Raw genomic sequence first — 461,373 nt, forward strand, 5'->3', positions numbered from 1 at the left:
CAGGCGGCCGGATTCGCCGTCTCCGATCACGAGCTGCCCGACTACTTGCCGCTCATGCTTGAATGGATGGCCTATGCAGATCAAGAGCATACGACTGCCTTGCTCGCCGATTATGCCGGCCATATCCGCGAAATCGGCGACCGGCTGGCAGCGGCAGGCAGCCCGTATGCACAGCTGTTTGACGCGCTCAATCACACATTCACTCAACTCGGCGTGACGCCGATCCCGAAAGGAGGTGCAACGGCATGGCCAGCCAATTTCTCTGGGTGATTGTTCCGTATTTGGCGCTTGTCCTATTTGTCGCCGGCCATATTTGGCGCTACCAGCGCGACCAGTTTGGCTGGACATCAAAATCAAGCGAACTGCTCGAAAAACGGCAGTTGCGCCTTGGAAGCCTTCTGTTCCACTGGGGCATTTTGTTCGTGTTTGTCGGCCACGTGATGGGCATTCTCATTCCCGAGCCGTTTTACGAAGCGCTCGGCGTGACAGAAGAGATGTACCACGCCCTCGCCTTGGCAGGCGGCATTCCGGCCGGCTTGGCGGCGCTCGCTGGTTTCGTGATCCTTTTTCGCCGCCGCTTGACAGTCAAGCGCGTACGGGTGACAAGCAGCACCGGCGACTGGGTCGCGCTCGGATTTTTGCTTGTCGTGATCGCCAGCGGGTTGTCATCGACATTGCTGAACGTCAACTCACATGGCTTTGACTACCGAACGACGATCGGTCCATGGTTCCGCGGCCTTCTCACATTCCGCCCGGACCCGGTTTATATGGAAACGGTCCCGCTTTGGTTCAAAATCCATATTCTCGCCGCGTTTGGCTTGTTCGCCGTCTGGCCGTTTACCCGCCTCGTTCATGTATTCAGCTTTCCGCTCCGCTACTTGCAGCGCAGCTACGTCGTCTACCGGAAGCGGATGCCAAAACAAGCGGAACCGTTCGACCGCGCTCAGTGAGCGAGCGGCGGTCATCACCTAAGGACCACCAAACAAAAAAACGGGGCGCTCCCAATCAGGGGGCATCCCGTTTTTCGTCTCACCGTTACTCGTTCATGCGCACAAACAGCTTCTCTTTTTCCTCATCCGACAACAGCCGCTCGGCCATCGGAAAGAGCACGTTTTCTTCTTTCATGAAATGCTCATCCAAAATATGATGTGCCTCAATGACCGCACCGGCGAGCGTCAACAAAGGGCTTACGCACCAAAGTAGCGTGCGAGCGTCACGATCATCGCTCCCATCCGCTCATGTTCCGGGGCGATGACGCGATCGACTCCCTCTTCTTCCAATGCTTCTTTTGTCACTTTGCCAACGGCGCAGGCCACGACATCGGTGCGAAACGCGTCAAGCAGCGGTGCGATCTCTTTTTTCTCGCGGGCGAACGAAAAGAAAAAGCGGACTTGCATCGCTGAAGTAAAACAGACGGCATCGACTTCGCGCCCGACGATTTCTTTATACAATGTCGCCAGTGTCTCCTCATCCGGAGCGATATGCCGGTATGGCAACAATTCCGTATACAAAGCGCCTTGTTCAAGAAAAAACTGCTTCAAGGCTGGCGCGGTATCGCCGTACAGCTGCACAACAACGTTCTTATCCGCAAAGTCGTGCCCATAAAGAGCAGCAATCAACCCTTTCGTCGTCCCGTCCTCGCTTACTGCCACCGGAGTGACGCCGATTTGTTTCAACGCCGTCACCGTTTTATAGCCGCGGGCAGCCACGTTCGCTTCCTTGATCGTTCGATGCCATTGGGCAGCCATTCCCTCCCGGTCGGCCGCTTCCAACAGCGCCTCGAAGCCGATTCCCGTCGTAAATACGATCCAGTCCGGCCGCATGGCGATGACGGTTCGCATTTCCTCTCCCAGTTCGCTTCCCTTTGAAAAGACGGTCCCTTGCGCCGGACGAATGATGGCCGTTCCTCCTTGCTTTTCAATAAGTGTTGTCATTTCGTCCAGTTTGCGTGACGCGCACAAGGCAATCCGTTTGCCATGCATGTCCCTTCCCCCTTATGGTCAGTCGTTCGTCCTTTCCATTCTAAAAGATGGTCTTTGCCTATGCAACAAAAACCATTCCGCTCCCTGGCACATCGCAACGCGAATGCCGCCTTCATTGGGTATAGCGCCCAGCGCAACAGAACAGACCGCAGGCAGAAACAGCCGACCACCATCAAAAAACACGCGCCCAAAGACGCGTGCCCTCCGTTCAACGAGTATGTACCATGGCCTCTTCTCCCCGACGGTCAAAGGAACCGATGATGCGCGTCGGCTCGACGGAAATGATCCGGTCCAACGGAATATTCATCAGCCGCATTTGACGGTTGTAAACGAACAATTTGCGCGTGTCCTGATACAGCTTAACCGGCAGCACGACCACTTCCCCTTGATAGGTTTTTACACGCACCGGCTGCTTCTCGGCAATCCACGCCGACAGCTGTTCATACCATTCCATTCTGTTTGTTCCCCCTTCTCATCCAATCCTACTTATGATTATAAACGGAAAAAGCGGAAAAAAGGGGGAAAGAAAAATCAACAAATTCGACGAAGGGATGACAAACCGTGTCGACAAATGCTCGGCGCACGGAACATTTCCGTGCGCCTTTGGAGGTTGTCAGCGGTAGATCAACACGCGCGCTGCCGTGCGGTCAGCGCTTTCACCGATGACGCGGATTTTTAGGCCATAGTTGGGCACGTTCCGGCCGGCGTCAACGGCCCCTTTATTGTCATACGACCGGCTGTCGTCAAACACCGGCGTCGGCGATGTATCGTTGTCGATCAGCTGTGAGCCATTGATCGCCACGCGGAATGAGGCTCCTTTTTGCAGGCTGAACGCCGCATCGTGCACTTGATAGCGAGTCGACGCTGTCGTGTTGCCCGACCATTTCAATGTATGCTGGTCGGCATCCACAACGCCAAGAAACCCTTCGCCCGGATGGACGCCCGTCCAGTTGTTGTCATAGCCTTCATCTACATACCAGACGACAAGACCTGGATCGTACGAAAGGAGCCGGCCGCCGCGCAAAATATGGGCGAGCCCTTCATCGACGCCGCGGTGGTTGCGCCATTCAAGCAAATAGTAATGATCCGAGTATCGCTTACCATTACTCTTTTCAAAGCCGGTCATCACAAAGGAGCTGTCCCCTTCGGCGCCGTCGGCAAGCACAGCTGCGCCATCTGCCGTCACTTGAATGTTGTCAACATACCAGCCAGCTTCCGACACCGCTACATCAGTGATGTAATGGAAGCGAAGGTCAATCGTTTGTCCTGCATAGGCCGACAAGTCAAATTCCGCCTTCACCCAGCCGTTTGACGTACCGGTAATGCCGTTGCCCGGGTTTTGCCCGTACGGATTGTTGGTCGTCGTAATGTTTCCTTGAATTGTTGTCCATTCGTTGCTGCCATGCGGTTTTACTTCTACCGCCCCATAATCCCAGTCTTTCTCAATCGCATACCATGTATCAAAAGCCAGCGTCGCCTTGGACGCTCCCGTCAAATCGATCGTCGTTGACATCGTATGATCTAAGTTGTTTCCACTGCCGGAGAAATATGCATACGCACCGCTTGGCGGAATGGTGACGACCGTCTCTTTTTTCGGCAAATTGATGCGCACGGCATCGTTGTTCGTCCCTTTCGTGCTCGCTTCATCGAGCACGACTTCAACACCGTTTTGCGTCACTTCGTTCCACTCAACGGTCGTTCCGCTCAGCCAGTTGCTGCCGGGCATTGTCGACTGCAAAAACTGTTTCGCCCAGGCGCTGAAGCCGGTCGGCTCGGTGCCCGGAATGCGCCCTGCCCAGCTGCCGCTCGACATGATGGACCAATAGGCGATCGGCTCACCTAAACCAGAGTAAATCGTATCGTATTCATCCGGCAACCCTAAATCGTGGCCGTATTCGTGAGCAAACACCCCCGCCGCCCCGTCAGCCGGCTCAATCGTATAATCGTATGCCGCTAGCTGGCCGCGCCAATACGGCACATCGGTCGTTGTGTTCGGGATTCGATAGACCGATCCTAAATTCCAGCGGTGCGACCAAATCGCGGCGCCGCCGAGCGAACCGCCGCCCGCCTCTTCACCGACGCTGGAGTGGATGATCATTAAATGGTCGATCAAGCCGTCCGGCTCGCGATAGTTGCCGTCGCCATCCAAATCATACCGATCCTCTTGGTCAAACTCGCGCAAATTGATGCTCGGGTCTTTCGCAGCCGCCGCCAGCGCTTCGCGCACAAGCGCCCGTGGATTGGCGTCATTGCCATCCGGCGCCGGTACATTTCCGCCATAGTATTTAGCCGGATACTTCGCCTGATACCAGCCTGCCACTTTTCCTTCAATGGAATAGCTTCCTCCCGATTGCTCTTCATAATATTTTTTCACCGAAATGAGCTTCTCGCCATTCGGCCCATCGTAATAGCCGTCATCGCCGCCGAAAATCATATCTTCATAATGTTCGCGTGTATAATCTTTATAATACATATCCGTTTCAGTTGGCTGAATGTTGTTATGCGGAAAGTCCGGATATTCGATGAGCAAAACGAGTACACGGTCGACCCGCTTGCCGCCGTTCCATGGCTCCGGCTTGACGGATGGCACGGAAGCCGTTTTCGATTGTCCGAGCTTTTTCCCTTTCCCGTTCAGCACGCCATTTGTCTGCTGTCCGTCCTGCATCGCCTCGGCGCGCTTTGCCTCTTTATTGTATAATTCTCCTTTTCCTCGCGGCATATGAATCGCCTTTTGCCGCAAATAGTCGCGCACTGCTTGTTCCACCTCAGCAGGAGTCGCATCAGCGCGAAGCTTTCCGCTCTGTTTCAACATTTCCGCCAGCTTTTCCTCATTGGCAATCGCAAAATCGACCGGTCCCCCTTGCTTCACAGCCGGAATGCCGGAGGCGTTAGCCGCTTTCGGCGCTTCCGCCGGAGATGCCCACAGCCCGATGCCGAGCGACAGCGCGGCAACGAGTGAAGTGATCGAACGCTTAGACAGAAAAACCCCTCCTTCACTATGATAGAATATATATACAATTAAAATATTACAAAATAGTTTAATAATAATAAATCACTACTTTACTAAATAAACAAAAAATAGTTCTTTTTTCCTGCTCTTGTCGAAAAAACAAGATTTATATCAAAAAAAGGCTATGAATTCGACCTTAACATGCGGGTCGGTTTCCGGTTACAATGTAATATATTCGCAGTTTTTGTAGAAATTCTGGTTATGCAGCTTGACGATGGGAAAGAAGGTGCCGCGATGCTGAATATTTTCAAAGACTTTTTGCTCAACTTGTTTTTCATCCTTCTGCCAGTGTTCCTCGTTCCCCTCTGTACGGAGCAGGAGAAGAGGCCAAAACGATTCCGCCTTTATTTGCCGACCATTTGTTACGCCGTCGTGATCATGTTATGCATCACCCTCCCGGCCAGAACAGAGAATGACTTTATCTTCGACTTGCGGCAAATTCCTCTATGGCTTGGCGGTTTGTACGGCGGAGCGGGGGCGGCGACGGTTTTAGCGTTTACGGCGATCGCCTACCGCTCGCTGTTCGGCGGAGCTGGCGTCTTCGTCACCGTCGTCGTTTCCATCGCCATCGCTGCAACAAGCAGTTTATTGACAAAACGGTTTGTCGAGCTGCCAACCAAACAGCGCACGCTGTTCGCTACATCGCTCAGCTTCGGCTCTGGCCTATTGACCGTCGCCATAGCGGAGTGGATGGCTGCTGCGGTTTCTCCTCCGCCTTCCGTTGCGCTTATCTTTTTGTTTGTACAGCCCATCAGCATGCTCATCGTTTGTTCGTTTCAGGAAATGGTGCACCATAACATCGCGCTGCGCAAACGAGTGATTCGGGCCGAGAAAATGGAAGCCGTCACCCATTTAGCTGCTTCCATCTCCCATGAAATCCGCAATCCACTCACCGCGGCGCGTGGGTTTATCCAACTGATCGAAGAGCAGCCGCTCGCTGCCGACAAACGCCGCCAGTATGCGCGCATCGCCATTGAGGAGCTTGACCGAGCTGAAGCGATCATCACCGATTACTTGACGTTTGCCAAGCCGGCGCCCGAGACGCCGGAAAAGCTGAACGTGAAGCTCGAAATCGAGCGAGTCATTGACATCCTCCGCCCGCTCGCCAATATGAGCTGCGTCGATATTCAAGCGACGCTTGCCCCATTTTCCGTCATCGGTGAGCGCGAAAAATTCCGTCAATGTTTGCTCAACGTAATGAAAAACGCCATCGAAGCGATGCCTAACGGCGGGACGTTGCAAGTATACGTCTCCATTGACAACGGACGCGTGCTCATCCGCATCGCCGATACCGGCGTTGGCATGACGAAAGAACAGCTCGAACGGCTTGGCGAACCGTATTTTACGACGAAAGGCGTCAAAGGCACGGGGCTCGGGATGATGGTCGTCTACCGCATCATTGAATCGATGAACGGAACGATTCGCATCGAAAGCGAAATACATAAAGGAACGACGGTGTCGATTTATTTGCCGCTCGCACCGTCTCCTTCTTCCTCAACGATTTCTGATAAAGAGAAACAGCTGTTTGCCGCCTTATGATATAGCGAAGACCGGCCGCAAGGGCTCTTGTGAACAAAGGTCAACATATCGATATCCTGTATGCCCAGCCATCAAAGTGCCCTTTCTTTTGGTCTGGGCATCTTTTCCTTTAGCCGCCCTTCGCACGGATGAGTAAACTATTTTTGGGTAAAATTCAGGAATAGATCCCCAGTTGCGAACGGATCACCCTGGTTTAACATCACAGCGGTTTCTGCTACAATACTATCGAAGCGAAACACATCGAGGGAAAAGGAGACAGTTGCATGATTCACGTCAAAACGGAACGGGAAATTCAATTGATGCGCGAGGCGGGGAAACTCTTGGCCGCCTGTCATCAAGAGATCGCCAAACGCATCGGACCGGGCGTCACAACGATGGAAATCGACCGGTTCGTTGAAACGTTTTTGGCCAAATACGGCGCCAAACCGGAACAAAAAGGATACCGCGGCTATCCGTATGCGACATGCGCTTCCATTAACGATGAAATTTGCCACGGGTTTCCGCGCAACGAGCCGCTGAAAGAAGGCGATATCGTCACGATCGACTTTGTCGTCAATTTGCGCGGAGCGCTCGCCGATTCCGCCTGGACGTACGCCATCGGCGACGTCGGTGAAGACGTGCAAAAACTGCTTAACGTCACCGAGCAGTCGCTCTATAAAGGAATCGAGCAAGCCGTTCTCGGCAATCGGATCGGCGACATCGGCCACGCCATTCAAACGTACGTCGAAGCGCACGGCTTTTCCGTCGTCCGCGATTTCACCGGACACGGCATCGGCCCGACGATCCACGAAGAACCGTATGTCCCCCACTTTGGTGAAAAAGGAAAAGGGATGCGTTTAAAGGAAGGGATGGTCATCACGATCGAACCGATGGTCAACATGGGGGCATGGCAAAGCAAAATGGATCCGAACGGCTGGACGGCGCGAACGATCGACGGCTCGTATTCAGCGCAATATGAACATACGATCGCCATTACGAAAAACGGACCACTCATTTTAACGACGCCGGCGTAAGGGCAACGGCGCCAGCCGGCTTTTTGCCAATAGAAAAACCCGGGCAAACGATTCGCCCGGGTCTTTTCTATGCTTTTCCCCATTTGCTGACGGTATGATTCAGCCATCGTCTTTCCTTATGTTTAATATTCACATAATATAATTATGGTTTCATCCTCCAATGACTTTCACGTAAAACGTCCGGTGGCGCGGCCCATCGTACTCGCAAAAATAGACGCCTTGCCACCGCCCAAGGAGCAGACGGCCTTCATGAATGATGACGTGCTGCGACGCACCGACCGTGCTCGCTTTCATATGGGCGGCTGTGTTTCCCTCCATATGGCGGTCAAGCGGATGCTCCCACGGATATGTTTCATCAAAGCGGCGCATCATGTCGCGCTTGACATCTGGATCCGCGTTTTCGTTAATGGTGATGCCAGCCGTTGTATGCGGACAATAAACGACAGCGATCCCTTCCGTCACGTTAGCCTGGCGCACCGTCTCCTCGACGAATGAAGTAATGTCGATCATGTCATCCCGCTTTGCCGTGCGGATTGTAAACGAACGAAGCATACATTCCACCACCTGGGCAAACATTTTGTACTTCGCAAAAAAGGTTTGCTACTCTAAATAATATAACACAAAAAATGGAGTGAGAAATCGTTGGCCAAGCGCTATGAAAACTTAGACGGCGTCTCGACGCACAAAACATGGGCCGATTTCCGCCGCTGGCAGCGGGAGCGGAAACAAAAACAAAAAGATTTGTCCTACGTCGTGCCGCATGTTTCACCGCCTCAATACGAGAGGCTTCAGGAGCCGAATGGCAGGCCGCAGCTCTGTTGGGTCGGCCATTCGACCTTTGTCGTTCAACTCAATGGCATCACCATCGTCACCGATCCCGTCTGGGCGAATTGGATGGGCGCGGCCAAACGCTTGACGGCTCCCGGTGTTCCGCTTGACAAGATGCCGCCCGTGGACGTTGTGCTCATCTCCCACGGCCACTACGACCATTTGCATTTCGGCAGCCTCCGCCGCTTAAAAGGCGATCCGCACGTGTTCGTGCCGGTCGGCCTCGGCCGCTTGTTCCGCCGCCGCGGCTACCGCCATGTCACCGAACTGTCATGGTGGGAAACGGTCGTCTTCCGTGATGTGTCGCTGACGTTTGTTCCATCCCAGCATTGGACGCGGCGGACGCTGTGGGACACGAACACGTCGCATTGGGGCGGATGGGTGATCACATCAAACGGCGCGCCCACCATCTACTTCGCCGGCGACAGCGGCTACTTCCGCGGCTTTCGCGACATCGGTGAACGCTTTTCCATCGACTATGCTCTCTTGCCGATCGGCGCGTACGAACCGGAATGGTTCATGGGGCCGCAGCACACCACACCCGAAGAAGCGGTGCAGGCGTTTTTGGACTGCCGCTCCCGGCTGTTTGTGCCGATGCATTACGGGGCGTTCCGCCTCGCGGACGATACGCCGAAAGAAGCGCTTGACCGCCTATGGGCTGAATGGCGGCGGCGCGGATTGGAAGAGGAGCGCTTGCTTTGCTTGAAACTCGGCGAGGTGATCGATGCCGCCCAAGCGTTGACGGCCCTTTCCCCATTCGACAATTCGTTCAGCCAAACAAGCGCAATCACCATGGTGAAACAAGCGCGGCAAAAGGAATGAGCGCAACTTTATCCAAAAGAGCGAGCCAGTCCGCGGCTCGCTCTTATTCATTGAATTGGCGGTATACGTACGGCTCCTTCGGTTTGGCCACCCTCTCCCATGACGTCACTTTTACATACGGAAGCGTCATATGAAACGGCTGGTAATACATGGTGGATAGCGTACCTTTCACATGAATCCATTCATCATTTTGAAGCGGCGCCGTCTTTGGAAACTGAAGGAGCAGCCCGTACACCCCTGAATCCGCAACACAATGAATGATTCCAAAGCGAAGGAGAAACGCCTCATTGGCGCGCGCCGTTTCTTCACGGTAGACAAACCCGGTGAATTCAATGTCGCGGGCGGCAAATTCGCCAGGAAACTGATAAATCGTTTCCATGGCATTTAAATAGTTTTGATCATTCAACTCCAAGCGAGGGAGACGGCCGTATTTTTTCAGCTCTTTTTCCATGGCATTTTGATAATCATCCCGCCCATAATACATGCTCGTATCCGGACGCAAAAACTGCCGCTGGGCAAACGGATCGCTGCTGTCAGCCGCCATCCCAGGAACATGAATCCCTTTCGCCTTTACGACTTCAGAATCCAGCGTCGCAACGGGAAACAAGAAGGCGGAAACAAGCGGAAAAACAAAAATAAGGTAATTCACCGCCCGCTTCCAGCGCGCGGACGGCTCATGATGATGATGGCCGCAGCATTCTTCCCCATGATCGTGCGGTTCCTCGTTGCGGCTTGCCAGCACAAATTGCACGATCGTTAAAAAAGCAAACACAAACATCGCACTAAACGAAATATACGAATACCGCATATTAATGTATTGGCTCAACTCTCCAGTAATATATAAATGAAAAAACAAAAACGCAAACCCAAGCAAAATATACATGCGAATCATGCCGCCACCTCCTTGCTAGATCAATAGCGATCCGGCAAACACAAACAACGTGATATAGGAAATCAGTTTCCACACAAACCGGGCGCGGAATGACTGAAACAACATGAGCGTATTTTTCACATCGAGCATCGGCCCGTAAACGAGAAACGCTGCCAGCGCGTGAAACGGAAATGTGCTTTGAAACGACGAGGCGATAAAGGCGTCCGCCTCGGAACAGAGCGACAGCACGAAGGCGAGCGCCATCATGACCAAAGAGGCCGCCACTTTCCCATTGCCGATCGACACAAGCGCCGACGTTTTCACATACGTTTGCATCGCCGAAGCAATGAACGCCCCAATGATCAAATACTTCCCGGTCGCAAAAAATTCATCGATCGTATGGCGCAGGGTGCCGACGATTTTCTCTTTCCAAGTACGGGGCATCATCGGCATCTCGCGCCGTTCATGGCGCAACTCGCTGCCTTCATGCCGAATCGCCATCACGGCACCGACAGCAACGGCGACGGCGCAAGCGAACAGCGCCCGGCACAATACCATCGTCCAACTGCTTCCGAAGGCGATATATGTCGAAAACAGCACAACCGGATTGATGACGGGCGCCGTTAACATAAACGGCACGGCCGCGTAAAGCGGCACCCCCTTGGCGACGAGACGGCGGGTGATCGGCACGATGCTGCATTCGCACGAAGGAAACAAAACCCCGACCAATGCCGCATAAACAATCGCCAAGCCGCGGTTTTTCGGCACCCATCGTTGCACGGTCTCTTCACTGACAAACATTTGAATGACTCCGGAAACAAACACCCCAAGCACGACGAACGGCAACGATTCAATCAATATGCTGATAAAAATCGTATTCAGCTGCAAAAACGTGTTCATCATGGGTTCTCCTCTCATTTACAACCGTTCATTTTACCATGAGAAATGGCCATTGTCATGAAAATTTGGTAAGAAAAATAGCAAACTCCATAACAAAAGAGACGCTCCGCCTTTGGCGAAACGCCTCTTCTTCTATTATTCTTCCACTTCTTTTTTCCACAACCCGACCATCAATGCGGTCACGATGGAACCAATCAAAATAGCCAATATATAAAGCCATGCGCTGCCTTTGACGATCGGGATGACGAAAATCCCTCCGTGCGGCGCCGGCAGCCCGATATGGAACCACATCGTCAACGCTCCCGCAACAGCCGATCCGGCGATAATCGATGGAATGACCCGCACCGGGTCAGCCGCGGCAAATGGAATCGCCCCTTCGGTAATGAACGAAGCGCCCATGATATAGCACGTTTTTCCGGCTTCCCGCTCGGCTTTCGTGAATTTCTTTTTAAAGAACGTTGTCGCCAGCGCCAATCCGAGCGGCGGCACCATCCCGCCAGCCATAATCGCCGCATGCGGCGCAAAGTTGCCAGCTTCAATCATCGCCAGCCCAAACGTATACGCCGCTTTGTTGATCGGTCCGCCCATATCGACCGCCATCATACCGCCCAACACCGCACCAAGCAGCACTAAGTTGGCGGTTCCCATGCCGGAAAGCCAATGTTTCAGCCCTTCATTCAACGCTTTGACGGGATCGATGACCACATACATCATCACGATGCCGGTGAGGAAAATACCGAATACTGGGTAGAGCAGCACCGGTTTAATCCCCTCAAGCGACTGCGGCAAGCGGCTGAACAGTTTCCGCAGCCCGACGACTAAATACCCGGCCAAAAAGCCGGCGATCAATCCGCCCAAAAACCCAGCGCCGCCGTTCGCCGCCAGAAAGCCGCCGACCATCCCCGGCGCAAACCCCGGCCGGTCGGCAATGCTCATGGCGATGAATGCAGCCAGTACAGGGACCATTAACGCGAACGCATTGCCGCCGCCAATGTCCATTAACAGTTTGGCAAACGGATGATACGACGGATCTTTCGGATCAAACGCCTTAATGCCGAACGTGAAGGAAAGCGCAATCAAAATCCCGCCGCCGACGACAAACGGCAGCATATTCGATACGCCGTTCATCAAATGCTTGTAAAAACCGGTTCGCGGTTTCGCCGCTCCCACGCTGCCTCGTGCCGCACCGCTTGCCCGATAAATCGGCGCGTCTTGGCGCAGCGCCTGCTCGATGAGCTTCTCTGGCTCACGGATCGCCTGGGCGACCGGCACTTGAATGACATGTTTGCCGTCAAAACGGTCCATCTCGACTTGTTTATCGGCCGCCACAATGATCGCCGTTGCTTCTTCAATCTCCTTCGCCGTCAGAGCGTTTTTCACCCCATCGGAACCGTTTGTCTCGACTTTGATGGATACTCCCATTTCCGTTGCTTTCGCTTTCAGCGCATCAGCGGCCATATACGTATGAGCGATTCCTGTCGGACAAGCGGTCACCGCCAGCACTTTCCGTCCGCCGCCAGATGGCGCGCCTTGCAGAGACGGTTCTTCCCCTTTGTTCTCTTTCTCTTTGAACAAACGGAGGATCTCCTCTTCATCCGAAGCACGCTCCAACCGGGTGCGGAACGAGGCATCCATCAACAGCGACGATAGTTTCGCCAACGCCTGCAAATGCGTCTGTTCCCCGCCTTCCGGGGCCGCAATCATGAAAAACAAATGGCTTGGCTGGCCGTCCAGCGACTCGTAATCAATCCCGGCGGTCGAACGGCCAAACGCCACCGCCGGGCGCTTGACCGCTGCCATTTTGGCGTGCGGAATGGCGACGCCATCTCCAACGCCGGTCGTGCTTTGTTGTTCGCGCGCCCAAATCGCTCGTTTGAACGCCTCCACATCGCTGACCGCCCCCGCCTCGGCGAGTTTCGCGGCCAATTCATCAATCACTTCCTCTTTTGTCTTTGCCCGAAGTTCAAGAATCATCGTTTCCTTTGTTAACAAATCCGTGACGTTCATCTGTACGCCCCCCTTGATTTCCTCCTATAAACGCACGACGCGGACGAGGTCGACGAGCGCTTTGACTCCCTCTTTCGTGCATAAATCTTCCGAAAACGCGGTCGCGCTTCCGGCGGCGACACTGTAAGCAAACGCTTCCTCAATGGATGTTCCGCTCGCCCAGGCGGCCAAAAATCCAGCGACCATCGAATCGCCCGCCCCGACCGAATTTTTCACCGTTCCTTTTGGCGCTTCGGCAAACAGCGTTGCTTCCCGGCCGAAGTAAAACGCCCCCGCGCCGCCCATCGAGACGATGAGATGCTCCACTCCTCTTTCAACCAACCGGCGGCCATAGAGGATGATTTCTTTTTTCGTCAGCACAGCGGCGCCAAACAGTTCGGCCAGCTCATGGTGGTTCGGCTTGGCAAGAAACGGCCGGCAGGCGAGCAGCGCCTCGAGCGCCGGACCGCTCGTATCGACAACAAGACGAACACGCCGTTTCACCGCTCGAGCCGCCAATCGCTCGTACATGTCCGCCGACAGCGACATCGGCGCGCTTCCGGCGAGCACAAGCACATCACCGGCCGAAAGCGTTCCGATTTTCGCTATCAATTGCGCTGCATCGTCATCGGCAATCATCGGGCCTTCACCGTTAATTTCCGTCTCCCGCCCAGCTTTCAGTTTGACGTTAATGCGCGTTTGCCCTGGGACATGAACAAAATCGCAGGCAATGCCTTCTTTCCGAAGCTCGCTTTCAATGAACCCGCCGGTGAACCCGCCGACGAATCCAAGCGCCGTGCTGTCAACACCCAAACGCTTCAACACGCGCGATACGTTGATCCCTTTCCCGCCTGGAAATGTGAACGTTTTCACCGAACGATTCAGTTCGCCAACATGTAGCTTATCGAGGTGAACGATATAATCAACAGATGGATTCAACGTGCATGTGTAAATCACGGAGCCACAACCTCTACTGTTGTTTTTGTTCGATACAAATCTTTCCACTCTTCGTCCAATTCATCGGTGATCAACACCGCTTCATGCAAATCCGCAATTTTCGCAAACGAGCTTTCATTCAACTTCGAATGGTCAGCAAGCACATACGCACGTTGCGCCAGCTGCATCGCCGTATATTTCACCAGCGCTTCTTCCGGATCCGGCGTCGTATAACCATAATCGTAATGAACGCCATTGGCGCCGATGAAGCATTGGTCAAAGCGGTACTGCCGCAGCGACTCGATGGCGCCCCGCCCGATCAACGCCTTCGTTTTCGGCTTGATCATGCCGCCGATCAAATACGTCGCCACATTGTGCTCAAGCAACCGCTCGACATGCATCACGCCGTTCGTGACAACGATGACCTCTTTGTCAGCCAAATGTGGAATCATTTCCCACGTTGTCGTTCCCGCATCTAAATAAATGCAGTTTCCTTTTTGCACCAAACTGGCCGCATACGCGGCGATCCGCCGCTTTTCTTCGATATATTTCAGCGACTTTTCCGATACGCTTAACTCCTCGCGCTTCTGCTGCAACAAGGCCGCCCCGCCGTGCACACGGCGCAGTTTCTTTTCGTTTTCAAGCTGCGTCAAATCGCGGCGAATCGTCGACTCCGACGCCCCGGTCGCCTCCACGAGCTCCTGCAGCTTGATGACTCCTTTTTGCGCCAACAGCTCCAAAATGAGGCGGTGGCGTTCTTCGGTCAGCACACTCCCACCTCCAATCATCGGGGATATCGCTTACAACTCTATCATATCCCAAGATAGTGAAAAAATCAATCAAAAACATTCATTTCCTATCAATATCATTCAATAAAGGGGAAAAATCATTCAAAAACATTCAAAACCAAAATAAAAAACACTTGCCATCGGCAAGTGCCTTCTTTCACTTAATTCAGTTGCTCCATCTCGGCAAGCGGCAAATAATGCTTCCGCACAAACGCGATAAACTTCGCCGCATAGACCGGATCAAACTGCGTTCCTGCGCAACGTTCGATTTCTTCAAGCGCCTCTTCAAACGTTTTCGTCGGCTGGTACGGACGCTCGGTTGTCATGGCGTCAAACGAATCGATAATACACAAAATGCGGGCCAGTTTCGGGATTTCTTCCCCTTTCAGCCCGTACGGATACCCTTTCCCATCATATCGTTCGTGGTGCAGCTCGACAAGCGGAAGCAAATCATCAAACCGCTTCTCCGCCGCCACAATCTCGCGCCCCCACGTTACGTGCTTTTTAATGATCTCCCATTCATGCTTCTCCAACTTTCCCCGCTTATTTAAAATATCGCGCGGCACTTCAATTTTGCCAATGTCATGGATGAGCGCCCCTAAAATGAGCGTCTGCCGTTCATGGTCGGTCAACTCATCAAGACGGCTGCCAAACTCCAACGCATATTTAAACACTCGTTTGCTATGGCGGTATGTATAGACATCTTTGGAAAGAAAAAATTTCACTTGCTGCTCGAGCGCTTCCAAATCTTGCTTGAAGCGAATCTCGTCCAAACTCATATTATGTTTATCATACAACTGAACGTTGTTTTTCCCTTGCGCCTTCGCGTAATAAAGCGCCTGATCAGCACGGTGGATGAGCTCATCGCTTTCATGCATATCCTTTTCCATCTCGGCGATGCCGCACGAAAACGACAGGCAACGATACGGAATATGCTCGACGCCTTCAAAATATGTATCGTTCACTTCTTTGCGCAACCGGTTTAAAAACGCGTACGCGTCTTCTTTCGTCGTGTTGGGCATTAAAATGGCAAACTCTTCTCCGCCATAGCGGGCGACCGTGAAGTTCGTCCCTTCCACCGCTTTTTGCAGCAGCTTCCCAAAAAAAGTCAACAAACGGTCGCCTTGCAAATGGCCATTCCGGTCATTGTATTTTTTAAAATCGTCCAGATCAAGGAACGCCAATGTCAACGGCTGTTTAAGCAGTTTGCAGTCGGAAAACTGCTCCTTGAGCGTTTCTTTGAAAAAGCCGTGGTTGTATAGGCCGGTGAGGTGATCTTTGTTGGCGCGGTTGGAAACTAACTCGTATAAAACTATAAATTTCCTAAATACTACTGATAGAATGATTACTAAAACAGTAAATAGAAATAGCCCAAAATACCGTTCTTTATCTAATAAAATAGCTAAAACAAGAGACAGTATTAAAGTAACACAGTAACTAACCATTGCTTCAAACAAGACACCAAAATTAAAAGCACCTTTATATACACGCTCTAAAAAAACAAAAAACATAAATATTAAACTAATATTGATAAGAAAGTACACCAACAAACTAACCATATAAGGAAACAAATAGTCAGTTTTAATTTCTCCAATCTGCCCGCCAAAATACAAAAAGGAATAAAATGCCCCTGCAATCATTAAAGAGTACATTGAAAGATTGAATAAGTGTTTCCACCATGCCATTTTTCTTTTATATAAAAACTCTACTAAAATGCTAATCAGTAGAACCTTCAACGCAAGAGAAATGCCGTATAAAAACATAACTGCTAGGTAAATAGCCGAATCCATCGAAAAAGAGTTGTCCTTAGGAGGAAGATGGACAGAAAAATAGCTCAATAAAAGAACAGCAGCAACTAAAAAATAAACAAAAACCCAATCTTTAAGAGATGGAATAGAAAATCCATCTCCTACAACAAAAGTTATCAAACTAATAAAAAAAATAAGAAATAAATATACTTTTCCTTGCCATTTTAATATTGGAGTCATCTTGATAACCACTCTCATTATCCAAAAATTCAGCCCATAGATCTGAGATGTGTTTAACTTAACGGTTGGAGAATTGTAGAGCACACAAACAAATTTCAGCTTCCAATTCTAAACCCCGACGTCAACGCTACAATCACCGAACCGAGGATGAACAAATTGATCAATACTTGTTTTACTTTGAATTTCATGTCCTTTTCCCCCTTAAAAAGTTTATTGATTCGCAGGAGCGGCCGTTGTTTCTTTCTCAGCATCGTCTGCCCCATGGCGCGGTGCGCTGAGCATCAGATGCTGGATGAACAAGAACGCCCCTACGTTCATCACAACGTCGCCGATGCTGATGACTTGTTGGCGCGGGTACGGCGGAGACAGCGGAATGATGTCGCCAAGAAACGGCAGAAGCGTATCCGATGTGATCGCCTGGTGCTTGCCGTACAGACCGGCTTTTAACGCTTCGATGTATTCGCGGCCGAGAAATTGGGCGGCTTCGATCGATACCGGCATCCGTCCGCCGTTTGCGGCCATGACGATAAAGTTGAGCAAGACGCCGGCGAAGATGACCGGAAACCCCGGCTGATGGCGGTTGAGCCACAGAAATGCGAGTCCTGTGATATAGACGAGAAGAAAAATAACGTTGCCCATTTTGGCGATCCACTCGATGCGTTCTTGAAGGAAAAAGACGATAAACTGCACCGCCAACAAGAGCGGAAACAACCAACCGCCGCGCAATTTCATGTTGGCCAACCCTTTCAAGCTTCCGCCGCGAAACCAGCCGATCAACAACGACAAAATGATTCCATCGTAAACCATAATGCTGTCCCCTTGATAAACAGAATTTTCTCTTTTTTCTAAACTGCTGTCCTCACTTCTATTTTTACCGTTTTTTTCATTCTATGTAAATAGTCCGTTCGTCCTAACTGCAAACAAATTTTGATGAATATCGTTTCCTTCTTTTCGTTTTCGTCATTCTTTGAAACAAGAAACGACAAAAACAGCGGCATGTATATCCATTGAATAGTGAAAAAGAACCTACCCTCAATGGAATGATCCCCCGACTGCGCAAACACTTAGCGGCAGGAGATTCTTGGGCGCGCCTGCCCACAGCCAGCAAGCCGTACTCGTTCATCTCACCGTTCCGCTTCCGCGCTTATGCGGATTGGCTTCACGGCGCAAGATGACAAACGGATGATCCGTCGCAACAATGAATATTCCTCATTCCTCCTGCAAGACAAAGGTATTTGATAAACCCACTAAATCCCCCCACGCAATAATAAAGATAGCCGTCGTTGATCCGTTCCGTGGCGCGGCTGTTTCATGTTTCACTGCTTGACGCTTCCGACCTCACTATGTCCGGCATGGCATAACACACAGACGGTATATCCGTACAAGCTCACTTTATGCGCCACTCCTCTTTCCCTTCTAACGACATCGATTCTAAAAATGCGGCATGCGTTTTTCTCGTTGAAAGACAAAAAGCCCTTTTTTATTATTCCGTATTGCTTTTCGGAAGATAATTGTTATAATTGTTTATACAGTAATAATCTTATGGATAAAAACGTCCTTTTTGTCCATATTATGGAAAGGAGATGGAAAAGAAATGGACGCGGAAATGTTGGGAAGCAAGGATGACAAAACGTATACACGTCGGATTAGCCAAGTCGGGAATAGTTTGTCCGTTAGCATCCCGAAAGATTTAGCCACGATGCTAAACCTAAATAAAGGCGATGAAATCGAAATATATTACGACAAGGAACGAGGGGAAATCGTGATGAAACGCGCAAACCGAATTCCAAAAGAAGTCCGTCCTGAAGTCGTGATGGCGATGAACCGCGCGATCTCCAAATATGACGAAGCGCTGCGCAACTTGAAATATAGATAAAGGAGCAACCGGAGGAAAACATGGTTTATTATTTGACAGCGGAAGAAATCATATTTATCCATTACACGGTCATGGAAATGTACGACGACGCAGAACAAGCGGGGATCCAATTCCCCGATAAATTCGCGTGGATGTTGGAAAGGCCGAAAACGAAATTGTTCGGGGAGGAACAGTTCCCTTCGATTATTGAAAAGGCGTGCTGCTATTACCATTCCATCGCGACAGGTCATATTTTCCACAACGGCAATAAGCGGACGGCTTTAACCGTATTCGTCACGTTCCTTGATTTGAATGGATATGAGTTCACGATGACCAATAAAGAAGCGGAAGATTTCACGGTGTACCTTGTCGAGGATGCCAAGTTCCAGGGAAATGATTGCATCCAGCATCTTGCCCACGAATTAGAGAGTTACATCCGTCCCATCCAAAAACGAAAAGAATGAGGAAAAGAGTGAGGAAAAGAGCGGGCCAAAGCCGGGTCAAGTTCAATTATTGCGTGAAATTCCATCGCCAACCCAGTAAACTTGGATGACAGGACAACAACATCGTTTTTTGCTGCTTTGTTTTTACACAACTGTGCGAACCTTGATCCAAAGCCGCCTTTTCGCTATCCTCAATTTTTAGGTATTGTCAAAAGTTTATCCTCCACACTCACGGTCTTCCCTTGAGTTTCAACGGTTGAACGAAAAAAGCTTTCTACCCCCGGTGTTTCGGCCATCATTGAGGCAACAACACCCAACAGCCAAAACAAAGGGCGGCCTGATCTTTTGTCCTCCAGAGCCCGTTGAAACGAAAGTTTGCCCATTGTATCCCCGCTTATTTTTTGGCTATCCTACAACATGGAAGCGAAAGTCTTTCGTCGGAAAATGAGAAAAACGGATTCCGATCATCGTCAGGAATCCGTTCGTCTTGAACGGGTTACCTCTCCGTCCCGCAGTTGCCTCGGCAATGGTTCGCCGCATGGCATGACGCGCACGCCCCTTTGGCGCTTTTTTTCACGTGGCGGACCAGCGTCCAGCCGGCGTAGGCAAAAATCGCTCCGCCGATCACAAGATTCGCGATCATCGATTCTCTCCCCTTTCATGAATAACCAAGCATATGCCCAAACTGATAGACGGCAAACGAAATGACATACGCAACCGTCAGCGCGCAGCCGATCGACAACAGCGTCCATTTCCGCGACCCGGTTTCTTTGCGAATCGCCGCCACCGTCGCTAGACACGGCGTATAAAGCAGGACGAACACCATAAAGCTGAACGCCGACAGCGGCGTGAAATGGGAGGCGATCACCTGCTTCAACCCATTCGCCTCATGAACGTGGTAAATAATATTCATCGTGGACACGACGACTTCTTTCGCCAAAAAGCCGGTGATCAAAGCCGCGCCCGCCTGCCAGGCGCCAAAGCCAAGCGGGGCGAGCAACGGAGCGATGAGGCCGCCGATGGCGGCGAGAAAGCTGTCATCCATCGCGACGCCGACCCCGTGCGGCCCGATGTACGTCAACAGCCAAATGGCGACCGAACCGCCAAAAATAAACGTACCGGCTTTGCGAACGAACCCTTTCCCTTTCTCCCATGTGCTCCGCCATAACGTGAGCGCCTGCGGCACGCGGTATGGCGGCAATTCAATGACAAACAGCGAACTTTCGTTTTTCAAGAGCGTCGATGAGAACAACTTGGCGACCCCCAAAGCTACTGCAATGCCAAGCACGTAAAGCGAAAACACGACAAGCGCCTGCTCGCGGACGAAAAACGTGCCGGCAAACAACGCGTACACCGGCAAGCGGGCGGAACACGACATGAACGGCAGCGCCAAGATCGTCAACAGCCGCTCTTTCGGCTGCTCGATGGTGCGCGCCGCCATCACTCCGGGAACGTTGCAGCCAAAGCCGATGATCATCGGAATAAACGCCTTGCCGTTTAATCCAATCGCTTCCATCATCCGGTCCATCACCATCGCCACGCGCGCCATATATCCGGAGTCTTCGAGAAGCGAGATGAAAAAAAACAAAATGAAAATTTGCGGGACAAACACAAGCACCCCGCCGACCCCAGCGACAATGCCATCTAACACAAGCGCTTCAATAAACGGCGAAGCTCCCGCCCAAGTAAGCAAGCGCGACAGCCAATCGGTGAGCGGTCCGGAGAAAAAGGCGTCAAGCCGGTCGGCAAGCGGTGTGCCGAGCCAGTCGAACGTCAACATAAACACGATGTACATCAGCGCCAAAAAAATCGGCAACCCGACATAACGGTTTGTCACAACCGCATCGATTTTTTCCGTCCATGTCAACGGTTTGTTGTCAAGCGCGATCGCCGCAACAGCGATCGCCTCACCGATCCAGCGGTCACGCGTCTCATAAATCTGTTCGGCGACCGAAGATCCGAGCTTCTGTTCCGCCTCTGCGCGGGCTTCCAGAAGCGGAGAAAGATCCAACCGCCCGCGCAAATAGGCGGCGATGCGCTCGTTTCCTTCTAGAAATTGCAACGCCATCCAGCGCTTATCTCCCGGCACGTCATCGGGAAGTTGCTCAGCAATTCGGCGGATCGCGCGTTCCACCTCAACGCCGTAATCAATAAAAATGCGGGAATGGTGTCCGTCTTTTGTCGACAAAATGATGCGCGATAACTCCTTTGTCCCCTTTCCCGTCCGGGCGATGACCGGAACAACTGGGACGCCGAGATGGCTCGACAGCTTGGCGGCATCGATTTTGACGCCGCGTTTTTCAGCGACATCGACCATGTTTAAAGCGATGATGAGCGGACGGCCAAATTCCAATAGCTGGACCGTCAGATGCAAGTTGCGCTTGAGCTGCGACGCATCAACGATATTGACGATTGCCGAACATGGCTCGGTCAATAAAAAATCAGTCGCCACTCCTTCATCGCGGGAGAGCGGCTGGAGCGAGTAAATGCCGGGCAAATCGACGACTGGCACGCCGTGCTGGCGGAGCACTCCTACTTTCTTCTCAACCGTTACTCCGCTCCAGTTGCCAACATATTCATAGGATCCGGTTAAACAGTTAAACAATGATGTTTTTCCAGTGTTCGGATTGCCAAACAGCGCTACGTACGACATATTTATTTCACCTCAATCGATGACGCCTCTTTGCGCCGCAAGCCGATTGCCTGCCCATCGACTTCGACCATCACCGGCCCGCCAAACGGCATCGCGGCTTTCAACCGCACCGTTTTCCCTTCTTTCACCCCTAGATGAAGAAGACGCTGTTTCAGTGCCTCCTGCTCAATGGCCAGACGGACGACGACCGCTGTTTCCCCTTTATGCAAATCAGTCAGCACCATGATCATTTCCCCCTGTTTTTCTATCCGTCTCTCCTGTGGTTCAATAATGATTCTTCTTCTCAATTCCAATCATACCATAAGCAAAGAAAAAAGGAGTGACTTTTTTCACAATCATTCCTCATTGTCACCATTTCTTCAAAATTCGCCACCTCATTAGTTGAATTTTTCCGAAAAGTGTATATAATCTTTTGTATATCTTTCCCATCTTTGCTCAAGGAGGAAGCTCAATGAACACACTAGGAAAAATCAGCAACTTTGTCGGCAGTACGTTTGCGATCTGGGTGCTTCTGTTTGGTGCGCTTGCTTTTTTCGCTCCCGGCGCGTTTACATGGATCGCGCCGTATATCGTGCCGCTCTTAGGCATTGTGATGTTCGGCATGGGGTTGACGCTGTCAGCGAATGACTTCAAGGAAGTGTTCAAACGACCGCTTGACGTGCTCATCGGTGTCGTCGCCCAATTTTTGATCATGCCCCTTGTCGCGTTTTTGCTCGCTTATTTCTTGCCGGTTTCACGTGAAGTGGCGCTCGGCATTATTTTAGTCGGCTGCTGCCCGGGCGGAACGGCGTCCAACGTCATGACGTATTTGGCGAAAGGGGATACGGCGCTGTCGGTCGCCGTCACTTCTGTTTCGACGATTTTAGCGCCGATTTTGACGCCTTCGCTCATTTTGCTTTTAGCGGGAAAATGGCTGTCGGTGTCCGCTGCCGCCTTGTTTTGGTCGATCGTCAAAGTCGTGCTCATTCCGATTCTTTTAGGGCTCATCGCCCAAGCGTTGTTCCAAAAGCAAGTCAAAGCGTGCATCCCGGCGCTGCCGCTCGTTTCGGTCATCGCCATTGTTGCCATCGTCGCCGCCGTCGTCGGGCAAAACCAAGCGGCCATTGCCAAAAGCGGGCTTCTGATTTTTCTTATTGTCGTTGTTCATAACGGATTGGGCTTGCTGCTTGGGTATTGGTTTGCCAAACTGTTTCGCCTGTCGCCGCCGAAGCAAAAGGCGATTTCCATTGAAGTGGGCATGCAAAACTCTGGGCTTGGTGCGGCCTTAGCGACCGCCCATTTTTCGCCGCTCGCCGCCGTTCCAAGCGCTATTTTCAGCGTCTGGCACAATATTTCCGGCCCGATTGTCGCAACGTACTTCCGCAAACAAGCAGACCGCCAGGCAACGGATGAACAAACGATTTCCGCTTGACCTCTCTCACGCTTTTGTTTAGCCGCAAAAAAGCTGTCTCCCGAAATGAAACGACCGTTTTTCGGAGACAGCTTTTCTGCCTATTATCACGCTGTTTTTCCGCTCTCGGACGATCAAGCGCTCTTTGGAAACAAAAAGCGGACATCCGCCCTCAATCTCATTTCACAGCGCCCCCTCAAACGGAAACACCATCCGCCCGGCTAGTTCCGGGAAATCGATGAACGGATTGCGGTTGCCTTGGATGAAAAAAATCGCGCTGTTGCGATGATGCTCATACACCGTCGGCGGAAATTGTTCGTGCCAACGGACAAGGAGCGGAATATCGATTTTGCGCCGAAACGACTTCGCAATCGCCTTCGGGTAGCGGAGCAGAAAGTAAAGCATCGCCCTTGCCGCCGTCCCTTTGCCGTACTCTGGCTCGAAATAGCCGTTATGGACGACGCCGCAGCGGTTTTGGATTTGTTCGTCGGGATCTTCCGGATTGTAAAACGGGAAATCCGCGTACGGAAAATTCGACCGCATCGTATTGCACTCCGGCTGGCAAACGAACAAATGATGCAAATCACCTTTCATCGGTTCGCGGGCGCCAAACCACGACTGAGGCACGACATGTTCGGCATTGAATTTCCATTGCTGCTCGATCGTTTTCACCCGCTCGTGCACATCGCCGAGCCCATGCTTCATTTTTTTCAACAACTGGCGAAATTCATCGTAGCGCCGTTTCATCGTTTGGACATCTTGGACAATCAACATCTTCGGGTCTTTTCGCTCGCCGGAGTACAAGCTTCGCACCGTTCCGTCCGGCTGCAAGTCGACCCATGTGTACAAATATTCGTCCTTGCTGAAAAAATACGGCAGCCGCCGCTTATGGGTGCGCGCCACCAGTTCGTGATAGCGGACAAACAACATCAATCCGTCCCCTTCAAGCGGCAGATGGCGATAATACCGTTGGCGCGCCCGTTGGTCTTCATCCGCACGATAATACGCGTCCTCCACCGCGAGCCGCTCGTTCAACTGCTCCAGCTGGGCGGCAACATCTTCCGTTTGCCATTGGCTGAGCTCCTCAAGCCGCCGTTCCGCCTCCCCCATCGCCGTTCCCCTCTCTTCCTTTTTTCTTTTAGTGTATCATGAAAGGAGGAGAGGACGACAACGGCCGGCGCTAATGCAAAAGAAACGATGTCGCGCCGAACAAAACGGCGGCGATGCCGGCGGCGATCAACGATGGGATCAACTTCGTGCGCGCGTATTCCATCACCGGCAAATCCAAAATGGTGCAAAGCGTCACCGTATTGTCGCTGAGCGGCGAGGCGAACGCTCCGAACGTGCCGCTTGCAAACACGGCGCCGATGACCGGCAAAATATTCGTCTCCGACTGGCTCGCCAGCGTCACGCCAAGCGGCATCAACATCCCCCACGTCCCCCACGACGAGCCGATGAAATAGGAAATGACAGCGCCAAGCAAAAACAAAATCGGGGCGACGAAAAACGGCGGAATCCATTGTTTGACATGGCCCGTAATGTATTGCGAAAACCCTAAATCCTCCGCCACAGCCGACAGCGCCCAAATGAGCGCCAGCATTAAAATGACGGAAATCAGCTCATTGCCGCCTTTGACAAAATGAGTCAACAAATCGTTCAATTTAAATCGTTGCCAAAGGAAGAAAGCGACCGTAATGATCACGGTAAACAAAAGCGCCTCCAACATCGCTCCGAGCGCATCGCTTCGCAAAAACGCCTCCCAAAAAGTCCTTGCCCCCCGGCGGCCGTCCCACCAGCTTAAAAACAACGTCAAGACAAGCACGATCGAAAGCGGAACGATCAAATTCCACGGCTTGACCGGCGTTTCTTTTTGGTAAGCGCGCGGGCATGTCTGCATCGCGTCTCCTTCTTCCCCTTGCGCTTCATTGGGTTCATTGTCAGCCGGCCGCTGTTCTTCAGCCATCTCCAACGCCAACCGCTCGTTCCAGCGCCGAAGCGGTTCCTCCCTTCGCACTTCTCCCGACGCCGCCCGTGCTTTGCGCGAATAAACAAAAAAGCTATAATACAGCCCGACAGCAATAATGGCGTACGAGAAAAAGTTAAACGGGATGCTCCGGACGTAGACGATATACGGCTCAGCCCCGATGCCGGCCGTATCGAGCGCCTTGTCGATGACGGACACCATATAGCCGACAAAGGCGGTAGCGATCGGAATGAGCGCGACGACCGGATTCGATGTCACCTCAATGGCGAAGCCGATTTGCTGGGACGACAACCCAAGCCGTTTGCGCAGCGCCTTCATGATCGGCGCGACGGTGACGATGCGAAAATCAGGGTCACTAAACGTGACCATCGTCGAAATCCACGTCAGCAGCATGGCCGTTTTGGCCGATTTCACTTTTTTGCTGACGAGATGGACGAATCCTTTAATTCCGCCGGTATATTTGATCATGCTGACAAGACCGGCAAATACATATAGAAAAATAATAATGCGAACGTTGTTTGTCTGCATCAAGTTGTCAACAACGTAATGAAGCATCGTCCGCAGCCCGCCGAGCAAGGACGGGGTCATCAAATAACTGCCAACCAACAGTCCGACAAACAGCCCGGGGATCACTTGCTTCGTCCAAATCGAAATCGGGATGACAACTAAAAAAGGCAAAAGCGCTTTCCACGACGGTTCCATTGGCCATTCACTCCTTTCTTTAAAAAGTATGGAGATGGTTTCCGTTCTCTATGCACTCTGTGACGGATTTTCCCGATGGAACGCCCTCTCGCCTACGCACGCGCGTGGGATTGGGGTTCGTGCAGGAGATGACTGACGACAGAGGCACGAAAAAAAGTGCCCCAAAAAGATCTGGAACACCCTTCCTTATCACCGTATATAATCATGAGATAATGAATTGTCTTTCGTTTAAGAGGAGTTCAGCTGCATGCGCCAAACCGCTTTTCTGCCCCCCCCTAAAAATCAAAAGCTGTTCATTAGACAGCTTTCACCGCTTCTCTGCGAGACGAGAGCGCCAACAAGTGGAGCGTCACTTCGGGCTTCGAGCCGATCCGGATGTTCACCCCCGTTTGCCCAAGCCCTTCATTAATGTAGAACGGTTTTCCGTCCCATTCATGATACCCTTTGATCATGTTCCGCTCGGTGAGCGTTTTGCTCATTTTCGCCAAATGGTATGGCTTCGGCCAATGAATTTGTCCGCCGTGGAAATGGCCGGACAACAAGTAGTCAAAATGGTAGTGTTTCATATGCGGCACGATGTCCGGGTCGTGCGTCAACACCAAGTTGATGCCGTCCTTCACGCCGGCGTACGCCTTTTTGATGTCGCTGCGCCCTGTGTAAAAGTCATCGATGCCGATGATATTGACCGTTTGGCCGTTGACGGTGATCGTTTTCGTCTCGTTTTGCAAGACGACGCAACCGTGCGCCTCAAGCGTCGCTTTCAGGCGCTCGAACGACTCGCCTTGCAGCACGTAATCGTGGTTGCCAAACACGGCGTACATGCCATATGTCGGATTCAACTGTTTCAACGCCGTCAAATACGGGCCGAGCTTGGCGATGCTTTCCTCGCGATCCAGAAAGTCGCCCGTCAACGCGATCAAATCGATCGCTTCCTCTTTCAGCTTTTCGTATAAATCGTCCGGGGTGATCGACAGTTTTTCAAGATGCAAATCCGATAGCTGCAAAATCCGAAGGGCTCCGTCTCCATCCTCTGAACGGCCGACTTGAACTTTATGCAAAACCGCTTCGTACGTATTGCGGTGGGCTTTGCGAATGGCCAAAGCAAGCAATGACAAGAATGCAAGAATGACAAAAAAGAATGTCATCGTCTTCTCTCCTCCCTCGATACCCATTATAGTGAAATAGAGGAGAGAAGAAAGAGGGAGTTAGTGGATGAGATGGCAGCCGTACAACGAAAACAATTTTCCCTTCGACATCAACAAATATTTCGGCGGCCGGCTAAGCGGCGACACGCGAGACTTCGCCACGGCCATAAGCGGCAGGAGTGACGCTGTCTTGAACCAACGGTACAGCGGATTGGCAATATCTACTGTTTCAAATCCGAGCCGTTCGCATCCTTTGTTTAACATCGTAATGCCGATAATCCCTTTGATGCGCGCTGATTGCTCATGGTGGTAAAGATGATAAGCAACATACGGCAGTCCTGTCTTCACTTGTTCAAAAATATAACGTCCTTTTTGAATATCACTCCGATACTGCATTAGTTCACGAAGCAGACGGACATTATGAAGATGAATCTTCAACAGCCAATCGTTGGCCGCAATCGTTGTTCCATCCGAAAGACGGATCGTCTCCCCCTTATATTGAAGCGGACGGACACGGAAAATCGACCGGCGCCCATCGGCCGCCTCACCGGCGTATTCGAGCCGGGAACAGGCGTAATAAATCGGATCAATGCCCCCCCAAGCGGAAAGCAGCCATTGCATTGCTTTGTCCTTCATTATAGCGGCATCCTTTCTTTTTCCTGATTTTTGCCCATTTACATTATGGAATAGCAAACAGCGCCTTATAAATGGGGAAAAAAGGAGAAAAAGGCTGCCGTATAACCGATGGCTGGCCGCGCATACTGAAATCAAGATCCAATATTCCCTTCGGATGTGGTCAAGATGAAAACAGTGCTTTTTCTCCCGCTTCTTCAGCTTCCGTCCGGCCATCATCGGGCTGCTGAGGCGCTGGCGGCAGGGCTGCGGTCGATCGACCGCACCGTGAAGTGCGAAAAAATCGAATTGCTCTCCTGACGTCTTGGCGCCAAAGAGCAGTGGATTTCCCGCCTTTATTTGCGCTGCATTCGCCACGCACCAAGAGCGTACAGCGCGGTGTACCACTGTTCTGTTTTGCGCCCCAAACGAAAACCGTCGGCGTTCCCTCCTTACGAATGGCTGTTTGCCGGTCATCTGAAACAGATTATCGACAGCCTCAAGCCGGCGTTGATCATTTGTACACATGCATTTCCCTCATATTTGCTCGACTTTCTTAAGCAGCGCGGAGACATCGACGTTCCCATCGTCAACGTGTATACGGATTATTTTGTCCATAACTTATGGGGGAAAACGGCCATTGATGTCCATTTTATCGGCCATCCAGCCATGAAGACCACTTTGTTGGAAACAGGGGTTCCGAGCGAGAGAATTGTCGTCACCGGCATTCCGGTTCACCCGGTGTTCACCGCTCCACCGCCAGCGCCGCTGCCCGTGCGCTCCCGCTACACCGGCCTCATTTGCGGCGGCAGCCTCGGCCTTGCTGGTTGGGAACAGCTGTTGCGTAAAATCGCACCGAATGATCCGGTCGACTACTTTGTGTTATGCGGCACAAACGAACAGCTATATGAGCGGTTGAGGAAGAACAACCATCCGCGTCTTCTCCCGCTCCGTTATATTTCATCGCCTGCAGCCATGAGCGCGCTTTATGATGAAGTTGATTTTGTGCTCACGAAGCCGGGCGGCGTCACCCTAAGTGAATGCCTCCACAAGCGAAAACCGGCATTCATTTACGCCATGTTGCCGGGACAAGAGGAAATGAACTTCCGCCTCTTATGCAACGACGGGCTTATTTTCGATTTCCGCCATTGGCGGTCGCTGCCGTCGCTGTCGGAAGCCATTGTCTCCGTCCTCCGTTCGCCGGCGCTTACCTGCTGCCTTGTCAGGGTCGATGAATACCATCGCGCCCTTTCGGCCACCGACCCAGCGCTTGCCCTGTACGAGCGGTTTTTAGCCGCCGTTCCAAACTGATGCAGCGCCGCAGAGGTTTCCAGAAGGTAAGGAGAGGCATTAAGAAACGTCTTGTCCGAGAAAAAAGACGGAAGGAACAGCCCTAAACGGCAAACAAAACGCGCCTGCCTTCACGCTCACATGAGACAGGCGCCATTTAGCGGCGGGTGCTGACGGTGACAAATACGAACTTGTCATACCGATGGCGAGAAAACGAATATTCGAACGGCTCTCCATTGTTCAAAAAACCAACCTGCTCCAATTCCAACACCGGATCGTCGGGCGCGCACTGCAAGTACTGCCGATCGAGCTCATTCGGTTTATCTGCGCGGATCTTTCGGTGTGACCCTGCAATCGTTAAGCCTAGCTCGTGAGTGATGTAACGATAAATCGAGCCATGAAGCACCGTTTCATTGAGCCCCGGGATCAAATGGACGGGCATATACGTCCGTTCAATGACGTACGGCTCCCCATCGACATTGCGCAGACGGATTAAGTGGTACACCGGTGTGTTCATGTCAATGCACAAATGAGTGGCTACTTCATCGGATGGAAACAATACTTCGAACGTAATGATTTTACTTGTCACCTTTCGCCCTTTCAATAAACTCGTCAAGCCAAGTGTTTCGTTGCTGACGACATTCACCAATCCATCAAGCATGGCCGATTTCACAATAAACGTGCCATGACCGCGCTTTCGATACAACAGCCCCTCCGACACGAGCACATCAAGCGCCCGCTTTACCGTCATCCGGCTGCAGCCAAACTCCTCGGCGAGCGAGATTTCATCAGGAATCGGCTCGTCTAGGGAATACACTCCCTCTTTAATTCGTCTGCGTATTTCATTCGAAATTTGTTCATATTTCGGCATCGTTTTCATCCCTCGCCCTTTGTCTTATTTTCATTGTACGAACAATCATCTGTTTGCACAATAGTCAATGCGGCTTTCTCCTTCACTGCTCTCGCCTCGCCGTCCTGTTTTCCCGACCGACAAAAAGCGCCCCGCTGTCCGGGACGCCTTTTCTTTCACTTAAAACCCATTGTTTTCCGCCACTGTTTTCAACCAGTAGCCGCTCTTTTTGATCGTCCGTTTCAAATGATTGTCTAGGTCAACAGCGACCAATCCGTACCGATTTTTGTAGGCATTCGTCCACGACCAGTTGTCCATAAATGTCCAAAGGTGGTATCCTTTTACATTGACCCCTTCTTCAATCGCGCGATGCACCCATTTTAAATGCTCACGAATGAATTCAATCCGGTAGTCGTCATGAATCATGCCGCTTTCATCACGGAACCGTTCTTCTCCTTCAACGCCCATGCCATTTTCGGAAATAAAGCTCTCAATGTTTCTATAGTTTTCCTTGATATTGATTAAAATATCATAAATGCCTTTTTCATAAATTTCCCACCCGCGATACGGATTCATCTTCCGCCCCGGCATGGCATAGTAATCGAAAAACCGTTCCGGCAAAAACGGGGCGTCCGGGTTGGGCAGATGTTCTTTCGCCTTGACGCGACGCGGTTGATAGTAGTTGATGCCAAGCAAATCGATCGTATTTTCTTTGATAAGTTCGCGATCGCCCGCTTCCGTCACCGGCAAAAAACCGTGTTCAGCCAACAGCTCGATTAAATCTTGCGGGTATTCTCCTTTTACCGCAGGATCCAAGAAACTGCGGTTAAACAGCAAATCCGCAATATGCGCTGCTTTCACATCAGCTGGATGCTGGCTGCGCGGATAAGACGGCGTTAAATTCAAAATAATGCCGATCTTTCCGCCCCGTATCGCTGCTTTGCGGAAGGCGGCAACCGCTTTGGCATGGGCAATCATCGTATGGTAAGCCACCTGCACGGCACGGCGGAAGTCAACCACATTCGGATAGTGAAAATCGTACAAATACCCGCCTTCTACAGGGACAATGGGTTCATTGTGCGTAAACCATGTTTTCACCCGATCGCCAAACAGCTGAAAGCAAAGGCTGGCATAGCGAGCATAAGCATCGATAACCACGCGATTTTCCCAACCACCAATGTTTTGCATCACCAACGGCATATCAAAATGGTATAAATTCACAAACGGTTCAATCCCATTCGCCAACAATTCATCGATGACAGCGTTGTAGAACCGCACCGCCTCCGGATTGACGTCACCAATCCCATCTGGAATCAAGCGCGACCATGAAATGGAAAACCGGAATGAGTTATGGCCAATTTCCTTCATTAACGCAATATCTTCTTTGTAGCGATGATAAAAATCGGATGTCACCTCTGGGCCGACGCCTTGAAAAAAGCGGTGAGGCTCTTGTTCATACCAATGATCCCAAATGTTTTTCCCTTTCCCCCCTTCATTTGCCGCTCCTTCGATTTGCGTCGCGGATGTCGCACTTCCCCACCAAAATCCGGTAGGGAAACGATATGTGGTTGGTTGCTTCGATTGTTGTTCCATCGCGATTCACCTCATTTGCTGTATCGTTATGATGCACTTTTCGATGCGGCTTGCTCTTCTTTTTCCTTTTGTAAATTCATGCGGTCAATGAATTTTAAGAACGGGAACCAAATGACGAGCACGATCAAGAAATTGACCACTTGCAACAGTCCGCCGGCCAGCGAGTTTGTCGCCATAATGCCGTTGATGAAAATCGGCACCGTCCATGGTACCGCTACGCCGTTAGGCGGCGGGACAAGGCCTGAGGACATCGCCAAATACGTCACCAACGTGACAACCATCGGCGCCAAAATCCACGGGACGATGACGAGCGGATTCATCACGACCGGCAAGCCGAAAATAATCGGTTCATTGACGTTAAAGATTCCCGGTCCAAGCCCGAGCTTGGCCACCTGCTTCATTTGCTTGCTCTTCATAAAGAGCAAGATGGCGAAAATGACAGCGAGTGTCATACCCGTTCCGCCCATGCCGACCGTGTAAATTTCAATAAACTGTTTGCTGACGACATGCGGAACTTCCCCTGTTTGCGTGTACGCATTTAAGTTTTCGAGCGACAGTGTGTTCCAAATCGGATCCATCACCGAGTTGATGATGATTTGCCCGTGGAGGCCAAAAAACCATAAAATTTGCGTGACAAAAATCGCGATGAGCGTTGGAACAATGCCGCTTCCGAGCCCAACAAGCGGTGCTTGCACTGCGTTGTAAATGACATCATGCATGTTTGTTTTAAAAATTTGTGTTACAATGATATTGACGACGAGGAAGAAGGTCAGGGTGACCACCGCCGGAATCAACGCCGCAAACGACTTCGCAACCGCCGGCGGCACCCCGGCCGGCATTTTGATGGTAATATTTTTTTGCACAACCTTCCGGTAAATTTCCCCAGCGACAAATGCGGTAATCATGCCAAGAAACATCCCTTTCGCTCCTAGGCGGTCGAGCGGGATGACTCCTTGCACAACCTCACCTCCTTCAACCTGCAAAGCGAATGGCGTCAACAAGAGAAAAGAAGCTAACGCGATCGCACCGCCGAAAATCCCTTCGACTTCATAACTTTTCGATAAATAGTAGCCAATGCCAAACACGACGAAAATCGTCATCACGCCCATTGTTGCATTTGGTGCAACACCGAGCATCCCCTTGAGTGTATTGAGGCTGTTTTCACTCATCACCTTGTCCAAAAACGGCAAGTTGGCGATGACGACCGCGATTGAACCGAAAATCGTCAACGGAAACGCCAACATAAAGGCATCGCGCAACACTTGCAAATAGCGGCTATTGTTCAACTTTCCCGCGATCGGAATGAGAACTTTGCTTAGTTTTTCGAATAATGCTTGGTTCATGTCGCCATCCTCCCTTTACACGTTTCGTTCCTTCAACAGCGCAAGCATTTCTTTTACAATTTCTTTCATTGCCAGCGTTGACATGACATGGTCTTCCGCATGCATAAGAAGCAACGTAAGATTTGTTTCTTCTCCACCCGCTTCTTTTTGAATGAGCTGAAAATGAACATCGTGGGCGACGCTTAAATCTTGTTCTGCTTCTTGGATCAGCCGTTCCGCATCTCCGACTCGTCCTGTCCGGTATTCACGGATGGCTTGAATGAGTTTGCTGCGGGCATTGCCGCTATGCAAAATCAACTGGAAAGCGACTTGTTCATTGGTGAGTTGATTGACATTGATTTTTTCCATCTTACTTGTCCCCCATCAATTTCAATGCCTGCTCATACACTTTTTTGCCATCCGCCATCCCATAAGCCACCATGTCAATGACATCGACTGGAATGCCGTATTTTTGCGCTTCTTTTTGCAATTCCCCTTTCAAGAAGCTCATTTGTGGACCAATCAGGACGACATCGGCTTTGGCCATCTCTTTTTTCGCCTGATCTTGACCGACCGCCCAAATCTCTGACTCCTCACCGATTGATTTGGCGTACTGCTGCATTTTCGTCACTAACAAGCTTGTCGACATCCCAGAACTGCACGCCAATAAAATCCGTTTCATGGTTCATTCCTCCTCTTTGCATTGAGTAAAACAAATGATATCGTTTTCAATTTAAATTATATACATTTATTTTTATTTGTCTAGTCATTTAATAAAAAAGATTAATATTTTTAAGTCGTGCATCCAAAAAACAGCGCGCACAGACTTGCTATGCGCGCGAATACCTATGCTCTCTACCCATTATCCCAGCAAGCAACGCTGCTGGTTGCACCACACCGGCATGCAGCCTAGAGGTCTTCTGTATGCAAAACAACCTTTCAAGAACGCCGCCGAAAATGCGCATTCATTTGCCCTTTCAACATCCGCTCACGCAGCTCTTTCGTCATTTCCTGACGGATTTCCCACGTCGATACCCCTTCCTCGCGCTGATTGGCGATTTTCATCAACTGCTCCACATCGGCGAACGAATATTTGCGGATGCCTTTCGAACGGTCAGGGAACACAAGCTTCCGTTCCTCGTAATAACGAATTTGCCGTTGCGACAGCCCGGTCAGTTCGCTGACAACCCCGATCGAAATGACTTTTTTGTATTTGTAGTGATCTTCTTGCGGATGAGCGGTCATTTTCCTCACCTCTATACGTTGCATTTTCTAACGTAATTATACAAAAAATCATGGTATCTCGTTAACTTTTGTAAATAAAATTAACATATTTTTTAAATTTCCTGTAAATGAGCTTAACACATTCGCTGTACACTAAAGAAAAAGATGATATGGTAAAGGTAAAAACAGGGAGGGAATCGAATGGGGACATGGATGAGAAGCGCCGTGCGGAAGAAAAAGCAATTTTACATCGAACAGCTCGTACGGTTCGGCTTAGCCGCCGACCGCGAGCGGCTTGAAGAATGGACAATGGCCGAACTGCGACGCGAATATGAACGATTCCACCCCGCCCAGACGATCGAAGGAGGACGAAGCCATGGACAAACAAGCCCTCGAACTGGCCAAACGCATCATTGAACTCGATCTGGAGCGCGACGCGATGTTTGAGCAACTGATCGCGCTCATCGGCAACCGAGCGGATGAACTGCTTCGTTTTTTGCAAAATCGATTATAAAACTATCATGAGAAAGTGCCCTGAATTTCTTCACGGGCACCTTTTCTCATCATCATTCTTCAATAGACAGGGTTACATCAATATTGCCGCGGACAGCTTTGTAGTACGGGCACACTTGATGGGCTGCATGCACAAGCTCTTCAGCCGTCTTTCGATCGACCCCCAAAACGCGCACCCGAAGAACAACGGCCAACTGAAAGCCGCCATCCTTCCACCAGTTTTTTCGCTCAATCAAACGATTTCCTTTGAAAGTTTGCAGCGTCTCTTTGGGTTACCCCATTCATTCTGCTGCTTTTTGAGAGAACGATTCGATCACAACCGTCGTTCCTTGAAGGCGACGAGCAGCCATCACCGCGACCATGAAAACGAAGGCAAGCATCCAAAACCCATACGCTGAAGAGCCGGTCCACTGCTTCATCACCCCGAGCACGTTCGGCAGCAAAAATCCTCCCAGCCCGCCGGCTGCCCCGATGATGCCCGTCAACAAGCCGACCTCTTTCGGAAACCATGTCGGAACAACCTGAAACAACGCACCGTTCGCCGCGCCGAAACAAAGGAAGAGAACAAGCATCAAGCCAAACACGACAAAAAGAGGAGGCAGTGCGCCGATGCAAACGAGCAAAACCGCACCAGCGGCAAACAATAAGGAAAGAAGCCGCATTCCGCCGATCCGGTCGGCGATGTAGCCGCCGATTGGGCGGATGAAACTGCCCGCAAACACGACGGCGGTGACGAAATCGCCGGCCGTGACTTTGCTGACGCCGTATTCATCAAAGAAGAAAATGCCCAAGTAACCCGTCAGCCCGACAAATCCGCCGAATGACAAGCTGTAGAAGAAACAAAACAGCCACGCTTCTTTTCGGCGAAGCAAGGTTCCGTATTCGCGCATGGATACTGGTTTTACCGCCGTCGGGCAGTCGCGCGCCAACAAGGCAAACAAAGCAAAGACAACAGCAAGCGGTACAAGCGCCAGTCCAAACACCGTGTTCCATCCGTACGCTTCCGCCAGCCGCGGCCCAAACAACGTCGCCAGCACCGTCCCGCTGTTTCCGGCCCCGGCGATCCCCATGGCCAGCCCTTGATATTCTTTCGGATACCAGCGGCTCGCAAGCGGCAACGCAACGGCAAAGCTGGCTCCGCCCACCCCTAATAAAAATCCGAGCGCATACACATCCGACATCTGGTCAGCGAACTGCCACCCCCACACAAGCGGCACAGCTGTCACCGCCATGCCAAGCAGACCAGCCCGCTTCCCGCCCCAGCGGTCAGCGAGCAGCCCCATCGGAATGCGAAGCAACGCCCCGCCGAGCACCGGAACGGCGACCATCAACCCTTTTTCCGCCGGCGTGAGCACAAACTGTTCGGCGATAAACACCCCAAGCGCCCCAAGCAAGTTCCAAATCATAAAGCTGATATCAAAATACAAAAACGACGATAAAAGCGTCGGCGCATGCCCGACGCGCCAAAACGATTTCCTCGCCATCTTCTCCCGACTCCCCCTTGGCACAGAATGTTCGTTATGTTAAAATGGAAATGAAAGCGATTTCTCCACCTACTTCCCGCCGTATTGCCGGGAAGTTTTTTTCTGCATTCGTGATTCATTGAAAAATTCGGCGATTGACTAGACCCATCACCATAGCGTTCCCCGCTCGCGAACCTTGATGAGTGCGGTTTCCAACTGCTGATGAGAGACAGAACGATGTTTGAATCTTGATGGTTAATTTCTCCCTAAATCGACCACCGGCCGCACCCGAGCTGCGCACCGCTTAAACGCCGGCATCCGGCAATGCGGATCCAACTCATCGGACGTAACGTTGTTGATTTGCCCGAGGCCGCTCCAGTGGAATGGGACAAAAATGGTATCCTCGCGAATTTGATCATTGTAACGGCTGCGGACGACCGCCGCACCGCGCCGCGTTTCAATGCGCACAAGCATCCCTGGGCCGATCCCGTATCGTTTGGCCGTCCTCGGGTGGATCTCGACGGTCGCCTCCGGCTGCCGCGCCGCCAGTGCTGGACTGCGCCGCGTCTGCGTTCCACTTAAATAATGGACAAGCACCCTTCCTGTCGTTAAATAAAGCGGATAACGTTCATCCGTCTCCTCTTTGTCCATCCAAAACGGCAAAACCGCAAACCGCGCCTTGCCGTCCGGATGAGCAAACCGTTCCGTAAACAGTCGAGGAGTCCCGGGATGATGCGGATCGGGGCAAGGCCAGTAGACACGTTCGCGGCGCAGCCGCTCATACGTCACACCATAATAGTCCGCTTTGCCGCCGCGGCTCGCCAGCCGCAGTTCGTTGAAAATCTCTTCAGCTGACGTGAAGGAAAAGCAACGACCCTTGCCAAGCTTGTGAGCGATCGCGCATAAAATTTCCCAATCGTGCTTCACCTCTCCCGGCCGTTTTCGCGCCGCCGGCCGAAAGCATACCCGCCCTTCGACATTTGTCACCGTTCCTTCATCTTCCAAATACGAGGAAACAGGCAACACGAGATCGGCCAGCTCGGCTGTTTCCGACAAAAACATATCCGCAACGACAAGAAACTTCAGTTTTTGCAACGCTTTGGCCACAAACGCCGCGTTCGGGCTGGAGACGACGGGATTCGATCCCATGACCAACAGCCCGGTAATCTCACCCGCATCGATTTTTTGCATCATTTCATACGCTGACACCCCCTTTCGCGGCAGCTCATCTGGCGAAATGCCCCATATGCCCGCAATATACCGGCGGTGTTCCAGATGCTCAATGCTTCGATAACCCGGCAGCTGATCGGCTTTTTGTCCATGCTCGCGGCCGCCTTGTCCGTTTCCTTGCCCAGTGATCGATCCAAAACCCGAACCGGGCCGGCCGATTTTCCCTGTCGCCAATACGACATTCATCCAGTGTCTGACCGCCGCATAGCCGTCCGCTTGCTGTTCAAGGCCGCGCGCCGTGAGCACGATCGCATCGGCAGCCTCCCCGTACTTTCGTGCCGCCAAGCGGATCTTCTCGGCCGGCACGTCGGTCACCCGGGCGATCTCGTCCATCTTCACCGCTTCTATGTGCTGTTTCCATTCGGCAAACCCAACCGTCCGTTCACGCACAAATGTTTCATCGATAAATCCTTCGTCAAGCAACACTTTTCCTATGCCGACGGCCAATGCCGCATCCGTTCCGGGCTTGAGCGGCAGGTGCAGATCAGCCAACGCCGCCGTTTTCGTTTCCCGCGGATCCACCACAATGATAAAAGCTCCGTTTTTCTTCGCTTCGTAAAAATACGGCATCAACGTCGGCTGGCATTCGGCGATATTGGTCCCAGCCAAAATGATCGTCTGAGCGAGCGGAATATCGGACAGCGGATTCGTCAACCCGCGGTCAAGACCGAATGCGTCGTTCATGGCAGCAGCGGCCGCCGACATGCAAAAGCGTCCGTTGTAGTCAATATGCCGTGTCTTGAGCGCCACGCGGGCAAATTTCCCAAGCAAATACGCCTCCTCGTTCGTCAATGATCCGCCGCCGTAAACGGCAAACGCATCGACTCCATCTTTCTTTTGAATGGAGATGATTCGTTCCACGATTAGCGAAAGCGCCTCCTCCCAACTTACCCGCACAAACCGGCCGTCCACTTTGGCAAGCGGAAACAACAGCCGCTCGGGATGCAAAGCGTGCTGGTGAGCGTTCATCCCCTTTAAACAAAGGCGGCCGTTGGACGTCGGGTTGTCAGTCGGGACCGCCTTGTAGCGGCGCCGTTCCACAATCCACTCCTCCACCAGCTGAAGCGTGCACTGGACGCTGCAAAACGGACATTGGGTCGCGGCGGCCATTTCCGACGCCCGTTCTTTTTCCTTGGCGCGAAAGTAGCGCAGCAATTCATTCGTCATCGCCATTCCCCCGCTTCCTACAGCTCAATATATACCGAGCCGCCTTCCACCGCTGCGCGGTACGTTTTGACACACCCTTCATCCGGCGCCTGCGCCTGACCGTCTCTTAAGCAAATTTTCCAATCATGGAGCGGGCAAAAGACATACTCGCCGCTGACAATGCCTTGCGACAGATCACCTCCTTTATGCGGACAGCGGTTTTCGACGGCGTATACTCGATCATCGTGGGTACGGAATAAAGCAAGCTCCAGCATCCCGATGCGCACGCATTTTCCAAGCCGCTTCGGCAACTGTTCGATTGTTCCCACTTCTACTCTCATCATCACTTGATCCTCCTCGCATGGATGCATAGTCAAAAGCCAACCTGTTGGGCAGCCTCTTTTCTCTCCGCTGAAACACTAGATAAGGCTGGGCGGCGGAAGCAACCGGCTTTTTTGCCCGCCCATCTTTCCGTTCGCAGCCATCCCCCTTCATTCCACCGGCACCGGCTCTTTGTCGCCGATATCGCGGAACAATGTTTGTTGCAGTTCATCGTTTTCGACGATTTCCCGCCACGGATCTTTTGTCGCCGAAAGAGCTTTGTGAAGCCGTTCGAGAAGCGCGCGGCGCGTTTCCACATCGAACAACGCTTCGCGGATATGCTCAAGCCCAACGCGCTCGACCCATTTGGACGTCCGTTCCAAATAATGCGCGGACTCGCGGTAATATTGCAAAAAAGCGCCGGTCATCTCGATCACCTCGTCTTCCGTCTTGACCGTGCAAAGCAAGTCAGCTGCACGCAAATGGGTGCCGCCGTTGCCGCCGACATAAATCTCCCATCCGCCCTCGACGCCGACGATGCCGACATCTTTAATGCCCGATTCCGCGCAGTTGCGCGGGCAGGCGGAGACGGCCATTTTCACTTTATGCGGCGTTTTCAGCCGCTCAAATGTTTGTTCCATCCGAATGCCAAGCCCGGTTGAATCTTGCGTGCCAAAGCGGCAAAACTGCTTGCCAACGCACGTTTTCACCGTCCGCAGCGCCTTGGCGTAGGCGTAGCCTGACGGCATGCCGAGATCGGCCCAAATGCGCGGCAAATCTTCTTTTTTCACCCCAAGCAAGTCGATGCGCTGCCCGCCTGTGATCTTAATCATCGGCACGTTGTATTTTTCCGCGACATCGGCGATGTTCCGCAGCTGTTCAGCTGTCGTCACCCCGCCGTATATGCGCGGGACAACGGAGTACGTGCCGTCGGCCTGGATGTTGGCGTGCAGCCGCTCATTGACAAACAAAGATTCCGCTTCTTCATCGTACTCACCCGGATAAAGCATGCCCAGGTAATAATTGAGCGCCGGACGGCATTTGGAACAGCCTTCCTCGTTTTTCCATCCCAATACGCTCATGACTTCTTTGACCGTCATCAGCCGTTTTTCTTTAATGGCCTCGAGCACTTCCTCACGGCTTAAGTCCGTGCAGCCGCAGATCGTTTCTTTCACCGCATACCAATTCGCTTCCTCACCGAGCATATGCTCAAGCAGCTCGGCGACAAGCCCTTTACACCCGCCGCACGAGCGGGACGCATTCGTATAGTCGCGCACCTCGGCGACCGTCTTGAGCCCGTGTTCGGCAATCGCCTGACAAATCGCGCCTTTTGTCACCCCGTTGCAGCCACAGACGACATCGGTATCCGCCATCGCCGCCACAAGGCTTCCTTTTCCTCCCGATGAAGCCGGCGCCAATAACGAAAGAGAAAGCGCCTCAAGCGAATCGCCGCGCTGGATCATATCAAATAGTTTTCTTCCTTCGCTCGTATCGCCAAACAGCACTGCACCAACGATTTTCCCTTCGCGAACGACGACTTTCTTGTACACCGAGCGCGCTTCGTCGTACAACTTGATCGATTCCGTGCCCTCAACGTCCATAAACTCGCCGGCTGAGAACACATCGACGCCTGACACTTTCAGTTGGGTCGAGACGACGGATCCTTCGTACGGCTTTCCTTTTCGGCCGCAAATCGCTTGTGCCAGCACTTTCCCCTGCTCATAAAGCGGAGCGACGAGTCCATACACAACACCGCGATGTTCCGCGCATTCACCGACCGCGTAAATGTGCGGTACGCTCGTTTCCAAGTAGTCATTGACAACGATTCCTCGATTCACCTCAATGCCGCTTCTCCGCGCTAAATCAACATTCGGACGAATGCCGACCGCCATCACCACCAAGTCGGCGGCAATGGACGTACCGTCCTTAAATCGCACTCCTTCCACACGGCCGTTGCCGAACAATTCAGCCGTCTCTTTGCGAAGCAAAAAGTTCATTCCTTGTTTCTCCAGCTCCCGCTGCAGCAGCTTCGAAGCGGTCGGGTCAAGCTGGCGTTCCATCAAATAGTCGAAAATATGGATGACATCGACATCCATCCCTAAGTTAAGCAGGCCGCGTGCCGCCTCCAATCCAAGCAAGCCGCCGCCGATGACCGCCGCTTTTTTGTACGTCTTCGCATATTCGATCATCCGCTCGCAATCTTGGATGTCGCGAAACGCCGTCACCCCGGGCAAATCCGCTCCCGGCACCGGCAAGATAAACGGATTCGACCCCGTCGCGAAAATCAATTCATCGTATTCGACTACCCGCCCACGGTCGGTCCGGACAAGCCGCCGCTCGCTGTCGACTTCCGTCACCGTTTCACCGGCAAACAGCCGAATGCCGTGTTGCTCGTACCATTCCCAACTGTTCAACGTAATGTCATCAAGGCGCGTATCTCCTTGCAGCACCTTTGACAACAAAATGCGGTTATAGTTCGGATGCGGTTCGCTGCCAAAAATCGTGATCTCAAACGCCTCACGGTCAAGTTTTAAAATCTCCTCGATGCAGCGAACCCCCGCCATGCCGTTGCCGATTAACACGAGTTTTCGTTTCACGTCGCCATCCCTCCATACTTCATACGTTGTTCCACTTTCTTATTGTCATCGATGCAGCCAAAGCCGGATCGTCATCACCAGCAACTCCCATAATCCGATTGTTCTTGTTCGCATCACCCTCACATTCCCCCTTTGCCTTGGTTGTGCCCATCATATCACGTCAAAAATGAAGCATGCATTTTTTATGTCAGTTTATATAACACACTTTTAACAAAAAACATGAATAATCGCATGAAAAATCAGAGTAATATACGTATTTGTTGGAATCATGTAACTTTTTATCACATAAAAAAGCGGCCTTCCGCCTGATGGAGCGGAGGCCGCTTCTTGTTTGGAGGGTGCTTCATTAGGGGGATGATCAGTGAATCGGACGGGATTCCAACAGTTCATCGATGATGCGCGCGTAGTGGTCAATGCGCCGCTCCAGCTCCTCCATCTGCCGCTCAAGGCGGGTGATGTATTGACGGAAGGTCATCGGAGCGCCGTATCGCTGTTCGAGCCGTTCTTCGATTTTCTGCCGCTCGCCGTGGACAGAGACGAAGATGCGCATCTCGCGGCCGAACACTTCGCGGACGGTTTCACTGATGAGTTCGCCATATCTTGTTTGCAGCCATTCACATTGAATCTCGTTTAGGCATTCGATGATGAGCCAATCCTCATCCACCGTCGCGGACGTCGAAGCAAACCAAGTGTCAAACGACGGGCCGGACAGCTTTTGCGCAAGCTTCGTTTTCACTTGCTCCCAAAGATGATGCTCCTTCACGCACTCACCCCCTTTCGTCTACTCGCCTGGCTGCCATACATGTTCGCGCAATTTCGCCCGAATGTCATCCGGAATCGGCTCGGGCCGCCCGGTGTCAAAATTGAAATTGACATACACCGACCGCCCTTTCGCGCAGGCCACACCGTTTTGGTGGATTTCTTCATAAATCGTGAGGCTTGTGTTGCCGATGCGTTCAATGCCGGTATACACGGTCACATCTTGCCCATAATACATTTGGTTGACATAATCGACTTCCATACGGATGATCACCATCCGCCAACGTTTGAATGACAAATCAGGCGTAAACAGCTTGAAAATTTCATGCCGCCCCGCTTCAAACCAAACGGGCACGGTCGTATTGTTAATATGGCCGACGCCGTCCGTCTCCGACACGCGCGGCGTAATGACAGTCGTAAACATAAACGCTCCCCCTCAACAGAACTGGAATCTTCTTTTGTCGAATTTAGGCGACTGATGTATATGGGTTCGCTCCACGATGTGGAAATTCCTGCTTCACCATCAAGAAAACGTGAAAAACGTCACCCCTTGAGCGGAAGGGGGATCCAACCTGAGGAGCGAGACCCTATTTCCAACAGCCAAAGAAAAAACAGGAGCCTGAAGCAGCCCCTGTTTTTGTGTTCTCACTTGTTGTTCGGTTCCACGATCGCCCCGGCAAACGCGGCTTGGTAAATCGCGCGGATGTCGGCTTCCAAAAGCGGCATCGGGCTGCGGGCGAGCAGCCGTTTTTGCTGGACGGCGTCTTTCGTCAGACTTTCTAATGCGCTTTCCGGAATGCCAAAACCGCCGAGCGTCTTCGGAATGCCGACATCGGCGACGAGGCGCTCGAGCTCCTCGACGCAGCGGTGCGACGCCTCCTCCTCTGATAAAAAGCTCGAGTTGCCGCCGAGAGTGTTTAACATGTCCGCCATTCGTTTCGTGCAGCTTTGGCGAATATAGCCCATCACATATGGCAAGAGCACGGCATTTGATTCGCCATGGGCGATATGAAACTGCCCGCCAAGCGGATAAGCGAGCGCATGCACGCCGGCCACCCCGGCGTTGAAAAACGCCAAACCGGCCAGGTAGCTGCCGTTCGCCATATCGGTGCGCGCCTGTTTGTCCGTTCCGTTTTCCACCGCTTTGCGCAATGAGCGGGAAATAAGACGCATCGCCTGAAGCGCCAAACCGTCCGACGTCGGGCTCGCGTTGACCGACACGTACGCTTCAACCGCATGGGTAAGCGCATCAATGCCCGTCGCCGCTGTCACCCGCGGCGGAACAGAAACAGTGAGTTGCGGGTCGACGATCGCCACATCCGCCAACAAATAGTCATGCGTCACGACGTCTTTCGTCGTTTCTAAGGACAATACGGAGATGTTCGTCACCTCCGACCCGGTGCCTGATGTCGTCGGAATCAATATTTTCGGCAATCCTTTTTTCTCAAGTGTTCTCGTTCCAGTTAAGTTTAAATAATCGGCGACCGAACCTTCATGCACGGCCAAAACAGCGGCCAGTTTCGCCAAATCCATCGCGCTGCCGCCGCCGACGCCGATGACAAGGTCAAACTCTCCGTCGCGGACAAACGCCACCGCCTTCTCCCCCGTTTCAAGCGGCGGCTCCGGCACAACATCCGTATACACATGCACGCTGCACCCTGCTTGCCGGAGCGGAGATGCCACTTGCTCGACGAGGCCGAGTTTTTCAAGCGCTGGATCGGTGATCACCAACACGTGTTTTGCCCCAAGCCTTTTTACTTCTGGAACTAACTGCGTAAGCGCCCCCCAGCCGACATAGCTGAGCGGCGGAAAGACGATGCGGGATGCGGTCACTGTTTTTCTCTCCCTTCCTTCCTTATTCATAATACCCTTCTGTTGATTTACGAAATTGCTTGAATTGTTCCGCATCATGACCGAACCAAATTTTAGAATTGGTTTCTTGAGCAATGCGGCGAATTCGTTCGACGGTATTCACATAGCCGAGCGAATCGTAAATGATTCCTGGCGGTTTAACGGGCGGACCATAATTTTCCGCTGTGTAAATCGCGTCGGAAGCGAGGATAATTTTTCCCGTTTCCGGCAGTTCAACATGAAGGCCAAGCATGCCCCAGGCATGACCGCTGCCGAAGTTTAACACTCTCACTCCTTCCGCCAACAAAATATTATCCTCGTGTCGTTTCACTGTTCTCCACTGTAAGTTATTTTTAATCCAGGCATCGATATCTGCCCAAATATAAGCCCCTTCTTTCTGGTTTCTCGCATAACATTGCAATGCACCGTTAAACTCATCTTCATGGACAATGATCGTCGCATTCGTAAACATTTCCAAGCATCCGGCATGATCTAAATGCAAATGGGAAGCAACAACATAACGGATATCTTCTGGGCGAACCTTTAACTGTTCTAACCGGTTGTGCAAATAACATTCTTCACTGGCGTTCCACGGAAACATTTGCTGGGTAACTTCCGCCCATCTTCCTTGAGGCCCCATGGAATTCGGATTGCAGGCTGTATCAAACAAAATTTTTCCTTCCGGATGATCAATAAGGACCGTGTAAATTGGAAACTCCACAAATTCCGTCTGTGCATTCGGATTGTAAATCGTCGCCGGATTGTGCATCGCAATCATCCAGTTCTTGTCCATCCTCATTCGTCCGTTATCCATGACATACAACTTTGGGCGAGGTTTAACTATGTTTGTCATCATCTTTTCCTCCTCTATCATTATTTGATTATGGGGGCTTGTCACCTTCCCTTGTTTTTTCATTTACGCAAGCAGTATGCCAACCCCCATAGATGACGACATACACAAGTTATAACAATCCTTCTCTCTCCCTCCACAGGACTGGTGGAACGCGGACACCATCGGCCATTTGGCAGTCTTTCATCCGAAAAACGAGCTAAGGCATGTCTAATAAAGTTAACTTTCTTCAAGAAAATAACGAAAAAACAGTTGACTAAAATGTTTTATGGCCCTACATTCATATTTCGACGAAAAAAATCACCATTGCAGAGAAGGAAAAGATGGCTACTTTGTTGAAATAAACATATTGTTACCGTTTTCACCAATCGGTGATTATTTTCACCAATCGAAAGGGGGAGTCTTATTGAATACCACGATGAATCAGGAATGGATGCAATCTCTTCTTTCCTCGTTTCATAACGGCGTCATCGTCATTGATCGATATAACCAGATTGTCTTTCTCAATGACGCAGCAAAACAACTGCTTCACCTCGAAGGAGAAGAGTGGAAAGGCAAAGACATCCGCGTTCTGTTGCCCGAAACGAAACTCCCGCATGTAGCCAAAACAGGTGAACGGATAATTGGGACAAAAACAATCATCCACGGACGTACCTTTCTTGTCAATCGCACTCCTTTTTATGAAAATGGCGAATTAGCCGGGGCGGTTGCTGTTTTGCAAGATTTCACTGAAATCGAACATTACCGTCAACTATCCAAACAAATGGAAACAATCATTGAGTTCTCAACGGATGGCATCTATGTCGTTGACGGCAACGGCATAACGCTTATGGTCAACTCAGCTTATGAACAAATCACTGGATTTCGGCGTGAGGAGCTGATTGGCCGGCATATGGAGGAACTCGTTCGTGAAGGTTATTTCGATCAATCCGTATCTTTGCTCGTTTTAAAGCAAAAGCAACGTATTTCCATGTTGCAGACCATTGGCGGAAAAAAAGATGTCATCGTCACTGGAAATCCAGTATTCAACGAACAAGGAGACATCGAGATGGTGGTCACGAGCGTCCGCGACATCTCGGAACTGAACAAGCTGAAGCTTGAGTTGGAAAAAGCCAAAAGTTTTTCACAGCTCAACCAGCATCGTTATACGTTCTCCGTCGACAACCGTGAGGAGGCCATGATTTGCCGCAGCCCGGCCATGAAAACACTCATCGACAAAGTAATGCAAATCGCAGCCTACCCAACAACGGTGTTATTGACCGGCCCGTCCGGCGTCGGCAAAGAAGTGATCGCTAATTTGATCCATTATCTCAGCCCACGCAAAGACGCTCCCTTCATTAAAGTCAACTGCGCGGCGATTCCTGAATCGTTGCTTGAGTCAGAGCTGTTCGGCTATGAAAAAGGGGCGTTCACCGGCGCCCAAGCCGGCGGCAAAATCGGTTTGTTTGAACTTGCCGATGGCGGCACGATTTTGCTTGATGAAATTGGAGAAATGCCGCTTTCCTTGCAAGTGAAGCTGTTGCGCGTTCTTCAGGAAAAAAGAATACAGCGCATCGGCGGCCGTAAAGCGAAAGCGCTCGATGTCCGCGTCATTGCCGCCACCAACCAAGACCTTCAAAAGCAAATGGAAGCCGGCCTGTTTCGCACCGACTTGTACTACCGGCTTCACGTCGTTGAACTGTACGTTCCACCGTTGTCCGAGCGCCCGCAGGACATCGAGCCGCTCCTTGACCATTATTTCAGCTTTTTCTGCGAACAATACCGCATTCCAAAGAAGCTGTCGCCAGCAGCCAAAGCGGTACTGGAGCGATACCATTGGCCCGGCAATGTCCGCGAATTGAAAAACCTAATGGAAAATTTAGTCGTCTCCGTTCCGTCCCGATGCATCAAACCCGATGACTTGCCGTCCCACATCCGCCGTCAAATGGAGTCATCGTCAGCATCGACGCTGAAAGAAAAAGTGGAACAGTACGAAAAACAGCTCGTATTCGAAACGCTCGAAGCTGCCCCATCGCTCCGCAAAGCGGCTGAACAGCTCGGCATCGATCATTCGACATTAGTGAAAAAATTGCAGCGTTGGGGAATAGCGAAACGTCCGCGGCCGTAACCGACAAGCGCGGACGTTTCACTCATTTCCGCCAAGCTTCCTCCAGCTCCCGCTTCAGCTCTTCGACAAGCTCCGCGGCCGGAAGCTCCCGCGCCATCCGGTATCCTGTCCCCGCCCAAAGCGACATCCCTCCCGGATCGCCCGCCTTGGCGGCGGCAGCGCGCAGCGGTTTCGTCATATGGTGCACATGCGGATACGCCGCCGGCGCCATGGCGCGATACTCCGCCATAAACCGGTTTACAAGCCCGCGCGCCGGCCGGCCGGTAAACGCCCTCGTCACGGCCGTTTCGGCAAACCGCGGATCGGCAAGCGCCTGCTTATGGAGCGGATGCGCCCCGCTTTCCGGGCAGCGCAAAAACGCCGTCCCGAGCTGCACCGCGCTCGCCCCGGCTTTGAGCGCCGCCGCGATGCCGCGCCCATCCATGATCCCGCCCGCCGCCGCGAGCGGAACCCGAACCTCCGCGCGCACTTGGGCCAACAGCGGGAACAACTCGAGCGCCCCATCCTTTTTCGGATCGTTGCCAAACGACGCCCGATGCCCGCCCGCTTCCTTCCCTTGCACGCAAAGCGCATTCGCCCCGGCTTTAGCGGCCATTTCGGCTTCCTCCACCGATGTCACCGTCACGATCACAAACGCCCCCGACTTTTGCAAGGCGGCGATCACCTCTTTGTCCGGGCAGCCGAACGTAAAGCTGACGACCGGCACCCGCTCCTCAAGAAGCACATCAAGCTTCGCCTCCCAGTCGTCGTCATCCCATTTCGGCTCGCCGACTGACGCCCCAAGCCGCTCCGCCTCGGATTCGAGCACGGCGCGGTAGCGTTCGAGCGCCTTTTCATCCACTGTTTTATTCCCCGGCACAAACACATTCACCCCAAACGGCCGGTCCGTTAACGTCCGCAGCTCGTGAATTTCCTTCCTCATGGCCTCCGCTGTCTTGTACCCGCCGGCCAAAAAACCAAGCCCTCCGGCGTTCGACACCGCCGCCGCCAGTTCAGGCGTCGACACTCCGCCCGCCATCGGGGCTTGGATGATCGGGATGGGAAGTGTAGAGAACATACGTATCTCCCTTCTTTCGGCTAAAACCGTTTTGCCTCTCTCCTATTTTTTCGCGCTTCGTGCTCGGATTTCCTCCCCCCTTTGTCGAATCAATCTTTACGCCGACTATGTCTTTTGCACGCTCCATGAACGACAGCTGTCCGGCCAACGCGGCGCGTTTTCAACATCTCACATACATATGGTAAGAACAGGTGTTATCCGTTGTTCAATCAATCGATCGAAACATAAAGCGAACAATACGATCCATGCCTAATCGCTGTCGCCTGACGTCCAACAAACGGGCAGTTTGTTCATCCCTTTATCCCTTTACAGACCCGCGAGCGAGAAAGCCCACTCCTTGAGGGGTGGGATGAAAGCGAGCCGTTTTCTTAATATTGAATGATTCTGAAAAAAATGGTATCCTGTAATCGCCACAAGGAGGTGAATCCATGCCGACCATCACACTAAGGCTGGAGCTGCACAACCCAACAAAAGTCAAACAAGACATGTATGAACGGATGACAGAAGTGAATACCGCGTTTGCGAATTGGCTGTTGAATCATCCCGAGCTGAATCAAGCGACGAGCAAAATATTTAAAGAGTTTTCGCCGCAGCGGTTTCCTCCCGCTGTCGTGAATCAAACGATTCGAGAAGTGAAGTCCCAAAAGAAAAACCAGAAAACAAAGAAGTTTCGAACATTCTGGTGCTGCTTTAACAATCAAAACGTGAAGGTGGAAAAGAAAGGGGCGTTCTACACGGTTTCCTTCCCCACACTGGAGAAGCGAATTGGCGTGCCAGTGGTTGCGCGCCCCTACCAAGAAGCGTGGCTGAAGCGGCTGCTCGATGGAACCGTCAAACAAGGGGCCGCCAAACTCTACAAAAAGAGAACGAAATGGTACTTGGCGATCGTGATCACCTTTGAAGTCAAGCCGCGGCACGAAACAAAGGTGATGGGGGTTGACGTTGGGCTTCGCTATATCGCTGTGGCCAGCGTGGGAACGAAATCGTGGTTTTTCAAAGGGAGCCAATGCGCCTTCATTCGCCGACGCTATGCGGCTTTGCGGCGAACGTTGGGCAAAGCCAAGAAGCTCCAGATGATTCGCAAAATCGGCCGCAAAGAGTCCCGCTGGATGAAGGAGCAAAATCACAAAATCAGCCGTCAAATCGTGAATGTTGCGCTCGCCAACGGTGTTGGCGTGATTCGGATGGAAGCGTTGACAGGGATTCGCAAGCGAGCAAAATCGGCCAAAGAAGCAGGACGAAGCCTTCATTCTTGGGCGTTTCATCAACTGCAAACGATGATTGCCTATAAAGCCGAAATGGCGGGCATTCGGGTGGAGTGGGTGAAGCCGACCTATACAAGCCAAACATGTCGATGCGGGCATCGAAAGAAAGCGAACCGAAACGGCATCCGCTTCCGATGCCAAAAATGCGGATACGCCATCCACGCCGACTTGAATGGCGCGATCAACATCGCCAAAGCGATTTCGGGCTTCGCCGCCTAGCGCACTGGTCACAGGTGCGCCGCCCATTGGGGTACATCGTAACCCGATGGGACGGGGTGATGGCACACCCCTGAAGCTTTTGCGTTGTCTGAACCAGAAATGGATGAGGGCGTTAACGACCCAAGAATCCCACGCCCTTTAGGCGTGTGGAGTGTCAATCAATATCCTTTAACAAAAGACTGGCCACTTTGATAAACGTTTTGCCATCCTCAAACGAAAAATAGCGCATGCTGTTTTCATGAACAAGTTCTTCGATTTTTGCCCATGTCTCCGTATCGCGGCGATGGTGGATGCGTTCGAGCTTCTCTACTTCCAGCTTCAAGGCACGAACCACCCACTCCGGTTCATCCGCTAGAAATCGCAAAAACTGTTCTTCTAATTGAGCATTGTAAAACGTCTGATTGTAATACGAGTCAAAGAAATATTGAAGATGTTCGAATTCTTTTCGAATGTCCATGTTTCATCTCCACCTTTCAAGTTCTCCTTTCGACAAACGTGGCGGGTTATCCTGCCTTATTGCTTGATCAAACAAAAAACTCCCCAAACCATCCACTGGTTTAGGGAGTTTATCGTCACGGCCGAAACGCCTTTAACCGTTTCGCCAGTTCTTTCGTACGCGGATATACATCGCGATAAATCGCAAACAGCTCTTTGTATCGGGCGACCGCATCCGGCCGCGGTTCGACGACGGATTCGACTTGTTTGAACGCATCCGCGCATTGCTTGAGCGAATCGAACCAACCGACGCCGCACGCGGCGATCATCGCAGCGCCTAGTCCCGGCCCTTGTTCGTTCTTCAGCTTTTCCACCGGCAGGCCGAAAATATCAGCTTGGATTTGCAGCCACTCGGCGCTTTTTGCCCCGCCGCCGATCGAAACGACCGAGTCGATCGTTTTGCCGCTCGCTTTGATGATCTCAACCGATTCGTTGAGCGAGAACGTAATCCCTTCCATGACCGCGCGGGCAAAATCCCATTTCGTCTGCCGCGAATCGACGCCGATAAACGACCCGCGAACATCGGCATCGGCATAAGGCGTCCGCTCGCCGACCAAATACGGCGTAAACAACAAGCCGTTCGCGCCGATCGGCGACTCGGAGGCGCGCTTGACGATCTCGGCAAACGGCACGTCTTCCGCAAACGTCCGCTTCCACCAGTCAAAGCTGTAGCCCGCCGCCAGCGTCACTCCCATAATATAGTAGGCATCCGGCTCGGCGTGGTTGAAGTAATGCACTTTTCCAGCGAAATCTTTTTCCCCGCTTTGTTCATAGGCAAGCACGACGCCTGACGTGCCGATGCTTGACATCATGCGGCCTTCTGCCAAAATGCCCGCGCCAACCGCGCCGCAAGCATTGTCCGCCCCACCGGCGAACACTTTCACCGATGACGGCAGCCCGGTCTGCTCGGCAATCTCCGGGCGCAGCGTCCCGACGAACGCCGTCGCTTCAACAAGCGGCGGGCAAAGCGAAAGATCGACGCCGACCGCCCGGGCGATCATCTCGCTCCACGTTTTCGTTTCAATATCCAACAAAAGCGTCCCCGCCGCATCCGATACATCCATCGCAATGTGCCCGGTCAAGCGGAAGCGGACATAATCTTTCGGCAACAAAAACACCCGCGCCCGCTCGTACCGCTCAGGCTCATGCTGCTTCACCCAAAGAAGCTTCGGCAACGTGAATCCTTCAAGCGCCTCATTTTTGGCAATCGAGAGCAGCTGGTCGCGTCCAACCTTTTCCTCAATTTCCCGACACTCTTCCGTCGTTCGCGTATCATTCCATAAAATCGCATTGCGCACGACGTTCCCGTCGTCATCAAGCAGCACAAGCCCGTGCATTTGTCCAGAAAAACTCAAGCCGACGATCAACTCCGGGGAAACGCCCGCCGTCTCCCAGACGCGGCGCAGTGCGACGATCGTTTTTTCCACCCAATCATCGGGGCGCTGCTCGCTATAGCCGGAATGCGGCTGGTAGAGAGGATAGGACTCGGTCCATTCCCCTCTCACCTCGCCGTGTCGATCGACAAGCAATACTTTGACTGCACTCGTTCCTAAATCGACGCCAATGACGTATTCCAAAGTCATCCCTCTTTCACGAACGGGATACGCTCGGCACGCTGACTTCCAACAAATATTGGTTGAGCAGCGTTTTCAAGCGTTCGAGACGGCCGGACGCATTGCGAATTTCGCCGAGCTGCAAGGCGTACTCCTCAAGCTTTTTGAAGTCCGCCGTCCCTTCGACGATCTCGCGGCCGATGCCTTCTGTATAGCTTTTGTACCGTTCTTCGATGAACTGTTCAAACACGCGGTCTTCCAACAAGCGATGGGCGACTTTCAAACCGATCGCAAAGCTGTCCATCCCGGCGATATGAGCGTAGAACAAGTCCTCCGGTTCAAACGAGCCTCTCCGCACTTTCGCGTCAAAGTTCAAGCCGCCGCGCCCAAGGCCGCCGTTTTGCAAAATTTCATACATCGCCAGCGTCGTCGCATACAAATCTGTCGGGAACTCGTCCGTATCCCAGCCGAGCAGCGTATCGCCTTGGTTCGCATCGACCGAGCCCAACATGCCATGAATGCGGGCGACGCGCAGCTCGTGCTCAAACGTATGCCCGGCCAATGTCGCATGGTTCGCTTCAATATTGAATTTGAAATGATCTTTCAGCCCATATGTCTGCAAGAACGCCAACGCCGTCGCCACATCGAAGTCATATTGGTGCTTCGTCGGCTCTTTCGGCTTCGGCTCGATCAAAAACTGGCCGTCAAATCCGATTTCTTTCGCATAGTCGACCGCCATGTGCAAGAAGCGAGCCAAATTGTCAAGTTCCAGCTTCATGTCCGTGTTCAGCAGCGTCTCATAACCTTCCCGGCCGCCCCAGAACACGTAGTTTTCCGCTCCGAGCCGTTTGGCGATCTCCAACCCTTTTTTCACTTTCGCCGCCGCATAGGCGAACACATCGGCATTGCACGACGTCGCCGCCCCGTGAACGAAGCGCGGATGGCTGAACAAGTTCGCCGTATTCCACAGCAGCTTCGTTTTGCTTGTTTTCATGTACTCTTCAATCATATCGACGATTTCATCCAAGTTTTTGTACGTCTCGCTGAGCGTTTCCCCTTCTGGCGCAATGTCGACGTCATGGAAGCAGAAAAACGGAACGTTCAGCTTTTCAAACAGCTCAAACGCCGCCTCGACGCGCGCCTTTGCTAGATCCATGCCGCTATATTTGTCCCACGGACGAATCATATTGCCGACGCCAAACGGATCCGATCCATCCCCCGTGAACGTATGCCAATAGGCGACCGAAAAGCGCAAATGCTCCTCCATTGTTTTGTCGCCGACTTTTTCTTCCGGATTATAAAACTTAAACGCCAACGGATTGCGCGACTCCGGTCCTTCATATGGAATGGTTCCGATATTCGGGAAATACGCCATGTCCAAGTCCTCCTTAAATAAGCGAGAATGATTTGTTTCAGTTTTATTATAACGCTTTCATATTTGTTTGTCTATCATATAAACAAAGTTTCCTATAATTCTTTGTACAAAAAATAGTCAAAATCTGCATAGTTGTTTTGCCCCGAACCGTCCCGGCAATGCATGCCGACAAAGGCGCCGGTAAACGCAGCTCGACTTTTGATATAGTCGTCCGACAGTTTATATGATTCGAACATGACGGGAAGATCGATCCAGTCCATTCCATCGAAAGAATAAGAATATTTGTATGTTGTTGCTTGCACGGTTACCCTTAAATACACATACTCAACGTCATCAGGAATGACAATCTCCCTTCCCGACAATGGTTGATCAACCACGAGATGATCGCATGACATCAATTCAAGAATCCGTCCTTTTTCCTCATGCCATGTGATTTGCAGTGTTGTCCAGTTTTGCGTATTGTAATAGTTTACTAGACCAGCCGATTGCTGAAAGGTTGTTGGGCGAAAGGACACTTTCGTCTCGGCAACAAAATGAAAGTGCTGCCATCGTCTGGCGACAAACGCCTGTGTAAACCGGGAAGTAAGCGATTCTCTTCCGTACAGCCGCAAATGTCCGCGACGAGCCTTTAAGGTAGCGATGTCTTCCCTTAAAGGAATTCGCAATGTTTGAAAATGGTGGTTTAATGTATCACCATCAAAATCATCTTTTTCATCGTAATCTTTTTTCCACGGAACTTCCTCAACGTTCGGACCATCGATTTCCAACGAAGGTTGATTCCCCCCACGACATAAGGCCAACCGTCTCTCCATTCAAGCCGTTGAATCGCCGTTTCACGTCCGAGCGGGCAATAGCCGCGGTGTTCCAGCAACGGCTGCCCCTCTCTTGGCAACGGCCGACCAGTTAAATGAACAAGAAACCATTCGTCCGTATGAGTATGGACAATCGACGCATGGCCAGCCTTTTGCAGCGGGTTTCGCGGATAAGGCCACGACGTAATCAGCGGATTGTCGGGATGCACCTCATACGGACCATAGAGAGAGCGCGACCGGGCAATCGTCGCCGCATGGTTGTATCGCGTTCCCCCTTCCGCCGTCAATAAATAATAACTGTAGATGAGCAAATTCACTAACATAAATTGACAACCAAACAAAAAAGGAGACATGAACCAGACTCCTTGGATAAAATAGATGTGCTCACAACTACCCACAAGGAGGTTCATGTCTCATGAATAGATTAGCACATCACCAAGGAATCCACAAGTTTTTCTTCACGTTGGGGTTAACGCTGCAGCTTTCCAAACCGGTCATCAAGCATCTCATTCATATCGTCGATGCCTTGACCACCAAGGGATTCTCGGGAACATTGACCGATATTCATCACTGGAGCTTTCATCCGAATCATCGAACGACGCTCAGTCACTTTTTCACGAAAAGCCCTTGGGATGAGGAAAGGCTGCTTGGGAAGCTTCAAGAGTGGATCCTCCGCCGAATCGAGCGAAAGAATCAGCCTCTTTTTGTCTCGATTGATGATACGATTTGCCAAAAAACGAAGCCTTCGTCACGGGCAACGCACGCCATTCAAGGGTGTGATTGGCACTACTCGCATAAAGATCATCAATCGGTTTGGGGGCATTCGCTCGTTTGGCTGATGGTGCACACCTTCACGCAGGCGTTTCCGTTCGCGTTCCGCTTGTATGACAAGAAGGCCGGAAGAAGCAAAATCGACCTGGCGATCGAGATGCTTTCCTCACTCAAGGTGGAACCGGATCGGCCGGTGTATGTGCTCATGGATTCGTGGTACCCGTCCAAAAAGCTCATCGAAGCCTGCTTGAGCAAGGGATTTCATGTCATCGCGATGCTCAAGACGAACCGGATTCTTTATCCGAAAGGCATTGCGATCCAAGCGAAGCAGTTCGCCCGCTATATCGAGCCAAAAGACACCCGCCTCGTCACGATGGGGAAGGAGCGTTGCCGCGTGTATCGCTATGAGGGGGCGATCCATGGCCTCGATGACGCGGTGGTGCTGCTGGCTTGGAAGGCGGATCAGCCGATGACGCCGGAACATCTCCATTGTGTCTTGAGCACCGACCGGGGGCTCGGGGACGAAGACATCTTGCGTTACTACGCCCAGCGCTGGACGATCGAATGCTTTTTCCGGCAGGCGAAAGATCAACTGAAGCTGGATGAATACCGCGTCCGCCACGTTCGGGCGGTGAAACGGTATTGGGCGGTGGTGCTCTTGGCCTCTGTGTACAGCATCGCCGAATCCCGACAAACCCTCTCCGCCGGGCTGGAGCTTCTCCGGTCGCGGAAAGACCACAGCGTCGTGGAGTTCATTTATGACGCCGCGAAGCAAGGAATTCCCATTGATGTGATCAAAAAACAGCTCCGTATCGCGTAAGGGGGACCCTGTTTATCTCGCTAACCATGGAAATTATTGTAATGAAAAATGCTCATCTACAGTAAAATTGTTTAGCAATGCTTTTTAGGCTGATATTTTCAGCATAATGCTCCTCAATATATATTTTATGAATTTCACATAGTGAAAGCGGCTTCCTTTGTTCTTCCACTATCCAGCAACATTCCACCGCAAAATCCATCAGCCTTTTCCTCAATTCTTCCAAACGGAAAGGATAGTCTTGACATTCTAGCACTCGGGGCAAAGTCGTCAGTTGTTCCTCACATGCCCCTGCTCGTTTGACGAGCTGAAGCGCTTTCTGTACGAAATAAAGGACAAACGTCTTCACAGCCTCAGCAGACAAGCGGCGGGCACGAAACTGGGCGAACAGATCTTTCATGGCGGTCATCAGTTGCTCCAGCCGCGCCTCTTCTATATACTCCACCAATGTTTGGCATTGTCCATCATCAACGCTGGGATAAGAAAGCGTGATTTCTTTTACCTGTTCATAAAAAACGATTCTCTCGTCGCTGACGTATTTATAACACAACGCTTCACCTGCTTCCCTAATCCGTTCTTGAAGACGGTCAACGGGCGACGCAAAAGCGGTAACAAAAATCGTCACATCAAGAGGAACGTTCGCGAGTTGCTCAGAGAACCGGTATAGATTATGACGTATCTCCTCTTCGCCATCACCAATAAACAATAGCCCGTATCGCTGCCTTCCGTGCTCATAGATTGGAAAATGGATCGACTGTTTGACAACGCGATGGTAAATTTCCTTAATTTTAGTTTTGTAGGCGGCATCGGTAGCTATATGGACCATATCGACCTTGCCGTTGATCTCGATGATCGCATAACCCGAAAGTATAGACGAAGAGCCCCCCAATCTCCCATTTCCCTGAGACTTGTCCCCTTTTTTCCTGTGACCCATTCATAAAACAAGAACTCAGCTTGCTGCTTCTTTCTCGTTTCCTTCTCCTGATTCAATACTTCCGCCATTCTTGATAACGACTGTTCAAACTCTCTTTTATTAATCGGTTTTAATAAAAAGTCGCAAACCCCATATTTAATCGATTGTTGCGCGTAGAAAAAGTCATTGTATCCGCTCACCACAATAAACTTCGTTCCTGTTTGTCCGCTTCGGGATACCCTCTGAATCAATTCAAGTCCGTCAATTCCTGGCATCCGAATATCTGTCACGATAAGGTCGGGACGCAACTTGGCTGCCTCACGGAGCGCCTGCTCTCCATTATCCGCCTCCCCACAAATTCGATATCCGCATCCTTCCCAATCAATCAATGTTTTCATGCCTTCCCGCACAAACATTTCATCATCGACCAACATGACTTTATGCATCCCGATCCCCTTTTTTTCTCCAAAACGATGGCCCTTGCTTTTTTAGAAACATATCTGTTCCTTCAAGCAGCTGGGCGTTATTTCATTTCCCCCAATCAAAGTCAATCGCCTTCAAAAACGTTCTTGCTAGAATCATATGTCCCGCAACAGACGGATGAACGCGGTCCCAAGCCAATGCCGCCGGATAAAGCGTCTTTAATACCTCGTTAAAAGCAGCCTGGGTATCAACGAATATACTGTTTGTTTCTTCGGCAATTTGTCTGACAACGAGACCATACTGATCCATGGTCCGGCGCATCGGATCATGTTCATTTCCTTCGATATAAAACGGTGTCATCAAAATGATTCCTTTCACAAGCGGTTTCGTCTCGAGCACAAGGTTGCGGAGCGTCGCTTCGTATTCATCCAAGTATACATGTTTCTCTTTGATGAACGGCAAATCATATTGCCGCCAAACATCGTTAATGCCTATCATAATCGATACCCAGTCCGGTTTTTGGGCAATAACATCTTCTTGCCATCTTGCTTTCAAATCTCGCACCGTATTGCCGCTGATCCCTTTGTTGACGACGCGGATGCCTAGTTCCGGATAAACCGCTTGCAGGAGACCATCCACATAGGCTACATATCCTGTCCCCAACGCTCCGAACAATCCTTCCCCCTCTGGCTGGGCGCGGCCGCAATCGGTGATCGAATCGCCAATAAACAACAATTTTTCCCCACGTCCGATTTTCATTTGCCCTTCCCCCTTGAAATATCAATACAAACTTGCCATCAAATCACCTGAAAGATCGTCGTTTCCGGAATAAAATAGACGGGAATATCAAGAAATTGAGATCCCAGCCATTCAGCCAAATGCCTCATACCGGGCTCTTCGCTTTCCGCATGTCCCAGCACAATCAACGCCTTTTGTCTTCCCTGGTACACGGCATCCCGAATATATTCCGGTGTCTCCCATTCAGGTCCCTCTCCATAGATGATCGCGTCGAGATTTTCCTGTTCAAACAATGGAATCGACAATGCTCCGCCGCCTCGGTACCCCACCAATAGCCCGATGCGGGCGCATGGCGCAGATAAATCTCCAGATATCCGTACAAATGGAACGCGCAACCTTTCCTTCACATATTCAGCCACTTCCTTTGCCGTCATGCGAGGAATCGCCACAATTGCAGCGGTCGGCAAATATTTGGAAACATATGACTCCCAACCCAAAGCGCGGATTAAACCGACCATGATTCCATCCGGTTGATGTCGATGCCAGTAATCATGAAATCGGTAAATCGCAATGCCCGACTCGCGGATCAAGCGAATCTTTCCCTGATATACTGGATCCTTTTGCATCATTTTAGTGTTGTCAGTATGACTGTAAAATAATCCTTCATGAGTGACGAGAAGATTCGCTCCCATGGAAATGGCTTGTTGGATGACGCGATAAGTCGGCATGAAACTCGTCGCAATTCCCTTCACTTCCATGTTTCGGTCTCCATACATAAGAGTATCCACGGTATTCGGAATTTTCCCCACCGACGCCGTTAATCGGTCCAACACATCTTGAACAGTGATTGCCATCATTCTGCTCCTCTCACCTGTTACGCCAGCTGTCATGAAATCCACTTTTCTATGTTTGTTCATGAAAAATAAGTGGTGAGCAATGATTTTCATTTAAACTACTTTGTTCTGGCTCTCTTAAAGATATCGTTCTGCTGCTCTAAAATCTTATTTTTTCTCCTTCTCGAAAATAACAGATAAAAACAACACAAATAAGTATGTTTTCTATCCAAACTAATTATATACGGAATTTTTGTAATTTTCAATCGTGTCATTCGTATACCGTCAGTAGAAAAAGTACCATCCGTTTTCACTGTTGAGACAACTATTCGCTACCGTTATATCATCAACCTCCCAGCCATACTATGCATGTTTATGAAAATGGAATATCGCTGTAATTGATCTCCTCTTCCATCAATTGCTTACCTTAATCTTTGAACGCTCTCCCACCTACGCTCACGCTTCGAGGTGGGAGATTCTTGGGTTGGGAACACCCGCCCCACGGCAGGCTGTCCACCAAGCCATCCCCGTGCGTCCTACGGTTCGACTGCCTTACAACGACAGCAAACGAAGCCCTTCCTGCAGGATATTCCGGGCGGCGTTATGATCCCGGTCATGTTCGGCTCCGCAGGTTGGGCACACCCACTCGCGGATGTCGGGCGATTTCACCTCAACCTGCCGATGTCCGCAGCACGAGCACAATTGGCTCGATGGGAACGTGCTCCCGACACGGACCACCGTCCGCCCGTACCATTTCGCTTTATACTCGATCATGTTGAGAAAACGCTCCCATGCGGAATCGGAAATGGATTTGGCCAGCTTGTGATTCTTCTGCATGTTCCGCACACGCAAGTCCTCCACTCACACCACTTGGTTTTCGCGGATGAGGCGAGTGGACCGTTTGTGCAGGAAATCGTTCCGGCAGTTGGCGATTTTCTCATGAAGCTTGGCCACCTTCAAGCGGGCTTTCTGCCAGTTCGAACCGCCCAGCTTCCGGCGGGACATCACCCGCTGCCAGTACGCCAGTTTCTCTTCGTATCGACGCCAATGCTGGGGGTGTTCGATCTTCTCTCCAGTGGAAAGAACCACCATATGTTTCAACCCCAAATCGACGCCCACTTGCTTGTCGGTTGTGGGCCATGGAGGGATTTCCGTTTCCACAAGGATGGAGACAAAATACTTCCCCGTTCGGTTTCGACAAATGGCGGCGGAGAGAATGCGGCCTTCCACCTCACGACCTTTGGCAAACGCCACCCATCCGAGCTTCGGGAGTTTCCATCGATGGCCGTCCACTTCGATCGATGGGCGTCCCTTTTTCGGGGCGTTGCACCAGGCGGTGTACGATTGATTCGGGTGTTTTTTTGCTTTTGAAGCGGGGAGGGTTCGCCGTTCCATCGAAGAACAGGTTAAACGCCCCGTCCAACTGTTGCAGCGCGTTTTGCAAGGCAGTGGAATCCGGCGCTTTCAGCCACGGAAGTGTCTGCTTCAACGCGGTCAACCGCTTAGAACATTCGTTATAGCCAAGCCCCGACCCTGTTGTTTCATACGCCTGATTCTATTCGGACAAAACGTGATGGTACACAAACCAGCAGCACCCGATGGTTTGATGGATCCGTTCCGCTTGTGTTCGGGTGGGATACAGCCGGAAGCGGTAGGCTTTGTGCATGACCTTCCCTCCTTTTGAACGGAACATTTGTTCTATTTCTGTCTATTTTACACCTTTGATTCGTTGGAGGCAAGAGGGAGAGCGATGGCGAATACCGATTCATCCCCCACTTCCGCTCGTGCGTGGAAGTGAGGGGCTTCTCGGCGAGAGATGATAAACGAAATCATTGAAAAACTAACACTTCAAAGAGAGGTGTTTAGGTCCTTTCGACCAAATTTAATACAATATAACGAAAAGTTAGTATATTTGATTTACAAACAAAGTTGACATTGATAAAATGAAATGGGGATGAAATTTAGCACCTTGCGCTTCCTAAAAAGAAAGCCCTTTCATCCCTAACAACGATATAAAAAAGGAATGAGGAGGAATGGTATGCGGAATGTTGTGCGTAAACCATTGACTATTGGATTAGCTTTAGCGTTATTGTTGCCTATGGGAATGACTGGCGCATCTGCTGAGAATGCGGATTCCTATACAAAAAAACCTAGCATCAGCGCATTGCACGCCCCGCAATTGGATCAGCGCTACAAAAACTCATTCACGATTGGTGCGGCCGTTGAACCTTACCAGCTACTAAATGAGAAAGACGCACAAATGTTAAAACGCCATTTTAACAGCATTGTTGCCGAAAACGTGATGAAACCCATCAGCATTCAGCCTGAGGAAGGAAAATTCAATTTTGAACAAGCGGATCGAATTGTGAAGTTTGCCAAAGAAAATGGCATGGATATTCGCTTCCATACACTCGTTTGGCACAACCAAGTGCCGCAGTGGTTCTTTCTTGATAAGGAAGGTAAACCAATGGTTAATGAAACAGACCCCGTGAAACGCGAACAAAATAAACAGCTGTTGTTAAAGCGGCTCGAAACCCATATTAAAACAATTGTCAAACGGTATAAAGATGACATAAAATATTGGGACGTTGTGAATGAGGTTGTCGGGGACGACGGAAAGCTGCGCAATTCTCCATGGTATCAAATCGCCGGCATTGATTATATTAAAACGGCGTTTCAAACGGCAAGAAAATACGGCGGCGATGACATTAAACTTTATATCAATGACTACAATACAGAAGTTGAACCGAAGCGAACGGCCCTTTATAACCTGATCAAACAGTTAAGAGAAGAAGGCGTCCCGATTGACGGCATTGGACATCAGTCCCACATCCAAATCAGCTGGCCTTCTGAAAGCGAAATAGAAAAAACGATCAACCTATTTGCCGGACTGGGCTTGGATAACCAAATTACCGAGCTTGACGTCAGCATGTACGGCTGGCCGCCACGAGCTTACCCGACGTATGACGCCATTCCGGAGCAAAAGTTTCTAGACCAAGCGGCCCGTTATGATCGTTTGTTCAAGCTGTATGAAAAACTCGACGACAAAATCAGCAACGTCACCTTCTGGGGCATCGCCGACAATCATACGTGGCTCGACAGCCGTGCGGATGTGTACTATGACGCCAACGGGAATGTTGTTGTCGACCCGAACGCTCCGTACGCAAAAGTGGAAAAAGGGAAAGGAAAAGATGCGCCGTTTGTTTTTGGGCCAGATTACAAGGTCAAACCTGCGTATTGGGCCATTGTCGATCATAGATAAGGCATGCGTGCAATCGAGTAGGAGGGGGCGGCTAACCCCCGTCCCCTCACACCACCTAGCATGCGGGTCCGCACTAGGCGGTTCGTCAACCTTGACGGAGTTCGAAATATCGTTGCGTCAAACTCTTGAGCCCTTGAGCGGTCCAGTAGGTCTTGCCCAGGGCCTGGTGGAGTTGCGGCGTTTTCGTTGTTCGCCAAGCTCCTTTTCGGGTATTGGCGATCTCCATCACCGCTGTCTCTTTCAGCCCCAGCGCTCTTAACTCACGGATTCTGGTTCTGACCCGTTTCCATTGAAGCCATTGACAGAGTCGAAGCCTCCTCCGATCCATCCTTCGATGGTCTGAAGGACAGACGGGGTTTCGACGAGCCGAAAATACCCGATCCATCCCATGACGTATTGATTGACGCGATGAATTCGTTCTGGCATCGATATGCTCCAGTTTGGGTTGGTCAGCTGTCGAATCCGCTGTTTCAGACGTTGAATCGACCTTGGGGCGAGCCGGATTCGCGCTTTTCGTTCCGGTGTGAAGCTAAACCCCAGAAAGGCCCGTTTCCACGGGCGGTCCACCGCACTTTTCTCCTCGTTTACTTTGAGTTTGAGCGTTTTCTCCAAGAACCGTTGGATGCTTTGTTTCACCCGTTGTCCTGCCCGCAGACTTTTCACATAGATGTTGCAGTCATCTGCGTAACGGCAGAATTTCAATCCTCGCTTCTCCAATTCCTTGTCTAAATCGTCGAGAAGGATGTTCGCCAGCAGGGGGCTGAGGGGACCGCCTTGCGGCGTCCCTTCCTCCGTCTGCACCTTCACCCCTTCGATCATAACGCCGGCTTGCAGGTAGGCACGGATCAGTCTCAGCACGCGTTTATCCTTGACTTTTCGGGCCACCCGGCTCATCAGGATGTCATGATTGACACGGTCAAAGAACTTTTCTAGATCTATGTCAACCACGTACCGATATCCTTCCTGGATGTAGCCTTGCGCTTGCCGCACGGCATCGTGGGCGTTGCGGCCCGGACGGAATCCGAAGCTGGAAGGGGAGAAGTCTGGATCGAAAATGGGTGTGAGTTCTTGAAGAATGGCTTGTTGGATCAGCCCGTCCACCACGGTGGGAATGCCTAGCTGCCGTGTGCCTCCGCCCTATTTCGGGATTTCGACCCTGCGGACAGGCGCCGGCCGGTAGGTTCCTGCCAAGAGTTGGGCGCGGATCGTGCTCCAGTGAGCGCGGATGTCATCACGGAGTTGATCGGTTGATACTCCGTCGATTCCCGGTGCTCCTTGGTTCGCTTCGACCCGTTTGAGCGCCGTGATGAGGTTGTCTCTCGCTAAGATGCGTTCCAACAAAGCCATCGTGATCTTCTCCTTCCGCGGGATGAGATTCAGGTCTTGCCGGGTTGCGCTCAGCCCTCGACCTGAGGCCCTCTGGGCTTCACCCTTGCTTCCTCAGATGAGTTCCGAAAGGAATTCTGCTTCGACACACAACATCTCGAAAGAGTCTGATTCATCCCTGAGTTGACGTTCGGCCCTTCCTGTTTCAGGCGTCCCTTACTCCAGTACTATGGCCTCTGCTGACTCCTGTACGTTCAGCACTTCTGGTTGCCATCGTCAGAAGGCGTTCCGTACAGGCCTCCCCGGATAAGGATGGACACTTTCCACTCATGCACCTGCCCAATCTACCTCCACAGCCCTTAGCGGCTTAGGACTTCGTCTTGTTCCGCAGACTCGTCCGACTATGGCGGCCTCCCATTGGGTTCGTGTACCTCAGGTCAAGTGTTTGCCTCCAGCTTCCTTCAGATTCCACCTCGCGGTGGACACCCTTGCCTTCAGCTAACGGTAGGCGCTCGCCAGCCCCCGTTCGGGACTTTCATCCTATAGCGTCGCACCCATGCCGGGCGTACTGGTCAAAATCAGCCCCGTTTCCCGGGGATGATTTTTCTAACGGATCAACATTGTTGTCCGATCAATGCAGGCCCGCTACCCGCCTTTCGCGCAACGGTTGGCTTCTTCACTTTCACCTCAAGAAGGCCGGTGAAAAACGGTGACTTTCGCTTAATCAGTGTTTGGGGGCGCGAGAGAAGGCTTGGTTTTAAAAGGTTTCTCAACTTGAGAAAACAGTGTTTTTCGTGGTTTTTTCACTAAATCACCACCCTTCAAGGGAAGTGGGGAAGTAGTCAATTTCCTTGCTTCCTGGCCGCCTGTTTTTCTTCCGTTTTGCGAAATACACGCAATGCGCCACTCATCACCACCAAGGCGAGCGAACTGATGCTGAAAAACGGGATTAAACCCGGAATATACATCAATAAGACGAACAAGGCCCCGACACTAATCAACATAACGAGCGTCATGAATGGATTGGCCATTCCAATGAGAAAGGCATATTTGATATATTGCCAAAAGCGCAATTCGTAATGCACATAGATCGGGAACACATATAAAAGCGTCACTGCATAAAAAATCAAAATGACGAGCAAAGCGACAGAAAACGGAAATCTCCATTCCATTGGCACGTGGACAATGTATAAAAGATCGATATAGAAAATATACGCTACCGCCATCAACAAAAGCCCGATCCGGTTCGCCCGCCAAAATTCACCTTTATACGTGCGAACGAATGTTTTCAGCACTGGAACATCGCTATCATGAAAGAGGAGCCACTTCCTTACGATCGTAAACAGCGCCACCGTCGCCGGAGCAATGCCGAGAATGACGAGTCCAAGGACGGTAAAAAAAAGCCACAATAGATTGATGTATGCAAGCCTTGTAATCCATTCACAAGCCCAATACAACTTTCCATCCAGCAAGCCGGTACGCATGATTCATCCACCTTTTATCCTCACTTTTCCACTAGTATACCATAAGACAGAAAAAGAAGGGAGACTTTGTTTACTCCCCCTTCAAACTCCAGCATAGGCCAAAAAGCCGCCGTCAACAGGCACAATGGTTCCGGTGACAAATCCACTCGTTTGATCATCTACAAGCCAAAGAAGTGTCCCTAACAAATCTTCCGGCTTGCCGAGCCGCCGCATCGGTGTATGCATCAAAATTTTTTTCGTCCGCTCCGTATACGATCCATCAGGATTTTTCAAAAGATGTTCATTTTGTTTCGTCAAAAAGAATCCCGGGGCAATCGCATTGACGCGAACCCCGATCTCGGCGACATGCACAGCCAGCCATTTCGTGAAGTTTTCAATTCCCGCTTTAGCCGCACTGTACGCCAGCACTTTCGTCATCGGCCGCGGAGCGCTCATCGAGGAAATATTAATGATTGTTCCCCCTCTGCCCACCATCTGTTTGAGAAAATGCTGCGTCGGGATGATTGTCCCAAGAATATTTAAATCAAAAACATAGGAAAACCCTTCTGTCGTCAAATCGAAAAACGTTGTAATTTCTTGATTCTCTAGATCCTGCAACTCGAATATTTCCTTTGTCGTAATGCCTTGCGGATGGTTTCCGCCTGCCCCATTAATCAGGACATCGCACGGCCCGTAAACTTCCGCTACCATTTCTGCCGCCTGTTTGACGCGTTCGACATCCAGAACATCGCACTGAATAGCCAGCGCTTGGCCGCCTTGTTCTTCGATCTCGTTCTTTACTATTTCAGCTTTCTCGAATGTTAGATTTAAAATCGCCACTTTCATTCCTTGACGGGCCAGCTCTTTCGCCATGCAGCTGCACAATACCCCACCCCCGCCCGTTACAACCGCTACCTTGCCTTTTAAACTTGGATGGATCGGGAGCATGTCTTCTCACCTTCTCGCTTCTTTTTTTCATTCTCCAAACTATCCCAAATGCCCAGCAGGTACATGATGCCAAGCGCCCGATCGTACAACCCGTAACCAGGACGAGCTTGTTCCCCCCAAATCATTCGGCCGTGATCCGGTCGAATGTACCCTTGAAAATCAGCTTCATGCAACGTTTTCATAATCTCGCATATATTCAACGAACCGTCACAACTGCGATGAGACGTTTCCTCAAAATCGCCATTCGCGTGAATTTCGACATTCCGTACATGAGCAAATGGCACTCGTCCCATTCTCAAAAAGTGGCGAAAAATGTCCGGGACATCGTTGGCCGGATTGGCTCCAAGCGACCCGGAGCATAACGTCAACCCATTCGCCGGGCTGTTGACCATATGAACGATCCGTTCCAAATTCTCCTTATTGGTCGCAATTCGCGGCAATCCGAACACCGACCAAGGTGGATCATCAGGATGAAGAGCCATCCGAATGCCACACTCTTCCGCCACTGGAACGATTTGTTCCAAAAAGTAACGCAAATGGTCAAATAGATCATCTTCGGTTACCCCTTTATATAGCGAGAAAAGAGGCTTGATTGTTTTCAAACGTTCCGGTTCCCATCCCGGAAGCAAAAACCCGTTCGCTCCGCTTTCAATGCGGCGGATCATTTCCTCCGGATCGATTTGTTCAATCTTTTGTTTCTCATAGGCGAGCACTGTCGACCCGTCAGGCCGCCTTTTGGCTAAATCGGAACGAGTCCAGTCAAAAATCGGCATAAAGTTGTAACAAATCACTTTCACTCCTGCTTTCGCCAAGTTGCGAATCGTCTGTTTATAGTTTTCAATATATCGATCTCGCGAGGGCAAACCAAGTTTAATATCTTCGTGGACGTTGACGCTCTCAATAACTTCAAGATGAAATCCTTTTTCATTTACCTGCCGTTTGAGTTCCAATATATCATCAACCGGCCATACTTCACCGACTGGAATATGATATAGAGCTCCAACGATTCCTTCAACTCCTGGAATTTGCCGAATGTGATCTAATGAAACAGTATCATGTTCCTTTCCGAACCAGCGAAACGTCATTTTCATTCTGATCTCATCCCCCACCCACGCCGACTTGAAAGTATTGTTTCGCGTTGAAGTAACATACATCTTGAACGATTTTCCCTAAAAAATCATAGTCTTGCGGAACCTCTCCTTTTTCAATCCATGAACCGATCAAATTGCATACAATTCTGCGAAAATACTCGTGGCGTACATAAGACACAAAACTCCTTGAATCGGTCAACATTCCGACAAACGTGCTGAACACACCGACATTGGCAAGATCCGTCAAGTGTGTGATGATGCCATCTTGATGATCATTGAACCACCAAGCTGCGCCAAATTGAACTTTCCCTTTTACCCCTTCTGATTGAAAATTGCCGACCGTTGAGGCGACAATATAGTTATAAGCAGGGTTTAATGTGTACACAATCGTTTTTGGCAGTTGATCGCTGCGCTCTAGCTCATTAAGAAAGGCATTTAACGGCTGGGCAAGAAAAAAATCATGAATCGAGTCATATCCTGTATTCGGACCAAGACGCTGAAACATCTTTTCATTTGTATTTCGAATCGAACCGATGTGCAGCTGCATCACCCAACCAAGCGAGTGGTACAATCGGGCTAAGAAGCATAAAGTGAAAGTTTTATAACCCGTGGTGCTAGATAAAACTCAGACAAGCATAAAAATAGCCCTTGCTGGCGGATCTCCAGTAGAATGAAAGTGTCACCCAACATTCGAAAGGAGAGATCCCCCATGCAAGAGCACTTTCATTTTACTACAGATCCAGCCAAACTTCAAAAACAATATGCCGCTATTTTCTGTTTTGTTTCTGCTCAACTGTCGTTGATTCAAATGTATCTTCATCGCCGCAACCGTCACTTGGTCAAGCAAAAAGACGAAGTGGTCATGGCGGTTCACCTTTTGGGGAAGCTGCTGGGCTTTTCTTCTGAACGAGCCTGGCATCGCTTTGTCACGGGAAATTTGTTCACAAACGGCTCGTTTCTTGAACGCTCCCGATACAACCGCCGCTGCCGAGCGCTTGGCTTCGCGGTCAAATGGATTCGTCATGAACTAGCCAAACGTGGCCAACACCATGCTTATGCCGTTGTTGACAGTTTGCCTCTTCCGTTGTGCCATCCCGCGAGAATGCAGCGCGTCAAGCGATTTCGAGGGATCGCGGATATGGGGTATTGTGCTTCCAAAAAGCAATGGTACTACGGTTTCAAGCTGCATCTTCAAGTGACCAATCAAGGGCTGGCCATGGGCTATGTCGTGACGGAAGCGTCCTGCCACGACGTCAAAGCGGCTGAAACGGTGATGACTCAAATCCCTCATCCCTACAACTTTGGAGACAAAGGGTACATCAGCCGCGCTCTTCGAGAAAAGCTGTATGAAGAACACCAAGCCGCGTTCTGGACACCGTCTCGACACAATCAAAAGCACGGCCCATCCAAGGCATGGGAAGAATGGATCAAGAAAAAACGCAAAGTCATCGAGACGGTGTTTTCGATTCTCGTGGACCAATACCGGATCACCGACATTCGGGCGAATTCCATTGCCGGGTTTGAAGTGGCACTCGATGGCATCTTGGTGGCTTATTCCCTGGTCACACTAGGGCTGGTTGAGCGCTGACGCTCAACTAGCACCACGGGTTTTTATATTTTTCCTCCTCCTTATGGCTCAAGACAAACCCATTTTTTCGCTTTTGAAAAATATGATTGACTTCTTTCCAACTACATTCCGCATACGGCATCGATTCTAAGCCGTGATCAGCCATCCGGCATCCTTTCTCGTGAAAATAACGCACTCGGCTTTCAATGGCTTGCAACAGCTGATCGTAATCATTAATCGGCAGGCCAGCTGCTTCCCCTAGCTTTCCCACATAGTCTAAAAATGAAGGGCGGTTGATTTCAATGACTGCATCAGGACGAAAAGACGGAACAATCTTTACTAGAAATGATGGATCTTGGGCAATTGCTTGATGATCAACTAAATCATCGAGCGGATCGTCCGTTGTCCCAATCCACTCCACATTAGATTTGACAATGAAAGAGCGGGCTGAGAATCCTTCCTGTCTCAATAAAGCATTGCAATGATCCCAAATTTCACGCCACGTCCGCTCATTCAGAAGGACATCCACTTGAAAATAGCGTTTTAACTCTAAATGCGTCCAATGATAGAGTGGATTCCCGATGCAATACGGCACCGTTTTCGCCCATGCTCGAAACTTTTCCTCAGGGGAAGCGTTTCCTGTAATATATTTTTCTTCGACTCCCAGCGCCCGCATCGCCCGCCATTTGTAATGATCCCCCTCGAGCCAAAGCTCCGTCATATCATGAAACCGCCGGTCTTCTGCAATCTCTTTTGCGCTCAAATGGCAGTGATAATCAATAATCGGCAACGATTTAGCATAGTCATGGTATAACACTTCGGCATGCTTGTTTTGCAGCAAAAAATTTTCATGAATGAACGGCTGCACACTGTCTCCCTCCCGCAAACCGAAACTTCCGACAACTTATACAAAATAATGAGGATACTGTCTTTTTAGTACGTCTTTTTCAAATTCGACAAGCCGCAAATGCTCTTCCATCACCTGACGCACTTTCTCTGCTTCTTTATTCGCAATTAACCGATAAATTTGCTTGTGATGGGAAATAATAATGTCCCAATCGAGATCGGATGACAATCTCAGTACACGCAAACGATTGAAATGACTGTTTAAACTTTGCACCATTTTCCACGAGCGCGACATTCGGCAGCCATCGTAAATGAGCTGATGGAACTTTTCATCAAGCTCAAACAACTCAAGAAAATTTCCTTTTTCGGCACACAACTCTTGCATCGCAATATTCTTCTCCATTTCAAATAGATGATCTTGACGCAATTTCGTACAAGCTAAAACGGCCACTTCTTTCTCGACAACCTCGCGGATAAAGCGCCCTTCCTCCACATGTTCCAAGTTGATGCGCGAAACAATTGTTCCGCTTTGCGGAATAATATCAAGCAATTCTTCTTGCGCCAGTTTGAGAAATGCTTCCCGCACCGGGGTGCGGCTAATATGCAATTGCTCCGCGATTTCCTTTTCGGAAATTTTTGTTCCTGGTTCCAACTCAAGGCGCAAAATCTTTTCCTTTAGCATCTCGTACAACTGGTCGCGCGCTGAACCCCTGACAGAACTTTTAATTTGTTGGCTTTGTTGGGCAGTAAAGATCACCGTGCGATTCCCCTTTTTCTTATATACTAGTATGGCAGTGAGAAAGTACATCCATGATCATGTGTTTTCTTCCAATGTAGGAAAGAACATATTTCCTGTCAAATTTCTTAGCGATTCATTCCACATTCTCTCCCCTCACCTTGTGCACAATCGAGACCCATTGAGCTGCCCGTTCAGCAATGATCTTCCACTGATCGTTTTCCAATGCCCCTTCAACCTTCACTAACGAGTTCCCGACACCGATGGCATCCACTCCCGCTTTTATATACTCTCCAGCCGTTTTCAGATTGATTCCTCCAGTTGCGATGAGGGGGATGTGGGGGAGCGGCTCCTTTATGCTTCGAATATAGTTTGGCCCAAACACATGAGCAGGAAATACTTTCACCATATCAGCCCCGTGCTGAAAAGCATTCACAATTTCGGTCGGCGTCAATCCTCCTGCGATACTGACAACGCGATTTTGTTTTGCCGCCTGAATCACATCAATAGAAAGGAAGGGAGAAACGATAAACCGCGCCCCAGCTGAAATCGCCCTCTGTGCTGTTTCAGCGTCCAGCACCGTTCCCGCACCGATCAACATATCTTTCAGTTCCCTTGCAGCCTTTTCCAACGCGGCCAAAGCCCCAGCTGTTTCCATCGTAATTTCCATGATTGGAATGCCTCCCTGCCGCAAAGCCAATGACAGCGGAAGAGCAGTATCAACCGTCGCACCGCGGACGACTGGAATGATGCCAATCTCTCGAATCATTTGGACTACCTTCATGTAGGTTCATCTCCTTTATCGCGTAACATCTTCCCGTCGCTGATTTATCAAGCGCTCGACGTCATCGCGTTCCGGCATGCCATCAGCATCCCCCTCGACCATTGTCACAAGCGCGCCAACTGCATTCGCTCGCTGCACCGCTTCTGTTAAACGAAGTCCTTCAAGCAGTCCGGATAGCAGCCCAGCTGCAAACCCATCCCCAGCACCGACAGGGTCGATTACCCTTTCAACAGGAAACCCTGGAACATACTCATGATGCGCATTCGTAAAATAATGGGCACCATTTGCGCCTAGTTTAATGACAACAAGCGAGGCGCCCATGTCAAGCAGCCGGCTTCCCCATTCCTCAACCGAATGTTTTCCGAATAAAAACGATGCCTCAGCTTCTCCAGGGAGAACCACATCTGATTCAGCTGCCATGCGAAGCATCACTTCCTTGGCCCGATCCGCTTCATTCCATAGTTTCAACCGCAAATTCGGATCAAAAACGATTTTCACCCCGTGACGACGAGCGATCGCCATGGCGGCAAAGATCGTTTCACGACAATTCTCGCTTAACGCCGGAGTGATTCCCGTAATATGCAAATACTTTGCCTCTGCGATATATTTCTCATCCAAGTCGGCAGGCGTCAGCCTGCTCGCCGCTGATCCTTTGCGATAGTAATACACCCGCGTATCGTTTGGACGTCTTTGTTCCTTAAAGTAAATGCCGGTCGGCGCTTCCCCATCCATTTTTACCCGGCTGACATCCACCCCTTCACCTTGGAGGAAAGACAAAATCGCCTTTCCAAACTCATCGCTTCCGACCTTGCTGATCCATCCTACACGATGATCTAATCGAGCAAGGCCGACAGCGACATTGGATTCCGCTCCGCCAATCCGCATGGTAAAGGTGGTCGCCTGTCTCATCAAGCCGACGCTTGTTGGTGTAAATACGGCCATCGATTCGCCAATGGTGACTACGTCCATCTCGTCCCTCCAAAACCATTTTGGTAATCTTTCATGAAGAATACGATGTTATTTCACCATCATCTAAGCCGACATATGTGCTTGTCTCATCTCGAACTTGCTCAATCTCGATTAATGTCACTTCGTTTTTTGATAGGACAATAGATAAATGAATCACACCGTCCGTTGCCCGTCTCTGCTCCGTCATCACATGAGGCTGCGCCACTTGACGCAACGTTTCCACCGCTTGACGGCTTGGAAAGCGGGGACGCCCCATCTGTTTCCAAACTCCCCACGGGTTCCCGTACTGCTCATTGACGATTTGCCGTTTGATAAAAACAACTGAAAATGAAACCGGAATCACCAGCTGCACTTCTTTTGCAAATCCTTCTCCTTTTTCCATCACTAAATTCCAAAGCACAACAACAATCGCCCCGTCTTTCCGCCTTGTCACCATCATCTCCGAATCTCGGTACAGCAACTCGTCACCCAGAGCATTAAAGAACGTAAACGTGTGAAACGTCGGCTTTGGAATCGAATGAAGCGCGACTAGACCAAACCCACCGTGGAACAACGCCTTCGGAACATCCATTTCTTCAAACACATCGCTAAACGTCCAATACGAAAACGAGTCGACGTAATCTCCTCCCTCGCTCAAAATACGGGCAATGTATGCAGCATTGAGCGCCGTATCATGAACCGGGTTGATGGGGCTGTACGATGTATTATATTCGGTAATATGCAACGGCAAATGCGGAAACGGAGACTGGCGAATCAAGGCGCGCACCTTTTTGAATTGCTCTAGCATATCTTCTGGCGGCTCAAGCTCTTGATAGTAATATTCAAACGTTTTCTTATGCGGCGCCTTCGATGTATAGGCATGGCGGCTGACAAAATCAACAGGCACCCTCCGTTCGGCGCAAAAGTAGAGAAAATCCGTAATCCATTCATCGCTTCCTCCGCAAATGGCCGGTCCCCCGACCTGCAAATAAGGATCAACGCTTTTTACCGCCCGGGCTGTCACCTCGTACAGCTTAAAATACTCCTGTTTGTTGGCATCTTTCCAGAAGTTCACTAAATTAGGTTCATTCCATACTTCAAATGGCCATGTCCGCACTTCCTCAATCCCGTATCGCTCAACGAAATGGGAAACGACCGCCACAATAAGGTTGCGCCACTTGTCATAATCTTTCGGAGGCGTAACATTGCCTTTCCAATAAAAGACGGTTTGATCTCCTGAAGCAAGCGCATAGGGCATAAATCCGAGCTCAACAAATGGACGAATGTTCAAAGCTAAATACGAATCGAGAATTCGATCGATATACGTAAAGTTATAAAACGGCTTCATTTCCCCATCGATTTCGACTTCTCGATAAATTCCGACATCATCGGAAAGCAAGCCATGACCGCGGATGTATCGAAATCCTATTTTCTCTTGCACGAGCTTCAAGTGATCAAGATATTCCTTTTGCAGGGCAAGACCAAGCCGCCCGGTGCCAACGCAAAATTTCCAGCTCTTTTTAAACTGCTCATTCCCATTGTTGGGCACATTTACGACCTTCATGTCCCTCTCCCCCATTCATCGATAAATTTTTCTCCCATATTGGTCATCAATCCCTGACTTCCGGTAAAAGTACGTATTGATGACATCACGCCATTCTTTGGCATGTTCCACTTGAATTGTCAATCGCTCTAATACATCAAGATACCGTTTTTCATCAATTTTCTCCTTCAGCTGTTCCCACCGTTTCCGCAGCTGTTTCGCCTGTTCAACTCCTTCAAAGTGGGTATTGTAAATATGTTGAATGACCGTTTCCCCTGAATGCAGCCGATGCGTGTACGGAACGTGATGGAAAAACAAAAGCAACTCATCTGGACAAGTGTCCAGCGACTCATACATCGCTGCATTTTCCGGAAAGTATTGCGCTGTATATCCTGTTCCCGTAGCAACCGTCCGGTCAACACCGATCCCGTCGCGGTCGGCATAATGGTACGTCCCCCAATGCGAATATTCATAGCCATCCACATTAGGACCATAATGGTGCCCTGGGTTCACCATCCAGCCGACACCAAGCGGAGAGGTGTAATTTTCATAGATTCTCCATGAAGCCAGAAGCATCCAACTTACCGCTTCGATGACTTGTGGATCATTCCCGAACGTCTGTACGATCCATTCGTTGACAATCTCCTCGGCAGACAAATTTGGATTCCAAGCGAGCCGCCCAAATCCATAGAAGTTCGCTTGCGCCAACGTATGCCCAGTCCAGTTTGGATCACTGCCAATATTAGATACCCCTGCGATCCCGCTGTATCGATAGTCAAATAGCGATCCATCAATTACCTTTTTTACTTCCGACCCTTTTCCCTTGGCATACGTATCAAAATCAAGCACCTCTTTCCACTGTGGAATCAAGAAGCATAAATGTTTTTGCTGTCCCGTATATTCCTGAGTGATTTGAACCTCCATCATTTGATTGGTTTTCGGCATAGCGCCAAATAACGGAGAAACCGGCTCCCTTACTTGAAAATCCATTGGGCCGTTTTTAATTTGCAAGATGACATTCTCCCGAAACTGTCCATCCAATGGCTTAAAGTGATCATATGCTGCCTTTGCCCGATCGGTCGTCCGATCACGCCAATCTTGCTGGCAGTTATAGACAAAGCATCTCCAAATGACGAGCCCCCCAAATGGCGCCAACGCCTCTGCCAACATATTTGCCCCTTCCGCGTGATCGCGCCCATACGTAAAGGGGCCAGGACGGAACTCGGAATCCGCCTTGACTACGAAGCCGCCAAAATCAGGAATATATTGATAAATGCGTTTAACCGTTTCGTTCCACCACCGTCGCACCTCGGGGTCAAGTGGATCTGCTGTTGGAAGCCCTCCTACCTCAATGGGGCTTGCGTAGTTGATGCTCAAAAACGTTTTGATTCCGTAGGTTCGGAAGATATCCGCTACTTCCGCCACGTCAGGCAAAAAGTGATCGGTGATGAGTTTCGTTTCTGTTTTGTGTACGTTGACATTGTTGATGGAGATGGCGTTAATACCTACGGAAGCAAGCAATCGTGCATAATCTCTTATTCGTTGCTTTTGTTTCACGAACTGACCGTCAGCAAAGAAAATCGACCGTCCCGCATATCCGCGTTCGATGCTGCCATCCATATTGTCCCAATGATTGATCATACGCAACCGGTTTTTTGGTTGCTCGACGATCGACAATTGGTCGATGTTCTGACCCATTTGCAATAAACGGAGAAAATGAAAGGCACCATACAACACACCTGCATCTGTTTTCCCAATAATGTAGATACGAAACAGTCCACCGTCGGCATCCGATCGAATCACGTACCCTTCAGGATGAACAAGCGTTCCCTCGTCGCTTCCCCCTAATGGCCGCTCGAACTTTTCATCTTCAAGCGTCCCGAGCCAAATCGAATTAGCTGTTTCATTTACTTCCTGCACCAATTGTGGCTCAATCCCCATCATCGAACGAAGCCCTTTTTGGAGCTCTTCCACGGCTGCTTGAAAAATTGGCGAGGTTCTTTTCGCCACAATCTCTTCAAACCGTAATCGACTATATTGATCCTTCCGCTCATACCGCAGCCAACAAGGTTCATATCCCGCTGCCATGTCAGTTTCTCCCCCCGTTACTCTTTTTCCGCTCCTAACACAATCCCTTTCACAAAAAACTTTTGCACAAACGGATAAACAATCAGCATTGGCAAAGCAGCAATAAAGATTTGTGCCGCCTTCACTGTCCGTTCAGATAAGTTTTTCAATGTTTCTGCATCGACACTCATTTTCGTGAAATCCTGTTGAACAATAATCGTTTGTAAGAACGTAGATAACGGGTAATGTTTCACATCGGACATATAAATCAACCCATCAAACCATGAGTTCCAATGAAAAACCATCGTAAAGAGCGAAATCGTCGCAATGGCGGGCACCGAAATCGGCAAATAAATTCTCCAAAAAATCGTGAAATGATTTGCACCATCCATTAAAGCTGCCTCTTCAAGCGATTTCGGCACCGAAGTGCGGAAAAAGTTCACGAGCAAAATTAAGTTAAAGGCGCTGACAGCTGGCGGTAAAATCAACGCCCAAATCGTATCTGTCAATCCGAGCTTCGTCACCACCATATAAGTCGGAACGAGACCGCCATGGAACAACATCGTAAACACAAAAACCCACATATAGAGTTTCCGCCCGCGAAAGGCGTCGTCGCTTTTGGACAGCGGATAGGCAGCGCATAACATGACTCCCATGGAAATGACTGTCCCCAATACAACACGCAAAAACGAATTCCAAAGGGAACGCAAAAAATTTTCATTCCCAATCGTTTTCTCATAAGCGTCCAGCGTAAAGTCAACTGGCCACAGTCCAACCAGATTAGCGGTCGCCGCCGCACTGCCGCTGAATGAGACGGCTAAAATATGGATGAGAGGCAAAAGACAAAGAACGGCAATGATCGTTAAAAGAGTATAGTTAAACACAGTGAACAGTTTATAAGACCAGCTTTTTTTGTAGTGATAATGCATAGACCTCCCCTCCCTTAAAAGATTTTATAGTTCGCATACTTATAAGCGAGACGGTACCCCGTGACCACGAGAATAAAGCTAATGACCGATTTAAACAACCCTACAGCTGTCGCATAACTAAAATCCCCGTTCAAAAGACCGACGCGGTAAACATACGTATCGATGATATCGCCCGTTTTGTAAACAAGCGGATTATACAAGTTTAAAATTTGATCAAATCCGGCATTTAAAATATTTCCGAGCGACAACGTTCCAACCACAATGATGATCGGCAACATGGAAGGCAATGTGATGTAAATTGTTTGTTGCCACCTGTTGGCTCCATCCACAATAGCCGCTTCATACAGAGACGGGTTAATTGAAGTGAGTGCAGCCAAAAATACAATCGTGTTAAATCCGCATTCTTTCCACACATCTGTAACAACAACAATGGTACGAAACCAATCATTATCTCCAAGAAAGAAAATAGGTTCAACCCCGAATACCGACAAAAAACGATTGACAATCCCTCCCTCAGGAGAAAGCATGTCGATCAAAATCCCACCAAGAATCACCCATGACAAAAAGTGCGGCAAGTACACGATCGTTTGAACCGTCCTCTTAAACTTCATCACGTATACTTCGTTGAGAAGCAACGCAAATGCTAGGGGGACCCCAAGGTTAAAGATAATTTTTAATGTTGAAATGACCAATGTATTCCATATGACTTGACGGGCGTCTTCATATTCAAACATCGTTTTAAAATGCTCGAGACCAACCCAAGGAGAATGCAAAAAGCCAAGCCAAGGCTCATAATCCTGAAAAGCCATGACCAGTCCTAGCATCGGAACATATTGAAAAATCAACACAATGATAAGAGCAGGAATCAGCATAACATGCAGCTGCCACGTTCCTTTTCTTTTCTGAACTCTCTTTGTTTCCACCGTTGTTGTTTGTCCTTTGACATTGACGGCCGACTGCATACCCGTTTCCTCCTTCCGGCGTCATCTCTTGCAAAAAAGCAGGTGCGGACATCGATGTAAATTCTCTTTCACTGCTCGCCCCCGTCCGCACCCCACCATCGTTGAAACCGCTACTTTGCTCCTTTTACCGATTGATACCATTCATTCACTTCTTTTGTTATTTCTTCGCCTCCAGATTCTTCCCATTTTTTCACGAAGTCATCAAATGCACTGAGCGGCGTCCGTCCGTAAATGATGTTGGCAAACGTTTCACGTTCCATTTTCGTCAAAAACTCTCCGCGTTTTTGCATCGTTTTAGTGGGCGGACCTGTAAACTCGTTTTCAATACGGTATTGATTTTGTTGGTTGACGATTGTAGCCGCTTTCATAAACGACTCACCTAAAGATACAATTCGTGTATACTCATAGGCGTTTTTCGGCTGACGCTTCGTTGTATACAACTCCTCGACTAGATCATACAGCATGTACGGAACGGTCGGAATGGCTTCCGTAATGAAATAAGCCCCTGGATCCAATCTTCCCCCTGGAATTTCCTGGTCATCATAAACAGGCTTGCCGTTCTTCATCACATAGTCATAACCTTCCGCCAACCCGTATTTAAAATATTTCGAGTCATTATACACATAGGCGTATGCTTCATCTAAGTATTGGAAGAATTTATCCATATGTTTAAAGTCTTTGCTGAACAAAAACATGCCTGTAACCAATCCCTCGCCACGCCGGCCGATTTTGCCATCCGGACCACTCGGCAGTGGGTATGGTTCCACAACGGCTCCTGGATTATTTTTCAACGCATCTGCGATTGGCCATCCAGCAGCCCAAGGAGGAGCAGAAATGATTCCCGATTTTCCAGCGACAAAGCTTTTGATCGCCGTCTGTTCGTCCAAAATGCCAACTTCTTTGTCCAAGTATCCTTTTTGATACCATTCATTCAGCTTAGCCAACGCTTTTTTCATAGACGGCTGTACCGATCCATAGACAAGTTTCCCATCTTCGCCTTTTGACCATGAACCAGGTTCATAGTTGCCATAAGCACCGAAAATAAAGCTTCCGTCGGCCAACCAAGTTGCCAATCCGTTTTTGCTGGCCAGCGTCAAGCCAATCGTATCCTTTTTCCCATTGCCGTCAGGGTCTTTGTTGACAAACGCGTCCATGATTTTCTCGAGATCTTCGATTGTTTTAGGCGGCTGAAGACCTAACTTATCAAGCCAATCTTTGCGAATCCAAAGCAAGGAGTCGGAACCATTGCCTCCAGAAAATCGTGGGATTCCATAGCGTTTTCCGTCGACAGTCGCCGGATAAAACGCTTCCGGAAATTGCTCATAAATCTTTTTCAATCTCGGTGACGCATATTTCTCAATAGCTTCGTCGACCGGCATCACTTTTCCGGAACGAATTAAATCATTGATCAACTGCCCGTCTGACACTTTAAATACGTCAGGCAGTTTCTGTCCGGATGATAAAGCTAAGCGAATTTTATTGTGATACTGTTCATCGTTTGGAGCTGTCCACAATGTTTTCCATTTAATCCCCAATTCTTTTTCCGACCATCGTGTGATAGGATTGTTGTTCAAATCCTCTCCCTCTCGAAATTTCGTATCATCCTTTAATGTGCGGACAGTTGTAATGGTTACAACGCCATTTTTCTCTTTCGAATCTCCAGACCCGCTGGACGAAGAAGATTGGCTGTCCGTACATCCCGCAAGCATTCCAACCGCCAATGCAGCAGCGGTTAAAGCTGTAAACGCTTTTTTTAGCATATTTCTCCCTCCAATCCTATTGTCTAAAAATCCCCCTTGGCTACGATCACATTCTTTTTGATAAAGAAAACATAACGATTCCCCGTCTCAATCCCCCCTTTCAAGGTCTTATTGAGAAAGCGATTTCAACTGTTTGAAATCCAACTCCTAACCACTCCACAAATATTCTAGTATACTAGTTCGAAACGACGCATCCTACAAAATGTCTGTAATGCCGCCCTCATGATTCCAGACAAACAGAAGAATGAATTCTCGGTTGACATCCCTGTTCATATAGTCAAGATGTCAATCAGCTTCATGATTTGCCGTTTGCTTTTCTGCTACTAGTATAACTAGTATACTAGTTACACCTTCTATTATAATGAAAAGTTCATTTACATTCAATACTTTTCTGAAATCTTTTAATTATTCACGAAGAGAGGAACCCTTATTTTCTGCTCCCTCTTCGCCGCAACGTGAAGCAATATCATCAGACACTCACTGCCCTCCAAAAAGCTGGTTTCGGTTTATGCTGTTCATCGAACAAAAGCGGCCAGTTTTTTCTCCCGTGCACTGGAAAGTTATCGAGCCATGTATGGTCATCAGCAATTCCCCAAAATGTGACACTTTGAATAACATCGCGATACTCCTTAAACAAAGCAAAAATTTGCCCATACCGCTCTGCCTGCCGTTCGATCATTTCTGACGTTGGAGCTGCCAAATCGGTTCGACGATCGTGAAATTCAAACATGGATACATCGAGTTCCGTAATATGAAGAACAACACCAAGGGACGCATATCGTTCAATGGCCGCACGAATTTCATCAAGCGACGGGCGAGTCAAACTCCAATGCGCTTGCATCCCGATGCCATGAATCGGAATGCCTTTATCACGCAGCGATTTGACAAGTGCAAAAATTTTTTCTCTCTTTTCCGGAAAACATTCATTATAGTCATTGTAAAAAAGCAGTGCATCTGGGTCAGCTTCATAAGCGTAGAGAAATGCTTGTTCCATAAAATCGTCCCCGATGATTTGTCGCCACTTCGACGGCCTCAACAATTCGTCTCCTTCGTCGGCTACCGCTTCGTTGATGACATCCCAACAATATATTTTTCCCTTGTATCGCCGTACAACAGTTGAAATGTGACATTTCATCCGCTCAAGCAACACATCCCGACTGACGAAATGGCCTTGACCATCTTGAAACACCCAATCCGGAGTCTGGTTGTGCCATACAAGTGTGTGCCCTCGAACCGCCATTCGGTGCGAACAAGCAAAATCCACAATCCGATCCGCTTCCTGAAAGGTAAATTTCCCTTCTTCCGGCTGAAGATGCTCAAACTTCATATGGTTCTCTGCCGTAATACTGTTGACATGATCGATCAACAACTGTTTTTGCATCTCGATCGTCACAGGATTGACCGCCGCCCCGATGCGGAAATCATTCGCGAATACATCGCGGAGGGAGGGGAGGGAGCTGTTCATCTTCATTCCCCCTCCTCCAACCATAAAATGCTCGTCACGCCGCGCGGATAATATTTGCTGCCGCTGATTTCGCCAGCGATAATTTGGTCGCTCCAACTCCAAATGGAGAGCGTCGGATGCGTGAGCCACGCAACATGAGCCGCATCAGCTCGTTTTCCTTGTTCATCCCATTCCCACCCTAAAATGCGGCGGGCAATAAACTGGCATAAGTAAATTTTGCTCAACCACGAGTTGTTGCTTGTCGAGGAAATTTTCCATCCCCCATCCGGGAATAGGCAAATTCCTTCCCGCAACACATATTGCAAATGTTGTCGCAGTGCACGAATATAGTCTCCAAAGCGTCCGTCTTCTTTTAACGCCTCATGGCAGTTCGTAAAGTAAGGAAACACAAGCCCCTCAATAGCCGGGATGATTTTCGAGTCATTTCCTTCTCCCATCACAGCTGGGATATACCCGTCCTCCGTCACGTGACTGACAATCGTCGCGGCGCATTTTTCCGCCTGCTTCCCCGCCAGCACAGCCAGCTCCTCTTTACCGACATCGCGGAACAACTTTTCGAGCGCCACATAGGCAGCCCAACATTTTCCTGCCAAATATAAATTGTTGCGCGCCTGGCCGAGGGAAACATCCAAACTATCATACGTTGTGATTTCCGCTCCACCCATGGTGCGGGTGCTGTCAAGCCCCATCACGCCGTTCCGCTTTTCTGGATCCGGATGATCACGACGCACCATGCTTTCGAGACATTGTTCCAAGATCGTAAACCGCCGGTCGCGCCATGCCCAGTCTTTCGTTTGTTCGATGTATACCGCCGCGCAAAGCACCCAGTTGACGAGCTGTTCGTGCGTCATATGCGAAAAGCAGCCGCTGATTCCGTATAGCTCATATGACGAGTAATGCGGACGCGAGAACGTGTTAGCGACTCCCATATCATGAGTGAAGCTGATGCCGCCGGGATATTCCGTCCCATCTCCTGGGAAACGGACACGATCCTCATAGCTGTAGCGCTCGACATAGAAGTCAAGCACATTTTTCACCGTCCACGGATTCATTTTCAATTCAAAAAAGAGCTGGTCGACGGTGAGATCAAACGTATTCATCATCCGGTACTCACCTTCATTGACGACCCAAATCGGCTTTCCTTCATGCTCAAGCAGTTGTGTATTGCCATAGTAGCTGCGGATCGCGTGCGCCATCATAAACTTTTGATCATCGGAGAGCCATTCTTTTTCAATGAGTTCATTCGAACAGAACGCCTGCTCCTTTAACACCTCGGCCTGCTCTAACGCATAAAGACCGACTTCTTCGATATTATGGAAGAAACGGGTGTAAAAATAAGAGGCATCCATTCCTGCGGTAACATAACCACCGCGGTAAAAACAAACAGCAAATTGATACGTTTTCTTTTCTCCCGCCGGCACATCGACGATTAACGCACCGACTTTCCCGAGCCCAAACGTCCAGTTTTCTTCGAGAGTCGCCGTTAAGATATCCTCCATGCTAAAATGCAGCGCTGAGCGAACACCCTCGTCCTTGGATACAATGCTCAAAATCCGCCCTTGACCGACCCCGCGCAGCTGCGGGCATGTATCATCGATCCGCCGCATCGAGGTATACGGGTCGGTGCCTTCGAATCCGAAAAACGCCCGTCGTGTTCTTGTTCCGTTCGTGTTATCGATCGTCATCTCGACAATGACAGCTGGGACCAACGCCAGCTTAAGCTCTTCCTCGGATGCCGTTTCCGGGTCTGGTACGGCCTTCACCGGTGAATAAATCGTCAACGTCAAGTCCCCGGCTTTCCATGTATCCGTGGCAACGCGAAATTCGCGTTCGATCCGCTCTTTCGCAAATGGAATCAGGATGTTTGGTTTTTGCGGATTCGGATCAGGATTTTCAATGTCATATCGTTTGCTTTCATCCTCGCCTGCTGTTTCCGCGAATGGAAGGATATGATACAGCCCCGGCTCATGCGGCGACTCAACGCCAATAAAGACATTTTGCCGTGGCGGTCGGGCAAGTTCCAAATCTAGTCCTCCGCTTTTTCCTGGGAATCCTAGCGTAAAGCTGGCAAACGCCCCAACCGGCGAGTGATGGGCGTTGAAAAATACATTGGTTGGCATGAATAGCTCACTCTCCCCTTTTCTTACTATGCATGCGATCAATCATCAGAGCATCAGAGAACTGCTACTTTTTCATCTGCTTCCAGCTTGCAGCTCCAACAATTCGCTGACCGTGACCAATTTGTAACCTTGCGAATACAATTCGGATACGAGTATATTGACAGCCTCGATCGTTTGTGAACGATCTCCGAATCCGTCATGAAAGAGCAAGATGCTCCCGTTTTTTATATGGGGGCGACTCTTCCGAACAATATAGTCAACTCCTGGTTGTTCCCAGTCTCGGGCATCAGTATTGAGCGCACCGATCATTTGGTAGCCGAAATGGTTGCACATAGAAACAACAGTTGCATTGTAGTCAAGATAAGGAGGACGGAAGATCGTGGCCTTCACTCCGGTCATCGCAGCAATTACGGCATCTGTCCGGTTCATTTCTCGAAAAGCCTCATCTTCCGTTAGAGAAGTCAGGTTAGCGTGAGAATACGTATGATTGCCAATTTCATGCCCTTGCGCCTTGACCGCCTCTACAACTTCCGGATGCTTCTCCATCTGGCTTCCGATCATAAAAAAGGTCGCTTTTCCAGATGCCTTCTCCAATATCTCCAACACTTTCAATGTATAAACCGGATTCGGTCCATCATCAAACGTCAGGGCGACCAATTTGTGCGGCGTCTCTACATGTTCAATCATTCCTCTATCTTTCCTCCATTAATTCAAATGATGCCAAACCGATAGACCGTCGTTGATGCTCGCTCCTTGCCAGCTGGCAATACGATCGACGGAAACTGCGGGTGATGAATCGCATCCGGCAACCCTTGTGTTTCAAGGCAGATGCCTAAATATTTCCGCGACGGCACGCCGCCTAGATCCAACCCTTCCGGCAACTGGTTCGATGTATACACCACCACGCCGACTTCGTCCGTCTCCACCGTCAACACTCGCCCGCTCTTCGGGTCGGAAAGCACAATCTCTTTGTCATGATGCCGATCGAGCCAAAACGGATGGTCATAACCCCCGCCGACGAGTTCAATTTGCGGATGCCCGGATTCGACCGCCTCCCGTATCGTCGTTCCGTTCCGCAAGTCAAACGGCGTGCCGGCGACATCCAAGATGCGGCCCGTCGGAATCAGCTCCTCATTCAATTCCAGCACACGCAAGCTTTGGATTGTCAACGTGTGGTCCAATATATCGCGCTTGCCATTGCCGCTTAGGTTAAAATACGTATGGTTTGTCAAATTGACGAGCGTCGTTTTGTCCGAACGAGCCCGGTGTGTGACGATCCATTCGTTGTCATTGTTCAGCCAGTACTCCACTTGAACTTGAACCGTTCCTGGATACCCTTCCTCCCCGTCCGGGCTCGTGTACGAAAAGACGACCCCCACCGCACCGTCGCGTTGAACGGGCTCGGCCTGCCAAAGCACACGATGGAATCCGTTCGGTCCGCCGTGCAAGTGGTTGTTGTTTTCGTTTTTCGCCAATTGATACGTGATTCCATCGAGGTCGAAGCTCGCCCCGCGAATGCGCCCCGCCACCCGGCCGATCACGGCGCCGAAATAAGGGGCGTTCTCAACATACGGTTCAAATCGTCCAAACCCGAGCACGACATTTTCAATGTTGCCGTTCCGATCCGGAACGCGGAGGTCCGTCACGATGCAACCGTAGTTTGTCGTGGACAGTTCCATGCCGTGTTCATTTGTCAACGTAAATAAAAGAACATCTTTTTCGTTGAAACAAGACCATGTTTCTTTCCTAATCCGCAACCCCTCTCCCCCTCTCAAACGATGGAAAAAGCAACGATTTGATCATTTTCATCATACTATATTTTGCTTAGTTTGTATATAACACAAACAAACTTAACCGCAATCACATATGACATCATCCTTTTACCGAACCGGCAACCAATCCTTCAATAATTCGATCGCTCAAGAATAAGTACACAATCAAAATCGGCAAAATGCTGATAACCAAAGTCGCGCCGATCGCCCCCCAGTCGGTGAGATATTGGCCGACAAAATTATTGACTCCGACTGTGATCGTTTTCCATTTTTCCGAACTAATGAACGTGTTGACAAACACAAACTCATTCCAATTGTAAATCATGTTGATAATAGCTGTAGTCGCAAGAACAGGCGCTGTCATCGGCAATGTGATGCGGAAAAAAATGCGATGAACAGAGCACCCGTCCATTACTGCCGCTTCTTCGATTTCGCGCGGCAACGACTGATAAAATCCCAGCAAAATCATAATCGTAATCGGCAAGTTAAAGGTCGTATACGAAAGGATAATCGAAATGGGGTTATCAATTAAGTTCATTTTATTATAAATATTAAACAACGGAATGAGCGTCGAATGAAGCGGGATCATGTAAGCGATCATAAACAGAGCCAATACAACACCTTTGAATTTCCACTCCATTCTTGTCAAGGCGAACGTAACGAAGCTGGCTAAAATCAAAGTCAATACAACAGCGACAATTGTATACCAGACACTATTGAAAAAGTATTGGTTGATCCCTCCATCAAACCAAGCATTTATATAATTTTCCCATCGTGGAGATTTCGGCAAGGCGAACGGAGACATTCCAAATACTTCTTGATTCGTCTTCAACGACAATAAGAATAACCATACTAATGGATATAATTGAAGAAGCGCTACAACAATCAAGATAAAGTAAAGAATTCCCATTGCTATTCGTCGTAAAGGAGAACGAGGCTTGGAATCTAAGATTTTCTTTTCTTTCATGGTCAATTCTCCTTTTATTCTTGATTTACTCTCAACATTTTTTGAATCATCCAGGTCGCTCCCATGCTAAGGATGAGCAACCCAAAACCAATGGCACTTCCATACCCGAAGTTGAATTTTCCAAACGCTTCTTTATACATATAAGAAGCAATCACTTCTGTGGCATGCCCCGGGCCGCCTCCGGTCATGACGTAAATCAAATCAAAATATTTCAAAGACCCGACAACGGCTAGAATCACCAATACTTTTAACACCCCAGAAATAAGGGGCACCTTAATTTTGTAGGCAATTTGAAAAGCATTGGCACCGTCCATTCTTGCAGCTTCAATCAATTCTTGGGGTACATTGATCAAAGCCGCGTACATAATAATGATGTAAAACCCCGCATACTGCCAAACGATCGGGATGAAAACCGAATATAGCGCCATATCAGGATCCGCCAACCAAAGTGGAGTCTCTTTTATCCCAAACATAGACAATAAACTGTTAATCAGCCCATTCATCGGATCAAAAATCTTAATCCAAAGTTGAGCGATGGCGACAGACGACATAAGCATGGGGATGATGTAAATTTTTCTAAACAAATTCCCTCCCTTAATTTTGCTCGCCAATATTAAAGAAACGATTAAATAGCCGATCAAACTGAGAACGGAAAACAACGCCAACAAAACGGAGTGCCAGGTGCTTTCCCAAAACAGCTTGTCATGAATAAGCTTTTTATAATTCTCCAAGCCGATGAACTTCATCTGGCCTACCCCGCTCCAATCCATCAATCCATAATATCCCGTCAGCGCAATCGGGATATAAATCAAAAACAAGACAAGGAGAAGCGACGGCAGGACATAAAGAATGATCGCTGTTTTATTGGACATAACGTTTTTCATCGTTGATAACTCCTTCTTTACAAATAAGGGGGCATGTGTTGTTCCAGATGCCCCCAAAATTCTTATTTGTTGGCTTCCTCCGCCAACGCGTCATCATGTTGTTTCGCAAATTCCTCTGGAGTGATTTGTTTCCCAAACAGGGCCGTCATTAAGTCATGGTGCAGCTCAGAAACATTCGGGCTTGCTTGGGTGTCAAACCAAGTCGTAATGTTTGTCGCGTTATTGATGTCATGCAAGACATCGAGATACATCTTCGGTACGTTCAACCCTTCTGTATTCACCTTTGTAGCTGGTAAAATGCCTGCACCTTCCACTGACCGTTTGCCCCATTCTTTGACAAGGTACGCCGCGAAGTCTTTCGCTTGTTCTTTATGCTTTGAGTTTTCCGCGACAAATGCGCCTAACCCAGGACCGCCGACATAACTGTTGATGTCCGTTCCTTTGCCGCCTTCATACAATGGGAATTTGAAGTAACCCACCTTCTCTTTAAACTCTTGCGGCACATCCGGGCTGGTTGTAAAGTTCGGCAACTCCCATGTGGCCGTTAAGAACATGGCTGCCTTTTCGTTCAGGAAATAACCTTTAGCATCATCATTCGAGAAAGCAGTGTTCCCTTTGACAAAGAACCCCATATCCACAAGATTTTGAACTTCTTTCGCCGCTTTTACAATGGCTGGATCAGACATTTTCACTTTTCCTTGAATGACATCGGTCAAAATCGTTGGGCCGCCAATCCGGTCAGCGAGGTACATAAACCACATCGATGCCGGCCATCCGTCTTTTGAACCGACCGTTGCTGGAATCACCCCATGCTTGATCAACGTTTTCCCAATATTTTTCAAATCTTCAAAGGTTTTTGGTTCCTGAAGATCATATTTTTTGAAAATCTCTTTGTTGTAGAAAATATACGTAATGTTCATCTCCATTGGAAGCGCATACGATTTGCCGTTAAAGGTATACGCTTCTACCGTTCCAGGTACAAACTGGTCTTTAAATTCTTTTTCGATAATATCATTTAGCGGCGCAAATTGTCCCCCAGTGGCGTATGGTTCGGCAAAACCGTTTGACCACGTTAACCCTACATCCGGTAATTCATTCGAAGCGGCCAATACTTTCAATTTATCTCGGTATTGATCCGGATTCAGCACCTCTACATCAATGACAACATTCGGGTGTTTCGCTTCATAGTCTTTAATAATCTCTTCAACAAGATTGTAATAAGCAGTTGAACTGCCTTTTGGCCAATCGTGCATAAACTTCAAATGAATTTTTCCGTCCCCGGATTTCCCTTCGCTCGCAGAATCGCTAGATGAAGAAGAACAACCAGACAGCACAAGACCCGCCATCAACATCAACAAAACCAACCATGTGAACGCTTTCTTTTTCATAAACTGTACCCCCTTCTCTATTCTTTGCTTGCAAATACAGTCTACCATCATCATGAAGGGGGAAAAAGGCAACAACCATTAGGAAAAGTACCAGTATTTTTAGATCTCACATTTCGCACCCTCCCGACGAAAATCGGGAGGATTTTTTCATTCCGATGTCGAATGAATCCTTGACACACAAGGAACGTAAAGGAGTTTTTCTCTCATGAATGTGAAAGTCAAAGGGGTCTATCGTAATGGTTATTTGAATATAATAAGTGTTCTAGTCAAAAAACTCGACATCCCCCACTTGATTGACCATCTTGTGCCCGTCGATCCACAATGCCAAACGCGAGTCAGCGATGCCGTTCAAGCCATCCTTTACAATCTATTTGACGGCCGGCAAGCCCTTGTTCACTTAGAACGATGGGCTCAGGAGATCGATCTAGAGAAACTCATCCGTCCCGGTCTCCAGCCTTCCTGGTTGAACGACGATGCCTTGGCCCGTCATCTCGACCGCTTGTATGAGGCCGATATTCACAAGGTCATCAGCACTTGCTTGATTCACATTTATCGCAAAGAAGGCCTTTCCCTCCGAGCCTTTCACGCTGATACGACGGACAAGACGGTTTACGGAGCGTATGAGTCGGCCTCATTAGAGGCTTTGCAGATCACACATGGCTACAACCGCCATCACCGTTGGCAAAAACAGATCGGCTTCGGGCTGGTCGGCAACGAGGATGGCATCCCGTTTTACGGCGATGTGCATGACGGCAATCTATCGGATAAGGCGTGGAATCCTGAGGTGCTGTCGCGGATCCACGAACAGTTCAAACAAGCCAAGATCGACGACGAATGGATTTACGTGGCTGATTCCGCTGCCATGACGAAAGACACCTTGGCGCAGACAAAAGCCGCCCGAGCCTTTTTGATCACCAGAGGCCCTTCGTCGCTTCGAATCGTGAAACAGGCGCTCGCGGAGGCCGATTCGCCTCACATCCCGTGGAGCGAACCCTTTACCCTAGCGGAGAGAAACGGCGCCACGTACCGGGTATGGGAAACGGCCGCGACCTATGAAGGCCACCCGGTTCGGCTGATCGTCGTCGAATCGAGCGCGCTCGACCAGCGCAAAGGAAAAACGCTCGAAAAAGAGCGGGTCAAAGAAGCGGAGCTTCTTCGCGAGGAACAAGTCCGTTGGGAGCGCCACCCCTTCTCCTGCCGCGAAGACGCCGAACAAGCCTTGACGTCCCTCAAGGCGTCCCTTCGCCCTCGGTTTCATCGGGTGGAGGCCGCGGTCAAAGAGATCGTGCGTCCGAAAAAACGGCGCGGACGGCCGAAAAAAGGGGCGGAACCCGAGACGGAGACGCTGTACACCCTTCGCCTAAACGTCGAATTCGACCAACCGGCATGGGAACAGGCAAGACGGAAAGCGTCCCGGTTTGTCCTCGTCACGACCGTTCCGAAGGAATGGAAGGGCCAACAAATGGATGCCCAAGAGATCTTGAAGCTGTATAAAGGGCAAATCTCGGTGGAAATGAACTTCGCGTTTTTGAAAGATCCGTTTTTCACGGATGAGATTGATGTCAAAAAGCCAGAACGGGTCGCCGTATTGGGCTATCTATTTCTCTTGGCCTTGGCGATTTACCGCGTTTTTCAGCGCCGGGTGCGTCAGTTCATCACACCAGAACGCCCGTTAAAGGGCGCGGGAGGCCGCAAGCTGACCCGGCCAACGGGACAGGTGATTTTTCAGCTGTTTCAATATGTGAACGTCATCCTGCTGGAGCTGCCAGACGGGCGCATCCAACGCGCACTGGATCGCTCCCTCAACCCGGATCAGCGAAGGATTCTGCAGGGATTGGGCATGGATGAGAGCATCTACGTCTAACATGATACAGAACGACTAGCGATGGTAAAAAAAGGATTGCCATCGCTCGTTGTGTTGGTCAAAAAGTTATTCTGAAAAACTAAATAAAAAATCCTTTGTTTTGACCTTGTTAGGGTGCGAAATGTGAGTTAGATTATTTTCCTTTTTGACTTTTTCGATAGCTACTTGGAGTCTTTCCCTCCATTTCTTTAAACAAATGAATAAAATATTTCGCTGTTCTGTAGCCACATTCTTCTGCAATCTCCGCGACAGTCATGTCAGTCGTCATCAGCAGCTCTTTGGCCCGCTGCATCCTTCTTCTTGTAAGATATTCGCTAAATGTCAGTTGCATTTGTTCTTTAAACAGCGTGCTAAAATAGCTTGGATTCAAATGGACATGCTCCGCTACATCTTTTAGTGATATATCGTCTTTTAGGCGCTGATCAATAAACTGGATGGCCTCCCGAATCGGTTCGCGAGTTTGAGGATGACGGTCAAGAGCGTTGATGAGTTTATCGTCAATCAATTGTTTCATCACTCGTTCCCTTTCCTTTTGCTCGGAAACGTGGATCGCTCTTTCTACCGCTTCAAATAATTCGCTTTTTTTCACCGGCTTCAACAAATAGTTTAATACACCAAGGCTGATGGCTTTTTGCGCATAATCGAAATCAGGGTAAGCAGAAATAATGATCACCACCGGTGAATCTTCGTTTTCTCTCATCCCCTCCAATACTTCAAGACCTGTGATTTCCGGCATCCGAATGTCTGTCAACAACACATGCACCCGCTCCTGCCGCAAAATAGCAAGTGCTTCTTGGCCATTGGCAGCTGTGATAATTCGGTGCTTGCCGGAAGCCCATTTTTCCAACACCCGTTTCATTCCTTCTCTCGCCCTCGGCTCATCATCCACAACTAAAATGGTCTTCTCATACATTACCTTTCACCTCCGTTAACAGGAATTCGAATTATGACTTTTGTACCTTTGTTTTTACAGCTGTTAATCGTTATGCCATCACTCGTTTCATCCTTATAGTAAAGTTGGAGACGCTTTTTCACATTATACAAAGCCATTCCTTTTCCTTTTTTTGAAATCACCTCTCCGGTATGCATGGCCTGTTTCACCTCGCTGAGCTTTTCTTCATCCATTCCAACTCCATCATCTTCCACAATGATCTCAAGATAACGATCCGAAACCAGCTTGACGGCTACGGTAATGGTACAAGGGGCTGACTGGTTTTCCGAACCATGCACGACTGCATTCTCCACTAACGGTTGAATCAACAATTTCGGGATTTTGACATTTTCCCATTCCTCAGGCAGCAACAAACGCCACTTGATGCGATCACCAAACCGGAATTTGATAATGTCCATATAATTTTCGATATGGCGAAATTCCTCTTTCAACGTAACCCAATCATCGTCCACATTTCGGCTGATGGTATAGCGAAACAGCTCCGACATGGACACAACAACATCCGCCAATTCTTCTTCTCCCTTTTCTTCTAATGACCATCGCAGCGATTCCAACGTATTATACAAAAAATGAGGATTGATTTGTGCTTGAAGCGCTTTCAGCTCGCTTTGGCTGCGAACAATTTCTTTTTGATACACCATTTTGATCAAATGATTCGTTTCTTTCACCAATTGGTTATAGGTGCTATTCAGTTCCCTGATTTCGTTCACGGTGACCATTTTCGGATTAATAGCTAACAATCCTTCATTGGCCAGCCGCATGGTTTTAGTCAGTTGGGCAATCGGGCGCGTAATGATGGTAGAGAGAAAGAATGAACATAAAAAGTAAATGATGATCCCGATGATGCCAGCGAAAATGATTCCCAACCGAATACCATTCATCCCTTTGGTTAGAGCGCTGACAGGCGTTAATATGAAAACGGTAAATCCTTTGCCGGAAGACTGCTTTGTTACCATGTATTCGGTTTGATTTATTACAGTTGCTGACCGTTGATTTAATGAAGATACATCAGTTAAGCTGGAATTATTTGAAAAAATAACCTTTCCTTCCGGATCGGAAACCAATACGTATTGCCCCGTGTTCACCTCAGTAATCGCGAAATACGGCTTATAAATTCGGGCAAGCAAGTATCCCCCGTTGGCAAAATGGCGCTCCATCAACGTAATGCGCCGGATCACTAAATAAAATTGAGGACTCCTTGGATCTTCTCCGATCCATACAAGTCTGCCTTTCGCGCGATCCGCTTCATAAATCCATTTCACGTTGAGACGTTGAAACATCTTCATAGAACTGTCTAGGGGAAACACTTGCTTTAAATCTTCTGTATAGAGCTCGACAGAGTAAATGCCCTCAGAGTTGGCTTGGATATTATTAACCACACTTTTTAACCTTTGCAATTCTGGAAATGTCACCTTCTCTCCCGCATGGATTCGTTCAAATAATCGTTGAACTTCTTGATTGGTCATCACAAACTTTGTCGCTGTATTCAACTGTTCAAACAGTGAGTCAATTCGACCGCTCGTTTCAATAGCTGTCTGCTTGATTTGGTTTTCAGCGTTGTTCCGAATCAACAGGGACACTTGCTTGAGCGTGATCATGCTGACGAGAGACAGCACAATCACCATGACAAATAGGAATACGACCAATATCTGATTTCGCAACGTGTTCCATTTTTTTAGGCAGCTAAGCATGGCAATGTACCTTCCCAACAGCAGAGTATAAACATCATGGAAGACAACCTTCTTTTATTACTAGTATAGTGGCTTCCGGATAATTTGTATAGAACACAAACAAAGATTGACAAAACAAAAAGCTGGTCGTGAACAGTTCGTAAACCATCCGACCAGCTTGCTCATTCAACTTGGTATTTCGTTTTGATTTTCAAATTATTCCACGAAGTGAATAACTACGTTGATGTTTCTATTTCTCATTCACCCACACCACCATCTCTCCTTCCTGACGGTTGCACCAAGCGTAATAAGGAATCGCTCGGAACGGAACTTCATATGTTTGGGGTTCAATAGGCCGATACAATTCATCATTCCATGCCGACTCATCGACCCGCTCAGCGGTTCCGGTGATTACTACAACCCCTTCTAACAAGTCTGGCTCAAAGTTCGCCTCAAGCTTGGCATCGCGCGGAAGGAACAAATTTGCCAAATTCGGTCCGTTATCAATCTCTTCCAAACAATAGACGATCGGCCCTCGTTGCAACGCAACTTTTCCAATGTTAGCACGCACTTGGGGATGCGCCTTAATCCGCTCGACCGGCATCGGGAAGTGAAGGACCATTTCATCCCCTTGTCGCCACACTCGACGGATATAAGCGTACCCTTTTTTGGTCAGCGGCGCAATGTCTACGTTTTCCCCATTGATCGTTACCTCCGCTCCCCGGCCCCATCCAGGAATGCGCAATCCAAGTGTAAATTCCTGGGCTGATTCCGGCGAAATCGTCAATCGAACCTTTCCATCCCAAGGATAATTCGTCTCTTGCACGATCTCGACTGACCGCCCGCCCATTTCTGTTTGAATGTCGCTGCCGACATAAAGGTGGACGAACAACGCATCCGATGTTTGTGAATAAATATAATGGCTGATCGAGGCGATGAGACGGGCCAAGTTCGGCGGGCAGCACGCGCAGCTGAACCATTTTTGCCGCACCGGTTTCACATGTCGTTTGTCATGGCGTTCGCATGCCTTCGGCCACACTTCGAGCGGGTTGACGTAAAAGAACCTCTTGCCGTCCAAATCCATGCCGCTGATCGTTCCGTTGTATAGCGCCCGTTCCATCACATCCGCGTACTTCCCATCCATCTCCAGTTCCAGCATGCGGCGTGCCCAAAACACTAACGCAATTGACGCACACGTCTCGGTATAGACCGTATCATTCGGCAAATCAAAATCAAACGTAAACGATTCGCCAAAAGCGCTCGAGCCGACGCCGCCTGTGATATACATTTGCCGTTTTGTCACGTTTTCCCATAACGTTTGGCACGCTTGTTTCAACGACTCGTCTCCCGTTTTCGCCGCCAGTCCAGCCATGGCGGTATACATATAGAGCGCCCGCACCGCATGCCCGACAGCTTGTTTCTGCTCCCTGACTGGAATGTGTGCTTGATGGTAGCGATACCCGCCGTCATACCAAAATGGCTTCGTTTCCCCTCTTGCTTCTTTTTCCTGATCAAAGTAATGAGGCTGCTGCCCGCGCTGGTCAATAAAATATTGGCTCAGTTTTAAATAGTTCTCGTTTCCAGTTGCCTCATACAATTTCAACAGCGCCAACTCAATTTCCTGATGTCCGTCGTATCCAGGAATTTGGCCTTCCCCGCGGCCGAATACCGTACCGATATAGTCGGCATACTTGCACATGATATCCAAAAAGCGCCGTTTGCCTGTGGCCCGGAAATAAGCAACTGCCGCTTCCATCAAATGGCCCGCACAATACAATTCATGGTTGTCCCGCAGGTTCGTCCAACGTTTACCGGGTTCCTTGACCGTATAATACGTATTGAGATAGCCGTCCGGCTGCTGAGCGCGGCCAAGCAGCTCAATCACGTCATCCGCGAGTTTTTCCAATTCTGGGTCGCGCTCCGCCTCCAACAAATACGCCACCGCTTCGAGCCATTTCGCTACATCGCTGTCTTGAAAGACCATCCCGTAAAATTCTCCATCTGATTCGCCAGCGGCGATGCGGAAGTTTTCGATTGCATGGCTTGGTTCAGCGCCAGGGATGCGGTCATTGAGCGCTTCCCACTGGTAAGGAACGACTTCGTTCCGGACGACATCGATATACCGTTTCCAAAACCGATCCTTGACATTTGCCCTTATTGTGGCTTTTTCCACTTTGATTCCCCCTATCATTTTCCTAAAGTCCACTCATTCAAAAAGTAGAGAATCGTAAAACGGTTCGGGCGCAATCGATGAGCCTCCCGCAGACTCCGTTCAACTAACGGAAGATCGATGCCGAGTTGTTCCGGAAAGGCGGCCCCTCCTACTTTCTCTAACATGGTTCGAACACGTCCTGGAGAGGGCAATGATTCAAGCAGTTTCTGAATAGAAGCCGCATTGGCTTTGAGTCGTTCCCATGCAGCTTCGTCTATTGATTTCGGTCGTTCTTCTAGTTTGTTCCATAACGGCCAAAAGACGTGTTGATAGTGTTCAATGATAATCGGAGTCGCTGCGCCAACTTTCGCCCCGTGCAGCACTTGCCGCTTGTTTTGCCGCAAAAACTCCATTTCCCAGTAGTGGGACAGATGGTGTTCCGCCCCCGATGCCGAGTACGATTGCCCCATGAGCAACATCGCAATGCCCGACTGCAGCAGCGCATCCATTAATACACGAATCCCTTGTTCACCGCCATCGGCAATGTCATCAATATGGTCGACACATGCTTTGAGAGATTGTTCGGTAAGCTGGTGAACAAATGGACAATAGGGCTCATCGGCCATCCAGTGGGCAAACTGCCAGTCGACCAATGACGTATACTTCGCCACCATATCGCCAAATCCAGCGGCGATCATCTGTTTTGGAGCTTGGGACAACACACCTGTATGAGCAAATACAGCGACCGGCGCCTGTGCTTGAATGGTTTTTTTCACCCCACGAATGATGAGCGGAGCTCCCATTGACGTAAATCCGTCCACCGATGGAGCAGTAGGGACAGAAATGAAAGGAATCTTCATTTTATAGCTGCTAAAACGGGTAATGTCATGAATCGTCCCTGCTCCTGCCGCAATGAGAACATCGACATCGTCGGGCGTTTCCAGCAGCACTTGCACAATCGAACGTTCATCGGCGATGACATCCCCATTTTGATCCGGTTGCACGAGGCATATTGTATAGCGGATCGATTTGTTTTCCAGTTCATCACACAATGACTCCCCTACTGCGGCAAACGTCCGTTCATCAGCCACCACTGCCACCCTCTCATACCGCTTATGACGCAAATAAGCAACGAGCTGCTCAAACGCGTCACATCCCACCGTCATCTGTTCAATTGGAATGTCATCATGACGGTGGCCACAATCGCATTGCTTCACCAATGACACGATTTCTTCTATTGGATTCACTGCATAATCTCCTTTCCCAGCTCCACGATGTCGTAAATCGAATCCATCACATAGTCCGGCCGTTCTTTTTCCCTCCATGCCCCTAATTCGTTGCGCTTCGTATTTCCTGTCAGCACAAGAGCGGTTTTCATGCCGTACATTCTCCCCATGCGAATATCCGATTCCACGCTGTCACCAATGACGAGACAGCGGTTAGGAGGCACCTTCAGCTGGCGCAAAGCCGCTTCGACCATAAAGCAAGAAGGCTTCCCTAACACAAGTTCCACTTTTCGGCTCGCCGCCGCTTCAATCGCCCCGACCATCCCGGCGACATCAATGGCATTCCCATGTTCACTCGGAAATGTTTTATCGATGTTGGTCGCAATGATTCGCGCCCCATGATGGACAGCACGAAATGCCAAATCCAAATCGCGGTACGTCATCGTTTCATGCAGCGTGATGATGAGAAAATCCGCGTCTTCCGGAGCCGGCGCCAATGGCACCTGGTAATGCCGCAGCTCTTCACGCAATCCTTCGTCGCCTAACGTCCAAACTTGGCATAGCGGATAATGTTTCCGCAAAAATTGGGCTGTTACCGTTGAGGATAAAATAATGTCTTCTTCCGCCGCCGCAATCCCGAACCGTCTAAGCTGTTCATGGCACATGCGCCGCGACCAATTGCCACGGTTGCTGACGAACACAATTCGTTTTCCAAGCGAACGGAGGTAGGCAACCGCCTCATCCGCATGGGGAATTAGTTCATTTCCTCTCCATATCGTCCCGTCAAGATCGATCAACACCCCTTCAATGTCCTCGATCACGAACCATCCGCCTCCCATCCGCTTACGACGATCGCACGCCAAACCGATAGACTGTCGTTGACACTCGCTCTTTGCCAGCTGGCAATACAATCGACGGAAACTGCGGATGATGAACTGCATCCGGCAACCCTTGTGTTTCTAAGCAAATGCCGAGATATTTCCGCGACGGCACGCCGCCCAAATCCAACCCTTCCGGCAACTGATTCGACGTATACACGACGACGCCGACTTCATCCGTCTCGACTGTCAATATCCGCCCACTCTCCGGATCGGAAAGCACAATCTCTTTGTCATGATGCCGATCGAGCCAAAACGGATGGTCATAGCCCCCGCCGACGAGTTCAATTTGCGGATGCCCGGATTCGACCGCCTCCCGTATCGTCTTTCCTTGCCGCAAATCAAACGGCGTGCCAGCGACATCCAAGACGCGGCCAGTCGGAATCAGTTCCTCATTCAGCTCCAGCACACGGGAGCTTTGGATGGTCAGCATGTGATCCAAAATATCACGCTTGCCGTTGCCGCTCAAGTTAAAATACGTATGGTTCGTCAAATTGACGAGCGTCGTTTTGTCTGAACGAGCCCGGTACGTGACGATCCATTCGTTGTCACTATTCAGCCAATATTCCACTTGAACATGAACCGTTCCCGAATATCCCTCTTCCCCGTCCGGGCTTGTGTATGAAAACACGACCCCCACTGCATTATTGCGCTGAACCGGTTCCGCCTGCCAAAGCACGTGATGGAATCCGTTCGGGCCGCCGTGCAAGTGGTTGTTGTTTTCGTTTTTCGCCAATTGATACGTGATTCCATCTAGTTCGAAGCTCGCCCCGCGAATGCGTCCGGCCACGCGGCCGATCACCGCACCAAAGTAAGGGGCGTTGGTTAAATACGGTTCAAACCGGCCAAACCCGAGCGCGACATTTTCGATATTGCCGTTCCGGTCGGGAACGCGGATGTCCGTCACGATGCATCCGTAGTTTGTCGCCGACAGTTTTATGCCACGGTCGTTTGTCAAGATGAACAAGAGAATATCGTTTCCATTCAGTTCGGACCATTTTTCGTATGTAATGTTCATCTCGATTCTCCTTCCTTTATAACCACACGATCGCTCCCGTTTTCATCGATGTGCGGCAAGCATCGAGCGCCCGCGCCTGTTGGATCATGCGCTCCGGCGAATACAACAGCGGCATCCCTTCGAGAATGGCGCGCGAAAAGTGCTCGATTTGCAGCGCGTATTGGTCGCCTGCCACCGTTTCCTCGCGTACGTTCCCATCAGCCGTTGCGACCGTAATCCGCCCCTCGCCGCCATCCACATCCGGCCGATACGCCCGCGAAACAATGATTTTCCCCTTCGTGCCGATGATTTCGTACTCATTTTTGAAGAACATATCGAAGCTGCATGTGAATTGGGCGAAAACACCATTTTCCATCCTCATCCATCCGCTCGTCGTCAAATCGACCGAACGATGCGGATCAAAACGAGATTGGACAAACAGCTCGATGGGCTCGGCGTCAAGGATGTGTCTCGTTGAGTGTACGCAATAGCAGCCGACATCGAATAGGCTTCCCCCGCCAAGCTCAGGGTTCATGCGGATATTCGTTTCTCGGTCTTGCAAGTAAAAGGAGAAATGGGCGCGCATGTACTTGACTTCGCCAATCTCACCAGCAGCCAGAAGCTGTTTGACCCGTTCATGCTGCGGATGAAACTGGTACATGAACGCCTCCATGAATAAAACACCGTTTTCCTCGCATACCTCTATCATACGCCGGACGTCTTCTGCGCATAAGGCGGCGGGTTTTTCGCAAAGCACGTGCTTTTTCTTCTTCGCTGCTTTGATTGTCCATTCGGCGTGCAGGCTGTTCGGAAGCGGGATGTACACTGCGTCGATGTCAGGATCATCGAGCAGCTGGTCATAGCTGTCATACGCCTTCGGAATGCCGAGCTCCTTCGCCGCCTGATCGGCCTTTCCATTTTCACTGGCGATCGCCACCACCTCGGCATAATCCGCACGATGAATGGCAGGAATCATCACGTCTTTCGCAATGGCGGCCGTACTGACTATTCCCCAGCGAACTTTGCGTTCCATTTTCAGCTCCCCTTCCTGTTTCTCAAAGGGATAGGCTGGCCCCTTAGACCAGCCTTCACTTTTCTTATCGTTCTCCTAAACGAATGACGTTCCACGACAACTTCGGCAACGTCGCCAACACTTTTCCATCAGATATCTGAGCGTCGCCGTTGCGATGCGGAACAACAGGAGACGATTGCGCTGAATTCGTTTGTTTCACATTTTCATGTTCCAAAACGATATGCTCAATGACGTGGTAGTCTTCAAAACTACGGGCATCGCATTCCAGTAATAATGCATCGTCCATGTCACGGTTGACCGCAAAAATCGTCACTTCTTCTTTTTCTTCATTGTAAACAGCGATCGACTCTAAATACGGGACATCAGTGAAGTCTTTGCTGTCGTATTTCGGGCTCGAAATAACCGGATGCAGCGCCACTCCTCTGCCATAAACAGAGGCGTGCATAAACGGATAATAAATCGTTTGTTTCCAAGCTGGACCGTTCTTTTCCGTCATGATTGGCGCAATGACATTGACTAATTGAGCCAAGCAGGCAATTTTCACCCGGTCCGCATGTTTCATGAGTGTAATAAGCATGCAGCCGACAAGGAGCGCATCTTCAAAGTTATAAATATCTTCCAACAAAGGCGGCGCAACGGTCCATGGCTCAATTAACTTATCCGCCTCATTCGAGTGGTACCATACGTTCCATTCATCAAATGAAAGATGGATCGTTTTTTTGCTTCGTTTTTTCGCTTTGACATAATCGGCGATGGCGACAACCGAACGGATAAAATCATCCATTTCCAGCGACAGCGCCAAATAATTGGCCGTATTATTATCCCGGTTTCCGTAGTATTGATGGAGAGAAATATAGTCGACATGGTCATACGTATGGTCAAGAACAGTCGCTTCCCATTCCGCAAACGTCGGCATATTTCGGTTTGAGCTTCCACACACAACAAGTTCAATCGTCGGGTCGACCCACTTCATCACTTTGGCTGCTTCGCAAGCAATCCGCCCGTACTCGACGGCCGTCTTATGGCCGATTTGCCACGGACCATCCATCTCATTGCCCAAGCACCACGTTTTAATTTTATGAGGCTCTTTGTAGCCGTGGGAAATGCGCAAATCGCTGTAGTAGGAGCCCGATGGGTGGTTGCAGTATTCGACTAAGTTGCGTGCCGCATCAATGCCGCGCGTCCCTAAGTTGACGGCCATATTCACTTCGGCTCCGACCATCTTGGCCCAATCCATAAATTCATTCAAGCCAATTTCATTCGTTTCCACCGACCGCCACGCCAAATCCAACCGCCGCGGACGCTGCTCTTTTGGCCCCACTCCATCTTCCCAGTTGTAACCGGACACAAAATTCCCGCCCGGATAGCGGATGATCGGCACTTGCAGTTCTTTCACCAGTTCAATCACATCTTGGCGGAATCCATTTTCATCCGCCTGCGGATGGCCCGGTTCATAAATCCCCCCGTATACCGCACGGCCGAGGTGCTCAATAAAAGAGCCATAAATGCGCTTGTCGATTTCAGCGATTTTGAAGTCTTTTTCGATGATCATGGTTGCTTTTTTCGTAGCCATCTGCCACTCTTCCTTTCTATTTTTTATCAACTTGTCAATCTATTCTTCCCTTCCCCATTTCGCCCTTCCCGGAAACGGGCAACATTCCCGCCTCCATTTTGCCTGGTAATGGACAAGATACCCGCTATAGGCGCAAGTTGTGCCATATTGGAGAGAGGAACAACTTCTGCATATATTGATCCTTTTCTCATATACGTCATCGGAAACGAATGCTGAACGATCAATTTGTTCAATGAGCGGATCCATCATTTCCCGTGTAACGATGACGCTGCCCGCGCAGTCTTGGCACCAATTTTTTTCTTCCATATTTTCCGCCGCCTTTGTCTTCATTGTCGTTCAATCAAAGCCGCTTTATTTTCAACAATCGCTAAAGTGACGACAGACATGGGCGGAAGTTTGGCCATCAGTGTATGTTGGCCGAGCTCTATTTGACGGAACGGTTCGGGCTTCACTGCATCCGGCTTTTCAAATGTATTATGGGCATTCATCTCATTCGCTGTTAACATCGTGCCGAATACTTGCTTGCGTGCGAGGCTGTCTCCACGAAACTCTAAATCTACTACCGCCTCATTTCGATGATCAATATTGCATAAACTGATATGGACAGTTCCTTCCCCGTTCTTGGATGCAGTGATGCTTACTTGCGGCAACGTTTCCCCGCGATGCTCATACTCGGCACATGAAGACTCTATTGCCAACAACTCGGCATCTTGGTGAACCTTATACATGTCAAACACATGATACGTAGGCGTGAGAATCATTTGTTCCCCTCTTGTCAAAATGACCGCTTGCAAGACGTTAACCGTTTGCGCGATATTCGCCATTCGCACTCGATCACAATGGTTATGGAAAATATGAAAATGGAGAGCTGCGACAAGCGCATCACGGATTGTATTTTGTTGATATAAGAATCCCGGATTCGTGCCCGGTTCTACGTCATACCACGTTCCCCATTCATCCACAATGAGCCCGACACGCTTTTCCGGATCGTACTTATCCATAATCGTGCTATGCCTCGTAATCAATTCATCTATATATAATGCTTTTTTCAATGTAATAAACCACTCATCTTCTGTAAAATCCGTGGCGGAGCCTTTCCCGAGCCAAAAGTCCCCAGGAATTGTATAATAATGAAGGCTCAACCCATCCATAAAGCGGCCGGCATTTTTCATTAAAACTTCTGTCCAGTAATAGTCATCTACATTCGCACCACAGGCAATTTTATAAATTTGATTGTCCCCGTAATTTCTGACATATGTTTGATAGCGGCGATACAGGTCGGCGTAATATTCAGGGCGCATATTCCCTCCGCAGCCCCAGTTTTCATTCCCGACCCCGAAATATTTCAACTTCCACGGCTTCTCCCGCCCATTCTCCTTGCGCCAATTCGCCATTGGCGATTCTCCATCAAATGTCATATACTCAATCCATTCTGACATCTCTTGAACCGTGCCGCTGCCTACATTGCCGCAAATATAAGGCTCGCATTCAAGCATTTCGCATAACATCATAAACTCGTGAGTGCCGAAATGATTGTTCTCAATCACCCCTCCCCAATGGGTGTTAATCATTTTTTTGCGCTGCTCCCTTGGGCCAACCCCATCCTTCCAATGGTACTCATCCGCAAAGCAGCCGCCCGGCCACCGTAGAACCGGAACTTTTATGTTTTTCAACGCTTGCAATACATCGTTGCGAATCCCATTTGTATTCGGAATCGGAGAGTCTTCTCCGACCCAAATTCCTTCATAAATGCAACGCCCAAGATGTTCCGCAAAATGGCCGTAAATGTTCTTGTTGATGGTTCCTTTTGGCATGTCGACGTTTATTACCGCTCTGTTTCTCACAATACCTCTCCCATTCCTTTCATTAATGTTATGTAGACATTTGCTTCACCAGTGTCAGATTATAATTTGTACGTACTATAGAAGACATCAAACAAAGTTAAGGTATATTTGTACGTATAAATTTCAATTCGATTGTATCACAACCTTTCTTTTTTTCAAGGGGGCTTTCAAAATTTTCGAATCGTTCGCAACACCTCTGCTTTGCCGCCCTATCCATCGATGGAGATGCGAGCCCCCTTGGAAAAAGCCAAGGGGACTTCTCTGATTTATTCACTCGTTTGCGCCAAGTCAGTCACTTGGGAAGGAGTTAACGCGCCCTCGTAAATGCGCAGTTCGTCAATCAATCCTTTGAATGGAGGATCCCACCAGTTTACCCCTAGAGCGAAGCTTGCGTTTGCGCCGGTGAAGACATCCGGAAAGTTTGTGCCGCTGAATTTTTCCACGCCGTTTATATAAACTTTAACCGCGCCGTTATCGACCGAGAACGCTAAATGTGTCCACTGACCCGTTGGGATTTTCCAAAAAGTTCGACCATCATACCATGGCGAGCTTCCTGACCATAGCATCGTATTGCCGTCCCAACCTTGCGGAACGAGGCTTACCCAATGGTTAGGATCCTTGGCGCCAAAGAAAGTTGTCGTATGCGTGGTTAATTGTTCCGGTTTCACCCAAAGCGACACCGAATATTGGTTGCTTGAGACCAAACCGTCTGGCAAGCGGATGCCAGATTGTCCGTTCAATACGGCCGCTTTCCCGATCTTGCCGTCTGCATAAGCGATCGTGCCGCCCTCGTTATCGATTCTATTGCCAGTAATCGTACCTGGTCCAAAATTGCCCGTACTATCGCTTAAGTCATTGTTATCAAAACTGTAATGCGCAGTTAACTTCGCTTCCTCGTAGGGCAGTACAGTAATGTGAAACACTTTCGTCGCTGTGGCATCTCCTTTCGTAATCGTCGCCGTAAGGGTAACCGTAACAGGGGCTGAGCCGACTTCCGGACGATGAACGACTCCCGTCTCGGAAACCACCTTTGCGTCCGAAGTGGTCCACGAAATTACCGTATGCCTTGTTCCCTCGGTGGGAAGATGTAAGTTGGAAACCACGTGATCGGTATCACCAAGATCCAAGTCACTCGCGACATCCTCTACAATTTCCTCATCTGTTTTATCAGCCAGTTTGCTCCCCCAGATCGAGACACCTTCATTTGAAAGAGCGGTAAAGGCCATGACATAACGTTTGGAAGTGGGATCCCATTGACGTACAAATACCCCGTCATACGTTTCTCCATCGATTGTGATTTCTGCTTGATTATGTCCGATTTTTCTCCACGTCCCAGTGGCATCCCCGGAAATGGTGTTATTTCTATTCAAGCGTACAAATATTTGCTTTTTTATGTCAGCCGAATAGTCTTTCCCGTGATTGATCAATTGATATTCCCCAACAACATCTTGCTTGTTGACTTTTTCAAGCTTTTCGCCTGCATACCGATATGGAGCTACAACCGGCCATCCATTTTTATTCATAAACATTTGATGGACCCGGACTTCATGATACTCACCCGATTGCGGAAAACGAGTATGAAAAACTAAAAATTGCTGGCCAGTTTTGCGGTCCAAATAAACAGAGTTATGCCCCGGAGAGACATACCCTACGCCGATTCCCGTCCCAGGATCCCCTACTTTTCGTTCGAATAAGAAGTTCCCCATAATTTTATTGCCATAAGGGGAGTTATCAACTTCTCCTGGCAAAACGGCACTTTGCCCCTTTGCATCTACGTAAGGTCCTGTCGGGCTAGTTGACCGAAACTGTCTCATGTTATAGCCGCCGTCCGCTCCTAACCAACCGTATGTGACATACAAATAATAATAGTCTGTATTTTTATCGTAGACGATGTACGTCCCTTCTCCTGATTGATAATACCCGCCCGCGATCTTTATGCCGAAATATCGGTCAACAAGCCGTCCATCGGGAGTTTTTCCATCTTTGCCAGGATAGATCGGCTTGCCAGTCGTTTTGTCCATCGGCAGGACAAAAATACCGCCAGACCATGATCCGTAAGCCATCCAAAGGTTCCCTTTCTCATCATAGAACAAATTGGGGTCAATAGCGTTAGGAAAGTCTCGATTATTATACGATCCATCATTATGAAACCAATCGGCCCGCACCCCTTTCAATTTTCCTTGCTCGATCAATTTAGGAATATTCGTATTCGTCCATTTTTTATTGATTTTGCTGTTGGCATCATACGCTTCCTCTTTAGTAAATCCGGAATATACAATTGTATCCACATACTTATATGGGCCTTCGATATGCTTAGACACCGCATATCCGATGGCTGACCGAATGTAAGTGGACGAAACCGAGTAATAAATCATATAGGCTCCTTTTGTGCCGTCTTCATTGATATAGTCTTTGTTCCAAAAAACATCCGGAGCCCAAACCGCAAAACCGCCCTTGCTGTCGGCATCATTTTCGCCCGCCCATTTAAACGAACCAGCCAAATTCTTTGATAAATCGCCATATAGCTTATTATTTGGTGTTGTGTAGCCATTAGTAAACTTCTCCCAATTCATTAAATCTTTTGACTTGGCGGCCTCAATATGGGAACCAAAAATGTAATACGTATCACCGTCTTTCACAATCGATGGATCATGGACAGATACATTTGTAAATTGGGGATCCTTTACCTTTTGATTTTGCCGGACATTCTCTCCTGTATGCTTCTCTTCTCCCCTCCCTAGCGTTGCGCTGGACAAACATACGGCAACAATTAAAAGAAACAGAGCGATTCCTTTCAAACTTCTCCTTTTCATCCTAAGCACCCCTTTTTCATGCTAAACCTCTATCCTTTAATCCCTGAAATAGCAATCGATTCAATAATTTGTTTTTGGAAGATGACAAACACAATAATCATAGGCAACAGAGCGACTACGGAAGCCGCCATAATTAACGGATAGTCACTTTGAATTGCAAAATTGGCGTTAAAGCTAGCAATCACCAATTGCAATGTTTGCTTTTCCGGAGAATTCAGATAAATAATAGGCGCTAAATAGTCATTCCATATCCCCATAAACCATAAAATCAATTGTGCAGCAACAGCCGGCCGAATTAAAGGGAGAACAATTTTATAATAAATTTGGAAATATGAACATCCATCAATTTTTGCCGCTTCAATAATGGAATCAGGTATGCTGCTTAAATATTGTCTGAGAAAAAAAATCATCATAATATTTCCAAACAATCCTGGAACAATTAATGGCAATAGCGTATCCGTCCACTCAAGGCTAGAAAACATGATAAACTGCGGAATCATAACCACTGGATAAGGAATCATCATTGAAGTCAACAATAAAAGAAAAATTTTATTTCTTCCAGGGAATCGCAACTTGGCAAATGCAAATGCCGCTAAACTGGAAGTAAATGTTCCGACTACCGTTACCGTGACAGCGACAATCAAGCTATTGATCATCCCCGAAAGCAAAGGACCTTTTTCCCATATCTCGATATATTTTTCAAAATGTATCGTTTCCGGAATCCACTTTGGCGGCAAAGAAAATACATCCTGCTTATCTTTCAAGGACGTCGATACCATCCAGAGCAAGGGCGCGATCATAAAAACGGCTCCCACAGATAAAAGGAAGAAAAGCACTAAGTTGATGATGCGGTTTTTTTTCGCCACCGTATTTACATTAAGTTTCGCATTTTTTTGCACAACTGCTTCCATAACGATCCTCTCCTAATAAGAAAATGCATTAATCCATATCAAATCTTGACCGCTCATTCAACCGGAATTGAATATACGTGACGATAAATATAAAGATTCCGAGGATTACAGCCATAGCGGATGCATATCCTAATTGGAAATTCCCAAACGCTTTTTGCCAAATATACCAAACAATCGAGGCCGAGCTAAACTCCGGTCCTCCGTTTGGCGTCATCACGTCAATTTCCGTAAAAATTTGCGCCCCACCAATTACTGAGGTGACAATAATAAAGAAGGTTACGGGCTTCACCATCGGCAGCGTAATATACCAAAAAGATTGCAACGCGTTAGCCCCATCCAGCTTTGCCGCTTCATAAAACGTTTTTGGCACGCTTTGCAAAGCAGCCAAATAAAGCAACATAGTATACCCTAATCCTTTCCAAACGGCCATAATAATTAACGCAGGTTTGACAGTGTGAACATTCTGAAGCCAGTTAGGCCCTTTGATGCCAAAAAAACCTAAAAACTGATTAACTAATCCATAATCCCCATTATACGCCCATTGCCACAATATGGATATCGCAGCAATTGAAGAAATAACAGGAATATAATAAATCACGCGAAAGACATTGGTTCCAGGAACCCCTCTATTCAGTGCCAAGGCCAGCAGAAGAGACAGCACCACACCGATAGGGATGCCAATCATCATAAAAATCGTGTTATACATAGCTTTGTAAAAATATTCATCTTTAAACAAGGCTTTAAAATTGTCCAGCCCTATAAAATTCATTTGCCCAAGCCCGTTCCAATCGGTAAATGCCCCATATAAAGAGTAGAGAGATGGAACAAAAGTAAAAACAAGGAATCCTATCACCGGAGCGGAAATAAACAAGTATGCATAAATTTTTTCCTTTCGATACAAGGACGATTGGTGGCTTCTTCTCCGCTTCACGCCTCTCCCCTCCTTCAATATCATAAGAGTATTTCATCCGCAGGCTAATAAACAAATACCGGTGTTATTGGCACAACACCGGTATTCACCTGTTTTCTCTTGAACAATTGTCATTTTTTGCTTGCTTGTTTTTCTTGTTCGATTGCCTGATCCAACAGCTTTTGCATTTTCGGCTTTGCTTTCTTTACGTACTCTTCAGCGGACATTTTTCCATCTAAAACTGGTTGCAGATTGCGATAAAACTCGTCGTACCATTCACCGTTGTACGTATATTCTGTCGGAAATGAACGCCCATAATCATTAATGATATCCAAAAATTCCTGCTTGTTTGCCGGCTTAATGGAAGGATCTTTTGCCCACTCTTCAGCTACTTTCACAGAGTTCGGCAACTGTACACGCTGGTCAACAAGCGCTTTCTGCCCCTCTGGATCAGCGGACAAATATAATGCTAACTCTACTGCCTCTTTTGGATGCTTGGTCATGCTTGACACCCCGATTCCAAGCGACCCAACCCAAGTAGCCGGTTTGCCAGTCGAACCTGCAGGCCATGGAATCAAATCATACTCAAATTTGATTTGTTGGTCAAAAGCAGCTAAATCCCAAGGACCTACAGGGAAAAAGCCAAGTTGCCCTCTCAACCAGCGTTGATACGTATCCAATGTCTGCGCCTCCGCAATCGATGGGGTGACCTTATATTTATTCTGCATGTCAGCAAAGAATTGGAGGGCTTCTATAAATTTCGGATCGTCAACGGTAACTTTCGTTTTGCTTTCATCAATCCAATCGGCACCATTGCTCCAAACAAACGCTTGCAACGTCCATGTGGCATTTAAACCTGTTCCCCATTGGTCGAGCTTCCCATCGCCATTCGTGTCTTTGGTTAGTTTCTTACAAACATCAATAAATTCTTGCCATGTATATGGTTTATCTTTATCTGGAAGAGGAATCCCTGCTTTTTCAAACATTGTTTTATTGTACCCGAGTGCAAACGGTCCTAAATCTTTCGGCAGCCCATAAAGATTTCCCTGACCGACCTTTTCTCCATCAAATCGATATTTATTTACCCCTTTTTCCCAAATATCTTGGAGATTAACACCTTTTGAGTTTTCTACATATTTTGTGATGTCTAATAGTACATTGGAATTCACATAAGCGCGAAGTTCTCCGGGGTTGAAATAAAACACATCAGGTATTTTTCTTCCCGCGATCGCAGCCCGTAGTTTCGTAGCATATTGATCTGGCGACGTAACAACAATATTTACTTTTACATTCGGATGTTTTTCTTCGAATTTTTTCACTACGTTCTTATAAGCTGTTTGCTCTTGGGGCTGTCCCCTAAACATAAACGTCAGTTCTATTTTTTCCCCATTGCCATTGCCGACAGATGCGTTTTTGTCCGAACACCCTACTAAAGCAGAAATCACGGCAAACGCTAGAGCAAGAAAAAGCGTTTTCATTTTTTTCGTCCTCATCATCCAAATCCCCCTTCGTCATACTCATTTGCAGCCATACTTCACGCCAATCCAAATGTACGAACAAAACACCTTCATATTTCTTAAAATAATGAGCCCCCCTCCTAAATATGTAAGCGCATTCTTTATTCAATTACATATTAATCTAATTGTTCGTACATGTCAATGAATTTTTTAAAGTTTCACCTTATTCTACTTAATTTGTTCGTACATATTATTACATTCTTTGATCCCATCCGTTCATAAAATGTATTCTTTCATAAATCCCTTTAAATACCGGTTGTTTTTTTGAATGGAAGCAAATCCTCTCTCATATGTTTTCTCTGCCTTCAAACTGACAAATACGGCCACCCTTCATCATCCCAATACAAAGGCCGGATTTGCAACGTTGGCTCTCCGTTTTTGAGAGCGTCGTACGCATGGTTCACAAGAATGGCGGAAGCCCCCGAGAAATAAACGGCGCAATGCCCTGGTCCTATCCAACGGTCGTTCCCTGCGTCAAGAATCGTGCCGCCTCCCTGCATCATCGATACACCATTTTTGTCTACGTATGGCCCTGTAATGTCCTTTGACCTACCAACGACGATTTTATACGTGCTTTCAATACCGCGGCAGCAAAAATCAAATGATACAAACAAATAATAATATCCGTTCCGGCACACGATAAAAGGGGCTTCGATCGCATTAGGCTCCTCACCCCTGCTGGCAATCGTCAGCAACTCGGCCTGCGCGGCAGGTTTCATTGTTTCAGTGTCCAGCTGAATCAACTGAATTCCCGACCAAAAAGAACCGAAACTTAACCAAGGTTGCCCTTCCTGATCAAAAACTACATTCGGATCTATCGCATTATAGTTATCGGAAGCCGTTGAATGAATAACGGGACCCATGTCTTTCCATTCATAGTCAGGATCTCGCGGGTCAAGGGTCCGATTGGTCGCCAATCCAATCACCGATGTGTTTTTTCCAAAGGTAGAGACTGAATAATACAGATAGTAAATTCCGTTATAAAAACATATATCGGGCGCCCATAAATGATCTTCGTCTTTTTCTGGAACATACTGCTTGCACCAATCCGGCAACGATGGAAATACCCGGCCCATATTCTCCCAATGAACCCCATCTTCAGATGTTTTGATTTGAATGCCGCTCCCGGTGTGAAAAACATACCATCGACTTCCCTCTTTTGCGATGACTGGATCATGAGCCCATAAATCTCCCTTAAGACTCCAATCCATTTCGTAAAAGTTAACATTGCCAAAGGGGTGGAAATGAACCATTTGCTTAGTCTCCTTTTAATTTGGATTATTTTCAGAACTTTATAACATATTGTTTTAAGCCCAAAACCATTGCTGAGATGGAACATGCCATAGTTTCTCAATTCTTTAAGAATCAAAAAAACAAAGTCTATAACCCCTTCCCTACAGCTGGGGATAATTTCACGAATATCGACTGATGGGGACCTAATTCAAATGCCAGTTGATGTTTAACTAATCCTAGATCCTCTTTGGCCCACAAATCCCTAGCCTTCATAGGTTCCATACATCCTAGATCTTTTAAAGAAACAGAAACAACTGATCGTTTTTCACTAATGTTAAACATGGCGACAAATTGATTTCCTTCAGCATCCTGTGAAGTCCAAACGACATGATCATTCTCCCGATATACTTGCCGTGCTCCGTAGCCATTTTGATGAACGTGTAATACTTCTTCATTTGTTAAAAGAGAAAGCGTCCACTCGTCATTATCTCTTAATTCACCGCCAAACATCAGCGGAGATCGAAAAATTATCCATAACGTCATCATCGTACGCTGTTCATCTTTGGTAAATCGGGTCATACGGTCGGTACCACCGCCATCTACCGAACGAATGCCAATATGACCTAATGGCAGCATATCCGCATCGGGCCAATGCCCTGGACCAACAAGCTTGCACCATTTATAGCATCGCTCAAACATATCATAAAGCAATTCCCATCGATCCCAGAAATCATCAGTCATTCGCCACATATTCGCATTTTCCACAAACAACGTAGCATGATCAAGTGGAGCTGGTCCAGGCGACAGGCTAAGAACCATAGGGCGTCCGCAGCGATCAATTGCCTTACGAATCATTTTGATTTCTTCCGTATGGGTACCATAAAGTTTTGATGCAGCAATATCATCGACTTTTACAAAATCGACTCCCCATTGCGCATAAAGCTGAAATAAGGAATCGTAATAAGCCTGAGCTCCTTCTTTTCGATGGTCTACTCCATACATATCAGTGTTCCAAGGACAAATTGAGTTCGTATCCGCAATATCGCGTGCACCTACATTTGTCCCCAAAATTGGCGTATTTTGATGAACAGCTTGACGTGGAATTCCCCGCATAATATGGATGCCAAACTTTAATCCAAGATTGTGGATGTAATCGGCCAATGGTTTAAATCCCTTTCCTCCCTTGGTTGATGGAAATCGATTTACCGCCGGCATTAAACGTGAATATTCATCCATTTCTAATGGGACAAACGGACGGTAAATCGACGAATTGGCGCCGGGTTCATACCACTGAATATCGACCACAACATATTCCCATCCAAATGGTTTTAAGTATTTTGCCATATATTCCGCATTCCCTTTTACTTCATCTTCCGTAACTGACGCCCCGTAACAATCCCAGCTATTCCATCCCATTGGCGGAGTTTTTGCCCACTGATAGTGATGCATACTTGTATCTCCTCTCTGCACATCCTTATTAGATAAGAGGACATGAGCCCTCCCCTCAAGTCAGCCCATGTCCCTGATGTCACGTCATATTACGGATCTGCACGTGAAATCTTACCGCCCCCGCCAAAACACTTCGTTCCATTTCAGTTCATTTTTGAAGGACGGGACGGACGTATGTTCATTGATCACGACGCATTCAATGCCGGCCATTTCCGCAAAGTCCTGCAGTTGTTCTGTTGTAACCGCAAATGAGAAGCACGTATGGTGGGCGCCGCCAGCCAAAATCCATGCTTCGGCCGAGTCGCGGAGCGATGGGCGCGGTTTCCATAGAATGCGCGCAACAGGCAGTTTCGGCATCTCATGTTCTGGTTTCACTGCATCGACTTCATTGACAATTAGACGGAACCGGTGCCCTAAGTCGATCAATGAGGCGTTGACCGCCGGTCCTTCTCCCCCGTCAAAGACCAAACGAGCTGGATCTTCTTTTCCACCGATGGAAAGCGGATGGACTTCGATGCGCGGCCGGGTTGCAGCGATCGTCGGGCATACTTCGAGCATATGCGCGCCAAGAATCATTTCGTTGCCCGGCTCAAAGTGGTACGTGTAATCTTCCATAAACGACGTCCCTTTGCCATCGGCCATGACTTTCATCAGCCGGACAAGTGCGGCTGTTTTCCAGTCTCCCTCGCCGCCAAAGCCATATCCCTCCGCCATGAGCCGCTGAACGGCGAGTCCTGGGAGTTGTTTCATGCCATGCAAATCCTCGAACGTCGTCGTAAAGGCGGTGAAGTTCCCGTCTTGCAAAAAGGCTTTTAACCCAAGTTCAATCCGCGCCTGTTCGCGGATCGACTCGCGAACGGGCCCTTCTTGGCGGCCTGCGGGTACAATGTCATACATCTCCGCATATTCATCAAGCAGTTCGTTGACTTTTTGTTCGGAAACATCGCGGATATATTGCACCAAATCCCCGATGCCATAGCCGTTGACCGACCAGCCGAATTGAATTTGCGCTCCGACTTTGTCCCCTTCTGTTACCGCCACTTCGCGCATGTTGTCGCCGAAACGGGCGACTTTGAGATTGCGGCTTTCCGCAAAGGCGACGGCCGTCCGCATCCATTTCGCCAGCCGCTCGCGGACACTCGGGTCTTCCCAATGCCCGACGATCACTTTCCGGGCCACGCCCATTCTCGCGCCGATAAATCCGTATTCCCGATCGCCGTGAGCCGATTGGTTTAAGTTCATAAAGTCCATGTCGATGCTGTCCCACGGAATATCACGGTTAAATTGGGTGTGAAGATGCAATAACGGTTTTCGCAGCTCCAAAAGGCCGCCAATCCACATCTTCGCCGGCGAGAATGTATGCATCCATGTGATAACCCCGGCGCATTGTTCGCTCGCATTCGCCTCAAGGCACACCTTCCGGATTTCCTCTGGCGTTGTGACAACTGATTTGAAAACGAGCGGGAACGGGAACACTGAATCTTGATTCAGTTCGTTGACAATCGTCCTTGAATGCTCTTTCACTTGCTTTAATGCTTCTTCCCCGTACAAATGTTGGCTTCCCGTTACAAACCAAAATTCATAAGGCCGTAATGACAACATAATGACTCCTCCCCATTTACGATAAAGTCACCAATTCTTTTGCTGCCCGTGCGGTTTCTTTCCAATGCTTGAGCCGTTTCATGACATCGTTTTCCCCACGGCCGAAGTAGTCATGCAACTTCGTATATTCTTGGTACAACTGCTCGTACATCGCGACATTCTCCGGAATCGGTTTGAACGTCTCTTCACGCACTTTTCCCATGTTTCGCGCCGCCTCAACGATTGATTCATAACCACCGTTCTCTTTGCCGGCCGCGACCGCCGCGAACATGGCAGCCCCCACTGCCGGGGTTTGCTTCGACGCCGCGATTTTGATCTCGCGGTTGGTCACATCGGCATAAATTTGCATGAGCAGCTTATTTTTTTGCGGCAATCCGCCGCATGCATACAATTCGTCAACGTTGACACCGTTTTCAACAAACGCATCAATAATTTTGCGCGTGCCAAAGGCCGTGGCTTCAAGCAGGGCGCGGTAAATCTCTTCTGGTTTTGTCAACAGTGTGTATCCGACGATGAGCCCTGTTAAATCGGTATCAACCAATACGGAGCGATTGCCGTTCCACCAGTCCAACGCAAGCAACCCGGTTTCCCCCGGCCGATAGGCGGCGGCTCGCTTCTCAAGCCATTCATGAACGCTGACGCCTTCTTTTTCAGCTGCTTCTTTGACATAAGCCGGAACGCCTTGTTCGACATACCAAGCAAAAATGTCCCCCACCGCCGATTGGCCGGCTTCGTAACCGAAATATCCGGGAATGATGCCGTCTTCCACAACGCCGCACATGCCTTCGACGTATTTTTCTTCTGTGCCCAGCAGCATATGGCAAATCGAGGTTCCCATCGCCATCACCAGTTTGCCTGGCTCGACGACTCCGACGCCTGGTACGGCCGCATGGGCATCGACATTTCCGACGGCGACAGCTGTTCCCGGAAGGAGGCCCGTCATAGCGGCCATTTCGTTCGTCAGCACGCCTGCTCTCGTACCAAGCGGAACGATCGGGCCGCGCAGTTTCGTTTCTGTTAAGTGTTCTAGCCGCGGGTCGAGCGCCCGGAAAAACTCCTTGCTTGGATAGCCGTCCTGTTTATGCCAAATGGACTTATAGCCCGCCGCACAGCTATTCCGGACGATATTCCCAGTCATTTTGAAAATGACCCAGTCAGTCGCCTCCAGAAAAAGGTCAGTTTGCTCATAAATCTCCGTGTCTTCGTTTAAAATCTGCCAAATTTTCGCAATCATCCATTCGGATGAAATTTTTCCGCCGTATCTCGGCAAAAATGCTTCGCCTCGTTTGGCCGCAATTTCATTGAGCAAGTTCGCCTCATCTTGAGCGGCATGGTGCTTCCACAATTTCACCCAACTGTGCGGACGGCTCTTGAATTCTGGCTTTAGACAAAGCGGCTCGCCAGAAGCATCAACCGGCAGCATCGTGCAAGCCGTGAAATCGATCCCCACCCCGATGACATCAGACGGACTCACTCCAGACTTTTGCAAAACGGCCGGGACTGCAGTCGCCAACACTTCGATATAATCACCAGGGTGTTGCAGCGCCCAGTCTGGCTCGAGTTGTACGTTCGATTCTGGCAATACTTCATCAATAACTCCGTGGGGGTACGGAGTGACATGGTCCGCAATTTCGTTTCCTTCTAGATCAACGAGAACGGCTCGTCCCGATTCGGTGCCATAGTCAATGCCAATGACATACTTTTTCCCCATCTCGGTCTCCCTCCCTTTACTGCCCATAGTAAGCGTTTGCGCCATGCTTGCGCAAATAGTGGCGATCAAGCAGCGTTTGGCTGATCGGCTGTGCATTTGGATTGAGCATGTACGTTCTTGCCGCCATTTTCGCTACTTCTTCCAAGACAACGGCATTATGAACCGCGTTCGCTGGATCTTTCCCCCAAGCAAACGGGCCATGGCCGTGCACCAAAACACCTGGCATTTGCAACGGGTCGAGAAAGCGGAACGTTTCCGTAATGACCTTTCCAGTCTCTAGTTCATAGGCTCCCTGAATTTCTTCATTGGTCATTGGACGGGTGCACGGAATTTCCCCATAGAAATAGTCTGCGTGTGTCGTTCCTAATGCCGGAATTCCTTTTCCGGCCTGCGCCCAAACAGTCGCCCAAGTCGAGTGGGTATGAACAATTCCCCCGATTTCCGGAAATTGTTTATACAACCAAAGATGGGTAGGAGTGTCCGACGACGGTTTTAAGCCCCCTTCCACCACATTTCCATTTAAATCCACGACCACCATATCATCAATGGTCAACTTGTCATACGCCACCCCGCTTGGCTTAATGACAACCAACCCGCGCTCCCGGTCAATCCCGCTCACATTTCCCCACGTAAACGTCACGAGGCGGTATTGCGGGAGCTGCAGGTTGGCCTCTAATACGGCTTGTTTCAATTCCTCAAGCATCAGCCTCCACTCCCTCTATGAAAAAACTCCTCACCTCCATTATATTATTGTACGTACAATTTTTCTATAACTTTTTTGATACCTCGTACATTTTTTAAATTTCCTTTGTTGAGTTACGGACAATTAGCTCTGGCCGATAAATGATATCGCCAATTTTATCGACTGATCGTTGTTCGATCATTTGAATGAGCATCTCAGCCGCTTGAACGCCCATTTCTGTTTTTGGATGGCGGATGGTGGTCAGCTTCACTTCTGTCGCTGTCGCAAACGTCGAGTCATCAAACCCTACAATCGAAAGATCATCGGGGACTGACAGCCCTTGTTGGCGAATGACTTCAAGAAGCAAAATCGCCAGCTCATCGTTGTAGCACACAAAGGCTGTCGGGCGCTCCTCTTTCGGCCGCTGCAAAAACTCCCGCGCCACCTCAAGCGGCTTTGTCCATTTCTCCTCTGTTGCGTAGGAAAGAAGATACTCCGTGGCCACAGGCACCTCGTGTTGCTGATGGGCGCGAATAAAGCCGCGCAAACGATCCACCCCTTGCAAATCGTCAGTTTTAAAGAAACCGGCAATTCGGCGATGCCCTAAACGAATGAGATGATCGGTCAATAAAAATCCTCCCTGCTCATCGTCCATTTTCACGCATGGACAGCTCACTTCCAAATAACGGGCGTTAATCATAACGTACGGGATGTGAAGGTTGTTGAGCGACAAGTAATAGCCAAGGTTCGGATTCCCTTGCGCACTTTTGGTCGGCTCGATGATCAGCCCGCTCAACGGCTCCCGGATCATCTCCTCAAGCTGTTCTTTCTCTCTCTGTTTGTCGTTATTCGTGCTGGCAAGCAAAAGACGGTATCCTTTTTCCCGCAGCGTCTCCTCCGCTCCTCGGACGATATGGGGAAAAATATAATCGGAAATATAGGTCGTTACGATTCCGATCGTTTTCGTATCCACCTGTTCTTTCGGCTTCGGTCGGGACACAAATGTGCCGCTCCCTTGGATTTTGTACAGCCATCCTTCCTTCTCGAGTTCCCCGAGCGCTTGCCGAACGGTATGTCGGCTTAGTTGAAACTGGTTGGCGATCTCATGCTCGGTCGGAATTTTCTCATCCGGCTTCATTTGTCCGGAAATGATCCAAGATAAAATTTCTTGTTTTAATTGCAGATATTTCGGCAGCGTTTTCTCCTTCATAGTCCACCTCAATGATAAAATAATGAGATACAAATTAATTTTATTATAGCAGTTTTTATTTGTCCGTATCTATTTCTCCAATTTCAACAACATTTCATCCACAAAATTCACTGGATTAGACAGCAGGACAACCCTATTCTCTTACTTTCTTCTAAAATGTATCAAAGGAATTAGCTAAAATAATTAGGGTGTTTAGTGCAAAATGAAAGTACAGAGTTCTGCAACAAAAAAGTGCAGAGCTTCATGGCATAAAAAAAAAAGGCTTGCCAGCTCCTAAAATACCCTCTACTGTTTAAGGTTGTGAAGAACAAAACAGTGGAGGTAATGAAAGGATGCTAGCAATGCCTGAAATTCATCATATCAAACATTTGCGTGAAAAGAAAGGGTTATCGCTTTCCGAAATTGTCCGCAGGACGGGATTTAACTGGAGAACAGTCAAGAAATATGCGGATGGAGACATTTCGGTCAGACAAAAAATAAAGAGAAAACGGGGAATGATGGAGGAAGAAGGATACGGTCAAATCATTGATGACTGGCTGGAGGAGGACGCCAAACTGCCAAGAAAACAACGGCGGACAAGCAAGAAGATGTACGAACAATTAAAGCAGGAACATGGCTTTAAAGGGTCTTATCGAACGGTTTGCGCCTACGTTCAAAAACGAAGACCTCAGCTTAAGCTGGAGAAGGAACAGCGTTACGAGAGGCTGGAACACCCTCCGGGGGAAGCGCAGGTGGATTTCGGCACCATGTCCGTTGTGACGAAGGAGGGAAAAGAGGAAGACCGATCAATTCTGATTTTGAGCTTTCCGTACAGCAACGCCGCGTATGCGTATCCATTGCCGGCGGAAAACAGCGAATGTTTTCTTTACGGGCTCACTCAGCTGTTTCGCCAAGCCGGAGGCGTCCCGAGAAAACTGCGCATCGACAATTTGGCGGCGGCGGTGGTTTCGATCCGAAAAGGAGGCGAACGTCAATATACTGAAGCATTTGAGCGATTCCGGCTTCATTACCGGTTTGACGTACAGGCATGCAATCCGTATAGCGGACACGAAAAAGGGAATGTCGAACGGAAAGTTTACTATACTCGTCAACGCTGCTTTGTCCCTGCTCCGTTGATCGAGGGGGACGAAGAACTGGCGGAGTGGCTGCATCACAAGATGATCGAAGATCGAGCCCGCCCCCACTACGAAAAAGGGAGAACCATTGAGGAATTATGGCAGGAAGAACAAAAGGAGTTGCTTGTCCTGCCGGAGAGAGATCTCCCGATCTTCTCCTTCCACCACGCTAATGTCAATAAATACGGGGAAGTAACGGTGGATGGGGAGGCGTTTGTGGTTCATGGGATCCCGGTTCCCAACCGTGTCCTTGTCAAAAAGGAATGGGATCGTTTCATGGTTTTGTCCCAGGAAGGGGAGGTGTACCTGGAAGCGCCAAGGCCGTACACGAAAAAGCAACGGGAGCTCCCTTGGAAGGACATTTTGGCGGAATGGGCGCAAAAGCCCCGGGTGGTGGAGTATTCGCGGTTTCGAGTTTACTTGCCGGAGGCCATTAGGAAATACTTCATGGAACAACCGAAACAGACGGCATCACGCATTCGAGGGGTGCAGAAGCTGCTGGACCGGTACACCGTCTATGAGATCGCCCAGTGGCTTGACAAGTATCAACGGTGGGATTTGGCTCCCCATGAGATCGGGGTGTTGATGGAGGCGAAGCGTTCGGAGTATCCCGCGAAATGGGAAGAAGCCTATACCCCTTCCGTTTTAGTCGACTATGAAACCGATTTACATGTGTATGATCAACGTCTTTGTCCGTCAAGGGAAGGGGGAAGCCGGGCATGAAGATGGATTTAAAAGAGATTTGTAAAGCCCTGCATTTGGCGTACATCGCGGATCGATTCGAGGAGGTGGCCTACGAGACCAAGGAACAGTTTTTGCGTGATGTGTTGGCGTTGGAGCTGTCGTTCCGTCAGAAAGCAAAACAGGCTCGATTGATCAAGAAGGCGAAGTTCCGGGAGTTGAAATGGCTCAAAGATTACGAATGGTCGGATCAGATTCATTGGCCGACCACGACCTCGAAGGAAGAACTTTGCGACCTTCGCTTTTTGGAGCAAAAACAGAACGTCCTGCTTTTAGGTTCGCCGGGAACAGGAAAAACCCATCTCGCCACCGCATTAGGATTAAAAGCGTGTGAACGGGGCCATGAAGTTCGGTTTTTCCGTGTCGCCGATCTTGTCGCCCAGCTCGAAGAGGCGTTAAAAGACGGCATCCTCGGACGGCTCAAACGGCAAATCGACACATGCGAGCTGTTGATTTTGGACGAACTCGGCTATGTACCTTTCCAAAAGCAGGGATCGGAACTGCTGTTTCACATCATTGCCGATTGTTATGAACGAAAAAGTGTCATCGTGACATCGAATTTAGAGTTTGGACAGTGGAATCGAGTGTTTGGGGACAACCGCCTGACGGCAGCGCTGGTGGATCGTTTGGTCCATCACGCCCACATTCTCGCGTTTACGGGAGAGAGCTACCGCTTACGGCACGCGCTTTCTGCCGTTCAGTCGCTCCCTTCTCACTCGGTTGAAAGGTAAATTCATTGAGCCGGCAAGCCTATGTATTTTTTCTTGCAATTCTCTGCACTTTTTGCTTGCAAAAAACAAATTAGGGGCTTTTTTGCACAAAAAATCCCTTCTTCATCGGGGATTAGAGAGAACTCCCCTAATGAAAAAGGGACGGAGACAAACAACGAACTACTCTAACTCTTCAATCATCAACATCACCGCATCCCGCAAATCCTTGTACGACCAACTCGGGAAAGTCGGCCGCTGAACAGCAAGCTCGTGCGAGGCGGGAAGGTGGACAAAGCCAGCCTGCACGGATAAATTTTCAGTACTTACTTTATGCAAGACAGAATACATGACATGGTTGCACAAATACGTTCCCGCTGTATTAGAGATTTGCGCAGGATAACCCCGCTCATTCAAGACGTTGACAAGTCGGCGGATCGGCAAGGTCGAGAAATAGGCCGCAGGCCCATCTTCGACAATCAGATCATCTTGCACCCGCATGCCGCGATTATCCGGCCCTCCGTCTTGACAATTGATCGCCACTCGTTCTGGGGTGATTTTTGTACGCTCGGCGGCGAGGCCGAGAGACATGACGACATCGGGTTGGATTTGTTCTAAGTACTCTAAGCAACACAAGGATGACTGTGAAAAGTCGACCGGAAGAACACGGCCATAAACCCAATATTTTCCTATTCCCTTTCCGTCCAATTCCCTTACAATTCGTTCCGTTGGATTAATGGGAAATTCCAAAAAAGGTTCAAAGCCCGTCAATAAAAGCTTTTTCATTGAATTTTCCTCCCAACGCTAAACGTTGCTGTTTAAATAGTAGAAAAACAAATAAGTCAAAGATATGAATAGACAACCCGTGCCTGTGCCAAGCAAAACCGTTTTGATGCGAGTTGTTATTCGACTTTTCCAATCGTTCAGCCAAATATCGTTTGTCAACTTCTCTTCTTCGCGAATCAACATCTTTGGTTTCGGCACGATCCATCGATACAATCGCTGGAAACCTTCGAAAAACGGACGGAAAAAGCCGGTCTGATAGATAAACAAAGCCGCTCCTGCCACCAATAAAACAAGGCCCAACAAAAAGCAATCGTTAACGAAAACAAGCATGCTCGTCTCATCATAAAACTGTTTCACGCATAACAAAACAATGACCGTACAAAAACTAGCCATAAAGTACGGCGTCATGATCCCCCTCCTCATGGAGTAAAAGGGAAGAATTATCCATAATCAGGATAATTCTTCCCCTTCTTTATCCTACTCTGCTACTTTTTTCGCCCAGCGCACGTCCGGATAACGGTTGACGGGATAGACAATATCTTTAAAATTCGGCGATGTTAAATAATTTTGCGAATAGAAATAAACAGGGATAAACGGCAGATCCGTCATTAGTACTTTTTCCGCTTCATGGAGGAGTTCATATCGTTTTTGGTCATCTTGTTCCACTTTCGCTTTCGCCATCAAATCATCAAATCGCTTGTTTACCCAGTTCGTGCGGTTGTTCGGGCTGTCGCCTAAGTAGTAATCCAAAATCACTGTCGGATCAACAAACACACCGATCCAACCCATGCGGGCCATTTGGAAATTGGATTGCTGTGTCGTTTCCAAGTATGTTTTCCATTCTTGGTTGGCCAGTTTCACTTTCACGCCAAGGTTCGTTTTCAACATTTCTTGAACAGCTTCAGCAATTTTTTTATGGTTCTCGGCGGTATTATACATTAGCGTGACTTCTGGAAGCTTTGTCCATCCTTCTTCCTTCATACCTTCTTCCAATAACTGTTTCGCTTCTTTGACGTTCTCTTCAAAATAAGAACCGCCCACTTCTCGGAAATCGCCTTTCGGAGTATTGACACCGTATGGTACGAAGGCATAAGCCGGTTTTTCACCAGATTTGGTAATATTTTTGACAATTGCCTCCCGATCAATGGCCATGGCAAAAGCGCGGCGAATTTTTGCGTTCGTAAACGGTGGTTTGTCTACATTCAGCATAAACATATACGTACCAAAGTATGGAGTGATTTTAAACTCCTTATTATTTTTTTCTTGGTCAATGACGTCAGTCGGCAAGGTGTCAATTAAGTCAAGCTCCCCTGTTTTATACATTTGATAGTATGTCGTCGCATCATTGACCATCTTCCATGTTACCTTTTGCATATTAATTTGATCTTTGTTCCAATAATGTTCATTCTTTTCGATGACAACTTCACTATTATGCTTCCATTCTGTCAAACGATAAGCCCCGTTGCTTACATATCCTTTTGCGTCCGCTGCCCATTTCGGGTTCGATTCAACGAGAGATTTTTTCACTGGATAAAATGTCCACATGGTCAGCAATTTATCAAAATATCCCAACGGTGCTTTTAATTCCACTTGGAATGTTTTGTCATCCAACGCCTTAATCCCTACCTGATCCGCGCTTCCCTTTCCTTTGTTATATTCTTCGGCCCCCTTGATGTAATACATATAAAAAGCGAACGGGCTCCCTGTCTTCGGATCAAGCACACGTTTCCAAGCGTATTCAAAGTCATAGGCCGTGACTGGATCACCGTCAGACCATTTTGCATCCTCACGAATCGTAAACGTATACGTTTTTCCATCTTCTGATATTTTTACATCACTTGCGGCTCCTAATACAGGCTCTCCTTTTTGATTTTTCGTATACAATCCTTCAAATAGGTGGTCGATCACCCATCCCGACGTCGTATCCGATGCGATTGCAGGGTCTAAGCTAGGCGGCTCAGTCTTTGCATTCAACGTAATTTCCTGCTTAATATTCTTGGCCGCCTCACTTCCTTCATTTGACGGCGTTTCATTGCTGCAAGCGACAAGCGCCGTTGAAACGAATAGCAACAACACCAATACAGTTAGAAGACTTCTTTTCATCCTTGATTGATCCTCCCTTGAATATTTTTACTGATGATATAAATGACAAGCTGTCCAATGGTTTTTTCTGACTTCCTTCCAAGCTGGCTCCTCTTCCTTGCAAATATCCATGGCATATGGGCATCGCGTCCGAAATCTGCAGCCACTTGGCGGGTTGACGGGACTCGGCGGATCCCCGGATAGAACAATTCTTTCCCTTTTTCTCGCCAATCTTGGGCTAGGGATCGGTATAGCTGACAAAAGCGCCTGCGTGTAAGGATGCAACGGTTCTTCAAACAGCTCGGAACTCGTTGCAATTTCCATCATCTTGCCAAGGTACATCACCCCTATCCGATCGCTAATATGTTTGACCATCCCTAAATCATGGGCAATAAACAAATAGGTTAAATTTCCCTCTTGCTTTAAATCATCCAGCAAGTTCACGACTTGCGCTTGAATCGACACGTCCAAAGCCGAGATTGGCTCATCGGCAACAATAAATTTCGGTTTAACCGCCAACGCACGGGCAATGCCAATTCTTTGCCTCTGCCCCCCGCTAAACTCATGGGGGAACCGCTGTGCATGTTCCGGATGTAATCCTACTTTTTCAAGAAGAGCGTACACCATCTCCTGCCGTTCTTTTCCTTTCGCTAACTGATGGGCATCAATACCTTCCGCAATAATATCGCCAACCCTCATCCGCGGATTCAACGACGCATGAGGATCTTGGAAAATCATCTGCATTTCCCGGTTCAACCTTTTCCTTGTCGATCGGTCCAAATCACCCGCCAACTCATGGCCGTCAAAACGAATCGTGCCAGAAGTCGGAGCATGGAGGCCTACAATCATCTTCCCTAACGTCGATTTTCCACTTCCACTTTCTCCCACTAATCCAAATGTTTCCCCTTTGCGAATCGAAAACGAAATGTCATCGACCGATTTTACCGTTTGATTCGGGCCAATCCGAAAATATTTTTTTACGTTCTCCACCTGCAAAATCTCTTCGGACATTCACTGCTCCCTCCCCGTTGCAACCAGTGGTTCCACCTTTGGAGCTCTCGGATCATTCAGCCAGCATCTCGCTGTATGTCCTTCGGAAATAACGAACTCCTGAGGGCTTTTTTTAACACAAATTTCCATTGCATATTGGCAACGCGGAGCAAACGGACAGCCTTTTGGCGGTGAAAAAAGGTCGGGAGGTGCCCCTTCGATCGGCACTAAACGTCTTTTTTCCTTTTCGTGCAAATTCGGAATCGATTGCAACAGCCCCCATGTATACGGATGTTTGGGGTTTTCAAATATATCGAAAACATCCCCCGTTTCCACGACCGTCCCGCCATACATAACGATCACCCGTTGCGCCATTTCGGCCACTACTCCTAAATCATGGGTAATTAAAATGATCGACGTGCCCATCTTTTGCTGCAGCTCTTTCATTAAATGGAGAATTTGCGCTTGGATCGTTACGTCCAATGCCGTCGTCGGTTCATCAGCAATAAGTAGTTTGGGATTGCAGGCTAAAGCGATCGCAATCACTACTCTCTGCCTCATTCCGCCGCTGAACTCATGGGGATATTGGTGATATCTTTCTTCCGCGTTCGGAATCCCTACTAGCCTCAACAGATCGACTGCCTTTTGTTTCGCCTCGATCTTTGATAGTTTTTGATGCTTCCGCATCCCTTCTGCAATCTGTTTGCCGATCTTCATCGTTGGGTTTAATGAAGTCATTGGATCTTGGAAAACCATCCCAATTTCTGAACCTTTTAATTTTCGCATGTCTTTTTTGGATAAATGAGTGAGATCTCTTCCGTTGAAGAGAATTTTTCCTTCTTTAATATTTTTTCTTGGAATTAACCCCATAATAGTTTGCACGGTCACGGTCTTGCCGCTCCCGCTCTCCCCGACAATAGCAACCACTTCTCCTTGATCAATGTAAAACGAAACATCTCGAACGGCTTGCACTTCCCCACCGTAGATCGGGAATATCACTTTTAAATGTTCTACTTCCAATAGATGGCCCATTGAAATGATCACCCCCTACTTTCTTCTCGGATCTAATGCATCTTGCAAGCCATCTCCAAATACGTTAAAAGCGAACATGGTTAACGAGATCATGAGACCCGGAAAAAACAGTCTCCACCATTGGCCGCTTAAGATGACCCCCAAAGCATCATTCGCCATCGTCCCCCAGCTGGCAAATGGGGCTTGTACGCCTAATCCTAAAAAACTTAAAAATGATTCAGCAAAAATGGCCTGAGGAATCGTAAACGTTAAATTTACAATAATGATTCCTAACGTGTTGGGCAGCAAGTGTCGGAAAATAATTTTTGCATGAGACGTTCCCAGTTTCTGGGCCGCCATAACGTATTCTTGTTGCTTTAACTGAAGAATTTGGCCGCGAATAATTCGGGCCATCCCTACCCATCCAGTGATCGAGAGCGCGACAATGATCGTCCATAACCCCGGCTCCATCACAACCATGAGCAAGATCACAACTAATAGGTAAGGAATGCCATACAATACCTCGACAATTCTCATTAAAATGTTGTCGATTCGATCTCCTAGTTTTCCTCTTCCTGCCATATATCCTGAGACGCCACCAATCAACACCCCGATAACCAAATCGATGAGAGCGGCCACAAAACCAACCGTCAACGATATGCGAGCGCCATACCATGTGCGCGACCACATATCTCGCCCTAAATCATCTGTTCCAAACCAATGTTTGCTGGAAGGCGGTTGATTTCCGTTCGTTAAACTTTGATCATCGTAACTATATGGAACTAAGTGAGGTCCAATAATGGCCATAATAACGATGCATAATAAGAGCAACGCCCCGAACATCGCCATTTTATTTTTGATGATTTTCAAACCGGCTTCCTTCCAAAAACTGAGACTCGGTCTTTGAATGGCATCTGACTGAAGCTTGCTACGGTCGTTGGGACGAAATAAGTCGGCCTCTTCTTTCACTGAAATCACGCTCATTCCCCCTCGCTCGTCAGCTTAATTCTTGGATCAATTAGGCGATATGATAGATCGACAAGAAATAACGTAATGACAAGAATCGTGCTGAAGAAAACCGTCGTGCCTAAAATAACTGGATAGTCGCGGTTAAAGATGCTGTCGACAAAATATTTTCCCAACCCTGGTATAGCGAAAATTTTCTCAATAACGAATGTTCCTGTAATTAAAACAGCAAATAACGGGCCGATAAATGTGATGACTGGTAAAATAGCATTTCGTATGCCATGCTTGATGACAATAGCGATCGGGGATAGCCCTTTTGCCTCTGCCATTTTGATATAGTTTTGTTGCATCACTTCCAACATGCTAGAACGCATAAAACGGGCGATCACTGCCATCGGGGTGGCAGCCAACGCGATCGACGGCAAGATGGAATGGGCCCATGTTCCCCAAGACGCTACAGGCAAAACTCCCCACTCAACAGCAAAATATTTGATTAACAATGGCGCTAAAATAAAACTTGGTACAGAAATGCCTACAATGGCAATAAACATCGCTATATGATCAAGCAGCTTATTATGGTTTAGCGCAGCGATAATGCCAAGCAACAATCCAAACACAACGGCAATCACCAACGCTTGCAATCCAAGAAGCGCGGAAACAGGGAATCCGTCTGCGATAAGGGTATTTACGTCCCTTGTTTCAGACTGAATCGATGGTCCTAAATCAAACGTTATTAAATTTTTCATATACAATGCATACTGGACTGGCAGTGGCTTGTCCAAGTTGTATTTCGCCCGAATGTTTTGCAATACTTCTTCAGGCAACACATTAGCGTCGGAAGCAAATGGATCACCGGGAATCGATTTCATGATGATAAAAGTTAATGTGGCGATGAGCCAAACGGTGACAACCATTGTCACCAGACGTTTCATGACGTACACGGTCATTCCCCTCCCTTGTTCTAAGCATTCACATGCCCTAGCACGCCGTTCGTCGCCGTCATGGCGATAATGACACATCCCCACATATGTTTATAGGCAGTGACGATATCATTGCATGTAAACGTGATCGTTTTCGGGCCGATTAATGTCACTGTCGGTAATGTCGTTGTCATCATCGCTTGGTTTGGTCCTTTAAATTCAATTTCAAAGGTAACCGGCCCTTCTAGTTTCAACGGAGGGCATTGTTTCGCTTTCTGTACGGCCTGTTTCGCTTTTTCTCTAATTAACTCATGCGCTTTTGTCGGGTGAAGCAACTCCGCCGCAAAGCGGTCAATCCCGCGCTTGACTACAGCCGCTTCAACGTGAGGCAACGTTTCAAGCACTTCTTTCACATAAGCATCATCACCCGAGATAAAAATGGCCGGTACGTTGTAATAACCTGCAACAAACGCATTCATCTCTGTTTCCCCAACAACACGGCCATTAATCTTGATCTCATTCACACAGATGCCGGCCAAACTATGACTGATTACGGTCCTTTCCGATCCACCTTCGCGTCCATGATGGCCAACAAACATAATCCCGTCAAAGCTATCATCAAGCCCCTCGAGCTGACACATCACGCGATTGTTCCCAGAGACAAGGCGCGCCCGCGGATCCAATTCCTCGATCAGGATGTTGGACATATTGCCATGGCCATCAGCAACCACTACTTCCGTCGCTCCTCCTAAAAAAGCACCCTCAATCGCTGCATTGACGTCCTGAGTCATGAGCTTACGGAACCGCTGGTATTCACTGTTCGTTTTTAATTGTTGGTTGGTTGCCACACCAGAGATCCCTTCCATATCGGCTGAAATAAAAATTTTCATAGCAACAACACCCCTTCTTTTTCAATTTATAAACAGCTAACGATTTTAAATATAATCAAACGTGTTTTTATATACTTCGAGCTGTACGATCGTATCCATTTCAAGAATCCCGTGTACACCATTTAGCATTTTTACTACTTCAGTGATTTCATCTTGACTGGGCACTGCAATTTGGATTAAAAGTTGGTAGCTTCCAGAAGTTAACGTAATATAGCGAACTTCTTTTATTTTCTTCAGCTGTTCAATCACATCCATTAACTTGTTCGCTTCCGTTTTTAAACGAATGATCGCCCCTGCGCGAATCCCAAGAGCTATTGGATTCACGACTCCCACCACTTCGAGAATCCCATGATCGATTAAATTTTTGTACCTCATCCGCACTGTTTTTTCCGTAACATTCAAATTATTTGAAATTTCTGTAAAAGACATCCTACCATCCCGAGATAACAGTTTAATGATTTGTCGATCCAGATCATCGATTTCGTACTTCATAATTTCCCCTTTTCTATACCGTTATGGAATTTTAATAACGAAAATAGATACAAATAAGAAATAAAATTGGTTATTTACAGCACAAAAAACTTGTTTTAATATCTTAATTAGGACTATTTGATTTTTTATTATAATCACAATTAACAAAATATTCAATAGCCCGTTTGTATTTTCCAAAATATTTTAAGAAGAAATATTTCCAGAGGGGGAGGAAATCCATATGGTGACTGTCATTTCCGGAGGAACAGTACTAGTAGGAAACGGACAAAGAATGGAATCGGCGCACATTGTCATTAAGAACGGAAAAATCAAAACTGTGGCAACCGAGCTGCCGGATGTCTCCTCCGATCAAGTGAACATGATCGATGCCTCAGGCAAATTCATTACACCTGGGTTGATTGACGTTCATACTCACCTTGGTATACACGAGGAAGGGATTGGTAAAGAGGGACACGATTTCAATGAAACGAGCAACCCAACGACCCCACACGTTCGGGCAATCGATGGAATTAACCCAAAAGATAAAGGATTTGAGGATGCGAGAAAAGCAGGAGTAACAACGGTGCAAGTCATGCCCGGAAGCGCCAACGTAATTGGCGGAGAAATGGCAGTCATCAAAACCGCTGGGCAAACCGTTGATGAAATGGTGGTCCGACATCCTTCAGGAATGAAAGCCGCTTTTGGAGAAAACCCGAAACGGGTGTATGGGGAAAAAGGAAAACTACCGACAACAAGAATGGGGATTGCCGCTTTATTCCGCGAGCAGTTCATTCAAGCGCAAACGTACTTGCAAAAAATCGAAAGCGGCAAAGAAGTCGAGCGGGATTTGAAACTGGAAAATTTAGCGAAAGTATTGAAAAGAGAAATTCCACTGCGCGCTCATGCACATCGCGCCGATGACATCATGACAGTGATTCGCTTAGCGAAGGAGTTTGGTTTCCGCTATACGATCGAACATTGCACCGAGGGGCATCATATCGCCAATTATATTGCCGAGAATGGGGTCCGTGTCTCTGTCGGCCCAACCATGTCATCCCGATCAAAAGTGGAGCTCGCGGATAAAGGATGGCATACGCTCCTTGCTTTGCGGGACGCCGGCGTCTCTTTCTCGATTACGACCGACCACCCGGTTGTCGGCATTGAACATTTGATGACGAGCGCCATTCTCGCTGTGAAGCATGGGTTGGAGGAGTCTTTAGCTCTTCAAGCCATTACATTAAACGCGGCAAAACATTTAGGCATCGAAGACCGTGTAGGCTCGATCGAAGTTGGAAAAGACGCCGATATCGTCATTTGGAGCGGCGACCCCTTTGACTTGCGCGAAAGCGTGGAACTGACCATGATCAACGGGGAAATCGTATTTCAACGTAACTGACTCTTAAGTAACCATCAACCTTGCTTAAAACGGCTTCTACCCCCTGGCAGAAGCCGTTCTCTTCCCTACCTCCCCCCAAACACCGGCTTCCGCTTTTCTAAAAAGGCGCGGACGCCTTCGCGGTGGTCTTCGGTTTGCCGCATGCGCTGTTGGGCGTCGGTTTCGAGTTCGAGCACGCGAAGCAACTCTTCTTTTGTTTGTTCGACGTACAACATTTTCGTGGCGATCATGGCTTGAAGCGGTTTTGTTTGCAAGGAAGCAACGACTTGTTCGGCCTGCTCCTCGTTCTCGACAACGAAATCAACGAGCCCGAGCTGCAGCGCTTCGTCCGCGCTCATCGGTTTTCCTTCCCAAATGATCTGTTTGGCTTTCGCCGTGCCGACCCGCTGGGCCAGGAAGAAATGCCCGCCGCCGTCAGGGACGAGACCGATGCCGATGAAATTCATCGCCAAGCGTGCTTCTTTCGTGGCGATGAGGCAATCGCTCGCCAAGGCAAAGCTGAACCCAAGGCCGGCCGCTGGGCCATGGATGAGCGAAACGGTGATTTTCGGCATCGTATACAAGAGCATGATCATCTCCTGAATCGTTTTCATCACGGTTTGAAATTGGCTCGGGTCATCAACCGCCAGCATTGTCTTAATGTCGCCACCCGCAGAAAATCCTCTCCCTTTGCCGCGGATGACGACAACGGAAGCGTCACTTTCCTTGATTTTCCGCAGCGCGTCGACGAGTTCCGTTAGCATTTTCACATCCATGGCATTTAACGCCTGCGGGCGGTTCAGTTCCAATATCGCTTTGTTTTGGTCAAATGTCAGTACAACCGTTTCCATGGCTTTCCTCCTCTGAATGATGATTCATTTCTTTTCATTCGCCATGAAGATGGTTTTTTCCTTGTTGGCGGCAAAAATATCATGTTCTCCAACACATCCATGCTTGACATCTTCATCTACTTGTAATAGCTTCTATGTCGGTGTTGCTTTTTTTCGAAGCACAGCGTGCCGATAAAGGAGTGGATCGCATGAGAAATCCAAGTGTACGAAACATCTCGTTTTATCTAGCGGCGGCGTTGATCTTCTCGATGATGGTCTACAACGTCTTTTATCATCTAGGAACATTCCCGATTTCAAGCTGGGACGAAGCGCGTCATGGCGTCAATGCATACGAAATGCTGAGACATGGAAACTTGATCGTCAACACATACCTTGGGCATCCTGATTACTGGAATTTAAAGCCTCCTGTCAGCTACTGGGCGATCATGATTGGCTATAAACTCGTTGGGATGAACGCGCTTGGTTTGCGGTTGATGTCTGGCATTTGCGCTATCCTCACGGCCGTTGCCATTACGCTATTTGTGAAAAAACGGTTTGGAAGCATGGCCGCGATCGTCTCATTGCTTGCCTTGTCTACTAGCACCCAATATCTTCTCAACCATTGCGCTCGCACAGGAGATGCGGATTCGCTCTTTGTATTCTTCTTTACGTTATCCATCCTTTCTTTGCTGGCTGCTAGACGGCAGACGCGATGGTTGTATGCAGCGGGCCTTGCCTGTTCACTCGCTTTTTTAACGAAAAGTTGGCATGCGGGGAACATTCTGTTGATCATGGTCTTATATTTTCTCATCACTAGGCAGTGGGAGTCAGGACGCTGGCGCGCATGGTGGAGGGCAGCGCTCACCTTCGTTGTTCCTGTGCTCGCTTGGGCTTTTGCCCGCTATCACTATGATGGATTCCGTTTTTTTAAACAAATGATCGGATATGACTTGTTGCTGCGCTCCACTCGGCCCATTGAAGGTCATATCGGCGATGAAACCTACTACGGCATCATTCTTGTTCATTTTTTCTTTTGGTGGCTGGCGCTCTTGGTCGGAATCATGGTCATCAGTTACATGCAAGGCGTTCGTCTTTTAGCGTTTGAAGGAACAGACCATCGATTGAAAGAAGATGTGATCGGGATTTTGCTTTGGATTTGCGTCCCGCTTCTCATGTTTACCATAGCGAAGACGAAAATCAGATGGTACATCCTCCCTGTCTATCCGCCGCTTTGCATGTTGATTGGCATTTGCGCAAGTCAATTATGGAGAAAAGGAACGTGGGGAGCACGCGGGCTGCTGCTTGCCGGACTGTTGTTCGTCGCATCGTTTTACGAAACGAATATTCAACATTATATCCATCATCCCAAGCCAAATTTCGAACTGGCATTGCTTCAGCAGACCGCCCAAATGCCTGTTCATGGATACGAACTGTTTATGTACCATCCGTTGCACGAGAAAGGTCGCTGGCCGCAAAATGCGGTCTTGACAGCAGAGCTTGCGAATGACCTTAAACCTCGGCATGGAGGGCTGAAAACGTTCTTGCATACAAGCCGAAGCCTGCTTCTCGTGAAAAAAGCATGGTTCAGCAAACAGCTCGAGCATCAATACCACCTGTCTGTTCTCGCCTCGAACCGTTGGGGATATATTTTGGAAAAGCACGCTTAAACATACAGCCTTGGAGTGCCACTCTCTCCAAGGCTGCGCAACCATTCTTCTAGAATTTTAGGAACAAACTTTACTCCAATCTCTTCTCATCCCGCTTAATTCTGGTTAAAAATAATCAATTTCAACTCCGTCATTTCCTCGATCGCATAGCGGAGCCCCTCGCGGCCGAACCCGCTTTCTTTCACGCCGCCGTACGGCATATGGTCGACGCGGAACGTCGGGATGTCGTTAATCAACACGCCGCCGACGTGCAGTTGTTTCGCCGCTTTCCACGCGGTATGGACGTTGTCAGTGTAGATGCCCGCCTGCAAGCCGTAGCGTGAGTCATTGACCAGTTCAATGGCTTCATCGATCGAACGGACGCGGTTGATCAAGACGATCGGGGCGAACACTTCCTGGCACGACACTTTCATCGTCGGTTCGGCGTCCACAATGACCGTCGGAAGCAAGATATTGCCGTCGCGCTCGCCGCCGAGGACGACGTTTGCGCCGCCTTGTTTTGCCTCTTCGATCCAAGAGAGCGCCCGGTCGACATCGTTTGGCGTAATCAAGGCGGATACATCGGTGGTTGGATCCAACGGGTCGCCTGTTTTCAACTGTTTCGCGGCGGCGACAAATTTTTCGACGAACTCGTCATAACGATTCTCATGCACGTAAATGCGCTGGAGTGAAATGCACACCTGTCCTTGGAACGTAAAGGCGCCGAACACGCAGCGCGGGATGATGCGATCAAGATTGACCTGTTCATCGACGATCACGGCCGAATTGGAGCCGAGCTCGAGCGTCACCCGCTTTAAGCCCGCCTTATTGCGGATCGCGATGCCGACTTCTGGGCTGCCGGTGAAGGTGATCATGCTGATGCGCGGGTCGGTGACGATTTTGTCGCCGACCGTGCGGCCGCTTCCGGTGACGACGTTGAGCGCCCCTTTCGGCAAACCGGCTTTCTCGAACAATTCGGCGATAAAATAGGCGGACAGCGGCGTTTGGCTGGCTGGTTTTAACACAACTGTGTTGCCCGAGGCGATGGCCGGGCCAAGTTTATGGGCCACCAAGTTCATCGGGAAGTTAAACGGCGTAATCGCCCCGATGACGCCGATCGGCTCGCGGACCGTCAAGGCGATGCGATTTTCCCCGCCCGGCGCGGCGTCAAGCGGCAGTGTTTCCCCATGAATGCGTTTGGCTTCTTCGGCGGCGAATTTGTACGTTTGGATCGTGCGGGCGACTTCCCCTTTCGCCGTGGTGATCGGTTTGGCTGCTTCCAGCGCGATCAACCTCGCCGCTTCTTCCTGCCGCTCTTTCAGCTGCTCGACGACCCGCTCTAAAATGGCGGCTCGTTCATGCGCCGGCATGGCCGCCATCGTTTGCCGCGCGGCGTATGCCGCGGCAATGGCTTCATCGACTTCTTCTTCTGTCGCTGCCGGAATTTCGGCAATCGTCTCGCGTGAGTATGGCGATTTCAGCTCCGTGTACGACTTGGCTTCCCGCCATTCGCCGTTGATGTATAGTTTTTTTCTTTCCGCCATGTTCTCATCCTTTCCCTAACTAGTATTCGCAACCCAAACATTGCCTGTGTCAATACATTTTTTATTTCGCCACAAATTTGCTAGAATCCTCTTTTCTGATCCGTTTATAGGACATGTTGCTGATCCTCTATCATCTTATTCCCCTCTTTCAGATTGGAGGATGGAAAGAGGTAAGAAAAAACCACAATAGAAACGATACTCACCCCAATTCCATACATAATCGGATTGGTCGAACTCAACCCCTCCACCGCTAAACCAGCCAGCACAACGACGGAACTAATCACGATGGAATAAAAACCAGCTTTCGCTGTTGCTCGCTTCCAAAAGAAACCGAGAACCACTGGTACGAAAATGGCGCCTGACAAAATGGCATAGGCTACATCCAATGCGACAAGCACATCCTGAATCCAAATAGCAAAGATAATGGCGACAATCCCAACCGCTAGCGTCATCATTCTGGACAAAAGGACAAACTGTCGATCGCTCATATTTTTGAGCCAATATTGCTTCAAAATATCATGCGATAACAGAGTAGACGAGGCAAGCAATGTTCCGGAGGCCGTTGACATGAGAGCAGAACATACGCTGGCCAAAATGAGCCCTAACAAGCCGTGTGGCAAAATCTCTAATGACATGTTGGCAAATACGTTTTGCGGATCGTTCATATTCGGAAAAACAATCACCCCGCACATGCCAATGACGCTTAACGCTACGGCATAAGCAACGCTGTAGAGACCAGCATATATTGCGCCGCCTCGGGCAATGTTCGGTGTTCTGGCCGTAAACACCCGTTGCCAAATATCTTGTGATACCACCATTCCTAACGTATAGAGCAAGAAGTATTGGAAAATATTTGCCCATCCCATGGACGTCAGATCAAAATGCGACGCTGGCAATCGCTCCAAAAGCGATGTCCATCCGCCGACATGGGACAAACTCATTGGCAGCATTACGAAGAAAATGCCGACTGTCATGACGATAAACTGAATGATGTCCGTCATCGTAACGCTCCACATACCCCCGAGAATCGTGTAAAACAGCACGATCCCCCCGCCGACTAACATCGAAACGGTCATGCTCCAACCTAAAACAGCATGAATGATTGTGCCCATCCCAATGACTTGTGTCACCGAAACCATCAGCGTATAAATCGCGGCAACCAACGCGCTGATCAAACGCGTTTCCTGATTGTAACGGCGGCCAAGCAGTTCGCTGATCGTGGTCACATGGGCGCCGTAAATTTGGTTTGTAAAAAACAGACCGAGCACAGCAATGCCCAAGCCAATCATAAAAACAAACCACATACCCGAAATCCCAAATTGATACCCTAACTTCGCCGTCCCAATCGTTGAAGCGCCGCCCAAAATCACAGCAGACAGACATCCAAGATAGACAAATAGTCCGAGATTTCGGCCTGCCAACGCAAAATCTTCGGCGGTTTTCGCCCGCTTCGCCCCCAAAATCCCTGCGACGATCAATACGAGAAAATAACATAAGAGAACCCCAGTATCCAGTGCGTTCATAAACCATTCCCCCATCCTCTTATAATTCAGAAATCGATCTCCTTCGAGATCCTTTCATAAAGGCAGACATTCCTTCAACGAGACACGACATCGGTTCCTGAATACACCCAATTTCCAAATTGCAATCGACATGTGCCCCCTCTTTTTTCATTTTCCAGAAGCGAACGAATGCACACCGATTTCCGCTTCATATTCGGTCAACGCCTCGTCGAGCATGCTTAATCCTTCGTCAATCTGTTCTTTTGTCACGATCAGCGGTGGGATCATGCGAATCACTTCTCCTTGATTGCCGCATAGATAGAAAAGAACACCTTTTTGCAGGCAACGATTCAAAATATTCATCACTCCCTCCCCATTCGGTTCGCCAGTATGCGGATGGACGATCTCGATGCCGATCATCAGACCGATCGAACGCACGTCTCCGATGACGGAATGCTTTCTTTTCAATATCTCTAGTTTTTGTCTTGCATATCGCCCTACTTCCCTGCAATTTTCCAACAATTTTTCTTCGCGAAACACTTCCAACGTCGCCAGCGCCGCCTCGCATGCGATGGGGTTGCCTCCAAAGGTTGTCCCATGGCTGCCGAGCGGCCACTGTTTCATTAATTCTTTCGAAGCCACTGTTGCACTTAATGGAAGACCGGAAGCGATGCCCTTCGCAATTGCCATAATGTCTGGAGTGACACCGAATGTTTGAGCGGCAAACCACTCGCCAGTACGACCAAAACCTGTCTGTACTTCATCGAAAATAAGCAAAATTTCATAGCGATCACAAATTTCCCTCATCTTGTGAAGCCACCCTTTGGGAGGCACAATATATCCTCCTTCTCCCAACACCGGCTCTACAATCATGCATGCCACTTCTTCCGGAGTCACTTGATGGGCAAACAAAGAAGCCACGTCGTTTTCAAGCTTATTGGCAAAGTACACATCTGGATCCTCCCCAGCCGGACAATCCTTTGGATTGGCATATGGAAGTTGATACGTCAACCCGCTTGGCTGCAGGTACTTCCGATATTTGCTTTTCGATGTGCTGACACTAAGCGCCCCTAATGAACGGCCATGAAAACATCCGGTAAATGAAATGACGTATGGCCTTCGCGTCACGTGTTTCGCTAATTTGATCGCACCTTCGATCGCTTCTGTTCCACTGTTGGCAAAAAAGAAGCAGTCAAGTCCTTCCGGCAAAATTTTCATCAGCTCTTCGGCCAAGCGCAAAATGGACTCATACATGATCACACCGCTCGGCCCGTGCATCAGGCGGTCTGAGGCCTCTTTGATGGCCTGCACGACTTTTGGGTGGCGATGACCCGTATTGGCCACGGCAATACCGGAAGTAAAATCAAGGTATTTTTTTCCATCTAATCCGTAATAGTAGCATCCTTCTTCCTTGACAACCGGCAGATTCGGATGGTCTTTCGCCATCGTTGGCGCAAGCAAGTCGGGCATTTTGTGAAAGAGAGGCATCCAGTTGCTCTGTGTCATGTACATCCCCCTTTGACCAAACCATTTGTTCATTGAAAGTAGTTCGCAAGTTTTGTGCCACCATTTTGACTATTCGATATTTTTTGTCAGCTATCCGCACTGGTTTCTATCATCTCATTTCCTGCGACCCCCCAACTGTTCTAATTCTTTTTTGAATTAAAAATTCATTTTTGCATCAATACGGATTGTTCTCCCTTCAAAAACATTCTCTCGTGGTAAAAGTGGTCAATCTCAATAAAAAACCGCGCCACAAAAAGGTGGCACGGTCCAAAATTCGACTGCATAGCGAAGTTTTCATGAGTAGTTTGGTCAGGACACTAATCATGCCAATTCGGCAATAACCTCTTCGATGACATCCAATGCTTCCTCCAGCTGTTCATCTGTGATGACAAGCGGCGTTAACAGACGAATGACATTGCTGTATAGGCCCGCACCCATGACGATGACCCCCCGTTGATGGCATTCTCGCAAAATGGCGGCCGTCAACTCCTTATTCGGTGTTTTCGTCTTAGCGTCAGTGACAAATTCAACGGCCACCATGGCGCCGAGCCCCCGAACATCCCCGACCGTCTCGTATTTCTCCTGCAGCCGTCTGAACCGATCAATGGCGATTTGTCCAATGACATTGGCCCGTTCAACCAACTGTTCTTGTTGCAACATGCGAATCACTTCCAAAGCGGCCACGCAGCCGAGCGGGCTGCCTCCGTACGTCCCGCCGATTTCTCCCGGGTTGGGTGCATCCATGACTTCCGCTCTTCCCGTCACCGCACTAATCGGCACTCCTGCCCCGATCGACTTGGACATGGTGATTAAATCAGGGATCACATCAAAATGTTCAATGGCAAACATCTTCCCCGTTCGTCCAAATCCCGTCTGGATCTCATCGGCGATAAACAAAATCCCGTATTTTTCACAAATTCGTTTGACCCCTTGAACAAATGTTTTCGACGGAACAATAAACCCGCCCTCCCCTTGTACAGGCTCCATAATGATTGCGGCTACCTCTTCTGCCGGAACGTCGGAGAGGAAAAAATCCTCAAGCCGCCGCAAAAGCTCGGCGTCCAATTCCTCGTTGGTCATGCCCGCTGGCTTTCGGTAATAATATGGATAAGGCAGTTTGTACGTATCGGGCGCAAAGGGGCCGAATCCGAATTTATAGGGTTTGACTTTGCTCGTGAGCGACATCGCCAGCAGCGTCCGTCCGTGAAATCCTCTTTCAAAGGAGAGAATGGCTCTTCTCCCAGTATACTTTCGGGCAATTTTGACGGCATTTTCGACCGCTTCTGCCCCGCTGTTCAAGAAGAAGGTCTTTTTCGAATGATTCCCTGGCGTGATGCGGTTCAATGTCTCTGCCAATTCGACATACGGTTCATACATCATAACGTGGAAACATGGATGAATATACTGCTCCGCTTGTTTTTGGATCGCTTCCACCACTTTCGGGGGGCAATGGCCGACATTGAGACTTCCAATCGCCCCAGCCAAGTCGATAAACGTATTTCCATCCACATCGGTTAAGAGCGCTCCCTCTCCTTTTACCGCAAACGTCGGTACAGTGTGAAACGGCCCCCGCGGAACATTCTCTTCTTTTTTTCCTAATAGCTCCTTTGCTTTTGGTCCCGGAATCGCTGTTTTGACTTGGATATATTTTTTTGTTTTTGCCTTCATCTTTTTTCCTCCGTTCCTTATGTCATGATTCACTTTTTCATACATGCAAACAACATGCCAAAAACTTCACGGAAAATCATATGACAAAGAAAGAGGATTTTTTCTCTTCTTTAGATAAAGTTAGTAATAGAAGCGCTGACAGACTGCTAGGAGGGAAAGTATGCAACGTACAGCCGATGTGTTGGAATTCGAGTTGGATGCGATATTGAGATCATCGAACGACAATATTGTCATCGCAGACGAAAACGGGATCGTTCTTCGCGCCAGCCCGAATTGCTTGTCCATATACGGAAAGGACGCCTCTTATTTAGTCGGAAAATCGGTCTATCAATTAGAAAAAGAAAACGTCTTTTGCCCTTCCGTTACAGCCAGAGTATTGCGGGAGAAAAAAGAGGTTCAATTGATGCAGCAAACCGCCACCGGCCGGGTTGTCATGGCGACAGGAGTGCCGGTATTTGACCAACAAAACCGCCTTGTCCGGGTGATCAGTTTCTCCCACGATTTAACAGAACTGGAGCGTTTAAAAGAAGACTATGAAAAACTGAGAAAGCAGATGGAACATTATCAAATGGAAATCGAGGAGTTGAAACCGGACCATATCGTCATCCAAAGCAAGGCGATGGAACGAATTTGGAAGCTCGTGCACCGCGTGGCCCAATCGGATGCGACGGTTCTTTTCCTCGGCGAGTCTGGAGTCGGAAAAAACGTATTCGCCCGTTCCCTTCATCTCCATAGCCCAAGGCGAAACGAACCGTTTATTGAGGTCAATTGCAGCGCCATTCCTGAATCGTTGTTTGAATCGGAAATGTTCGGCTATGAAAAAGGGTCCTTTACCGGTGCGCAAAAAACAGGAAAACCGGGGCTGATCGAATTGGCCGACAAAGGGACTCTCTTCCTTGATGAAATTGGCGAGCTTCCCCTTTCGATGCAAGCGAAACTGCTGAAAGTGCTTCAAGAGAAAAAAGTCATACGCGTTGGAGGCATTAAAGAACGAACGGTCGATTTTCGTCTGATCGCCTCGACGAATCAGAACCTAGAACAGATGGTGAAGCAAGGGAAGTTCCGCCAAGATTTATTTTATCGTTTGCATGTGATTCCGATTTATGTTCCTTCTTTGCGCGAGAGAAAAGAAGATATTTTCATGCTGGCGCAATACTTTTTGAAAAAATTCAACGAAAAATACCAGATGGATAAATATTTCCATCCGTCCATCGTCGACCATCTCGTTCAGTACGACTGGCCGGGCAACGTGCGTGAGCTGGAAAATATGATCGAACGGTTAGTCATTACTTCTGAAACGAGGGCCATTTATCCGGAATATCTCCCTTTTTCGATCCAGAAACATCAAGAGGTGATCCATCAATCGTTGGAAAAACGGAACGAACCGTCGACATTAAAAGAAGCCATGGAACAAGTGGAACGGCAATGGCTCCTGCGCGCCGTCAAACAGTGCAAAACAACATACGAGATGGCTGATTATCTTGGCATCAGCCAGCCAACGGTCGTACGAAAGCTGAAAAAGTATGGTATTGATTCAAAAACGAATTAAGATTCATTTTTGAATCAAGTGTTCACTCATTTTTGAACATACGCAAGCAAGGATGGCAGTCAAAACAGCCCTGCTTGCGTATTTCTTGTCTACTTCCCCTTTTTGGCATACTTTTTGCTTCTAAATATCACAAACTATTTTTCACTGCCCAAGGAGGTCTTGACATGTATAAACCGAAAGATTCTTCCCAATCGCCCCGCTTTTGCGGCGTTCGAACCTTTATGCGGTTAGAACCAATCAAAACGACAGATAACGTTGATTTTGTCGTGCTCGGCGTCCCGTTTGATACGGCAGCCTCGAATCGGACGGGACAACGGTATGGTCCGCAACACATTCGCAATTTTTCCGTCCTGTTGCGCCCTTACAACCCCGACATGGATATCGATATTTTTGCCTATTGTTCTGGCGTCGATTACGGGGACGTTGATGTCATCCCGGGCAATGCGCTCCGCACATATGATCGCATCGTCGAAGAGCTGCGGCCATTGTTAAAGAAAAACATCGTTCCGATTCTGATGGGCGGCGACCATTCCATTACATTGGGGCACTTGCGGGCTTTTTGCGAACGCTTTGGTCCCGTCGCCCTCGTTCATTTTGACTCACACAGCGACACATGGGACCATTACTATGGAGAAAAATATATGCATGGCACGCCGTTCCGCCGCGCGGTCGAGGAAGGGCTGCTCGATGTCAATCATTCCATTCAAGTCGGAATGCGCGGACCGCTTTACAGCGCGGATGATCTCGAGGACGCACGACGGCTTGGCTTTGAAGTCATTCCGATGAAAGAAGTCCGGCAAATCGGCTTTTCGGAAGTCATGCGCCGCATCCATCAACGTGTCGGAAACAGACCGGTTTTCGTTTCTTATGACATTGACTTTGTTGATCCGGCATTCGCTCCTGGAACAGGCACGCCGGAAGTAGGCGGACCGACAAGCTATGAGGCATTAGAATACGTAAGAGGGCTTGACGGGTTAAATATTGTCGGGTTTGATCTCGTCGAGGTATTGCCTGCTTATGACAGCGGGGAAATGACAGCCGTATTGGCGTCTGCCATTATATATGAAATGATCACGCTTGTGGCGCTAAAGAAAAGGCGGGCGCAGGCTAACCGTCTATCCACGGCGACAACGCCATAAAACCATCTTGCCGAAAAGGAGCGACCTTCCATGATATACGTCAACGGAAAATGGAGCAAAGGAGAAGGAAAAAAAAGACCAATCATCAATCCGGCGAATGAGGAAATCATTATAGAAATCAATGAAGCATCCCAACAACAAGCCGTAGAAGCGATCCAAGCAGCTCGTCATGCCTTTCAATATACCGATTGGCCATTCAATCCAGCAAAACGGATCGCTGCGCTTCGCCAATTGGCGGACCTGTTGGAACAAAACGCGGAAACATTCGCTTCGATCGAGACGTTGAATACAGGAAAACCGATTCGCGAGTCGCGCCTCGATGTCAGCGATTCAATCCAATGCCTTCGTTACTACGCCGATTTTGTTGAGCAACGGGCCATCGAGGAAACCAAAAGAACCGATGGCACGACAAGCAAAATCATTGAGGTGCCAATCGGGGTATGCGCGTTGATTGTTCCTTGGAATTTTCCTCTCTTGTTAGGAATATGGAAACTGGCTCCAGCGCTTGCGGCTGGAAATACAGTGGTGTTTAAACCATCAGAACTGACTCCGTTATCGTTCATAGAACTGACAAAGCTGATCGATTCCATCGGTCTCCCGCCGGGCGTGTTTAATCTTGTTCCTGGAGGCGGTTCGCCGGTTGGAGAAACATTGGTGACACATCCTGATGTGGAAAAAATATCGTTTACCGGCGGAACGGAAACCGGACGATGGATTTACGAACAAGGCGCTCGTCGCTTGAAGCGAGTGTCTCTGGAACTCGGCGGCAAATCCCCGCTGCTCATTTTTGACGATGCGGATCTTACTAGCACCATCGAGTGGGCGCTGTTTGCTTCCTTTCTCAATCAAGGAGAAGTGTGTGTGGCTGCTTCGCGAATTCTTGTTCAACGACACGTTTATGATTCGTTTATCGATCAGCTGATCAAAAGGCTGGCTTCCCTCCATATTGGAGATCCTTTCGAGGAAAACACTGAGATGGGACCATTAATCAGCTCCTCACATTTAGAAAAAGTGGAAACGTATATCCAGATCGGCTTGCAGGAAGGAGGAGTACTGCTGCAGGGAGGAGAACGAATCAAAGAACGGGGGTATTATCTCACCCCTGCCGTTTTCGCCCATGTCCGTCAAGACATGCGCATCGTCCAAGAAGAAATCTTTGGCCCTGTCATAACCGTACAACCGTTTGAACATGACGCAGAAGCCATCGGACTCGCGAACGATACGATATACGGACTAGCAGCTGGCATATTCAGCCGTGATCTCGAACGGGCGGAACAAATCGCCGGAAAATTGAGAGCAGGAACGATTTGGATTAACAGCTATCATACTCCCTATGTCGATGCCCCTTGGGGAGGATTGAAACAAAGCGGAATCGGCCGGGAGCTTGGGCCGCAAGGATTTACCGCTTTCACCGAAGCAAAACATGTCAACATCAGCCAACATGGCCACCCGCTCGGATGGTATTCGTCGTACTCCTGATTTCGTCCTTAGGACGAAATCAGTGTAAGTGAATTGTTCTGAATATTTAAAATAAAAAAATCAAGGAGGAATGATCCTCATGAAATGGACAGAACGGTTGGGTCATGATGATATTCGGCCGACCCCGATGAACGAACGGAGCATGAACTTTTTTAGCACGTTTACTCTTTGGATTGCGGCGAATGTTGTGATTACGACGGTCATGACGGGAATGATGTTTGTTCCTGACATTTCCTTCTCCAACGCCATGCTGGCGATTATTGTCGGTTCGGCGATCGGCGCCATTCCGCTCGCCCTTACCGGAAACATCGGCATCCGCACCGGTCTCCCTACAATGGTGATCACAAGAGCGGCCTTTGGACAAAAAGGCGCCATCCTCCCCGCGCTTGTCAACACGATCATTTTAATCGGCTGGAGCTGGATTCAAGCCTATATGGCTGGGCTTAGTCTGAATTACGCCGTCCATTACGCCACTGGATACAACAATATCAACCTATTTGTCATTTTGACGGAACTTCTTGTTGTGATCATTACGATTTTTGGCCACCGAGGGGTGGAACGAATCGAAAAATATATATCGATTGCCATGTTGATTTTATCTTTCCTTGTTTTTTATAAAATTTTTACGACTTATGACATTTCGACACTAGTCGAAATGAAATTGAGCGAACATCCATCCATCACCACGATTATCGCCTTTGACATCGTCATCGCCACCGCTTTTTCTTGGATGTCGACGGTTTGCGATTTCAACCGCAACTGCCGCTCAGAAACAAGCGGGTTTTGGGGAACGTATTTTGGCTATCTTGTCGCTTCCATTGTCGCGATGGGACTTGGGGCCGTCGTCAGCGGCTTCAGCATCGCCTCGAACATGGAACGGACTTATGATCCCACCATTCTCCTTGCGGCTTACGGGTTTGGATTGATCGCATCCATCGTCGTTTTCTTTTCTGTACTCTCGACCAATGTCATGGCATTATATAGCGCCACGATGTCGTTTATGAACGTCTTCCCGCGCGCAGGCTTTTGGAAACCGACATTGATCATGGGAGTGATTTGCACGCTTGGCGCTTTGCTGAAAGAAGTACTGATGTCCCATTTCTTTAACTTCATTATGCTGATTGCCACGTTGTTCATTCCTGTGTTTGCGATTGTGCTCGTTGATTATTTTTTGATCAAAAAAGGGGTATACGACGCAGAAGATATTTTGTACGATACAAAAGGTCAATATCGTTATCAAAAAGGAGTCAACATCGCCGCCTACATCACCTATATCGTTGGAGCTGTCTTCGCCTATTATTTTACGTACATTCATCCGCTTGCCGTCGGCTCCACCATGCTGACGTTTCTTTTATCGGGAGCTGTTTATTGGGGGTTGATGAAATGGACAAAACAAATATCTGCGAGCACGAATACGGTCGAGCTTGAATCTCCCACTCGCTTGGAGGGATGATATGAACAGACCATTTGACATCGCATTGGCGCAGATGACGCCGGCCGACGGCGACATTGGCGCCAACTTGGCCAAAATGGAAACGATCATCCATGAGTGCAAACGAAAGTTCCCTAATGTTCGCCTTCTTCTGTTCCCGGAACTTTGCACCACTGGTTACGTACTGTCAGAAATGCTAAAAGAGGCGGCCCAGACATGGGACGGCTCTACGTTCCAACACATGAGCCAACTTGCCCAAACATTTCAATTGTATATTGCCTACGGGTACGTTGAAAAAGACCATACAGGAAATCTATACAACTCTCTTATGTTGATCGATCCTAATGGACAATGTATCGGCAATTACCGAAAAATCCATTTGACTCCTTTTGAAAAAGCCTGGTTTTCTAAAGGAGCCGAGCCGGTGCTGGTGGATACAGAACTCGGCCGCATTGGTCTAATGATTTGCTGGGACTTGGCTTTTCCGGAACTAGCAAGATACCTAGCCGTCCATGGAGCCGAGCTTCTTCTCGTTCCATGTGCTTGGGAATCTCCCTTTCATGCACCGTTTCAAAAATTCGCCATGGCACGAGCGATCGATAACACGGTTTATGTGGCGGCATGCAATCAAATTGGATCGTCTTCTTCTTTCCATTTCTTTGGTTTATCCTCTATTTATGGGCCGGATGGAAGGAAAATAGCCGCAGCCAACATGAATGGACGGGAAGAGCTCGTACACGCCATGATCGATCAAAACCAACGCCAAGCGTTAAAGAAACACTTTTACACCATGATGGACGAACGACGAATCGACCTTTACCGACAATGGATTTGGAGGGAATGTCAAGAAAATGAACATCAAAACACTCATCGACCTCACCATGCCGATCACGGCCCAAACTCCGGTGTACCCGGGGGATCCGAAGCCTAAAATCGAACCGGCAGCGACGTTCGCCCAAGACGGCTATCACGTCAGCCGCCTTGTGCTTGGGTCGCATAGCGGCACGCATGTGGATGCGCCGTTTCACTTTTGCGAACACGGTTGGCGGCTCGATGACGTGCCGCTCACCTATTTTCTTGGCCGCGGCGTCGTGATCGATGCCACGGGGAAAGCGGAAGGCGAAGCGGTGACGATGGCCGATGCCGCTCCGTATATCCCGAAGCTATCGCCGGGAACCATTGTGTTGTTTCATACCGGCTGGTCGCAATACGCCGGAACAAAGCGGTATTTCCGCCATCCGTACGTCGCGCCGGATGTGATTGAAGCGATGCTTGGGCGAGGGGTTCGCACGTTTTTCATTGACGCGCTCAACATCGACCCGCCGGACGGCTCCTCGTTCCACGCTCACGAGCTTATTCTTGGCGCCAACGGGGTGATCGGGGAAAATTTCGTGAACTTCGAGCGAATCGATTTTGATGACCCGTATATTATTGCCCTCCCCCTTTCCTTGCCTGGCTGCGACGGTTCGCCCGTTCGGGCGGTGGCAGTGCAGTGGACGTAACGAAGAAGGGGGATACAGCCCCGCACATGCTTCGATGCGGGGCGCACTTCCTTTGGCTAGTTAATCCATTTGATCACTTTCCCCGGGTTCCCGCCGACGACCGCGTTGGCGGTTTCATTATACAAACGAACGAGCCGCCGCGCCCGCTCCCGCTCCTTGACGAGCTCCGGGTCGGCGGGGTTGTACCATTGCCCCGCCAACATCTTTTCTTTTTCGGTTTTTATCGAATCCCTCCAACACTTTATGCATTCGTTTCAAAACTCCATCGAATGGCGGGGTCTTATCGCCCTCCGGAAAAACGGTTGCCTGTCATGGTTTCAATCCGCACGCCTTCCCGATAGTAAGCGTCCATCACATCCTTTGGCACCATGCTTCCGCCGGTAGCCCAGCAAATATGGACGGCGTTTTTCATTTTTTCTTTCAAATCGTTTTCCTCTACATACGTTTGTCCCGCCGAATCGCGAAACAACCGAACAGGTCCCGCCACCCCTGCCAAGGCGGACGGCTCTAAATAGATTTCCTCCGTTTCAACCATAGCCGCGAGCAAGCGGTAAAGCGTCGAATCGTCCACCGTATAGACGCCGCTGATGACGCTCTCAAGCATGTTCCCCACCAACCGCGACGGCCGGCCCACCGCCAGCCCGTCAGCTTCCGTCTTATTATCCAGGCCAAAATCTTGCACCGACACACGGTCGTGCTGTCCTGTCGTCAACCCAAGCAGCATGCAAGGCGAATGCGTCGGTTCAGCGAAAAAGCAATGGACATGATCGCCGTACACGAGCTTCAGGCCAAACGTCACCCCACCCGGACCGCCGCCGACGCCGCAAGGAAGATATACAAAGAGCGGGTGGTTTTCATCAACCGTGATGTTCATATCCTCTAATTGCTTTTTCAGCCGAAACGCCGCCACCGCATAGCCTAAAAACAGATGGATCGAGTTCTCGTCATCAATAAAATACGACGTTGGATCCTCGGCGGACCGTCTTCTCGCCTCTTCCACCACGTTGTTGTAGTCGGTGAGATGTTCGACAACCGCAACCCCTTTGCTTCGCAACAAGTCTTTTTTCCATTGTTTCGCATCGGCTGACATATGAACGGTAACGCAGAACCCAAGCTTCGCTCCGATGATGCCGATACTCAAGCCTAAATTTCCCGTCGAACCAACGACAAGCGAATAGCGGGAAAAGAACTGTCTGAATTCCTCGCTATCCATCACCGCATAGTCGTCCCCCATGGTGATCATATGGTTTGCCAGCGCGAGGTCTTCCGCATGTTTCAGAACCTCGTAGATTCCCCCTCTCGCCTTGATCGATCCGGAGATGGGAAGATGGCTGTCACATTTCAGCAGCAGCTCCCCTTCCATATTGGTCTGAAACATCTTTTCCAAACGCTGTTTCATGTTCGGAATCCTCACTAAAGGGGATTCGATGATACCGTGGGCCGTTCGCGTCTCGGGAAAAACTTTCGCGATGTAGGGGGCAAAGCGGCGCAATCGCTCTTCGGCCTCCTTGACATCGCGTTCACGTAAAGGAATCGTTCGAATGGCTTGCGCAAACGCGTGATATTTTGGATTGCGCCAAAACACCTCTTCGGCCGCCATGATCGTTTCAAGCAGCGGGAATTCCTTTACCCACTTTTGGATTTCGTTTTTGGTCATCATGCACCATTCTCTCCCATGCGTGTTTGTCGTTTCGCACCCTTGGCGGATGCCGGTCCAAGGTCCGCTTCATTGTTTGCCGAACCGTTTGCCGTTTACCTTCAGTCTCGCGAAAACCGCTTCCATTGTCAATGGGGATGAAGGGAAATGGTTTGTGGATGACATTCGGGAGTGATCCCCAGACCTCGTCGGAATGGCCAAGCAAGGTGCGATCTGCTTTGAAAAATGCCTGTCTTTCCATTATGATGAAAGAGGCAAACCATATCGTGGAGATGATGATCATGAGCAATCGTCGCGATTTATCGCTTTTGTTTCTCGTGATGTTTTTGGTCATGGCCGGGTTTGGCATCATCATTCCCGTCCTTCCGTTTTACGCAGAAAAAATCGGCGCGACTCCAACACAACTCGGTTGGCTAATGGCCGTTTATTCGCTCATGCAATTTTTATTTGCGCCGATGTGGGGGAAATTATCGGACCGATATGGACGAAAACCGATGTTGCTTGTCGGCATTTTTGGTTTGGCCCTTTCGTTTTTCTTGCTCGCCGCCGCCACAACACTTTGGATGTTGTTTGCCGCTCGCATCATCGGGGGATGTTTATCCGCCGCCACGATGCCGACCGCTATGGCATATGTCGCAGATGTGACAACCGAAGAAGACCGGGGCAAAGGAATGGGCATCATTGGAGCGGCCGTTGGGCTTGGATTTATTTTCGGACCCGGAATCGGCGGCATATTTTCCAAAACGAGCTTGACCGCTCCGTTTTGGATAGCAGGAAGTTTGGCACTCCTGACAGCTATATTCGTTTTCGTTTTCTTGCATGAATCGCTTCCGAGAGAAAAACGAGCGAACACACAGGGGAAACGGCCATCGCTCACGGCTGCTCTTCGAAGCCCTTTGGCCCGCCTATACATATTGCAACTCATCGTCACGTTTTCCCTCGCTGGACTTGAAGCGACGTTCGCCTATTTTGCCGCTGAACGAGCGGGGCTTTCGTCGACGGAACTTGGCTACATCTTTATGATCATGGGGCTTGCAGGAGCCGTCGTTCAAGGGGGGCTTCTTGGAAAACTGATCCGCTCATTCGGGGAAGGCGCTGTCATTCGTTTCGGGCTGTTCCTGTCAGCAGTTGGCTTTTTTCTCATTTTATTCGTTCACAGCTTTTGGACAGCCGCGCTCTATTTAACGATTTTCGGCATTGGAAACGGCGTCATCCGCCCGTGTGTCTCCGCCTTGTTAACGAAACATACGACCGATGGCCAAGGAAGCGCAACAGGCGTCTTATCCTCGTTCGATTCGCTCGGCCGCATTGGCGGCCCGGCGATCGCCGGCTGGCTGTTTACCTTAAAGTCCAGTTTGCCATATATGGCAGGGATTGTGCTAACATTCATTTCCTTTGCTGTTTTTCAATCGTTTCAACGAACGATGATGCAAAAAGACTCGGCCCTTTGACACAGAGGAGGATGGGGGTAGAAAAGCACCGATTTATTCCCAGTTACACTCACGTATGGAAGTAAAGCTCTTATTCTAGGGTGATCAAAAATCAACGTCTGTACAGGAGGAGGACCGCCTTGAACATCGTTCCAATCAAACAATTGAACCGCGCCATGGTCAACCAGTTTTTCACTGACCATTGGGGAAGTCCGCAAATGGTTGTCTCGACCGGCATCTATAACTGCAGCGAACTGGATGGATTTGCTTCTGTCGAGAATGGACAGCGGATCATCGGGCTCATTACGTTCCTCATTCGCGGAAACGAATGCGAGATCATCTCATTAGACAGCCTAGTAGAAAACCGCGGCATCGGCAGCGCCCTTTTGCATGAGGCAGAGACATGGGCGAGACAACAAAGGTGCACCGCTGTTCAACTGATCACTACCAACGACAACTTGCATGCGCTTCGTTTCTATCAGAAGCGCGGCTACCAAATTGTGAACGTCTTTCCCAACGCTGTCGACAGGGCGCGGCGAATCAAGCCAAGCATTCCGAAAACAAGTCCTGACGGCATTCCAATTCGGGATGAGTTATTGCTGGTGAAACCACTGGCGTGACACGATGTGATGATGACGCCGTATTGGAAAAGAAGCACCGGCCTTCTCCCAAGACCGGTGCTTCTTTCAATTTTTTGAACACTCCTCCACCTATGACGCTAGCCGTGAGGAGTGTCAAATTTCGGTGGCAATATGATAAATGTAATAGACCCCATAGGCGATGCTGATGAGGGAAACGGTTTTCACCATCCATTGGTTCATGACTTGCTGTTTCGCTTTCATCCAAACGAACGGAACGCCAAGGAATGTCGTGAATAACATCATGCCAATGACCGTCCCTAAACCAAAAATCAAAATAAAGGAAAGCGCCATCCAAGTTCCTTTGACCGTCGTCATCGTCAACAACACCATTCCCGCGCTTCCGGCCAAACCATGGACAATGCCGATCAATGTCGATTTGATATGTAAATGATGAATATCGCCATGGCCATGATGATCCAGCCTCATTGTCGAACGAAAACTGGCGATTCCTAACATGACGATCATGATGCCGACGCCCATTTCAAGGTAAGAAGCAATCTGTTCAGGAATTTGCCGCTCAAAGGCGATCATCGCCATCCCGACAACGAGCAGCGTCAACGTATGGCCGATTCCCCAAAACATGCCGGCCAGCGATGAAAGGGACAGTTTTTTCGTCCGGCTGGCGATGGTCGAAACGGCAATGACATGATCCGGTTCGGTCGCATGCTTCATTCCTAGCAGCAATCCAAACAAGAGCACAGGCCATATCGTTCCCATTGTCTTCATCCTTTCCCTTATCAATATTTCCTCCAGCAGACTGGCGCTTTCTCACCGCATTGTTGGCGAATAAACTGTTGGACGCGTTGGAATATCGCTTCGATGGCCGATGTTTCATACGCCAATATACGTACAGAAAAGCCTGGAACGGCTGCCGCTGAAAAACCGCAGCGAACCTCTTGCGGCATCTCTTCCATGAATTGGTTGAAACGTTCTAACACTTCTTTTGTGATGAAAGGAGAAAGAGCCACCAATGATCCGACATGCGTATAGCCGCCAAGCTGCAGCATGCTCGTTAAGTGCTGCCGCGAATCCAAGTACAGATGATCAAACAGAACGAGCGCCTCGTCTTGATACACCTTCAGTTTCGAGCGAATCCAATCATAGCGGAACAGCTCGCCGCTTTCCGACCATCCAGGCGTGATGATTTCGCCATAAACGATCGTGGAGCTTGAGGTGATGTACACCGTCGTTTCTTGAACAAACCGCGCATGCTCATAAGCGATCGTCGGGTCGGGAAAATATTCGAGTACGCTTTGCTCCCCAAGTGAAAATCGTGTATACTGCCTTACAGGTGTTGAAGGAGTTTTGTAGATTTTCGCCGCGGACTGAGTCGTCACCATCAACCGGGCGCTGGGCTCGAGGGAGATTTCCATATCATATGAATCTCCGTCGACATACCCGCCGCCAACGTGGACAAGATATAACGTCGGATAAGTTGAGTTGAGATAAACAGGGCGCATCAGTTTCAGCGCTCCTTCATTATAGCTGTCCAAAATGACGGTGCGGCCGTTTCTGAAGGCCGCTGTACATTGCAAACGCCCGGTCCAGCTCATTCTTCCAGCCCTGCCAGCAGCACCTGTTTTTCGATCCAATCCACAACGTCAAAAAGCCCGATCTCTTCTTTTAAATTCGTAAAAATGACCGGTTTCGCCCCTCGCGCCGCTTTGGCGTCCCGCTCCATCACTTCCAAGCTGGCGCCGACGTAAGGAGCCAAATCAATCTTATTAATCACGAGCAAATCCGACTTAATCATCCCTTGCCCGCCTTTGCGCGGAATTTTCTCCCCTTGGGCGACATCGATGACATAAATGGAGAAATCAACCAACTCCGGGCTGAAGGTCGCCGCCAAGTTATCGCCGCCGCTCTCGATAAAAATGAGTTCCACATCTGGATGGCGCCGCTTCAATTCGTCGATGGCGGCAAAATTCATTGATGCATCTTCGCGAATGGCCGTATGCGGGCATCCGCCCGTTTCGACGCCGATAATCCGATCTTCCGGCAAGACGCTATGTTTGATTAAAAACTGAGCGTCTTCTTTTGTATAAATATCGTTCGTGATGACCGCAATGCTAAAACGGCGATGCATCGCCCGCGTCAGCTTCTCCACAAGCATCGTTTTGCCGGCGCCGACCGGGCCGCCAATGCCAATTCGTACGGGTTCCATCATGATATTCCCCCTTCTTCGTTTTCCATTCAAACCCAAATAGGCGCTGTTTTGTTTGTCCAACATTACGACATAAACAACCGGACGGGAAGGCGTTCATGTTGCATTTGCGCGATTTCCAGACCAACGGCTGCCGTCCCGAGCTCCTCTTCGTCGAGCGCCTCGATGATGCTTGCGGCATGAATCAAATATGGCTGCACCATGACGAGCAGCTTTTGCCCGTCCGTTTGGCCGAGGGGAATGCCTCGGACCGCGTTTTGCACCATCGTTTGTACGGCGGCAAACAAATATGTCAACACAGTCGTTCGTTTCGACGCTTCGATTTTGCGGCCAACCGCCGCAAACACAATGGTCGGATGAATGGACCGCGTCGTTTGCACGATCTCATCCAATTCATCGACTCCGTAAATGTCGCGGCACAGTTTCCATAAGCGCTCGCCCATCATTCTCGTTCCTTCTCGCGTTTCCTTCGCCAGGCAGAGGGCAAACAGCGTTTCGTTCAGCCGCTGCAGTCCTTCCATGCTGTTGGCTTCCAACTGCTCATAGGCGATCCGGCACGCTAATCCATCCGTATACGTCAGCTGGGTCTGGATATAAACGACAAGCGCTTCACGAAACGTTTTGGCATCGCAAATTTGTTCATTGTACATGTATGTTTCAAACCCAAAGGAATGGGAAAATGCTCCAGACGGAAAATTCGAATCTGAGAGCTGCAGCAGCCACAACAGCTGTTGGTCAGTCATGGCGGTGGCCGATATGGCGAAACGCTTGTTTTACTTTCCGTTTTTCCCGCTTGTACGGGATGGCGAGCTGCTGAAGCAGCTCTTCGACTAAATAGTCATATTGGACGAGCATTTCCCCTTCCTCGAATTGGGCGGGCAAATGGCGGTTGCCGAGCTGATGAGCGATCTCCCCCATTTGTTTCAACGAAACCGGCTTTATAACAAGCAAATCCTCGGGAAGAACGGAAACAACGATCGCGTTATGGTCATCCATCCACAATACATCTCCATCCGCCAATTCTTTAGCTTCCTTTAGGCGAATGCCAAGTTCCCGCCCGTGATCGGTCACGACCCGCTGGATTCGTTTCACTAAATCGTCGCTTGCCATGTACACCCGTTCGATGTGCGGGGGGAGAGAAGGGAGGGTTTGAATATTGCCGATAATCGTTTCAATAATCATCATCATCACCTCAAAAAAGAAAATATCGTTGCGCCATGGCCACCACTTCGGCCGGCTCGCACGTAATGAGCCGCCCGTCGACCTTCACTTCATACGTCTGCGGATCGACATCGATTTGGGGCATGGCGTTGTTGAATACCATATCGTGTTTCGTCAACGAGCGAATGTTTCCAACCGGTTTGACGATTTTGTGCAGCCCCAGCTTGTCAGGAATGCCGCGCTCGAACGCCGCTTTGGATAAAAAGGTGATGGACGTTTTCGCGATGGCGGCGCCATAGCTGGCGAACATCGGGCGGTACAGCGCGGGCTGCGGCGTCGGAATGCTGGCGTTCGGGTCGCCCATCACGCTGTAGGCGATCATCCCGCCTTTGATGACGAGCTCAGGCTTGACCCCGAAAAAAGCGGGATGCCAAACGACCAAATCCGCGAATTTTCCGACTTCCACCGAGCCGACATATTCGGCAATCCCATGCGTAATGGCTGGATTGATCGTGTATTTGGCTACATACCGTTTGACGCGGACATTATCGCCCCGCCCCGTTTCCTCCGGCAAGCGGCCAAACTGTTTTTTCATTTTGTCGGCCGTTTGCCACGTGCGTAAAATGACTTCACCGACGCGCCCCATCGCTTGCGAGTCGGAACTGATCATGCTGAAGGCGCCGATGTCGTGCAAAATATCTTCAGCAGCGATCGTTTCTTTGCGGATGCGCGAATCGGCAAAGGCAATGTCTTCCGGAACGGACGGATCTAAATGATGGCACACCATTAACATATCTAAATGCTCATCAACCGTGTTTTTCGTATACGGCCGCGTCGGATTCGTGGAAGAAGGCAAAATGTTCGGGAAGCTGGCGACTTTCATAATATCGGGCGCATGCCCCCCTCCGGCTCCTTCCGTATGATATGTATGAATGACGCGCCCGTTAATGGCCTTCAGTGTATGCTCGACAAACCCGCCTTCATTCAATGTATCGGTATGAATGGCGACTTGCACATCGTACTCATCCGCCACTCGCAAGCACGCATCAATCGCCGCCGCCGTCGTTCCCCAGTCTTCATGAAGTTTGAGTCCAATCGCTCCGGCGCGGACTTGCTCAGCGATCGGCTCTTTCGCCGATGCGTTGCCTTTTCCTAAAAAACCGATATTCATCGGGAACGCTTCGGCGGCTTCAAGCATCCGGTAAATGTTCCACTCTCCCGGCGTGCACGTCGTGGCATTCGTTCCGGTCGCCGGCCCGGTCCCGCCGCCGATCATCGTCGTAATGCCCGATGACAGAGCAGTTTCGATTTGCTGCGGGCAAATGAAATGGATATGGGCGTCGACCCCGCCGGCTGTCACGATTTTTCCTTCCGCCGCGATCACTTCCGTTGAGGCGCCGATGACAATATTGACGCCATCCATTAACAGCGGATTCCCAGCCTTGCCGATGGCGGCGATGTTTCCATCTTTGATCCCGATATCGGCTTTGTAAATGCCGGTGTAATCAACGATGACGGCATTCGTCAGCACTAAATCGACCGCTTCGTCGCGGGTTGCGAGCGGATGTTGCCCCATCCCGTCGCGAATCACCTTCCCGCCGCCGAATTTCACTTCATCGCCGTAAACCGTATAGTCATGCTCAATTTCAATCCATAAGTCAGTATCCGCCAACCGGATGCAGTCCCCAGTCGTCGGCCCAAACATATCCGCGTATTGCCGTCTTGACATGGAAAAACTCATTCTCTTACTCCCCCCTTCCCGTTGTCATCAAGCGGACCGTTGACCATATTGTTTAATCCGTACACCCGGCGCTCGCCGGAGAACGGGACGAGCTCCACTTGCTTCGCATCCCCGGGTTCAAAACGGACCGCTGTCCCTGCAGGGATGTTCAAATGTTTTCCGTACGCCGACTGCCGGTCAAATTCAAGAAACGAGTTGACTTCAAAAAAGTGAAAATGGGAACCGACTTGCACCGGGCGATCGCCGCGGTTTACAACCGTCAGTTTCGTGGCCGATTTTTGTCGATTGCACACAACCGGTTCCTCACGCAATCGGTATTCTCCTGGGATCATATCATCACTCCTCTGTCCGCAGTCATGAAATCATCCAGCGCCGTTACGACCGGATCGGCTGGTGGACAGTGACGAGTTTCGTGCCGTCCGGAAACGTCGCCTCGACTTGAATCTCGTCGATCATGTCAGCGACGCCTTCCATCACATCATCGCGTGTCAAAATCGTCGCGCCGTATTGCATCAACTCCGCCACCGTCCGCCCGTCGCGGGCTCCTTCCAACAGCTCATACGTAATGAGCGCCACCGCTTCCGGATAATTCAGTTTCAATCCTCGTTCTTTCCGGCGGCGCGCCAAATCGGCGGCCACGACGATCAACAGCTTTTCCTGTTCGCGCGGAGTCAGTTTCACTCATCTCTTCCCCCTCATTGAATGCTCCCACCTATACTCGCAGGTTCAAGAAATCTCTCATTCACTAACACCGCTGTCTGCTGCTTAAACAGCAAGAAACGATTGAATATAAGTCAAATCAGCCCCATCGACATCCCCCTTCGCCACGACAGTGCCGCGATCCAAAATATAGAAACGATCGGCACAAGAAAACGCCAGCTCCACGCTATGTTCGACCAATACGATGCCAACCTGTTTTTCTTCGGCGATTTTCATAATCACATCATGAATCAACTCAACGATCGACGGCTGAATGCCTTCCATCGGTTCATCAAGCAAGAGCAGTTTCGGCCGGCCGGCCAACGCGCGGGCGATGGCCAGCTGTTGCTGCTGTCCGCCGCTTAAATCCCCTCCCTTTCGCTGGCGCATCTCTTTTAAGACTGGAAATAATGCATACATTTCCTCAAGGATCGGCTGAGGACGGACGTTCTCGGCCTGCGCTTCCAACCCGAGAAGGATATTTTCTTCCACTGTCAGCGCGGAGAAAATTTCCCTCCCTTGCGGCACATAGCCGATCCCTGCCCGCGCCCGACGCTCCGGCGGCCATCGCGTGATATCTTCTCCTTCCCATTCGATCACGCCTGACATCGGGCGAATCAACCCGATGATCGTTTTCATCAACGTCGTTTTGCCGACTCCGTTTCTGCCCAACACCGCCGTCACCCGGCTGAGAGGAATGTCCATGCGAACTTGATCGAGCACAACGCTTTCGTCATAGCCAGCCGTTACATTCCGGAGGCATAACACGCGTTTTTCCTCCTTCCAAGATACACATCGATGACTTGTTCGTTTTGCTGCACCTCATCAATCGAGCCTTCGCACAATACTTTTCCTTCATGCATGACCGTCACTTGCTTCGAATAACGGCGGACAAAGTCCATATCATGCTCCACAATGATCACCGCACAATGTTTGGCGATTTCGTGCAGCCATTCCCCCGTGCGCTCCCGTTCCGCCGCGCTCATGCCGGCAATCGGCTCATCCAATAAGAGAAGTTGCGGGCGCTGAATCAGCTGCATGCCAATTTCCAACCACTGCTTTTGGCCATGAGACAGGGTGCCCGCTAAGCGATGACGTTCATCAAGCAATCCAATTCTCTCTAGTTGTGCTGCCATGATCTCTTCCTCTTCTCCGGTCCGCTTCGCCCGCAAAACAGAACGCAGACGCTGGTCTTGTCGCATGGCCAACTCCATATTTTCCCATACCGTCAAAAATGGAAAAATGGAAGGGCTTTGAAACTTCCGGGCGATCCCCATTTGCACAATTTCATATTCGGGCCGTTTCGTGATGTCATGGGAGAAAAACAGCACTCGGCCGTCCGTCGCTCTCGTCCGTCCGCAAATGACATCGAGCAGCGTCGTTTTCCCCGCTCCGTTCGGGCCGATCAAAAACCGCACTTCATGAGGGTAAACCGCGAGATCAACACCTTGCAAAGCACGAAATCCATCGAAGTCAACGACGACGTCACGACACATCAACACGGGCTTCACGTTCATGCCCCCTTTTTGCTTTGATGAGAACGGCAACGAGCGATTCATAAATGCCCGCCAATCCTTTCGGAACCAATAACACGACAACGACAAACAGCGCGCCTAACAAAAGCAGCCATAGATCCGGATAATTTTCGCTTAAAAAGCTTTTCGCCGTGTTCATGACAACCGCGCCAATGATCGCGCCCATGAGCGATTGGCGTCCGCCGACAGCGGCCCATAACACCATTTCGATCGAAGGAATAATCCCCATCATCTCCGGGGAAATGAGCCCGACTTGCAGGACAAACAACGCCCCAGCCACCCCGGCAAAGGCTGCTGACAAACTATACACAAACACTTTATAGACGGTCGGATTGAATCCTAAAAAACGAACCCGGTTTTCCGCGTCGCGAATCGCGATGAGCACCTTCCCCAACCGTCCGGACGTCAAGCGGCGCGCCGCGACGAAAATGAGAGCGAGACAGGCCGTTGTCAGCCAATACAAAACGATTTGGGTGAGCGGCGATGACAGCGAAAAACCAAACACGGTCGAAAAATTGGTCAAGCCGTTCGTTCCGCCTGTCCATTCTTGCTTGCCGATAAACAACGTAACAAACACGACAACAACCGCCTGGGAAAGGAGAGAAAAATAGACACCTTTAATCCGATTTTTAAACGTTAAATAGCTTAATAGCGCAGCGAGCAACGTAGGAAGAGCGATCGCGGCGGCGATGGCCACCATAGGATGCGCAAACGGCTTCCAAAACCACGGCAGTTCGCGCACGCCGCTCCATTCCATAAAATCAGGCAAATGCCCTTGCGAAGCTTCGAGCTTCAAATACATCGCCATGCAATAAGCGCCTAACCCGAAGTACACCCCATGGCCGAGGCTCAAAATGCCGGTATAGCCCCAAATGAGGGAGATGCCGACCGCCACGATGGCAAAGCAAAGAAATTTGCCGAGCAGGGACAAGCGGAACTCGGTCAAATAAAACGGCGCAAGAAACAAGGCGGCAAAAAACAGCCAGTATCCCCAACGTTTGTTCACCATGCTCCCCCCTCAATCGAGCGACCGCGTTCTCACGCTAAGAAGACCGGATGGTTTCCATTGCAAGAAAGCAATAATCAAAACGAACACAATGACTTTGGCAATGGTGGCGCTTGTGGAATATTCGACGAACGTCGAAATCAAACCAATGCCAAATGCCCCCAGCAGCGTCCCGGCCAGTTTTCCCACTCCCCCTAAAATGACGACCATAAACGCATCGACAATATAGTATGTGCCGATCGTCGGCCCGATCGGCCCAAGCAAGGTCAACGCGCATCCCGCCACCCCCGCCAACCCTGAACCGATGGCAAACGAGTAAGCATCGACCTTTTGCGTGGCAATGCCGAGGCAGGCTGCCATCGACCGGTTCATGGTGACGGCTTGAATGCGTCGGCCAGCTCGTGTTTTCATTAAATACATATAGAGAAAGAAAACGATCGCCAACACAAGGCAAAGAAGAAACAACCGTTTATACGGAAACACTGCCCCAAACAAGCGGATTCCGCCATCCAGCCAGCTTGGCGGCACAACCGCCACGTTGGGCGCCCCAAAGATAAGGCGGGCGGTCTGTTGCAAAATCAAACTGATCCCCCATGTAGCCAACAAACTGTCCAACGGACGGCGATACAAATGGCGGATCAAACTTTTTTCCAACCCCCATCCAAGCAGAGCGGCGGCCAAAAATGACAATGGAATGGCGGCGACAAAATACAGCCCTGCCGAGTGCGGCATATGGCTAGTGAACCATCGCTGGATGACATAGGTCGTATACGCTCCGACCATCATCAGTTCACCGTGCGCCATATTGATGACGCCCATCAGCCCGAACGTGATCGCCAACCCAATGGCAATCAAAAGCAAAATCGAACCGACGCTCAGCCCGTTGAATAATTGGTCAATGAACATCGCCATCCCCCCTCTCATGTCCGCTGGGCGAGAAGGAAGGAAATCCCTTCCTTCCAAGTGAACTATTCACTTAATCCTTTCGCCCATGGGTAGCTCTTTAAATACGGATCTGGCTTCACCGGCTGGCCGGAATTCCATAACTCTTTGAATTGTCCGTCCGCTTGGATTTCGCCAATGCGCACCGTTTTCCATAGATGCTGCGTTTCCCCGTCAATTTTCACCGTTCCTTCCGGCGCCTTGTATTCAAGGCCGGCCGCCGCTTTTTTCACTTGATCAACATCAAAGGAACCGGCTTTTTTCACCGCTTCGGCCCATAAATGAACCGCAGTATACGCCGCTTCAATCGGGTCATCAGTCACGCGGTCTTGTCCGTACTTTTCTTTATACTTTTGTACAAATGCCTTATTCTCCGGTGTATCGGTCGTCTGGAAATAGTTCCACACAGCCAAATGACCGGCCAACACATCCGGCCCGATCCCGCGGATTTCTTCTTCTGCGATGCTGACGGACATCACCGTCACGTCTTTCGGTGTGATGCCAGCGTCTTTCAACTGTTTGAAAAAGGCGACATTGCTATCGCCGTTGAGCGTATTGAAGACGACAGCCGGTTTCACTTGTTTGATTTTGCTGATAATGGTGCTATAATCGGTATGGCCGAGCGGCGTATATTCTTCCCCGACCACTTGCCCTCCTTCGGCCTTCAGCTGAGCCTTGATGATTTTGTTGGCTGTCCGCGGAAAGACGTAATCCGACCCGAGCAAGAAAAACGTTTTGCCGCGGTTTTTCAAGAGCCAGCTGACCGCCGGAACGATTTGTTGATTCGTCGTCGCCCCGGTGTAAAAGATGTTCGGCGACGACTCCATCCCTTCATATTGCACCGGATACCAAAGCAGCCCATTGTTTTGCTCCACAACCGGAAGCATCGCTTTGCGGCTCGCCGATGTCCAACCGCCAAAAATGGCGGCCACTTGATCTTTTTGCAGCAGTTTTTTCGCCTTTTCGGCAAACGTCGGCCAGTCCGACGCCCCATCTTCCACAACCGGTTCAATTTTCTTGCCGAGCAGCCCCCCGGATGCATTGATTTCCTCGATCGCCATTAACTCGGCATCGCGCAGCGACACTTCACTGATGGCCATCGTTCCGCTCAGCGAATGGAGAATCCCGACTTTGACCGTACCGCCTTCTTTACTAGCCGAAGACGAATCCTTTTTGTTTTCGTTTTTGGCTTGATCAACAGCTGATGACGCCGCACATCCCCCCAGGGCAAAAACGCTGATGCATAAAAGCAACCATAATTTCCGCATGAATGTTGGTTTCATTCGCACACCCTTCCCCCTATTCATTTTGAAAATCAATGAGTCCCTATACCTCGTTCATCTGGCAAAGCGGCCTCCCTCCCTTGTTCCTCAAAGGTGATGAGTGATATCCATTTTGTGCAAACCATCTTGAGGATGTGTTCTTGATTAGCAGTGTAAGGCCTAGATATAGTTGATTCAACAACATTGTCATATTTTATTACATATTTTTGTTATATTTATTATCATAAAAATATGCATCATGATTTCTAAACCAATTGATCGCGCCTAAAAACAAAAAACACCCCAAAAAGGCACACATGCGCCTTTTCAGGGCGTCTTTCATTTCGAAAGCGCCAAATCCGCTCCGATGACTCCGACAATTTGACCGTTATGATCCGTAATGGGAGCGGACACCGTGACACAAAGATGTTTCGTCAATGCCGATACATACGGATCGGAAACGTACACTGTTCCTCCGCTGGCTTCCTGAAACCACGACCGGACTTTGGCGTTGACCAATCCGGCTGGCGGGTTCGAATACACAAACGTGCCATCAAGACGATTCGACCAGACGGCCTCAATTTCTCCGTTCTCGGATAAAAATCGGTCCAATACTCGTCGGTGCATGGCCTCATCCATTTGTTCCAACGGAGCTGACTGAAGCAAAGCGGATAGTTTCTGAATCATGTTTTTCACCACCGCATCATCGACAGAAATCGTTTCCCTCATCCAATCACGCCCGACCGTTTGTTGCAGCTCCTCCGCTGTCTTTTGCAACGCTTCGTTAATGCGTAAAATCTGTCCGACGCTCTCGTGCTGTTCGTTCATATCCGCCGTCACTCGCTCGACAAACCGTTGATTTTCCCGGCTCAATTGCACGATTTCTTCAAGCAGGCCGGCGATTTCTTTCACGCTGTCCGACTGTCCAGACGCCGACTGGACAGAAGAGGAGACGAGGTCCGTCATATCATTCAGCTGCCGCTGCAACGAATGAAGGAACGCCATAATCGCTTCCATCTCTTTTTCTTCGACATCGATTTGCTTTGTTTCTTCGCGAACGATATCGGTCGTCGCTGCGATTTCGCGTTGAATGAGCGACAAAATGTCTTGCGTTTGCTGGACGGCTTCGGACGTTTGGCTCGCCAGCATGCCGATCTCGCGCGCCACAACCGCAAACCCGCGCCCGTGTTCTCCAGCACGGGCTGCTTCAATATTGGCGTTTAGCGACAAAATTTTCGTTTTTTGTGAAATCTCGCCGATCGCCGATATAATTTGATTGATGCGTTGAGAATGATGAACGAGGTGATTCATTTGTTTCAACAACGTTTCATGTTGGGAGCGCAATGTTCGAATTTCCTTTTGCAACGTTTCTAATGAATTCCATGAATGCAACCATTGTTCAGAAAACTGCCGGCTGCTTGCATGAATGTCGTTCGAAGATGCGGCAATTTCCTTAGCCGCTTCCTCGATTGCCCGCATTTTTTTCGCCACTTTTTCTGTATACTCCACCGTTTTTTCGCTGTGATCCATCAGCTCTGCTGCACTGTTCCGGCTTGAATCGGAAATGTCATTGAGCAAAACCGCTGCCAGCTTCATCTGTTCCATCACCGCCTTGAGCTGATCGACGGCCACGACAATTTGCCTAGCGATTTGTTTTCGTTCTTCCCGCTTTCCCTCCTGCCGAGGCCAATCGGATTCACGCCTTGTTTTTCTCTCCGCACGTCTCGCAAAAATCAATGGACGTCACTCCTTATGTAATTTTTTATTACATAATTATAATATAAAATATGACAAAAGGGCATATAAAAATAAGACGCCCGTTCTCCTAAAAAACAGGCGTCTTGCATTGGAAAGGCTAGAGGACCATATTCAACAACAAAATGAAGACAAACGCCACCACCGAAATAATCGTCTCCATCGCCGTCCATGTCATGAGCGTTTCTTTCACCGTCATCCCGAAATACTCCTTGATCATCCAGAAGCCGGAGTCGTTGACGTGCGACAAGATCAAGGATCCGGCTCCAGTCGCCAAGACGAGCAGTTCCACGTTCGTGCCCGGCATGGTGGCCGCAATCGGTGCGACGATGCCCGCGGCGGTCATCATCGACACAGTCGCTGACCCGGTCGCCACGCGGATGAGCGCCGCAATGCCCCAGCCTAACAGGAGCGGAGACAAGTGCGAGTGTTTCGCCACTTCCGCGATTTGTTCGCCGATGCCGGAATCAAGCAGCACTTTGTTGAACGCGCCGCCCGCCCCGATGATAAGCAGGATGTTCGCGACCGGACCAAGGCAGTCATTGGCGAACTTCAGCACGGTGTCGCGATTGAAGCCGCGGGCGTAGCCAAGGCTGAAGAACGAATAAACCGTAGCGATCAGCATCGCCACAATCGGGTCGCCGATAAAGCGCAGCACTTTCGCTGCTTCCGACTTTTGATCAAGCGTGACGTTGGCGATCGAAGCAATCAACATCAAAATAACGGGAAGCAAAATCGTAAACAGCGTATTTCCGAAGCCTGGAAGCTCCCGTGCTTCTTTATGTTGCACGAGCTGTTCGGCGATTTCCGCCGGCACTTTTTTATACATGCGCGAGCCGATCCATTTGCCGTACAGCGGCCCAGCAATGATCGCCGTCGGAAGGCCGACAATGATCGAATACAAAATCGTTTTTCCGACATCCGCCTTAAAAATGCCGACTGCCGCCATCGCCGCCGGGTGCGGCGGGACAAGGCCGTGCACGACAGACAAACCGGCGACAAGCGGAATGCCGATCGTGACCAGTGAAATGCCTGTTTCCATCGCAATCGTAAAAACAAGCGGAATAAGCAAGACAAACCCGACTTGGAAAAAGACCGGAATCCCGACTAAAAAGGCGACGACCATCATCGCCCAATGGACGCGTTTTTGGCCGAAGCGGTCGATCAACGTTTTCGCAATGCGCTCAGCGCCGCCCGATTCAGCCATCATTTTGCCAAGCATCGTCCCAAGCGCCAAGACGATCGCTAAAAAGCCTAGCGTATTGCCCAGCCCTGCTTTAATCGAATCGATGATGCCCGGCGTTTCCGGCGACGGCGCGATAAGCGGCATGCCCATCGCCAGCCCGACGCCGACGGACACTAAAATAAGGGCGACAAACGGATGCATTTTCGCCGCCGTAATGAGCAATAACAAGACAATAATAGCGGCCACAACAATGGCAATTCCCATCATGCACTCCTCCTTGGTTTTGAGATAAATCGATTTAGTGCAAAAAAGCAAGCGGTTTCACGTTTTTAGAGAAAAAGAGGGGGTAAATCGATTTAGTGCCCGCCAATGATGGGGCTAAACCGATTTCGTTTCCGACCCCTTTGCCCCATTCCGCCGTTGAAACGCGGCGATGATGTTAAACTCCTCTTTCAACCGCTCATACAAGCGGGCATACAAATCAAACAGTTCAGCGTAAATGAGCGTATGTTCTTCCTTCGGTTCATGACGGGCTGTCGTGTCGATCCACGTTTTCACCGTTTCGAGCGACGGCAGCTCGCCTAACGCGTAAAGCGCCACCGCAGCCGCCCCTAACGCCGACGCTTCATGCGTCTGCGGCACGATGAGCGGTTTGCCCAACATATCAGAAAGCATTTGCCGCCAAAACGGCGATTTCGCAAATCCGCCTGAGACGCGTATTTCCGTCATCGGCCCCGTGACATCGCGAATGGCCAAGGCGACAGAGAGAATGCTGAAGCAGACGCCTTCCATGACAGCACGGATGAAATGCTCGCGCTTATGGTGCAGGCCGAGGCCGAAAAACGTTCCGCGCGCATTCGCATTCCAATACGGCGCCCGCTCGCCCGATAAAAACGGCAAAAACACCAGCCCCTCGGATCCAGGCGGAACACGTTCGGCGTATTTCGTCAACAAATCGTATGGATCCATTCCGAGCTTTTTCGCCACTTCCCGCTCCTGGGCGCCGAACTCATCGCGCAGCCAGCGAAGCAAAATGCCCCCGTTGTTCGTCGGACCGCCGACGACCCAATAGCCGGGCGTCAACGCATAACAAAACGTCCGCCCTTTTTCGTCCGTCGTCGGGGTCGCGGCAATCGTCCGCACCGCCCCGCTCGTTCCGATCGTGATGGCCGCTTCACCCGGGAGCACCGCCCCAACGCCGACATTGGCGAGCACGCCGTCGCTCGCGCCGATGACGACGGGCACGTCAGGGGGCACCCCCATTTTTTCCGCCCACTCTTTTTTCATTCCGCTAAGCACGTGTGTCGCCGGCACAAGGCGCGGCAATTGTTCACGGCGAAGCCCGACAAGAGCGAGCACCTCCTCGTCCCAATCGAGCGTGTCCAACCGGAATAAACCCGTTGCCGATGCCATGGAATGGTCGGCGACATAGTCACCGTACAGGCGATACAGCACATAATCTTTCACCGACACAAACCAGTGCGCTTGCTGAAATACATCCGGCTGCTCCTCCTTGAGCCAAAGCAATTTCGATAGCGGCGACATCGGATGGATCGGCGTCCCCGTCCGCCGATAAATGGCAAGCCCGTTTTGCTCTTTCAACAACCGCTCCGCTTGGGCGACGCTTCGGTTGTCGGCCCAGATGAGGAGACGGGTGAGCGGCCGCCCCGACTCGTCAAGCGCCATAATCGAGTGCATCGCCGCGCTCAAGCCCATCGCTTTCACCTGCTCTGGGCGGATACCATAGCGGACTGTCACCGCCCCGACCGCTTGAATGACCGCCGCAAACAGCTCATCAGGATCCTGCTCGGCAAATCCCGGATGCGGCTGGATGATCGGATAGTCGACGGCGTGAGAAGCCAGCACCTTCCCCCGCCCGTCAAACACGACCGCTTTCGTACTTGTCGTTCCAATATCAATCCCAATGACGACGTCCCCGTGAATCGCCATCGTTTCTCCTCCCTTCTTCATGCCTTCCCCCGCCTGATCGATGTCCGTTCCATCAATACCGGGGAGAAACGAAATACGCGCGGACCGTCGGTTTTTTTCGCTTTCATTTGGTCAAATACTCGCTCCGCCGCTTTTTTTCCCATCGCAAACGTTGGCTGGGCGATCGTCGTCAACGCCGGTGTATAAATATCGGCAAACGGCACATCGTCAATATTGATGATCGCCAGTTCATCCGGCATGCGGATGCCCGTCTCCTTCACAAACCGCAAAACGCCCATTAACGTCAAGTCGTTAATCGCAAACAAGGCATTGGGCCGCTTCGGTTCGGCAAGTCGTTGTTTCAACACTTCCGGCAGCGCGGCAGGTTCAGCGGCGATGACGTTTTGATCGCCGACTTCAAATCCCCTTTTCTCCATGGCCGCCCGAAACCCTTCAAATCGCTCCATCCGCGGCACGTTGTAAGGAACAAGCGGCGGGGTGACAATGGCAATCCGCTCGTAGCCATAGGAAGCGAAATACTGAACCGCCATTTCCGCTGCACCTGCATTATCAAGCAGCACGCTGTCCGCCCCCACCCCCGGCACCATCCGGTCGACAAACACAAGCGGAAAGCGCTCCTCCACAAGGCGGCGGTAGACCTCTTCATTTTTCCCTGTCGGAAACACGATCATCCCGTCCACTTGCTTCGCCAGCAGCGTCTCGATGTATGTTTTTTCTTTGTCCGGATCATCGCCGGAGTTGCAGACAATGACTTGAAACCCGCGCTTTTGGCATTCCTCTTCAATGGCGTGCAGCACTTGCGTTGTCATCATATGAAGCATGTTGAACACAATCACGCCAATGGTCGCTGTCGTCTTTTGCTTCAAACTGCGGGCGATGACGTTCGGCTGATACCCAAGCTCTTCAATCGCCTCAGCGATGCGTTTTCTCGTCTCCTCGCTCATATACTCATAGCGCTTATTTAAGTATTGTGACACCGTACTTTTCGAAACGTTGGCCAATTTCGCGACATCGGCCATCGTTACTTTTTTCAACTGGGATCCCTCTCTCGCACTAAATCGATTTAGTTCAAAAGCGTTTTCATAAACCGGTTTAGCTTTATTATAAACCAAGCGAAAGCGGTTTACAATAGTTTTTGATTGAAATCCTAAAGCGGCAGAGAAAGTTCGAAAATCCAACGTTCTTCTTCTTTTCGCACCTTTTGAATCAAAACGTCTGGTCAATCGATGAGTTCTTTGATAAACGGAGAATACATGCGAATGTTCCTCCAATGGCTTGGTCACCTTTACCATACAGGAACATTCGCATTTTTTGTACCCTCTATTTTTCCTATGCATACCTATCTTAAAATCTCAAGTACAACTTGTGGTGAAGAGCCAAAAAATTTATAATGAAAATGGTGAGTACGTAGGGACTCTTGGTATTGAGCCTGTGCTATCAGCAGGATCAAATGATAATATTATGTCAGCTTTAGCTTCATATAAAGTCGGCACAGGGAATAGTACTTGGAAGATTTATTGGTACTCTGGAACTGTCAATTATCATTTTTATGTGGATATTAATATTGGTAGTACTGGGTTAGCCACAATAACACGAGCTTATAATGGATGGTATTTTATAACTCCTCCTTACACCGTTAAAAAAGATTGGATCTCTATTCTTAGAAAAACAGAAACATATACTTTACCAGCCGAAGCTAGATATCATCTAACCCTTAATAGCATTTGGGGTGGAGAATGGACTATTTATTTATATGCTCGTGTGAAGGATCAAACATTGTATACCGGTACCAATTAACAAAAAGGAGAATGGGACATGCTGACCACCATTACGTCTATTTTAGGCTACCTTTTTATAGGTGTCGTTATTTTAGCTGTTTTTATGGTTTTTAAATTCGTGAGAAAACGGTAAAAAATTAGAAGACTGATAATAAAAGAAAAACGCCGTTCATAAATCGAAAAAGTTCCCAAAACACGGCGTTTCCAAAAACCTCCCCTAGGAACGAAACGTCCGAAGGCTCTAACAAGACGGCCGCCGCCCTTTATGAGGGATTTGACGCCATTGCGGGCGGCGACGTTCGCTCTAGCCAGGGGGCATCCGACTTACTGCTTCACCTTTTCAATCGTCTCGACCGGCAGCCCGGTCAGTTCGTGGATCGTGTCGACATCGTACCCTTTCGCCAGCATTCTCTTCACCACGTCGAGCTTCCCTTCCTCGATCCCTTGTTGGCGTCCTTGCTTCATCCCTTGCTTCATCCCTTGCTTTATCCCCATTTCGATTCCTGTTTGGATTCCCTTTTCCATCCCCCGCTGTTCGTATGAGACGATGAGCTCCATCACACGCTTCGCTTCCTTCGTTTCCATTTGGCTCACCTCGTTTCGCAGTTTCGCTTCCTCCTCTTCGGATAACCGCAAATACGTCTCGAAAAAACCGAACAACAGCCGCTGTTTCGCCTCATCGAGCTCGAGGCGGACGAGCATGCGCAAAAACTCCTTTTTCACTTCCACCTTTTCCTCTTCATTATACCCCATTTTGCTTAGCAAAGCGGCGGCGACGGGATTGTCTTGATGAATATACTGACGCCACGGCTGTTTGCGCAGCTCCACCGTTAAAAAGCGGAAGTCGAGAACGGTCAAAAACGGAAACTGCATGACCAATGAGGAAGGTTCATCGTATTGTTCGTCATAGCTGAAGATGGCAATCGGGAGAATGCGGCGGCGGTATTTTTGAAACAAGCGGCTGAAGTAGAGGAACATTCGCTCGGGGAAGGTCCGCTGGGTGTAGCTTTGATGCTCGACATGAACAATGACGAGCCCGTCTTCCCCTTTTACCTTTGTTTCGACCAACAAGTCGACACGGTGCTTCTCTCCGGCCGTCACATCGGTGAACAATTCTTCGGAGAGGAAAGAGAGATGGTGAACGTCAATGTGCTCGTACACGTGGGGAAAGAAAAGAAGCAAAAACTCCTCAAAAAATGTCGACAGCAACTCTTTGAACAACCGGTCATGATCGATTCGCTTCCTAGCCACGTTTTCCCTCCCTGCAATGTCGGATTCACCGTACTGTATTCGCTCTTCGCAGCCGAATTCCTCCTTATCCCTCCCATGTTTTTGGGCATGCGCCATGTCGCATTTGTCCTTTTCCTATGTCGAGCGGTAAAACAAGCTGAACTCAGCGGTGGTTCAGCTGTGGCAGGAGACAGTTTCAGTTCCTCATGGGCACGATAAAAAACCTGGCCCGGCTTGTCGGAGATGACCGTTGTAAACGGTTTCAGTTCCTCATGGGCACGATAAAAAACCCAAACCATGCGCATAAAATCAAGCTTTTCTCTTTGGACTGTTTTTAGAATATAATGTTTAAAAATTCCGTTAATTCGGTCTGGCCGTGTTGGCTGTTAGGAGTTTGACGAGAAAAGACATTGTCGTCGATCCCCCGGGATTTTTGCATGATTGGGAGTCGACGACAGCTTGCCCCGTTTTCATCCGCCAATCGGAAACAGCAATCGTGCTGCATACACAACGCCGGTAACGGTAATGGCACTCAACAAGGTCGACACCAGCACCGCCTGGGCAGCATAGTCTGGGTGGCAGTCATACTCGAGTGCATACAGCGCTGTATTGCGCGAGCACGGATAGGAACTGGCAATGAGCAATGCCTGAGCCGTCACTCCATCAATTCCTAATAGAAAGATCAAAGACGCAGCCAACAGCGGCGACAAAATCAAGCGCCCGAACACACTCACATACACAAGCGGCGGCAAGGCAGTAAAACGGGCGTAGGCGATTTGCGCTCCCAACGTAAAGAGAGCGATGGCTAAAAACGCATCGGCAACCCGCTGAAGCGGCGTCCATAAAAATGATGGGATTGGGACGTGAAGCCATCGGCAGACCAAACCGAGGAACAGCGCGTGAAGAACGGGATTTTTCCATATCTCCGCAGTCCATTTCTCTTTTTTTCCATTCCCGGATACAAACTGGTATACCCCATATGTATTCGTCAAGAAATTTTGAAAGATCGTCACCATAATTTGAATCGTCGCCCCGAGCGGATGTTGATGAAATACAAGCTGACTGACCGGGATGCCGAAATTACCTGAGTTGTTCAACACAATAGTGTTTTGAAATACGGCTGACAAACTCCGTTCCAATTTGAATAACTTGGCCATCATCATACTCAAAACGATAAGTCCACTGTTTTGCAACAAGAGAAATCCTAAGATGGCCGCCAACACCTTTCCATTCAACTCACTGTCATACACGTTGATGAATGCGACTGCCGGCAGCAGGACGTACATGTTCAATTTGGATAACGTATTGAGGTCAAGATGAAAGAAGCGGTGAAGCCCTGCCCCCAAGCCGACAATCAACAACATCGGAACCATCACTTGCAATAAAATGCCGCTAAAAACAGCCAAGACGCTCTCCTCTCTTTCTTTATCCATATAATGGATGTTTCATTTTTGAAAATCCATATCTACATTTTCTTCTTGTAAACTCGTTCCGGCCGCCCAACGGATCCATAGGTAATATCAGCTGTCACTTGATCAATCGAGACAAGATACTCCAAATAACGACGAGCCGTCGTTCGGCTGGTTCCGATTTGCCGCCCCACTTCTTCAGCGGTGATGCCTTCCGGGCACTGTCTCACAACCGCCAACACTTTTTCTAAGGTCAATGGCTGAATGCTTTTAGGCAACATGGGCTGGTCCTTAACGGACACTTCTCTTCCAATTAATGCATCAACATCTTCTTGGCCAATCCACTCTTTCTCTTTCACCCACCGTTGCATTTTGTCATAATACTCCTTGTATCGATTTAACGTTTCCACAAAACGGTCAAACATAATCGGCTTGATGATGTAATCAAACACTCCGCCATGCAGCGCTTGTTTCAGTACATCTACTTCCCGGGCTGCGGTAATCATAATGATATCAATATCCGAAAAATGTTCACGAACCCATTTCAAAAACGAAAGGCCGTTCATATCGGGAAAATAGACGTCAAGCAACAACACGTCTGGCCGCAACACCTCCGTCAATTCCCTTGCCTCTTCAGCGTTCGTGGCGATGCCGACCACTTCATAACCGTTCACTTTCTCAACAAAGCGCCGATTGATTTCCGCAATGCGACGGTCGTCTTCAATAATCAGTACACGAATCGGCAACATCGGTTCCCTCCTTCTAGCCTTGGCGGCACTGCCGACCGACATGGGCCGGTCGCTTTGGGATCATGATGGTAAATACCGTGCCTGCTCCTTGCTCAGATCGATACGTCATTTGCCCCCCAAGCATTGTCAACGCCCGGTTCACTAGATCAAGCCCATACCCCCGTCCTCGGGCAGCTTTCGTTGAAAAGCCGCGGTCGTAGATCCGTTCCGCTACAACTGGGTCAATGCCTAATCCGTTATCCTCGACCTCAATAATCAAATCATCGCCGAGGTCAGTCAAAAAAATGGCCACTCGTTTCTCTTCCTTTCCGTTATGAAGGACCGCTTCCATGGCATTATCTACTACATTTCCAATAATGGTTACCAGATGGTCCCGGTCCATCCATGGAGGCACATCGCGGAAACTGCTTTCCCGATCAATTTCAAACACAATTTTCAGCTCGTTTGCGCGATTGAACTTGCCGATCAGCAGCCCGCCAATGATCGGATCGGGAATTTCCTTCATCACAAACCGGACGATGTTTTGTTGCAAGTCGGTTTCTTTTGCAATCAGTTCAAGCGCTTCCTCATACGATTCCAGTTGAATAAGACCGGAGATCAAATACAGCTTGTTGGAAAATTCGTGTGTTTGCGCGCGCAAAGCATCGGCATAGCTTCGCAACTGTGACAGCTCTTTTGTCAGGCGATACAGTTCTGATTTATTGCGAAACGTCGACACCGCTCCGATCACGCCGCCCGTTTTATCTTTAATCGGGATGCGATTGGCAATAACCGTTTCTTCACCTAGCACCATTTCATCGTCAAATTCCGCCTGCCCCGTCCGAATGACTTCAGGCAGCCTCGAGTGGGGAATAAGCTGTAAGATCGGCATTCCTAGTACATCGCGTTCGTTCTCATACCCAAGCAGCTTCAACGCGGTTTGATTGACCATCGTAATCGTTCCCTCTTGATTGATGGCCACAATTCCTTCGCGAATCGCTTCTAAAATCGCCTGCTTTTCTTGGTAGAGCAAACCGATTTCTTCCGGTTCAAGACCATGAATCGATTTTTTCACCGTGCTGGCGATCGCCATTGCACCCACCGCTCCGAGAAAGAGGGCAAAAACGGAGAAGAGAAACATCTTCATACGATACGACCATACTGTACGCTGAATATCCTCTAGCAAAAAACCAACCGAAACAATGCCGATCACATGTCCGTTTTCATCAAAAATCGGCGCTTTTCCGCGAATCGCCGGGCCAAGCGAACCGACCGCCTCGGAAATAATCGCTTTGCCTTTCAGCACTTCGCCGTTGTCGCCCCCTACCATATGCTTTCCAATCCGATCTGGCAGTGGGTGAGCGTAGCGGATTCCCTCATGGTTGCCAATCACTACATATTCCGCCCCTGTCTTTCGGCGAATATGTTCGGCAAACGGCTGCAAGCGCACTGACGGATTCGGGTCGCGGAACGCCTCGCGCACGAGCGGAGTGGACGCGACGGTTTCCGCCACATTCAGCGCTCGCATGCCGATTTGTTGTTTGAGCGTCGTCGCAAACATATGCTGAAACAAAAACGTTAAAACCACGATCACCAGCAGCAACAATGAACAAATAATGACCATTAACCGTGTCTGAAGCTTCATAGGGCTCGCTCCCCAAACAGAAAATAAAGAAAGACAGTCCGCCTGTTAGGCGGAACGTCTTTCTTTCTATTATTACATATCTTCGTTGATGACGACCGATTTTCCTCTTAATTTCACGACAAACGGCACGGCAATCCATAAAAAGGCAATGACCAACAAGACGAGCGAAATCGGCTTTTCAAAGAAAACGAGATAGTCCCCGTTTGATGCCGTCAACGCCCGGCGCATATTGTTTTCGATCATCGGCCCCAACACAAGCCCTAGTACAAGAGGCGCAAGCGGATAGTCGTGTTCCGCAAGCCAATAGCCGAGCAAGCCAAATGCCAACAGCAGGAACACATCAAACGTCGTCACTTGCACCGCATACACCCCGAACACGGAAATGGCAATAATGAGCGGCAACAAATACTTCGTCGGCGTTTGGATGATTTTCGCAAATATTTTCACAAGCGGCATGTTGAGAATTAACAACATCACATTTCCAATGAACATGCTCGCAATCAATCCCCAGGCGACGGCCGGATGCTCGTCAAACAAAAGCGGCCCGGGCTGGACGTTGTACATAATGAGCGCTCCCATCAAAATAGCCGTCGTTCCCGATCCCGGGATGCCCAGCGTTAAAAGCGGGATCATCGCGCCTCCAGACGCGCCGTTGTTCGCCGACTCGGGCGCCGCGACGCCGGCGATCGTTCCTTGCCCGAACTTTTCTGGATGTTTGCTGATTTTCTTTTCAAGAATATAGGAGAAAAACGAGGCCAACGTCGCACCGGCCCCCGGCAGCACGCCGATGAAAAACCCGAGCAGCGACCCGCGGGCGATCGGTCCGGCGCTTTCCCTCAAGTCCGCTTTCGTCGGCAACACGCGGCCAATTTTCGCGATTTCCCCGCTGTTCATTTCATTATGGAGAATGGACTTGAATACTTCCCCCAACGCAAACAATCCGACCGCTACGGTTAAAAACTCAAGCCCCCCATACAAATAGGAAATATTGTACGTGAAGCGTGCGACGCCAGAGACGTTGTCGAGCCCGATCGTGGAAAGCAACAAGCCGAACACCGTCATGATCCACGCTTTCGTCATCGATTTGCCGGCAAGGCCGCTCACCGCGGCGAGCCCCAGCAGCATAAGCGAAAAGTATTCCGCCGGGCCAAACTTGAGCGCCACATTGGAAAGTGGTTCTGCCAGCAGCACAAGCCCAATCAAAGCCACAATCCCCGCCACAAACGAACCGATCGCCGCAATCGCAAGCGCCGCTCCGGCCCGACCTTGCCGCGCCATTTGGTAGCCGTCCAGCGTCGTGACAACAGACGATGATTCCCCGGGCGTGTTTAACAAAATTGACGTCGTCGAACCGCCGTACATCGCCCCGTAATAGACACCGGCCAACAAAATGATCGAACTGGCGGCCGCCTGCTCGGGACTCAAGCCCGATGTCATCGACGCCGTCACCGGAATGAGCAGCGCCACCCCGCTCATCGGCCCGATCCCAGGGAGCACCCCAACCGCCGTGCCGATCAGCACCCCGATAAAGGCAAACAGCAAGTTATGCGGCTGAAGCGCCGTCTGAAATCCATCAAGCAAAAACGATAGGGTGCTCATGATGCCCCTCCTTTCATTGGAACCAAATTGGCCAGCTTGGCAACGTTCCTTGCAGCAGCTTCACATAAAGGCCATATACGCCAAGCGAAAAGCCAGCCGCAATGGCGATCGACTTCCATAGCGCCCCTTTTTCCATCGTTTGAAAGCCGATCACAAGAAACAGAAACGTCGTGATCACATATCCAACCGTTTCAAGCAACGCCGCATAGAAAACAGCGGCAATGAAAATGATGAGAAATTTTTTATATTGCCGCGGCGGCTTCTCTCCCGCAGCGTCCGAATAACTTCTTGTCTCAAACAGCAGTTTGATGCTTAAGAAAACCAACACAAGTCCAAGCAAAAACGGAAACACGTTCGGCCCGACAGCACTGCCGTAAGCGCTTTTCGATAGGCGCAAGCTCTCGGCCATAAACAGCGCCCCGACGGCCAGAAATGCCGCCGCCGCGATACGGTCAGCCGTTTTGTTCATCGCTCTGCCTCCTGTTCTTTACGAAAAAGGGGAAGAATGTTCTTCCCCCCTCGTTTTATTTATGCATGCCAAGCGACTTCAGAAGGTCGCCGATTTGCTGCTCTTGCTCTTTCAAAAATTTCGTAAACTCTTCGGAATTGCGGTACTCTGCTTCCCAACCTTGCTTTTGCAGCTCTTCTTTCCATTTTTCATGCTCAGACAGCTTTTTCAATGTCTCTTCCCAAAACGCTTTTGCTTCCGAAGACATTTCCTTCGGCCCAAACACGCCGCGCCAAATCGTAAACTCGGCATCAAGGCCAAGCTCTTTCATCGTCGGCACGTCTTTCAGCACTCCGCCGAGGCGTTCCGGAGCGGAAACCGCCAACACCCGCACTTTGCCAGCTTTCAAATACTCCCCAACCGAAGACGCATCCGTCGCAATCACATCCGCATTGCCGCCAAGCAGCGCAGCCATTGCTTCCCCGCCGCCATCGTACGAAACATACTTGACTGATTTTGGATCGATGCCCGACTTATAGATCGGCAAAATCGCGACTAAATGATCCATCGAACCTGGCGCCGATCCCCCGGCTACCGTGACCGATTTCGGATCTTGTTTAATGGCATCAAGCAGTTGGGTCAACGACTGAAATTTGGAATCCGCTTTGACGACAATCGCGCCGAAGTCTTTTGTCAACTGGGCGAGCGGGGTCGTGTCTTTGTAGCCGAACGGGCTGTTCCCTTCTTTTTTCAGGTTGTTAATAATGATCGGCGGTGAATTGACGAACAGTTTATAATCGTTTTTCACATCTTGAGTGGCGTACTCGGCCATAAAGACCGCCCCGCCGCCGCCCGGTTTGTTTTCAACCGTCATGGTTTGTTTGACAAGCCCCGTCTCATCGAGCACTTTCGTAATCGCGCGGGCCGTTAAATCCCAGCCGCCGCCTGCCCCAGACGGAGCGACAATCGTAATCGGCTTCGTCGGATAGTTTGAGGCCGATGAGCCAGAGTTCGAACCGGACGATTTCGATCCTGATGCATCGTTGCCGCTGCAGGCTGCCAATGCCAGTGTCATCATCCCTGCGGCTAGCAACCCCCACCATCTTTTTTTCTTCATTCTCCCTTGCCCCCTTGTTTTTGATAACGTTTTCATCCATAACGTTACCATGCTGCTGTGTTAGTGTGAAGTTTTTGAAAATAAAATGAATTTTGTGCATTTTGTTCATGGAGGTATAATCAGACCTGATATCAAGCACCTAGCGGAACGCTGGAGTCTCAAAGCAAAAAAAAGACCGCCAGCCTTCAAAGCAGACGGTACATAAAACTTTGGTACAGTACATACTTTCTGACTTTCGTTCCTCATCTTTTATGTGACAGGACGATCATCCGTTTTTTACAATCTATCACTTACGAATCAATGATTTCATCTGCCTCTTTTGTCACCGCCAACCGTCCTCGTTAGATGGCCGCCTCTTGTGTTTAATTTCCCTGCTCTTCAAGCAATTCCCGAACATCTTGCTCTGGAAGATCCACCAACCGAGCAATATCTTCCACCTTCATTCCTTTGCGCGCCATGTTGCGGATCAGTTGTTTCATTCCTTGTTTCATTCCCTGTTTGATCCCTTGTTCAATCCCGCGTTTAACCCCTTCTTCCAACCCCTGTTTTCTTCCCCTTTGCTCATAGGAAATGATCAGCTCCAACATTTTCTCTTTTTCTGTCGTTTCCATCTCCTTCACCTCTCTTTGCAGTTGTTGCTCTTCCTCCTCCGACAGCTTCACATACGTTTCAAAAAAGCCCAACAAGAGCCGTTGCCTCGCTTCATCCAGCTCCAATCGCACCAACATGCGCAAAAACTCTTTTTTCAACACAATTTTCTCACTTTCAGTATACCCCATTTTGCCAAGGAGGGCAGCCGCGATCGGATTGTCATGCCGGATATAGTCTCTCCAATGTTTCTTGCGCAGCTCCACGGGGAAAAAGCGAAACTGCAGCACGTCGCCAAAGGGAAACTCGATTGAGAACACGGACGGTTCCTCGCGGAGGGTGTCATGGCTGAAGACAGCGATCGGAACGATGCGGGTGCGGTATTTTTCAAACAAACGGCTGAAATAGATAAACATGCGCTCTGGAAACGATGGTTGCACATAGCTTTGATTCTCCACATGAACGATGATCAGCCCATCCTCCCCTTTCAGCTTCGTCTCGACTAATAGATCGACGCGGTATTTTTCACCTGCCGTGACATCGGTAAACAGTTCTTCGGACAGAAAGGACAAATGGCTGAAATCAATGTGTTCGTGCATGTCGGGAAAAAAGAGGAGAAGAAACTCTTCGAAGAACGTTTGGATCAGTTCTTTAAACAACCGGTCGTGGTCAATAGCCATTCCATCACCCCTCTTTGAACGTGTTCAATTCTATCCATTCGCAAGCAGGGGGTGAAAATCCTGCATCGGGGACAGAAAAAGTTGTACCGTTACTGTATAGCGCTTCAGTCCCCACAGGTACGATAAAAACGTATTCCTGCACCACGTGATTGTTTCAATCCCTTATAGTTACGATAAAAACAAAATGATCCGGCTAACATTATTCAAGAAGTGAAAATGTTTCAATCCTCCATAGGTACGATAAAAACGGACAAGCGAGGAGTTGAAAGCATGCGCGACCCGTGTTTCAATCCCTCATAGGTACGATAAAAACCCAATTTTGCCTGGTCGTAGCGGCGGGCGTCAATGTTGGTTTCAATCCCTCATAGGTACGATAAAAACCGTTTCCGGCTGCGCGAGCTGGGGCGAGATGAAGCCGTTTCAATCCCTCATAGGTACGATAAAAACAAGAAATGCAACGGCATGGTATTGATGTCTCTATTGGTTTCAATCCCTCATAGGTACGATAAAAACTAATCTTGAACCAGTCCATAAAATAGTTGTCGATCTGTTTCAATCCCTCATAGGTACGATAAAAACATTTTGCCTGGTCGTAGCGGCGGGCGTCAATGTTGGTTTCAATCCCTCATAGGTACGATAAAAACCAGCGTTGGAGCGGTTTTGTCAATGTTCGACACCGCAGTTTCAATCCCTCATAGGTACGATAAAAACGCGGCAAATCTTCCTTAGCCCTTGCTTCGTCCGGTTGTTTCAATCCCTCATAGGTACGATAAAAACATGAGTGGAACGAGAGCCGCCGCAATAGCAGGGGAGTTTCAATCCCTCATAGGTACGATAAAAACCCGATCAAAATACATGAACAATTGGAAACATTTTATCAGTTTCAATCCCTCATAGGTACGATAAAAACTAGGGAGGATGATTCACTATGACACTTGTCGAAGCTCTGTTTCAATCCCTCATAGGTACGATAAAAACCACTCCCCTTATTGCCCGTCCGATCGTCTCGGGCGGGCGTTTCAATCCCTCATAGGTACGATAAAAACGTAGGGAGGTTAGAAAAAACAAGGATTGAAAATGACGTTTCAATCCCTCATAGGTACGATAAAAACATGCCGGATAGCGCCAACAAGACGTCCCGTGTCAAGTTTCAATCCCTCATAGGTACGATAAAAACGGTTTCGCAACTTGGGCGCCCTCAAACACTACCGAAGTTTCAATCCCTCATAGGTACGATAAAAACTGTAGAGCGCTATTATGCTGGAAATCCGCCACAACGGGTTTCAATCCCTCATAGGTACGATAAAAACAAGGTACAGGTCAGATTTTCCATCACTACAGCATGGTTTCAATCCCTCATAGGTACGATAAAAACGCAAGAGCCATCGCTGACGCTGTTTCTAAAACGATGTTTCAATCCCTCATAGGTACGATAAAAACACGGCTTCTTTCCAGCAAGCACTTTCAGGTTTTTCGTTTCAATCCCTCATAGGTACGATAAAAACAGTGTTTAGTTCTGATAGATGAAGCAGGTATTATGTTGTTTCAATCCCTCATAGGTACGATAAAAACGGAACGTTTTGCGATTTATGACAATGAGGGCTATGGGTAGTTTCAATCCCTCATAGGTACGATAAAAACCCGATCACGCACCAACTCGTAGTCACTTTTCCCAGTTTCAATCCCTCATAGGTACGATAAAAACTTTTTGCTGTGTTTGGTGTATTTGATGAGTTGCTCGTTTCAATCCCTCATAGGTACGATAAAAACGTATAGCGGCACAGCCTCCGGAAAATTAACTAAATGTTTCAATCCCTCATAGGTACGATAAAAACGCAGCTATACCAGGATATGTTCCCACTGAACTCGGCTGGTGTTTCAATCCCTCATAGGTACGATAAAAACTTAACGGCATGCGCTCCCACAGATACGGCTTCTCGTGTTTCAATCCCTCATAGGTACGATAAAAACGAGAGCTAGTGATTTTTACATGTTGCTGTTACAGTGTTTCAATCCCTCATAGGTACGATAAAAACGAATCCGGTGTATAGCATGATGATGCTATTTGGAGTTTCAATCCCTCATAGGTACGATAAAAACCGTGCACCAATCCTTGTGTGATCTCCTGTTGGATGGTAGTTTCAATCCCTCATAGGTACGATAAAAACGGTCTTGAGGCCGGCGACCGGTGATGCATGGTAGAAAAGTTTCAATCCCTCATAGGTACGATAAAAACGCGAAGCATCGCGCCTGAAATTAACGATGTGCTTAGTTTCAATCCCTCATAGGTACGATAAAAACCGAAGCCAAAGCGGTTGACAGCGAGGGCAACGAAAGCGTTTCAATCCCTCATAGGTACGATAAAAACTCGTTGCCTCCGATGAATTGAATGTTGTTGTAGTCGGTTTCAATCCCTCATAGGTACGATAAAAACTTCGCTCAATGCTAGCAGGGGCGACCCCCCAGCGTGTTTCAATCCCTCATAGGTACGATAAAAACCGGAACAATAGCACTGATCGGAACCCCCAGCAAATGTTTCAATCCCTCATAGGTACGATAAAAACCCCCAAACCATGCGCATAAAATCAAGCTTTTCCCCTTTTGGCTGTTTTCAGAATATCACGTTTCAAAAATTCTGTCAATACTGCTGAGCCGTGTTGGTTGTAGGATTTTGACGCAAAAAAACATTGTCGTCGATCCCCGGGGATTTTTGCACGATTGGAGGTCGACGACATTTGAAAGGCGGTCAGCTTTTGTTTTTCTCCATTCTCCCGTACTCTTCCTTCACCGCCGCTATGAGTGGATGGCCGCGATCAAGCCCCGCGTATTGCCAAAGCGCTTCTTCAACCCCACGTTGTTTGAGCGTTTGCTGGAGGGCGGCGGCTTCTGCATCGCTCGCATCATCAAAGCGCAACAGCGCGGCAATTCCTTTAACGAGCCCGAACGGCACCCTTTCGAATAAAGCATAATATTGCGTCGCCGGAGCGACGAGGCGGTCATTCGGCCCGAGCTTGCGGATCGGCGAGCGGGCGACGCGGATGATGTCGTCGGACAGCGACGGATTCATGAAACGCCCGATCGTCGTGTCGATATACGCACGGTGCTCGTTTGCATCCCAACCGTGCTTTTTCACTAAGACCGCTCCCGACTCGCTGAGCGCTTGCTCGACATTCCATCGAATATCTTCATCGTTCATCGCTTCCTGGACGGTTTCGTAGTTTCGCAGATACCCTAAGTAAGCGGCCAACGCATGGCCGGTGTTGACGGTAAATAGCTTTCGTTCAATATACGGCCCTAAGTCAGCGACAAAATGCGCCCCTTGAATCGGCGGAACAGCCCCGATGACGTTTCGCGCCTCAATCGCCCATTCGAAAAAGGGCTCAACCGTGACGGCGAGTGGATCATCATTCGTCTGATTCGGCACGATGCGGTCGACCGCGCAGTTGAGAAAGCCGACCGATTGATTCGCCAACCGTTGCTCGTCCGCGGAAAGATGCTCGAAAACGTGCGTTTTCAATGCCTCGGTGCCGGCGATCATGTTTTCACACGCGATGACGTGAAGCGGCTTTTGTTGGATGGCGAACCGCCGCTGGAGCCCTGCAGCAACAACGGGAGCGATCGCTGGCAAAATAGGCGGGCCGACGGCGGTTGTCACCAAATCAGCGTCTGCGATCGCCTCGATGACCGCTTCCCGCTCCGTTTGGCTGTTCAGGGCCGAAACGCCGCGCACCCATTGTTCTTCTTGCTGCTCGCCGGCGACAATGACGCGATACTCTCCCCGCTCTTTCAGCAAACGGACGATTTGTTCATTGACATCGACGAACACGACGTCATATCCCGACGCCGCCAGCAGACTGCCGATAAAGCCGCGGCCGATGTTGCCGGCGCCGAAGTGGACGGCCCGCATCAGCCGTTCACCTCATGGAGCAGCGCAAGAATTTCTTCTTCTGTTTTGGCGTTCGCCATCGCTTCTACATGATCCGCTTCCGCGCAAACAAGTGCGAGTTGAGAGAGGATGTCTAAATGTTCCCCATCTTTGCCGGCAATGCCGATCACGATCGTGGCCATGTTGCCGCCGCCAAAATCGACGCCGTCTGGAACTTGCACGATCGAAATGCCGGAATGTTTGACAAGCGCTTTTGCCGCTTCCGTTCCGTGCGGAATGGCGACGTTGTTGCCGATATACGTTGATGTCAGTTCTTCCCGTTCAAGCATCGCATCAACATATGCCGGGTCGACATATCCTTGCTTGACCAACACCTCGCCGGCGAGGCGGATCGCCTCTTCTTTCGTTTTTGGTTGCGCATTGAGCACAATGTTTTCTTTGTTTAAAATCGAATGAGCCAACATGATTTTCACTCCTTCGTTGATGTCCAATAATGATCAAAAAATTGTTCCAAATGACCGCTAATAAGCGAATACACTTCGTCTTCGCCGCCATAAGCCAACGTGGCTGCGCTTTGCTCGTCCTTTACGAGCAACGTGCTCACATGGCTTAATACTGAAAGCATCTCTTCATCCGCATCAGCAGGGCCGAGAAGCAACACGACTGTGTTGATCTCCATCGGCTCCCCGTCCATCCCCGCCACCGTTTGCGGCGAATCAAGTCGGTACATCGTCAGAGATGGACGAAGGACAGCGAAGCTTCGAGCGTGGTAAAGCGCCAGCGTCGTGCCAGGGACGCCAAGCCCGCCAAGCGACTCGCGGCGCCGCAGCTCCTCGATGACGACATCGGCATCGACAATGAAGCCGTTTCGTTCTAAGCGGCGGCAGGCATCAGCCAATAATTCGCGAACCGAACGATGCGTGACCGCCGCGAGCGAAAAACCGTCCAAAATGTGGACGATCGTCTCGCTGATGCGCCGAACCGCCTTCATGATGTCGAGCGCCGGTCGGTTTCGCTGTGCCGTCGGCTCTCTCTCCATCCGCTTTTCAGCGGCCGATTTTCGCTCTAAACACTCGCGAATCTTCCGCGCTTCCTCCTCGGTCAGCATCGGGCTGACGACGATATGCGGCCCATACTCCTCGGGAAGCGGCACGGTCGAGATGACGAGATCGTACGCGCTGACATCTTTTCCTCTCCATTCAAACGCGGAAGCTTGTTCCAGCGAAACAATGTCCGGAATCTCTTTTTTCAGCCTCGTCGCTAACATTTTCGCCGTCCCAAGCCCGCTCGAACAAATGACTAACACCCGCCAGCCTTTTTTCTCCCGCATGAGCGCGGCCGCAAAATGGAGCACCAAATAGCCAATCTCCTCATCCGGGACCGGAATGTCGCCAAACAGCTGCCGCGCCCCATCTGCGACAATGGCGAACAGCTCCGCATAGTCTTGTTTGATTTGATCAAGCAGCGGATTGGCGACCCCCATTCCGTGTTCGAGGCGATACAGAGCCGGCTTTAAATGGACGACAAGGTCTTCGTATAACGTACGGTCGGTGGATAAATCAACGCCGAGCTTATCACTGACAAAGCGGATGAGTTGTTGCGCCTTCATGCCGACGGCCAAGCTTGGCTCTTCCATCATTGCTCCTTGACGGCTGCGCCATTTCGCTCCCATCAAGTGCATCGTCATATAGCCGACTTCTTCGTTTGGAATGTCAATGCCAAAGGCCCTTTCTAACGATTCGGCGAGTACGCGAGCGATTTCGTACTCTTTTGTCGCTTGAAGCGCCTGCAAATCCCGCGGATCGAAGTGGATCGCTTCTCCCTGCTTGATGCGCTCAATCGCTAGAGCCAAGTGAACGACAAAGGCGATGTACGAGCTATCGGCCATTGTAAACGGAAGCTTTTCTTTCACCCGCTCGATTTGCTGCTCAATGATGGAGAGCTTTTTTCTGTCCACAAGCCCGAGCAGCTTCTCCGCCACGGTGTCAAGCGGAGCATCAGCCCGTTTTTGGATCGTCTCTTTCATCAATGCCAAAAATTCGTGTTCATCAACATGGCGGAACAACAAGTCGCTCATCAAGCGCCGTTTCGCTGATTCCGAACCGGCAAGCTCGACCCCATATCCGCGCTTGCGGATGAGCGAAAGCCCGTACGCTTCTACCGTTTGTTCCACTTTATCCAAATCAAGGCTGACCGTCGCCACCGTCACATTCAAATCGGTCGCCAGTGAGACGAGTTTCACTGGCTCGTTGGCTTCCAACAGCGCAATGAAAATCATGAGCTGCCGCTCTTCGGGGGTGTATTCATGATGAGAAAGGCGAAACAGCTCTGCGGCCAACGCCTGCTTGTTTTCCTCTTCTCCAACGAGCCGAATGCCAATTCCCGCTTTTTTCGCCAGCCCGAGCCCGTAGCGGCGCAACACCGATTCAATCCCTTGCAAATCCCGGTGGACGGTGCGGGCGCTGACATTCAGTTCCTCCGCCAATTCGCCGACTGTTATGTCCCTATCATCCGCCAACAACCGTTCAAGCAACTTCCGCTCCCGTGCCGATACGTACATCGCCGTTCACCTCCTATCTTGGAGTCGTATTGTTGACAGTTTTAAATTGGCAAATCGGTTCTTCCCTTCTTATTGTAAGGGCTTTTTTCTTGATTTGACAACGAATAGATGTTTCGTTTTCGTCATTGTTATTGTTGACATTTTTTAATTTTGCATTCATGTTCCCCCTTTCGGCGCCGAAAGAGGTCTGTACCCGCTGGACTGGGGAGTTCATCTGAAACAGTGGACAACTGCAAAGCAAAACGCAGGGGAACGCCCCTCCCCCGCGTCTCATGCCGATTTACACGTTCTTTTTCAATTGCTCGATCAATTCATCGTATTTCGGGCTGTTTAAGAAGTTTTCGACCGATACATGGTACGCATTTGGCAACTTCGCCTTCGCCCGGTCGGTCAAGTTTTGATGGGTGACGACGATGTCGGCGTCGGCCGGAAGCTGGTTGATCGCTGTATTCGTCACTTCGATATCGAGCCCGGCCTTTTGTACTTTGTTGCGCAAAATCGATGCTCCCATCGCGCTCGAGCCCATTCCCGCATCACACGCGAACACAATTTTCTTCACGCGGCCAGGAACCGCTTGGGCCACAGCTGCCGAAGCGGCTTCTTTCTGTTGCAACGCGGCAGCCACTTGGCTCTTTTTTCCTTTCAGCTGTTCCATTTTTTCCGTTGCTTTCGTCAACTCTTCTTCCTCTTCGGATTGTTTCGCCGCTTTTAAGAAAATCGAAGCGACGAGGAACGACACCGCTGCGGCGACGAACACGCCGGCTAGCACGCCGAAGTAATTCCCTTTCGGCGTCATCGCGAGCAAAGCGAAAATGCTTCCCGGCGACGGCACTGCCACCAGCCCGGCGTTGAGGATGGTAAACGTGAACACGCCGCTCACGCCGCCCGCTATGGCTGCCAAAATCAAAATCGGTCGCATGAGAATGTACGGGAAGTAAATTTCATGAATCCCGCCAAGGAAGTGGATCATGACCGCCCCCGGCGCCGATTGTTTCGCCATCCCCTTGCCAAACAGCCAATACGCCAGCAAAATCCCCAACCCTGGACCAGGGTTCGTTTCCAGCAAGAACAAAATCGATTTCCCGGTTTTCGCCGCTTGTTCGACGCCAAGCGGGCTTAAAATTCCATGGTTGATCGCATTGTTCAAGAACAGCACTTTCCCCGGCTCGATGAACAAGTTCGCCAGCGGCAACAAGTGCCAATCAATGATTTTTTCCACTCCTGCCGCTAACGTTTTACTGATCACAGAAATGACCGGACCGACTCCTTTAAAGGCGAGCAGCGTCAACACGCCGCCGACGATCCCGGCCGAAAAGTTGTTGACAAGCATCTCAAATCCTTGCTTGACTTTCCCTTGGAACAATCCATCCACTTTTTTGATCGCATAACCGCCAAGCGGCCCCATGATCATCGCGCCTAAAAACATCGGGATTTCCGAACCAACGATGACCCCCATCGTCGCCGTCGCCCCGACGACGCCGCCGCGGACGTCGTACACCATTTTGCCGCCCGTATAGCCAATCAACAGCGGCAGCAAATACGTAATCATCGGCCCGACGAGCTTCGCAAACGCCTCATTCGGCAACCAGCCGGTCGGGATAAATAGGGCGGTAATCAACCCCAGGCGATAAACGCCCCGATATTCGGCATAATCATGCCGCTCAAATACCCGCCAAACCGCTGAATCTTCACACGGAATCCTGTTTCATTTCCGGTTGTATGCGTCATAAAGCTGTTCCTCCTTTTCTTGTTTGACTGTACCTTTACCCGTGGTGCTAGATAAAACTCAGACAAGCATAAAAATAGCCCTTGCTGGCGGATCTCCAGTAGAATGAAAGTATCACCCAACATTCGAAAGGAGAGATCCCCCATGCAAGAGCACTTTCATTTTACTACAGATCCAGCCAAACTTCAAAAACAATATGCCGCTATTTTCTGTTTTGTTTCTGCTCAACTGTCGTTGATTCAAATGTATCTTCATCGCCGCAACCGTCACTTGGTCAAGCAAAAAGACGAAGTGGTCATGGCGGTTCACCTTTTGGGGAAGCTGCTGGGCTTTTCTTCTGAACGAGCCTGGCATCGCTTTGTCACGGGAAATTTGTTCACAAACGGCTCGTTTCTTGAACGCTCCCGATACAACCGCCGCTGCCGAGCGCTTGGCTTCGCGGTCAAATGGATTCGTCATGAACTAGCCAAACGTGGCCAACACCATGCTTATGCCGTTGTTGACAGTTTGCCTCTTCCGTTGTGCCATCCCGCGAGAATGCAGCGCGTCAAGCGATTTCGAGGGATCGCGGATATGGGGTATTGTGCTTCCAAAAAGCAATGGTACTACGGTTTCAAGCTGCATCTTCAAGTGACCAATCAAGGGCTGGCCATGGGCTATGTCGTGACGGAAGCGTCCTGCCACGACGTCAAAGCGGCTGAAACGGTGATGACTCAAATCCCTCATCCCTACAACTTTGGAGACAAAGGGTGCATCAGCCGCGCTCTTCGAGAAAAGCTGTATGAAGAACACCAAGCCGCGTTCTGGACACCGTCTCGACACAATCAAAAGCACGGCCCATCCAAGGCATGGGAAGAATGGATCAGGAAAAAACGCAAAGTCATCGAGACGGTGTTTTCGATTCTCGTGGACCAATACCGGATCACCGACATTCGGGCGAATTCCATTGCCGGGTTTGAAGTGGCACTCGATGGCATCTTGGTGGCTTATTCCCTGGTCACACTAGGGCTGGTTGAGCGCTGACGCTCAACTAGCACCACGGGTTACCTTTATCTTAAAACGCTTACAACCGGCCTTCAATGATAAGTAAACGCGATTTTGTCAAGGGGGTTGTTGACAGGTTTTAAAAAGGAAAAGCCCCGCGCGGCGGGCGGGGTTACGGCGTTTCTTCTGCCAATGACAACGCCTCTCGATAGAGACGTTGGGAGAGATAAAATCCATTTTCAAGCAAAGTGTCTAACAGCGGCTTGACTTCCACTATTTTCCTGTTTTTCTTCCCCAGAATCAAAACTCCAATTGTACCGATAGGCCTTAAAAAGAATTGTTTCGACAATGATCTGGCAACATGCTCATCCATCACAACGACTTGAGCACCAAGTTCTTTCGCTCCAATAATAACTTCTAACTCCCCGGCATGGAATTTTCCATATAAACTTTCAACAAGGCTGCGATTTTTTACATGGTATAGCCTAAACACCCCCTCGCTGACCAATCGTTTTAGCTCCTCTTTTCCATAATGGCGTGGGGCATGGTTATGAACAATTTCTTGATAGACAGCTTCCGGAACATATACTTCATCAAATAGTTCAGACAAAAGAGTCAATTGACCAACGATCGACAGACCTATAATCGGTGTAGAATTGACCGTAACCCTACTCATTGTGATCCCTATTTTCTTTGCTCAATTTTTGCACCGTGTCCCAATCATCTTTGATGTGTTCCTCCGTATATTCCATCCAAGGAATTGCCTTCGAACGCAATACATCGATAAATTCCCCTAAGGATTTTCCTGCCAATTCAGCCGCCTTCGCCAGCGTCACCTGTTTTCCAACAAACAAACCAATCGCCAATGAAAGCTTTATTTTTGCCTCAACTGTGTTGCCTTCCAATTCATTAATGGCGGGCAAAAACTCTTTCGGCAAGTTCACCTGAAAGTAGTCCATGGCCATTGAACTCACACCCTTTTTTATTTTATTCTATCACACTTCGCGCCTTTTGGATGCTGTCACGGAACGAATAGCATTTCCAAATTTTTTACTACACGCTCAACACGACGGAAATGAAACCGACTCAATTGAACACTCCCCACCCGCGCTCACGTAGAGAAGTAGGGGATTCTCGGGAACACCCTAACCTACGGTAAGCTGTCAGCTAAGCCATCCCTGTGCATCCCACCGTTGAGCTTCCTCAAAAAGATCGCAATCGAAGCCCTTCCTTTGTTCTTTTGGTGCAAGGGGAAGATCGTTGGTGGAAGACGCCGGTTCATCCCCCACTTACGCTCATGCTTGGAAGTTGAGGCCTTCTCGGTTCGAGGTGATAAAAAAGGGGACTGACCCAAAAGGGTAATTTTCCTTAACAAAACACAACATATTGTCTATATACGGTAATAAGAAAGGGTGTCCCGATCCTTTTGGGACACCCTCTTACAGTCTATTTTACTAATATCTCGCCGTCACCATTTTCTTTCTCGTGTAAAATTCGACGCCGTCGCGGCCGTTGGCATGGAGGTCGCCGTAAAACGAGTTTTTGTAGCCCGAGAATGGGAAAAACGCCATCGGCGCTGGGACGGCGACGTTGACACCTAGCATGCCGGCGTCGATTTCTTCGCGGAACTGGCGGATCGCTTTGGCGCTGTCCGTGTAGATGCAGGCGCCGTTGGCGAATTCCGACCGGTTGGCAATCTCAATCGCTTCGTCCAAATCGCGAGCGCGGACGACCGACAAGACCGGGGCGAAAATTTCGTCCGTCCAGATCGTCATGCCCGGTTTGACATGGTCGAAAATCGTCGGGCCGATGAAATACCCTTTCCCACTTGTCGCCGAGTCGCGGCGGCCGTCGCGGACAAGGAGCGCCCCCTCTTTTTCGCCGATTTCGATGTATTTGATCGTCCGTTCTTTATGCGACTCGCGAATGACCGGGCCTAAAAAGACGCCTTGGTCGAGCCCGTTGCCGATTTGGATGCGGTCGGCGGCTTCTTTGAGCCGTTTCACTAACTCATCAGCGATATCGCCGACAGCAACAACGACCGAGCATGCCATGCACCGCTCGCCCGCCGAACCGAACGCGGCGTTGATGATGTTCGTCACCGCCATATCGAGGTCGGCGTCCGGCATGACAATCGAATGGTTTTTCGCACCAGCGAGCGCCTGCACCCGCTTGCCGTGGGCGGCCGCTGTTTTGTACACATACTCGGCGACCGGCTGCGAGCCGACAAACGAAACAGCTTTAATATCTTTGTGCTCTAAAATGCCGCCCACCACCTCGTGCGCCCCATGAACGATATTGAGCACTCCCGGCGGCAGGCCGGCTTCGGTGAACAGTTCAGCTAAGCGGTTGGCCAGCATGGGCGTCCGCTCCGATGGCTTCAACACAAACGTGTTGCCGCAGGCGATCGCGAGCGGGAACATCCAGCACGGCACCATCATCGGGAAGTTAAACGGTGTAATCCCGGCGACGACACCGAGCGGGTAGCGATACATGCCCGATTCGATGCCGGTCGCGATATCCGGCAGCTGCTGGCCCATCATGAGCGTCGGGATGCCGGCGGCAAACTCAACGCATTCAATGCCGCGCTGCACTTCACCGTAGGCGTCCTCATAGACTTTGCCATTTTCTAGCGTCACAAGGCGGGCAAGCTCTTCCCAATGTTCAACAAGGAGCTGCTGGTAGCGAAACAAAATGTGGGCACGGCGCGGAACCGGGACTTTGCGCCATTCGCGGAACGCTTCTTTCGCGGCCGCCACTGCCGCATCAAGCTCCTCGCGCGAGGAAAGCGGCACTTTCATCAATACTTCCCCAGTGGCCGGGTTCGGCACGATTTCTTCTTTTCCGGATGTGGACGTGACCCATTGGCCGCCGATAAAATTTTTCAATGTTTTCGTTTCGGTCACGGAACTCATGGATGAAACCACCTTTCTAGTCGATCTTTCAAAAGATTGGTTCATGAATTCATACAAGAGCTGTGGATGATCGGCGAGCGCTTCCTTTCGCGGAAACGGCCGGCGGGCTGAACGCTTCCAAAAAGCGGCGTTCTTTGCTATCCGTTTGCTGCTGGTCGCTGTCATGCGTCCTGCAATCGCCATCCCAGCCGCCGGACTCATTTACGAACTTACGGTTTTGGTGTCGTACTGATAGTCGTAACAATAATGGTACAATGCCACAATTTCCTCATGCGTCGGCACTTTCGGGTTGTTGGCGGGGCTGCCGCTTGCGAGCGCGTCAGCCGCCATTTTGTCCACCGCCTTGTCAAACGCCGCTTTGTCAATGCCCCACGTTTTCATATTCGGAATGCGCAAATCGCGGCAAAGCTGTTTCACTTCCTCTACAAGCGCATCAGCCGCTTCCGCATCGGAAACGTCCTTGAGAGACGGCTTGATGATGCGGGCGATCACCGCCAATCGTTCGATGGCGCTGTCTTTTGTAAACTCGAGCACCCCCGGCAGCAACATCGCGTTCGATACGCCGTGGGGCACATGGAAGAGCGCGCCGATCGGCCGCGACATACCGTGCACAAGCGTCACCGAGGCGTTAGAGAACGCCATGCCGGCTTTCATGGCCGCGATCGCCATTTTTTCCCTCGCCTCAATGTCTTCCCCGTTTTCGTACGCCCGGCGCAGGTAACCGACGATCGCTTCAATGGCAGAGAGCGCCAACACATCGGTCACCGGATGGGTGCGCCGGGAAATGTACGCCTCGATCGCGTGGCAGAGGGCATCAACGCCCGTGGCCGCGGTGACGGACGGCGGGCACGAAACCGTGAGCAGCGGGTCGACGATCGCCACGGCTGGAAGGAGCGCCGGCTGGGAAATCATCATTTTGACGTCCGTCTTCGTATTGATAATGACCGTTACTTTCGTCACTTCCGAACCTGTTCCGGCTGTCGTCGGAATGGCAATGAGCGGCAGCGGTTTTTCGGTAAACCGTTTTTGATTGCCGACATAATCGCCAATCTCCCCTTCATTTGTCATCATAACGGCGACCGCCTTGGCGGCGTCGATGCTGCTGCCGCCGCCGATGCCGATGACGACATCGCACTTCTCGCTTTGGCAGACGTCAAGCGCTTCCTTCACATGGACATCCGTCGGCTCCGTGTCAACCCCTGTGTACTTGGCAAACGTCATCCCCACCTGTTGCAAGTATTGCTCGCAACGGGCGACAAGGCCGATTTTCTCCATCACCGGGTCGCTGACGATCAGCGCTTTCGTCCCGAGCGCTTTTGCCTGTGGGCCGACTTCGGCGAACGTATTGCGCCCATACACAACCCGGCTGGGCACCAACAATTCGTACATTGTTTCCCCTCCTTTTTGACAACGGTTTCATTTCCTTATGAAGCAAATTCCGTGCCAACATACACAAGACGCCATGATAAGGGGGCTGTTTCGAAACAAAAACGCGTTCACCGACAGTAATCAGACACTTTTCCTACAACACCAGACACTAATCCGACAGAGCAACAAAAAACAACGGCTTTGCCGCCGTTGCCTACAGTCCGTATTTTTTCAATTTCTCATATAACGTCGAGCGGTGAATGCCGAGCCTCCTTGCCGCTTCCGCCTTGTTGCCGCCCGCCGCCACCAGCGCCGCAGCGATGCGCTCACGTTCCGAATGATAGACCATTTCTTTCCACCGATCATCCATCTTCACACCACCGTTTGGCAAAGACGAGGCTGCCGGTTGAACGGTCGACAAGTAATACGGCAAGTGTTCGCGTTCGATCACATCTCCTTCGACCATGCTGATCAGCCATTCGACGACGTTGACCAGCTCGCGGACGTTCCCCGGCCATGAATAGTGGACAAGCACTTCCATGGCCTCTTTGGTAAACGACTTCAACGCGACGCCAAACTGTCGGCATATCCGTTCCATATGGTAAGCCAACAGCGCCGGAATATCCGTTTTCCGCTCACGGAGCGGCGGGAGATGAATGCGAATGATGTTCAGGCGGTAAAACAAATCTTCCCGGAACGTTCCTTCCCGCACCATGTCTTCAAGTGGCTTGTTCGTCGCGGCAATAATGCGCACGTCCACCTTGGTTTCGTATAGTCCGCCGACTTTTTCCACCTTCTTTTCTTCAAGGGCGCGCAAAATTTTCGCCTGCATGGCAAGCGGCATATCGCCGATTTCATCCAAAAACAGCGTCCCTCCATGGGCGAGCTGGAACTTGCCGGGCTTGCCCCCTTTTTTCGCACCGGTGAACGCCCCATCTTCATAGCCGAACAGTTCCGCTTCCAACAACGACTCAGGGATGGCGGCGCAATTCACGCTGACAAACGGTCCGTCCGCATGCGGCCCCGCTTCATGGATCGCCCGCGCCACCACCTCTTTCCCCGTTCCGCTTTCACCGGTAATGAGCACCGTCGACGGCACGCGCGCCGCCCGACGAATCATCTGCTTCACAGCGGCGATCGCCGGGTGGCGGCCAATGATCCGCTCGATTCCTTTCGGGGCGGAGGCGGCCGTCTCCTGTGGTTTCGCTTCTTTCTTCTCCTTCCGGCTTGCCTCACGCGACAGCTCCTGCAGGCGCCGGAAAATTTCATATACTTCCGATACCCCTTGGAAAATAAGCATCCCGATCGCCCCGATCACCTTGCCCTCCCGCCAAATCGGGATGCGGTGCACCACCATCGGCTGGCCGTAAATTTTTTGAATATATCCTCTTTCTGGAATGCCCGATTGAACACAAATGTGCAGACGGGTGTTTTCGATCACTTCCGTCACATGTTTTCCGATCGCTTCTTCCCGGCGAATGCCGAGAAACTGGCAATACGCCCGGTTGATTTCACGAACCACGCCGTCCTCATCGACGACAACCACCCCTTCGTACGCCGCATCCAACACGGTTTTCATCGTTTCCGCCAGACGGTGCGTTTCCTCCAACTCACGCCGCAGTCGCCCGAGCTCATTCGTTGCTTTGGAATCGCTTTCGGACATTGGCATTGCAACGCAGACGCCTTCCTGTTTCGTTTCCCACTTGTCGGAAAATGCCGTCAATACTTCCCCTATCGGCATGGAACGATCGAGCCCATCCGCCGCCGCCCGCAGCATCATCCGCCACGTGCACCGCCCCACCGTCCGGCCATGCTCATCGATCACGTTCACCGACTCAAGCCCACGAGCCGCCATCAGTTGCATGACTTCTTGCAACGCTTGGCGACAAACGACGGTTGGCAAAGCACTGCAATCACTCGCCATTCCCCATTCCCCTTTCGTTCTTCCCTCTTTCCGTACCGTTCGCCGTTGGCGTGAAAAAATCCTTCTGTTCCTTCCTTGGAAATGCTGTAGAAGGATTTTAACAGAAAATACGGCTCAACAATGGGATTTCTCAAATTGGAAAGCTCCATAAAATATGCGGTAAAAGTAAATAAGAAAGGGTGTCCCGATCCTTTTGGGACACCCTCACCTCTTTTACGCCAAAATCCCCTCAATTTTCTCCAACACATCTTCGCTGAGCACGACATCGACCGCTTTGACGTTCTCTTCGACTTGTTCCGGGCGGCTGGCGCCGATTAAGGCGCTGGCGACGTTCGGCTGGCGCAGCACCCAAGCGAGGGCAAGCTGGGACAACGTAATGCCAAGCTCAGCCGCGATTTTTTCGAGTTGTTCCACTTTCGTTAACACTTCGTCATTGAGCAATCCTTGGATAAACGTATTCGCTCTTGGATCAGCGGCGCGGCTGTCAGCCGGCAACGCTTGACCTCGTTTGTATTTGCCGGTCAGCACCCCTTGGGCGAGCGGCGAGAAGACGATTTGACTGATGCCGTTTTGTTCGCACACCGGGATGACTTCCTTTTCAATATAACGGTGAAACATGTTGTATTGCGGCTGATTGACGACGATCCGGTCGAGCAAGTAGCGGTCGGCCACGCCGAGCGCCTCTTGAATTTGCTGGGCCGTCCATTCGCTCACGCCGACATACAGCACTTTTCCTTGGCGGACGAGATCATCGATCGTACGCAACGTCTCATCGACCGGCGTTTCTTTGTCATAGCGGTGGCAGTAGTAGATATCGACATAATCCAGTTGCAGCCGCTTTAAGCTCGCATGGAGCTGCTCAAACACATGCTTGCGCGACAGGCCGCGGTCGTTCGGGCCGTCGCCCATCGGCCAAAACACTTTCGTCGCGATGACATACGATTCGCGCGGATATTTGCGCAGCGCCTCGCCGACGATTTTTTCCGCTTCCCCGCGCGCGTAGACGTTCGCTGTGTCAAACGAGTTGATGCCAAGTTCGTACGCCTTGTCAATGACGCGGATCGCGGTTTCTTTTTCCACTGAATTTCCATATGTAAGCCAGCTGCCTAAACTAATCTCACTGACTTTCAGCCCCGTGCGGCCGAGTTTTCGATACTTCACCTTCGCTCCCCTCTCCTTTTGACGGCAATCAATGCCAAATTCTTCATGTCCTCATTATAATCCTAGATCGCTGATTTGCAAAGAGATTTGCCTTACTATTCAAAAAATGACTTCCCCTTCTTTGCGTCCATCATCGTCTTTTTTCAATCGGTTCACAAAATTTTTGTAGATTTCCGTAGATTTTCGTAGATGCGCATTTACAATCAATTCAAAAAACATTCACAAATTTGTCACAAAGGAGGGGGGCTATTGATTTATTTCCACCAAGTCAACAAATACTACGGCGATTTTCATGTGTTGAAAGACATTAACTTGACGATCAACCAAGGGGAAGTCGTCGTCATCATCGGTCCATCCGGCTCGGGCAAAAGCACACTCGTGCGCTGCATCAACCGGCTCGAGACGATCTCAAGCGGCGAATTGATCGTCGACGGCATTAAAGTGAATGACAAACACATCAACATTAACGAACTGCGGCGCAATATCGGCATGGTGTTTCAACATTTCAACTTATACCCGCACATGACCGTCTTGCAAAACATCACGTTGGCGCCGCGCAAAGTGCTCGGCATGTCCGAAAAAGAAGCGAATGAAATCGCGATGTATTACTTGGAAAAAGTCGGCATTCCGGACAAAGCGAACGCCTATCCGTCCGCGCTGTCCGGCGGTCAGCAGCAGCGCGTCGCCATCGCCCGCGGATTGGCGATGAAACCGAAAATCATGCTGTTTGACGAGCCGACATCAGCACTTGACCCGGAAACGATCGGCGAAGTGCTCGATGTCATGAAGCAGCTGGCGAAAGAAGGGATGACGATGGTTGTCGTCACCCACGAGATGGGGTTTGCCCGCGAGGTGGCCGATCGCATCGTCTTTATGGATCAAGGGCGCATTTTAGAGGAAGCGCCGCCTGAGGAGTTTTTCGCGGCCCCGAAAGAAGAACGGGCGCGCGTCTTTTTAAGCCGCATTTTAAACCATTAATTCCGGTCAATCAAAGGGGGTTTTGTTCATGAGAAAGAAAGCATGGAAATGGTGGATCGCCGTCGCCTTGACGGCCTTATTGAGCGCTGTTGCTTTAACGGGCTGCAGCACAACGGACAAAGGAGAAGGCGGAACATCGTCAGAAACCGCCAAAGCGACCAATACGCTTGAAAAAATCAAGCAGCGCGGCAAACTCATCGTTGGCGTCAAATATGATTTGAACTTATTCGGGTTGAAAAACCCGGAAACCGGAAAAGTCGAAGGATTTGACATTGATATTGCCAAAGGGTTGGCGAAAAAAATTCTCGGCGATGAAAACAAAATTGAATTGAAAGAAGTGACGTCAAAAACGCGCATCCCGATGCTGAACAACGGGGAAATTGACGCCATTATCGCCACCATGACGATCACCGAGGAACGGAAAAAAGAAGTGGATTTCTCGGATGTGTACTTTATGGCCGGGCAATCGCTGCTCGTCAAAAAAGACAGCCCGATCAACAGCGTGAAAGACTTGAAAAAAGGCATGACCGTTCTGACAGCGAAAGGATCGACATCGGCGGAAAACATCCGCAAAGTCGCGCCGCAAGTCAACGTGCTTGAATTTGAAAACTACGCGGAAGCGTTTACCGCATTGAAAGCCGGCCAAGGCGACGCGCTGACCACTGATAACGCGCTGCTTTGGGGGATGGCCAAACAAGATCCGAACTATCGCGTCCTGGATGAAACGTTCACCGAAGAACCGTACGGCATCGCCGTCCGCAAAGGAGACAAAGAACTGCTGCAAGTCATCAACGAATACTTGAAAGAAATTAAAGAAAACGGCGAATACGATAAGATCTACGAAAAATGGATCGGCAAAAAGCCGCAACAATAACAGGCGAAACGGTGGGCGGAACATATCCGCCCACCTGTTTGCCCAAAGGACAGGCCATGAGTCAGCGAGGAAAGGAGGCGTTTAGCCTTGTTGCGCTATTCTATTTTAGTTGAACATTGGGATTTGTATATGCAAGGGTTTGGCCATACGATCAAGGCCAGCGTGCTGGCGCTGATCGGCAGCTTGGCCCTGGGGACCATCATCGCCATTTTCCGCATCGCGCCGATTCGCCCGCTCAATTGGGTCGGAACGGCGTACGTGGAATTTATCCGCAACATCCCGCTTGTGTTGATCGTCTTTGTTTTTTTTATGGGCTTGCCCGCCGTCGGCATCCGGTTTGACTCGTTTACCGCCGGAACGCTCGGACTGATGGTGTATACCGCTGCTTTTATCGCCGAAGCGATCCGCTCGGGCATTCAAGCCGTTCCGAAAGGACAAATGGAAGCGGCCCGTTCCTCCGGGTTGACCTACTTACAGGCGATGCGTTACGTCATCTTGCCGCAGGCGGTGAAAATCGTCATTCCGCCGCTTGGCAACCAGTTCATCAACTTGGTGAAAAACTCTTCGGTGCTTGGCGTCATCGCCGGATTGGATTTAATGTATTACGGCGACTTGATTTCCTCGAAAACGTTCGTCACCTTTGACGTTTATATTTTCGTCGCCTTGTTTTACCTCGTCTTAACGATCCCGCTCAGCCTTGGCGTCGGCTACTTAGAGCGCCGGTTGCTCAAGGCGCGGTAGGAAAGGAGGCCAAATGATGGATTTTGCCGGTGCTTACGCGCCCGCCCATTTGAAGTTTTTGCTTCAAGGGTTTCTCGTCACATTGGAAGTGGCGTTCATTTCGATTGTCTTGAGTTTTGTCTTTGGCATTATCATCGGGGTCATTCGCTATACGAAAATCCCGGTGCTTTCCCAATTGCTGGCCGTGCTGGTCGAAACGATCCGGAATTTGCCGCTGTTATTAATCATTTTCTTTACGTATTTCGCCCTTCCAGAAGTTGGATTAAAGCTTGATAAACTATATGCCGCCATTTCGGCCTTGGTCATTTTTGAATCGGCCATGTTGTCAGAAATCGTCCGCAGCGGCCTGCAGTCGATCGATAAAGGGCAAATCGAAGCGGCTCGCTCATCGGGGCTTACGTATGTGCAGACGCTATGGTACATCATTTTGCCGCAAGCATTGCGGCGCATGGTGCCGCCGATCGTCAGCCAGTTTATTTCCTTATTGAAAGATACGTCGCTCGCCATTGTCATTTCCTTGCCGGAATTGATGAACCATGCGCAAATCATTAACGGCCGCAACGTCAATTTTGTCATCCCGATCTTCATTCTTGTGGCGTTCATGTACTTTATCGTCAACTATTCGCTGTCGTTATTATCTCGCCGGTTGGAATACCGTCAGCGGTGATGGAACCGTATCCCCTTCTTCAGCCGGGGCATACGGTTTTTTTCTTGCCATCTCTTTTCGTTAAAAAAGATCCGTTGTTTTCGCTTCCCTGTTATATAATAGAATTATAGATTAGGCCATGACTTTCACAAAGGCGGTGACGTCCACTGTTCCAAACGAAAAAAGAACCGCTTTGGCTTCTTTTGCTTTTGCTTTCTGCTGCTGCGTTTCTAGGCGAAATGAAAATGAATCCGTTTGACAGCCCGTTTCGCGTCTCACTCGGCAGCGCCGTCTTTTTTCTCGGGCTTGTCGCCTTTACTTCCCTGCCCCCGCTCGTCATCGGCGCAAGCACCGGAGCGGTGGTCGTTGGGTTTCGCGTCTTTCTTGACTCATTGACGGGCGAAATGTCCGCTTCAGAAAGTGTGCTGACCCACATTCCGGCAGCCGGGTATTATATCAGCTTTTCAGCGATGGCGGCTGCCGTTCGTTTTCGCCATCGAATGGCCGCACCGATTCGAGCTGGAGTGGTTGGAGCGGCGCTCGACTTTTTTGCTAACGCCTGTGAACTAGGGATCCGGTATTGGATGGGCGAGCCGTTTGCCTTCAGCGGCCAAACAGTCATTGTCTTATGGTTATTCGCCATTTTGCGCAGTTTCTGCGTGATTGGCGTTTACAATATGTGGGTGACGAAGCATGTCCGCTCGCTCGCTGAAGCGAGAAAGCAAGAACTCGAGCGGCTCATTATGGTGAGCAGCGGATTATACGAAGAAATGTTTTACTTGCAAAAATCAATGGCTCTCATGGAAGACATGACGCGCCAAAGCTATGACCTTTACTCGCGGCTGATCGAAAGAAAACACGTTGAACCGCGCGTCGCCCTGGAGCTTGCCGAACATATTCACGAGACGAAAAAAGATATGCAACGCATTTTCGCCGGCCTTTCTAAGCTTATCGGCCGCCAATCGGTGCGCGGGCGCATTTCGATTGCCGAGCTGTGCGCCATGGTCATTCGCGCCAATGAAAAATACGCCAACTTATCCGGAAAAACGATCACATTTTCGTACAACGGCCATATCGATCTCATGACCGACCAACTGTATCCGCTTCTTTCCGTGCTTAACAACTTGGTATCGAACGCCGTCGAGGCGATTGAGAAAACGGGCGTCGTCACTTTGCATGCACGCCTTCGCGGAAACGAATTAATCATCGAAGTGGAGGATACCGGCCCCGGCATTGCGGCTGATGACATCGCCTGGATTTTTCAGCCCGGATTCACAACAAAATACGACCGCCAAGGCAATCCGTCAACAGGCATCGGTCTTACCCATGCACGCGATATCGCCCAAACACTTGGAGGGCATCTACAGCTCGTCAAAAGCGAGCCGGGGCAGACGGTGTTTCGTCTTGCCGTGCCGACAGCCCACCTCCTGCAAAGCACGTCGATCACAGCCGAAATGTCCGATCACGAGGCTGACCAGCAAGAAAATGCCGTGATGTAGGCAATGGCACCCATTCTGGAACTTCCAAAGAAAGGAGAGAACAAAGGGCATGGGGCTTCGCTTTTTTCTCATCGAAGACGATCCCGTCGTAAGAAAGATGTTGGAAAAGTTAATTGATGAATCCGAACTTGGCGAGGTGGTCGGCTGTGCGGAAGATGGACTGCACGTTCGCGCGGCCGACTTGCTTCACGTGGATGTGGTGCTCATTGACTTGTTAATGCCGGGGCGTGATGGCATTCAGACGATCAAAGCGTTGCGCCAGGAAGGATTTATGGGGACATTTATCATGATCTCGCAAGTGGAAAACAAAGAAATGATCGGCCAAGCCTATTTGCATGGCATTGACACGTACATTCAAAAACCGATCAACCGCTATGAAGTGCTGTCCGTGCTGAAACGCGTCGCCGATCACATGTCCGCCGTCCGCTCGCTCGAGTCGATCCGCCAAGTGCTCAAAGGGTTTGAGACGCAAACGGCCGATGCCGCCGTCTCCAAACCGTCCGCCATTGAGCAACAGGCCGAGCAGCTTCTGCTTCTTCTTGGTGTCGCCGGCGAAGCGGGCAGCGCGGATGTGCTTCTTGTTGTGCGCTGGTTGGCCGAGCAAGAAGCAAAAGGCCTTCCCGTCCGCGAACTGCCGCCGCTGAAAGAACTGTATGCAGAACTCGTCCAGCGGGAAGACGGCCTGTCCCCGACTGAAACGGCCAAGGAAGCGCGGGCGATGGAGCAGCGCATCCGCCGGCTCGTCTTGCAGGCGTTCACCCATCTTGCTTCCCTCGGCCTGACTGACTACACGAACCCGACGTTTGAGCATTTCGCACCTAGGCTGTTTGATTTCGGTGACATCCGTCGACGGATGAAAGAGCTCGAACGCGGCCAAGCTGAGACGGAATGCCGGATGAATGTGCGGAAGTTTTTAACGGCTTTTTTTCTCGAGCTGAAGCGCGTCTAAAACATGATGGCGCCGCCTTGAGAACGGCACCATCATTTTCCTTCGCCATACAAACGGCCAGCCGTTTCTCTCCTTGTTAGCAACGAATGAGACAAAATGGCCGGCCTCCGTGGACGTGCTGAAGCAGGGGCACATCTTCCTTAATCACCCTGCCGATGACATTGACTTTGTCATCAGCGGGAAGATCCGTTAAGGTGATTTGCAGTTCTCCAGCATAACGACCGTAGCGTTCGTTGTCAATCGTCACGCTTCCGGTCGGCCGCGGCGCCGGATCGATGGAATGCAATGCTTCCTGCGGCCATGCAAGGGTGCAGCGAGATTCAACTGAGCGAATCACATCACGGGCAGCGTCACGCCGATTCGTGTGCACTGTTTCGATAAGAGACAGCCAGCGGGCTGATACGATTGGCCGGTAGCGAATGGGAATGATTTCTTGCCGCACCCACTCCATTCGCCTAAGCACATCGTCCGACACCGATAAGTCTCCAACAAACACTTTTTCCACCTTATACGTTTTGATCGACTCGATATAGGCGTAGACCGGATCAGCTTCCCGATGATCCTCTAACGTTGGCAGCCCTTTGTAAAGCGGACCGCGCTTTTGGGCATTGCCAGGGACAAAGGTGCCGATTGATGCTATGCCGCATTGGCGCAACATTCGGTTTTGTTTCATGAGCGTGTCGCCCGAAAGACCAGTTTCCGGGCGCGGGTAAAAGTTATGCCATGCTTCCACACCCGCCCAGTCGATTTGTCGCGATGTCAACTCTTGAATTTCGCTTTCTGTGATCGTACTGGCGTTCAATACGACTTTCATCTGCTTCAAAAGCTGCACCGTTTCGTCCCACGAGAAGCCGTCGTCAAGCCGCAGCCCGACCATCCCCCACTCGTTGAGCGCCCTGGCAACGCCAACGCCGGTTGGCAAGTACGAAAGCACGGCGGGGGTGGCGTCTGCTACCACCCCCACCCCGTAGTGGCGGGCGAGCCGGCCGATCCATTTCAGCTTCTCTTGCTCGCCTAGTTCTTTTCCTTTCAAAAGGTGCAGCGAAGTAAACAGTTCCCTCGCTCCAAAACTCGCCGCTTTCCGAAACGCTTCCTCGATTTGTTCAAACGGTTGAAAAAGATAAAAGGAAAAGGAAAGCATCGCCATCCCTCTCTATATATTTTCTGCCATTTCCTCTTTAAACCCGAACCAATAGGTAAACAGGAACCCAAACGTGTAGGAAATGACCAATCCGACGAAATACGTCACATATTTCGCATCAGCAATGAGCGGAATCAATGACAGCCCAGACACGCCGATGCCGAGCGCCGCAGTCTTCATTACCGCCTGAAACGCGCCGCCGACCGCCGCACCGAGGCATGCGGTGACAAACGGCCGCCCTAGCGGCAGCGTCACCCCATAAAGAAGCGGCTCACCGATCCCTAAAAACCCGACTGGCAGCGCTCCTTTAATGATGTTGCGGAGTCTCTGATTTTTCGTCTTCACATAGACAGCGATCGCCGCCCCGACTTGCCCCGCTCCAGCCATCGCCAAAATAGGCAACAGCGGGGTGGAACCAAGTTTTTGAATCAGTTCCATATGAATTGGTGTCAGACCGTGATGCAGTCCAACCATGACAAGCGGCAAAAATGTTCCGGCTAACACCGCGCCGGCAATCACCCCACCCACATCGAGCACCGCTTTCAAGCTAGTTGTAATCGCCATCGACAGCCACCCCGCAATCGGCTGTACGGCGATCAAGGTAAATAGGCAGACGATAAGCACCGTAATCAACGGTGTCACAATGATATCGACCGTGTTTGGGACAAATTGGCGAACCCGTTTCTCGATGACCGCCATCAACCATGCTGCCAGCAAGACGGCAAACAGCCCTCCCCTCCCCGGCGTAAGCGCTTCCCCAAATAGCTTAACATCCGCCAGCGCTGGATTGAAGACGAGAATGCCGGCAATCGCTCCTAATACGGGAGTACCGCCGAACTCTTTGGCAGTATTGTATCCGACCAGCACACCAAGGGAAGCGAAAATGCCGCCGCCAATCAAAAGCAATAGCTGCAGCCACGTCGTCTGTGGATCAACGCCGGCGTTTTTGGCAAAGTTGGCAATCCCGTTAATGATCCCTGAAGCGACCAAACCAGGGATGAGCGGGATGAAGATGCTGCCGATTTTGCGCAGCAACCGCTTTAGCGGCGTTTGTTGGCGAGCTTTGACCTTCGCTTTCGTCCGCTCCACGATGTCCTCAAGCCCATCCTCGATCACTTCCCCAAGCTTCAAACCGGTCAGCCCGCATAACGCGGCCGCCACTTTGTTGACAACGCCAGGGCCGACGACGATTTGCAACGTTTCGTCTTCAATGACCCCTATGACCCCCTCGACCCGTTTCAGAGCGGCAATATCCGCCTGATCCAGATCGCGCAGCGATACGCGCACCCGCGTCATGCAGTGGGCAATGTGGGCGATATTCTCTTTCCCCCCTAAATGCGAAAGTATCATTGCCGCCAATTGTTGTTCCCGATCCATTCTCTCCTCTCCCCCTCTTATTGGTTAATCAAGCGCTTTGCGCACAAAACCGCCGGTTTTTTGCAACCGCGCTTTTGCCTCTTCATAGCTACATTGACGCAAAATCATGACGATCGCTGTTTTCACCTCCCCGTTTGCCTGTTCGTAATAGCGGGACGCTTCTTCGGCGTTCACTCCCGTCGCTTCCATCAAAATCCGCTTCGCTCGTTCTTTTAGCTTTTCGTTTGTCGCCTGCACATCGACCATCCAGTTGCCGTATACTTTGCCAATGCCAACCATCGAAGCGGTCGAAATCATGTTGAGCACCATTTTTTGCGCTGTTCCAGCCTTGAGGCGAGTCGAACCCGCCAGCACTTCCGGGCCGGTTTCAATCTCCACGGCCGCATCGGCGTATTGGCTAATTTCCGCTCCATGATTGCAGGCGATGCTTCCTGTTGCTGCTCCTCTTTTCTTAGCGTAGCGAAGCGCACTCACCACATACGGTGTCCGTCCGCTTGCCGCAATGCCGACGACTACATCGTTTGCCGTCAAGCCCACTGCCTCGAGATCGCGGACGGCCGCTTCTTCATCGTCTTCTGCTCCTTCAACTGCATTGGCCACCGCTTCCCGCCCCCCGGCGATCACCGCTTGCACCATCTTTGGATCAACACCGAACGTCGGCGGACATTCAACGGCATCAAGCAAACCAAGCCGGCCGCTTGTTCCCGCTCCAACATAAATAAGTTTTCCTCCTCTCTGAAACGCGGCAATGACAATATGTACAAGCTTCTCAATGGAATCCAGTTGTCTGGCCACCGCTGCCGCCACTGTCTGATCTTCTTCATTCATCGCTTGTAAAATTTCTTTCGTCGTCATTTCATCCAAATGTCTCGTTTTTTCATTGCCTTGTTCCGTAGTTAGACGTTCGAACAATCTTGTCACCTCTTTATCGAAATTAGAAATTATATTTCATATTTATATTATAAATTTATGAAATAAAATATCAATCTATTCTTTTTTTATTTTGAAACATTCCCACAAAAAAGCAAAGCGGGCTCGTCTCAAGCCCGCTTTATCTTCGCAACCGCACTACTTCTTCTCTTGTCTCGTGAAACCGTTCGATCACCCGGCTTCCCACACGATGGAACGTAATTAAATACAGCGCATCGATCACATTGAGCTGCACCATTCTTGATGCCATGCTACCAATGCGGTGGTCTTGCTCAACATCCGGCAGCGCCAATTTAATATCCGCTTCTTTATACAGCGGGGACGTTGGATCCAGCTTCGTGATGGCGATGACAGTGGCCTTCTGCTTTTTCGCGAATCGGGCGATCTCCAATACGTCCTTTGTCCTTCCCGACGTCGATACCGCTACAAACACATCTCCTTCGTTCAAATGGGCAGTCAATGGAAGCATTATATGGAAATCGAGCGACATCACCGCCATATAGCCAAGTTTCGTAAACTTATAACTGGCATCCATCGCTGCGGCCGCGGAGCCGCCGACTCCATAAAACAACAGCTTGTCGGCGTTGGCAATCGCCGCAGCCGCCTTCTCCAGCTCCCGCTTATCAAGCGTCGTGGTCGCCGCTTCAATCGCGGCCTTATTGACATACGTCACTTTCGTAAACAATTCATACGGGGAAACCGGTTTGTCAAGAATTGAAAAATCGTTAATGCTCATATCGGCCATTGTTAACTCGCGGACAAGCGCCAGTTTCAATCCGGGAAAACTGCCGATGCCGACTGCCTTGCAAAAACGAACGACGCTCGCTTCGCTTGTGTCAGCCGCCTGAGCCAGTTCTTTCGTCGTCATCGTTGGAACAAGCTCGGCATGGCGAAGAATATAGGCGGCCACTTTTTGTTCTGCCGGTGAGAACTGCTCGAGTTGCTGTTCGATTTTCGTTAAAATCCCTACTTCACTCACCTTCCATCCCTTCCTTTCCATCCGCCATTGCTATATTCATCTTATCACGGATCACCTTTGCGCTCCATGTTGCGAAAAAACTTGAACAAAAAATGTTTGAATTCGAGATATATATCTGCTATGATAGTGATGTGATCACTACGTGAATAAGAGGAGGAACACCGATGACAACATTCCAACTCGACAAAGCGCACAGCTCTATCGCCTTCCAAGTGAGACATATGATGATCTCCAAAGCGAAAGGGGAATTCACCAACTTTGACGTTGAGGTGCAAGGCGACATCAACGAACTCGAGTCGCTGAACGTGAAAGCGACGATCGACGCCGCCTCGATCGATACGAAAAACGCCGACCGCGACAATCATCTCCGCTCGGCCGACTTTTTCGATGTCGAGAACTATCCAACCATTACGTTTGTCAGTGAATCCGTGCGCAAGCTTTCCGACACGGAATATGAAGTGACCGGGAAGCTGACGATCCGCGGCGTGACGAGAACGGAAACGTTCAAAGTCGAGTACAACGGCCAAGTGAAAAACCCTCTCACCGGCGGCGCCTCGGTCGGTTTTGATGTCGAAGGAACGATCAACCGCGAAGACTACGGGTTGGTATGGAACGTCGCGCTCGAAACTGGCGGATTCCTCGTCGGGAAAGAAGTCAAAATCCTCGCGAGTTTTGAATTCTCTCTTAGCTGAACGACCAAGCAACAAGCCCTTAGCCATTTGCGAGGCTAAGGGCTTATTGCGCTTCATTGCGCCGTATACCCGCCATCGATCACGACCGCCTGGCCGGTGACGCCTTTGGCTTGTTCCCCCGCCAAAAAGAGAACGTAATGAGCCACCTCTTCAACCGATAGCAGCCGCCGCTGCGGCACGAACGGGTAAATCACTTCCTCCAGCACTTTCTCAAGCGGCACGTTTCTTGTCGCCGCCAAATCCGCGAGCTGGCCGCGCACGAGCTCGGTATCGACATAACCCGGGCAAAGGGCGTTCACCGTAATGCCGTATGGCGCCCCTTCTAACGCCGCCACCTTCGTTAAGCCGATCACCCCGTGCTTCGCGCTGTTGTACGCCGCTTTGCCGGCAAATCCGATCAATCCATTGATCGACGCCATGTTGATGATGCGGCCATATCGTTGCCTTTTCATAATGGGAAATGCATGCTTGATGGCTAAAAACGGGCCGATGAGCATGACGCGGATGAGCTGCTCAAACTTCTCGGTTGGAAACTCTTCAATGTTGGCGACATATTGCAAACCGGCGTTGTTCACGACAATATCAAGGCGCCCCCAACGGCTGACCGCTTCGTTGATCGCTTGCTTCACCTCTTGTTCAACCGTCACATCACATTTCACTCCGACCGCTTCATAGCCCAACTCCCGAAGCGATCGAGCAGCCTGCTCGACCTCTTCCTGGCGCAAATCAATGAGCACCACGTTTGCGCCATGTTCCGCCAGCGTTTTCGCCACTTCATAGCCGATTCCCCGCGCTGCGCCGGTGATGAGTGCTGTGCGATGTTCCATTATTCGTGTTCCCCCTGCTTCATCTGGTTATACACCTCATCATACTGCTTCGCCAAGTCAAAATCGAGCTTCGTCAGCCCTTTCGCCCGCCATGAGGACAGTTTCACTGTAATGAGCTTGTAGTCGATCGAAATGAACGGGTGGTGGTTTGTGTTTTCCGAAATCGCGGCGATTCGCCGAACGAACTCGATTCCTTGCAAGTAGTCTTGAAAACGGTATTTTTTCACAATCCACCGCTCATCGGCCAGCTTCCAGCCGTCCGCTTTTTCAAGCAGTGCTTGCACTTCCTCTTCCGTTAACCGCACCGTTATCCCTCACCCTCTATATTTTGAAATATGCCAGCCAGCGAAACCGTCAAATCAGCGAACAAAAACGAGACGAGCACATCGCCTTCGCCAAAGACGCTCCGCTTCTCATACCCTTTTTCGCCGCGGCCGTACACTTCCACCGTTCGATGCAGCGGATCCACGATCCAATATTCCTTGACGCCAAACTGTTCGTACAACATATACTTTTCGTTTCGATCTTTCAACGCTGTACTTGGCGAAAGCACTTCCACTACCAAGTCAGGCGGACCATCGCAGCCTCGGCTGCCAATTTGGCTTTGATTGCAAATGACGGAGATATCTGGTTGCACGACATGCTTCGCCTGTTCATAGTCCGCCTGCTCATCAAGGCGTACATCAAATGGCGCCATGACAACCGTGCATCCTTTTTCACGAAAAAATGCCCGCAAAGCGACATACAATTCACCGACGATAGACTGGTGGACAAATGAAGGGGCCGGTGCCATGTTGTAGGGCACGCCGTTGATCAGCTCCCACCGTCCGTCCCACTTGACATAATCTTGATACGTATACCGTTCCTTTTGCCGCTCGGTCGGCTTCACGTCCATTCCCCCATCCGCTTGCTTTGCCCCTATTATACCATCGGACATCCGCGGCCGTCATACAACTCAAGAGCTTGCTCCTCAAAAAAAAAAGAGCCATCCGATCGAGATGGCTTTTTCGCAAAATACTCGTTTTAAGGCCGCAAGCTCGCCAATTGCTCGGCAAGTCGCAAATAAAAGGCGCGAATATCAAATGACGGATTCGGGTCAACGCCGATGATTTCCAAATGGTCGACATTGTACGTTCCCATGTCATTCCAAACCCCTTTTTTCAACACCCCGTCATACGGTACGATCCGATCGCTTGATCCACGCTTTGGACCGTTCATGGAAACCGTATTGACAATGCCATCGTTTTCAAGCCAGCGGTCGTCAATGCCGAGCGTCGGATTGCGGTACGAACCGAGAAACGGAGCGCATACGACCGCGCTGAATGCATTCATTCCGAGTTCGGGATAATAGTTGCCTGTGAGCGCTCCGCGATACGTCCGTTCTGTGGCAAAGCTCAAATAATACGTATTCGGGCTTGCTTGCACCCATTGATTCAACTTCTCAGCTCCGGAAACGGATAAATCGTAGCGGGCGGTATCTGTGGACGTCCAAACAGGGGAGCGCTTGAGCCGTTCAAAATAATGGTCGAACGATTCACCCGGCTGGCGGCGCAGTCCCCATTGGTCGAGCTTAAAATCGTATACTTGACTCGTGTACGGCGCGTTGCTGGCGACAGCCGCCGCTTCCAACACCGCTTTTTGCAAGTCAAAAAAGCGATCGGTGAAATCAACCATGTTGACAAGCGTCGTCCCGTCATGAGGAGTGGCGATGGTCGTCACACTCAACACAAAATGATGTCCACCTTCAAACAACGGTGACAACGACACGTTGTGCGCCTTGGCGTACTCCCGCTCTTCTTGGCTTCCGTTCTCTAGGAGCGAGACAAGCATGCGGGCCGTCTGCCCCCCTTGGCTGTGGGCGATGATATGGATGCGGCCACCCCTTTTCAATTCCGGCAACAGGCCGGGATAAGTGCGGCCAAACCGCGCATGGCCGTGCTTTGCCGCATGGGCTGCCCCATAATCGACCGTCCCGCCGACAAGCTGAGCATACGCTTCACACGCCCGGTCCCAGTTGCTCGAGAGCGGTCCGACCGCCAGCGTATAAGTTCGATAACCGTTGTCGTTCAGCCATTGTTCGATATCGCCGCGCACGCCGCCCCAGTACTTGAACCCAAACATTTCTTCTCTTCCCCAGCCAGTAAAGCCATGGAGAAGTACAATCGGCGCATCGTTGGCGCGTGAAGCTGCCGCTTCAGCCCGCCCTCCCGGGACCGATAGGCCGAATACAAGCCATAATTCGAGCAACACAAACATAACCCGACAGCATTTCATCACGCTCTCCTTCTCCTCCCCTCGAATCGACTGAACCCCTTTATTCCGAATTACCTGAATATTCTATACTAAATAATCAGGCTATTCAATCCCGGCAATTGTCGGGTTTTCTGATGAGGGAAAGAGAAAAATGCACTTTTGTGCCGTCATATTTCGTTTCTCGCCGACAGCGAGAGGGTGATGCACTATGTCATGGCAGCGTTCCATCACCGCCTCGTACGGACGGTTGGCTAATCCACAAACGGTCCGAACTTTTGCTCGTAATGGGCGAGCGCCAACAGCGGAAAAATGTAGCGGTAGCCATGGTAATGGATGTAAAAGGCGCCGGCCATCCCTTGTCCGACCGGGTACGAGGCGGTCCAATCCGGGTGATGAAGCATACGGACTAGGGCGCGAACGCCGGCTTTCATTTCCGGGGTCGGCCGCTCGGCGGCAGCGATCAGTGCATCGAGCGCCCAAGCGGTATGGACGGGCGTGCTGGCGCCAAGCGGCACATACGTCTTGGCTCCGTCGCTTTTGCACGATTCACCCCAGCCGCCGTCATCGTTTTGGATGCTCAACAACCAACGGACCGCTTTTTGCATCGCCGGGTGATCGATTGGAACGCCGACGGCTGAGAGCCCGGTCACCGCCGCCCATGTGCCGTACACATAGCAAATCCCCCAGCGCCCATACCACGAACCGTCGGCTTCCTGATGGTCAAGCAGCCAGTCGATGGCGCGGGCGATGGCGGAGTGGTCTTTCGTTAATCCAGCGAACGTTCCGAAATATTCGAGCGTCCGTCCGGTCAAATCGGCTGTTGACGGATCCATCAATAAAAACTCCGCCCCTTCGATCGGCAAATACCGCCAAAACCGTTTGCCTACGTTCTTTTCAAACGCCGCAAACCCGCCGTCATCGTTTTGCATCGAAAACAGCCATCGATTCGCCCGGTCCCATGCATGGCGAAACGCCGTCTCTTTCGCTGCCGCCCGGCGGATGGCGCGCAGCGCGGCCGTTGTATCGTCGACGTCCGGATTCATCGTATTCACATCGGAAAATCCCCAGCCGCCCGGTACGCCGTACGGGTTGTGCACCGCCCAGTCGCCGTAGCGAATGTGCTGGCGCGACAACAAATAGCGGTTCGCTTTCTCAATCGTCCGGTCGGTCGGCGGCACGCCCGCTTCCTGCAGCGCATAGCTCGCCAACGCCGTATTCCAGACGGAAGCGGTTGTATATTGCATATGCGTATGCCCATCGATTTCGGTTCGCAGTGAGCGCAAACCGCGAACAGCCCGGGCGATATGCGGGTCGTCTTTTGGATAACCAAGCGCCAGCAGCGCAAAAATCAACAAAAACGTCGAGCTGAAATAGCTGTACAGCGTTCCGTCCGGCTCGATATGCTCCAACATATAGCGGACGGCGCGCTGTTCGGCGGCACGATGCAGCCAAGCGGGAAGTCCGGTGAGCGACCGCTTCACGTACGACCATAGCGCCTCGGTGTCCGGCAGCCGCCAATCATTGCGGGAAGCGGCCAAATCGGAAAGATCCGGACTGTTGTCCGTTTTCCGGCTGTAGCGGCGCTCCGCGACGACAAGAAGCGGGACCATGTTCGCCCTTCCGTATACAGATAGGTCATACATATTGAGCGGAAACGACGGGGGGAGAAGGAAAAAGACAAGCGGCAGCGGAAACCGTCTTGGCCACGAGTGCTGTCCGGTCAATGCGAGCATCACTTTCGTAAACAAGTGGACGCGTTCTAAACCGCCCACTTCCAAAATGCGCGCTTTCGCCTTTTGCATATGCGAATCGGTTTTTTTTCGATATCCAGAGTAAAGCAAGGCATAATACGCCTCAACTGTCGCTGTCACATTGCCATCGCCTTCATCGGCAAACAGCTTCCACGCCCCGTTCGCGTCCTGCCGGCTTTCGATCCGCTCGACGAGCGCCTGGATCAACGGTTCATCATGTATTCCGAGCGTCCGCAGTAAAATGATCATATAGGCATCGGTGGAAATGCCGGTTTCAAACGGAAACCGCCACGATCCGTCGACGCTTTGCGACCGTTTGAGCGCATCGATGAGCGCACTTCGTTCATCAGCCACCATTCATCGCCTTCCTTTTTAAAATCCCTTTTCCTTCCATTAAATTTATTCAACTGGCAAGCTAGCGATGCGCCAAAAAAGGGGGATTCTCATGCGCTGCCTAAAACCGAAGACGTCATCCCTTCCGTTGTCTCTTTTGGACGTATATCGGGAATTGAAGAGAAAGCAAAAACAAAACAACGCGCCCATATCGGAATGCGACTTAACCGCCAAAGAGCGGCAGCTCATCCGCCGCATCCAGGCGGTGACGGCGGAACAAAACGAAAACAATGTCACCCGGACAGCGACCTATCTCGATTTTTACTTGCGCCATCGCGAAATTCATTGGGCATTTTTAGGGCATATGGTGTCGCGCAACGGCGGCTGGAATATGACCGACTTAAAAGGGGAACTGCTCATGAGGCTGCTCTCGGAAGACGAGCGGCAGTCGTTTTTCGCCTTTTTGGAGCGCGGCAATTGGCTCATTTTCCAAGACATTTATCCGCAGTTTTTGTTGTATGAGGAAAGCAAAAAGCGGGGAGAGCCGTTATTTTATTTATTGCCATGGCTTGGCGTCTCGACGTTTATGGAAACGATATGGAACCATTTTTGGCGCCACGGCGACCCGTACACGTTGGCAATTGCCCTAGTCATTAACGAACAAAGTTATTTGGAGCAACGGGTCATTCAACATCCCGCATTTCGGCAAACGGTCTTTCAGACGATGGAGTTCAAGCTGCAGAAGCTGCTCCATTTAAATCACATTTTGTTCCCGTATGACGACGGCCGGGGCGGCACCTCCTTGATTGGCCAAACACTCCATCAATTTGAGTCGCTCCATGAACGTATTTTGCTCGGCAAACGGCTGTACGCCATTTTGTTCGATGACAGTGAAACGCTGGAAAAAATCGTTCATTGGGCGTCAAGCCATCCGCATACCGGCTCGCGCAAAGACTATTGGGCGCATTTGTTTAACGACGTGTGCGAGTCGTTCCCAAGGGAGCCGTACCGCCGCCGCATCCGCGATTGCCGAATCGTTCCCGGCGCCCCGCGCCTATACAGCCCGCAGCTTCGTCACGCGTGGAAAAACGTCGTCCATGAATCGGCTGAACCCGGCGACTGGTTTACTACCCCACATGTTGTCCGCTATCTTGTGAAAATGGAACAATCAGTGAATGGGGAGATTGTCGATGCCTATTGTGAAACGCTCGAAAAAATGGAGCTGGCGATCATCGCCAAAAACGCCTTCTTTCACGCGCGCTAGCCGCCGCGCCTACATGGCTTCAGCGCTGCTCGCGTCTTGGGCGGGTACGTATTTGGATTTTGTGGGAAAAGGGCTGTATACGTTCCCGAATCGACCCTTTCCTTCTGTCTTTTCGATCGATATTTTTCTTTACAGACCTGCGAGCGAGAAAGCCCACTCCTTGAGGGGTGGGATGAAAGCGAGCCGTTTTCTGAATATTGAATGATTCTGAAAAAAATGGTATCCTGAAATCGCCACAAGGAGGTGAATCCATGCCCACGATCACACTAAGGCTGGAGCTGCACAACCCAACGAAAGTCAAACAAGACATGTACGAACGGATGACAGAAGTGAATAACCGCGTTTGCGAATTGGCTGTTGAATCATCCCAAGCTGAATCAAGCAACGAGCAAAATTTTTAAGGAGTTTTCGCCGCAGCGGTTTCCTTCCGCCGTCGTGAATCAAACGATTCGAGAAGTGAAGTCCCAAAAGAAAAACCAGAAAACAAAGAAGTTTCGAACATTATGGTGTTGCTTTAACAATCAAAACGTGAAGGTGGAAAAGAAAGGATCGTTCTACACGGTTTCCTTCCCCACACTGGAGAAGCGAATTGGCGTGCCGGTCGTCACGCACCTCTATCAAGAAGCGTGGCTGAATCGGCTGCTCGATGGAACCGTCAAACAAGGGGCGGCCAAGCTCTACAAAAAGAGAAAGAAATGGTACTTGGCTATTGCGATCACATTTGAAGTGGAGCCGCGGCACGAAACAAAGGTGATGGGGGTTGACCTTGGGCTTCGCTATATCGCCGTGGCCAGCGTGGGAACGAAATCGTTGTTTTTCAAAGGGAGCCAATGCGCCTTCATTCGCCGACGATATGCGGCTTTGCGGCGAACGTTGGGCCAAGCGAAGAAGCTCCATATGATTCGCAAAATCGGCCGCAAAGAGTCCCGCTGGATGAAGGATCAAAATCACAAAATCAGCCGTCAAATCGTGAATTTTGCGCTCGCCAACGGTGTTGGCGTGATTCGGATGGAAGCGTTGACGGGGATTCGCAAGCGGGCAAAATCGGCCAAAGAAGCCGGTCGAAGCCTTCATTCATGGGCGTTTCATCAACTGCAAACGATGATTGCCTATAAAGCGGAAATGGCGGGCATTCGGGTGGAGTGGGTGAAGCCGACCTACACGAGCCAAACATGCCGATGTGGGCATCGAGAGAAAGCGAACCGAAACGGCATCCGCTTCCGATGCAAAAAGTGCGGATACACCATCCACGCCGACTTGAACGGAGCCATCAACATCGCCAAAGCGATTTCGGGCTTCGCCTCCTAACCTAGCGCACTGGTCACAGGTGCGCCGCCCATCGGGGTACATCTTAACCCGATGGGACGGGGTGATGACACACCCCTGATCTTGGACGTGGTCCGAACCAGAAATGGATGAGGACGCAAACGACCCAAGAATCCCACGCCCTTTAGGCGTGTGGAGTGTCAATTGTTCATCCAGTTTGGCCATAACGATGAAAAGGTGAACGACCCGGCGCGCCACACCGAGCCGTTCACCACCTATCAGGCGTATTTGAAACAGTATATTGACGGCGCCCGCGCCAAAGGGGCGACTCCTGTCCTCATCACTCCGGTCGAGCGGCGGCGCTTTTCCGCCGACGGGCAGGCGCTCGATTCCCACGGGCTTTATCCTGCCGCCATGAAAGCGCTGGCGAAACAAGAACACGTGCCGGTTATCGATTTGACGGCGAAAAGCAAACAGCGGTTTGAACAGCTCGGTCCGGAGCGGACGAAACGGTGGTTTTTATGGCTCGCACCGGGCGAACACCCCAATTACCCGGACGGCATCAGCGACAACACCCACTTTCACCGGCGGGGGGCGAAGGAAATCGCCCGGCTCGTCGTGGAAGGAATTGTCGAACTCAACCTTCCTCTTCGCCGCCACCTCATCCGTTCACCGGAACGGGAACATGCGCCAAGCCGCTAAACCGGCTGAGCCCTGTCCCTCCGCCGCAGCAGATCCATCGCCCACCCGCGAAACGATGGCGCCGGCAACGCCTTTCTTTGGTCTGCTGCCCATGCCCGTCCGATCCCGGATGAACAGTCTTTTTGGCCCTCGCCGGACGCCGCTGCCCGCCTCCCGTTGTCTATCGGGCGCTGCCGGCAAACGGCGCCTGACTGCCCGACGACAAATGATAGGTTTTGTCCAGCAGGCGATGGTACATAGACGCGAGCACTTGTTGAAACAGCATGCCGAGTACGACCGGCACGCTGACGGCCGGCGGAAAATACGTCATCGCGAGCACCGCGCCGGCGCTGATGTTGCGCATCCCGCCGGTAAACGTCAGCGCAATGATGTCCGGCGGGGCAAATTTCAGCCAGCGGGCCGCCATCCAAGAAAGGAAATAACCGGAGCCCGCAATCACGAAGACGAGAAACGCCATGAAAACCAAGCGGGCGTCAGCATGGCCAAAATACGGAGCGACAACCGCGCTATTGATCATGACAACAAGGACAAGCGCCAGTTTGGAAAATGGCGCCAATCCCCCCGCCAGCCGTTCATTCGCGCGGCCGGACAACCGCTCGCTGACCAACATCCCGCCGAGCGACGGCAAAATGATCATAAAAAACAACCCGAGCACCATTTGCCAAACATCGATCTCAACCGCGCTTCCCGCAAACAACAGCAACGTCAGCGGCACAACGGCCGGCGACAAAAACGTATCTATCAAAATGACAGAAAGGGCGAGCGCCAAGTTTCCCCGTCCGATCGACACCCAGATGAAGCTCGTCACCCCGGTCGGAATGGCCGTTGCCAACACAAATCCGATCACCGTCAACCGATCGTGGCCGAAAAACAAATGCCCAAGCCCAAACGCCCAAAGCGGGATGACGAGGTGAAGCAAACATAACGCTGCGGCAATCGGGCCGGGATGGATGAATGCCTGTTTCAAATCAGCCAACCGCAGCCGCAAACTGCCGCTAAACGTCATAAACGCAAACAGCCACGGCACAAGCGCCGCATAGCCGCGCAACTCCTCAGACAGCCATAAGCCTGCCGCCACACTCGCCGGCGTGAGAAACGGGAGCGTCTTCTCAAGCCGGCGGTTGATCGTTTGCCACATCGGTTTCATCTCCCCATCTCGCCTTCAAGGGCGCGTTCGCATTTCCTATGCCTACATTTTTCTATTATACACCGCGGCCGCACATGGGGGCGACACATTTTCAAAAAACCGACGGACAATGGACCAACCGACCAGCGTCCAAGCTACTTCGCCACTTTTTCCTGCACCCGTTCAGCCGGCAAGATAATCTCTCCCCGCTTCACATCATACAACCCGTATGGAATAAGGCGAAGCCCCGGCAAAAAGTCGCACGTTAAAAACAAGAGCGTATACAAAATATCGTGAAAAGGAAATCCACGTTTCTGGAGGACTGCAAGCAGTTCGTCATGGAAACGGACGGCCGTGCCAAACGAATGGTCAGTGGTCATCATGCCGGTAAACGGCAGCGGAATTTCCACCACTGTCTTGCCGTCATCCACGACGACAATCCCGCCACCCATCTCATACACTTTTTTCGCCGCTGCCGCCATCGCTTTCGGATTCCGGCCGATGACAAGCAGTTCTGTCGTTGTGTTGTACGTGGACGCCATGCCATCGATGTCCACGGCAAACCGTTCCAAAATCGCTTTGGACACCCATTGGCCGTCGCGGGCAATCAGTGCGGCATACAACAGCCCCGGGTGGGAGGAAAGATCCGCATAGCCGCCAACAGACGGAAGATCCACATCCTTTCGCTCCGTAATGACATTGCTTTTAAAATACGCAACCGGCACCGGCTTATCTGGCTCCGGATGCGGATAACGGTATAAGCGCTCATCATCGAGCCATTCTTTTGCAAATCGAAACGGTTTTTTCGATGCGTACCGATTCCAGTCGACTTCAGGCAACGGCGTCAGCAGCTTGCCGTCGCGGGCAACGATGCTTCCTTTGGAAATGACAAGCGACGGCTTGAAAGTGACCAAATCAGGGAGCAAAATGATATCGGCGAGTTTGCCGGGGGCAATGCCGCCGATGTCATCATCAAGCCGCAAATATGTCGCTGCGTTGATGGTCGCCATTTGCAGGGCGGTCATCGGCGGCACACCGAGCTCCACGGCCTTCCGAACCAACCCGTCCACAAACCCTTCTCGCTCGATAAAACCCGGATGCGGACCGTCTGTTGTCATCGTGATTCGGTGCGTGCTGACCTTTTTCTCTGTGATCAAGCGGATGATTTCCGGGAAATCCGGGCGGAGCGAGCTATGACGAAGCGTCGTCCATAGGCCGAGCCGCAGCCGATGGAGCGCCTCTTCAGCCGTGATAGCTTCATGGCAGGCGCTGACGCCGCTTGCGGCAATGCTGTTGAGTTTCTCATACGAACAGCCGGCCGTGTGGCCATCAACGACTTTTCTCGCACGTTTCGCTGCTTCAATCGTATCGATTAAAAAAGGATCACCTTGATACAACAGCGGCCATCTTGTCACTTCCGCCGTCCCGACGACTTCATCCATCTCGAGCAGCTTTCGAATTTCCTGCGGGTCGAACCAATCACGCTCCCCTGAAAAATCGGCTTGCGACACCAGCCGGACGAGCCAAAAGAAATTGCCCGGCAGCGCCCGCAAATCTTCGATCATCTGCCGAAAGCCATCGACGCCAAAGTGCAAATAAAAAAACAAGTCGTCGTTCACCGTTGTCGTCGTGCCAAGCGGCAACACTTTGGCCGTCATGCTGACGGGATTGTAAATCACCCATGGGTGAGCGTGAGGCTCGATGAATCCGGGTGAAACATACATCCCCTCTGCGTCGATGACGATCGTATGTTCATCGATCGCAACTTCGTTTTCCCCGACATAGGCAATTGCATCTTGATAAATGGCGACGTTTTGACGCAAAAATTCGCCCGAATAGACGTTGGCTACCGTTCCACCCTGAATGACGATATCGGCCGGACGGCGCCCTTGCGCCACTTCAATCAACTCCGTCCGCTTCGCTGTTCGAATCATAAGCCCTTTCCCCCTTCCTCAGCTTAGAGAAAAAGCAAGCCAAGACGCAGCAAGGCGAACTTGGCTTTCCCATTCCTTTCCCATTCATTAGGCATTCAGCAAGGGATTCATATGGACACATGCCCCTACTCCGTCTTCCTCCAACAACTGCCGGACATCGTCGGGAATCGGCACGGCAAACATGCGCCCGTTCTCCTCTTTCACCCATCCTCTTAACTCAAAACCGTGGCCGGTTCGCACATCTTGGCGGAACACTTCATGGCGCAGCTTGATCGTTTTCCTGTTGACTTCTTCCGCCGTTGTTTTAATCGTAATAATGTCATCGTAATATAACGGGCGCTCAAACGTACAGCCGACATCAAGCAACGGAAGAATGATATTTTGTTCTTTCATCAGTTTTGCTGGTGACAATCCTATGCTGCGGAAAAACTGATGGCCGGCAATATCAAACCATTTAAAGTAGTTGGGGTAATAGACGATGCCGGCTGCATCGGTATCGCCAAAGTTGACGCGCAGCTGAAACTCGTTTTGCTTCATAGCCGATCGTTCCTTTCGCCTCGCTCATCGTTGTTTCAATAGTTGCCGCAGTTTAAATCGCTGAATTTTTCCAGTGGCTGTTTTCGGGAGTTCGTCGATCAATTCGATGATGCGCGGGTATTTATAGTGGGCCAGATGTTGCTTTGCAAATTGCTTGAGCTCTTCTTCCTTCTCGGCTGAACGAGGAACGCCGTCTTTCAACACGACGAACGCTTTCGGAACCACCAACCCGTTTTCATTTTCCATGCCTACCACGGCCGCTTCCAACACGTCGTCATGCCGCAGCAGACAGTTTTCCACCTCGATCGGGGAGACCCAAATGCCGCCGACCTTCAACATGTCATCGGAGCGCCCGCAATACCAGTAATACCCTTCTTCGTCGCGGTAATATTTATCGCCGATATACAGCCATTCCCCAACGAATTTTTGCTTGTTTTGCTCGTGAAGGTTCCAATATCCATGGGCGATCGAGTCGCCGCGAATGATCAAGTCGCCTACTTCATTTGGGGGCAGTTCATTCCCTTGTCCATCAATGATTTTTACTTCGTAGCCCGGGACTTCTTTTCCGGAGCTGCCCGGTTTGACGTCGCCAATGCGGTTGGAAATGAAAATGTGCAACGCTTCCGTCGAACCGATGCCGTCTAAAATGTCGACCCCAAACAGCTGTTTCCATTTATAATAAAACGATGGCGGCAACGCTTCGCCAGCAGATACGCAAACACGCAATGAGCTAACATCAAAGCGCCGGCCCGTTTTTTCGACATAATCAATCATGGCGCCGTACAACGTCGGCACGCCGAAAAAAATCGTCGGCTTGTACGTTTCAATCGCCTGAAACATCACCTCCGGCGCAGGCCGCTCTTTTACAAGCACGGTCGAGGCGCCGACACCTAACGGAAAATACATTCCGCCGCCAAGGCCATACGCAAAATACAGTTTCGACGCCGACAGACAGCGGTCATTTTCGTTGATTTCCAGCACTTGTCTGGCGTATGTGTTTAACGCATATTCCATATCGTGCTGCAAATGGATGATTCCTTTCGGATCCCCAGTGCTTCCTGAACTGAACAGCCAAAACGCCGCATCATCCTTGTTCGTCGGCGCCGCTGCCAGCTCCCGACCCGCGCAGGCGAGCAACCGATGAAAGGAAAGTGTGCCCTCGACGGAACTGTTAGCGTTTTCATGAATGACGATGACATCTTGCAAAAAGGCGAACCGCTCGCGAATCAACTGAAGGCGCTCCCATAAGTCTTCATGAATGACCAACCCTTTTGCACGGCTGTTGTTTAAAAAATATTCGTAATCTGACGGCTGCATCATCGTATTGACTGGAATCGGCACTGCTCCAATTTTGATGGCGCCAAAAAACGTATAGATAAACTCGGGAGTATCGTGGCAGATCATCACCAGCCGATCCTCTATCCGATAGCCAAGCCTCCTCAGCATATTGCCGGTTTGGTTCACCTTTTCCTGCAATTCCCGGTAAGAAATTTGCTCATCGCGATAATAAATGGCTGTCTTCTCGCCCAATCCGCCCTGAACGTTATGGTCAATAAACACCCCTGCCGCATTGTACAGCCTTCCGAACCCGCGCAATTCCATCGTTCACCATCCCATTCCTCATGAAATTGAACTGCCCGGTAAATCGGCGTGCCAAACAACTGGGCAGCGAAGCCCTCGAAAGGATGAACCTGCTCCTTCATAAGGGCTCCGCTAACCACACATTAAATGCCTTTCCAATTCGGTTGGCGTTTTTCCAAAAAGGCGCTCAGCCCTTCTTTCGCGTCTTCGGAGCGGAACAGCAAGTTTTGCAGCTCCCCTTCATAGCGGATCGCCACATTGAGCGGCATTTCTTTCCCATTCATGATCGCCAGCTTGATGTTCGAGACCGCGTACGTCGCGCTATTCGCGAGCTTGCGTGCATACTCCCGCGTCCGCTCTCTCGTTTCCGCCTGCGGGAACACCCGGTTGACCAGCCCAATCTCCAATGCCTCCTGCGGCGTGATCGTTTCGCCCGTAATGTTCATATCGAGCGCCCGCGAATAACCGATGAGCCGTGCCAGCCGCTGCGTCCCGCCCGTTCCGGCCAATACGCCAAGCGATACTTCCGGCAGCCCGATTTTTCCGGCTTCATCGCCCATAAACCGCAAGTCGCACGCCAATGCCATCTCCAACCCGCCGCCAACCGTATGCCCTTCTAAGCAGGCGATGTACACTTGCGGCGAACGCGCGATTTTGTCGAGCGTCTCATTGCAGAACAGGCAAAATTGCGTTTTAAAGCGCGGGTCAGCCGACCGCAAAAAGTTGATATCCGCTCCGGCCGAGAAAAACTTCGGCACATCACTCATGACGATGACGACTTTGATGTCTGGGTCAAAGCGGATGTCATCGATCGCTGCGTTGAATTCTTTGTAAAATTCGAGATCATACGAGTTCGATTTGTTAATGTGCAGATGAATCTCGGCAATTCCATCTTGCTTAAAAACGGTTAAATATTGTTTTTTCGTTTCTACAGCTGTCATTGTTCATTCCCCTTCCTTCAAAAATGATTTGATTGTTTCACGCAGACAACGACGGATAGACATTGCTTTGAAAAGTTCATTTCCCTTGCGCTTCAAGAGAGAGAAAGAATACCGTCTGTTCCTCACCTCCTTGTGTGCCGTTGTTATTTCAACTGAACGAAAGGTTCAGCCGCAACCGTTTTCAATTCCTGCTGCAGCCGTTCAACGAGTTTGACTCCGTTCGGCAAGTACCCTTCCTGCTGCAGCTCTTCCTTGCTTTCAACCTTTTTTAACCAAGCCGCCGTCTCGTTCGCTGCAGCGTTCAACGCTTCGCGGAAACGATGCGGAACAGCGCCGCGGTCATGAACGAGCTGTTGAGCCCAATGTTTGGCGTATACAAGATGATCTTGTTGTTCTCGGATCAACTTCTGGATTCGCGATACAATGGCAGGATGGTTGGCATCAAGTGCGGATTGCAAAACAACGTCAATGGCGGTGTTTGTTGCATATAGTGCGGCAATGAGCGTGATCCAGTTATGAACGTTGATGGCGCTGGCCAGCGCTTTTCCGGTTTGTCTGTATATTTCCGGCTTTCTTCCTTTCAAACCGCGCAAATCAAAACACCAGTTGTATAACAAACGCGCATGTCCCAGCTCTCCTTGCGCCATCGCGATCGATGCCAGCGTGGCTTCCAAATTGGGACCGCTGACCCCAACCTCAACGAGGCGGTCGCCAAGGACGTATTTATTGTCAGCGATCGTTTCGAGCAACTCAATCAGCGAATGCACAGCCGGCTGCATTTGTTCCATTTTAAGCCCTCTCCCCTCTTTTAGGCGAATAGCCACTTCGGTTTTCTCACCCAAATGAGCTCGCTGCGGTCGACAACGACCATTTCCGCCCAATCTTCCTCATCGTACGTGTAAGAAGCGTACACTTTCGCCAACTCCTCGTTTTCCGCCTCCACCGTGCCGATGTGGGACAGTTGGTCGCCCCGTTTCACCCGTGCGAAAATGTCAAACGTTTTTCGTTGTTGGACCGCTGTCATGTAGAGCTCACCCCCCAATATTTCAATTTCTCGCGCCCTTCTGGACTGATCCGATCGACCGTCCACGGTGGATCCCAAACGACGTGAATATGCACGTCGCGAATCTCTTCTTCCTTGAGCAGACGGTTGCGAATGTCTTGCTCGATCCACTCCATGCAAGCGCATGATACCGCTGTATACGTCATGGTCACATGAAGCTCGTCGTCCACTTTTTCAATGCGGTAAATGAGCCCCATATCGACGACGCTGATTGGAAATTCTGGATCCATCACTTCTTTCAGCGCCTGCCAATACTTTCCCGTTTCGGCGTTCCGTTTGTCCATCACACCGCTTCCTTTCGCAGTTGTTCGAGCTCTTTGGCCCCACGTTGAATCCGTTCCACGAATTCCTTATTTTTCGGCCCCCGCTGTTTAAACCGTTTGATGACGTTGTCCCACGTATCCGGCTGATCGAACAGCCATTTTTTGTTCACCGGGTCAAATTTGCACGGGAACGGCACATCAAGCACGTATTTTTGTTGCTCCTCATCGTAATGGGCTGGGACTTTGACGCCGATCGATTCGCAGAACGGAACGGCCGTTGACAGCCATTTTTGCCGCAGTTCGTCATTCGTCCGCCCTTTTAAGCGGTACTCCAGCTGCGCTGAGCGGCTTTTCAACCGATCCTCGACCCCGAAAAACTCGAGCGCCATTAAAAACATCCAGTCAACCGCTTTTTGCACTTCTTCGCGCAAATTCGGATCCTGCATCGCTGTTCTCATAATGATCTCGCCGTTGCGAAGATGAAACAGCTCCTCTTTGTCCACTTTGACGAGCGCCCGCTTCCATGGCCCGTACGATGTATGCTCGAACGCATCGCCAAGAAGGGTGTAGCCCGCACGATCGAAAAAGGCGTTAAAGACGCCAAGTTCAATCCAGTTTGAGAGTTCGAAGTCGAAAGCATACGGATTTTTCCAGCAGTGCGGCTCTCGTTCATAGAGCAATTGATCGACGTCTTCGCCCAAATCTTTCAACAGCCGATAGGCGATGTGGGCATGGCCGATTTCATCCTGCATAATGGCCAGCGCTGTGATTTTGCTGTTTAACGTCGGCGCTTGATCGTACACCGTAAGCAGCGGCGGGACGCTCAGCAACTCGGTGTCGCCGACGATCGTCAGCGTCTGTTTCAACGCGTTTAAATACTCTTCGTTCATATCGTCAATGCCTTCGACGATAAATCCATTTTGGACTTTCTCCTTTAGCAGCGTCGCTTGGTCCATGTTCCCACCTTCCTTATTACGTTTTTTAAACTATCGCATTCTATACATAATGTTAATACAACGTAAAGATTATTGTCAACATAAAAATAAGAAAAATCAAAAAATTACTTTTAGTCGGAAACTCCTTTTATTTTCGTTGATCTCCTGTCCACTATGTCTCTTTACTCCAGTCGGTCGTTTTCCACAGCATACAACATTTGTTTTCCGTTCGTACATTTTTCATGGAACCACTAATTGCAAAACAAAACAAAAAAAGCCAGCTGTCTAACAGCTGGACATCGGTCATTGTCGATAAATGATCGCATGTCGAGGCTCCTCTTTTTGCAATTCGCCGACAGACACCAAATATTCCAAATGCGCCAGCGTCTCGGCCACCGCAAACCGCCATTGGTGCGCCGTCAATGGCTTATGGCCGAACACACAATGGGCGACTTCATAGGCGGTGCGCCCCGTTCCTGCTAGCGCTTTCATTTTTTGCAACCGTTGTTCGTGGTGGCGGAAAAGATCACCGATCCGCTCGCGAAATTGGCGAATGACCGCGCCATGGGCAGGCAGAGCCACATCCACCTCCAGTTCCTCCACTTTGCGAAGCGAGGCAAAATATTGCTCGAGCGGGTTCGGATGGGCGCCCGGCCATACACTAATGTTCGGAGTGATGCGGTCAAGCACATGGTCCGATGCAAGCAACTGGCGCGATTCCGGCTGATAAAAGCTGATCAATCCATCGCTGTGCCCCGGGACCGGGATGACCGCCCATCGCCGCTGCCCCAGTACAATTTCCGAACGATCCAAAACGGTTAGCACCGGAAACGGGCTGACGCGCAACGACAGCTTCCACATGCTCTCCTCAATGTCCGTTACCAACTCATCCGGCACGCCATGACGGCGAAACATGGCACCCACTTCGCACGCCTGGACGCTCTCTTCCCCCCACACTCGTTCCGCCATCGCATAATCCGGCTCGCTGATCCAGACAGGCGCCTCCGTCTGCTGTTGCATCCACCCGGCCAAGCCAAAATGGTCCGGATGAAAGTGAGTGATGTAAATGGCGCGAACGTGCCGCGGTTTGATTCCAAGTTGCCGAAACACTGCTTCCCAGGCGCGAATCGCCTCAGGATAGCGAAAGCCGACGTCGACGATGCTCCATCCATCCGTTTCCCGACCTACGTAACAATAGACATACTTCATCGGAAACGGAACCGGGATCGGAACACGGTAAATTCCATCTCCCACCATTTCTATTTCAATCTGCGCCATCCTTTTCCCCTCCCCCTGATCTTTTTCTTCCCCGTTCACGCGCTCCCTTAAGTGGACATGCTAAGCGCCGACATCCGAAAACCTATTTTTTGGACGCCTAAAAGGCCGGTGATTTAGTGAAAAATCGCGGAAAATAGACTTTTTTCTCAAATAGAGAAGTCTTGCAAAATCAACGCTTCTCTTTCGGCCGAAAACAATGGGTTCGGCGAAATCAGTCGTTTTTCACCAGCCTTCTAAATCATTTCCATAAATGGATTAATCGCCTTATCGCGGTTAAATGTCACCTCACGATCCGGTGCGGCCTCAAACAATGTTTCAAAATAACGGATGGCCGGAATGGCGAGCAACTGGTGGACATTGAAAAACAGCTCCCGCGCTCTCGTTCCGCTCCAATCATCAGGCAACAAGTCGTTCGGGAATCCTGGATCGATAAAGAAAAAGCTCCGATACTCATGCACGAGCTTCGTCCGTTCAATGAAGCATTCGCGGTCGGTCAGTTCATTGTTCCAAGCCCGATGTTGGAACTCTTCGTACTTTCGTTCGTACGTTTCAATAAACCGGTCATACTCCTTGGCGATGTACGGGAAATCCCAGCCGCGCTCGATGATTTGCTCATTGCTGTGCGACACGATGGAGCTCGCCGTAAACAAAATGACGTACGGCTCCAAATGATAGTCTTTAACCCATTCCATCACTTGCGGCTCGATCGGATTCGGGCTCGCCCACGTCCCGTGGGAAATGAGACCAAACCCCATCAAGCTCAATTCTTTGCGAATTTGGTTGCGCAGCTCCCGTTTTTGCTCGGGAACGGAGTACGTCAACACGCGCCATTGACCGTCCCATTTGTAGTTCCGTTGCGAATAGACGCGGTTGAACCCGTCCATCATCGTCCGTTTCCCTTTCGGCGTCAGCGAGTAATAGCTGTTGTTGCCGATTTTCCGCACCTCAAAAAACCCTTGCTGCACCATGCGCAACGCCGCTCCGCGGATGGACGACTCGGAAATGCCGAAGTGGGACATCATTTGGATTAAGCTTCCGATCCATACTTCGTTCCCATAATGTTGAATATATTCTCCAAATAACGTAAACATGAGCGATCTCGGCTTCACCGCTGTTCACACCTTGTCTTTTTTTGAACTTTTCTTTATATTATGGTACAAATCACCTTCCCTTTCAAGCGTTGAAATGCATATTGTGCCATAAAAACATATCGGCCGTTTCGGCCGATATGCGTTCTCAATGCCTTTCCAATTCAGTTGCCGTTTTTCCAAAAAAGACACTCAACCCTTCTTTGGCATCTTCGGAGCGGAACAGCAAGTTTCGCCCCTCCTGTTCGTAGCGAATCGCCACATTCAGCGGCATTTCTTTCCTGTTCATGATCGCCAGGTTGATGGTTGGAGACCGCATACGTCGTGCTTACTCGCGAGCTTGCGTGCATACTCCCGCGTCCGCTCTCTCGTTCCCGCCTGCAGAAACAACTGGTTCACCAGCCCAATGTCCAACGCCTCTGGCGGCGTGATCAAATGCCAAATAGGTTCAACGGTTTAGCGCCGATATAAGAAACAACGCTTTTGGTCTCGGTATACAAGTTCAACGTCTCAAGAGCCAGCTCGCGGCCAAATCCCGACTGCTTGTATCCACCAAACGGCGTGCCTGGGAAAGCGGAAATCGGCGAGTTGATCATGACAATTCCAGCGCGGATGCGCGCGGCAACGCGATGGGCTTTTCCGTGGTCTTTCGTCCAAACGGCTGATCCTAATCCAAAAATCGTGTCGTTCGCCAGCTCGATGACCTCTTCTTCATCGTGAAACTTCATGACGACGACAACCGGACCGAAAATTTCTTCCTGCGCCACCCGCATGTCGTTTCTTACATTGCCAATAATAGTCGGCATGTACCAGTAGCCTTTCGCGAATTCCTCACCTTCCGGAATTTTCCCACCGTATAAAATTTCGCCTCCTTCCTCAACCGCCAGCTTGACATAGCTGTCGATCACTTGCTGATGGCTTCGCGAAATGACCGCGCCCATATGCACCCCTTTTTCAAATGGGTTGCCGACGCGGATGCGGGAAGCTTTTTCGATCAACTTTTCCATAAACTCATCATAAATGTTTTCATGCACAAACAGCCGCGAACGCGCTTCGCACGACTGGCCCGTGTTGTAAAAAATGCCATAAAGCGAACCGTTGACCGCCGCTTCGATATCACAATCATCAAACACGATGTTCGGTGATTTCCCGCCAAGCTCCAGCGTCACCCGCTTCAACGTCTCCGAAGCGCGCCGCATAATATCCTTGCCCGTTTCCGTCTCCCCGGTGAAGGCGACTTTGTCAATTCCAGGATGTTCGGTCATATACGGGCCGATTTCGGAACCGCTTCCAGCAATGACATTGACGACGCCGTCCGGAACCCCGGCCTCTTGGCAAATTTCCGCCAACATATAAGCGGTGATCGGCGTATAGCTTGCCGGCTTTAACACGACCGTGCATCCGGCCGCCAATGCCGGGGCGAGCTTCCAAGCCGCCATCATCAACGGATAGTTCCACGGGATGATTTGACCGCATACACCGACTGGCTCTTTGACCGTGTAGTTGAAAAAGCCATTTGGCACTTGGTTGACATCGCCTTGTAACGTAATTGCCGCGGCCGCATAAAATTCAAAATCCTCAATCGCTTGCATAATTTGTCCTTTGGCCGCATCAACCGTTTTACCGCTGTTTAGCACTTCCGCATACACCAAGTCATCGAATCGCTCTCTCATCAAATTGGCAATTTGATTCAACAGGCGAGCTCGCTTCGCCCCCGTCATTTTTGGCCATTTCCCCGATTCAAACGCCGTGCGCGCCGCCTCGACGGCATGGTCTACATCTTCTTTCGTCGCTTTGGCGACGGTCGCAATCACTTCTTCTGTCGCCGGATTGACCGTTTCAAACACTTCTCCGTTGCTGCTCTCGACATACTGGCCGTTAATAAACAGTGGATAATGTTGCTTGATCCTCATCAGTGGCTTCCCCTTCCTCCTTGGCATCGTCTCTCCATCTCACCCGCTCAAACACGCTTTTGCATTGATGGCAATAGTATTGCGAAACGAGCTGAGCGGTCCCAAACATCGATAGCGGCGCTACGTTCGTTGAGCCGCAAAACGCGCAGCGCACCTCCCCGCGTACCGGCATCGGCTAGACACCTCTTATTATTATGTTTTATTTAATATCGTCAGTTTAACATAATAATACGGAAATTCAAACGTGTTGTCAATCATTAGACTGAAAAAAATGAAAATTTATAATCTTTATTGTACCCTTTCATTCGACCCGAGGTGGCTCATGGCTTTTGAATTATATGGAACAGAAACGGTCGTCTTGATCAAGAAAAAACGACGGGACGCGTTACATCCCATCGGGTTTCCTCAAAAGCCTTGAAACAGTAGAGCAACGTTGCTCCACTGTCTGACTCGTTTCCCCACATTTGTTTTTGCCGTACACTCCCTTACGCCAACTCGCCACGTTTCATTCCGTCGTTTCCACTTTCAAGAAGTGATAACACCCATTCTTTTATATTGATCTCCGAAGCAGGATACATCAATGAATCGGTTCACCAACATCACAACCCGTTTCTTTCCGTCATCTGCTGGCACTATTGAATCCCCTTTTCACCATGATTTTGTCCATTCACTGCAGCGTTCGTGTCGCCCATATGCACGAACCATCAAACCAGGCGACATAGAAAAAGCCGGCGAGCGCAATACCGCCGGCTTGTGGGACACGCAAAAAACCGTTATTTGTCCTGCTGATTGCCCGGACGCTCTGGAGTCATTTCTTCGGCAAACTCCGCCGCAGCAGGCTGCATCGTTCCCATCCGCCGGCTCATCCAGCGGTTGAGGCCGCGAATCACGTTTCGCATCGGTCCTTGCGTCATCGGCGCCATGCGTCTCCCTTGTCTCGCCCCCAACATCGCGGCTGCCACCGCTCCTAAGCTTACGCTGACGAGCGTCCAAATGGCGTTATTGTTTCTTCGCCGTCTAACAACCCCCAACCATGGATTCCACAACCCGCGGCCGCGCTGAACGCGGAACAGACGGAATAAGCGATCCATTGTACCTCCACCTCCTTTTGCTCGACAGCTCCCGTTCAACGGTTAGCATACGTTGCCTCTAAAAAGTCATACGTGGAAAACATTAGATTTGACACTCCACACGCCTAAAGGGCGTGGGATTCTTGGGTCGTTCGCGTCCTCATCCATTTCTGGTTCGGACCACGCAAAAGCTTCAGGGGTGTGTCATCACCCCGTCCCATCGGGTTACGATGTACCCCGATGGGTGGCGCACCTGTGACCAGTGCGCTAGGTTAGGAGGCGAAGCCCGAAATCGCTTTGGCGATGTTGATCGCGCCATTCAAGTCGGCGTGGAGGGTGTATCCGCATTGTTTACACTGAAAGTGGATGCCATTGCGATTTCCCTTTTCCCGATGTCCGCATTTACACGTTTGGCTCGTGTAGGTCGGCTTCACCCACTCCACCCGAATGCCCGCCATTTCCGCTTTATAGGCAATCATCGTTTGCAGTTGGTGGAACGCCCAAGCATGAAGGCTTCGCCCCGCTTCTTTGGCCGATTTTGCCCGCTTGCGAATCCCCGTCAACGCTTCCATCCGAATCACGCCAACACCGTTGGCGAGCGCAAAATTCACGATTTGACGGCTGATTTTGTGATTTTGCTCCTTCATCCAGCGGGACTCTTTGCGGCCGATTTTGCGAATCATATGGAGCTTCTTCGCTTGGCCCAACGTTCGCCGCAAAGCCGCATAGCGTCGGCGCACAAAGGCGCATTGGCTCCCTTTGAAAAACAACGATTTCGTTCCCACGCTGGCAACGGCGAGATAGCGAAGCCCAAGGTCAACCCCCATCACCTTTGTTTCGTGCCGCGGCTTGACTTCAAAGGTGATCGCGATCGCCAAATACCATTTCGTTCTCTTTTTGTAGAGCTTGGCCGCCCCTTGTTTGACGGTTCCATCGAGCAGCCGATTCAGCCACGCTTCTTGATAGGGGCGCGTGACGACCGGCACGCCAATTCGCTTCTCCAGTGTAGGGAAGGAAACCGTGTAGAACGATCCTTTCTTTTCCACCTTCACGTTTTGATTGTTAAAGCAGCACCAGAATGTTCGAAACTTCTTTGTTTTCTGGTTTTTCTTTTGGGACTTCACTTCTCGAATCGTCTGATTCACGACGGCAGAAGGAAACCGCTGCGACGAAAACTCTTTAAATAGTTTGCTCGTTGCTTGATTCAGTTCGGGATGATTCAACACCCAATTCGCAAACGCGGTATTCACTTCTGTCATCCGCTCGTACATGTCTTGTTTGATTTTCGTTGGGTTGTGCAGCTCCAGCCTTAGTGTGATCGTGGGCATGGATTCACCTCCTTGCGACGATTACATGATACCGTTTTTTTTTCATAATCATTCAATATAAGAAAACGGCTCGCTTTCATCTCACCCCTAAAGGAGTGGGCTTTCTCGCTCGCGGGTCTGTAAACAGGGAGGGTGTTCTATATAAAAATTTCCATATATTTCACTATTTTCGTCCCTTTCATGTCCCTATATACTGAATTCGTATATACAAACAAACGGAGGTCACGACATGAAAAACATCGTTCCTTTTGCCTTGGCCGCATCCATAGCCACTGTATGGCCAGCTTCAGCGTTCGCCATTGAACGCAACGATCCAGCTTTAGAGCAGTATTTAAATGAAGCAGGGATCACAGTCGAAGAGCTGGAAAATTATTTGGACTATGAAGGCTATTCGCTCGATGAGTTTGACAGCGTGGACGAAATGCGCCGTGAGTTCGGCGAGCCGCTCACGGAAGAAAATTTAGCTCAGTTGCTCGCCAAACACGGATTGACCGAACAACAGCTTCGACAAATGCTCATCGACAATGGAGAAATGGAAGAGTCACAGGCCATTACTGATGTGTTTTTATTTTACAATGATCTGGAAGAATATATCGAACTGTTTAAAGATTACTCCGTTCCGATCACTGATGAAACGCTGGCCGCCTTTCTAAACGAACGCGGAATGACAAAGGAAGAGCTCATCGCCCTTCTTGATCGGCACGGCGAATCGTTGGCCGATTACCACTCGATCGGCGAGCTGAAAGATATCGTCGATTATTATCGAAATTTGACGCCGTTGACCGAAGAAACATTAAACAAATTTTTACAAGAAATTGGCATGACGAAAACGCAATTGGAAAAACTGCTGTCTAAAAACGGCGATTCGCTTGACAATTATGCGACGGTCGAGGAACTGTCGGAGACAGTCATCGACTACTTGCTTCCGGATTTAGACGAGCTTGGTTTGACGGACGCAGAGTTGGAAAAGCTCTATAACCATTTTGAATCGCTTAATATGGAAGATCCGCAATTCGCCGAGAAAATGGAAGAAATCGGCCAACGGCTTGAGGCGATCGGTGCGTACGATTTTACGAGCGTGACGGAGCTATCGCCAACGCAAATCGCTGAGATCGCCAATGTATGGACCGACCTGCTTTCCACATTTCAGCTGGAAGCGAAGTTTTATTTGACAAAAGGTGGCGAGAAAAAGCCGCTCAGCCTGTCGACGCTGCTGACAATGGAATCAGCGAACGGCTACGATTTGCTTGTTGAAATTTACAGCACCGAAGGCGAGCTGCTGGCTGATTTTGTCGTGACCGAAGAGATGTTTGCCTCCGACATATTCGATGAAATCGGCGAAGACTTGCAACAGAGCGGCCAGGCAGCGAAAATCGAAAAAGTGGTGAAACCGGCGCCGCCGAAACCGCTGAAGCGGACCGAAGCCGGAGCGAAACTGCCGAAGACGGCATCCCCGTATGCCGCTTATATGCTTTTTGGTTTGACCTTAATCGGTGCCGGCGCATTCCTTGTCCGCTTCCGCCAAGGAGCCGAGGCGAAATAAATGAACCGGAAACGGCTCGTGCGCTTTTTTGGAGCAAGCTTGATCGCAGCAGGAATCGCCGCAGTCGGCATTAGCGCTCTGAAATGGAAAAGCGGACTGGAAGCGGTCAAGCCGCTGGCCGCTGAAACAAAGCGATCAGTGGACGCCGCACCGATTCAAATCCAGGCTCCACTCTACCCAAAGCTGCCAAAAATCGGTGAACAAATCGGCGAGCTGATCATCCCGAAGCTCAACATGAGCCTAGCGATTTACCACGGTACAGATGAAAACGAGTTGGAAAAAGGGGTCGGCCATTACGCCGGCAGTGTCCTGCCAGGAGAGGCGGACAACTGCGTGCTTTCTGGCCATCGCGACACGGTCTTCCGCCGTCTTGGCGAAGTCGGCCAAGGCGATATCTTGATCGTCCGTACGTCCGCCGGCACATTCACCTATAAAGTGCGCAAAGTGCGCATCGTCGACGCCGACGACCGGACGGTCATCGTTCCAAAGCCGAAAGCGACACTCACCGTTTCCACGTGCTATCCGTTCCGCTACGTCGGTCCTGCTCCGCAGCGGTACGTGCTCGTCGCCAACTTAATCAATGATCGCTCTTAACCTTGCAAAAAGCGAAAGGATGGCCGAAACAAGGGCCATCCTTTTTTACTTCACTTCGTACGCGGTCCAAGTCGGCTTTTTGATTTTCGCCGACAGCGAGACAATTTTCCGTTTCACTCGGGCTGCTTCCCCTCCCGCTAACGGCATCGGCTGATAATTGTTTCTTGTCGTCACCGATGAAATGCGAAATGGGATGACGCGGATTTCTTTTTTGGCCGTCCGCTTGCCGTTTTGAAAAGAGAACACTTGCTGGAAGACAAACGTATCTTTGTCGCTCGGATTTTTGTTTCCGCCGAACATAAAATTGCCGAGGCTGTAGACGATGAACTTCCCTTTATACTCCTCAATCCCTTGAATGACATGCGGATGATGACCGACGACCAAATCGGCGCCGCTGTCAATCGCAAAGCGGCCGAGCGCCTTTTGCGTGCTGTTTGGCACATAGCTTCGTTCCACTCCCCAATGGAAATGGACGAAAACGATGTCGGCTCCTTGTTTCCGAAGCGTGCGAATATCGTTGGCGATTTGCTTGCGCAACGTGCTGGTGTTGCTCCAGCCTTCGTAGCCAAGCGCTCCAACTTGAATGCCTTTGACCGTTTTCAACAGCCGGAGCGTGCGGCCGAAATAACCGATGTTTTCCTTTTTTAAACTGGCAATCGTGTCATTGTATCCTCGTTGCAAGTAATCGTATGTATGATTATTGGCCAGATTCACAGCATCAATGCCGCCATAAGTTAAGATTTTCGCATAACTCGGGTGGCCGCGAAAACGAAATTTCTTGCTTGCCTTCCGCGTCGAGGTCGTCAGCGTCGTTTCCAAATTGACGGTCGTAAAATCGTCCTTTTTGAAGATCGGCTCAATGTATTTCGTAAAATAGCGCAAGCCGTGCTTCTTCGCTTCTTCATCAAACGAATACGCATAGCCATAATTTTCATCGCGCCCGAGCGTCACATCGCCCGCCGCGCTGATGGTGATGCGCACTTCGTTCGGGTTCAGCGCCGCTTGTTTGGCAGAGGCTGACGCTATCACCATCTTATCGATCGGACTCGGCAGCGGTGGATGCTCGATTGTTTGCCCCGCCAGTTCGTTTGGCGCCGCCAGCACTTCCTCGACGCCGCGATCAGCCGCATTGCTGCAGGAAAATAAAAAGATGGACGCCATACACATACACATAAGCGCCGCATTTCTCCCCTTGATCCATGCGTTCATGTTCCCTCTCCTATCAATCTATTTTCTTCAAACTACCACAACTTCTGCTAATGACGTATTCAACACACCCCCTATTTATCCCTTTTCTTTCCCTCAATTTAGGAGTGATGGCCTAGCCAAGCCATGATATAATGAGCTTGCAGGCGTTTCCTCTCCTATTTCCACATCCTGGACTCCTCACGTTTCATGGTTGAAACGCCCCGAGTGAATCCCATCTCGATAAGGAGGTTTCTTCATGGAAGAGCTGTTGCGGCAGTTAACCACACTTGTTCAAGGACTTGTCGATGACATGTCCGTCCTAAAGCAAGACATGCAAACGGTAAAGCAAAAATTGGGCCAACTTGAACAACGAATGGGCAAACTTGAGCAACGGATGGATACGTTTGAACAGCGGATGGACAAACTTGAACAACGGATGGACAAGCAGGAAGAAGAGTTGCGCTGGCTGAAGGAACAGATGAAAGAAAACACAGAAATGGTCAAAGCGATCCGCGACAATCAACTCGAACAGCGCAGCATTCAAGACGGCATGCGTCATGAAATCGCCAGCCTCCGCGGAGAAATGGCCGGCATTCGCGAGCAGATGGCAACAAAAGACCAGCTCTCCCGACTTCGCGAGCAAATGGCGACAAAAGAAGACATCTCCCTCATTCATCAGCGGCTTGATTATCAACTTGGCCGCATCGCGAGAGTGGAGGAGGAGATGTATTTGCTGAAAACCGCCACCTAGCAATCTTTGCGGCATTGGTTGTGATTTTCAAGATTGATTGTCTAAATAATCGTTTTTCTCTGTCCATCAAGCTAGGCTAGTCCTGTTCTTTTGGCATTGGCTTCATTCTTTTGCGGCACAATCGGCATCCTTGCTTCGATAACAAGCAAAAAAAGCCGCACGGACTTCAATTCCGGCGGCTTCTTTCGTCACTGTCTATCATCTATTGAACTAATTTGCCGCCCCCTGCAACGCCTGGTTCGTTTCTTCCGCTGCTTGATTGAGCGCTTCTTGCGGATCGATGCCTTCATACAACCGTTCCATCGCTTTCACGACATGTTGCCGAGATTCAGGGAAGACGGTGATGAGCGCTCCTTGGGTGGCAGGGGTTGATTTTGTTTCATGCAGCTGGTCCACCGTCACTTTTAATTGAGGGTATTTCGTCCATTCCTCTTTGACCAGCGGCTCATCGTACGCAGCTGGGTTGATGGCGAAATAGCCTGTGCGCACATGCCACTCGGCTTGGACGGGAGCAGTCGTCAAGTATTTCATGAACTCCCACGCCGCTTTTTGTTCCTCTTCGCTGCTTCCTTTCATCATCCAAAGAGAAGCGCCGCCGATCACGACGCCTTGGCGCTCTACGCCATCCGGAACAGGCAAATACGAAACGCCAACGTCAAACGGCGAGTTGTCGATCAACGTTTTTACGCCAGCGGACGAATCCAAATACATGGCGATTTTTCCCGCTTGGAAGGCAGCGCGCATATCGTCCCAATTTTGGCCGACGTTGTAAAACGTGCCGTCTCGATACATGTCGCGGATCAACTCAAATACACGTTTCCCTTCCTCTCCATTAAATACTGCTTTCGTTGCATTACCGCTCCGGCCATTGTTGTTGTTCACATATAGCCCGTCTTGTACGGCCACCATTTCTTCAAAAAACCAGCCGTAGTTCAAAATCGAGAATCCGTACCGTTCGGTTTCCTTCCCTTTTTTCTTTGTCAGCTTTTTCGCCGCTTCTTTCAACTCGCTGTAGGTCAGCGGCGGCTTTTCCGGATCAAGCCCGGCTTCGCGGAACGCATCTTTATTATAAATTAACACAGGGGTTGACGAGTTAAATGGCATCGAGTAAATTCGCCCGTTCACGGTATAATAATTGACAATGTTTTTCTCCCATTGCGAAACATCATACTTGTCTTTATCGATCCACGTTTGCACCGGAACAATCTTTCCACTGTCGATCATATGCTTTGTCCCGACTTCAAACGTCTGCATGATCGTCGGCGCATCTTTGGTCCCCGCTACCGCATTCCATTTCGTCAGCGCTTCTTCATATGTTCCTTGAAACACCGGCTTTACCTCAATATCCGGATGGGTTTGGTTAAAATCCGCCACAAGATCATTCAACACCGGCTCCAAATCCCCGCTCATCGAGTGCCAAAATACAACTTCGGTTTTGCCTCCCGCCGCTTGTCCAGCATCTTCACTTGAACATCCCGCAGCAAGCCCAACAAGCGCTAAGAACAAGAAACCAGCCAAAACCTTTCTCATCTTATTTCTCCTCCCCGCTATTGAATCGCTCCTTGCATAAGCCCCTTGCGCAACTGCTTCTGTCCGGCAAACAACAGCAACAATGTCGGCAGCATCGCTATGATGGCTGCTGCCATGACGACGCCCCAGCTGCTGGCGATCTCTTGCGTCTGCAGTTGCTTGAGCCCAATCTGCACAGTGCGGACGCGGTCATCATTTGTGACAAGCAACGGCCATAAATACATATTCCAAGCGTCTAAAAAACTGTAAACGGCCAGCGTCACCAAACTCGTTTTCGAAAGTGGCAGCACGACGCGGCAAAAAAAGCGGAAATTCCCGATGCCAGACAACTGTGCCGCCTCGTACAGCTCGTGCGGAATTTGCTTAAATTGCTGACGCAATAAAAAAATGCCAAACGCCATCGCCCAAAACGGCACGATGAGTCCTGCGTAATGGTTTGTCCAGCCAAGCGCTTGGATTGTTAAAAAGTTTGGGATCACAGTCGCTTCCCACGGAACGAGCATTGTTGCGATGCAAATATAAAACCACCGATCCCGGCCTGGAAAGCGAAGAAACACAAAGGCAAAAGCAGCCAAGCTCGAAACGATGAGGCGCCCCAATGTAATCACCGAAGCAACGAGAAAGCTGTTCCATAAATAACGCCCGAGGGGTGCTTGCCTAAACGCATCCTCATAATTCGCCCATGTCCATTCCTCAGGCCATAAGCGTCCCGCTAAAATAGCGGCCCCATCCATAAAACTCATCAGAAGAGCATAAGCCATTGGAAACAAGATCACAGCCGAACATAGGCATAATAACGCATAATGAACGGCTGTCCGCACCGCTCTCATTGGTAGTGCACCTTCCTCTCGGCAAACCGAAACTGCAAAAAAGTGACTAGAGCGATCATCAGAAAGAGCAAAATGGCTTGCGCGCTCGCGGACCCGAACTGATAATTGACGAACGCTTCCCGGTAAATCGCATAAACGAACACATTCGTGGCCTCGACCGGCCCGCCTTTCGTTAAAAAGTCAATCTGCCCAAATGTTTGCAACGCTTGAATGAGCGAAACGGTCGTGACAAAAAACAATGTCGGCGACAACAGCGGCACGGTCACCATCCACAACCGACGCCAATAGCTCATTCCAGCGATGCGCGCGCTTTCGTACAAGGATGGATCGATGTTTTGCAGACCGGCCAGCAACAATAAAAAGGTTAGCCCGATGTTCATCCAGATCGTCACCGCCGCCACCGCATACAATGCCGTGTCCGGATCAAGGAGCCATGAAGCAGGAACCCCGCCGATCGCAGACAACAAACGATTGATGATCCCGATCGCTGGATTGTACATAAACATCCAAATCACCGAAGCCACTCCTACGCTCATCCCCATCGTAGAAGCAAAAATCGTCCGGAAGATCCCAATTCCTTTCCGCGTTTCATGAACGAGCAACGCCAAACCGAGCGAAACAGCGACCGTCGTCGGGACAGTGAGTACCGCAAACAGAATCGTCGCCTTCAAACTATGCCAAAACGAAGCATCTTGAAGCAGGGCGACAAAATGCGCCAAACCAGCAAATTCCGTCGGCCGCCCTTGATAATCAGTGTGAAACACGCTTAAATACATCGTCCTCCCCAACGGATAAAAGAGAAACACGCCAAATAGAAGGAGCGAAGGAAAAAGATACAGCATTCCCTCCAACCACGATTTCATCGCGGCCTGACGCGCTGCCCGCTTCGTCCGGACCGACCATGGCGCCGGCGGAAAGGCCGGCGAAACCCGCTCATTCATTGGCCAATCCACACCTCCTCCCGTTTGATGAGCGGCGGCTCGATCCGTTCCCCGCGTTCATCGAAAAAGAGCAGCGCCCGCTCATCAAACGCCAATGACACCACTTCCCCCAGCCTGATGTTCCATTGCCCGTTCCACCGTGCTGTCCAATGAAGATTTTTCGCCAACTCAAACGTCACTAACGTTTCATTGCCAAGCCACTCGATATGGCTGACTTGGGCCGCCGTATGTTCTTCTCCGGATTCCGCTCGATGAATATGTTCCGGCCGGAGTCCTACAATCACCCGTTCAGCCTTCGGCAAGGGACGGCGCATGAGGCGGACGGGCCGTTCGTTTTGCAATAAGAGCGAATGTTCCAGCACATGCGCTTCCGCTAAATTCATCGGCGGTGTTCCAATAAATGAAGCGACAAACATGTTATCCGGATGATTGTATACATCGAGCGGACTTCCGATTTGCTGCGGACGGCCGTCACGCAAAATCATCATCCGATCAGCCATTGTCATCGCTTCCGTTTGATCGTGAGTGACATAAATAACGGTCATGCCGAGCTGACGCTGCAAACGGCGAAGCTCACTCCGCATTTTCGCCCTCAGTTTGGCATCTAAATTGGAGAGCGGCTCATCCATTAAACAAAGCGGCGTTCTCGCCACGATCGCCCGCCCTAAGGCGACGCGCTGACGCTGCCCCCCTGACAATTCCCGCGGCTTCCGTTGCAACACATCAGTCAGCCCGAGCATTTCCGCCGCTTCCATGCAACGTTTCACTTGTTCTTCTTTCGGCACTTTTTGCGCCTGCAAAACAATTCGCATATTTTGCTCCACCGTCAAATGCGGATATAACGCGTAGTTCTGAAAGACCATTGATAACCCGCGGGCATGAGGAGGCCAATCGTTCGCCACTTGCCCATCGATCAACACATATCCCGATGTCAGCGGCTCAAGGCCAGCGATCAGCCGCAAAATCGTGCTTTTGCCGCATCCCGATGGACCGACAAGAACAAAAAACTCCCCTGATTCAATCGCGACATTCACATTCTCGACCACCCTCTTTTTGCCTCCATACGATTTCGTCACCTCCACCAGTTCAAGAAACGCCATCCGCTTCTCTCCCCCTTTCCTCTTGTCTATTCTATCTTAATCCATTTTTGTAAATACTGTCTGAATTTGTTTTTTGATTTATGTAAATATTTTTTAAATAAAAAAAGACGCCCTGCCAACGCAGAGCATCCTATCACCAGTTTACAACCTTTTTGATCATCCGTTTTCCCTTATTAACGAACTCCCTTCATCAACCGCTGAATGCTTGGCGCCAGCGCGAATAAAAGGATGCTTAGCACAAGCGCCGCACCGCCGATCGTGCCGAAATAGGCCGTTTCGTTTTCCGGCGTATAGAAGCGGACGAGCTGGGCGTTGATCGCTTGCGCGGCGGCGTTCGATAAAAACCAAAGGCTCATCGTTTGCGCCGAGAAGGCCGCAGGCGCAAGTTTCGTCGTCGCCGACAGGCCGACCGGCGACAGGCAAAGTTCACCAAGCACGACGATGAAATAGCTTAACACAAGCCAGATCGGATGGACGAGCCCCCCGCCGCTTAAATGGCCCGGCACGAGAATGACGATGAACGACAGGCCGGCGAACAACAAGCCGAGCGCGAATTTTTGCGGGATCGTCGGCTGCCGTTTACCGAGCTTCACCCACATCCATGCGAACACCGGAGCCAAAATGATAATAAATAACGGGTTCAGCGACTGGAACCATGCAGGCGACAAGTGGATGCCTGCTACATCCAACTGCGTCCGCTTGTCCGCATAGTTCGCCAAAATCGTCGATCCTTGTTCTTGAATCGCCCAAAACATCGCTGAAGCGACGAACAACGGAATGTAAGCGAGCACGCGCGACCGCTCCTCCGCCGTCGTTTTCGGGCTGCGGTACATGACGACAAAATAGATGATCGGGATGATGATTCCTAAGATGCCGACAAGGGAAATAAACGTTTCCACAGTGAACCAACCGTTCGGAATCAAGATTGCTAGCAGCACGGCAATCACGACCGCCCCCATGGCCATGATCGAAACCGCTTTTTTCTTTTCTGCCGGCGTCAGCGGGTTGGGCACGTACGTCCCCGCCAACCCGAGGTTTTTCTTTCTTGTCGCCACAAATACGACAAGCCCGAGAAACATCCCGACAGCAGCAAGTCCGAAGCCAAGGTGGAAGTTGTACTTCATCCCGGCCGTTCCAACAACAAGCGGAGCCAAAAAGGCGCCAAGGTTAATCCCCATGTAAAAAATGCTAAATCCGGCGTCGCGGCGGTCATCGCCAGGCTTGTACATATCGCCGACAATGCTCGAAACGTTCGGTTTCAACAACCCGGTTCCCAAGACGATGAGCGCCATCGACACAAACAGCGCCGTCACCCCGCCCGGAATCGCCAGGGCGATATGACCAGCCATAATGAGAAGGCCGCCGTAAAAGACCGCGCGCGACGTGCCAAACACCCGGTCGGCAAGCCAGCCGCCAATGATTCCGGACATGTACACAAGCGCCCCATAAATCGACATAATCGCGAGCGCCAGATGCTCATCAAGCCCGAGCCCGCCTTTCGATACTTCGTAATACATGTAGTACACTAAAATGGCGCGCATGCCGTAGTACGAAAAGCGCTCCCAAAACTCGGTGAAAAAGAGCGTAAACAGCCCTTTCGGATGGCCGAAAAAGCCCCGCTGCGGAACACTGGCAGCGATTTGTTGCTTGTCAATGGATGACATAACCACTACCTACCTCCTTTAAATTCTTTTAATATAATAATTCATTATGTTTATATTGTCAAAAAAATTTTGTATGATTTATATTAAGGTAAATATATAGATGCAATTTAAAGCTTTAACATTTTTCGTTTTTACCGGTCATTTCATCCGACTGTCGAAGACAAGCCTATGGCTTGCCTTCGACAGTCAAAAATGGATGAGCCACTTTTCCGTCAAGGATATGTTAAACGATCTCGTTGCATCTATATAAAACAATAACATTAAGAAAAAATAATATTATTTAAAATAAAAATTCTGAAAAACATTTCTCCCTTTCCGTTTTCTTCGTTATAGGAAAAACCTTTTTCCTCTTTTCGTTGATCATGTATAATCAATGGCAGGGAATCGTCGTTTCCCCAACAGCACCATTTCCTCTTTTCCATCTCATCTGCATCTTTGTGTTCACCGCAATTGGTACATGAATCGACGCTTCTTTTAAGGAAAAAGATATCGTGCATTCCGCTCCTTTCCGTCCCCGTGCAAAATGTGTTATACTTATCATGACACAGTTCACCAAATGAAGGGGGATGTGGGGATGCTATACCCGTATAACGGAAAACGTCCGAATGTTCATGAAACCGCATTCATTGCCCCGGGAGCCTATTTGATCGGAGACGTCACCGTCGGTCCGGAATCGACCATTTGGTTCAATGCCGTGCTGCGCGGCGATGAAGGACCGATTACGATCGGCGCCCGAACGAGCATTCAAGACAATACGACCTGCCATTTGTACGAAGGGTCGCCGCTCATTGTTGAAGATGAAGTGACGGTCGGGCATAATGTGATCCTTCACGGCTGCACGATCCGCCGGCGCTCGATCATCGGCATGGGGTCGACGATTTTGGATGGGGCCGAAATCGGTGAAGAATGCATCATCGGCGCCAACACGTTGATTCCGTCCGGCAAAAAGATTCCGCCCCGCTCACTCGTCATTGGCTCGCCTGGAAAAGTGGTGCGTGAACTGACGGACAAAGACCTTGAGCTCATCCAGCTGTCGATTGATACATACGTGCAAAAAGGAAAAGAGTATCGCGAACAGCTGGCCAATCATCGGTAATAACGCCTTGAACGCTCTCCCACCTACGCTAAACGCTTAAAGGTGGGAGATTCTTGAGAACACCCGCCTCACGGCAAGCTGTTAACCAAGCCATCCCCGCCCACTTCAAGTGGGGGGCTTCTCGGCGTGAGATGATCAAAACAAAATCATCAGAGAACAGATGGTTGCACGAAAAAACGATATTCGCGGCCATCTGTTCGTACAGCTTATCGTTAAAAGAAAAAGAGCCAGCCAGAGGGCATGGCTCTTCGTTTATGATTCATCCGTGTTTTGCACAATCATCTTCCACACTCGAAAAACCGTTTCAATGCGGCGAGGCGGTGTTTTCCGAACTTGCTTTCTGTTTCATTGGCAAAAGATGAATGATTCCTGATCTCAATGCTTCTACCGCTTCTAACAAACATTCGTTGCTGCTTGGGTGCGGACAAAAAGGGAATTTCATGTCTTCCTCTCGCGCCGCTAGAAATTCATCACTTTTTCGATGGCATGCAAAACGCGCGCTGGCGTTGGCAAATAATCGTCTTCATAAGCGAAAAACGGCACAGGAACGTCAAATCCCGTCACCCGTTCGACCGGCGCTTTTTGATAGAAAAACGAAGTATCGTTGATGACAGCGAGAATATCATTGGCCAATCCACCCGTCGCATGCGCTTCCTGAACGATCACGGTTCTCCCTGTCTTTTGCACCGACTCGGCGATGATGTCCTTGTCAAGCGGGTAAAGCGTACGCAAGTCGATGACATCGGCATAAATCCCTTTTTTCTTCGCTTCTTCCGCCGCCTTTATGGCGACCGGCACCATGGCTCCCCATGCAATGACGGTCACGTCGTCCCCTTCACGTAGTTTTTTCCCTTTGCCAATTTCAATCGTATATTTTCCTTCCGGAACGTCTTCGCGAAACGCACGATAACTGCGCATCGGTTCTAAGAAGAGAACAGGGTCCGGGTCTTCAATCGCGGCGATGAGCAACCCTTTGGCGTCATACGGCGACGCGGGACAGACGACTTTGATGCCTGGCATATGGGTAAACAGCGCTTCCGTGCTGTCCGAATGAATTTCCGGGGCTCGCACGCCTGCGCCGTACGGGGCGCGAATGACCAAGGGCACGGTAAAATGCCCTCTCGTCCGCGCACGCATGCGTGCCGCATGGGTCATGATTTGTTCATAGGCTGGATAGATAAAACCTAAAAACTGAATTTCTACGACAGGACGAAATCCACCAAGCGCCATTCCAATCGCTGCACCAGTAAATCCTGCCTCGCTTAACGGCGTGTCCATCACCCTCTCCTCACCAAATTCCTCAAGCAATCCTTCGGTGGCGCGAAACACACCACCATTTTTTCCAATATCTTCCCCGAGCAGGATGACATCTTCACGCTCTTTTAGCATGGTACGAAGGGCATCATTGACCGCTTGCACGATGGTGAGCGATTTGACGCCTACTTTGGTGATCACCTTTCCATCCCCCGCTTCCACTGAAGATACGCTTCTTTCTGCTCCGCAATCGTCCATGTCGGTTGGGCGAACACAAAGTCAAACATGTCAGATACATTCGCTTTTGGATAGCTCTCCATTTCCACAACCGCCTGCTCGATTTCCGCGTCCACTTCCGCTTGCACTTGATTTGCCCACTCTTCATCCCACCAGCCTTCCCGCTGCATCAACCGCTCGACCCGCTTGATCGGATCGGTTGTTTCGCGCCGTTTCTTGCTTTCCTCCTGGTCGCGATATCTGGACGGGTCATCGGACGTCGTATGGGCGCCATAACGCCATGTCACCGCTTCGATTAACGTCGGCCCCCCTCCGTTTCTCGCCCGCTCGAGCGCCTCAGTTGTTTTGAAATACACGGCAAACACGTCATTTCCATCGATGCGAAGACCGGGAATATCGTACGCCAACGCTTTTTGCGCGATCGTTTTTGTCTTCATCTGACGGGTGATCGGAACGGAAATCGCATATTGGTTGTTTTGGTTGAAAAAGACGACAGGCGCGTTGAAAACGCTCGCGAAATTCAATCCCTCATGGAAATCTCCTTCTGATGTCGCCCCATCACCGAAGTACACAATCACCGCATTTTTCGTCCCCTTCCATTTTTCGGCGCACGCCGCCCCCGCTGCATGAGGGAGTTGCGTGGCAATCGGAACGCTCGGCGGAACGATTTTTTTCCCCTCAGGTGGAACACACCCTTCCGTCCGCCCTTTCCAGTATAAAAGCGTTTGCGTTAAGGAACGGCCGAACGTCATCATCGCCCCATGATCGCGGTAGGTCGGAAACATCCAATCACCGTCGTTGAGTGCAAGCGCGCTTCCGACTTGACACGCCTCTTGCCCTTCGTACGGCACATACGTCCCGATGCGCCCTTGCCGCTGCAGGCTGACACATTTTCGGTCAACCATTCTCGTGCGAATCAGATGGCGGTACATCGTCATCGTCAATTCTTTCGTGATTTGTTCACGATATTCAGGCTGCACAATCGTTCCTTCTTCATTTAATACTTGCACAATCGGAAAATCGCGTTCCATACCATTCCTCCTCTCCATGGTATTTGAATGGCTGATCGATCAGCTCAATACCGCACGATCGCTCACGAGCTGTTCCCCGCGAATGCGTTGAAATTCTGCGAGTAACTTTTCTACCGTTAAGCTTTTCTTTTCATTCTCATCCACTTCGAAAATGATCTGCCCTTTATCCATCATGATGAGGCGGTTTCCTAAATCGATGGCCTGCTGCATATTATGGGTGACCATCAAGGTCGTCAATCGATATCGCTCCACAATCTCTTTTGTTAAGTTGGTGATCAACTCCGCTCTGGCTGGATCGAGGGCCGCTGTATGTTCATCAAGCAGCAAAATGGCAGGTTCAGTGAAGGTCGCCATAAGCAAAGACAACGCCTGCCGCTCTCCGCCCGAGAGCAAGCCGACTTTCGCCTGAAGACGGTTTTCTAAACCGAGATGAAGGGTGGAGAGCAACTCGCGAAAATCATCGCGCCGTTTTTTCGTCACTCCGCGGCGGAGCGTGCGCTTTTGATTGCGTGTATACGCCATCGCCAAATTCTCCTCAATCGTCATGTTTGGCGCCGTTCCGGCCATCGGATCTTGAAACACCCTTCCGATATAGCGGGAGCGGACGTATTCCGGCATCATGGTGACATCTTGACCGTCAATCCAAATCGTCCCTTCATCAGGAAACAACACTCCTGAAATCAAATTCATCAAGGTTGATTTTCCTGCTCCGTTGCTGCCGATAACAGTGACAAAATCTCCTTTTCGAAGCGTTAAATGAATGTTTTGGAGCGCGATCTTTTCGTCAGGCGTTCCCTCATGAAACACTTTATAAATCCCTTTTAACTGCAACATCCGCCTCACCCTTTCCCGTTGCGGCAACGGCCATCACCTGCGCTCGATTCCGTCTTTTTTCTTCTTTGCGTTTTTTCTCTTTTTGTTGACGAACCATTTGCGGAACAACGAGCGCCAAAATGACAATGCATGCCGTAATGAGCTTCACATCCCCTGTTTCAAGAAATTGGACGCGCAAAGCGAGACTCACAACAATGCGGTAAATGATCGCTCCACCGATCACGGCAAGCGTGGCTCGCGCGATCGTTTTCGTTCCAAATACCGCTTCGCCGATAATGACAGAAGCCAGACCGATAATGATCATGCCAATTCCCATCCCGACATCGGCAAACGCGCCGTACTGGGCAACAAGCGCCCCCGAGAACGCGACCATGGCATTGGAAAGGCCCAACCCTAAGACAATGAGCAAATTGGTGTTCGCCGACAGGCTGCGAATCATGCGCGGATTATCGCCCGTCGCCCGAATCGCAAGCCCAATTTCCGTCTGTAAAAACCAGTCTGTGAACCATTTAAACAAAAGAGCAAGCAACGTCATCGACAGGAGAATTCCCCATGTTTTCGCCGCGGCCGAGTCAAGTCCGATTTTCGTCCCCCATTCTTGAATGGTTGTAAAGACGGTCTTTTGATTTAAAAGAGGTACATTTGAACGCCCCATGATGCGAAGATTGATCGAGTAAAGCGCAATCATCATTAAAATGCCCGACAAAAGCGGATTGACCTTCCCTGCTGTATGAAGAAGCCCGGTCATACACCCGGCAGCGAATCCAACGAAAAGCGCCAGACACGTCGCCACAAACGGATTGGCCCCGTTGACAATCAACGTCGCCGCCACCGCGGCCCCGGTCACAAAGCTGCCGTCTACCGTTAAATCCGGAAAATCTAAAATACGAAACGATAAATAGACTCCTAATGCCATGATGGCATAAATCAGTCCTGATTCCACTGCTCCTGTGATGGATGTCAACAACAGCACTCATCCTTTCATTCCATGTATTCCGCCATTTGATCCCACTCCGGCTTCAGTTTGATTCCTTGTTTTTCCGCCGCTTGTTTATTGATGACGAGCTTCAGCTTTTTCGGATATTCCGGTTTGATCTCAGACGGCTTAGCTTCCCCCTTTAAAATAGCAACCGCCATTTTGCCAGCTTGATAGCCGATATCGTAGTAATCAAACCCATACGCCGCAAAGCAGCCTCGTTTTAATGAATCGAGCTCTCCCGTAAAAACAGGGATTTTTTTCTCATTAGCAACGCTTACAACCGATTCAATGGCGGATACAACGGTGTTGTCGGTCACGATGTAAAACACATCCGCTTTGCCCACTAACGATTCCGCGGCCTGTTTCACCTCGGCTGTGGTCGAAACGGAGGCTTCCACCAACTTCAAATCCGTATGTTTCGCCGCTTCTTTCACTTTTTCAATTTGCGCCAACGAGTTTTGTTCGCCAGCGTTATAAATAAGCCCAACGGTTTTGGCATCCGTTTGCTCATCGATGAATTGAATCGTTTTGCGAATCGCATCGGGATGGCTGTCCGTTGTTCCCGTGATGTTTTCCCCCGCCTGATCCATCGATGGAACTAAACCGGCGCCCACCGGATCCGTCACGGATGTAAACACAATGGGAATGTCTTTCGTCGCGTTGAGCGCGCTTTGCGCGCTCGGAGTCGAGTTGGCAAAAATGAGGTCAACCCCATCCGATACAAAGTTATTGGCGATCGTTTGACTGTTGTTCATGTCGCCTTGGGCATTTTGAATATTGTACCGAACATTTTTCCCCTCTTTAAATCCCCCGTCTTCGAGCGCCTTTTTAAATCCATTGAAGGCAGCATCTAACGATGGATGTTGAATGATTTGGGTGACGCCAATCGTAAACGTTTTCTGCTTTCCATCTTCTTTCGCACCGTTCGTCGCGGCCTTCTCTTCTCCCCCACAGCCTGAGAGCGCCAAAACTCCGAAAACGATCGGTATCGCGAATCGTTTGATCGCTTGTTTCATGAATGATTCCTCCTCGCCTCTTTGATCGCTGCTTTCCAAAAGGATTTTTCTCTGAATTGAAAAATAAGGTATTATATTACTTATTTTCAGATAATTTTTTTCATATGGATAGACTCGGCATTAACGTCGAATATCCCACTTCGGCCGCTTTTGGTGCGTGAAAAAATGATTGCGGCGTTTGCGTTTCTCGAGCCGCTCTTCGCAAAATTGATCGGCTGCCTCGATCGTCGTTATTCCTTCCGATTCGGCCCGCGCATAAATCGCGAGCAGCGTATCATAAATCGCTTTCGTTTTCGCCAACACCCGCTCTTTGTTCGCTCCGTACAGTTCATCGGCCACTTGAATGAGGCCGCCGGCGTTGACGATATAATCGGGGGCATACATGATGCCCTTTTCTTTCAACATACGGGCGTGGCGTTTGTCAGCCAGCTGATTGTTCGCCGAACCGACGACCGCTTTCACTCGCAGCTCGGCGATCGTTTCATCGTTGATGACGCCGCCAAATGCGCACGGGATGAACACATCGGCTTGGACGCGATAAATATCCGTTCCGTTCACCGGCTTGACGGACGCCCCGATTTGCTTGCCGTACGCCATGACCTCTTTGACTGCCGCTTCGTTCAAATCGCACACATACAAATCCGCCCCTTCCTCAAGCAAACGAAGCGCCACTTTTTTTCCGACTTTTCCGAGCCCTTGCACCGCATACGTTTTGCCATGCAAGTGCTTGCTGCCGAACACAACATCGTTCGTCGCCTGAATGCCGTAAACAACGCCCACAGCAGTCGGCACGGATGAGTCGCCGCTTCCGCCATACGCTTCCGGAACGCCGACGATGCAATTCGTCTCTTTCATGGCGTGCACGAAATCGTCCGGCGTCGTCCCCATATCGGTGCCCGTGTAAAACCGGCCGCCTAATGACTCCACGAACTGACCGAAAGCGCGAAACAATTCCGGCGATTTGTCTTTGCGCGGGTCGCCGATGATCACCGCTTTGCCGCCGCCAAAATCGACATCAGCGGCCAAGCATTTATACGTCATCCCTTTCGACAGCCGAAGCGCATCGGCGAGCGCCTCTTCCGTCGTGGCATACGGATGCATCCGACAACCGCCGAGCGCCGGCCCAAGAGCCGTGCTATGAATGGCGATGATCGCCCTTAGGCCGGTCGCTTCATCGAGACAAAACACCACCTGTTCATGTTCACGCATTTGGAAAAACAAATCCAATCTTTGTAACATGTTTGGCGATAGCATGACATTCATCGCTTCCCCTCTCCTTTGCTTCACCGCTTGAAAGCGTTTTCAAGTTAATATAACAAAAAATATTATTACGTTAAAATAACGTTATACTATTTTTATAGTAACGATGTTCATTGTCAGTGTCAACCCTCTACCAACCAATTTTTCATCGCCAAAAAAAGACGCCGTTTGACAGGCGTCTTCGTTCGATCAGCGAAATAGTGTGGATAATGATTGCCACTGCGTTTTGGCTTCCGTCATCATTTGTTCAAACAGCTCGGCCACCGTTGGCACGTCATCGATGAGGCCAGCGATTTGCCCCGCGTTGATAAATCCTTCATGGAAATCGCCGAGGAGGGCGCCGCGGCGATGACGATCCTCCGATGTATATTCTTGAAACTCGTCGAGCGGCATGCCTTGCTGTTCATACTCCAGCAGCTTCTCGACATACGGCGTGCGCATGACGCGGCGGATGCGCCCGACCGAACGGCCGACAATGACCGTTTCATTTTCCTTTGCCTCGACAAGCCGTCGTTTATACGCTTCATGAAACGGAGCTTCCTTCGTTGCCACAAGCCTTGTGCCGAGCTGCACCCCTTGGGCGCCGAGAGCCAACGCGGCAAGCAAGCCGCGTCCATCGCCGATGCCGCCGGCAGCGATGACAGGAATGCGGACGGCGCTGACGACCTGCGGAATGAGCGTCATCGTTGTCAACTCTAGCGGCGAGTTGATTCCCGCCGCCTCATACCCCTCAGCGACGACGAGATCCGCTCCAGCCGCTTCCGCTTTTTTCGCTTGGCTGACCGAGGCGACGACGACGATCACCTTGATGCCATGTTCCGCAAAACGTGGAATCCACGGCGCCGGATTGCCAGCTGAAAGCGAAACAACCGGCACTTGATGGCGGATGACAAGTTCGGCGATCTCCGCGGCGTGCGGCGTCACCTGCAGCGGGATGTTCACAGCAAACGGATGGTTGGTGCGCCGCTTCGTTTCGATAATCAGCGCCTCCACCTCATCGGGCGGCATCGTCCCCGCGCCGATCGTTCCGAGCCCCCCTGCTTCCGATACGGCGCTTGCCAGCTCGGCGTTGCTGATGTTGCCCATCCCCCCTTGAATGATCGGATAGCCAAGATTGAGCAAACGGCAAACATCATTCATTACATTCACACTCCGTTAAAAATACGTTATAGCTGAATTATACCGCATTTTTCAGAAAACGAGAATAGATGATAACCATTTTTCAAAACACGAATATCCTTTCTTCGCATGATAACGGAGCACTTTAAGAACCGTGATGAACGGCAACCGGGATGCACAGCTGTCGTTGCGCCGTGCATCCCGGTTCATTCCACCGATATCTCTTCCTCTTCTTTTTTGTCAAGCTCTGCCCCTTCCTGAAACACCGCTTCAAAGAAACGGCTGGCCGGTGCCGCTAGTTGTTGGTAATAGTCGTTGAACAAGGCGGCGGCATGGCTTCCCATCCACTCATTCGGCAACAGCTCTTCCGGCAAGCCGGGGTCGATGAACAAAAATTTTCGGTATTCATGGACGAGCTTCGTCCGCTCGACAAAACATTCCGCGTCCGACATCTCGCCGCGCTCGATTTTATGTTTGTCAATCACATATTTTTGACTGTAAACCGCAATGAACTGCTCGTATTTTTCGTTCATCTCTTCTAAGTTCCAGCACTTTTCCACAAGCTGCTTGTTCGTATGCGGTCCGTCGTATTCGGCCAAAAAGAAGTCGACATACGGGCGGATGTCATACTTGTCGATCAAGTCGTATACTTGTTGTTCCAAATTATTCGGTGAAATCCAGCAGCTGTTGGACATCGTGCCGAACCCGCTCCAAACAAGCTCCTTTCGCAGTTCGTCGCGCAAATGCCGCTTCTCCTCAGGAATCGTATAGATCAGGATCCTCCATTTCCCGTCCCAATGCTCGGGACGCGTTTTGTAAATGCGCCGGGCCGCTTCTTCCATCCGCTTGACGCCGCGCGCTGTAAGGGAATAGTAGCTTTTATTGCCGCGTTTTTCTGCCTGAATCCATCCTTGCTTGCTCATGCGCGACACCGCGGCTCGCACCGCCTGGTCGTTATGGCCGAACTCGCGGAGGAGGCGGATGAGGCTCCCGATCCAAATTTCACCGCCGTAGCGGCGGATGTAGTCGCCGTAAATGGTAAAAATGAGTGAACGCGTATTCATTTTTCCGAAACTCCCTTTATCTTGTGTTCGAACTATAATCGTAACAAACTTTTCTCACGCTGGCAAGACGGACGAAAAAACAAAAGGAATAAAAAAGAGCCGCACCGCTAAAAAAGCAGGCGGCTCTCGACGGCATGCAAACATGCGGCCGCAGCTTCGGCAGCTTCATCAACTTAGGCAGGCGTCATTCAACCAGACCGGCTGTATGACGGGCCGTCGTCTGAACATAACCAGCCTTTCCGCTGAACCAAGGCAAGCGCTCTCACCGTTCGTCCGCGTTTTTCACAATCGTCGCGATTCCTTGGCCGACGCCGATGCACATCGTTGCCAAGCCATAGGTGACGCCGCGTTTTCGCATTTCGTAAATCAATGTCGTCAAAATGCGGGCGCCGCTCGCGCCAAGCGGATGGCCGAGGGCAATCGCTCCCCCGTTGACGTTCACTTTCGCCCGATCGAGCTCAAGCTGCCGGATGCATTCAAGCGCTTGCGAGGCAAACGCCTCGTTCAGCTCGACAAGTCCGATGTCGTCAAGCGACAACCCGGCGCGGCGCAACGCTTTGCGTGTCGCAAAAACCGGACCGATTCCCATCACGGCCGGTTCAACGCCGGCGACCGCCGAGGTGACATAAACCGCCAGCGGCTTGAGGCCGAGTTCCTTCGCCTTCTCTGCGCTCATGACTAGCAGCGCCGCCGCCCCGTCGTTGACGCCGGAAGAGTTGCCGGCCGTCACCGTGCCGTTTTCAAACAATGGGGGCAGCTTCGCCAGTTTCTCAAGCGTCGTATCCGGACGCGGATGCTCGTCTTTATCGACGACAACGCGGTTGCCTTTTCGATCGTGATAAACGACCGGCACGAGTTCATCCGCAAACCGATTCGTTTCGATCGCTTGTTTCGCTTTCATTTGGCTTTCGTAAGCAAACTCATCTTGCGCCTCGCGCGTAATGCCGAATCGCTTCGCCACATTTTCCGCCGTTTGCGGCATGCTGTCGGTGCCATACATTTCGTGCATTTTCGGATTGATAAAGCGCCAACCGATCGTTGTGTCATACATCTCGATGTTGCCGCGCGGAAAATCGCTTGACGGTTTGGCCATGACAAACGGGGCGCGCGTCATACTTTCCACGCCGCCCGCGATCATGATATCGGCCTCATTGGCCAAAATCGCCCGCGCCGCATAATTGACCGCATCAAGCCCTGAACCGCACAGCCGATTGACCGTCACCCCTGCGACCTCAATCGGCAGCCCGGCCAACAGCGCCGCCATGCGGGCGACGTTTCGATTGTCCTCGCCGGCTTGGTTGGTGTTTCCAAAGACAACGTCATCAATTTGCTCGACCGGCACATTCGGATTTCGCTCGATGAGCGCTCGAATGACAACAGCCGCCAAATCATCCGGCCTGACTTCTTTTAGCGCGCCCTTGTAGCGGCCAATCGGTGTGCGCACCGCATCCACAATCACGACTTCTCTGCCCATGTTCTCTCCCTTCCTTTTCTAGCGAATCAGCTGTTTTCCCGATTCGTATAGTCATAGACGCCGCGGCCTGTTTTGCGGCCAAGCCGCCCCGCTTTGACGTATTGCTCCAACAGCGGCGCCGGGCGGTATTTTTCTCCGAGTTTTTCGTGCAAATATTTTAAGTTGTTCAATCTCGTATCAAGCCCAACTAAATCCGCAAGCTCAAACGGCCCCATCGGGAAATTGAGGCCGAGCTTGATCGCCTTGTCGATCTCTTCGGGCGTCCCGACCCCTTCTTGCAGCATGTAAAACGCTTCATTGCCGACAAGGGCGCTGATCCGGCTCGTGACAAATCCCGGAAACTCATTGACGACAACGGTCTCTTTTCCCATTCGCTCGGCCGCTTCTTTCGCCACTTGCGCCGTTTCGTCGCTCGTCTCAAGGCCACGAATGATTTCCACAAGCTTCATTTTATGAACAGGATTGAAAAAATGCATGGCGATCACCCGCTCCGGTCGCTTCGTGAACGAACCGATTTCGGTCGGACTCATGGTGGACGTATTCGTCGCAAAATAGCACGACGCCGGCGCATGGGCGTCAATCGTCTCGAACACTTGCTTTTTCAATTCAAGCTTTTCCGGCACCGCCTCGATCACCAAATCGGCATCGCGCACAGCGGCCGCCAAATCAAGTGAATACGACAGGCGCGCCTCGGCTTCTTGCCGCTCGCCAGCGGTCAATTTCCCTCGAGCGACCGCCTGTTCAAAAATCGAAGCAATCTCCTTCTGGGCGCTCTCCAATTGTTCTTGCTTAATGTCCACTAAGGTCGTCTGGAACCCGCCGACAGCGCCGACATACGCAATGCCTCTCCCCATCACGCCGCTGCCGACAACAACAAGGCGTTCGATCATCGTCTTCCCCCTCTCCTTTTTTCGCATATGACGGCTGATGCATCAAGCCGGCGTGCCTTTCGCCAAGCGGCGGACGCCGTTAAATGAATGGGCACCCCATCAAGAGCGACGGGGTGCTCGGCAAACGAGCGGGCGTGTCTCTCCACGCTTGCCCTAACCAGCTCTTGCCTTCAAGGGCGGCAAACTGAACGTTGCTTCCAAGGACGCGACACGCTCTCGTATATGGGCAAACGCAAAACGGCAAAAGCCCTTAGACGCCAAACGGATTAAGCGGACGCGGTCCGTAATACGACAGCACGCTTTTCGTTTCTGTGTACAAATCAAGCGCCTCGACAGACAGCTCGCGCCCAAATCCGGACTGTTTGTAGCCGCCAAACGGCGTGCCTGGGAAAGCGGAGAATGGGCTGTTGACCATGACAATGCCGGATCGCAGCTGTTTCGCTACGCGAACGGCGCGGCCATGATCTTTCGTCCAGATCGCGGCGGCCAGTCCATAGTCGCTGTCGTTCGCCAATTCAATGGCTTCGGCTTCATCGCGGAATTTCATCACGACGACAACCGGTCCAAAAATTTCTTCACGAACCGCTTTCATTTGATGGTTCACGTTCGTCAAAATCGTCGGTTCATACCAGTAACCGTTTTCAAACCCAGCGACAACCGCCTCTTTTCCCCCGGCAGCGACCGTCGCTCCGTCGGCGACAGCCGATTGCACATATTCGTCAATCACTTCCAGCTGCCCGCGGCTGATGATCGCCCCGACATGCGTGCCGGCATCAAACGGATCGCCGAGTTTCAGCTGCTTCGTTTTGGCCACGAACGCTTCCATAAACGCGTCATAGATGCTTTCATGCACATACAAGCGGGAACGCGCCTCGCACGATTGGCCGCTGTTGTAGAAAATGCCGAACAATGAGCCGGCGACAGCGGCTTCTAAATCAGCGTCCGCAAACACAAGGCTTGGCGATTTGCCCCCCAGCTCGAGCGTCACCCGTTTTAATGTTTTCGACGCCTTCTCCATAATTTCCTTCCCCACCGGCGTCGATCCGGTAAACGCCACTTTGTCGACGAGCGGATGTTCGACCAAATAGTCCCCAACTTCCGCTCCGGCGCCCGTCACCACATTGACGACCCCTTCCGGCACGCCGGCCTCATGGCAAATTTCCGCCAGCACAAGGCAGGTGAGCGGCGTCAGCGACGCCGGTTTAACGACGACCGAGCATCCAGCGGCAATGGCAGGCGCGATTTTCCAAGCCGCCATCATGAGCGGATAGTTCCAAGGAATGATTTGGGCGCACACACCGACAGGCTCTTTTTCCGTATAGTTGTGAAACGCCCCCGGCATCGGGTTGACCGCCCCGCGGTGCCCAATGATCGCCCCGGCGAAAAATTCAAAGTCTTCAATCGCCTGCATTACTTGCCCTTGAGCAGCCGACAACGCTTTGCCGGTATTCAAAATTTCCAATTCCACCAATTCATTAAAACGTTCGCGCATGATGGCCGCAATTTGGTACAAGATGCGCGCCCGTTTTTGCACCGGAAAATGACGCCATTTCCCACGGTCAAACGCTTGCCTTGCCGCCTGCACCGCCCGTTCGGCATCCTCGCGCGTCCCTTTGGCGACGCGGGCGACTGGTTCGCCAGTGGCCGGATTGGTCACCACAAATGTTTCGCCCGAGGCGCTTTCGACCCGCTCCCCGTTCACAATCAAATGATAGAAATCACGTTTGGTCGGCATCGGTTCCATTTTCTTTTGTTTGACAGTCGCCATCGTTTTTCCCCCTTGCTTAGTTTCCTTGGAATAGTGGTTTTCGTTTTTCAAAGAACGCCTTGACGCCTTCGCGGTGGTCGGATGTCAATCCCGCAATGCGCTGGCATTCCGCTTCCCGTTCGAGGTAGCGGTCAAACGTCGTTTCCTCGCTTTCGCGAAGCAGCCGTTTGATGAGTCCAATCGCCTTCGTTGGCATGGCAGAGAGCCGCTCAGCAAACCGCTTCACTTCCTCTTCCCAAGCGGATAGAGGAATCACGTTTGTCGCCAGTCCGAGCGCAGCTGCTTCCTCGGCGGTCACTTTTTCCCCGAGCACCGCAAGCTCAAGCGCCTTCGCCCGCCCGACAAGACGCGGCAAATAGTAGAGATGGCCCGCGTCCGGCACAAGACCGACGTGAATAAACGCGGGAGCGAAACTCGCCTTTTCCGAGAGAAGCCGGAAATCACACGCCAGCGCCAAGCTCATGCCCGCGCCGGCCGCCACCCCGTTCACCGCTGCGACAACCGGTTTTTCAAGATGATGAAGCGCTTTCATCATCGGCGCGTATCGGGAGCGCAGCACGTCGCCATGGTCCATTTCTTCCGTCACGCCGCTCAAATCTTCCCCGGCGCAAAACGCCCGGCCGGCGCCTGTGATCACCACGCAGCGGACGTTTGGATCCGCCCCTGCTTGTTTTAGCGCCTTTGTCACTTCAGTGTTCATTTGTTCCGTAAACGCATTGAGCTGATCAGGGCGGTTGAGCGTCAGCCAGGCGACTTGTCCCTTCACTTCATAACGGATCGTTTCGTACATCGAACGCCCCCCTTTATTTTCCTTGGAAGCGCGGCTTTCGTTTTTCGAGGAATGCCGCCATTCCTTCTTTTTGGTCTTCCGAGGCGAACAATAGGTAAAAGTTTTTCCGCTCAAATTGCATGCCTTCATACAGCGGATAGTCGACCGCTTTCTGCACCGCCTCTTTGATCAGCCGGAGAGCCAAAGGCGGCTGTTCAGCGAGACGCCCGGCCAGCCTCATCGTTTCTTCCATTAAAAGCTCCGGGCTGACGACGCGGTTGACAATCCCCAGCTGCTCGGCTTCTTTCGCCGACATACGCGCCCCAGTCCAAAGCCACTCGAGCGCCCGCTTCGGACCGATGAGCTTTGTCAGCCGCTGCGTGCCTCCCGCACCTGGCATGACGCCAAGGTTCACTTCTGGAAAGCCAAATTCGGCCGCCGACGACGCGACAATCAAGTCGCACGAAAGCGCCAGCTCAAAACCTCCCCCTAGCGCCAACCCGTTCACAGCGGCGATCATCGGCGTTTTCACGATGGACAGGCGATCCCAATCGGCAAACTGGTTCAGCCACTCAAGACGAATGGGGTCATCTTTTGCCATCTCTTGAATATCCGCCCCAGCCGCAAACGCCCGTCCACGCCCGGTCAACACAATGACACGCACCTTCTCATTCCGATCAAACGCTTCCACTGCCGCAACGATTTCCGCCACCATTTGACGGCTCAGCGCATTCAATACATCAGGACGGGCGAGCTCGATGATGCCGACCGCTCCCTCTTGACGCGCCGCAATGGAAACAAACTCACTCATGTTCCACTTCCTCACCGACCATAAAGGTGACGAGGTCGCCGGCAAATGACATGACATCTTTTGCCGATGCCTTCGCTTCTTTCGTTTTCATCGCCTCTTGAAACGCCTCTTGACTATCGTAATACATTTCACACAACAAATAATACTCGCTCTCCGTCCCCATCGGCGTCCCCGTAATTTTCGTCACCTTGATTTTTCGGAGGCCAGGAATTTTTTCCGTCAACGGCACATGCGTCCCATAATAATGGGCGTCAAACTGCTCCTTATCTTTCGGCTGTTTGTACAAAGCGATCATTTTAAACATCGCGAACGTCTCCTTCCCTTTTTCTTATAACGTTAATACGGGCTTCATCGCTTCAAACGGATTTTTGCATTGTTTGCAATAGAAAATGCTGCGGCAGGCGGCCGGACCGAACAAGTTCTCCATCACTGTCCGCTCCGCCCCGCAATACGGGCACTCGACTTGCCATGCCCCCGGCGACATTTGCCGCGGCGGCGGGGCGATGCCGAACTGCTTCAACCGCTCCCGCCCGGCTTCGCTGATCCGGTCAGACGTCCACGGCGGATGGCGGAGAAACTCAATCGTCACCGCCGAGGCCCCTGCTTGCTTCACCGCTTCCTCAACCCGAGTGCGGATGATATCAAGCGCCGGACACCCGAGAAACGTCGGCAGCAGACAGACCGAGACCGCTCCGTCATGAACGTCAACCCGTTCCACCATCCCGAGATCGACGATGCTAACGGAATGGATTTCCGGGTCCTTCACCAACTCCAACGTTTTCCAAACCTCTTCCTTTGTCATGGTTCTCCCTCACAGTTTCCAACCCGCTGCCGTTTTCCCTCTTTGGCTGCCTAGTGCCGCCAATGCTATGCCGTTTTGCTCCTTCAACAAACACTTCGCCGTCACAAAGAGGCGTCATGCCCAACGCCGCACTTTGGCCAACAGCGGCGCGGACATTACCATATCGCATGCGGGACGGCGCGGTATACTTCTGACAACGTCGCCAGCGCTTCGTCCAAATCCGGCGTATGTTCGCCGTTGCGGCCGTTGCCATGTTTCATGCCAAACGGCATCGGCCAATCAAGCCCCACTTCGGCAAACGCCGGCGCCAGCGCGGCAATCGTGTTTTCCGTCAGCACCTTTTCCTCATCAATCAGCCCCCACCGCACCATTTCCGTTCCTTTCGCCCCGAGCGTCAATACGCCGGCAAAATCAGCGGCCACGTCCTGAATGGCTTTGGTCATTCGCGTCCGCGCTTCCAAAGGGGCATTCGTCAGCTGGACAAACCACGTATGCCAATGAAGCAAATGATAATGCAGCTCCACTTGAATTTTCGCCGCCACCTCGGCCAGCGGCGTATACGCGCTTTTTGTCAATGATTCAAGACGGATGCGCTTCGCCTGTGTATAAAAGTACTGGCGAACAACGGTAAACGCCCAATCATAGCGAGGCTCGCGCAAATAATGCCCCGGGCCGTTCGCCCGTTCGAGCAAAACCGCATTGCGCCGGGCCGAAGCCGGACGTGCGTGCGCCAGTTCGTCGGCTGATCCACAGCCAAGATCTTCAAGCAGCTGATAATACATGGCCGCATGCCCCATCGTATCTTGGCTGATGGAAGAAAACGCAATATCCTCCTCGATATGCGGCGCCAACCCAAGCCATTCCGAGCCGCGGTAGGCAAGCAAAAAATCATCATCCGCGAGCTGAAACAATAGCTCGACAAGCGCCTCTTGACCGTCTGGATGGAAGTGAATCGGTTTTTCGCTCATCGCCGAATCTCGCCTTTCCATGACAAAATTTCCTTCTCATCAAGCACGTTTTGCTCATATTTGCGCCATCGTTTCTTTAAATCCCCATATCCTCGCGTCAACCGGTAATCTTTGTTGTCAAGCCGCTTGAGCGCTGCTTTTTCCTCCTCACTCATCCGCCGGATATAGTCCCGCTTCACGACCCAAAGGTCCGCGACCGGCTCGCGGCGCATAAAGTTTTCCTGCGCCATCACGAGCGCGATCTCCTCATTGGGGGCAAGCAGACTGAATTGATGCTGCATCGGCGCATCCGGCGCTTTGCGGCTGAACACTTCAAACACTTGATAAAATCCTTGTTCTTTCCCCGCCATGGCCATCCCTCCTCATCCGGCCGTCCGTACGGCGCTGAGCGCCTCGCGCACCCACGCGTTCTGCTTGTATGCCGTCCGCCGAAGCTCAAGCCGCTCCTGCGACTTCGGCCCGTTGTTGCGGATGATTTGTTTAAACTTCTCCCAATCCGGCTGCCGGTAAATCCATTGGCCCTTCTCTTTGTCAAAATGCATTGTCTCATCAGGAATCTTCAGTCCGAGCGCCCAAATGCGCGGCACATATTTCGTAAAGAAGTCTTGGCGCAGTTGTTCATTCGTTTTCGTGCGGATGCGGTATTTGATCGTGATGTCTTGCTTCGAAGTTCCCGTCGTATCGGCCGTGGGCGGGCCAAAAAACATGAGCAACGCCTCCCACCAACGGTTGAGCGCCTCTTGCAGCATCTCTTTCTGCTCCTTCGTCCCTTCGGCGAGCGCCAAAATGATCGACTCGCCGTGCTGGGCGTGAAACACTTCCTCGGCGCAAATGCGCTTCAGCGCCCGCGCGTACGGTCCGTATGAGGCATCCAGCATGTTCGTCTGCGTCATAATCGCCGCTCCGTCGACGAGCCAGCCGATCAACCCGGCGTCCGCCCATGTCGGCGCTGGCATATGAAACACGTTATGAAACTTCAACCGTTCGTTCAATAAATCTTCGATAATATCTTCCCGCGTTTTGCCGAGCGGGGCCATCAAATCTTCCGCCACCCGAAGCAGCAGCTGGCCGTGCCCCATCTCATCCTGCACTTTCGCCATGATGCCAAGCTTGCGGCGCAGCGACGGCGCTTTCGGCACCCATTCTTTTTCCGGAAGCGCTCCCATAATTTCACTCACCGCATGCATCGCAATGAGCTTGATCAGCGTCACCCGATACTCATCCGGCATCCAGTCATCGGCTTCGATCTTTTCCCCCGCCTCGATGCGCTGCATAAACCGTTCGTATTTCTCCTCATCTGACAGGCGGGTGAACGTCATCATAGCCGCCATCCCCCATCCACCTCTCGTTTAAAATATATAACGTTTGTTTAACGTTATTATATTTTAATGTTATATATTTTGCAATCGTTTTTTTTTTTCTCTAGTCAGATGGATTGCGGCGCTTCAAGATGGCGGCGGTCAACGATGCGAACCGCTTTCCCTTCCGAGCGCGGGAGCGTTTTCGGCGAATGGAGACGGACGTCAATCGAAATGAGACAGTGCGTTTTCAACAATGACTGAATGCGCCGGGCAAGCAGAGCAGCCTGCTCGCTTTGCAAATCTCCGCCGACCTCGCTGTAAAAACGATCGGTCACTTCCGCATGCAGCTCGAGCGCTTCCAAATGGCCGTGGCGGAGACGATGCAGCTGATAGTGCGGAGCCAGTTCCGAGACGCGAAGCAGATGGTGCTCAATTTCCGACGGGAACACATTGACGCCGCGGATAATGATCATATCATCAACCCGCCCCTTGACCCGCGACATGCGCGCCGTCGTCCGCCCGCAAGCACAACGCTCTCTCGTCACGGAAGCGATATCGCCTGTCCGGTAGCGGATGACCGGGAACGCCTCTTTCGTCAAGCTCGTAAAAACAAGCTCTCCTTCTTCCCCTTCCGCCACCGGCTCGAGCGTTTTCGGGTCGATCACTTCGACAAGGAAATGGTCCTCGGCGATATGGAGGCCGTTTTGCGCTTCATGGCACTCCATCGCCACCCCCGGGCCGATCACTTCACTCAGTCCGTAAATGTCACATGCCTTCATATCAAACGTCTCTTCAAGCGTGCGCCGCATTTCCTCGGACCACGGTTCCGCACCGAAGATGCCGTATTTCAGCGATGTTTGCCGCGGATCTTTGCCCAGTTCTTTCATCCGCTCGGCAATGTTCAATACATAGGACGGCGTGGCGCAAATGACGGTCGGCTGAAAATCTTCAATGATCATCACTTGCCGGTCGGTGTTGCCTCCGGATACCGGCACCGTCACCGCCCCAAGCCGCTCGCTGCCATAATGCAGTCCAAGGCCGCCGGTAAACAGCCCGTATCCATAGGCGTTGTGAATCACATCCCCCGGTTTCCCGCCAGCGATGACAATCGCCCGCGCCACAATGTCGGCCCAATGGTCAATGTCCTGTTTCGTGTAAGCAACCACCGTCGGTTTGCCGCTTGTGCCGCTTGATGCGTGTACACGGACGCATTGGGAAAGATCCACCGCGAGCAAGCCAAACGGATAATGATCCCGCAAATCCCGCTTTGTGGTAAACGGGAGTTTGCGTACATCCTCAAGCGTGCGAATATCCTCCGGCTTCACTCCCTTTTCATCAAACCGTTGCCGGTAAAACGGCACCCGCTCATACACACGCTCCGCCGTCGCCCGCAGCCTCACAAGCTGGAGCGCCTCCAGTTCGCTGCGCGCGGCCGTCTCAATGTCATGCAAAATCATCGTTTCCGCCCCCTCTTTTAAAGCGCTTTCATAAAAACAGAAAATACAAAACTATATAACGTTATGCAAACGTCATATATTTTTGTCATGATATCTAATTTTAAAATAGGCTAAATATTTGAAAATGTCAACATATTTTCAGGCCGACAAAGCTGTAAAAAAAAGAGGCGATGGACGCTCCTTTCCAAAATAAATGAAAGAGGCGGAAAAACCGCCTCTTTTGATCCTGATCGTCTAATGGCGTCCCTCGCGCGCTTGGAAGGGGACAACGCTCTTACAGAAATCCGCTAAATCTTCATAATCCCCCCCGTGCTCGCCGATGTGACGTGTTTCGAGTAGCGGGCGAGATACCCGGTTTTCACTTTTGGTTCAAAGCCTTTCCAGTTCGCTTTCCGGCGTTCGAGCTCTTCATCGGACAGCTTGACGTTGATCGTTCGTTTCACCGTATCGATCTCGATGATATCGCCGTCTTGGATGAAAGCAATCGGTCCGCCTTCCGCCGCTTCCGGTGAAACGTGGCCGACGGACAAGCCGCGTGAGGCGCCGGAAAAGCGGCCATCGGTGACAAGCGCTACCTTCGTACCGAGCCCCATGCCGACGATTTGCGACGTTGGCGCAAGCATTTCCGGCATCCCTGGGCCGCCTTTTGGTCCTTCGTAGCGGATGACGACGACATGACCCGGCTTGATTTTGCCGCTGGCGATGCCTTCAAGCGCCTCTTCCTGCGAATCAAACACGATCGCCGGACCTTCATGGCGCGTGATGCCGCCTTGGACCGCGCCGGTTTTGATGACGGCGCCGTCCGGCGCTAAGTTGCCGAACAAAATGGCGAGCCCGCCCGTTTCCGAATACGGGTTGTCAATCGGGCGGATGACATCGTAGTTTTTCACTTCGCAGCCGGCGATGTTTTCACCGAGTGTTTTGCCGGTGACGGTCAGCGTATCTAAATGAAGCGTGCCTTCTTTTTTCGCCAGCTCGTTCAACACCGCCGAGACGCCGCCGGCTTCGTGCAAGTCTTCAATGTAATGCACATCCGACGCCGGCGCGAGTTTGGCCAAATGCGGCACCCGCGCGGCGATTTCGTTGATGCGCTCAAGCGAGTAGTCGATGCCGGCTTCGTTGGCGATCGCAAGCGTATGCAGCACCGTATTCGTCGAGCCGCCGAGCGCCATATCGAGCGCGAACGCGTTGTCGATCGCTTTTTCCGTTACGATGTCGCGCGGTTTGATGTCATGTTCGATCAAATACATCAGCTGCTTTGCCGATTGGCGGACAAGCTCTTTGCGCGCTGGGTCAACCGCCAAAATGGTGCCGTTGCCTGGCAAAGCGAGCCCGAGCGCTTCAGCGAGACAGTTCATGGAGTTGGCCGTAAACATGCCCGAACACGATCCGCACGTCGGACAGCCGTAGCGTTCGAGTTCTTCGAGCCCTTTCTCATCGAGCGTTCCGCCTAAATACGCCCCGACCCCTTCAAACACGGACGAGAGCGAAATTTTCCGCCCGTCTTTCGTCACACCAGCTTTCATCGGCCCGCCGCTGACGAAAATCGTCGGGATGTTGAGCCGCATCGCCGCCATCATCATCCCTGGCGTAATTTTGTCGCAGTTCGGAATGCATACCATGCCGTCAAACCAGTGCGCCGAGATGACCGTTTCGATCGAATCAGCGATGATTTCCCGGCTCGGAAGCGAATAGCGCATCCCGATATGCCCCATGGCGATGCCGTCATCAACGCCGATCGTGTTCATTTCAAACGGCACGCCGCCTGCTTCGCGAATCGCTTCTTTCACGATTCTCCCAAACTCTTGCAAGTGAACGTGCCCCGGAATAATGTCGATGTACGAGTTGACAACCGCGATGAACGGTTTGTCAAAATCCTCCTCTTTCACGCCGGCCGCCCGCAACAAACTCCGGTGCGGGGCGCGGTCGAATCCTTTTTTGATCATGTCGCTGCGCCGCTTTTTCATGTCCTGGTCCCTCCATCGTGCAGATTGCTAGGTTGCTAGTATTGTACCACTTTTTCTAATAAAAAGACAATTATCTTTATTCTGAATGCGTTTTCATGATCTACTCCGCGAAAACGAGTCAGAAAAATCAGCCGCTCCTCTTGACAACCGGAGCATTTGGCGTCATAATTTCTTACAAATTATAAATCGCAAGTCTATCCTTGACAATGAAACAACGAGAACGGCACGGGATTAGTAAACCGAGGGAACGCGCCAGAGAGTGGAACCCACAGGCTGGAAGGTTCCTCGCGGGAAGCCGGTTGAACCTGCCCTAGACGGCCGCTTATGCAAACATAAGCCGCACGCCTGCGTTACAGGCTAGAGGGGGCGCTTTGTGCGTCAAAAAAGGTGGTACCGCGGAACGCTTTTCCGTCCTTTTGCAAAAAAGGAGGAAAAGCGTTTTTTATTGGCCGGCCGCTTCGCAGGACGGCTAGGCAATCCAACTCATGCCATTCAACACGCAAAGGAGGGAGGAACGCGATGAAACGGCAGCGCGTGGTGGTCAAAATCGGCAGCAGTTCGCTCACCGATCCGAAAGGCGGCCTTTGCCATGACAAGCTGTTCGATCACGTTGAGGCGATCGCTTATCTCAAACAGCTCGGCCATGACGTCATTCTCATCACGTCCGGCGCTGTCGCCGCTGGTTTCGGACCTTTAGGCTACCCGGCGCGCCCGACGACAATCGCCGGGAAACAGGCGGCCGCGGCCGTCGGGCAAAGTTTGCTCATGCAGGCGTACAGCTCGGCGTTCGCCCAATTCGGCTTTACGGCCGCTCAGCTGTTGTTGACGCGCAGCGACTTTTACAGCCGCGAGCGGTTCCGCAACTTGTTTGCCACGATCACCACACTGCTTGAGAACGGCGCCGTGCCGATCATTAATGAAAACGACTCCGTTTCCATCGAGGAATTGACATTTGGCGACAATGACATGCTTTCGGCGCTTGTCGCCGGCTTTTTGCACGCTGATGCGCTCATTTTGCTTACGGACATTAACGGGTTGTATGACGCCAATCCGAAAACGAATCCGCAGGCGAAAAAATACGCCTTTTTGCCGGAAATCACCGATGAGATGATCGAAGCCGCCGGCGGCATCGGTTCAGCCGTCGGCACCGGCGGGATGCGCTCGAAGCTTCTCGCGGCTCGAAAAGCACTCTCGTTTGGCGTCAGCGTGTTCATCGGCGCAGGGAGCGGCAAAGAAAAACTGGCTGATATTTTAGCTGGAAAAGGAGACGGCACGTACATCGGCGCTCCGTTTCCGAAACAAATGCAAATGCGCAAACAATGGATTGCTTATCATGCTCCTGTCGCCGGCACGGTCACGGTCGACAGCGGGGCTGAGGAAGCGTTGCTTATGCGTGGGAAAAGTTTGCTCCCCGCTGGCGTAACAGCTGTTTCCGGCGATTTTCACGCCATGGATGTCGTGGATGTCATCAATGAAAAAGGGATCACGATCGGACGCGGCCAAGTGTATTATGCCGCCGCCGATTTAGAGAAAGTGAAAGGACTTCCAAGCGAGGAAGCTCGGCAATATTCCTACCTTCACCGCCCGGAAGTCATCCACCGCGACAATTGGGTCACGTTGCGAAAGGAGAGTGTATCGAAATGAGCGAACTGCTCGAAAAAGCCGAACGGTTGAAAACCGCCTCACAAACGCTCGCCATGCTGTCAGCGGAGGAAAAAAATGCGGCGTTGGAACAGATCGCCCAAACCCTTGACCGCGAACGCGCCTTCATTTTGCAAGAAAACGAGAAAGATATGGCCCAAGGCTGCAAACAAGGGCTGTCACCGGCTTTGCTTGACCGGCTCCAACTCACAAATGAACGCCTGGACCAAATCATCGACGGCGTCCGCCAAGTCGCCTCGCTTCCTGACCCGGTTGGAGAAATCATCGCAGAGTGGACGCGGCCAAACGGGCTTCGCATCCAAACGGTGCGCGTGCCGCTTGGGGTCATTGGCATGGTGTACGAAGCGCGCCCGAACGTGACGGTCGATGCGGCGAGCCTTTGCTTGAAAACGGGCAACGCGGTTTTGCTTCGCGGCAGCACATCAGCGCTTCATTCGAACAAAGCGCTCGTTCGCGTCATGAAAGAGGCGCTCCGCACGACGACCGTTCCGGAAACGGCGATTGAACTGCTCGAAGACACAAGCCGGGAAACGGCCCAGCACATGTTTCGCCTGAACGAGTATTTGGACGTTCTCATCCCGCGCGGCGGAGCCGGGCTCATCCGCTCGGTCGTCGAAAACGCCACCGTGCCGGTGCTTGAGACCGGCGTCGGCAACTGTCATATTTTCATCGACGAATCAGCCGAGCGGCAAATGGCGATCGATATCGTCCTCAACGCCAAACTGCAGCGCCCATCGGTCTGCAATGCCGTCGAAACGGTGCTCATCCATGAGCGTTGGCCATATGCCGACGACTTGCTTGAGACGCTTCACGCCCGCAGCGTCGAATTGCGCGGCGACCAACGTCTTGCCTCCGCCTATCCATTTGTCAGCGAGGCAACAGAAGATGACTGGTATACGGAATATTTGGCGCCGATTTTAGCGGTCAAACTGGTCGCCGATGTCGACGAGGCGATTGGCCACATCCGCCGCTACGGGACGAAGCACTCGGAAGCGATCATCACGGAAAACGAGGCGAACGTCCGCCGCTTTTTTCAAGGGGTCGACGCGGCTGTCTTGTACCATAACGCCTCAACCCGCTTCACGGACGGCGAACAGTTCGGCTACGGGGCGGAAATCGGCATCAGCACACAAAAGCTGCACGCCCGCGGTCCGATGGGGCTTGTCGCCATCACGACGACAAAATCGCTCGTGTACGGGACGGGGCAAATTCGCGAGTAAAGCCAAACTAGACGCGGGCTTCTTCTTTACAGACATGCGAGCAAGAAAGCCCACTATTTGGCCCGTTATCGATGTATGAATCAAATGGCGAAACGATCGACCACATAACACAATTAGGATCAGCAACGAATCGAAGTGCTTTGTCCGTGCTTACAGACCTGCGAGCGAGAAAGCCCACTCCTTGAGGGGTGGGATGAAAGCGAGCCGTTTTCTGAATATTGAATGATCCTGAAAAAGCCAGCGTAGGAACGAAATCGTTGTTTTTCAAAGGGAGCCAATGCGCCTTCATTCGCCGACGATATGCGGCTTTGCGGCGAACGTTGGGCAAAGCCAAGAAGCTCCATATGATTCGCAAAATCGGCCGCAAAGAGTCCCGCTGGATGAAGGATCAAAATCACAAAATCAGCCGTCAAATCGTGAATGTTGCGCTCGCCAACGGTGTTGGCGTGATTCGGATGGAAGCGTTGACAGGGATTCGCAAGCGAGCAAAATCGGCCAAAGAAGCAGGACGAAGCCTTCATTCTTGGGCGTTTCATCAACTGCAAACGATGATTGCCTATAAAGCCGAAATGGCAGGCATTCGGGTCGAGTGGGTGAAGCCGACCTACACGAGCCAAACGTGTAAATGTGGGCATCGGGAAAAGGGAAATCGCAATGGCATCCACTTTCAGTGTAAACAATGCGGATACACCCTCCACGCCGACTTGAATGGCGCGATCAACATCGCCAAAGCGATTTCGGGCTTTGTCGCCGAACCTAGCGCACTGGTCACAGGTGCGCCGCCCATGGGGATACATCGTAACCCGATGGGACGGGGTGATGACACACCCCTGAAGCTTTTGCGTTGTCTGAACCAGAAATGGAGGAGGACGCAAACGACCCAAGAATCCCACGCCCTTTAGGCGTGTGGAGTGTCAAAGACCGGGAATGAGAAATTGATTTGATTTCGCGTGGACATTGTTTGATTTCCAGCGAATTCACAAATTAGTTGTGTATCTCTTCAAGCAGCGTTTAAACTGATGATTGAACGGGCGAAGAAAAATAACACAAAAGCCTCTTCTGCCTTTGTGGGCGAAGAGGCTTGTTTCACTTCAATGCTTTGTACCAGGTTCGCTTTTTTTCATCATTCCTAAGAGGCTGGTGATTTAGTACAAAATGCTGCTAGTTCCAACTATTTCTCAATTAGAAAAACCTTACGAAATCACCCTTCTTTTTTGGCGAAATGCCGCTGATTTGCTCATGACAACCGTTTTTCACCGGCCTTCTAAGCGCTCTCTTTTAGGATGCAACCCAATTCTCCTTAACATGTCAGCGCAGATCGAAATCATCCAAATCATTTTTCATTTTTTTCCACAAACACCCAATAGCGGCTGCCGATAAAATTCACCGCCATCCCGGCTATCGTCGCCGCCATTTTCGCCAGCCAGAGCGGCGTGAACAGTTCGCCCGCCAATAAGACGCCAAGCGACACGCCAAGCGACAACCCGTTGACGACAAGAAAACGCAACAATTCCCCGATGTTCGCCTTTCGTTTCACTTGAAACGTCCATAGCCGATTCCAAATGTAGCTGTTCGCCATTCCGGCACCGTAGGAAACGACTTGGGCGGCCGCCGCCGGAGCGCCTGCGGCAGTCAACAGAAAAAAGACGGCGAAGTCCACCGCGGTATTGCTTACCCCGACGATGGCAAATCGCCATACGGTTTGTTTTTCTTTACGAAATGTATGAAGGCTTTCGTTCATGTTTCGTCCTAACTCCCCACGTTTCATTGATGACATAAAGCGGACGCTCTTTCACTTCATCAAAAATGCGGCCGATATACTCTCCAATCACACCGAGCATGAGCAGTGTCACCCCGTTGCAAAGAAGCATGGCGATCAAAAGCGACGCCCAACCGGTGACCGTTGAGTGGGTGAACCACTTTAAGTAAAGAACGAAAATGATGCCAATGGCGCTCGCCGCCGACAACAAAAAGCCAAGCAAACTGGCCAGCTTCAGCGGCTTGTATGAAAACGAGGTGATGCCATCAAGCGAAAACCGAATCATGTTTTTGAGCGGGTATTTCGTCTCGCCGGCGAAACGCGGCTCTCGCTCGTATTCAACCGCCGTCTGCCGGAAGCCGACCCAGCTCACCACCCCCCGGACAAAACGGCTTCGCTCCCTCATATAGCGTAGCTGATCGCACACCTTCCGGTCAATGAGGCGAAAATCGCCCGTATCGACCGGAATGTCGATTTCGGTCGCCGCCCGCAACAGCCGATAAAACACATACGCTGTCCATCTTTTGAACACTGTCTCACCCTTCCGCTTGACGCGCCGGGCATACACCACTTCATACCCTTCCTTCCAACGCTTGATCATCTCCAAAATGAGCTCAGGTGGATCTTGCAAATCGGCGTCAATCACGATGATGGCTTGTCCGGAGGCATAGTCCATCCCCGCGGTAATGGCGATTTGATGGCCGAAGTTGCGGGAAAAGTCAATGTACTTCACTGTGTCATCCTTCACGGCTAATTCCTTCAAGATATCCAGCGTCTCATCCGTGCTGCCGTCGTTAACAAACAACAGCTCATACGGCCCGTCCGTCTGCTCCATCACCGCTTTCAGCCGCCGGTGCGTCTCGCGGATGACAAGCGCTTCATTATACACAGGAACAATGACAGAATAGGTCACCATTTATTTTCCCTCCTTCATCCACGTTCGTTGATCTTTTCCTTCGATTAGCCATTGTACACATACAACGTCATTCCTCCGCGGCCCATGCCGCCGATGGCCGCGCTTTGCCCACCACCCCATTGTGACGACGGCACTTCTTTGCAATGCGTTTGGATCCATTGAACAAGCTCATTGTTGCCGAGGTCCTCTCCAGAAAGAAGGAAATACTTCACTTCGCCGTTTTGGGCCATCTGCTCCAGCTTCTCGGGGGTCAGCACCGGATCGGTTCCTCCGAATCCGCCCATCGCCATCACCGCGCGATCGGTGTGAAGCATCATCTCCGCCGCTTCGGTTGCCCGAATGGTCGCGGCCAAATATTTTGCTTTCCCAGCGTGTTGTTCTAAATAGACCACCAAGGCTGCCAACGAACTGTTGTCCCGAAGCCGGTTTCCGTCCTCCGCGACCCGGTGCTTTGCCCTTCCTGCAAGCGCCCACCTTGCCCCGCCGGCATCCCAGCAGCCGGCATGGCCGCTCCTTCCCGACGCAAATCCGGTCCGGCATACGGAATCGTGCTGTTTGTCCCGTCCAACACGGGCGTCAACGACCAACACGCCGGCAGCGCAAGCAAACCAAACAGCGCGGCCGCGTATACAATCCGCCGCCAACGCTTCCGGAAGCAGCACACTAAAGTCGCTGACCCCGAACACTTTCGCGCTCAACGCCTGCGGCCAAATCGCCACCGGCGGCTTGTCAACTGTAATGAATCCGGCTGGATCTAACGCGGCAAAGAAAAACGCCTTCCAACTTGCGGCCATGCTTTTCGCCGCCGCCGTATAATACGCATTGGAACCACTGTTTCCAATTTGATAGAAATGCAAAAAAGCTGACCAGACCATGATCGCGATGATCCATCCAGTTTCTGTCGTTTTTTCCTCATGGACTCTCCCTTTCCGTCGTGCTCTTTGTTTTCTAACGGTTACGTTACATAGTGTTGGTGAAAGTTTGGTGAAAAAGATGGAGCGGGTGGACAAGGTTTTCATTTTCCTGATAATGATCATGTGCTATGATAAGGGTAAAGGAGGTGAATCGTGTGGAAGGAGCCACGATCGTGCAGCAAATTTTAAAGGCGCTTGACTTGCATTCCGATAAAATCCGTCAACAAATGAAAGAAATGGAAGATCGGCTGCGCACTGAAATTCAAGATACAGAAAATCGATTGCGCGCCGAAATCCAAGACACAGAAAATCGACTGTATGCCAAAATCCGCGAGACGGAAGACCGGTTGCATCAAAAGCTTATGGATCTGGAAAAACGCACCGACGCTCGATTTGAACGTTTAGAAACGAAAATGAACTATTGGCGTCTTGAATGGTCAGAAACGCAGGAAACCGTCGACTTCCTCGCCCGCAAAACCCTCCAACATGAGCGAAAACTCCGTTCCCGAGCTGGACAAAACGAAATCTCTTAAAAACGAAAAAAGCCAAACCGACCGCCGGCACTTTCCTGCTTGACGGTCGGTTTGGCTTCTCTATTTCGTTTCTCGCCCGTTTTACTCGAGACGGATTCTTCTTTGAACAGGCGCTTCCTGTGAGGATTATGGTGATGTCGAATGGAGGCAAACGTTTTTCCCCTTTTTATTCCGCTCCCTGCTGCTTTGCGATGTTCACACGCGAAAACGCCTCTCTCATCACCTCATACGACCGTTTCAGCCGCTCATGATAGCGCGGCGCCTCCCACACCGGCCACGCATACTCATAAAATCGCTCCGCTGGCAGCACGTCCCCGTTCATGGCTGGGAAAGAAAACGAATCGTCTCCATCCTCAACGTACAAACCAAGGCGAATGCCTTCAACGATGACACGGCTTTTGAGCCCGCCTTTCGACCACATGTCGCCCATCACCTCGCGCCGGCTCGGGTCGGTGACATTGAAGAGCGCCCACGGCAGGCGGATTTCATACATATCGCCGCTAGGGCTGACGCTGATATCGGCGAGTGAATCGTACGCCGCATCATCCGGGTTGGCCGTGCCAAACCGCAACATCCCCGTTTCATACGAATCAAACGGCACGACCTTGCCGCGGGCTTCTTCCAATTTTTTATTCAACGTCAGGCGAATCGGGTGGTAGACGCCGTTATCTTTCCCGCTGGCGTACGGCGCCGCCGGCATCATGTTCAGCCCTTTGCCGTAATGGTAGTAAAACGTGTCATAGTAGCTGTCGACAAGCAGCCGGGCGCTCTGTTTTCCATGGATGACCAAGGCAAAGTCAATTCCCGCTGTCCGGACGTCAAAAAGACCTGGCAGGCGCGATTGCCCTTGGTTCGGGATCGTGTCAAACGCGATGTATGTCGTAGTGTCATCGGTGATGCGCCCGCTGTCAAGCCGCACATACAAATACCCTTCATCGCTTGTGACGTACAGCGCCCGCTTGCCATCCGTCCAGGCCGGCCGGATTCCGTTGAACGTCCAATCGTCTTTCCGTCCGTCCACCTTGATCATCGCGGCCGCGCTCGGGCCCGGCTCAAACCGAAGCAGCCCAAAATGTTGTTCGTTCGTCTGCGCGTTCAGCCAAAACGGCCGCCTATCCGGGTTGTCATAATCCATCGTGTTCCACGTCCGCTTGAACCACTCATCCTGCCAGGAAAACAACAACCCGCCGGCCATTCGCTCATGAACGATGTCCTCAAACAGCTTGCGGTCGATTGACCCTTGTTCTTGTTCCGACAAAAATCCTTGGTTTTTCCCGTGCACGTTCCGGTGCGCCATGCCCCGTGAAGAAGGAACGCCGAATTCGGCGACCAAAATCGGCATCCGGTGCACCGCCTTCAGCTCATGCAAGTAGCCAGCATAGCTGTTGTTCTCGCCGCGTTGGTCAACATAGCTGACGTACTTTTCCTCACGATTCAAAAAGTCAGGGTAATACGGATAAATGTGGTATGACGCAAACAGCCCGGTGTGCAGCTTGTCGGTGGCATGCATCACATTCGGGTTGACGGAGACAAGATCTTCTTTGACAAGCGGCTCGGCCGGATGGCGAAGGGGATCGGTCGTCGCCCAGTTCGTGAAACTGACCGGCCGCTGCCAGCCATATGTTTCCGTTTCATACGCCACCGCTTCGTCGATCGCGCGGGCCAGCCACACTTCAAACGGACTCGCCCCTTTCGTATAAATGTAAGCGCCGCGGTAGTCGCCCTGCTTATGGTGTTTCTTGTTCGTTGCCGCCACCACTTCCGGATCCCATTCGACACCGAAAATCCAACCGAGAACGTATGGGGAAAGATCGTATCGGTACACCCCGCCGGCATGCCCCGGCCGTTTCGCAATGCGAGCGCTGCCGTGAACGATGTCGATCGTGCGGCGGATCTCGGTGTGAAACGCCTCGTTCACTGCAGGCGCCCACACATCCTTCGTGCGAAGCATCGCCGCTTCATCGATCCAGACGCCGTGAAACAAATAAAGCGGCTGCTTCGCTATTTGATTGTACTCGTAAAGCGCTTCGTAAAAAGCCGGCGGGTGGATCGTATAGACGCGGATGGCGTTCGCGCCCATCGCCCCGATGTACTGCAGCCAGCGGAAATATTCCTCTTTGGTAATCTTCGTTTCCCCAGGGAAGGCGCCGGGTTTGCTGATGCCGAGGTTGACTCCTTTGATCAACAGCGGCTCCCAGCGCCCGTTGCGGTATACTTGAAGGTAGTCGCGCCCGACCGTTCCCGACAGGCGGATGCCGGCCTGTTCCGCCGTTTGAACAGCGGCCCGCGGCTTCCCTTCCTCTTCATATGTCTTCGTTTCCCGCAATATCGCCTTCATCATCGGCACATACGCCTTCCAATAAAACGCCGTGCCATCATCCGGACGGTTGCCCGCCGTCCATTTGCGCCACACGTCCAGCCCGACCGTCTGGTAAACGGACGGCAATTCTCCTTGATCGGCGTAATCGCCGCAAAAATAGTACGACTGATACGTCCGCGCCTCGTGACGGACAACGGCCGGAAAGGAAAACGGCAGCCCGATCGCCCGCAGCTTCTCTTTGCCGCGTTCGGAAAGCGACAGCGTGTATGTCGCCAGCACCCCGCGCCCGTCGATCGGCGTGACGATGTCAAACCAGTACGAATACGGCGCCCGCACGCTCTTTCCCCACTGCGCTTCCCCTGCTTTTGTAGACGAAAACACGACACCGTCCGTCCCTATATCGCGCCGGTCAAGGACAAGGAGCCGATCCGTTTCATCCACCAACACCATGCCCGGGCCGCGAAACGCAAACCGTTTTCCGTATTGCGCTTCGTAGTTTTCTCTCACCCACACCGGCACTTCTCGGCTTCCCAAATCCGGAAAATAGCGGCCGATCCAACCGGTCCACTCAAGGCCAAACAACTGCGCAAACGATGCGCGCACCTCTTTTTCCGTCGGATGGGCCATCGAGTTGAACTCGGCGATCAACGTTTTCCCGCCTTGGCGGGCAAACTGCCAAAGCGCCTTCATCTCCTCCTCATCAAGCCCGCCGTGCACTTTCGCCGACCGCGCCCCGTCCGTTCGCTTTCGGATGAACTCTTCTTCATATACACCGTACGTGTCGGCGATATAAACAGCATCATACCGGGCCATCGCCTTTGGAAACGGCCGCACGTCGTACGTTCCCTCTTTTTTCGGCACAAACCCGGCATAATCACGCGCCGTCTCATACCGCTTCCCGTTGTCGTGAACGTATTTTTGCTGATTGAGCAGCCAAATAAGCCCTTGATGCTCGCGGTACGACCGATCCGGCACGGTGTGATCGACGATAAGCAAATCGAGCTTCGTTTCCGGCTTCAGCCACCAAAGCCAATACGGGGCGGACAGAAGCAACACCGCCAAGACAAGATACACATAAAGCCAACTGAACACCCGCTTCTCCATCTCCCCACTCTCCCCGTTCCCTCCCTATTTTCCTTATAACAGAAGGAAGGATTGTCCAGCAAGAATGAGCGAATTTTCCTATGCGGTCCATCGCCCTTCAAACCATAGCGAAAAAAAAAAAAAAAAAAAAAAAGCAAGCCCCTTGCCAAGAGCTTGCCCGCCGTCATGCCCGTCTTAGGGGGCTGGTGATGTAGTGCGACATCCTATACTACTCATTCCACCCATTTCTCAATTAGAGAAGCTCCGCAGACTGATGAAAATGCCGCCGATTAGCGCGCGGAAGCCGTTTTTCACCTGCCTTTTAGCGGTTTGGCTCATAGACGTCCCATGTCCATTTGATCGACTCGACGATTTGCTCGGCCGCCTGTTCCGCTTCCAATTCGTTGATCACGACACGCGAGTGATGAAGGGCGTAAGCCGACTGCCGCTGGAAAAAGAGCTGCTCCACTTCTTCAAGCGTCTTGTTTTTCAGCACCGGACGGCTGTCGACAATGAGCGGCAGCCGCTCCTCTTTCCAATGCTCCCACGACAAGTCAAGGAAAAAGACGATGCCATGAGCCAAACAGGCGCGCCGCACCTCTTCCTGCAAGTACGCGCCGCCGCCGAGCGAAAGAATTTTCAGCCTTGTATTTGTGCACAAATCAACGATCAGTTGGCGCTCAACCTGCCGAAAGTACGCTTCCCCTTTTTGCGCGAACATCTCCGGAATCGTCATCCCGTGCCGCCGCTCGATTTCCGCATCGACATCGATAAAGTCGCGGTACAGCTTTTTCGCAACCAGCTGCCCGATCGTTGTTTTCCCCGCTCCCATAAAGCCGATCAAAATGATGTTTCGCTCGCGGAGCGGGATGGCCGTTTGCTTATTCATGATGAACTCCCCTTTCTCCCCCAACCGGCAGGTACCTGTTTTTCCGTATCCATATGCGACAAGAGGGCAAGCCATAGACAACCGATTATATCCCTTGCCAAAGCCGGTCACCGGCTATACTTTCGCAAAACCGACAGCACCATCCGCACGTCCTCGATCGGAATTTGCCCCGGAGCAGAGCTTTGGTTTCCGACAGCAAACGTCACTGTCGAGCCAAACAGCCATCCAGCCAGCCGAGTAATGGCGCCAAGCTCGCCCATCGCCATCGTAATGAGCGGAACGGACAGCTCATGCCGTGCTTCCTCCGTCGCCTGCAACAAGACAAGCACATCTTCCGGCGATTTAGGCGTAACCGCCACCTTAACGATATCGGCACCGTACCGCTCAGCTTGACGCATGTCAGCCACGAGCGTTTCTTTCGACGGAGTGCCGTCAAAATAGTGGCGCGACACGATGAGACGAATGCCGCATGCTTCCGTCATGCGGCGCACGTCGGTGATGCGTTCCCCATAAGCTAGCTCATAATCTACCAAATCGATTGCCCCGCTTCGACAGATTGCTTCGATCAACTGCCGCACTTCCGCTTCATTGAGTGGGATCAGCTGTCCGCCTTCCCGCTCGGAACGAATTGTAAATAAAATCGGGATCTCTCCTGCTATGTTCCGCAGCCCTTTGGCCGTCGCCAATACGCGCTCTTGGTCATCAATCGCCCGAAAAAAATCAGCCCGCCATTCAAGCAAATCCGGTTGCTTCCGGCACACTTCCGCCGCCTCGCGCAACACTTGCTCGGCGTCAGCCCCGACAACAGGAACGCAAATGCACGGCTCAGTGCCGCCGATCCATGTATTCCTGACCCTAATGACCTTCAATGAAATATTCATCGATGGTTCCCCCAATCATGTTTGTCGAACAGAAAGCGGCGGCTAGCCGCAAAAAAACCTACCAAGTGGGCAGAACAGCATGGCCCATCTGGATCTCGCGATGGCTCTGCCACGCTTATACAAACCGAAAGCAAATTGCTTTTTATTATAATCCGATTGTCCCCCCTCTCTTCCCGCCGTGCTTCAATCGTTTCCTTTTCCGCTCTTCGCAAGAAAAAACGACCGGCCACGTTGAACGCCTAGAAGACTGGTGACTTAATGAAAAAACAGCTCAAAACCAGCTCTTCTCAAGTTGAGCAGCTCTGTAAAATCATCTCTTCTTTCCTGATGAACTCCATCGATTTGGTCAAGACCATCGTTTTTCAATCGTTTTTCACCGGCCTTCTAGCTCTTTAGTAGAAAGATTAGCAAAAAAATCATTGTTCAGCAATCTTGTACGCTGAACCATCCACATTTTTCTGCATTCGCTTGGTTTTCGCACCTCGGTGAGCATCGGAAAATCAAACGTTGAAGATTTTACGCGACAGACGCCTTTTTTCACCCTTGATCCGAAGAACAACGTACAAAAGTACATTTGTTGGAAATATTCAACGATTTAGGTTAGAGAATGACATTCATCTCTCGCTTATTTTGGGCTACCCCCCGTACAAAATGGAAGCGGGAGTCCTCTGTCGGAAAATAATAAAGAGCGAACATATGACTACCACCAATGTCCAAACGTTTTTTCTTTCTAAATCATATGCCAGCTTCTCCCTCAAGACGGACTTTTCCTCTTTTGGACGCAGCCATTCGGCAATGCCCTTAAAACATGAAAAAACCCGGAAAGACGGCAAAAAACAGTCCTCTGGGTTTTCGACATAACGATTCCCTTCTCGCTTATTCATTGTCACTTACGTCCTCTCAACGAGACCCAACTTGATCAAGAGCACCTTTGTTTTACTATTGATTTTCTAAGGCAACAAAAGGCTGTTTTGCCCCCTTGCACCCCTCGAAAATAAATGTGGTTATGTCAACTTGTACAGTTGACTGAAATCATCAATCGTCCAAAAGCTTGATAGATCAATTATTTCTTTCGATAATCGAAGAAAAAATCCTCATGCACACCTCTCCCGTTTTTGCAGCCATTTTGGGGTGTACAAAATGGGGAAAAGGGCACTTCTGCTCACCGTTGCCGAAGCACCCGCTCAAGCCCCGCCGCCACGCCGTCCTCTTCGTGGGAGCAAGTGACGATGTCAGCCTTCGCTTTCAACTCCGGCGCGGCGTTGGCCATGGCGACGCGGCAGCCCGCGACCTCGAACATTGACAAATCGTTATGGCTGTCGCCAAAGGCGACTGTATCGCACAAGTCGATGCCGTAATGGGCGGCGAGCTGCTTGAGCGCCTCGCCTTTCGTCGCCCGTTCGTTGTTCATCTCAATGTTGTGCGGGTGCGACGAGGTGACCGTGACGCCGGGGAGCGCCGCGAAACGGGAGGCCGCATCACGCAACCGCTCGCGGTCAAGGGCGAAAATAAGCAGTTTGTATAAGGTCAGCTGTGGATCGTCCCACACCGTGCGGATGTCGTCGACATACGTCACCCGCGCTTGCTGGAACTGCTTGTTCACGAGCCACTTCACATCCGGGGCCGCATCGGCCATCTCGGAAGCGAGCGATTCCCATTGGGCGCGGTTGTGCAATCCGACGTACACCGCATCACCTGTGTACGTCTCGCAATACAAATCGGACTGTTTGCGCACCCACTCAAGCGTCGGGCGGACCGCTGTCCGCGCAAGCGGCGCTTCGCCGATGACCGTGCCGTCCTCAAGCGTCACAATCGCTCCGTTTAAGCTGGCGATCGGACAGACGAGGCCCGCCTCACGAAGCGGGGCGAGCGCGTCTTTGCGCGCCCGCCCGGTGATGACGGCGACGATATGGCCTTCCTTTTGCGCGGCCATCATCGCCTTTCGATTGCGCTCACTGATTTTGCCTTCTCCGTTTAATAGCGTTCCGTCCATATCAAGTGCAATCAACATGTTCATCCCTCTTTCTGCGTCGTGCAAAGCGCTCCTAGAAAAACGGAGTCCTGGCAGAAGCAGCGGGCTAGTGGAAAGCCGGAAATTCCCGCGCTTTTCACTCCGTACCCCAGCGCCTGCCCCCATCATCTCCTGTTCTGCATCTCTTTCTCCTGTTCGGCATCACTGTCGGCTTCTTCTTAGATCGCAAACTGTTCAAACAATTCCCTCACTTCATCGGAACGAGGGGTTGGGCCTGTGCTCATATTCACACCCAACTCGCGCAAAAGCGGCGCCAGCAACGGTCCGTGTTCCTTCGTGACGCGCACATGGCTCGGCACACACCCGAGCGCGCGGGCAAATGCGAGAAAACTTTGTTGCAGCGTCTTCGCATCCGTCTGGCCGCGAAACACCTGATGATGCAAAATGACGCCGCTCGCCGCATCGGCGGCCAACACCAGCAACGGAAAATACGGGCGCTCCCAGCGCCGTTCCTGGATCGGCCTGTTCACATAAGCGACCGAAAACTCCACGAACAGTGGGGCTCGCTCGAGCGTCTTGGCCTTTGCCAACTCGTCCGTGCCGATGTCAAGCGCGGATGTTTCCTTTTTCTTTGCCTTCGGGGGAGGCACCCAGCCGTCGCGCCAATGAAGCCCATCCTCTCTCCGTTCGGCGATCCGGGCAAACAATCGGTTGCCGCGAGCGGACGAAGCTAGGAACAGCTCGCCATCGCGCAGCCGCTCGGCGACAACGACCGCTTGTTCCAATGCCATAGCCGCCCATGCCGCTTCCTCTTCCGAAAGAAACCATGGATAATATCCAGGAACAAAACTGCGGAACATCGGCAACAGCTGTTTTCCGCTCACCGGAATGTGATGCTTCCTCAACAGCGCTTTGTCGTCTCTTTCTAGGTGGTTTCGAGGCGCCAACGACACAAGCAATGCGCGTTCTTTAAACACAGCGTCTTTTGGATGCAACGTTCCAGATAAAATATCTTGCAAGCATGCATACCCTTCCTCACCCATGTAAATGACAAGGCCGTACTCCTGGCCAAGCGCCCCGATCACCGTACAATACAACGATTCCCCATCAGGAGTCACCACGGCAAAAATTTGATCATCGTCCATCCATGTCCACGGGGCCAAGTCCCTGTAGGCGAGCGCTTGATCGAACAGCGTTTTCCATACATCCTGTTCCACTTCTTCGACTCTGCCTTTGCTTGCGGCTCGTTTCGTTTTTTTCGCCTCACCTTCTTCCTTCACCACTTTTCGTTGAAACGGGGCGAGCGCCACATTCACGTTCGCCGTCAGCTCCGCTGTGCTCATCTCTTCCTCTATGGCTTGCACTTCTCCCCAGCTGTCCTCTTTCAAACCCACTCGCACGGCCTTGATACAGCACGGATACAACGCGTCGGGAACTGGATCGACGATCTTTTCCAAAACGATGTCATGCTCCCACATATCTCCAAAATCATATACGTATTGGGCGCGGTCACCTTCTTCGACAAACCATTGCCCGATCGTTTCCTCCCGCTCATCATAATCGGCGCCGTCCCACCCGGCTGCTTCGTTGCCGATTTCAATGCGCAGCCGCGCCGTTCCGCCGACCTTCGTTATATAAAACGTATGCAAGTGCTGGTCCATCCAGCCGAACGCTGCCTGCAACACGCGATGCAACTCGGCGAACGTCATCTCCCCCGGTACAAGCAACCGGCGCCAAATGGGAGGGCGTGTATGCTTCAATTGCACTTTGAGTTGATAAATCATTCTCTTCTTCCTTTCTCATTGGCTTGTCTTGTCCTCTATTATAACAGATCAACGGAAACATGATGAAATCTTCCCTTTTTTCATAGTATAATAGATGAGAAAAATTCTCAATGAAAGCGAAGGGATGTGCATGTGGATCGTTTATGCTTTGCTGGCGGCGGTGTTTGCGGCGCTGACATCGGTGCTGGCGAAAATCGGCATTGAGAACGTGAACTCCCATCTAGCGACCGCCATTCGCACCGCCGTCGTGCTCGTGCTCGCATGGATGATCGTCTGGATGACAGGGGCTCATCACGGCCTAAAAGCCATTTCGACGAAAAGCTGGTGGTTTTTATGCTTATCTGGAGCGGCGACCGGATTGTCATGGCTTTGTTTCTACAAAGCGATCCAAATCGGCGATGTCTCGCGCGTATCAGCCATTGACAAATCAAGCTTGGTGCTGACGATTTTGTTTGCGGCTATGTTTCTCGGCGAACCACTGTCCGCGAAAGTGGTGATCGGGGTGTTGCTCATTACCATCGGGACATTGATCATGATGTTTTAGCCAGCCGCCTGCTCAAGCGTCTAGCCTGTTCTTCTGGAAGCATTGCCATCATGCCCAAATTTGGTATTTTTCCATCAAGCCTATAGACAGGACGATCCAAAAGATGTTATGATAGTTCTCATAATGACCAAGAGCTTTTCTCGCCCCTCCACATCATTTCGGCATAGAGGACAGCTTTTGGGATCACCTCATTAAAAAATAAGGTCTTCGTTGCGACCAAGAGTGTGTGAATGGCTTCGCCGCTGCTTGTCAAACGGAGAGTAGTTTGAAAGGAGATCACTGAATGAATGATTTTCACCCGTTCGGCTGGTACGCGGCGAAAATTGCCCCGCATTTGCCGAAAAAAGCGTTTCAACCTGTGAAGTCCCGCTTGTTTGGAGGTCTGGCTTATGTAGGGCTCGTCATCGCCGGCATCCTCGCTGTATCACTTTTTCATCTTCACCCGGTATGGAACCTCCTCATCTCTGTTGTGCTTGGTTTCAGTTTTGCCGCGTTAGGATTTTTAGGACATGAAATTTTGCACGGCACAGTCGTCAAAACGCCATGGCTGCGCGATCTTCTCGGAGCGATCGCCTTTTGGCCGCTTTGCACCGGTCCGAAGTTGTGGCGAAAATGGCATAACGCCAGCCACCATGTGCACACCCAGCATGAAGAAAAAGACCCGGACGCGTGGCCAAGCATGGAGAAATTAGCGAAAAGCCGCCTGCTCTCTTGGGTATACCGCATCCCGTTTCCGATTCGCGCTTCTTTCGCTTTTAGCTCGTTGTCCGTGATGTTTACCCTTCACTCGATCCGGATGCTGTTTTACTTTTTTAGAGACTTTCGCCGGAAGAACCGCGCGGTTGTCCTGTTTCAATTTTTCTTGCCTTGGGCGACATGGCTCGGGCTGTTATGGCTTGTCGGCTGGGAAAAATGGTTTTTCGCCTTTTTGCTTCCGCTGCTCGTCGCCAACACGATCGTCATGAGCTATATCTCAACAAACCACCGTCTCAATCCGTTAGTGCCGGTCAACGATCCGTTGGCCAACAGCTTGTCCGTCACGGTGCCAAAGTGGGTGGATATCCTTCACTTCAACTTTTCGCACCATACCGAACATCATCTCTTTCCAGCGATGAGTTCGAAGTACTATCCGCTCGTGAAAACATACATCAAACAAATGTGGCCCGACCGCTACCACGAAATGCCGATGGGAAAAGCGTTGGCCGCCCTTTGGAAAACGCCGCGCGTCTACTACGAGCAACATGAGCTCATCGAGCCAAAGCAAGGCCATGTGTACGGCACGCTTGGCAATGGGTTGGATCCCGACCGGATTGTGCATCGCGAGCTGGAAACAGAGAAACAACCGCGCTCAGCTAAAAAACGGGCAAAAACAAAAAAAGCAGCGGGGCAAGGGAATTTGTAGAAAGGATTGGCTTTGCAACAATCAGCCACCTTGTGATTCTCCTTTTGGATCATCGATCAAGAAGCGGCGGAGAAGGGAAAAGAGCGCTTTTCTTTCTGCAAACCCGCGTTTCCGTGTATGTGCGCACAACCAAAAGGTGCCCCGTCATGTGGGACACCTTTTTTCATTGCCCATCAGCGGCAGCGGTCGAGGCAAGCGGCCAGCCGCTTCTCAATGTCGGCCGCGATTTCCTTCAAAGCAGGATCGTTCATCATGCCAACGAGCATCGTCGGTTTCGGCATGCCGATTTTCGTTGTGCCGTTTTCTTGATAGACGACGAGTTTGCACGGCAAAAAGTAGCCAACCAAGAGGTTTTCGTTTAGCACCCGAGCCGCTTCTTGCGGGTTGCACACTTCTAAAATGACCATCGGCGTGGAAAAATCAAGCCCTTTTTCTTGCAGCTTCTCGGTTACGCTAAACTGCCAGAGCACGCCAAATCCTTCTTGTTTCAAGCTTTCTTCCAAACGCTCGATCGTTTCGTTCATGCCCGTTGACACGTCAACCGTGTAATGGAACATCGCTCATTCTTCCCTTCGTTATGTTTTCCCGTTGTTTAGCATGCCCAAATCGATCGCTCACCATCACGCAGAAAACGGACGGCGACACATGATCAGTTCCAGCGTTCACATGTCTTTTCCCGTGACCCGTCGCCTTTCAAGCGCTTCGATCATAAAATATCCACCCAAATTTTCACCGCCGTCGCCAAAATCAACACGGCAAGGATGACTTGCAGCACTTTCGTGTTCATTTTTTGCCCCGCTTTCGCCCCTAGCGGAGAGGCAAGCAAGCTCGCGACGACCATGATGAGCGCCGGGATGTAATCGACTTGGCCGGTGGCGATTTTCCCGAACGTAGAGCCAATGGAGGAAATGAACGTAATGGCCAAAGACGTGGCGATCGTCATTCGCGTCGGGATTTTCAGGACAACGAGCATGACCGGCACAAGCAAAAACGCCCCCGCCGCCCCGACGATGCCGGACCCGACGCCGATCAGAAACGCCAAGGCGGCCGCCACCCCTTTGTTGAACGTCACTTGGTCAAGCGGAATGTCATCGATCCCTTTTTTCGGCACAAACATCATGATGGCCGCCAATGCCGCCAAGATGCCGTAAACGACGTTAATCGTTCCCTCGCTCATCAGCTTCGAGCCATAGCCGCCGACAAAACTGCCGACCAAAATGCTTATCCCCATATACAAAATGAGCGATTTATTCAAGTAACCGCTTTTTCGATACGCCCACACGCCGCCGATCGTGGCGAAAAACACTTGCACCGCACTGATCCCCGACACTTCATGGGCGCTGAACGCCGCCAGCCCAAACAACGGGGGAAGATACAGAAGCATTGGATATTTAATAATCGACCCGCCGATCCCCACCATCCCAGAAATAAACGAACCGACAAAACCGATTAAAAAGATGACAATGAGAAATGCGAGCGAAACATCCATTGACCATCCCTCCCTTTTGTTTTCAAAAGGGACGGGGCACGCCCCCGTCCCTTGCCAATCTGTGCCGCTTCTTTAGGCATGGGTATGATGCAGCGCGCAGCGGTTTGGGCCGATTTCAAGCTCCCGCTCTGTTTCAATATCAACGGTTTTGAGCCCGCGGTTGATGGCGACAATGTCTTCAAAGTTCGGTGGTGTTTCGGTATTGGCGCTTTGGATGACAAGATCGATGAATTCGTCTTTCGGTTTGTTTTGCATCATCTCATTGCGGGCGCGGATGCGGCCTAGCGTATCGCCGACATACCCCTCCGCGTTGATTTCTTCATCTAAGTTCGCGTAATGAGCCGGCAAGACGATCACATCATCCGCCATGGCCGCGACTTTTTCGTACACGGTGTCATACAAATCCGCCGCCCATTCCGCCACCTTGCCGCCGAGGTCCGGCCGCCCGAGACCGCCGACAAAGATCGTGTCACCCGAGAACAACCATTTGCCGTTGACAAAGAACGAGACGCTGCCTGGCGTATGCCCCGGCGTTTTCACTGCCAACACTTCCAAATGAACGTTTTCGAAGTCGATCGTTTCATGTTGCTCGAGCGGCTCGAAATCAAACACCGCTCCCTCGCTTTTCATCAAGTAGTACGTCGCTCCGGTTCGTTCGGCCAGCGCCTTGCCGCCGGAAAGATGGTCGGCATGCAAGTGCGAGTCCACGATATGCGTGATCTTTACCCCTTCTTGTTGGGCGGCTTGTTCGTACACATCGATAAACCGCAACGGATCGACGACAAGCGCTTCGCTTCCGGAGATGACCATATACGACAGGCATCCTTTGCCGACGCGGATGAATTGGTAAATTTTCAACTGATCATCTTCGTATACTTTGGCTTGATGGAGATGCTCACTCCACGCCTGCATCCCGCCAGCGAGCGTATAAACGTTGTCAAATCCGGCTTCCGTCAGCTGTTCGGCGACAAACGCCGCCGATCCGCCCTTCGCGCACACCACGACGATGTCTTTGTCTTTCGGAAGACGGTCGACAATCGAGTCAACCCCATCAATCAATTCAAAATACGGCACGTTCAAATAGTCAAAGTTTTCCCCTTCGATTTTCCAATCGCGAAAATCGCCTTCGTTGCGGACGTCCAAGATGAACAGCGATTCTTTGTTTAACACCTTTTCCGTCATTTGTTGCACGGTCATTTCTTTCACCATATTATCATACCCCCCAATGTATATTTGATTGTTGAAAAAGGCCGCTCCATTACGATTGAGCGGAATCAAGCGGCCCGTTCCATTGCGACATGCCTGGAATGACGTTGCGCACACGGTCAAATCCTTTTTCGGCCAGCTTTTGCGCAGCCAAATCGCTCCGTGTCCCTGTGCGGCACACGACGTAAATCGTTTTGTCTTTCGGAAGCTCGGCCATCCGATTCTCGAGCTCCCCAAGCGGAATCGAAACGGCGCCCGGAATATGGCCAAACGCATACTCCGCCGGTTCGCGGACATCCAAGACAAACGAATCAGGATCGTGAAGTTTTTCTTGCAATTCTTCATTCGATACGACATGAGGGAATGTCGTTTCTTTGCGTGTTTCATTTTCCGCTGACTTGCGGATATAATGTTTCAAAACCCCATTTTCTTCAATTGTTCCTAAATATTGATGCCCTGTGCTTTCCGCCCATGCTTTGATATCGGCTTTGGATCCCTTATCCGTCGCCTGCACTTCCAGCACTTGGCCTGGCTGCAGCTCATTGATGGCTTTTTTCGTGCGAACGATCGGCATCGGGCAGGACAATCCTTTCGCGTCTACCGTCATATCGACTTTAATCATTGGCAGATTCCCTCCTTGATGGTTTATTCGATCGGTCCTTCCCAGGCGAGCATGCCGCCTGTCATGTTGACTACGCGGTAACCGCGGCTGTCAAGAAACTCCGCGGCACGGCCGCTCCGTCCGCCGGAACGGCAGACAAGAATATATTCTTCATTTTTGTCCAATTCATGCATGCGGAACTCAATCAAGCCGAGCGGAATGTTGACCGCTCCTGGAATTTTGCCTGCAGCGACTTCATCCGGCTCGCGCACGTCGATAATATGAAGAGATTCTCCTGCGCGAAGACGTTCTTCTACCTCTTTCGGTGTGATTGTTTTCATCATCATCCTCCTCTACTGCCAGGCGTTTAAGCCGCCTTTGACGTTCGTTACGTGCTGAAATCCCATTTTCTTTAACAATTTGCTCGCTTTTTGGCTTCGCATCCCGCTTTGGCAAATGACTATCACTTCTTTTTCTTTGGATAGTTCGTGAACGCGTGCTGTCAATTCGTGCAGCGGGATGTTCCGAAAACCTGGAAGATGGTAAGACTGAAACTCCATCGGGGTGCGCACATCAATATATTGCACCCCAGGTTCTTTCAACCGTCGTTTCAATTCCTCTGTTGTGATCATCCGCACCCCTTTCGGCGGGATGAAGCGGCTGGCTAAAAACCAAACAAGCAAAACAAACAGGATGATGTTGATGATCGTTTGCGACATATCATTCCCTCATTATTAAATAAATAAGTTCACGTTCCCTTCCGACGCATCAGCCAAATACGCGGCGACGCCGGCAAACTCAATGCCGTCGATCAATTCCTCCGGCTTCAGCCCAAGCAAATCGACCGTCATTTGGCAAGCGACGAGTTTCACGCCTTGCTCTTTCGCCATCTCGATCAATTGCGGAAGCGGCATGGCGTTATGTTTTTTGATCACCTTTTTAATCAACTTCGGGCCGATGCCGGCAAAATTCATGCGCGACAGCCCCATGCGGTCCGCGCCGCGCGGCATCATCTTCGCGAACATCTTTTCAAGAAATCCTTTCTGTACCGGAACCGGCGCCTCTTTCCGCAAGGCGTTCAGCCCCCAGAACGTATGAAAGATCGTCACGTCATGGTCGTAGGCAGCGGCGCCGTTGGCGATGATGTAAGCCGCCATCGCCTTGTCATAGTCGCCGCTGAACAAAATGATCGTCGTCTTTTTCTTCGGCTGTGTCATCTGGCTGCCTCCTCTCTAAATATACATATATGGGTATATTAAAACCTAAAAAATTATCCTTTTTGAATCCAGAACGTCAACACACCGTTTTCCTCTTTCATCTCAATGACCGTATGGCCGCTTGTTTTCGCCCATGCCGGCAAATCGTTTTTCGCCCCTTTATCGGTCGTTTGCACTTCCAGCACTTCTCCCGACTGCAATTCGTCCATCGCTTTTTTGGCTCTCACCACCGGCATCGGGCAAGCCAATCCTTTCGCATCCAATACTTTCGCTACGTTCATGATGATGACCTCCTTCACAACAGATTTTTATTACCATTACCCCTATGGGTATATTACTACAAGAAAAAGAACGTTGTCAACACCTTTTTGTTGATCAACGCATTAACGGCTTTTCACAAGCAGTTCCACTGCTTCTTTGACAAGACTGTCTGTGCTTTCTCCTTTTTCCATGCTTTCACGCAGGCAATGTTCCAAATTGGTGCTGACGATCACCGCAATGGCGCGGTCAATGGCATTGCGCGCCGCTGAAAGCTGGGAAACGACGCTCTTGCAGTCTTTCCCTTGTTCCATCATGCCAAGGACGCCTTTAATTTGTCCTTCAATCCGTTTTAAGCGGTTTTTGATCTCTTTATTATATTCCATCGGCTCGTTCGCCCCCTTTCTTGACAATCACAAGCCGTGATCGAATAGCTTTTCACCTCATAGCCATAACAGCGCAACAGCCGGATGCCGACGTTTTTTTCGATGGCATCCTGGGCAATGATATGAAGCGGCTTTCGCGGGATATGCCGAACATGCCGTTTCAAATACGCCACCGGAATATGCAACGCTTGGCCAAATATGGAGCCGTTGCTTTCATTATAATCGCGCAAGTCAAGAAGAAGCAAGCCGTCCGGCACCTCTTCTACCGGAAGGCATGGGATATGTTTGACAGGATAGTAGCGTCGATACAACGCTGCGCCCAAAAGAATGAGAAAGAATAACAAACTGCTGACGATCAACGGTTCACCCCCTCTATTCACCCTATGCACGATCATTATATACCCTATACGGTATAATGACAATAAGAAATATTTTCCTCAACAATTGGTTATTCCCAGCGAATCAAAAGACCATAGACAGCCGGGTGAAAACGGACAAGTTCCACGTTGCCCGCCTTTTGTTTCACATAGGAAAACAGTTCATCCGACGGAATCCGCTCATGGAGCGGCGGCCCCATTTCGCTTTCAATCGCTTCCCATTCGATCAACAGAAACTGCCCTTTTGGCTTCATCACGCGGCGAATTTCGTCAATGGCGGCTTCTTTTCGTTCCACTTCATGAAAGACGAACGCCATGATTCCTTTGTCCACCGAATGGGAAGGCAAGGCGGTTGAGGCGACATCCGCCACCTGATATTCAATGTTGGTGATCGCAAACTGCTGCGCCCGTTTTTTTAATAACTGGATCATCTCGGGCTGCACATCGATCGCGTACACTTTTCCGTTTGTCGCCTGCGCGAGAGGAATCGTAAAATAGCCATTCCCCGAGCCAAGATCCACGATCGTGTCATTCGGTTTCACAGACAACATCGAAATTGCCTGTTGCGGGTCGATCCATTCCTTGCGCTTCGGATCCAATAATCGTTCAGCATGTTCGTAATGAAAACGATGCCCTGTCATCCTTTTCCCTCCTATTCCTCACTTCAATTTCATTATACTCGTAAAGAGAGGAAAAAAGCCGGCATTGGAAAACGCCGGCTCCTTTTCCCTACCGAACGGCGCAACGGTTTGGACCGATTTCCATCTCCCGTTGTTCCTCTTCCGTCGGATGCAATTTCCCCATGTTGGTCTGCCGAATTTCCTTGTAAGCATTCGGCTGCGGCGGCAAGTTCTCCGTGACCGTTCGGCGGAATTCTTCATCGCTGGAAATATTTAAACCATGATTTTTTTCATAAAGAATCCCCAACCGTTCCGCCACACTGCCATCCTTATTCATTTCATTCGGCCCCATATAGTGCGCCGGCAATACAATCAGATCATCTGCAAGCTGTTTGTAGCGTCGATAAAGCGTCTCCCGCAGATCGCCGACCCAGTCTTGCGCTTTCCCAGCAAGATCCGGGCGTCCGATCGAGTCGATGAACAAAATATCACCGGTTAACAAATATTGATCGTCCACAATAAACGATGTACTACCGATCGTATGCCCCGGCGAATACAACGCTTCAATCACGACATGGCCGACGCGGATGCGGTCGCCATCTTGAATCGGTGTGTAGGTAAACGTCACCTCTTCCGCGTCTTTCGGTGGCAAGTAATACGTTGCACCCAGTTCTTCCGCCAACTTGCGCCCGCCAGAAATATGGTCGGCATGCAAGTGCGTATCGAGCACATGCTTGATTGTAATGCCGTGTTCGTTCGCAAAACGGACGTACGCGTCAGTCATGCGGTTCGTATCGATCAACGCCCCCTCGCCGTTCGATTCGACGAGATACGAGAGACACCCTTTGCCGAGGCGGACGAATTGGTAAATCGTTCCTCCGCTTTTCAGCTCGCCGATTTTCACTGGTTCCAAATGCTCGCTCCACGCCTTCATGCCACCTTCGATCGAATAAACGTCCGTATAGCCCGCCGCTTCCAACTGTTCTGCCACAAACTCCGACGAGCCGCCCTTCGCGCAAACGGCATAAATCGTTTTGCTTTTATCTTTTGGCAAACGGTCCAAATATGGTTCAATGCCATCCAACACTTCAAAATACGGAATATTGACGACCTCGACATGTCTCCCTTCAATCCGCCAATCGGCAAAATCTTCGGGGTTGCGAGCGTCCACAATGAACAGCTCCTCGCCGCGAATGATCTTATTGGCGATCTCTTTGACCGAAATCGTTTTTGCCAACGATATCCCCTCCTGATCTCATAGTTTCGTCAATGGTCCGTTATTCTCAACGATGATTCGCCTGATTCCACAATGCCATAATGGCATCCGGATCATACCCGAGCACCCAGCGGCCGTTAATCTCGATTTGCGGCACGCCCATTTGCCCGGTCGTTTCCACCAGCCTCCGCGCCGCTTCCGGATCGAGCTCGACATTCACTTCCTTAAACGGAATCCCTTGAGCGCGCAAAAAGTTTTTCGCCATCACACAATACGGGCATGTCGTTGTTGTATAGACAGTGACTTGTGCCATATTCTCCTTCCTCCTCTCCCTTATTAGAAGGCCAATGTAATATCGGCGTCTTTCGCAAACTGCAGGAACGTCGCCGCCCCCGCCACCTCAATACCATCGACGAATTGGTCTTTGTCAAGCCCCATGACATCCATCGTCATTTGGCAAGCGATCAGCTTCACACCCATCTCTTGCGCCATTTGAAGCAATTCGGCAATCGATGGAACGTTCGCTTTTTGGAACCCTTGTTGAAAATGTTCTTTCCCTTCAGGAATCGGCAATTGTTTGTGCGCTTCTTTATGGATGAGATTCAACCCTTCAAACGTGAAAAACACGCCGACTTCTGCGTCTGCCGCCGCAGCGGCTGTCGCGATGTTGAACACCTTGTACGCATCAAACAACCCGCCGTTTGCTGCAATGATTGCCACTTTCATGCAAACAACCTCCTTATGTTTTTCGTTCATTATGTTTTATTGTCTGCCTCAAATTTATACACATATACACGTTTTTGTTATATACATATACGTGTATATGTATGTTACAGATATAATATTATCGAATTGTTTGTCTTTTGTCAACAGGAAAATACGCATCCAATTCTAAAAAAATAAAAAAGCAGCAAAACAAAGGCTGCTTTCAAAGCGTGCAAAATTGTTTTCCATATTTTTGCCTCGGGTTCGACAGTGATTCACTTGGTGACCCTTAAATGCAACATCAAACATAAGTTCATCCCCCTTTATCAGAGATCCATACCGAGGACCTACCTGTAAATATTTTACTTCTGCGCATTATAAGGAAACATCCGCCTACCTTCTGCTCCGAGTTATTAGCAAAAAAGCGGCTTTCGCCCAACCTTCTCATGACTGTCAAAACCATTTCCCATCTTTAACATTATACCTTTCTTACAGTGAAAAATTTCCTCAACAACCATGGCCCTGGCGCAAATCCTAGCGCCAGCTCCCATGCACCGACACCTGCAATCTGAAATTGGCGGGCCAATTTCATTTTCTGTCCCATGCTTCTGACATCTTCAAACCATACCTCATGAATGTTTCCAAGTTCATCAGTATATCGAAAAAACGGCGATTCATATTGAAACGAATATTGAATCGGTGATTGGTAACGCATGGCGGTTAAAACCGCCTCTTGGTTGGAGAGAGCATCCGCCGATGTCCCAGGCTGGTATGGAATGATCCAATCGTATCCATATAACGGGAGTCCGAGCAAGATTTTTTTTCGGGGCACGCGCTCGACGGCAAACTGAAGCGTCGATCTCACCTCACCAATTGGTGCAACTGGGCCAGGTTCACTTGTTAAATGGTGCCAATCGTACGCCATAATAAACATATAGTCGACGACAGCGCCAATGCCGCCGTAATCGTAGCCTCTTAGCCAAGGGATCTCCTCGCTCGTTTTCGCTGGAACGGCGATCGTCAAAACATATCCAGCCGGTTTTAACCGATCGCGCAACTGACGCAAAAAGCCAGTAAACAAATCACGATCCTCGCCGCGAACTTGCTCGAAGTCAATATTGACGCCACCATAGCCTTTTCGTGATACTAAATAAAAGATGTTCTCGACCAAATTCGCCCTTGCTTCCGGATTGTTCAGCACTTGGCTTGCCAGTCTCGTACTAAATCCTTCCGATGTTAGGTTCGTCACTACCGCAATGGGCGTCACGCGGTTTTGCCATGCTGTTTCAATCGCTGCGGCGTCATCCCGCGTAGTGACAATGTCGCCATTAGGGGCAAAGCGATATTCGAACAGGGCAATGTACGATGAATAGGGGGCAAAATCTCGCACGAGCGTCCGATCTAAGTTCGGTTCGCGGAGAGTGTAATAGGCTAACGTTATGGCTTGATACCAGGAAATATCAGGAATATAAATTTTCATTCCCGGATGCATTCTGTACGGATCCACCGCCGGATTGGCTGCCCGCAACTGTTCGACCGTCACAAATGCTTTCCGTGCGATGGCGCTTAGTGTGTCCCCTGGCTGCACTGTATACGTATAGCTGGGAACAAGCAATGCTTGACCAGGAACAATATTCGTTTCAACTAAGCCATTGACAAGGCGCAGACTTTCCAGCGGATAATCGTATCGCCTGCCGATTGAAAAAAGCGTATCCCCAGGCTGAACAGTGTGGATAAACATGATCATCCCTCCATTTCATCAATCAACAAAGTTTCGTCGCCGGTATGATAATATATATATGCCTGTTGCTTGCGCCTGCACCTTGTCTTGCTATCTTCTGTACCCCATGTATGTGCTCTACTCCCCATTATGGCATGTATGATACCCCCTGGAGCGTTCTCCTTTTTTTATACTGCACATTGAACTCCCCTTCTTCCTTCCTGTAAGACAAGTGAGGGGGCGCCTTGTATCGCGGACTCCTCCTTGTATGTAATCTCCAATACATCCTAGTATCGATTTGATTGAGCGAACCACGACAGTCAATTGCCGTTCTTTTGTTTTATTCTCATTTGCTTGTGCGCTACTCTTAATCCTAAAACAGGACAAAACAAAAAGCGGCCAAAAAGCCGCTGTTAAAGCAAGGTAAAAAAATAATATCCAAACAATCCGGTGATCAGCAGCAACAGAGAAGCCAAAAACCAAATCAGCGGGCGTGACGGCCGGAACGTTTGTTCATTAATTTGTTTCGTCTTCACGACATAACTAATGGCAGAAAACACAATCGTGCAGATGGAAATCACCACCGCCAATGCTCCAATCAATCGGACAATGGCCGTGGACAATGCGTTGCTCGTTGATTTTTCATGCAAATTGATCATTAAAAAAGCAATTCCAATAATGGCAATCGAGGTGCGAATCCAGGCGAGAAACGTCCGTTCATTGGCTAAGTGTTGCTGAATATATTTGGAGTCCTCTGTCGGTTGCTGTTTCGTCTCTTTCATCCATTATTTCCCCTTTTCTCTATCGACGATGTGCTTATTGGATCGATTCCATTTGATCCACCATCCAGTCATAACTCATCGGTCCAATCATTTTTTTCCGTATGATCCCTTTCGAATCAATGAGATAGCTTGTCGGAATCGCTTGAGCTTCGTATTGGCGGGATACCTCTCCTTTTTCATCAAGAACGACAGTAAACGTAATTCCATACTCCTGAATGAAGCGCGCGACATGTTCCGGCTGCCTTTCCGATTGGGTTAAATTGACCGCGACAATCTCCACTCTCTCATCTTTATACTGCTCGTAAAACTTTTGCATATTCGGCATTTCCGCACGACAAGGCGGACACCAAGTCGCCCATATGTTCACAATCACTCTTTTTCCGCGAAAATCTGATAGTCTCACTTTCTCCCCATTCAGCGTCCGCAATACAAAATCTGGCGCTCGATTTCCCACTTCAATTCCCTCGGCGACTTGGCCTTCGCTTTTTCCTCCATCTTTCACCGAAGAAGCCATGTTTTTGGACAACGTATCATAGATCGCCCACCCTGTCAAAATCAGAAGTACCAATACCACTGTTGCTTTCTTCAACCTTCTCCCCCCTTGCGTTGTTAAAAGGAAAAAATAGAATAACTCGATAACAAGGCGCTAATTTTCGCCATTTGCCCAGTATAAAGCAAAACGCCGAGTACAACGAGCAACCAGCCATTAACCTTCGATAACAGTGGAAGCCAACGATTCACATTTTTTACGATTTGCAGTGATTTCGTCATGGCAAGAGAGAGAAGCAAAAATGGCACACCCAACCCTAAAGAATAAACCAAGAGAAGCACCATCCCGCTATATAACGTTTCCGTTGAACTAGCCAATAGTAAAATGGATGACAGTGTCAATCCTACACAAGGCGTCCATCCAGCCGCAAACGCCATTCCGACAAATATGGAACTTAACCATCCTTTTGCCTTACTTGTGCTTGTGTCCCAACGTTTTTCCTTCATCAGCAGACGAAAAGAGAGAATGCCAGCCATCTGCAAACCGAATATGATAATAAACAAACCGGCAAGTTTTTCAATAAACTCGCGATATTGAACCAACATCTGTCCAATCGCACTTGCCGTCGCTCCCATCAGTACAAAAATGACACTGAATCCGCCAATAAACGCAAGAGAGCGCATGAGGATCTCCCGTTTTCCGCCCCGGATTCTGTTTTCCCTTATTGGAGTGCCTGTCAAATGAGCAACATAGGCAGGAACAAGGGGAAAAATGCAAGGGGAAAAGAAAGAAAGCGCTCCTGCAACGAAAGCGAATATCACTGACATATGGATCGACATCCTTTCAATTCAGTCACATTTCAAGAAAAGAGCAGCACATCTTTATTTCGAGTTTCGAACTCCTGTCCGATATCCCATCACTTCGCTATCATCCAAATCATCCATTGCCCGCCTCCCCATATCGTTAAAAATAGATACGTATACTCCGCCCTTTCAAGAGGATTTCGCTGCCAAATCGTCCACAACATCACTACGGCGGCAAGGAACAGCTGATATAAGTGAATCGGATGGAGAGCAAACAAAAAATGATCCAACGGCGGTCCGTATTGCCGTTCGAACAAATAGTAAACAAAATGCGCCCCTAAATAAACCACTATCGTCGAATTCACCAACAAATGCATAGGAATATTTTGGCGATAGGTGCGAAATATAGTCACGGTGGCAGCCGTCACCGCCCCAAGCATCACACCTCGATCTCCACCTGGCAAATACAACACCCCAAGCGGATTGTGCCATAACAAAGAAGGATCCATTAATACTGGGCTGATTTTCCAAACAACCAAGTAAACGAACACGCCGTCTATTAACAATTGTTGTATGCATCTCCGCTGTTCGCTTGAACCCGTCCAGACAACACGCCAAAACAAATACCCCCCAGCTCCAGCAACTAACCAAATGAGCCAGCTCGTGCGAATAAGCAAAGGCCCCACATCAATGACATCATTCATGTTCCGCACTCCCAACGTTGGATGCTCTCCAATGACGAGAAAACCTTTCATTCCTTTATCATCAATTGAAAACAATGCAAATGAATTTTTATACAACTACTCCTATGGGTATATTAGCCCCCAATCTAGACGTTGTCAACCAGTGGTATTAGATAAAATAAAACAAGCAAAAAATAGCCCTTATCTGCGGATCTCCAAATAGAATGGAGTGCCACCTATCCTTCAAAAGGAGAGTCCCTATACAAGAGCACTTTCATTTTTCTACAGAATCAAGCCAGACTTCAAAAAACCATATGCCGCCATTTTCTTTTTTGTCTCTGCTCAACTATCATTGATTCAGATGCATCTTCATCGCCGCAACCGCCTGGTCAATCAGGAAGATGCCGTGGACATGGCGACTTACCTTGTCAGGAAAGTTGCTGAGCTTTTCTTCCGAACGGGCATGACATCACTTTGCCACTGTTTTCAAAGTTTCATCCAGCCGCATACGTGAATAGACTCCAGCAAGAAAGGGTAGCAAGGCCACGATCCCGATTGCCCATGTGACTCCTAATAAATCTGCTATTATTCCAGCAATTAACGCCCCGAACGCATAACCACTATCTCTCCAAAAACGGTACACTCCCATTGAAGATGCGCGCCAGTTAGGTGATGCAACATCACCAATTGCTGCCTGCAAGGTCGGATAAACCATTGCTGTACCCAAACCTAAAAGAATAGCACCTAAAATCCATAAAGAAAAACTGTTAACAAATAAGATAAACCAAAGGGCAAATGCTTGTGTCCACATTCCATAGGTAATTAATTTTTTCCTTCCGACTTTATCACTCAATACTCCCGTAAACAACTGAAAAAATCCCCATGCGGCTGGATATACGGCTACTATTGTACCTGTTTGGCTAACACTTAAACCTACAGTAGTAAAATATAAAGGAAATAGCCCCCAAGCCATCCCATCTTTCAAATTGGTTGCCAATCCAGAAAAACTAATACTAGAAAGGTTTTTATCTTTCCATGTTGTTAAGTTAAATACCTCTTTGGATGATAAATTATTAATGCTCTCATTTTTTGTAGCATTATCTCGAATTTGAATCTTTAGATGTTGCCCAGTATCCTTTACAATTAAAGATAATAAAATTCCAATAATGACAATACCGATCCCTAAATAAAATGGTTCTGGTCTTAATGAGTAGGAAGAAGCAACATAACCTGATACTGCAGCCATTATTGCCACACCAGAATATCCCGCGAATTCATTTAAACCTACTGCCGTTCCTCTTTGGTTCGCTTTGGAAATGTCTATCTTCATATTAACTGTCATTGACCAAGTCAGTCCTTGGTTAATACCTAACAAAATATTTGCAAATACAATTACCCACCATGCATGTGCTAAAATAGTGAGAATAGGTACAAATAAACCAACGACCCAACCTAACAAGAGAACTCTTTTCCTGCCAAACTTATCAGCAATTTGCCCTGCAAAATAATTTACAATCGCCTTAGAAAAACCAAAACTAATGATAAAGGAAAGAGCTGCGCTTGCAGAAGCCAAACCAAACTGTTCCTCACCTAATAACGGTAGAACAGTTCGTTCAATCCCTACCATTGATCCAACAAATAAATTGGTAACGACTAATAAAATAAATTGATATAAATTTTCCTTGATCCCGATTTTTTTAGACATTACTTTCACCTCCTAAAGGGCTGGTGATTTAGTACAAAAGGTTGCTGATCCCAGACGTTTTTCAATTAGATAAACCTTGCGAGACGATCTTTCTTTTTTGGCGAAATGCCGCTGATTTGCACGTGACAGCTATTTTTCACCTACCTTCTAAGAGTATGTCCCAAAAGTGTTGAGACATATCTTTCATTATTACACCTTTTGATTCGTGGGAGGCAAGAGGGAGATCGATGACGAATACCGATTCATCCTCCGCTTACGCTCATGCGTGGAAGTGGGGGCTTCTCGGTTTAGAATGATAAAGAAGTATGAGAAAGAAGTCAATGATTCACTCACACATCTTTCAAGCCCACCCAGAACGAGACGACGACCGACAGTCCAACGATAATCATCGGTGCATACGTGATCAAAAACGTTTGCATCATCCTTTTCCTCCTTCCCATTTTCCTTTGACGTACGTTTTGTTAAACAAAAAGAGGCGCATCAGCAAATAGAGCGATGGAATCAAAAGCAACAAGCCAGCAATAAACGCAACGATCAGCGCAATGGCCATTGTCTCATTCGTAAACCCGTCGTAAATTGTCAGATACGGGTAAAGCAAATACGGATAGTGCGAAATACCGTAGGCGTAAAAGGCGAACGCATATTGACACAAAAGCGCAATAAACGCCCAGCCGAACCGCCGTTGCCGCCAAAGAAGCCAAACGGTGAGCGCAAAAAAGAGAAAAGAAACGCCAAACATCCAGGCCATGTTCCACAAATTTGCGTAATGTTCAGGATTATGGTAGCGCAGCTGGTAAATAATGAGCAGTGCTGATAACATCGTCGGCCCGCTCCAAATAAGAGCATAGCGGCGCAACAGCGCTCGCGCTCGTTCATCCCCGGCCGCGTCTGCATAATACGTCAAAAACACAGCGGAAATGTACAAAACGCTTGTGACGCTTAACAGCACGATGCTCCATGACAGCGGGCTGGCAAACAACTTGCCGTAATCAAGCATCAGGGAGTCTCCGTTTTTTTCAGCAAATCCGCCTTCTGAAATCGTCAAGACGATGGACAGCGATGCCGGGATGAACAATCCTGTCAATCCGTAAGCGAGCAAATACCAGTTCCGCTCCGTCCCCCCGTACGTGTGAAACGCGTAGTATGAACCGCGGATGGCAAGCAAAATAATCGAAAGGCTGGCCGGAACGAGCAAAATCGATCCGTAATAATAAGCTGTCTTCGGGAAAAAGCCGACGATGCCGACAAAGAAAAAGACGAGAAAAACGTTCGTCACTTCCCACACCGGCGAAAGGTAGCGCTGAATGATGCGATGCAAAATATGCTGTTTGTTCGCCCAATGGCTGTAGGCACTGAAAAAACCAGCCCCGAAGTCGATCGAAGCGATAATAATATAACCAAACAGAAACAGCCATAACACCGAAATGCCAATAACTTCAAGCGTCATAGTGCCACCTCCCCGTTGCCATTGCCCTCCGCCAATTCCCGCTCAACCGGGTTGCGGCGGAACAAACGAACAAGGACTATTACGCTTGCGATTCCTAACACGAGGTATAGCAGGCAAAACAAGACAAGCATCATATCGACATGGGCAGATGATGTCGCGGCCTCTGCTGTTTTCATATAGCCGCGCAAAATCCACGGCTGCCGTCCGACTTCCGCCAAGTACCATCCGGCCTCAATCGCGATCATTGACAGCGGCCCTCCCGCCGCTAACAGGCCAAAAAACCATTTTTTCGTCGTCCATTTCCACCGAAAAACCGACCCGAGCCAATACGCCGTTGCGACCAACATTAAAAATACGCCAATTGCCACCATCATATCGAATAAATAATGAATGTACAGCGGCGGCCGCTCATCTTTTGGAATGTCATTCAGTCCGGTCACAATGGCGCCGGGATGGTTATGAGCTAGGACGCTAAGGGCGTATGGAATTTTCAGCGCGTATTTCACTTCACCGTCTTCTTCAAGCATACCAAAAAACACAAGCGGCGCATGGGAACTCGTTTCGAAATGCCATTCAGCGGCCGCGAGCTTCTCCGGCTGATAGACAGCCAAAAATTTTCCTGACAAATCGCCAACAAGGGCGCTCGCTATCGAAAAAATCAACGCCGCTTTCATCGTTAAATGAAGCGCCTTGCGATGATAAATGTGCCTGTTGCCTTTGAGCAAATGCCAAGCAGCAATCGAAGCAAGAACAAACGCCGATGTCATATACGCCGTCGCCAGCACATGGGCGACTTTCGTCGGCATCGCTGGGTTGAACATCGCCGCGATCGGGTCGATGTTGACAATCTCACCGTTTTTCAGCGCAAACCCTTGCGGTGTGTTCATAAACGCGTTCACCATCGTAATAAACATCGCGGACGCCGAAGAACCGACCGCCACCGGAATAAGCAAAAGCAAATGTTTTTTCTGGTTTTCGAATCGATCCCATGTGTACAAATAAATACCGAGAAAAATGGCCTCAAAAAAGAACGCGAACGTCTCCATAAACAGCGGCAGACTGATCACCTGGCCAGCCAGCTGCATAAAATGCGGCCATAAAAGCGACAGCTGCAAGCCGATCGCCGTCCCGGTCACAACGCCGACCGCCACTGTAATGACAAAGCCGCGCGTCCAACGGCGGGCGAGCAAAACATAATGCATATCGTTTTTGCGGATCCCGACCCACTGGGCGATGGCGATCATAAGCGGAATCCCGACGCCGATCGTGGCATAAATAATATGGAACGTTAATGTTAACTCGGTCAATACGCGGCTGAACCACACCGGATCGTATTCGCGCACGGTTCATCCCCCCTAAGAAAATAGTCGGCTGATCAACGAAACAAACACGGCTGCCGCCGCCAAAAAACTAATCCATACAAGCCATATTTCTTGCCGTTTCCCCACGATCATCCTCTCCCATCGACATTCATGCACAACAAATTTTATGATAAATATCACAAACTAGTCATTTTTATTATCCCACAAAACATCCTCGTCTTATCCCTTACAAATGCGAATGATTTGTGACATTTTTCACATATTTATTGTGAAAAGCAAAGAATCGGGACCCCTTATCTCAAATCACATGCATAGAATGATCACTAAAATTTATAAATTATACTAAATCTGCAATCTGATTTTTTAAAGCGTATTGAATGAGCTCATGTTTTTCCTTAATACCAAGCTTCTGCATAATGTTCGCTTTATGGCTTTCAACTGTTTTAGGACTGATTTTTAATTTGTTCGCAATTTGATTATTGGTATATCCTAAAAATGTCAACCGAACAATTTCCCGCTCACGATTTGTAAGAGGAGATCTCGGTTCTTTTTCCATGATTATTTTTTCTAGTTTCTCTTGTGGGATATGTGTACGGTAAAACCGTTCTCCTCGACATACCGCTTTCAATGCTTTGTACAAATCGTTCGTTTGACTATTTTTTAACAAGTAGCCATGAATGTTATGTTGAAGGGCTTTTTGCACATATATTTCTTCATCGTGCATGGTTAAAACAACGATTTTGGTATCCAGTTCATCCATGATTGTTTTTGCGGTTGTAAATCCATCAAGCCCTGTCGGCATAGAAAGGTCTAGCAAAACAACATCAGGATGGTGCTTCAACGCAAGCGTAATCGCATCGCAACCGTTGCTTGCTTCTCCAACGACTTCAACATCCGGAAATCCTTCTAGGAGTAGTCGAATGCCTTTGCGAATTAAATCATGATCATCAACGATCAACACTTTCATCCTCTTCACTCCCTTCTATTGGTACACATACAAAAATCGTTGTTCCTTTCATTGGCGCAGACGTAATGATTGTTTCTCCACCTAAATGGGAAATACGCTCTTGAATATGTTTTAAGCCAAGTCCTTCGCGTTTTTCTTCAACCTCGAAACCAACTCCGTTATCTTTAATAGATACGTGTAATTCTTGCCCCACTCGTTCGATTGTTATACATACCTCTGTTGCCTTTGCGTGCTTCATGACATTATGCAATGCTTCTTGAATGACACGGTAAAGATTAATTTCCACTGTTGGCGACAAGCGCGTGTATACATTCGTTTGAAGTGAAAACGACATATTTGGCATTTTTGATTGAAATGAATGAATGAGCGATTGAATGGTCGGAATGAGCCCAAGTGCGTCTAAACTTTTCGGACGAAGTTGTTGCGCATATAGCTTCACATCCTCCATGACACGACCAAGTTCTTCGCGTACCTCTTTGACATATGCGTGTAACTTTTCATCCTGTATACGTTGTATGATATTATCTAAAGCAATAGAAATACTGTAGAGGGACTGACCAACACCGTCGTGCAATTCTTGTGCGAGACGTTTATGTTCTTCCTCTTTTGCTTCTGTTAGTTTTTTCACCATCCATTTGGAATGAAGTACTTCTTCTTCTTTTTTCTTCACCGTTTGGTCACGAAGTACAAGCAAATAATATTTTGCACCGTCTTGTTCAAGGATAAGCGCTGTGCTCATTTCCACATCAATTAAGTGTCCATGATAAGTTGGCATTTCAGATAAAAAATACGGCACTTCTTCAGTGGAAATTAAATAACATCGCTCTTCACCTTGACGTACATCACGCTTTTGACAAAACGAGCAATATGGTACTTTTTCGCCAAGTTGCCACCCAGTGAGTCGCTTAGCAGCTGGATTCATTTCGACAATTGTTCGCTCATGGTCCATTACAATGATCCCGTCTTGAATGTAAGTAAAAATTCTATCCAAAAATTTCATTTTTACCCTCCTTTCTCTATTATAGGTGTCAAAAGAAAAAAATTGAAAGAAAGGACTGATGAAATCAGTCCTTATGCTTTTCTGGCAATTGGAAGCTTTTCTTGCACCCACGCTAAATACCCACCTTTTAAATTCAGCACCTGTTTTACCCCTTTTGCTTGTAAGATACTTGCGCCAATTGCTGAGCGCGCACCTGATTGACATTGAACAATGTACGTTTTTCCTTCTGGAATCTCGTTTAAACGATCAGCAAGCGCGCCGAGCATAATATGTTGCGCCCCTTCAATATATCCTTCGTCCCATTCTGCTTGATTGCGCACATCAATAAGGTGATAATGCTCGTCTTGTAAATATTGACGCAATTGTTGCACATCAATTTCTTCATATCTCTCTACTTCACCGCTTAATGCAACGACTGGTTCAATGTACGCAACAATGCGGTCCAACCCAATATAAGCAAGCGCTTTGCGAATCGCTTGTACATCTTCTTGACTTGCAATCAACACAATGTCTTGGTCATAGTTAATGAACCAACCTGCCCAGTTTGTAAATGATTTGTTAAACGGAATGTTGATGGATCCTGCATAATGTGCATTCGCAAATTCTTGAGGCGGACGAACGTCTAAAATAAACGCTCCGTTTGCTTGATACTCGTCGAGTTGCTCACGTGTTGACAACACTGGTACTTCTTTTTCATTCAAATATTCAGGACCAATTTTATTCACTTGTTTCATCATTGCAAAATATTTCGGCGGCTCCGGTTGCCCTGCAAGCAATAGTTTCACAAACTCTTCTTCATCTTCAATTTTTAGCGCCCAGTTGGTCAGCTTTTCATATCCAACCGTTGAAGAAGGAACAGCACCAAGTGCCTTCCCGCATGCACTTCCTGCTCCGTGCGCCGGCCATACTTTTAAATAATCTGGGAGTGCTTTGAATTTTTTTAGCGATTGGAACATTTGACGAGCGCCAATGTCCGCTGTGCCGGAAATCCCTGCTGCTTTTTCAAGCAGGTCCGGACGGCCAACGTCCCCAACAAAAACGAAGTCACCTGTAAAAATGCCCATCGGCTCTTTTGCGCCGCCGCCTTTATCAGTTAAGATGAACGAAATATGCTCTGGTGTATGCCCTGGTGTATGAATCACTTGAAACTCAACGTTTCCTACTGTAAAAATGCTTCCCTCCTTCACAAGCTCGTAATCAACTTCATTTAAATATTGATATTTCCAGTTCTCATCTCCTTCATCCGATAAATACAGTTTTGCTCCACAACATTTCGCTAATTCTTTGGCTCCTGAAACGAAGTCAGCATGGATGTGTGTTTCTGCTGCAGCTACTATTCGCAATCCTTCTTTTTTCGCTGTATCGATATACCAATCAACGTTGCGACCTGGGTCAATAACGATTGCCTCACCTGTTCGTTGGCATCCAACTAAGTAAGACATATGAGCTAATTGTTCATAAAAAAATGAACGAAAGAACATATGCATCCCCCTCATTATTTATGTTTGCTTGCTACATCAAGCAGCGTTTCTATATATTTCACTCCATCTTGAACGATTGGATGTTTTAACAAACGATATATGCGTAAAAGTGATACAGTTGTCGAATCACGCTCGCAAGCAAAGCGCTCGTTCGTTTCTTTTAAGATGTCTAGTCCCTTTCCAATTGGAACAATATCTTTGATTCCTTTCGTCAAATACGCCATCGACTCGCGATCATTCATGACGCTTGTCACAAATGAAACGAACTCTTCTGCTTTTTGTAGCCATTGGACAAGCGTCGGCAATAATTGAATGAGTGTTGCAATCGCTTCAAAATGTTCGGACGTCAACCGAAACGGCGCTGCTTTTGCTTCCCATTCAGCAAACAACGACTCAAGCGTTTGTTTATCGTTCATGACATGTTGGATGAATGTGATTTTTTCTTCCATTGATTCTGTCGCTTCTTTTAGCTGCGGGAGTTTTTCAATAAAGTAATGGAGCGCTTCCCGTTGCTCATCCTTTTCAAGCAGTTGCAATATAGGCTGTAACGACATTGTTCATCCCCCTTTCCTACATGAGCCCTTTTAACATTCCATTCCAATAAATAATGGGTAACAAGTTTCTTTTTAACACATACATGCTCATCCGTTCTTTCGATTGATCAAAAGGAAACGTTTCCTGGGGATTTTTATCATAATCAAATTCAGCTAAAACAAGTTTGTTATAACCGGTCACAAGCGGGCATGATGTATAGCCATCATATCGAGCTTGTAACGGTTTTCCGTTCATGAGTGCGAGCAAATTTTCAGCAACAACAGGCGCTTGTTTTCGAATTGCCGCTCCTGTTTTTGATGTCGGTAAGTTTGTACAATCGCCTGCGCCAAATACGTTTTCATACGTTTTATGTTGTAACGTATACGGATCAACATCAACCCATCCGGCCGCATCCGCTAATGGACTTTTCTTAATAAAAGCTGGTGATCCCATTGGCGGTGTAACGTGAATCATATCAAAACTTAATGTGAAGCGCTCGTTCGTATCGAGATGTTCAAATGTCGCTTTTTTCGCCTCTCCGTCAATTTCAACTAACTCGACACGATATTTCGTTTCGATGTTTTTTCGTTGAATGACTTGTTCAAGCGTATCGGCGTATTTTTTTACAGCGAAAATGTTTGGCAAGCCTGAAGCGAAAATGATATTCGTTTGGTCGCGCACACCGGATTGACGGAAATAATCGTCAGCTAGGTACATAATTTTTTGAGGTGCCCCTCCACATTTTACCGGTGTGCTCGGTTGGGTAAAAATCGCTGTACCGCCACGGAAGTTACGGATGTTCTCCCATGTGCTTTGCACGTAATCATAGGAATAGTTGCTGCAAACTCCGTTTTTTCCAATCGTTTCTTTTAGCCCTTTGATTTGATCCCAATAGATTTCAATTCCGGCAGCTACGACTAAATAGTCGTAACGCACTTCTGAGCCTTCTCTCGTTTTCAAGGTATTGTGTTCTGGCATGAACGTATCGACCGCTTCTTTCAACCATTTTGCTCCCTCTGGAATGAGCGACGCTTGCTCGCGAACGGAATCTTCTGCTTTTGCTGCTCCACCGCCAACAAGTGTCCAAAGTGGTTGATAATAATGTTTATCTGATGGATCAATGAGCAACACTTGACCGTACAATTGACGATTTTTTCTTAACAGACGGGCTGCGATTGAAATCCCTGCTGAGCCTGCTCCAACAATAACGACTTTTCCATCATATACACGAGCCATCACTTATCACTCCTTTGTATTCGTTTTCAAATTGATTTAATTAGCTTAACTACATTGTATATATTTTCAACTCATATACCCATAGGGGATTTCCCTGATCTTTTTGTTATGAAAAGCATGGAAAAGGAGATGTTCCTTGCTTCTGACATCTTCAAACCTTTTCTCACGAATGTTTTCACTAGTTCACCAGTATATCAAAAACGCCCTGCCACTTTGGGCAAGACGTTCTATTCTTTACTGTTTGACGACGGCGTATAACCGGTAGCCGCCATCTACATTGATCGCTCGAAATCCGTGCTGCCTCAAAATCCTAGCGGCGATATATCCGCGCAACCCGACTTGGCACATGACATAAATCGGTTTTTCTTTCGGAAGCTCATGCAAACGGTCACGCAATTCGTCCAATGGAATGTGAATCGAACCGCGGATCATGCCGCGCGCCGTTTCCTCCGCCGTGCGGACATCGATCAACACGCCCCCTGCCTCCACAATCCGTTCGATTTCATGCCACTGCACCGTCTCGACAAGCCCGTCCATGATATTGGAGGCGACATACCCAGCCATATTGACCGGGTCTTTCGCCGAAGAGAACGGCGGCGCATAAGCTAATTCCAAATCCGGTAAATCCCGAACGGTCAATCCCCCTTTGATCGCGGTGGCAATGACATCGATCCGTTTGTCGACTCCCTCTTTTCCGACCGCCTGCGCGCCGTAAATGCGCCCGGTCTTGCGATCGAAAATCAATTTGAACGTCATCACCTCGGCGTTCGGGTAATACCCGGCGTGGCTGAGAGGATGAATATGCACAACGTCATAAGGGACGCCGAGCGCCCGCAACATTTTTTCGTTAAGGCCTGTCGCCGCGACCGCTAGTTCAAACACTTTCGCAATCGATGTTCCCAACGTGCCGCTATATTTCACGTCAAAGCCGTGAATATGGTCAGCGACAAGCCGCCCTTGCCGGTTGGCCGGCCAGGCGAGCGGCACGAACGTTTCAAAACCGTGAATATAATGTCTCACTTCCACCGCATCGCCAATGGCGTAAATCGACGGGTCGGACGTCTGCAAATGTTCATTCACTTTGATCGCGCCGCGAACCCCTAATTCCAATCCTGCTTCCTTAGCCAGCCAGCTTTCCGGCTCGACGCCGATGGCCAAAATAATCATATCCGTTTCGATCACGCGCCCGCTTGTCAAGACGACACGACGGCCACGTTCTTCCAATGCCCGCACCCCATCTTCCAGCAAAAGCTCCACCCCATGCTCTCTCATGTGGTCATGAACAATGACCGCCATTTCATAATCAATCGGCGCCATCACTTGATTGGCCCGCTCGATCAACGTCACATGGATGCCGCGATGTGTCAAATTCTCAGCCATTTCCACCCCGATAAACCCGCCGCCGATCACGACAGCACGCCGCGGCTTTTGTTCGTCAATATACGTTTTGATGCGATCTGTATCCGGCACTGTGCGCAGCGTAAACAACGCTTCCGCCTCTTCGATTCCCGGAATCGGTGGCACAATTGGCTTCGCTCCTGGCGATAAAATGAGAATATCGTATGTTTCTTCGTACTCTTCCCCCGTCTTTACATTCCGGACGGAAACGGTTTTGCGGTCGCGGTGAATGGCGGTCACTTCGTTCAACGGACGGATATCCAAACAGAACCGTTTGGACATCACCTCCGCGGTTTGTACGAGCAGCTTGCTTCGTTCCTCAATCACACCCCCGATATAATACGGCAGCCCGCAGTTGGCAAACGAAATGTATTCGCCGCGCTCAAATAGGACAATGTGATCCGCTTCGCTCAACCGGCGAAGGCGCGCGGCCGCTGTCGCTCCTCCCGCCACTCCGCCGACAATGACGATTTTTCTCATCTTCATCATCCTCCCTAAAAATGATGTGGTTTCGTCCATCCCCCTATAGGCGAGTTTTGGCAACAACCCCCTCGCAAAAACATATACCCCTATATGTATAATAGAACCCATAAGGATGGAACGCAGTGATATTGATCACATTTTTGCCCATCTTCCTAAAAAACGTTATTGGCGCGGCACCCATAGCATCACCGAAACGCCTGCTAAACAAATCGCCGCGCCGATCCAATCGTACCGATCCGGCGTCTTCTGGTCAACGAGCCATCCCCACAGTACGGAAAGAACAATAAACACCCCTCCATAAGCAGCATACACCCTGCCGAATGATGGAAACGACTGAAAGGTGGCAATGACACCGTACAATGCCAACGCCAGCCCGCCAAAAACTCCCTAATAAAGCGGCTTCCCTTCTCGCAACCATAACCAAATTAAATAACCGCCGCCAATTTCAGCCTGCCGGCCAAAAGAAACAAGACGATTGCTTGAAGCATAGGGCAAATCTCCTTATCGATTGAATGTACAATCCTATTTATACTGCAATGGTTCAACATTCCCTATAAACACCATCACGCCACTTGTCTCGACTTTCACTTCAATGAAAGCAAAAAAATACACCTTGCCTTCATCGGCAAGGCATCGTATTCATGATCTTTTGACAGCCGCATACAATTGCATCTATCGTCCGAGTTTTCGCCTGAAATCCGTACAGTGATGCAACAGACAATATCATTGCCTCTCTCTGACTCCGCCATTTTCAGAAATAGAAGCCATTCGCTCATTCCCGAAGCAACCGTTCGATCTCTTCGACCGGAAGATCCACCAACCGGGCAATCTCATCATTTGTCATCCCTTTGCGGGCCATAGTCTCAATCAGCCGCCTCATTCCTTCCTTCATTCCTTCTTTCATTCCTTCTTTTCTCCCTTTCTGCTCATAGGAAATGATCAATTCCAACACTTTCTCTTTTTCTTTCGTTTCCATCGTTTTCACCTCTCTTTGCAGTTGCTGCTCTTCTTCCTCCGACAGCTTCACATATGTTTCAAAAAAGCCCAGCAAAATCATACATTTTCCATTTCGCGGCCCACAGGAGAGAATCCTGCAAAACGAACAACATGCTTGTCAAAATGTCAAAAATCGTTCCCTATAAGTTCGAAATAAACCACAAGCGGACGGCGCCACCCCAACCGCATGATGAGCACCCGTCCGCTTCATTGACTCTATCCCTCTTCCAATCATGCCCCTCTTATTTCTCACTTGCTCTTTCCCGCGCACCCGTCCACGCTGCGAGCCGATCGTTGGACATCAAAAGCACACAAACAATCGTGAGCGCCGCCGGAATGAGCGCCCATAAAAACGTATCGGCGATCGAAGAGGCCAGCGCTTCCGTCAAACGATCGAGCACGGGTGCCGGGATGTGCGCCCGCGCTTCTGGCGACAACATCGCGCGCGGGTCGTGAATGTTCGCTCCAGGCGCTCCTTGCGCCATGCCGCGAAACTGCTCGGCCAATTGATTGGTGAACAAGTTTCGCTGAATGATTCCAAACACCGTAATGCCGACGGTCATGCCGAGCGACCGTACAAACGAATTCGTCGAGCTGGCCGCGCCCCGCTCCGCTTCGGAAAAATGATGGATCGCCGCCATGCCGAGCACGGAAAACGAGGCGCCCACCCCTAATCCGACAATGATCATGTAAAACGTCACCGTAAGCCGCGTTGTATGTTCATCAATCGTGCCAAGCAGCCCGATCCCGGCCGCAAACAGCAGCATAAACCCGAACATCACGTTGCGGTAGCTCGTTTTTCCAGCCAAAAAGCCGCCGAGCTGGGCCGATACCGTCGTCGAAAGCATCATCGGCAACAAAATCAGCCCGGAATTCGTCGCCGAACCGCCCGTCACCCCTTGGATAAAAATCGGGATGTACACGGTGGCGACGACAAACGTTGCGCCGGAGAAAAAGGCGACCAAAGTCGTGGAAGCAAACAGGCGCTCGCGGAACATATGGTATGACACGATCGGCTCTTGTGCCTTCGTTTCCACATACAAAAAAGCGAGAAACAACAACGCGAACGCGGAAAACAGCCCGATGATCATGGCCGAGTCCCAGTCATACTTCTGTCCGCCAAGCTCCAACGCAAACATCAGGCAGACGATCGCTGGAACGAGCGTCATCACGCCAAGCCAGTCAATGCTTTGCTTCGAATGCTTCGGCGACTCGCGATAGTAAATCCAAAGCAACAAAAATGCGACAATCCCGAGCGGAATGTTAATGTAAAACACCCAGCGCCAGTTTAGATAATCGGTAATATACGCGCCAAGCAACGGACCGAAGATGCTTGACAGGCCAAACACCGCTCCAAACAGCCCGCCCATCTTCCCGCGCTTCTCCGGCGGAAAAATATCAAACATAATCGTGAACGCGATCGGCACAAGCGCCCCGCCGCCGATGCCTTGAATGGCGCGGAAAATGCTGAGCTGTACGATCGTTTGCGCCATGCCGCACAGCACAGATCCAAGCAAAAACACAATCATTCCAAACAGAAAAAACCGCTTCCGCCCGTACATATCGGACAGTTTCCCAAAAATCGGCATCCCGGCCATCTCGGCCACCATATACGCCGACGTCACCCAAACAAACTGCTTGAGTCCGCCTAAATCGGCGACAATCGTCGCCATCGCTGTTGCCACAATCGTATTGTCCATCGAAGCGACAAAAATGCCGAGCAACAGCGCGAGCACGACCAATCCCGTTTTCGTTTCCTTATTCTCCATCCGTTTCATCTCCCTCTATCTCTGTCTTTTTTCTTTCACCGCGGCATGTTCGTCTTGGGCAAACGCCGTACGATATTCCACAAGCCCAATCTCGCAGCCCGGGCCGATTGTCACCCGCTCGCCCCTGACGACCGCGGCTTTTGTATGTTCCAAATAAATCTCATCGCCTTCAATCGTGTCCGCCTCCAACGTGGCGGATAAGGAAGAAAAACGCGTCAGCCAGTGAATGGCGTTCCACGTTTTGTTTCGCTTGACAGAAATCGTCCGGCCGCCGATTTCCTTGATCGAGCTGTCGGCAAAATACAACGACAATTCCACCTGCTCCGCATTCAACGTCTGTCCGATTCGCACGACGCCTGTCAACGAAACGGTCTCCGCCTCGCAGCTTCCCGACACCGACAGCTCGCCGTAACCGCGGATGACATCGGCTTCGATGTTCCCCTCCACCTGCACCATCCCTCGCAACTGAAGATGCTGCAGATGGGCATGGCCGCGGATGTCTGCTTCCCCAAACACATCCATTTTCTCCGCACGCACTGAACCGTCCATGTTCGCTTGGCCAAACAGGCGAAGCTTGCGGGCGGTGACCGCTCCTTTCATGTCTGCCGAGCCAAACACTTTACAGCGATCGCATTCGACATCGCCCCGAATCGTCGCATCGCCGCGGACCGTCACGTGATGGAACGTGCCGCCTGAAGCAAACGCCGAGCCGTTGATCGTTAAGTTTCTGACCGCCATCGTTCTCATCCTTTCTCTATCGTCCCGATTTTTGCTCCTTCATCGCATTCGAGCATTTCCTTGTATTCAACCCGCTCAATATCGCAGCCCGGACCGATCGTCACGCGATTGCCGCGCACGGTTTTCGCCGTGGTATGCTCGAGATGAACGATATCCCCTTCAATGACATCGGCGGTCAACTCAGCTGGGAAAAACCATTTTTTGAACAGCGAACTTCCTTGCCGCTTTACCATAATCGTTTCCCCGCCGATCTCCTTAGCGCGGCTCGGGCCAAACAGCTTCACTTCGATATAGTCCGCGTTCAGCAGCCCGCCGACCGTGAAATGCCCTTCGACCTCCATCCGCTCGGCCGAACAGTCACCGCCAACGTCGAGCTCGCCATGAACACGAACTGTCTCCGCCGTGCATGAGCCTTTCACCAAGCCGTGGCCGCGAACCGTCGCCTCCTGGCATTGCACATGTTCTCCAATTTTCACACTCCCGCTCACTTTCATCCACTCGCACTTGATCCCACCTGTCACATGGCCTTTCCCGGCAATATGAACGGTGTTGGCTTTCACGCTTCCTTCCACGGCCGCATTTCCTTGCACTTGCATCTCTAGGCAATCGATGTCGCCATACAGCTTTCCATTCCCCGACAATTTCACCAAGTTGTACAGCCCGCCGGACGCATGCCCGGTTCCGGCAATGACTAAATCGCGCCGCTCCATCCTTTTTATCCCTCCGAAATGGTCAATTTCAACTCTTCGATATACGTTGGCACGTGCAGCCGCGCAACGAGCTTCGCCCCTTCTTCCACATACAAGCCGGCCGCTTCTTCCACCAGAAGGCAGACCGTCACCCCCATTTTACGAAGCACGACCAGCTCGCATGATTTCCCTTGCAATTTTGGATAATGACTCTCGAACATCATCCATATGTTCTTTCCTTCTTCTATGCTGATCTCACCGGAACGAAGAAGCCGGTCAACGATGTAAAGGGAAAGAAGCTGCCCAAACGAAACGTCCTGGCGATCGCCCAACTGGTCGCTCAACCATTGCAGCGCAACATTCGAAACAATGTGACGTTTTATGACTTCCTCTTTCGTCAAGACGACCGCTGCCGGGTCAGGCGCAAACATGCCCGCCAACTCATCAAGCGACAGCTCATCTTTTAATTCTTTGATTTTCTCAATGCGCGCCAAGATTTTTTCTTTCGGGAAAAACGTCTCTTGCCCGGTGAATGTCGATTTTCGAATAAACCATTCTTCCGGAATGAGCTTTTTCCGCTTCCAGCGGTACAGCTGGCCGTACGAAATGCCAGTCAGCTCGAGCAGTTCTTTTTTCGAAATCAATTCTTGTTCCATGAGCCGCTCACCTCCTTCACCACCATAATCGTAACATAACATTGTTACGTTGTAAAGAGTGTGAAAACAGCAGTGCCATACATCTGTCAAAAAACGAACCAAAGCGGTTGACAGCTTGCCATCTAGCTCATTACAATGAAACCAACTTTCGCCGGCGATCAGGGGAGCAGCATGAAGAAAGGAGAATGAGCCACATGCATTCGACATTACAGAAGCAAATCGCCGCCGCTGCAAAACAAACGAAGGCCGATCTCGTCATCAAAAACGGAAAAATCGTCAACGTGTTTACGCGCGAAATCATCGAAGGGGATCTCGCCATTGCTGAGGGGATGATCGTCGGCATTGGCCGCTATGAGGGAAAGCAAACGATCGATGCCGAAGGGCGTTATGTATGCCCGGGGCTGATTGACGGACACGTGCATATCGAATCATCAATGGTGCCCCCGAGCGAATTCGCCCGCGTCGTTCTCCCGCATGGGGTCACCACGGTGATCGCCGATCCGCACGAAATCGCGAACGTCGCCGGCGTCCACGGCATCCAGTTTATGCTCGATGATGCGAAACGGACGCCGCTCGATGTGTATATGATGCTGCCGTCGTGCGTACCGGCCGCCTCATTTGAACATGCCGGAGCCGTCTTATCGGCCGCGGAACTGGCGCCGTTTTTCAACGATGAACGCGTTCTCGGATTGGCGGAAGTGATGGACTATCCGTCATTAAGGGAACAACACCCGTCGATGCTCGACAAATTGGCGCTCGCGGCAAACGCCAACCGCCTGATCGACGGCCACTTGGCCGGCCTTGATGCCAACGCCATCAACGTCTACCGAAGCGCCCGCATCCATACGGATCATGAATGCGTCACCGTCGACGAAGCGCTTGAACGCATTCGCCGCGGCATGTACGTGCTCATTCGCCAAGGATCAGTCGCTAAAGACCTCGAAAAACTTCTTCCTGCCGTCACTGAGCACAACGCGCGCCGCTTTCTGTTTTGCACGGACGATAAACATCTCGACGACTTATGGTTCGAAGGCAGCGTCGACCATAACGTGCGCCTTGCCATTCGCGCTGGGCTCGACCCGCTTCTGGCCATCCAAATGGCCACATTAAACGCCGCCGAGTGCTACCGGTTGTCGACGAAGGGCGCTGTCGCCCCGGGGTATGACGCCGACTTTTTGTTCGTTGAGGATTTGGAAACGCTGAAAATCTCTCACGTATTTAAATCCGGAAAACAGGTGGCCGAGCAGGGGCAGGCCACATTCCGTTCCGAACGATCGGCTTGCGGCATTGAACCAACATTGCGGCAATCCATCCGTTGCCAACCGGTCACCGAAGCCGATCTTCGCATTCCGATGCGGAAAGGAAACAAAGCCCATGTCATTGAGATCATCCCAAACCATTTGCATACGAACCATCTTGTCACCGAAGTCGATGTCCGCGACGGGGCCTTTTCCCCTTCGGTCGAACGGGATTTGCTGAAGCTTGTGGTCGTCGAACGCCATCGCGGCCTCGGCATCGGCCTTGGCATCGTCCGCGGCTTCGGGTTCAAAACAGGCGCCATTGCTTCTTCGATCGCGCACGATTCACACCACATCATCGCCGCTGGCATCAACGACCACGACCTCGTCGTCGCCATCGAACAACTCCGCCGGCAACACGGCGGGCTTGCGGTCGTCAAAGACGGAACGGTGCTCGCCAGCCTGCCGCTTGAAATCGGCGGATTGATGACAAGAAAAAACTATACCGAGGTGCTAAACGGATTGAAACAGATTGACAAAGCACTTGAAGCGATCGGTGCAAGCGGCTCTTTCAATCCGTTCATCACGCTGTCATTTCTCGCCTTGCCGGTCATTCCAGAGCTCAAGCTGACCGATCAAGGGCTGTTTGATGTCAAGCGGTGGGAATGGATTCCGATCGAGGCATAGAGGAGGGCGAGTGTCCCTCCTTCTTTGTTGTTCAAGGATGTATTAACTGATTGATTATTTAGAACATAGTTTATCTTTATAAAAAACCGCATTGTTCCCAAGGAAACACGTCGCCCGCACGGCAAAAAATGTGATGCGAAACGCCCGTTCGTCGGCGGCGCGCCGCCTTGCTGCCGATTCGCGTCGTCTCAATCATGTCATCCCAAAACGGGAGACGAGTGCGAAGGCGCTCGATCATTTTGCGAATGGCCTCTTCCGCCATCTCTCGTTCCAAAAAGGAGAAAAACAGCGTTTCACGGATGTCCCCTTGCCAGCAGCCGCTCGCTGTACAGCAACAAGTAAAACGTGGCATAATTCAAAATCACGCACTTGCATCCATAGCATACAACCAATCCGTCGTAATAATTTTCAATCAACAGCCGTACTTCATCTGGATGGCAGTCGTCCTGCTCGGCGAAATACCGCTCCTCGCTGACGATTTCACTGCCTTCTGGCGTCACGATGTGATACAGCGCCCGCACAAACGTTTCCGCCCGCTGAAGCAAAATTTCACCGCGGTAAACGCTCGACAAGCTCCTCATCGTACAGGCTGTCTTCCATTTCTTCCATTTTCTTCAGCGACCGTAAGGCCAACAAAAGGCCGCAGTTGGCAAGAAGCATATGACTTAAGCATGCGCTGCGTGTCATTTAATCTCCCGTCTGCCCCATTCGAGAGCACACGCTCAAAATGATACGTTGCTCTCCCATACTCTCCCTCTGCATCTCTGCATAATAAATATGGGGTTACAACGATACTGTTAACTTGTTCCTACTAAAATAGGAATTCTTTCTTTGTATCTTGCAATTAATCTGTTGTTATGTTCATCCGCCCCTTCCATATTGCCACTTAAAAAGATCGGTGGTTCCAAACCATTTTCCGCCATTAAGACAATAGCTTCAGCAAAAATAGCATTTAAAATCACGCTTCCTACAACAGTAGAGGTAGGAGAAAACGGAACGGAAATACTTTCGTGGGATAAAATTGCGTCACCTTTCACCGAATAATTATTAATAACAAGATCCACTACCTCGTATAACAATTTACCACTTTTATGCCGTGAGGGCTGGCTTTTTGAATATTCCAAAGATGTAATGGCGATTGTATAAGTTCCCTTCTCTTTAGCCGTCAGCGCAACGTCAATCGGAACTGGATTGCGCCCCGATGTGGACAAAACAAAAAACACATCTTCAGGACGGATATCCTCATGATCTATAAAATTTTGTGCGAAATCATTCATTCTCTCCAACATTGACGAACGGACCGCCCCTTCATGAAGCATAAGGGGCTCAAAAAATATTGGTTTAATTGGTACAAGCCCTCCAGCACGATAAAACACTTCTTCCGTTAAAATGTGGGAGTGACCACATCCGAACAGTTGAATAATTCCACCTTTCTGAATGGCTTCACTTACTACATAAGCAGCTTTTTTGAGATTGTCCTTTTCATGTTTTAAAACGAGTTCCAAACGTTCGTTGACCTTTTGAAAATAATGTTCGATCACGAGCCGATCACTCCTTTTAGTTGTCGAAAAATTTCTTTGACTCTGCTTGGATTCGATTCTCCCTTACCTTGTAATACGTCTCCAAATACGTGCGGCATAAATAATTCAATATTTATTTTTCTTATCTCTTTGTATAAAACAGGCAGATGGTGAACTTTAATACCGCCCGCCGGCTCAATAGCTCTTATTCCTCTTTTGGCTGCTTCTTTGGCAATGAAAAGAAGTTCTTCTAGATGATCGAGCCCTTTCATTGGCATGACTTTTATGGATTCCACTCCACAAGCAGCAACCAATTCTAATAATGGCTCTACTCTTATCTTTTTTCCTGTTAGCATTTTTGCAAAACCGACCTCCCCAGATGGAGAGATAAGAGCAGCAACAATAGGAAAACATTGATTTGCTGCTACAAATCCCTTGGCAAAAAGGGCTCTTTCCAATGGCTGATTGATATGTTCCGGATTGCTCCTAACGGCTATATCAACAACTCGTTTCCACTCATCAAACTTTCCGCCACCACCAAGACCGATACTGACCACTGGCGATGATTGTTTAATACTTTCAACCGTCCCAACGGCTTCCTCAATGGTGGCAAAATCCGCCGCTGCAATTCCTGGCACACAAAAGCCATCCGATGCCTCCAAAAGATCGGCGGCGTTTTTTCCATCCTTCGCTAAAACGTTGAGCAGCAGTTGATCTTGAAACCGCTTTATATTAAATAGCTTCATTTTGTGCTCTCCTTAACATATATGCCATTTTGTCCAAAGCTGTTTCCACAATTATTTTTCCTTTTTCTTTTGTTGCTTTTGTTGCATCCCCTAACACCGCTGTTTGAGTAAATGACTTCCATGGCGTTGGACTCACGTCCGCTTCCTCATCTATATTCGGAATATCACAAATGGCTTTACTCATGTCCACATATTCTTCAGCTAAATAAAGCATAATCGATGTTTCAATTTCGCAAGCATGGAAATAGACGGAATGAATCGCCTCCGTTTCCCGTATTTCATTAACGACTTTGTTCATACCGGGATAGAAAAAATAAAAGGTTTTAAAATTTGGAAATTGATCATATAATATTCTTGCTGCTTCTTTTAACGCTGTTTGATTGCCAAGATGACCGTTGACCATTGCCCAAATCCGAAATCCTTGTTTATATAAACTCGTTCCAATTTCCACTAATAAACGGATCAACGTCTCATTGGAAATAGATATACTACCGGGAAAATCGCGTAAACTCCATACCTGTCCATATGGAATGACAGGGAGAACAAAACCTTCAACCTTTTCTGCCAACCGACAGGCAAGACGTTCTGCCAAAATGGTATCGGTACATAACGGAAGGTGTGGACCATGGGCTTCTACTGCGCCTATAGGCATGATGGCGATGCTTGATTTCGTAATTTTGTTGCTTATCTCGAATGAATTTTCTAAAGCGAAGTTCATCAATTTCACCTACTTTTTAAATGTAAGGCAACGAGAAGGGTTTTCTACAAAAAATAGATAAATTAGTTTTTCACCATCAAAACCTGCACGATTTGCTTCATCGATAAATCGTGGAACCCATTTAGAAATGATATACTCTAAACCAAGTCCGTAATCATAATGTTTGTAATATGATTTTCTCGCCGTATCTCCACTCACTAGTATTTGTTTTTCGTATCCTTTGCGGACAAGTTCCAAAATACAATGGATTCTTGTACTTTCAGGAGCATACTTTATCTTTCCAATGCCATCAAAACAAAGGTAAGCACCAGTTTTAGCTATTTGTTCATGGTAATAAGGATCAGGATTTCGATCCATATGACCGAAGCTTACATTAGACAAATCAACTCCTTCACTTCGCAAAATTTCGATTTGTTCAAGGGCCATCGTACCTGCTTCCGTATGGGAATGAATCGGTGCTTTTGTTTCATGATGTGCTCTAGCGACGGCACGTATTGTTTTTTCTTCTAAAGGAGTAATTCGGTTGTAACCTGTTCCGAATTTTATTTGTCCACCTTTATAAGATGTTCCTTCAAGCCCTGCCTCTACTTCTTGGATGACAAATTCCGCCAGTTCATTTACAGTTGCTGTTTCAATCCACTCATAGTAGGTAGTATAAGGACCAACTATTTTTTGTATTTTTTCTTCCAGTTTAGCCCCCCATAAAAAGCTTTTATTAAAACCGGCTGTCCCAATGATATGGATTTTTGCTTTTCTTGCAATATCTGCAACAGCTTCTACATCTCTTCCATAATCTACTGCAGTAGCATCCACAATCGCATTGCCGCCATGTTTAACAAAGTCTAGAACGTCTTTCAATGATTTTTCCTTATCATCCAGCAATAAATCGTCTTCTCCTTTTTCTTTCCAATATGGCGGGCGGCAAACAATGTGCTCATGGGAATAAGTAAATCCTAACTGTTCAGGATCAATATCTCCATGCAATGTACGAATAAAACTCATTTTTCAACACCTCCAGCACAAAACCCTATTACGGCGGATAAAACTATTATAGATGCAATTTGAAGCTTTCACATTTGTAACTTTTATAGAGCTATTGGATCCGACTGTCGGGCGACCGAACAACGCTGCTTCCGGGTGGTCGGGTCGTTCGGTCTTCCGCCACGCCAAGGCGTGACGAAGGCAAGCCAAAGACTTGCCTTCGATAGTCGAAAATCGAGATCGTCGGTCATCGTGCCAAACGTGCGGATCTCTTTTCCTTCAGGGGTAAGGGCGCAAGCCGTGATCGATTGCTTATGCACGTCCAATCCGCAACAGCGTTCATACAAGACGCGCATCGGTCTCCCTCCCTGCTTCGTCCTCAAACACAGCTGGTGCAGCAGCCTTTGTTCAAGCATTCTATCCTGCGTGCTTCCCAAAAGGGAGCGACATTCCGTGGTGCACCAGGCTGCTGGGGTCCGTCTATCCTTCGGACTTTTCCGTACCATAGATACCACGACCTCATGACCCCAGCTGCAAGGAGACCATTTGACAGAAGGTTGTTTTCATCATTCCGCTCGTGACGAATTTTTTCGTCATGAGAGTCTATATAGATTCCGTCACGTTGAACGGTTTGTTGCCCAGCCCGCTTTCTTTGGCAAAATCTAGAAGAATAATTGGGCAAGTATTTTAATAATAGGCCCAAGAATGAACATATCTGAGTCAGCTGCCCACATAGCGGTGTCAGGGATTGTACTCGATATTAAAAATTTCACCATGATGTACTGCCCCCATGCCACCACTGTTGCGGTCATAAATCCGCCCAACAAGGCGCCTCTTACACCACCAGTCGCATTGCCAAAAACTCCCGCTGTCGCGGCATGGAAGAATAGAACGATCATCGTTGGTACAAATACGTAACCAACAGTATTTCCGATAATAACAAGCCAAATTAATGCTCCTGCGAACGCACCTAAAAATCCTAATATTACCGCGTTTGGAGCATAAGGGAAAACAATCGGACAATCGAGAGCCGGCTTCGCTCCTGGCACAAGCTTGGTCGCAATACCGTTAAAAGCCGGAACAATTTCGCCAATAAACATCCGAACTCCCATTAGTACAACAGCAATTCCCGCGGCAAACGTAAAGGATTGAACGATCGAATAGATAATAAAGTTTTGATTTCCTGCTTTCTTTATTAATTCCTCCGCTCCTGGAGTTCCTTTTAGAGAAACAATGATTGCACCTACTAAAAATAACGTTCCCATCGTTAGTGCAGTAATGACATTAGAATCCCTTAAAAACTCCAACCCTTTTGGAAGTTTGATCTTTTCTGAATCATTCTCTTTATTACCAATCACTTTACCGACCAGTGCCCCAATCAACGCAACAGATGCAGATGTATGCCCTAAAGCAATATTATCGTTGCCCGTAATTTTCCGCATAAATGGTTGTGTAAGCGCTGGCTGTAATGTCCAATAGAGACCCATAATAATAGATAGAAAGATAACAAGTTGCCAAAATGACACATCTCCAACTGTATGAATAACAATACCGGCAAAAACGGTCGTTGTCCAAAACATCATATGTCCAGTCAGATAAATGTATTTGAATTTGGTCAATCTGGCTAGCAAGACGTTAATTAAAAACCCTATTGTCATGGCTAAAGTTACCGCACTTCCGTATTTCGCGTTAAATCCTTCCTGCCCTATAAACTTACCTAACGATTCCGACTTTAAATTAAATACTTCTTTCCACATAGGTTCAAAAACGGTTAAAGAATCTACTATAACGCCAGCACCAGCGCCAATAATTAGAAAACCGATGACAGCCTTAAATGTACCGCTGATAATTTGATTGGTTTTTTTCTTCTGTAATAGCAAACCAATAAATACAATGAAACCTAGCAATATAGCCGGCGTTCCAAACACATTGGCAGCAATCCACTTAATGATTTCCATTGGCCACCTCTCCTAATTATGAGGATTATTATTTTAAATCTCATATTTCGCAACCTTTGCATAATATACAAAAAACAACCCGGATATGCGCATAAAAATAATTTTTTATACAAAAATTGTAAAATAATTAATTTTTATTCGGCCAAACCTGGCTTATTTCGAATTTTTATTCAGGGTGCGAAATGTGAGTTAAATTCTCCTCTAAGGCATTTTTAATTTCCACTCGATCAAAATAGTTATTCACAATAATGATCTTCGCGTTTACACCAGCTAAAGAATCAGCCAATTCCTTGTTGGTCACGATAAAATCTACATCCATGCTTGATGCAGTAGATACATCCGTATGTTCTACATCTGCCGCAATTCCTAGTTCAGACAAAACTTGTTCCACATTCATTCTTAAAATTAAACTCGTTCCCTGTCCTAGACCACAAACACATAATAACTTCATGCTCCCACTCCTCTAATAAAATTTTCAATTTCCTCATATGTCTTTGCGTGGATCATCTTTTCGATTGTCTCTTTATTTCCTAACAATACCATTAACTTTTTTAACATTTCCAAGTGTTCATCATTATTAGAAGCTCCAAGAGCTAACACAAGCTTGACAGGATCGTTTAGCTTATTTCCGAATTCGATCGGTTCTGCCAACTGTACAAGCGATACTGACGCTTCTTTCACTCCATCTTCCGGTCTTGCATGCGGCAAAGCTACTTGCGGCGCTAAAACAAAATATGGTCCATTATTTTTATACGATTCCACCATCGCCTCTATATAAGAATGATCGACATGATTTTGATCAGCAAGCAATTGTCCCGCTTTCCTAATAGCTTCTTCAGGTGTATTAGCTTTTACATTCAATGCTACTAGGTTTGGTTCTAAAAACTTCATGACTAATCTCCTTTTTGCTTTTTGTTATCCTCGCTCATTTTCTTTTTTAAATACAACCATATTTCTTCAGGCGTATAACATCGAATTAACTCTTGGACAAATTCAGATGACTGAAAGCACTCCGACAATATGGATAATGCATGAAGATGAATTTCTGGATCTACTGATGCCAAAACAAAGATTAATTGAACATCATGTTCTTTTTTTTCCGAAAAAGAAACCGGCTCTTTCAACACCAACAAACTAATTCCTGGCTTTTTCACCCCTTCGTCCGGCCTTCCATGAGGAAGTGCTACTTTCGGCGCGATGATGATGTACGGTCCCAAATTTTTAATATGATTGATCATCGCAATAACATATTGCTGCGTTATTTTACCGGTCTGTAAAAGCGGTTTAGAGGCGAGTTCTATCGCATGCTCCCAACTTTCCACTTTCGTAGCAATTTGAATATATTCTAGTGAAAGCAGATCAAGTAAGCCTGGTTTTCTCGTCCAATTTTTTGGAATAGAAGGCTTATAAAAGTATTCCTTTAATGCGGTCATTAGTGCTTGTTCATCTTTTATATCAGCGTATTGCTTAACGATTCCCAAAATCGCTTCTGGGGAATATTTTGTATTCTGTGATGCGCTTTCTCCAAATAAAGCATGAACCTTTTTTAATAGCGTTTCTTTTTCTTGATCCGTTAAAATCGGATTAACAACGAATACAGGGTGCTTTTTCTTAGAAACTGGAACAGTCGAAACAGCAAAATCAATGTCATGAAAGTCCCTTTGCTCGTAATCTCTTACAGAAATGGTCTCCACAAAGTCAACGGTTGAAAATAACCCTTCCAACTGTTTTCGTAAAATAGTTGAAGTACCGATGCCGCTTGCGCAAATGAGAATGGCGCGTTTCCGTTCCTTTGGCTGAATTCCTTCTTTACGCAACCATCCTCCAAAATGTATAGCAATTAACGCTGCCTCCTCATCGCTAACTTTCTTGCCGATAGCGGTTTCAAAATGATGAATCACCTTTTTTGTAATTAAGAAAAGATCTTTATATTTTGTCTTAATTAACTCAATCATCGGATTTTCCACTTGCAAGCCATATTTAATTCTGTAATAGGCAGGCTTTAAATGTAAAAGCAAGTTTTCTTCAACTGCTTTCCTGTTTGGAAACGTAATACATGTGAAGGCTTGAAATTCTGTAACCATTTTTTGCACAATATTTTGTAGATTCTTATAATCATCATGACTTTGCAGAGAATTTCCAGAATATTGGACTTTGCTGCTTAATAAATGAGTAGCCAAATAGTAAACTTCATCATCTGGAATAGAAGTTTGAAAGATGGATTCCAACTTGCTTCTTGCTGTTTGTGCTGCTTCAAATTCTTTCGTTTGCTGGATCACTTCCTTTTCCACCGGATCAAAGTCGATTTTTTTACCTTGGACGATTCGCTTTCCAAATAACCAAAAGCGTAGAGCCAAGTGGTACAAAACATCATCTGCAAACTGTATATTTAAATTCTTTTCACATTCATTTAAGACATCGAGTATATTTCTTAGCTCACTTAAAACTGTAGTTGACTCATCCTCATCATGGATCAACAGGCGTTTTAAATTAGCTAAAACCGTTTGCCAATTTTGCTGGTGTGGAATAACAAGGGATAAGTAATATACGATCGCTCTTCGTTTATCTTCTTCCTTTCCCTTTATTACATAGCCAGTGTAGCGGGTAAAACAAAGGGTTAATTGGAAACTGTTCAACTGTGCACGCAATTTCTTTAAATCTTTAATGGTCGTATTTCTACTCACTTTTGTTTTTTCTGATAAATCTTTCAGGAAATGTGGTGGTTCCTCTACTAATAAATGGATTGCAAGCCGCGCCAACCTTTCTTTCTTAGAATATGCGTAATTCCATGCCTCTGAATTTTTTAATTTTTCGAGAATAGCTTGTTTCGTCCGTTCTGTTATATAAAAGCCTGAAGTCCGAACATATTTCACTTCATCAAGATGGTTGATCTTTAACCAATAGTTAATCTTTTCTATATCGTAATAAACCGTTCGTCTGGATATATTAAACTTTTTGATCAACTCCTTTACTGATAGATAACCATCGCGCCTTACCAACTCTTGTAATATCGCAGTACTGCGTTCATCAAGCGACATCGCCAGACCCCCTGCACAATTGTGCAAAATCGGATTGGTCTTAAAAATATTTAGCAATTGCTTAATTTCATTTTATTAGAAAGCACTCTCAATTATAAGGCCAAATTTCCCACACTATGTTTGTGCAAAACTGTACGAAAAGTACCCCAATCCCAATTTTCATTATTCTGTATCTAACTATATACATGCTCATTGAAAAGTTAACATGCAACGCATAAGCGGTGCCCACTCCGGTTATACTGCCCCTAATGAAAACCATGGAAAAGAGCGGAATCATCCATGAAACGTCTCAGAAACGTCTAACCATCACCAACGATCACGGATGGATACCACAGACACTTCGCAACTCACATTTCGCACCCTAACAAGGTCAAAACAAAGGATTTTTTATTTAGTTTTTCAGAATAACTTTTTGACCAACACAACGAGCGATGGCAATCCTTTTTTTACCATCGCTAGTCGTTCTGTATCATGTTAGACGTAGATGCTCTCATCCATGCCCAATCCCTGCAGAATCCTTCGCTGATCCGGGTTGAGGGAGCGATCGAGTGCACGTTGGATGCGCCCGTCTGGCAGCTCCAGCAGGATGACGTTCACATATTGAAACAGCTGAAAAATCACCTGTCCCGTTGGCCGGGTCAGCTTGCGGCCTCCCGCGCCCTTTAACGGGCGTTCTGGTGTGATGAACTGACGCACCCGGCGCTGAAAAACGCGGTAAATCGCCAAGGCCAAGAGAAATAGATAGCCCAATACGGCGACCCGTTCTGGTTTTTTGACATCAATCTCATCCGTGAAAAACGGATCTTTCAAAAACGCGAAGTTCATTTCCACCGAGATTTGCCCTTTATACAGCTTCAAGATCTCTTGGGCATCCATTTGTTGGCCCTTCCATTCCTTCGGAACGGTCGTGACGAGGACAAACCGGGACGCTTTCCGTCTTGCCTGTTCCCATGCCGGTTGGTCGAATTCGACGTTTAGGCGAAGGGTGTACAGCGTCTCCGTCTCGGGTTCCGCCCCTTTTTTCGGCCGTCCTCGCCGTTTTTTCGGACGCACGATCTCTTCGACCGCGGCCTCCACTCGATGAAACCGAGGGCGAAGGGACGCCTTGAGGGACGTCAAGGCTTGTTCGGCGTCTTCGCGGCAGGAGAAGGGGTGGCGCTCCCAACGGACTTGTTCCTCGCGAAGAAGCTCCGCTTCTTTGACCCGCTCTTTTTCGAGCGTTTTTCCTTTGCGCTGGTCGAGCGCGCTCGATTCGACGACGATCAGCCGAACCGGGTGGCCTTCATAGGTCGCGGCCGTTTCCCATACCCGGTACGTGGCGCCGTTTCTCTCCGCTAGGGTAAAGGGTTCGCTCCACGGGATGTGAGGAGAATCGGCCTCTGCGAGCGCCTGTTTCACGATTCGAAGCGACGAAGGGCCTCTGGTGATCAAAAAGGCACGGGCGGCTTTTGTCTGCGCCAAGGTGTCTTTCGTCATCGCGGCGGAATCGGCCACGTAAATCCATTCGTCGTCGATCTTGGCTTGTTTGAACTGTTCGTGGATCCGCGACAGCACCTCAGGATTCCACGCCTTATCCGATAGATTGCCGTCATGCACATCGCCGTAAAACGGGATGCCATCCTCGTTGCCGACCAGTCCGAAGCCGATTGGTTTTTGCCAACGGTGATGGCGGTTATAGCCATGTGTGATCTGCAAAGCCTCTAATGAGGCCGACTCATACGCTCCGTAAACCGTCTTGTCCGTCGTATCAGCGTGAAAGGCTCGGAGGGAAAGGCCTTCTTTGCGATAAATGTGAATCAAGCAAGTGCTGATGACCTTGTGAATATCGGCCTCATACAAGCGGTCGAGATGACGGGCCAAGGCATCGTCGTTCAACCAGGAAGGCTGGAGACCGGGACGGATGAGTTTCTCCAGATCGATCTCCTGAGCCCATCGTTCTAAGTGAACCAGGGCTTGCCGGCCGTCAAATAGATTGTAAAGGATGGCTTGAACGGCATCGCTGACTCGCGTTTGGCATTGTGGATCGACGGGCACAAGATGGTCAATCAAGTGGGGGATGTCGAGTTTTTTGACTAGAACACTTATTATATTCAAATAACCATTACGATAGACCCCTTTGACTTTCACATTCATGAGAGAAAAACTCCTTTACGTTCCTTGTGTGTCAAGGATTCATTCGACATCGGAACAAAAAATCCTCCCGATTTTCGTCGGAAGGGTGCGAAATGTGAGTCGCAAGCAGGAACGGAAAATCAAAAACGCGGAAAGAGATGTTCGCCGAGTGGGAGGCCAAACCCTAGGTTGTCGAGTTATTCCCGATACCGGGCGTACTTGCCAGAAGCGATCCAAACATATTTGACTGGACCCCATCCTCAGGCGGCTTCCTGCCTGAAAGGGCTACGAACGCTGTTGGATCGGCACACCCTTTATGAGATTGCCCAGTGGCTTGACGAGAACCAGCGATGAGACTTGGCTCCTCATGAAATCGGGGTGTTAATGGAAGCCAGGCAACCCCATTATTCGGCCAAGCGGGAAAGCAACCTATCCCCTTCCGTTCTCGTTAATCATGAAACGGACTCAACGGTGTATGATCAACGTCTTCATCCCGTACGGAAAGGGGGGCGAGGGATTATATTATTGACTGTAGATGAGCATTTTTCATTACAATAATTTCCATGGTTAGAGAGACAAACAGGGTACCCCTTACGCGATACGGAGCTGTTTTTTGATCACATCAATGGGAATATCTTGCTTCGCAGCGTCATAAATGAACTCGACGACGCTGTGGTCTTTCCGCGACCGAAGAAGCTCCAGCCCGGCGGAGAGGTTTTGTCGGGATTCGGCGATGCTATACACGCAGGAGAGCAGCACCACCGCCCAATACCGTTTCACCGCCCGAATGTGGCGAACGCGGTATCCATCAAGCTTCAGTTGATCTTTCGCCTGCCGGAAAAAGCACTCGATCGTCCAACGCTGAGCATAGTAACGCAAGATGTCTTCGTCCCCGAGCTCCCGATCGGTGCTCAAGACGACATGGAGATGTTCCGGCGCCATCGGCTGATCCGCCTTCCAAGCCAGCAGCACCACCGCGTCATCGAGGCCATGGATCGCCCCCTCATAGCGATACACGCGATAACGCTCCTGACCCACCGTGACGAGGCGGGTGTCTTCGGACTCGACATAGCGGGCGAACTGCTTGGCTTGGATGGCGATGCCTTTCGGGTAGAGAATCCGGTTCGTCTTGAGCATGGCGATGACATGGAATCCCTGTTTCAAGCAGGCTTCAATGAGCTTTTTGGACGGATACCACGAATCCATGAGCACATACACCGGCTGAGCCCGCTTCACTTTGAGCGAAGAAAGCATCTCGATGGCCAGGTCGATCTTGCTTTTTCCCGCTTTCTTGTCATACAGGCGGAACGCAAACGGAAACGCTTGTGTCAAGGTGTGCACCATCAGCCAAACGAGCGAATGCCCCCAAACCGATTGATGATCTTTGTGAGAGAAATGCCAACCACACCCTTGAATGGCGTGCGTTGCCCGTGACGAAGGCTTCGTTTTTTGGCAAATCGTATCATCAATCGAGACAAAAAGAGGCTGATTCTTTCGCTCGACCAGGCGCTCGATTCGGCGGAGGATCCACTCTTGAAGCTTCCCAAGCAGCCTTTCCTCATCCCAAGGGCTTTTCGTGAAAAAGTGACTGAGCGTCGTTCGATGATTCGGATGAAAGCTCCAGTGATGAATATCGGTCAATGTTCCCGAGAATCCCTTGGTGGTCAAGGCATCGACGATATGAATGAGATGCTTGATGACCGGTTTGGAAAGCTGCAGCGTCAACCCCAAAGTGAAGAAAAACTTGTGGATTCCTTGGTGATGTGCTAATCTATTCATGAGACATGAACCTCCTTGTGTGAATGGGTTTTGTGCACATCTATTTTACCCAAGGAGTCCGGTTCATGTCTCCTTTTTTGTTTGGTTGTCAATTTATGTTAGTGAATTTGCTCATCTACAGTTATTGATTGTTCGTATCGTTTCCCGAATTCCAAAGCAAAAAGCAATAGCCTCGACCATTCAAACGCCACGGTTTCGATCTCTGTCAATCTTTAAGCACATTCGAATCAGCCGTCTCGCTGTCCCCCATTGTTTACAGAATCCTAACCATTTAAGCCCTTTTCAAAAGACTCGAAAGGTATTCGCATAAGCACTTCTTTACGTTTTTCATATATATTAAAAACACTCCTCATCTAAGGAGGTGTAAGCTCGTTGATCACCATCAGCCTTTGTATGATTGTCAAATAATGAAGAAGATGTCCTTGCCCGATGCTTAGATAGCGTTCAAAATCTAGTCGACGAGATCATTATTGTTGGTACAGGATCCACCGATCGAACAAAAGAAATTGCTCGACATTATACCACGCGAATTATTGACTTTCCTTGGAATGATGATTTTTCCGCAGCGAGAAACTTTTCGTTTTCCCATGCTACAATGGATTATATTTTTTGGTTAGACGCCAATGATGTGTTATGGAAAGAAGACCAAGAAAAATTCCTCACGTTGAAGCATACCCTTCCTTCTGATGTCGATTCGGTGACCATGGTCTACAGCCTTGCGTGAGATGAACATGGAACAACCATCTCCAGCGTCCATCGCAATCGTCTGGTCAAGCGCTCCAATCATTTCAAATGGCATGGTATGGTTCATGAATACTTGGAAGTATGAGGAACGATTCTCAACAGTGACATCACCGTGATCCATAACCCGGTCCATCATCATTCCGATCGAAACTTAAACATTTACGAGAAGCAGTTAGCTCAAGGCAAAGAATTTTCACCTAGAGATTTGTTTTACTTTGCAAATGAATTATTTGACCATCAACAATACGAACGGGCCATTCAATATTATGAACAATTTTTACAAACGAAAAAAGGCTGGGTGGAAGATTTCATTGCGGCCTGTGGAAAGCTAGCCGACTGTTTTTATGCGCTTGGCAATTAGGAACAAGTGCTCGATATGTATAACAGCCATTTGAATACGATTCTCCCCGCGCTGAATTTTGCTACCGCCTAGGCTACTATTTTCTCCAACACAAACAATATCGACTCGCTGCGTTTTGGTATCATTTAGCCACTCAACTAACGATGCCATCGGACAGTTGGGGATTTTTTCATCACGCTTGTTGGACGTGGCTTCCCCATTTGCAGCTCGGTGTATGTTACGCCTATTTAGGCGAGTATGAACTAGCATACAAACATAATGAGAAAGCTAGGGAGTATGTACCCAATCATCCTGACGTATTGCACAATAAATGTTTTTTAGAATCCATTCTTTCTGCCAAAAGCACGTTCCATCAAACCAGTGAATAGACAATCTTTAAATCGAAAGGAGGTTTTACAATTGTCCGATCGCCATCCTATTCGTGTAAAATGTCTTTCCCCTTTATGCGGCTCCCAGCCACCCATCGTTAAGGTATACACTGGACCGATTGGACCCACAGGGCCAACCGGACCTACTGACCGGCAGGGAACGGCGCAATCATCCCCTTCGCTTCAGGAACAACAATTACTCTGGCAGCAACAGCAGTAGGTTTGGCAGATACAGCTAGCTTAATTGGGGTTGGAAATTCAGCTTCGAGCATTAGCCTAATCGGAAACACCATTAACTTGGGCGGTGTATCCAACTTTTCATTTACTGTTCCACGCAATGGAATCATTACAGCTGTAGCAGCCAACTTTTCTGCCACCACGGGCACAGCGCTTTTAGGAACCGCTACTATCCGAGCTCAACTATACATTTCCACCTCTCCTTCTAGCAACATATTCACCGCCATCCCAAGCACTTTAGTCACGTTAAACCCAACTATCACATTTCCAATCTCCTTACTGCAAAATTACTGCAAAACGCTAGCGGAATCGTGACAGGGTTAAACGTGCCTGTCAATGCAGGCGATCGCTTGCTCATGGTGTTTTCAGTCACTACTTCCGGTCTCTCTATTGCCTCATCGATCACGGGATATGCTTGCGGGAGTGGCCATTAGCTAGCCGCAACGAACGATGTAAATGCAATCATATTTAGCATTTGTCGCTTTTACAGAGCGATTTGATCGACTGCCCGGCGACCGAACAACGCCGCTTCCAGACCTATGTATGGGTCTGTGAAGCGGATGGTTGTTTGGTCTTTCGTCACGCTAAGGCGTGACGAAGGCAAACCTCACTCTCTATTGCGCAAAATATAAGCATCTTTGGCCCCAATTAGTTCTTAAGCAACCCCACGAACTTCCTCTTTTTGTTTGCGCAATTCGATGGTGAAAAAGCGCAGAACATCACCAAGCGGGAAACGGAGGATCGAAAACAATAAGCGGGCGGCTTCACATGAAAACCAACGTGAAAATCCGCCCGCCTTCTCCCTTTATGACTGTAACATTGAAAACACTTGCTCGACGTCTTTATCCCCGCGGCCTGATAAGTTCACAATGATGATGTGATCTTTGCTTAATGTCGGCGCGAGTTTGATAGCGTACGCCACCGCATGGGCGCTCTCGAGCGCTGGGATGATTCCTTCCGTTTTGGACAGCAACTGAAATGCCTCAAGCACCTCTTCGTTCGTGACCGTGTAATATTCCGCACGCCCGGATACTTTCAAGTAGCTATGTTCCGGACCAATGCCCGGATAATCGAGCCCAGCGGCAATCGAGTATGTGGGCTGCGGGTTGCCGTTTTCATCAAGCAACACGAGACACTTGAATCCGTGAAGAACCGCCGGAACCCCTTTCGTCAACGTCGCCGCCTTCTCCGGCTCGACACCGATGAGCCGCACACTCGGTTCATCCAAATAATGGGCGAACGCCCCGATAGCGTTGCTTCCCCCGCCAACGCAGGCCACCACCACATCCGGAAGCCGCCCTTCTCTCTCTAAAATTTGCCGCTTGCTCTCTTCGCTAATCACCGACTGAAAATGTTTCACCATCGACGGATACGGATGCGGACCAACCGCCGAACCAAGCAAATAAAACGTAGTCTTATAGTTTTGTACAAGATCGTTCAGCGCCTCGTCCACGGCATCCTTCAACCGCCCTTGCCCTTTCGAGACCAGCACGACTTTCGCCCCTAACAGCTCCATGCGGAACACGTTGAGCGCCTGACGCTTCGTATCTTCTACCCCCATATAAATGGTGCAGTCCATGCCAAACATGGCGCATGCGGTAGCGGTCGCCACCCCATGCTGGCCCGCGCCTGTCTCCGCAATGACCCGCTTCGCACCCATCCGTTTCGCCAACAAAATTTGCCCGATGACGTTGTTGATTTTATGCGAACCGGTATGGTTCAAATCCTCACGTTTCAAATAAATCTTCGCCCCGCCGAGCCGCTCCGTCAATCGCGCCGCAAACGTCAGCGGACTCTCGCGGCCGACATACTCCCGCAAGTAGGTTCGAAACTCCTCATTGAATTCCGGGTCATCTTTATATTTCAGAAACTGCTCTTCCAAATAGTCAAGCACTTCCTGCAGTTCAGGTGGAACAAAGCTGCCGCCAAATTCGCCGAAATAGCCTTTCTTTTCCTGCGCTACGCTCATGGCTCATCTCTCCTCTGCTTCCTAAAAGTCGTAACAGTAACAGAATAGACTGTTTTGACAGGCAAGTCAATCAATAATTTTTACTTTTTGAAACATTAAAAAAAGGAGCGGCCCACCGCACAACCAGACGCCAAGCATTCACCGCTAGTGCGGTGAGCATGTGCTGCTGCAAAGCCGCCGTACAGCCGCACCCTCACAGCTTCCCACTTCGGATATTCACCAACCAGAGCAGGCAGTTCAGCTTATAAAACCCCAAGCTGCTCATCGCGCAGATCGGTAATAAACATATGTCCTGGGGCATGCGTAATCATGATATCCGGCTTTACTTCCATAGCAACCGCTTGGGGGGTGACCCCACAGGCCCAAAATACCGGGGTTTCCTCCTCACGGATGGTGACCGGATCCCCAAAATCAGGCTTATAAATATCATGAATCCCTATAAGTTTCGGGTCGCCAATATGAATAGGGGCACCATGAACAGACGGGAAGCGGCTCGTGACTTGAACCGCCCTGACAACATCCTTATGGGGAATCGGGCGCATGCTTACAACCACTTGCTCGAATCTGATGCCCGACAGTATTTTCTTGCAATCACCGTAAACTACCATAAAAAAGAGAAGAGTTCTCTCATCCCCCCTTCCTTTCAAAATACACATGCAATCGATACTCGCAAATCTCTTTTGTCCAGTTGTGCAATATTTCTTGATGCTCGTCCTCAATGGCAAATTGGAGCGCAAAAACGTTGTTTGCAAAGGAAATCAGCCCATTCGAACTGCCGCTCCATTTCGTCATCGGCATGCGGGCGATCAACCGGCTCACCTTTTCCTGGTCATATTCCCAGAGGCGCTTCGTTTCTCCGTCGGAAAAATCGATGCGCTTTCGGTATTCTTTTTCCGTTAAATACCGATGGAAAAACGGGGCAGCCTCCTGCGGTGTAATTGGTTGGTGCCATCCGGACGGTCCACGTTCAAGCATGGCTTTTAGAACAACCATTTTGTAGCTTTTTGACATCACCGTACGTTCCACTTCAACAAGCCACGGCTCGTGTTTTAGAAACACTTCCTTTTCCAGCTCCGACAACTCCCCCGCCCAATATAAAAAGCCGACATAAGATCCGAACTCTTGTTTGTACTCCGCCGCTTCACTTCGGCCTTGGAGATGCAGTTCCAAATACGTCGGCCGTCTGCCAAGCTCCTGTTTCAGCTCCCGATAATCAGCAAGCAGCCGTTCTTTGCGCGGTTGGCGTTTTTTCTGCATCTCTTCGAGAAGATGGATGGCTTGAACATCGAGATGCAGTTCGCACGTTTCCGGAACCGTTGGCATAACAGGTTCCCGTGCCTTTTTCTTCGTTTCGCCCCGCTGTGTATCAAACAGGCGCAGTTTGACATCCGCATTCCGGTAATTTCCGATTAAATCAATAATCACGCAATAATCCTTGCCTTTGTACAGCCGCAGCCCGCGCCCGACTTGCTGGGTGAAGACGGTCAGCGATTCCGTCGGCCGCACGAACAAAAGTGTATCGACAGAAGGAATATCGACCCCTTCATTGAACAAGTCGACGGTGAAAATGGCGTCCAGTTCACGGCGTTCCAACATGGCAATGGCCTGCTTGCGCGAAATAGCCGTCTGCTTCGAATGAAGGCTGACCGTCCGGCAGCCATGGCGTTGGAAATATTCGGACAGAAAATCGGCTTGCCGAATCGATGAACAAAAGACAAGCGTTCTCGTTTTCTTGTATCGCTTCCACGCTCGCAAAATCTTCTCCGCCATCTCCTCGCGAAGCTGCACTTGAAGCAGCTCTTCCTCATCATAGCGGTTGCCAAGCCACTTGATTTGCGAATAGTCTGTGTCATCGTAGACCCCGTAATAATGGAAGGGAGCCAACCAACCGCGCTGCACTGCTTCGATAAAATCGATGCGATACGCGACATTTCCGTCGCAAAGGGCGTATACGTCTTTGTTGTCGCTCCGATCTGGAGTAGCAGTGATGCCAAGCAAAAATTTCGGCTGAAAATAACGAAGGACGCGTTCGTACGAGCGGGCTGCCGCATGGTGGAACTCGTCGACAATGATCAAGTCAAATGCGTCGGGACGAAACGAATGCAAATGTTTTTTCATGCTTAGTGTAAAGATCGAGGCAAACACCATGTCGGCATTTCCTTCTTTTTGATTGCCATCGTACAGTCCTGCTGTTCGATCAGGAATCACGCGTTCAAACGACTGCTTCGCCTGGCGAAGAATTTCTTCGCGATGGGCGATAAACAGCACCCGCGAAAAACGGCGGGCAAAAAAAGCGGCCAAGTATGTTTTTCCCAGCCCGGTCGCCATGACAACCATCGCTTTGTCGTACCCTTCTTCATAGGCAGCTTCCAACCGCTCCAACGCCTCAACTTGGGCAAAGCGCGGCTGGATCGTTCCATATGGCGCCGCCGTTTCATGGACAACATCGATCTTGTCCGCCGTCTCCTCCTCTTGCTTCTTCTCCGTTTCCGTCGGAAGCATCAACTCGATTTCCTCATTCTCCGCCCATATGCGGGCTAAATTGGGGTGCCGCTGATGATAGTCTTGATGCTGCTTTTCATAGTCAGCGGCTGTTTCGGCATTGACCGGCACCGTTTCCGGAGCGTAAAACAGCTTTAAAAACTGCTCCATCGCTTCCGCAAATACATCCTCATCAACGCTCTTATCCAGTCCAAGGTTCCATTCGACACCGTCAGTGAGCGCCGAACGGGACAAGTTGGAAGAACCGACAATGAAGTAGCCGCCTTCTGCATCTTCAAATAGGTACGCTTTCGGATGAAAGGACATTCCCTCACTCCGATACAAGCGGACCTCGATGTCCGGGTGAATGGATATGAGCTCGCGCAACGCCTCTGGCTGAGTGACAAACAAGTAATCACCAACGCAAATTTTGATATCCGCCCCCCGCTCTGCAGCTGCCCGCAAACTGTCCTTCAACAGGCGAACCCCGGACTTCATGGCAAACGATGTCAGTATGTATATCGTCGACGAGCGTCCTATCTGTTCCTGCAGCTTGTCAAGGAGGCGTTTGGAAATCAACTCCACCTTACTCATCGTGAACCTCAATCAAGAAAATTTTCTCCCGAAAGCCGCCGCGCTTCTCTGCCTTTTTGGCGCGGATTTGTTCCACTTGCTCGATCGAAGCGCCATGGCATTGGGCCAAAGCATGGATAATTTCCAACACGTCTGCGAGCTCTTCAAGAGCCGCCTCATCCGTTTCCGCTTGGACGTATTCCTCAAGCTCCTCAAACGCTTTTTTCTGCAGTTCTTTCCGATACTCTTCATCGTCAAGTATGCGGGTTGTGAACGTTTTTCCTGATTGTTCAATAATGGTTGGGATGCGGTCACGGACGAGTTTGTTGTATATCGGCATGTCCATTCCTCCATTTACAAAACTATACTACCATTTTACAAAATTTCGCCTTTTTTTCATAGGAAAGAACACACAGAAGACCGCCGTTTCTAAGGCTTAGTGTGAGTAAAATATTTGTGGGGGGCATTCCGGAATGATTCCCCGACGAGGGTTGCGAACTTTTGTTCGCGACGCTCGTCGGGGCCACCAAGCGAAGCGCGGTAGAACAAGCAAATGTCATGCAAAAAGGACTCTCTCCCTGCTATGATGGTGATTGGCAAACCAACCGAAAACAGGAGGGAGAGAGTCCATGAAACATCTTACCACAGAATGGCCTTTATTAAAAGAGCTGGAGGAGCAATTAGTCAGAACTCTTCAAAAGGTGTTCGCTGTCTTGTTGGCGGCCCTTTTGGAGGAGATCGATCAACAACTGGCGGAAGCGCGGGACAAGCGCCGGTATCAGCTGAAAGACAAACGGCCGACTACGATCCAAACGCTGTTTGGGGAAGTGACGTTCCGACGGAACTACTACTATGACCGGCAAACGGGGAACTATACCTTCTTGCTGGATGCCGAACTGGGCTTTGATGGAGCCCAATCGATCAGCCCTTACCTCGAGGAAACGGCGGTCGAGTTGGCCGTCGAGTGCTCTTCCTACCGCAAAGCAGCTCGCACACTCGAGTCAATCGTGGGGTATGCGGTTCTCAGCCACGAGGCGATTCGCCAGTTGGTGCTCGAGGCCCCTGTCTCGCTGCACCGCCCTGTTTCCAAACGGCATGGCCGAGTGCTGTTTGTGGAGGCGGAAGGACTCTGTTTCCCGCCAGGGGAAAGGAAAACGGGCGAAAGAAGAGAAAATCCTGGCGGTTCACGAGGGATGGAGACGAAACGGGTCGCAGCTCAAGCTGGTGAACCGACGCCACTACCTCCATGAAGGGACAGGGGACGTGTGGGAACGGTTCGAGGAGTGGCTGATGAAGGAATATGCCTATGATCCGTGCCGGGACTTGTTGATCATCAACGGCGACGCGGCGTCGTGGATCACGGCCTGCCGGGAGTATTTTGGGAAGCGGGCGTGCTTTCAGCTGGATCGATTTCATGTGGCGCGGGAGCTGCGTCAGTGTCTGTCCGGCCATCCGCGTTGGCGGGAAGTGCGGAAGAAGCTGGCGAAACAAGACGAAGAAGGGCTTCTCGTGGAGCTGAACAGCGCCATCGGCACGTTGGAGGACGAAGCGAAAGAGAAGCAGATGGCTGCCATGATCCGCCGGATCGAGTCGATGCCGGGATGCATCCGGGACTACCGGGAGTGGCTGTCGGAGCAAGGGGTGGAGACGACCGGCATGCGTCCGATGGGCCACGCCGAGAGCGTGATGAGCCGATTTGCGCATCGGGTGAAATCCCGCCGCAGCTGGAAAGACCAAGGGCTTCGGGCGTTTCTGAGGGTGATGGCAGCCCGAATCGACGGGATCGGGTGGAGAAAGGGGCAGTTGGAGGAGGAAGAGCCACGGAGGGCAGCCTCGTCCTCGACGAAGTCCAAGCGGATTGAACAGGCCAAACGGAAGGCAGGACGGTTGTGGGCGGATGTGGTGCGTCAGAATCTACCGTGTCTGCAACAGTCATCTGGGACGCCGATCCATCAAGCGTTGTCGGCGCTCCGGGATGGTGGTTGGGTGTAAAAAAATGGAATTTCGTATCATCGCCTCAAGATGAGGGATGAGAGTCCGAAAGCGCTTACGATATTAATTCCTGAAAATGGTTCGCTAACTAGTGATTGACAACGCCCGTAGTGAACCGAAAAAATGTTCTCCACAAAGTCTTGACTGACTCCTAAGGCTTATTGCCTGTTGCAAAATGAAAACACGAAAAATTTCACATACTCCCCCCTCTCTCATCCCATACTAAGAAAAATCGACATAATTCGCGCTTGGGGGCTATGATGGAACACTCGATCCTTTGGCTGCTTGCTGCGGTGGGCATCGGTTTGCTGGGGCTCAGCTTCCGCTTTCTTTCACCAAGAGAAGTATGGCTTTCGTTTTTGCTGAATGCGTATATTTCCAGTTTGATCGGCCTGATCGTCAGCGGGGCGGGAATGCTTGCTATCCGGTGCGGCTGTTTCCAGATTATACGAACGACAGCGTGATCTTTGAATCCTTGCTTTACCCTGTTGTCAGTGTGTACGTTTACGGGACATCGCGCCGCTCGGGCTGGAAGGGGATATGGATGCAGTGCGCCGCTTATACAGGGGCGATGACAGCGGTCGAGATCCTGTTGGAGCGGCACACCGACCTGATCGAATACCATACGTGGAAGTGGGAATATTCATTCGTCTCGATGTTTGTCGTGACGCTCGCGGTTCGCCTGCTTGCCGGACGGCTGCTTCAAGAAAACGGGTGAGCTGGCATGTCTATTTCTCCTAGTTGGCGCTATACATATAGTATCATTGTCCAAAAAAGGAGGCGAATAGGATGGTGCTGTTTGACATCAAACACCGCCTGTATTACGAAGCCATCAATTCCGCGCGGCCGAAAATGGCGCCGATCCGCCAAGACCGGGCGTGGGGGTATGTATGGAAGACCGTGAACGGCGAGGCGGTGAAGTTTTGGATCGATTTCCAGCGCGGACAGTATCTCTATTTTGAATATGGACGAAAATGGTATCGGGTGAAGTATTTGCAGGCGAACGGGCGGAAATCAGGCGAAGACATATTGAACGGGGCGATGATCGATTTGACGGTGGATGGACATCGACTTCTGTTGCTGAAGGGGCGCATCCGCAGCCAGACGGCGCGCTATGTAAAAGACTGTTGCTCCCTGGGCCGCCCTACATGAATCGGTCTACAACCGCGCTTGCGCCCATGCCTGATCAAACGCCCGGTGGATCTATGACGTTCTCATCAGCCGCACAGCACAGGCTGGACAACAGAACCCCTGACAGGAGAGGATGAAGACATGGATCGAATCCACTTATGGGTGTTGCTGGTGCTGGGCCTCATCCTATTGGTTTTCTTCAGCTTGCGCAAACCGCCCATTAAAGACGTGATTCTCGTGTTTTTATTGAAAGCTTATTTTTCCACCTTTTTCGGTGTCATTGTGGTCGAAAAGCATTTGCTCGACTATCCCGTGAGGTTTTTGGGGCAATACTTCCAAACGAGCATCTTGTTTGAATACTTTCTGTATCCGATCATGTGCGTGTATTTTTATCGAACGTCGTACCATTCGAGCTTTTTCGGCATTGTCGGACAATGCGCCTTGTATACAGCCGCTTTGACGTTCATAGAAGTTCTTTATGAAAAGTATACAAATTTGATCACGTACCATACGTGGACATGGATGCATTCGTTTGTCACGATCTTTCTTCTGTCGTTTTCCATTCGGATGCTGATGAAGTGGATCAACCGCTGGGAAGAGTCCGTCCGCTGGCGTTCATGACCGCTTCGTCACGGAAGCGCCCGAACGGACAAGAGACAACGTTGGCTTTCCAAAAGAAACCGTTTGCGGCCGGACGAATGTCCGCATGAAGCCCCTATGGCGAAAACGTGAGATCCTCTTGGCGGCAGATGTCAAAGCAAGCATACAGGCGGCAAAGAGCGCCTCGGTCTCCTTGCCGCCTTCTTTTTATGCCCACCACATCTCCGGCAGTTCTTCTTTGAACAACACCTTTTTCAAGAGGGCGACGGCCTTTGACAGCCCTTCATCGATCGAAGCGAGCATATCTTCGTGTTCGATTGACAGCACGTAGTCGTAGCCGACGGCGCGCAGGGCGCTGACGATGTCGCGCCACATTTTTTCGCTTTGCCCGTAGCCGACGGTGCGGAACACCCACGAGCGGTCAAGGATTTGGCTGTAATGTTTCGTGTCGAGCACGCCGTTTTTGCGGATGTTCGCTTCGTCTAAGTACGTGTCTTTCGCATGGACGTGGAAAATCGCTTTTTCGCGGCCGAGCAGTTTGATCGCCTCAACCGGGTCGATGCCTTGCCAAAGCAGGTGGCTCGGGTCAAAGTTGGCGCCGATCGCTTCACCGACGTGTTCGCGCAGTTTGAGGAGCGTTTCCGGGTTGTAGACGACGAAGCCCGGATGCATTTCAAAGGCGATTTGCGTAATGCCGTGCTCCTTGGCGAACGCTGCTTCTTCGCGCCAGTACGGGATGACGACTTCTTCCCATTGCCATTTTAAAATTTCCAAGTAATCCGGCGGCCAAGAGCACGTGACCCAGTTCGGGTATTTGGCGCCGGGATGGTCGCCCGGGCAGCCGGAGAAGGCGTTGATGACCGGGACTTCAAGCTGCTCAGCGAGCCTGACCGTTTTCCTCCATGTATCATGCGACTGTTTCGCGAACGTTTTGTCCGGATGAAGCGGGTTGCCGTGGCAGCTTAACGCGCTGATCACAAGGCCGCGGTCGGCGACGGCTTTTTTCAACGCTTTGATTTTTTCCGGTTGGTCCAACAGCGCGTCAGGATCGCAATGGGCGTTGCCCGGGTAATTTCCGGTGCCAAGCTCAACGGCCTCAATGCCCATGGCGGCGACTTTGTCGAGCATGTCTTCCAACGGCAGCTGTTGATACAAAACAGTAAATACGCCTACTTTCATCTCGTTCTTCTCCCCTTTCTAGCGGTGTGAAGCCGGCCGGTCGGCGGCCGGCTCCGCCGTTCCATTTTGTTGTGGCATCATCTAGCACCCAGCCAGCGAAACGAGGCCGACGTCTCCGCGGTGCTGACGCCGCTTATTCCGCCACCCGCACCCACCGTTTGGTGCGATGGCTTTCCAAAATGGCGTCGACGATCCTCATCGTATGGTGGCCGTCGGCGATCGTCGCAAACGGCAGTTCCCCGAGCGCCTCGCCGCGTTGTTTCCGGATGATGGCGCTGTAAAAATCACGGAACAAATTTTTAAGCCCGTCCGGCCAGCCTTCCTCATGGCCGCCTGGATAATGGGCGTAAGCGGCGGCTTGCGGCGACAAGAGCGCTGGGTCGCGGACGATTTCTTCGTTCGGGCCGTTGCGGCGCCCGACCCAGAGGCGGTTCGGGTGCTCTTGGTCCCAGGCGAGCGTCATCTCATCGGCGGCGATTTCAAAATAGAGCCGGTTTTTCCGGCCAGCGCTCACTTGGGAAATCGTAAACGCCCCATGGGTGCCGTCGTCAAAATGGACGAGCACGCTGCCGCCGTCTTCGGTGTCAATCTGGACTGGCTCCGCGTCTTGGTTGCTGCCGGATGTAAACGTGCTCCCTTCCTGTTTCGGCTTGTAGCGAACCGGATGGACGGTGCGCAAGTCGGCGAACACTTCAACGATCTTCTTGCCAAGCACATACTGAACCGTGTCGCACCAGTGCGAACCGATGTCGGCGATGGCGCGCGACGGGCCGTTTTGCGCCGGCTCAAGCCGCCAGTTGTAGTCGGTGTCATACAAGAGCCAGTCTTGCACATAGCCGCCGTACACGAAATGGACGCGCTTCGCCTCACGGGCAAGCCGCTCTTTCGCCTCGACAACGAGCGGGTAGTGGCGGTAGTTGAAGCAGACCGCGCTAAGGCTTTCGCTTTGTTCAGCGAGCCGCTTCAATTCCGCCGACTGTTCGCTGTCCATGGCGAGCGGCTTTTCCGACAATAAATGTTTTCCCGCCTCAAGCACCGCCTTGTTGATGGGAAAATGCGAAACGTTGCGCGTGCAGTTGTGAACGGCTTCGACGTCCGGGTCGTCAATTAAGGCGCGGTAGTCGCCGTATGCTTTCGGAATCCCGAACCGGCGCGCGGCTTCCTCCGCTTTTTCTTGGCTGCTTGAGGCAATGGCGACAATGTTCACAAACGGCAGGCGGCGGAGCGCCTCAATATGGGAAGAAGCGGAAAAGCCCGTGCCGATAATGCCGACGTTGATCGGTTTCACTGCGTCACTCCTCCTTGTTTCGCTTTGATCGGCTCAAGCGGCTTGACGTTGCCAAAGACGATTTCCCCGCGGTTGACCGGCGCGGCCCAGCGGACGGCGTTGGCGATCACTTTCAGCACATCCGGGTGATGGTACGTCGGATACGTTTCATGGCCGGGGCGGAAGTAGAAAATTTTCCCTTTCCCGCGCGTGAACGTGCAGCCGCTGCGGAACACTTCTCCGCCTTCAAACCAGCTGATGAAAATCGTTTCGTCCGGCTCTGGGATGTCGAAAAACTCGCCGTACATTTCTTCCTGCTCAAGCTCGATGTACGGTCCGATTCCTTCCACGATCGGATGGCCCGGGGCGACGACCCAGAGACGCTCTTTTTCATCGGCTTCGCGCCATTTCAAATTGCATGTCGTCCCCATCAGCTTTTTGAAAATTTTCGAGAAATGGCCGGAATGAAGGACAATGAGCCCCATTCCTTCCAGCACGCGGCGGTGGACGCGTTCGACAACCTCATCTTTCACTTCATCATGGGCGATATGCCCCCACCAGACGAGGACGTCGCACCGGTCGAGCACCTCGTCGGTCAAGCCGTGCTCCGGTTCGTCGAGCACAGCGGTCGCGGCGTCAAACCCTGCTTCGGCTAGGTAGCTCGCGATGACAGTATGCATTCCTTCCGGATAAATCGCTCTTACCTGTTCATCTTTCTTTTCATGGCGAAATTCGTTCCAGACGACAACGCGGATGGGTGTGGTCATTCATTGATCCCCCTTGGTTCTTTCGGCCTGCCTGTATGCGGCTAGGCCGAGTGTTTTTTGGAATGTTTCCCTATGTTCGCGACTCGTTGGGACGCCAGTGCGATTCATGGAGCGTTTCTCACCATTCGATGCGAACGTGCCGCCCTTGGTCGGACGATTCGTAAATCGCTTCTAACACTTTGGCGATCGTAAGCCCTTGTTCAGCGGTGCAAAGCGGCGGCGTGTTCTCGGCGATGCTCGTCAAGAAATGGTCAAGGAGCGCCACCCGTTCGCTTTGATTATCAAAATGGAGCGTGACATCGGCCGGAACGCCGTGTTCGTTGCGGAACCATTTCACTTCTTGGCGGTTGCCGGCGATATTCCACTCCCAGCGCACGCCGCCTTCCGTGCCAAGAAACTCGACATATGCCCGCTCTTCTTCAATGTGCGACGCCCAGCTCGTCTCAAGCAGCACCGTCGCGTCGTTTTCGAGCTGGATGAACGCCGAGGCGAAATCCTCGACCGTATAGGCGGCATCAGGCGCAAACGATGTTCCCGGCCATGCCCCTTGGCGGCGCGGGCCGAACTTCGCGTACGTTTTCCCCGTCACCGCGACCGGGTTCGGGTTCCCGAGCAGCCAAAGCGTCACATCGAGCATATGGACGCCCAAATCGATGAGCGGGCCGCCGCCGGAGCGCTCGCGGTCAAAAAACCACGCCCCCCATGCGGGAATGCCGCGGCGGCGCACCCAACCCGTTTTCGCGTAATAAATCTCACCGAACGCGCCGGATTGGATTCGCTCATGAAGCCATTGCGCCGCTTGGCGGAAGCGGTTGTTCAGCGCCACCATAAACTGCTTGCCTGATTCGTCTCGGGCGCGGATGATGGCGTCCGCCTCTTCCGCTTTGGTCACCATCGGCTTTTCGCAAAGAACGTGTTTTCCGGCCCGCAAACTGTCGACCGACACTTGGGCGTGCAAAAAGTTCGGCACCGTGATGATGACGGCATCGACATCAGGAGAGGCGAGCAGCTCTTTGTAGTCGCGGTACACGTTGCGGATGCCGTACGTTTTCGCTTTTTCCGCGGCCGCTTGTTCATTGACGTCGCAAATCGCCTGCAAGACAGCGCGCTCCGAAAGTTTTAGCGCCGCCTTGATGTGTTCATTGGAAATCCCTCCGGCTCCGATCAAGCCGAGGCGGATTGGAAGTGTGTTTCCCATGTCCTTTTCCCCCTTGCGCTCATTTGTTTTCTCTGTCCCATATGCTCCACCGATTCGCCGTCCGTTTTCTAAGTGATGTAATCGATTACATCACCATGCTAAAAAAATCCGCCCGTTCCCCGCACCGGACAGAGAGCGCTGTCAGCCCCTTTGCCTAGAGCGCTCTCCTCCACACGAATCGCGAATGACGAGCCGGTCGGGAAGAACAAGCTGACGCCGCCGCGCGCTCGTTCCTTCAATGAGCGCAAGCAGCAATTCCATCGCTTTTTGCCCGATCTCAAACATCGGCTGGGCGATCGTCGTGAGGCTCGGTTCAAAAATCGAGGCCATTTGAATGTCGTCAAATCCGACAACGGCCACATCGTCGGGAACGCGTCCGCCTCGATGGCGAACCGCTTTGATCGCCCCAATCGCCATCTCATCGTTGGCGGCGAAAATCGCGGTCGGCGGCTTCTCAAGAGCGAGCAGCTTCAGCGTCAAATTATATCCGGACTCATAGGTGAAATCACCCTCCTGCACGAGCGCAGCGTCCGCCTCAAGCTCATGCTGCGCCAGCGCCTGTTGGTAGCCGCGCAGCCGGTCGCGGCTTAAAATGATGTTCATTGGCCCGGACAGGTGGGCAATGCGGCGATGGCCGAGGCGGATCAAGTGTTCTGTCGCCTTGCGGGCGCTGCTGATGTTGTCGATCGAAACGGTCGGGATGTCCGCCCCTTCCAAATACTCGCACGCCAAGACGATCGGAAACTGCCGCGCCATCTCTTCCACCAGCTCTTTGCGGATGCGGGCGGTCAAAAAAATCATCCCGTCGACTTGCCGCTGCGGCAGCAAATTCAAATACTGCTCCTCAAGCCGGACATCGTTTTGCGTATCGCCAAGCAGCACCTGATAGCCGTGCTTGAGGGCGACCGCTTCAATGCCGCGCAGCACCTTCGAGAAAAACGGATTCGTAATATCGGGCACGACGACGAGCACCGTCTCGGTCTCCATCCGCCGCAAATACCGGCCGAGCACGTTCGGCTGGTAGTTCAGCGCTTCAATGGCTTCGAGCACGCGCTGCCTTGTCTCTTCAGTGACGTTGCCCGCGTTGCGCAGCACGCGCGACACGGTGGCCGTCGATACGTTCGCCCGTTTCGCCACGTCTTTTATGCTTGCCATTCGTTATAGTCCTCTCAGTTATGTAATCGATTACATCTCCATCGTATATGAAAGACAGGGCGGTTGTCAAGCGTTGTTTTTCCTATCCGTCTTAGACATAGTTTGCCCCTTTCTCATAGGCTAAAAAGATCATCCCGCATCAAGAAAGCTTCTACGCAAGCGTAAGCATGAGATGAATCGATGCTTCCTACCTCCAACCGCAGGCGTAGGCGGGACAGCGTTCAAAACTTAGGCTCTATGCAGTTTCACTTTTTCCCCGTAGAGCTGCGCAAGAAACATTGGCGGGATTCTATTCGGCATGACAATCCGATGGCAGCTGCCCTCCTCAGCAAAATGAGGTATACTGAGAGTGAGAAAGTCGAGTTGAAAAAAGAGTTTTTGCGCATGTTGGTGCGATAGTTGGGAGAGGAGAACTCCATGGAAATTAGAAAACCAAACGATTTGGAATACAAAAAGATTTTATCACTCACACCACAAGCATTATTCGATGGCACATTAGGCGAGGCAAAACCGTCAGATGAAAAAGTCAAACAACTGATTGAGCCATTATTGCAGAAAGGGAGCTATTATTTGATCGCAACGGAAGGCAATCATCTCATGGGTTGGATTTTAATCGGAGCAAGCCAAGACCCGCTCACTGAGAAAATATATGGATTTATCTACGAATTGTTTGTGTTGGAAGAATTTAGGGGGGAGGGGATTGCAAGGAAATTAATAGAAACCGGCATCGAACATCTGAAACAAGATGGATATTCAGAGGTTCGTTTGCGTGTATATGCAGGAAATCAAGCGATGAAACTGTATGAAACATTCGGATTCAAGCAGAAAACCATTATCATGAGCATGAACGTTTAAAGAGGCGCCTTTGCCCGAACGCAAAGGCGCCCATAATGGAGTTCAGTCCGATTAATCTAATCAATCGCCTGGCGCGCGCGGTCTTGCAGCATTTTCACCCCAGCGAGTGAAATCAAGCCCATGACGACGATATAGAAGGAGATGGCCGTGGCGCTGCCGTATTTGTGCAGCAGCCATGTGCTCACGAGCGGCGCTGGGCCGCCGGCGATGATCGATGCCAACTGGTAGCCGAGCGAAGCGCCGCTGTAGCGCAGGCGCGTCGGGAAGTTTTCCGCGATCATGGCCGCCTGCGGGCCATACAGCATGCCGTGGAGCACCATGGCCACGACCGTCGCCAAGAAGATGAGCCCGACGCTTTTCGTATTGACAAGCCAATAATACGGAAACGCCCAAAGCATCAACAAAATCGTGCCCGTCATGTAGACGCGGCGGCGGCCCCACCGATCGGATAAATGGCCGGAATAGACGATCGAAAGCGCGTTGATCACCGCAGCGATAATCGTCACATTGACGAAAATGCTTTTTTCCATCCCCAAAAACGTCGTCCCATAGCTGACGATAAACGTGACAAAAATGTAGAACGACCCGTTTTCAATCACCCGCGCCAGCGCTGACCATAGAATTTCGCGCGGATGCTTGACCAGCACCTCGCCGACCGGCATCTTGCTCGTTTCTTGTTTTTTCATCGCTTCTTGGAACAGCGGCGATTCGAGCACTTTCAGCCGGATGTACAGCCCGATGGCGATGAGAAGGAAGCTTATGAGAAACGGAACGCGCCATCCCCACGCATAAAAGCTGTCGCCGCCCGCCGCAAGCATCAGCGTCGTCACAAGGGAAGAGGACAACAGCCCGAACGGCACGCCCATTTGCGGCAGGGAAGCCATCAGCCCGCGCCGTTTGCCTTCTTCCCACTCCATCGCAATCAAAATAGCGCCGCCCCATTCCCCGCCGACGCCAATGCCTTGAATGAGACGCAGCGCGGTCACCAGCACCGGCGCCCACAGGCCGATTTGCTCATAGGTCGGCATCAGGCCGATCAGCGCGGTCGCCAACCCCATCAGCAACAAAGTGGCCACCAACGTCGCCTTCCGCCCGATGCGGTCGCCGAAATGGCCGAAAATCACGGCGCCGACCGGCCTGGCGATAAATCCTAACGCAAAGGTCGTAAACGATTGCATCAGGGCGACGTACGAATCTCCTTGTGGAAAGAATAATTGTGGAAACACGAGAGCCGCCATCGTCCCGTAAAGGAAGAAATCGTACCATTCAATCGTCGTACCGACCACACTTGAAATCGCCGCCCGCTTTTTTTGGCGCTTCAATTCCGCCGCATCCATCATCGTTACAGCCATTCACAACACCCCTTTCACGCAATCAAAGTGCGCGCATTTCATGGAAACGGAAAAACAAATGGATGATAGCCAAAAATGAGCATGATGTCAGCGCTTCCAAAAACAAACCGTCATGGACTCGTTTCTTTGTCAGACCGTAATGCCGTTCCACAAGCCCGTCATGGAGCTTTCCCTTCCCGAGCAACAAGCACATGCACAACGGCATCGACGACCGTTTCTTCCCGCTGGTTGACGATCCGCTGATGCACCGTGACGAGCCCGGCTTCCTCGCCCCGTTCTGTCAACCGCTTCACTTCCGATTCCACGTAAATCGTATCGCCGATCTTGACGGGACGAACGAAACGAAGTGAATCGATGCCATAAAACGCCAGAACCACTCCCGGCTCCATCATCCACAGCCCCGTCGCCGCCGACAGCGTCAACATCCCATGGGCGATGCGCTCGCCAAATGGCGTCCGCTTGGCGTATTCCCCATCCATGTGCAGCGGATAAAAATCTCCGGAAACGCCGGCAAACTGCACAATATCAGCTTCGGTGATCGTTCGCCCGCGCGAACGGTGGCGCTCGCCAAGCGCATACTGTTCAAACGGACGGTCAAATCGCACTCCTTCCCCTCCCCTTGATTGGTGCAAAAAAGAGTAAAAACAAATTCCACCCCCTTTCGCAGCTGCCGCTGCCTATTTTGTTAATATTCTGAATATTAATCATATTATCTTTGGCCTTTACGCATCCCTCCCCGCTAGTCGTCTGTCATTAACATATGAACGGAGTGGAGCGGATAGAACTGCTCCTCCTCTGTTTCGTGTTTCAAAATGGGCATTACCCCAAAAAACAAAAGGATGCTCGCCTGGCATCCTTTTTCATGTTCGTTCCTTATTCTTTTACCGAGCCGGACGTGAGCCCAGAGACGATGCGGCGCTGGAACAACAGCACCATGATGACGAGCGGGATCGTCACAATCACGGTGGCCGCGGAAATTTCGCCCCACGGGATCGTATACTGGCCTTGGAACATGGCAATGCCGACCGGAACGGTTTTGTATTTTTCCGCCGTATTGATCGTCAAGGCAAATAAAAATTCGTTCCATGCGGCAATGAAGACGAGAATGGACGTCGTAAACACCCCTGGCACAGCGAGCGGCAAAATGATTTTAAAATACGTCTGCATCGGCGTCGCCCCGTCCATTTTCGCCGCTTCTTCCAAGTCAAACGGAATCTTGCGGAAAAAGGTGACAAGCAGCCAAATCGACAACGGCAAGGCAAACGTCGTATACGGAATGATCAATCCCAAGTAGCTGTTCGTCAACCCGAATTTTTTCACAAACATGTAAATCGGAGAAATGGTGGCAATTTGCGGAAACATGGATACAGCCAACACCAAGCCGAGAATGACCGTCTTGCCTTTAAATTCAAGGCGCGCGATCGCATAAGCCGCAAACGCGGCGACAAAGACCGTATACACCGTCGTAATGGCCGCCACGACCGTGCTGTTCCATAAATAGCGCAAAAACGGGTAATTGACAAAGACCGACACATAGGATTTTAAGGTCGGATGGCTCGTAAACCAATCGAACGCTTTGTCGCCAAACAATTCGCTAAGCGGCTTAATGGAACTGAGCAAAACCCATAAAAACGGAAACATCACAAAGAACACAAACAGGGCCAAAAACACGTAAAAGAACGGACCGGCTTTTTTTTGCATCGTCTCACCCCTTCGTTATCGTTTGACGCTGGAGCCATCAGACAACAAATCTTTCCCAAGCCAGCGAATATAGATCATGGAAATCACCGCCACGCAGAGAAACACGATGACAGCGAGCGCCGATCCCGCACCGAAATTCGTCTGCGAGAACATGACTTTATACGCTAAAATGGAAATCGTTTCCGTCGAGTTCGCCGGCCCTCCGCCGGTTAAGACGTAAATCAAGTCGAACACGCGGAACGCATCGAGCGTGCGAAACAACAACGCGACTAAAATGCTTGATTTTAACAGCGGCAGCGTGATTTTTGTGAATTGCTGCCATTTGGTGGCTCCGTCGATGGAGGCGGCCTCATACAACGAACTCGGGATCGTTTGCAGCCCGGCCAGCAGCAAGAGCGCCATATAGGGGGTTGTCTTCCATACATCGGCAAAAATGACCGCAAACATCGCCCCCGCTTCCGTCGTCAACAAATCCCCCATCCGGTCGACAAGGCCGACCGTTTCGAAATATTTGGCGACAATGCCGTTTTGTCCATCGTATAAAAATTTCCACATCAGAGCGGATACGGCGGTCGGAATCGCCCACGGAATCAAAATCGTCGCCCGCACCAACCCGCGGCCAAAAAAGGCCTTATTGATGAGCAACGCAATTCCGAGCCCTAACACCAGCTCAATGGCGACCGACACCACCGTAAAGAACGTCGTATTCCATAACGCTTTCCATAAGCGCATGTCGCTGAAGCTGTCCTTATAATGCTTGAGGCCGACAAAGTTCGGCTCGATCACGACCCCTTCGAGCCCTTCGGCCAAGCCGACGACTTTATCCGCCTGCTCCAGTTCGCCCGCTTTTTTCATCTCCTTAAGCGCTCGGACGACATCATGAACCGTGTCGGTCAGCCGCTCGGCCGTCTGTTTGTCCAGCTCGGCGATCTTCAGCTCATCGCTTGGCGTCTCGAAATTGTCGAGCACTTCGTTCACTTTGTCATATTGCTTCGCCACTTGATCGTTGGAACGGATCGCCGCGTCCAGTTTCGCGAGTTTTTGTTCGATTTGCGCCAACGTTTGTTTCGTTTGTCCATCCGCCGCCGCCATTTCCTGCTTAAGAGCGCTTTTGAGGAACGGATAGTTTTGTAGATATCCTTCCAGATCGAGGCTGTAACTCCAGTGAATCGACGATTTGGTCGGGTCGTTGAGCCGATAGTCGAACAAGCTGTAATAAAAGGACTGGATGACAGGCCAAATGGCAATCGCCAAAATGAGCAGCATGGCCGGCGCGACAAGCGAATAGCCTAATAGGCGCTCCATTCGCTTTTCATTCCTCATCGCTGTTCTCTCCCTTCTGCTTGGAAAAGGATATTAGCCTTCAGCACCGGGCAGATGGCGGCCTGAAGGCTAATGAACCGAAAGTGGTCAAACAAAATTTGCGTTCTTTGTTTGGCTGATGGGGCATTGGCCGGCGTTGGCCGGATTCGGATCGGCTGCGGCGCGCCGGCCCAGTCATTCGCCTTACTTATTCAAGGCTGCTTTCATTTCTTTTTCCATATTGGCCACAGCTTGTTCGACCGTCAGCTCCCCGGCCAGCGCTTTGGATACGTTAATTTGGATGATTTCCGAAATTTCCGGGTAGTTCGGGACGACCGGGCGCGGCACAGCGGCGTTCAACGCATTGACAAATCCTTCTTCCGCAAAGAACGGATTGGCTTTTAAGACATCTGGATCTTTAAACAGTTCCGGAAGCGTTGGCGCTAAACCGCCGTAAATCGCAGAAATTTTTTGCCCCTCCGGCCCCGTCATAAATTTGACAAATTCCCATGCTTCTTTCGGATGTTTCGAATATTTGTTGATCGCGGTCATCCAGCCGCCCAGCGCGGCAGCCGAACCTTTGTCTCCGGCCGGAAGCGGAGCCACGCCGACTTTGCCGACGATTTTCGATTGTTCTTTGTCATTCGCTAGCGCGTATTGATAAGGCCAGTTGCGGATAAACGGCGATTGTCCTTCAATGAACGCGGTATGCGATTCTGGTTCAGTGAAGGTGGTGATGTTGCTCGGCACAACATCGGATTTGACGATTTCCACCATTTTCTTCAGCCCTTTGATCGTTTCTGGGCTGTTGATCACGACATTCCCGTTTTTATCGACGATTTGCCCGCCATAAGAGGCGATAAATTCAACCGCGTTGCACACCAATCCTTCATATTGTTTGGCTTGCATCAAATAGCCGAATTTCGTGCCGCCTTTTCCTTTCAGTTCTTTCGCCTCTTTTAAGAGCTCATCCCATGTTTTCGGCACTTTGTCCTTTGGCACCAGGTCGGTGCGATAGAACAGCATGCCGGCATCAATGAATTTCGGCATCGCCCATTGCTTGCCATTGAAGTTGCCGGCCGCAAGCGCCCCTTGGTTGTATTTGCCGAGGTCAATGCCGTCTTTCTCAATAAAGCGGTCGAGCGGCAGCGTATAACCCGCTTGAGCAAACTCAGCCGGCCAAATGACGTCGAGATCCATGACATCGATTTCCGACGACTGCGCATTTAACATCGTGACATACGCATCATGCTGCTTCCCGGTGTCAGCCGGCATTTCGCGAAATTCCACATCGATGTTCGGGTGCGTTTTCTCGAACGCTTCGATGATTTTTTCGGTGGCTTTCGTGGAGTCTTGGCCGCGGGCATAGACAATTTTCACTTTTTCAGACTGGCTCGTTTTCCCTTCTTCTTTTTTGCTGTCTTTGCCCGTCTGGCTCTCGCTTTGGCCGCCGGAGCATGCCGCGAGCCCCATCGTAAGCGCTAACAAAACAGCCGATGTTTTTAACGTCTTTTTCATCGTCATTCTCCCCCTTTAAATTTCGGATTTGTCAAACACCGCATGGCATCGCGTATAGTGGTTGCTTCGACTGCCACAATCACCTCCTGGACATGACATCCATTGACTTTTGACTTGGCATCCCCCACTGCTTGTCTATGCGTCGATTGTTTGTAATCGATTACATACAAATGGGCGAATCATCCTCGTTTTCGCTTGTCTGTTCTTTTCTCGCCAAAGCCGAAAAGCGGGCATCGTTTTCCATTTCTCCTTTTCAATGAAAACAGCTTGTCTATCAGCATCGCGCCCCTTGTCCGCTTTGTCGACTTATTATGTAATCGATTACAAAATCATCTTACATCGCCGTAAAATCGTTCGTCAAGTCCCTAAATTCTTTTTTTTCTCTATAAACAAAGAACCCCAAGCCGTTTGGCTTGGGATATGCCTCACACCTCCACCGTCTTCCCTTCCTCGACGATATGATAAAGCAAATGCGCCAAATGGTGAATCGGGCCGTATTCCTCTTCGCCGTCTTCCGCCATTTCTTCTTCTTCGGCGAATTCAAGGTCGTTTAAGTAAAGCGCCATAAATTCGTAAAAGTCTTTCAGCTCAAAGCTGTAGCACGCGCTCGGGTCTTCGTTGTCTTCTTCGTATTGAAGCATTAAATACGATACCTTGTCTTCGTTGTCCACGGCGTCAAAAAAGATGAAATAGCCGATGTTCGTGTCAAGGTCAAACAGATGCCGCGTCCCGCCTTCGGTCGCCTTATCAAAATCCTCTTGGCTCAACTTGCCGACGTTCATCGCTTCAACGTCGTCTTCGCGGTGAAACTGAACCGTAAATGTTTTCATCGTGATTTCCTCCTTAGAAAATGCTTAATAAATACGTTTTTGACAGCCGCTCGAGCAGTTTCACCCCGGTCAAGCTGTTCCCTTTATCATCGAGAGCCGGGCCGAAAACGCCGATGCCGCACCGCCCGGGCACGGCAGCGAGAATGCCGCCCGAGACGCCGCTTTTCGCCGGAATGCCGACTTTGATGGCAAATTCACCTGATGAGTTGTACATGCCGCACGTGACCATGAACGTTTTGCAAATGCGGGCGACATCAAGCGGCATGAGCCGCTCGCCCGAATGCGGATCGCGTCCGTCAAGCGCGAGCACCAAGCCGATGCGCGCCAAGTCGATGCATGTCATTTCGATGGCGCACTGTTTCGTGTACAAGTCCATCAGCTCTTCGACATCTTCGTCAATGATACGATGCTGCTTGAGAAAATAGCAAAGCGAACGATTTAAAAACGCTGTTTCAAATTCGGAGCGGGCCACTTCGTCGGAGTACGAAATGCGTTCGTTGCCAGCGAGACGGCGGACGAACGCTAACAGCCGTTCCAGCCGTTCGGACACCGAGCCGCCTTGAATCATCGACGTGACGACAAGCGCGCCGGCGTTAATCATCGGATTCAGCGGCTTGGCAGGCTTTTCCTCTAATTTGGCAATGGAATGAAACGGATAATCCGTCGGCTCCATGCCGACTTTATGGAACACCTCATCCTCGCCTCGGTCGATGAGCACAAGGGCGAGCGCAATAATTTTGGAAATGCTTTGCAGCGTCACTTTCACCGTCACATCCCCGGCGCTCACCACCTTACCGTCCGGCGTATAGATGGCGACCGACAGTTCATTTGGGTTCGCTTTGCCTAGAGCGGGAATGTAATCGGCTACTTTTCCATAGCGGGCGTACTGCTTCGCTTCTTCGACAAAGCGGGCCAGTTCTTCTCGATTGTACACAAGCATCACCGATGGTTAGTATCGCCTATTTTTCCGTTTCTATGCCCAAACGATTCAAACAGCGACAGTTTCAGACAGGGGACGCTTTGCCCTCAGCGGACCGCCGGCAAAAAACCGCCCCGCTCCTCTCAAGGCGGCAGCCTGAGCCTGCTGTTTGAACAGCAGCCGTTTTTCTTTTATTCTTCTTCGGCAAATACGTTTTTCAATTCGATCGCAAATCCGGGAAACATGCGAACAGGAATCGTATCATCGCGGACGTACATTCCTTGATGGCGGAATCTCCCTTCTTCCAGCACATAGACATCAATCGTCTCATTCATCGGATCGACAATCCAATATTCTTTCACCCCTGCCCGCTCGTAACGGTGAAATTTGACAATTTTGTCCTTGCGCACCGTCGATTTTGAAATAATCTCCACAACAAGATCCGGCACGCCGACAATTCGTTTTTCGCGAATTTTGCTTTTGTCGCAAACAACGACAAGATCCGGCTCAACCCATTCGCGAATTTGTTCCGGATCATCCCGATCCGCCAAACAAACGTCGATCGGAGCGCCAAATACGGTGCATTCTCTCCCACGCAAATAGGCCGCAAACTCGACCAGCAATTCACGTTGCACGGCCTGATGTTTCGGCGTCGGAGCGGGGGACATGTTGAAGACTTGGCCATCAATAACCTCATAGCGTACATCTTCGTCAAACATCATGTATTGCGCATAAGTAAACGGCTGCCCTTTTTCCGGCACCGGCATGAAAACGTCCTCCTTTCCCGTTTTCTTTATAGTATACTTGAATACCGCCCGGCAGCCTAGAGGGCCGGTGATTAAAGGGAAAATCGGCTGATCCCAACTATATTATTTATTGGGGAAACCTTGTCATGCTGGTATTCCTTGCTCATCCAATGTCGCCGAGTTGGACGCAAAATCTGTTTTTCACCGGCCTTCTAGAGGGATGGTGAAAAACGACCCATTTTCCGAATCCATTCTTTCGGACTGGCAAAGAGGGGCGATCGCACAAGGTTTCTCAAGTTGAGAAGAGGACGACTTTTGCGGTTTTTTCACTAAATCACCGGCCTTCTAGAGAACTGGTGATGTAATGAAAAATCAGCCCAAAACACACTTTTCTCAAGTTGAGAAGCCTTTTACCATCAGGTCTTCTCTTGCGGCCCAAAACAACGATGAAGCGGAAAGCATCGTTTTTCACCAGCCTTCTAGCGTCTTCTTTTCCCCACACTCCGTTGTAGGCAAGGGAGAACCGTTTCAAGTATAATGAAAAAGAGGTGAAGAGCATGCAAGAAGCCATCAACATGTCCCCGTCCCCGTCATGGGAACATCAAATCGTTTGCGACAATCTTGTTTCCATGATCAAAGGAAAAAGCCCATGTCAACCGATTTCAAACTTGTCCGTGAAACTCGAAAAGAACGGAAAAGTGATGAACGAGTTTATCCAGCCGGATGTCGCTGTCTATTGCGAACGGCCGGAAAAAATCATCGGCGGCTATAAGGGGCGGCCGCTCATTGTCATCGAAGTTGTCAGCCCGTCAACCTACAAAATCGATGTGACGCTGAAAAAAGATTTGTACTGCGCCTACGGAGTGGAAGAATACTGGATCGTTGACCCATACAACAAAACAATCCGTCAGTGCACACTCGAACATGATCGATACGCCGAGACGATCATCGCCTGCGGAGAAACGTTCGATTCTGTTATCGGAACGATTGACACCGCGCTCGTTTTCCAAGGCGTGTAGAAGACGGGGAAAAACAATTCTTTTTGGCCTATCGGCGGTTTTTGTGGCGGAAGGCGAGTCGATTTTGCAAAGTTTCTCAACTTAAAAAGAGTCTCTGCTGAACAACTCGTTTCCAATCACGAGTTCTTTAGCGGGACATCTTGCATGCTTTGCCGTATAATCAATGGCGAATTCTCTGTCGCAAAAGCAGAGGCGGACAGACAGAGGAAGATACGTTTAAATGAGCATGAAAACAGAAAAAAACAGACTTGTCAGCAACAAGGATGCCGCTAGTCTTTCAACGGCATCCTTTTCCAACTCAACGCAAAATTCGCCATTGATTTTGTCCTGCTTTTCTTGTATAATCGGAAATGTCTCACCATCCATTTCGGGATGTAGCTCAGCTTGGTAGAGCACACGCATGGGGTGCGTGGGGTCGCAGGTTCAAATCCTGTCATCCCGATCGAAAAACCAGCCGAAAAAACGTCCGGCTGGTTTTTTATTCTTTCAGGCGTTCCCCCATCGTGATGCTGTTTTCCCCTATGAACTTAAGGATATTTTACTTTCATGGTGAAAATAGGAGGAAACCTCCTAAAATTCACCTCTTTTCTTCTAGTTGTTTCATAAACCTTATCGTATTTCATACAGATTGGCAAAGTTTAGAAAAACATTACTTTTTCCTTTTTTTATATCATTTAGATGAATAAAACTTTCTTCTCTTGGATTGTTGTTAATTAACAAGAAAAACCGCTCTTTGCTAGATAAAGTGATTTCTTTTGGAATAGGGATGATAAAATCCTGATCTTTTGGTTGTTCAAGCGTATAAGAACGAGGTTGTTTTCCTCTTACTCCATATATATTTCCTTCCATATCAAAAAACATGATCTCCTCCACCATTTTGTGCGGACTTTGATCAATTCGAACATACCGTGCTTTATTAACCTCTTCTACTTTTAAAGGAGTGAAACGATCATTTAACAAAACAACAGATGGCAGACCAAACTCGTTGCTTTTACTGTTTTCCTTCTTAAATATCTTTTGAACATTATCCAATTTTATATGTGATGATATTTCAGAGAAATCATTTTTATTCCTTTTACTTACTAATACCTTCGTTACAGGTATGTTTTCCGTAAAAAATTGTTTTTGATCTTTATCAATTAAAATAGGCAAATACTCACTAAAATCATAATTGCTTGATACCTGGACACGAATCGGAATTTTTAAGGATCCGTTTCCTTTCATGTGAATATCATAATACGTGTATTTTTTATTGTTAATCGAAAATTTGATAAATTTTTGATTATGGAAAATAAACAGACGAAAGTGACGATCTGTATCTTTTAGACTATCAATGATAAAGTTGAACGTGAATTGTTTCATTCCAGATTTTAAAGAAACAATATCAACCGATTCATTATCAATCATCCACTTTTTTTTCAGTTTCGAATCAACTGTAAATGAAGTTGCGGTATCAGGAATAAATCCAAGCTGTTCCTGCGCATTATTTGGTATAATAAAATGTTCATTTTCATGGAAAGAGATAGTATCACTTGTATGTAAGGGTTGTCTATTTTCTTTTTCATTTTCTTTTTTTAAAAAATTATTGCATCCTGAAAACAGCAATACAGAAAGCATGATGAGTACTATAATCAAATAGCTTTTTTTTCGACCCATTTTATCATTTTCCACCTTCCGTTTTCACCTTGATGAAAAAGCCCAAAATGCTGAGGCATTTTGAGCTTTTAGTTTTTATTAAAATCTTATACTATCTCCTGTATCAGCCATATAAGTATTAGTAGAAGTTGATAATGTGTGATGAGAAGTAGCTCGATATTCCCATCCAGAAGGAACACTTCCTGGATAATGAGAAACTGTTGCTGTATCAGTAGTTTTTCCTAACCCAGTATCTTGCTTAGTACCTAGAGAGTTTCCATTAAGCATTAACGTCGTAGTTACTCCATGAGATGAAAGAGTAACTTTACTCGTCGTTTTTCCAACAGCCTTCACTTCACTAACAGGATACGCATTTGGAGTAATTCCTTTTATCGACGAAGATGCCGAAGATTCTGAAACATAAATATACGTGGAGCCTGTCCCTACTGTGGATATAGAAATTGATCCTTGAGCCGTCACTTTTCCGTTTTCTACTACTGCTCTCAAGTTTGCTTCATTGCTATAATGGATGGCATTTTCCCATAATTTTGAAACACTGTCTTTATTCTCTTCTGCAAAACTCCTCCTGAAGAAAAAGAAATCAAAGAAGCGGACAAGGCTGTGGCAAGTCCGAATTTCAAAAACTTCATTTTCTTCATTTCCTATTCTCCATTTCTCATTTTTTGTAATTTCATTGGCTCTTCACCACAAGTTGTACTTGAGATTTTAAGATAGGTATGCATAGGGAAAATAGAGGGTACAAAAAATGCGAATTTTCCTGTATGGTAAAGGTGACCAAACCAAACCATTGGAGGAAAATTCGCATGTACTCTCAGTTTATCAAAGAACTCATCGATTTACCAGATGTTTTGATTCAAAAGGTACGAAAAGAAGAAGAACGTTGGATTTTCGAACTTTCTCTTCCCGAACAATGCCCGTTATGTCCTGTCTGCTTGAAACGCACGATCAAAATGACAGGAAAAAAGAAGCAATGGATGCATGGCTATGCTCAGCGAATCGGGATTTTTTGGATCGAACTTCCTGTAGAGCGAAGACGTTGTGGTACGTGTGGCATGACATTCAGCACGTCTTATCCAGGAATCTCCCCTCGAAGCATAGCAACGGATGCCTTTCAACAATGGGCAGCGCAATCTTGCATAGGGACATCCATTCAGGCAGTGGCTCGTATGCTCAAGCTTCCTTACACGACCGTTGAACGTTGGTTTTATACCCATGCCCCTTCCTTCCTATCGAATGAAATCCAACCAAAGGCGGTTTGTGTCGATGAGTTTGCGTTTCGAAAAGGGCATGACTACGGGGTGGCGATCATGGATGCCGAAACGGGAGAAGTGTATGCCGTTGAAGCAGGAAAGAACGAGGAAGCCATTGGACGTGCGTTGGCTCATGTGTCTGGTTCTGTTCAGTATGTCGTGAGCGATTTGGCTCCAGCAATGAAAAAAGCGATTCAAAGGGTTTGCTCAGAGGCGACACATGTAGTTGATTATTTCCATGTCATTCAGCTGTTTACAGATGCTTTAGAGCGTTGTCGCAAATATTTAGACAAAGGAGGCAAGAAACACGGAAATGTTCGTTACGTTTGTCGTTTATTGAGCCAATGCCCAGAGAAATTGACGGAGGAAGAACGCCAAATCGTACGGAAATGGTGCAATGAAAGCGATTACTTAAAGTCTGTCTACCAATCGCTCCAACATTTTCGCTATGTGTCTAAAAGCAAAGACGAGCAACAGGCGAAACGACGTTTGGAGGCTTGGATTCACCGATATGTATTTTGTCCTTGTTCGGCTGTACGCGCCATCGCAAAATCGCTTGTCAAACGAACAGATGAAATCATATCATGCATATTGTCACCTTATTCGAATGGAAAAATGGAGGGAACAAATAACAAGATCAAGCTAATCAAACGTCGGGGATACGGATACAGAAATATCCAGCGTTTTGCATTGCGGGTTCGTCTAGAAACAGCTAACATACTTTAATGGTAGGTTCAAGTACATCTTTTGGTGATGAACCATTTCATTATAAATTATTAAAAATAAACCTTCAATAGTAAATTTTAGAAAAATACACTTTATATCTCACATTTCGCACCCTCTCGACCAAAAATCGGGAGGATTTTTTTCGTCCCGATGTCGAATCGATCCTTGGTACACAAGGAAAGCAAAGGAGTTTCCACACCATGGACGTTCGAATTCGTGCAATTTATGAAAGTTCCTATTTGAATATAATAAGCGCCATCTTCCAGGATCTTGGCCTCCCCCAGCTGATTGACCGGCTGGTTCCGGTGGATCGCCAATGCCAAACCCGAACCAGCGATATCGTCAGCCTGACCATTCTGGATATCTTGATATCTTGAGCGGCCGGCAAGCCCTGGTTCATTTGGAACGGTGGGCGCATGACATCGATTTGCCGAAGCTGATTCGGCCAGGGCTGGATCCGTCTTGGTTCAACGACGATGCGATTGCCCGTCATTTGGATCGACTGTATGAGGCGAATATCCATCAAGTCCTGTCGTCTTGCCTCGTGCAGACCTACAAGAAAGAAGGCCTCTCTCTTCGCGCCTTCCATGCGGATACGACGGACAAGACCGTTTACGGCGCGTATGAGTCGGCCTCATTAGAGGCTTTGCAGATCGCCATCATCGTTGGCAAAAACAGATCGGCTTCGGACTGGTCGGCAACGAGGACGGCATCCCGTTTTACGGCGACGTGCACGACGGCAACGAGCCGGACAAAACGTGGAATCCCGAGGTGCTGTCGCGAGTCCATGAACAGCTGAAGCAAGCGAAGATCGAAGATGAATGGATTTACGTGGCGGATTCCGCCGCGATGACGAAAGACACCTTGGCGCAGACGAAAGCCGCCAACGCCTTTTTGATTACCAGAGGCCCTTCGTCGCTCCGGATCGTCAAAACCGCGCTTTCGGAGGCGGATGTCCAACCCGATTCGGCGTGGAGCGACTCCTTTGCGCTGGCTGAAAAAAACGGCGCCACGTACCGGGTATGGGAAACGGCCTCGACGTATGAAGGCCAACCCGTACGGCTGATCGTCGTCGAATCGAGCGCCCTCGACCAACGGAAAGGAAAGACGCTCGAAAAAGAGCGAGCAAAAGAAGCGGAGCTTCTCCGCGAGGAACAAGAGCGTTGGGAGCGCCATCCCTTCTCCTGCCGGGAAGATGCCGAACAAGCCTTGGCTTCCCTCAAGGCGACCCTTCGCCCCCGGTTTCATCGAGTCAAGGCCACGGTTGAAGAGATCGTGCGTCCGAAAAAACGGCGCGGACGGCCGAAAAAAGGGGCGGAACCCGAGATGGAGACGCTGTACATCCTTCGCCTAAGCGTGGAATTCGACCAAGACGCGTGGGAACAGGCGAGGCGGAAAGCGTCCCGGTTTGTCCTCGTCACGACCGTTCCGAAGGAATGGAAGGGCCAACAAATGGATGCCCAAGAGATCTTGAAACTGTATAAACGGCAGATCTCGGTGGAAATGAACTTCTCCTTTATTCTAAAAAACGAAATAAAAAATCCTTTCTTTCAGCCCTGTTAGGGTGCGAAATGTGAGTATGAAATCAATCCGATCTGCTTCCCCGCCAAAGCGATGCAGTCAACGGCCATATCAATGTCTTCTTCCGTCATCGCGGCGGTGATGGAAAAGCGAATGCGCGCCGTTCCCTCAGGGACGGTCGGCGGCCGGATGGCGACGGCCGCGATGCCAGCTTCTTGCAGCTGCTCGCTCATGGCCACGGCCCGGTCGTTCGGACCGACGATCACGGGAACGATCGGCGTCTCGCTGCCGCCTGTGTCAAACCCAAGCCGCTTCAGCTTGGTGCGGAATCTTTCGCTTAGGGCGTGCAGCCGCTCGCGCCGCTTTGGCTCAGCTTGGACAATATGAATGGCAGCCTCATTGGCGGCAAGGACCGATGGCGGCAAGGCGGTTGTAAAAATCAAGCTGCGGGCGCTGTTGATCAAATAGTCGACCAGCCACGGCTCTCCCGTTACATACGCTCCGAAGCTGCCAAGCGCTTTGCTGAAGGTGCCGATGGCGATCACATCCTCTTCCTTCTCAAGCCCGAAATGGTGAAGCAGCCCTTCACCGTTCGGTCCGAACACGCCGCCGCTGTGCGCTTCGTCAACGAGCAAAACGGCACGGTAACGCCGCTTCAACTCAACCAGCTCCTCGAGTGGCGCCATATCGCCGTCCATGCTGAAGACGGCATCGGTGACGATCCATTTCCGCTTCGCGGGCGGAGATTGCTTTAACAATGATTCCAGCTGATCGATGTCATGATGTCGATAGCGGAAACAGGCGGCTTTGCTCAAGCGGATGCCATCAATTAAACTTGCATGGTTCAACTCATCGCTAAAGACAAGATCATCTCGGCCAATTAAAGCTGTCAGCACGCCGATGTTGGCCGTGTAGCCGCTGTTGAAAATAAGAGCCGCCTCTGCTTTTTTCCACTGTTTCAACGCGGCTTCCGCCCGCTCATAGAGCGGATGATTGCCGACGACGAGCCGCGACGCGCCCGCTCCGGCTCCGTAGGCCCGCATCGCTTCGCAGCCCGCTTCGATGAGCCGCCTATCATCCGCCAACCCTAAATAATTATTGGACGCTAAATTCAACATCGGCTTTCCGTTCAGGATGACCGTAGCGCCTGAAGCCTCTGCCCGGCGCAGCTGGCGTTTTTGCGCTTTTTGTTCCCATTCGTGCAGTTTGACGGTCAGTTCGGTTTTCATCCCTATCCCCCTTGTATGTAAACTGTTTATAAAAAATAGTTTACATTAAAACCCGCAACTCGGCTAGGAAAAGATGATCGGTTTTGTTAATTGATTATTTAGCACATTGTTTTGGAAATTATTCTTTTCCACCCTCGACCGCATGCATAGTTCAATCGCAGACATGTCATACTATACGTGTTATCAGCAAAAAGGAGGTGTTGGAAATGGATGTCCGTCGGGCGCAAGAAATCGCGTCGTCGCCGGTGATGGCAAACGTCACGTACAACGGCCAGCGCATTTACATTGAGCATGTTGACCAACAAAAAGGCGTAGCAACGATCCACCCGCTTGACAACCCAAATCAAAAGCAAAGCGTGCCGGTCGCAAGCTTAGAGGAGCATTCGTAACGAAAAAAGCGAGAGAAAGGACGCGTCCTTTCTCCCGCTTTTTGATTTAATCGGCCGTCAGCTCTTCCCGCTGCTTGTAGGCCTCTTGCACCGTTTGTTCCTTCATCGCTGTCCGGCCTGCCGTCCGTGTGTCGGCGGCGCGGGCCGGATGCCCGGCGCGTTGGTTGTCCGGTTTCCGTTTCATCGCCCTCCCCTCCTTCATCCCTAGCATGCCCCGAATGAGACGGGTTTACGATAGCGAAGGGGAAAGAGAGCATTCTCGCCTCAAACACTATTTTACATTATTTTTTCCAACAGCTCGATCCGGTTGCGGAACGGATCGCGAAACGAAAACCGCTTCACCCCTGGGATCGGTTTTTCGTCTTGCGTCGCGACGCCGTGCTCTTCCAAATAACGGCGCGCCGCTTCCACATCTTCCACTTCAAAGGCTGGGTGGCTTTTGCTGTTGTAGCCGTCGCGGTTTTCTGCTCCTATATGAAGCTGAATATCGCCGACTTTGTACCAAAGTCCACCGTTTCCTTTCAGCGATTCCGGCTTTTCGATTTCTTGAAAACCAAGCACACCGGTGTAAAAGGCGCGCGCTTCGTCTTCGGCGCCAAACGGAATGCAAATTTGCACATGGTCAAGCCGTTTTACACGAATCATCGTTTCTCTCCTCCCTGTTCGAATGCTGGTTTCATGCGACGGATGAACGAAACAGCGGCGATCGCCCAAACGAGCAGCACCGCTTCGACCGCCCAAACGTTCGTGACCACTTTCGCTTGGTAAAGCGCCGGCATCACGTCCATCGCCGCATGGATCAAAATGGCGTACAGGACATAGCGGAATTGCCTCTCCCGCACCCCAAACAAAACGAGGAGCGACAGCGCCACGTGCACTGTAAGCGCAAACAGCCGTTCCAAGCCGCCTAACACGTACATCGCAAACGGCGTGTGCAACACTTGCTCCTTGATCAGCTCCGCCTGTCCTGCCGGAAGTGATGGGGCGATCGTTTTGTCGAATGATCCGGATTGAATCAGGCTCGCAAGCACGATGACGTTGACCGCGCCAACCACCCCGAGCAATACCGCTTCCGTCCCGCCGTGCCCAAGCCCGAATGACAAGCCATCGCCATATCCGCGATGTTGCTTCAGCAGCCAACGGAACCCGACATAGCGGCCAAGTTCTTCAAACACGCCAGCGGCAAGCGCCGCATACAGGACAAAGAGCCAAACGCTGTCTGTTCCTTTTAACGCTGGCCGGCCCGGTTCGAGCACAGCGATGTGCAGCGCTTTTTCCAATACTTGTGAGAAAACGAGAAACACAACAGCCCCGACGCCGAGCGCTTTCCATGAAAGCCATCCTTTTTTTCTCCCATACAATATGAGTCCAACAGGAACCAACAGGGAAATGAATAGCTGCACCACCGCGCCCGCCACGTTCACGTAAAGTCCCCCTTCCGCCTATTTAGGATCGTTTGCGCTGTTCTTTTCGAAAATAAAGAAACGATTGGACGATCAAATACAAATTGCCGAAAACGATGACGAGCATCAAGAGAACAAATTGTATGTCTCCGCGCGAGAACGCGGTCAACATCAACAACATTCCCATGACGATGAACACCTTGCCGCCGAGGCGGTGCGTTTTGTTCCAAACGGTTTCGCTTTCCAACGTCCACGGCGTGCGGATGCCGATAAAATAATTCGGTTTGATTTTCGGCATGTAGTTTCCAAGCACAATCAACAGCGCTCCGACGCCAAGCGGCACGAGCCGTCCAATATCGACCGAAACCCCGAGATTGTACGCCAATGTTGCGATATGCAGGAGCAAGAAAAAGCAGGCGAGCGCCGCGTTGACAATGCCGTAGCTTTTTTGAAAACGGCCGTAACTTTCTTTTTTCGGGTCAAACTTCGGCAACACTCCCATCAACATGATGAGAAATGTCATCAATAAGGGCGGAAGAAACGCGCCCAACCATTTGTTGCTGAAGCCGTCGGCTTCACCCGCTGTGTTCCAGTGAATCGCCACTTGATCCGGCAAATAAGGAATGGCAGCCAGACTGATGACATAAGCGAAAACAGTAAGCACGATCGCAAGCCGATTACTCTTCACCATGTTTCTCCCCCTTTTCGACAAAATCGTAAAACCAGCGCAGCAAATCTTGGAAAACCGTCGTGTTGAGCGAGTAATAGATATGCTGTCCCTCACGCCGGTCTTGCACCAAATCAGCCTGCTTGAGAATTTTCAAGTGATGCGATACGCTCGGTTTTTGCATATCGAAATGCGAGGCGATTTCCCCTGCCGTCAAATCCCCTGTTCGCAACAAGGACAAAATTTTCCGACGCGTCGGGTCGGCGATCGCTTTAAACGCTTCGTTGAATGACAAGGGTGATCCCACCTTGTGAACGATTTTTGGATGCGTCTTAAGGGGGGGGAGGCCATCGGGAGAGCTTTCATTTGTCGTTGCTTCTTATGCGCCAATGTGAACAGGTTTTCATACATGTATATAGTTAGATATTTAGAAAAACATCTAAATGTTGAATAAACGATTCGATATTAATTAAAGAATATTCCATTTCCATTCGACTGTCAATGTCTTTTCTGGTTTTGGTTTTCCCACGTAGATATCAGTGGAAAGGAGGGCGCACAACTAGGCGCAACCCCCCGAGTCCATGGTAACGTGGGGCTTGGCTTCCCACTGACTTCCGTTAAAACCCCGTCGGCCAAGCGGCGAGCAAGCGCTCGCTTTTTTCGCGCTTGGATGTAAGCAAATATTCAAGTGTCTGGCAAAGGAATTTCCGCGTCTTTGCCGGGTGGATGACGTCATCGATCAAATGTTTGCGCGCCGCCCCGTACGGCGAGCTGTCAAACGACCACTGCTTGAGCAGCTCCTGACGCCGCTCATGCGGGTTGTCGGCGCGTTCAAGCTCGCGGCCGTATACGACGTTGACGCCGACTTCCGGACCGGTGAAATTGATTTCCGCGCTCGGCCAGGCGACAACAACATCCGCCCCCATTCCCGGTCCGCACATATTGCCGTACGCCGCGCCGATGCTTTTGCGGATGACAACCGACATTTTCGGGACGGTTGATAAAGCAAGCGCCTGATTCCACACCATGATTTTCGTCGCCATTTTCGCTTTTTCCGCCTCGACGCTGATGCGGAAGCCAGGCGTATCGTGCAAAAAGATGAGCGGAATATGGTACGAGTCGCACAGGCAAATGAATTCCGTCGCCTTTTGGCATTCCTGCGGTCCGGGCGCTCCCGCGTATTGGTTGGGCTGATTGGCGATGATGCCGATCACATGACCGTTCAGATGCGCCAAAGCGGCGATCAGCGCCTTGCCGAATTGTTTCTGATACTCAAAATAGTCTCCATCATCAACAAGGCAGGCGATGATTCGCCGCATATCATAGACGCGGCTTCGTCTGTCCGGCAAAATTGAAAACACTTCCTCCACCATCCGGTATGGATCATCGTCCGTCTTCCGCAGCGGCGGCCGCTCGTTCGCGTTTTGCGGCATGTATGAAAAAAACCTTTTTAGTTGCCCAATGCATTCTGCCTCTGTCTCGCCATCGGCGTCAATTTGTCCGGTGTATTGATGGTGGATGTCGACGCCGCCGAGCTCATCCGGGGCGACGCGCTGCCCGTTGGCCAATTCAAGCATGCGCGGCCCGGCGATCGCCATGCATGTCCCCTTCAGCTGCGTGACAAAATCGCAGCTGACCGCCGTCCATGTCGGCCCGCCGTAGCTGTCTCCCAAAATCGCCGCCATTGTCGGCACTTGCCGGTGATGGGTGAGCAGCTCGCGCGGAAACAATTTGTCGCTGATCCCGTCGGAGCCCATCCCGTCCGGCATGCGCAGCCCGCCGCCTTCATGGAGGAAAAACATCGGCAAGCCGTTTCTTACGGCCAACGCATGCATCTGCCGCGACTTGCGCAAATGAACGCTCCCCTCCGTTCCCGCGAGCACCGTTTTATCCCCGGCGATGATGACCGCCGGGCGGCCGTCCACTTTGCCGATGCCGGCGATGAGCCCGTCCCCGTACGTCGTTTCTTCCAAGCCGGGCTGGTCGGATGTGTTCAGCTGTCCAAACTCGATAAAAGTTCCTGCATCCACAAGCAGGTCGATCCGCTCTCTGGCCGTCAGCAGCCCTTTTTCATGTTGCCTGGCGATTTTCTCCTCGCCGCCGCCCAGCGCAGCGCGCGCCTTTTTCGCCATCAGTTCGTCTGTTAATTGCCGCAACTTCTCCACCGTGATCCCCCTTTTCCGGAAAAGGCGGGGGCGGCCCGCCCCCCTCCGTTGCGATGTTATGTTATTCCCTCGGAAGCAGCTTTCGCAATACTTTGCCGGACGGCGTCGCCGGCAATTCATCAATGAACTCGATATAACGCGGATACTTGAACGCCGCCATATGCGCTTTCGCCCATTCGATCAAGTCAGACGGCGCCACCTTTCCTTTATGCGAATCATGGAGAACAACAAACGCTTTCGGCACTTCCCCTTTCATCGGGTCAGGCACGCCGATGACCGCGCATTGTTTGACGGCTGGATGTTCGTTCAACAGCGCCTCGACGTCTTCCGGAAAGACGCTGTAGCCGGACACTTTGATCATTTCTTTCAACCGCCCTTGGAAATACAAATAGCCGTCTTCATCGACATACCCAATATCACCCGTGTACACCCACCCATCTTTCAGCGTCTCGTTCGTCGCGTCATCGCGGCGGAAGTAGCCTTGAAAAACCCCCGGATTTTTAACGACAATTTCCCCCGACTGTCCGGGCCCAAGCTCCCGTTTCGTTTCCGGATCGATGATGCGAATGTCCGTCTCATACGTCGGGATGCCGCACGAGCCAAATTTCACACAGTCATCCGGCATAAACGTGTCGCACGTATGCGTCTCGCTCAGCCCGTAGGCGGCTTCGTACAACAGGCAGCCGCCGGTCGCTTCCGCCCACCGCTTGGCAAGGTCTTCTGTCACCAGGAGGCCGAAGCTGGTTGCCAAGTTGCGCTTTAAGCTTGACAAATCGGCAGAGGTGGCTGCGAGCGCTTGCAAAATGGCCGCATTCATCGGCGCGATGCTGTACCATGCCGTGACTTTGTACGTTTCGATGGCTTTGATCGTCGCCATCGGGTCAAAGCGGGTAAACAGCACGCATGGATGTCCCGTGTACACCGGCGTATTCAGTCCCATCACCATCCCGGCGATATGGCAAAGCGGGGAATGGGCCATCAGCACTTCCGCTTTTTCCGTCAGCCGGTTCGCCTGCGCGGATGCGGCCGTCTTAAACAGCGCATTGCCATACGTGAGCATCGCTCCTTTCGGCCGCCCGGTCGTGCCGGATGTGAAAATGATCAGCCCGACATCGTTCCATAAGTCAATGGCCGCGGCCTCCTCAAGCGGCGGATAGGCGGCGATGATGGCCGCAAAATCGTCCGCGGCGCTATCCGGCTGCTTCGGTTGCACAAGCTCAGCGCAAAGCGGGATGCCCCCTGCCGGATCGGCGTAATCGCCGTAGTGGCACGTGACGATAAACGACAGAGGCGCTGTTGGTTGTTCGGCTTGTCGAACGCGCGGCACTCCTTCCTCTCCGGCGATGATGCCGACAAGCGGCACTTCAGCGAAAAAATAGGCGAGCTCCGATTCCCGGTACATCGGGTTGAGCGGGACGACGACGCCGCCTAACTGCTGGATGGCGAAGTGGGCGATGATGTATTGCGGACAGTTTTGCATGTACAAGGCGACATAGCTCCCTTTCCTCACCCCTTTTTCCTGCAAATAGCGGGCAAAACGGCGGACGTGATCCAGCAATGTTCCCCAAGTGATCACCTTGTTGTAGAAGATGTACGCCGGCTCGTTTTCCTCGCGTTCGCCGCGATGGCGCAAATAATGATAGAGCGGCTGTTCGCCGAGCACGTAGCGGAGCTCCTTAGGCAGCCCGCTCGGCCAGTACGGGCGTGTTTTGTTCATCCGTTTCACCATCCCTCATAAAAAATACTGAACGGTTAGTATGTTCCCTTTCAGAAAACGCTTTCAAATGCTTGTTCATGTCTCCTGCTTCATCCATATGCATATCATTTCGCCGTCATTCGTCAATTTCCTTTCTCGAACAGCCAACTATTTTCTCCGACGCGGCAAACGGCCGCCCCCTTCCACGTTGGAGAAGGAAGCGGCCGTTAGGAAAGGGAGGAAGCCTGAAGCAGCGCATGGGGCTTGATGGCGGTCATTGATGCGCCGTAGCCGGACGGTGTGGACGATGCGTTTTATTTATCCACCAATGGCGGAGATATGGCAGCACCCAACGGTCCAAACCGCAGCGTCCCGCATTGGCTCCGGCGCCGAGGATGAAGACCTCAAGCAGCACCATTTGCGGGTTCGTGCTCGTCGTGCCCGAGAACATGAAGGCGAAGTTCATGACAGCTCCCATGAGGGCGGCAAGCGTCGTAAACAATCCGAGAATGAGCGCGATCCCGACAAGAAATTCACCCCATGGCACGAGAACGTTGAACAATCCGACATTCGGCAGCGCCACGTGTTCGATAAAACCTGCCCACCAGCTTTGCACGGCCGGGTGTTCGCCCGTGGCTTTCGCCAACGCCCCTTTTAAAAATCCGGTGGCGTCAAACCCTTGCGTGATTTTTCCCCATCCCGCCATTACCCACTCATACCCTAAATACAACCGGAACACCACCATCAACCACGACGCTGTGACGTGTTTGCGCAGCCATTTGACAACCATTTTGTTCCTCCCCTTTCATTTTTTAAATGGTTCTTTACACTTTTATCTTAATCCGTTTTTAGTTCAATGAAATGAATTTGTTCATTGTTTCACAATAAAGTCAAAAAGGTATGGCTAAATCATGACGAATATGACTTTTCCTTAAAAATTGAAATAAGAGCGTCTTTTAGGCGTGCGCCCAAAATGGTGGTTCTAAATGGTGGTTCTAAGCGATCCTCTTAAAAAAGCTTACCGAGCGATGCCGTCTTTCATCCCTTGATTGAAACCGTGGACTTTCAGACGGCTTTTTCTGTAAACGAAGGTGGAACTCACCAGAGGAATGTCGGAGGCTTGTTGGTGTAGTCTCCGTTCATTGGACGCACCCGTCCGCCCCACTTCATCTCCGCAATACGGGATAGACCGCCCTGGACACAAACAGAGGCGCGATTCATGAGCGGACTTTTTCATAAATCGTCTTCCCGTCGCGCTCGATTTCCCGCCGGATCGCTTCGTTCAGCGCGTCAAAAAAAAGCACGTCGCACAATGGACACTCCCTACACCTAAAGACGCAAAATTTGCCAAAAATCGTCATCATGACAATACGATTTTCCTATTATTTATGAATATACTGTGAATTTCCATGTAAAAGGTTGACATCTTCTTTTTTTTTTTTTTATAATGCCATTGAATTTTACAAACATTTCAAATTGATGATCAGAGAGGGCATTCAATATGAAATGGGTTTTCATTTCAAGGATGGCGTCCCGCTTAAAAGCAGAAGCCATTTTCATATTGGTATTTTCCGGGGCTTTGATGTTTGATTGCCTCAATCCCCATACCATCAATCCAGCGGAATGGATCTTATATACGAAATACTTGGTTCCGATTGGAATGGCGGTCTGGCTGCTTTTCAGCTTTCGTTTGCACGTTTCCTTGTTCGCCTCAACGCCGATTCACTGGATCGCGATGAACGACATCATGCGAAACCCACAAAAGATCGTCTTCTGCCAAGCTTTGATCGCGTTTGTTTGTTTTTTCGCTTTGCAAATGGCCTTGGCCGGGATCATCGCCTGTGCGGTGGTGATCAACTATTCAGCGGGTTGGGATCTTTTCGTTTTTCTGTTTCCACTATATGTGATCCATTTTCTTCTTCCATTTCTATGGGCGTGGATGATTGGATTGTCCACAAGCGCTGTTTACGCCTATCATTCTCCGAAAAAAGCGATGTTGCTCGTTGGCGTACTTGTTTTGTGGATCATCGTGCTGTTTTCTTTGGAATATCGCAACCCATCCTTCTCCTTGTGGGTAAACCATCGTTGGCCTTACATTGACCCGTTATTCAGCTTAACCTTTCAAAAAGAACGCATGCTGATCAAGTTGGCGTATATCCTTTCTTCCATCGCCGTTTATGGCGTTTTTCGAAGCATGCGGCGATCCTTCGCGGGGCTCGCGGCTGGTGTGACTCTCGTTATTTTCGTAACATTTTTCCTTCAACATGCACAATCAAAATTCCAGTTGGATGACATTCTGTTGGCAAACGACGTCAAACTTTATCAACAAATCAAACATCAGGATCAAACCAAGAACATCCCGTTGCATGGATATTGGAAAATCAAGGAGATCGAGGTGAATCCGAAATCCACGCATCCGATCAAAGTCACACTCTCTCTGCATCCGAAAGAACGCACCGTTCGTTTTTCGATCAACGAGCAATTTCAAATCGATCACATCCAAGGCGGAGGGAAGCGTTTACCCTTTCAACAACAAGGAAACGTTGTTCAGGTGGAGACCAACGGTGCGCCATCCATGACGATCTATTATCAGCATACGTTCGGCTCAACCTTTTATCCGTTGACATCGGGCGTCACTTTGTTGCCATTTGAAGCCAACTGGTATCCGCAGTCCGTCGATTCAACGCTTTACTATATCGACTCATCCGGAACGCTTCATTCCAATGTGGAAACGAAAACATGTACACGAGTCAAAATGATTGTCGGAAAGGAAAAGTACCGTTGGCGTGGGGACCATCCCCTTTGTCTCTCCATGATCAACGGTCCTTACAAACAAATTCAAGTGCAACATACTCGTTTCCTTGTTTATAAACCGTTTCTCACCACAACAAGAAATTATATGGAGTTGAAGCGTCAACTCGTTTCCATCCGCAATGAGCTATGTCACGTATTTCCGGATCTTGCAAACACAGATTACTGCACAAAAGAAGTCAAGAGCGTCTCGATCATCCCGAAAAGCATCAACACCACAAACCTTTCGCTGTATGACAGCACGGTGGCTGACGGAAACTACACGTTTTACGTTGATCCGTTCTTGGACGTCAATGGCAGCCCGGCAACCAAACATATTCAGGAGTTGGCTGCGTTTTTCATCCCATACCGATTGTTCGAAAACGAACGGCTCAGCCTCTTCACCGGTTTGTATTTAATGGAAAAACTACATATTCCATCTATCGGATATGGAAACAGGATAGCGGAAAAATCCTCCATCGACTCAACAGCGTGGGAGCACTACATGGCATTATCGATGAAGGAAAAAGAAGACATATTGATTCAACTAGTGCAAGAAAAGGGGAGAAGAGACAAATGATGGAACTCAAACACGTGACCCTCAAGCACCATCGCCAACTTATTTTGCATGATTGTTCCGTCAATCTTCCTTCTCAATCCATCATTCTAGCCAAAAATCACATTCGCACAGATATTGTCGCTAAAGCGTTTGCCGGCTTTCATCCTATCGATGGAGGGGAAATCCATTTCGATGAACAGGCAACAAAAAGAAAGGAAAAATCGAATAAAACCATATTTTTCGTGATTCCTGAGAACTACCATCAACTGTGGAAAAACTATCGTTTGCAAGATATTTCGATATGGCTGAACCGGCCATTTCAACAATCGGCGCTATGGAAAAAATATCGCCTCCCTTCCCATGCATCAATCGATTCATTCACGATGTTTCAACGGCTGATTTATCTTGTTTCCCTTGGACAGTCACTGAATCGCACAGTGTTCATTTTCGATCAGCCGACTAAACACTTTGACTTCGAAGACTTAGAACATTTTTACCATTTTTTACATAATGATTTTACGGATGCTAACTATATTATCTTGAGTAACCGAATCGAGAATGGATTTACTGATCTTTCAATACCTATTTATCAAATTCATAATACAAAATTAGTTGCTTTGAAAGGAGGTGAAAAAGAGTGTTAGGAAACAACAATGAAAAATGGAAAAGCTCATCGTTATTTGTTCCATAGCATCTTACGAAATGAAACTGGAATCGCAGTAAAGACGAGAACAATCTATATAATATTTGGAGAGGAGAAGGGATAACATGATCGTGAACCGAAAAAAGAAATGGAAATCAAAATGGGCATCTTTATCGCTTGCAGCAGCAGTAATAGCCACTGCCGGTGCAGCGGGAGCAGAATCCGCAACAGCCTTTTTAGATGGGTCAAGTACTTACAGCAATACAAAAACTATTAGAGCAAATACAAATGGTACAGGGAATATTCATGCTGTAAATAATGGTGCCAATACCCAAACGAGAGGCTATGCTTACAAATCGATTGATTGGTGGCCCGACAGCGTCGTCGCCTCCACCAACTGGCTCAATCCTAGGCAAGAAGAAACGCGCAATTTTACACAACAAGAAGGCGATAAATATTATGGCCAAATTGTTGGTCAAACGGTTGGTTCAAGAGGATACGTGACCATTACGGTCAAATAACGATACCGAATCCGGATGATGAGGAAGTCAGGGATACGCCTAAAAAAGAATGCAGCGATCCCTGACCGCATTTTTCATTTGTCAACTTCTCAGAAAGAAAGCGGTTGATCGGCGATGAGGTGGAAATGGCTGTTTGTTTTTTATTGGAAACGATTGTTGAAAAGCAAGTTATACATTGGTGCTAGTTTCTCGTTTTTTCTTTTGCTGGCCGTACGGTTTACACTATTTTTTACCGATCCGTACAATATGGAGAGTTATGGGGATATCCCTCATGAAGTGTTCATGCTTGTTCAAATCGTTTCGCTCTTTTACATCGTGTGGTTCTACCTTCTCTACTCCAACGAACTTCGTTACGGCGTTTCGTCATGGTTCGCCGACGGCTACCGGATTCTGCTGGAGAAAATGAGCGCCTTGCTTGCGGTTCATGCGCTGTGCCAAGGGATCATGCTGATGATGAGCTGCGGCGTTTTTTCACTCGTGTATCTCTTTGTTGGAATTGAGCCTTCGGATCTGTATTTGTCGCTGCTTCGGTTTCTCGCCGTCTATCAGTTTGGACCGCTCGTGCTCACCGTCCTGTACGGCGTCATTATCGCGCTGCTATTGGAAACGAAAAAAGTCAGTTTTTTCGCTATTTTGCTTGTGTGGATCCTAACGGGGCCGATGACGACCGAGCTGTTCATCGATCTGTCCCAAACCGTTCATGCCCGCGACTGGGCGTCGCTGCTGTTTATCGGAAAACACGCGATTCAACGCGCGTATGATTCCTACATCGGGTTTGAGGTCGACCGCGGCGGAGAATGGAAATGGGCTGCGTGGTTTCTTTCCCTTGTCGGGTTGGCGTTGTTGTCGTCGATCCGCTTTACGCAGACGAGAAAGGAGCGAAACGCCGTCTTGAACGCATTTCTCGTCTTCCCGTTTCTGATCGTCCTAACCGCCTACAACTCCTTGCAAACGAACACCAAGGCGTTCACTCGGGCCGATCAGACGACCGAACTCGAGGAATACCGCCAGATGAAACAAGAGACGAAAGCCGATTTGCGCTACCGTATCCAGTCGTATGACCTTTCCTTGCATGGATCGCGTGCGGTCGTGCGCGTGGCCTTGTCCCAGTTGGACACGAACCGGCCCACGTTTCAACTGTACCATTTGTATCCGCTCCACTCGATTGAAGCGGACCATCAGCCCGTCACGTTTACGAGAAACGGCGATCTCGTGACCGTGTGGCTGCCCAAACGAACCTTGACGCTCACCTTTTCCTATGAGATCGTCGATACGGCCCTCATCCCGCACACCAACGGCCGCATCGTCCTGCTGGCGGATCGAGCGTGGTATCCGAAAAGGAGAGCTTCGCACATGTATCGGACTTATGAATATCGGGTGGCGGGGATGAAAGCTTGGGACGGGGCGTTCACCGATCAATTCTTTCCGAATGAAACGTACACCTTTACCTTGGACGTGGACGGCGATGTGCTGTTTTGCAATGTGCCAAAGCGTGGAAAGGTTTACCGAGGGAAGGCGCAAGCGATCACCTTGATCAAAGGGCAAGGACATCAACTCGTCTATCAAGGATATGAGATCACCTACCCGGCTGACTGGCCGCACATGGCGGAACGGGCGCCGACTGTCATCCGCCAGTTGGAAAAAACGTTTCATCATGTACAACAAATCGCATCAACGGCGGTTCCATCGCTGCCGAACAAGATTGTATTCTCTAGTTTCGGACTGTCATCGTTTCTCGCAAACGATCATCTTGTATATAACACAGATGACTTATATGGGATCGATCAATATATTATGGAACAAAATTTTTACGAAAAAATACTTCGGCTTTCCGTACCGCCGAAAGGATCGCGGATCATGTACAACGAGTGGATTTCGCTGGCCACCCGCTGGCTGATGCAAAAACAAGGCCTTTCGGTGATCGACTGGAGCTCCAAAAGCGAGTGGTTCGAGTCGCAGCCGAGATCCGTGCAGAAACAGATTGAATCGATTTATGAGGCGTTTCAGCCGCTGGATGTCGACCAAAAACAACAATGTTTGCGAACATGGTATGCGAACATGGACGACGGTTGGACATGGGACCGCATCTTTGAGATGATGCAGGAGGTGAACGGCGTTGGCGGTCGTCATTGAAGGATTGACGAAAATCGTGAAAAAAAAGGCGATTTTATCGGATGTCTCCCTCACCATCTCCGGCGTGTACGGCTTGCTTGGACCAAATGGCGCCGGCAAGACGACGTTGATGCGCATTTTGGCCGGGCTGTTGGATTTCAATGAGGGGCGGGTGTTGCTCGGAGACGAACCGATCAGCACCGGCACGAGAGTGAAACGGGTGAACGAGATCGGCTATTTGCCGCAAGAGTTTATGATTTACCCGGAGCTGACAATGTATGAAGTGCTTGAGCATCTCGCCGTCTTGCAAGGAGAACATCCCGCCACCTGCCGTCCGAAAATCGAACAGGTCATCGAACAAGTCAACTTGTCTTCGCACATGCACAAACCCATGCGCGAGCTGTCCGGCGGCATGCGGCGGCGGGTGGGCATCGCCATGCTGCTGCTTCGCGAACCATCCATCCTGCTGTTTGACGAGCCGACGGCCGGGCTCGATATCCGCGAGCGCGTACGGTTTCGCAATTTGTTGAAGCGGCTGGGGCACGATCATACGATCGTCATCTCTTCGCACCTTGTCGAGGACATTGAATTTTTGTGCACGAAAATCGGGGTGTTGGACCACGGCGTGGTGCTGTTTGAAGGCAGCCCGGACGAGCTCAAGCAAAAAGCCGCCCCTTATACGTATGAATTGGATGTCCCGTTGGCTGAGCTCGATTCGGTCATGGCGGCGCATGAAGTCGTCCAAATGAGCGAAGAGCCTTCCCACGTCGTCGTGCGCGTCTTGTCGGAAGAACCAATCGGTCGGCGCGTCGCCCCGCGGCTGATGGACGGATATTTGGCGTTGTTGAAAGAGGCGGAAGCGCATGGATAAGAAGACGATCGCCCATCGTTTTTCCTTCGAACGCCGATTGCTGGGCCGATTGTACTGGTTTCCGTTTCTCGCGTATGGGCTGTGCGTGGGGTTGATGGTGATCTTTTCCGCCCGCTCCGACGAACCGTTTTTGCCCTACACTGTCATCCAAGGCATTGCCGTGCCGATCGCCGGATGGCATCTCGTCTTTTTGTACCGCCATTTGTATGACGAGGGGGCGAAAGAGGCGGTGTTATGGTATTATCGGAAAGCGGTCGTCCTCGACTTGCTTCGCTATGCCGTTTTGCATGGGGGATGCATCGTTCTTCTTGTCTTGGCGGTCATATGGATCCATGGAACGATGTTTCTCACTGCTCCCGTTTTGGTGCACCTGTTTCTGTTGTTTTCGTTTTACCAGTTGATTGGACTTGCCATGTTATGCGTCTTCCGCAGCCTGGATGTCGCCTTGTCGGTCATCGTGGTCTATACCTTTATGGAAGTCGCGACGCAAGGGACGTTCATGCCGTGGCCGCATCTGTTTTTGTTTCAAGCGCCGGCCGACTCGCTGTCCCTCCTTCTTCCTATGATGTGGCTGGGGGCGGGCATTGTCCTTTCGGTATGGTGGATTGGACGGGAGTTTCGGTAAAGCTCCCCTAGTTGCGAGGCGGCCCGAATTATAATAAAGTGGAGATGAGTCCAAAAAAAGGAGTGAGCAAGATGAACCGTTGGGAGAAGGAATTGGACAAATACGCCGAGCTGGCGGTGAAGGTGGGCGTGAACATTCAGCCCGGGCAAACGCTGTTCGTCAACGCCCCGCTCGAGGCGGCGCCGCTCGTCCGCAAAATCGCCAAAACCGCGTACGAAACCGGGGCGAAGCATGTGTATGTCGAGTGGAACGACGAGGCGCTTACATACATTAAATTTCACCACGCCCCAGAGGAAGCGTTTTCCGAGTATCCGATGTGGCGGGCGAGAGCGATGGAGGAGCTGGCCGAACAAGGTGCTGCCTTTTTATCCATTTACGCCCCGAATCCTGACTTGTTAAAAGACGTCGATCCAAAGCGGATCGCGACCGCCAATAAAACAGCGGCTCAAGCGCTCGCCAACTACCGGAGCGCCATTATGGCCGATCGGAACTGCTGGTCGCTCATTTCCGTCCCCACACCAGCGTGGGCGCAAAAAGTATTTGGCGATCTGCGCGATGAAGAAGCCATCGACAAATTATGGGAAGCGATTTTCCGCATCACCCGCATCGATCATGACGATCCGATCGCTGCCTGGCGCAAACATAACGACCGGCTCGCCCGCATCGTCGATTACTTAAACAACAAGCAATACAAACAGCTCGTTTACGAAGCGCCCGGCACCAATCTCACGGTCGAGCTCGTCGACGGGCACGTCTGGCACGGCGGCGCGGCGACGAGTCAAAGCGGCGTGCGCTTCAATCCCAACATCCCAACCGAAGAAGTGTTTACCATGCCGCATAAAGACGGCGTCAACGGCACGGTGCGCAACACGAAGCCGCTCAATTACAACGGCAACGTGATCGATGGGTTTACGCTCACGTTCAAAGACGGTCAAGTCGTCGACTTCAGCGCCGAACAAGGATATGAGACGCTTAAGCACTTGCTTGACACCGATGACGGGGCGCGCCGCCTCGGGGAAGTCGCCCTCGTGCCGCACCAATCGCCGGTGTCGCTGTCCAATCTCATTTTTTACAACACGCTGTTTGACGAAAACGCCGCCTGCCATTTGGCGCTCGGCAAAGCGTATCCGACCAATATCGAAAACGGCGCCTCTCTTTCCAAAGAGGAGCTTGACCGTCGCGGCGTCAACGACAGCCTCGTCCACGTCGACTTTATGATCGGCTCAGCTGATCTGAACATTGACGGCGTGACGAAAGACGGGAAGCGCGAGCCGATTTTCCGTAGCGGCAACTGGGCATTCGAACTGGCGTAATCGGTTTCGCCAGCTCTAAACAATAAGGCTGCGCCAAACGAGCGGCCAGATCCGACCGTTGGCGCAGCCTTATTTCGTTCAAACACGGTTTTGCACGGAACCATTAGACCGAACGGATTGGTTTGTTTTCGTCCTGCAGCAAGTGCACAGCGGCAGATGCCGCCTGCGCCAGCTGCTCGCATTGCCGCAAACGAATGCCAAAGAGCACGAGCGGGTCGCGGTACGCCTCAGGGTTTTTGCGCATCTGTTTGAGCTCGCCTTCCTGGGCAGCGATCTCCAGCTCCAGCCGTTTCAACGTTTCATCGAGCGCCGTCAATGGCGCATGGAAAAATTGAGTGACATCACGCTCAAGCGATTTGGCAAACCATTCAAACGGCAGCAGCAACTGCTGGATGATCGCCTCCACCACCTCAGCGTAATCTTGCGTCTGGATCAACTGCTTATACTTTTGCGCCAGCATCGCCTTGTTTTGCGCAAAGGCACCGAGCAGTTTGCCCGCCCCTTTCAACAGCAGCTGGCTTGGCGTTCTCCGCAAGAAAACGTTCACCTTGCCCACTTGCACCCCGTTGATCAACCGATCCGTATCGCGCCGCCAATCGGCGAGAATGCGAAAATCGCATTCGAGCTTGAGCCGTTCCTGGCCGAACATGGCGTTAAACCCTTCGCCCATTTCATGCAAAAACACCTGGCATTCGTTGAATTCGTCTTCCGTCGCTGCAATCCACTGTTCCATGGCGCGGCGCAGCTTTGGCAACGCCTCTTCATCAAGGTAAGCGCGAAGCCGTTCGTTCGCTTTGTTGTTCAGTTCAAGATGCAAGCGGGAAAAATCGCTGTCTTCGCTCACAAGATCCGCCATGCTGCGCAACAGATCGGGAATCGCCGTCAACAGCTCGCCCCGCATTTCCGCCAAGACGGTGTGGAACGACTTTGCCGTTTTGGCCGTTTTCTCCTCTTGCAGGTCGCCAAGCTGATGAATGGCGCCACTCAGTTTGGCCGCCATTTCTTTTTTCCATACGACCAGCTCCGCCAGTCGGCTTTCCGCCTCGGCCCGCTGCCGGAACAAATGAGCGATGAACTGGCGGATCGTCGTTAAAATCGCTTCCTCGCGGCGGACAGGGGACACGCATCGGCGCATCTCCTCAAGCCAGCCGACGAGGGCTTGCTGCTGCTTGCGGCTTGGCGCATGCGGCGAATAGACCATGACATTGGCTTCCGGAACGATCGTACGAACGTGCGCTTCCACTTCCTCAACGATTCTCGCCGTCTCCTCTTCATCCACCATCCCGTCGCCCGGAGGAAGCAAAACGTACATCGGCGCAGACGGCGCCCGCTCGCGAAGCTGCAGCATCAACTGTTCATCGGCGCTAGAAAACGGATCCTCGCCGTTGAGAAGAAAAAGAATGCTGTCAGCAAGCGAAAACGACACAAGCGCTTCATGGTCGGATGAAGCGCGTCCGCCGAGCGGGCCGATATCCAACAAGACAATCCCTTGCGGCACGAGTGAAAACGGCGCCGTGCATTCAATGACAGCGTCATCGGAGAATCGGCTTCCGCGGCCGCCCGTTGCCTGTTGAAATTCGTCAATGCTCGAAAAAACGGTAAACTGGTCGTCGCTGATTTTCGCCACTTCCATCTCCCCGCCGTTTCTCCACGCAAACACCGGCGCAGATGGCGCCGCCAACGCTGCCTCGCCGACCAACGTCCGCAAAAACGCCAACCGCTCATGGCGCGACGCCCCAGCGACCAAAACGAAATGCGTCCGCGAATCGGACAGTTGCCGCACGAACCAGCGGAAGCGGAAATGCGAGCCCGCCCGCTGCTCTTCCGCCCAATCGGCAATTTCTTCAAATAGCGACACACCTGCTTCCCCAGCTTGCCGTTTCGCATGGACGAGCCGCTTAGCGGCGTCGTTGACCGTCTCTTCTTCAAACGCCTCAGGAAATTTCTCACTCCACGCCAACAAGGCAGCCGCGGCCACCGCTGTCTCCGGACCGTCGGCTAAACTCACCCAGCTTTTGACAAGCGGTGGCACCACTTCCACCAACTCTTTCAATCGGTACGGCCCTTTCATCAATCCTGCATAGGCTTCCCCTAAAAGGCCGGGAATTCGCTTCCAGTCGTAGTCGCGGCCGATCGACAACTCATCATAGAGGCGGTTCCACTCTGCGAGCCACGAAAAATAGAGGTCACCATCCCGATAACCGTTCCATAGCGCCTGCACAAGCCGTTCAAACTTCACCCGATCCGTTTCGTACAACAGCGCCAGGCAGCGTGAAAACCGCGCAGGCGCCATCGTTCGCGCATGTCCTTGTTCCACATAACCGGTCAAAATGTCCGCCCAGCGGCGCGCCGACGTCCGCACCGCCTCTCCTAAAGCAAGCTCGACGGCGCTTTCCCAATCACCTTGCTCCTCGAAAAAGGCGCGCGCCCATTCGGTCATGTTCGGATAATCCGGATACAACGTCACGCCGCGCTTAATCATATCATCCGCTTTCGCGTTTTCCCCCAACTCACGGTAGAGCAAAAACAGGCGCAAAATGATTTCCGCATGCAACGTTTCGCTTTCCGTCTCAATCGAACGGTACAGCTCCTCGGCCAGCTCAAGCCGTCCAAGCTCATAGTAGCTGTCGGCGATATTTTTTTGCGCCCACGGGCGCAAATCGTCGTGATGGACTTGTTCCCATTTCAAGATCGCCGCTTCGTAGTCGCGGCGGTGGAAATACACTTCCCCTTGGGCAAAGCGAATCGACGACAAATCAGCGCCATCCCGATGCGCCGTGAAAAACATATCGCCAAGCGCGCTGACAACGTCGCGTTCTCCCGCCTCGACGAGCGTCTCGTAAAATGTTTTATGAACAAGTTGCTGTTCAAACCCCATGTCGATCACCTGACTCGTATATTTGCCATGCATGTTCATTGTATGGCACGTTTTCTAATTTTATTTCTATCTTATACATTTTAACAAACTTTCGCCGAAAGGAACGTTTCAATTTGTTTTCATTTGCAAGACAAAATTCGACCCAATATGCGATGAGGCCAACCAAAGGAACTTTCAATGGTGGTTACGGCCACGAACCACTTTGTTCTTTAACGTCTACAAATAGTAAAAAGACGAGGGAAAATAAAAAAGCACGTAACCGTTTGAGTGGTTAGGTGCTTATTCTATGATTTCGATTGACTTAATTTCTGGTTCACCAACACCGATATATTTCCCCTCAACAAACATGTCGAGGCTGTCATAATCATCATCAGTATCTTCTTGGTCGGTGTAATCTTGGACAATCCCCTCTAATATCTCACCATCTTTGAGAGTAACCCTTATTTTCTTCCCTACATATTCCCATAATCTCAATGCTTCTTCCCCCTTTCTTTTATTAAAGTTGGAACAATATGAGTCCCTGTCTTACTATAATGTATTTTAAAGTCTTTTGTTTTTACTTCTTCTCCCGTTGTTTGATCCACATATACCCCGATATATTTATCACCTTTTATGAGTTCTTTATTTATCCATTTTCCTTTGCCACTGAATTGAAGTATGCCAGTACCAGCATATTTCTTCACTAACTCATTGGCTTCCTCGTAAGAAATCGTTAAATAGCTTGGCGGGTGAAGACCTTTTGCTGCATTACGCTCAACATAGTCAAGATAGCGTTTATGAGATGGATTGTGCTTGTCATAATGGTTTCGACTGTGCTCCAACTTATAAACACCATTACGAATATCAGCCCGTATCTGCTCTTCTAGCGCTTGTTCTTTCTCTCTTTCTTTACGTTCAGCCTCGAGTTTTGGTTTCAACACATTTTTATTATACCACTCTTCATACGAAACGGAATCCACCACCCCATTCATCGACTGGCGTTTTTCGCCGTTTGTGTATTCCGATTCATCAAAATGCGGAATCGTCGTCGTTCGGCAGCGCACATGAAATGGAGGCGCGTTCGTCCCTGGCTGATAATCTCTGACGTTATAAACCTTTCCGTCTTGATACCTACAAATATCCGATGTTCGCATATCTAGCGTGGCCAAAAGTATGGGAAATTCAAACAGAACACAATCAAGTAATCGTATTGATCGAGGTATCTTTTGATGCCAAAAATTATATCATATGTAGAAACGTTTTAAAGGCTCTATATCCAAAGCTTATACCAAATCCAATCAAAGAAATCCCTGCCGCAACAGATAACCATTTTAGCCACTTTTGACTTATCATTTTTCTTCCCAAATGTACAGAGAGTGCTACTGTAAAATCCCATAATGCGATCCCCAGAAATATCGCACTACTTTTAGCAAGTGCATGATACCTTTCAATAGAATTCAATTCCATCGCTAATACAGATCCATAGATGCTAACCCAAAAAACAATATTAAGTGGATTCGATATAGCTATAAAGAAGCCAGAAAGATATGATTTGAATAAACCTTCTTTGTTAACCTCTCCGGTTATTTCAACCTTTTTAAATGCCTCCCTCTAGAAATGTTGATTTATCAAGGCTTTTCGGCCCCTCAGGGGTGTCCAAAAAATATTTTTCGACAAAATCCCTTACATCCTTTTTCAGTTTTGTGGATATCTTACAGACCTAGGGTGCGCTTCGCGGCCACGGCTGGGGATATTTTCCTTCCGTGGGGAGAAGCGTATTCGATGCACCCTTTGGATCTCCGCGTCGCTGATGAGGACGAACCCTCCCATGTCTCCGGGCGTCTTCGCGCCAACATTCCCTCGTTCGGTCTCGTCATCAGGCGGAGGCCGGCCAAGCTCCTTTGGGGACTCAAGGTCGAATGGATAAAATCACGCCAGCTTCTCCGGTGTCATCCTGTTGTCCAACGATTCTTCCGTTCGCAGGGGGAGGCCTTAGGCCGCCCGTTGCACCTGGGACAAGACGTCCTGTTTCATTCGCTCCGCGTCAAAGGCTTGTTTCTTCGTACAAATCGCAAACAGCACATTCAACAGCTTCCGGCATAATGCGACGATGGACTGCTTTCCGGTCAGCGGATTGACGGGGCGGGTCGTGTAATAGTCATGCAGCTCGCGAAACGCCTCGTTGTGCCGGATCAGCGGAATCATCGCCCGAAACAGCACCGATCGCAGCCGTTTCCGTCCCCGTTTGGAGATGTGCTTTTGCCCTTTGCGCTGGCCGGAGGAGTTCTCTTTGAGCGTCAGGCCCGCCAACTTCACCAATTGACGCGGGTCCCGATAGTGGGCGAAGCTGCCGATCTCCGCCAGCAGATCGATGATCGTGGCGTCTCCCAACCCGTCGACCGTTTTCAGCCATTGATACTCCATCGTCGTTTGAACCAACGCCTTCAACTCGGCGTCCAACGCGGCGATCTCAGCCTCCAATTGGCGGTATCGGCGGACGAGCGCGGCGATTTCAAACCGGGCCATCGTCGTCCCTTCCGTCACCCCAATCGAGTCCTTCGCGGCGTCGATCAACGCCTGAATTTTGGCCTTCTGCGGGCATTTCAGCCCTTCGCTTTGCCGGTACACTTCGATGAGCTCCTCGGCGGATCGGCCCGCCATATCAGCCGGAAGCGGCGTCCACTCCAGCACCGAAAGCGCCGTTTTCCCCAGGTCGCGAAACACCGTCCAAAACTCTGGAAAATATCGGTCGGTCCAGCGGACGATCGCGTTTTTCACCGCCGTCTGTTCCTTGCGGAGCTTCTCTTTGAGCGTGCTCCCGACGCGCAAATCGGCTTCGATCTCGTGCAGCAGCCGGGGGACGAGGAATCGTCCGTCTTTCGCCAGTCTGGCGATGACTAGGGCGTCTTTGGCGTCATGTTTCGTCGGCAGGTTGTCATCGAGTTCTTTCGACCGGCACACATGCGCCGGGTTGACCATGACCAACGGGATCCCGTGCTCCTCGAGGAAGTAGGCCAGGTTCAACCAGTAGTGCCCGGTCGGCTCCACCGCGACGATCACCTGCGGCTTTCCGAACGCTTGCATCGCCTCCTGAATCGCTTCATACAGCTGGCGAAAGCCCTCTTTCGACTGGAAGATCGGGAACGATTTGCGAAGCACACGCCCCCGGTCATCCACGAAGCAGGCGTAGTGGGTTCGTTTCGCGATATCGATGCCCACGACAAGCGTTTGTTCGGTGACTTGATTGATTTTCTGATTTTGTGTACAATTCATTTGAAGTCCTCCTTGGTATGGTGAGTGATGTGTTTGACACCCCTGCATCATACCAAGAGGGCTTTTTTTGATCAAGTCCCCGGAAAAGCTCCTAACGGGAATGCTCCTTTATGCTATCATAACCCAAATAACACAAAATGAAGAAACCAGAAAACCACATGATGAGCTGTACAACAGATTTTGTCAAAAAAACGGATAAGCCAAAAAAGATGGCAAACATTAGTACTATATCCGCTGACATTCCTCCCAATCCGACAACCCATGAATGAAAAAATCCGTACTTTATTCCCCGCTTCACCATTTCTATGTTAATAGGACCAATCGGAATTGATAAAGATAAGCCAAGAAGAACCGAAGCAAAAAAACTACTTAGCATATATTAATCTCTCCTTTTTTAATGGACACCTCATCACACTTTCTTCATTTGTATCAAGGTAATATATACTGTTTCCATTCTCTTTTGTCAGGGGCTCCATAATCGCCTATATCTGGATGAGGAGGAATTGCATCGTATTGTTTTAATCTGGCTCTAATCATTTCTCTTACTTGTTGACCTCTTGGAGTATCTCCTGTTATATCATCAAGCGTACCTCTCGGTTGGAAAGTAATTTCAAGCCCATTAGACGTGTATCTGCTTTTTCTTGCATGATAAATAGGAGCTCTGCAGACAACAAAAATAGGTTCTCCCCCAAAACAATACTCCCATTTAGGATGATTTGGGTCTGTTGGAATGTCTCTAGGCCATGGTTCTGGATCATGCTCCATTAAAAATTGTAACACTTTCTAAAACTGTCCTTTGTAATATTCTGCATACACAACTTCTTTCGGAGGTTTAAAAAATGTTACTAAAGTAGTTCGTTTCCCAATGTTTCTATATGTCTTAATGTATTCATATAAACCGTCTCGTAGTCTTAATAATTCATCTTCAGTTGTCGACTGTACAAAAATATATCGTGACAAACCTTTTTTCTCAGCTTCTACTGCAAAATAACAAGGATAAGGATGTTCCTTATCTAGAATATTATCTCTAAAACTTTGATAACATTCTAATTCCCAATTTTTCAAAATTTTTTCTTTTATTCTCCTATTTATTTCGACCTGATCTAGAACAATTCCTGTCTTAGTTAACATAGAACCACCTCCTAAAAATACTTAATATTTCCTTCAATACAAATACTAACACTAATCGTTTTTTTGCTCAATATTTAGAATTATAATTCAAATATAATTAACATTCTCTTCATAATATCCTAATGTAAATTAGCACATTATTTCAGAATCCCTTTTTCAAATTATTTCAGGAGGATTCGGAAATCATGCGCAAAATTTTTACGGATTATTCTGGATTTTGCACATTCTTTTGGAACGTTTGCACGCTCTTTCAAATGAAGATTTCTACTCTCACATCATAGACGAGAAGGAACAAAAAGAATCGCGGCAGGTAGATCAAACCATGATGGAACTCTATAATGCCCTGTGATCACCGCGCAAAATTCGTGCAAAATTTTTTCGGATCCTATCGTTTTTTTCGAGATTCCCAAAAAATGAAAAACGACCGCAAACGCGGTCGTATCAAGGGTTTTGAGGATTTTAACCCGAACGAATCGTATGTAAGTGGCGTCCCAGGAGAGACTCGAACTCCCGACCGACGGCTTAGAGCCGATGCCCCTTCCTCTACAAGCTTACTCGAAGAAGATGGATGCGTCGGGGCAACTCGCAGTTGTTTCAAAGAAGCTATTGCTCGTTGCTCTATCCTGCTGAGCTACTGGGACATCATCGACAGAACACGCCAATATTCCCACTGTCGGCTCTTATAACCAAATAAAAAATTCCCCTCTCGCACATGGAATCAATCTTCTTCCCTGGCGATCGGAGAACTTCGTTCCAGCGCCTTTTGCGCGTTCTTTTTGTATGGAAATGGCGTCCCAGGAGAGACTCGAACTCCCGACCGACGGCTTAGAAGGCCGCTGCTCTATCCTACTGAGCTACTGGGACATAGCAATCATGACACTCTCATTATTCCGCTGCCCCTTCCTCTACAAGCCGATTCGAAGAAGCCAGATGCGTCGGGGCAACTCGCAGTTGTTTCAAAGAAGCTATTGCTCGTTGCTCTATCCTACTGAGCTACTGGGACATAGCAATCATGACACTCTCATTATTCCGTCCAAGTTGCTGGAGCATCATCAATAGAACATAATACTCCACGATATTCGCGATAAAATAAAGGAAAGCGGGTGATGGGAATCGAACCCACGACTTCAGCTTGGGAAGCTGAGGTTTTACCATTAAACTACACCCGCATAATTCATATCAATGAACTTGTCTTAAAAACGATTGCAATAAAAATATAATGGCAAATCGCTTTTTTGTCAATATCTTTTTTAAGATAATTAAACGCGCTCGAGAGGATTCGAACCCCTAACCTTCTGATCCGTAGTCAGATGCTCTATCCAATTGAGCTACGAGCGCATGATGGAAAAGCGGAAGACGGGACTCGAACCCGCGACCCCCACCTTGGCAAGGTGGTGTTCTGCCACTGAACTACTTCCGCATCATGAGAAGAATTCATTCCTTCAAAACTAGATAACCGTCGGAAGAAGCCGCTCGCCTGCGCTTTTCGCATTGTCCAGCTCCGGCTCGCCGCCGCTCGGGGTCAAATAACCTTCGCCTTCGGGATGTGAACATCCCTGCAGGCGAAGAACATTTGCCCGTCGCGGCGACCCGCTCGCCTGCGCTTTTCTTGGTTAAGCCCTCGATCGATTAGTATCCGTCAGCTCCACGTGTCGCCACGCTTCCACCTCGGACCTATCGACCTCGTCATCTTCGAGGGATCTTACCCGCTTCACGCGGTGGGAAATCTCATCTTGAGGGGGGCTTCACGCTTAGATGCTTTCAGCGCTTATCCCGTCCGCACATAGCTACCCAGCGGTGCCCCTGGCGGGACAACTGGTACACCAGCGGTGCGTCCATCCCGGTCCTCTCGTACTAAGGACAGCTCCTCTCAAATTTCCTCCGCCCGCGACGGATAGGGACCGAACTGTCTCACGACGTTCTGAACCCAGCTCGCGTACCGCTTTAATGGGCGAACAGCCCAACCCTTGGGACCGACTACAGCCCCAGGATGCGATGAGCCGACATCGAGGTGCCAAACCTCCCCGTCGATGTGGACTCTTGGGGGAGATCAGCCTGTTATCCCCGGGGTAGCTTTTATCCGTTGAGCGATGGCCCTTCCATGCGGAACCACCGGATCACTAAGCCCGACTTTCGTCCCTGCTCGACCTGTCCGTCTCGCAGTCAAGCTCCCTTGTGCCTTTGCACTCTCCGAATGATTTCCAACCATTCTGAGGGAACCTTTGGGCGCCTCCGTTACCTTTTGGGAGGCGACCGCCCCAGTCAAACTGCCCACCTGACACTGTCTCCCACCCCGCTAAGGGGTGCGGGTTAGAATTTCAATACCGCCAGGGTGGTATCCCACCGCCGCCTCCACCGAAGCTGGCGCTCCGGCTTCCCAGGCTCCCACCTATCCTGTACAAGCGATACCAAAATTCCATATCAGGCTGCAGTAAAGCTCCACGGGGTCTTTCCGTCCTGTCGCGGGTAACCTGCATCTTCACAGGTAGTATAATTTCACCGGGTCTCTCGTTGAGACAGCGCCCAAGTCGTTACACCTTTCGTGCGGGTCGGAACTTACCCGACAAGGAATTTCGCTACCTTAGGACCGTTATAGTTACGGCCGCCGTTTACTGGGGCTTCGGTTCGCACCTTCGCTTCCGCTAAGCGCTCCCCTTAACCTTCCAGCACCGGGCAGGTGTCAGCCCCTATACGTCGCCTTTCGGCTTCGCAGAGACCTGTGTTTTTGATAAACAGTCGCTTGGGCCTTTTCACTGCGGCTCTTCAGGGCTCTTCACCCCAAAGAGCACCCCTTCTCCCGAAGTTACGGGGTCATTTTGCCGAGTTCCTTAACGAGAGTTCTCCCGCGCGCCTTAGGATTCTCTCCTCGCCTACCTGTGTCGGTTTGCGGTACGGGCACCTCTTCCCTCGCTAGAGGCTTTTCTTGGCAGTGTGAAATCGGGGACTTCCGGATCCATCCGTCGCCGTCACCGCTTGGCCTTATGATCCGCGGATTTGCCTGCGGATCAGCCTCACGGCTTGGACAGGCTCTTCCAGCCGCCTGCTCGCCCTATCCTCCTGCGTCCCCCCATCGCTCAAACGGGAAGAAGGTGGTACAGGAATCTCAACCTGTTGTCCATCACCTACGCCTTTCGGCCTCGGCTTAGGTCCCGACTAACCCTGAGCGGACGAACCTTCCTCAGGAACCCTTAGGCTTTCGGCGCAGAGGATTCTCACCTCTGTTTTCGCTACTCATACCGGCATTCTCACTTCTAAGCGCTCCACCAGTCCTTCCGGTCTGGCTTCTCTGCCCTTAGAACGCTCCCCTACCGATGACCAACGGTCATCCCGCAGCTTCGGCGGCACGTTTAGCCCCGGTACATTTTCGGCGCAGAGTCACTCGACCAGTGAGCTATTACGCACTCTTTAAATGGTGGCTGCTTCTAAGCCAACATCCTGGTTGTCTCGGCAACTCCACATCCTTTTCCACTGAACGTGCACTTCGGGGCCTTAGCTGGCGGTCTGGGCTGTTCCCCTCTCGACCACGGATCTTATCACTCGCGGTCTGACTCCCGGGCATAAGTCATTGGCATTCGGAGTTTGACTGGGTTCGGTAACCCGTTTTGGGCCCCTAGCCCAATCAGTGCTCTACCTCCAAGACTCCTAAACCCGAGGCTAGCCCTAAAGCTATTTCGGGGAGAACCAGCTATCTCCAAGTTCGATTGGCATTTCACCCCTACCCACACCTCATCCCCGCACTTTTCAACGTGCGTGGGTTCGGGCCTCCAGCCGGTGTTACCCGGCCTTCACCCTGGACATGGGTAGATCACCTGGTTTCGGGTCGACGACGACGTACTTGACGCCCTGTTCAGACTCGCTTTCGCTGCGGCTCCGCCTCTTCGGCTTAACCTCGCACGCCATCGTCACTCGCCGGTTCATTCTACAAAAGGCACGCCATCACCCATCAACGGGCTCTGACTACTTGTAGGCACACGGTTTCAGGTTCTCTTTCACTCCCCTCCCGGGGTGCTTTTCACCTTTCCCTCACGGTACTGGTGCACTATCGGTCACTAGGGAGTATTTAGCCTTGGGAGATGGTCCTCCCTGCTTCCGACGGGATTCCTCGTGTCCCGCCGTACTCAGGATCCGCTCGGGAGGGAACGAAGTTTCGACTACAGGGCTCTCACCTTCTCTGGCCGGCCGTTCCAGACCGGTTCGTCTACCCCGTCCCTTTCTCACTCCCATCGTGAGCGGTCCTACAACCCCAAGAGGACATGCCTCTTGGTTTGGGCTGTTCCCGTTTCGCTCGCCGCTACTCAGGGAATCGCGGTTGCTTTCTTCTCCTCCGGGTACTAAGATGTTTCAGTTCCCCGGGTGTGCCCTCCATGCCCTATGGATTCAGGCATGGATACTGCCCCATTACGGACAGTGGGTTCCCCCATTCGGACATCTCCGGATCAACGCTTGCTTACAGCTCCCCGAAGCGTTTCGGCGTTTGCCCCGTCCTTCATCGGCTCCTAGTGCCAAGGCATCCACCGTGCGCCCTTTCCAGCTTAACCTATTGCGCTCTCGGCTTCTTCCTTATGTTACTCGGTTATCTAGTTTTCAAGGAACGAAGTAGCTCCTTTGAATTCGCTTCTTCGCTGGTTTGCGTCGAGGAATTCGGCTTCTCCGAATCCGCTTGTAGACGCAAAGCGACTTCTTTGAACAAACTTCCTTGCGGCTTTGTGCCGAGGAATCTTGCTTCCCTGAACCTGCTAGCAGACGCAGGCACAGGCGCTTTTGAAGGAACTTTTCATTCCTTCAAAACTGAACGAAGCGACTGCCTTGAGTCTGCTTCCTTGCAGCTTTGCGCCGAGGAATCCATCTTCCTTGAATCTGCTGGAAGACGCAGGCGCAAAACAAGTGAAGGAATTTCTCATTCCCTCAAAACCGAACGAAACGAAAGCGCTGTGTATCGACAGTTGGCCGCCATTACGGCCTCCGCTTTTCGGATTGTCTAGCTCCGGCCGCCATCGGCTCGCGACGCTTCGGTCCTGCTGCGGCGGCGACAGCCTCCTCGCAGGCCCTCCAGCGCACCTCGCCGATAAGCGGGCGGCCTCCGCTTTTCGTCCTTAGAAAGGAGGTGATCCAGCCGCACCTTCCGGTACGGCTACCTTGTTACGACTTCACCCCAATCACTTGCCCCACCTTCGGCGGCTGGCTCCCTTGCGGGTTGCCTCACCGACTTCGGGTGTTGCAAGCTCTCGTGGTGTGACGGGCGGTGTGTACAAGGCCCGGGAACGTATTCACCGCGGCATGCTGATCCGCGATTACTAGCGATTCCGGCTTCATGCAGGCGAGTTGCAGCCTGCAATCCGAACTGAGAGCGGCTTTTTGGGATTCGCTCCCCCTCGCGGGTTCGCAGCCCTTTGTACCGCCCATTGTAGCACGTGTGTAGCCCAGGTCATAAGGGGCATGATGATTTGACGTCATCCCCACCTTCCTCCGACTTGTCGCCGGCAGTCCCTCTAGAGTGCCTAACTGAATGCTGGCAACTAGAGGCGAGGGTTGCGCTCGTTGCGGGACTTAACCCAACATCTCACGACACGAGCTGACGACAACCATGCACCACCTGTCACCCTGTCCCCCCGAAGGGGGAACGCCCAATCTCTTGGGTTGTCAGGGGATGTCAAGACCTGGTAAGGTTCTTCGCGTTGCTTCGAATTAAACCACATGCTCCACCGCTTGTGCGGGCCCCCGTCAATTCCTTTGAGTTTCAGCCTTGCGGCCGTACTCCCCAGGCGGAGTGCTTATCGCGTTAGCTGCAGCACTAAAGGGTGTGACCCCTCTAACACTTAGCACTCATCGTTTACGGCGTGGACTACCAGGGTATCTAATCCTGTTTGCTCCCCACGCTTTCGCGCCTCAGCGTCAGTTGCAGGCCAGAGAGCCGCCTTCGCCACTGGTGTTCCTCCACATCTCTACGCATTTCACCGCTACACGTGGAATTCCGCTCTCCTCTCCTGCACTCAAGTCCCCCAGTTTCCAATGACCCTCCACGGTTGAGCCGTGGGCTTTCACATCAGACTTAAGGGACCGCCTGCGCGCGCTTTACGCCCAATAATTCCGGACAACGCTCGCCCCCTACGTATTACCGCGGCTGCTGGCACGTAGTTAGCCGGGGCTTCCTCGTGAGGTACCGTCACCGCGCCGCCCTCTTCGAACGGCGCCCCTTCGTCCCTCACAACAGAGCTTTACGACCCGAAGGCCTTCTTCGCTCACGCGGCGTCGCTCCGTCAGGCTTTCGCCCATTGCGGAAGATTCCCTACTGCTGCCTCCCGTAGGAGTCTGGGCCGTGTCTCAGTCCCAGTGTGGCCGGTCACCCTCTCAGGCCGGCTACGCATCGTCGCCTTGGTGAGCCGTTACCTCACCAACTAGCTAATGCGCCGCGGGCCCATCCGCAAGTGACAGCCAAAGGCCGCCTTTCAACCAAAGACCATGCGGTCTTCGGTGTTATCCGGTATTAGCTCCGGTTTCCCGGAGTTATCCCGGTCTTGCGGGCAGGTTGCCCACGTGTTACTCACCCGTCCGCCGCTGACCAAATCAGAGCAAGCTCCGATTTGGTCCGCTCGACTTGCATGTATTAGGCACGCCGCCAGCGTTCGTCCTGAGCCAGGATCAAACTCTCCAAAGAAAGTTGATTGGCTTTTCGCATTGTCTAGCTTCGGCCAAAGCGGCCTCCGCTTTTCTTTCGCGCTTCGTTTCGTTCAGTTTTCAAGGAACAACAGTTACTATTATAAACAATCTTTCAAAAATGTCAACTACTGATTCTCTTCTAATTACTACCGCGTTCATTTCGCATTTCGTCGCGGCAATTATTCATTATACGCAGTGTTAACTATTTGTCAATAGTTTTTTTTATTTCATGATTGTTTGATCGTTGCACTCCGACATTCCGTCGAAGCGGCGATTTTTATTTTATACACTATCTCACCTTATGTCAACTACTTTTTTAGGTTGAACGCTCTCCCACCTACGCTAACGCTTAGAGGTGGGAGATTCTTGGGAACATCCGCCCCACGGCAGGCTGTCAACCAAGCCATCCCCGTGCGTCCCACGGTTGGGCTGCCTTACTTACAAAGACAGCAAACGAAACCAGCCCCCACTATCTACATTCGACTTGGCCTCCCGAATCGCTTCGACTGCTGTATGATATAATTTCTTAAAAAGAATATGTTGCAAGGAGCAGACCTCGAGGATCGCTATGCATATTTTTAAGGAGGGAAACAGCCGTGACCTATCCATTTTCTGCACTGCTTGACGGCTACCGCCGCCTTTGGCCGAACCGATCGCTGGCGGCCGGACCGCTTGATGAACAAGAAAGCCAAACTCTTTTGTATGAAACGATAAGGCAAGAGCTGCGCGATGAATGGACGCATCCGCGCGTGCGGCAATCGTCCGAAGTGAAGTTTTATTACGCCGTTAAGCGGGTGGCCGCTTCTGACTTGCCGGATGGCATGAAAGTAGCACTCATTCAAGCGTATTTGACGGTGATGGAACAATTGCAAGCCAATCATACATAAAACAGACGAATCCGGTTCACACTACTGAGCGAAAAAACATTTCTTGTTAAGGAGGATGGCAGTTATGGCGTTAATTCCGTATGACCCGTTCCGGCACTTGGAATCGATTCGCCGGGATATGAACCGTTTTTTTGCTAGTGATTTTCCATCGCTGTTCACTCATATGGATGAGCAGCACTGGATGCCGCGCATCGACATGCATGAAACGGCCAACGAATACGTCGTTTCGTGCGATTTACCGGGGCTGGAGCGGAAAGAGGATGTGCACATTGACGTGCAGAACAACATGTTGACCATCAGCGGCACGATTCAACGCCACCACGATGTAAGAGAAGAACAAATGCACCGGCGCGAACGCTTCTTCGGTCGCTTCCAGCGTTCGATCACCCTGCCGGCGGATGCGGCGACGGAAAACATTCGCGCGACGTACAAAAACGGCGTGCTTGACATTCATATCCCGAAAACAACGACAGGAACGAAAAAACGAGTTGATATCGAGTTCCATTAATGCGGAAGGGAGCGGCTTATCGACCGCTCCCCTTTTCGTTGCCCTCGCTGCTTGAGCGGATGACGAGCTCTGTCGGCACGACGACCTTTTTGCAAATCGCTCGTTTCGTCGTCAACCGTTCGATGAGCAGCTCAACCGCTGTTTCACCCATAAATTCTGTGTATACTTTCACCGTCGAAAGCGGCGGGTGAAGAAATGCGGCCGTCGGAATATCATTGAATCCGACAATCGCCGCCTCTTCCGGAACAGCGATCCCGGCTTCATGCAGCGCACGCAGGGCGCCAATCGCCATCGAATCACTGGCAATGAAAAACGCCGTCGGCAAGTCGCCGCCTGAAACAGCCTCTTTCATCAGCCGATAGCCATCTTCAGCAGTGAAGGCACCGATCCATACATAGCGGGAATCATACAGCCCTTTGACATACAAATATTCGTAAAACGCCGCTTCGCGCTCATCGCGGATCGGCGTTTCCCCGTCGACATATTCACGGCCGCCGATATAGCCAATTTTCGTATGCCCCAACCGAAGCAAATAATCAAGCACCGTCACCGTCGCTTGACGCAAGTCGATGACGACTGAATCAAACCGATGCTCATCAGGCGAACAGTCGACAAACACAATTTGTTTGGCCCCGGCGGCAAAAACCTCGACTTCCTTCGGCCCGAATTTTCCGACGGCGATGATGCCATCGAGCGCCTCCATCCGTTCGATCGGATAGGCGCCGTGCTGTTTAAACAATTTGACGAGTTCGATGCCGCGGTCAAAACACTCTTTTTCCACTCCGAGGCGAATCGCCATATAATATGGGTCATCGATTTCCTGGCGCTCCGAATACCAGTGAATGAGCCCGAAGCGAAACGATTCGCGCGCTTGCTGGCTTCGTTCCCGCAATGTTTTGTAGTTCAGCTCTTGGGCGACTTCAAAAATGCGCCTTCTCGTTTCATCAGAAACGGACAGCGTCACATCGTAATTAAGCACGCGCGACACCGTCGCGACCGAAACGCCGACTTTTTCCGCGATTTCTTTTAACGTAGCCATAGTCTGTTTGCGATCCCTTCCTTATGTTTCATATGAAACGCGTTTTTTCGCCGCATTTAAACAAGAGACGACATGCGCTCCACAGCGTGCTGTATAAAGCGGCGAAACGCGTCCTTCCCTCGCTTGTCCCGCTTAAACACCCCGGCATGTTCCAACACGGTCACAAACCGTTGTCCGACTTCGTGCCGCAAAATGTCATGGACGTTGTCCTTCGTGATGTCCGGATAGGCCGAGTGAATGGCTTCGCACCAATCCCAATGTTTATGCATCGACTCGTCCCAGTCTTCTTTTTTTGTCCGATGCACGAGATAATCGGCCAGCGTCTCCAGTTCCACGGCAAGCCGTGCCGGCAGCACCGCCAGCCCCATTACTTCGATCAAGCCGATATTTTCTTTTTTAATATGATGCAATTCTTCATGCGGATGGAAAATGCCGTACGGATGTTCCGCTGATGTCCGATTGTTGCGCAAAACGATGTCCAACTCAAACAAATCGCCGCGCCGCCGGGCGATCGGGGTGATCGTGTTATGCGGAACATCGCCGCTGTAGGCCATAATCTCGACACTTGGGTCGCTGTATGTCCGCCATGTTTCATACAAAAAGGCAGCCGCATCCAACACGTCCTCTTTTGGTCCAGTCAAACGGATGACGGACATCGGCCAGCGCACTATGCCGGCTGCGACCGACGGAAACGATGGAAGCGGGATACACTCTTCGATCTCCGCCTTTTCCATCGCAAACGTATAGCACCCGCCTTGGAAATGGTCATGCACTAAAATCGAGCCGCCGACAATCGGCAAATCGGCGTTCGAGCCAATGAAATAGTGCGGGAACTTTTCGACGAAATCGAGCAAACGCTCAAGCGTCTTCCGCTCCATTTTCATCGGCACATGTTCGGCGTGGAAGACGATGCAATGTTCATTATAGTACACGTAGGGAGAATATTGGAAATACCACTGTTCATCCAATAACGTGATCGGGATGACACGGTGATTGGAACGGGCTGGATGACGCCACGTTCCTTCATATCCTTCGTTTTCTTTGCATAATACACATTTTGGATACGAGGATGACGGCATCTCTTTTAATTTGGCGATTTCCTTCGGGTCTTTTTCCGGCTTCGCCAAGTTAATGGTGATATCCAATTCTCCATAGATGGTTGACACTTTCCAGTGCTGATTGTTGGCGATGCGCGCCGTTTGAATGTAATTGGACGCTTGGCTCAACGAATAAAACCAGTCCGTCGCCTCCTGCGGGTCGCGGCGGTATCGCTCGTAAAAGGCGCGGATCACTTCCGACGGCCGCGGCATGACGCAGTCCATCAGTCTCGCATCCCATATATCGCGCTCGGTCGTTGTATTCGTTTCCAACAATCCTTGTTCATACGCCCAATCAATCATAGCGTCCAATACCGGGGCCGGCGAGGCCAAGGGAACGTCCTTGACCTCGGCCGGCTGCCATTCCGTGAGTCGTAGCGTTGCCAGCAGGCGGTTGCGCGCGTACACAACATCTTCCGGCGCTAAAAGGCCGCGTTGCTCGGCATAACGGATCAGTTGTTCAATCGCCGCAAAAATCGTTTCCATGTTTACACACCCCGATAGCCGTTTGGCCGCGCTTGATGCCATTCCCATGCCGACGCGACGATATCCGTAATGGACGGGTATTTCGGCTCCCAGCCGAGCTCGCGCTTTGCTTTTTCCGATGAAGCGACAAGTCTCGCTGGATCGCCCAGGCGCCGCGCCACGACGCGGGCGGGGATCGGGTGTCCGGTCACTTGCCGCGCCGCTTCGATCACTTCTTTGACGCTAAATCCATTTCCGTTGCCTAAATTGTATACATCGCTGTCTGCCCCGCTCCGCAATTTCTCGAGCGCCAGCCAATGGGCATTGACGAGATCAAGCACATGAATGTAGTCGCGGATGCACGTGCCGTCAGGCGTGTCATAGTCATCACCGAAAATGTAGATTTCCTCACGCTGGCCAAGCGGCACTTTTAAAATCAATGGAATAAGATGCGTCTCCGGGTTGTGGTCCTCACCGATTGTCGTGCCGTACGCCCCGGCGACATTAAAGTAGCGGAGCGAAATCGAGCGGATGCCATAGGCGCGGTCCGCCCATTTCATCATTTTTTCCATCGCCAGCTTCGTTTCTCCATACGCGTTCGTCGGTTCCGTCGGATCGGTTTCGACGATCGGGATTTGTTTCGGCTCCCCATACACCGCGGCGGTTGAAGAAAAGACGATTTGCTTGACGCCAAATTCTCTCATCACTTCAAGCAACACTTGTGTGCCGTACACATTGTTGTCGTAATATTTCAGCGGCTCTTCCATGCTTTCGCCGACCAATGAGTTCGCCGCAAAATGAATGATCGCCTCAATGTCGTGCTGGCGAAACACCTCGCGCAAAAAATCGCGGTCGCGAATATCGCCTTGGCAAAACACCGCATCAGGGTGAACCGCCTCCCGGTGCCCCGTCTGCAAGTTATCCACCACGACCACGCGCTCCCCTTTTTCAAGCAGACGGTACACCGCATGGCTGCCGATATACCCTGCCCCTCCGCAAACCAAAATCATCGGCTCATCTCCTCCAGTTCCGTGAGTTCTCTCGCCCCGTCACCAACTTCAACGACATAAAAGCTTGCTTCATAACCGATTTTTTCGGCATACGCGTTTCCGACCCGTTCAATGAAATCTTGAACGCATGCCTTTTTCACAATGTTCACCGTGCAGCCGCCGAATCCTGCTCCAGTCATGCGCGCCCCGACCGTTCCTTCGTGCGACCATGCCGCTTCAACGAGCGTGTCGAGTTCAACGCCTGTCACTTCGTAATCATTGCGCAGCGACAAATGCGACTGTTTCATCAACTCGCCAAAGTGGATCAGGTCTCCCCGCTCAAGCGCCCGGGCGGCTTCAAGCGTCCGCTCGTTTTCCATCACCGCATGGCGGGCCCGTTTTTGTTCAAGCGGGGAAAGAAGATGTGCATAACGGGCCAGTTCCGCGCTTGTCAGCTCGCCGAGCGAGGCGATGTTCCGCACGCTTTGCAGCTTCGCAAGAGCCGCCTCGCACGTCGCCCGCCGCTCGTTGTACGCCGAGTCCGCCAGGCCGCGCTTTTTGTTTGTGTTCGCGATGACAATCGAACAATCGTTGAGCACGAGCGGCAAATAGCGGTACTCGAGCGTCTGGCAGTTTAATAGAATGGCGCAATCTTGTTTCCCCATGCCGACGGCAAACTGATCCATAATGCCGCAATTGACCCCAACGTATTTATTTTCTACGGTTTGGCTCATTTTCACAAGTTCTAGTTGGTCAAGCCCGCGCCTGAACAGTTCGTTGAGCATGACCGCGGTCACGAGTTCAATCGACGCGGATGACGACAGTCCTGCGCCGTTCGGGATCGTTCCATAATACAAAATGTCCAATCCGGTCTCCAGGGGGCTGAGCGCTTGAAACGCAGCCAAGATCCCTTTCGGGTAGTTCGCCCAGCCGTGCTCGCTCCGGTATGACAAGTCATCGTAAGAGACAGTGATCACTCCCGTTTCCGAGAAGTTTTGGGAGTAAAGGCGGACAAACGGCTCATCCGTTTGCCGGACAAGCGCATACGTGCCGATCTCGAGCGCGCACGGCAGCACATGCCCGCCGTTGTAATCCGTATGCTCACCGATCAAATTGACGCGGCCGGGGGCGAAGAAGATACGAACTCGTTCTTCACCCCCACCAAATACATTTTTAAAGGTTTCTGTCAAACCGAAACTAACAGCCATGATTACGCCTCCTAAACAATCAATCGCTAGTATATATTTTAGTATAAATTTTACTAAAAACAATAAAAAAGAATTTTTATTAGGTTGCTTATTTGACATGTAACTTAAAATTACGGTCTTATGCCTTTCTTTCTTTAATCAACGTCTTATCCCTTCATCCTTTAAAAAAGTAAAATTACCTCATATTTTATTTCCTAACCTTAACTCAAAAACAACTCGCGGTATTGTCCAAATCTTAGTATTCGGCTAATCCAAAGCAACAAATAAATACGATAAAATATACCGGGTATCACTTTCAAATTCGATAATTGAATCGCCTCCAATTTCTCTTGTGCCATATTGGCCAATCAGAACAGAAAACATAGCTTCAACCACCATTTTTGTTTGATCCACCTAGTAAGTATATCACTCACATTTCGCACCCTGAATAAAAATTCGAAATAAGCCAAGTTTGACCGGATAAAAATTAATTATTTTGCAATTTTTTGTATAAAAAATTATTTTTATGCGCATATCCGGGTTGTTTTTTGTATATTATGCAAAGGTTGCGAAATATGAGATATCATGTGATGGCATTTTTATTTTTCGAGATAAATAAAAACGCTAAGATGAGAAGTTTACATCATGATGCTGTTGTCGCTAAACTTTATGAATCACAAACTCAAATTCCATGTCTTGATCTGCCTTTATGACGTATTCATCGTGAACTGGGGCGCCCCAGCTGTCGTCCCCGCCAACTCCCATTTGTCGACCTGCTACCGTGACAACCGTATAATGAATATTGGGCAGCTCGTAATGATGATTGGCATGTTCAAGTTCAAAAGCTGTGTATGGCGAAAAGTTGCATTCCAACGGTTCAGTTATAGAAGAAATTTTTATTCCCTGTCCATTGTTGTTCGTTAAGCTTACTTTACGAACACCTGTTCTGTTTCCTGATTCCTGCGGTTTGAGATAGCGCGATACATTGTCAGATACTTGATTTCTAAAAATTCCAAGTCTTGCCCCCTTTGAGCGATCGACATAGTTTTCTTCGGGCCCCATTGCATACCACTCGAGTTGATTATAGTCGGCTGGAACCTTGAATGATACCGCAAAAATCGGCATTGACGGAAGATTCTCGACTCCATGATAGACCACCTTCACGCGAATGCTGCCATCAGCATAAACGGTATAACCAATTTTCACTTCCAATTCGGGGTTAATGGAAAATTTGTAGGTAAAGGTGACATTTACTTGGGCCGCTTCCTCTTTCACATCGACTTTTACACATTTACGCGCCAAACTCGCCGCATACCAAAGCCCCGAATAGAAGTCTTGCAAAAAACCTCGGTCATTATCAGTCGTGGCCCTCCAAAACAATGGTGCAGGAGGGGCCGCAATCATCTCCTTGCCTGCGTAATTCATTGAAACTAGGCTTCCTGCCTGTTTGGAAAACATGATCGTAAAATCTTTGCCGTGCACCCCAATGTTGACATCACCATGGACAACTTTTAACTTTCCGCTAGGAACAACGAATTCCTTGGAACCAATCTGGAATACAAACTGGCCGAATGCCACCTCATAACCAGCATCAGCCCAAAGTGTTTTTTCTTTCAATTTAAATGATGCATGAATGCAATATTCACCTGCATCTGCCATCATCCCAAGGGGCCAGTCGAACTCGACTCTTTTCTCTTCCTGCGGTGCTACCGATACATTCAGCTTGCTTCGATACAACTCTCTCCCTTCAAGGAATAGGACGTATTCTAAATCATATTCACTTGTGTCAGTGAAAAGACTTTCATTTCTAATATTGACACCGTATTGATCCGGTGAAAGCTTAAAGTTTTGATAAAGATATTTTACTTCCTGCATCTTCGGTGACAACTCCCGGTTGGCATAGACAATTCCGTTCGTACAGAAACCGTAATCGGTTGGACGGTCGCCAAAGTCCCCTCCATATGCCAAAAATTCTTTTCCATAACGATCTTTTTTCACAAGGGCTTGATCAATGAAATCCCAAATAAAACCACCTTGATACATCGGATACTTTTGTTCCAAATCCGTATATTTGTACATCCCGCCGAGCGAGTTCCCCATTGCATGCATATATTCGCAGCTGATATATGGTTTATCCGGATTTTCTGTTAAATACTTTTCAATTTCATGAGGCTTTGCGTACATACGACTTTCTATGTCGCTTATATCATTGTACTCGCGGGCATGGAATACTCCTTCATAATGGACAAGACGGCTCGGATCGACTGACCGAAAATAGTTGGCGACGTTTAACAGAACTTCCCCAGCATACGATTCATTTCCACATGACCAAATCAGGATGGAAGGATGGTTCTTATCCCTTTCAAACATTGAAATCGCCCGGTCCATAACAATGTCTTGCCATTCTCGATTGTTCCCTGGAACATTCCATGTGGGGTCGACACGGCCCATTTTTTGCCACGTTCCGTGCGTTTCCAAATTCATTTCATTAATGACATAGATGCCGTATTCATCGCATAGTTCATACCAATAGCTTTGATTCGGATAGTGTGACGTACGGACTGCGTTAATGTTATGACGCTTCAATGTTTTAATATCCCATAGCATATCTTCCTTTGTGATCGCCCGGCCTCTTCGGCAATGAAATTCATGTCGGTTAACGCCTTTAAATACAATCCGTTTTCCGTTAAGGTGCATAACTTTATTGATGATCTCGAATCTTCGAAAACCGACCTTCTGTGGAACAACCTCTACCAATTGGCCAAACTCGTTAAAAATCTGAATATATAGCTTATACAAATACGGTTTCTCCGCGCTCCATAATTCCGGTTCATCGACCGCAATGGAAAATGTCCCCTTTTCGCTATGAAGCTCTCCGTCTTTTTTGGCGACAAGGTCGCCTTTCGCATCATACAGTTCAGCGATAAACCTAGAGCCGGCAGGTACCGGAGACAAAAAGGTAAGGTCCGCCGTTAACATGCCTCTCGTATAGGACGAATCCAATTCGGCGCGAACATGTAAATCATAGACATGAATATCTGGCACTGTATAAAGGTATACATCGCGAAAGATTCCAGAAAAACGCCAGAAATCCTGATCCTCAAGCCAACTTCCGGTGCTGTACTGGTAAACCTCAACCGCGAGCTTATTCTCTCCATCCTTTATAAAAGGTGTAAGTTCAAATTCTGCCGGCGTGAAAGAGTCCTCACTATACCCGACAAACTGCCCGTTCAACCAAACATAAAACGCCGACTCCACTCCTTGAAAAGAAATATACACCGGTTTCCCTTTCATACGTTCAGGAAGATTAAAAATTTTTATATAGCTTCCTACTGGATTATAATCCATAGGAACTTCTGGAGGACGAGCATCGCAATGACCGTCCCACGGATACATCGTATTTACATACTGGGGAGTTCCATAGCCTTGCAACTGAATATGCCCTGGTACGGAAATATCGCCCCAGTTTGAGCAGTCAAAATCAAGTTGATAAAATTTCGCGGGACGGCTAGCTGGATTGACCGCATAGTGAAACTTCCAATTTCCATTTAACTCATAGCGCATCGACATGGAAACTCCATTTTTTGCTTCTTCCAACGTCTCATAATAAATATGGTCCGAATGGGCAGGCAGGCGATTAACCCCGAACACACGAGGATCCGAAAGCCATTCTAATGTGGGGGTTGTTAATGTTTTTTTCATTATTTCCACACTCCTTACTCATCATTTTACTGAACCGAGCATCCCGGCAACGAAGTGCTTTTGCATGAAAAAGAAGATCAGCGCCGTCGGCAAGGTAGCAATCACAATAGCGGTCATGATCATTCCAAAGTCCGGAGAATAACTCGATCCAAGATTTGATATAAGCAATGGCACCGTCTGGTTCTCCGGAGACTGTAATATGACAAGTGGCCATAAATAGCTGTTCCAGCTCGACATAAATGTAATAATCGCCGCGGCCGCATAGGTTGTTTTCATCGTAGGGACATAAAGCCTGAAGAAGATCCCCCATTCAGACAATCCATCAATTCGGCCCGCTTCAATAATTTCCTTTGGGAACATTTTCGTGCTTTGGCGGAAGAAAAAAATCAGAAATGCCGTTGTGATTGTCGGAAAAATAACGGCCGTCATTGTATCAATACCGATGCTTGGAAATATTTGTGATATTGTCCCGAACATTCTAAACAACGGGACCATTAAAGCAGCAAAAGGTATCATCATTGAAAGCAACAAGAAATTGAATAAAAAATCTTTTGTTTTGCTTTTAAAAATTTCAAATCCGTAACCAGCCAAAGAGGAGACCAACATTGCGAGTAGAGTTGTTATAATCGCGATTTTCGCTGAATTCATTAATGCATTGACTAGATTAGTGCTATCAAGCAGGTTGCGGAAGTTTTCCATAAAATGACTACCTGGCAATAACCGTCCTTTCGTCACTTCTACTGATTTATTCGTCGCACTAACAACCATCCACAAAAATGGAAACACGGAAACAATAGATGCAATGGTTAAAACAGTATAGTTGAATACGTTTTTGAGACTACTCATTTTTATCACCTGCCACTTTAAACTGAATAATAGAAAAAAATACAATCATAATCACAATCGCATACGAAACTGTTGCTGCATAACCGAAATCAGGGGTGTATTTAAATGAAAGATTGTAGATATATTGAGAAATCGTCATCGTTGCATTTCCCGGCCCCCCTTGCGTAATGTTCATTACTTCATCGAACAGCTGGAGCGTACCGATTGTTGAAGTGATTGATGTAAACAAAATCATGGGCTTTAACAATGGAATCGTAATTTTAAAAAACTGCTGAACTGGCGAAGCACCATCAATTTTAGCCGCTTCATAAATCGAGTGATCGATATTTTGTAGGGCAGATAAGTAAAAAATCATATTATAGCCTGTCCATCTCCACGTAAGAGCAATAATAATGGTCACTTTAGCCCAAAAAGGATCAGCTAGCCAGTTGATTGGTTCAGATATAAGAGAGAATTTCATCAACATAACGTTGATCAAGCCATCTTGACTAAACAAATATTTAAATATGACAGAATACGCAACTAGGGAAGTGACACATGGTAAAAAAATTGCTGTTCGAAACAATCCTCTCAGCTTTAATTTCGGATTATTCAATAATACGGCTAAAAATAAGGCGAGAATAATCATAATCGGAACTTGAATAATAAGATATATCACTGTATTTTTTACGGTTGTCAAAAAGGTAGGATCACTAAATAAACGAGCGTAATTTTTCAATCCGACAAAGGTTAGATTCGTACCCGAACCCGATTGTAACGAAAGAATTAAGGCTTGAGCCATTGGATAAAAATAAAATGTGCAAATCATAATAGTAGCTAGTATCACAAAAGACCATCCAATTATTGTGTTTTTTATGCGGTGTTTCTGATTAATGTTTCGATCCGTTTTTATTATCAAATCTAGATTCACTTTTGTCGGGGGAATCACTCTATATCAACTCCTTAACATGTTGATAAATAGAAAGCAACATCCGTGAGAGGGTCTTGCTCTTTATTCAAGCATGAAAATGACCGATCAAGGCGTCGAGGAGCGGGCATCTTCATAGAAGAGCCCCGAACCACTCCGCCCGTTACACAGAATGCTTCTACTATGACAACCAGGAAGGCCAGCGGACTCTCGGGGCTTAATTTTTTATGTTTCCCTTAACATAATAGGCGTGCTATATTTATTTAACTTGTTGTTCTGCCTGTTTTTGTGCATCTTCCAACACTTTATCAAGATCTTTGCCTTTTAAGTAATCTTGCAACGCAGCTGCTAAAATATCTTCGATCACATACGTATGTGCACCGTAGTTTACTTGAGGAATTTCTTTCATCCATTTGGAGAAATCAGCTGTTACTTTTTGGCCTCCAAAAAACTCATCTGCAGCCTTATAGGCCTCACTATTAGCAGCTGGTTTGTATGTGCCAATTGCACCAATCTCTTTGTTTAGTGCTTCATAAAACTCAACATTTGATCCAAACGTTTTAGCTAGAAATTCTGCTGCCTTTTCTTTTCCAGGAATGTTAAGTACATACCAAGAACTTCCACCTAGGTTCGTAGCATTAACAGAGTTAGGAATGCCCGATTGTTTTGGAAAAGGCACAACAGCCCACTTACCGGCTTGAGAAGCTTCGGCTTTAACAGAAGCCGTAATCCAGTTTCCCGTTGGAATCGATGCAACTGCTCCACTATTAAAAGAGGCAACAAATTGACTCCAGTCGGAAATAGGTTTCGATATCCCTGCGTTTACAATCTCTTTGTAAGTTCTAAATGCTTCCTTCAGCGGCTCATTGTCTGCCAAATTCGGGGTTACACCATCTTCTTTCACATACCATGAACCACTAGTTTGAATCATCTCACGAATAATCCCCAGATTTTTAGGATCGAGTGCAAGCATATATTTACCCGTTGCTTGTTTTACCTTTTTCCCGATTTCAATATATTTGTTCCAGTCCAATCCTTGTAAATCATCAACAGTATATCCTGCTTTTTGTAAATAATCTGTTCTCACGTATAATCCAGCAACCCCTGTATCAAATGGGAGTCCATAATGTTTACCATTTAAGCTAGTAGGAGCAAGCTTATATTCAGCAAAATCTTCCGCTTTGAAATATTTTGATAGGTCATAGAATGCATCAGGATACGCTTTAAGGAAGCTCTGTGCACGATAGTCTTCAATTAATACGATATTTGGCAAGCCTTTTGTTGTGCCAGAACTTAAACTTGTATTAAGCTTTTGAACGATATCCTCTTGAGCATTTTCAATAATTTTTAATTTAAAATTAGGATTCTCTTTCTTATAAAACTCTTCTGCAATTTTCATCGCTTTTACGTTGAAATTTGGATCCCACGTCCACACTGTTATTTCATTCGTACTTTTTGTGCTATCTGCAGCTCCACCGTTTTTCGTTTTTGAAGAACAAGCAGTTAATAGAAGAATACTTACTAAAAATAGTGTCAAAATCTTTTTCAAAGAAAATCCCTCCTGTTTTTTTAATTCTTATGAACTTTTGGTGAAAAAGGAGTCTAATTAAGAATATACAGCCGAAAAACATACATTTTTCAGTTGTTGTCTTAATGAAATGAGCCTTTTCACTAAGTGCGTAAGATCCAATGTTTATAGACATTGTCATCTTATGCATATTATGTTGCCAACTGTCGGAACGAGACTTCTCTAAAAGGCCGGTGATTTAGTGAAAAATTACGGAAAACGGACTCTCTTCTCAAATGGAGAAGCCTTGTAAAATCAACGCTTCTCTATCAGCTGAAAGCAACGGGTTCGACGAAATCGGCTGTTTTTCACCAGTCCTCTAAACCTTCCCGGCTTCATCATGCTCTCTTAACACTGCTACATCAACCCCTTGAATCCTCAATTCACCTCCTCGAAAACATTTCCCATCAATCATATTCTGGTATATCTTATCTTCTGGCAGTGACAGTGTCACTTCGTAATCATTATGATTGATAATAATTAAATACTTCCATTCATCAGTCTCTCTTTGTTGCACCTCTACATTTTCAGCTACTTCAAGAATGGGATTAATATGATGTTTAGCGAAAACCTGTTCTAAAAGCCTACCTAAATAATTACTATCTGGATAAGTACCGACATAAATCCCCTCTCCTTTACCGTAGCAGTTACGTGTAACCGCCGGAAGTCCTGCATACCAATCCCCCTTAAATGTCGCTAGAGGTTCTGCCCCTTCTAATCGGATTATGTCCGCCCACGTCGTACAATCATATTCCCCATCGTTACTATATATTTTGTTTACCTTTGTTTCTGGGTATGGTACAAATTCCTCAACAAAAATCCCCAAAATATCTCGCAGAGGACCAGGATATCCGCCTAGATGTACACGGTCATTTTCATCTACAATGCCACTGAAGAAACTGACAATCAAAGTGCCACCGTTAGCAACAAATTGCCGTAAGTTTTCATCTTCTCCCTCTTTAACCATATATAACATTGGAGCGATAACTACTTTGTATTTTGTTAGATCATCAGATGGCCTTACAAAATCGACAGCAATATTACGTTTATATAATTCCCTATAATAAGCTTCAACTATAGGAATATATCTTAGTTTATTATGTGGTTTGGAACTTAGTTCGACAGCCCACCAGTTTTCCCAATCAAAAATGATCGCGACCTCTGCCTTGATTCTAGATCCGACCAAACAATCTAACTTTTTCAGCTCTTGCCCTAACTGTGTAACTTCCCTATAAATTCTATTATTCTCGTTCAAAAAGTGGGGCACCATTGCACCGTGGAATTTTTCAGCTCCTGCTCTACTTTGACGCCACTGGAAAAACATAATACCATCTGCACCACGGGCAATAGTTGCATAACTCCATAGACGCATTACACCTGGCGGTTTTGGAACATTAATATCGCGCCAGTTAACATGTGAGGTTACCTGCTCCATCAAAATAAACGGTTGACCTTTTCTTAAACTACGCATAAGGTCATTCATCATGGCGTGCTGAATTGGCAAGCCCTCTCTGGGATCAGGATATGAGTCCCATGTCACAATATCTACATGCTGAGCCCATTGAAAATAGTTTAACGGTTTGAATGAACCCATGAAATTAGTTGATACTGGAATATCTGGTGTTACCCCACGTAAAATTTCCTTTTCTGTTAAAAACAACTTGAGAATTGAGTCATTCATAAAACGGTAGTAATCAAGTTCTTGGGATGGATTAATAAAAGTTGGTGCCTTTCTAGGGGGATTAATTTCATCCCAATGATTGTATCGCTGTCCCCAAAAGTTTGTACCCCAACGTTCATTTAATTCATCGATTGTTTTATATCTTTCCTTTAGCCACTTTCTAAACGCGACAGCACAATTCTCACAAAAACACTTGGAAACGTGACATGCATACTCATTATTAACATGCCACATTTTGAGTGCCGGATGATTTTTATACCGTTCTGCTATAGCCCTCACAAGTCTCTTTATGTGCGTAATTAATTGAGGATGATTAGGACAATAATGTTGTCTACTGCCAAACGAGAAAATGACACCGCTTTCATCGATCGGCAAAGAATCTGGATACTTTTTTACAAACCAAGCTGGAGTAGTTGCAGTCGCCGTCCCCAAGTTAATATACACACCGTGGTCATATAGTATATCTATAACCTTGTCTAGCCATTCAAAGTCGAACACTCCATCAGACGGTTCGATCTTGCTCCAACTGAAAATCCCTAAAGATACTAAATTCACCCCCGCTTTTTGCATCAACTTAGCATCTTCATACCAAATTTCCTCTGGCCATTGCTCTGGGTTGTAATCTCCTCCGTAACAAATTGAGGATAAAACGTTCATAGTTATTCCCCCCAGATAAATTTTTATCTAATTATAAATTAAGTTAAAATTCAATATTCGTCAACAATAAACTTTTACTAAATATATATATTTTTTTAATTAAAGAATAACCAAATTACACGTCTATATAGACTCTCACGACGGAAAAATTTCGTCGTCATTGGCAGGATAAAAATATTTTTCTGTCGAATATCGTGAATTGGTGCATTTAGGAGTTTAGGTATTTTCAGAGTAGATAAAAACAGGATTCAGTTTTTAGTATAACCCTTATTAATAAGCCCTTCTTCATAATTTATAAATGTATAAAAAATGCACCTAATCCTCAACCTAAGAACAAGTGATTCAACAATGTTCGGAGGACAAATTTATGAAGGATACAGTAAAATCACTAAAACAAGAACTCCAAACCATCACCCACTGGGAACACTCCCAAAAAGACCTATGGTTTTGGGAAAAGCTCGGCCGCTTGCCGTTTCAAGTGCTCGATAAGCTGACGCCAAAAGTCGTCCATCGAAAACTCGGGCAGCTGCTTGATGAATTGGGCAGCTATATTCAAAGCGGCGGGCAATACTTGGTGAATGAAGGAAAGGTATTGGACAAGCTTGGCGTATCGTCGCTTGCCGAAGTGCCGCACTTGCCGCTTGAGACGATGGACCGCGTCTGCGATGAGTTGATCGATGCGCGCGTCACGTTCGCCCAGCTGCAAGGGGCGGCAACTGGAATTGGCGGGGCGCTGACGTTGGCGGTAGACATTCCAGCGCTTCTCGGCTTAGCGCTGAAAACGCTGCAAGAGATCGCCATCGTGTACGGATATGACCCGAAGGAAAAAGAGGAGCGCGTGTTTGTCGTCAAATGCCTGCAGTTTGCCGCGGCGGACATCGTCGGGAAAAAAGCGATTTTGGACGAGCTTTCGTCGTTCTCCAATGAACGCGGGCGCGTCTTTTCCGAACTGCAAGGCTGGCGGGAAGTGATGATGACGTTCCGCGACCAATACGGGTGGAAAAAGCTGTTTCAAGCCGTTCCGATCATCGGTGTCATTTTCGGTTCACTGTTTAACAAATCGTTTATGGAAGACATCGCCGAAACCGGGAAGATGCTCTATCGGAAGCGTCGCATCATCGAGAAGCTCAAACAGTTTGAACCCGGCATCTAAGACACCGGGTTCAATTCGTTTATGACTGGTGCATAGGCTCGAGCGACAGCATCCCTTCTTATCGTTGAACAGCTTTCAATCGCCACATCATGCTGATAAAATCGCCAGAGCGGTACGGCAAGGCCACTCCGGCATACATCAGCTCGTCGCCGCCGTAAACGCCAAGGCCCTCGATTTCGTAGTCTTGATTCGGGTCAAGCCCTTTTAAGCGCAGGTATGACAGCGGCGCGTTCGCTTCGGCCAGAACGCGGAAGTAGGCGACGAGCGCTTCCGAGCGGTCGGCAGAGACGAACATCCATGCTGCTTCATTGCCCTCAAATGGGCTTAACAACCGATAGAACGTACCGAACTGGACGAGGCGGCGCACGTCCTTGTAAAACGCGACTTGTTGCTTCATCATTTGTTTTTCTGTTTCCGTCAATTTCGTGATATCGAGCTCATAGCCGAAGTTGCCTGACATCGCGACATGGCCGCGCGTCTTGAGCGACGTCACCCGCCCGACTTGGTGGTTCGGCACCGCCGAGACGTGGGCGCCCATCGCACTAATCGGATAGACGAGGCTCGTGCCGTATTGAATTTTCAGGCGTGAGACGGCATCGGTATTGTCGCTCGTCCACGTTTGCGGCATATAATACAGCATCCCCGGGTCAAACCGCCCCCCGCCTCCCGAACAGCTTTCAAACAAAATGTGCGGAAAGCGCGAGGTGATCTCGTCCATGACGCGGTACAGCCCAAGCATATAGCGGTGCGCCGTTTCGCGCTGGCGCTCAGGCGGCAGGGCGGAGGAGCCGATTTCCGTCATATGGCGGTTCATATCCCATTTCACGTACGTGATCGGCGCGCTTGCGAGGACGTTCGAGATCGTCTCGATGATATAGTCGCAAACGTCTTCGCGGGAATAATCGAGCACAAGCTGATTCCGCCCTTCCGAACGCGGGCGGTTCGGCACATGCAGACACCAGTCGGGGTGTTTCCGGTACAGTTCGCTGTTTGGCGACACCATTTCCGGTTCGACCCATAAGCCGAACTGGAGTCCAAGTTCGTTTACTTGTTTTGCCAGCCCGTTCAAGCCGTTCGGAAGCTTGCGCCGGTTGACGATCCAATCGCCGAGCGACCGGCGGTCGTCATCGCGCTCGCCAAACCAGCCGTCGTCAAGCACAACCAGTTCGATGCCAAGCTCCGCTGCCGTTCGGGCGATATCCATTATCTTTTCTTCATTGAAGTCAAAATACGTTGCTTCCCAGTTATTGATCAAGATCGGGCGTTCGCGGTCGCGGAATGCGCCGCGCGCCAGGCGGGTGCGGTACAGTTCGTGGTAGGTTTGCGACATCCCGTTCAACCCTTGGTCGGAGTAGACCATGACCACTTCCGGTGTTTGGAACGACTCACCCGGCTGAAGCAGCCATGTGAAATCAAACGGGTTGATCCCCATCGAGACGCGGGCAGTGCGGAACTGGTCCACCTCGACTTGGGCGAGAAAATTGCCGCTGTACACAAAGCTGAACCCGTACACTTCGCCTTGGTGTTCATCGGCGTTTTTGGCGGCGAGCGCGATAAATGGGTTTTGTTGGTGGCTGCTCGCGCCGCGGCGGCTTTCCGCCGCCTGCACGCCGGTCACAAGCGGGCGCCGCTCGATCCAGCGTTCCCGCCCCCACGCTCCGGGGAGATGGATCCAATCATAGTCAGCAGTTGGGAAATCGACGCTCATACTGAGCGCGCGCAGCAGCTTCAACCGCTCGCCGCCTTTGTTTTCAAAACGGGCTGAACGCGTGATGACGTTCCATTTTTCATACGCTGTATACTGCAACGTTACCTCTAGGCCGATCAGCGCATCTCCAAGGACAATTTCGAGCGTCTCCGCTTCCGGTTCATGCTCCACGTATGTCGCCGGCAGCCCGTTAAGTCTAGGCTTCCCTTTGTAAATGCGGTGCGTTTTGTAGCGCAAATCGGTCACGGTCGAGCCGTTCTCAAGCTGCACTTGATACGCCGGAGAACGAAAATCGGTATTCCCATAGGCTGGATATTCTTGCGGCAGCGTATCGAGCGAAAACGTGCGGTCGGATGGGTCGGGATTGGGGGAAAACGCGCGGTCCAGCCTCGGAAATGCCCGCGCGCCGCGAACATCGCGCACCGCTTTTCCCCAATAGACATGCGCCAAATAGCCGGAGCGGAAAAGCTGCATCACGTAGCTTGCCTTGCCCGCCCGCAAATGAAACTGCTTCGTTTGTGGATTGTATGCAACTGACATTCTCTTCCCCCGCTTTGTTTTTGTTTAAATTTTACTTAATTTTTACGAAAAAATCCATCAAAAAAAAGCGCCTCGATTCAGGCGCTCATTCCTTCAAAGGATCATTCACTCCGCTCCTCCCCAACACCGCACGCCGCAGTTCCTTGTCGAGTTCTTTCTCATACACGTCCCGCTCTTCCCCCGTCCACCCCAAATACCGCGCCATAAACGCCATGACCTCCTCTTTCTCACGCCGGACAGAATCAATATCAAACAACAGCGCTCCGGTGCGGCGGATGAAGTAGTCGACTGGTTTGGCCGCCATTTCTTCCTCAATGGCGTAGACGAGGCGGATGAACGTTTCACGCGTCAGACCGGATGAACGGTCGTATTGCTGGCTTAAAGCAAACAGCCGGTCGACATTTGTGCCGTATTGTCTCGCCAGCCGCGCTCCCGCTTCTTTCGTCAATCCATAGCGCACCGCTTCTTCCGCTTTTTCGGCGATGAAGGCAGGGAGGCGGTGCGAGCCGCCGACATCGCCGCCGGAGATCGGCAATTGTTTCGTTCGACACGGTCCGAACGCTTTTCCTTCTTCTTTCTCCAGCTGCTTGGCGACAAGATCGACGACGGTCTCGGCCATTTTCCGGTAGCCGGTCAGTTTGCCGCCGGCGATCGTAATGAGGCCGGATGGCGATGTCCAAATTTCGTCTTTGCGGGAAATTTCCGACGGGTCTTTCCCTTCTTCATAAATGAGCGGACGGACGCCAGCCCAGCTCGACTCGACATCGTCGGCAGTGACGCCGACGGACGGGAACATGTAGTGAATCGCCTGCAATAAGTAATCACGGTCTTCTTCGGTCATGGCCGGATGAGCGGGGTCATCGTCATAAAATGTATCGGTCGTGCCGACATACGTTTTCCCATCCCGCGGAATGGCAAACACCATCCGGCCGTCCGGGGTGTCAAAATAGACCGCCTGCTTGAGCGGAAAACGCTTTTGATCGATGACGATATGGACGCCTTTTGTCAGCCGAAGCCGCTTGCCGGTTTTCGATCCGTCTTTGTCGCGCAGCGCATCCACCCACGGTCCGGCGGCATTGACGACTTTTTTGGCGCGGATGTCATACAAGAGGCCGCCGAGCATGTCGCGGCAGCGGGCGCCGATCGCGCGGCCGCGCTCGTCATACAAAAACTGTTCGGCTTTTACGTAGTTGACGGCGTCGGCGCCAAGCTCGACCGCTTTTTTGATCACTTCGATCGTCAAGCGGGCATCGTCGGTCCGATACTCGACGTAATAGCCGCCGCCGATCAGGCCGTCGCGCTTTAAGAGCGGCTCTTTTTCCAACGTCTGCCGGGCATTAAGCATCGTGCGCCGCTCGCTTTGCTTGACGCCAGCCAGCCGGTCATACAGCCAAAGGCCGATCGACGTGCTCCATTTGCCGAACGTCCCGCCGCGGTAAATGGGCAGCAGCATCCACTCCGGTGTGGTGACGTGCGGGCCGTTTTCATACACAATCGCCCGTTCGCGCCCGACTTCCGCGACAAGCTTCACCTCGAACTGCTTCAAGTAGCGCAAGCCGCCGTGAACGAGCTTCGTCGACCGGCTTGACGTGCCGGCGGCAAAATCTTGCATCTCGACAAGCGCGACCGTCATGCCGCGGGAGATGGCATCAAGGGCGATGCCAGAGCCGGTGATCCCTCCACCGATGATCAGAAGATCATATTGTTTTTCGCTCATCGCTTGAAGAACATCGCTCCGATGTTTGCTTGAGAACGCCATGCGTGATTCCTCCTTTGAAAAAGACAAAAAGAGACCATTGCAAACACGATAAGCCTTTCGCCTACCATGCATGCATGGTCTCTCCCTGTCTCCTGACTGATGATTAACTTGTTACCTTTATTGTAGCAGACTGCGGCCGATTTGACCAGCTCAACGCATTATCCATTGTAGTGGCGCCATAATGTTTCGTTTGACGTGGTCACCGCCGCCGCCCCAGCTGCAAGCGCCCGCTCGACATCATCGACCGTGCGGATGAGCCCACCGGCGTAAATCGGTTTTCCGGTCCGTTCTTTCACTTCGCGGATGATGTGCGGCATGGCGCCCGGGATGACTTCAATGCAATCCGGATTCGTTTTGGCGATCAGCTGGTAGCTTTTCTCTAAAGCGTGGGAATCGAGCAAAAAGATGCGTTGCACGGCCAAGACGCGTTTTTGACGCGCCTTCATAATGACGCCCGCTTTCGTGGAAATGAGGCCATGAGGGCGGAACTCTTGGCAAAGGTATTCCGCCGCATGTTCATCATGACTCAGCCCTTGCACCAAGTCGACGTGAACGATCAACTCCTTGCCATGCCGGCGCGCATAGGCAAAGATGCTTTTTAACTGGGCAATATGCACCTCAAGCAACACGCCGACCGTGTAACCGCTTGACAAAAAGGCGTCAAATTGCTTCATCGTTTTAATGGCCGGAATGATGCGCTGTTTCGCTTCCATTTTCTTTTCTTCGATTCATCCTCTCATTTTGTCGATCTCATCTAAGCATGACAGTGACATCATCGTCCGCGGTTTGCATGTCGCGATTTTCACCCCGCGCTTGCGGAATTTTTCAACGAGGTGATGAATCACTTTTTTGCTTGCCGCCTCTTCCTCATGGGGATGTCCCATTGCCTCACGCTCCTCTCCTATTCCGCTTTCGGAATGGCGAGCTCCACCGTCGTTCCTTTCCCAACTTCGCTTTCCAACGCAATTTGCCCGCCGTACTTATCGATGATCTCCTTGGCAATCGAAAGGCCGAGCCCGGCGCCGCCTTGTTCGCGGCTGCGCGCCTTGTCGACGCGGTAAAAGCGCAAAAAGACGTTTTTCAGCTCCTCTTTTGGGATGCCAATGCCATAATCACGGATGGACACGATGACAAACGGCCCTTCCTCGCGCAAGGAAATCGCGATTTGTTTCACTCGCTGAGAATATTTTACCGCATTGTCAAGCAAAATGAACAGCAATTGTTCAAAATGATGTTTCGCCATCGCCGCGCGCGCAATCGGCTTATCCGGCTGGTCAATCAGAAATTGGAAATCCGGGTGCAAGACGCGGAAATTTTTGACGACTTGTCCGACAGCCGCCGCGGCATCCATCGGCGCCACCTCATCCGGCACCGTGATCGCCTCGGCGCGCGACAAGTCAAGAAGCTCGAGAACGAGCCGCTTCAGCCGCTCCGCTTCTTTCACCGCCGCCTCGAGCGATTCTTCTAAAATCTCTGGATTGTGCTTTCCCCATCGCTGCAGCAACGAAAGATGGCCTTGCAAAATGGCGAGCGGCGTGCGCAGTTCATGGGACGCATCCTCGACAAATTGCCGCTGCATGGCGAACGACCGCTCAATTTCATCCATCATGCCGTTGAACATCACCATCAGTTCCGCGATTTCATCGCGCGCCGGAGGCACATCAATGCGCCGTTTCAGCCCGTTGTTTTGAATGTCCGCCATCGTTTTGGCCAGCGTTTGCAACGGCCGGACGAAGCTTTGCGCCACGAATCGGCCGGCGACAGCGCTTGCCGCCATGGCCAAAAAGCCGATCGCCGTCATGATGAGAAAGAGCGTGTTGGTCACCTGTTGAAACCTCGCCAGCCGACGGGCGATTTCGATCGTTCCATGCAAGTTGCCGATATGAAGCGGCTGACGGAGCAGCAAAAACCGTTCATTGTTGATGAAATGCTCATCCATTTTCCGCTTGTCGGGCATCTCGCTCGGCGATAGCGACACCGCTGCCCCATTCGAAACGGAGACGATGACGTTTCCTTTCTCATCCGTGACGCGAATGAGTTGGTATCGTTCATTCAACCTTTCTAAAAACGCGCGGCTGCGGCGAATTTCCTCCCACGATAGATTACGTTTTTCCGCGTAATATGTTTCAATTTCCGCCACCGTTTGTTCCATCGTTTTTTCTTCTTCCTTCAGCAGCCATTGTTTGACCATATGGTATTGCAAAAACGTAAACACAAAATACGTAACGAAAATCGCCCCGGCCGACAAAACGGTCAGCTTCCCTTTCAGCGAAAGCCGGCGAATCGCCTCCCTCTTCATGGCCGCATCACATATCCCGTGCCGCGCACCGTTTGGATATACCGCTCTTTATCGTGTTCGTCAAGCTTTTGCCGCAAGTAGCGGACATACACATCGACGACGTTCGTCTCGACTTCGGCGTCAAATCCCCACACTTTGTCAAGCAGCGCATCACGCGTCAAGACGACATTGATGTTTTGCATAAAGGCGACGAGCAAGTCGTATTCCCGCTTCGTCAGCTCAATAAATTCGTCTCCTTTTTTCACGGTGCGCGCCTGCACGTCAACGACTAAATCTTTAAACGTCAACACTTGGGCGTTCGCTTCTGGATGAACGCGGCGGAACAAGGCGCGGATGCGGGCGAGCAGCTCTTCAATGGCAAACGGTTTGACGATGTAGTCATCGGCCCCGTTATCGAGCCCCATGACGCGGTCAAACACGCTGTCGCGCGCTGTGATCATCATGATCGGCGTCGATTTCGCCGCCCGGATGCGGCGGCATACTTCCATGCCATTGAGACTAGGCAGCATCACATCAAGCAAAATGAGATCCCACTGCTCCGAAAGAGCGAGCTCGAGCCCTTCGCGTCCATCGGCGCATACATGCACGTCAAAGCCTTCGTGCTTTAAGTCAAGCTCCAAAAACCGGGCGAGCCCGGCTTCATCTTCAATCAATAAAATACGTCCGTTCATCAGTTGCTCCTCCTCTCTTGCGGCTGTTGCTGCTTCCACCTTTATACATCTTTAACTATACACAACAAATCGTCCACCGCCAACGGGCAGCCAGCAGTCAAAAAAGGAATGGGGCGCCTGTTAGGGACGCCCTCAAAAATGAACCGGCAAAAAGCGGCGCAGGCAGCTGTTTATGAATGGCGGTCAACGATCCAATCAACAATGGCTTGAACGATTTCCAACGCTTGATAAGAAAGAAGCGACACGGCTGTTCCAGAAAAAAACAATGTCACCAGCCAATGAACCCAATGCATCGCGCCATCCCTCCTCCCGCCGCCGGGCAACCGACAGCGTTATTGATGTGCATCTCATGGATGGTGGTGTCATTATATTCCATCTGGGTTAAAACAAGATGAAAACTCCCTAAAAAAGTACGGAGTAGCTTTTTTTTCGCTCCGTACATACATTGACAGTGAATCGCCTTGCCAATCGGCAGCGTCCCGACAGAGTCATTTCGCTGTTTTGAAAAAAGGGAGGGAAGCGCAATGAATGAATCGTTTCAACCACCAGCCAATGGGGGAGGCCATCACCCGTTCCATCATTTGCGGAAAATGATGAATCAATGGTTTGATGAACGGCCGCTGCAAAAACTGTTTGAAACGCTCGATGACTATTTCGCACAAACGTTTGTTGCCGCGTACATTCCGATCGAGGTGAAAGAGACGAAGCACGATTACCAAATCATTGTCCGGCTGCCTGACATCAAAAGGGAACAAATCAGCTTGCAATGGCAGGAAGATGGGCTGCAGCTGATCATCGACCATCATGAATGGATTGAATCGTCAGACAGCCATGGCCATGTATACGAACGCCGCCACGCACAGCGGCGGGTGGCGCGGCTGATTCCGTTTCCGTATCCAGTCGCTGAGCATGAGGTGAAAGCCTCGTTTCAAAATGGGACGCTCACCATCCAGCTGCCGCAAAAACGGAAATATATCGATATCGATTGAAGACGATCCAGCCTGTGTATGCGTTCAAAAACCATTTTGGCAACGGCCAGCGCCGCGCTTGGGCGTGAAACAAGCCGTTCCCTGCATGGGGAGCGGCTTGTTTCTTGTCCATCTTCTATTGTTTATGGAGTGAATTTCCGGAACGTTCGCCCTCTTCCGGCGTTCCTTTTTTGATCACCCATTCATTGGCGATTTCCTCACGGTTGTTCGTGTATTTGTTTTTCCGCTTCCAGTTGTCGTTGCAGTCTGTCACCGCTATCACCCCCTTATTGTTTGCCATTTGCTTGCCTTGCCGCGGCCAAAACGATGCATACATACTTTCTCGGCTGACAAGCTACGCTACTGATAGGAGGTGCAAAACGAATGGCGAAACTGCCTGATTTCAAACAATTGAACGACCGACTGATCAACGAGCCGTCGGATGAGCCGATGCTTGTCATCAAAACAAACCTCGACCCGGACCGCGTGACGGAAGAAAATCCGTACGTCCAAGGCCGCACAAACACAAGCAAAGAGTTTGTCTCTTTTTTTGAAGGGGGCGGACGATGATGGAACAAACACTCGCTTACTTGCGCGAAGTGCTGTCCAACTATTTGGATCACCACGGCGACACCCCAAAACGCATTTACAAAAAACTGATCAGCAAACCATACCGAGGCGAAGGGGAATTTGTCCGCGACTTGACGCAAGAAGAAAGCGCCTTTTTGGACCGCATTTTGCCCCATGAAATCCGCTATGCGATGGATGAGCGCGATTATAAGCGCGTGTATCAGCTCAATGAAGTGTATGAGTTGCTCATTTGACAACGTGAAAACCGCTCCCCGTGCAAACGGCGGAGCGGTTTCCCTTTTTCAAGCGCGCTTGACCGTCGCGCCATGACGCGGTTTCATTTTTTAAACGTACCGAGCAATCCTTTCAACACGCCATTCACTTGATTGACCGTATTGATCATTTGCCCCACGGTACTCATCATTTTGTTGATATCGTACGTTCCGTCGCTGTTTTTAAACTGGGCGAGAAACGACGGGCGCGGCGGCGGCAAAAGCGGTCCTGGCTTTGGATACGGCATCGGATACGAGGGAGGCGCGGCATGGCCGGACGGAAGATGAGGCCAGTGAACCGGCGCCGATGGGAAGGATGAAACCCCATAGTGAAAATAAGGACTATAATGGCCGCCTGAGCCGTATGGTCCATAAACCGGCGGCGAAACTGGGCGCGGATAACGGTGCATGTCTCCTCTCCCCCATGTTTGATAATCGATTCCCCCTAGGCTAAGGAGGCGAGCTGCCACTAGTATATGTGCAAACGCCTGACGACGTGTGCGGACATGTCACCTCTTGTCGGAAGTTTTAATTTTCCGAAATCATTCTTTCTTCCTATTTTCATGGTACGATGTAAAAAAGGGGGAAGGGGGAAAAGCATCAATGAACGTGACGGAGTTAAAGCATAAGTTTATGGCGGTCAAACATTGCGAACCGGCTGAGGCGAACGAACTGCTTGATTTTGCCCGCCGTCTGTATTTGCGCGGGGAAATTTCGCTCGCCGAGTACCGCGATCTCGTGCGTGAGCTCGAAAAAGCCGGCGCCTCTCAGCCGGATGAAGCAGGGGAATACGCTGGGCTGTAGGACGATGAGGGAGCTTTTCCCTTCTTTTTTTTGCCCCTGTTCCTCAAGACGCATAAAAAACGATGTTTCTTCCCACCCTAAAGAGGCAAGAGGAATTGTCGTACAAGGGGGGATTGGCGATGGGTCGAGGCGTCCACTTTAACCATAAATTGAAAGGCCATGACCATGAAAAGCCGAAACATGGAAAACCAGCGCCGCCCAAGCATACGGAGCGGGTCGAATACGAGATCAACACCGTCGCTACTGCAGAAGGCGGCCCTGTCTCGATCACAACAGGCAAAGACACATAAAACAAAAAAGGGGGCTGACCCAAAACGCACTCGCGTTTTGGATCAGCCCCCCTTTTTCCGTGCGGCCGCTTTCTCCTGCCCCGTCAAAGCCTCTCCTTGCCTGCTTCGCTCGTGTCGTCAAGCCGTTCCTTGACAAGCGCCAGCGTATAAGCGACGGCCTGGCTGTATTGCTTGATGCGGCGCTCAGGAACGGATGGATAAAATGCCTCAACGCACAGCTTCGCCATATGGTCGGCGGCGGCCTCAATTTGCCGCTCATGGACATATTTCGGCCGCGCATGGCGGACCCAGCGGGAAGCGGCGTCCTTCCACCGTTCGGCAACGGCCTGCACCTCTTCGGCCATCGGTTTCACGTCGCCAAAAAAATCCGGCTCCTCGTTCCGCTCGCGGGCGCGCCGGGCGATCAAAAGCAACTGTTCGTTGTATTGTTGCAGCCGCTTCGTCAACGCCTTAAGCTCTTTTTCCATGGCGCCTCCTCCTTTATCCATGCCGGCAAATCCGGTTTGCCCATGTGCCCTATGGCCCGGAGAACGGATGCGTTTTGCCGCGATGCGCTTCTGTTTGATGATACCATATCGGCCGGCTTACACGAAATACAATTTCGACGAAAGTGGAAGTGCAGCGCTCTGCTTCTCCTTCTCAAGCCGCTGTTCCACGCCGGCGATCTGCCCTTCAAGGCGCCCGAGCTGCGCTTGATTTTGCGCATAACGCTCTTCGATGACATCGGCGATCACTTTTTCCATTTTCGCATCGACCTGCTCGATGAGTGCAACAATTTCCTGCAGCTGCTTTTCGATCTCCTCTTTTTTCACGAGCCGTTTTTCCATTCCCTCTCCCCCATTTCTCGCATGATGATATTCCATTCGCGGCGGGAAGGACGACTCCTGCTGCGGCGACAAAAGTAGAACGAATTCGGCAAAGAAAGTGGCAAGCAGCCGCCATTCGACATTGACCTCCTTCGCTTGCCTTCAGTCGAAAGGAGGAAAAGAAAAAGAGCGCATATGACCGGAGCGTATGGTATAATAAAAACCATTCAAAGGAGATGAACGCGATGGCACTCAAATACCCGAGCGGAAAAGAGTATCGCGGAAACAAGCCGAACGCCGCGCGCCGGCCGGCGGCCGATTATGCCAATCGCGGCATGACGCTCGAAGACGACTTAAACGCGACGAATGAATATTACCGGGAACGCGGCATCGCTGTCATCCATAAAAAGCCGACCCCGGTGCAAATCGTGCGCGTCGACTATCCGAAACGGAGCGCCGCCGTCATTACCGAAGCCTACTTCCGGCAAGCGTCGACGACCGACTACAACGGTGTGTACCGCGGCAAGTACATCGACTTTGAGGCGAAAGAGACAAAAAACAAAACGGCGTTTCCGCTGAAAAATTTCCACGCTCATCAAATCCGCCATATGGAGCAAGTCGTCGCCCACGGCGGCATTTGTTTTGCGATTTTGCGTTTTTCTTTGCTCAATGAAACGTATTTGCTTGACGCCTCTCATTTGATCGCTTGGTGGAACAAACAGGAAGCCGGCGGACGAAAGTCGATTCCGAAACAAGAGATCGAACGGCATGGACATTCCATTCCGCTTGGCTACCAGCCGAGAATTGATTATATTAGTGTAGTAGACAACGTGTACTTCACCCGTTGAAGTGAAAACTTGTAAGAAAGGCAGGATTTGCTTATGTCTGGTGAATATCGTTCTCGCGTAGAACGAAAGCAGGCAGCGAAACAAACGAAACAGAAGAAAGCGAAAACGAAAAAAGGGATCGCGTGGCTGAAAACAGTCGCCATTGCGATATTGTTCATCATCGTGATCGCCGCTGTCGGCGGCGTGGCGGCGGTCGCCTACTTCGTCAAGGACGCTCCCCCGCTTGATGAGGCGAAAATTAAAGACCCGCTCTCTTCCATCGTGTGCGATATGAATGGGAAGAAAGTCGCCGAACTTGGCGGCTACAAGCGGACGTACATTTCGTATAAAGACGTGCCCAAAGTGCTTGAAGATGCCGTGCTGGCAACGGAAGACGCCCGCTTTTATGAACATCACGGCATCGATGTCGTCCGCTTGGCTGGCGCCGTCCTCGCCAACATCAAGGAAGGATTTGGTGCAGAAGGCGGCAGCACGATCACCCAGCAAGTCGTCAAAATGACGTTTTTGTCACCAGAAAAAACGTTGAAGCGAAAAGCGCAAGAGGCATGGCTCGCGCTGCAGCTTGAACAAAAATATTCGAAGCATGAAATTTTGGAAATGTATTTGAACAAAATTTATTATTCAGACGGCATTTATGGCGTCGCTCGCGCCGCCGAATATTATTTTGGCAAGACAGACTTGAAAAAGCTCACTCTTCCGGAAGCGGCCTTGCTCGCCGGCATGCCGCAAAGTCCAAACCGGTATAATCCGTATGACCATCCAGAGGCGGCGAAAAAACGGCGCGATACCGTATTGTCGCTCATGGCGAAACATGGCTTTATCAGCCTGGAAGAAGCGGAAAAAGCGAAACAAGTGCCGATCCAGTCGATGCTCGCTGAGCGGAAAAAACCGCAAAGCTCCGTGCCGTATGACGCCTTCATTGACGAAGTGATCAAAGAAGTGACCGACAAAGCGAACGTCAACGTCTTTGAAGATGGGCTGAAAATTTATACAACGCTCGACCAAGACGTTCAAACATACGTAGAAAAGCTATTAAACTCTGACAAATACTTTACCAATAAGAAGGATTTGCAATCCGGCATCGCCGTCGTCGACACAAAAACAGGCGCCATTCGCGCGTTAGGCGGCGGTCGCCACCGCGACCACGTCGAATTTGGCTTCAACTACGCCATCAAACCGGTCGGCCAGCCCGGTTCGACGATCAAACCGATTTTGGATTACGGTCCAGCGATCGAATATTTAAAATGGTCAACAGCGCACATTCTTGTTGACGAGCCGTACACGTATTCAAACGGCACGCCGATCCGCAACGCCGGCGGGGGATATATGGGGCCGATCACCTTGCGGACGGCACTGGCAAAATCACGCAACATCCCGGCGTTAAAAACGTTCCAAGCTGTCGGCAAAGAACGGGCGATGGAGTTTGCCAATCGTCTTGGGATGGGCTTTAGTGAAGTATATGAGCCATATGCGATCGGAGGAGTATCCAACTATGTGTCACCGTTGCAAATGGCCGGGGCCTACACCGCCTTTGGCAACAACGGGATTTACACAAAGCCGTATGCCGTGACGAAAATCGTCTTCCCAGACGGCACGGAAATGGATTTGCAGCCAAAGCCGAAACGGGTGATGCACGACTATACCGCTTATATGATCACCGATGTGCTGAAAACGGTCATCCGCTCCGGAACCGGCGTGTTGGCTAACGTCCCAGGGCTTGAGCTCGCGGGCAAAACAGGAACGACAAACTACGGCGAAGACGGCGCCAAATTTGGCCTCCAAAGAGACGATGTGCCGGACAGCTGGATTGTCGGCTATACGCCAAACTATACGGCGGCCATTTGGGTCGGCTTCAGCAAGCGAAGCAGCACGGCAAAGCTTAGTATAGAGGAACAAAAAATCCCGAAATACTTGTTGAAAAACTTAATGTCCCATATCGATGACGGCAGTGGGGAATTCAAGCAGCCGGACAGCGTCGTCAAGCTGCCGATCAAAAAAGGCACGAACCCGCCGAAGCTCGCCGGCAAATACACGCCGGAAAGCGAAATTACGTATGAATTGTTCGTGCGCGGCACTGAGCCGACGGAGACGGCGAACGACGTGCCGGAAGAACTGCCGGCGGTGAAAGGGTTGACCGCTGTGTACGACCAAGCGGCGAACGCCATCTCGGTTTCGTGGTCATACGATGAGCAAACCGATGAGATGATCTTCGAGGTGCGCGTCAAAGATGGCCAAGGTCAAACGAATACGATCACCACAAAAGACCGTTCGATCACGATTTCCAATCCGACGCCAGGATGGACGTACACAATCGCCGTGTACGCAAAAGACGGCGAACGAATGAGCAAACCGGCCATAGCCAGCGTTCATGTCCCCGGCGGAGAAGATCAAACTCCCGCGCCACAACAACCGGGGGATGACAGCCAAGGCAACGGCGGGCAAAACGGCGGCACCGATCAAGGCAACAGCGGGAATAACGGAAACGAAAATGGTCAGGGGAACAACAATGAACAAAACGGCGGCGCAAGCGGCGGACAAGAAAATGGCAACAGCGGCGGGGCCAACCCAAACAATGGCCAAACGAATGGAACAAACAACCAAGGAACAAACAACCAAGGAACAAACAACAGCGGCCAAACGAATGGTACGAACGGCGGCACCGGCTCAAACAGCGGAACGCCGCCTGTCTCCCCGCCGTTAAAAAACGGATCCGGAGCGGGTCTTGGCACCCGTCCATAACAGTTGCATTCCCAAAAAACGGATGGCTTTTGCGCCATCCGTTTTTTCATGACCGACCGGCATGCTGCTGGCCCTTCTTCACCAAGCCCTTTCACGGCTCCGTTCACTTCTGATTTGCCGCTTTTTCCTCCCGTTTTCGCATCCGTTTTTTTCCTTCACGGCATAAATGAAGAAGAGGACATGACGGACATTGCGGAGACTGCGCCTTGCAATGGTAGCGGCCGAAAAAAATCATTCGGTGGTGGGTGATCGACCATTCTTCTTTTGGGATGATTTTCATCAGCGTCTTTTCGACTTCCAAAACCGAGTCGTCCCAGCGGCAAAAGCCGAGCCGTTTGCTGACGCGCTCGACGTGTGTATCAACCGCAATGGCCGGCACGCCGAACGCAACGGACACAACGACGTTCGCCGTCTTCCGCCCGACGCCCGGCAGCTTCATCAACTCATCGCGGTCGCGCGGCACTTCGCCGTTGTACTTGTCAATCAACATCGCGCACAGCTTTTGAATGTTTCGCGCTTTGTTCCGATATAAGCCGATTGAGCGGATATCTTGCTCGAGCTCCTCAAGCGGCACCGCAATATAATCGTGCGGCGTCCGATATTTTTCAAACAGCCGTTTCGTCACCTTGTTGACGAGCGCATCGGTGCATTGCGCCGACAAAACAACCGCAATCAGCAGCTCAAACGGATTGCGGTGCACCAGCTCGCAATGCGCATCCGGAAACATTTTGGCCATCTCATCCAAACAGTAGCGGATTTGTTGCTTTGTCAGCACCTCGTCTCCTCCTTCTTGCCATATTGGCCCGAACAAAACGACGCCTTTTACCGGTTCGATTGGCCATTTTTGGACAAACAAAAACGAGAGACAGCGCCTCTCGTTACGAGTCGAGCCAATTGAAAAACGGGATCGTCTGTTTAAATTCTCCCGCCGTCTGTTTCGCCGAACGGGAGGACGGCTTGCGAAACTTTTTGCCGTAGTCGTGCGCCTGTTCAATCGTACGAATGCCGTTCTTTTTCCATTCAAACAAGATGCGATCGATGTAGCGGAAATTCAACTTCCCCGACAGCACCGCTTCGCGCAGCGCCGCTTTAATGATGGCCGGCTCATGGCCGTCTTGATCGATCCACATCGCAAGCGTTTCACACTCGAACGGGGAGAGCGGGCGGCCAAACTCCTGCTCAAAAACGGTGTATAAGCTCTCCTCTTCCTCCTGCCGGCCGAGTTCCCCCTGTTGAACCGCGTGGGTGTACAAATGATGCACTAGCTTCTCCCAAAGCGGTTCAAGCGTATATTTTTCGTTGCGAATGCCTTGTTCATCCGTATGCTCTTCAATCGCGATCATCCCTTTTTGCAAGAGCCGACGCACCATCTCCATGCATTCCGCTGCCGAGACCGTCATTCTTTCGGCCAGCTCGGCCGGCGTCGGAAACAAGACGCCTTCTTCGAAAAACGACTGCATATGCAAAAGCAAGACGAGCTCCCCCTCGCCCAACCCAAGCTGCTTGTAGTGGCCAAGCAGCAGCTTCGGGACGGCGATGCTTCCTTGCGCCAGCCATTCGGCCACCTTTTTCTTTTCCATGCCGATGCACCTCAACTATAGTATAACATGACGGCGGCGAAAAAACCCCCTTTTTGCAGGGGGTTTTTTACGGATAAAGCCGGTTGAGCAGCCGCGGGAACGGAATCGTCTCGCGCACATGTTCGACGCCGCAAATCCAAGCGACAGTGCGCTCCAAGCCGAGCCCGAACCCTGAATGCGGCACAGAACCGTATTTGCGCAAATCCAAATACCATTCATACGCTTCAAGCGGCAAATGGTGCTCTTCAAGGCGGCGCTTGAGCAGCTCATAATCGTGAATCCGTTCCGAGCCGCCAATGATTTCCCCGTATCCTTCCGGCGCAATCAAATCGGCGCATAGCACAACGTCGGGGCGGTTCGGGTCCGGCTGCATATAAAACGGCTTCAAAGAGGTCGGATAGTGGGTGATGAACACCGGTTTGTCAAAACTTTCGGCGATGGCCGTCTCATGCGGCGCACCGAAGTCATCGCCCCACTCGATGTCGGTCAATCCTTTTTCATGAAGCAGCTTGATCGCCTCATCATACGTTAGGCGCGGAAACGGCGGTTTGACCAGCTCAAGCTTCGACACGTCGCGCCCGAGCCGCCCGAGTTCAAGCCGGCAGCGCTCGAGCACCGACTGCACAAGGTAGGAGACGTACTCTTCTTGCAGCCGCAAATTGTCTTCAAACTCATAAAACGCCATTTCCGGCTCCACCATCCAAAACTCGATCAAATGGCGGCGTGTTTTCGATTTTTCGGCGCGGAACGTCGGGCCGAATGAGAACACTTTGCCGAGCGCCATCGCCGCCGCTTCCATGTAGAGCTGGCCGCTTTGCGACAAATAGGCATCCTCATCAAAATATTTCGTATGAAACAGTTCGGTCGTTCCTTCCGGTGCGCTGCCAGTCAAAATCGGGGCGTCGACTTTCACAAACCCGCGGTCGTTGAAAAACTCATACGTCGCCCGGATGATTTCGTTGCGAATTTTCATGATCGCGTGCTGGCGCCGCGACCGAAGCCAAAGGTGGCGATGGTCCATCAAAAATTCGACGCCATGCTCTTTCGGCGTAATCGGATAGTCAACTGCTTCTTGAATGACTTGCAAATCGGCAACCGACAGCTCATAGCCAAATGGGGAGCGCTCGTCGATGCGCACCGTGCCCGTCACATAGAGCGACGTTTCTTGCGTCAATGTTTTTGCGCGTTGAAACACCTCTTCCGAGACGTTCGCCTTTTCGACGACGCCTTGAATAAAGCCAGTGCCGTCTCGCAGCTGCAAAAAGACGATTTTCCCGCTTGAGCGCTTGTTCGCCAGCCAAGCGCCGATCGTCACTTGTTGTCCTGCGTATTGATTCACTTCCGCAATCGTCGTCGTTTTCACGCACTGATTCCCTCCAATAATCGACACGTCCATCATTCGCTATTATACCGTTCCGTCGGCGTCACGGCAACGACCAGCCAAAGCAGCGCAAAACGATGCTGCCCCCACCAATCGCCCTTCGGCGCAGCCGCCCGGAGCCAGCCGACAGACCGCGACGCGGAAAAAGCGGCTTTGCGCCAAACAAAGCCGCCCTTTTCTTTCCACTCTGACACCTTGGCGCAAAGCGCCTTAGGCCCGCGCCTCCATAAACCGGCGGATGCGTTCGATCGCTGTCTCGAGCGCCTCAAGCGAGGTCGCGTACGACAAGCGGACGTAATCCGGCGCCCCAAACCCAGAACCAGGCACAAGCGCGACTTTCGCTTCCTCCAACAAGACGGCGACGAACTCGTCGACCGTGCGGCATCCGGCCATATCCGCCGCCTTTCGGGCGTTCGGGAACAAATAAAACGCTCCTTGCGGTTTGATGCAGGTGAAGCCTGGAATTTGCACAAGCTTGTCATAAATGATGTTGAGCCGTTCTTCAAACGCTTGGCGCATTTGTTCGACCGGCTCCTGCGGCCCGCTGTAAGCGGCAATGGCCGCATATTGAGCGATCGATGTCGGATTCGATGTGCTATGGCTTGCTAAATCGGTCATCGCTTGAATGATGTCTTTCGGTCCAGCCGCGTAGCCGATGCGCCACCCTGTCATCGAGTGCGATTTCGATACGCCGTTGATGATGATCGTCTGCTCCTTCAGCTCCGGCGACAGTTCGGCGATCGACACATGTTTCGCCCCGCCGTAAATCAATTTTTCATAAATTTCGTCCGAAACGATCAACACGCCATGCGCCAAGCATACTTCCCCGAGCGCTTTCAGCTCCTCGGCCGTATAAATCATGCCGGTCGGATTGCTCGGGGAGTTGATAATAACCGCCTTCGTCTTCGGGGTAATCGCCTGTTTCAGCTGATCCGGCGTCATTTTAAAGTCGTTTTCTTCCAGCCCTTCAACGTAAACCGGAACGCCGCCAGCCAGCTTCACTTGTTCCGGGTAGCTCACCCAATACGGCGTCGGAATGATGACCTCATCGCCTTCATCAAGCAGCACTTGAAAGAGCGTATAAAGCGCATGCTTCGCCCCGACACAGACGATGATTTCCGCCGGCTCGTACGAAAGCCCTTGATCGCGGGCAAACTTTTTGATGATTTCCTCTTTCAGCGCCGGCAGCCCGCCTGATGGCGTATATTTCGTATGCCCTTCATTCATCGCCTTGATGGCCGCCGCGATAATGTGCTGGGGCGTGTTGAAATCCGGTTCGCCGGCCCCAAGGCCGATCACGTCGTATCCGGCCGCTTTCAGTTCCTTTGCTTTCGCCGTAATGGCCAATGTCGCCGATGGCGTCAGCGACGCCACCCGTTTTGCCAGTTTCATCGCTTCTTCCCCCTCACGTCCTCACTGTTGAAAACTGTACCTCTTCAGGAAGGCCCCATCCGCAAAGTGAAGGTAATAAAACGAATACCTTCCTTCCGCATCAATATATGTCAACTCCCAAAGAGGCACGCCTTTTTCCATGCCAAGCGTCGCGTCGATGATGCGCCGCGGTCGGCGGTCGCGTTGCAAAATGGCGCGCGCTTCCGCCTCGCTGATGCCGCTGCCCACGCCCTTGACGACGACATTCTCCTCTTTTTCAGGCACCCAAACGACGACCGCTTTCCCTTGTTTTGTTCTTCCGATGAATACGGTGCACGCTTCGTCGCCATAATATGTATAGACTTTCTTCACATCAGCAAGCCCGGCGGCTTCCTTCGCCCGCGCCAACGCATGTTCCACCATCAGCCGTTTGGGCGCCATCGCCTCGTCATAAATCGACCATGCCTGCCAAATGAGGAATCCAAAAAAAAGCAGAGTGAACCAACCCCACTTTTTCATCGTGATCACGTCCGATAAATCGTAAAGATGGCCTGGCGCTTGTCGTTTTCATCCAAGGCAAGGCCAAACATCAAATTGTCGCGCTTTAGCGTTCGGTTCAAGCAGTCGACAATTTTGTACAAGTCGTCGGAGTGCTGAACTTTGACGGTAGCGAGCACTTCGATTTTGCTTTCCATTTTCGTCGTTTCCTCCTGTGCGGCGCAAATTTTGTTACTTATACACGCCGGCGGCTCCGGCAACAATACAAATACAGCGAAGGTGACAAAAGGCGTGCTTCTTCGCACCTCTGCGGCCAAGCCGACAAAGCCAAACGGCAAGGCGCAAACTGTCATCGCAGTTGTGCTTCTTCCCTATTATAGCAGGTTTGTCCGATCATTTCATAACAAATTTGCCCGCCTACACCGTCAACGCCAATTTGTTTCTTTCCCCCCGCTTCATGCGGGGTTTTTTGCCGCCTGACACCTTTAGATTGCGCCGTTTCGTCCATCTTTATGAAACATAAAGCCCGCTTTAAGAAAGCCAAGTTTCCGCCTTGTCGAGCAGCTCAGAAAGCGCGCCTTCATGCACCGAAAGCGGCGGCAAGGAAGCGAGAAAATCCGCGCCGTACGGGGAAGCCATCAGCCGCCGATCCAGCACAAATACGGCTCCTTTGTCGTCTTCAGTGCGAATGAGGCGGCCAAACCCTTGCTTAAAACGAAGCACCGCCTCAGGAAGCGCCAGCTCGGAAAACGGATCGCCGCCTTCTAGGCGAATGCGCTCGCTTTTTGCCTCCATCACGGGATCGTCCGGGGGCGCAAACGGCAAGCGGGCGATGACAAGCACATCGAGCGCTGAACCTGGCAGATCGACCCCTTCCCAAAAGCTGCTCGTCCCAAACAACACCGCATGCTCAAACTGCAAAAACGTCCGCAAGAGCTTTGCCGGACTGCCGCTTTGCACCCCTTGAGCGATCAAAACAAACGGCTCGCCTTCTTCCTCCGTCTTCAACGCATCAACCGTCAGTTTCAACAGTTCATACGAAGGGAACAACACAAGCACCCGCCGTCCGAGGCGTCGGGCGATCGCAAGCACCGAAGCGGCGACCGCTTCGGCGTAATCTTCAAGCGGCACGGCAGAAACGAGCGGCATGTCCGCCGGCACGAAGAGCGCGGCCTGCTCCTCGTAACGAAACGGCGGCGGAAACGAGCGGCAAAGTGGATAAAAATCCTCAAGACCGAGACGCGCCGCCATATACGTGAACCGGCCGCGGACCGTGAGCGTCGCGGACGTCAAAACGACGCTCCGTTTTTTCATAAACAGTTGATCGGCGAAAAAGTCAGCAAGGTCAACCGGCTGCGAGTAAAGGCGGACAGCGTTCGCCGCCCCTTTTTCGTCCGCTTCGATCCACCGGACGACACCCGGCTCCTTTTCGGTCAGCAAACGCACAAGCGCAGCCATTTGCCGGTTGAGAGCCGCCAAATCAGCCGACAGCAAGGCGGATGGTGGGAAATCGCCACTCGTATCAGCGGATAGAAGCGGCTTCGCTTCAGCGGATAGCGCCGCCGCCAAATGGCGCAGGCGCCAGCATAACTCCACCGCCGCCTGCCACGCCCGGCTCTGTTCGTCCGTCGGCGAAAAGCGATAGCGGCAACGTCCAGCGCGAGCTGGCTTTTTGTCCAACGCATAGCGGCGCAACAGGCGGAACAGCTCGTCCCCTTCAAACTGCAGCTCCTCAAGGCGCTGCTGGCAACGGACAAGAGCCCCATTCGGTGCGTCCTGTTCTGCTTCTTGCCATTTCGCGATCGTCTGCACGATTTTGGCGGTCAGCAGGCGAAACGACACATAGCCAATCTGCTCGCCAAAACACCGGGCGGCGGCATCTTCAAGCCGATGCGCCTCATCGATGATCAGATGGCGAAACGGCGGCAAAAGCGGCGCCGGGCCGGTCAAATCATGAAGCAAAAGCGCATGGTTGGTAATGACCACATCCGCCCGTTCGGAGCGCTCTTTCGCCCGGGCGAAAAAATGATGCCGCCCGCCGTCTTCCTCTTCGCCGATGGCAAGCGCGGACAATAGGAGACGGGCGCCGGATGACACATTCAATTCGTCCAAGTCGCCGCTGTCGGTCTCAAGCAGCCAAACGAGCACCTGGCATTTCAAGAGCGCCGCATCGTACGTGTCAGACGGCTCCGACAAAAACGAAGCGAACTTGTCAAGGGATAAGTAATTTTGCTTTCCTTTCAAAACGGCAACGCGGAGCGGAAACGGCGCGATTTGCCGCAATACCGGCCAATCGCGGCGAATGAGCTGCTCCTGCAGCTGGAGGGTATGCGTGCTGATGACGACCCGCTCTTGCTGCTCACAGGCAAAAAAAGCAGCGGGAATCAAATAGGCGAGCGATTTGCCAAGTCCGGTCCCTGCTTCAATGAGCGCGTGCTGGGACGTCGACAGCGCCTCATAAACGAGCCGCATCATCTCCCACTGCCCCGCGCGCCGCTTGTAGCCGGGAAGCGGAAGGGGCGGCTCCTGTTCGCAAAAGGCAGCGAACGAAGCCAAAGCGGGGCGCCGATCGCTCTCATCTGGCTCCGGCGCCGGTTGTTTCAACGCAATGCCGCGGTATACGGCGACAGTGCGGTCGGCCGGCGCCTTGTTCCGCTTTTTGGCGATGACCGCATCAAGGAGCAAGTAAATATCGCTTTTCAAGTGGCGGGCAAGACCGCGCAGTTGCTCAAGCGTCATAAGCGGCAGACGGGAGAGCCGCTTGAGCAAGGCAATGAACAGCTTGGCGGTCACTTCCGCATCGCTGTCCGCTTGATGCGGACGATCGTGGCGGAGGCCGAGCTGCCTCGCCAAATCGCCGAGCTTATAGCTTTCGGCAGTCGGCAACACGATGCGGGCGAGCTCGACCGTATCGATCGTCGGACCGGCAAACGGCGGCCAGCCAGCCCGTTCAAGCTCGGCCTGCAAAAACGGCAAATCAAAGTCGACGTTATGGGCGACAAAGTAAGCACCGTGCATCAAGGCGGCGATCTCGCCCGCCTTGTCAGCAAACAGCGGCGCTCCTTCGACCATCTGTTCGTTGATGTTCGTCAGCTGCTGAATGAACAGCGGAATGGGCTGTTCCGGGTTAAAAAAGCTGGCAAACCGTTCGACAATCAGGCCATCTTCGACGACCGCCATGCCGAGCTGGATGATCCGATCGCCTTTTTTCGGCCCATTTCCGGTTGTCTCCAAGTCAATGATGACAAAGCGCGTTGCCATAAACGATCACCTCAAAACGAAAAGGGGCGGAAAGCCCCTTTTTGCCCTCATAAAACCGTATGCGCCGGCTCTTCGGCGATGAGCTGCACAATCCGGTTGTTTTCGTCCATAATCGCGATTTTCGGTCGATGGGCGGCGATTTTTTCCTCTGGAACGAGCACATATGAGATGACGATAATAACGTCCCCTTTTTGCACAAGGCGGGCGGCGGCGCCGTTTAGGCAAAAGACGCCGCTGCCGCGCTCACCGGGGATGACGTATGTTTCAAAACGGGCTCCATTATTATTGTTCACTACCTGTACTTTTTCATTAGCCACAATGCCGACGGCATCCAAAATATCTTCATCGATCGTGATGCTGCCGACGTAATCGAGATTGGCCTCTGTTACACGAGCGCGGTGAATTTTGGCGTTCATGAGCGTGCGAAACATGCTTGCTCCCCCTTTCCATCCCCTTGTTCGCCGGTTTTGGGCAACTCAATCATGATATTGTCGATCAACCGGGCGCTCGCAAATCGGACGGCGACAGCGATCAGCACTGTCCCGGCGAGCGTCTCAAGCGGCGTCAAGTCCGGATATGAACATACTTCGACATAATCGATCTCAACGTGCGTATGCGCTTCAATATGCTCTCTAACCATCCGGCGGATGGCCGCTGCGCTCCGCTCGCCTCGTTCGACGGCGGAAGCGGCTGCTTGAAGCGCTGCATACAGCGCCGGCGCCTCACTCCGTTCTTGCGGCGACAAATAGACGTTGCGCGAGCTTTTCGCCAGCCCGTCCGCCTCGCGGACCGTCGGCACCGGCACGAGCTCGATCGGAAAATTGAGATCGCGGATCAAGCCGTCGACGACCGCCACCTGTTGGGCATCTTTCATCCCAAAGTACGCGCGGTCGGGCATAACAATGTTGAACAGCTTAATGAGCACCGTCGCCACGCCGTCAAAATGGCCGGGGCGCGACCGTCCGCACAGCACGTCGGCGCGCGCTTGAACGATCGCTCGTACGGTAAGCGGCTCCGGATACATCTCGTCCGCTTCCGGATGGAACAAGACGTCGACTCCATGCTGTTCGGCGATGCGCCGGTCGCGCTCGAAATCGCGCGGATAACGGGCAAAGTCTTCGTTCGGTCCGAACTGAAGCGGGTTGACGAAAACGCTTAGGACGACGATGTCGTTTTCCGCGCGCGCCCGATCGATGAGGGAGGTATGCCCTTCATGCAAATAGCCCATCGTCGGAACGAACCCGATCGTCTTTCCTTCACAGCGATATTGGCGCATGAGCGCCTGCATCGCTGCAATCTGATCCATCACGATCATCCTTGCTTTCCTCCGTAAAGCGCCACCCATTCTTCTTCCTTCATCGTAAACGTGTGCGCCGGCTCCGGGAACTGGCGCAGTTTGACATCATCGACGTAGTTGGCTAACGCCTCAACGATCGTCTCTTGGATGGACGCGTATTGTTTCACAAACTTCGGCACGCGGGTGACACCGTAGCCAAGCAAATCGTGATACACGAGCACTTGGCCGTCGACTTCCGCCCCGGCGCCGATGCCGATGACGGGAATGGTGAGTTCCCGGGCCATGGCCGCCCCGAGCTGCTTCGGAACACACTCTAAGACAAGGGCGATCGCTCCCGCCTGCTCGCATTGTTTCGCATCATCGAGCAGCTTTTTCGCACTTTCGGCATCTTTGCCTTGCACTTTATAGCCGCCAAGAACGCCGACCGATTGCGGCGTCAACCCGAGATGGGCAACGACCGGCACGCCGGCTTTCGTCAGCGCGGCAATCATGTCGACGACTTCATCCGCCCCTTCGACTTTAACGGCGTTCGCCCCTGACTCTTGCATGATGCGGCGGGCGTTTTGCAGCGCCTCTTCTTTGGACGCATGGTACGACATAAACGGCATATCGGTGACAATAAACGTGTTCGGCGCACCGCGGCGAACCGCCTTCGTATGGTGGATCATATCATCGACCGTCACCGGGATCGTTGAATCATACCCGAGCACAACCATGCCGAGCGAATCGCCGACCAAAATCATGTCGACGCCGGCTTGCTCGGCAAGCTTCGCGGACGGAAAATCGTAGGCGGTCACCATCACGATCGGCTCACCCGCCTGCTTCATGTGGAAAAAATCGGTTTTCGCTTTCATTTTCGTTCCCTCCTCTTTGACTGCAGAGGAGATGAACCGCCCGAAACAAAACGTCCTTCTTTCCCGCCTTGAGAAAGAAGGACGCCATAAAACCGCCGTCGGTTTCGTTCATCCCTCTGTCCTAGTCCTTCAAAAAAGGATCAAGGCAGATCATTTCCTTCACCTATTCGTGCTGTCGGCCTCGGTGCAGTTCTTCTTGCGAAAGATACTGCCCTTTTCCTCGCTTTGTATTTTAACAAAATTGTTACAATTTTTCTAGTGGCAAATTAGAACTGAATATCGGCAGAATGGATGTAATGGATGTTCTTTTGCTCATCTTCAAGGATGAGCAGCCCGTCGTCGGTGATGCCGCGGGCGATGCCGTGAATCACGCCGTTCAGCGTTCTCGCTGTCACCGGCTTGCCGATCGAAACGGCGTACCCTTCCCAAAGAAGCTTAATCGGACGGAAGCCATGCGCCAAATATTGCTCATACAGCCGCTCAAGCCGGAACAAAATTTCCTGAATGAGCGGGGCGCGCTTTACGGGCCCGCCCTTTTCAATGGCCAGCGATGTCGCGATGGCCCGGATATCCTCCGGAAACTGCTCGATCGTTTGGTTGACGTTGATGCCGATGCCGATGATGACCGAATGGACGCGGTCAGGGTCGGCTTGCAGCTCTGTTAAAATGCCGACGCACTTTCTGCCGTCAAGCAAAATGTCATTCGGCCATTTAATGTCTGGGACAAGCCCGGTCACTTCCTGAATCGCCTGGCTGACGGCCACCGCGGCAAGCAGCGTCAGCTGCGGCGCCCGCTGCGGCGGGATGGCCGGCCGCAAAATGAGGCTCATCCAAATGCCCGTCCCTTTTGGGGAAAACCATTTCCGATCCAAACGCCCGCGCCCGGCCTTTTGCTCTTCCGCGACGACGAGCGTTCCTTCCGGCGCCCCTTCATACGCGAGCCTTGCCGCAATGCGCTGCGTCGAATCGACTTCGTCAAAAAAGTGGATCGTGTGGCCAAGTTTTTCCGTTTTTAAGCCGAGCTGGATTTCGTTGGCCGTCACTTTATCCGGCGTGCTGATAATCCGGTAGCCAAGGCGGCGCACTGCTTCGAGTTCAAATCCTTCTTTGCGCAGCTCCTCGATATGCTTCCATACCGCCGCCCGCGAACAGCCGAGCTGTTCGCTGATTTTTTGCCCGGACAAAAACTCGCCGTTCGCTTCGGCAAACAACTCTAACAGTTTTTTTCGTGTGTCCGATTGCGCTCCATGAGCCATGCGTAAATCCGCTCCTTCTCATTTTCGACTTCGCTGCTGACGACCGCCCGCCAGATGGCATCCAGCGTCTCTTTCACCCACGGACCGGCCGGTTTTCCAGCCCAGCGAATGACGTCTTTCCCGTTGACGGCAAGCTCCCCTTTCGTTTTGATCGGCAGCGCCGCAAAGCGGCGGCGGAGCTCCTCATGATGCGGTTCAGACGGCGCGCCGCAAAGCGCGGCGCGCACCGCTTCAACCGATAGCGCCCGCTCGAGGCCGGCTGAAAACAACTGTTCGTTCGTCCACGCCTCCGGCCTAGGGACATCATCGAGCGCCGCCAAAATGGCGCCAGCTTCATCGATTACTTTGTTGGGAAGCTTCCAGGCGCGCAAAAACGGACGGATGTCTTTGACATCAAGCGCGCGGCAAAGAAGCGCCCAGCGCTCTTCGCGCTTTGTAAGCCACGGCCAGCGAAAGGCGGCGGCCGAGCGCAGCAGCTGCTCTTTTGCGGCCAGCCCAGGCAAATAAGCGAACAGCCCGGTATCGGCCAACAGCGGCAGCGCCTCGGCAACGAACGGACCGGCGAGCAGTTTTTCCATTTCCATGGTCATCCGTTCGACAGAAATGTGGGCCATAAGCGGTGCGTTTTGGACGATCGCGCTCTTCGTATCCTCAGCGAGCGCAAATCCGAGCTGGCTGACGAAGCGAACAGCCCGCATCATGCGGAGCGCATCTTCGCGAAACCGTTCGTCCGCCGCCCCGACCGTGCAAATGAGCCGCCGCTCGATCGCCTCTTGTCCGCCAAACGGATCAATGATCGTTCCGCGTTCATCCATGGCGATGGCGTTCATCGTGAAATCGCGCCGCTTTAAGTCTTCCTCAAGCGAACGAACGAACGTCACCGACTCCGGACGGCGATGGTCTTCATAATCGCCGTCCGTGCGGAATGTCGTCACTTCGTACGCCGTTCCTTCATGCACGACGACGACCGTGCCGTGTTTCGAACCGACGTCGATCGTTTTCGGAAACAAGCGCATCACTTCTTCCGGCAGAGCGCTTGTCGCAATATCGACGTCGCCAATTGGACGCCCGATCAACAAGTCGCGCACCGCGCCGCCGACAAAATACGCCTCATAGCCATGCCGCTTCAATTGTCGGATAATGCCGAGCGCCTGTTCAAACGGCGGTTTCATCGTTTCACCTTCCTTGCCGCAAGCGAAGCGTACAGCTGTTCATACTGGCCGACGATGTCGGCCGAGCGGAACTTGCGCTCAACCGTTTGCACCGCCTGTCTTGCCATCTCAGCGTGCAACCGGCAGTCTGTCAACAGCGCCATCGCCTGTCTTGCTGCCTCTTTGACATCGCCAAGCGGGCATAAAAACCCGGTTTTCCCATCCTCAATCACTTCCGGAATCCCGCCGATGGCCGTGCCGATGCACGGAACGCCGCACGCCATCGCTTCAAGCAATACGAGCCCGAAGCTTTCTTTTTCCGACAAAAGCATCATCACATCACTGATCGAATACAGCTCTTCGAGTTTATCCTGTTTTCCTAAAAAGCGGACATCATCTTGCAGCCCAAGCTCTTTCACAAGCCGGCAGACGACGGTCATTTCCGGACCGTCGCCGACAAGCAAGAGCTTGGCTGGCACGTGCCGGCGCACGATGGCAAACGCTCGCACTACATCAGGCACACGCTTCACTTTCCGGAAATTCGAGACATGGATCACAACTCGTTCATCGTCGCGAATGCCGTACTCGCGCCGTAAATGGCCCGCTTCCCGACGACGGTAGACGCGTTCATCGACAAAATTGTAGACGGTATGGATCGTCGCTTGCACATCGAGCAGTTCATACGTCTGCCGGGCAAGGGCGTCAGACACCGCCGTAACGATATCCGACTGCTCAATGCCAAATTTGATCATATCGGAAAGCGACGGGTCATAGCCTAACACGGTGATATCCGTGCCGTGCAGCGTCGTGATGATCGGCAGCTCGCCGACCATTTGCCGCGCCAACACCGCACAGACGGCATGAGGAACGGCGTAATGGGCATGAAGCACATCGAGCCGTTCCCGCTTTGCCACCTCAGCAATTTTGCTTGCCAATGCCAAATCGTACGGCGGGTATTGAAAGACGGAATATTGGTTGACACTGACTTCATGATAATAAATGTTGCCGTACACTTTATTCAAACGAAACGGCATGCTCGATGAGATAAAGTGAATCTCATGCCCCCGCTCCGCCAGCAGCTTGCCAAGCTCAGTGGCGACCACTCCGGAGCCCCCGACCGTCGGATAGCAAACAATCCCGATTTTCAGCTTCATCGCTCCTCCTCAAACAAATTGGAAAGATGAATCGGCGTTTTCGTCAAAAACCCTTCCGCATACGCCGCGCCGATTTGTTGACCGAACCAGCGCTCGCGGCTTTCAATCATCTCGATGTAGCCGTTGGTCAGCGGGGTGTCAACCGAGCCAGGCCGTTTTTGAAACTGGCTTTCGTACGCGCGCAGGCTGTCCAGCTTGTCATCGATCGTTTCGCTAATATCGATGAGAAAATGCGGGCGGCAAAAGGCATTGATCATATAATAATACACCGCCCGAACGCGGTGCGCATCGCCAAGCTCTCCGGCGCCATAGCGGCGGATGCCGGCGGAAAAGACCGCTTCCTCGACAAGGCGGGCGCATCGCCCGTGATCCGGATGTCGATCTTCCCAATAGGGGGCGAATACAAGGCGCGGCCGATAGCGGCGGATGACCGCTGCGATCTGGCGGATCGCCTCTTCCTCGACGTAAAGGCCGCGGTCAGGCAACCCAAGATTGAACCGCTCGGATACACCGAGCCGGCGGGCCGCCTCGGCCGCCTCTCTCCGCCGCTCGTCGACCGTGCCGTTGGACGACAGCTCGGCTTGCGTCAAGTCGCAAATGACAATACGGTACCCACGGCGTACGTATTTGGCGATCGTCCCTCCCATGCCGATTTCGACATCATCCGGATGGGCGCCGAACGCCAACAAGTCACACGTTTCCATCATCGCTGTCACCTTTCTGTTTTCGATTCCTCCCCGCCTTTTGTTCGGCCGCGCACAATGCTGCGCCATGCCAAATCGCCGCGCTCCAACGCGCGGATGAGCAGCTCGGCCGTGCCGATGTTCGTCGCCAACGGCACGGCATAGACGTCGCAAAGCCGCATCAATGCGCTGATGTCCGGCTCATGCGGCTGGGCGGTGAGCGGATCGCGGAAAAAAATGACCAGATCCATTTCATTGCGGGCGATCATCGCCCCGATTTCTTGGTCGCCTCCGTACGGCCCCGATTGGAAGCGATGAACGGGAAGACCGGTCGACTCCTGGATGCGCAAGCCGGTCGTGCCGGTGGCGTACAATTCATGGTTTGCAAGCACAGGCGCATAGGCGGTCGCAAATGCGACCATCTCTGCCTTTTTTTGGTCATGGGCAATTAACGCGATTTTCATTCCATTCTCCCCCGTTTGCGCAGTTTGCACACTATTCCAAAATATGCTCCAGCCCATAGACAAGCGTATGTAAATGCATCACCGTTTCCACTGCCAGCTTCACCCCGGACATAAACGAGCGGCGGTCGAACGAATCGTGGCGGATCGTCAACGTCTGGCCGTTGCCGCCGAAAATCACTTCTTGATGAGCGACAAAGCCCGGCAGACGGACGCTGTGGATCGGGATGCCGTCATATTCCGCGCCGCGCGCGCCAGCAAGCGTTTCCTTTTCGTTCGGGTGGCCTTGCTTTTTCGACGGTCGCACTTCGGCAATGAGCTGCGCCGTCTTCAACGCTGTTCCGGACGGTGCGTCAAGCTTTTGATCATGGTGCAATTCAATGATTTCCACATCAGTGAAATATTTGGCCGCCATGCGGGCGAATTTCATCATCAACACCGCTCCGACGGCAAAGTTCGGCGCAATGATGGCGCCGATTTCTTTCTCTTCCGCCAGCTTGGTGAGCCGCTCGATATCTTCCGGCGTAAATCCAGTCGTGCCGACGACCGGACGAACGCCGTAACGCAGCGCCAGCTCGGTGTGCCGCTTTCCGGCTTCCGGCGTTGTCAAATCGATCAATACATCCGGCTTCACCTCGGCAAAACAGCGGGCCGCATCGGTGTAAATCGGGGCGTTGACGCCGGAAAATCCGTCGATCTCCGCTAAATTTTGTCCATCGTAACGGCGGTCGATGACCGCAGCCAGTTCAAAGTGATCGGTTTGCTGCACGAGCGCAACCGCTTCTCGGCCCATGCGGCCGCGCGGCCCCGCGATGACAATGCGAATCGTCATGATCCTTCCTCCTTCCGCGTCCAGCGGTCGCGGTCGCGGGTGCGAAACTTGTCCATCACCCGGTCGTGCGCCGCCTGCAAATCAATGCCGAGCGAATTGGCGAAGCAAATGAGCACAAACAGCAAATCGCCCAGCTCTTCTTCCACCGTTTTTTCTTGTTCGGTCGCCTTTTTCGGTTTTTCCCCGTAGTAATGGTTCACCTCGCGCGCCAGCTCGCCGAGCTCTTCCGTCAGCCGCGCCAGCATGGCGAGCGGGCTGAAATAGCCTTCTTTGAATTGACTGATATAGTCATCCACTTCCTGTTGCATTTGTTTCATCGTTTTCTCTTGCATGGCTTGTCACCTCGTCTGTTTTCATGTTAGCGAAAAGCGGCGCATTTGACAAATGTTTTCGCCCGCTGTCAATTCCGTCCGTTTTCGCTCGTCATTGCCTATATGGACAAGTTCCTTTATAATTAAGGGCGCCGACTATTTTTGCGGACGGAGGGACGGTATGATTTTTGGACTAAAGATCAAAAACTGCCTGTTTATTTTGCTTGGCGCCGCCATTTTCGCCTTCGGGCTCGTTCATTTCAACATGCAAAACAATTTGGCGGAAGGCGGGTTTACCGGCATTACGCTTCTTCTTTATTTTTTGTTCGGACTGGATCCAGCGATCACCAACTTGGCGCTCAACATTCCGCTCTTTTTCATCGGCTGGAAGCTGCTCGGCCGCCAGACGTTTCTCTATACCGTCATCGGCACGGTCGCCGTTTCCGTCTTTTTGTCCATCTTTCAGCGCTACATGATTCATATGCCGCTTCGACATGACATGACGCTCGCCGCCTTGTTTGCCGGCGTCTTTATCGGCGTCGGCCTCGGCATTATTTTCCGCTACGGCGGCACAACCGGAGGCGTCGATATTATCGCCCGCCTCGTCCATAAATATAAAGGCATCAGCATGGGCAAAACGATGTTTGCCTTTGACGCCACCGTCATCACGTTGTCGCTTCTTCTTTACCTGTCATACCGCGAGGCGATGTATACGTTGGTCGCCGTCTTTATCGCCGCCCGGGTCATTGATTTTCTGCAGGAAGGCGGCTATGCGGCAAAAGGGGCGACCATCATCTCAGAAAAAAGCGAAGAGATCGCCAACCGGATCTTGACAGAGATGGAGCGCGGCGTCACCGTGCTGAAAGGGCGCGGCTCATATACGAAGCGCGACCGCGACGTCTTGTATTGCGTCGTCGCCAAAAACGAACTGCCGCGCTTAAAAAGTGTCATTATATCCGTTGATCCGCATGCGTTCGTCGCCGTCACCGATGTGCATGATGTGCTCGGCGAAGGGTTTACGCTCGATGAACAAAAGCGGCCGCTGGAACCATGAAAAGCCGCTGGCGCGAAAGCCCAACCGGGACAAGCCCGGCAAGCGCCGCTTGAAAGTGCCGGGGCGGTGCTTGCACAAAGCGACGGGAAAACAAAAAAGAGGGGGAAATGTTTCCCCCTCGCAAAAAGCGCCGGTGCTTAGTCTTCCGGCTGCCGCGCCCGCTTCTCTTCCTTTTCTCCTTTGTACTTCCGCCAGCCAACGTACGTCAGCGTCAACACGATCACTCCGCCAGTGGAAATCATCACCCAAATCAGCGACGGATCAGCTTCGTCCTTTTTCACCCCGGCAAACAGCGCTTCAAGATCTTGACGCGCATCGGCGAGTTGCTCGCGCTGCTCGTCTTCGCCGCGTTGCCAAAACGCGGCGGCCTGCAACGCCTCAAGATCGTCATCGACCTTTGTCGCGATATCCGGCGGCACGTCGATTTTCACACTCGGCTCGATCAATGTATAGCGGTCAAGCAACTGGCGGAGGGCAGCGGCATACGCTTTCTGCTCGCCTTGTTGTGCCGCCTTTTCGACCGCGGCAAACGCCTCCATGACAGCCGGCTCCATCTCCGTCCAAAGCGGCTGGTATGTCGAATGGATGGCGTCAACAACAAGGCGAAACTGAGTGATCGCCGCCACTTTGTCTTCCGCGGAGATCGGCGCCGTCATCGCCTTGACTGCCTGCTCGTGCGTCACGGTCACCGCCCGCAATTCATCGGCCGATTTCAACCGTTCTTTTGCTCCAAGGGCGAAAAACCGCTCGGAAAAATAGCGGAGCACTTCTTTTGCTTCGGCAAAACGACCGTTTTTCGCCAATTGCAGCGCCTCGTCGGAAATATCGTCCAACTGCTCCCAACCGTTTGTTTGTCCAGCCGCGCCAATGGGCGCTGGCCATAAAAAGGCGAGCGACAACAACATGGCTAGCCCGATTCGCTTCATCATCGTCCCTCCCTCATCCACTAGTACAATGTATGAAGGAGTGGACAAGAGTAGACCAGGCAACTGCTATATAGATGCAATTCGAAGCTTTACCATTTGCAGCTTTTACCGAGTATTGGATCGACTGTCGGGGGACCGAACAACGCCGCTTCCAGACCCATATATGGGTCTAGGGGGGGCAGGCGGTTGTTCGGTCTTCCGTCACGCCTTGGCGTGACGAAGGCAAGCCACAGGCTTGCCTTCGACAGTCGAAAATGGACAAACCGCTTTTCCGTCAAGGATATGTTAAACTTCTTCGTTGCATCTATATAGAAAGCTGCCGCCCAACGTTCCTCCTTGTGTTCAACGCTCTACTCTGATGCCTGCCGGAAAGACATGCCGCCCGGCAGAAGCGGCTGGCGCCGGAGGCGGACGCCAAGCTGGTACGCAGCGGCAATCGATGCGATGCTCAACCAAAACGTAAAATAGCCGATTTCGTTGGCGTAGTCAGCCAGCACACTATAGCGCGGCATCATGCCAAAAACGTAGTCGATGACATCGTTATGCAGCGTCCACACGGCCGCCAGCATAAGGTGAAGGAAGCGGAATCGATAAAACCGGGCGTACAGCATTCCTTCGATCGCCATCGCCCCGTGCGAAACGATGAGCATCCACCCGGCCCAATCGAGCGTGCCGGTGACGCGCCAAACGAGCACATTCATCACGACCGCCCAAATTCCATACTTAACAAGCGTCACCAAAGCCAACGCTTCAAAAAGCGGCGCCGACCTGCCGAAAAGCCATGCCACAAGGACGACAAGAAAAAAAAGGCTCGCCGTCGGACTGTCGGGAACAAACGGCAAAAAGACGGGCGGCGTATCGGCAAGTTGATAACGATACCAATAATATCCATAGATGGTGCCGGCCGCGTTGACGAACAAGAGCAGCCAAACAACCGGCCGGGAAGCCAACAGCGCATAAAGCCATGCCATCATCTGCACCTCGCCTCGGTTTCATGTTGGCACGAAAAAAGCTGACTAACGCGAGTCAGCTTTTTCGTGTCGAAACGATTATTCCGCTTTCAGTCCGGCGATGAATTCGGACAGTTTTTTCAACTCTTCATCCGTGCCCTTAAAGACGCCGGGCGGCATGTTGCCTTTCCCTTCTCTCGCGATTTTCGCGATTTCTTCCGGTTTCAAGCCGGTGCCGATGAGCGACGGACCAGCGCCGCCGGACAAGTTTTGTCCGTGGCACGATGTACATGTGTTCGCTTGGGCGATTTTATAGCCTTCCGCGTTCGTGTCAATTTTCACTTCCGCCCGAATTTTCCCTTGTTCAGCCGCTTTTTTCCAGTCGTGTGTGACGACCGCTTCCCATGTCAAATAAATCATCGCCGCAAGCGCCAACAGCATCATCCCGGTCGCGACCGGACGCTTCCAAGGACGGCGCTCTGGGCCGCGGTCCAAAAACGGCGCCAACAAGAGCGCGCCGAACGCCAACCCCGGGATGATGATCGCGCCGACGACCGTATACGGACCAGACGCATACGAATATTTGAGCAATTGGTATAAGAACAAGAAATACCAGTCAGGCAGCGGCACGTACGTCGTGTCCGTCGGGTCGGCGATCCGCTCAAGCGGCGACGGATGGGCGACCGTCAAGCATAAGAAACCGACGAGAAAGACCGATCCGACCAACCATTCCTTAAGCAGGAAGTTCGGCCAAAACACTTCCGTTTTCCCGGGATATTCCGAATAGTCCTTTGGAATATTCGGTTTTCTCACCGCGGGAACACGGGAATCGCCGACGAATTTCATTCCTTTTCCGCGATGCATTGCGTGGTTCCCTCCTTTTTTCTATCACCTCTAAACGCGGGCCGACCGATCATAGCGGACCGGAAATGCCTTGTCTGCGAATCATTAAAAAGTGCGCTGCCATTAAGCCGAGTAAAGCGGCCGGCAAGAAGAAGACGTGAATGGCAAAGAAGCGCGTCAACGTTTGCGCGCCGACAATTTCTGGGTCCCCAGCTAACAGCGTCTTAATGGCCGGGCCAATGAGCGGCGTCGCTTCCGCGATTTGCAAACCAACTTTCGTCGCAAACAGCGCTTTCATATCCCACGGCAACAAGTAGCCGGTGAAGCCAAGACCCATCATCACCATAAAGATCAATACGCCGACGATCCAGTTCATTTCGCGCGGCTTTTTATAAGCCCCTTGGAAAAAGACGCGCAGCGTATGTAAAAACATCATGACGATGACAAGGCTCGCCCCCCAGTGGTGCATGCCGCGCACAATTTGGCCGAACGCCACTTCGTTTTGCAAGTAATACACCGATTCCCACGCGTTTTTAATATCCGGGACGTAGTACATCGTCAAAAACATGCCTGACAAAATTTGAATGACCGTGACAAAAAACGTCAGCCCGCCGAAACAATAGACAAAGGCGGAAAAGTGATGGGCGGGGTTGACGTGCTCCGGAACTTCGTGATCGGCGATATCCCGCCATAAAGGCGTAATATCTAAGCGTTCATCGACCCAGTCATACAGCTTGTTTAACACGCATTACGCCTCCTTTCTTGGTTTCGCCTTGCCTAAATACAGCTTGCCGTCTTTCACTTTGTACTCGTAACGGTCAAGCGGAGCTTGCGGCGGCGTCCCCGGAACGTTCGTGCCGTCCTTCTCATAGCGCCCATAGTGGCATGGGCAGAAAAACTGGTTCGGATGCTCTTTGTCCGTGTTCCAGTCGACCGTACAGCCAAGGTGTTTGCAGATCGGCGAAAGGGCGATGATCTCCCCTTTTTCATCCTTGTACACCCAAGCTGACTTCGGCTCTTCCGACTCATACCAAGCGTCTTTCACCTTCACTTTAAAGTCGAAGCGCTTCGGTTCGGTCGTAATCTCTTTGACGTCTGCTACCGCGACCATCTCCGTCCCTGCTTCATCCTTCAAGATCGGATCGAAAGCAAAACGGAGCATCGGCATCAGCATCCCTGCCGCCATAAAACCGCCGACGCCGGTCAGCGTGTAGTTTAAAAACTGGCGTCTCGTTACACGATGTTTGTTGTCGCTCATCGTCTTCCCCCCTCTATGCAAAATCAAGTCCGCACCGGACGATTGTATGTATAACACATATGGAAAACTAGGACATTCTAATGATAGCTCAATTGCTGGACAAGGTCAATATCGCAGGCGGCAAAACGTCGGACTTTGCCGCATCTACTCTTGCGCCCATCGACCGATGAGAAAGCGGAGCAGCTCGGCGGCCTGCTCTCTGACAAGCTCGTGCTTGTACGATTCACCCATGCTCTCGAGCGGAACAACCGGAACGAACCAAACGCGGTCAGCTTCTTCGCCCTCTTGCCACGCACGGTCGCACGTCACATAAAACAGATGCTTCATTCCTTCCCGCCTAAGCCGGTTGGTCCAATCCGCCAGCCTTTCGGTAAGCAGCGCCCGCGGCTCATCGGCAAAATACACAAACGACGGCATCAAAAACAACCGGCCCTTCAGCTGTCGCTCGACCTCGGCCGCGATGAGCCCGACAAGCTCCCCGCCGGAAGCGAGCCGCTTCGCTCCTTGGCCGAACGCCACCGGCAAAAGCGGAAGGAGCGCCGTGTCGATGTAGTCGCGCTCTCGTTCATAGAGGGCGACGTCCTCGCCTGTCCACTTCATTCGTACTCTCCTTTTCCTTAAAGTTTCTTCCCTTCATCACCATACCATATTTTTCGGCAAAAGAAAAACCTTGCCGGCGGCAAGGTTTTTACAATTTGTTTAATTCATCGGTCAGGCGGCGGAACGCCTCTTCATCATGGCGGTCAAGCGCCTCATCGATCAGCTTCATGAGCCGCCCGCGCCGGAATTCGTAAATGGAGCGTTCCAAAAACTGCTCGGCGAGGCGCTGGTCGTTTTCGCTCACTTGCGCCTGCTTCGGCGCATACGGGTTTTCCTCAAGCACAGCGACATATTGCGGCGAGTGAAAAGAAGCGCGGAAATTCAGTTGAATGTAAATATCTTCGTCGCGGTTTAAACGGATGTCATGGAACGATTTCTCTGCATCGGTTGTCATCACATTGCCTTTGTAAAAACGGAACGGCACATCGTCGACGCAGTGAGTCGACATAATGATGCCGCGCGGGCAATATTGGGCATTCTCGACAAAATGCACCTTTTGCATGAGCTGGTCATGGCTCATCAAATAGTTTAAAATCCAGACACACTCGCGCCGCTTCAACTGATAGTGGCTTAAAAACCAACGGATAAACTCTTTTTTCTCATTGACGGATACGTGCGTCATTCTGCGCTTCCCCCTCGATCGGTTTCCAAGAAAGAGGTTGGGCCACCGCTTCTCCCCTACTCTTCGAGCTCAAGCAGCATCTCCGCCGCCTCCGTATGGGTTGGGTCGAGACGGACGATCTGTTGAAATATTTCTTTCGCCGCCGCCCGATTTCCTTCCTCGATGAGAAAATATCCGTACTCTTCGAGGAACTCGACATTGTGCTTAAAGAAATTATATGCCTCGCCGTAATGATTTAATGCATCGTCGTACATCTCAAGCCGATGTTTGGCGCGCCCAAGGTCCCATTCAAACTGCGGATCGTACTCGCCATCGGCCATCGCCTGCTCAAGAAGCGCTACGACATCCTCATAGCGCTGTTCATTTAGCCAAAGCGCCGATAAAACCGTGAGCGCCTCGATGTACCCGCCATCGATCTCAAGCGCTTTTTTCAAATGTTCCTCTGCCTCCTCCGGCTTGTTCAGCTTGAGCGCCAGCTTGCCTGCGTAAAGGCGGAGCTCTTTGTTCCATTCGTCGACGCCGACGCCCTCAAGCGCCGTCTCATAGCTTTGCACGAGCCGTCCTTCTTGTTCATACGCTTTCGCCAAATAAAGGTAAAGCGGAGTGTAGTCCGGATCGAGCTCTTTTAAAGCGCTGAGCTTATCGATGGCCGTTTGTGTATAGCCGGCCTGCAACGCGGTGAATCCGTAGGCGAACAGCGTCCGGCTGTCCATTTTTTCATTGAGCGCCTCCTCATAATACGGAAGCGCCGCCTCGAATTCCCCGGAACGGCTGAGCGCCTCAGCGATCCGCTCGGTGATCAAGACGCCGGCCATCTCCTTATTCGTCTTCCGCACCTGTTCATAAAGCGGCACGCTTTTTGAGTATTCACCGTGCGAAAAATACAACTCAGCCAACGCAAACTGCACGATCGGCTCATCTGGAGCTTTCTCGTACGCTTGACGCAGCTTCCGCTCGCTCACTTCCGCCAGCCCTTGCATTTCGTACAAATCGGCGGCAAGAAGGCACGCGCGGACAAACTGCGGATCGTCTTCGTCGATCTCCGACAAAATGGCGAGCGCTTCCTCTTCGGCTTCAAGCTCCGTATACACTTCCGCCAAAAACAGGCGAATGTCGCCGTCATCCGGATAGCGGGCAGCGAGCTCCTCAAGCAGCTCCTTCGCCTCTTCCGGCATTCCCCATCCGTACAAGCAGTCGGCAAGCGCGTATTTTTCTTCATCACTTCCATATTTTTTCACTTTCGGCACGAGCGCCAACGCTTGGTCGACGTTTCCGTTTTCCACTAAGCGAATGATTTGTTCGACGCGTGTCATGGTTTCGTCAGCCCTCTCTTGCGGCAGGCGGCCGGGCGCCCACAGGAGCCCATCCGCCTTTGCCATTCAAATCGTTATGTACCGTTACAACGGGAACATGAATGATGATAATCGATCATGGCCGTTTCCGCAACCAAACCGCTCGCTGTCTGGAAGGTGCGCCGTTTTTCGGCCGGAAACCGGGAATGTATCCGCTTTCAAAAAATGCGAAGCCAATTCCTCTCACTGACAATATATGAACGAACAACGCAAAATATGACCGCCCGCCCGCTTGGGGCGGGAGGCCTTTTACAGCAGCGAGCGGAGATCGGCAAAAAACGCCGGATAGGAAACGGCGACCGCTTCCGAACGCTCGAGGCGGACCGTCCCTTTGGCGATGCAGGCAGCAACGGCGAGCATCATGCCGATGCGGTGGTCGCCATGGCTGTCGACAACAATCCCGTCGGCATAAAGCGGCGTTTTGCCGCGGATCATCATGCCGTCGTCGGTTGCTTCGATGTCAGCGCCGAGTTTTTTCAACTCGGTGACGACCGTATGGATCCGATCCGTCTCTTTCACCTTCAGTTCGCTCGCGTCTTTGATGACGGTCGTTCCTTCCGCCTGCGTCGCGAGCAAGGCAATGATCGGAATTTCGTCGATCAATCTTGGAATCAGATCCCCGCCGATTTCGACCGCCCGAAGCGTCGACGTGCGGACCGTAATATCACCGACCGGCTCGGTTTCCTCGTTGCGGACGTTGTCAATCGCAATATCCGCCCCCATTTGTGTAAGCACATCGATGATGCCGGTCCGCGTTGGATTTAAGCCGACGTTTTTCAGCGTAATTTCGCTGTTTGGCACAATGGCGCCGGCGACAAGGAAAAAGGCGGCTGACGAAATATCGCCGGGAACGTAAATGTGCGTCCCGCGCAAGCGTTGCGGACCGGCCACCGAGACGGTCAAGCCATCCACATTCACTTCACCGCCAAACAACCGAACCATCCGCTCGGTATGGTCGCGCGAGCGGTGCGGCTCGGTGACCGACGTTACGCCGTCGGTGAACAAGCCCGCAAGCAAAACGGCTGATTTCACTTGCGCGCTCGCCACCGGCGAAGTGTAGCGAAGCGGGCGAAGCGCGCCGCCGCGGATGGAAAGCGGCGTATAATTGCCGCCCTCACGCCCGTCAATACGCGCTCCCATTTCGCGAAGCGGCTTCGTCACCCGCCCCATCGGTCGCTTGGCGATCGATTCATCGCCGACAAGGCAGGCGTGAAACGGCTGGCCGGCCAAAATGCCGAGCAACAGGCGCGCCGTCGTTCCCGAGTTGCCGACATCAAGCACCGCGGCCGGCTCGCGCAGCCCGCCGGGGCCGGCTCCTTCGACAACGACTGTCGTCCCGTCCTGGCGAATGTCAACGCCGAGTTTCCGGAAACAGTCGATCGTGCTTAAACAGTCCGCCCCAGGCAAAAAATGGTCAATCACCGTCCGTCCAGAAGCAAGCGCCCCGAGCATGACGGCGCGATGGGAAATCGATTTGTCGCCGGGGACTTCGATCATTCCTCGGAGCGACGACACGTTGGTTGGCAACTGCATGCAAAATCCCTCCATTGTTTTTCCTTGCTACCCTTCATAGGTGGCATAGTTCGTATGTTTGGCGAGGCACGCTTTCGCCCGCGCCCGATCGTCTTCGCTTTGGAAGCTGAGGCGGAGCACGCCGTAAATTTCTTCGCGCGTCTCAATGATGCGGATGTTCGTGATGCTGATGTTTTCCTCGGCCAAATAGCCGGTCACTTCGGAGATGACGCCCGGATAATCCGGCACGTCGACATACAAATCGTAAAACGACGGAATCGCTCCTTTCGTTCTCGACGGCAGCCCGTCGCGAAACTGTTTCGCCTCTAAAAAGTAATGGTAAATCGCGATGCTGTTTTCTTCTTCGACAAACGAACGCAGCCGCTCCATTTCGGCGATCCAGCGGTCAAAGAGCGCAAGCAGTTCATGCTTGTTATGGATAAAAATATCGCGCCACATTTCCGGATTGCTCGACGCGATGCGGGTGATGTCGCGGAAGCCGCCGGCCGCCAGCCGGCTGACGAGGGCGTTTTCGCACTCGTATTCGCGCGCCTGATGAACGAGGCTCGCCGCAATCAAATGCGGAAAATGGCTGATTACGCCAGTGATGCGGTCGTGCTCTTTGGGCGTTAAGATGACAAACTGCGCTTTCGTTCCCGCAAGCCACTGTTTCAACGCCTCGACTTGCTGCGGCGGCACATCGTCCGTCGGCGTCAAAATGTAAAAGGCGTTTTCAAACAGATGAGCCCTTGCGGCCGCCACACCGCTTTTATGCGACCCGGCCATCGGATGGCCGCCGATGAACGCTACGCCATGATCCAACAGGCGGCGGGCGCCTTGAACGATGCGCTGCTTCGTGCTGCCGACATCGGTAACGATAACGCCGCGCTTCAACCGCTCGAGCGGCATCGACGAAAGCAGCGCCTCCGTCTGCATGACCGGAACGGCCAGAACGATCAAATCCGCCTGTCCGTATCCGTCTTCGGGCGAACGGGCGGCTTCGTCGATCACCTTGAGCGAGCGCGCCAAGCCGAGCTGCCGCTCATTGACGTCGTAGCCGATGATCATCGCCTCCGGATGCGCTTTTTTAATCGCCAATGCAATCGATCCGCCGATCAAGCCGAGGCCGACAATGAACACTTTTCCTTCCAATCGTCCCACCTACTTTATGTAAACGTGCGCCCGTTGCTTTCGAAAAGCAACGGGCCGATCTTTTCTATCCATCCCGCCGCTGAACGGTCAGGCGAGCTGTTTTTCCCGAAGCAGTTGCGAAACGAGTTCCAACACCCGGTCGTTTTGCTCTTTCGTGCCAACAGTCACACGCACGCCGGTCGGCAGCCCAAGCGCTTGGCCAGAGCGGACAATGACGCCGCGCTCCAGCAAATAGCGGAACACTTCGTCGCCATCCAACCCGAAATCAATGAACAAAAAGTTTGTCTGCGATGGGTAATACTTCAGGCCGTTCTCCTCGCAAAAGCGATAATACCGCTCAAGCTCAGCGCGATTTCGTTCGACGCAGGCGCGGATGAACGCTTGATCGTCAAGTGCGGCCGCCGCGGCCGCTTGGGCGATGGTCGACGTGTTAAACGGCTCGCGCGCCGGCTCGACGGCGCGGATGAGCGTCTCACTCGCCACGCCGTAGCCGACGCGGAGCGCAGCGAGCCCGTATGCTTTCGAGAACGTGCGCATGACGACAAGCTGCTCGTACTCGTTTAAAAGCGGCACCGTTTGCGGGTAGTCGGGCGCCGTCGCATATTCGTAGTACGCTTCGTCCACGACGACGAGCACGTGCGGCGGCACGCGATCCAAAAAGGCGCGCAGCTCGGTGTCATTCACATACGTGCCCGTCGGGTTGTTCGGATTGCAAATCCAGACGATGCGCGTGTTTTCATCGATCGCCGCAAGCATCGCCTCCAAATCATGACGCCCATCAACAAGCGGCACTTCGCGCACCTCGGCCCGCTCGATGATGGCATTGTGCCGGTATTGCGGGAATGTCGGCGCCGCCATCACCGTATTCGCCCCCGGCTCTAAAAAGGCGCGGCAAAGAATTTGCACCACCTCATCCGAACCGTTGCCAAACAGAAGCTGTGTTTCCTTGACGCCAAGATGCTTCGCCACCTTTTCGCGCAACGTGCGGGCGTAGCCGTCCGGATAGACGGCGAGGCGGTCAAGCTCAGCGGCGATGGCCGCTTTTGCCGCTGGCGACGAACCGTACGGATTCTCGTTAGAAGCAAGTTTGATAATCTCAGGCAAGCCATATTCCCGCTTGACTTCTTCGATCGATTTTCCCGGCTGGTACGGAGAAAGCCCCCGGAGCGATTCCTTTACTTGCATGATTGTCGCCAACTCCTTCAATTCGGAACTTTTAGCGCGAAGAATAGGCTTCTCGAAGCGGCGCGGCAAGCGAACGGGCGTAGGCAGAAAACTCGGCGACGGCCGCTTCCCTTTCGTCCGGCGCCTGCAACCTCGGAGCCAGCTGCTCGACTTTTTGCACGAGCGCGCTGCCGACGACAACGCCGTCGCACACCTCTTTCAACATCGCGACTTGCTCCGGCGCCGAAATGCCAAAGCCGACGGCGACCGGGACGCGGCTATGCCGCTTCACTTCGCGGAGGAAATCGCCGAGCGTCTCCGGCAGCGTCTCACGCACGCCTGTAACGCCTAGCGAGGAGACGCAATACAAAAACCCTTGCGCCGCCGAAGCGATCCGCTCGATCCGCTGCTTCGACGTCGGCGCAACAAGCGAAATGAGCGGGAGACCAAACCGTTCGCCAAGTTCGCGGAGCGGACCGCTTTCCTCAAACGGCAAATCGGGAATGAGCACGCCGTCGGCGCCATTTTCCCGCGCTAAAGCAAAAAAGGATTCTTCTCCTAATTGTAACACAGGATTGTAATACGTAAAGAGAATAATCGGAATGTTTACCCCTTTTTTTCGCATCTCGCCAATAAGCTGAATGGCTTTCGGCAGCGTCATGCCCCCGTCAAGCGCCCTTGCGGCGGCGCGTTGAATCGTCGGTCCGTCAGCGAGCGGGTCGGAGTACGGCACGCCAAGCTCTAATATGTCAGCGCCGGCCTCCTCAAGCGCCAAGGCGAGATCGATCGTCACATCGGGAGCCGGATCACCGGCAACGATAAACGGGATAAATAGCGGCGGATTAACGGACAGTGGCAATGTCTTCACCTTCCCTCGCACCAAGATGGCGCATCATCGTTTGCACATCTTTATCTCCGCGGCCGGACAGGCAAATGAGCACCGTTTCATCCGGCGGCATCTCGCGTGCGAGCTCGACGGCTTTCGCCACCGCATGGGCCGACTCGATGGCCGGAATGATGCCTTCCGTTTGCGCCAACAATTGAAACGCAGCGACGGCCTCGTCATCGGTCGCGCTTTCGTAGCGGACGCGGCCAATGCTCGCCAAATACGCATGTTCCGGGCCGACGCCGGGGTAATCAAGGCCGGCTGAGATCGAATACGGTTCGAGAATTTGTCCGTACTCGTCTTGCAACAGGTAGGTCATCGCCCCGTGTATGACCCCTTTCGTCCCTTTTGTGATGGTCGCCGCATGGTGCGGAGTGTCGATCCCTTTGCCGGCCGCCTCGACGCCGACGAGGCGGACGTCATCTTGCAAAAACGGGTAAAACATGCCGATGGCGTTGCTGCCGCCGCCGACGCAGGCAACGATGACATCCGGCAGCTTCCCTTCACGGGCGAGAAACTGTTCTTTCGCTTCATCGCCAATCACGCGCTGAAACTCGCGCACCATTTTCGGGTACGGATGCGGACCGACGACCGAGCCGATCATGTAAAAATGGTCGTCGCAGTGGGCGACCCAATAGCGAATCGCTTCGTTCGTCGCATCTTTCAACGTTCGGTTGCCGCTTGACACCGGCACGACTTCGGCGCCCAACAGTTTCATGCGAAACACGTTCAGCTCCTGCCGCTTGATGTCTTCTTCGCCCATAAAAACGATGCAATCCATGCCGAAATGGGCGGCCACCGTCGCCGCGGCGACGCCGTGCTGGCCGGCTCCGGTTTCAGCGATCAGCTTTTTCTTGCCCATCCGTTTTGCCAAAAGCGCCTGGCCGATCGCGTTGTTGATTTTATGGGCGCCCGTATGGTTTAAATCTTCGCGCTTTAAATAAATTTTCGCGCCGCCGACTTGCCGTGTCAAATTCGGCGCGAACGTGAGCGGGGTCGGGCGACCGGAGTAATGCTGCAAAATGCGGATGTATTCTTGTTTGAACGATTCATCGGCAAGCGCTTTGTCAAGCTCCGCTTCGATTTCCTCAAGCGGAAGCATGAGCGTCTCAGGGACAAACTTGCCGCCGAAATCGCCAAACCGGCCGTATTCATTCGGAACGCGTTCCATCATCTAACCCCACCTTCTCCTTCATAAAAGTTGAAAGACGAAGAGCCGCATTTCTTCAGAGAGCCTGCGTTTGTTCATCGTCCGAGCGTCAGCGCCGTCTTTTGGCCCTTCGTTTTGTTATTTTTTTATCAGGTGTGTTGATGAACCAATAAAAAGTCTGTCGAGAAGGCTCTAGTCCGAGCTTTTCTGCCGTAGTCGGCAAGCGGCTCGCTTGCCGACCGGGCATGCTGCCGCATGCCCCCTCGAACAATGAACGCTTTGCGGGCAAATGTCATTCGCCCGCCGGCGTTCTTGTTCGAGGGAAAAGGCAGAAAAGCTTGTGTTCAGCCATATCATTCTGTGTTTTTTCGTGCATAAAACGGATCATCGACACCCGTGATTCTTTATTTTTTCTTCGATTTGTTTCATCTTCGTTGGATCTTTGCGTCCGTCCGTTTCAATGCCGCTGCTGATATCGATGCCATCCGGGCGGTAGACAAGCAGCCGCTCGATATTGTCCGGAGTGATGCCGCCGGCGATGAAGCACGGCACGCCTTGGCGGGCCGCCTCTTCCAAATAGTGCGGCACCGCCTCCCAATCAAAAGCGACGCCCGTCCCCCCCCAGGCGCCGGCGGCGCGGCTGTCAACGACGTAGCCATCGGCAATGCCAGCGTACTGCCTCATCGCCGCAAGCGCACCGTCGCCATGGTGGATCGCCTTCCAGACGGAAAGCGGCACCGCCTCTTTCACCGCCGCCAGCTCCGCCGGCGTTTCCCGGCCGTGGCATTGGATGACATGAAGCGGCAGCTCGGCGGCGACAGCGGCGATCCGCCTAACGGGGGCGTTGACAAAGACGCCGACAAGCTGCTTTGCGCCAAGCTTATGGGGCGCGAGCCATTGCTGCACTTCACTCGGAGAGACGTTCCGCCTGCTTTCGGCGAAAATAAAGCCGAGGTAATCAGCCCCGCTCGCGATAGCGGTCTGCACATCTTCAGCCGAACGGTTGCCGCAATATTTAATTCGAATCATCCCCATCTTCCTCCCCAAACAGCCGGTAGACCGCTCGCTCCACATCATCTTGGCGCATGAGCGACTCGCCGACGAGCATGGCCTGCGCTCCGTACGATTTGACCGTCTTCACATCATTGAAGGAACCGATCCCGCTTTCGCTGACGATGACGCACGATGGCGGGATGAGCGGAGCGAGCGTTTTGGTCGCCTCAAGTGTTGTCACAAAGGTATGCAAGTCGCGGTTGTTGATGCCGACGATCTCCGGCGTAAACCGATCGAAAATCCGCTCGAGCGTCTCTTTTGCATGCACCTCGACCAGACATTCGAGCCCCAAGCTGTACGCTTCATGATAGAGCCCCTCGAGTGTTTCCGGCGGGAGCGCCTCGCCGATCAATAAAATCGCATCCGCCCCGAGTCGGACGCTTTCCTCGACTTGCCGCCGATCGATGATGAAATCTTTGCGCAGCACGGGAACGTTAACCGCTTCTTTCACCGCTCGCAAATAGCGGCGATGCCCTTGAAAATACCGTTCATCCGTCAGCACGCTGATCGCGTCGGCACCGGCGCGCTCATATGCTTTCGCGATGGCCACCGGGTCAAAATTCGGGCGAATGATGCCTTTTGACGGCGACGCTTTTTTCACCTCAGCGATCAAGCCAAGCATCCGCCGCGGCCGACGGAGCGCCGCCGCAAATGGCCGGCGCTTTCGCTCTGGCAATGGCGCCGGCAGCGTCAACGTTTCCACTTCTTCCCGTTTGGCTGCTAAAATTTGCTCAAGCATCATGAACCACTTCCTTCGCCCGCAGGCGTTGCAGTTGTTCGTATGCGGTTTTGGACAAAATGGCCTCTTTCGCCATCGCCACTCCTTCGGCAATCGTTTCGGCTTTGCCGGCGGCATACAGGGCGGCGCCGGCGTTCAGCGCAACGATATTGATGGCGCTCTCCGGCGCTGTTCCCGCCATCACCGCCTCAAGAAGCGCGGCGCTCTCTTCCGGATCGCGCACTTGCACATCGGCAAGCTCGCCGCGCGGCAAGCCGGCGTCTTCTGGTGCGATGACAAAGCGGCGGATCGCACCGTCTTTCAACTCCACGACATCCGTTTCTGCAGCGATGCTGCATTCATCAAGCCCATCGCGCCCGGTGACAAACAACACATGTTCCGAGCCGAGGCGGCGCATCGCCTCCGCCAATTTCTCAGCGTAGCAGGTCGAATAGACGCCGACGACTTGCCGCTTGCAGCGCGCCGGATTGGCGAGCGGGCCGATCAAGTTGAAAACGGTGCGGAAACCGATTTCCTTCCGCGGCCCGGCGGCGTGTTTCATCGCCGCGTGATAGAGCGGGGCGAACAAAAACGCCAGCCCTTTCGTTTCCAACGCCTGTTTGGCGGCCGACGGCGACGTTTGAATGTCGATGCCGAGCCGCTCGAGCACATCAGCGCTGCCGCTTTTTGACGAAACAGCGCGGTTGCCGTGCTTGGCGACTTTGACGCCAAGCGATGAAATGACGATCGCCGCGGCGGTGGAAACGTTGAATGTCGCCGCCCCATCGCCGCCCGTGCCGCACGTATCGATGACATCATCACTAGCCTCAATGGCAGTCATCCGGTCGCGCATCGCCCGCACAAATCCGACGAGCTCATCGACTGTCTCTCCGCGCAGGCGGAGCATGGACAACAGACTTGCGATTTGACTGTCCGTCGCCTCGCCGGACATGATGATATTCATCGCCGCATACGCTTCGTCTTCCGTCAACGCTTTCCCTTCCGCACATTTTACAAGCAGCTGCTTCAACATACGGCCCTCTCCCCTTTAGCAAATAGTCGTTCCGCTTGTTCAATCGCATTCATCAAGGCGCTCGCCTTATTGCGCGTCTCTTTCCACTCCAGTTCCGGAACGGAGTCGGCGACAATGCCGGCGCCGGCTTGGACATAGGCATAGCCGTCTTTCACGACCGCTGTCCGGATGGCGATGCACGAATCGATGTTGCCATCAAACCCGATATAGGCAATCGCTCCGGCATACAGCCCCCTTGCTGTCGGCTCGAGTTCCTGCAAAATTTGCATCGCCCGCACTTTCGGCGCCCCGCTCACCGTTCCAGCCGGAAAGGCGGCAAGGAGTGCATCGATCGGGTGGACGTTGTCGTCCAGTTCACCGACGACTTTGGAAATTAAGTGCATCACGTGTGAAAATTTGCCGATCTGAAGCAACACCGGCACCTCGACCGTTCCATACTTGGCGACCCGGCCGATGTCGTTGCGCGCCAAATCGACAAGCATATAATGCTCAGCCCGTTCTTTCGGGTCGTGGTACAGCTCATCAGCCAGCCTCTCGTCTTCCTCCGGCGATCGGCCGCGCCGCCGTGTGCCGGCAATCGGATCGATTTCAACGCGCCGACGGTGCACTTGAATCAGTTTTTCCGGCGAACTGCCGACAATTTCCACACCGTCAAGCTGGAAATAAAACATGTACGGCGACGGGTTGATGTATCGGAGCAGCCGATAAATGGCAAAGCCTCCGGCTTGAACCGGCACGCAGAAGCGCTGCGACAGAACCGCTTGAAACACATCGCCGGCCGCGATGTACCGTTTCACGGCCTCCACATCGCGCAAAAACTGTTTTTTGTCATAGTTGGACACCGCTTTGGCAAACGAGGCGGTCCGCCCCGATTCGCTTTCCGCCGGCAAGAGCGGCTGCTCGGCTTGAGGGCGGGCCGCTTTCGCCGCGAGATCGGCCATGCGCCGTTCGGCCGCGCGGTACGCTTCGATTTTCTCTTCCTCCGTTTCGTTGCCGCTCAACCGAATATAGTGAATGACGAGCAACTCACGCTTTTTTTGGTCAAACGCAAACAGCGATTCACAAAACACGAAATAGGCCGTCTTCATAGGCACATCGCGGTTTTTGTGGCGCGGCACTTTTTCGATGGCGGAAATGAAATCGTAGCCTAAAAACCCAACTGCACCGCCTGTAAACGGCACCGTCTCGGCAAGCGGCTTGACGGCAAGCGTCCGCTCGACCCATTGAAACGCTTCTTTCAGCGTCGGTGCGGTGATTTGTTCGTTCCCGTTTTCGTCTTTCACCGAAAACGTTTCGCCGGTTTCGCTCTCCAGCGTCAAAAACGGCGCCACACCGATGAACGAATAGCGCGCCCACGGCGATTCGTCATCCTTGCTTTCAAGCAAAAACACGGCTTCCTCGCGCAAATTGGCAAACACGCCGAGCGGCTCAATGACATCGGCTACAAATTTGCGCACAATCGGGATGGTTCGAAATTCGTTCGCTTCCGCCAAAAAAGCGGCCAGCCCATCAGCAGACATCACTTCTCCTCCCTTCATGATCAGCGGGCGGAGAATGAGGGTTTATGAGGCGAAAAAAGAGAGGGAAAATAAAACGCCCAAAGACGACCGTCTTTGGGCAGATGTCGGCGAATGAAAAAACGCTCAACCTCAGCTAAACTCGCTCATTCTCATCTACCCTACGCTCGCTCTCCACTCTCGCTCCACTTCTAACGCCCCCGATGTCTCAGGGGGCAAAGAGGTTATTTTAACTATATTACATTTCTGTTTTTTTTGTCAACGACAAATCCGGGCGCAACACGACCGCCCCTTTTAAATACACGTGGCAGATCTCTTCTTGCTGTTTCTCAGTCGCCACCGTCATCATGACGCGAATGCAGCGCGGCAATGAACCGGGCACCGGAATTTCCCTCGTGCACATGACCGGCACATATGTCCAGCCGTCCAAACGGCGCAGCGCCTGCGCCGGAAACGCGGCGGTGATGTCGTCGGTGACGGAAATGAGCACAAACGACACATCAGAAGCGGCGACATCGTTTGCGCGGATCATTTCACGAAGCAACGTTTCAGTTGCCGCCACGATTTCCTCGGCGTCATTTCGATCCACTGTAATCGCTCCGCGAATGCCGCGAATCATCCTTTTCCCCCCTGTCTGGAAAACTCGTCCAGCCACGTGAGCAGGTTGTCGTCTTCGAGTTCCACCACTTCCACGTCGCCGATCTCACAGAGAAGCACCATCCGCACTGTTCCGGCGTACGCTTTTTTGTCGCCTTTCATCTTCTCAAGCAGGCGGCGCGTCTGAACCGTTGTCGGCAGCGACACCGGGAAGCCGTATCCGGCGAACCAGTCGGCCAATCGATGCTCAGCGAACGACCGGCCGTAAAACCGTTCGCTGACAAAGACGGCAAACAGCATGCCAACCGCAACCGCCTCCCCGTGAGTGAGCGCGCCGTAGCCTAACTCGCTTTCCAGCGCATGGCCGAGCGTATGGCCGAAATTCAAATGGGCGCGCACCCCGGTTTCTTTTTCATCCTCACGCACGACGGACGCCTTAATGTCAATGCCCTTTTCAATGCAATAGGCGAGTTTCTCGCCGCGCAAGTCGGCGAGCGTCTTGATTTCCGCGCGCAGCCAGTCGTAAAAGCGGCGGTCGCGGATCAGCGCATGTTTGATCACCTCGGCAAACCCGGACCGAAGCTCGCGCTCGGGCAGCGTGCGCAAAAAGGAGGTGTCATACACAACTGCTTCCGGCTGATGGAAGGCGCCGATCATATTTTTGCCGAGCGGATGGTTGATGGCGACTTTGCCGCCGACGGCGCTGTCATGGGCCAAGAGTGTCGTCGGCATTTGAATGTAACGGATGCCGCGCATATAGGTGGCGGCGACAAACCCAGCCAAATCGCCGACAACGCCGCCGCCAAGCGCAATGATAACCGAACGGCGGTCGAGGCCGCACTGCAATGCCGCTGTCTGGCAAGCGTAATAATGATCAAATGACTTGGCCGCCTCCCCGCTTGGAATGACGTAGGCGTACACGTCATACTCAGCGGCGGCAAGCAACGCCCGCACCTCATCCAAATAAAGAGGCGCCACAGTATCGTCGGTAACGATGAAAAGTTTTGTCCCTGGCGGACAGGAGAGCGACCGAAGCAAGCTTGGCAGCACGCGGGCCGCCCCATCGCCCAAAAGAAGCGGATAGCGCTTCGTCGCCGTTTCAATCGTCCGTTCGATCATCGTCAAAACTCCTTTGCATAGCGGCGGGCGCGTTCCACATTTTCCTTAATCAAGTCCATCCGATCCTGCCCAAATTGCTCAACGATCGCCGCCGCCACTTCCCAGGCGACAACGGCCTCAGCGACAACGCTCGCCGCCGGCACGGCGCAGCTGTCCGATCGCTCAATGCTTGCCGCAAACGGCTCTTTCGTCTCGATATCCACGCTTTGAAGCGGCTTGTACAGCGTCGGGATCGGCTTCATCACTCCGCGCACGACGATCGGCATCCCGGTCGTCACCCCGCCTTCAAAGCCGCCCGCCCGGTTCGTCCGGCGCGAAAAGCCTTGTTCTGGGCTCCAAATGATTTCATCGTGCACTTCGCTTCCCGGGCGGCGCGCCGCCTCAAAGCCGATCCCGAATTCAACGCCTTTAAACGCGTTGATGCTGACGATCGCGGCCGCGATTTTCGCATCAAGCTTTCGGTCGTAATGGACGTAGCTGCCCACTCCGGCCGGAACACCTTCAACGATCACTTCAACGATGCCGCCGATCGAATCACCGTTTTTCTTCGCCCAATCGATCGCTTCCATCATTTTTTGCCCCGCCTCCGGGTCAAAGCAGCGCACCGGTGATTCTTCCGTCACTGCCTGCAATTCTTCAAGCGAACGATAATCGAGCTTCTTTGCGCGCACGCCGCCGATTTCGATGACATGCCCGGCGACGCGGATGCCGACCTCCTCCAAAATGCGTTTTGCCACCGCTCCAGCCGCCACGCGCACCGTCGTTTCACGCGCCGACGAGCGCTCCAGCACGTTGCGCATATCGCGATGTCCGTATTTCAGGGCGCCGTTTAAATCGGCATGCCCTGGGCGCGGACGCGTCACTTTCCGCTTCACTTCCGCTTCGTCATCAATCGGCTCAACCGCCATAATCGTTTGCCAATGTTTAAAATCGCGATTCTCGACAACGAGCGCAATCGGCGAGCCGAGCGTTTTCCCGTGCCGAACGCCGCCTGTGATTTTCACTTCATCTTTTTCAATCTGCATGCGGCGGCCGCGTCCGTATCCTTTTTGCCGGCGCGCCAGCTCTTTATTGATGTGCTCGGCGCGCAGCTCAAGCCCGGCCGGCACTCCTTCCAAAATGGCCGTCAATTGCGGCCCATGCGATTCCCCTGCCGTCAAATACCGCATGTTTGTCTCTCCCTTCAGGTCTTTAACGCGTTTAAGTAAAAATATATCATAAATTCGAAAAATGAAAATAGTTTCAGGAAAAAAGAAGCCGGCGCGAGCTATTTTTTTCGGTAAAAAAACGTCTCTTCGACTTCAAAACCGTACAGGCCGGGATTGAAAATCTGCTCGGTGCTGCCGACAAACAGCACGCCTCCCGTCCGGAGCGCGTCGTGAAATTTGCGATACAGCATCCGCTTCGCCTCTTCCGTAAAATAAATGAGCACGTTGCGGCAGACGATCAAATCCATGTTGCGCGGAAACGGATCCGCGAGCAAGTTGTGCTTTTGAAACTTGACCGTTTGTTTAATCTTTTCGTCTATTTTATAATACTCGCCTTCTTTCGTAAAAAACTTTTTTCTCATTTCCTCGGGCAGCTCTACAAGCGACCGTTCGCTGTACAAACCGAGGCGCGCGCGGGCGAGCGCATTATCGTCAATGTCGGTCGCCAACACCGACACGCGGTGAAGCGGCAATCGTTTTGCGAGCACCATCGCGAGCGTATACGGCTCCTCGCCGGTTGAGCAGGCAGCGCTCCACACGTTCGGGCGCGGGTTTTCCGCCAATAGCCGCGGCAAAATGGTGTGCTCAAGCACCTCCCAACGCTTGGCGTTCCGGTAAAACTCCGAGACGTTGATCGTCATCCGATCCAAGCATTCATGCCATAGCGCCGGCTCTTTCTCCATCGCTGCAAACAGCTCGGCAAAGCTCTTTAGCCCTTTTTTCATGTACAACGACGCTAAACGCCGCCTCATTTGGGCTTCCTTATATAGCGATAAGTCAATGCCTGTTTTTCGCTTCACTTTGGCAATGAACTGCGCATAATCGTCCATCGTCGCCTGTCCCTCTCTCCTGTCAATGTACAAAAACGGCAAAAACCGGCCGAATGGCGGCCGGTCTTCGCATCAGTACAGCCATGCATTGATCTGTTTCGAATAGCTGACGAGCTCTTCTTCTTTAAAGAACAAACTGATTTCGCGTTCGGCGCTTTGCGGCGAGTCGGAGCCGTGGATGACGTTTTTGCCGACCGTCAAGCCGAAATCGCCGCGGATCGTGCCAGGGGCAGCCTCCTGCGGATTCGTTTTCCCCATCATTTGCCGGGCGGCGGCGATCACGTTCTCGCCCTCCCACACCATTGCAAACACTGGCCCCGAGGTGATAAAGTCGACAAGCTCGCCGAAAAACGGGCGCTCCTTATGTTCAGCGTAATGTTGCTCGGCGAGTTCGCGCGACACTTGCATCAGCTTCGCGCCGACAAGCTGGAAGCCTTTTTTTTCAAAACGGGCGACAATCTCGCCGATCAAATTGCGCTGAACCCCGTCCGGTTTTACCATGATGAATGTCCGTTCTGCCATTCGCTCTCCACCTCTACTGTCGTATGTACTGGGAAACGGATTCCCACCCATCATAGTATCATTGTTTTCCGCCGTTGGCAACAGCGTCCTTGAAAGCGCTAATAATCCCTTTTCCCAATGTAGAGGGCGAGATCATGAAGCAGCGTGCGCGCTTCGTTGGCCGGCAGCTCGCCAAGCAGGCGGAGCGCCTTTTCCAAATAGCGATCGCTTAGCGCATACGATCGTTCGATGGCGTCCGTCTGTTTAATGGCCGCTAGCACCGCCGCCATCTCCTCGACATCCGTGTCCGCGTTGACGGCCGTAATTTTTGCCCGCACCTGTTCATCACAAAGGGCATACAGCACGGGGAGGGTGACGTTTCCTTGCTGCAAGTCGCTTCCGGCCGGCTTGCCGAGCTGCTCTTCCGTGCCGGTGAAATCGAGAATGTCATCGGTAATTTGAAACGACATGCCGACGTAATGGCCGAACCAATACAGCCGGTTGGCCACCGCCTCCGGCGCGCCGGCGGCAAGGGCGCCAAGCTGGCAGCTGGCGGCGATCAATAGCGCCGTTTTTCGGCGGATGCGCCGCAAGTACGTGCGAAGCGGCTGATCAAATCGGTATTTATCCTTGATTTGCTCGATTTCCCCGTGGCACACTTCAACGATCGTTTTCGCCAGCACTTGATGAGCGCGGGGGCTGTCAAGCTCCGCCATCCGCTCAAGCGAACGGGCGAAGAGGTAATCGCCTGTATACATGGCAAAGCGGTTGCTCCATCTCGCCTTGATCGTCGGCCGGCCGCGCCGCACGTCGGCGTCATCGATGACATCGTCGTGAACGAGCGATGCCATATGGATGAGTTCGAGCGCTACGGCTACATGTTTAATCCGTTCGAAATCATAATGGCCAAAGCGGGCGGACAGCAAGACAAAAACGGGACGGATGCGCTTTCCGCCCGCTTGCAATAAATGGAGCGCCGCTTCGCCGAGCGGCCCGTATTCGGATCGGACCGTCCGCTCCAGCTCCTCTTCGACCGCCGCCAAATCATCGCTTAAAAACGAATACATCGCCTTTAACTTCATGGTGTTCACCTTGACTCATCGTTTATAGCCTAAATGCATGGCCGCTACGCCGAACGTGTACGGTTTGACCTCGACATCGACGAAACCGGCTTCGCGGAACATCTCGGCCAGCTCGTCCCGCCCTGGAAATTCGCGCGCCGATTCCTGCAGCCACGAGTATTCCTCATAGCTTTTCGCCAACAGCTTGCCAAACAGCGGCATAATAAACCGAAAATAAAAATAGTAAAGCTGGCGGAAACCAAACAACGTCGGCTGCGACGTTTCCAGACAGACGGTCATGCCGCCCGGCTTGGTGACGCGGTGCATTTCCTTAAGCACCGTCATATAATCAGGAACGTTGCGCAAGCCAAAGCCGATCGTCACATAATCGAACGAATTGTCGGGAAACGGCAGCTGCATGGCGTTGCCGTGAATGAGCTTGACATTGCCGAGGCCGCGCGCCTTCACCTTTTGTTCGCCGACTTTCAGCATGTTTTCGCTGAAGTCAAGGCCGTACACTTCCCCCTCCGGCCCGACCGCCTCAGCCAGCGCGATCGCCCAGTCGGCCGTTCCGCAGCAAACGTCGAGCGCCCTTTTCCCTTTTTGCACATTCATCCTCCGCATGACGTCTTCGCGCCATTTCAAATGGCGGCGGAAGCTGATGACAGAATTCATCCGGTCATAATGTGCAGAAATTTTTTCAAATACGCGATGGACTCGCTCTTCTTTCGATTGATGCATCGTTCTACCCTTCTTCCACCGACTTTTTGACGATGGCTTGAAATCCGCCGGCAAGTTCCGCCATGCGAAACCGCAGCAGGTCGTTCATCGGCAAATTCGCCGCCAGCAGCGCTTCCTTGCAATGGTCAATATAACGCTCGCCAAGGCGAAGCAAATGCCGCTTTTGTTCTTTCGTCAGCCCTTTGGCCCATGGAAAGGCGATATGCGCCATTTGCTCAAACAGCATCGATGACCCAGTGCGGACGAACGCTTCCTGCTCGAGCAGCAAGCGCCGCAACAGCAAGTAATGGCCGGAAAATCCCCCCCATTGCGGCGCCCCGATGCGCTCGGCAAGCTTCGCAAGCAACGCCGACTCGATCGTGCCGACCGCGGCGAACAGCGTCTCGATCCGCTCCACCTTTTTTTCATACAGCCGCACTTTTTGCTCATTAATCTCGCGGACCGCTTCGGCGAACAAACGGATGAGCGCAACATCGCCCGAGCGCGCCAGCAAGTCGTAATAAAGCCCGCTGTACAAGTCGCCGGCCAAAACGACAAGCTGCCGCGTCCGCAAATCGCCGCCGCGGTCTGTCACCTGATCATGGGTGTCAAGGGCGATTTGCATGAGCATCATGGCGATGATGCACCGGTCCGGCTCATTTGGCGCCGCCGGAGCATCAGTCATCATCGACAGCGAAAGCAGCAGCCGGTCTTCATCAACAGCCGGCGCCGGCACATGCGCGCGCAAATACGGATGGTCAAGCAGCCGTTCGATTTGTTCCTTCAATGACGCCAATTTCACCATGATGTCATTCACTCTTCTCACCCTTGTCCCCCCAAAAAATATCCGCACCGCCATGACGGACTCAATTATAACATAATTTTGTCGAAAACGCTCTAGTTTGCTAGAAATTTGCCGGTTTACTTTTTCCCTTCCGATTCAACCACACCGTGGCGCGTTTGAATATACGCTTTTCCTCTCACTTTGATCGCCGACGTATGTTCCGTGAACTGAGCAATCAACACTTCGCCTTTGTCAAGCTTTTCCGAATGGTGAAATCTTGTGTCCGCGCCGCGCGTCAGCCCGATGACGTTCACCCCGTCTTCGAGCGCTTTAATGACGACAAAATCGCTGTTTGTGTACATCCTCTTCCCTCCTTACGCTTTGATTAACGAAAGCACTTCAGCGCGGGCGTTGGCATCTGTTTCAAACACGCCGCGCACCGCTGTTGTCACTGTTTTGGCCCCCGGTTTTTTCACCCCGCGCATCGTCATGCACATATGCTCCGCCTCAACGACGACCATCACCCCATGCGGCTCAAGCGCCTCGACGATCGAATCAGCGATCGTTGCCGTGATGCGCTCTTGCAGCTGCGGGCGGCGCGCCACCGCCTCAACGGCTCGAGCGAGCTTGCTCAGCCCGGTCACTTTCCCTTCCCGCGGAATATAGGCGACGTGGGCAGCGCCAAAAAACGGCACTAAATGGTGTTCGCACATCGAATAAAACGGAATATCTTTGACGAGCACAAGCTCCTCATGTTCCTCGCTGAATACGGTTTGAAAGTGCTGCTTCGGGTCTTCCTGCAGCCCAGCGAACACCTCGGCGTACATTTTCGCCACCCTCTTCGGCGTATCGACGAGCCCTTCGCGGTTTGGATCTTCCCCGATCGCCTCAAGAATGAGGCGGACCGCATATTCAATTTGCGCAAAATTGATCTCTGGCATACAAACAACATCCTCCTGCATCATAAAAGCTGCATGTAATCCGATTCTAGCATAGGGAGCCAAAAAAAACAAAAAAGAAGGGCCGGTGGATCACCTGCCCTTCCCTCCTGCGCTCCTGCTATGTAGGCTTACTTGACGGCATCTTTCAATGCTTTGCCCGGTTTGAATGCAGGAACTTTGCTTGCCGGAATTTCCATTTCTTCGCCCGTTTGCGGGTTGCGTCCTTTCCGGGCGGCGCGCTCGCGCACTTCAAAGTTTCCAAAACCGATTAATTGCACTTTATCGCCTTTTCGCAGCGCTTCTGTAATCGAATCAAACACCGCATCAACGGCTTTTGTCGCATCTTTTTTGGAAAGACCGCTTGTTTCAGCGACCGCGTTGATCAATTCCGTTTTGTTCATGCCATTCACCTCCTCCCAAAGGGCTGGTCTTGTTTACTACCATTTGTGCACACTTTTCTGCTTTTCTATACATAGACATCCAATTCCAGCGGCAAGAAGGCCCGCGCGCCGCGCCGGCGCAGCCAATCATTCTATGTTTGCCTCGCGACAGTCCGCCTAAGATGCGCCTATGCCGCCGGCTGAAGCCCCTTCCCAACAGTTTGGGCTCCTCCTGTTTTCGCCGGGCGCAAACGAAGCCAAGGGCGAGGAAAACCGCCTTCTTCCCGCCAACAGGCGGTGACATGCCTAATCTTAACCAATTGACCGCGGAAATTCAACATCTTTTTTCGCAAAAACGGCCAATTTTAGGCATATTTCACCAAAACAACGATTTCAGATAAAAGATTACCATAACGCCATGCCCATAATCAAGTGCCAATCCTGATTTCTCAAGGGTTTTGGCGATTTTTTCCCTTTGCCACTTAGCAACTGAAAAAATGGCATCAAAAAAGCTCCCTTGTCGGGAGCTTGGCGCGCGGCCTCCGCTTTTCTTTCTGTCTAGCTGCGGCGCCTAGCTCTCTTCTGCCAAATAACCTTCCCCCTCGGGGTGCAAGCACCCCCTGCGGGTGAAGAACATTTGGCTTCGAGAGCTAATCTCGGCGCCTCCGCTTTTCTTTCTGTCTAGCTGCGGCCGCTAGCTCCCTTCCGCAAAATAACCTCCGCCCTCGAAGTGCAAGCACTTCTGCGGGCGGAGAACATTTTGCCTCGGGAGCTTGGCGCGCGGCCTCCGCTTTTCTATAAAATAATCGCGATGAGGCCGCCGGAGCCTTCGTTGATGATGCGCTCAAGCGTTTCTTTCAGCTTGTAGCGGGCGTTTTCCGGCATGAGCGCAAGTTTCGCTTGGATGCCTTCACGGACGATGGAGCTGAGCGAGCGGCCGAAAATGTCAGAGTTCCAAATCGACAGCGGATCGTCTTCGAAGTCTTGCATTAAATAGCGGACGAGCTCTTCGCTTTGCTTTTCCGTGCCAATGATCGGTGCAAACTCCGATTCGACGTCAACTTTGATCATATGAATCGACGGCGCAACGGCTTTCAAACGGACGCCAAAGCGCGACCCTTGGCGGATGATTTCCGGTTCGTCAAGACTCATGTCAGACAAAGCGGGCGCAGCGATGCCGTAGCCGGTTTGTTTGACCATTTTCAGCGCGTCGGCGATTTGGTCATATTCCGCTTTCGCATGGGCGAAGTCTTGCATGAGCTGAAGCAGATGGTCTTTGCCGCGAATCTCGACGCCGACGATTTCTTTTAAAATTTGATCGTACAGCTCATCCGGTGCATACAAGTCAATTTCGGCGATCCCTTGCCCCATTTCGATGCCGGCAAGCGCCGCTTTTTCGATGAAATCGTACTCGGCAAACTGCTGCACAACCCGGTCGACGTCGCGCAGCCGTTTGATGTCTTTGACTGTGTCGCGCACCGCTTCTTGGTAGCTTTCGCGCAGCCAATGATCTTCGCGCAGCACCATCACCCAGCTCGGCAAGTTGACGTTCACTTCAAGCACCGGGAATTCATATAATGCTTCGCGAAGCACGTTATACACGTCGGCTTCGCGCATGCTTTCCACGCTCATGGCGAGCACCGGAATGTCGTACTTTTCGGCGAGCTCGCGGCGAAGCGCCTCGGTTTCCGGATGGTGCGGCCGAACGGTGTTGACGATCATAATGAACGGCTTGCCGACTTCTTTGAGCTCGCTAATGACCCGTTCTTCCGCTTCGACATAGTCTTGGCGCGGAATTTCCCCGATCGTGCCGTCCGTCGTAATGACGACTCCAATCGTCGAATGTTCTTGGATGACTTTTCTTGTCCCGATTTCCGCCGCCTCTTGGAACGGGATCGGCTCTTCATACCAAGGCGTGTGGATCATCCGCGGCCCGTTTTCGTCTTCATATCCTTTTGCGCCGGGCACGGCGTAGCCGACGCAGTCGACAAGACGGATGTTGACTTCAAGACCCTCATCAACTTTCACCGTCACCGCCTGGTTTGGCACGAACTTCGGTTCTGTCGTCATGATCGTCTTGCCGGCGGCGCTTTGCGGCAGTTCATCTTGGGCGCGCGCTTTATCGGCTTCGTTTTTAATGTTCGGAATCACGACCAACTCCATAAACCGTTTAATAAACGTCGATTTTCCGGTGCGGACGGCGCCGACAACCCCTAAATAAATGTCGCCGCCGGTCCGCTCGGCGATATCTTTAAAAATATCGACCTTTTCCAAATGACTCCCCTCCAGTCCTTCGGTCGTTATAAGAAACAGTGGAATGAGCTAGCATAGTCGGACACTATATGCATATGATGTTGTCCGATTCGGTTATGACTAAAATAGAAAAAATCCCTTCTCTAGAATGTATTTTCCTAGAGAAGGGAAGATGACTCATTTTGTGAAAAAAATCGGTTCATTCGTCTTGGCGTCGATCGTATAGGGCAACGAATACGCCGGCACAAACAGCGAATGGTCGGTCAAAATCGGGCGAATATCGTCACCCGGCTTGTAGTGGTGCGGATATTTTTTCAACGCCGCATACAAATCAGAACGGTAGTCAATGTAAATTTCTCCATTCCCGTCGATGACAAACGGCAAGTTGTTGCCGGAAAACGGGCTGACGACATAAGGCGGCTCTTTATAGCCGAGCTTTTTGTAATCGAGCGTAAATACGCCCGGCGCAACGACGTCTTGAAACGGCGGATATTTATGCTTGTCCGTGTACATGCTAAGCCGCAGCTTCAGATCGCGGATGCGTTCGGCTAAGCGCAGATCAAGCAGCTTGACCGTCGGGTTCGTTTCCGCATCGATGATCATATACTGGAAGACGCCCCCGCTTTCATAGGCGTTTCCCGGCGGCTCCTGCATATAGCGGGGAACGAGCTTTTGAAAATCGACTGGATACTTCAAATACATCGGCGTGTTCATGTCGCGTGTTTTAATCGGCAGAAGCCCGCCGGTCGCCTTCCGGTACTCATCCACCGCCGATTGGACGGCCGCCACTTGGTCTTTGTAAGGAATTTGGTTTTGTTTCAGCCGCTCTTGTGGATACAAGCAGCCGGAAAGCAGCGCCAAACATATACATGACAACAACAAGCGAGCGATTCGTTTCATCTTTCCCACCTTTTTGCCTATTGCGGTGTCGGTCCGCTGAATACGACGAAAATGATGATGATGCCAGCGAAAATCAAAAGAATGTAGGCGACAAGCGCCAACAGAAAGCGAAGCCATTTCATCTTGACTTTGTAGCGGCTTAAGTAAATGAAGCCGACGGAAATAAACATAAACACCATCGAGGCGATGGCGATCCACATTTTCGCTAACGCCGGTGACATGGACGCTCCTCCTTTTTTTCGACAACTATCATTATAGCATTGGCAAAAAAAAAGCTGAAGTAAAGCGGGGCTTTCTTTACTTCAGCATCCCCTCATACCCTTCCGGAAGCTCAAGCCGATGATGGTTCGCCATATTGTATGCAGAACGAAGACGACTTGTACCGCCATTGGCCTATTTTCATCATTCTTGTTCGGCAAAAATGTTGTTTAAGTCATCCATTTCTTCTTTTTTTCCGCGCGCCATGAGCGAATCGACCGCCTCTTTCGGGTCTTTTCCCGCAAACAATACGTCATAGAGAGCTTCGGTGATCGGCATCTTCACACCAAGCTCTTTCGCCAGCTCATAGGCGGCTTTTGTCGTTCGCACCCCTTCGACGACCATCCCCATGCTCTCAAGCACCTCGTCCAGCTTTTTTCCTTGGCCGAGCATGTAGCCGGCTCTCCAGTTGCGGGAATGGACGCTCGTGCACGTGACAATCAAATCGCCGACTCCCGCCAAACCAGCGAATGTCAATGGATTAGCGCCGAGGGCGCAGCCGAGGCGGGCAATCTCGGCGAGCCCGCGCGTAATGAGGGCCGCTTTGGCGTTATCCCCATAGCCAAGCCCGTCGCTGATTCCGGCGGCCAAGGCGATGATATTTTTCAGCGCCCCGCCGACTTCGACGCCGATTAAATCCGGGTTCGTATACACGCGAAAATAGTGATGGTTCATAAAGATGTCTTGAATGCGGCGCGCCGCTTCCATATTTGGCGACGATACCGCCACGGTCGTCGGGTGGCGGAGCACGACTTCCTCGGCATGGCTCGGCCCGGAGAGAACGACAACATCTGCAAGCCATTCCCCCATTTCCTCGGCGACCATTTCCGACACCCGCTTATGCGTCCCTGGTTCGATTCCTTTGCTGACGGCAACAATGGTGATCGGCTTGGCCAAGCAGGCGCGCACGTCCGCAAGCACCGTACGGATCGCTTTCGTCGGCACGGCGAGCACAACGATCGCAACGTCGTCAAGCGCAGCGCAAAGGTCGTCATAGCCGATAATGGCGTCCGGCAGGCGAACGCCTGGCAAATATTTTTCATTTGTCCGCTTTTCGTTGATTTCGTTGATCTGCTCGGTCCGATGACCCCAGAGCCGGACGTGGTGCCCATTGTCAGCCAGCACGAGCGCCAACGCCGTCCCCCAGCTTCCAGCCCCCAATACGGCGATGTTCTCCATCGTTTTCCACTTCCTTTATCCGATTGTCGCAACCTTGAAAAATAGCAATCGCGCCGCCTCTTCGCTCCTGTTCGTTCGACTTTCGCGGCGGCGACACATGGCTTACGCTCCTGTGACACCACCCACGCAGAACCAAGCTTTCCTTGGTTCGAGCCTCTTCACCGGCCTCGCAGCGCGTGTCGCCGATGGGCAAGCGGCCTCCGCTTTTCTTTCTGTCTAGCTCCGGCCGCTATCGGCTTGCGACGCTGCGTGTCCCTCTGCGGCGGCAACAGCCTCCTCGCGGGCCCCGCAGCGCGTGTCGCCGATGGGCAAGCGGCCTCCGCTTTTCTTTCTGTCTAGCTCCGGCCGCTAGCTCCCTTCCGCAAAATAGCCTCCGCCCTCGAAGTGCAAGCACTTCTCGGCGCGGAGAACATTTTGCCTCGGGAGCTTGGCGCGCGGCCTCCGCTTTTCTTATTTCCGCGGGCGGGCGATGATTTTAATCGGCGTGCCTTCAAAACCGAATGCATCGCGGATGCGGTTTTCCAAAAACCGTTCATATGAAAAATGCATCAGTTCCGGGTCGTTGACAAACGCGACAAACGTCGGCGGTTTGACGGCGACTTGCGTCATGTAATAAACTTTCAGACGCCGCCCGTTATGCGTCGGCGTCGGATTCATCGCCACCGCATCCATGATGACTTCATTGAGCACATTTGTCTGGACGCGCATCGCATGATTGTCGCTCACAAGCCGGACGAGCGGCAAGAGCTTATGCAGCCGCTGCTTCGTTTTCGCCGATACGAACAAAATCGGCGCATAGTCCAAAAACGGAAAATGGTCGCGAATCTTCCGCTCAAATTCGACCATCGTTTTGTCGTCCTTTTCAATCGCATCCCATTTATTGACGACAAGAATGACACCGCGACCCGCTTCATGCGCGTATCCGGCGATTTTTTTGTCCTGCTCGATGATGCCTTCCTCAGCGTTTAACACAACAAGCACGACGTCCGAGCGCTCAATGGCCCTTAACGCGCGCAAGACGCTATATTTTTCCGTGCTTTCGTAAATTTTTCCTCGTTTGCGCATCCCTGCCGTATCAATGATAACATATTCCTGCCCTTCGCGCACAAATGAGGTGTCGACGGCGTCCCTCGTCGTACCGGCGATGTCGCTGACGATGACCCGCTCCTCACCTAAAATGGCGTTGACAAGCGACGATTTGCCGACATTCGGCCGGCCAATGAGGCAAAACTTAATGACGTCTTCTTCATACTCTTGTCCACCGCCCTTTGGAAAATGACGGACAACAGCATCAAGCAAATCGCCAAGCCCTGTCCCATGAGCTCCGGAAATCGGGTACGGCTCCCCAAAGCCCAGAGCGTAAAAGTCGTAAATCAAATCACGCATTTCCGGATTGTCGATTTTGTTCACCGCGAGCACAACCGGCTTATTCGACCGGCGGAGCAGCTTGGCCACCTCTTCATCAGCCGCAGTCACACCGTCCCGGCCGTTCGTCATAAAGATGATGACATCCGCCTCATCGATGGCGATTTCCGCCTGCTGGCGAATTTGCACAAGCAGCGGCTCGTCGCCAATGTCAATGCCGCCGGTATCGATCAAATAAAACGAATGGTTCAGCCATTCGGCTCGGCTGTAAATGCGGTCGCGCGTCACTCCAGGCACGTCTTCGACGATGGAAATGCGTTCCCCGACAATGCGGTTGAAAATCGTCGATTTTCCTACATTTGGACGGCCGACAATGGCCACGACTGGATTTGCCATGCTACCACCCTTTATCTTCGTTTTCTCCTTACCTTTGTCGCTGAAAAAAAACGCCCTTTTCGGAAGGGCATCGGTCCATCAACGCCAAGGGCACTTGACTGCAAGGCTAGGAAGGAAATGACTTTTTACCAATCAAGTGCATCTTTTAGCGATGAACCAGGGTAGGCTACAACTGCTTTATTTTATCAAAAAGCGAAACGCTCAACAACTAATGTTTGACGATAATAAGAAGCCCCTCGCTCAATTCATGGGCGATGCCATCCAAAATCGCCTCTAAATTCGCGGCGATCTGTTCCATTTCCTCTTTAGTTTGGCAAATAAAGATCGGCGCACCGCCGGCGACGCGCCCGCCGTTCATCGTAATGACGGCCAAAATCATCTTTTCATGCGTCATCGCCGCTCCACCCCTTCCGCTTCCAACGCCGTTTCTTCGGCATGCGGATGGCGCTCTCAAGCACCGGCACGTTTTCAATGACAGCCTTCGCCTTCTCGACATCCTCGACTTGCGGCAAAATAAAAATGCCGACGCGTCCGTCATTCAAATCGCGCTTGGCGAGCGGCACGAGCGCCGGCGTTCCCGAGTCGCGGTAAATGCCGAGGGCGGTCGATACATCATGCAAAATCGCCTGCCGCTGCCCAAGATTGGCGATCGTCGTGCGGGCGTTGAAATTTTTCGGCGTTAAAATAAACCCCATTCCATAGCGCAAAATTTCTTCGCGCCGCGCCGACAAGCCGATGTTCATGATATAGATGTTGTCAACATACAGCCCTGCCCCTTCAAAATGCGGCTTGACATATTGGACCTCGGCAATGTCTTTCAGCCGGCTTCCGCTCATAAACCGCCGCGCCGTCATAAGGCCGATGATACTGGCGGCAAGCGCGGCCCAAATGTCCCATACTAAATAAAAGAGCGTCGATAAAAAGGAGACGAAAATGACTAAATAGTTCCGCCCTTCAAACACAATCGCGATGCCTTCGATGTATGTTTTTCCTCTCGGCACCAGCTCATACTGATCCAACTCGTTCAACGTATTGCGCTCCATATTGCGTACGTCGCGAAATTGTGAGGCGGCCAAGGCCAAAAACGTGATCGCTGCGAACTCTTTTTCCATAATCGCCGGCACGGCGACCGTTCCCAGGCCGGCGGCAATGGCCCCTAAGGCAATATGGATCGTCCGACCGTGCAAATACGTCGGGTATTGCCGGTAATCGGTGCGCAACAAATAAAGCCGCGTCAACACCCCAGCGGCAACACCGTATAAAATCGGAAACGTGTATTCGTTCACGGCTGCCTCGTCCTCCTTACAGGCCGTTTTTCCTCAAGCTGCAGCGAGAAGAAGCGGATCGATTCCCAAACGAGCAAAGATGATGCGCTAATGGCGAGCGCATCCAAAAAGGAAAACGACCCAAGCACATAACCCGGCGCCATGCGCAAGATGGACATGGCGTACACCACTTCCCCTTGACAGCCGCCGAGCGCCAGACAAAGAAGGCGGGCGGATATGCGGCGGTGGAACAGGCTGCTGATCAAGGCCATCCACCAGCCAAGCATCCATTGGCCATCAAGCCAAATCCAGACCGGATCAAACAAGGCAAGCAGACGAAAAGCGGCATAGGCAAACGCCAAGCCGGACGCTGACAGCGCCATCCGCAGCCATCCGCATGGCCGCTGTGTGACCGCCACGTAACAAGAGGAGAAAAAAAGCACAAAAAAGGACGCCGCCATATGAATGGGACTGATCTTCACCGTCATCGAGGCCGAACTGATCATGAAAAGCGAAAATACAGCCAGCTTCGTCCGCTCGACGGTCTTTTTCATCAAAAATGTCGCTGCAATCCATAACGTCCAAAAAAAGAAATAAAAATAAGCTCCTTCCATCTTTTCCACTCCTTATTATGTTCATTATGTCATCTTTTATGAACGTTCATTCCCGTATAGAAAAAACAGCATTCGTTCATAGTAAAAATGATCGCTGTACCGA

At 50.7% G+C, this 461,373-nt stretch carries 420 protein-coding genes, 5 tRNA genes, 2 rRNA genes, 21 pseudogenes and 1 CRISPR repeat array (1 of these 449 only partly in view); of the genes and pseudogenes, 87 read left to right on the forward strand and 361 right to left on the reverse strand.

Annotation, left to right across the window (positions count from 1 at the left end; all coding sequences use genetic code 11):
* Positions 1–270, forward strand: partial view of a nitrate reductase molybdenum cofactor assembly chaperone gene (narJ, locus tag GYMC52_RS09020; RefSeq protein WP_013523832.1) — the end only. 306 nt of this gene lie to the left of the window's left edge; only the last 270 of its 576 coding nucleotides appear in the window; the start codon falls outside the window, past its left edge; it ends in the stop codon at positions 268–270.
* Positions 246–950 (forward strand): respiratory nitrate reductase subunit gamma, encoded by a 705-nt coding sequence (narI, locus tag GYMC52_RS09025; protein WP_013523833.1) that lies wholly within the window; start codon positions 246–248, stop codon positions 948–950. The genes narJ and narI overlap by 25 nt, the downstream gene beginning before the upstream one ends.
* Before the next feature lie 85 nt (positions 951–1,035).
* Here the strand turns inward: narI and GYMC52_RS18645 are convergent.
* The 4 genes and pseudogenes from GYMC52_RS18645 to GYMC52_RS09040 form a co-directional block, all read right to left on the reverse strand.
* Positions 1,036–1,179, reverse strand: a pseudogene (locus tag GYMC52_RS18645) (hemerythrin domain-containing protein); the annotation flags it as partial.
* A gap of 8 nt (positions 1,180–1,187) precedes the next feature.
* Positions 1,188–1,982: a uroporphyrinogen-III synthase gene (locus GYMC52_RS09030; protein ID WP_013523834.1), complete on the reverse strand. Its 795-nt coding sequence runs from the start codon at positions 1,980–1,982 to the stop codon at positions 1,188–1,190.
* A gap of 208 nt (positions 1,983–2,190) precedes the next feature.
* Positions 2,191–2,436, reverse strand: a complete 246-nt coding sequence (locus GYMC52_RS09035; protein ID WP_013145247.1) for a hypothetical protein — start codon at positions 2,434–2,436, stop codon at positions 2,191–2,193.
* 159 nt (positions 2,437–2,595) lie between these two features.
* Positions 2,596–4,962 (reverse strand): immune inhibitor A domain-containing protein, encoded by a 2,367-nt coding sequence (locus GYMC52_RS09040; RefSeq protein WP_041469461.1) that lies wholly within the window; start codon positions 4,960–4,962, stop codon positions 2,596–2,598.
* A 264-nt stretch (positions 4,963–5,226) separates the two neighbouring features.
* On the opposite strand from GYMC52_RS09040, the gene GYMC52_RS09045 reads away from it, so the two are divergent.
* Both GYMC52_RS09045 and map read left to right on the forward strand, forming a co-directional pair.
* The gene (locus GYMC52_RS09045) at positions 5,227–6,531 is read left to right on the forward strand and encodes an ATP-binding protein (protein WP_013145245.1); all 1,305 of its coding nucleotides are present in this window, start codon (positions 5,227–5,229) and stop codon (positions 6,529–6,531) included.
* A 263-nt stretch (positions 6,532–6,794) separates the two neighbouring features.
* Positions 6,795–7,544, forward strand: coding sequence for a type I methionyl aminopeptidase (gene map / locus GYMC52_RS09050; RefSeq protein WP_013145244.1), 750 nt, complete (start codon positions 6,795–6,797; stop codon positions 7,542–7,544).
* Between the two features lie 150 nt (positions 7,545–7,694).
* Here the strand turns inward: map and GYMC52_RS09055 are convergent, their stop codons facing one another.
* The gene (locus tag GYMC52_RS09055; RefSeq protein ID WP_013523836.1) at positions 7,695–8,096 is read right to left on the reverse strand and encodes a secondary thiamine-phosphate synthase enzyme YjbQ; all 402 of its coding nucleotides are present in this window, start codon (positions 8,094–8,096) and stop codon (positions 7,695–7,697) included.
* 90 nt (positions 8,097–8,186) lie between these two features.
* On the opposite strand from GYMC52_RS09055, the gene GYMC52_RS09060 reads away from it, so the two are divergent.
* Positions 8,187–9,194 (forward strand): MBL fold metallo-hydrolase, encoded by a 1,008-nt coding sequence (locus tag GYMC52_RS09060; RefSeq protein WP_013523837.1) that lies wholly within the window; start codon positions 8,187–8,189, stop codon positions 9,192–9,194.
* A 43-nt stretch (positions 9,195–9,237) separates the two neighbouring features.
* Here the strand turns inward: GYMC52_RS09060 and GYMC52_RS09065 are convergent, their stop codons facing one another.
* From GYMC52_RS09065 to GYMC52_RS09095, 7 genes are all read right to left on the reverse strand, one after another.
* A complete protein-coding gene (locus tag GYMC52_RS09065; RefSeq protein ID WP_013523838.1) occupies positions 9,238–10,086 on the reverse strand; it encodes a TIGR03943 family putative permease subunit in 849 nt (282 codons plus the stop codon).
* Positions 10,087–10,101: 15 nt separating this feature from the next.
* Entirely contained in the window at positions 10,102–10,968 is an 867-nt protein-coding gene (locus tag GYMC52_RS09070; protein WP_013523839.1) for a permease, read from the reverse strand.
* A gap of 132 nt (positions 10,969–11,100) precedes the next feature.
* Positions 11,101–12,972, reverse strand: coding sequence for a PTS fructose transporter subunit IIABC (locus GYMC52_RS09075; protein WP_013523840.1), 1,872 nt, complete (start codon positions 12,970–12,972; stop codon positions 11,101–11,103).
* A gap of 24 nt (positions 12,973–12,996) precedes the next feature.
* Positions 12,997–13,908 (reverse strand): 1-phosphofructokinase, encoded by a 912-nt coding sequence (gene pfkB / locus GYMC52_RS09080; protein WP_013523841.1) that lies wholly within the window; start codon positions 13,906–13,908, stop codon positions 12,997–12,999.
* Entirely contained in the window at positions 13,905–14,657 is a 753-nt protein-coding gene (locus GYMC52_RS09085; RefSeq protein WP_013523842.1) for a DeoR/GlpR family DNA-binding transcription regulator, read from the reverse strand. The genes pfkB and GYMC52_RS09085 overlap by 4 nt, the downstream gene beginning before the upstream one ends.
* 179 nt (positions 14,658–14,836) lie before the next feature.
* Positions 14,837–16,663, reverse strand: coding sequence for an HD-GYP domain-containing protein (locus GYMC52_RS09090; RefSeq protein ID WP_013523843.1), 1,827 nt, complete (start codon positions 16,661–16,663; stop codon positions 14,837–14,839).
* A gap of 210 nt (positions 16,664–16,873) precedes the next feature.
* Positions 16,874–17,470, reverse strand: coding sequence for a DUF5317 domain-containing protein (locus GYMC52_RS09095; protein ID WP_013523844.1), 597 nt, complete (start codon positions 17,468–17,470; stop codon positions 16,874–16,876).
* A 787-nt stretch (positions 17,471–18,257) separates the two neighbouring features.
* On the opposite strand from GYMC52_RS09095, the gene GYMC52_RS09100 reads away from it, so the two are divergent.
* Together GYMC52_RS09100 and GYMC52_RS09105 are read left to right on the forward strand one after the other, a co-directional pair.
* A complete protein-coding gene (locus tag GYMC52_RS09100) occupies positions 18,258–18,539 on the forward strand; it encodes an AbrB/MazE/SpoVT family DNA-binding domain-containing protein (protein ID WP_013523845.1) in 282 nt (93 codons plus the stop codon).
* Between the two features lie 20 nt (positions 18,540–18,559).
* Positions 18,560–18,982 (forward strand): type II toxin-antitoxin system death-on-curing family toxin, encoded by a 423-nt coding sequence (locus tag GYMC52_RS09105; protein ID WP_013523846.1) that lies wholly within the window; start codon positions 18,560–18,562, stop codon positions 18,980–18,982.
* A gap of 170 nt (positions 18,983–19,152) precedes the next feature.
* On the opposite strand, the gene GYMC52_RS19875 is transcribed toward GYMC52_RS09105, so the two are convergent.
* The 4 genes from GYMC52_RS19875 to GYMC52_RS09120 form a co-directional block, all read right to left on the reverse strand.
* On the reverse strand, positions 19,153–19,344 hold the full coding sequence (locus GYMC52_RS19875) for a hypothetical protein (RefSeq protein WP_041468388.1): 192 nt from the start codon (positions 19,342–19,344) through the stop codon (positions 19,153–19,155).
* 113 nt (positions 19,345–19,457) lie between these two features.
* Positions 19,458–19,604, reverse strand: coding sequence for a FeoB-associated Cys-rich membrane protein (locus tag GYMC52_RS18660; RefSeq protein WP_013145232.1), 147 nt, complete (start codon positions 19,602–19,604; stop codon positions 19,458–19,460).
* Between the two features lie 15 nt (positions 19,605–19,619).
* Complete coding sequence (gene feoB / locus GYMC52_RS09115) at positions 19,620–21,614, reverse strand: ferrous iron transport protein B (RefSeq protein WP_013523847.1); 1,995 nt, start codon at positions 21,612–21,614, stop codon at positions 19,620–19,622.
* 2 nt (positions 21,615–21,616) lie between these two features.
* Positions 21,617–21,838, reverse strand: a complete 222-nt coding sequence (locus GYMC52_RS09120; protein ID WP_013523848.1) for a FeoA family protein — start codon at positions 21,836–21,838, stop codon at positions 21,617–21,619.
* Positions 21,839–22,065: 227 nt separating this feature from the next.
* Between GYMC52_RS09120 and GYMC52_RS09125 the strand changes: the two genes are divergently transcribed.
* Positions 22,066–23,025, forward strand: coding sequence for a bile acid:sodium symporter family protein (locus tag GYMC52_RS09125; RefSeq protein ID WP_013523849.1), 960 nt, complete (start codon positions 22,066–22,068; stop codon positions 23,023–23,025).
* Between the two features lie 162 nt (positions 23,026–23,187).
* Here the strand turns inward: GYMC52_RS09125 and GYMC52_RS09130 are convergent, their stop codons facing one another.
* The 4 genes from GYMC52_RS09130 to GYMC52_RS09145 all read right to left on the reverse strand — a co-directional run bounded on the left by GYMC52_RS09130 (position 23,188) and on the right by GYMC52_RS09145 (position 27,471).
* A complete protein-coding gene (locus GYMC52_RS09130) occupies positions 23,188–24,114 on the reverse strand; it encodes an endonuclease I family protein (protein WP_013523850.1) in 927 nt (308 codons plus the stop codon).
* A 70-nt stretch (positions 24,115–24,184) separates the two neighbouring features.
* Positions 24,185–25,690: a Na+/H+ antiporter NhaC family protein gene (locus GYMC52_RS09135; RefSeq protein WP_013523851.1), complete on the reverse strand. Its 1,506-nt coding sequence runs from the start codon at positions 25,688–25,690 to the stop codon at positions 24,185–24,187.
* A gap of 296 nt (positions 25,691–25,986) precedes the next feature.
* Positions 25,987–26,835: a metallophosphoesterase gene (locus GYMC52_RS09140; RefSeq protein WP_013523852.1), complete on the reverse strand. Its 849-nt coding sequence runs from the start codon at positions 26,833–26,835 to the stop codon at positions 25,987–25,989.
* Between the two features lie 60 nt (positions 26,836–26,895).
* The gene (locus GYMC52_RS09145) at positions 26,896–27,471 is read right to left on the reverse strand and encodes a YkoP family protein (RefSeq protein ID WP_013523853.1); all 576 of its coding nucleotides are present in this window, start codon (positions 27,469–27,471) and stop codon (positions 26,896–26,898) included.
* Between the two features lie 165 nt (positions 27,472–27,636).
* Between GYMC52_RS09145 and GYMC52_RS20185 the strand changes: the two genes are divergently transcribed.
* Together GYMC52_RS20185 and GYMC52_RS09150 are read left to right on the forward strand one after the other, a co-directional pair.
* Positions 27,637–27,768 carry a hypothetical protein gene (locus tag GYMC52_RS20185; protein WP_255347929.1) on the forward strand — a complete coding sequence of 44 codons (132 nt, stop codon included), beginning with the start codon at positions 27,637–27,639 and terminating at the stop codon, positions 27,766–27,768.
* 24 nt (positions 27,769–27,792) lie between these two features.
* Complete coding sequence (locus tag GYMC52_RS09150) at positions 27,793–28,758, forward strand: MGDG synthase family glycosyltransferase (RefSeq protein WP_255347951.1); 966 nt, start codon at positions 27,793–27,795, stop codon at positions 28,756–28,758.
* Between the two features lie 136 nt (positions 28,759–28,894).
* Here GYMC52_RS09150 and GYMC52_RS09155 read toward each other — a convergent pair whose 3' ends face one another.
* From GYMC52_RS09155 to GYMC52_RS09180, 6 genes are all read right to left on the reverse strand, one after another.
* Positions 28,895–29,608 (reverse strand): GntR family transcriptional regulator, encoded by a 714-nt coding sequence (locus GYMC52_RS09155; RefSeq protein WP_013523854.1) that lies wholly within the window; start codon positions 29,606–29,608, stop codon positions 28,895–28,897.
* A 159-nt stretch (positions 29,609–29,767) separates the two neighbouring features.
* Positions 29,768–31,180 carry a glycoside hydrolase family 1 protein gene (locus GYMC52_RS09160; RefSeq protein WP_013523855.1) on the reverse strand — a complete coding sequence of 471 codons (1,413 nt, stop codon included), beginning with the start codon at positions 31,178–31,180 and terminating at the stop codon, positions 29,768–29,770.
* Between the two features lie 26 nt (positions 31,181–31,206).
* Entirely contained in the window at positions 31,207–32,523 is a 1,317-nt protein-coding gene (gene celB / locus GYMC52_RS09165; RefSeq protein WP_013523856.1) for a PTS cellobiose transporter subunit IIC, read from the reverse strand.
* A 15-nt stretch (positions 32,524–32,538) separates the two neighbouring features.
* Entirely contained in the window at positions 32,539–32,871 is a 333-nt protein-coding gene (locus GYMC52_RS09170; RefSeq protein WP_013523857.1) for a PTS lactose/cellobiose transporter subunit IIA, read from the reverse strand.
* Between the two features lies 1 nt (position 32,872).
* Positions 32,873–33,184 (reverse strand): PTS sugar transporter subunit IIB, encoded by a 312-nt coding sequence (locus GYMC52_RS09175; protein WP_013523858.1) that lies wholly within the window; start codon positions 33,182–33,184, stop codon positions 32,873–32,875.
* 257 nt (positions 33,185–33,441) lie between these two features.
* On the reverse strand, positions 33,442–33,747 hold the full coding sequence (locus GYMC52_RS09180; RefSeq protein WP_011231350.1) for a MerR family transcriptional regulator: 306 nt from the start codon (positions 33,745–33,747) through the stop codon (positions 33,442–33,444).
* 180 nt (positions 33,748–33,927) lie between these two features.
* Here GYMC52_RS09180 and GYMC52_RS18665 point away from each other — a divergent pair, with 180 nt between their 5' ends.
* Both GYMC52_RS18665 and GYMC52_RS19765 read left to right on the forward strand, forming a co-directional pair.
* Positions 33,928–34,143 carry a Fur-regulated basic protein FbpA gene (locus GYMC52_RS18665; RefSeq protein ID WP_013523859.1) on the forward strand — a complete coding sequence of 72 codons (216 nt, stop codon included), beginning with the start codon at positions 33,928–33,930 and terminating at the stop codon, positions 34,141–34,143.
* Positions 34,103–34,240, forward strand: a complete 138-nt coding sequence (locus GYMC52_RS19765) for a hypothetical protein (RefSeq protein ID WP_011231352.1) — start codon at positions 34,103–34,105, stop codon at positions 34,238–34,240. Before GYMC52_RS18665 ends, GYMC52_RS19765 begins: the two co-directional genes overlap by 41 nt.
* Positions 34,241–34,292: 52 nt before the next feature.
* Here the strand turns inward: GYMC52_RS19765 and GYMC52_RS09185 are convergent, their stop codons facing one another.
* From GYMC52_RS09185 to ahlS, 9 genes are all read right to left on the reverse strand, one after another.
* Positions 34,293–34,475 (reverse strand): hypothetical protein, encoded by a 183-nt coding sequence (locus tag GYMC52_RS09185; RefSeq protein ID WP_414629271.1) that lies wholly within the window; start codon positions 34,473–34,475, stop codon positions 34,293–34,295.
* Between the two features lie 45 nt (positions 34,476–34,520).
* The gene (locus tag GYMC52_RS09190) at positions 34,521–35,723 is read right to left on the reverse strand and encodes a nitrate/nitrite transporter (protein ID WP_015731711.1); all 1,203 of its coding nucleotides are present in this window, start codon (positions 35,721–35,723) and stop codon (positions 34,521–34,523) included.
* 234 nt (positions 35,724–35,957) lie between these two features.
* Positions 35,958–38,105 carry an assimilatory nitrate reductase catalytic subunit NasC gene (nasC, locus tag GYMC52_RS09195; RefSeq protein ID WP_013523860.1) on the reverse strand — a complete coding sequence of 716 codons (2,148 nt, stop codon included), beginning with the start codon at positions 38,103–38,105 and terminating at the stop codon, positions 35,958–35,960.
* 11 nt (positions 38,106–38,116) lie between these two features.
* A complete protein-coding gene (gene nirD, locus GYMC52_RS09200; RefSeq protein ID WP_013523861.1) occupies positions 38,117–38,422 on the reverse strand; it encodes a nitrite reductase small subunit NirD in 306 nt (101 codons plus the stop codon).
* A 147-nt stretch (positions 38,423–38,569) separates the two neighbouring features.
* Positions 38,570–40,996, reverse strand: a complete 2,427-nt coding sequence (gene nirB / locus GYMC52_RS09205) for a nitrite reductase large subunit NirB (RefSeq protein WP_013523862.1) — start codon at positions 40,994–40,996, stop codon at positions 38,570–38,572.
* Between the two features lie 358 nt (positions 40,997–41,354).
* Positions 41,355–41,759, reverse strand: a complete 405-nt coding sequence (locus tag GYMC52_RS09210; protein ID WP_013145213.1) for a DnaA N-terminal domain-containing protein — start codon at positions 41,757–41,759, stop codon at positions 41,355–41,357.
* A gap of 18 nt (positions 41,760–41,777) precedes the next feature.
* Positions 41,778–42,179, reverse strand: a complete 402-nt coding sequence (locus GYMC52_RS09215) for an acyl-CoA thioesterase (RefSeq protein ID WP_013523863.1) — start codon at positions 42,177–42,179, stop codon at positions 41,778–41,780.
* A gap of 221 nt (positions 42,180–42,400) precedes the next feature.
* Positions 42,401–43,588: an iron-containing alcohol dehydrogenase gene (locus GYMC52_RS09220; RefSeq protein ID WP_041469462.1), complete on the reverse strand. Its 1,188-nt coding sequence runs from the start codon at positions 43,586–43,588 to the stop codon at positions 42,401–42,403.
* A 22-nt stretch (positions 43,589–43,610) separates the two neighbouring features.
* Positions 43,611–44,459, reverse strand: coding sequence for an AhlS family quorum-quenching N-acyl homoserine lactonase (gene ahlS, locus GYMC52_RS09225; RefSeq protein WP_041469464.1), 849 nt, complete (start codon positions 44,457–44,459; stop codon positions 43,611–43,613).
* Positions 44,460–44,862: 403 nt separating this feature from the next.
* On the opposite strand from ahlS, the gene GYMC52_RS09230 reads away from it, so the two are divergent.
* Positions 44,863–46,563: a sigma 54-interacting transcriptional regulator gene (locus GYMC52_RS09230; RefSeq protein ID WP_013523866.1), complete on the forward strand. Its 1,701-nt coding sequence runs from the start codon at positions 44,863–44,865 to the stop codon at positions 46,561–46,563.
* 22 nt (positions 46,564–46,585) lie between these two features.
* Here GYMC52_RS09230 and GYMC52_RS09235 read toward each other — a convergent pair whose 3' ends face one another.
* The gene (locus tag GYMC52_RS09235; protein WP_013523867.1) at positions 46,586–47,620 is read right to left on the reverse strand and encodes an NAD(P)H-dependent flavin oxidoreductase; all 1,035 of its coding nucleotides are present in this window, start codon (positions 47,618–47,620) and stop codon (positions 46,586–46,588) included.
* A 428-nt stretch (positions 47,621–48,048) separates the two neighbouring features.
* Between GYMC52_RS09235 and GYMC52_RS09240 the strand changes: the two genes are divergently transcribed.
* Positions 48,049–49,104, forward strand: a complete 1,056-nt coding sequence (locus tag GYMC52_RS09240) for an RNA-guided endonuclease InsQ/TnpB family protein (protein ID WP_013523868.1) — start codon at positions 48,049–48,051, stop codon at positions 49,102–49,104.
* Positions 49,105–49,258: 154 nt separating this feature from the next.
* Here GYMC52_RS09240 and GYMC52_RS09245 read toward each other — a convergent pair whose 3' ends face one another.
* The 4 genes and pseudogenes from GYMC52_RS09245 to GYMC52_RS09260 form a co-directional block, all read right to left on the reverse strand.
* Positions 49,259–49,561 carry a hypothetical protein gene (locus GYMC52_RS09245; protein ID WP_013523869.1) on the reverse strand — a complete coding sequence of 101 codons (303 nt, stop codon included), beginning with the start codon at positions 49,559–49,561 and terminating at the stop codon, positions 49,259–49,261.
* Between the two features lie 115 nt (positions 49,562–49,676).
* Complete coding sequence (gene xylB / locus GYMC52_RS09250; protein ID WP_013523870.1) at positions 49,677–51,176, reverse strand: xylulokinase; 1,500 nt, start codon at positions 51,174–51,176, stop codon at positions 49,677–49,679.
* A gap of 13 nt (positions 51,177–51,189) precedes the next feature.
* Complete coding sequence (gene xylA, locus GYMC52_RS09255; protein ID WP_013523871.1) at positions 51,190–52,527, reverse strand: xylose isomerase; 1,338 nt, start codon at positions 52,525–52,527, stop codon at positions 51,190–51,192.
* A 92-nt stretch (positions 52,528–52,619) separates the two neighbouring features.
* A pseudogene (locus GYMC52_RS09260) lies at positions 52,620–53,635 on the reverse strand (family 43 glycosylhydrolase); the annotation flags it as partial.
* Between the two features lie 119 nt (positions 53,636–53,754).
* Between GYMC52_RS09260 and GYMC52_RS09265 the strand changes: the two are divergent.
* Complete coding sequence (locus tag GYMC52_RS09265; protein WP_013523872.1) at positions 53,755–54,930, forward strand: IS701 family transposase; 1,176 nt, start codon at positions 53,755–53,757, stop codon at positions 54,928–54,930.
* A gap of 52 nt (positions 54,931–54,982) precedes the next feature.
* On the opposite strand, the gene GYMC52_RS19980 is transcribed toward GYMC52_RS09265, so the two are convergent.
* The 5 genes and pseudogenes from GYMC52_RS19980 to tnpB form a co-directional block, all read right to left on the reverse strand.
* A complete protein-coding gene (locus GYMC52_RS19980; protein WP_230982687.1) occupies positions 54,983–55,816 on the reverse strand; it encodes a hypothetical protein in 834 nt (277 codons plus the stop codon).
* Positions 55,741–56,286 (reverse strand): response regulator, encoded by a 546-nt coding sequence (locus tag GYMC52_RS19985; RefSeq protein WP_230982688.1) that lies wholly within the window; start codon positions 56,284–56,286, stop codon positions 55,741–55,743. Before GYMC52_RS19985 ends, GYMC52_RS19980 begins: the two co-directional genes overlap by 76 nt.
* 82 nt (positions 56,287–56,368) lie before the next feature.
* Positions 56,369–57,022, reverse strand: coding sequence for an SGNH/GDSL hydrolase family protein (locus GYMC52_RS09275; protein WP_013523873.1), 654 nt, complete (start codon positions 57,020–57,022; stop codon positions 56,369–56,371).
* A 38-nt stretch (positions 57,023–57,060) separates the two neighbouring features.
* Entirely contained in the window at positions 57,061–57,855 is a 795-nt protein-coding gene (locus tag GYMC52_RS09280; protein ID WP_013523874.1) for a Nif3-like dinuclear metal center hexameric protein, read from the reverse strand.
* Between the two features lie 531 nt (positions 57,856–58,386).
* A pseudogene (tnpB, locus tag GYMC52_RS09285) lies at positions 58,387–59,500 on the reverse strand (IS200/IS605 family element RNA-guided endonuclease TnpB).
* 372 nt (positions 59,501–59,872) lie between these two features.
* On the opposite strand from tnpB, the gene GYMC52_RS09290 reads away from it, so the two are divergent.
* Entirely contained in the window at positions 59,873–61,096 is a 1,224-nt protein-coding gene (locus tag GYMC52_RS09290) for an endo-1,4-beta-xylanase (RefSeq protein WP_013523875.1), read from the forward strand.
* 85 nt (positions 61,097–61,181) lie between these two features.
* Here the strand turns inward: GYMC52_RS09290 and ltrA are convergent.
* From ltrA to GYMC52_RS09315, 5 genes and pseudogenes are all read right to left on the reverse strand, one after another.
* Positions 61,182–62,443: pseudogene (gene ltrA / locus GYMC52_RS09295) on the reverse strand (group II intron reverse transcriptase/maturase).
* Positions 62,444–63,264: 821 nt separating this feature from the next.
* Entirely contained in the window at positions 63,265–63,906 is a 642-nt protein-coding gene (locus GYMC52_RS09300; RefSeq protein ID WP_013523876.1) for a YesL family protein, read from the reverse strand.
* Positions 63,907–63,987: 81 nt separating this feature from the next.
* Complete coding sequence (locus tag GYMC52_RS09305) at positions 63,988–64,833, reverse strand: SDR family oxidoreductase (RefSeq protein ID WP_013523877.1); 846 nt, start codon at positions 64,831–64,833, stop codon at positions 63,988–63,990.
* The gene (gene uxuA, locus GYMC52_RS09310; RefSeq protein WP_013523878.1) at positions 64,809–65,924 is read right to left on the reverse strand and encodes a mannonate dehydratase; all 1,116 of its coding nucleotides are present in this window, start codon (positions 65,922–65,924) and stop codon (positions 64,809–64,811) included. Before uxuA ends, GYMC52_RS09305 begins: the two co-directional genes overlap by 25 nt.
* Before the next feature lie 7 nt (positions 65,925–65,931).
* Positions 65,932–66,528: pseudogene (locus GYMC52_RS09315) on the reverse strand (glucuronate isomerase); the annotation flags it as partial.
* Between the two features lie 105 nt (positions 66,529–66,633).
* Between GYMC52_RS09315 and GYMC52_RS09320 the strand changes: the two are divergent.
* On the forward strand, positions 66,634–67,512 hold the full coding sequence (locus tag GYMC52_RS09320) for an IS982 family transposase (RefSeq protein WP_012820634.1): 879 nt from the start codon (positions 66,634–66,636) through the stop codon (positions 67,510–67,512).
* Between the two features lie 22 nt (positions 67,513–67,534).
* Here GYMC52_RS09320 and GYMC52_RS09325 read toward each other — a convergent pair.
* From GYMC52_RS09325 to GYMC52_RS09400, 16 genes and pseudogenes are all read right to left on the reverse strand, one after another.
* Positions 67,535–68,359 (reverse strand): annotated as a pseudogene (locus GYMC52_RS09325) (glucuronate isomerase); the annotation flags it as partial.
* Between the two features lie 36 nt (positions 68,360–68,395).
* Positions 68,396–69,094 carry a GntR family transcriptional regulator gene (locus GYMC52_RS09330; protein ID WP_013523879.1) on the reverse strand — a complete coding sequence of 233 codons (699 nt, stop codon included), beginning with the start codon at positions 69,092–69,094 and terminating at the stop codon, positions 68,396–68,398.
* A 115-nt stretch (positions 69,095–69,209) separates the two neighbouring features.
* The gene (locus tag GYMC52_RS09335) at positions 69,210–69,857 is read right to left on the reverse strand and encodes a bifunctional 4-hydroxy-2-oxoglutarate aldolase/2-dehydro-3-deoxy-phosphogluconate aldolase (RefSeq protein WP_013523880.1); all 648 of its coding nucleotides are present in this window, start codon (positions 69,855–69,857) and stop codon (positions 69,210–69,212) included.
* 15 nt (positions 69,858–69,872) lie between these two features.
* A complete protein-coding gene (locus tag GYMC52_RS09340) occupies positions 69,873–70,826 on the reverse strand; it encodes a sugar kinase (RefSeq protein WP_013523881.1) in 954 nt (317 codons plus the stop codon).
* Positions 70,827–70,857: 31 nt separating this feature from the next.
* Positions 70,858–72,369 carry a GH39 family glycosyl hydrolase gene (locus tag GYMC52_RS09345; protein WP_013523882.1) on the reverse strand — a complete coding sequence of 504 codons (1,512 nt, stop codon included), beginning with the start codon at positions 72,367–72,369 and terminating at the stop codon, positions 70,858–70,860.
* Between the two features lie 15 nt (positions 72,370–72,384).
* A complete protein-coding gene (locus tag GYMC52_RS09350) occupies positions 72,385–74,436 on the reverse strand; it encodes an alpha-glucuronidase family glycosyl hydrolase (RefSeq protein ID WP_013523883.1) in 2,052 nt (683 codons plus the stop codon).
* Between the two features lie 17 nt (positions 74,437–74,453).
* Positions 74,454–75,344 (reverse strand): carbohydrate ABC transporter permease, encoded by an 891-nt coding sequence (locus tag GYMC52_RS09355; protein ID WP_013523884.1) that lies wholly within the window; start codon positions 75,342–75,344, stop codon positions 74,454–74,456.
* A gap of 14 nt (positions 75,345–75,358) precedes the next feature.
* Positions 75,359–76,306, reverse strand: coding sequence for an ABC transporter permease (locus GYMC52_RS09360; RefSeq protein ID WP_013523885.1), 948 nt, complete (start codon positions 76,304–76,306; stop codon positions 75,359–75,361).
* A 110-nt stretch (positions 76,307–76,416) separates the two neighbouring features.
* Positions 76,417–78,066 (reverse strand): extracellular solute-binding protein, encoded by a 1,650-nt coding sequence (locus GYMC52_RS09365; RefSeq protein ID WP_013523886.1) that lies wholly within the window; start codon positions 78,064–78,066, stop codon positions 76,417–76,419.
* A 469-nt stretch (positions 78,067–78,535) separates the two neighbouring features.
* On the reverse strand, positions 78,536–79,531 hold the full coding sequence (locus GYMC52_RS09370) for an endo-1,4-beta-xylanase (protein WP_013523887.1): 996 nt from the start codon (positions 79,529–79,531) through the stop codon (positions 78,536–78,538).
* A gap of 2 nt (positions 79,532–79,533) precedes the next feature.
* The gene (locus tag GYMC52_RS09375; protein WP_013523888.1) at positions 79,534–81,651 is read right to left on the reverse strand and encodes a glycoside hydrolase family 52 protein; all 2,118 of its coding nucleotides are present in this window, start codon (positions 81,649–81,651) and stop codon (positions 79,534–79,536) included.
* A 72-nt stretch (positions 81,652–81,723) separates the two neighbouring features.
* Positions 81,724–82,338: a polysaccharide deacetylase family protein gene (locus GYMC52_RS09380; RefSeq protein WP_013523889.1), complete on the reverse strand. Its 615-nt coding sequence runs from the start codon at positions 82,336–82,338 to the stop codon at positions 81,724–81,726.
* A gap of 23 nt (positions 82,339–82,361) precedes the next feature.
* Positions 82,362–83,408: an aldose epimerase family protein gene (locus tag GYMC52_RS09385; RefSeq protein WP_013523890.1), complete on the reverse strand. Its 1,047-nt coding sequence runs from the start codon at positions 83,406–83,408 to the stop codon at positions 82,362–82,364.
* Positions 83,409–83,523: 115 nt separating this feature from the next.
* Positions 83,524–84,390, reverse strand: coding sequence for a carbohydrate ABC transporter permease (locus tag GYMC52_RS09390; RefSeq protein ID WP_013523891.1), 867 nt, complete (start codon positions 84,388–84,390; stop codon positions 83,524–83,526).
* A 14-nt stretch (positions 84,391–84,404) separates the two neighbouring features.
* Positions 84,405–85,274: a carbohydrate ABC transporter permease gene (locus tag GYMC52_RS09395; RefSeq protein WP_013523892.1), complete on the reverse strand. Its 870-nt coding sequence runs from the start codon at positions 85,272–85,274 to the stop codon at positions 84,405–84,407.
* 62 nt (positions 85,275–85,336) lie between these two features.
* Entirely contained in the window at positions 85,337–86,662 is a 1,326-nt protein-coding gene (locus GYMC52_RS09400) for an extracellular solute-binding protein (RefSeq protein ID WP_013523893.1), read from the reverse strand.
* Between the two features lie 205 nt (positions 86,663–86,867).
* Between GYMC52_RS09400 and GYMC52_RS09405 the strand changes: the two genes are divergently transcribed.
* Positions 86,868–88,526 carry an IS1634 family transposase gene (locus GYMC52_RS09405; protein WP_013523894.1) on the forward strand — a complete coding sequence of 553 codons (1,659 nt, stop codon included), beginning with the start codon at positions 86,868–86,870 and terminating at the stop codon, positions 88,524–88,526.
* 133 nt (positions 88,527–88,659) lie between these two features.
* Here GYMC52_RS09405 and GYMC52_RS09410 read toward each other — a convergent pair whose 3' ends face one another.
* The 20 genes from GYMC52_RS09410 to GYMC52_RS09500 form a co-directional block, all read right to left on the reverse strand.
* Complete coding sequence (locus GYMC52_RS09410) at positions 88,660–89,439, reverse strand: response regulator transcription factor (RefSeq protein WP_013523895.1); 780 nt, start codon at positions 89,437–89,439, stop codon at positions 88,660–88,662.
* Positions 89,439–91,169, reverse strand: coding sequence for a sensor histidine kinase (locus GYMC52_RS09415; RefSeq protein ID WP_013523896.1), 1,731 nt, complete (start codon positions 91,167–91,169; stop codon positions 89,439–89,441). The genes GYMC52_RS09410 and GYMC52_RS09415 overlap by 1 nt, the downstream gene beginning before the upstream one ends.
* Before the next feature lie 229 nt (positions 91,170–91,398).
* The gene (locus tag GYMC52_RS09420; RefSeq protein WP_173346437.1) at positions 91,399–93,339 is read right to left on the reverse strand and encodes a glycoside hydrolase family 127 protein; all 1,941 of its coding nucleotides are present in this window, start codon (positions 93,337–93,339) and stop codon (positions 91,399–91,401) included.
* Positions 93,336–94,547, reverse strand: a complete 1,212-nt coding sequence (locus GYMC52_RS09425) for an iron-containing alcohol dehydrogenase (RefSeq protein WP_013523898.1) — start codon at positions 94,545–94,547, stop codon at positions 93,336–93,338. Before GYMC52_RS09425 ends, GYMC52_RS09420 begins: the two co-directional genes overlap by 4 nt.
* Positions 94,544–95,365 (reverse strand): HAD-IIA family hydrolase, encoded by an 822-nt coding sequence (locus tag GYMC52_RS09430; RefSeq protein WP_049777095.1) that lies wholly within the window; start codon positions 95,363–95,365, stop codon positions 94,544–94,546. The genes GYMC52_RS09425 and GYMC52_RS09430 overlap by 4 nt, the downstream gene beginning before the upstream one ends.
* A 4-nt stretch (positions 95,366–95,369) precedes the next feature.
* Positions 95,370–96,422, reverse strand: a complete 1,053-nt coding sequence (locus GYMC52_RS09435; RefSeq protein ID WP_013523900.1) for an aldose epimerase family protein — start codon at positions 96,420–96,422, stop codon at positions 95,370–95,372.
* Between the two features lie 16 nt (positions 96,423–96,438).
* Positions 96,439–97,434, reverse strand: a complete 996-nt coding sequence (locus GYMC52_RS09440; RefSeq protein WP_013523901.1) for a Gfo/Idh/MocA family protein — start codon at positions 97,432–97,434, stop codon at positions 96,439–96,441.
* Positions 97,435–97,498: 64 nt separating this feature from the next.
* Positions 97,499–99,007 carry an alpha-N-arabinofuranosidase gene (locus tag GYMC52_RS09445; protein ID WP_013523902.1) on the reverse strand — a complete coding sequence of 503 codons (1,509 nt, stop codon included), beginning with the start codon at positions 99,005–99,007 and terminating at the stop codon, positions 97,499–97,501.
* 39 nt (positions 99,008–99,046) lie between these two features.
* On the reverse strand, positions 99,047–99,337 hold the full coding sequence (locus GYMC52_RS19990; protein WP_343203255.1) for a DUF6171 family protein: 291 nt from the start codon (positions 99,335–99,337) through the stop codon (positions 99,047–99,049).
* Positions 99,334–100,821, reverse strand: a complete 1,488-nt coding sequence (locus GYMC52_RS09450; protein ID WP_049777096.1) for an alpha-N-arabinofuranosidase — start codon at positions 100,819–100,821, stop codon at positions 99,334–99,336. Before GYMC52_RS09450 ends, GYMC52_RS19990 begins: the two co-directional genes overlap by 4 nt.
* Positions 100,822–101,117: 296 nt before the next feature.
* Positions 101,118–103,664, reverse strand: a complete 2,547-nt coding sequence (locus GYMC52_RS09455) for a LamG-like jellyroll fold domain-containing protein (protein ID WP_013523905.1) — start codon at positions 103,662–103,664, stop codon at positions 101,118–101,120.
* Positions 103,665–103,693: 29 nt separating this feature from the next.
* Positions 103,694–104,575, reverse strand: coding sequence for a carbohydrate ABC transporter permease (locus GYMC52_RS09460; RefSeq protein WP_013523906.1), 882 nt, complete (start codon positions 104,573–104,575; stop codon positions 103,694–103,696).
* A 28-nt stretch (positions 104,576–104,603) separates the two neighbouring features.
* Entirely contained in the window at positions 104,604–105,506 is a 903-nt protein-coding gene (locus GYMC52_RS09465; protein WP_013523907.1) for a carbohydrate ABC transporter permease, read from the reverse strand.
* A gap of 110 nt (positions 105,507–105,616) precedes the next feature.
* Positions 105,617–106,978, reverse strand: a complete 1,362-nt coding sequence (locus GYMC52_RS09470; RefSeq protein WP_013523908.1) for an ABC transporter substrate-binding protein — start codon at positions 106,976–106,978, stop codon at positions 105,617–105,619.
* Between the two features lie 329 nt (positions 106,979–107,307).
* Positions 107,308–108,255, reverse strand: a complete 948-nt coding sequence (locus GYMC52_RS09475) for an arabinan endo-1,5-alpha-L-arabinosidase (RefSeq protein WP_013523909.1) — start codon at positions 108,253–108,255, stop codon at positions 107,308–107,310.
* A 127-nt stretch (positions 108,256–108,382) separates the two neighbouring features.
* Positions 108,383–109,684, reverse strand: a complete 1,302-nt coding sequence (locus GYMC52_RS09480; RefSeq protein ID WP_013523910.1) for a glycoside hydrolase family 27 protein — start codon at positions 109,682–109,684, stop codon at positions 108,383–108,385.
* A 111-nt stretch (positions 109,685–109,795) separates the two neighbouring features.
* A complete protein-coding gene (gene araA / locus GYMC52_RS09485) occupies positions 109,796–111,286 on the reverse strand; it encodes an L-arabinose isomerase (protein ID WP_013523911.1) in 1,491 nt (496 codons plus the stop codon).
* A gap of 16 nt (positions 111,287–111,302) precedes the next feature.
* Positions 111,303–112,997 (reverse strand): ribulokinase, encoded by a 1,695-nt coding sequence (locus GYMC52_RS09490; RefSeq protein WP_013523912.1) that lies wholly within the window; start codon positions 112,995–112,997, stop codon positions 111,303–111,305.
* 16 nt (positions 112,998–113,013) lie between these two features.
* Positions 113,014–113,700 (reverse strand): L-ribulose-5-phosphate 4-epimerase, encoded by a 687-nt coding sequence (gene araD, locus GYMC52_RS09495; RefSeq protein ID WP_013523913.1) that lies wholly within the window; start codon positions 113,698–113,700, stop codon positions 113,014–113,016.
* Between the two features lie 94 nt (positions 113,701–113,794).
* Entirely contained in the window at positions 113,795–114,889 is a 1,095-nt protein-coding gene (locus GYMC52_RS09500; protein WP_013523914.1) for a GntR family transcriptional regulator, read from the reverse strand.
* 332 nt (positions 114,890–115,221) lie between these two features.
* Here GYMC52_RS09500 and istA point away from each other — a divergent pair, with 332 nt between their 5' ends.
* Both istA and istB read left to right on the forward strand, forming a co-directional pair.
* Positions 115,222–116,727: an IS21 family transposase gene (gene istA, locus GYMC52_RS09505; protein WP_013523915.1), complete on the forward strand. Its 1,506-nt coding sequence runs from the start codon at positions 115,222–115,224 to the stop codon at positions 116,725–116,727.
* Entirely contained in the window at positions 116,724–117,476 is a 753-nt protein-coding gene (gene istB, locus GYMC52_RS09510) for an IS21-like element helper ATPase IstB (protein ID WP_013523916.1), read from the forward strand. The genes istA and istB overlap by 4 nt, the downstream gene beginning before the upstream one ends.
* Before the next feature lie 159 nt (positions 117,477–117,635).
* Here the strand turns inward: istB and GYMC52_RS09515 are convergent, their stop codons facing one another.
* From GYMC52_RS09515 to GYMC52_RS09555, 9 genes are all read right to left on the reverse strand, one after another.
* The gene (locus GYMC52_RS09515) at positions 117,636–118,238 is read right to left on the reverse strand and encodes a pyroglutamyl-peptidase I (protein WP_013523917.1); all 603 of its coding nucleotides are present in this window, start codon (positions 118,236–118,238) and stop codon (positions 117,636–117,638) included.
* An 18-nt stretch (positions 118,239–118,256) separates the two neighbouring features.
* A complete protein-coding gene (locus GYMC52_RS09520; RefSeq protein WP_013523918.1) occupies positions 118,257–118,646 on the reverse strand; it encodes a DUF3899 domain-containing protein in 390 nt (129 codons plus the stop codon).
* 69 nt (positions 118,647–118,715) lie between these two features.
* Positions 118,716–120,341 carry a peptide ABC transporter substrate-binding protein gene (locus tag GYMC52_RS09525; protein ID WP_013523919.1) on the reverse strand — a complete coding sequence of 542 codons (1,626 nt, stop codon included), beginning with the start codon at positions 120,339–120,341 and terminating at the stop codon, positions 118,716–118,718.
* A gap of 27 nt (positions 120,342–120,368) precedes the next feature.
* A complete protein-coding gene (locus GYMC52_RS09530; protein ID WP_013523920.1) occupies positions 120,369–121,331 on the reverse strand; it encodes an ABC transporter ATP-binding protein in 963 nt (320 codons plus the stop codon).
* Positions 121,332–122,342 carry an ABC transporter ATP-binding protein gene (locus GYMC52_RS09535; protein WP_013523921.1) on the reverse strand — a complete coding sequence of 337 codons (1,011 nt, stop codon included), beginning with the start codon at positions 122,340–122,342 and terminating at the stop codon, positions 121,332–121,334.
* A 15-nt stretch (positions 122,343–122,357) separates the two neighbouring features.
* Entirely contained in the window at positions 122,358–123,299 is a 942-nt protein-coding gene (locus GYMC52_RS09540; protein ID WP_013523922.1) for an ABC transporter permease, read from the reverse strand.
* 2 nt (positions 123,300–123,301) lie between these two features.
* Positions 123,302–124,228 carry an ABC transporter permease gene (locus GYMC52_RS09545; protein WP_013523923.1) on the reverse strand — a complete coding sequence of 309 codons (927 nt, stop codon included), beginning with the start codon at positions 124,226–124,228 and terminating at the stop codon, positions 123,302–123,304.
* Positions 124,229–124,248: 20 nt separating this feature from the next.
* Positions 124,249–125,097 (reverse strand): M55 family metallopeptidase, encoded by an 849-nt coding sequence (locus GYMC52_RS09550; RefSeq protein WP_013523924.1) that lies wholly within the window; start codon positions 125,095–125,097, stop codon positions 124,249–124,251.
* 45 nt (positions 125,098–125,142) lie between these two features.
* Entirely contained in the window at positions 125,143–125,589 is a 447-nt protein-coding gene (locus GYMC52_RS09555; protein ID WP_013523925.1) for an Lrp/AsnC family transcriptional regulator, read from the reverse strand.
* A 220-nt stretch (positions 125,590–125,809) separates the two neighbouring features.
* Here GYMC52_RS09555 and GYMC52_RS09560 point away from each other — a divergent pair, with 220 nt between their 5' ends.
* Complete coding sequence (locus tag GYMC52_RS09560; RefSeq protein WP_013523926.1) at positions 125,810–126,964, forward strand: amidohydrolase; 1,155 nt, start codon at positions 125,810–125,812, stop codon at positions 126,962–126,964.
* A gap of 65 nt (positions 126,965–127,029) precedes the next feature.
* On the opposite strand, the gene GYMC52_RS09565 is transcribed toward GYMC52_RS09560, so the two are convergent.
* Positions 127,030–127,794 (reverse strand): enoyl-CoA hydratase, encoded by a 765-nt coding sequence (locus GYMC52_RS09565; protein ID WP_013523927.1) that lies wholly within the window; start codon positions 127,792–127,794, stop codon positions 127,030–127,032.
* Between the two features lie 188 nt (positions 127,795–127,982).
* Here GYMC52_RS09565 and GYMC52_RS09570 point away from each other — a divergent pair, with 188 nt between their 5' ends.
* A complete protein-coding gene (locus GYMC52_RS09570) occupies positions 127,983–129,440 on the forward strand; it encodes an ArnT family glycosyltransferase (protein WP_013523928.1) in 1,458 nt (485 codons plus the stop codon).
* 95 nt (positions 129,441–129,535) lie between these two features.
* Here GYMC52_RS09570 and GYMC52_RS09575 read toward each other — a convergent pair whose 3' ends face one another.
* The 4 genes from GYMC52_RS09575 to gabT form a co-directional block, all read right to left on the reverse strand.
* On the reverse strand, positions 129,536–130,963 hold the full coding sequence (locus GYMC52_RS09575) for an aldehyde dehydrogenase family protein (protein ID WP_013523929.1): 1,428 nt from the start codon (positions 130,961–130,963) through the stop codon (positions 129,536–129,538).
* 104 nt (positions 130,964–131,067) lie between these two features.
* Positions 131,068–132,486, reverse strand: coding sequence for a sodium:solute symporter (locus GYMC52_RS09580; RefSeq protein WP_013523930.1), 1,419 nt, complete (start codon positions 132,484–132,486; stop codon positions 131,068–131,070).
* 147 nt (positions 132,487–132,633) lie between these two features.
* Entirely contained in the window at positions 132,634–133,971 is a 1,338-nt protein-coding gene (locus GYMC52_RS09585; protein WP_013523931.1) for an aspartate aminotransferase family protein, read from the reverse strand.
* 321 nt (positions 133,972–134,292) lie between these two features.
* Positions 134,293–135,639, reverse strand: coding sequence for a 4-aminobutyrate--2-oxoglutarate transaminase (gabT, locus tag GYMC52_RS09590; protein WP_013523932.1), 1,347 nt, complete (start codon positions 135,637–135,639; stop codon positions 134,293–134,295).
* A gap of 160 nt (positions 135,640–135,799) precedes the next feature.
* Here gabT and GYMC52_RS09595 point away from each other — a divergent pair, with 160 nt between their 5' ends.
* The 6 genes from GYMC52_RS09595 to GYMC52_RS09620 all read left to right on the forward strand — a co-directional run bounded on the left by GYMC52_RS09595 (position 135,800) and on the right by GYMC52_RS09620 (position 142,740).
* Positions 135,800–137,188, forward strand: coding sequence for a sigma-54 interaction domain-containing protein (locus GYMC52_RS09595; protein ID WP_013523933.1), 1,389 nt, complete (start codon positions 135,800–135,802; stop codon positions 137,186–137,188).
* A 164-nt stretch (positions 137,189–137,352) separates the two neighbouring features.
* Positions 137,353–138,327, forward strand: a complete 975-nt coding sequence (gene speB, locus GYMC52_RS09600; RefSeq protein WP_013523934.1) for an agmatinase — start codon at positions 137,353–137,355, stop codon at positions 138,325–138,327.
* 30 nt (positions 138,328–138,357) lie between these two features.
* A complete protein-coding gene (locus tag GYMC52_RS09605; RefSeq protein WP_013523935.1) occupies positions 138,358–139,806 on the forward strand; it encodes an aldehyde dehydrogenase family protein in 1,449 nt (482 codons plus the stop codon).
* A gap of 79 nt (positions 139,807–139,885) precedes the next feature.
* Positions 139,886–141,259, forward strand: a complete 1,374-nt coding sequence (locus GYMC52_RS09610; RefSeq protein ID WP_013523936.1) for a purine-cytosine permease family protein — start codon at positions 139,886–139,888, stop codon at positions 141,257–141,259.
* 1 nt (position 141,260) lies between these two features.
* The gene (locus GYMC52_RS09615) at positions 141,261–142,169 is read left to right on the forward strand and encodes a carbon-nitrogen hydrolase family protein (RefSeq protein ID WP_013523937.1); all 909 of its coding nucleotides are present in this window, start codon (positions 141,261–141,263) and stop codon (positions 142,167–142,169) included.
* Positions 142,090–142,740 (forward strand): cyclase family protein, encoded by a 651-nt coding sequence (locus tag GYMC52_RS09620; RefSeq protein WP_013523938.1) that lies wholly within the window; start codon positions 142,090–142,092, stop codon positions 142,738–142,740. The genes GYMC52_RS09615 and GYMC52_RS09620 overlap by 80 nt, the downstream gene beginning before the upstream one ends.
* 110 nt (positions 142,741–142,850) lie before the next feature.
* On the opposite strand, the pseudogene GYMC52_RS18680 reads toward GYMC52_RS09620, so the two are convergent.
* Both GYMC52_RS18680 and GYMC52_RS09625 read right to left on the reverse strand, forming a co-directional pair.
* Positions 142,851–142,964, reverse strand: a pseudogene (locus GYMC52_RS18680) (maltose acetyltransferase domain-containing protein); the annotation flags it as partial.
* 56 nt (positions 142,965–143,020) lie between these two features.
* Positions 143,021–144,400: a D-serine ammonia-lyase gene (locus GYMC52_RS09625; protein WP_013523939.1), complete on the reverse strand. Its 1,380-nt coding sequence runs from the start codon at positions 144,398–144,400 to the stop codon at positions 143,021–143,023.
* A 278-nt stretch (positions 144,401–144,678) separates the two neighbouring features.
* Between GYMC52_RS09625 and GYMC52_RS09630 the strand changes: the two genes are divergently transcribed.
* Both GYMC52_RS09630 and GYMC52_RS09635 read left to right on the forward strand, forming a co-directional pair.
* Positions 144,679–145,848 (forward strand): tetracycline resistance MFS efflux pump, encoded by a 1,170-nt coding sequence (locus tag GYMC52_RS09630; RefSeq protein ID WP_015731714.1) that lies wholly within the window; start codon positions 144,679–144,681, stop codon positions 145,846–145,848.
* A 119-nt stretch (positions 145,849–145,967) separates the two neighbouring features.
* A complete protein-coding gene (locus GYMC52_RS09635) occupies positions 145,968–146,447 on the forward strand; it encodes a GNAT family N-acetyltransferase (RefSeq protein WP_013523941.1) in 480 nt (159 codons plus the stop codon).
* 114 nt (positions 146,448–146,561) lie between these two features.
* On the opposite strand, the gene GYMC52_RS09640 is transcribed toward GYMC52_RS09635, so the two are convergent.
* The 17 genes from GYMC52_RS09640 to GYMC52_RS09720 all read right to left on the reverse strand — a co-directional run bounded on the left by GYMC52_RS09640 (position 146,562) and on the right by GYMC52_RS09720 (position 162,903).
* Positions 146,562–147,185 (reverse strand): urease accessory protein UreH, encoded by a 624-nt coding sequence (locus tag GYMC52_RS09640; protein WP_013523942.1) that lies wholly within the window; start codon positions 147,183–147,185, stop codon positions 146,562–146,564.
* A gap of 20 nt (positions 147,186–147,205) precedes the next feature.
* Entirely contained in the window at positions 147,206–148,021 is an 816-nt protein-coding gene (locus GYMC52_RS09645; RefSeq protein ID WP_013523943.1) for an urease accessory protein UreD, read from the reverse strand.
* Positions 148,018–148,632: an urease accessory protein UreG gene (ureG, locus tag GYMC52_RS09650; protein ID WP_013523944.1), complete on the reverse strand. Its 615-nt coding sequence runs from the start codon at positions 148,630–148,632 to the stop codon at positions 148,018–148,020. Before ureG ends, GYMC52_RS09645 begins: the two co-directional genes overlap by 4 nt.
* 65 nt (positions 148,633–148,697) lie before the next feature.
* Positions 148,698–149,375: an urease accessory protein UreF gene (locus GYMC52_RS09655; protein ID WP_013523945.1), complete on the reverse strand. Its 678-nt coding sequence runs from the start codon at positions 149,373–149,375 to the stop codon at positions 148,698–148,700.
* A complete protein-coding gene (gene ureE, locus GYMC52_RS09660; RefSeq protein WP_021321542.1) occupies positions 149,368–149,814 on the reverse strand; it encodes an urease accessory protein UreE in 447 nt (148 codons plus the stop codon). The genes GYMC52_RS09655 and ureE overlap by 8 nt, the downstream gene beginning before the upstream one ends.
* A 10-nt stretch (positions 149,815–149,824) precedes the next feature.
* Entirely contained in the window at positions 149,825–151,534 is a 1,710-nt protein-coding gene (gene ureC, locus GYMC52_RS09665) for an urease subunit alpha (protein WP_013523946.1), read from the reverse strand.
* Positions 151,531–151,866, reverse strand: coding sequence for an urease subunit beta (locus tag GYMC52_RS09670; RefSeq protein ID WP_013145136.1), 336 nt, complete (start codon positions 151,864–151,866; stop codon positions 151,531–151,533). Before GYMC52_RS09670 ends, ureC begins: the two co-directional genes overlap by 4 nt.
* Before the next feature lie 43 nt (positions 151,867–151,909).
* On the reverse strand, positions 151,910–152,215 hold the full coding sequence (locus tag GYMC52_RS09675; protein ID WP_011231418.1) for an urease subunit gamma: 306 nt from the start codon (positions 152,213–152,215) through the stop codon (positions 151,910–151,912).
* Between the two features lie 84 nt (positions 152,216–152,299).
* A complete protein-coding gene (urtE, locus tag GYMC52_RS09680; RefSeq protein ID WP_013523947.1) occupies positions 152,300–153,001 on the reverse strand; it encodes an urea ABC transporter ATP-binding subunit UrtE in 702 nt (233 codons plus the stop codon).
* Complete coding sequence (gene urtD / locus GYMC52_RS09685) at positions 152,980–153,744, reverse strand: urea ABC transporter ATP-binding protein UrtD (protein ID WP_013523948.1); 765 nt, start codon at positions 153,742–153,744, stop codon at positions 152,980–152,982. Before urtD ends, urtE begins: the two co-directional genes overlap by 22 nt.
* Positions 153,719–154,777: an urea ABC transporter permease subunit UrtC gene (gene urtC / locus GYMC52_RS09690; RefSeq protein WP_013523949.1), complete on the reverse strand. Its 1,059-nt coding sequence runs from the start codon at positions 154,775–154,777 to the stop codon at positions 153,719–153,721. Before urtC ends, urtD begins: the two co-directional genes overlap by 26 nt.
* 9 nt (positions 154,778–154,786) lie before the next feature.
* A complete protein-coding gene (gene urtB, locus GYMC52_RS09695) occupies positions 154,787–155,686 on the reverse strand; it encodes an urea ABC transporter permease subunit UrtB (protein ID WP_041468368.1) in 900 nt (299 codons plus the stop codon).
* Positions 155,687–155,742: 56 nt separating this feature from the next.
* Entirely contained in the window at positions 155,743–156,999 is a 1,257-nt protein-coding gene (urtA, locus tag GYMC52_RS09700; protein WP_013523950.1) for an urea ABC transporter substrate-binding protein, read from the reverse strand.
* Between the two features lie 318 nt (positions 157,000–157,317).
* The gene (locus GYMC52_RS09705; RefSeq protein WP_013523952.1) at positions 157,318–158,715 is read right to left on the reverse strand and encodes a methyl-accepting chemotaxis protein; all 1,398 of its coding nucleotides are present in this window, start codon (positions 158,713–158,715) and stop codon (positions 157,318–157,320) included.
* A gap of 118 nt (positions 158,716–158,833) precedes the next feature.
* On the reverse strand, positions 158,834–160,183 hold the full coding sequence (locus GYMC52_RS09710; RefSeq protein ID WP_041469466.1) for a GntP family permease: 1,350 nt from the start codon (positions 160,181–160,183) through the stop codon (positions 158,834–158,836).
* A 114-nt stretch (positions 160,184–160,297) separates the two neighbouring features.
* A complete protein-coding gene (gntK, locus tag GYMC52_RS09715; protein ID WP_013523954.1) occupies positions 160,298–161,869 on the reverse strand; it encodes a gluconokinase in 1,572 nt (523 codons plus the stop codon).
* 17 nt (positions 161,870–161,886) lie between these two features.
* Positions 161,887–162,903, reverse strand: a complete 1,017-nt coding sequence (locus tag GYMC52_RS09720) for a LacI family DNA-binding transcriptional regulator (RefSeq protein ID WP_013523955.1) — start codon at positions 162,901–162,903, stop codon at positions 161,887–161,889.
* A 334-nt stretch (positions 162,904–163,237) separates the two neighbouring features.
* Here GYMC52_RS09720 and GYMC52_RS18685 point away from each other — a divergent pair, with 334 nt between their 5' ends.
* Positions 163,238–163,666, forward strand: coding sequence for a DUF5626 family protein (locus tag GYMC52_RS18685; RefSeq protein ID WP_230982689.1), 429 nt, complete (start codon positions 163,238–163,240; stop codon positions 163,664–163,666).
* Between the two features lie 305 nt (positions 163,667–163,971).
* On the opposite strand, the gene GYMC52_RS09725 is transcribed toward GYMC52_RS18685, so the two are convergent.
* From GYMC52_RS09725 to GYMC52_RS09780, 12 genes and pseudogenes are all read right to left on the reverse strand, one after another.
* Positions 163,972–164,898: an Rpn family recombination-promoting nuclease/putative transposase gene (locus tag GYMC52_RS09725; RefSeq protein ID WP_013523957.1), complete on the reverse strand. Its 927-nt coding sequence runs from the start codon at positions 164,896–164,898 to the stop codon at positions 163,972–163,974.
* A gap of 449 nt (positions 164,899–165,347) precedes the next feature.
* On the reverse strand, positions 165,348–166,283 hold the full coding sequence (locus tag GYMC52_RS09730) for an AEC family transporter (RefSeq protein ID WP_013523958.1): 936 nt from the start codon (positions 166,281–166,283) through the stop codon (positions 165,348–165,350).
* 59 nt (positions 166,284–166,342) lie between these two features.
* A complete protein-coding gene (locus GYMC52_RS09735) occupies positions 166,343–167,035 on the reverse strand; it encodes a response regulator (RefSeq protein WP_013523959.1) in 693 nt (230 codons plus the stop codon).
* Between the two features lie 13 nt (positions 167,036–167,048).
* Positions 167,049–168,659 carry an ATP-binding protein gene (locus GYMC52_RS09740; RefSeq protein ID WP_013523960.1) on the reverse strand — a complete coding sequence of 537 codons (1,611 nt, stop codon included), beginning with the start codon at positions 168,657–168,659 and terminating at the stop codon, positions 167,049–167,051.
* Positions 168,660–168,731: 72 nt separating this feature from the next.
* Positions 168,732–170,258, reverse strand: a complete 1,527-nt coding sequence (locus tag GYMC52_RS09745) for a tripartite tricarboxylate transporter permease (RefSeq protein WP_013523961.1) — start codon at positions 170,256–170,258, stop codon at positions 168,732–168,734.
* Positions 170,259–170,271: 13 nt separating this feature from the next.
* Entirely contained in the window at positions 170,272–170,727 is a 456-nt protein-coding gene (locus GYMC52_RS09750; RefSeq protein ID WP_013145121.1) for a tripartite tricarboxylate transporter TctB family protein, read from the reverse strand.
* Positions 170,728–170,782: 55 nt separating this feature from the next.
* Complete coding sequence (locus tag GYMC52_RS09755; RefSeq protein WP_013523962.1) at positions 170,783–171,823, reverse strand: Bug family tripartite tricarboxylate transporter substrate binding protein; 1,041 nt, start codon at positions 171,821–171,823, stop codon at positions 170,783–170,785.
* A gap of 362 nt (positions 171,824–172,185) precedes the next feature.
* Positions 172,186–173,091 carry an Rpn family recombination-promoting nuclease/putative transposase gene (locus GYMC52_RS09760; RefSeq protein ID WP_013523963.1) on the reverse strand — a complete coding sequence of 302 codons (906 nt, stop codon included), beginning with the start codon at positions 173,089–173,091 and terminating at the stop codon, positions 172,186–172,188.
* Between the two features lie 151 nt (positions 173,092–173,242).
* Positions 173,243–175,655: a CRISPR direct-repeat array (repeat unit 30 nt; unit sequence GTTTCAATCCCTCATAGGTACGATAAAAAC).
* A gap of 182 nt (positions 175,656–175,837) precedes the next feature.
* Entirely contained in the window at positions 175,838–176,998 is a 1,161-nt protein-coding gene (locus tag GYMC52_RS09765; protein WP_013523964.1) for a mannitol-1-phosphate 5-dehydrogenase, read from the reverse strand.
* The gene (locus tag GYMC52_RS09770) at positions 176,998–177,441 is read right to left on the reverse strand and encodes a PTS sugar transporter subunit IIA (RefSeq protein ID WP_013523965.1); all 444 of its coding nucleotides are present in this window, start codon (positions 177,439–177,441) and stop codon (positions 176,998–177,000) included. The genes GYMC52_RS09765 and GYMC52_RS09770 overlap by 1 nt, the downstream gene beginning before the upstream one ends.
* 5 nt (positions 177,442–177,446) lie before the next feature.
* Positions 177,447–179,537 (reverse strand): BglG family transcription antiterminator, encoded by a 2,091-nt coding sequence (locus GYMC52_RS09775; protein ID WP_013523966.1) that lies wholly within the window; start codon positions 179,535–179,537, stop codon positions 177,447–177,449.
* A 280-nt stretch (positions 179,538–179,817) separates the two neighbouring features.
* Positions 179,818–181,265: pseudogene (locus GYMC52_RS09780) on the reverse strand (PTS mannitol transporter subunit IICB).
* A 142-nt stretch (positions 181,266–181,407) separates the two neighbouring features.
* Here GYMC52_RS09780 and GYMC52_RS09785 point away from each other — a divergent pair.
* A complete protein-coding gene (locus GYMC52_RS09785) occupies positions 181,408–182,286 on the forward strand; it encodes an IS982 family transposase (RefSeq protein WP_012820780.1) in 879 nt (292 codons plus the stop codon).
* Between the two features lie 133 nt (positions 182,287–182,419).
* Here GYMC52_RS09785 and GYMC52_RS09790 read toward each other — a convergent pair whose 3' ends face one another.
* From GYMC52_RS09790 to GYMC52_RS09820, 6 genes are all read right to left on the reverse strand, one after another.
* On the reverse strand, positions 182,420–182,923 hold the full coding sequence (locus GYMC52_RS09790; protein WP_013523967.1) for a DUF3368 domain-containing protein: 504 nt from the start codon (positions 182,921–182,923) through the stop codon (positions 182,420–182,422).
* Entirely contained in the window at positions 182,916–183,212 is a 297-nt protein-coding gene (locus GYMC52_RS09795; RefSeq protein ID WP_011231436.1) for a UPF0175 family protein, read from the reverse strand. Before GYMC52_RS09795 ends, GYMC52_RS09790 begins: the two co-directional genes overlap by 8 nt.
* A 489-nt stretch (positions 183,213–183,701) precedes the next feature.
* Positions 183,702–185,162 carry a CoA-acylating methylmalonate-semialdehyde dehydrogenase gene (locus GYMC52_RS09805; protein ID WP_013523969.1) on the reverse strand — a complete coding sequence of 487 codons (1,461 nt, stop codon included), beginning with the start codon at positions 185,160–185,162 and terminating at the stop codon, positions 183,702–183,704.
* Positions 185,163–185,363: 201 nt separating this feature from the next.
* Entirely contained in the window at positions 185,364–186,551 is a 1,188-nt protein-coding gene (locus GYMC52_RS09810) for an iron-containing alcohol dehydrogenase (protein ID WP_013523970.1), read from the reverse strand.
* A 193-nt stretch (positions 186,552–186,744) separates the two neighbouring features.
* A complete protein-coding gene (locus tag GYMC52_RS09815; RefSeq protein WP_013523971.1) occupies positions 186,745–188,454 on the reverse strand; it encodes a sigma-54-dependent Fis family transcriptional regulator in 1,710 nt (569 codons plus the stop codon).
* A 213-nt stretch (positions 188,455–188,667) separates the two neighbouring features.
* Positions 188,668–189,615, reverse strand: a complete 948-nt coding sequence (locus GYMC52_RS09820) for an aldo/keto reductase family protein (protein WP_013523972.1) — start codon at positions 189,613–189,615, stop codon at positions 188,668–188,670.
* Positions 189,616–189,864: 249 nt separating this feature from the next.
* Between GYMC52_RS09820 and GYMC52_RS09825 the strand changes: the two genes are divergently transcribed.
* The 6 genes from GYMC52_RS09825 (at position 189,865) to GYMC52_RS09850 (ending at position 195,302) form a co-directional block, all read left to right on the forward strand.
* Complete coding sequence (locus GYMC52_RS09825; protein ID WP_013145090.1) at positions 189,865–190,593, forward strand: amino acid ABC transporter ATP-binding protein; 729 nt, start codon at positions 189,865–189,867, stop codon at positions 190,591–190,593.
* Positions 190,594–190,621: 28 nt separating this feature from the next.
* Complete coding sequence (locus tag GYMC52_RS09830; protein WP_011231463.1) at positions 190,622–191,467, forward strand: glutamate ABC transporter substrate-binding protein; 846 nt, start codon at positions 190,622–190,624, stop codon at positions 191,465–191,467.
* Between the two features lie 87 nt (positions 191,468–191,554).
* Positions 191,555–192,208 carry an amino acid ABC transporter permease gene (locus tag GYMC52_RS09835; protein ID WP_011231464.1) on the forward strand — a complete coding sequence of 218 codons (654 nt, stop codon included), beginning with the start codon at positions 191,555–191,557 and terminating at the stop codon, positions 192,206–192,208.
* Between the two features lie 16 nt (positions 192,209–192,224).
* Entirely contained in the window at positions 192,225–192,875 is a 651-nt protein-coding gene (locus GYMC52_RS09840; RefSeq protein WP_013145089.1) for an amino acid ABC transporter permease, read from the forward strand.
* A gap of 224 nt (positions 192,876–193,099) precedes the next feature.
* Positions 193,100–194,353 (forward strand): sensor histidine kinase, encoded by a 1,254-nt coding sequence (locus GYMC52_RS09845; RefSeq protein WP_064502510.1) that lies wholly within the window; start codon positions 193,100–193,102, stop codon positions 194,351–194,353.
* Between the two features lie 49 nt (positions 194,354–194,402).
* Complete coding sequence (locus GYMC52_RS09850; protein WP_013523974.1) at positions 194,403–195,302, forward strand: response regulator; 900 nt, start codon at positions 194,403–194,405, stop codon at positions 195,300–195,302.
* Between the two features lie 76 nt (positions 195,303–195,378).
* Here GYMC52_RS09850 and GYMC52_RS09855 read toward each other — a convergent pair whose 3' ends face one another.
* From GYMC52_RS09855 to GYMC52_RS09870, 4 genes are all read right to left on the reverse strand, one after another.
* Positions 195,379–196,443, reverse strand: coding sequence for a MupG family TIM beta-alpha barrel fold protein (locus GYMC52_RS09855; RefSeq protein ID WP_013523975.1), 1,065 nt, complete (start codon positions 196,441–196,443; stop codon positions 195,379–195,381).
* Between the two features lie 12 nt (positions 196,444–196,455).
* A complete protein-coding gene (locus tag GYMC52_RS09860) occupies positions 196,456–197,820 on the reverse strand; it encodes a PTS transporter subunit EIIC (RefSeq protein WP_013523976.1) in 1,365 nt (454 codons plus the stop codon).
* Between the two features lie 24 nt (positions 197,821–197,844).
* A complete protein-coding gene (murQ, locus tag GYMC52_RS09865) occupies positions 197,845–198,732 on the reverse strand; it encodes an N-acetylmuramic acid 6-phosphate etherase (RefSeq protein WP_013523977.1) in 888 nt (295 codons plus the stop codon).
* A gap of 139 nt (positions 198,733–198,871) precedes the next feature.
* Entirely contained in the window at positions 198,872–199,729 is an 858-nt protein-coding gene (locus GYMC52_RS09870; protein WP_013523978.1) for a MurR/RpiR family transcriptional regulator, read from the reverse strand.
* Between the two features lie 164 nt (positions 199,730–199,893).
* Here GYMC52_RS09870 and GYMC52_RS09875 point away from each other — a divergent pair, with 164 nt between their 5' ends.
* Positions 199,894–200,421, forward strand: coding sequence for a YceI family protein (locus tag GYMC52_RS09875; protein WP_013523979.1), 528 nt, complete (start codon positions 199,894–199,896; stop codon positions 200,419–200,421).
* A gap of 53 nt (positions 200,422–200,474) precedes the next feature.
* Here the strand turns inward: GYMC52_RS09875 and GYMC52_RS09880 are convergent, their stop codons facing one another.
* The 5 genes from GYMC52_RS09880 to shc form a co-directional block, all read right to left on the reverse strand.
* On the reverse strand, positions 200,475–201,248 hold the full coding sequence (locus GYMC52_RS09880) for a 3-hydroxybutyrate dehydrogenase (protein WP_013523980.1): 774 nt from the start codon (positions 201,246–201,248) through the stop codon (positions 200,475–200,477).
* Positions 201,248–201,553, reverse strand: coding sequence for a 4a-hydroxytetrahydrobiopterin dehydratase (locus GYMC52_RS09885; RefSeq protein ID WP_013523981.1), 306 nt, complete (start codon positions 201,551–201,553; stop codon positions 201,248–201,250). Before GYMC52_RS09885 ends, GYMC52_RS09880 begins: the two co-directional genes overlap by 1 nt.
* A 2-nt stretch (positions 201,554–201,555) precedes the next feature.
* Positions 201,556–202,143: a Uma2 family endonuclease gene (locus tag GYMC52_RS09890; RefSeq protein ID WP_013523982.1), complete on the reverse strand. Its 588-nt coding sequence runs from the start codon at positions 202,141–202,143 to the stop codon at positions 201,556–201,558.
* Positions 202,144–202,271: 128 nt separating this feature from the next.
* A complete protein-coding gene (locus GYMC52_RS09895) occupies positions 202,272–203,522 on the reverse strand; it encodes an esterase/lipase family protein (protein WP_013523983.1) in 1,251 nt (416 codons plus the stop codon).
* A gap of 230 nt (positions 203,523–203,752) precedes the next feature.
* A complete protein-coding gene (shc, locus tag GYMC52_RS09900) occupies positions 203,753–205,609 on the reverse strand; it encodes a squalene--hopene cyclase (protein WP_013523984.1) in 1,857 nt (618 codons plus the stop codon).
* An 88-nt stretch (positions 205,610–205,697) separates the two neighbouring features.
* On the opposite strand from shc, the gene GYMC52_RS09905 reads away from it, so the two are divergent.
* The 3 genes and pseudogenes from GYMC52_RS09905 to GYMC52_RS09915 all read left to right on the forward strand — a co-directional run.
* Positions 205,698–206,849, forward strand: coding sequence for a DUF2515 domain-containing protein (locus GYMC52_RS09905; RefSeq protein ID WP_013523985.1), 1,152 nt, complete (start codon positions 205,698–205,700; stop codon positions 206,847–206,849).
* Between the two features lie 251 nt (positions 206,850–207,100).
* Positions 207,101–208,157, forward strand: a pseudogene (locus GYMC52_RS09910) (RNA-guided endonuclease TnpB family protein).
* A 162-nt stretch (positions 208,158–208,319) separates the two neighbouring features.
* Positions 208,320–208,817, forward strand: a pseudogene (locus GYMC52_RS09915) (rhamnogalacturonan acetylesterase); the annotation flags it as partial.
* A gap of 160 nt (positions 208,818–208,977) precedes the next feature.
* Here GYMC52_RS09915 and GYMC52_RS09920 read toward each other — a convergent pair.
* The 16 genes and pseudogenes from GYMC52_RS09920 to GYMC52_RS09990 form a co-directional block, all read right to left on the reverse strand.
* Entirely contained in the window at positions 208,978–209,955 is a 978-nt protein-coding gene (locus tag GYMC52_RS09920; protein ID WP_013523986.1) for a bile acid:sodium symporter family protein, read from the reverse strand.
* Between the two features lie 143 nt (positions 209,956–210,098).
* Positions 210,099–211,877, reverse strand: coding sequence for an adenine deaminase C-terminal domain-containing protein (locus GYMC52_RS09925; RefSeq protein ID WP_013523987.1), 1,779 nt, complete (start codon positions 211,875–211,877; stop codon positions 210,099–210,101).
* 87 nt (positions 211,878–211,964) lie between these two features.
* Positions 211,965–212,414, reverse strand: a complete 450-nt coding sequence (locus tag GYMC52_RS09930; RefSeq protein ID WP_011231476.1) for an acyl-CoA thioesterase — start codon at positions 212,412–212,414, stop codon at positions 211,965–211,967.
* A 24-nt stretch (positions 212,415–212,438) separates the two neighbouring features.
* Entirely contained in the window at positions 212,439–214,016 is a 1,578-nt protein-coding gene (locus tag GYMC52_RS09935; RefSeq protein ID WP_013145074.1) for a benzoate-CoA ligase family protein, read from the reverse strand.
* Between the two features lie 122 nt (positions 214,017–214,138).
* Entirely contained in the window at positions 214,139–214,936 is a 798-nt protein-coding gene (locus GYMC52_RS09940; RefSeq protein ID WP_013145073.1) for an enoyl-CoA hydratase/isomerase family protein, read from the reverse strand.
* Between the two features lie 143 nt (positions 214,937–215,079).
* Positions 215,080–215,724, reverse strand: a complete 645-nt coding sequence (locus GYMC52_RS09945) for a Phenylacetic acid catabolic protein (protein ID WP_013145072.1) — start codon at positions 215,722–215,724, stop codon at positions 215,080–215,082.
* Between the two features lie 20 nt (positions 215,725–215,744).
* Positions 215,745–215,960, reverse strand: coding sequence for a hypothetical protein (locus GYMC52_RS09950; protein WP_013145071.1), 216 nt, complete (start codon positions 215,958–215,960; stop codon positions 215,745–215,747).
* Positions 215,957–216,283 carry a metal-sulfur cluster assembly factor gene (locus GYMC52_RS09955; RefSeq protein WP_011231480.1) on the reverse strand — a complete coding sequence of 109 codons (327 nt, stop codon included), beginning with the start codon at positions 216,281–216,283 and terminating at the stop codon, positions 215,957–215,959. Before GYMC52_RS09955 ends, GYMC52_RS09950 begins: the two co-directional genes overlap by 4 nt.
* Positions 216,283–217,218, reverse strand: coding sequence for a Phenylacetic acid catabolic protein (locus GYMC52_RS09960; RefSeq protein ID WP_011231481.1), 936 nt, complete (start codon positions 217,216–217,218; stop codon positions 216,283–216,285). Before GYMC52_RS09960 ends, GYMC52_RS09955 begins: the two co-directional genes overlap by 1 nt.
* A gap of 282 nt (positions 217,219–217,500) precedes the next feature.
* Positions 217,501–218,475 carry an MBL fold metallo-hydrolase gene (locus GYMC52_RS09965; RefSeq protein ID WP_011231482.1) on the reverse strand — a complete coding sequence of 325 codons (975 nt, stop codon included), beginning with the start codon at positions 218,473–218,475 and terminating at the stop codon, positions 217,501–217,503.
* Between the two features lie 233 nt (positions 218,476–218,708).
* A complete protein-coding gene (locus GYMC52_RS09970; protein ID WP_013523988.1) occupies positions 218,709–219,584 on the reverse strand; it encodes a PaaX family transcriptional regulator C-terminal domain-containing protein in 876 nt (291 codons plus the stop codon).
* A gap of 129 nt (positions 219,585–219,713) precedes the next feature.
* A pseudogene (locus GYMC52_RS20355) lies at positions 219,714–219,995 on the reverse strand (enoyl-CoA hydratase/isomerase family protein); the annotation flags it as partial.
* Entirely contained in the window at positions 219,995–221,476 is a 1,482-nt protein-coding gene (locus GYMC52_RS09980) for an aldehyde dehydrogenase family protein (protein WP_407066664.1), read from the reverse strand. The pseudogene GYMC52_RS20355 and the gene GYMC52_RS09980, both read right to left, overlap by 1 nt.
* A complete protein-coding gene (locus GYMC52_RS18695; RefSeq protein WP_013145068.1) occupies positions 221,442–221,648 on the reverse strand; it encodes a hypothetical protein in 207 nt (68 codons plus the stop codon). Before GYMC52_RS18695 ends, GYMC52_RS09980 begins: the two co-directional genes overlap by 35 nt.
* A gap of 601 nt (positions 221,649–222,249) precedes the next feature.
* A complete protein-coding gene (locus tag GYMC52_RS09985; RefSeq protein WP_011231487.1) occupies positions 222,250–222,567 on the reverse strand; it encodes a hypothetical protein in 318 nt (105 codons plus the stop codon).
* Positions 222,568–222,818: 251 nt separating this feature from the next.
* Entirely contained in the window at positions 222,819–223,874 is a 1,056-nt protein-coding gene (locus GYMC52_RS09990; protein WP_013523990.1) for an RNA-guided endonuclease TnpB family protein, read from the reverse strand.
* 229 nt (positions 223,875–224,103) lie between these two features.
* Between GYMC52_RS09990 and GYMC52_RS09995 the strand changes: the two genes are divergently transcribed.
* Together GYMC52_RS09995 and GYMC52_RS10000 are read left to right on the forward strand one after the other, a co-directional pair.
* Positions 224,104–225,417 (forward strand): processed acidic surface protein, encoded by a 1,314-nt coding sequence (locus GYMC52_RS09995; protein ID WP_011231488.1) that lies wholly within the window; start codon positions 224,104–224,106, stop codon positions 225,415–225,417.
* Complete coding sequence (locus tag GYMC52_RS10000; RefSeq protein ID WP_011231489.1) at positions 225,418–226,011, forward strand: class D sortase; 594 nt, start codon at positions 225,418–225,420, stop codon at positions 226,009–226,011. It begins immediately after the preceding gene.
* Positions 226,012–226,056: 45 nt separating this feature from the next.
* Here the strand turns inward: GYMC52_RS10000 and GYMC52_RS10005 are convergent, their stop codons facing one another.
* The gene (locus GYMC52_RS10005) at positions 226,057–227,220 is read right to left on the reverse strand and encodes a CapA family protein (protein ID WP_013145066.1); all 1,164 of its coding nucleotides are present in this window, start codon (positions 227,218–227,220) and stop codon (positions 226,057–226,059) included.
* 235 nt (positions 227,221–227,455) lie between these two features.
* Between GYMC52_RS10005 and GYMC52_RS10010 the strand changes: the two genes are divergently transcribed.
* Positions 227,456–227,950, forward strand: a complete 495-nt coding sequence (locus tag GYMC52_RS10010) for a DUF2046 domain-containing protein (protein WP_013523991.1) — start codon at positions 227,456–227,458, stop codon at positions 227,948–227,950.
* Between the two features lie 210 nt (positions 227,951–228,160).
* Here GYMC52_RS10010 and GYMC52_RS10015 read toward each other — a convergent pair whose 3' ends face one another.
* From GYMC52_RS10015 to GYMC52_RS10035, 5 genes are all read right to left on the reverse strand, one after another.
* The gene (locus GYMC52_RS10015; RefSeq protein ID WP_013145064.1) at positions 228,161–229,480 is read right to left on the reverse strand and encodes an ABC transporter substrate-binding protein; all 1,320 of its coding nucleotides are present in this window, start codon (positions 229,478–229,480) and stop codon (positions 228,161–228,163) included.
* Positions 229,481–229,497: 17 nt separating this feature from the next.
* Entirely contained in the window at positions 229,498–230,310 is an 813-nt protein-coding gene (locus GYMC52_RS10020; RefSeq protein WP_013145063.1) for a carbohydrate ABC transporter permease, read from the reverse strand.
* Positions 230,307–231,251, reverse strand: coding sequence for a carbohydrate ABC transporter permease (locus GYMC52_RS10025; RefSeq protein WP_013145062.1), 945 nt, complete (start codon positions 231,249–231,251; stop codon positions 230,307–230,309). Before GYMC52_RS10025 ends, GYMC52_RS10020 begins: the two co-directional genes overlap by 4 nt.
* Positions 231,248–232,351, reverse strand: a complete 1,104-nt coding sequence (locus GYMC52_RS10030; RefSeq protein WP_013523993.1) for an ABC transporter ATP-binding protein — start codon at positions 232,349–232,351, stop codon at positions 231,248–231,250. Before GYMC52_RS10030 ends, GYMC52_RS10025 begins: the two co-directional genes overlap by 4 nt.
* A 173-nt stretch (positions 232,352–232,524) precedes the next feature.
* Positions 232,525–234,015 (reverse strand): peptide MFS transporter, encoded by a 1,491-nt coding sequence (locus GYMC52_RS10035; protein WP_041469471.1) that lies wholly within the window; start codon positions 234,013–234,015, stop codon positions 232,525–232,527.
* A gap of 574 nt (positions 234,016–234,589) precedes the next feature.
* On the opposite strand from GYMC52_RS10035, the gene GYMC52_RS10045 reads away from it, so the two are divergent.
* Positions 234,590–235,111 carry a gamma carbonic anhydrase family protein gene (locus GYMC52_RS10045; RefSeq protein ID WP_013523996.1) on the forward strand — a complete coding sequence of 174 codons (522 nt, stop codon included), beginning with the start codon at positions 234,590–234,592 and terminating at the stop codon, positions 235,109–235,111.
* A gap of 459 nt (positions 235,112–235,570) precedes the next feature.
* Here the strand turns inward: GYMC52_RS10045 and GYMC52_RS10055 are convergent, their stop codons facing one another.
* The 20 genes from GYMC52_RS10055 to ilvD form a co-directional block, all read right to left on the reverse strand.
* Positions 235,571–236,566 (reverse strand): alpha-ketoacid dehydrogenase subunit beta, encoded by a 996-nt coding sequence (locus GYMC52_RS10055; RefSeq protein ID WP_013523997.1) that lies wholly within the window; start codon positions 236,564–236,566, stop codon positions 235,571–235,573.
* On the reverse strand, positions 236,563–237,633 hold the full coding sequence (pdhA, locus tag GYMC52_RS10060) for a pyruvate dehydrogenase (acetyl-transferring) E1 component subunit alpha (RefSeq protein ID WP_013523998.1): 1,071 nt from the start codon (positions 237,631–237,633) through the stop codon (positions 236,563–236,565). Before pdhA ends, GYMC52_RS10055 begins: the two co-directional genes overlap by 4 nt.
* 39 nt (positions 237,634–237,672) lie before the next feature.
* Positions 237,673–238,467 (reverse strand): ABC transporter ATP-binding protein, encoded by a 795-nt coding sequence (locus GYMC52_RS10065; RefSeq protein ID WP_013523999.1) that lies wholly within the window; start codon positions 238,465–238,467, stop codon positions 237,673–237,675.
* Positions 238,442–239,434: an ABC transporter permease gene (locus tag GYMC52_RS10070; protein WP_013524000.1), complete on the reverse strand. Its 993-nt coding sequence runs from the start codon at positions 239,432–239,434 to the stop codon at positions 238,442–238,444. The genes GYMC52_RS10065 and GYMC52_RS10070 overlap by 26 nt, the downstream gene beginning before the upstream one ends.
* Before the next feature lie 14 nt (positions 239,435–239,448).
* Entirely contained in the window at positions 239,449–240,462 is a 1,014-nt protein-coding gene (locus tag GYMC52_RS10075) for an ABC transporter substrate-binding protein (protein ID WP_013524001.1), read from the reverse strand.
* Positions 240,463–240,582: 120 nt separating this feature from the next.
* On the reverse strand, positions 240,583–241,725 hold the full coding sequence (locus GYMC52_RS10080) for a Leu/Phe/Val dehydrogenase (protein WP_013524002.1): 1,143 nt from the start codon (positions 241,723–241,725) through the stop codon (positions 240,583–240,585).
* Between the two features lie 186 nt (positions 241,726–241,911).
* Positions 241,912–242,862 carry an NAD(P)H-dependent flavin oxidoreductase gene (locus tag GYMC52_RS10085; protein ID WP_013524003.1) on the reverse strand — a complete coding sequence of 317 codons (951 nt, stop codon included), beginning with the start codon at positions 242,860–242,862 and terminating at the stop codon, positions 241,912–241,914.
* 185 nt (positions 242,863–243,047) lie between these two features.
* Positions 243,048–243,905, reverse strand: coding sequence for a phenylacetic acid degradation operon negative regulatory protein PaaX (gene paaX / locus GYMC52_RS10090; RefSeq protein ID WP_013524004.1), 858 nt, complete (start codon positions 243,903–243,905; stop codon positions 243,048–243,050).
* A gap of 262 nt (positions 243,906–244,167) precedes the next feature.
* A complete protein-coding gene (locus GYMC52_RS10095) occupies positions 244,168–245,379 on the reverse strand; it encodes a thiolase family protein (RefSeq protein ID WP_013524005.1) in 1,212 nt (403 codons plus the stop codon).
* Between the two features lie 26 nt (positions 245,380–245,405).
* Positions 245,406–246,269 carry a 3-hydroxyacyl-CoA dehydrogenase gene (locus tag GYMC52_RS10100; RefSeq protein ID WP_013145055.1) on the reverse strand — a complete coding sequence of 288 codons (864 nt, stop codon included), beginning with the start codon at positions 246,267–246,269 and terminating at the stop codon, positions 245,406–245,408.
* A 250-nt stretch (positions 246,270–246,519) separates the two neighbouring features.
* Entirely contained in the window at positions 246,520–248,037 is a 1,518-nt protein-coding gene (locus GYMC52_RS10105; protein WP_011231523.1) for an aldehyde dehydrogenase family protein, read from the reverse strand.
* Between the two features lie 16 nt (positions 248,038–248,053).
* Complete coding sequence (locus GYMC52_RS10110) at positions 248,054–248,827, reverse strand: enoyl-CoA hydratase-related protein (protein WP_013145053.1); 774 nt, start codon at positions 248,825–248,827, stop codon at positions 248,054–248,056.
* 13 nt (positions 248,828–248,840) lie between these two features.
* Positions 248,841–249,617, reverse strand: coding sequence for an enoyl-CoA hydratase/isomerase family protein (locus tag GYMC52_RS10115; protein ID WP_011231525.1), 777 nt, complete (start codon positions 249,615–249,617; stop codon positions 248,841–248,843).
* Positions 249,610–249,921 (reverse strand): EthD family reductase, encoded by a 312-nt coding sequence (locus tag GYMC52_RS10120; protein ID WP_011231526.1) that lies wholly within the window; start codon positions 249,919–249,921, stop codon positions 249,610–249,612. The genes GYMC52_RS10115 and GYMC52_RS10120 overlap by 8 nt, the downstream gene beginning before the upstream one ends.
* Positions 249,922–249,945: 24 nt before the next feature.
* Positions 249,946–250,419 carry a 1,2-phenylacetyl-CoA epoxidase subunit PaaD gene (gene paaD, locus GYMC52_RS10125; RefSeq protein WP_013524006.1) on the reverse strand — a complete coding sequence of 158 codons (474 nt, stop codon included), beginning with the start codon at positions 250,417–250,419 and terminating at the stop codon, positions 249,946–249,948.
* A 155-nt stretch (positions 250,420–250,574) separates the two neighbouring features.
* On the reverse strand, positions 250,575–251,408 hold the full coding sequence (paaC, locus tag GYMC52_RS10130) for a 1,2-phenylacetyl-CoA epoxidase subunit PaaC (protein WP_013145050.1): 834 nt from the start codon (positions 251,406–251,408) through the stop codon (positions 250,575–250,577).
* Entirely contained in the window at positions 251,384–251,737 is a 354-nt protein-coding gene (gene paaB, locus GYMC52_RS10135; protein ID WP_011231529.1) for a 1,2-phenylacetyl-CoA epoxidase subunit PaaB, read from the reverse strand. Before paaB ends, paaC begins: the two co-directional genes overlap by 25 nt.
* 12 nt (positions 251,738–251,749) lie before the next feature.
* Positions 251,750–252,718: a 1,2-phenylacetyl-CoA epoxidase subunit PaaA gene (gene paaA, locus GYMC52_RS10140; protein ID WP_013524007.1), complete on the reverse strand. Its 969-nt coding sequence runs from the start codon at positions 252,716–252,718 to the stop codon at positions 251,750–251,752.
* A gap of 95 nt (positions 252,719–252,813) precedes the next feature.
* Positions 252,814–254,145 (reverse strand): phenylacetate--CoA ligase PaaK, encoded by a 1,332-nt coding sequence (paaK, locus tag GYMC52_RS10145; RefSeq protein WP_013524008.1) that lies wholly within the window; start codon positions 254,143–254,145, stop codon positions 252,814–252,816.
* A gap of 287 nt (positions 254,146–254,432) precedes the next feature.
* Positions 254,433–256,112 carry a dihydroxy-acid dehydratase gene (ilvD, locus tag GYMC52_RS10150; protein WP_013145048.1) on the reverse strand — a complete coding sequence of 560 codons (1,680 nt, stop codon included), beginning with the start codon at positions 256,110–256,112 and terminating at the stop codon, positions 254,433–254,435.
* Between the two features lie 519 nt (positions 256,113–256,631).
* Between ilvD and proB the strand changes: the two genes are divergently transcribed.
* The 3 genes and pseudogenes from proB to GYMC52_RS10165 all read left to right on the forward strand — a co-directional run.
* Positions 256,632–257,756 carry a glutamate 5-kinase gene (gene proB, locus GYMC52_RS10155; protein ID WP_013524009.1) on the forward strand — a complete coding sequence of 375 codons (1,125 nt, stop codon included), beginning with the start codon at positions 256,632–256,634 and terminating at the stop codon, positions 257,754–257,756.
* A complete protein-coding gene (locus tag GYMC52_RS10160) occupies positions 257,753–258,994 on the forward strand; it encodes a glutamate-5-semialdehyde dehydrogenase (RefSeq protein ID WP_013524010.1) in 1,242 nt (413 codons plus the stop codon). The genes proB and GYMC52_RS10160 overlap by 4 nt, the downstream gene beginning before the upstream one ends.
* 236 nt (positions 258,995–259,230) lie before the next feature.
* Positions 259,231–259,896: pseudogene (locus GYMC52_RS10165) on the forward strand (RNA-guided endonuclease TnpB family protein); the annotation flags it as partial.
* A gap of 431 nt (positions 259,897–260,327) precedes the next feature.
* On the opposite strand, the gene GYMC52_RS10170 reads toward GYMC52_RS10165, so the two are convergent.
* The 3 genes and pseudogenes from GYMC52_RS10170 to GYMC52_RS20360 all read right to left on the reverse strand — a co-directional run.
* A complete protein-coding gene (locus tag GYMC52_RS10170) occupies positions 260,328–260,735 on the reverse strand; it encodes a GtrA family protein (RefSeq protein ID WP_013524011.1) in 408 nt (135 codons plus the stop codon).
* Positions 260,707–261,669 (reverse strand): glycosyltransferase family 2 protein, encoded by a 963-nt coding sequence (locus tag GYMC52_RS10175; RefSeq protein WP_013524012.1) that lies wholly within the window; start codon positions 261,667–261,669, stop codon positions 260,707–260,709. Before GYMC52_RS10175 ends, GYMC52_RS10170 begins: the two co-directional genes overlap by 29 nt.
* Before the next feature lie 638 nt (positions 261,670–262,307).
* Positions 262,308–262,544: pseudogene (locus tag GYMC52_RS20360) on the reverse strand (glycosyltransferase family 39 protein); the annotation flags it as partial.
* 194 nt (positions 262,545–262,738) lie between these two features.
* Here GYMC52_RS20360 and GYMC52_RS10185 point away from each other — a divergent pair.
* Positions 262,739–263,116, forward strand: coding sequence for a hypothetical protein (locus GYMC52_RS10185; RefSeq protein ID WP_013524013.1), 378 nt, complete (start codon positions 262,739–262,741; stop codon positions 263,114–263,116).
* A gap of 166 nt (positions 263,117–263,282) precedes the next feature.
* Here GYMC52_RS10185 and GYMC52_RS10190 read toward each other — a convergent pair whose 3' ends face one another.
* The 5 genes from GYMC52_RS10190 to GYMC52_RS10210 form a co-directional block, all read right to left on the reverse strand.
* Positions 263,283–266,540, reverse strand: a complete 3,258-nt coding sequence (locus GYMC52_RS10190; RefSeq protein ID WP_013524014.1) for a hypothetical protein — start codon at positions 266,538–266,540, stop codon at positions 263,283–263,285.
* 301 nt (positions 266,541–266,841) lie between these two features.
* The gene (locus GYMC52_RS10195) at positions 266,842–267,408 is read right to left on the reverse strand and encodes a shikimate kinase (protein ID WP_013524015.1); all 567 of its coding nucleotides are present in this window, start codon (positions 267,406–267,408) and stop codon (positions 266,842–266,844) included.
* A gap of 107 nt (positions 267,409–267,515) precedes the next feature.
* Complete coding sequence (gene aroD / locus GYMC52_RS10200; protein ID WP_013524016.1) at positions 267,516–268,289, reverse strand: type I 3-dehydroquinate dehydratase; 774 nt, start codon at positions 268,287–268,289, stop codon at positions 267,516–267,518.
* 1,162 nt (positions 268,290–269,451) lie between these two features.
* A complete protein-coding gene (locus GYMC52_RS10205) occupies positions 269,452–270,300 on the reverse strand; it encodes a Cof-type HAD-IIB family hydrolase (protein ID WP_013524018.1) in 849 nt (282 codons plus the stop codon).
* A gap of 179 nt (positions 270,301–270,479) precedes the next feature.
* A complete protein-coding gene (locus GYMC52_RS10210; RefSeq protein WP_013524019.1) occupies positions 270,480–272,045 on the reverse strand; it encodes a plasmid pRiA4b ORF-3 family protein in 1,566 nt (521 codons plus the stop codon).
* A 130-nt stretch (positions 272,046–272,175) separates the two neighbouring features.
* On the opposite strand from GYMC52_RS10210, the gene GYMC52_RS10215 reads away from it, so the two are divergent.
* Positions 272,176–272,589 (forward strand): EamA family transporter, encoded by a 414-nt coding sequence (locus GYMC52_RS10215; RefSeq protein ID WP_013145025.1) that lies wholly within the window; start codon positions 272,176–272,178, stop codon positions 272,587–272,589.
* 283 nt (positions 272,590–272,872) lie between these two features.
* Positions 272,873–273,991, forward strand: coding sequence for a fatty acid desaturase family protein (locus GYMC52_RS10220; protein ID WP_013524020.1), 1,119 nt, complete (start codon positions 272,873–272,875; stop codon positions 273,989–273,991).
* Between the two features lie 173 nt (positions 273,992–274,164).
* On the opposite strand, the gene GYMC52_RS10225 is transcribed toward GYMC52_RS10220, so the two are convergent.
* The 19 genes from GYMC52_RS10225 to GYMC52_RS10315 all read right to left on the reverse strand — a co-directional run bounded on the left by GYMC52_RS10225 (position 274,165) and on the right by GYMC52_RS10315 (position 286,661).
* Positions 274,165–274,548 (reverse strand): DUF302 domain-containing protein, encoded by a 384-nt coding sequence (locus tag GYMC52_RS10225; RefSeq protein ID WP_013145023.1) that lies wholly within the window; start codon positions 274,546–274,548, stop codon positions 274,165–274,167.
* Positions 274,549–274,697: 149 nt separating this feature from the next.
* On the reverse strand, positions 274,698–275,480 hold the full coding sequence (locus GYMC52_RS10230) for a sulfite exporter TauE/SafE family protein (protein WP_013524021.1): 783 nt from the start codon (positions 275,478–275,480) through the stop codon (positions 274,698–274,700).
* A 72-nt stretch (positions 275,481–275,552) separates the two neighbouring features.
* Entirely contained in the window at positions 275,553–276,689 is a 1,137-nt protein-coding gene (locus tag GYMC52_RS10235) for an MBL fold metallo-hydrolase (RefSeq protein WP_013524022.1), read from the reverse strand.
* Between the two features lie 49 nt (positions 276,690–276,738).
* Positions 276,739–277,308 carry a sulfurtransferase TusA family protein gene (locus GYMC52_RS10240; RefSeq protein WP_013145020.1) on the reverse strand — a complete coding sequence of 190 codons (570 nt, stop codon included), beginning with the start codon at positions 277,306–277,308 and terminating at the stop codon, positions 276,739–276,741.
* A 23-nt stretch (positions 277,309–277,331) separates the two neighbouring features.
* Positions 277,332–277,628 (reverse strand): rhodanese-like domain-containing protein, encoded by a 297-nt coding sequence (locus GYMC52_RS10245; RefSeq protein ID WP_013145019.1) that lies wholly within the window; start codon positions 277,626–277,628, stop codon positions 277,332–277,334.
* A gap of 12 nt (positions 277,629–277,640) precedes the next feature.
* Positions 277,641–278,006, reverse strand: coding sequence for a rhodanese-like domain-containing protein (locus tag GYMC52_RS10250; protein WP_013524023.1), 366 nt, complete (start codon positions 278,004–278,006; stop codon positions 277,641–277,643).
* 15 nt (positions 278,007–278,021) lie between these two features.
* Positions 278,022–278,504, reverse strand: coding sequence for a DsrE/DsrF/DrsH-like family protein (locus tag GYMC52_RS10255; RefSeq protein ID WP_013524024.1), 483 nt, complete (start codon positions 278,502–278,504; stop codon positions 278,022–278,024).
* A 53-nt stretch (positions 278,505–278,557) separates the two neighbouring features.
* A complete protein-coding gene (locus tag GYMC52_RS10260; RefSeq protein ID WP_013145016.1) occupies positions 278,558–278,785 on the reverse strand; it encodes a sulfurtransferase TusA family protein in 228 nt (75 codons plus the stop codon).
* 102 nt (positions 278,786–278,887) lie between these two features.
* Positions 278,888–279,148, reverse strand: a complete 261-nt coding sequence (locus tag GYMC52_RS10265; protein ID WP_013145015.1) for a metal-sensitive transcriptional regulator — start codon at positions 279,146–279,148, stop codon at positions 278,888–278,890.
* Positions 279,115–279,507: a hypothetical protein gene (locus GYMC52_RS10270; RefSeq protein WP_013524025.1), complete on the reverse strand. Its 393-nt coding sequence runs from the start codon at positions 279,505–279,507 to the stop codon at positions 279,115–279,117. Before GYMC52_RS10270 ends, GYMC52_RS10265 begins: the two co-directional genes overlap by 34 nt.
* Before the next feature lie 89 nt (positions 279,508–279,596).
* Complete coding sequence (locus GYMC52_RS10275; protein WP_013524026.1) at positions 279,597–280,166, reverse strand: class I SAM-dependent methyltransferase; 570 nt, start codon at positions 280,164–280,166, stop codon at positions 279,597–279,599.
* A gap of 88 nt (positions 280,167–280,254) precedes the next feature.
* Positions 280,255–281,382 carry an MBL fold metallo-hydrolase gene (locus tag GYMC52_RS10280; RefSeq protein WP_013145012.1) on the reverse strand — a complete coding sequence of 376 codons (1,128 nt, stop codon included), beginning with the start codon at positions 281,380–281,382 and terminating at the stop codon, positions 280,255–280,257.
* Between the two features lie 46 nt (positions 281,383–281,428).
* Positions 281,429–281,674: a glutaredoxin family protein gene (locus GYMC52_RS10285; RefSeq protein ID WP_013145011.1), complete on the reverse strand. Its 246-nt coding sequence runs from the start codon at positions 281,672–281,674 to the stop codon at positions 281,429–281,431.
* Positions 281,675–281,697: 23 nt separating this feature from the next.
* Positions 281,698–282,087 (reverse strand): DsrE/DsrF/DrsH-like family protein, encoded by a 390-nt coding sequence (locus GYMC52_RS10290; protein WP_011231562.1) that lies wholly within the window; start codon positions 282,085–282,087, stop codon positions 281,698–281,700.
* A 457-nt stretch (positions 282,088–282,544) separates the two neighbouring features.
* Positions 282,545–283,807: a glycoside hydrolase family 18 protein gene (locus tag GYMC52_RS10295; protein ID WP_013524027.1), complete on the reverse strand. Its 1,263-nt coding sequence runs from the start codon at positions 283,805–283,807 to the stop codon at positions 282,545–282,547.
* A gap of 392 nt (positions 283,808–284,199) precedes the next feature.
* The gene (locus GYMC52_RS10300; protein WP_011231564.1) at positions 284,200–284,568 is read right to left on the reverse strand and encodes a YidH family protein; all 369 of its coding nucleotides are present in this window, start codon (positions 284,566–284,568) and stop codon (positions 284,200–284,202) included.
* Between the two features lie 34 nt (positions 284,569–284,602).
* Positions 284,603–285,157, reverse strand: a complete 555-nt coding sequence (locus tag GYMC52_RS10305; protein WP_013524028.1) for a peroxiredoxin family protein — start codon at positions 285,155–285,157, stop codon at positions 284,603–284,605.
* Between the two features lie 20 nt (positions 285,158–285,177).
* On the reverse strand, positions 285,178–285,885 hold the full coding sequence (locus GYMC52_RS10310) for a cytochrome c biogenesis CcdA family protein (protein WP_013524029.1): 708 nt from the start codon (positions 285,883–285,885) through the stop codon (positions 285,178–285,180).
* 89 nt (positions 285,886–285,974) lie between these two features.
* Positions 285,975–286,661, reverse strand: a complete 687-nt coding sequence (locus tag GYMC52_RS10315; RefSeq protein ID WP_230982691.1) for a hypothetical protein — start codon at positions 286,659–286,661, stop codon at positions 285,975–285,977.
* A 143-nt stretch (positions 286,662–286,804) separates the two neighbouring features.
* On the opposite strand from GYMC52_RS10315, the pseudogene GYMC52_RS19300 reads away from it, so the two are divergent.
* Positions 286,805–287,008: pseudogene (locus GYMC52_RS19300) on the forward strand (IS982 family transposase); the annotation flags it as partial.
* A gap of 5 nt (positions 287,009–287,013) precedes the next feature.
* On the opposite strand, the gene GYMC52_RS10320 reads toward GYMC52_RS19300, so the two are convergent.
* The 16 genes and pseudogenes from GYMC52_RS10320 to GYMC52_RS10390 all read right to left on the reverse strand — a co-directional run bounded on the left by GYMC52_RS10320 (position 287,014) and on the right by GYMC52_RS10390 (position 302,965).
* The gene (locus GYMC52_RS10320; protein ID WP_013524031.1) at positions 287,014–288,249 is read right to left on the reverse strand and encodes an MFS transporter; all 1,236 of its coding nucleotides are present in this window, start codon (positions 288,247–288,249) and stop codon (positions 287,014–287,016) included.
* Between the two features lie 329 nt (positions 288,250–288,578).
* Complete coding sequence (cydS, locus tag GYMC52_RS20365; protein ID WP_013145009.1) at positions 288,579–288,671, reverse strand: cytochrome bd oxidase small subunit CydS; 93 nt, start codon at positions 288,669–288,671, stop codon at positions 288,579–288,581.
* A complete protein-coding gene (locus GYMC52_RS10325) occupies positions 288,668–289,696 on the reverse strand; it encodes a cytochrome d ubiquinol oxidase subunit II (protein ID WP_011231569.1) in 1,029 nt (342 codons plus the stop codon). Before GYMC52_RS10325 ends, cydS begins: the two co-directional genes overlap by 4 nt.
* Complete coding sequence (locus GYMC52_RS10330) at positions 289,693–291,039, reverse strand: cytochrome ubiquinol oxidase subunit I (RefSeq protein ID WP_013145008.1); 1,347 nt, start codon at positions 291,037–291,039, stop codon at positions 289,693–289,695. The genes GYMC52_RS10325 and GYMC52_RS10330 overlap by 4 nt, the downstream gene beginning before the upstream one ends.
* Positions 291,040–291,355: 316 nt before the next feature.
* Positions 291,356–291,985 carry a response regulator gene (locus GYMC52_RS10335; protein WP_011231571.1) on the reverse strand — a complete coding sequence of 210 codons (630 nt, stop codon included), beginning with the start codon at positions 291,983–291,985 and terminating at the stop codon, positions 291,356–291,358.
* A complete protein-coding gene (locus GYMC52_RS10340; RefSeq protein ID WP_013524032.1) occupies positions 291,966–292,985 on the reverse strand; it encodes a PAS domain-containing sensor histidine kinase in 1,020 nt (339 codons plus the stop codon). Before GYMC52_RS10340 ends, GYMC52_RS10335 begins: the two co-directional genes overlap by 20 nt.
* Positions 292,986–293,056: 71 nt before the next feature.
* Positions 293,057–294,466, reverse strand: a complete 1,410-nt coding sequence (locus GYMC52_RS10345) for an MBL fold metallo-hydrolase (protein ID WP_013524033.1) — start codon at positions 294,464–294,466, stop codon at positions 293,057–293,059.
* A gap of 14 nt (positions 294,467–294,480) precedes the next feature.
* Positions 294,481–295,020 (reverse strand): hypothetical protein, encoded by a 540-nt coding sequence (locus tag GYMC52_RS10350; protein WP_013524034.1) that lies wholly within the window; start codon positions 295,018–295,020, stop codon positions 294,481–294,483.
* Positions 295,021–295,036: 16 nt separating this feature from the next.
* The gene (locus tag GYMC52_RS10355) at positions 295,037–296,236 is read right to left on the reverse strand and encodes an NAD(P)/FAD-dependent oxidoreductase (RefSeq protein ID WP_013524035.1); all 1,200 of its coding nucleotides are present in this window, start codon (positions 296,234–296,236) and stop codon (positions 295,037–295,039) included.
* A 234-nt stretch (positions 296,237–296,470) separates the two neighbouring features.
* Positions 296,471–298,114, reverse strand: coding sequence for a CoA-disulfide reductase (gene cdr, locus GYMC52_RS10360; RefSeq protein ID WP_013524036.1), 1,644 nt, complete (start codon positions 298,112–298,114; stop codon positions 296,471–296,473).
* Positions 298,115–298,279: 165 nt separating this feature from the next.
* Positions 298,280–298,605 (reverse strand): annotated as a pseudogene (locus GYMC52_RS10365) (YnfA family protein).
* 284 nt (positions 298,606–298,889) lie between these two features.
* A complete protein-coding gene (locus GYMC52_RS10370; protein ID WP_013524037.1) occupies positions 298,890–299,174 on the reverse strand; it encodes a hypothetical protein in 285 nt (94 codons plus the stop codon).
* Positions 299,175–299,355: 181 nt separating this feature from the next.
* On the reverse strand, positions 299,356–300,882 hold the full coding sequence (locus GYMC52_RS10375; RefSeq protein WP_013524038.1) for an MDR family MFS transporter: 1,527 nt from the start codon (positions 300,880–300,882) through the stop codon (positions 299,356–299,358).
* A gap of 15 nt (positions 300,883–300,897) precedes the next feature.
* On the reverse strand, positions 300,898–301,620 hold the full coding sequence (locus GYMC52_RS10380; RefSeq protein ID WP_013524039.1) for a polymer-forming cytoskeletal protein: 723 nt from the start codon (positions 301,618–301,620) through the stop codon (positions 300,898–300,900).
* 5 nt (positions 301,621–301,625) lie between these two features.
* Entirely contained in the window at positions 301,626–302,330 is a 705-nt protein-coding gene (locus GYMC52_RS10385) for a polymer-forming cytoskeletal protein (protein WP_013524040.1), read from the reverse strand.
* Between the two features lie 5 nt (positions 302,331–302,335).
* A complete protein-coding gene (locus tag GYMC52_RS10390) occupies positions 302,336–302,965 on the reverse strand; it encodes a YhbD family protein (protein WP_013524041.1) in 630 nt (209 codons plus the stop codon).
* A 194-nt stretch (positions 302,966–303,159) separates the two neighbouring features.
* Between GYMC52_RS10390 and ade the strand changes: the two genes are divergently transcribed.
* Positions 303,160–304,890, forward strand: coding sequence for an adenine deaminase (ade, locus tag GYMC52_RS10395; protein ID WP_013524042.1), 1,731 nt, complete (start codon positions 303,160–303,162; stop codon positions 304,888–304,890).
* A 76-nt stretch (positions 304,891–304,966) separates the two neighbouring features.
* Here the strand turns inward: ade and GYMC52_RS10400 are convergent, their stop codons facing one another.
* The 13 genes and pseudogenes from GYMC52_RS10400 to GYMC52_RS10460 form a co-directional block, all read right to left on the reverse strand.
* Entirely contained in the window at positions 304,967–305,242 is a 276-nt protein-coding gene (locus GYMC52_RS10400) for a hypothetical protein (RefSeq protein ID WP_230982692.1), read from the reverse strand.
* Positions 305,184–305,471, reverse strand: a complete 288-nt coding sequence (locus GYMC52_RS20000) for a hypothetical protein (protein WP_230982693.1) — start codon at positions 305,469–305,471, stop codon at positions 305,184–305,186. Before GYMC52_RS20000 ends, GYMC52_RS10400 begins: the two co-directional genes overlap by 59 nt.
* 216 nt (positions 305,472–305,687) lie before the next feature.
* Complete coding sequence (locus GYMC52_RS10410) at positions 305,688–306,431, reverse strand: SIS domain-containing protein (RefSeq protein WP_013524043.1); 744 nt, start codon at positions 306,429–306,431, stop codon at positions 305,688–305,690.
* Positions 306,428–307,156, reverse strand: a complete 729-nt coding sequence (locus GYMC52_RS10415; RefSeq protein ID WP_013524044.1) for a KDGP aldolase — start codon at positions 307,154–307,156, stop codon at positions 306,428–306,430. The genes GYMC52_RS10410 and GYMC52_RS10415 overlap by 4 nt, the downstream gene beginning before the upstream one ends.
* Entirely contained in the window at positions 307,143–307,874 is a 732-nt protein-coding gene (locus GYMC52_RS10420) for a creatininase family protein (protein WP_013524045.1), read from the reverse strand. The genes GYMC52_RS10415 and GYMC52_RS10420 overlap by 14 nt, the downstream gene beginning before the upstream one ends.
* A gap of 9 nt (positions 307,875–307,883) precedes the next feature.
* Complete coding sequence (locus GYMC52_RS10425) at positions 307,884–308,876, reverse strand: phosphotriesterase family protein (RefSeq protein ID WP_013524046.1); 993 nt, start codon at positions 308,874–308,876, stop codon at positions 307,884–307,886.
* 212 nt (positions 308,877–309,088) lie between these two features.
* Positions 309,089–309,211, reverse strand: a pseudogene (locus GYMC52_RS20370) (IS110 family transposase); the annotation flags it as partial.
* 306 nt (positions 309,212–309,517) lie between these two features.
* Positions 309,518–310,813, reverse strand: coding sequence for a PTS ascorbate transporter subunit IIC (locus GYMC52_RS10435; protein WP_013524048.1), 1,296 nt, complete (start codon positions 310,811–310,813; stop codon positions 309,518–309,520).
* 166 nt (positions 310,814–310,979) lie between these two features.
* A complete protein-coding gene (locus GYMC52_RS10440) occupies positions 310,980–311,264 on the reverse strand; it encodes a PTS sugar transporter subunit IIB (protein ID WP_013524049.1) in 285 nt (94 codons plus the stop codon).
* The gene (locus tag GYMC52_RS10445) at positions 311,261–311,704 is read right to left on the reverse strand and encodes a PTS sugar transporter subunit IIA (protein WP_013524050.1); all 444 of its coding nucleotides are present in this window, start codon (positions 311,702–311,704) and stop codon (positions 311,261–311,263) included. Before GYMC52_RS10445 ends, GYMC52_RS10440 begins: the two co-directional genes overlap by 4 nt.
* A gap of 2 nt (positions 311,705–311,706) precedes the next feature.
* Positions 311,707–313,851, reverse strand: a complete 2,145-nt coding sequence (locus GYMC52_RS10450) for a BglG family transcription antiterminator (RefSeq protein ID WP_013524051.1) — start codon at positions 313,849–313,851, stop codon at positions 311,707–311,709.
* 474 nt (positions 313,852–314,325) lie between these two features.
* Positions 314,326–315,984 carry an IS1634 family transposase gene (locus GYMC52_RS10455; RefSeq protein WP_013524052.1) on the reverse strand — a complete coding sequence of 553 codons (1,659 nt, stop codon included), beginning with the start codon at positions 315,982–315,984 and terminating at the stop codon, positions 314,326–314,328.
* 570 nt (positions 315,985–316,554) lie between these two features.
* The gene (locus GYMC52_RS10460) at positions 316,555–317,742 is read right to left on the reverse strand and encodes an IS701 family transposase (RefSeq protein ID WP_012820647.1); all 1,188 of its coding nucleotides are present in this window, start codon (positions 317,740–317,742) and stop codon (positions 316,555–316,557) included.
* A 397-nt stretch (positions 317,743–318,139) separates the two neighbouring features.
* Here GYMC52_RS10460 and GYMC52_RS20375 point away from each other — a divergent pair, with 397 nt between their 5' ends.
* The 3 genes from GYMC52_RS20375 (at position 318,140) to GYMC52_RS20010 (ending at position 319,767) form a co-directional block, all read left to right on the forward strand.
* Entirely contained in the window at positions 318,140–318,466 is a 327-nt protein-coding gene (locus GYMC52_RS20375) for a glycosyltransferase (RefSeq protein ID WP_414629272.1), read from the forward strand.
* Between the two features lie 132 nt (positions 318,467–318,598).
* A complete protein-coding gene (locus tag GYMC52_RS20380; protein WP_414629273.1) occupies positions 318,599–318,847 on the forward strand; it encodes a hypothetical protein in 249 nt (82 codons plus the stop codon).
* Between the two features lie 569 nt (positions 318,848–319,416).
* Positions 319,417–319,767, forward strand: coding sequence for an exosporium glycoprotein BclB-related protein (locus GYMC52_RS20010; RefSeq protein WP_230982765.1), 351 nt, complete (start codon positions 319,417–319,419; stop codon positions 319,765–319,767).
* A gap of 490 nt (positions 319,768–320,257) precedes the next feature.
* Here GYMC52_RS20010 and trpB (GYMC52_RS10475) read toward each other — a convergent pair whose 3' ends face one another.
* From trpB (GYMC52_RS10475) to GYMC52_RS10490, 4 genes and pseudogenes are all read right to left on the reverse strand, one after another.
* Entirely contained in the window at positions 320,258–321,421 is a 1,164-nt protein-coding gene (trpB, locus tag GYMC52_RS10475) for a tryptophan synthase subunit beta (protein WP_013524053.1), read from the reverse strand.
* Between the two features lie 242 nt (positions 321,422–321,663).
* Positions 321,664–321,987, reverse strand: a pseudogene (locus GYMC52_RS10480) (D-glutamate cyclase family protein); the annotation flags it as partial.
* A gap of 61 nt (positions 321,988–322,048) precedes the next feature.
* On the reverse strand, positions 322,049–324,496 hold the full coding sequence (locus tag GYMC52_RS10485; RefSeq protein WP_013524055.1) for a DEAD/DEAH box helicase family protein: 2,448 nt from the start codon (positions 324,494–324,496) through the stop codon (positions 322,049–322,051).
* On the reverse strand, positions 324,489–324,815 hold the full coding sequence (locus GYMC52_RS10490; RefSeq protein ID WP_013524056.1) for a nucleoside triphosphate pyrophosphohydrolase: 327 nt from the start codon (positions 324,813–324,815) through the stop codon (positions 324,489–324,491). The genes GYMC52_RS10485 and GYMC52_RS10490 overlap by 8 nt, the downstream gene beginning before the upstream one ends.
* A 289-nt stretch (positions 324,816–325,104) precedes the next feature.
* On the opposite strand from GYMC52_RS10490, the pseudogene GYMC52_RS18720 reads away from it, so the two are divergent.
* The 5 genes and pseudogenes from GYMC52_RS18720 to GYMC52_RS10515 all read left to right on the forward strand — a co-directional run bounded on the left by GYMC52_RS18720 (position 325,105) and on the right by GYMC52_RS10515 (position 328,219).
* Positions 325,105–326,467: pseudogene (locus tag GYMC52_RS18720) on the forward strand (ISLre2 family transposase).
* A 260-nt stretch (positions 326,468–326,727) separates the two neighbouring features.
* Positions 326,728–326,931, forward strand: a complete 204-nt coding sequence (locus GYMC52_RS20015; protein ID WP_230982694.1) for a hypothetical protein — start codon at positions 326,728–326,730, stop codon at positions 326,929–326,931.
* Positions 326,895–327,185, forward strand: a complete 291-nt coding sequence (locus GYMC52_RS20020) for a CBO0543 family protein (protein WP_230982695.1) — start codon at positions 326,895–326,897, stop codon at positions 327,183–327,185. Before GYMC52_RS20015 ends, GYMC52_RS20020 begins: the two co-directional genes overlap by 37 nt.
* A 71-nt stretch (positions 327,186–327,256) precedes the next feature.
* Positions 327,257–327,619, forward strand: a complete 363-nt coding sequence (locus GYMC52_RS10510) for a hypothetical protein (RefSeq protein ID WP_013524057.1) — start codon at positions 327,257–327,259, stop codon at positions 327,617–327,619.
* A gap of 120 nt (positions 327,620–327,739) precedes the next feature.
* Complete coding sequence (locus GYMC52_RS10515) at positions 327,740–328,219, forward strand: CBO0543 family protein (protein WP_013524058.1); 480 nt, start codon at positions 327,740–327,742, stop codon at positions 328,217–328,219.
* Positions 328,220–328,405: 186 nt separating this feature from the next.
* On the opposite strand, the gene GYMC52_RS10520 is transcribed toward GYMC52_RS10515, so the two are convergent.
* The 5 genes from GYMC52_RS10520 to GYMC52_RS10540 form a co-directional block, all read right to left on the reverse strand.
* Entirely contained in the window at positions 328,406–329,377 is a 972-nt protein-coding gene (locus GYMC52_RS10520) for a sugar phosphate isomerase/epimerase family protein (protein WP_013524059.1), read from the reverse strand.
* Between the two features lie 133 nt (positions 329,378–329,510).
* The gene (locus GYMC52_RS10525; RefSeq protein WP_013524060.1) at positions 329,511–330,665 is read right to left on the reverse strand and encodes a Gfo/Idh/MocA family protein; all 1,155 of its coding nucleotides are present in this window, start codon (positions 330,663–330,665) and stop codon (positions 329,511–329,513) included.
* Positions 330,662–331,411: a ThuA domain-containing protein gene (locus GYMC52_RS10530; RefSeq protein WP_013524061.1), complete on the reverse strand. Its 750-nt coding sequence runs from the start codon at positions 331,409–331,411 to the stop codon at positions 330,662–330,664. The genes GYMC52_RS10525 and GYMC52_RS10530 overlap by 4 nt, the downstream gene beginning before the upstream one ends.
* 118 nt (positions 331,412–331,529) lie before the next feature.
* Positions 331,530–332,609, reverse strand: coding sequence for a Gfo/Idh/MocA family protein (locus tag GYMC52_RS10535; protein ID WP_013524062.1), 1,080 nt, complete (start codon positions 332,607–332,609; stop codon positions 331,530–331,532).
* Positions 332,610–332,750: 141 nt separating this feature from the next.
* Entirely contained in the window at positions 332,751–333,764 is a 1,014-nt protein-coding gene (locus GYMC52_RS10540; protein WP_013524063.1) for a LacI family DNA-binding transcriptional regulator, read from the reverse strand.
* 237 nt (positions 333,765–334,001) lie between these two features.
* On the opposite strand from GYMC52_RS10540, the pseudogene GYMC52_RS20025 reads away from it, so the two are divergent.
* Together GYMC52_RS20025 and GYMC52_RS10550 are read left to right on the forward strand one after the other, a co-directional pair.
* Positions 334,002–334,160 (forward strand): annotated as a pseudogene (locus tag GYMC52_RS20025) (DUF4351 domain-containing protein); the annotation flags it as partial.
* A gap of 21 nt (positions 334,161–334,181) precedes the next feature.
* A complete protein-coding gene (locus GYMC52_RS10550; protein ID WP_013524064.1) occupies positions 334,182–334,619 on the forward strand; it encodes a GNAT family N-acetyltransferase in 438 nt (145 codons plus the stop codon).
* A 56-nt stretch (positions 334,620–334,675) separates the two neighbouring features.
* On the opposite strand, the gene GYMC52_RS10555 is transcribed toward GYMC52_RS10550, so the two are convergent.
* From GYMC52_RS10555 to GYMC52_RS10590, 8 genes are all read right to left on the reverse strand, one after another.
* Positions 334,676–335,971: an MFS transporter gene (locus GYMC52_RS10555; RefSeq protein WP_013524065.1), complete on the reverse strand. Its 1,296-nt coding sequence runs from the start codon at positions 335,969–335,971 to the stop codon at positions 334,676–334,678.
* Between the two features lie 158 nt (positions 335,972–336,129).
* Positions 336,130–336,576: a MaoC/PaaZ C-terminal domain-containing protein gene (locus GYMC52_RS10560; RefSeq protein ID WP_011231605.1), complete on the reverse strand. Its 447-nt coding sequence runs from the start codon at positions 336,574–336,576 to the stop codon at positions 336,130–336,132.
* Between the two features lie 268 nt (positions 336,577–336,844).
* Entirely contained in the window at positions 336,845–337,672 is an 828-nt protein-coding gene (locus tag GYMC52_RS10565) for a carbohydrate ABC transporter permease (RefSeq protein WP_013144974.1), read from the reverse strand.
* Positions 337,673–337,687: 15 nt separating this feature from the next.
* On the reverse strand, positions 337,688–338,995 hold the full coding sequence (locus GYMC52_RS10570; protein WP_013524066.1) for a carbohydrate ABC transporter permease: 1,308 nt from the start codon (positions 338,993–338,995) through the stop codon (positions 337,688–337,690).
* Positions 338,996–339,178: 183 nt separating this feature from the next.
* Positions 339,179–340,492, reverse strand: a complete 1,314-nt coding sequence (locus tag GYMC52_RS10575; protein WP_013524067.1) for an ABC transporter substrate-binding protein — start codon at positions 340,490–340,492, stop codon at positions 339,179–339,181.
* A gap of 425 nt (positions 340,493–340,917) precedes the next feature.
* A complete protein-coding gene (locus GYMC52_RS10580; protein ID WP_013524068.1) occupies positions 340,918–341,322 on the reverse strand; it encodes a hypothetical protein in 405 nt (134 codons plus the stop codon).
* A gap of 13 nt (positions 341,323–341,335) precedes the next feature.
* A complete protein-coding gene (glsA, locus tag GYMC52_RS10585; protein ID WP_015731725.1) occupies positions 341,336–342,262 on the reverse strand; it encodes a glutaminase A in 927 nt (308 codons plus the stop codon).
* Between the two features lie 170 nt (positions 342,263–342,432).
* The gene (locus GYMC52_RS10590) at positions 342,433–343,008 is read right to left on the reverse strand and encodes a Uma2 family endonuclease (RefSeq protein ID WP_013144969.1); all 576 of its coding nucleotides are present in this window, start codon (positions 343,006–343,008) and stop codon (positions 342,433–342,435) included.
* 536 nt (positions 343,009–343,544) lie between these two features.
* On the opposite strand from GYMC52_RS10590, the gene GYMC52_RS10600 reads away from it, so the two are divergent.
* Positions 343,545–344,006, forward strand: coding sequence for a Uma2 family endonuclease (locus tag GYMC52_RS10600; protein WP_015731726.1), 462 nt, complete (start codon positions 343,545–343,547; stop codon positions 344,004–344,006).
* Between the two features lie 368 nt (positions 344,007–344,374).
* Positions 344,375–344,448, forward strand: a tRNA-Pro gene (locus GYMC52_RS10605).
* A 167-nt stretch (positions 344,449–344,615) separates the two neighbouring features.
* Here the strand turns inward: GYMC52_RS10605 and GYMC52_RS10610 are convergent.
* From GYMC52_RS10610 to GYMC52_RS19605, 3 genes are all read right to left on the reverse strand, one after another.
* The gene (locus GYMC52_RS10610; RefSeq protein WP_230982696.1) at positions 344,616–345,677 is read right to left on the reverse strand and encodes a hypothetical protein; all 1,062 of its coding nucleotides are present in this window, start codon (positions 345,675–345,677) and stop codon (positions 344,616–344,618) included.
* Positions 345,678–345,740: 63 nt separating this feature from the next.
* The gene (locus GYMC52_RS19325) at positions 345,741–346,148 is read right to left on the reverse strand and encodes a hypothetical protein (RefSeq protein WP_144319738.1); all 408 of its coding nucleotides are present in this window, start codon (positions 346,146–346,148) and stop codon (positions 345,741–345,743) included.
* Positions 346,145–346,300: a hypothetical protein gene (locus GYMC52_RS19605; protein WP_013524072.1), complete on the reverse strand. Its 156-nt coding sequence runs from the start codon at positions 346,298–346,300 to the stop codon at positions 346,145–346,147. The genes GYMC52_RS19325 and GYMC52_RS19605 overlap by 4 nt, the downstream gene beginning before the upstream one ends.
* Positions 346,301–346,465: 165 nt before the next feature.
* Between GYMC52_RS19605 and GYMC52_RS10615 the strand changes: the two genes are divergently transcribed.
* Both GYMC52_RS10615 and GYMC52_RS10620 read left to right on the forward strand, forming a co-directional pair.
* Complete coding sequence (locus tag GYMC52_RS10615; RefSeq protein WP_013522940.1) at positions 346,466–347,638, forward strand: ISL3 family transposase; 1,173 nt, start codon at positions 346,466–346,468, stop codon at positions 347,636–347,638.
* A 200-nt stretch (positions 347,639–347,838) separates the two neighbouring features.
* Positions 347,839–349,189 (forward strand): annotated as a pseudogene (locus tag GYMC52_RS10620) (IS1634 family transposase); the annotation flags it as partial.
* A gap of 8 nt (positions 349,190–349,197) precedes the next feature.
* Here the strand turns inward: GYMC52_RS10620 and bioF are convergent.
* Positions 349,198–350,388 (reverse strand): 8-amino-7-oxononanoate synthase, encoded by a 1,191-nt coding sequence (gene bioF / locus GYMC52_RS10625; RefSeq protein WP_013524073.1) that lies wholly within the window; start codon positions 350,386–350,388, stop codon positions 349,198–349,200.
* Between the two features lie 206 nt (positions 350,389–350,594).
* Here bioF and GYMC52_RS10630 point away from each other — a divergent pair, with 206 nt between their 5' ends.
* A complete protein-coding gene (locus GYMC52_RS10630) occupies positions 350,595–350,777 on the forward strand; it encodes a small acid-soluble spore protein H (RefSeq protein WP_011231614.1) in 183 nt (60 codons plus the stop codon).
* Between the two features lie 46 nt (positions 350,778–350,823).
* Here GYMC52_RS10630 and GYMC52_RS19770 read toward each other — a convergent pair whose 3' ends face one another.
* From GYMC52_RS19770 to GYMC52_RS10670, 9 genes are all read right to left on the reverse strand, one after another.
* A complete protein-coding gene (locus GYMC52_RS19770; RefSeq protein ID WP_013524074.1) occupies positions 350,824–350,961 on the reverse strand; it encodes a hypothetical protein in 138 nt (45 codons plus the stop codon).
* Positions 350,962–351,053: 92 nt separating this feature from the next.
* Positions 351,054–351,422: a VOC family protein gene (locus tag GYMC52_RS10635; RefSeq protein WP_013524075.1), complete on the reverse strand. Its 369-nt coding sequence runs from the start codon at positions 351,420–351,422 to the stop codon at positions 351,054–351,056.
* On the reverse strand, positions 351,419–352,201 hold the full coding sequence (locus tag GYMC52_RS10640) for a YhfC family intramembrane metalloprotease (protein WP_013524076.1): 783 nt from the start codon (positions 352,199–352,201) through the stop codon (positions 351,419–351,421). Before GYMC52_RS10640 ends, GYMC52_RS10635 begins: the two co-directional genes overlap by 4 nt.
* Positions 352,202–352,223: 22 nt before the next feature.
* The gene (locus GYMC52_RS10645) at positions 352,224–352,871 is read right to left on the reverse strand and encodes an SdpI family protein (protein ID WP_013524077.1); all 648 of its coding nucleotides are present in this window, start codon (positions 352,869–352,871) and stop codon (positions 352,224–352,226) included.
* On the reverse strand, positions 352,858–353,142 hold the full coding sequence (locus GYMC52_RS10650) for an autorepressor SdpR family transcription factor (protein WP_013524078.1): 285 nt from the start codon (positions 353,140–353,142) through the stop codon (positions 352,858–352,860). Before GYMC52_RS10650 ends, GYMC52_RS10645 begins: the two co-directional genes overlap by 14 nt.
* A gap of 322 nt (positions 353,143–353,464) precedes the next feature.
* Positions 353,465–355,012 carry an acyl-CoA carboxylase subunit beta gene (locus GYMC52_RS10655; protein WP_013524079.1) on the reverse strand — a complete coding sequence of 516 codons (1,548 nt, stop codon included), beginning with the start codon at positions 355,010–355,012 and terminating at the stop codon, positions 353,465–353,467.
* A gap of 61 nt (positions 355,013–355,073) precedes the next feature.
* Positions 355,074–356,729 (reverse strand): AMP-binding protein, encoded by a 1,656-nt coding sequence (locus GYMC52_RS10660; protein ID WP_013524080.1) that lies wholly within the window; start codon positions 356,727–356,729, stop codon positions 355,074–355,076.
* A gap of 253 nt (positions 356,730–356,982) precedes the next feature.
* Entirely contained in the window at positions 356,983–357,498 is a 516-nt protein-coding gene (locus GYMC52_RS10665) for a DoxX family protein (RefSeq protein ID WP_013524081.1), read from the reverse strand.
* 427 nt (positions 357,499–357,925) lie between these two features.
* Entirely contained in the window at positions 357,926–358,012 is an 87-nt protein-coding gene (locus GYMC52_RS10670) for a nucleotidyltransferase (RefSeq protein WP_230982766.1), read from the reverse strand.
* 197 nt (positions 358,013–358,209) lie between these two features.
* On the opposite strand from GYMC52_RS10670, the gene GYMC52_RS10675 reads away from it, so the two are divergent.
* The 7 genes from GYMC52_RS10675 to GYMC52_RS10705 all read left to right on the forward strand — a co-directional run bounded on the left by GYMC52_RS10675 (position 358,210) and on the right by GYMC52_RS10705 (position 366,142).
* Complete coding sequence (locus GYMC52_RS10675; protein WP_013524082.1) at positions 358,210–360,078, forward strand: hypothetical protein; 1,869 nt, start codon at positions 358,210–358,212, stop codon at positions 360,076–360,078.
* A complete protein-coding gene (locus tag GYMC52_RS10680; protein ID WP_013524083.1) occupies positions 360,075–360,701 on the forward strand; it encodes a hypothetical protein in 627 nt (208 codons plus the stop codon). Before GYMC52_RS10675 ends, GYMC52_RS10680 begins: the two co-directional genes overlap by 4 nt.
* A 124-nt stretch (positions 360,702–360,825) precedes the next feature.
* Positions 360,826–361,221 carry a hypothetical protein gene (locus GYMC52_RS10685; protein WP_011230640.1) on the forward strand — a complete coding sequence of 132 codons (396 nt, stop codon included), beginning with the start codon at positions 360,826–360,828 and terminating at the stop codon, positions 361,219–361,221.
* Positions 361,222–361,335: 114 nt separating this feature from the next.
* Complete coding sequence (locus GYMC52_RS10690; RefSeq protein ID WP_013524084.1) at positions 361,336–363,354, forward strand: ABC transporter permease; 2,019 nt, start codon at positions 361,336–361,338, stop codon at positions 363,352–363,354.
* Positions 363,338–364,204 (forward strand): ATP-binding cassette domain-containing protein, encoded by an 867-nt coding sequence (locus tag GYMC52_RS10695; protein ID WP_013524085.1) that lies wholly within the window; start codon positions 363,338–363,340, stop codon positions 364,202–364,204. Before GYMC52_RS10690 ends, GYMC52_RS10695 begins: the two co-directional genes overlap by 17 nt.
* Positions 364,197–364,829 (forward strand): hypothetical protein, encoded by a 633-nt coding sequence (locus GYMC52_RS10700; RefSeq protein WP_013524086.1) that lies wholly within the window; start codon positions 364,197–364,199, stop codon positions 364,827–364,829. The genes GYMC52_RS10695 and GYMC52_RS10700 overlap by 8 nt, the downstream gene beginning before the upstream one ends.
* A gap of 71 nt (positions 364,830–364,900) precedes the next feature.
* The gene (locus GYMC52_RS10705; protein ID WP_013524087.1) at positions 364,901–366,142 is read left to right on the forward strand and encodes an aminopeptidase; all 1,242 of its coding nucleotides are present in this window, start codon (positions 364,901–364,903) and stop codon (positions 366,140–366,142) included.
* Between the two features lie 103 nt (positions 366,143–366,245).
* Here GYMC52_RS10705 and GYMC52_RS10710 read toward each other — a convergent pair whose 3' ends face one another.
* The 13 genes and pseudogenes from GYMC52_RS10710 to GYMC52_RS10765 form a co-directional block, all read right to left on the reverse strand.
* The gene (locus tag GYMC52_RS10710) at positions 366,246–369,059 is read right to left on the reverse strand and encodes a tetratricopeptide repeat protein (protein ID WP_013524088.1); all 2,814 of its coding nucleotides are present in this window, start codon (positions 369,057–369,059) and stop codon (positions 366,246–366,248) included.
* A 240-nt stretch (positions 369,060–369,299) separates the two neighbouring features.
* Positions 369,300–369,494, reverse strand: coding sequence for a hypothetical protein (locus tag GYMC52_RS10715; RefSeq protein WP_013524089.1), 195 nt, complete (start codon positions 369,492–369,494; stop codon positions 369,300–369,302).
* Positions 369,491–370,168 (reverse strand): polymorphic toxin type 50 domain-containing protein, encoded by a 678-nt coding sequence (locus GYMC52_RS10720; RefSeq protein ID WP_255347932.1) that lies wholly within the window; start codon positions 370,166–370,168, stop codon positions 369,491–369,493. The genes GYMC52_RS10715 and GYMC52_RS10720 overlap by 4 nt, the downstream gene beginning before the upstream one ends.
* A gap of 70 nt (positions 370,169–370,238) precedes the next feature.
* On the reverse strand, positions 370,239–370,586 hold the full coding sequence (locus GYMC52_RS18730) for a LysE family transporter (protein WP_255347952.1): 348 nt from the start codon (positions 370,584–370,586) through the stop codon (positions 370,239–370,241).
* A gap of 405 nt (positions 370,587–370,991) precedes the next feature.
* Entirely contained in the window at positions 370,992–372,272 is a 1,281-nt protein-coding gene (locus GYMC52_RS10725) for an IS110 family transposase (protein WP_013523632.1), read from the reverse strand.
* 91 nt (positions 372,273–372,363) lie between these two features.
* Positions 372,364–372,648 (reverse strand): LysE family transporter, encoded by a 285-nt coding sequence (locus tag GYMC52_RS10730; RefSeq protein ID WP_047752907.1) that lies wholly within the window; start codon positions 372,646–372,648, stop codon positions 372,364–372,366.
* A gap of 53 nt (positions 372,649–372,701) precedes the next feature.
* A pseudogene (locus GYMC52_RS10735) lies at positions 372,702–373,403 on the reverse strand (YqcI/YcgG family protein).
* A gap of 787 nt (positions 373,404–374,190) precedes the next feature.
* Positions 374,191–374,267 (reverse strand) — tRNA-Arg (locus GYMC52_RS10740).
* 234 nt (positions 374,268–374,501) lie between these two features.
* Positions 374,502–374,572 (reverse strand) — tRNA-Gly (locus tag GYMC52_RS10745).
* Between the two features lie 95 nt (positions 374,573–374,667).
* Positions 374,668–374,741 (reverse strand) — tRNA-Arg (locus GYMC52_RS10750).
* Positions 374,742–374,751: 10 nt separating this feature from the next.
* A tRNA-Gly gene (locus tag GYMC52_RS10755) sits at positions 374,752–374,823 on the reverse strand.
* Between the two features lie 189 nt (positions 374,824–375,012).
* Positions 375,013–377,941 (reverse strand): 23S ribosomal RNA (locus tag GYMC52_RS10760).
* Between the two features lie 559 nt (positions 377,942–378,500).
* Positions 378,501–380,058: ribosomal RNA gene (locus tag GYMC52_RS10765) — 16S ribosomal RNA — on the reverse strand.
* Together the 16S and 23S rRNA genes with 4 tRNA genes alongside form the textbook arrangement of a ribosomal RNA operon.
* A gap of 598 nt (positions 380,059–380,656) precedes the next feature.
* On the opposite strand from GYMC52_RS10765, the gene GYMC52_RS10770 reads away from it, so the two are divergent.
* Together GYMC52_RS10770 and GYMC52_RS10775 are read left to right on the forward strand one after the other, a co-directional pair.
* On the forward strand, positions 380,657–380,947 hold the full coding sequence (locus tag GYMC52_RS10770; RefSeq protein WP_011231630.1) for a hypothetical protein: 291 nt from the start codon (positions 380,657–380,659) through the stop codon (positions 380,945–380,947).
* A gap of 64 nt (positions 380,948–381,011) precedes the next feature.
* Positions 381,012–381,455 (forward strand): Hsp20/alpha crystallin family protein, encoded by a 444-nt coding sequence (locus tag GYMC52_RS10775; RefSeq protein WP_011231631.1) that lies wholly within the window; start codon positions 381,012–381,014, stop codon positions 381,453–381,455.
* A 16-nt stretch (positions 381,456–381,471) separates the two neighbouring features.
* On the opposite strand, the gene GYMC52_RS10780 is transcribed toward GYMC52_RS10775, so the two are convergent.
* The 9 genes from GYMC52_RS10780 to GYMC52_RS10820 form a co-directional block, all read right to left on the reverse strand.
* Entirely contained in the window at positions 381,472–382,494 is a 1,023-nt protein-coding gene (locus tag GYMC52_RS10780) for a LacI family DNA-binding transcriptional regulator (protein ID WP_013524091.1), read from the reverse strand.
* A gap of 56 nt (positions 382,495–382,550) precedes the next feature.
* Complete coding sequence (gene galT, locus GYMC52_RS10785) at positions 382,551–384,077, reverse strand: UDP-glucose--hexose-1-phosphate uridylyltransferase (RefSeq protein ID WP_013524092.1); 1,527 nt, start codon at positions 384,075–384,077, stop codon at positions 382,551–382,553.
* Positions 384,078–384,079: 2 nt separating this feature from the next.
* A complete protein-coding gene (gene galE, locus GYMC52_RS10790; protein WP_013524093.1) occupies positions 384,080–385,066 on the reverse strand; it encodes a UDP-glucose 4-epimerase GalE in 987 nt (328 codons plus the stop codon).
* Positions 385,063–386,253, reverse strand: coding sequence for a galactokinase (locus GYMC52_RS10795; RefSeq protein WP_013524094.1), 1,191 nt, complete (start codon positions 386,251–386,253; stop codon positions 385,063–385,065). Before GYMC52_RS10795 ends, galE begins: the two co-directional genes overlap by 4 nt.
* A gap of 639 nt (positions 386,254–386,892) precedes the next feature.
* Positions 386,893–389,934: a glycoside hydrolase family 2 TIM barrel-domain containing protein gene (locus tag GYMC52_RS10800; RefSeq protein ID WP_013524096.1), complete on the reverse strand. Its 3,042-nt coding sequence runs from the start codon at positions 389,932–389,934 to the stop codon at positions 386,893–386,895.
* Between the two features lie 21 nt (positions 389,935–389,955).
* Positions 389,956–390,780 (reverse strand): carbohydrate ABC transporter permease, encoded by an 825-nt coding sequence (locus GYMC52_RS10805; RefSeq protein WP_013524097.1) that lies wholly within the window; start codon positions 390,778–390,780, stop codon positions 389,956–389,958.
* Positions 390,773–391,708 carry a carbohydrate ABC transporter permease gene (locus GYMC52_RS10810; RefSeq protein WP_013524098.1) on the reverse strand — a complete coding sequence of 312 codons (936 nt, stop codon included), beginning with the start codon at positions 391,706–391,708 and terminating at the stop codon, positions 390,773–390,775. The genes GYMC52_RS10805 and GYMC52_RS10810 overlap by 8 nt, the downstream gene beginning before the upstream one ends.
* Positions 391,709–391,946: 238 nt before the next feature.
* Positions 391,947–393,236, reverse strand: coding sequence for an ABC transporter substrate-binding protein (locus GYMC52_RS10815; protein ID WP_013524099.1), 1,290 nt, complete (start codon positions 393,234–393,236; stop codon positions 391,947–391,949).
* A 337-nt stretch (positions 393,237–393,573) separates the two neighbouring features.
* Positions 393,574–395,592: a beta-galactosidase gene (locus GYMC52_RS10820; protein ID WP_013524100.1), complete on the reverse strand. Its 2,019-nt coding sequence runs from the start codon at positions 395,590–395,592 to the stop codon at positions 393,574–393,576.
* Positions 395,593–395,959: 367 nt separating this feature from the next.
* On the opposite strand from GYMC52_RS10820, the gene GYMC52_RS10825 reads away from it, so the two are divergent.
* Complete coding sequence (locus GYMC52_RS10825; protein ID WP_013524101.1) at positions 395,960–396,745, forward strand: EcsC family protein; 786 nt, start codon at positions 395,960–395,962, stop codon at positions 396,743–396,745.
* A 58-nt stretch (positions 396,746–396,803) separates the two neighbouring features.
* On the opposite strand, the gene GYMC52_RS10830 is transcribed toward GYMC52_RS10825, so the two are convergent.
* The 7 genes from GYMC52_RS10830 to GYMC52_RS20190 form a co-directional block, all read right to left on the reverse strand.
* The gene (locus tag GYMC52_RS10830) at positions 396,804–398,993 is read right to left on the reverse strand and encodes an alpha-galactosidase (RefSeq protein ID WP_013524102.1); all 2,190 of its coding nucleotides are present in this window, start codon (positions 398,991–398,993) and stop codon (positions 396,804–396,806) included.
* Between the two features lie 85 nt (positions 398,994–399,078).
* Positions 399,079–400,752 (reverse strand): glycerol-3-phosphate dehydrogenase/oxidase, encoded by a 1,674-nt coding sequence (locus GYMC52_RS10835; RefSeq protein WP_013524103.1) that lies wholly within the window; start codon positions 400,750–400,752, stop codon positions 399,079–399,081.
* Between the two features lie 158 nt (positions 400,753–400,910).
* Positions 400,911–401,465 (reverse strand): glycerol-3-phosphate responsive antiterminator, encoded by a 555-nt coding sequence (locus GYMC52_RS10840; RefSeq protein ID WP_013524104.1) that lies wholly within the window; start codon positions 401,463–401,465, stop codon positions 400,911–400,913.
* Positions 401,466–401,480: 15 nt separating this feature from the next.
* Positions 401,481–401,636, reverse strand: coding sequence for a hypothetical protein (locus GYMC52_RS19775; RefSeq protein WP_011231640.1), 156 nt, complete (start codon positions 401,634–401,636; stop codon positions 401,481–401,483).
* 17 nt (positions 401,637–401,653) lie between these two features.
* Entirely contained in the window at positions 401,654–403,051 is a 1,398-nt protein-coding gene (locus tag GYMC52_RS10845; protein WP_013524105.1) for a HAMP domain-containing sensor histidine kinase, read from the reverse strand.
* Positions 403,048–403,722 (reverse strand): response regulator transcription factor, encoded by a 675-nt coding sequence (locus GYMC52_RS10850; protein WP_013144934.1) that lies wholly within the window; start codon positions 403,720–403,722, stop codon positions 403,048–403,050. The genes GYMC52_RS10845 and GYMC52_RS10850 overlap by 4 nt, the downstream gene beginning before the upstream one ends.
* Before the next feature lie 170 nt (positions 403,723–403,892).
* Entirely contained in the window at positions 403,893–404,015 is a 123-nt protein-coding gene (locus GYMC52_RS20190; protein ID WP_013524106.1) for a hypothetical protein, read from the reverse strand.
* Positions 404,016–404,246: 231 nt separating this feature from the next.
* Here GYMC52_RS20190 and GYMC52_RS10855 point away from each other — a divergent pair, with 231 nt between their 5' ends.
* Entirely contained in the window at positions 404,247–404,711 is a 465-nt protein-coding gene (locus GYMC52_RS10855; protein WP_013524107.1) for an Hsp20/alpha crystallin family protein, read from the forward strand.
* Between the two features lie 115 nt (positions 404,712–404,826).
* On the opposite strand, the gene GYMC52_RS19670 is transcribed toward GYMC52_RS10855, so the two are convergent.
* Positions 404,827–404,964, reverse strand: a complete 138-nt coding sequence (locus GYMC52_RS19670) for a hypothetical protein (RefSeq protein ID WP_013524108.1) — start codon at positions 404,962–404,964, stop codon at positions 404,827–404,829.
* Between the two features lie 110 nt (positions 404,965–405,074).
* Here GYMC52_RS19670 and GYMC52_RS10865 point away from each other — a divergent pair, with 110 nt between their 5' ends.
* Positions 405,075–405,260, forward strand: a complete 186-nt coding sequence (locus tag GYMC52_RS10865) for a hypothetical protein (RefSeq protein WP_011231645.1) — start codon at positions 405,075–405,077, stop codon at positions 405,258–405,260.
* Entirely contained in the window at positions 405,260–405,514 is a 255-nt protein-coding gene (locus GYMC52_RS10870; protein WP_013524109.1) for a sigma-G-dependent sporulation-specific acid-soluble spore protein CsgA, read from the forward strand. Before GYMC52_RS10865 ends, GYMC52_RS10870 begins: the two co-directional genes overlap by 1 nt.
* An 83-nt stretch (positions 405,515–405,597) precedes the next feature.
* Here the strand turns inward: GYMC52_RS10870 and GYMC52_RS10875 are convergent, their stop codons facing one another.
* A complete protein-coding gene (locus tag GYMC52_RS10875) occupies positions 405,598–405,942 on the reverse strand; it encodes a YppG family protein (RefSeq protein WP_013144931.1) in 345 nt (114 codons plus the stop codon).
* A 193-nt stretch (positions 405,943–406,135) separates the two neighbouring features.
* Here GYMC52_RS10875 and GYMC52_RS10880 point away from each other — a divergent pair, with 193 nt between their 5' ends.
* Together GYMC52_RS10880 and GYMC52_RS19780 are read left to right on the forward strand one after the other, a co-directional pair.
* Positions 406,136–406,336 (forward strand): YppF family protein, encoded by a 201-nt coding sequence (locus tag GYMC52_RS10880; protein WP_011231648.1) that lies wholly within the window; start codon positions 406,136–406,138, stop codon positions 406,334–406,336.
* A 119-nt stretch (positions 406,337–406,455) separates the two neighbouring features.
* Positions 406,456–406,626, forward strand: a complete 171-nt coding sequence (locus GYMC52_RS19780) for a hypothetical protein (RefSeq protein ID WP_013144930.1) — start codon at positions 406,456–406,458, stop codon at positions 406,624–406,626.
* Positions 406,627–406,709: 83 nt separating this feature from the next.
* On the opposite strand, the gene GYMC52_RS10885 is transcribed toward GYMC52_RS19780, so the two are convergent.
* Positions 406,710–407,093 (reverse strand): YppE family protein, encoded by a 384-nt coding sequence (locus GYMC52_RS10885; RefSeq protein ID WP_013144929.1) that lies wholly within the window; start codon positions 407,091–407,093, stop codon positions 406,710–406,712.
* Between the two features lie 117 nt (positions 407,094–407,210).
* The gene (locus GYMC52_RS10890; RefSeq protein ID WP_013144928.1) at positions 407,211–407,453 is read right to left on the reverse strand and encodes a hypothetical protein; all 243 of its coding nucleotides are present in this window, start codon (positions 407,451–407,453) and stop codon (positions 407,211–407,213) included.
* 224 nt (positions 407,454–407,677) lie between these two features.
* Between GYMC52_RS10890 and recU the strand changes: the two genes are divergently transcribed.
* Positions 407,678–408,280: a Holliday junction resolvase RecU gene (recU, locus tag GYMC52_RS10895; protein ID WP_011231652.1), complete on the forward strand. Its 603-nt coding sequence runs from the start codon at positions 407,678–407,680 to the stop codon at positions 408,278–408,280.
* Positions 408,281–408,313: 33 nt separating this feature from the next.
* Positions 408,314–411,019, forward strand: a complete 2,706-nt coding sequence (locus tag GYMC52_RS10900) for a PBP1A family penicillin-binding protein (protein ID WP_013524110.1) — start codon at positions 408,314–408,316, stop codon at positions 411,017–411,019.
* 103 nt (positions 411,020–411,122) lie between these two features.
* Here the strand turns inward: GYMC52_RS10900 and nth are convergent, their stop codons facing one another.
* The 18 genes from nth to GYMC52_RS11000 form a co-directional block, all read right to left on the reverse strand.
* Entirely contained in the window at positions 411,123–411,794 is a 672-nt protein-coding gene (gene nth, locus GYMC52_RS10905) for an endonuclease III (RefSeq protein WP_011231654.1), read from the reverse strand.
* A gap of 103 nt (positions 411,795–411,897) precedes the next feature.
* On the reverse strand, positions 411,898–412,599 hold the full coding sequence (locus GYMC52_RS10910) for a DnaD domain-containing protein (protein ID WP_013524112.1): 702 nt from the start codon (positions 412,597–412,599) through the stop codon (positions 411,898–411,900).
* A 67-nt stretch (positions 412,600–412,666) separates the two neighbouring features.
* The gene (gene asnS, locus GYMC52_RS10915; protein WP_013524113.1) at positions 412,667–413,962 is read right to left on the reverse strand and encodes an asparagine--tRNA ligase; all 1,296 of its coding nucleotides are present in this window, start codon (positions 413,960–413,962) and stop codon (positions 412,667–412,669) included.
* Between the two features lie 32 nt (positions 413,963–413,994).
* Complete coding sequence (locus GYMC52_RS19610) at positions 413,995–414,174, reverse strand: hypothetical protein (RefSeq protein ID WP_041469244.1); 180 nt, start codon at positions 414,172–414,174, stop codon at positions 413,995–413,997.
* A gap of 16 nt (positions 414,175–414,190) precedes the next feature.
* Positions 414,191–415,372, reverse strand: a complete 1,182-nt coding sequence (locus tag GYMC52_RS10925; protein ID WP_013524114.1) for a pyridoxal phosphate-dependent aminotransferase — start codon at positions 415,370–415,372, stop codon at positions 414,191–414,193.
* Between the two features lie 21 nt (positions 415,373–415,393).
* Complete coding sequence (locus GYMC52_RS10930) at positions 415,394–415,870, reverse strand: DUF5590 domain-containing protein (RefSeq protein WP_013524115.1); 477 nt, start codon at positions 415,868–415,870, stop codon at positions 415,394–415,396.
* Between the two features lie 5 nt (positions 415,871–415,875).
* A complete protein-coding gene (locus GYMC52_RS18190; RefSeq protein WP_011231659.1) occupies positions 415,876–416,046 on the reverse strand; it encodes a YpmA family protein in 171 nt (56 codons plus the stop codon).
* Between the two features lie 334 nt (positions 416,047–416,380).
* Positions 416,381–419,110, reverse strand: coding sequence for an ATP-dependent DNA helicase DinG (gene dinG, locus GYMC52_RS10945; protein ID WP_013524117.1), 2,730 nt, complete (start codon positions 419,108–419,110; stop codon positions 416,381–416,383).
* A gap of 47 nt (positions 419,111–419,157) precedes the next feature.
* Positions 419,158–419,541 (reverse strand): aspartate 1-decarboxylase, encoded by a 384-nt coding sequence (gene panD / locus GYMC52_RS10950; protein WP_013144919.1) that lies wholly within the window; start codon positions 419,539–419,541, stop codon positions 419,158–419,160.
* Positions 419,523–420,425, reverse strand: coding sequence for a pantoate--beta-alanine ligase (gene panC / locus GYMC52_RS10955; RefSeq protein ID WP_013524118.1), 903 nt, complete (start codon positions 420,423–420,425; stop codon positions 419,523–419,525). The genes panD and panC overlap by 19 nt, the downstream gene beginning before the upstream one ends.
* On the reverse strand, positions 420,422–421,261 hold the full coding sequence (panB, locus tag GYMC52_RS10960) for a 3-methyl-2-oxobutanoate hydroxymethyltransferase (RefSeq protein WP_013524119.1): 840 nt from the start codon (positions 421,259–421,261) through the stop codon (positions 420,422–420,424). The genes panC and panB overlap by 4 nt, the downstream gene beginning before the upstream one ends.
* A 266-nt stretch (positions 421,262–421,527) precedes the next feature.
* Complete coding sequence (locus GYMC52_RS10970) at positions 421,528–422,517, reverse strand: bifunctional biotin--[acetyl-CoA-carboxylase] synthetase/biotin operon repressor (RefSeq protein ID WP_013144917.1); 990 nt, start codon at positions 422,515–422,517, stop codon at positions 421,528–421,530.
* Positions 422,475–423,689: a CCA tRNA nucleotidyltransferase gene (locus GYMC52_RS10975; protein WP_013524121.1), complete on the reverse strand. Its 1,215-nt coding sequence runs from the start codon at positions 423,687–423,689 to the stop codon at positions 422,475–422,477. The genes GYMC52_RS10970 and GYMC52_RS10975 overlap by 43 nt, the downstream gene beginning before the upstream one ends.
* Positions 423,686–424,822: an N-acetyl-alpha-D-glucosaminyl L-malate synthase BshA gene (bshA, locus tag GYMC52_RS10980; protein WP_011231667.1), complete on the reverse strand. Its 1,137-nt coding sequence runs from the start codon at positions 424,820–424,822 to the stop codon at positions 423,686–423,688. The genes GYMC52_RS10975 and bshA overlap by 4 nt, the downstream gene beginning before the upstream one ends.
* Positions 424,819–425,529: a bacillithiol biosynthesis deacetylase BshB1 gene (gene bshB1 / locus GYMC52_RS10985; protein WP_013144915.1), complete on the reverse strand. Its 711-nt coding sequence runs from the start codon at positions 425,527–425,529 to the stop codon at positions 424,819–424,821. Before bshB1 ends, bshA begins: the two co-directional genes overlap by 4 nt.
* Before the next feature lie 5 nt (positions 425,530–425,534).
* Entirely contained in the window at positions 425,535–425,969 is a 435-nt protein-coding gene (locus GYMC52_RS10990) for a methylglyoxal synthase (protein ID WP_013524122.1), read from the reverse strand.
* Between the two features lie 31 nt (positions 425,970–426,000).
* Positions 426,001–426,798, reverse strand: coding sequence for a 4-hydroxy-tetrahydrodipicolinate reductase (gene dapB, locus GYMC52_RS10995; RefSeq protein WP_013524123.1), 798 nt, complete (start codon positions 426,796–426,798; stop codon positions 426,001–426,003).
* Positions 426,795–427,130, reverse strand: coding sequence for a nucleotide pyrophosphohydrolase (locus GYMC52_RS11000; RefSeq protein ID WP_011231671.1), 336 nt, complete (start codon positions 427,128–427,130; stop codon positions 426,795–426,797). The genes dapB and GYMC52_RS11000 overlap by 4 nt, the downstream gene beginning before the upstream one ends.
* A 160-nt stretch (positions 427,131–427,290) precedes the next feature.
* On the opposite strand from GYMC52_RS11000, the gene GYMC52_RS11005 reads away from it, so the two are divergent.
* On the forward strand, positions 427,291–428,163 hold the full coding sequence (locus GYMC52_RS11005; RefSeq protein WP_011231672.1) for a YitT family protein: 873 nt from the start codon (positions 427,291–427,293) through the stop codon (positions 428,161–428,163).
* A 137-nt stretch (positions 428,164–428,300) separates the two neighbouring features.
* Here the strand turns inward: GYMC52_RS11005 and ypjB are convergent, their stop codons facing one another.
* From ypjB to GYMC52_RS11185, 36 genes are all read right to left on the reverse strand, one after another.
* Positions 428,301–429,089, reverse strand: coding sequence for a sporulation protein YpjB (gene ypjB / locus GYMC52_RS11010; protein WP_013524124.1), 789 nt, complete (start codon positions 429,087–429,089; stop codon positions 428,301–428,303).
* A 350-nt stretch (positions 429,090–429,439) separates the two neighbouring features.
* On the reverse strand, positions 429,440–430,060 hold the full coding sequence (locus GYMC52_RS11015) for a DUF1405 domain-containing protein (RefSeq protein ID WP_013144910.1): 621 nt from the start codon (positions 430,058–430,060) through the stop codon (positions 429,440–429,442).
* 78 nt (positions 430,061–430,138) lie between these two features.
* Positions 430,139–430,903 carry a menaquinol-cytochrome c reductase cytochrome b/c subunit gene (locus GYMC52_RS11020; protein WP_011231675.1) on the reverse strand — a complete coding sequence of 255 codons (765 nt, stop codon included), beginning with the start codon at positions 430,901–430,903 and terminating at the stop codon, positions 430,139–430,141.
* 49 nt (positions 430,904–430,952) lie between these two features.
* The gene (gene qcrB / locus GYMC52_RS11025) at positions 430,953–431,627 is read right to left on the reverse strand and encodes a menaquinol-cytochrome c reductase cytochrome b subunit (protein ID WP_011231676.1); all 675 of its coding nucleotides are present in this window, start codon (positions 431,625–431,627) and stop codon (positions 430,953–430,955) included.
* Positions 431,628–431,630: 3 nt separating this feature from the next.
* On the reverse strand, positions 431,631–432,140 hold the full coding sequence (locus GYMC52_RS11030) for a ubiquinol-cytochrome c reductase iron-sulfur subunit (RefSeq protein WP_013144909.1): 510 nt from the start codon (positions 432,138–432,140) through the stop codon (positions 431,631–431,633).
* Positions 432,141–432,284: 144 nt separating this feature from the next.
* Positions 432,285–432,740, reverse strand: a complete 456-nt coding sequence (locus GYMC52_RS11035) for a YpiF family protein (protein ID WP_013144908.1) — start codon at positions 432,738–432,740, stop codon at positions 432,285–432,287.
* Positions 432,741–432,828: 88 nt separating this feature from the next.
* Positions 432,829–433,362, reverse strand: coding sequence for a ReoY family proteolytic degradation factor (locus tag GYMC52_RS11040; protein WP_013144907.1), 534 nt, complete (start codon positions 433,360–433,362; stop codon positions 432,829–432,831).
* Between the two features lie 56 nt (positions 433,363–433,418).
* Positions 433,419–434,675, reverse strand: coding sequence for a tetratricopeptide repeat protein (locus tag GYMC52_RS11045; protein WP_013144906.1), 1,257 nt, complete (start codon positions 434,673–434,675; stop codon positions 433,419–433,421).
* 288 nt (positions 434,676–434,963) lie between these two features.
* Entirely contained in the window at positions 434,964–436,247 is a 1,284-nt protein-coding gene (aroA, locus tag GYMC52_RS11050) for a 3-phosphoshikimate 1-carboxyvinyltransferase (protein ID WP_013524125.1), read from the reverse strand.
* A 27-nt stretch (positions 436,248–436,274) separates the two neighbouring features.
* Positions 436,275–437,378 carry a prephenate dehydrogenase gene (locus GYMC52_RS11055; protein WP_013144904.1) on the reverse strand — a complete coding sequence of 368 codons (1,104 nt, stop codon included), beginning with the start codon at positions 437,376–437,378 and terminating at the stop codon, positions 436,275–436,277.
* A gap of 87 nt (positions 437,379–437,465) precedes the next feature.
* Positions 437,466–438,563, reverse strand: a complete 1,098-nt coding sequence (gene hisC / locus GYMC52_RS11060) for a histidinol-phosphate transaminase (protein WP_013524126.1) — start codon at positions 438,561–438,563, stop codon at positions 437,466–437,468.
* Positions 438,564–438,594: 31 nt separating this feature from the next.
* On the reverse strand, positions 438,595–439,401 hold the full coding sequence (gene trpA, locus GYMC52_RS11065; RefSeq protein ID WP_041469239.1) for a tryptophan synthase subunit alpha: 807 nt from the start codon (positions 439,399–439,401) through the stop codon (positions 438,595–438,597).
* On the reverse strand, positions 439,385–440,599 hold the full coding sequence (trpB, locus tag GYMC52_RS11070) for a tryptophan synthase subunit beta (protein ID WP_013524128.1): 1,215 nt from the start codon (positions 440,597–440,599) through the stop codon (positions 439,385–439,387). The genes trpA and trpB (GYMC52_RS11070) overlap by 17 nt, the downstream gene beginning before the upstream one ends.
* 363 nt (positions 440,600–440,962) lie before the next feature.
* Entirely contained in the window at positions 440,963–441,607 is a 645-nt protein-coding gene (locus tag GYMC52_RS11075) for a phosphoribosylanthranilate isomerase (RefSeq protein ID WP_013524129.1), read from the reverse strand.
* Positions 441,594–442,370: an indole-3-glycerol phosphate synthase TrpC gene (trpC, locus tag GYMC52_RS11080; RefSeq protein WP_041469525.1), complete on the reverse strand. Its 777-nt coding sequence runs from the start codon at positions 442,368–442,370 to the stop codon at positions 441,594–441,596. Before trpC ends, GYMC52_RS11075 begins: the two co-directional genes overlap by 14 nt.
* Positions 442,363–443,382: an anthranilate phosphoribosyltransferase gene (gene trpD, locus GYMC52_RS11085; protein ID WP_013144898.1), complete on the reverse strand. Its 1,020-nt coding sequence runs from the start codon at positions 443,380–443,382 to the stop codon at positions 442,363–442,365. Before trpD ends, trpC begins: the two co-directional genes overlap by 8 nt.
* Positions 443,376–444,902 carry an anthranilate synthase component I gene (gene trpE, locus GYMC52_RS11090; RefSeq protein WP_013524131.1) on the reverse strand — a complete coding sequence of 509 codons (1,527 nt, stop codon included), beginning with the start codon at positions 444,900–444,902 and terminating at the stop codon, positions 443,376–443,378. The genes trpD and trpE overlap by 7 nt, the downstream gene beginning before the upstream one ends.
* 235 nt (positions 444,903–445,137) lie before the next feature.
* Positions 445,138–445,518 (reverse strand): chorismate mutase, encoded by a 381-nt coding sequence (gene aroH / locus GYMC52_RS11095; RefSeq protein ID WP_013144896.1) that lies wholly within the window; start codon positions 445,516–445,518, stop codon positions 445,138–445,140.
* Positions 445,515–446,615, reverse strand: coding sequence for a 3-dehydroquinate synthase (aroB, locus tag GYMC52_RS11100; protein ID WP_013144895.1), 1,101 nt, complete (start codon positions 446,613–446,615; stop codon positions 445,515–445,517). Before aroB ends, aroH begins: the two co-directional genes overlap by 4 nt.
* Before the next feature lie 2 nt (positions 446,616–446,617).
* A complete protein-coding gene (gene aroC, locus GYMC52_RS11105; protein ID WP_011231692.1) occupies positions 446,618–447,784 on the reverse strand; it encodes a chorismate synthase in 1,167 nt (388 codons plus the stop codon).
* A gap of 98 nt (positions 447,785–447,882) precedes the next feature.
* Positions 447,883–448,653 carry a CheR family methyltransferase gene (locus GYMC52_RS11110; protein WP_011231693.1) on the reverse strand — a complete coding sequence of 257 codons (771 nt, stop codon included), beginning with the start codon at positions 448,651–448,653 and terminating at the stop codon, positions 447,883–447,885.
* Positions 448,654–448,725: 72 nt separating this feature from the next.
* Positions 448,726–449,175: a nucleoside-diphosphate kinase gene (gene ndk, locus GYMC52_RS11115; RefSeq protein WP_013524132.1), complete on the reverse strand. Its 450-nt coding sequence runs from the start codon at positions 449,173–449,175 to the stop codon at positions 448,726–448,728.
* 98 nt (positions 449,176–449,273) lie between these two features.
* Positions 449,274–450,236 carry a heptaprenyl diphosphate synthase component II gene (hepT, locus tag GYMC52_RS11120; protein WP_013524133.1) on the reverse strand — a complete coding sequence of 321 codons (963 nt, stop codon included), beginning with the start codon at positions 450,234–450,236 and terminating at the stop codon, positions 449,274–449,276.
* Positions 450,237–450,251: 15 nt separating this feature from the next.
* The gene (menG, locus tag GYMC52_RS11125; protein WP_011231696.1) at positions 450,252–450,956 is read right to left on the reverse strand and encodes a demethylmenaquinone methyltransferase; all 705 of its coding nucleotides are present in this window, start codon (positions 450,954–450,956) and stop codon (positions 450,252–450,254) included.
* Positions 450,957–450,960: 4 nt separating this feature from the next.
* The gene (locus GYMC52_RS11130; RefSeq protein ID WP_013524134.1) at positions 450,961–451,794 is read right to left on the reverse strand and encodes a heptaprenyl diphosphate synthase component 1; all 834 of its coding nucleotides are present in this window, start codon (positions 451,792–451,794) and stop codon (positions 450,961–450,963) included.
* 62 nt (positions 451,795–451,856) lie between these two features.
* Complete coding sequence (mtrB, locus tag GYMC52_RS11135; protein WP_011231698.1) at positions 451,857–452,081, reverse strand: trp RNA-binding attenuation protein MtrB; 225 nt, start codon at positions 452,079–452,081, stop codon at positions 451,857–451,859.
* A 12-nt stretch (positions 452,082–452,093) separates the two neighbouring features.
* Positions 452,094–452,660, reverse strand: a complete 567-nt coding sequence (gene folE, locus GYMC52_RS11140) for a GTP cyclohydrolase I FolE (RefSeq protein ID WP_013144889.1) — start codon at positions 452,658–452,660, stop codon at positions 452,094–452,096.
* Between the two features lie 128 nt (positions 452,661–452,788).
* Positions 452,789–453,061, reverse strand: a complete 273-nt coding sequence (locus GYMC52_RS11145) for an HU family DNA-binding protein (protein WP_008879623.1) — start codon at positions 453,059–453,061, stop codon at positions 452,789–452,791.
* 774 nt (positions 453,062–453,835) lie between these two features.
* Positions 453,836–455,314, reverse strand: coding sequence for a stage IV sporulation protein A (gene spoIVA, locus GYMC52_RS11150; RefSeq protein ID WP_011231701.1), 1,479 nt, complete (start codon positions 455,312–455,314; stop codon positions 453,836–453,838).
* 156 nt (positions 455,315–455,470) lie between these two features.
* Positions 455,471–456,193 carry a hypothetical protein gene (locus tag GYMC52_RS11155; RefSeq protein ID WP_011231702.1) on the reverse strand — a complete coding sequence of 241 codons (723 nt, stop codon included), beginning with the start codon at positions 456,191–456,193 and terminating at the stop codon, positions 455,471–455,473.
* Between the two features lie 17 nt (positions 456,194–456,210).
* On the reverse strand, positions 456,211–456,414 hold the full coding sequence (locus tag GYMC52_RS11160) for a DUF2768 domain-containing protein (RefSeq protein WP_011231703.1): 204 nt from the start codon (positions 456,412–456,414) through the stop codon (positions 456,211–456,213).
* A gap of 181 nt (positions 456,415–456,595) precedes the next feature.
* Entirely contained in the window at positions 456,596–457,630 is a 1,035-nt protein-coding gene (locus tag GYMC52_RS11165; protein WP_013524135.1) for an NAD(P)H-dependent glycerol-3-phosphate dehydrogenase, read from the reverse strand.
* 450 nt (positions 457,631–458,080) lie between these two features.
* Positions 458,081–459,391: a ribosome biogenesis GTPase Der gene (gene der / locus GYMC52_RS11170; RefSeq protein WP_013144887.1), complete on the reverse strand. Its 1,311-nt coding sequence runs from the start codon at positions 459,389–459,391 to the stop codon at positions 458,081–458,083.
* A 208-nt stretch (positions 459,392–459,599) separates the two neighbouring features.
* The gene (locus GYMC52_RS11175) at positions 459,600–459,785 is read right to left on the reverse strand and encodes a capping complex subunit for YIEGIA (RefSeq protein WP_013524136.1); all 186 of its coding nucleotides are present in this window, start codon (positions 459,783–459,785) and stop codon (positions 459,600–459,602) included.
* Positions 459,775–460,677 (reverse strand): YIEGIA family protein, encoded by a 903-nt coding sequence (locus GYMC52_RS11180; RefSeq protein WP_013524137.1) that lies wholly within the window; start codon positions 460,675–460,677, stop codon positions 459,775–459,777. Before GYMC52_RS11180 ends, GYMC52_RS11175 begins: the two co-directional genes overlap by 11 nt.
* The gene (locus GYMC52_RS11185; protein ID WP_013524138.1) at positions 460,674–461,270 is read right to left on the reverse strand and encodes a YphA family membrane protein; all 597 of its coding nucleotides are present in this window, start codon (positions 461,268–461,270) and stop codon (positions 460,674–460,676) included. The genes GYMC52_RS11180 and GYMC52_RS11185 overlap by 4 nt, the downstream gene beginning before the upstream one ends.
* Between the last annotated feature and the right edge of the window lie 103 nt (positions 461,271–461,373).

It is taken from the genome of Geobacillus sp. Y412MC52, from assembly GCF_000174795.2.
Classification (GTDB): domain Bacteria; phylum Bacillota; class Bacilli; order Bacillales; family Anoxybacillaceae; genus Geobacillus; species Geobacillus thermoleovorans.

Coding starts and splice junctions, on each gene's coding strand:
- ahlS (WP_041469464.1), bottom strand. CDS start 44,459: ATGACAAACATAGTTAAACCTCGCCCAAAGTTGTATGTCATGGATAAC.
- GYMC52_RS10350 (WP_013524034.1), bottom strand. CDS start 295,020: ATGTCGTTACAGCCTATATTGCAACTGCTTGAAAAGGATGAGCAACGG.
- GYMC52_RS09055 (WP_013523836.1), bottom strand. CDS start 8,096: ATGCTTCGTTCGTTTACAATCCGCACGGCAAAGCGGGATGACATGATC.
- GYMC52_RS09405 (WP_013523894.1), top strand. CDS start 86,868: ATGAATGTGAAAGTCAAAGGGGTCTATCGTAATGGTTATTTGAATATA.
- GYMC52_RS10825 (WP_013524101.1), top strand. CDS start 395,960: ATGAAGGATACAGTAAAATCACTAAAACAAGAACTCCAAACCATCACC.
- shc (WP_013523984.1), bottom strand. CDS start 205,609: ATGGTGGCTGATGAACGAAGTGCGCTCATCGATGCGCTCAAACGGTCG.
- GYMC52_RS09785 (WP_012820780.1), top strand. CDS start 181,408: ATGCAAGAGCACTTTCATTTTACTACAGATCCAGCCAAACTTCAAAAA.
- GYMC52_RS09235 (WP_013523867.1), bottom strand. CDS start 47,620: ATGTTCTCTACACTTCCCATCCCGATCATCCAAGCCCCGATGGCGGGC.
- GYMC52_RS10580 (WP_013524068.1), bottom strand. CDS start 341,322: ATGAAAACATTTACGGTTCAGTTTCACCGCGAAGACGACGTTGAAGCG.
- ureG (WP_013523944.1), bottom strand. CDS start 148,632: ATGGAACCCGTACGAATTGGCATTGGCGGCCCGGTCGGCGCCGGCAAA.
- GYMC52_RS09980 (WP_407066664.1), bottom strand. CDS start 221,476: ATGAGGATCAAGCAACATTATCCACTGTTTATTAACGGCCAGTATGTC.
- nasC (WP_013523860.1), bottom strand. CDS start 38,105: ATGGCGATGACGAATGAATTGCTGCGCTACTTTCGCGCCAAGGAAAAA.
- GYMC52_RS10680 (WP_013524083.1), top strand. CDS start 360,075: ATGATGGAACTCAAACACGTGACCCTCAAGCACCATCGCCAACTTATT.
- GYMC52_RS10080 (WP_013524002.1), bottom strand. CDS start 241,725: ATGAATGTCATGCTATCGCCAAACATGTTACAAAGATTGGATTTGTTT.
- GYMC52_RS11040 (WP_013144907.1), bottom strand. CDS start 433,362: ATGACGCACGTATCCGTCAATGAGAAAAAAGAGTTTATCCGTTGGTTT.
- GYMC52_RS10450 (WP_013524051.1), bottom strand. CDS start 313,851: ATGTCGCTTGATGAACGCAGTACTGCGATATTACAAGAGTTGGTAAGG.
- GYMC52_RS10385 (WP_013524040.1), bottom strand. CDS start 302,330: ATGGAGCGGCGCGATTTAGTCATTGCCGGAACCGGGCATGCGTCCGGC.
- GYMC52_RS09855 (WP_013523975.1), bottom strand. CDS start 196,443: ATGCTTTCCTTTTCCTTTTATCTTTTTCAACCGTTTGAACAAATCGAG.
- GYMC52_RS09490 (WP_013523912.1), bottom strand. CDS start 112,997: ATGGGGAAAAAGTATGTCATTGGCATTGACTATGGCACCGAATCGGGA.
- proB (WP_013524009.1), top strand. CDS start 256,632: ATGAAACGGCAGCGCGTGGTGGTCAAAATCGGCAGCAGTTCGCTCACC.
- GYMC52_RS10820 (WP_013524100.1), bottom strand. CDS start 395,592: ATGAACGTTTTATCCTCAATTTGTTACGGAGGAGATTACAACCCAGAG.
- trpE (WP_013524131.1), bottom strand. CDS start 444,902: ATGTCTGCTGATGGGCTGGCCGCTTTTTTGGCGGAAGCGAACGAATTT.
- GYMC52_RS09145 (WP_013523853.1), bottom strand. CDS start 27,471: ATGAAGGACAAAGCAATGCAATGGCTGCTTTCCGCTTGGGGGGGCATT.
- bioF (WP_013524073.1), bottom strand. CDS start 350,388: ATGAAAACCGAACTGACCGTCAAACTGCACGAATGGGAACAAAAAGCG.
- GYMC52_RS10215 (WP_013145025.1), top strand. CDS start 272,176: ATGTGGATCGTTTATGCTTTGCTGGCGGCGGTGTTTGCGGCGCTGACA.
- GYMC52_RS09760 (WP_013523963.1), bottom strand. CDS start 173,091: ATGGCTATTGACCACGACCGGTTGTTTAAAGAACTGATCCAAACGTTC.
- GYMC52_RS19605 (WP_013524072.1), bottom strand. CDS start 346,300: ATGAAGAAAATGAAGTTTTTGAAATTCGGACTTGCCACAGCCTTGTCC.
- GYMC52_RS09280 (WP_013523874.1), bottom strand. CDS start 57,855: ATGGCAATCACTGTTCAAGATGTGTTGGACCGATTAACGGCGTCGGTG.
- GYMC52_RS20185 (WP_255347929.1), top strand. CDS start 27,637: ATGAAAACAGTGCTTTTTCTCCCGCTTCTTCAGCTTCCGTCCGGCCAT.
- GYMC52_RS10490 (WP_013524056.1), bottom strand. CDS start 324,815: ATGCCGATATACAACAAACTCGTCCGTGACCGCATCCCAACCATTATT.
- GYMC52_RS10425 (WP_013524046.1), bottom strand. CDS start 308,876: ATGAGTTTTATTCGTACATTGCATGGAGATATTGATCCTGAACAGTTA.
- ilvD (WP_013145048.1), bottom strand. CDS start 256,112: ATGAAAAAGCGGCGCAGCGACATGATCAAAAAAGGATTCGACCGCGCC.
- GYMC52_RS09180 (WP_011231350.1), bottom strand. CDS start 33,747: ATGACCGCTCATCCGCAAGAAGATCACTACAAATACAAAAAAGTCATT.
- GYMC52_RS09570 (WP_013523928.1), top strand. CDS start 127,983: ATGAGAAATCCAAGTGTACGAAACATCTCGTTTTATCTAGCGGCGGCG.
- GYMC52_RS11160 (WP_011231703.1), bottom strand. CDS start 456,414: ATGTCACCGGCGTTAGCGAAAATGTGGATCGCCATCGCCTCGATGGTG.
- GYMC52_RS10345 (WP_013524033.1), bottom strand. CDS start 294,466: ATGTTCTTTCGTTCATTTTTTTATGAACAATTAGCTCATATGTCTTAC.
- GYMC52_RS09155 (WP_013523854.1), bottom strand. CDS start 29,608: ATGCCGAAATATGAACAAATTTCGAATGAAATACGCAGACGAATTAAA.
- galE (WP_013524093.1), bottom strand. CDS start 385,066: ATGATTTTGGTTTGCGGAGGGGCAGGGTATATCGGCAGCCATGCGGTG.
- GYMC52_RS09920 (WP_013523986.1), bottom strand. CDS start 209,955: ATGTGGCAAACGATCAACCGCCGGCTTGAGAAGACGCTCCCGTTTCTC.
- GYMC52_RS09450 (WP_049777096.1), bottom strand. CDS start 100,821: ATGCCAAAAGGAACCATCAACAAGAACATTTACGGCCATTTTGCGGAA.
- GYMC52_RS09430 (WP_049777095.1), bottom strand. CDS start 95,365: ATGGGAGGCGGATGGTTCGTGATCGAGGACATTGAAGGGGTGTTGATC.
- GYMC52_RS10035 (WP_041469471.1), bottom strand. CDS start 234,015: ATGTCATCCATTGACAAGCAACAAATCGCTGCCAGTGTTCCGCAGCGG.
- panD (WP_013144919.1), bottom strand. CDS start 419,541: ATGTTTCGCACGCTCATGAACGCCAAAATTCACCGCGCTCGTGTAACA.
- GYMC52_RS10210 (WP_013524019.1), bottom strand. CDS start 272,045: ATGATTTATCAACTCAAAGTGCAATTGAAGCATACACGCCCTCCCATT.
- speB (WP_013523934.1), top strand. CDS start 137,353: ATGTATAAACCGAAAGATTCTTCCCAATCGCCCCGCTTTTGCGGCGTT.
- GYMC52_RS09445 (WP_013523902.1), bottom strand. CDS start 99,007: ATGGCTACGAAAAAAGCAACCATGATCATCGAAAAAGACTTCAAAATC.
- paaC (WP_013145050.1), bottom strand. CDS start 251,408: ATGGAAAGGCGAGATTCGGCGATGAGCGAAAAACCGATTCACTTCCAT.
- celB (WP_013523856.1), bottom strand. CDS start 32,523: ATGAACCAAGCATTATTCGAAAAACTAAGCAAAGTTCTCATTCCGATC.
- GYMC52_RS09075 (WP_013523840.1), bottom strand. CDS start 12,972: ATGAACGTCACGGATTTGTTAACAAAGGAAACGATGATTCTTGAACTT.
- bshA (WP_011231667.1), bottom strand. CDS start 424,822: ATGAAGCTGAAAATCGGGATTGTTTGCTATCCGACGGTCGGGGGCTCC.
- GYMC52_RS09595 (WP_013523933.1), top strand. CDS start 135,800: ATGCAACGTACAGCCGATGTGTTGGAATTCGAGTTGGATGCGATATTG.
- GYMC52_RS10310 (WP_013524029.1), bottom strand. CDS start 285,885: ATGTCAGTGATATTCGCTTTCGTTGCAGGAGCGCTTTCTTTCTTTTCC.
- GYMC52_RS09520 (WP_013523918.1), bottom strand. CDS start 118,646: ATGACGCCGTACTTTATGGCTAGTTTTTGTACGGTCATTGTTTTGTTA.
- GYMC52_RS10435 (WP_013524048.1), bottom strand. CDS start 310,813: ATGGAAATCATTAAGTGGATTGCTGCCAATGTGTTTGGAACGCCGGCT.
- GYMC52_RS09440 (WP_013523901.1), bottom strand. CDS start 97,434: ATGGAACGCAAAGTTCGCTGGGGAATAGTCAGTACGGCCGCCATTGCG.
- GYMC52_RS10205 (WP_013524018.1), bottom strand. CDS start 270,300: ATGTTGATTGCACTTGATATGGACGGAACGCTATTAAACGGAGAAGGC.
- GYMC52_RS09290 (WP_013523875.1), top strand. CDS start 59,873: ATGCGGAATGTTGTGCGTAAACCATTGACTATTGGATTAGCTTTAGCG.
- GYMC52_RS09565 (WP_013523927.1), bottom strand. CDS start 127,794: ATGGAAACGGTTGTACTGACATTTGACCAAAACAAAGCGATATTGGAA.
- GYMC52_RS09135 (WP_013523851.1), bottom strand. CDS start 25,690: ATGGAACCGTCGTGGAAAGCGCTTTTGCCTTTTTTAGTTGTCATCCCG.
- GYMC52_RS10100 (WP_013145055.1), bottom strand. CDS start 246,269: ATGATCGAACGCCTTGTTGTTGTCGGCAGCGGCGTGATGGGGAGAGGC.
- GYMC52_RS10175 (WP_013524012.1), bottom strand. CDS start 261,669: ATGGTGACCTATTCTGTCATTGTTCCTGTGTATAATGAAGCGCTTGTC.
- GYMC52_RS09620 (WP_013523938.1), top strand. CDS start 142,090: ATGAACATCAAAACACTCATCGACCTCACCATGCCGATCACGGCCCAA.
- GYMC52_RS10260 (WP_013145016.1), bottom strand. CDS start 278,785: ATGAACGTAGCGAAAGTATTGGATGCGAAAGGATTGGCTTGCCCGATG.
- GYMC52_RS09625 (WP_013523939.1), bottom strand. CDS start 144,400: ATGATGACCAAAAACGAAATCCAAAAGTGGGTAAAGGAATTCCCGCTG.
- GYMC52_RS10335 (WP_011231571.1), bottom strand. CDS start 291,985: ATGAAAGTGTTGATCGTTGATGATCATGATTTAATTCGCAAAGGCATT.
- GYMC52_RS18695 (WP_013145068.1), bottom strand. CDS start 221,648: ATGCCGGTACGCGGGGAGGTGCGCTGCGCGTTTTGCGGCTCAACGAAC.
- GYMC52_RS09640 (WP_013523942.1), bottom strand. CDS start 147,185: ATGGGAACGATATGGCCTGTGCTCTTGTTTGGATTGCTGCTAGGAATG.
- ypjB (WP_013524124.1), bottom strand. CDS start 429,089: ATGAAGCGAATCGGGCTAGCCATGTTGTTGTCGCTCGCCTTTTTATGG.
- GYMC52_RS09655 (WP_013523945.1), bottom strand. CDS start 149,375: ATGACTGACCAACAGCTGTTGTGGCTGCTGCAGCTCTCAGATTCGAAT.
- GYMC52_RS10970 (WP_013144917.1), bottom strand. CDS start 422,517: ATGGCTCATGGAGCGCAATCGGACACACGAAAAAAACTGTTAGAGTTG.
- ureC (WP_013523946.1), bottom strand. CDS start 151,534: ATGAGTTTTTCCATGTCAAGACGGCAATACGCGGATATGTTTGGGCCG.
- GYMC52_RS19875 (WP_041468388.1), bottom strand. CDS start 19,344: ATGGGCAAACTTTCGTTTCAACGGGCTCTGGAGGACAAAAGATCAGGC.
- trpB (WP_013524128.1), bottom strand. CDS start 440,599: ATGGAACGCGTTCCGAATGAATACGGCCGGTTTGGCGATTTCGGCGGC.
- GYMC52_RS09345 (WP_013523882.1), bottom strand. CDS start 72,369: ATGAAGGTCGTAAATGTGCCCAACAATGGGAATGAGCAGTTTAAAAAG.
- GYMC52_RS10880 (WP_011231648.1), top strand. CDS start 406,136: ATGAACGTGACGGAGTTAAAGCATAAGTTTATGGCGGTCAAACATTGC.
- dinG (WP_013524117.1), bottom strand. CDS start 419,110: ATGGCAACGCGCTTTGTCATCATTGACTTGGAGACAACCGGAAATGGG.
- GYMC52_RS10285 (WP_013145011.1), bottom strand. CDS start 281,674: ATGGCACAAGTCACTGTCTATACAACAACGACATGCCCGTATTGTGTG.
- GYMC52_RS09360 (WP_013523885.1), bottom strand. CDS start 76,306: ATGCAGTCGGCCGTCAATGTCAAAGGACAAACAACAACGGTGGAAACA.
- aroB (WP_013144895.1), bottom strand. CDS start 446,615: ATGATCGAACGGACGATTGAAACGGCGACGAAGCGCTATCCGCTTCTT.
- GYMC52_RS11030 (WP_013144909.1), bottom strand. CDS start 432,140: ATGAGCGACAACAAACATCGTGTAACGAGACGCCAGTTTTTAAACTAC.
- GYMC52_RS10590 (WP_013144969.1), bottom strand. CDS start 343,008: ATGCCGGTGCCGGAAAAAGGGCAGCCGTTTACTTATGCGCAATACATG.
- GYMC52_RS09480 (WP_013523910.1), bottom strand. CDS start 109,684: ATGCATCACTATCAGTGGGCAAAAACTCCGCCAATGGGATGGAATAGC.
- GYMC52_RS09755 (WP_013523962.1), bottom strand. CDS start 171,823: ATGAAGAAAAAAAGATGGTGGGGGTTGCTAGCCGCAGGGATGATGACA.
- GYMC52_RS10240 (WP_013145020.1), bottom strand. CDS start 277,308: ATGATTAAAGTCGATATGACGGTAGACGCGAAAGGATTGTCCTGCCCG.
- GYMC52_RS10115 (WP_011231525.1), bottom strand. CDS start 249,617: ATGAGTGAGTTTGTTTCCATTGCGGCGCGTCAAGAGGGAGCGGTCGGC.
- GYMC52_RS09175 (WP_013523858.1), bottom strand. CDS start 33,184: ATGAAACGGATTTTATTGGCGTGCAGTTCTGGGATGTCGACAAGCTTG.
- GYMC52_RS09765 (WP_013523964.1), bottom strand. CDS start 176,998: ATGCGGGCCGTCCACTTCGGCGCCGGCAACATCGGCCGCGGCTTTATC.
- GYMC52_RS09735 (WP_013523959.1), bottom strand. CDS start 167,035: ATGTTGCCGATTCGTGTACTGATTATTGAAGACGACCGTCGCATTGCG.
- GYMC52_RS10540 (WP_013524063.1), bottom strand. CDS start 333,764: ATGGCAAGCATAAAAGACGTGGCGAAACGGGCGAACGTATCGACGGCC.
- menG (WP_011231696.1), bottom strand. CDS start 450,956: ATGCATCAATCGAAAGAAGAGCGAGTCCATCGCGTATTTGAAAAAATT.
- GYMC52_RS09930 (WP_011231476.1), bottom strand. CDS start 212,414: ATGAAGCAAAACGAGTTTCAGCTGCGCGTCAACTTTGGCGATACCGAT.
- GYMC52_RS10845 (WP_013524105.1), bottom strand. CDS start 403,051: ATGAAGAGGGAGGCGATTCGCCGGCTTTCGCTGAAAGGGAAGCTGACC.
- GYMC52_RS10355 (WP_013524035.1), bottom strand. CDS start 296,236: ATGGCTCGTGTATATGATGGAAAAGTCGTTATTGTTGGAGCAGGCTCA.
- GYMC52_RS10660 (WP_013524080.1), bottom strand. CDS start 356,729: ATGAACAAAACACGCCCGTACTGGCCGAGCGGGCTGCCTAAGGAGCTC.
- GYMC52_RS09435 (WP_013523900.1), bottom strand. CDS start 96,422: ATGAACATTACATACGAAAAATGGTCCGAACTGAATGGAAACGATATT.
- paaB (WP_011231529.1), bottom strand. CDS start 251,737: ATGGCGGGGAAAGAACAAGGATTTTATCAAGTGTTTGAAGTGTTCAGC.
- trpB (WP_013524053.1), bottom strand. CDS start 321,421: ATGAGCGTAGCGCAGGAAAAGAAAGGCTATTTCGGCGAATTTGGCGGC.
- GYMC52_RS10975 (WP_013524121.1), bottom strand. CDS start 423,689: ATGAAACCGCCGTTTGAACAGGCGCTCGGCATTATCCGACAATTGAAG.
- urtA (WP_013523950.1), bottom strand. CDS start 156,999: ATGAAACCAACATTCATGCGGAAATTATGGTTGCTTTTATGCATCAGC.
- GYMC52_RS09215 (WP_013523863.1), bottom strand. CDS start 42,179: ATGTTTACGACTGTCATTACGCCGCGCGTGTCGGAGACGGACGGCGTC.
- GYMC52_RS09535 (WP_013523921.1), bottom strand. CDS start 122,342: ATGGGCCATCTATTGGAAGTAGAACATTTAAAAGTGATATTCCCGATC.
- GYMC52_RS09400 (WP_013523893.1), bottom strand. CDS start 86,662: ATGAAAAAGAAAGCGTTCACATGGTTGGTTTTGTTGATGTTGATGGCG.
- GYMC52_RS10010 (WP_013523991.1), top strand. CDS start 227,456: ATGGAAGAGCTGTTGCGGCAGTTAACCACACTTGTTCAAGGACTTGTC.
- GYMC52_RS10800 (WP_013524096.1), bottom strand. CDS start 389,934: ATGAAAAAAACATTAACAACCCCCACATTAGAATGGCTTTCGGATCCT.
- GYMC52_RS10045 (WP_013523996.1), top strand. CDS start 234,590: ATGCTATACCCGTATAACGGAAAACGTCCGAATGTTCATGAAACCGCA.
- GYMC52_RS09525 (WP_013523919.1), bottom strand. CDS start 120,341: ATGAAAAGAAGTCTTCTAACTGTATTGGTGTTGTTGCTATTCGTTTCA.
- GYMC52_RS10535 (WP_013524062.1), bottom strand. CDS start 332,609: ATGGGAAACACACTTCCAATCCGCCTCGGCTTGATCGGAGCCGGAGGG.
- GYMC52_RS09740 (WP_013523960.1), bottom strand. CDS start 168,659: ATGAAGCTTCAGACACGGTTAATGGTCATTATTTGTTCATTGTTGCTG.
- GYMC52_RS09560 (WP_013523926.1), top strand. CDS start 125,810: ATGGTGACTGTCATTTCCGGAGGAACAGTACTAGTAGGAAACGGACAA.
- GYMC52_RS10875 (WP_013144931.1), bottom strand. CDS start 405,942: ATGCACCGTTATCCGCGCCCAGTTTCGCCGCCGGTTTATGGACCATAC.
- GYMC52_RS09070 (WP_013523839.1), bottom strand. CDS start 10,968: ATGATGAACACGTTTTTGCAGCTGAATACGATTTTTATCAGCATATTG.
- GYMC52_RS10230 (WP_013524021.1), bottom strand. CDS start 275,480: ATGGATGTTTCGCTCGCATTTCTCATTGTCATCTTTTTAATCGGTTTT.
- GYMC52_RS09470 (WP_013523908.1), bottom strand. CDS start 106,978: ATGAGGACGAAAAAAATGAAAACGCTTTTTCTTGCTCTAGCGTTTGCC.
- GYMC52_RS10160 (WP_013524010.1), top strand. CDS start 257,753: ATGAGCGAACTGCTCGAAAAAGCCGAACGGTTGAAAACCGCCTCACAA.
- GYMC52_RS10000 (WP_011231489.1), top strand. CDS start 225,418: ATGAACCGGAAACGGCTCGTGCGCTTTTTTGGAGCAAGCTTGATCGCA.
- GYMC52_RS09905 (WP_013523985.1), top strand. CDS start 205,698: ATGCGCTGCCTAAAACCGAAGACGTCATCCCTTCCGTTGTCTCTTTTG.
- mtrB (WP_011231698.1), bottom strand. CDS start 452,081: ATGTACACAAACAGCGATTTTGTCGTCATTAAAGCGCTCGAAGACGGG.
- GYMC52_RS10250 (WP_013524023.1), bottom strand. CDS start 278,006: ATGTCGCAAACGATCATCAACATCATCCTGTTTGTTTTGCTTGTTTGG.
- GYMC52_RS09120 (WP_013523848.1), bottom strand. CDS start 21,838: ATGGTGCTGACTGATTTGCATAAAGGGGAAACAGCGGTCGTCGTCCGT.
- GYMC52_RS09630 (WP_015731714.1), top strand. CDS start 144,679: ATGAGCAATCGTCGCGATTTATCGCTTTTGTTTCTCGTGATGTTTTTG.
- GYMC52_RS10290 (WP_011231562.1), bottom strand. CDS start 282,087: ATGAAAGTGGCAATCATTGCAGCAAACGGCGGGTTGTTTGATGCGTAC.
- GYMC52_RS11175 (WP_013524136.1), bottom strand. CDS start 459,785: ATGACGCATGAAAAGATGATTTTGGCCGTCATTACGATGAACGGCGGG.
- GYMC52_RS18665 (WP_013523859.1), top strand. CDS start 33,928: ATGGGGACATGGATGAGAAGCGCCGTGCGGAAGAAAAAGCAATTTTAC.
- GYMC52_RS10850 (WP_013144934.1), bottom strand. CDS start 403,722: ATGAACGGACGTATTTTATTGATTGAAGATGAAGCCGGGCTCGCCCGG.
- GYMC52_RS10455 (WP_013524052.1), bottom strand. CDS start 315,984: ATGAATGTGAAAGTCAAAGGGGTCTATCGTAATGGTTATTTGAATATA.
- GYMC52_RS10325 (WP_011231569.1), bottom strand. CDS start 289,696: ATGACGCTTGAAGTTATTGGCATTTCGGTGTTATGGCTGTTTCTGTTT.
- GYMC52_RS11035 (WP_013144908.1), bottom strand. CDS start 432,740: ATGAAGTGGACAGGCGAGGACGTCGCCCTCTATGAACGAGAGCGCGAC.
- GYMC52_RS11130 (WP_013524134.1), bottom strand. CDS start 451,794: ATGGCGGTGCGGATATTTTTTGGGGGGACAAGGGTGAGAAGAGTGAAT.
- GYMC52_RS09390 (WP_013523891.1), bottom strand. CDS start 84,390: ATGAAAGAAAAGAAAATCTTAGATTCCAAGCCTCGTTCTCCTTTACGA.
- GYMC52_RS10690 (WP_013524084.1), top strand. CDS start 361,336: ATGAGGTGGAAATGGCTGTTTGTTTTTTATTGGAAACGATTGTTGAAA.
- urtB (WP_041468368.1), bottom strand. CDS start 155,686: ATGGCGATGTTCATTGACCAATTATTCAACGGGCTGAGCGTCGGTTCG.
- GYMC52_RS10780 (WP_013524091.1), bottom strand. CDS start 382,494: ATGGCTACGTTAAAAGAAATCGCGGAAAAAGTCGGCGTTTCGGTCGCG.
- GYMC52_RS10015 (WP_013145064.1), bottom strand. CDS start 229,480: ATGAGAAAGGTTTTGGCTGGTTTCTTGTTCTTAGCGCTTGTTGGGCTT.
- GYMC52_RS20000 (WP_230982693.1), bottom strand. CDS start 305,471: ATGAGGAGCTTGTCGAGCGTTTACCGCGGTGAAATTTTGCTTCAGCGG.
- GYMC52_RS10645 (WP_013524077.1), bottom strand. CDS start 352,871: ATGGTGAAGAGTAATCGGCTTGCGATCGTGCTTACTGTTTTCGCTTAT.
- GYMC52_RS10110 (WP_013145053.1), bottom strand. CDS start 248,827: ATGTACGAAACGATCCGTTATGAAGTGAAGGGACAAGTCGCCTGGCTG.
- GYMC52_RS10485 (WP_013524055.1), bottom strand. CDS start 324,496: ATGAGTAAGGTGGAGTTGATTTCCAAACGCCTCCTTGACAAGCTGCAG.
- GYMC52_RS10615 (WP_013522940.1), top strand. CDS start 346,466: ATGTACTCTCAGTTTATCAAAGAACTCATCGATTTACCAGATGTTTTG.
- GYMC52_RS19775 (WP_011231640.1), bottom strand. CDS start 401,636: ATGGGACATCCCCATGAGGAAGAGGCGGCAAGCAAAAAAGTGATTCAT.
- GYMC52_RS10930 (WP_013524115.1), bottom strand. CDS start 415,870: ATGAAAAAGTGGGGTTGGTTCACTCTGCTTTTTTTTGGATTCCTCATT.
- folE (WP_013144889.1), bottom strand. CDS start 452,660: ATGCCAGAGATCAATTTTGCGCAAATTGAATATGCGGTCCGCCTCATT.
- GYMC52_RS10805 (WP_013524097.1), bottom strand. CDS start 390,780: ATGAGTAGTCTCAAAAACGTATTCAACTATACTGTTTTAACCATTGCA.
- GYMC52_RS10775 (WP_011231631.1), top strand. CDS start 381,012: ATGGCGTTAATTCCGTATGACCCGTTCCGGCACTTGGAATCGATTCGC.
- bshB1 (WP_013144915.1), bottom strand. CDS start 425,529: ATGATGGAAACGTGTGACTTGTTGGCGTTCGGCGCCCATCCGGATGAT.
- GYMC52_RS09395 (WP_013523892.1), bottom strand. CDS start 85,274: ATGAAAAACGTTATGTCCAATAAAACAGCGATCATTCTTTATGTCCTG.
- GYMC52_RS10675 (WP_013524082.1), top strand. CDS start 358,210: ATGAAATGGGTTTTCATTTCAAGGATGGCGTCCCGCTTAAAAGCAGAA.
- GYMC52_RS09845 (WP_064502510.1), top strand. CDS start 193,100: ATGAATCCGTTTGACAGCCCGTTTCGCGTCTCACTCGGCAGCGCCGTC.
- aroD (WP_013524016.1), bottom strand. CDS start 268,289: ATGAATATTTCATTGAAGGTCATTAGGGTCAGGAATACATGGATCGGC.
- GYMC52_RS09095 (WP_013523844.1), bottom strand. CDS start 17,470: ATGGTTTACGATGGAATCATTTTGTCGTTGTTGATCGGCTGGTTTCGC.
- nirD (WP_013523861.1), bottom strand. CDS start 38,422: ATGATGAGAGTAGAAGTGGGAACAATCGAACAGTTGCCGAAGCGGCTT.
- GYMC52_RS11165 (WP_013524135.1), bottom strand. CDS start 457,630: ATGGAGAACATCGCCGTATTGGGGGCTGGAAGCTGGGGGACGGCGTTG.
- GYMC52_RS10030 (WP_013523993.1), bottom strand. CDS start 232,351: ATGGCGTTTCTTGAACTGGTGGAGGTGACGAAATCGTATGGAGGCAAA.
- GYMC52_RS10460 (WP_012820647.1), bottom strand. CDS start 317,742: ATGAATAGATTAGCACATCACCAAGGAATCCACAAGTTTTTCTTCACT.
- GYMC52_RS09365 (WP_013523886.1), bottom strand. CDS start 78,066: ATGCTAAAAAAAGCGTTTACAGCTTTAACCGCTGCTGCATTGGCGGTT.
- trpC (WP_041469525.1), bottom strand. CDS start 442,370: ATGCTTGAGCAAATTTTAGCAGCCAAACGGGAAGAAGTGGAAACGTTG.
- GYMC52_RS09880 (WP_013523980.1), bottom strand. CDS start 201,248: ATGGAACATCGCACAGCACTCATCACCGGCGCAGCGCGGGGAATCGGC.
- GYMC52_RS10565 (WP_013144974.1), bottom strand. CDS start 337,672: ATGCAAAAAAAAGCCGGTCCGTTCTTTTACGTGTTTTTGGCCCTGTTT.
- GYMC52_RS09990 (WP_013523990.1), bottom strand. CDS start 223,874: ATGCCCACGATCACACTAAGGCTGGAGCTGCACAACCCAACGAAAATC.
- GYMC52_RS09805 (WP_013523969.1), bottom strand. CDS start 185,162: ATGAGTTCCGTGACCGAAACGAAAACATTGAAAAATTTTATCGGCGGC.
- istA (WP_013523915.1), top strand. CDS start 115,222: ATGCTAGCAATGCCTGAAATTCATCATATCAAACATTTGCGTGAAAAG.
- GYMC52_RS10870 (WP_013524109.1), top strand. CDS start 405,260: ATGGAACAAACACTCGCTTACTTGCGCGAAGTGCTGTCCAACTATTTG.
- GYMC52_RS20015 (WP_230982694.1), top strand. CDS start 326,728: ATGGAACACTCGATCCTTTGGCTGCTTGCTGCGGTGGGCATCGGTTTG.
- GYMC52_RS10865 (WP_011231645.1), top strand. CDS start 405,075: ATGGCGAAACTGCCTGATTTCAAACAATTGAACGACCGACTGATCAAC.
- GYMC52_RS09170 (WP_013523857.1), bottom strand. CDS start 32,871: ATGGAAAAAATCAATGTCAATCAACTCACCAATGAACAAGTCGCTTTC.
- GYMC52_RS10120 (WP_011231526.1), bottom strand. CDS start 249,921: ATGTTTAAAATGATCGCTTTGTACAAACAGCCGAAAGATAAGGAGCAG.
- GYMC52_RS09795 (WP_011231436.1), bottom strand. CDS start 183,212: ATGGCCATGGACTACTTTCAGGTGAACTTGCCGAAAGAGTTTTTGCCC.
- GYMC52_RS10375 (WP_013524038.1), bottom strand. CDS start 300,882: ATGGAGAATAAGGAAACGAAAACGGGATTGGTCGTGCTCGCGCTGTTG.
- GYMC52_RS09335 (WP_013523880.1), bottom strand. CDS start 69,857: ATGAAGGTAGTCCAAATGATTCGAGAGATTGGCATCATTCCAGTCGTC.
- GYMC52_RS10420 (WP_013524045.1), bottom strand. CDS start 307,874: ATGAACTTCGCTTTAGAAAATTCATTCGAGATAAGCAACAAAATTACG.
- GYMC52_RS10440 (WP_013524049.1), bottom strand. CDS start 311,264: ATGAAGTTATTATGTGTTTGTGGTCTAGGACAGGGAACGAGTTTAATT.
- gntK (WP_013523954.1), bottom strand. CDS start 161,869: ATGGCGATTCACGGGGACGTCGTCATTGGGATTGATATTGGAACGACA.
- GYMC52_RS10415 (WP_013524044.1), bottom strand. CDS start 307,156: ATGAAGCTATTTAATATAAAGCGGTTTCAAGATCAACTGCTGCTCAAC.
- GYMC52_RS09605 (WP_013523935.1), top strand. CDS start 138,358: ATGATATACGTCAACGGAAAATGGAGCAAAGGAGAAGGAAAAAAAAGA.
- araD (WP_013523913.1), bottom strand. CDS start 113,700: ATGCTTGAGGAATTGAAACAAGCCGTATTAGAGGCCAACCTGCAGCTC.
- GYMC52_RS09375 (WP_013523888.1), bottom strand. CDS start 81,651: ATGCCAACCAATGTATTTTTCAACGCCCATCACTCGCCGGTTGGGGCG.
- GYMC52_RS09420 (WP_173346437.1), bottom strand. CDS start 93,339: ATGATAGGGGGAATCAAAGTGGAAAAAGCCACAATAAGGGCAAATGTC.
- GYMC52_RS10705 (WP_013524087.1), top strand. CDS start 364,901: ATGAACCGTTGGGAGAAGGAATTGGACAAATACGCCGAGCTGGCGGTG.
- GYMC52_RS10390 (WP_013524041.1), bottom strand. CDS start 302,965: ATGGAACAAGAATTGATTTCGAAAAAAGAACTGCTCGAGCTGACTGGC.
- GYMC52_RS10890 (WP_013144928.1), bottom strand. CDS start 407,453: ATGGAAAAACGGCTCGTGAAAAAAGAGGAGATCGAAAAGCAGCTGCAG.
- GYMC52_RS10885 (WP_013144929.1), bottom strand. CDS start 407,093: ATGGAAAAAGAGCTTAAGGCGTTGACGAAGCGGCTGCAACAATACAAC.
- GYMC52_RS09585 (WP_013523931.1), bottom strand. CDS start 133,971: ATGACACAGAGCAACTGGATGCCTCTCTTTCACAAAATGCCCGACTTG.
- GYMC52_RS10900 (WP_013524110.1), top strand. CDS start 408,314: ATGTCTGGTGAATATCGTTCTCGCGTAGAACGAAAGCAGGCAGCGAAA.
- GYMC52_RS09860 (WP_013523976.1), bottom strand. CDS start 197,820: ATGGATCGGGAACAACAATTGGCGGCAATGATACTTTCGCATTTAGGG.
- GYMC52_RS09065 (WP_013523838.1), bottom strand. CDS start 10,086: ATGATTCGCATGTATATTTTGCTTGGGTTTGCGTTTTTGTTTTTTCAT.
- recU (WP_011231652.1), top strand. CDS start 407,678: ATGGCACTCAAATACCCGAGCGGAAAAGAGTATCGCGGAAACAAGCCG.
- GYMC52_RS10245 (WP_013145019.1), bottom strand. CDS start 277,628: ATGAAAACAATCACACCGAAAGAGGTAGAAGAACGTCTTCGCGCAGGA.
- GYMC52_RS19985 (WP_230982688.1), bottom strand. CDS start 56,286: ATGCATAAAGTCATGTTGGTCGATGATGAAATGTTTGTGCGGGAAGGC.
- cdr (WP_013524036.1), bottom strand. CDS start 298,114: ATGAGAAAAATCGTCATTGTCGGCGGAGTGGCGGGAGGAGCGACAGCG.
- GYMC52_RS09895 (WP_013523983.1), bottom strand. CDS start 203,522: ATGAAATGCTGTCGGGTTATGTTTGTGTTGCTCGAATTATGGCTTGTA.
- GYMC52_RS09875 (WP_013523979.1), top strand. CDS start 199,894: ATGACAACATTCCAACTCGACAAAGCGCACAGCTCTATCGCCTTCCAA.
- GYMC52_RS09550 (WP_013523924.1), bottom strand. CDS start 125,097: ATGAAAATTTTTATTTCAGCCGATATGGAAGGGATCTCTGGTGTGGCA.
- GYMC52_RS10510 (WP_013524057.1), top strand. CDS start 327,257: ATGGTGCTGTTTGACATCAAACACCGCCTGTATTACGAAGCCATCAAT.
- GYMC52_RS09850 (WP_013523974.1), top strand. CDS start 194,403: ATGGGGCTTCGCTTTTTTCTCATCGAAGACGATCCCGTCGTAAGAAAG.
- GYMC52_RS11145 (WP_008879623.1), bottom strand. CDS start 453,061: ATGAACAAAACGGAATTGATCAACGCGGTCGCTGAAACAAGCGGTCTT.
- GYMC52_RS11075 (WP_013524129.1), bottom strand. CDS start 441,607: ATGATTCGAATTAAATATTGCGGCAACCGTTCGGCTGAAGATGTGCAG.
- GYMC52_RS10075 (WP_013524001.1), bottom strand. CDS start 240,462: ATGAAACAAGCGATCAAACGATTCGCGATACCGATCGTTTTCGGAGTT.
- paaX (WP_013524004.1), bottom strand. CDS start 243,905: ATGAATACGCGTTCACTCATTTTTACCATTTACGGCGACTACATCCGC.
- GYMC52_RS10300 (WP_011231564.1), bottom strand. CDS start 284,568: ATGAAAGAGACGAAACAGCAACCGACAGAGGACTCCAAATATATTCAG.
- GYMC52_RS10065 (WP_013523999.1), bottom strand. CDS start 238,467: ATGTTGCAGTTAAAAGGGATTTATAAAGTGTTTCATGAGGGAACGCCT.
- gabT (WP_013523932.1), bottom strand. CDS start 135,639: ATGAAGGCAAAAACAAAAAAATATATCCAAGTCAAAACAGCGATTCCG.
- GYMC52_RS20190 (WP_013524106.1), bottom strand. CDS start 404,015: ATGCATTGGGTTCATTGGCTGGTGACATTGTTTTTTTCTGGAACAGCC.
- ureE (WP_021321542.1), bottom strand. CDS start 149,814: ATGATTATTGAAACGATTATCGGCAATATTCAAACCCTCCCTTCTCTC.
- GYMC52_RS09090 (WP_013523843.1), bottom strand. CDS start 16,663: ATGACTCCAATATTAAAATGGCAAGGAAAAGTATATTTATTTCTTATT.
- GYMC52_RS10255 (WP_013524024.1), bottom strand. CDS start 278,504: ATGACACAGCCGAAGAAAAAGACGACGATCATTTTGTTCAGCGGCGAC.
- GYMC52_RS10400 (WP_230982692.1), bottom strand. CDS start 305,242: ATGCCACGTTTTACTTGTTGCTGTACAGCGAGCGGCTGCTGGCAAGGG.
- GYMC52_RS09475 (WP_013523909.1), bottom strand. CDS start 108,255: ATGGTTCATTTCCACCCCTTTGGCAATGTTAACTTTTACGAAATGGAT.
- hepT (WP_013524133.1), bottom strand. CDS start 450,236: ATGAAGTTAAAGGCGATGTATTCGTTTTTAAGCGATGATTTGGCGGCG.
- GYMC52_RS10835 (WP_013524103.1), bottom strand. CDS start 400,752: ATGGCGTTCTCAAGCAAACATCGGAGCGATGTTCTTCAAGCGATGAGC.
- map (WP_013145244.1), top strand. CDS start 6,795: ATGATTCACGTCAAAACGGAACGGGAAATTCAATTGATGCGCGAGGCG.
- GYMC52_RS09350 (WP_013523883.1), bottom strand. CDS start 74,436: ATGGCAGCGGGATATGAACCTTGTTGGCTGCGGTATGAGCGGAAGGAT.
- paaA (WP_013524007.1), bottom strand. CDS start 252,718: ATGGCGGCTATGATGACGTTCACCCGCCTGTCAGATGAGGAGAAATAC.
- GYMC52_RS09790 (WP_013523967.1), bottom strand. CDS start 182,923: ATGAGTAGGGTTACGGTCAATTCTACACCGATTATAGGTCTGTCGATC.
- GYMC52_RS10925 (WP_013524114.1), bottom strand. CDS start 415,372: ATGAAACTGGCAAAACGGGTGGCGTCGCTGACGCCATCGGCGACATTG.
- GYMC52_RS10830 (WP_013524102.1), bottom strand. CDS start 398,993: ATGTCAGTTGCATACAATCCACAAACGAAGCAGTTTCATTTGCGGGCG.
- GYMC52_RS10020 (WP_013145063.1), bottom strand. CDS start 230,310: ATGAGAGCGGTGCGGACAGCCGTTCATTATGCGTTATTATGCCTATGT.
- GYMC52_RS10685 (WP_011230640.1), top strand. CDS start 360,826: ATGATCGTGAACCGAAAAAAGAAATGGAAATCAAAATGGGCATCTTTA.
- GYMC52_RS09355 (WP_013523884.1), bottom strand. CDS start 75,344: ATGCATTATCACTACAAAAAAAGCTGGTCTTATAAACTGTTCACTGTG.
- GYMC52_RS09965 (WP_011231482.1), bottom strand. CDS start 218,475: ATGGCGCAGATTGAAATAGAAATGGTGGGAGATGGAATTTACCGTGTT.
- GYMC52_RS09030 (WP_013523834.1), bottom strand. CDS start 1,982: ATGCATGGCAAACGGATTGCCTTGTGCGCGTCACGCAAACTGGACGAA.
- GYMC52_RS10225 (WP_013145023.1), bottom strand. CDS start 274,548: ATGTTCCATTACACGGTTGACGTGTCAACGGGCATGAACGAAACGATC.
- GYMC52_RS09370 (WP_013523887.1), bottom strand. CDS start 79,531: ATGAACAGCTCCCTCCCCTCCCTCCGCGATGTATTCGCGAATGATTTC.
- GYMC52_RS09890 (WP_013523982.1), bottom strand. CDS start 202,143: ATGGACGTGAAGCCGACCGAGCGGCAAAAGGAACGGTATACGTATCAA.
- GYMC52_RS10555 (WP_013524065.1), bottom strand. CDS start 335,971: ATGGCTGTAACGATGATGGATGCGGCGGAATTGAAGCGCCAAAAAAAG.
- GYMC52_RS09830 (WP_011231463.1), top strand. CDS start 190,622: ATGAGAAAGAAAGCATGGAAATGGTGGATCGCCGTCGCCTTGACGGCC.
- GYMC52_RS09710 (WP_041469466.1), bottom strand. CDS start 160,183: ATGGGAATTGCCATTGTTGTGGCCGCTATTATTGTCTTGTTATTGCTC.
- GYMC52_RS10105 (WP_011231523.1), bottom strand. CDS start 248,037: ATGGCGACTGTCAAACAAAAGAAAATGGAACCGATGCCGACCAAACGT.
- GYMC52_RS10515 (WP_013524058.1), top strand. CDS start 327,740: ATGGATCGAATCCACTTATGGGTGTTGCTGGTGCTGGGCCTCATCCTA.
- GYMC52_RS09415 (WP_013523896.1), bottom strand. CDS start 91,169: ATGCTTAGCTGCCTAAAAAAATGGAACACGTTGCGAAATCAGATATTG.
- GYMC52_RS09125 (WP_013523849.1), top strand. CDS start 22,066: ATGAACACACTAGGAAAAATCAGCAACTTTGTCGGCAGTACGTTTGCG.
- GYMC52_RS09530 (WP_013523920.1), bottom strand. CDS start 121,331: ATGTCCGAAGAGATTTTGCAGGTGGAGAACGTAAAAAAATATTTTCGG.
- GYMC52_RS11155 (WP_011231702.1), bottom strand. CDS start 456,193: ATGAAACGAATCGCTCGCTTGTTGTTGTCATGTATATGTTTGGCGCTG.
- GYMC52_RS10530 (WP_013524061.1), bottom strand. CDS start 331,411: ATGACCACACCCATCCGCGTTGTCGTCTGGAACGAATTTCGCCATGAA.
- urtC (WP_013523949.1), bottom strand. CDS start 154,777: ATGGTGAACAAACGTTGGGGATACTGGCTGTTTTTTGCCGCCTTGTTT.
- feoB (WP_013523847.1), bottom strand. CDS start 21,614: ATGTCGTACGTAGCGCTGTTTGGCAATCCGAACACTGGAAAAACATCA.
- GYMC52_RS10855 (WP_013524107.1), top strand. CDS start 404,247: ATGAATGAATCGTTTCAACCACCAGCCAATGGGGGAGGCCATCACCCG.
- GYMC52_RS09380 (WP_013523889.1), bottom strand. CDS start 82,338: ATGATTGAACATGTAGAGACGCCGCACAAATTGGTCGCCCTGACGTTT.
- GYMC52_RS19765 (WP_011231352.1), top strand. CDS start 34,103: ATGGACAAACAAGCCCTCGAACTGGCCAAACGCATCATTGAACTCGAT.
- GYMC52_RS09615 (WP_013523937.1), top strand. CDS start 141,261: ATGAACAGACCATTTGACATCGCATTGGCGCAGATGACGCCGGCCGAC.
- GYMC52_RS10795 (WP_013524094.1), bottom strand. CDS start 386,253: ATGGCTGTTAGTTTCGGTTTGACAGAAACCTTTAAAAATGTATTTGGT.
- GYMC52_RS11015 (WP_013144910.1), bottom strand. CDS start 430,060: ATGGCATGGCTTTATGCGCTGTTGGCTTCCCGGCCGGTTGTTTGGCTG.
- GYMC52_RS10550 (WP_013524064.1), top strand. CDS start 334,182: ATGGAAATTAGAAAACCAAACGATTTGGAATACAAAAAGATTTTATCA.
- GYMC52_RS10025 (WP_013145062.1), bottom strand. CDS start 231,251: ATGAATGAGCGGGTTTCGCCGGCCTTTCCGCCGGCGCCATGGTCGGTC.
- GYMC52_RS09750 (WP_013145121.1), bottom strand. CDS start 170,727: ATGAACAAAACGGCTGACCGTATCGCGGCGGCGGCATTTCTGGCCGTC.
- uxuA (WP_013523878.1), bottom strand. CDS start 65,924: ATGAAAATGACGTTTCGCTGGTTCGGAAAGGAACATGATACTGTTTCA.
- aroA (WP_013524125.1), bottom strand. CDS start 436,247: ATGCAGTTGCCAACCAACGTGTCGTCGCTCCGAGGAATGATCGAAGTC.
- GYMC52_RS18190 (WP_011231659.1), bottom strand. CDS start 416,046: ATGGAAAGCAAAATCGAAGTGCTCGCTACCGTCAAAGTTCAGCACTCC.
- GYMC52_RS10340 (WP_013524032.1), bottom strand. CDS start 292,985: ATGAAATTTTTGGATAGAATTTTTACTTACATTCAAGACGGGATCATT.
- paaK (WP_013524008.1), bottom strand. CDS start 254,145: ATGATTTTGCATGACATTGAGACGGCCGCGCGCAGCGAACTGGAGGCG.
- GYMC52_RS09240 (WP_013523868.1), top strand. CDS start 48,049: ATGCCGACCATCACACTAAGGCTGGAGCTGCACAACCCAACAAAAGTC.
- paaD (WP_013524006.1), bottom strand. CDS start 250,419: ATGACAAAGGAAGAGGTTTGGAAAACGTTGGAGTTGGTGAAGGACCCG.
- GYMC52_RS09190 (WP_015731711.1), bottom strand. CDS start 35,723: ATGGCGAGGAAATCGTTTTGGCGCGTCGGGCATGCGCCGACGCTTTTA.
- GYMC52_RS10095 (WP_013524005.1), bottom strand. CDS start 245,379: ATGGGCAGAGAAGTCGTGATTGTGGATGCGGTGCGCACACCGATTGGC.
- GYMC52_RS10840 (WP_013524104.1), bottom strand. CDS start 401,465: ATGGAAGCGAAACAGCGCATCATTCCGGCCATTAAAACGATGAAGCAA.
- GYMC52_RS09770 (WP_013523965.1), bottom strand. CDS start 177,441: ATGTTGGCTCATTCGATTTTAAACAAAGAAAACATTGTGCTCAATGCG.
- GYMC52_RS09610 (WP_013523936.1), top strand. CDS start 139,886: ATGAAATGGACAGAACGGTTGGGTCATGATGATATTCGGCCGACCCCG.
- GYMC52_RS11045 (WP_013144906.1), bottom strand. CDS start 434,675: ATGACACGCGTCGAACAAATCATTCGCTTAGTGGAAAACGGAAACGTC.
- GYMC52_RS09955 (WP_011231480.1), bottom strand. CDS start 216,283: ATGGACAAACGGAACGCCGAAACGGGAAAGTATTGGCAGGCGCTGAAA.
- GYMC52_RS09455 (WP_013523905.1), bottom strand. CDS start 103,664: ATGAAAAGGAGAAGTTTGAAAGGAATCGCTCTGTTTCTTTTAATTGTT.
- galT (WP_013524092.1), bottom strand. CDS start 384,077: ATGGAAACGATTTTTGCGGCGATTGAACAACTGATCCGTTATGCCGAG.
- GYMC52_RS09935 (WP_013145074.1), bottom strand. CDS start 214,016: ATGGAATTGCGCGGGTTCGGAAGGCTGTACAATGCGGCAGGGGTGTTT.
- GYMC52_RS10725 (WP_013523632.1), bottom strand. CDS start 372,272: ATGAATTGTACACAAAATCAGAAAATCAATCAAGTCACCGAACAAACG.
- GYMC52_RS09960 (WP_011231481.1), bottom strand. CDS start 217,218: ATGGACCAAGCGACGCTGCTAAAGGAGAAAGTCCAAAATGGATTTATC.
- GYMC52_RS09950 (WP_013145071.1), bottom strand. CDS start 215,960: ATGACAGCGGTCCAACAACGAAAAACGTTTGACATTTTCGCACGGGTG.
- GYMC52_RS09555 (WP_013523925.1), bottom strand. CDS start 125,589: ATGAAGTACGAAATCGATGATCTGGATCGACAAATCATTAAACTGTTA.
- GYMC52_RS10220 (WP_013524020.1), top strand. CDS start 272,873: ATGAATGATTTTCACCCGTTCGGCTGGTACGCGGCGAAAATTGCCCCG.
- GYMC52_RS10700 (WP_013524086.1), top strand. CDS start 364,197: ATGGATAAGAAGACGATCGCCCATCGTTTTTCCTTCGAACGCCGATTG.
- GYMC52_RS11005 (WP_011231672.1), top strand. CDS start 427,291: ATGATTTTTGGACTAAAGATCAAAAACTGCCTGTTTATTTTGCTTGGC.
- aroC (WP_011231692.1), bottom strand. CDS start 447,784: ATGCGGTATTTGACGGCAGGGGAATCGCATGGGCCGCAATTGACGGCC.
- GYMC52_RS10570 (WP_013524066.1), bottom strand. CDS start 338,995: ATGAGGAATGAAAAGCGAATGGAGCGCCTATTAGGCTATTCGCTTGTC.
- GYMC52_RS09985 (WP_011231487.1), bottom strand. CDS start 222,567: ATGGATCGCTTATTCCGTCTGTTCCGCGTTCAGCGCGGCCGCGGGTTG.
- GYMC52_RS10730 (WP_047752907.1), bottom strand. CDS start 372,648: ATGCTAAGTAGTTTTTTTGCTTCGGTTCTTCTTGGCTTATCTTTATCA.
- GYMC52_RS10085 (WP_013524003.1), bottom strand. CDS start 242,862: ATGAATGATGTTTGCCGTTTGCTCAATCTTGGCTATCCGATCATTCAA.
- GYMC52_RS19780 (WP_013144930.1), top strand. CDS start 406,456: ATGGGTCGAGGCGTCCACTTTAACCATAAATTGAAAGGCCATGACCAT.
- xylA (WP_013523871.1), bottom strand. CDS start 52,527: ATGGCGTATTTCCCGAATATCGGAACCATTCCATATGAAGGACCGGAG.
- araA (WP_013523911.1), bottom strand. CDS start 111,286: ATGTTGTCATTACGGCCTTATGAATTTTGGTTTGTAACGGGAAGCCAA.
- GYMC52_RS09645 (WP_013523943.1), bottom strand. CDS start 148,021: ATGAGCTGGACCGGGCGTTTGCAATGTACAGCGGCCTTCAGAAACGGC.
- GYMC52_RS10265 (WP_013145015.1), bottom strand. CDS start 279,148: ATGGAATATAATAAAGAGATCAAAAACCGCTTAAAACGGATTGAAGGA.
- hisC (WP_013524126.1), bottom strand. CDS start 438,563: ATGCAAGTAAAGGAATCGCTCCGGGGGCTTTCTCCGTACCAGCCGGGA.
- GYMC52_RS09940 (WP_013145073.1), bottom strand. CDS start 214,936: ATGACAGCTGTAGAAACGAAAAAACAATATTTAACCGTTTTTAAGCAA.
- GYMC52_RS10445 (WP_013524050.1), bottom strand. CDS start 311,704: ATGAAGTTTTTAGAACCAAACCTAGTAGCATTGAATGTAAAAGCTAAT.
- GYMC52_RS09670 (WP_013145136.1), bottom strand. CDS start 151,866: ATGATCCCAGGAGAATACCGATTGCGTGAGGAACCGGTTGTGTGCAAT.
- GYMC52_RS19990 (WP_343203255.1), bottom strand. CDS start 99,337: ATGAAGACAAAGGCGGCGGAAAATATGGAAGAAAAAAATTGGTGCCAA.
- GYMC52_RS19770 (WP_013524074.1), bottom strand. CDS start 350,961: ATGAAACGGAAACCGGACAACCAACGCGCCGGGCATCCGGCCCGCGCC.
- GYMC52_RS10190 (WP_013524014.1), bottom strand. CDS start 266,540: ATGGAGAAGCGGGTGTTCAGTTGGCTTTATGTGTATCTTGTCTTGGCG.
- glsA (WP_015731725.1), bottom strand. CDS start 342,262: ATGCTTGTGTACAATCGAGAAGAACTGGCCCGCTTTGTCGAAGAAGCG.
- pdhA (WP_013523998.1), bottom strand. CDS start 237,633: ATGGAACGCGATTTTCCGATTGTGCAAGTATTAAATGAAGAAGGAACG.
- GYMC52_RS09745 (WP_013523961.1), bottom strand. CDS start 170,258: ATGAGCACCCTATCGTTTTTGCTTGATGGATTTCAGACGGCGCTTCAG.
- GYMC52_RS09160 (WP_013523855.1), bottom strand. CDS start 31,180: ATGGAACAACAATCGAAGCAACCAACCACATATCGTTTCCCTACCGGA.
- GYMC52_RS09995 (WP_011231488.1), top strand. CDS start 224,104: ATGAAAAACATCGTTCCTTTTGCCTTGGCCGCATCCATAGCCACTGTA.
- GYMC52_RS10195 (WP_013524015.1), bottom strand. CDS start 267,408: ATGAATAAGCAAACGGCCATCCCGCTCCGCGAGCGAAACATCATTTTG.
- dapB (WP_013524123.1), bottom strand. CDS start 426,798: ATGACGATTCGCATTGTCATCGCGGGGCCGCGCGGCCGCATGGGCCGA.
- GYMC52_RS09245 (WP_013523869.1), bottom strand. CDS start 49,561: ATGGACATTCGAAAAGAATTCGAACATCTTCAATATTTCTTTGACTCG.
- panB (WP_013524119.1), bottom strand. CDS start 421,261: ATGAAAGCGAAAACCGATTTTTTCCACATGAAGCAGGCGGGTGAGCCG.
- GYMC52_RS09275 (WP_013523873.1), bottom strand. CDS start 57,022: ATGAAAATCGGACGTGGGGAAAAATTGTTGTTTATTGGCGATTCGATC.
- GYMC52_RS09925 (WP_013523987.1), bottom strand. CDS start 211,877: ATGATTCGAACAGCGAAGCGGACGGAGTTGATTGAAGTGGCGCAAGGG.
- GYMC52_RS10575 (WP_013524067.1), bottom strand. CDS start 340,492: ATGAAAAAGACGTTAAAAACATCGGCTGTTTTGTTAGCGCTTACGATG.
- GYMC52_RS09105 (WP_013523846.1), top strand. CDS start 18,560: ATGGTTTATTATTTGACAGCGGAAGAAATCATATTTATCCATTACACG.
- GYMC52_RS09945 (WP_013145072.1), bottom strand. CDS start 215,724: ATGGAACAAATGCAGCCGGCTGTGCATTCGCTGATTGAGTTGCTCGAA.
- GYMC52_RS09340 (WP_013523881.1), bottom strand. CDS start 70,826: ATGGACGTAGTCACCATTGGCGAATCGATGGCCGTATTTACACCAACA.
- GYMC52_RS10275 (WP_013524026.1), bottom strand. CDS start 280,166: ATGACAGGGCATCGTTTTCATTACGAACATGCTGAACGATTATTGGAT.
- GYMC52_RS10370 (WP_013524037.1), bottom strand. CDS start 299,174: ATGATTTTGCTGGGCTTTTTTGAAACATATGTGAAGCTGTCGGAGGAA.
- cydS (WP_013145009.1), bottom strand. CDS start 288,671: ATGATGCAAACGTTTTTGATCACGTATGCACCGATGATTATCGTTGGA.
- GYMC52_RS09320 (WP_012820634.1), top strand. CDS start 66,634: ATGCAAGAGCACTTTCATTTTACTACAGATCCAGCCAAACTTCAAAAA.
- ndk (WP_013524132.1), bottom strand. CDS start 449,175: ATGGCAGAACGGACATTCATCATGGTAAAACCGGACGGGGTTCAGCGC.
- GYMC52_RS09815 (WP_013523971.1), bottom strand. CDS start 188,454: ATGGCGAGTGATTGCAGTGCTTTGCCAACCGTCGTTTGTCGCCAAGCG.
- GYMC52_RS09840 (WP_013145089.1), top strand. CDS start 192,225: ATGGATTTTGCCGGTGCTTACGCGCCCGCCCATTTGAAGTTTTTGCTT.
- GYMC52_RS09810 (WP_013523970.1), bottom strand. CDS start 186,551: ATGTACGAATTGTTGGTGCCCAGCCGGGTTGTGTATGGGCGCAATACG.
- GYMC52_RS09575 (WP_013523929.1), bottom strand. CDS start 130,963: ATGGCGGAAAGAAAAAAACTATACATCAACGGCGAATGGCGGGAAGCC.
- GYMC52_RS11110 (WP_011231693.1), bottom strand. CDS start 448,653: ATGGACGATTATGCGCAGTTCATTGCCAAAGTGAAGCGAAAAACAGGC.
- GYMC52_RS09460 (WP_013523906.1), bottom strand. CDS start 104,575: ATGGAAGCAGTTGTGCAAAAAAATGCGAAACTTAATGTAAATACGGTG.
- panC (WP_013524118.1), bottom strand. CDS start 420,425: ATGATCGTGATGGATCAGATTGCAGCGATGCAGGCGCTCATGCGCCAA.
- GYMC52_RS09305 (WP_013523877.1), bottom strand. CDS start 64,833: ATGCTCCCGATCCATCCAAGTTTAAAAGGCAAGGTAGCGGTTGTAACG.
- trpD (WP_013144898.1), bottom strand. CDS start 443,382: ATGTTGAAGCAGCTGCTTGTAAAATGTGCGGAAGGGAAAGCGTTGACG.
- GYMC52_RS09045 (WP_013145245.1), top strand. CDS start 5,227: ATGCTGAATATTTTCAAAGACTTTTTGCTCAACTTGTTTTTCATCCTT.
- GYMC52_RS09300 (WP_013523876.1), bottom strand. CDS start 63,906: ATGCGTACCGGCTTGCTGGATGGAAAGTTGTATTGGGCTTGTGAATGG.
- ade (WP_013524042.1), top strand. CDS start 303,160: ATGCATTCGACATTACAGAAGCAAATCGCCGCCGCTGCAAAACAAACG.
- GYMC52_RS10600 (WP_015731726.1), top strand. CDS start 343,545: ATGCAAGAAGCCATCAACATGTCCCCGTCCCCGTCATGGGAACATCAA.
- istB (WP_013523916.1), top strand. CDS start 116,724: ATGAAGATGGATTTAAAAGAGATTTGTAAAGCCCTGCATTTGGCGTAC.
- GYMC52_RS10665 (WP_013524081.1), bottom strand. CDS start 357,498: ATGGTTGTCAAATGGCTGCGCAAACACGTCACAGCGTCGTGGTTGATG.
- GYMC52_RS11020 (WP_011231675.1), bottom strand. CDS start 430,903: ATGCATCGCGGAAAAGGAATGAAATTCGTCGGCGATTCCCGTGTTCCC.
- GYMC52_RS09515 (WP_013523917.1), bottom strand. CDS start 118,238: ATGAAAAAGCTTTTATTGACGGGCTTTGAACCTTTTTTGGAATTTCCC.
- GYMC52_RS10710 (WP_013524088.1), bottom strand. CDS start 369,059: ATGAACATGCATGGCAAATATACGAGTCAGGTGATCGACATGGGGTTT.
- GYMC52_RS09500 (WP_013523914.1), bottom strand. CDS start 114,889: ATGAAGGAGAAAACGCTGCCGAAATATCTGCAATTAAAACAAGAAATT.
- GYMC52_RS09130 (WP_013523850.1), bottom strand. CDS start 24,114: ATGGGGGAGGCGGAACGGCGGCTTGAGGAGCTCAGCCAATGGCAAACG.
- GYMC52_RS18660 (WP_013145232.1), bottom strand. CDS start 19,604: ATGATCGCGAATCTTGTGATCGGCGGAGCGATTTTTGCCTACGCCGGC.
- GYMC52_RS10635 (WP_013524075.1), bottom strand. CDS start 351,422: ATGATTCGTGTAAAACGGCTTGACCATGTGCAAATTTGCATTCCGTTT.
- GYMC52_RS10295 (WP_013524027.1), bottom strand. CDS start 283,807: ATGTTTATCCACACTGTTCAGCCTGGGGATACGCTTTTTTCAATCGGC.
- GYMC52_RS10005 (WP_013145066.1), bottom strand. CDS start 227,220: ATGAACGCATGGATCAAGGGGAGAAATGCGGCGCTTATGTGTATGTGT.
- GYMC52_RS09410 (WP_013523895.1), bottom strand. CDS start 89,439: ATGTATGAGAAGACCATTTTAGTTGTGGATGATGAGCCGAGGGCGAGA.
- GYMC52_RS09265 (WP_013523872.1), top strand. CDS start 53,755: ATGAATAGATTAGCACATCACCAAGGAATCCACAAGTTTTTCTTCACG.
- GYMC52_RS10320 (WP_013524031.1), bottom strand. CDS start 288,249: ATGTCTAAAAAAATCGGGATCAAGGAAAATTTATATCAATTTATTTTA.
- der (WP_013144887.1), bottom strand. CDS start 459,391: ATGGCAAATCCAGTCGTGGCCATTGTCGGCCGTCCAAATGTAGGAAAA.
- GYMC52_RS10910 (WP_013524112.1), bottom strand. CDS start 412,599: ATGGAAAAGAAAAAGGTGGCCGAATGGCTGGCGCAAGGAAGCATCGCC.
- GYMC52_RS10990 (WP_013524122.1), bottom strand. CDS start 425,969: ATGAAAATCGCGTTAATTGCCCATGACCAAAAAAAGGCAGAGATGGTC.
- GYMC52_RS10170 (WP_013524011.1), bottom strand. CDS start 260,735: ATGAACGAAAGCCTTCATACATTTCGTAAAGAAAAACAAACCGTATGG.
- GYMC52_RS09035 (WP_013145247.1), bottom strand. CDS start 2,436: ATGGAATGGTATGAACAGCTGTCGGCGTGGATTGCCGAGAAGCAGCCG.
- GYMC52_RS10235 (WP_013524022.1), bottom strand. CDS start 276,689: ATGGTGAAAGAAATGACCGTGCAACAAATGACGGAAAAGGTGTTAAAC.
- narI (WP_013523833.1), top strand. CDS start 246: ATGGCCAGCCAATTTCTCTGGGTGATTGTTCCGTATTTGGCGCTTGTC.
- GYMC52_RS09775 (WP_013523966.1), bottom strand. CDS start 179,537: ATGTACGTATCGGCACGGGAGCGGAAGTTGCTTGAACGGTTGTTGGCG.
- GYMC52_RS09580 (WP_013523930.1), bottom strand. CDS start 132,486: ATGAACGCACTGGATACTGGGGTTCTCTTATGTTATTTTCTCGTATTG.
- GYMC52_RS09140 (WP_013523852.1), bottom strand. CDS start 26,835: ATGACATTCTTTTTTGTCATTCTTGCATTCTTGTCATTGCTTGCTTTG.
- GYMC52_RS10380 (WP_013524039.1), bottom strand. CDS start 301,620: ATGGCGGTCAGAAACTTAACGATCAACGGCTCGGCGTTTGCTTCAGGC.
- GYMC52_RS10520 (WP_013524059.1), bottom strand. CDS start 329,377: ATGAAAGTAGGCGTATTTACTGTTTTGTATCAACAGCTGCCGTTGGAA.
- GYMC52_RS10630 (WP_011231614.1), top strand. CDS start 350,595: ATGGATGTCCGTCGGGCGCAAGAAATCGCGTCGTCGCCGGTGATGGCA.
- GYMC52_RS09100 (WP_013523845.1), top strand. CDS start 18,258: ATGGACGCGGAAATGTTGGGAAGCAAGGATGACAAAACGTATACACGT.
- GYMC52_RS11185 (WP_013524138.1), bottom strand. CDS start 461,270: ATGGAAGGAGCTTATTTTTATTTCTTTTTTTGGACGTTATGGATTGCA.
- aroH (WP_013144896.1), bottom strand. CDS start 445,518: ATGATTCGCGGCATTCGCGGAGCGATTACAGTGGATCGAAATGACGCC.
- GYMC52_RS11000 (WP_011231671.1), bottom strand. CDS start 427,130: ATGCAAGAGAAAACGATGAAACAAATGCAACAGGAAGTGGATGACTAT.